This is a genomic window from Oceanobacillus aidingensis (genome assembly GCF_042654105.1).
In the GTDB taxonomy this organism is placed as follows: Bacteria; Bacillota; Bacilli; order Bacillales; family Amphibacillaceae; genus Oceanobacillus; species Oceanobacillus oncorhynchi.
The window spans coordinates 1-382705 of the sequence record NZ_JBHSFT010000050.1; the positions used below are offsets into that span (position 1 = coordinate 1).

The window sequence follows — 382705 nt, forward strand, 5'->3', positions numbered from 1 at the left end:
AAAGTACACACTGAAATATAAATTGAACCGCCGTATACGGAACCGTATGTACTGGTGGTGTGAGAGGGGCGAAAAGTTATTTAGCTTTTCCCTCTACTCGATTTTTATTTTTCCCACATACTTATCCATTCATCAATGGAAAAGGAGAGAATGGTATTTTCATCTTTTTGTAAACGTATCGCTTCTTGCAGCTTTTCATCGGCTGTTTCGATAAAACGAGTAACCTGCTGGCGTACTTCCTCCGAATCTACAGTACGGTCAAGCCAGTCTTGGAAATGAAGCTTTTTTATCCGTATATCCTCCTGCAGTAACGTAAATGGATGTTTAGAAAATAGTTTTTTCCATTCGGAGATTTTTTTGGCACGTTCATGACTGGGATCACGCATGGCTTCCAGCTGATTTAAAAATTGATCAGCTGCATCCTCCTCTGGAGCTACATTATCAACAAATAAACATTTTCCGCCAGGCTTCAACACACGATATACTTCTTGAATAAACTTCTCAGGTCGTGGAAAATGATGGGCCGCGATACGGCAGGTGATGATATCCATAGAGTCATCCAGAAAGGGAAGTTCCTCTGCATCAGCAATAATCAGCAGGATGTTATCGTTTTCATTTATGCTATTTCTCACACCTGTCAGCATGGATGGAGTTAAATCGGTTGCGATAACTTGTTTGGCGAAGGGAGCTAACGTTTTTGCGACCTGACCTCCTCCTGTTGCTATATCTAAAATGATTTGGTCAGTGGATGGCTTTAACCATTCCGTGATTTTTTGTAAAGCGGCGGGGTTGCTATGTGTACGGCTGTTGACATAAGCATCCTTCCTTTTTGTGAATAATTCTTTGTTCTGCAATTTTTTATCCATTTAACACCGTTCCTTTCTTAATTTTCAGTAGAAAGTAAATTTCATGAGCAATTCATGCTGGAAAGTCTTCTTAAACTGATGTTATATGATATACTTGGATAAGTAAAATACTATATTATAATCAAAAATGATAACCTGTACTTATCGGAGGTTTTTGCTATGCGGATGGATGATTATGAAATCCTTTTAAAACTCTATGAAATTGGCACGATAAGGGGAACAGCAAAAGCGATTCTCATTTCCCAGCCAGCGGTTACCCAGCGTTTGAAATACATGGAGAACTATTTTGGAGAAGAGATATTTATACGAACATCAAAACGTTTATTACCCACACCTGCTGGAGAACAAATTATTCAGCATGCCAAAGAAACGGTGGAAAAGGAACGGCAATTTAAAAATCGTTTAGCAGAGACGGGCGAAGCGATACAAGGTACGCTGTCGATTGCCTGTTCTTCGTTGATCAGCCAGCGTTACTTGCCGGACATTTTAGGGGAATACACTGCTGCCTACCCCAAGGTAACGATTGATTTAGTAACAGGCATCAGTGAAAATATCAAACAAAATCATAAGCAATATCATGTATGCATTATTCGCGGGGAAAAATTAAAAGAAACGACCTCGGTCCATTTGTTTGATGATCCGCTCTATATTTTTGATACAGAACCATTTCCGGAGCAAGCTTTAAAAGAAAGACCTATTATTTCCTTTAAGAGTGATGACAGCATGCATGAGCTTGTCGACAGCTGGTTGTTTGAACAGCAGAATTACATTAAACCGCAAAAAAAGATGACCGTGGATCAAATCGAAACGTGTAAACAGTTTATGAAGCAGGGAATTGGCATGGCCGTGTTGCCCGGCAGTGTCTCAAATCATCTGAAGGAGCACTATCCGTATATTCCTTTATTTTTAGAGAAAAAGGCAGTAACCCGAGATACATGGGTCTGCTTCCAGGAAGGGATCCGCCAGCTCCCGCAGGTCGATCATTTTCTTCGGCTGCTGGAAAATTATGATTTTGTCGCAGTGTAACTGGCTGGGCCTGCGATTACTCGTCCCATCGAAAGGCTTTTGTAAGACTCCCGCTTCAAGAATAGGGAGAAACCGAACATTCTAAGTAGGAGATCTAACAGCCAACGGCCCGATTGGTTCAACTAACATTCAGTGGGGTAGAAAAGGCCTCCCACTGAATGAAGTTTCACTTTATCGCAGATTAAAATAAAGTATCTTTAGAAAAAAGGTTTAAAGAAAATGAATAAAGGAAATAGTACCATTAGATTAAATGATAAAGGAGCAGTGATTTCAATGAGTAATATTATTTTCAGTTCAAAAGCAACCGCACAAAACGGCAGAGACGGACATGTAAAATCAGATGATGGGATTATCGATGTTAACTTAGTTAATCCAGCCGGAAATAAATCAGATGAAAAAGGCTCCAACCCGGAACAGCTCTTTGCTGCTGGTTACGCAGCTTGCTATGATGGGGCACTTAATTTAATGGCATCCAATCAGGGAAAAAATATTACGTCAGAAACAACAGCAGAAGTTCATTTTATGAAAGACCCTGCTGACGACGGCTTTAAAATCGGCGCAACTCTGCATATCAAAATAGAAGGCGTTGATCAGAAAGAAGCGGAAGAACTGGCAGAAGCTGCGCATCAATTTTGTCCTTATTCGAAAGCAACGAGAGGTAATATTGATGTTGAACTGAAACCGACCGCAGTTTAAAAATCTATGTATAAAAAAATTCCAGCCGATAAAGGCTGGATTTTTTTATACATAGATTACTGATTTTTCATCCCCTGCTGCAAGGAAACCATTTCCTCTCCAAGCGCTTGAAGCCTTTCCAAAACACGTTCATCAATAATTTCATCACTGTCCATATTAAAAGCACTATTATGGACAAACACATTCCCGGTTGGAACTAAGCCTTTAAAATAAGACAGAATCGATCTTAGATGATATTCCATGACAAGAAAATGCCGGTCTGACCATCCAGTAGCAACCATTCCCGTTACTTTATGTTTAAAAGTGTATTCCGGTAAGTGGTCAAACAGATTTTTTAACGCTCCAGAAATCGATGCTTGATAAATTGGAGTCCCAAACACAAGGAAATCAGCGGAAGCAATTTTTTGAACTACATCCCAGGTATCTTCATTATAGTCTGCCAAGGGAGCACCGTTAAAAAAGTCGATTTCATAATCCCTTAAGTCCACTAATTCCGTTTTTATGGATGAATCGAAACGGCGAGCGTGGACTAGAATCTGATTAACAACAATCGATGTTTTATCTCCTGCAAGTGCACCTGATATTCCAACAAGTTTCATATATTTTAACCTCTTTTCCAGATGATTTTAATTAATAATTATAGTATGAGTTTATCATTTAGAAGGAGAAGGCTCTAATTTAATGATTGGTTTAGGCGATAAATCCGGATGATATTTTATTCATAAAAATTTGGTGTATCACGTCAGAGAAATGATACACCAGATTTTTATTTTACTTTCAGTTGATCCACCATCTCTTTTTTCGGCGTCACAAACAATGTTTTTTGATTATCATACGTCACGTACCCGGGTTTCGAGCCATTCGGTTTTTTTACGTGGCGAATCAACGTGTAGTCTACCGGTACAGAAGAAGATTGCTGGGATTTACTGTAATAAGCAGCTAAAACAGCAGCCTCCTCTAATGTCTTTTCATTTGGCTCTCTGTGCCGGATGATTACGTGTGAACCGGGAATGTCCTTCGTATGGAGCCAGATATCATCGCGGTGTGCCAGCCGCATCGTGGCGTATTCATTCTGTTTGTTATTCTTCCCGACTAAAATCGTTGTGCCATCAGAAGACTGGTAGATTTCAGGTTTTGGCTTCTGCGGTTTTTTCGTCTTTTTCGAAGCACGCTGTTTTCGCAAATATCCTTCTTCCCGGAGTTCCTCGCGAATTTCTTCAATATCATCGGTACTTGCTACATCCAACTGCTGCAATAACTGATCGAAATAAACGATTTCTTCGTTCGTCCGTTTGATTTCTGTTTCCATCATCTTACGGGAATTCTTCAGCTTCTGATAGGTTTTGAAATAAGTCTGTGCATTGCCGCTTGGTGATTTATTCGGGTTTAACGGAATAGTGATTTCTTTTTGATCCGGATCATAATAATCTACAACGGAGATTTCTTTTTGGTTCGGCTTGACTAAATGCATATGCGCAGTTAAAAGCTCCCCCATTTTTTGATAATGATCTGCCCGTTCAGATTTTTCTACCGTCTGCCGATGTTTTTTCAGCTTGCGGACGTTTTTATCCTGTTCATTTTTAATAAAGCGATAGAGGTCTTTTGCCTGCTGCTTGACCCGGTCCCGCTCGGCTTTGCCGGAGTAAAAGGCATCGAGCATTGTATTGACCTCTTCAAAAACCGTGTCTGCTGGTTCATCTGGAAAAGACAGTACATGAAAATCTTCTTTTGGTTCCTGATAGATAGCAGGCTGATAATCATTTTCCTGTAATTGCTTCTGAACAAGGGAAAGCATATTCTCAAAATCCTGATTCGTGCCAAGGTGGACACGCTCGATCATTTTTTTCGTCACAAATGGGGAAAAGCCTTCTAATAACCCAAGCAGCTGTTTATCCATTTTGCCAGCATTGAAATCTAATTTTTTCACAATGGAATCACTGTCGGTATCTAAAATGGAAAGCTTATGCTGGTCAGGCGGCAGCTGATACTGCTGACCCGGCAAAATCATCCGGTGCCGGTTTTGGGACAGAGAAACATGCTTCAGGCTGTCAATAATATGCCCCTTTTCCTGGTCGACTAAAATAAAGTTACTATGCTTGCCCATGAGTTCGATAATTAATTGTTTATAACTGATATCTCCTATTTCATTACGAGTCCGGATAGTAAATGTAACGATTCGCTCCATTCCTTTTTGTTCGATCTGTTCAATTACACTTCCGGTCAGATGCTTCCGCAGCACCATACAAAACATAGGAGGTTCTTTCGGATTGGTATAGGAATCGTTCGTAATATGAAAACGGGCATAGGTGGGATGGACAGAAAAAAGCAGGCTGTGGTTTACAGACTGGCTGCGGACTGTCATCACAATCTCTGTTTCCGATGGCTGATAGATTTTATTGATTTTTCCTCTTTCTAATTTCGTTCTTAATTCTTCTGTAACCGCTCTTGTTACAATACCGTCGAATGGCATAAGTAATCACCTCATCGGCAATTATAGCATCTTTTTAGATGTTGAGGCATAGAAATGGATTAAGTGCTTGTACAATTTATGTCTGCCGGAGGAATGTATAATGAAATGGTATCAGCTTACAACCGAAAAATTAGAAGAGACATTACAAGTAAAATCGAATGTCGGGTTAGGAGAGAAGCAGGTTGCGAAAAGACGTCAGCAATATGGCGAGAATGTTCTAGCAGCGAAGAAAAAAATACCTGGATGGATTTTGTTTTTAAAGCAATTTCAGGATTTTATGGTATTAGTTTTATTAGCTGCCACGTTGATAGCCGGATTATTAGGGGAGTATATTGATGCGATTGCGATCATGGTGATTGTATTAATTAATGGAATCATTGGTTATTTTCAAGAGCAGAAAGCAGAAAATTCACTAGAAAAACTGAAAGAATTATCTGCGCCGATAGCCAGTGTCAGACGAGATGGACAGTGGGTCAAGATTCCATCCAAAGACATTGTGGTAGGAGATATTGTCCGGTTTACAAGCGGGGACAGGGTTCCAGCAGATGTAAGAGTGATTAAAACAACCAGCCTGGAAACCGAGGAGTCTGCTTTGACAGGAGAATCCCTTCCTGTTGCGAAACATACCAAAGAAATTAGAATGGACGGATTAGAAGCCCAGGATCAAGTGAATATGGCTTTTATGGGGACATTAGTTACACGGGGATCAGGTGAAGGAATTGTTGTCGGTACAGGAATGAAAACAGTCATGGGACAGATTGCCACGTTGTTGGATAATACCAAGAAGACCATTACACCGCTTGAAATGAAATTGGCCGAGCTGGGGAAAATCCTGATTGTTGTCGCCTTATTCTTAACGATACTCGTGGTCGGGGCAGGGATATTCCAAGGGCACCCAATGTATGAAATGTTTTTAGCAGGAGTTTCCTTAGCGGTAGCTGCTATTCCTGAAGGACTGCCGGCGATTGTTACGGTTGCTTTATCACTTGGTGTCCAGCGGATGATTAAAAAGAAAGCCATTGTAAGAAAGCTTTCAGCGGTAGAGACACTAGGATGTGCCTCTGTTATTTGTTCGGATAAGACAGGCACCATGACAGAAAATCAAATGACAGTGAAGGAAGTATATATAAATGGAAAAACATTATATGTTACCGGGGACGGATACCAGACACAGGGAGATTTTTTATCTAATCAGAAGAAGGTAGAGGATTCTCATTCTAATTTAAAATCGATGCTGCTATATGGCATGCTGTGTAATCATGCCTCCATTTCTACAAAAAAAGGAAAGAATGTAGTGGATGGCGATCCGACAGATGGTGCGTTACTTGTTGCAGCATATAAATTTGGTTTTCATGAAAATGATAAACAGCCTTTTCGGATTATCAAAGAAATACCATTCGATTCCGATCGAAAGCGGATGAGTGTCGTAATAGAAGATGATAATGGCATGCGTTTATTGATTACAAAAGGTGCACCGGACATGCTGCTGCCGAGGTCATCCCATATTCAAACAAAGAATGGAAAGACTGTTTTAACAAAGGAACAGAGTAAACAGACAGAACAAGCAATGGTAGGGATGGCGGAAAAAGCACTCCGAACGATTGCGATAGGTTTTCGGGTATTATCCCCTTCCGATTCATTAGATACAGCATTGCTGGAAGAGGATTTGACCTTGATTGGCCTGTATGGGCTGATGGATCCTCCTAGAAAAGAAGTAAAAGCAGCCGTTCGCGAATGTAAAGAAGCCGGAATCAAAACGGTGATGATAACAGGGGACCATGCGCATACGGCAAGAGCAATTGCAAACCATTTAGAAATTCTTCCAGAGAGCGGGAAAGTATTGGAAGGAAAAGAATTAACACAGATGTCAGACGCTGAATTAGTGGACACGATTGAAGATACGTATGTTTTTGCACGTGTCACGCCAGAGCATAAACTTCGAATCGTCAACGCCTTTCAAGAAAAAGGACATATTGTTGCAATGACAGGAGATGGTGTCAACGATGCACCAGCGATGAAAGCAAGTGATATAGGCATTGCAATGGGAATAAGTGGAACAGATGTCACAAAAGAAGCATCATCGCTCGTGTTAATGGATGATAACTTTGCAACCATTAAATCGGCTATTCAGGAAGGCAGAAATATTTATGAAAATATTCGTAAGTTTATCCGCTATCTGCTGGCTTCCAATGTAGGAGAAATTTTAGTGATGCTCTTTGCTATGCTGCTTGGACTGCCGCTCCCGCTTGTGCCTGTGCAAATACTATGGGTGAACTTAGTGACAGATGGACTGCCGGCCATGGCATTAGGTGTGGATCAGGCGGAAGGAGACGTCATGAAGCGGGGACCCCGGAATCCACGTGAAGGCATTTTCTCCCGAGGGCTCGGTTACAAGATTATCAGCAGGGGAATTTTGATTGGGGTTGTCACCTTAATTGCATTTATTGTTGCTTACCAGAATGACCCAAGCAATTTAGTCTATGCGCAGACTATTGCTTTCTCAACTCTGGTGGTAGCACAATTAATTCATGTATTTGACTGCCGCAGCGAAAAATCTATTTTTGCAAGAAATTTGTTTGAAAACAGATACCTGATTTTAGCTGTACTGTCGTCCATGCTGCTGCTCTTAGTTGTTATTTACTTCCCGCCGATTCAGCCGATTTTCCATACCGTCAGCTTGTCTGTGGTTGACTGGTGCCTGATTGTCGGACTGGGAGCATTACCGACCGTATTATTTGGATTTACTAAAAGATAAGACAGGAAACAGCTATCCCATTTATTATGATAAGGCGGATAGCTGTTTTCATTATTTAAAATGTGTATTACAATATTTGCAGGCACTTATATAAAACGGATAAACCAAGCAATTCAAAGCCTGTAAATCTCACTCTATTTTCCTATTTCTTGGTTTTGCTCTTGTAACAAAAAAGTTTATAGTATAAAATTCAATAAAGATACAGTATAATGGTACTATTATAGATAGAAAAGAAATGGCAGGGGGAAAAATTTTGAATCTAAGTTTAATAAATATTGGCTTTGGTAATGTTGTTTCCGCAAACCGCATTATTTCTATCGTGTCTCCGGAATCAGCACCAGTAAAACGAATTATTACGGTCGCCAGAGATAATAATAAGTTAGTGGACGCTACCTATGGCAGACGTACCAGAGCTGTTATCATTACGGATAGCGATCATGTTGTATTATCTGCAGTGCAGCCTGAAACAGTAGGACAACGGCTTGTGACAAACGATGAAATTGCAGACGAATAACGAAGCTGGAAATTAGGAGGAAATGGTTTGATTAAAGAGAAAGGCATTTTATTTATTTTATCTGGTCCATCAGGAGTAGGAAAAGGTACAGTTCGTAAAAAATTATTTGAGGAAGAGTTAGATCTTCAATATTCTATTTCCATGACAACCAGAGACAGAAGAACCGGGGAAGTCGATGGTGTCGATTATTTTTATAAATCCCGTGAAGAATTTGAAAAGCTGGTGAAAGAAGGCGAGCTTTTAGAATATGCCCAGTATGTAAATAATTATTATGGGACTCCGAGAAAATATGTAGAGGAAACAATTGAAAAAGGACTTGATGTTTTTCTTGAGATAGAAGTGCAGGGAGCAATGCAAGTGAAGAAAAATTTCCCTCAAGGTGTATTTATCTTCCTATTCCCTCCTAGTTTAGAAGAGTTGAAAAATCGTATCGTTAATCGTGGTACAGAATCACAGGAACTTGTTTTAAACCGTTTGAAGGAAGCTCGCAATGAAATAGAAATGATGGATGCCTATGATTATGTTGTCGTCAATGATCAGGTAGAAACAGCAGTTGATAAAGTAAAAGCAATTATCAAAAGTGAGCATTTAAAGCGGGAAAGAATCGCAAAACAATATAAGCAAATTTTGGAGGATGAGTTATCATGATGTTAGAACCTTCTATTGATTCACTGCAAACGAGAATTAAATCAAAATACAGTTTAGTCACTTTATCGGCCAGAAGAGCGAGAGAACTGAGCGAAACAAATGAAGTTTTAGTAGACCGTCCCAAATCGCATAAATTTGTTGGGAAAGCATTAGAAGAAATTGAGGCTGGAAAGCTTTATATTAAAAAATAAATGTAAATTACAGAACAATAAAGACCTTTGCACAGCGAATAATTCTTCATACAAGAATTGTTCGGGGTGCAGAGGTTTTTCTATTTGCAGCGGAGTTGTTTTAAATTTTGCCCGGCCTCTTTTCCAAGCCTTCATTCGGCAGAGAAAGCCTATTATATGTTATAACTATGTATAGAGAAGATAAAAAAATGTTGAAATATGTTTTTAAATGTAAATGCTTATTTAGCATACGAATACGTGAAGAAAAATCATAGAGAGGATGTTTTCCATGCTCCATCAGAAAAAAATACTTTTAGGTGTTTCAGGCGGTATTGCTGTCTATAAGGTAAGTGCGCTTGCAAGTAAGCTGACACAGCTTGGTGCGGAAGTGAAGGTTATCATGACAGAAAGTGCGACGGAATTTGTTACACCGTTAACCTTCCAGGCATTAACAAGAAATCCAGTGTATACAGATACCTTTGATGAAAAAAATCCAAAGAAAATAGCGCATATTGATTTGGCGGACTGGGCGGATATCGCCATTATTGCTCCGGCAACAGCGAATATTATTGCAAAGATGGCCCATGGGCAGGCAGATGATATGCTCTCCACCACCATGCTGGCAACGCAGGCTGAGGTATATATTGCTCCGGCAATGAATGTGCATATGTATGATCATCCGGCTGTTATCCAAAACATGAAACAGCTTGAAAAGTGGGGGTACCATTTTATCGAGCCGGGTGATGGTTATTTAGCCTGCGGTTATGTCGGAAAAGGCCGTCTGGAAGAACCCCAGGAAATTATTTCTGTGTTGGAACGTCATCAGCAGAGAACACTCGATATGCAGGGGAAAAAGGTGCTTGTCTCTGCCGGACCGACAAAGGAAATGATTGATCCGGTACGTTTCTTCACCAACCGTTCCTCCGGAAAAATGGGTTTTGCTTTAGCTGAAGCAGCTGCAGAACGGGGCGCAGATGTTACGTTAGTTGCGGGACCTGTGTCGATAGAGGCGCAGCATCCATCGATAAAACGAATCGATGTTGTTTCTGCCAAGGAAATGTATGATGCGATGAACGAGCAGTTTGCTGATAAAGATATTGTCATCAAATCAGCTGCGGTAGCCGATTACCGTCCCAAAGAGGTACAAACATCTAAGATGAAGAAAAAAGAAGGCGATGATGTAATAACTCTGGAACGGACAGAGGATATACTAAAAAAACTTGGAGAAAGAAAAGAAAATCAATTTTTAGTCGGATTTGCTGCAGAAACAGACACCCCTATTGAATATGGACTGGGAAAACGGAAGAAGAAAAATTTAGATGCTATTGTTGTCAATGATGTCAGCCGTGAGGGAGCAGGATTTGAAGGAGATACAAATATTGTTTCCTACATTAATAAGGCGGAATCGGTCATTGAATTGAAGCAGGCCACCAAAAAACAGATAGCAGTCCAGCTCTTAGATTGTATTTTACAAGATATGAAGGATGATTCCATTTGAAAATTGCCAGTGTCATCGTTGATGTGCCGACAAGTGCAACGAATCAAACATACGACTATTTAGTTCCAGAAAAATATCATGAAATCATTACTCCCGGTATGCGCGTCACTGTGCCATTTGGACCGCGGAAGATTATGGGGTTTGTTGTCCAATTAAAGAAGGAAACACATTTATCAAAAGTAAAAGAACTGCATGAGGTGTTAGATATAACACCTGTTTTAACAGAGGAACTGCTCCAGCTGGGGAAATCAGTCGCCAAAAAAACACTTAGCTTATATATTACCGTATTTCAAACGATGCTGCCCCAGGTATTAAAATCCCAGTACACGAAGGATTTGGTACGGGAGACAGACGAATTTCTCAGCCCGGAATTAGAGGATTTGTTTGCAGGCAGAGAATCCATTTCATTTGAAGAATTCACAGCTTCTTCTATCAGCTATTATCAATTACAAAAACAAATAGAAGCTGGAAATATTACGATTTACTATCATGTGAAGTCAAGAATTACGAAAAAACAGCTGACCATGGTGCAATTGGATGTATCAGAAATGCGTGCCATGGAGGCGTTAGAGGATTTATCCAAGCAGGCAAAAAAACAAAAAGAGCTGATTCAATTCTTTATTGAGTATCCGGAGCCGATCGAACAGGCGAAATTAATTCAAACTTTAGGCACCTCTGCTCAGACTGTGAAAACGTTGGTATCCAAAGGGATTGTAAAGACATTTCAGCAGGAAGTATTCCGTGATCCTTATAAGAATCAGCCAATTGAACAGACAGAAGCATTCGAACTTACGGAAGAACAGGCGGAGGCCATCAAACCGGTGATGGCCTCTATTGAGAATCAAGAGGATAATATATTTCTATTACATGGTGTTACCGGAAGCGGTAAAACAGAAATTTATCTGCAATCAATCCAGCATGTGATTTCAAAAGGACAGGAGGCGATTGTTCTTGTTCCGGAAATTTCGTTAACGCCGCAGATGGTCCGCCGCTTTAAAGGCCGATTCGGATCCAGTGTAGCAGTTATGCATAGCGGTCTTTCTGCCGGAGAAAAGTATGACGAGTGGAGAAAAATTCAGCAAAAGCAGGTGCAAGTGGTTGTCGGTGCCCGCTCTGCGATATTTGCTCCTTTTTCAAATATTGGTATTATTATTATTGATGAAGAGCATGAAACAACCTACAAACAGGAAGACCAGCCAAGGTATCACGCCCGGGACGTTGCGATAGAAAGAGCGGTCAGTCATCGCTGTCCGGTTGTGCTTGGCAGTGCAACGCCTTCGTTAGAAAGCTATGCCAGAGCTAAAAAAGGTGTCTACAAACTGTTAACACTTGCCAGCCGTACGAATCAGCAGCAAATGCCAAGTGTTGAGATTGTCGATATGCGCAAAGAACTGCATGCCGGCAACCGGACCATGTTTTCTACGTCGCTGATGGAAAATATGAAGGCTTGTATGGAGCGTGGAGAACAGATTGTACTGCTCTTAAATCGCAGAGGATATTCGACGTTTGTGATGTGCCGTGATTGCGGCCATGTATCCGAATGTCCACATTGTGATATTGCATTAACTTATCATAAGAACTCACATCGGCTTAAATGTCATTATTGTTCCTACGAACAGGCGGTTCCAGCACATTGTCCATCCTGTGAAAGTGATTCTATCCGCTACTTTGGAACAGGTACCCAGCGGGTGGAAGAGTCCCTGGCGAAGCTTCTGCCGGAAGCTCGCGTGATTCGGATGGACGTGGACACAACGAGACGCAAGGGTTCTCATGAAAAATTATTAAAACAGTTTTCAGAGAAGAAAGCAGATATTTTACTAGGGACACAGATGATTGCCAAAGGCTTGGATTTTAAAGATGTGACATTGGTCGGAGTGTTATCAGCAGACTCGATGCTGCATCTTCCTGATTTCCGTGCCTCCGAGCGTACTTTTCAATTATTGACGCAAGTAAGCGGTAGAGCAGGCAGACATGAGCTCACGGGTAATGTAATTGTGCAGACCTATACGCCGGAGCATTATAGTGTGACATATGCTGCCGGCCACAATTTTTTAGATTTTTATCAGCATGAAATGGCTGTCCGAAAAGCATTTCAATATCCGCCGTTTGTTTTCCTTGTATTAGTCACCGTATCGCATGAAAATCATGCCCGGGCCGTACAGGTTACGGGGGAGATTGTAAAGCAGCTGAGTGAGATTGTGTCACCTGGAACAACTATTTTAGGCCCGACACCTTCCACTATTGCACGGATAAAAGATAGATATCGGTATCAGTGCATGATAAAATACAAGCATGAACCTGACTTAATAAACTATTTAGAACAAATTCAATCGGCATATGCTGATGAGATACGGAAGCAGACGCTGCAGTTGTTCATCGATATGAAGCCGTATTATATGATGTAAGGAATTTAATTTAACTGGAAGGAAATGAGGGAATAAATTTGAAACGAATCGTTTTTATGGGGACACCAGACTTTGCTGTCCCTGTTTTACAAAAAATTATCGAAAATAACTATGAAGTTGTGCTTGTTGTAACCCAGCCGGACCGGCCGAAAGGAAGAAAAAAAGTTATTACCCCGACTCCGGTCAAAGAAGAAGCCTTAAAACATGGCATAGAGGTATTTCAGCCTGAAAAGCTAAAGAATGACTTTCAAGCGCTGGCAGATGCAAAGCCGGACCTGATTATAACGGCAGCCTACGGGCAAATCCTGCCTAAGGAGGTGCTGGATATAGCACCATTTGGAGCAATAAACGTACATGCTTCCCTGCTTCCGGAACTGCGCGGCGGTGCGCCGATTCATTATTCCATTATACAAGGGAAGCAGAAGACAGGAGTAACCATCATGTATATGGCGGAAAAACTGGACGCGGGAGATATCCTGACGCAGGTAGAAGTAGAGATAGAAAACACCGATCATGTCGGAACATTGCATGATAAGCTGGCAGAAGCTGGCTCAGACTTGCTTATTCAAACCCTGCCTGATTTATTTGCTTCTAAAATAACACCTCAGAAGCAGGACGAAGCATTAGCAACCTTCGCATCAAACATTAAACGGGAACAAGAAAAGATTGACTGGAATAAACCCGCCGCAGAGATTTATAATCAAATAAGAGGGCTCCACCCTTGGCCTGTTGCATTTACTACCTATCAAGGCAAGGTAATGAAAATCTGGTGGGGAGAAGAAGCAGCAGAAAGCTCATCGTCCAAACCGGCGGGGGAAATTATCTCGAAGGACAGTTCTTCTTTTACAGTGCAGTGCGGACAGCAAACAAGTATAAAGATAACGGAGATTCAACCTGCCGGAAAGAAGCGCATGAACGTAAAAGATTATTTGCAGGCTTCTCAGGACAGGATTCAAATCGGCGTCATACTAGGAGAATAAAATAATTATGAAATATCAACTGAGACAAACCATGCTTGATGTTCTTATTCGGATTGAAAAAGATAAAGGATACAGCAATCTGCTGTTAAATCAGGAATTAAAGCAAAAAGGTTTAATTGAAAAAGATAAAAGATTACTTACAGAAGTAGTCTATGGCACTATACAAAATCAAATAACCATTGACTATTATCTAGCACCATTTATCAAAAATAAGAAAAAAATAGATGTATGGGTGAAACAGCTGTTAAGAATGTCTGTATACCAGATGGTGTATTTAGAAAAAATTCCGGATCATGCTGTGCTTCACGAATCCGTTGAAATTGCTAAGATACGCGGTCATAAGGGGATTGCTTCTTTCGTGAACGGAATATTGCGCAGTATGCAGCGGGACGGTCTGCCGGACCTATCCTTGATAAAGGATCCTGTGGAACGAATCTCAGTGGAGACAAGCCATCCGCTCTGGCTTGTTGAAAGATGGATAGAAATGTATGGCAAAGAACGAACCGAAGCAATGTGCCATGAAAATTTAAAGCATTTCCCTATGTCTATCCGGATTCAGCCTATGAAAACAAATCGTGAAACGGTTATAGAGCAGCTTGAAAGAGAAGGATTCATGGTATCAGCATCCCAATTTTCACCACAGGGTATTTTGATTGAAAAAGGAAATATCTTTAAAACAAATCTTTTGCAGGAGGGGTTCGTAACTATACAGGACCAAAGCTCCATGCTTGCGGCGGAGTCATTAAAATTAGAGCCAGGTATGAAAGTGTTGGATACATGCAGTGCGCCGGGGGGAAAGGTAACGCATATTGCAGAGAAAATGACAGATCAAGGAGATATTCACGCCTATGATCTGCATCAGAAAAAAGTGAAATTAATCGAAGAAAAAGCAGCTGTATTGAATTTACATTCGATATCTGCCCATCAAGGGGATGCCAGAAAACTGAATGAAAAGTATGAAGAAGCAAGCTTTGATCGGATTCTTATCGACGCTCCCTGTTCCGGCTTAGGCGTTATTAACGGCAAGCCTGAAATAAAATATGAAAAACAGGTGCAAGATATTGAACGTCTTGCAGCCATTCAGCTGGATATTGTCCAGGCTGCAGCAAAACTTTTAAAACCAGATGGGCTGCTTATTTACAGCACATGTACAGTTGACAAAGAAGAAAATAACCAAGTAATCCAGAAATTTTTAGAAAAAAATGATGGATTTAGTGTGGACCTCTCCTTTAGAGAGGACCTTTCCGAACAATTAAAACAAGCGCCAGGCTGGTCATTAGAAGGGTTACAACTATTCCCCCAAGATTTTCAGACAGATGGATTTTTCCTGACAAGAATCAAACGGAATAGGTAAAGGATGTTTACTAGAGGAAAAAGTTTCATTTAACTTATAGAATGCATAGTTTTAATCTACGGAAGAATGTGCCATAATTATAAAGAAGTCTATACGGATATTTAAATAATGAAAAACGCATAATCCGGTTTTATCAAGGTGTTATTGACTGGGACTGCGATTACTCGTCCCACTGAAGGACTTTTGTAAGATTCCCGATTCGAGAAGAGAGAATCGAAAATTCTAAGCGGGACTTCAGCAGTAAGTAACAGTCTGATTAGTTTAATTATCATTTCGTGGAGGAGAAAAGCCCCGCGAAATGAAGTTTCACTTTATCTTATTTGTGGACATTCATTTACGAAAAGTAATCAGTATTATTTGAGAAGGATATATATTTGGATTTGTAAAGGGGGAGTAGCTCTTGAAAGGACTTTTCTTAACGCATTGCGGACAAGTTCGCAATCATAATGAAGATGCAGGCGGTGTTTTTGAAAATAAAAGCAAGCAGCCAATTGCCATTATTGCTGATGGCATGGGAGGTCATCAAGCAGGTGATGTAGCAAGTATGCTGGCTGTTGATAATATTAAAAACAGATGGGAAGAAACCGAACAAGTTGAAAACACAGATGAGATTGAACAGTGGTTTCAACAAACAATTAAAGAAACAAATGAACAAATTTTTCAGAAATCGCAAGAAAACAAGCAGCTGGAAGGGATGGGGACAACCCTTGTAGCCGTAGTGATAATAGGAGATTCCCTTACGATTGCCCACATTGGGGACAGCCGCTTGTATATTGCCAGAGGCAGTCAGGTTGAACAGCTGACAGAGGATCATTCCTTTGTAAATGAGCTTGTAAAAAGAGGCGAGATTACAGAGGGGGATGCTGAGGTCCATCCTTATAAAAATTACATTATTCGTGCGCTGGGGACAGACGCCAAAGTTGATACAGATGTAAAGACGCTGACATGGCAGGCGGGAGACCGGCTGCTGCTATGTTCAGATGGTCTGTCAGATAAACTCAGTCAAACGGAATTAGCACAACATATTACGGCAGATAACGAGATGGATGAGATAGGTCGCCAACTTGTTGATTTAGCGAATCAGCGCGGTGGAGAAGATAATATATCGCTTATCTTGATAACACATGACGGTTCAGGCTCGGAGGCAGGTGAACCTGCATGAACACGGGACACTTACTAAATGACCGTTATCGAATCGAGAGAAAAATAGGCGGCGGCGGAATGGCTAATGTCTTTCTCGCCAGAGATACCATTCTTGAGCGTGATGTAGCTGTTAAAGCATTGCGTACCGACTATGTACACGACCAGGAGTTTATTGCCCGCTTTGACCGTGAAGCGCAATCTGCAAGCTCTCTCTCTCATCCGAATATTGTCAATATCTTCGACGTCGGTGAAGACGATCAGGTATTGTATATGATTATGGAATATGTAGAGGGGATGACTTTAAAGGAGTATATTCAGCAGTTTGGGCCAATAGAGGTTCCCCTAGCGCTGGATATCATGAAACAGATCGCTTCTGCTATTGCGCTGGCACATGAAAATGATATTATTCATCGTGATATCAAGCCTCAAAATATATTAATTGACCGTTTTGGCCAGGCGAAAGTGACAGATTTCGGGATTGCGATGGCTCTCAGCGCAACCGCATTGACGCAAACCAATTCTATCTTGGGTTCTGTTCATTACCTGTCACCAGAGCAGGCGCGCGGCGGAATGGCAACAAAAAAATCAGATATTTATTCATTAGGTATTGTATTGTTTGAATTATTGACTGGGAAATTGCCTTTTTCTGGGCAATCCCCAGTATCTATTGCATTAAAGCATTTGCAAAGCGATACACCGTCTGTGAAAGAAATCAACCCGGATATCCCGCAGAGTGTAGAGAATATTGTTTTGCAGGCAACAGCTAAAAATTCATTTTATCGTTATGAAGATGTCTATCAGTTTGAGGCAGCTCTTGAAACTGCATTGTCACCGGAAAAATTACATGAGGATCCTTTTACGATTCCGGATGAAGAAGGCGACGAGACAAAAGCGATTCCAATTATTACAGACGATGATTTGTCCGAGGATGATACAGAAGCAGGACGGACGATAGTTCATCAAGCGGATACAGAGCCGACAAAAAGCTACCCGGATGATGACAATAAAAAGAAAAAAGAAAAGAAGAAAAAGAAACCTGCCAGTAAAAAGAAAAAAATTATCTGGATATCGGTTCTATTATTATTACTTATCGGTATCGGAACTGCTGCGGTTGTGTATGCGATGCAGCCTCAAGATGTCACGATAGCCGATTATGTAAATGAACCGGCAGATGAAGCAAGAGAGGCACTGGAAAGTCAAAATCTTCTAGTTGAAATAGAAGAGGTTAATTCGGAGGAAATTGAGGCCGGATATGTGGAGAGAACCAATCCTGTTGCTGGAAGAACAATTAAAGAAGGGGCAGCAATCACTCTGTTTGTCAGTCAAGGGCCAGAACAAGTGGAATTTGGTGATTTTGTCGGAGAAGATTTTGAAGAGGTGGAAGCACAATTGAACCAAGAAGGTTTTGAAGATATTACACCTTTTGAAAGAAACTCTGACCAGCCTGTCGGCGAGATAATTTCGCAGGTGCAGCCGGATCCGGAATCATCTGTCGTTCCAGCAGATACGAAGGTTATTTTTGAAGTCAGTGCTGGACCAGAGATGGTGAGCCTTAATAACCTGACAGGAATGAGTGAAGAAGAAGCACAAGCTTATGTTGATCGTAATGAATTGGTTATGAATAAGCATGAAGAGCATTCAGATGATGTCGAAGAAGGGCTTGTTGTCAGACAATCTCCAGAATCAGGAACAGATATTGAAAAAGGTTCTACCGTTGATGTTTATTTCTCTTTAGGGCCGGAAGAGGAACCGCCGCGGTCTCATTCTGTTTCGTATATGGTTCCATATACGCTTAATAATGAAGAGGAATCAGCTGAAGAAGGCGGAGAAGAGAACGAAGGAAATCAAGAGGAAGACAACGAAGAACAATCATCTGGTGACGGGAATAATGACGAAGAGCAAAACAGCGAATCAGATGAAGAGAATGCAGAGAACGAGGACACAAATAATGAAGATTCGAATAACGAAGATTCCAATAATGAAGAAGCAAATGCAGAGAATGAAGAAGAAACAGAACCGGCAGAACCAGAGGAGCAAACGGTGCGAATCTATATAGGTGACAGTAATAACGATATTTCAGATGTATATCGGGAAGAGACAATAACAGAAGATACCGAAGTGACGTTCACATTAACGATTGCGCCAGGAACGGATGCCGAGTATCGAATCACCAGAGATGACGAGGAAATTACGGAAAGGACTGTATCCTATGATGGAGAGGAAGAGTAGATGGCAGTAGGAAGAATTATTAAAGCATTAAGCGGCTTCTACTATGTACAGTCAAATGAAGGAGTTTATGCTTGCAGGGGCAGAGGGGTATTCCGAAATAAAAAAATCACCCCTCTAGTTGGCGATTTTGTGGAATTTGAAGTTCGTAATGAAGTGGAAGGCTACATTATGAAAGTAAGAGACAGGTCGAATGAGCTTATTCGGCCTCCTATTGCGAATATTGATCAAGTAGGAATTGTCAGTGCCGCAACTTCTCCGGACTTCAATCCGCTATTGCTGGACCGTTTTCTTGTCCTTGTAGAATCAAAGCATATTCAGCCTTTGATTCTTATTACAAAAATGGATTTAATAGCGCAAGCAGAAATCGATAGAATTAAGGAATATCAAACAGCCTATCAGGAGATCGGCTATGAAGTGAAGCTGTTATCATCCAAAGAGCCGGAATGGATTTCTGAAGTAATGCCCTATTTTAAAGATAAGGTGACCGTTTTTGCGGGGCAGTCCGGCGTCGGCAAATCATCGTTATTAAACACACTGGATCCAAATCTGTATTTGGAAACAGCTGAGATTTCAAAAAGTCTTGGAAGGGGAAAGCATACCACAAGGCATGTAGAGCTCCTGGCAATTGGAGAAGGGCTTGTGGCGGACACGCCTGGATTTAGTGCGTTAGAGTTTTCCGATTTAGAGCCGGAAGATTTGGGACCGTGTTTTCCTGAAATCAGACTTCATATGCCGGATTGTAAATTTCGGGGCTGTTTGCATGATAAAGAACCCAAATGTGCAGTGAAAGCAGCTGTTTCGGATGGAGCTATAGCTGACTTCAGATACGATCATTATTTACGTTTCCTAGAAGAAATTAAAACGAGAAAGCCGAGGTATTAATTATGACAAAAATAGCACCTTCTATTTTATCAGCTGATTTTGCCAAGCTTGGAGAAGAAATCAAAGAAGTGGAACAAGCCGGGGCAGATTATATTCATGTTGATGTCATGGATGGACATTTTGTTCCTAACATTACCATTGGTCCTTTAATCGCAGATGCGATTAAACCAATTACAAATTTGCCGTTAGATGTTCATTTAATGATAGAAAATCCAGATGCATATATACCGCAATTTGCTAAAAGTGCATCTATCATTACCGTCCATCAAGAAGCCTGTGTGCATCTGCACCGTACATTACAATTGATTCGCTCCCATGGTGTAAAGCCTGGCGTCGTTATTAACCCGGGCACTTCAGCCGAAGCCATTAAGCCGGTTTTAACGGAAGTGGATCTTGTTTTATTGATGACTGTGAATCCAGGCTTTGGGGGGCAGTCTTTCATTAAAGAAGTTGTCCCTAAGGTTGCCCAGATAGCCTCCTGGCGTGAAGAAATGGGCTTAAGCTTTGAAATAGAAATCGATGGCGGAGTAAATGAGGAAACTGCGCCTGTATGTACGGAAAATGGTGCAGATGTATTAGTCGCAGGAAGTGCTATTTTTAATCAGCGTGACCGAAAAGCAGCCATTGACGTGATTCGCAAGAGTGCAGAGAAACAATGACGCGTGTCGGCATTGTAGGTAATGGTCCGAAAGAACAGTTACCCAATCTGTTAACCTATCAAGAGGAAGTGGATTTTTGGATTGGCGCTGATCGCGGGGCACTTTATTTAGCAGAGCAGGGAATAACGATAGACATTGCACTTGGAGATTTTGATTCTGTCACTGAAAGCGAATATGCTATTATTGAAAAACATGCGGAGCTTTTTGATAAGCACCCGGTGATGAAGAATCAGACGGATTTAGAGATTGCTATCGAGACGGGAAAAAAGAAGGAAGCAAGTGAATTTTACTTGTTTGGAGCAACTGGGGGCAGGCTGGATCATGCATTAATGAATCTGCAGCTGCTTTACCCATTATTACAGCAAGGAAAGCGTGCGGTTATACTTGATAAGGGGAACCGTATTGAAATGCTGAAGCCGGGCAGCTATTCAGTGGAGGAGGAAGGATATTCTTATATTTCTTTTTTAGCATTTACACCTGTGGCTGCCGGATTAACATTGACCGGATTTGTATACCCATTAGAAAATAAAACGATACATTGGGGATCATCTTTATGCATATCTAATGAGCTTAGTCAAAAAAAAGGTACTTTTTCTTTCTCTAAAGGCATACTAATACTAGTAAAGAGTTATGATGCAGTTTAACTAATGATAAGTGTTCAACATTACGATAAAGGGGATTAAGAAGTTCGATACGTCATTTTTAGCGGACTTTTTGAACATCCTTTAGGAGCAAATAGGATAGTTAAACAGGGAGGGCCTTTATAAATGAAATTTTATACGATTAAGCTTCCTAAGTTTGTAGGCGGATTTGTAAAAGTGATTATTGGTGTATTTAAAAAAGAAAAGTAATAGTAAACGAGCTTTTGTCATTAACGGCAAAAGCTTATTTTTTAGAGGAATTTAGAGAAATTCGTTTAGTTGAAAGAGATAATTTAAGAAAAAAAGTAAAGCTGAAAATAATTTCTTTGTGGAGAAAAACCTGAAACTGATAACCATGATATGTATTTATTACTTCTCCAATGATAGTAAAATTTTTTTAGACACAAAAAAACACCATGCAAAACATGGTGTTTTTAAGGCATATGCACATATTTTCGTATATTATACACGTTCTACTTTGCCTGATTTTAATGCACGAGCAGATACATATACTTTCTTCGGTTTTCCATCTACCATAATACGTACTTTTTGTACATTTGCTTTCCAATTACGCTTGTTGGAATTCATAGCGTGAGAACGTTGGTTACCACTACGTGTTTGGCGTCCAGTTACAACACATTTTCTAGCCATGTCATTCCCTCCTTACATTCCAAAATCAGTATACCACTAACTTAATTTATCATAACTTCCCCGATATTGCAATTGAATCTTTTTTATTCGTTAAAGTCTGTGTGCTTTTTGAACATCCTGTGAAAGAAAAATTGCTTGACAGATGAATGAAAATCATCCATTGTAATAATGGAGTTTTTCTTCTGCATAGAATAGAAGGCAATGGTTGAGTGGACAGGTTTTCGAATTCTCGCAGGCTCTCTTTTAAAATGGCAGAGCGTATAGTATAATTTTAACCATATATGGTGGAAAAACGAATGATTAAATGGAAGTGGGCAACGATAACTCGTCCCCTTCAGTTTGTTTGGACAGCGATTAAACATATTTTGTAATAAAAGGAGCTGTAGTTATGTCAATAGAGTTGCATACAAACGATGGACTCGTTACGATAACAACAGATGTTATTGCAACAATAGCTGGTGGAACAGCTGTTGAATGCTATGGAATTGTAGGAATGGCATCGAAAAGCCAAATTAAAGATAATATTTCAGAAATACTGCGCAAAGAGAATTATTCAAAAGGAATTGTCGTGCGTCAAGAAGACGGGAAGCTACATATTGACTTGTATATTATTGTAAGTTATGGTACAAAAATTTCTGAAGTGGCACATAATGTGCAATCACAGGTAAAATATACACTTAGTCAATCCTTAGGTTTAGAAATTGATTCGGTAAATATATTTATTCAAGGTGTCCGAGTAGAAAAGGAATAGAGCAGAAGGAGGAGAAGATGTGGCAGTTGAGAAAATAGATGCAGCGTTATTATCACAGATGGTGCTGACCGGAGCTTACCATCTTTCAAATAATGCACAAAAAATTGACGCATTAAACGTTTTCCCTGTTCCTGACGGGGATACTGGAACAAATATGAACTTAACAATCACTTCTGGAGCAAATGAAGTGAAGAAACTGGAAACAGACAAGGTTTATGAAGTTACAAGTGCCTTTTCGAAGGGATTATTAATGGGAGCCAGAGGGAATTCTGGTGTGATTTTATCCCAGATCTTCCGCGGCTTTGCGAAAGCATGTGAAGGAAAAAAAGAGCTTTATGTAAAAGATTTTGCTGAAGCCTTTGAAGGGGCTGTCCATGCAGCGTATAAGGCGGTTATGAAGCCTGTAGAGGGAACTATTCTTACCGTAGCAAAAGATACCGGAAATAAAGCAATGGAAATTTCCGATAATAATTTGGACATCATTGCATTCATGGAAGAAATTTTAAAAGAAGCAAAAGCATCGTTAAAACGTACTCCTGATCTATTGCCTGTTTTAAAGGAAGTAGGGGTCGTGGACTCGGGCGGTCAAGGTCTGGTGACAATTTATGAAGGCTTTCTTGCTGCGCTAAAGGGTGAAGAACTGCCGGAAGAATCTGATGCTGCTGGTAAAATGGACGAAATGATCAATGCCGAACATCATAAAGTAACTCAGGATTTCATGAATACTGAGGATATTGTATATGGATATTGTACAGAGTTTATGGTGAAATTAGAAGATGAAAAATTAAAAGATCATCCTTTTGATGAAACGACTTTCCGCAATGAATTAAGTGAATGGGGAGATTCCCTCCTTGTTGTTGCGGATGATGAAATTGTAAAAGTGCACGTACATGCTGAAGCTCCAGGCACGTGCTTAAATCTGGCCCAGCAGTATGGCAGCTTGATTAATCTGAAAATCGAAAACATGCGGGAACAGCACACAGCAATTGTCGGAGATAAAAAAGAAGCGCCAAAAGAAAAATCCGCTTATGGCATTGTGACTGTAGCAATGGGAAATGGATTAAAGGAACTGTTTGAAAACTTAGGGGCTGCCGTAGTCATTGAAGGCGGACAGACAATGAACCCGAGCACGAAGGATATTACCGATGCAATTGAAAAAGCAAATGCAAAGAAAATCATTATCCTTCCTAATAATAAAAATATCCAAATGGCAGCGGAGCAGGCGGCAGAATTAGCCGGCGACCATGTTAGAGTGGTTCCGACTAAAACGATACCACAAGGCATCAGTGCTATGCTGTCATTCCATCCCGAATCATCTTTGGATGAAAATAAATCTGTGATGGAAGAGGCAGGAAAGCAAGTACGGAGCGGGCAAATCACTTATGCAGTAAGGGATACCCAAATTGATGGCATCGATATTGCTAAAGGGCATTTTATGGGGATTGATGAAGGAAAGATTGTAACAACACATAAGGAAAAACAAGAAACGGCTCAAGATCTGATTGATAAAATGATTTCGGAGGACAGTGAAATCTTAACGATTCTTTCAGGAGAAGATGTATCTGAAGAAGAAGTCGAAGCATTAGAAGCTTATGTGGAAGAAAAGTATGATGAAATCGAAGTTGAAGTTCATCGCGGAGAACAGCCTATCTATTCTTATATTTTCTCGGTTGAGTAAAAAAAATAAAGAAGCGTCCACTCTGATATTGTAATCAGGCTGGACGCTTCTTTTATTTATATACCAACGATCTTTAAAACAAACTCGATAAAAAACAAAGTGGATATGAGCAGCAGCGGCTTAGATATTTCATTTCTCTTTCCGAGAGCCAGTTGCACTATAGGATAGGCAATAAAACCAAATGCCATTCCATCACCAATACTATAGGTGAATGGAATCATCACTATAATGAGCAGTGCCGGGATACATTCAGAAAATTGATTCCATGGCAAATATTTCATGTTTTGAACCATTAAGAATCCAACAATAATTAGAATCGGGCTCATTGCTGTTGCAGGAATAATGGAAATCCATGGAATAAATACCACCGTAGCCAAAAATAAGAAACCAGCAGTTATCGCTGCTCTGCCAGTCTTTCCTCCTGATGCTATCACAGCTGCATTTTCAGCGCTTGAGATTGTAGGCGATGTCCCAAATATACCAGAAAGAAACGAAGATGTTGCGGTAATCCGATAAGATTTCTGAAAAGATTCAGGTGATTTCAGCATATCTAATTGGCTGGATAGTGTACCCATGTTTTCAAAAATCAAAATTAAAGTCAATGTAAATACAGATAGCCAAAAAGAGATGTCGCCAATTGCTGTAAATGAAGGAATAAATAGTAATTCATCCAAGTTAAAGCTTACAGATGAAACGCCATTTGTCGGAACATTGAATGCCATAGCAATGAAAGTACCAACAATCATGGTGATTAAAAAATTAGCTGGAACCCCTTTTACAAACAGGTAGATAGCAACAAATAATGTAATCAGTCCTGCAATCACAGTTGGCGAAGTAAAATCACCGATTGTAATGACAGTTTGTTCTCCGCTTGTAACAATTCCGCTATTTTCAACACCAATCAGAATTAAGAAAAACCCTAATCCGATTGTTATCCCGTGCTGCAGGGAGTCCGGTATAGCCTCTTTTAAGATGGTGCTGAGCTTCGTAAAGGCGGTAACCATAAATAATAGTCCTGCTAAACAGACAACAGCTAAACCTTCATGGAAACTAAATCCATTATTTCCAATAATTGAAAATGCAAATAACGCATTAATCCCCATACCAGGAATTAAGATGAGAGGAAGTTTTCCGAAAAACCCCATCATGACAGTGCCGGCAAAACTCGCTAAAATGGTTGCTATCATCCCGTTTTCTAATGAAAGCCCTGCTTCACTTAGGATGCTCCCATTTACAACGACGATATATACCGTTGTCAGATAACCGATAACACCAGCAACAATGTCTTTTCTTAACGTATTTTTTTGTTGCATAGGAAACCTCAATATATTATTATCCCTCTCCCGCCCAATAAAGAATGAAATCTTTATCCACAATTGAATATTATAAGAAGATGTTCAGAAAGTCAATATTCCCAGGATTTAGCCTAGATCACTGTAAGAGATTCGAACGCATGGTTGCTTTTTCATGAATAAATTGTGAATGAAACTCGTATTTTTGTTATAATAGTAGTGGAAAGCTAAAACAATTACAGGGCGGTGTTATTTTTATGAAATATAATTCCGTATTCGATATTATCGGTCCGGTTATGGTAGGACCCTCCAGTTCACATACGGCAGGAGCAGCACGTATTGGAAAAGCGGCCCGGAACCTATTTGGAAGACAGCCCGCCTGGGCAAAAATACATCTTTATGAATCATTCGCTAAAACCTATCGGGGACACGGAACAGATTTTGCGCTTGTCGGCGGCCTTTTAGGTATGGAAACCAATGACCCGCAAATTAGTAAATCTTTGCAGCTGGCGAAAGAACAAGGATTAGAGATTGAGTTTATTGAGGATAGTGCAGCAGTAGACCATCCGAATACAGTCCGTATGATTATCGGCGATGACAAAGAACAGCAAGAGCTGATGGGAATATCTATTGGCGGAGGGAAAGTGGAGATTACAGAATTGAACGGCTTTGAGCTCCGTTTATCCGGGAATCATCCCGCTATTCTAATTATGCATAATGACCGTTTTGGCGCGATTGCATCGGTAACGAGAATTCTGGCAAAATATGAATTGAATATTGGACATATGGAAGTAAATCGAAAAGACGTTGGCAAAGAGGCGCTGATGGTTATTGAGGTGGATCAGAATATAGAAGATTCTATATTACAGGAGCTGCAGGCTGCTGACCACATTATCTCTATTGCAAAGATTGTAAGTTAAAAAGGGGGAATTGCGATGTTTCGAACGGTTGCAGAGTTAGTGGAAATGGCAAAAACAGAAAACATCCCCATATCAGAAGTAATGATACGACAAGAAATGGATGTAAAAGAAAAAACGAGAGATGAAGTTTTTGCAGAGATGGAAAAAAATCTTGTCGTTATGGAAAATGCGATCGAGGATGCACTGAAAGGGGTCCAATCCGTAACAGGACTTACTGGCGGAGATGCTGTGAAAGTGCAAAAATATATGAAAGAAAAAACCCCGCTGTCCGGTAATTTAATGATGGACGCGGTCAGTAAAGCAATGGGAACAAATGAAGTAAATGCAGCCATGGGAATCATTTGTGCCACCCCGACTGCCGGGAGCGCTGGTTGTGTGCCCGGCACATTATTTGCGGTGAAAGAACAATTGAATCCGACGAGAGAAGAAATGGTGCGGTATTTATTCACTTCCGGAGCATTCGGCTTCGTGGTGGCAAACAATGCGTTTATTTCTGGTGCAGCAGGCGGGTGTCAAGCGGAAGTCGGGTCGGCAGGAGCAATGGCCTCTGCCGCTATCGTTGAAATGGCGGGAGGTACACCAGAGCAGTCCGCTCATGCTTTTGCAATGACATTAAAAAACATGCTTGGCTTGGTATGTGATCCGGTAGCTGGTTTAGTAGAAGTTCCATGTGTGAAGAGAAATGCCGGAGGATCCTCTCTTGCTATTGTATCTGCAGACTTAGCTTTAGCGGGTGTAGAAAGCCGTATTCCATGTGATGAAGTCATTGGAGCAATGTATCGAATCGGAAAACAAATGCCTTCTTCTTTACGTGAAACAGGGGAAGGCGGCTTGGCTGATACACCAACGGGGCGATTCCTAAAAGAAAAAATCTTTGGGGTATCTGTCTAACAGAAGAAAAGATAAGAAATAGCAATAGCTCCTGCATTTTTTAGTATAGTATAATTTTTAGTATGGATTTAATAGTATTCAGGAATAGCCGCGGCCAGCTCCGAGCGCCAAAAACTAGGAGATTTCACGTCACGCCCTATGATAAAGAAGACATAGCGACTGGCAAGCCGTCAGGCGCAGACAGAGCCATAGTCGAACTTATGCCCTGCGGGTGAAAGTCAACATCGGTTCGTTACCTCACCGTGATTCCTTTATCTCTTTAAATAAAGGAAGTTCGACCAAGGTCGAACCACCCCCAAAGACCGGGGGCGCAATCTCTACGTTTTTCGACGCACACGACGTGCTAGTGCAGGCGTTGCGACATGGACGTCGCGTTCTTAGCCTGCAAGGGCGCTCTGCGCTTTTGGTTTAGAAAAGGATGTTGGAAATGAATGAATCAATCTTAGAAGTGAAAGGTATTGGCGAAAAAGTAGCAGAACAGCTTGCCTTCATGCATATTTACGAGACGAATGATATATTACAATATTTCCCGTATCGATATGATATCTATGAAGAAAAACCTCTGCAAGAACTGGTTCATGATGAGAAGGTTACGATTAAAGGGAAGGTCCTTTACAATCCTTCTCTTACTTTTTTTGGAAAGAAAAAGTCACGGTTAAGCTTCACTGTAGAAGTGGAAGGGATTGCTGTAAAAGCGATTATGTTTAACCGGGCATTCGCAAAGAAACAGATTCAGCAGGGACAAGATATTACCTTAACAGGAAAATGGGACGCGCACCGCCTGCAAATTACAGTCAGTAAATATAAAACAGGAAAAATGGAAGAAAATGATTCCATTACCCCTGTATATTCATTGAAAGGCGATTTAACTTCTTATAAATTCCAAAAGCTTATCAAGCAGGTGCTTGACTCACATGTGGACGATATCACAGAGATTCTTCCTGCTTCTTATTTGGAAAATTATAAGCTTCCGGAAAGGAAAGCTGCAGTAAGGACGATGCATTTTCCGGAGAGCAGGGTTGCTTTAAAGCATGCACGGAGGCGGTTTATCTATGAAGAATTTCTGCTGTTTCAGCTGAAGATGCAATTGATTCGAAAAATAAATCGTGAATCCACCAAGGGGAATGAACAGGATTATCAGGTGAATAAAGTTGAAAGTTTTATTACATCATTGCCGTTTACATTAACCGATGCGCAGCAAAAAGCATTAACTGAAATTTTAAAGGATATGAAAAGTGCTTATCGAATGAACCGGCTGCTTCAAGGCGACGTTGGCTCCGGGAAAACCGCTGTTGCGGCAATTTGTCTATACGCTGCTGTTACAGCTGGTAAGCAGGGAGCTTTAATGGTTCCTACTGAAATTTTAGCGGAACAGCATTTCCAATCCTTTCAAACGATGCTGGAAGGCAGAGCGGACGTTGCTTTGTTAACAGGATCTGTGAAGGGGAAAAAACGAAAAGAGCTGACCCGGCAAATTGAAAATCAAGAAATTGATATTGTGATTGGAACGCATGCACTTATTCAGGAGGATGTCTTATTTAAGGCTTTAGGCTTAGCAATTGTGGATGAGCAGCATCGCTTCGGAGTTGCGCAGCGCAGGACATTGCGAGATAAAGGACTGGATCCGGATGTTTTATTTATGACAGCAACCCCGATTCCCAGAACGCTTGCGATTACAACATTTGGCGATATGGATGTATCCATTATCAATCAGCTTCCTTCCGGGAGAAAAGAGATTGAAACATTATGGGTGAAGGAAAATATGTTTGAACGGATTCTTGATTTTATTCAAGAGCGGGTTAAGCAGGGCGAGCAGGCATATATTATCAGTCCGCTTATTGAGGAATCGGATAAATTAGATATTCAAAACGCTGTTGACCTGTACCATCAGCTGACAGCTTACTACGATAATGAAATGGAAATTGGCTTAATGCATGGCCGCCTATCTTCCGCGGAGAAGGATGAAGTAATGCGCGATTTTGCAGATAACAGGGTAAAGGTGTTAGTTTCAACAACCGTTGTCGAAGTCGGAGTGAACGTTCCGAATGCTACCGTAATGGTAATTTACGATGCAGAACGTTTTGGCTTGTCGCAGCTGCATCAGCTCCGGGGGCGAGTCGGCAGAGGAAGTAAGCAGAGTTACTGTATTCTGATTGCAGAACCCAAAGGGGAAGTAGGCAAAGAGCGGATGCGCATCATGTCAGAAACAAGTGATGGATTTGAACTGTCCGAACAGGACTTGCAATTGCGCGGACCGGGCGATTTTTTTGGCAGAAAACAAAGCGGTATGCCCGAATTTAAAGTAGCTGACATGGTACACGATTACCGCGCGCTGGAAACCGCGCGCCAGGATGCACAGCATATTGTTGAAAATAATTTATTACAATCCGAAGACTACAAGTATTTAAAGGAAATATTATCAGAAGAAGAGGGGCTGCTTGAAAAATTGGATTAGCAGAGACAGCAGTTAAATCAATAGATTACTTGCATAAAAAAGCATGCTATTATATATTACTATTAGTACCAAGTCTTAAAACGAAACTTCACCATCGGCAGTATTCAATAAGCGCTCTTTTTCCCGGATCGGGACAAGAGCCGGGACGGCGATTACATGCCCTTCCGAAGCTATTGTAATATGGCAAAAAAGAATCGACACCTCTGAAAATATTAAATGAAAGTTTGATGATAGAAATGAGACGATCAAAAGCAGAACGGCAATCGTTATTAAGAGAAAAAATCGAAGACTCTCCATTTGTAACGGATGAACAGCTTGCTAAAGATTTTCAAGTGAGTATTCAAACGATTCGGCTGGACCGTATGGAGCTGTCTATTCCTGAACTTCGTGAACGGATAAAACATGTTGCTACAAAGCAATGGAATGAAACGGTTAAAGCTTTGCCAGTGGAAGAAGTAATTGGAGATATTATTGATTTGGAGTTGGATGAGCGGGCTATCTCTATGCTCGATATCACGTCAGAGTTTGTTTTTTCCAGAAATAAAATCGCCAGAGGGCATCATCTGTTCGCCCAGGCAAATTCATTAGCTGTAGCCGTCATTAACGATGAACTTGCTTTAACCGCGAAATCCACTCTTCGCTTTAAAAGACAGGTGAAAGAAGGAGAAAGAGTGGTTGCCAAAGCGGTTGTTAAAGGAAGAGACAAGCGGGGATACACCATCGTGGAAGTGAACAGCTTTGTGAATAATGAGCCTGTGCTTACAGGTGAATTTTTCATGTTTCATTCCAGTGAAAGCAAAGGAGAATAAATCAATGCGATTAGCGATAGATGCAATGGGAGGCGACCATGCACCAAAGGAAATTGTATTAGGTGCCATGGAAGCTGTAAAAGAAAATAAAGATTTACAAATTACCCTCTATGGGGATGAAAATCAAATTAAACCAATTTTAACGGACAGCAAGCAAATTAAAATCATACATACAGATGAAAAAATAACCTCAGAGGATGAACCAGTAAAAGCAGTACGGCGCAAAAAGAATGCTTCCCTTGTTTTAATGGCTAAAGCTGTTAAAGACGGAGAGGCAGATGCATGTATTTCTGCAGGGAATACAGGCGCATTAATGAGTGCCGGCTTGTTTGTCGTGGGGCGTATTCCAGGAATTGACCGCCCTGCATTGAGTCCTACTTTTCCAACAGTAGACGGGCAAGGCTTCTTAATGCTTGATGTCGGCGCAAATGTTGACGCAAAACCAGAGCATTTGCTTCAATACGCTATTATGGGCTCCATTTATGTGGAGAGAGTAAGAAATATTAAAAAGCCTCGAGTCGGCTTATTAAATGTAGGCACAGAAGATGGAAAAGGGAATGACTTAACGAAAAAAGCTTTTCAGCTTCTAGAAAATGCACCCATCCATTTTGTAGGGAATGTAGAAGCAAGAGATATATTAAATGGTGTGGCAGATGTTGTGGTGACTGATGGCTTTAGCGGAAACGTAGCATTAAAAACCATGGAAGGAGTTGCCGAAACAATCTTTTCTCTTTTAAAAGGTGCTTTTATGTCTTCCACAAAAACCAAAATTGCTGCGGCGCTTGTTAAAAATGACTTGAAAGGTATAAAAGACCGGTTAGATTACTCAGAGTATGGCGGTGCGGGGTTATTTGGACTTTCTGCACCAGTAATTAAAGCGCACGGATCTTCCAAAAGCCGGGCAATCACCAATGCTGTGAAGCAGGCAGTTTATATGGTTGAGAACAATGTGACCGCAACGATTCAGAATACCATTGAAACGATCAATGAAGAGGAGGAGAAATAAATGAAACGTATTGCATTTATGTTCCCGGGACAAGGGTCGCAGGCTGTTGGCATGGGGAAAGATTTATATGACGCTTATCCGCAGGTGCAGGCTCTGTATCAAGAAGCAAACGAAGTGCTGGATATGGATATCCAGACACTTATGTTTGAAGGACCGAAAGAAACTTTGACGGAAACAGAGAATACACAGCCGGCACTATTATTATCCAGTGTTGCCGTATCCAAGCTCTTAGAAGAAAACGGCATTCAGCCTTCGATGGTTGTTGGACATAGCTTGGGGGAGTACAGTGCATTAGTTGCTGCTGGTGCAATCAAATGGCAGGACGCAATTCAGCTTGTTAAAGTAAGAGGACGTTTAATGGAACAGGCATTTCCAAAAGGGCAGGGAACCATGGCTGCTGTGTTAGGTCTTGGTCAGGACAAGGTTCAGGAAGCACTTGAGCAAGTGAAAGACGAAATTGTAGATATTGCCAATTTAAATTGTCCGGGGCAGATTGTTATTTCCGGTTCTGTTGCAGGCGTGGAACAAGCAGCTGCATTATTAAAAGAAGCAGGAGCAAAACGGGTATTGCCGCTAAATGTAAGCGGACCGTTCCATTCCGGGTTGATGAAGCAGGCTAACGAGGATTTTGCAGCACATTTAAATGAAACAGCTCTAGGAGATGCAAAAACACCTGTTTATGCAAATGTTTCAGCTGATGCAGTAACGGAAAAAGAAACCATGAAAGAATTATTAGTACAGCAGCTCTACTCGCCGGTACGTTTTGAAGAATCGATTCAAAAGATGCTGGAAGAAGATGTGGATGCATTTGTTGAAGTAGGTACAGGTAAAGTACTTTGTGGATTATTGAAAAAAATCGATCGGAAAACAAAAACATTTGCTGTACAGGATCAGGAATCACTCGACGCGTTTATTCGCTGGTACAAGGAGGAAGAATAATGTTACAAGGTCAAACAGCAGTAGTAACGGGAGCTTCCAGAGGGATTGGCAGAGCAATTGCTTTGGAACTGGCAAAAAATGGAGCAAATGTCATTGTAAACTATTCAGGTAGTGAAGCAAAAGCAGAAGAGGTTGTTGGAGAAATTCAGGAGCTCGGAGTAAAAGCAGTTAAAGTACAGGCAAATATTTCTGAGGAAGAATCTGTTAAACAACTCATGAAGCAGGCTGTGGAAGAATTTGGATCGATCGATATATTGGTGAACAATGCCGGTATTACGAAGGATAATTTATTGATGCGAATGAAAGAAGATGAATTCGATCAGGTGATTCAAACCAACCTGAAAGGCACGTTCTTATGTACGAAAGCAGTCACCCGTCAAATGATGAAGCAAAAATCAGGACGTATTATTAATGTAGCTTCCATCGTCGGAGTAAGCGGAAATCCCGGACAGGCTAATTATGTTGCAGCCAAAGCGGGAGTAATTGGTTTAACCAAAACAACCGCAAAAGAGCTTGCTTCACGAAATATCTTAGTGAATGCTGTTGCACCAGGGTTTATTTCTACAGATATGACGGATTTATTAAGTGAAGAACAACAGGAATCTTTATTGCAATTAGTGCCGTTAGCGCGCTTAGGCAAACCGGAAGACGTCGCACGGGTTGTCCGCTTTTTAGCAAGTGAAGATGCAAATTATATTACAGGGCAGACCATTCATATTGACGGTGGAATGGTGATGTAATACAATTGCAGAACAATAAAGAAAAATTGGTATTTGCGAAGCCTTTAGGCAAACACCTCAGTTACACTTTCATTGACTAAAAATGGCCGCATCATGTGACCAGCGTCAATAATAGGACATCATGTCCGTTCTGCTTTTTAATTTTTAAAGTGAAACAAAAAATAATGATATATTTTGAAAGGAGGTGAACGGGTAATGGCAGATGTGTTTGAACAAGTAAAGTCTATTATTTCTGATCGTCTGGATGTAGACGAAGAAAAAGTAGTTTTAGAAGCTTCATTTAAAGATGACCTTGAAGCAGATTCACTAGATGTTGTTGAGCTTGTTATGGAATTAGAAGACGAGTTTGATATTGAAATTGCTGATGAAGATGCTGAAAAGATTAATACAGTAGGTGATGCTGTAGATTACATAAACAGCAAAGCTTAATGAATAAAAACAACCTATGGGAAAGCTTCTTTTTAGAGGCTTTCCCATAGCTATTTAACGTAGTGGTTACCTGTCTTATTGAAAGATGGTGCTGGTGGCCGTGCTTAATCATGAAATAAATAATTTATTAAAGTATGTGGTAAAATAAAGGTTATATAAGTCAGTATCTGTATGTATTAAAGAATTCCGGCAACGTTTATTTGTTTCTTTAGAAAGTGTGAAATCATTTATTTTATGGGGGTGAAGGAGATTAATTTGGAATTAAGCCAGCTGGAGAATGAATTAGGAATAACTTTTCAACAAAAAGATTTATTAAAGGAAGCATTTACACATTCTTCTTATGTCAATGAATATAAAAAAAGCAAGCTGAATGATAACGAGCGGCTGGAATTTTTAGGAGATGCCGTACTGGAATTAGCTGTTTCACAATATTTATATAGGAATAATCAGGAAATGCCTGAGGGAGAGATGACCAAATTACGTGCAGCTATTGTCTGTGAGGCGTCTTTAACGGTATTTGCAAAACAATTTGACTTTGGGAAATACATCCTTTTAGGTAAAGGAGAAGATAAGACTGGCGGACGTCAAAGACCTGCCATTCTAGCGGATGCATTTGAGGCCTTTTTAGGAGCACTTTATTTAGATCAAGGCTTTGATGCGGTGCTTCGTTTTCTAAATATGCATATTTTCCCTGCATTAACAGTAGATACGTCAACAAGTGTGATGGATTATAAAAGTCATCTTCAGGAAATCGTTCAGCAGCAAAAAGATAGAAAAATTGAGTATGAGATTATTGAAGAGCGCGGACCTTCTCATTATAAAGAGTTTATCGCTCAGGTTGTAATTCAGGGAGAACCCGCTGGAAAAGGAAACGGAAGAACAAAAAAAGAAGCTGAGCAAAAGGCAGCCAGAGCAGCGCTTGAGAAAAAACTTCCAGAATAAAAAAACGTTACGCAAGGATAATTTAGCTGCTTGTTCTTGCGTAACGTTTTTCTTATATTGCATGGCTGAAAAGGTACTGTGGCAACTTTTTCACTGGGATGAGTAATCGAAGCCCTAGTTCCTAAGCGTTGCAGCCTTAGGCTTTCTGTGTCATTTGCGAATGGCTGCTAATTCATTTATAAAGGCCTGTGTTTCTGACGCGCTTAAACGGCCTTTACTGATAACCATATCATACATCCATTTTAAGTCCTCATATTTTTCAAGGTTATAATCCTCTGCGTCCATAATTGAACGATTTACTACCTGTAGCTTTTCAGCTAACTCTTGAAGCATATACTCCATATTTTCCTTGCTTGGCTGCTCTAACTGCATCGTATCCTCCTCTTATTTATCCTCTTCAGGAATTTTATCCGTACATAGAAAAAGTACAAAATAGGAATGAATGGTATTTCAAATGGGCTATGTACGAATAAATAAAATTAATCTTATAACAAGTGTTAATTATAGCATAATTTTTATCCTTCGTTAAAGCATTCCTTTCTGAATTAATAGCATGTCGCGCATAGGCTAAAGTGTCATAATGTGATAAAATATATTAGCTAAACAATTCAAGCAGCGGAAGAAAGAAATAAGTTTCATTTTATTGAAATGTTCACTTTGCCACAGCTTTGGAAATCATAAAGCTGCGTATGAAATGATGAGAGAGGCTGCTGTCAGCCACTTTTTAAAGAATAAGAAAGTATAAAAAAATGCTGAATATAGCCGCTCCAACGGGTTTCATGGGGTGAGTAATCTTAGGCCCAGAAATACACTCCGCTTTCCGTGGACCCCAGGCTCATCTCCTTTAAAGAAGACTTAGCGATTGGCAAGCCGACAGGCGCAGACAGAGCTAAAGTCGCACTTATGCCCTGTGGGTAGAAAAAAAGAAGGTCACTTTTTTTCTGCGGGGTCTTCACACTGGGACTGGGACTGCGATTACTCGTCCCATCAAAAAGCGTCGCTAGAATTAGCTTCATTTCTTTGTAAGAAAGCAAATAAAACATATTTCTTCAAAGATGGGAGCGGATGTTGTCTACTCCTGCGGGAAAAGCAACAGATAGACCTGAGCAGGAAGCGGTTTTCTTACCGTGTGGCTGAACGTTGCCCGCGGAAAGCGACTTCCCGGAGCGGACATCTCTTTGGCAAGAACATCGATATTTTAAAGACCAAGTGGTATTCTTGGTTTTTCTTACGATAACGATAAATAGATACGATAAAATAGAAAGATTAGATTTTTAGGAGAATGATTATGCATTTAAAGCGATTAGAAAGTGTTGGATTTAAATCCTTTGCAGAGCGAATTAACGTAGATTTTGTACCTGGAGTAACAGCGGTAGTAGGTCCGAATGGAAGCGGGAAAAGTAATATTACTGACGCAATCCGCTGGGTGCTGGGTGAACAATCTATGAAATCACTGCGCGGATCCAAAATGGAAGATATTATATTCCAGGGGAGTGACTCGAGATCTCCTTTAAATATCGCTGAAGTTACCCTTGTATTAGACAATAAAGATCAGCGCGTACCGCTGGATTACGAAGAAGTCAGTGTGACAAGAAGGGTTTATCGATCTGGGGAAAGCGAATTTTATATCAATAAACAGGTTTGCCGACTGAAGGATATTGTTGATCTGTTTATTGATTCCGGTCTGGGCAGAGAAGCTTTTTCTATTATCAGTCAGGGAAGAGTGGAGGAGATTCTCAGCTCGAAAGCAGAGGAACGCCGTGTGATTTTTGAGGAAGCGGCAGGCGTTTTAAAATATAAGCAGCGTAAGAAAAAAGCGGAATATAAGCTTGCTGAAACGCAGGAGAACCTGAATCGTGTCGAGGATATTGTTTATGAAATTGAACAGCAGCTGGATCCGTTAGAGGAGCAATCAAAAAAAGCAAAAGAATATCAGACCTTGCAGGCTGAACTTCAAGAAACAGAGATTTCTGTGCTGATTACGGAAATGGAACAAATTCATCAGGAATGGCAGCAGGTATTAGAAAACTTAGCTGTAAACGAAAAAAAACAGAAAGAACAATCCGAAGCCATTCGTCTGATCGAAACGGACGTAGCAAAAGAAAAAAAACATATACAGCAATATGAAACAGAAATAGAGCAGCTGCAGACGGATTTATTAGATATAACAGAACAACTGGAGAAATTTGAAGGAAAGAAGCAACTGTTTGATGAACGCTCCAAGCACGCAGATGAGAATAAAGAAAAGCTTGTACAGCAGTTAGATCGGGTTACTTCAAATGTTCGTGTGCTGGAAAAACAAAAAATAAATGAACAGGAGAAGCTGGCGCAGTTAGAGGCTGAGAAGACTGATACTTTGGCCAGGAAAAAAGAATTAGAAAAGAAATTAGCAATGCGGCCGGAAGATGTAGCTAACCGAATTGAGGATTTAAAAGCGGAGTATATCGAGTTGTTGAACCAGCAGGCTGCTTATCGAAATGAAAAACAATCTGTTGATCGGCAGCAAGAGCAAATTGAAGCAAAAAATAATTCTCAATCCATGAAATTTAAAGATATGCTCACGGAGAGAAATGAGCTGCAAGATAAACAGACAGCTGCGGAAGAGGTCTTGCAGACTTACCAGAACCAGCTGGAAAAGAAGGCGCAGCAATTAAAAACGTTAAAGGCTGAATTGCAATCAGAACGCACACAATATGAGGAAGCGCAATCCAAGCTTTATCAAGGCTATCAATACATTGAAAAAGTAAAGTCAAAAAAAGAAATGCTCGAAGAAATGAAGGAAGACTTTCAGGGCTTCTTTCAGGGCGTCCGTCAGGTGTTACGGGCAAGAGAAGAAGGCAAGCTGAAGGATATAGAAGGGGCGGTTATCGAGTTAATGGATGTCCCTAAAGACTATATTACGGCAGTGGAGACCGTATTAGGCGGACAAGCACAGAATATTGTTGTGGAAACAGACCAGGCGGCAAGAGAAGCGATTAATTGGTTGAAAAAGACCAATAGCGGGCGGGCAACTTTTCTCCCGCTTAAATCGATTCAGCCCCGTTTTTTATCCAGTGAAGGAAAACAGGAAGTAAGGGAGCACCCGGGATTTGTAGGTGTTGCTTCTGATTTAGTGCAGCCGAAAGCTAAAAAATATGAGAAAGCAGTGCAGCATTTAATGGGTAATGTGGTTATTGCTAAAACCTTGCGGGATGCAAATGACATTGCAATAAAACTGCATCGCAGATACCGGATTGTCACGCTGGACGGAGACATGGTCCACCCTGGAGGCTCTATGTCAGGAGGAGCGCAGAAAAAACAAAATCAATCGCTGTTTACCCGCGAAAAAGATCTGCAGGAGCTGCATGCGCGCTTGGCAGAATACAAACAGAAAACAGAGCAATTTGAGCAAGGTGTACAGAAGAAAAAAGATTATTTGCGAGAGCTGGATGAAAAAATCAGCGATACCGAGCAAGAAGTGCAGAAAATGCAAAAAGAGGTGCAGGAAAGTCAAGCTGATTTTCAAACCTTTCAGGCGAAGCTGACATCCATCAATGACAATTTGTCCATCTATGATATGGATAAAAAACAGAATGAACAGAGCCGCACAGAATTAGCGGATCGAAATAAAGTCCTGACAAAAGAATTAGAAGAAATCAATATTAAGCTTCAAACAGTGCAAAAAGAAGTGGATGATTTAACAGAGGAAGAAGCGAAATTAAAAGAGACGCAAGGAAAATTACAGGATGCGTTTTACGAGATCAAAGTAACACTGGCTGAGCAGGAAGAACGCTTTAAAAATCAAAAAGCGAATACAAAAGCTTTGGAGACGCAGCTTGAACGGGCAATTGAGGAAAAAAAACAGGTGGACGAAGAGCTGGAGACAATAACGGCAATAAAAAATCAGGAAGAAACAGAAGAAGAAATGGAAGAGAAAATTGTCAATGCCAGAACTTCCAAACAGAGATTAACGGAAAGCATAGAGAAGCTGCGCACTAAAAGAAAAGAAAGCTTAGACAAACAGCAGTCCCTGGAAGCGAAATTGAAAGAAGCGCAGGAACAATACAGCGTGACGAATGAGCACTATCAAAAACAGGAGGTCAAATCAAACCGCCTGGATGTGGAGCTTGATAACCACCTGCAGCAGCTTGAAAAAGAATACTTGATGACATATGAATTGGCAAAACGTGATTATGCAAAGGTTGAAAATATGGATGAGGCAAAAGCAGTCGTCAGCCGTTTAAAGGATAAAATCAACCAGCTGGGTACGATTAATTTAGGTGCTATTGATGAATATGAGCGTATTTCTGAAAGGTACCAGTTCTTAAAAGAACAAAGAGATGACCTTGTGGAAGGAAAGCGAACGCTATATACTGTTATTGAAGAGATGGACACAGAAATGAAGGAGCGGTTTTCAGCCACTTTTTCAAAAATAAAAGAAGAATTCTCTCAGGTGTTTATGCACTTGTTTGGCGGCGGACATGCTGAATTAAAATTAACAAACCCGGATAATTTATTAGAAACAGGCGTAGATATTATTGCGCAGCCGCCGGGGAAAAAATTGCAGCATTTAAGCCTTTTATCAGGAGGAGAACGAGCATTAACAGCAATCGCCCTTCTCTTTTCCATTTTGCGTGTCCGTCCAGTTCCGTTTTGTATACTGGATGAGGTCGAAGCGGCTTTAGATGAAGCGAATGTAGTCCGCTTTGCCAGGTATGTGAAGCAATTCAGCAAGGATACACAGTTTATCGTCATTACACATCGAAAAGGAACCATGGAGGAAGCAGATGTTCTTTATGGTGTGACGATGCAGGAATCAGGGGTGTCGAGACTGGTTTCTGTCCGATTAGAGGATACAAAAGAATTGATTCAATCGTAGGGGGATATCAATATGGGATTTATGGATAAATTGAAAGCGCGTTTTAAGCAAAACGAGGAAACCAAGGAGGTTTCCGAAAAATATCAGGAAGGTATGAAAAAGACAAGAGATACCTTTTCAGGGAAATTAAATGATTTGATTGCACGTTATCGTAAAGTAGATGAGGATTTCTTTGAAGAATTAGAAGAGGTATTAATTACAGCAGATGTCGGTGTTTCCACTGTGATGGATCTTGTCGAAGAACTTAAAATGGAAGTAAAGCGTCAAAAAATCAAGGATTCCTCTGAAATAAAGGATGTTATTTCAGAAAAGCTTGTAGATATTTATTATGGCGATGAAGATTCGTCCATCCAGCATTTGCAGCTGGATGAAGACGGATTACAGGTTATTCTTGTTGTTGGTGTAAATGGCGTAGGGAAAACAACAAGTATTGGCAAGCTTGCACATCAATTAAAAGCAGATGGAAAAAATGTCATCTTAGCAGCAGGGGATACTTTCCGTGCTGGAGCAATCGACCAACTAGAAATCTGGGGAGAGCGTGCCGACGTTCCTGTAATAAAGCACAGCGAAGGCAGTGACCCTGCTGCGGTTATTTATGATGGAATCAGAGCTGCAAAGTCTCGTGAAGCAGATGTTCTCATTTGTGATACTGCAGGAAGACTTCAGAATAAGGTGAATCTGATGAACGAGCTTGCTAAAGTGAAACGCGTCATTGAACGTGAAATTCCAGGTGCTCCCCATGAAGTTTTGCTGGTTTTGGACGCTACTACCGGTCAAAATGCATTGACACAGGCACGTACCTTTTCAGAGGCAACAGATGTGTCTGGAATTGTCTTGACTAAACTGGATGGTACAGCAAAAGGCGGGATTGTGCTGGCTATTCGTAACGAATTGCAAATTCCGGTGAAGTATGTCGGATTAGGTGAAGGGATCAATGACCTGCAGCAATTTGACGCAGATGCCTTTGTATTTGGATTATTTTCTGATTTAGGAATGAGTGAGGAGAGCGAGAAAACGGAATAGGCGAAACCCGCTTGACTACTTGACAATTTCCGATTGAGTTGGATATGATAAATGTAAAGGAAAATCACTTAACAAGAGGTGTGCCCGTTGCTGGAAAAGACAAATCGGATAAATTATTTATATGATTTTTATCAAGCACTGCTGACTCCAAAACAGCGCAGTTATATGGAAATGTATTATCTGGAAGACTACTCATTAGGTGAGATATCGGAGCTCTTTGAAGTTTCCAGACAAGCTGTATATGATAATATAAAAAGAACAGAAAAAATGTTAGAGTCTTATGAGGATAAGCTTCATCTTTTTTCTAGATTTGAAAAACGTAAGCAAATCATTGTGAAGCTTTCGGAAACGGTAAAAGATCCGGAGGCAAAAAAGTATGTTCAACAATTACTAGATTTAGATTAGGGGGATACCTTCTATGGCATTTGAAGGATTAGCGGACCGTCTCCAAGGTACGATAAAGAAAATTACCGGTAAGGGTAAGGTCTCTGAGCAAGATGTAAAAGAGATGACAAGAGAAGTTCGCCTGGCGCTTTTAGAAGCCGATGTAAACTTCAAAGTTGTAAAACAATTAATTGCCCGGATAAAAGAAAGAGCGGTCGGGCAGGAAGTAATGGAAAGCTTAACACCAGGGCAACAGGTTATTAAAGTTGTAAAAGATGAATTAACGAATTTAATGGGTGGAGAGCAAAGTAAAATTGCTGTCGCCGACCGTTCGCCGACCGTTATTATGATGGTTGGTTTACAAGGTGCAGGTAAAACGACCACCACGGGAAAGCTTGCGAACCATTTACGTAAAAAGCATAACCGTAATCCGTTATTAGTTGCATGTGACGTCTATCGTCCGGCAGCCATTCAACAATTGGAAACGCTCGGTACACAGCTGGATATGCCTGTTTTTTCATTAGGAACAGAAGCAAATCCGGTTGATATTGCCAATCAGGCGATTGCTCAGGCAAAAGAGAATCACAATGATTATGTCATTATTGATACGGCCGGCCGTTTGCATGTAGATGAAAACCTGATGGAAGAATTACAGAAAATCAAAACAGATGTAAAACCAGATGAAATCTTTTTAGTGGTTGATTCCATGACTGGGCAGGATGCTGTTAATGTAGCAGAAAGCTTTAATGAACAGCTTGATATTACAGGAGTTGTTCTGACAAAGTTAGACGGGGATACCCGCGGCGGTGCGGCGCTTTCTATCAAAGCGGTAACGGACAAGCCGATTAAATTTGCCGGGATGGGAGAAAAACTGGATCAGCTGGAAGCCTTCCACCCAGAACGTATGGCATCCAGGATTCTCGGTATGGGGGATGTGCTTTCTTTAATTGAAAAAGCTCAGACCAACGTGGATGAAAAACAGGCAAAAGAATTAGAAGAAAAAATGCGTACGATGTCCTTTACATTTGACGATTTCCTGGAACAAATGGGTCAGGTCCGTGAAATGGGGCCGTTAGATGACTTAATGGCTATGATTCCAGGCTCAAACAAGATGAAAGGCTTGAAGAATGCCCAATTAGATGAAAGCCAATTGACCGAAGTTGAGGCAATTATCCAATCCATGACGAAAAAAGAGCGTCAGGAGCCGAGTATTATCAATGGAAGCAGGAGAAAACGGATTGCAAAAGGTTCGGGAACTTCTGTTGCAGCGGTCAACCGCTTAATAAAGCAATTTTCGGAAATGAAAAAAATGATGAAGCAAATGACCAATATGCAAAAAGGGAAAAAAGGAAAAGGCGGCGGATTTAAATTTCCTTTCATGTAGAGTTGATTTTCATGCTTTTTTGTAATAAAATAAGCTTGTAATGGAAAAATACTTTACAGACTAAAAACTATCTGTTAAAATCAATTCTTGTGATAAGATAATTATTGGAGGTGCAAAGCATGGCAGTAAAAATTCGTTTAAAACGTATGGGTTCTAAAAGAAATCCATTCTATCGTATTGTTGTAGCAGACTCTCGTTCTCCACGTGATGGTCGCTTTATCGAACAAATTGGTACGTACAATCCTGTAGTAAATCCAGTTGAGGTTAAAATAGATGAAGAAAAAGCACTTGATTGGATGACAAAAGGTGCAAAACCAAGCGATACAGTACGTAATCTATTCTCTAACGAAGGCATCATGAAGAATTTTCACGAACAAAAAAATTCTAAATAAGTAGTGTGATATCATGAAAGCCCTGATTAAATCGATTGTTACCTCATTAGTAGATTATCCGGATGATATTGTGATAAAAGAAACGGAAGAAGATTCTAAAGTTACGTATCATTTAACTGTTCATCCGGACGATGTCGGAAAAGTCATTGGCAAAAACGGCCGGATTGCAAAAGCAATACGAACTGTTGTATACGCAGCAAACACTGGTGGTAATAAACGTATTTTTTTGGATATTATGTAAGGTTCGTATTCAGAAAGAATACATTCTTTCTGAATAACTTGGTAAAGGGAAAGCTGACCCTGCTTTTAGGGCTCAACTTTCCCTTTTTACACATTTAAACCCGAATCTATCAGGCAGGAGCTGAATTGAAATGAAATTAATTAAAAAAGTTCCCATTAAGGTAGTCGTGACAGAGGACAGCAAAGAAAAAATCCGCCAAAATTTCACAAATCATAAATTACGTCTTGAACAAGAGTGTCAACAACTCCAATTTGAAATGAGAAAATTAAAGAACAAAAATGCAAATGTTCGTTCAGATATGGAAACTCGGTTTAACCAGGAAATTAAAAATCGCCAGGAAAAAATGAAGCTGTTAGATTTTAAGATAGAACAGTTAGATGAATTAAAAATGGGTAGCGAAATCGTTGAAAAAGAGGTTGAAGCTCTTGTTGAGGTCGAAGTAGGCTCCGATTGGCACCATCTTATGAAGGAGCAGGCTATCGTAATTAAAGATGATAAGGTTATCCGAATCGACGAATGAAATAGGTGAAAAAAGATGCATACAGAGAAATTAAAAATTGGTAAAATCGTGAATACACATGGAATTAAAGGCGAGGTAAAGGTTTTGCGCATTACCGATTTCGAAGAACGTTTTACGCCTGGAAATGAAGTGATTATTTCATCAGACCAGCGTGATATCACATTGGAAATTGGATCACATCGCATTCATAAAGGGTTTGATTTGATTACATTTAAAGGATATGCCAATCTGAATGATGTAGAACAATGGAAAGGCATGAATTTGTATATCGATAAAAATCAAACAGCAGAATTGGAAGAGAACGCGTTTTACTATCATGAAATTATCGGCTGTCAAGTTCAGACAGCGGAGGGAGATACATTAGGGAAAGTGAAAGAAATCCTCTCTCCCGGCGCTAATGATGTCTGGGTAGTACAAAGGCCTGGCAAGAAGGATTTGTTAATACCCTATATTGAAGATGTAGTCAAAAAGGTAGACATTCAGACTGGAGTTATTTCAGTGGAGTTAATGGAAGGGATGTTAGATTAGATGCATATTGATATTCTGACACTTTTCCCGGAAATGTTTTATGGTGTGATGGAAAGTTCTATCCTGAAAAAAGCGGCTGATAAAGATCAGTTTTCTTATCAGCTTGTTGATTTTCGTCATTATTCCACGCAAAAACATAAAAAAGTAGATGATTATCCTTATGGGGGCGGAGCAGGTATGGTACTGACGCCACAGCCTGTATTTGATGCTGTTGAAGCGGTGAAAAAAGAGAGAACTTCCCGTCCGCGTGTTGTTTTGATGTGCCCTCAGGGAGAGCCTTACACACAGAAAAAAGCAGAGGAGCTGGCTCAGGAGGAGCATCTGATTTTTATTTGCGGTCATTACGAAGGATATGATGAGCGAATTCGTGAGCATCTTGTAACGGATGAAATTTCTATAGGAGACTATGTCTTAACTGGTGGAGAATTAGGGGCAATGGTTGTTGTTGACAGTGTTGTTCGTTTATTGCCAGAGGCTCTTGGAAACGAAGCCTCCGCAAAGCAGGATTCTTTTTCGACTGGATTATTGGAACACCCCCATTACACTCGCCCTGCGGATTTTCGCGGGATGAAGGCTCCAGAAGTCCTTTTATCCGGAAACCATGCGAATATTGAAGCCTGGAGAAGGAAAGAATCCTTGAGGCGAACTGCTGAAAGACGCCCTGATTTATTAGAAAATCAACCGTTAGATACAACAGATAAAGAAATACTTCAAGAATTAAAAAATGACGAAAAATAGTTGTGCTTTACGCCATAATGTGCTATATTATTAATTGTGCTTATGTGCGTGTAAGCATGTAAAACGATGTTCCGCTGTTCAGATAAAAGGGCATGAGCATTAGTTTGGAAGGAGTGAAAATCATGCAACAAATTATTGCAGACGTAACCAAAGATCAATTACGTACAGACCATCCTGATTTTCGACCTGGTGACACTTTAAAGGTGCACGTGAAGGTTGTAGAGGGAAGTCGTGAGCGTATTCAGGTATTTGAAGGTGTTGTAATTAAACGTCAAAACGGCGGAATCAGCGAAACATTCACAGTAAGAAAAATTTCTTACGGTGTTGGTGTGGAGCGTACTTTCCCATTACATTCACCAAGAGTTGATAAAATTGAAGTTTCTCGTCGCGGTATTGTACGTCGTGCGAAGCTTTACTACCTGCGTAACCTGCGCGGAAAAGCTGCTCGTATTAAAGAACGTCGCTAATCAGCCGGCAGAGGATATGAAACGAATACAAAAGGGCTACGTCAATCATGGCAGTAGCTCTTTTTCATTCTTAAAGAGAACGTTCAAAAAGTCCAATAAAAAGGAATAAAAATAACACGGTGATTAGACGAACTTTTACTAAAATCGCAGTCTCAGGACGTCGCGTTCTTAGCTGACTGGTCCTATTTATCGAACTTTTGAACAGGCACTTTAATAAAAATAATACTACTTAGAATTTGTTTATCTAACACTTACTAGCTACAATATAAGGTAGACTGAAGTTATCGGAGGAAATCAGATGACAGAGAAAGAGCAAAAAAAGAAAAAGAATGAGTGGTTGGAGTGGATAAAAGCTATCCTTCTTGCTGTAGGTTTTGTGTTCTTAGTGCGGATGTTCTTATTTGCGCCTATCGTTGTAGAAGGACCATCGATGCTGCCAACCTTGCATGACCGTGATCAAATGATTGTTAATAAAATTAATTATACGCTTGGAGAACCAGATCGTTTTGACATTGTTGTGTTCCATGCTCCTGAGCAAAATGATTTTATTAAGCGTGTTATTGGACTGCCTGGAGAGCATGTAGCAGTGAGAGATAATGTACTGTATATCGATGGGGAACCGGTAGATGAGCCGTTCTTAAATGATCAGGTCTTTACAAATGATTTCGAACTGGAAGAATTGGAAGAAGGCTATGAAGTGGTTCCTGAGGATTCCGTATTCGTACTAGGTGATAATCGGAGCAACTCAACAGACAGCCGAATTATCGGAGTAGTACCGATGGATGAGGTAGTCGGAGAGGCAAGTCTGGTCTACTGGCCATTGAATCGTATACACTTTAGTGAATAAGGAAGGTGAAAAAATATGCCTATACAGTGGTTTCCCGGTCATATGGCGAAGGCGCGCAGAGAAGTACAGGAGCAATTAAAGCTTGTTGACTTTGTCATTGAACTGGTTGATGCAAGAGCACCGTACTCCTCGCAAAACCCGATGCTGCAAGAGGTTTTAGGGCAAAAACCTAAGCTTGTCTTACTGATGAAAAAAGATTTAGCTGACCCTGCGAAAACAGCTGAATGGATAGCAGGTTATCAGGAGCAGGGGATACAGGCTGCAGCGGTCGATGTGAATCAAAAAGGAGATATACAGCAGGTTGTTCAGCTGGCCAAAGCAATGGGACAAGAAAAGATGGACAAGCTGAAGGCGAAAGGAATTAAGCCGAGACCAGCCAGAGCAATGATCGTTGGTATCCCGAATGTGGGGAAATCTACTTTGATTAACCGGCTTGCCAATAAAAAAATTGCGAAGACGGGAGATCGTCCCGGAATTACTAAACAGCAATTATGGATTAAAATAAAGAAAGACTTCGAATTACTGGATACACCAGGTATTTTATGGCCGAAATTTGAAGAAGAGGCTGTAGGATACCGGCTGGCGGCAATCGGAACAATAAAAGACCAGCTGCTTCCTCTTCAGGATATTACAGCCTTTGTTATTCGCTTCTTATTTGAAGAATATCCGAATTACCTGAAGGAACGCTATGCTGTAGAAGATAGTACGGACATGGTAGAACTATTTGAGGGTATCGGCAGAAAAAGAGGCGCATTAGAAAGCGGCGGTCATGTGAATTTTGATAAAGTATCCGATATCGTTCTTCAAGATTTAAGAACAGGAAAATTAGGCAAGTTCACTTTGGAACAGCCATAAAATATATTTAACAGCCTGCAAGGGATTTTCTTTGTAGGCTATTTTCATATTTATAGAAGATGTTTAAAAAGATAGCTTAACAAGTTTGATAAAATGACGATAATAAAAGAAAGCAGGATAGGTATGAAAAAGCAATCAATCGCAGAAATTAAAGGGTTACTTAAAGAAGGTACCCTGACAGCAGAAGAATGGGAAGTAATTCTTCAAGACGAAAGGAAAGGCGTTCAGACACTGGTACAATCCTATCAGCGTAAACAAGAGCGTGAAAAACGTTTAATTAAACAGTTTGCTGATATGCAGCGCTATGAGAACAATGCATATATGAATGGAATAGAAAATATAGCAGGTGTGGATGAAGTCGGCAGAGGTCCGCTTGCAGGTCCTGTTGTAGCAGCTGCTGTGATTCTTCCAAAAGATTTTCAATTAATCGGGTTAAATGACTCCAAGAAACTAAAAGAAAACGTAAGGGAAGAATACAGCACCTATATCAAAGAGCATGCTGTCAGCTATCATATTTCATTTATAGATAATCAGACTATAGATACGATTAATATTTATGAAGCAACCAAAAAAGCAATGTATGATGCGTTATCAGGGCTGACTCCATCTCCTGAGCATGTACTGGTTGATGCAGTTCATTTGCCCGGCTTAACCTGTTCTCAGGAAGCGATTATCAAGGGAGATGCGTCAAGCGTCAGTATTGCGGCTGCCAGTGTTTTGGCAAAGGTAGCCCGTGATCAGTATATGAAGGAATTACATAAGAAATATCCCGGCTATGATTTTGATAAAAATATGGGATACGGGACCAAAGCACATTTAGAAGGGCTGAATCAATTTGGGGTGACGCCTTACCATAGAACATCATTTGCACCAATAAAAACAATGGGAAAATGATAAAGAAAAAGAGGAGAGCCTATGCGGATTCAAGACAATGTAAAGGCGGCTAAATTACTGCATCCTTCCAAGGCGAATCTGCTTCATAATCTGAAGACAGGGGATATTTTACAAGGAACAGTAAAGCAGCTTTTTCCAAATCAACGAGCAGCCATTCAAATTCAGGGCAGCCAGCTAATTGCCCAGCTGGAGGCTTCTCTTTCTGTGGGCGGAAAATATTTTTTTCAAGTAACATCCCATGAAGGGAAGATGCCTGAATTAAAAGTAATGACTGGTGAGCAGCATAATGGGCAGCAGATGACTCGTCATCTTCTCCAGCAGCTTGGCATCAAAGAAAATAAATTATCGTTCCAGCTGGCCAGTGCGCTTGTCGGAGAACAAGTGCCCATGCAGAGAAGTGATTTGATGCAGGCAATGCAGTATATTCAGGATAACAAAATCTCACAGAAGCAAGCACAGCCTATTCTTATGGAGTTAATGAAAATGCGTATCCCGGTAACGCCAGCTTCATTCCAAGCAGTGCAGGCGTTTCAAAACGGCAATTTTAGTGAGAGCTTAGCGTCGCTGGAACGTTCCCTTCTTCCCGGCCAGCAGCCGATGTTGCGGGCTAGCCTGGAACACATACTTAAAGGTTTTCCTTCTGAACAAAGCGCTGTGCGTGCCATTTTGAGTGCCGATGCTCAAGCTGCAAAGCCTGTTTTATTTCCGCTGCTTCAAAGCCTCGGCTTCGTTTCTAAAGGACTGGACAGACAGGCATGGACAAATATTTTGCAGCAATGGAATTCACCTGTTACACAAACGCCGCCCAATCAAGCGGCGGCTTCAGCTCCATTTACAGCTGGTTTGGAAGAAATAAAGGGGAAGATTCAATCTATTTTAGCTACTCAGCAGCAGCTGACAGCAGAAGCGAAGCCTGTACTACAACAAGGCAATAACACGGCAGCACTGATGAAGCAGAGTATAGAAGCGCAGTTTCCGCAATCTTTTTCAGATAAAGGATTAGGAAATGAAGGAAATGTCCGTCAAATTATCGAGGCTTTATCTGATTCTAAAAATTTTCCAATGTTAGAACGGTTCTCGAATATTTTGGGAACTTCGAATGAAAGAGCGATGAGAATTGTACTGACAGCCGATGCACAAGCTGAGAAACCAGTACTGTTTCCTCTTTTGCAAAACTTAGGAATGGTTTCCAAAGCCCTGGATAAACAAAGCTGGATAAATGCATTAAAGCAATGGAACCCGCCTGTATCACAAAATCAAGGGCCAGTAACCGCGCCATTTACAAGCAGTTTCGAAGGAGTAAAGGAGCAGATTCAGTCTATTTTAGGCAATCAAAAGCAATTAATGACTGAAGCTAAAGCGTTACAAGGAGCACTGATGCAAGGAAACAATGCTGCAGTACAGCCCAAGTCAACTCTGGCTGCTGAGTTTCCGCAGTATTTCGCCAATCAATCACCGATTACCCAGGAGAGCGGCACCGTGCGTTCATTACTGGAAGCTTTGGCCGAACCGAAAACCTATCAGGCACTGCAGCGGTTCATAAATATATGGATAGCTTCAAATGAAAATACCATCCATGATCCTAAAGAACAGTTCCTGCAGCAAATGCAGTGGGTTCTCCGCGATGCCGGACTGAATGCTGAAAATTCGTTGAAAACAGATGATGCAAACACGATGCAGTTCAAACACTTATTACTAGAAATGCTTCAGAGCAGCAGTGGTGGAATCAGCAGGGATAACGCACAGCAGGTGGTTCATTTTTTAAATGGCATGCAATTAAATAACATGAATGACAGCAGTTATTTTATTCAGGCTAATATACAGATACCTGGACAAAAATTGGGGGTATCCAAGGATATCGATTTGCATTTTGAGGGCAAGAAGACTGCTGACGGGAGGATTGATCCGGAGCATTGCCGTATTATTTTTGACCTGAATCTGCACGGAATGAAAGAAACCATTGTTGATCTGCATGTTCAAAAAAAATCACTGTCTATCACCATCTATAACGATCAGGCTACAACCCCGGTGCTGGTGGAAAAGCTTCGTCCTAATCTGCAGGAAGCATTAGAAAGCATGGATTATCACGTGGCATCAGTTACCTGCAAGCCCTATACGGAAGCAGAAAAACAACAGCGTCAGGCAATAAAAACTGCTGAGGAAAGGCCTGGTTCTGGAAAGGTGGATTTTCGAGTATGAATGAAAAACGAAAAAAAGCAGTTGCCTTAAGCTATGAGCAGAGTATGGACGATGCACCAAGAGTAATGGCTTCAGGAAAAGGCTTTGTTGCAGAAGAAATTATTGAGCGGGCAGAGGCGCATGATATACCAATTTTAGAAGACCCTTCCTTAGTCGAGGTACTGGCTGAATTAAATATCAATGAGCAGATTCCAGAGGAGTTATTTCAGGTAGTGTCAGAAGTATTTGCTTTTATCTATCGGGCAGATAAACAAACTGGAATAGAGAATCGGTGAATAAGAGTTTAGTCAGGAACCATTCATTTTCTATTTTACAACGGTGTCCATACTTTTGGCGGGTTAAGAAATAATATTGATTTTTATGTTCCCTATTTCTTGTTTATTTCCTATATTTTTAATACAATAGTAGTGCATTGATTTTGATAGGAGGATGGAAGATGAACATTCATGAGTACCAAGGTAAACAAGTTTTACGAGAATTTGGTGTAAACGTTCCGAACGGTCATGTTGCTTATTCTGTAGACGAAGCTGTAGAAGCTGCGGAAAAGCTTGGCTCGTCTGTAACCGTTATCAAGGCGCAAATCCATGCAGGTGGACGCGGTAAAGCCGGCGGGGTAAAGGTAGCAAAGAGTCTGGAGGAAGTTCGTACATATGCGGATGAAATTTTAGGGAAAACGCTTGTAACACATCAGAACGGACCTGACGGCACAGAAGTAAAACGTTTACTTATTGAAGAAGGCTGTGATATTCAGAAAGAATATTACGTAGGGGTAGTTCTTGACCGTGCCACATCAAGAGTTGTTATGATGGCGTCTGAAGAAGGCGGTACAGAAATTGAAGAGGTGGCAGAAGCAACACCTGAAAAAATCTTTAAAGAAGTGATTGACCCTGTTGTTGGTTTATCACCTTATCAAGCTAGAAGACTAGCATTCAATATTAATATTCCGGATGAATTACTGGGTAAAGCAGTTAAATTTATGACTGCACTATATGATGCTTTTGTTGCAAAAGATTGCTCTATCGCAGAAATTAACCCGCTTGTAACTACAGGTGATAACGAAGTTCTTGCGTTGGATGCAAAATTAAACTTTGATGATAACGCACTCTATCGTCAACCAGAAATTGCAGAACTGCGTGACTTAGGCGAGGAAGACGAGAAAGAAATCCAAGCTTCTAAATATGACTTAAGCTATGTTTCATTAGACGGAAACATCGGGTGTATGGTAAACGGCGCCGGCTTAGCAATGTCTACAATGGATATTATTAAGCATTATGGCGGCGATCCGGCTAACTTCCTTGATGTAGGGGGCGGTGCTACAGCCGAAAAAGTAACCGAAGCATTTAAAATCATTCTTTCAGATAAAAATGTAAAAGGAATTTTTGTAAACATTTTTGGCGGAATTATGAAATGTGATGTTATTGCTGAAGGTGTTGTAGAAGCAACGAAGCAAATTGGCTTGACTATACCATTAGTTGTCCGCTTAGAAGGTACAAACGTAGAGCGGGGCAAAGAAATTTTAGATGAATCAGGTCTAAATATTACTTCTGCAACCTCTATGGCAGACGGCGCAGAGAAAATTGTTGCTGCAGTGAAGTAAAGCAGTTACCGTGTATTGACTTACAAATAGAGGACGTAAAAATAGGAAAGGGCGGACTTATAATGAGTGTTTATATTAATAAAGATACAAAAGTAATAGTCCAAGGAATTACAGGTGGAACTGCACGTTTCCATACAAAACAAATGCTGGAATATGGTACAAAAATTGTTGGCGGGGTAACACCGAAAAAAGCAGGTACAGAAGTAGAAGGAGTTCCTGTTTTTAACACAGTTGATGATGCTGTAAAAGCTACTGGAGCAACCGCATCTGTTATCTATGTACCGGCACCTTTTGCTGCAGATGCTATCATCGAAGCAACAGATGCAGAGCTTGATTTAGTTATCTGTATTACAGAACATATTCCGGTAATAGATATGGTGAAAGTGAAACGCTATATGGAAGGCAAGAAAACACGCCTTGTTGGGCCAAACTGCCCTGGTGTGATTACAGCAGATGAAACAAAAATTGGGATTATGCCAGGATATATCCATAAAAAAGGGCATATCGGCGTGGTATCCCGCTCTGGTACATTGACGTATGAAGCTGTTCATCAATTGTCCGAAGCTGGTTATGGACAGACAACTGCTGTCGGTATTGGCGGCGACCCGGTTAACGGGACAAACTTTATTGATGTACTAGAAGAATTTAACAAAGACTCTGAAACAGAGGCTGTTATTATGATCGGTGAAATCGGCGGTACCGCGGAAGAAGAAGCTGCTGAGTGGGTGAAAGCGAATATGACGAAGCCCGTAGTCGGATTTATCGGCGGAGCAACAGCACCTCCAGGAAAACGTATGGGACATGCCGGTGCTATTATCTCCGGAGGAAAAGGAACAGCTGATGAAAAAATCCGTGTAATGGAATCCTGCGGAATTAAAGTAGCTGCAACTCCTTCTGTTATGGGAGAAACAATGATTGAAGCATTGAAAGAAAATGGTTTAGAGGAAAAATGTAAAACGCATTAAGCATGTTGAAGTACTTTAAGGTACCTGGGCAGAGGATTCTACTTCCTTCTATAATATAGAAGGAAGTAGAATTTTGTCCGGGTTTTTCAGCCTCAATTAAGTAGGAAGGGAAGGATATGAATTGAATTATCTTTTTGATCGGCTGGATTTTATTCATCTCAGCCGGTGCCGTTATGCTACACGTACTTTTATACGCAAGTGGGTACGAACAGATCCTGAACTAAAAAAGATTTATCAGCTGTCCCCGTACGAATTGTCACAAATTATTCGAATTCCTCATCAAAAAGCACAAACCCTCTTGAAAGACCTTCATAATCCGCAATTAAAAAAGAAGATATTGGAAGAATCTAGAGATTTTCATATCATCACAATAGTTGACGAATATTATCCCTCTATGTTAAATACAATTAAAGACGCACCCCTCGTTTTATATGGTTCAGGAAATCTGGATCTTTTAGCAAAGCAGCCGATGCTCAGCGTTATCGGTACAAGAAATCCGTCAAATGAGGCCTTTGGAAAGCTATTTATGGCGATTGCGCCTCTTATTGATGCGAAATGGGTGATTGTCAGTGGAATGGCAAGAGGTGTTGACAGTATGGCACATCGGCTGACATTGAAACGGCAGGGAAATACGATTGCTGTTTTAGGCGGCGGCTTTCGATCCATTTACCCAAGAGAGCATTTGCCGCTTTATCAAAAGATTGTAAAGCAAGGGCTGGCTTTATCTGAATACCCGCCAGACGCACCGCCTCAAAAATATCATTTCCCGGAAAGAAATCGAATTATAAGTGGCTTGACAATGGGAACCTTAGTGATAGAAGCAATGAAGAAGAGCGGTACGATGATTACGGTGAATCAAGCCCTTGACCAAGGAAGAGATGTGTTCGCTGTACCGGGCAATCCGCTTTTGGAACAATGTGCCGGGTGTAACCGAATTATTCAGGATGGTGCAAAATTAATTCAATCTGCTGAAGATATTTACACAGAATGGAATTATAGTTTTCGATTATTCAATAAATAGTGTTTGACAAAAACGTATTCTATCTATAGTATTAGGAAAGATTTCTATTCGTAAATTGTCAACCTCATTATGGGAGGAACGTACATGTCAGATTATCTCGTTATCGTTGAGTCGCCAGCGAAAGCAAAGACGATTGAACGGTATTTAGGAAAAAAATATACAGTAAAAGCTTCCATGGGGCATCTTCGCGATTTGCCAAAAAGTCAAATGGGAGTAGACGTTGAGGAAAATTATAAATTAAAGTATATTACTATCCGCGGAAAAGGGGATATACTTAAAGATTTAAGAAAATCAGCAAAAAAAGCCAAAAAAATCTATCTCGCAGCCGATCCGGATCGCGAGGGAGAAGCAATTGCATGGCATTTAGCTCATGTTTTAAATGTGGATGAAAATTCAAAATGTCGGGTTGTTTTTAACGAAATTACTAAGGATGCCATTAAAGAATCCTTTAAGAATCCCCGGGCGATAGATTTAGACTTGGTTGATGCGCAACAGGCCCGCCGCGTTCTCGATCGTTTAGTAGGCTATAATATCAGTCCTATACTATGGAAGAAAGTGAAAAAAGGATTGAGTGCCGGACGAGTACAGTCTGTTGCTTTAAAAATGATTATTGATAGAGAAAAAGAAATTGAGAATTTCCAGCCGGAAGAATATTGGTCTATCGACGGATTATTTGCAAAAGGAAACGAAACATTTGAAGGCGCCTTTTATGGTGTCGATGGTAAAAAAACAAAGCTTAAAACAAAAGATGATGTGGAAGAGGTTAAAAAGAAGCTGGACGGAAAAGAGTTCACCATTCAAAGTGTGAAAAAAAGAGAAAGAAAACGAAATCCAGCACATCCATTTACTACTTCATCCCTTCAACAGGAAGCAGCAAGAAAACTTAACTTCCGTGCAAAGAAAACGATGATGATTGCCCAGCAATTATATGAAGGTATTGATTTAGGGCGTTCTTCAGGCGGGATTACTGGATTAATTACGTATATGCGTACAGATTCCACACGAATCTCAGATGGGGCGAAGGAAGAAGTAAAAGGCTACATCAAAGAGAACTATGGCGAAACGTATCTTGGCAAGCAAAGCCCTGTTAAAAATAAAAGCGGCGCGCAAGATGCTCATGAAGCCATTCGCCCGACTTCCACTTTACGGGACCCTAAGGCATTAAAAAATATTTTATCAAGAGATCAGCTGCGTTTGTACAAACTGATCTGGGAACGCTTTGTTGCCAGTCAAATGGCGCCTGCTGTAATGGATACGATGACTGTCCACCTGTTAAACAATGGGGTGGAGTTTCGTGCAACCGGTTCAAAGATAAAATTCAAAGGGTTTATGAAAGTTTATGTGGAAGGCAACGATGACAATAAAAAACAGGAAGATAAAATATTGCCGGAGCTGGAAGAGGGAATGAAAGTTGAATCGAAAGAAGTGAAGCCGAATCAACATTTCACCCAGCCGCCTCCACGGTATACTGATGCAAGACTGGTTAAAACAATGGAAGAAATGGGCATTGGCCGGCCGTCTACTTATGCACCAACGCTGGATACGATTCAGCGCAGAGGCTACGTATCCATGGATAATAAGCGGTTTGTGCCAACGGAGCTTGGAACCATCGTCTGCGAGCTTGTAGAAGAGTTTTTCCCTGAAGTCATTGATGCAGAATTCACTGCCAAAATGGAAACAGACTTAGACTCTGTTGAGGAAGGGAAAACAGCCTGGATACAAATTATTGACGATTTCTACCAGGACTTCAGCAAACGGCTTGAAAAAGCAGATGCTGAGATGGAAAAGGTAGAAATACGTGATGAGCCTGCCGGAATTACCTGTGAAGAATGCGGACACGAAATGGTATATAAAATGGGCCGCTATGGGAAGTTTCTAGCTTGCTCCAATTTCCCTGAATGCAGAAATACAAAACCGATTTTAAAGAAAATTGGTGTCAGTTGTCCGAAATGTCAAGAAGGGGATGTTGTAGAAAGGAAATCAAAGAAAAAAAGAACTTTCTATGGCTGTGACCAATTTCCGGAATGTGATTTTGTATCATGGGATAAACCGATTGCCAGAACGTGTCCAAAATGTGACTCCATGCTGGTTGAAAAGAAAAGTAAAAAAGAAACGCAAGTTCAATGCTCTAATTGTGAATATAAGGAAGTTGCACAGAAGTAGCTGATATCATCAGCTGCTTCTGTTCTGCTGTGTGTGAAGAAATGTAAAATAAATAATAAAAAGAGATGCATCGTGTTAGTTAGAAACGTTGAATTAGACGTATAATAATCGTTAAAGTTGACTAAAATTATAATTGTTATTAAAATCTATTTGGTAAGGCATTTCCCTTTACAGAAGCTGTTCAACTATTTAGCAGGAAGACCCCAAGCTATTGGAGCAGTTATTTATCGTTTTGTGGATACACTTATAGAATGGAAATAAACAGGATCTTCAGATACTCCTAACCACCCTTTCGTTGTTTTTTCACTTCATCGAATATTCATAACTCTAAGCACCTTTCTGAATTTTATTACAATTTAGTTAAATTCATTGCAATCTCAGAAGGAGTGTGCTATGCTTTATCCGTTATACGATGATGAGGTGACTTCTTTGTGAATTTAAAAACATACATGGACCAGTTTATAGAGTATTTACAAATTGAAAAAAATGCCTCACCGTATACCATTCAATTTTATCGGACTGATTTAGAAACATTCGAAGCTTTTATGCAAAGAGAAGAAGTATATGATTTAAAAGATGTAACCTACCGGGAAGTCCGGATATTTCTTACAGAGTTATATAACAATGCGTTAAGCAAAAGGTCTGTCTCCAGAAAAATATCTTCACTGAGAAGCTTTTACCGTTTTTTGGAACGGGAGAAGCTGATTGTGGGGAATCCGTTTACGCAGCTTTCACTCCCTAAGTCAGAAAAACCTGTCCCAGGCTTTTTGTATGAAGAGGAGTTGGAGAAGCTTTTTTGTGTGAGTGATTTGACGACAAATTTAGGGCAGCGCAATCAAGCGCTGCTGGAGGTTCTGTATGGAACCGGAATCCGCGTCAGCGAGTGTCAGCAATTGCGCTTGCAGGATATTGATTTTTCGATTGGAACTATTTTTGTAAAAGGGAAAGGGCGGAAAGAACGTTATGTCCCCTTTGGCAGTTTCGCGGAAGCGGCTTTAGAAAAGTATCTGTTCCACGGAAGGAAAAAATTACTGAATAAATCAAATAACAAAACAGAGAATGTATTTTTAAATGCAAGAGGAAATCCGATAACCACAAGAGGCATTCGTACTGTGTTAAATAAAATAGTAGAAAAAGCTTCTATAAATATTCAAGTGCATCCTCATAAGCTCAGGCATACTTTTGCAACGCATATGTTGAATGAGGGAGCTGATTTAAGGTCTGTGCAGGAACTATTAGGACATGAAAGTTTATCCTCTACCCAAATATATACGCACGTTTCAAAAGAGCATTTGAAGAAGGCTTATATGAAAAGCCATCCGCGCGCAAATGATAAAAAATAAGTGAGGTGGATATATGGACTCCCAAATGCATGCTACAACCATATTTGCGGTGCAGCATAATGGAAAATGTGCCATGAGCGGTGACGGCCAGGTGACACTTGGCAATGCCGTCATTATGAAGCAAACCGCAAAAAAAGTGAGAACTTTGTATAATGGAGAAGTTCTGGCTGGGTTTGCCGGATCTGTGGCAGATGCCTTCACATTATTTGAGAAATTTGAAGGTAAGCTACAAGCATTTAATGGCAATTTGACAAGAGCTGCTGTCGAATTAGCAAAAGAATGGCGTTCTGATAAAGTTCTCAGAAAGCTCGAAGCTATGCTGATAGTCATGAATAAAGAAAATATGTACCTTGTATCCGGCACAGGAGAAGTTATTGAGCCGGACGACGGGATACTTGCTATTGGTTCTGGAGGCAACTATGCGTTAAGCGCCGGCAGAGCATTGCTTCAAAAAGCACCGCAGTTATCTGCTGTTGAGATTGCGCAAACTGCGTTAGAAATTGCAGGAGATATTTGTGTGTTTACGAATGATCAGATTACGTTAGAAGTACTGGAATAATCGTTTCTTTCTTTTTGAATGAACGCTTTTAATGAAGTCTTGACAAAGGAGGATGCTTTTGATGACGGTGGATTTAACGCCAAAGCAAATAGTGAATCAATTAGACAGATATATTATAGGGCAAAAGCAAGCGAAAAAATCGGTGGCAGTAGCTCTGAGAAATCGCTATAGGCGAATGAAGCTTGATGAAGAATTTCAAGATGAGGTCGTGCCCAAAAATATTTTAATGATTGGTCCGACTGGTGTAGGTAAAACAGAAATTGCCAGACGGCTTGCAAAGCTGGTCGGTGCACCGTTTGTTAAAGTAGAAGCTACAAAATTCACAGAAGTTGGTTATGTCGGCAGAGACGTGGAATCAATGGTTCGTGATTTAGTGGAAAAAGCTGTACGAATGGTGAAAGAAGAAAAGATGGAAGATGTCATGGAGCGGGCGGAGCAGGAAGCAAATCAAAAACTTGTTAAACTGCTTGTACCACAGACAAAAACTAAAAACTCCGTGAAAAACCCTTTTGAAATGTTGTTTCAAGGCTCTGATTCAGATGAAGATCAAGAAGATGATGCTTCGAATGAAGAATCAGAGATAAGGACCAAAAGAAAACGAACAGCTCATCAGCTGGCATTAGGTGAGTTAGAAGACCATTATGTTTCTATTGAAGTAGAAGAAATTCCGCCTTCAATGTTTGACATGCTGCAAGGTTCGGGAATGGAACAAATGGGGATGAACATGCAGGATGCTTTTGGTCAGTTCATGCCCAAAAAGAAGAAGAAAAGGAAACTAACCGTTTCTGAGGCAAGAAAAGTGTTGACCCAGCAAGAGGCGCAAAAGCTTGTCGATATGGATGAGGTCACTCAAGAAGCGATTAACCGCTCTGAACGAACAGGTATCATTTTCATTGACGAAATTGATAAAGTAGCAGGCAAACAAGAAGGCTCTGCAAATGTTTCCAGAGAAGGTGTACAAAGGGATATTCTGCCGATTGTGGAAGGATCAACGATTGTCACCAAGCATGGAACCTTGAAGACGGATCATATCCTATTTATCGCTGCAGGAGCTTTTCATATGTCGAAACCTTCTGATTTGATTCCTGAGCTGCAAGGCAGGTTTCCAATTCGCGTAGAGTTGGAGAAGCTTACAATCAATGAATTTAAGCAAATTTTAACAGAGCCTTCCAATGCCTTATTAAAACAATATAAGCAAATGCTAGAAACAGAAGGTATAAAACTTAAATTTACGGACGAAGCTATAGAGAGACTTGCGCAAATTGCTTATGATGTGAACCAGGAGACCGACAACATTGGGGCTCGCAGATTACACACAATCTTGGAAAAATTATTAGAGGACCTATCCTATGAAGCTCCTGATATTTCAATGACAGAAGTTGAAATTACAAAAGGGTATGTTAATGATAAGCTTTCGACAATTGCTCAAAACAAGGATCTCAGTCAATTTATATTATAATTTAAAATACCAAAATGGAGGAATATCAAATGGATTTATTAACGAGAGCAAGAAAAATTAATGCAATGTTACAAACAGCAACAGGAAAGTCAGTGAATTTCAATGAAATGTCAGCATCTTTGCGTGATGTGATTCGCGGGAATGTATATATTGTCAGCAGACGCGGCAAATTATTAGGCGTGGCAGTGAACCAAGAGGTTGAAAATGACCGTATGAAATCTATGCTTGAAGAAAAACAATTTCCTGTAGAATATACAGAAGGATTACAAGAAATCCGTGAAACAACTGCAAACTTGGATATTGAAAACAAACACACAGTATTCCCTGTAGAAAATAAAGAGTTATTCAAAGACGGCTATACGACTATTGTTCCAATTATCGGCGGAGGAGAACGCTTAGGAACGTTAATCATCGGCCGTGTGAACGAAACATTTAATGATGATGATTTATTGTTGGCTGAATACGGTGCAACGGTAGTAGGCATGGAGATTCTTCATGAAAAAACGGAAGAAATTGAAATGGAAGCTCGAAGCAAAGCTGTTGTACAAATGGCAATCAGCTCTCTGTCTTACAGTGAACTGGAAGCAATCGATCATATTTTTGAAGAGTTAAATGGAAAAGAAGGCTTATTAGTAGCAAGTAAAATTGCTGACCGTGTAGGAATTACCCGTTCTGTTATTGTTAACGCACTTCGCAAGCTGGAAAGTGCAGGAGTTATAGAATCTCGTTCTCTAGGTATGAAAGGAACGTATATTAAAGTATTAAATGATAAATTCTTAGTAGAATTAGAAAAAATCCGTACACGCTAAAACGAAAATAAACTTAAAAATGCTGTGAGGGAAATATTTCTTCACAGTTTTTTTATGTGCGAATAAGGAAGGATATTGCGTTTTATAACATATTTTCTGTCGGTGACTAACTAAAGTCCCGATTTTTTATGTTCAGTAATAATAGCAAAGGGAAGTCTGCGGTTCTAGCAGGCTAATTTTATTTTGGCGACTTTTTGAACAAAAACGATTAGTAAATTATATTTAATAAATATTTTTAATGAGCATATTGAATTCCTTTATTTTAAAAGGTAGAATGAAAATAAGGTCTAATGACCTGTTTTTCTATGTATTTTGGTTATGGAGAATGTATTATAGAGTTTGCAGATGATACGAAGCTTACGAGGGCCTTTGTGAAAAACAACAAACAAAAATCATTTGCAGGGCCTTTTGGTCTAGTAAAAATGAATGATTTTTTAATTTGTCAATAATAATGTAGAAATTGCATAGACTTTGTCTATCACTTAATTTAAAATTAATTCGTATAAACAATGTAATTTATGGGTGTTTATGAAAAAAAAGAGGTGTAAAGAATAAAATGGATATATTTAGCGGCACGATTGGTAACTTAGAAAATTCGATACAGTACGCTTCTGCAAAAAATAATGTTATTTCTAATAATATTTCAAATGCTGATACACCAAATTATAAAGCTGATAAAGTAAGTTTTAAATCCGCTTTAGAAAATGAGATGTCTGGACTTCAAGCTAGAACAACCAATGAACGTCATTTGAACTTTGGTGAAGAAGAGAACCGTCCGTACCGTATTGTGAAGGACGCGTTAACTACATATAATCACAATGGGAATAATGTCGATATTGATAGAGAAATGTCAGAACTGGCTAAAAATCAAATTTATTACAATAGCCTTATCGATCGTATGAATGGAAAATTCAGCAGCTTACAATCTGTCATTCGAGGAGGTAATTAAAATTGTCTATCTTTCAATCAATGGATGCCAGCGCAAGCGGTTTGACCTCACAGAGATTACGTATGGATCTGGTGTCCTCTAACTTGGCAAATGCACAGACAACCAGAGCAACCCAAAATGCTGATGGAGAGTTTGAACCGTATCGCCGGAAAATGGCAACATTTGGCACAGGGCAGCCTTCCTTTAAGCAGATGTTAAAGCATGCAGAAGGAAATAATGCCTCTGGCGGCGGTGTGCGTGCAACTGGAATAGTAGAGGATCAGACACCGTTTGAACTTGTATATAATCCGGAGCACCCCGATGCAAATGAAGACGGCTATGTAGAAATGCCCAATGTAGACCCGTTAAAAGAAATGGTTGATTTAATGAGTGCTTCCCGCTCCTATGAAGCAAATGTAACTGCTTTTAATGCGAGTAAGGGAATGCTTATGAAAACATTAGAAATTGGACAATAAATAGGTAAAGGTGGTAGAACAAAATGAATACGATTGGAACTTATCTCCCTCCAGTAAACCCGGTTGAAGAAGGGCAATCTTCGCGGTTAACTCCAAGTCAAGCACAAAGTAATTTCTCTTCCATGTTAAAAAATGCTATAGAGGATTTAAATCATATTCAATTAGAATCTGATAATAAAACGAATGGATTAGCAAATGGCAGTGTGGAGAATCTGCATGATGTGATGATAACTGCTCAAAAAGCAAGCGTCACACTGGAAACAGGTGTCCAAGTACAGAGTAAAGTAATCGATGCCTACAATGAGATTATGCGGATGCAGGTATAATGATAATAATTAAGCTGAAAATGTTTGTTCAAAAAAGTACAAACAAAGAATCAGCTTACGGCTTGGATAGGGTGATGCATTATATCCGAAAAATATTCCAATGCAGGAATTACATGATGCAGCTGCTCTTAACATAGAAAGTTTTTATGATAAGTTATTTTAATTGGACTTTTTGAACAATCTTAAGTGTACAGAGAATAGTTTTGAATTTAGTGAGGGTAGTGTATATGAAAGAGAAATTACAAAAATGGAGAGAATCCACTTTTACTTTTTGGAAATCCAGATCGAAGGGGCAAAAAGGGACGATGATCGGCGGAGCAGTATTAATCGTTTTGTTAATTGCTGCGGTAACTTTTTTTAGTTCCAATTCAAACTATGTTCCTTTGTATAATAATTTGTCCATGCAGGAAGCCGGCCAAATTACAACGGAGTTAGATACCAGAACAGTGCCATATGAGCTTGAAAATGGCGGAACTACCATTCTGGTGCCTGAGGAGCAGGTTGATTCGTTATTATTAGAATTTGCTTCTATGGGGCTTCCAAACAGCGGGAGTATAGATTATTCTTTTTTTAGTGAAAATGCCTCATGGGGTATTACGGAGAATGAATTCAGTGTCATGAAACTAGATGCGATGCAAACAGAGCTCGGGAATTTAATTTCAGGAATTGAAGGTATACAAGATGCAAATGTCATGATAAACACGCCTGAACAGCCTGTGTTTGCCGATGAAGCAACAGGAGAAGCCAGTGTTGCTATTATGTTACATACACAGCCGGGATATCAATTTGAGGGAAATCAAGTAGACGGTCTATATCATCTGGTGTCAAAGGCAATCCCTAATTTAGATGCAGAAGATATTATTATTATGAATCAGTACTTTGAATATTATGACCAGGAAACGCAATTAGCCGGCGGTCAGGATACATACTCAAATCAGCAAACCATTAAAAAAGATGTAGAACGTGATATTCAGCGCAGGCTGCAGCAAATGCTCGGAACAATGGTAGGAAATGAAAATATTGTTGTTTCCGTTACGGCAGATATTGATTTTTCACAAGAAAACCGTACAGAAGAATTAGTGGAGCCTGTTGATCTTGAAGCAATGGAAGGAATACCGGTCAGTCTGGAGACGATTCAAGAATCTTACACTGGTCAAGGAGCCCCGGATGGCGTTGCAGGAGCCGGGGAAGAAGATGTTGCGAACTTTCCTGCTGAAGAAGGGGACAATGACGGGGACTATGAATTAGATAGAGAAACAATCAATTATGAATTTAACCGTATCCGCCGTGAGATAGTGGAAAGCCCTTATCAAATCAGAGACCTTGGCATACAGGTGGCAGTTAACAGCACAAGACAAGGAGAAGATGGAGAAATAGAATTTTTAAACCAGCAGGAACAGACAGATGTGGAAGAAGGTGTGGAATCCATTTTGAATTCCATCATAGAAACATCGGTTGACGGAGATTTACAGGATATGGAGGAAGAAGCTGAACCGAATACCTCGATTGTGTTTCAGGAATTCAGCACTTCAGTCGGGGAGCAGGAAGAACCGTCAGGAGCAGGAATCCCTATATGGCTTTATATTGTTGGCGGAATTTTACTAATTGTCATCATTATTTTACTCTTTATGCTCAGAAGGAACCGTACAGAGGAAGAATGGCTGGAAGAGGAAATTGAGGAAGAGCAGCCGTTAGCTTCTGTAGCAGATAATGAAGAACCAATTATTCCTGAACTTCCTAGAGAAGATACAGAAGAAGTTATCAGGAGAAAACAATTGGAGAAAATTGCAAACGAAAAACCAGAAGAATTTGCGAAATTATTACGCAGCTGGATGAATGAGGATTAGGAGGTTTTATTTATGGCAAGAAAAAATACACTGACAGGCAGACAAAAAGCAGCCATTCTTTTAATCTCATTAGGTCCGGATGTATCAGCACAAGTGTATAAGTATCTATCAGAGGAAGAAATTGAAAAGCTGAGCTTAGATATTTCCTCTGTTAAAAAGGTAGATTCTAATTTAAAAGAAGATATATTAAATCAGTTCCATCAAATTGCTGTGGCACAAGACTATATCTCTCAGGGAGGGATTGGATATGCTAAAACGGTGTTGGAAAAAGCATTCGGGAAGCAGGAGGCATCCAGTATTATTAATCGCCTGACTTCTTCCTTGCAGGTGAGACCGTTTGATTTTGCGAGAAAAGCAGACCCGCAGCAGGTTTTGAATTATATTCAGGGAGAGCATCCGCAAACTATTGCACTGATCCTCTCTTATCTGGATGCGGAACAGAGCGGTCAAATCCTTTCTGCACTGCCCAAAAATGTACAGGCGGAGGTGGCCAGCAGAATTGCTACGATGGACTCCACCTCTCCAGAGATTATCAGTCAAATAGAGCAGGTGCTGGAGAAAAATATATCTTCATCCATGACAGAAGATTATACACAGACGGGCGGTATCCAAACGGTGGTAGAAGTACTGAATGGAGTCGATCGTTCTACAGAAAGAACGATATTAGAAGCTCTGGAGTCACAGGACCCGGATTTGGCGGAAGAGATCAAGAAAAGAATGTTTGTATTTGAAGATATTGTTACATTGGATAACCGGGCGATTCAGCGTGTTATCAGAGAAGTTGACAATGATGACCTGCGATTATCTCTCAAAGTAGCAAGCAATGAAGTGAAGGACATTGTGTTCCAAAATATGTCTGAACGGATGGTGACCACCTTTAAAGAGGAAATGGAATTTATGGGGCCGGTGCGTCTAAAAGATGTGGAAGAGGCACAAACAAGAATTGTCAATGTGATACGCGGGCTGGAAGAAAAAGGAGAAATTGTTGTGGCACGAGGCGGAGGAGACGATATTATTGTCTGATGTAAAAAAACAAATATCGATTAAACCAATTGAGTCTATTGTTACACGAGCCAATGCACCTCAAGATGACGCAAAAGAAGTACACCAGCAATTAACGGAGGCGATTTCCTGCCAAAAACAGGAATTAGCTTCCATTGAAGAAAAGCAGAAAAAGCGGGTAGAAGAAGCGGATAACCAGATAGAGGAAGCACGGAAAAAATGGGAAACAGAAAAGCAAGAGCTAATAGAGCTTGCCCGGAAACAAGGATTCCACAAGGGTTATGAGGATGGAAAACAAGAAGCTTATACACAGTTTGAATACAAACTGCAGGAGGCAAATCATATCGTTGATATAGCGAAAGAGGACTATCATCAAACATTGGAAAAGCAATCAGAAAGTATTGTAGAAATAGCCATGGCGACAGCGAATAAAGTTTTACATAATGAGCTGAAGGAGCAGCCGGATTATATTAGAACATTAATAAAGGATGCACTTGATGAAGTGAAATCTCAGCCAATTATTAGCATTGTTATCCACCCGGATTATTATGAGGAGGTTCATTCCTATCAGGAAGAACTGCAGCGCATAATCGGGGATGAAACGAAACTTTCTATCCACGCTGATATGAACATTCAGCCGACAGACTGTATTATCCAATACCCGCACGGTCAGATAGAAACAAGTGTGAATACACAGCTTGAAAAAATCCGGGAAGCATTAATGGATTATGTCATGGAGGATGCCGAATGAATAAAGAGGCCTTGATTTCAGTCATAGAGAAGACCATTCCATATAAACGGTATGGGAAAGTGATTCGTGTTGTAGGTTTGATGATTGAATCGGAAGGACCTGCAGCAAACATCGGCGAGGTTTGTTACATTCATACGAGCTCTGATAAGGGAGAGCCTATTTTAGCAGAAGTGGTAGGGTTTCAAAATGAAAAAATCATTTTAATGCCTTATCGGGAAGTAAACGAAGTGGGTTCAGGCTGTTTAGTAGAAGCTACTGGAAATCCATTAAACGTAAAAGTTGGCCGGAGCTTGATAGGACATGTGCTGGATCCGTTGGGAAAACCACTTTTAGACGGCGAAGCACTGCCTAAAGGCTTAACAGGATATCAGACGGAGAGAAAGCCGCCGAATCCTCTTTCCAGGCCGACAATCAGGCAGCCGCTACAGGTTGGCGTCCGGGCAATTGATGGTTTTTTATCAATGGGTATAGGACAGCGTGTCGGTTTGTTTGCCGGGAGCGGAGTAGGAAAAAGTACATTGCTGGGAATGATTGCAAGGAATAGCAATGCGGATGTGAACATTATTGCTCTTATCGGTGAACGAGGAAGAGAGGTCCGGGAATTTATTGAGCATGATTTAGGAGAAGAAGGACTGAAAAAATCCATTATTGTTGCAGCAACCTCTGATCAGCCTGCACTTATGCGGATTCGCGGGGCATATTCAGCAACGGCAATCAGTGAATACTTCAGAGAACAGGGATTTAATGTGAATTTAATGATGGATTCTGTCACCCGTGTTGCAATGGCACAAAGGGAAATTGGTTTGGCTGTTGGAGAGCCGCCAACGACAAAGGGGTATACTCCGAGTGTGTTCTCAATCTTACCCAAGCTTTTAGAGCGGGCTGGGACAGATGAAAATGGTTCGATTACGGGTTTTTATACCGTGCTCGTTGACGGCGATGATATGAACGAGCCAATTGCTGATGCAGTAAGAGGAATATTGGATGGCCATATTGTTCTGGATCGGAAAATCGCAGAAAGAGGCCAGTATCCTGCAATCAATGTGATGAAGTCAATCAGTAGGGTCATGAATGTGATTACAACAGATGAGCATCAGCAAATTGCTACAAAATTAAGGACGCTTCTCGCTGTCTACGAAGAAAATAACGAATTAATCTCTATCGGCGCATATAAAAAAGGAACAAACCCTGAAGTGGACTTAGCTGTGGCATCATATCCAAATATTGTTTCTTTTTTAAAACAAGGGGTCTATGAACAAGTTAGTTTTGAAGAAACCGTACAGATGATGAAAAACCTGGTTCAATAAAGGAGTTGTTTTAAATGGCTAAGATATCCAGTTTAGCTAAAATACGGGATTTGCATGATAATGAGAAGCAAGTAGCTCAGCGGGCTTATGCGGAATCCCAAGAAACATTTGAGAAAATTGCCAGAGAATTATACAGCTTATTGAAGAAAAAAGAAATGGCAGAAAGTACCTTTGAAAATGCGATTCAAGCATCTACATCTATTGAAAAAATAAAAGAACAGTCTGCTTATATAGAAAAATTGACCAATCAAATTCAAACGGTGCAGCTGCTAGTACAGAGAGCAAGAAATGACATGAATTCTAAGCAAACGAAATTATCGGAAGCTTATATTGAGTATAAAAAATACGATAAGATGATTGATTTAAAAAAAGAGGAAGCTAAAGCCGTATTAAAAAAGCAGGAAGCTGCGTTTATGGATGAAATGTCCATGCAACAATATCTGAGACAAAATCAAAGGTGAAAATAATGAAAAATAAAAATAAAAAACAAAGTGAAACGGAACCGGAAGTTAAGAAGTCTCCAGGTATCTTTATGAAGCTGTTTTTAATAGCTATGCCACTTTTTATCCTGGCTGTTATTGTCGTCTTTGTTTTACATATTGCCGGATTTAATACATTAGATTGGCTGAAGGAACGAAGTCAATCCATTCCGGTTGTCGGAGAAATGTTCACAGACGAATCAAATGAAGAAATAAGTGAATTGAATGATTTACAGGCATTGCAAAATCAATTGGAAAGCAGAAATGAAATCATCAATAATAAAGATGAACAAATCCAAGAGCTTGAAGAAACAATTGCTGATTTAGAAAGCGAGATTAGCAGTTTGGAAGAAGAACAGGAAGAAAACGAAAATAACGAGGATACAGAACAAAGCGATGAGCAGCAAGGCGGGGAGCAGGCGCAAGCTGAGGCTGGTGCCGTTTCAGAAAAAAGTTCGATGACAAGAACATTGGAAGGTATGAAGAGTAAGGAAGCAGCTGCTATTCTAGAAAACCTGGAAGCTGATTTAGCCGTAACTATTTTAGAAGAAATGTCTACTGGGGACCGCGGTGATATATTACAGCAAATGAATGTGGAAGCGGCGACGACCTATACGCAAATGTTAATGGAGTAACAATATAAGAAACTTGAAAGGAGGTGAAAAAGTGAATGCGATGAGGCTGAATATAGCTGATCTTATGTTTTCCAATCAGGCGAGTATCAAGTCAAGAACACAGCAAGGCTCCCGTTTTGGTGATTTATTATTACAGCAATCAGGGTCACTACCTGCCAGGGGGGATATAAAAACCCCGCTTCAGCAAAATCAGAAGCAGCAGTTAGCAGATGTGTTTGAACAGGTAGGAGAATCACTTCCTGATGAAGTACTTGCTATTTTGAAAGATAATGATGTTTTGCAGGAAGAAATCGTTGCTTTGTTAATGGAAAATGCAGTAACTCAGCAAGAGAGTTCTTTAGAAAAAAATGGTGATCAGCAAAGATTACAGATAGAGAATCTGCTTAGCCAATATCTATCTTCAGCGCTTGCGGAGCACCCAGAAATATCCTCAATGGCAGATTTACAGCCTGCGATAGACATTTATAACGAAATAACCAAGCAGCTGCAAGGAATAGAACAAACTGCAGATATACATGATACATCCAGCTTATTAGCGCAATTGCTGCAGGATTGGGAGCAGTTTTTTAAAGAAAATCCTGATATAGATAAACAGGAAGTGCTGGACGGTATTTACCAGCAAATGCAACATGCTGATTCCTCCATTTTTGAACAGACTGTACATCAAATGGCGTATCAAATGCTTGAAGCTGGCTTGCGGGAAGAAGAAATAAATGATGCTGACGACTTTGAAAATGTGGAAGTAATCAAGGCTTTGCAAGATTTTAATGAATTTATGCTGAGAGCCGATGGGGAAACAGCGGAGCAAATAGAAAAAAAGATAGATGATTTATTGATTGAAGCCGGTTTAATGACTGAAGAGCAGATGAAAGGCAGTTGGGTTGAGGCTGAACAAGCAGAGCAGCAAGCCAGAATACAACAATTCATCCAAGGTATAAGCCAGCAGCTCCAAATAGCAGATTCCTCCGTTTCTAGTCAGATAGTAAATCAAATTGCACATCAATTGCTGGCCGCCAACTTGCCAGAAGAACAAATGCTAAACAACCGTAAAGCAAATTCTGCGGTGGTCGAACAGACCGATAAAACCGGACTAGATGCAGAAGGATTACAGCGTGTGGAGGCTAGAATTGCAGGGTGGCTGCAATCCATTTTTAAAGAAGTATCTCCTGGAGTTATCAAGCAGAATAACGATGTCCAATTAGTCAGGCAGACAGCTAATGAAACAGGTTACCACCAGCCAGTAAAAGCGGAAGCTGAAGTTGTTCCTCGGATCGAGCCGAAAATGGCAGCCTGGCTGCAAACGTCATTCCAAGATGCATCGCCGGCTGTTTTTAAGCAGGATAGTCTTCCTATCTCCAAGATAGAACAATTTATTGTTCAGATGGGGCAGACAGATTCATCAAAAGGCCTATCAGGTAAAGAGCTGATCGAGAAAATTGAAACAATTGTACAAAGTCAGCGCCTGCAAAATTTTGTGCGGGGACAAAATCCCATCTCCATCCAATTGAGACCGGAGAACCTAGGTGATATGACGATACGTTTTATACAGACAAATGGAGAGTTGACAGTACAGATGCTTGTTTCTTCTAAAGCGGTGAAGGAAGTATTGGAATCGAATCTGCACCAGCTGAGAAATGTGTTTTCACCGCATCAGGTATCGGTTGAGAGGCAGGATAATGTGAATGCTTCGCAGACAGATGCATCGAAAAATGCGAAAGAAAATCAAAGTGAGCAGCATTCAGAGCACCAGGAAACAGCTTCTGACTCCAATGAACAGGATTCGTCTTCTGAAACAGAATCCTTTGAATCATTTATGGAGAAACTGCTATCGCAAAATATAGAGGAGCAAGTTTAATAATAACCACAGCTGCACAAAAACGTAGCCGGAATTTGAAAGGCGGTGACAACGATCACTTCTATAGATCCATCTTTATACTTAAGTAATCAGCCAAAAACAAGAGAGCCTTCTTCTGAACTGGGAAAAGACGAATTCTTAAAATTATTGATTGCCCAAATGCAAAACCAGAATCCGATGAATACGATGGATGAATCAGAATTTATAGCGCAAATGGCATCATTTTCTTCCCTGGAGCAAATGACGAATATGTCTAATTCGATGGAACTCTTAGTAAATAATCAGCTCGTATCTCCGGCTATTCAATATAGCCATATGATTGGAGAAACGGTAAATTATAGAACCTTTGATAAAGAGACCGGAAGAGAAACAGGTGTGGAATCAGGCAAAATTATTTCTGTATCTCAACAGGATGGATGGGCTGTTTTTCATTTAGAAAATGGCCAAAAAATCTATGCTGATACCGTTATTGAAGTAGGAGCATCCGGAGAAGAAACTGATAATGAATCAGAAAATGAGGTGACAGACCCTTCGGAAAATGAGGAGGGAGAAGAATAATGGTTCGCCCCATCCAACCAATCGTACCACCTATATCACAGGAACAGCATATACAAAAAGCGGCACCGAAAAAAGGAGCAATTTCCTTTAGAGATATTCTTCAAAACCAGCAAGAGCTGACAATCAGTAAGCATGCCGCAGAACGGATGCAAGAGCGGAATATCCAGCTTAGCAATCAAGAATGGCAGTCTATTCAAGAGAAAGTAAAAGAAGCAAAACAAAAAGGTGTAAAAGATGCATTGGTCGTAATTGATGGCAATGCAATGGTAGTCAGTGTCAAAAATAATACAGTGATTACAGCGCTAAACCAATCAGAAGCAGATAAAAAAGTATTTACCAATATTGATGGAACAATTTTATTGTAAAAAAGGCCGGACCCTTTATGGGAAGCCTATTGCCGCGGAATGACAGAAGCGGTCAAATGAAAATAAAAAGGGGAAATAATCATGTTACGTTCAATGTACGCAGGTATTTCAGGAATGAAAAATTCACAAACAAAATTAGATGTTATCGGTAATAATATTGCAAACGTGAATACATCAGGCTATAAGAAATCGAATATTAATTTTCAGGATATGCTGAGTCAGACAACCTCAGCAGCACAAGGACCGGGAAATGGACGTGGCGGGATTAATGCATCTCAAGTTGGTCTTGGTTCACAGGAAGGTGCCATTTCAAATACTCATACTCCAGGTTCCAGACAAACAACGAATAATCCATTAGATTTTGCGATCCAAGGAGATGGGATGTTTGTCGTACAGGAGGGTGATACAAATTACTATACCCGCGCAGGCAACTTTTACTTAGACGCTGGCGGGAATATCGTTAATGCAAACGGATATTATTTACAGGCTGAAGGAGGAGGAAATCTTACCATTCCGGAAAATGCCGAGAGTTTCAGTGTGCAGCCGGATGGAACGGTCACCTATACGGATGCTAATGAGAATACAGAAGAAGTAGGACGAATCGCATTAGCGAAGTTTTCCAACCCAGCTGGATTGGAAAAAGTTGGTGGCAGCTTGTACGCCGCTACAAATAATGCTGGACTAGTTGGTACAGGTCTAGAAGGTCCGGGAGCAAATGGAACTGGTGAAATAATCAGCGGTGCATTGGAAATGTCCAACGTTGACTTATCCGAAGAGTTCACAGAAATGATTACAGCACAGCGTTCATTCCAGGCAAACACGAGAATAATTACAACGTCTGATGAAATTTTACAAGAGCTTGTTAATCTAAAACGATAAGCAAAGGGGGAAGGGGACTGACCTGAATGGACATCAGGTTAGTCCCGATAACGTATGATTCGATTAACCCGATTAAATAATGAACCTTTTGTTCTGAATGCTATCATGATTGAGCAGGTACAGGCATATGCCGATACAAGCATTTCTCTATTAAACGGAAAAAAGGTGTTTGTCAAAGAAAGCGAAGAAGAAATTATTGAAAAGGTAACAGCCTTTTATCACCAGATTGGGTTTCCCGCACTCCCGTTAAAGGCAGGTGAAAAGAATGAGTAAAATAGTAAAAATAGCTATGACATCTATTATTACATTACTTGTTGGCGTTGTAGCAACGCTTATTATCGTTATCTATGTTAATGAGCCGGAAGAAACTTCTGGAGAGCAATCGATTGATGAGATGGTAAGCCATTCTTATGAAACGCCAGAGGTGACTACAGATATTAAGGACGACCGATATGTCCAGGTTCAATTTCAAGTTATTACAGATGATAATAAAGCAGTGGAAGAATTAGAAAAACGGGGCTTTCAAATTACGAATTTATTAATTAAAGAATTGGCCGTTATGGAAGTGGATGATTTTCAAACAGGTCTGGACGAGCTCGAGGATACATTGAAAACAGATTTAAATGAAATGATGACAGAAGGAACGGTTACCGAAGTATATACCATTAAGAAAATACTTCAATAGATTCTATCATGTCAGGAGGTGACCAAAGTTTATGGATGAGGTATTATCGCAAAATGAAATTGATGCCTTGCTTTCAGCGATAACATCAGGAGAAATGGATGCGGAAGAATTGAAAAAAGAAGAAGATGAAAAACGCATTCGTGTTTATGATTTTAAGAGAGCGTTACGTTTTTCAAAAGACCAGATACGCAGCATTTCAAGACTGCATGAGAATTATGCAAGGTTGCTGACAACTTTTTTTGCTACACAGCTCAGGACATACGTGAATATTAATGTTACCTCTGTCGATCAAGTGCCTTATGAGGAATTTATACGCTCTGTACCGAAGCCGACCGTACTTAATATTTATAGTTTGGAGCCATTAGATGGCAATTTAATCATGGAAATCAATCCCAATGTAGCATTTGCATTATTGGAACGATTACTTGGAGGAAAAGGTTCTACTGGTTCGAAAACAAGCAGTTTGACAGAAATTGAAAAGATTTTGCTCACACAATTATTTGAGAAAGCAGAAGTCAGCTTAAAGGAAGCTTGGTCATCTGTTGCAGATATCGAACCCATTTTAGAAGAATTCGAGGAGAATCCCCAATTTATGCAAATCGTTGCACCCACAGAAACGGTGGTAGTTGTTTCGTTAACCGCTATGATTGGAGAGGTATCCGGGATGATTAATATATGTATTCCGCATATTATCTTGGAGCCGATTATACCAAAGCTTTCTGCAAGCTATTGGATGCAGACGAATAAAAACAAAGATGAAAAAAGTCTGCAAAGAATGTCGAAGTATCTTCAAAATACCGATGTAGAAGTAAAAACTGTTCTGGGGGAAGCATCCATCAATATTGATGAATTTTTGAAGTTCTCTGTCGGCGATGTGATTGCGTTGGATCAAGCAATTGATGCACCATTAAAAATGGCTGTAAATGATGAATTTAAGTTTCTTGTACAGCCGGGAAAGTATCGGCATAAAATGTCTGTCCAAGTATTAGAGGAACTGAATGGGGTGATGGAAAATGATGAATGACGGCAAGCTGTCACAAGAAGAAATAGATGCCCTGCTTAAGGTGCCTGCAGATGAACAGGAGGATGACCAGCAGGAGCAGACGGCAGACGAAGCATTTTTAACAAGTATCGAAAAGGATGCTTTGGGGGAAATCGGTAATATTTCCTTTGGAAGCTCTGCTACTACACTGTCTACACTGTTAAACCAGAAGGTAGAAATTACTACACCGGCTGTCACGGTGATTGGCAAGGATCAATTAGAAGAAGAAGTTACATTTAAACCTGTGAGTGTTCAAGTTAATTACATAGAAGGCTTTACTGGCAATAATGTGTTTTTCATTAAATCAGAGGATGCGGCAGTAATCGCAGATATCATGCTTGGCGGAGACGGGACAAACCCGGATAAAGAACTGAACGAAATGCACCTAAGTGCCGTTCAAGAAGCCATGAATCAGATGATGGGAGCAGCTGCTACCAGCATGTCTACTGTATTTAATAAGAAAATAGATATTTCACCGCCTGAGATTATTCATGGACTGGAAAATCAAAAAAAAGAAGGTTTATTTAAAGACGAAGTGTACGTTAAAGTATTTTTCAAGTTAATGGTTGGAGATTTAATAGATTCCAATATGGTACAGCTGGTTCCGTTGGATTTTGCTAAAGAATTAGTACACCAATTAATGAATCCGGCTCCTGAAGCTAAAGAAGAGCCTTCTGTCAAAGAGGAACCAGAAACAGCAGTAAGTCAGACTGCAGCAAGTGTAAATACGCATTCAGCAGTTGCTGCTGCGCCGGTAACTGAAGAGAAACAGGCTGAACAAGAACAACCTGTCAGGCCTGCTGGAAATACAGGAACTACGAATCAAAAAAATGATGAGATTTTAGGAAGACCAAGCTCCCAGGAAGCGGATGTCCAGGAAGCAGCATTTTCTGAATTCGAGCAGGCTCCGCTCAATTATCAAGGGCAGCGGAATTTAGATATGTTAATGGATATTCCATTAAGAGTCACTGTGGAATTGGGCAGGACAAAGCAGTCTATCAAGGAAATATTAGAACTGGGAGCCGGCTCTATTATTGAATTAGATAAACTGGCGGGAGAACCTGTAGATATTCTGGTAAATGAAAAATTAGTTGCTGAAGGAGAAGTCGTAGTTATTGACGAAAACTTTGGGGTTCGTGTAACAGATATCGTCAGTCAGCATGATAGAATCCAGCATTTAAGAAAATAAATATGCATAATTAGGTATATTGAAGGAGAGAGAAAAAATGGGCCAAAAGATTTTAATAGTAGATGATGCAGCTTTTATGAGAATGATGATCAAGGATATTTTAACAAAGAATGATTTTGAAGTGGTTGGAGAAGCACAGGACGGCAACGAAGCTGTTGAAAAATATAAGGAACTTCAGCCTGATTTAGTAACAATGGATATTACGATGCCGGAAAAAGATGGATTAGCAGCATTAAAAGAAATTCTTCAGGTTAATTCAAATGCAAAAGTCATTATGTGTTCAGCTATGGGACAGCAGGCAATGGTTATTGATGCTATCCAGGCCGGAGCAAAAGACTTTATTGTTAAACCATTCCAAGCAGATCGTGTCATTGAAGCAATTCAAAAAGCACTCGGCTAAATAGACTTCAATTTAAAAAGTGAGTTGACGAGATTGAAGAAGCAATTATGGCGTATATATGCGTTGGGGGCAGGGATTCTATTATTTCTGCTGCTCCCAATCAGCGTAGGCGCAGAAGCAAATGTGTTAGACTGCCTCGAAAATGAAGAGGAGTGTAATGAAGAAGAAGTAAATTTAAATAATGAACAGCCGGATGTAAACGATGAAGATACAATCATAGACAATAACAATGAATTTTTAGTGGAGGACGAAGCTTCTAATTCATCCATGGGCTGGCAGATTGTGCGTCTGGTTATTGGTCTGGCACTCGTATTAGGTTTAGTTTATGTCGTATTAAAGTTTTTAGGAAAGAGAAACGGGTTTAATCAGCAGCCGGGTCTCTTAAGAAATGTAGGCGGAGTATCTGTCGGAGCAAATAAATCTGTTCAAATTATCCGTGCAGGAAACAAATATTATCTTATTGGCGTTGGAGATAATGTGGAGCTTTTAGAGGAAATCGATGATCCAGAAACAATAGAACAGTTACTTGATCAGTCAGCAGAGAAGGGTTCAGATCCATTATCATTCTTTTCAAGAGAAAAAAATGACAATGGGAAGAAAGCGTCTGGCAAGTCTTTTGATCAATTACTTACCAGAGAGCTGAAATCGATTCGTAAAAATCGCCAGAATCTAATTAATAAGCATAAGGACGATTCAAATGAATGATTTTATAGATATCTTTTCTAGCTCTGACCCGACGAATATAGCCACCTCTGTGAGGCTCCTGTTATTATTAACGATTTTTTCCTTAGCTCCGGGAATTTTAATTTTAATGACGAGCTTTACACGGATTATTATTGTTTTATCCTTTGTACGTACATCATTAGCTACGCAGCAGATGCCCCCAAATCAGGTACTCATCGGTATTGCTTTGTTTATGACGTTCTTTATCATGGCTCCTACCTTTTCGGAAGTCTATGAACAAGGATTATCTCCGCTTTTTGAAGAGGAGATAACGTTGGATGAAGCATATGAAAATGCAAGTGTTCCGTTAAAAGAATTTATGGCGCAGCATACAAGGCAGAAGGATTTGCAATTATTCTTGAGTTATACAGAGGCAGAACCGCCGGAAACGGTACAGGATATTCCGTTAACCACTTTAGTCCCTGCATTTGCAATCAGTGAATTAAAGACGGCATTTCAGATGGGCTTTATGATTTTTATTCCATTTTTAATTATTGATATGGCTGTCGCAAGTATCTTAATGTCCATGGGGATGATGATGCTGCCGCCGGTAATGATTTCATTGCCATTTAAAATATTATTATTTGTGTTGGTTGATGGGTGGTATTTGATTACGCAGTCACTGCTCGGTGGTTTCTAGTAGAACCGTATTGAAAGTGGTATTGGAAGTGGAAGGAGTATAATTAATGAGTAGTGAATTAGTATTAACCCTGGCTGAACGGGGAATCTTTACAATTTTATTAATAACGGTTCCTGTATTGCTGCTGGCTTTGGCCGTAGGTTTACTTGTAAGTATTTTTCAGGCAACAACACAAATTCAAGAACAGACACTTGCATTTATTCCAAAAATTTTGGCGGTACTACTTGGTCTCGTATTTTTTGGACCTTGGATGTTAACAACCATTGTTGAATTTACTTCCAGTCTATATATGAATATTAACCAATACATAGGGTAGATCTGATGATTGAAATGATAAATTGGAACCTTGTTCCTGCGTTCATGTTAATATTTGTCCGGATTATGGCTTTCTTTGTCATTATGCCTCTATTCTCTTATCGGTCTGTTCCTGTTCAATTTAAAATAGGAATCAGTTTTTTTCTGACACTCATTTTAATTCCTACGGTAGATATCAGTAATGTTGCGCTGAATGATTTATATTTATTCCTGCTGTTTAAGGAAGCTCTCATTGGAATTTGTATCGGATTGATTGCTTTTATTCTTGTTTCAGCTATTCAGGTTGCCGGGGGATTTGTTGATTTTCAAATGGGATTTGCGATTGCCAATGTGATAGATCCGCAAACTGGGGCGCAAAGTCCGTTGACAGGCCAGTATTTCTATATTATTGCTCTGCTATTTCTATTATCCGTAGATGGCCATCATATGATTTTGAATGGGATGATGAACAGTTTCACATATATCCCTTTAGATCAATTTATTCCATTTGGAGAGGAAAGCATTGTTGAACTTGTGCTGACAACGTTTAACACAATGTTTCTGATTGCTTTCCAAATCGCAGTACCCATTGTAGGCTGTTTGTTTTTAGTGGATGTTGCCTTAGGGATTGTGGCTCGGACAGTACCGCAGATGAATGTGTTTGTCGTTGGGCTGCCATTAAAAATCCTTGTCAGCTTTGTAGCAATTCTTGTATTTCTAGCACTTTACATCGGCTTGCTGCAATCTGTTTTTGAAGCAATGTTCCGTGTAATGGAGCAGTTAATGGCTTTATTTGGAGGTGTTTAATGTGAAATTGACATTAGACTTACAATTTTTTGCAGGGGAAAAAACAGAAAAAGCAACTCCAAAGAAAAGACAGGACGAACGTAAAAAAGGACGTGTTGCCAAAAGTCAGGATATCAATACAGCTGTCCTGCTGCTCGGCTGCTTTATCGGATTGTTTGTTTTTGGCGGTTATATTCTGGAATATATGACGAGCTTTTACAGAAAATCATTTACAGAATACATTCATTGGGATGTGACGAATCACTCGGTTCAAATGATGTTTAATGATTCGTTCCTTCAAGCGGTTTTAATGGTTGCCCCAATTATGGTGATAGCCGTTATTTCCGGTGTAGCTGCAAATCTGCTTCAGGTCAAATTTCTGTTTTCAACAGAGCCGTTAAAGTTCGATTTGAAAAAAATTGACCCGATTAAGGGAGCTAAGAGGATTTTTTCTATTCGGGCATTAGTGGAATTTTTGAAATCATTATTGAAGATCGCCTTGGTTGGGACGGTCACATTTACCGTCATTTGGATGAATAAAGATCAGATGCTGATGACTGCATTTTTAGATGCTGAAGGAGCGTTGGGCTTTTTTGCACGGGTTACTACCATCATGGCATTCTCGGCTATTGCTTTATTGATTTTTTTAGGAGTGCTAGATTATTTATACCAAAAATACGATTTTGAAAAAAACATTCGGATGTCCAAGCAAGACATTAAAGACGAGTATAAAAATGTCGAAGGGGATCCGTTAATTAAATCAAAAATGAAAGAAAAACAAAGACAGATAGCAACCCGAAGAATGATGAGCGAGGTTCCGGGAGCGGATGTCATTATTACCAACCCGACCCACTATGCCATTGCCATTAAATATGATGAAGCAAAGGCAGAAGCACCATTTGTTATTGCGAAAGGGACGGACAGCATTGCACAGCGCATCAAGGAAATTGCGAATGAACATCATGTACAAATGGTAGAGAATCGTTCATTGGCAAGAGCGCTGTATGCTGCAACTGAAATCGGCGAAGTTATTCCGGAAGAATACTTTCAGCCTGTAGCAGAGGTTCTTGCATATGTATATCAAATGGAGAAAAAAGCGTAAGAAGTTAGGAGAGAATGGAAATGAAATTCCGGGATATTGCGGTTCTCATAGGCGTTATACTGGTTATTGTTATGCTGGTTATCCCGTTGCCTGGAGAATTTTTAAGTCTTCTCATATTAATTAATATAATACTTGCATTGGTTGTTATTTTAGTAGCCATGAATACCACGGAACCATTGCAATTTTCCGTATTTCCAACACTGATTTTGTTGTTGACATTATTTCGGTTAGCTTTAAATGTGTCCACAACCCGTGCCATTCTCTCGGAAGGTAATGCAGGAGGAGTTGTAGAAACATTCGGCTCCTTTGTAATTGGAAATAACCCTTTAGTCGGGTTTGTTGTATTTATTATTTTAGTTATTATCAATTTTATTGTTATTACCAAAGGGGCAGAACGTGTATCGGAAGTTGCTGCCAGGTTCTCCCTCGATGGGATGCCCGGGAAGCAGATGAGTGTCGATGCGGATTTAAATGCCGGTTTAATTACAGAGAGCCAGGCGAAAGAACGGCGGGAAAAAATTGAAAATGAAGCCGACTTTCATGGATCCATGGATGGGGCAAGTAAATTCGTTAAAGGAGATGCTATCGCCGGGATTGTCATCGTTCTGATCAATGTACTTTTCGGAATGATTATCGGGGTGGCTCAAATGGGCTTGTCTTTGTCAGAGTCCGTTGAATTATTTACACGTCTTACTGTTGGGGACGGACTGGTCAGTCAAATACCTGCTTTGCTTATTTCAACGGCAACAGGGATTGTCGTTACAAGGTCTGCCCGGGGAAGTAATTTAAGTTCGGATGTAACAGGTCAGCTGCTGCAATTTCCGAAGCTTTTATATATCGCAGCAGGAACAATCTTTCTGCTTGGTCTGACTCCAATCAACTTTTTCTTAACGACGCTTCTGGCCGCTTTTTTAGCCTTCAGCGGGTACTGGATGGAGAAGAAAAGTGTGGAGCCGGAACAAGTTACTGAGGAAGAGGAAGAAGAAACCGAATTGACCGCTCTCAAACAGCAGGAAAATGTGGTCAGCCTCTTGAATATGGATCCGATTGAATTTGAATTTGGCTATGGATTAATTCCTTTAGCGGATACATCCCAGGGAGGAGACTTGCTGGACAGGGTCATTATGATACGGAGACAGCTGGCGATTGAGCTTGGACTCGTAATACCTGTAGTAAGAATCAGGGATAATATCCAGCTGCAGCCGAATGAATATCAATTAAAGATAAAAGGAGACAAGGTTGCCAGCGGTGAATTAATGCTGGATCATTATTTGGCGATGGCTCCCGACTTTTTAGAGGATGATATAGAAGGAATTGATACAAAAGAGCCTGCATTTGGGCTGCCTGCAAAATGGATAAGTGAAAATGTAAAAGACGAAGCGGAATTATCCGGTTATACGGTCGTTGATCCTCCTTCTGTTGTATCGACTCACCTGACAGAAGTGATTAAAAAACATGCATTTGAGCTCTTGGGAAGAGAGGAAACAAAACAGCTGATTGATCACTTAAAAGAAACAAATCCGATTTTAGTCGAGGAAGTAACCCCGGAACCATTGTCCGTCGGCGATGTTCAAAAAGTACTGTCGAAGCTTTTAAGAGAAGGTGTATCTATCCGGAATCTGCCGGTAATCTTTGAAACATTAGCTGATTTTGCCAGATTGACTAATGATACAGATGTGCTGGGAGAATACGTCAGACAAGGGTTAGCATCACAAATCACAAAAAGCTTTGTAAAAGATGATAATGCGTTGAAGGTGATTACGATATCCGGAAAGATTGAAAAAGCAATTGCTGACCATGTTCAACAGACAGAGCACGGCAATTACTTAGCGTTAGACCCGGATCAGCAGCAGGAAATTGTGCAGGCGATTCATAAGGAAGCGGAAAAAGTATCCCTTCAGGAAGAAACAACGATTATTATATGCTCGCCGGCAGTGCGGATGTATTTAAAACAATTGTTAGACAGGTTCTTACCTCAAGTTGTTGTATTATCATACAATGAACTAGAACCGACTGTGGAGGTACAAAGTGTTGGGGTGGTGAATATCGCATGAAGATAAAGAAATATAAAGCGCCGTCTATGCCGGAAGTAATGAAGCAGGTAAGGAAAGATTTTGGCACAGACGCAGTTATTTTACAATCCAGGCAAATTAAATCAGGCGGCATGTTGGGGCTTTTTAAAAAGAATTATATAGAGGTAGTTGCCGGCTATGATCCGGAACCGGTTCAGCCTGTTAAAAAAGCAACTGTCAAAAAAGAAGCTCCTGCACTGCAAAAGGAGAAGACTCCGGAAGCGGCAGCAGATGTTTCTTATTCTAAAGAACTGGAACAGGTTTATAAACTCCTGGAAGCGCAGAACAGACAGCTCCAGCTCAGGTTAACGCCGGATGAACAGCTGATATATGACCGCCTGACAGCGCAGGAGGTTCTTCCTGATATTGCTTTGGAGCTCATCAAGGAAGGGGGGAATCAGACTGCTGCCCTCCAGCAAAGAATCCATGAAGAAATAGAAAAGCGCTTGGAAGGGCTGCAATTAGGCTTTACATATCACCATAAAGTGATTCAATTTGTCGGCCCGACTGGTGTAGGAAAAACAACTACGATTGCAAAAATCGCCGCCCGCATGCAGCTGACAGAAAATAAAAGAATTGCGTTTATCACACTGGATACGTACCGGATAGCAGCAGTTGAGCAGCTGAAAACATATGCAAAGATTCTTCATATACCTGTACATGTAGCGTATAACAAGCAGGAATACCATCAGTATATCGCGGAGCTGCAGGATTATGATGTGATTTTAGTAGATACAGCCGGAAGAAATTATCGGGATGAAACTTACTTGAAAGATATGGCGGACTGGATAAGCCCTGGAGAAGTAACAAATTATCTCGTATTATCAATGACGGCAAAACCGAAAGATTTTCTGGATATTTACGGAAAGTTTACAGCAATCGGTGTTCATGGGCTTATCTTGACAAAATTAGATGAGACAGAGCAATACGGAAATATTTTGAATGCTGCATTTCATTATCCTGACATCCGGATTGGCTATATGACAAATGGGCAGGATGTTCCCGAGGACATGCTGAGTCCAACCTTAAATCAGCTTAGCCGTTATATAATAGGTGATGAACAATGAGCTATGACCAGGCTGAACAGCTCCGAAACCGGCTATCCCCTGAAAGGACAGCAAAAACGATTGCTGTTTGCAGCGGAAAAGGCGGTGTAGGAAAATCAAATTTCACACTTAATTTTTCGATGAAACTTGCACAGGAGAATCATAAAATCCTGGTATTTGATTTAGATGTAGGAATGGGAAATATCGATTTACTCCTTGGTATGCAGACAGACTATTCTATTGCCGATGTTTTAAATAATAAAATTTCCATTCAGGACGCCATTGTAAAAAGTCCTTATGGCATAGATTATATTCCCGGAGGCTCTGGCCTGCACGATTTCTTAGAAATTAATGAGCATAAGAAAGCTATTTTTTATCAAGGGCTGGAAAAGGTATGGCGAGAATATGATTATGTGTTATTTGATATGGGTGCTGGTGTGACAGAGACTTCATTATTTTTTATTTTGGCAGCAGATGAATGTTTTATTGTCACTACGCCTGAACCGACGTCCATTACGGATGCATATGGAATGGTGAAGCATATATTATCTAATCAGCCGGATATGCCAATCTATACTATTTTAAATCGTTCAAGGAATAAAACAGAGGGCAGCAATATTCTCGATAATTTCCACACGGTTATTCGCCGCTTTCTGGACGCAGAGGCTCGAAGATTAGGTTGTATTCCAGAAGACGGAAATATAATGAAAGCTGTCATGCATCAAAAACCGTATACCAAGTTATATCCGAAAACGAAGGCTTCCAAAGCAATGGAGTCGATCCTGCAAATGTACGTAAATGACACAAACAAAACGGTACGTAAATCTGGCAGTTTCATAGAACGGATAAAACATTTCATGAAGGGGTGAAGAAATGACTCTAATTAATGTTCTTGTCGTAGATGATTCTGCATTTATGAGAAAAATGATTTCTGAGATTTTAACAGAGGATGGCAGATTTCATGTAGTTGGAACTGCCGTACATGGCGAAGATGGGGTAAATAAAGTAAAAAAGCTGCATCCGGATGTCGTAACCATGGATGTCCAAATGCCGAAGCTGGATGGTTTAGGAGCTTTAAAACAGATTATGGAGGAATGTCCTGTTCCTGTGGTCATGCTGTCCAGTGAAACAAGAAAAGGCGCTGATTATACCATCCAGGCTATTTCGACAGGTGCGGTTGACTTTATTACAAAGCCGTCCGGAGCGATTTCATTAGATATAAAAAAGGTAGAAAAAGAAATATGCGACAAGGTCTATACAGCAGCAACCGTAAAAGTACATAAAAAAATAAATGGAGCAGCGCAGCATGTGCCGATAGAACGTATACAGCAGCCATTGACAATGCCTGCGAAGCCCTCTCTTTCCTCCAAAAAAATGGTTGCCATCGGAACGTCTACTGGAGGCCCGAGAGCGCTGCAGAAAGTCATTACCGCTTTACCGAAAGATCTTGGTGTTCCTGTTGCTGTTGTACAGCATATGCCTCCTGGATTTACTGCGTCTCTGGCAGAACGGTTAAATCAAATTAGCCGGTTGACTGTTAAAGAAGCGGAACATGGAGAATTAATGAAAAAGGGAACGGTCTACATCGCGCCGGGCGGATACCATATGGAAGTGAAAAGCAGCGGCATGGCATTAATGATTTCATTAAATCAACAACCGCTGGATAATGGTCATCGTCCGTCCGTCAATACATTATTCCGCTCTCTGTGTTCTCTTAAGAATTATCAGATTGTAACCTGCGTCTTAACAGGGATGGGGAATGACGGTACGCTTGGCTTAAAAGCATTGAAAAAAGCAAATTCTCATGTCGTTTCACTTGCAGAGACAGAAGAGACAGCTATTGTATATGGAATGCCGAAGTCTATTATCAATGAGGGGCTAGCTGATTATCAAGTGCCATTAAATCAAATGGCTAGCCAGCTGAGCAATCTTGTTAAATAACAAATAACCGGAAGGGAAAGATTGGCATGACACAAGAACAGTTAACTCCAGAAAGATTAGAAAAAACAATCATTTTTGATTTGAATGGCAGTGAGTATGGGTTGCCGGTGAACTTTGTAGAGTCTATTGAAACATCCTTGCCTATTACACGCGTCCCGCACGAAAAAAATTATATTAAAGGTGTGATTAATCTTAGAGGGAAGATTATTCCTGTCATTGATTTGCGCATTCGGCTGGAAGAAGAGCCGGAGCATAACAAGGAAGAAGATCAGATAATCATCACCAAGATTGATGAGACACAAGTTGGGTTGATTATAGACAATGCAAATGATGTGCTAGACATCCCGGTTGATCTTTTGGAAAATCCTCCGGAAACCATTGGCACTGTAAAAAAAGAATACATCCATTCTATTGCTCATCTGGATAATCGGCTGATTGTATTATTAGATATTTATAAATTATTAAATTTAGAAGAAATAAAAACAAAAGAATTGGATGATCAATGATGGATGTTTTCCAATTAACGAGCTTTCAGAAGGATATTTTGAAAGAAATAGGGAATATAGGTGCTGGAAACGCTGCAACCTCCTTATCACAGCTGTTGGGTCATAAAATAGATATGCTGGTTCCTAATGTGGAGATTGCTGATTTTAACGAAGTCATTGAATTGGTTGGCGGACCGGAACAGCCTATTGTCGGATTGATGTTTCAGGTGGAAGGGGAAATAACGGGTGTAATGGCTATTGTCGTTGATATTGAAGAAGCAGAGTATCTGGTACAAAAGCTGACGCATAATCCGGAATTTCGATTATCAGAAGAGACGGATGGAATAGAATTAGAGATTGCTATGTCTGCATTAAGTGAAATAGGAAATATTTTGACCGGGTCGTATCTTACCGCGCTTTCTGACTTTACTGGTATGAATCTGCAGCCTTCTGTTCCACATCTGGGAATCGATATGGCTGGTGCTATTATGACAATGGGCTTATTAGAAATTTCTCAGGTAACAGATTATGCAATTATTATTGATACGGAAATAAGGCAAGAGGAACGAGGCCATGAACAGATTAGAGGGAATTTCCTTTTTATTCCTGATCCAGAATCTTTTCAAAAGCTCTTTGCCAAATTAGGATGGTCTTAAGATGAGTATAACGAAAACAATTGTAAATGTCGGTATTGCAGATACGAAAATTGTTCGATCCCCTAATACGATTCGAACGCTGGGGCTTGGCTCTTGTATTGGAACGGTATTATACGATGAAAGGCGTGGAATAGCTGGATTGTCTCATATTTTATTGCCTGACTCCAGCCAAGCAAAAGCCGGCAGTATAAGTGAGATGAAATATGCAGATACAGCCATCCCGCAGCTGTTAGAAATGCTTCAGGAACAGGGAGCCAGAAATATGAAAGCAAAAATGGCCGGGGGAGCGCAAATGTTTCAGGTTGGTAAAGGAACAAGCTTTATGCGGATTGGTGATAAGAATATAGAAGCAGTCCAGGACGCGCTTCGAAAATTAAATATTAAAGTTGTTTCCTCAGATGTAGGCGGTAATTTGGGGAGAACGATTGAGTTTGATCCAGTAACGTCCAAGCTTTCCATCAGAAAACGTAATCAGAATGTCTTTACAATTTAACCGATTTGAAAGGAGTGTGTCATCGTGAGTTCATTAGAGCCTTCACAAGAACAAATTTTATGGAAGCATTGGATGACCAGTCAAGATAATGAAGCAGCAAATCTACTCATTGAGAACTACATGTATCTTGTTTCCTTTCATACGGAAAGAATTGTAAGTCAATTGCCTAATCGTGTGGATCGTGAAGAAATCCGCAGCTATGGCTTGCTAGGTCTGTATGATGCATTGCACAAATTTGAGCTGAAACGTGATTTGAAATTTGATACATATGCCTCATTTCGAATTAAAGGTTCGATCATGGATGGATTAAGAAAAGAAGATTGGCTGCCACGTTCGATTCGTGAGAAAACAAAAAAGGTGGAGCAGGCAAGTGAGATTTTTGAGCAAAAAAATCAACGGGAAGCACAGCCGGAGGATATTGCCGAAATGACAGGAATGCCTATTCAGGACGTCGAAATAACATTACGGGATATGGTACTGAGCAACATGCTTTCTATTGAAGATAAACCAAAGGGGCAGGAGAATGACCTGAAAGAAGGTATTGGCTACAATGTATCAGATAAACCGGAGCTCAGGCCGGAAGAAAGGCTTATCCAAGAAGAGTGGAAGGACGAATTAATAGAAGGAATCAAGTCATTAAATGAAAAAGAACAGCTTGTTATCAGTCTTTTTTATCAAGAGGAATTAACCTTTACAGAGATTGGACAAGTATTGGAATTAACGACTTCCCGTATTTCACAAATCCATAAGCGAAGCATTGTAAAATTACGCTCAACGCTGCAAAAAATCACCCAGGTTTAATATGAGCATGTATGGAAGGGAAAAAATATGTCAACATTACTATGGATGATCAGCTTTTTACTACATGGCATTTCAATATTAGCTATTTATTTATTATTAAAGAACAGGCAGAATGCTAATGGTAATAAACAAGCAGAAAATGTACTGAAAGAGACTTTGGAAGAAATAAGGAAAGAGAACAGAATGCTGCAAAGACTTCTGGAAGAGGATAAACAGCCTGACAAAAGTCCTGTAAAGCATGACAGCATAAAAAAGTATCCTCCTTTCCCCCCTGCAGAGAAGAAGAAAGAGGGAGCTGCGATGACAGAGAAAGAAACGCAGCCTATAGAGGATTTTCAACCTGCTGCTTATCAAGATGAAGTAGAAACATCCTTGGAAGCCAAAATACTGCAGCTTCACACAAACGGAGAAACAATAGACGATATAGCTAAAAAGTTAAACTGTGGAAAAACAGAAGCTGAAATAATTATCAAAATGCATCAAAAAAAGTCGTAGAAATCACTTGCCTCCTTGGAGAGGTTGTGGTATAGTAACCTTTGGTGTAAATAGTCTATCTATGATTAGTTAGCTAAAAATCACACGCATTTGGATTTATAAGGTTGGTGCTGATATACAGTGTTCTTATAAAGAAGATAAATGCGGAGGAATAAAACCAATTAGGAGGAATTTATTATGGCAGCAATTTCAATGAAACAATTGCTAGAAGCTGGTGTACACTTTGGTCACCAAACACGTCGTTGGAACCCGAAAATGAAAAAATACATTTTTACGGAGCGTAACGGCATCTACATCATCGACTTACAAAAAACAGTTAAAAAAGTGGATGAAGCATATAACTACGTGAAGGAAATCGCAGCAAATGGCGGTACAGTACTTTTCGTAGGTACAAAAAAACAAGCTCAAGATTCTGTACGTGACGAAGCAGTGCGTTCAGGCATGTACTATGTTAACCAACGCTGGTTAGGTGGAACATTAACAAACTTCCAAACAATCCGCAAACGTATTAACCGTTTGAAAGATATTGAGAAAATGGAAGAAGACGGTACTTTCGAAGTACTTCCTAAAAAAGAAGTAGTAAACTTATTAAAAGAAAAAGATCGTCTTGTTAAATTCTTAGGCGGAATCAAAGAAATGAAAAAACTTCCAGATGCATTATTTGTAATCGATCCTCGTAAAGAGCGTATCGCAATTGCAGAAGCACACAAACTAAACATTCCGATTATCGGAATCGTTGATACAAACTGTGATCCGGATGAAATCGATTATGTAATCCCTGCAAACGATGATGCAATCCGTGCAGTAAAACTTCTTACTTCAAAAATGGCAGATGCTATTCTAGAAGTAAAACAAGGTGAAGAAACAGAAGAACCTGTTTCTGAACAAGACCAATTAGAAGCAGAAGTTGCTGAAGAAGCTGCTTCCCAAGAGTAATCTTTTAAAAGGTGAGGGTGATAAGAGGATAGAAGCCTTTTATCACCCTTTTTTCAGGAAAGAAGAAGGAATAACAAAAATTAACGTTTTTTAGGAGGAATTAACATGGCAGTAACTGCTAAAATGGTTAAAGAATTACGTGAAAAAACAGGTGCTGGAATGATGGATTGTAAAAAAGCACTGACAGAAACAAATGGAGATATGGAGCAGGCAATTGATTTTCTACGTGAAAAAGGAATGGCGAAAGCTGCTAAAAAAGCGGATCGTGTTGCTGCAGAAGGATTAACGCATATTGAATTAGACGGAAACAGAGCTGCAATTATTGAAGTAAACTGTGAAACAGACTTCGTTACAAAGAACGATCAGTTCAAGCAATTGCTTTCTGACCTTGGAAAACACATTGTGAAAAATAATCCTGAAACTGTTGAAGAAGCTTTACAACAGCCATTTTTAGATGGTTCTGAAACAGTTGACGCAGCAATCACTACAGTGGTTTCTAAAATTGGAGAAAAAATCTCACTTCGCCGCTTCACTGTATTAGAAAAAACAGATAATGATGCTTTTGGTGCATACCTTCATATGGGCGGACGTATCGGCGTGCTTTCATTGTTAGAAGGTACAACAGACGAAGAAGTAGCGAAAGATGTTGCAATGCATGTAGCAGCTATCAACCCTCGTTATGTATCCCGTGATGAAGTTGCTGAAGAAGAAGTGAACAGCGAGCGTGAAGTGCTTAAAACACAAGCATTAAACGAAGGAAAACCAGAAAACATCGTTGAAAAAATGGTAGAAGGCCGTCTAGGTAAATTCTTCGAAGAAATCGTTCTTTTAGAACAAAGCTTTGTAAAAGATCCAGACCAAAAAGTGAAAAAATATGTTGGAGATAAAGGTGCTTCTGTAAAAGCATTTATTCGCTATGAAGTAGGCGAAGGAATGGAAAAACGTGAAGATAACTTCGCGGAAGAAGTAATGAGCCAAATCAAAAAATAAGTTGTGCAAATTAGGGGACATTAATTTGTTCCCTTCTTTGTAGGGGTTTTTCAAAAGGCCGAGTGAAAACTGAAAAGTTTAATTCGTCCTTTTGAGTATCCTCTTATAGCTATATATTGTAAATATATTTTTTCTCTGGAGGTTATTATGACGACAGCACATTATAATAGAGTTGTGTTAAAATTAAGTGGAGAGGCATTAAGTGGAGAAGAAGGATACGGAATCTCACCTAAAATCATTCATTCCATTTCAGAACAGGTTAAAGAAATTGTAGAGCTTGGTGTAGAGGTTGCTGTAGTAGTCGGCGGCGGTAACATCTGGCGTGGTAAAGTAGGATCAGAAATGGGCATGGATAGAGCTTCAGCTGATTATATGGGGATGCTTGCAACAATTATGAATTCTCTTGCTTTACAGGACGGTCTGGAAACGATTGGTGTACAGACCAGAGTACAGACATCCATTGAAATGAGACAGGTTGCTGAACCATACATACGGCGGAAAGCGATTCGCCATCTGGAGAAAAAGCGTGTTGTTATTTTTGCTGCTGGTACTGGAAATCCTTATTTTTCTACAGATACAACAGCTGCATTACGGGCTGCAGAAATTGAAGCAGAAGTGATTTTAATGGCTAAAAACAACGTGGACGGCGTTTATACAGATGACCCTAAAATCAACAAAGAAGCAAAGAAATATGATTCACTCACTTATTTAGAAATGTTAAATGAAGGATTAGGTGTAATGGATTCTACCGCTTCTTCATTATGTATGGATAATGACCTGCCGCTGATTGTCTTCTCTATTATGGAAGAAGGTAATATTAAACGAGTTGTGCAAGGTGAAAATATCGGAACAACGATAAGGGGGAACTAAACATGTCAGAATCAGTGATAAAAGATACGAAGGAAAAAATGGAACAGGCTGTTCAAGCTTTCTCAAGAAATCTAGCCTCTGTTCGTGCTGGACGTGCCAATCCAAGTCTATTAGATACGGTTTATGTTGATTATTATGGTGCTTCTACACCGCTGAACCAACTAGCTCAGGTAGGTGCTCCAGAAGCAAGACTGCTGACCGTTACTCCATACGATAAGTCAGCAATTGGTGATATTGATAAAGCAATTCAAAAAGCGGACTTGGGACTTTCTCCATCAAATGATGGAAACATCATCCGCATCAATATTCCTGCTCTTACCCAAGAAAGAAGAAAAGACTTGGTTAAAGTAGTAGGGAAATATGCAGAAGAAGCTCGTGTACAAATTAGAAATCTTCGCCGCCAGGCAAATGACCAGCTTAAAAAAGCTGAAAAAAATGGTGATATGACAGAAGACGATTTAAGAGCATTTCAAGACGATGTTCAAGAAACAACAGACGCGTATATTAAGCAAATTGAAGATTTAGCAAAAACCAAAGAAAATGAAATTATGGAAGTGTGATAGGGGATACATGCCTTCTATCTATCTTAACAGCACAAACCCTGGCAAAATATATTTTGTTTAAAGGTGACAGTTTTCTGCTAACGTAGTAAGATGCCATTAAGCCCTCTTATTAAAGGGGGTTTTTGTATTAATGTTACTGGCTATCATGCACTTATATATGAGTGGATAAAAAAGACTTCCGCATCCGCTGTATGTCGCGGTTAACGGAAAATCCTTTTCTAAATGTGTCATGTTATCATATTTAAAAAAACAGTCGATTTCATACATGTTAAACGAAATACAGTCATATTATTTATTGGCATGGTCATGCCTTTCATCCCTTGTTCTTCGAAAAAAGATGAAGAGGGTTATGAACAAACAACCATTCGGGGGACGGAAAATGTCTATTAAAATTCCTTTTTTATCAAAACAACCAAAAGAATCGGATTCACTTTCTGAAGAGAATGCTCCCAATCATGTTGCTATTATCATGGATGGGAATGGCAGATGGGCACAAAAACGGGGATTACCCAGGTTTGCTGGTCATAAAGAGGGTGTATCTACGGTGAATAAAATCGTTAAAACCGCTGTGAAAGCAAATGTGAAGGTTTTAACGCTTTATACTTTTTCAACAGAAAACTGGAAACGGCCAAAACAAGAAGTGGAATATATTTTAAAACTTCCAAAAGAGTTTTTGCATGTATATTTACCAAGCTTAATGGAAAATAATGTTCGTATCCAAACGATAGGCGATTTTCAGGCATTGCCGAGCCACACACAGGAAGCAGTAAACTATGCAAAAGAAAAAACAAAGCATAATGATGGTCTTATTTTAAACTTTGCCCTTAATTACGGCGGCCGATACGAGATTTTAAAAGCAGTCAAGCAAATCGTAACGGAAGTAAAAGAAGATGATATCGATATGAGCAGCTTAGATGAAGAAACCTTTTCAAAATATTTATATACAACAGGTGTCTCTGACCCGGACCTGTTAATACGTACTGGCGGCGAATGCCGTTTAAGTAATTTTATGCTTTGGCAAATGGCGTATACAGAGTTTTGGTTTACAGATAAACTATGGCCGGAGTTTACAGAAGAAACATTCTATGAAGCATTACTTGCATATCAGCATCGGAAAAGACGATATGGAGGTATATAAGGTGATGATGATTTAATGAAGCAACGAACGATAACAGCAATTATAGCTCTGCTTGTATTTGTGCCGATTATTATTATTGGCGGTTTGCCATTTACTATTTTTGTCTATTTGCTAGCGACGATTGGGATAGTTGAATTAATGCGGATGCGCCATCCTGATAAGAATTTTTTTCCGTATGTTTTATCAGCTTTACTGACGTGGGTTATTTTACTGCCTAATGAATTACTGGCTGATATTGAATGGCTGACGAAGTATGAATTGATTTCTATCTTTATTTTTGTTTTATTGGCGTATACCGTGCTTGTAAAAAATGAGTTTACTTTTGATCAGGTGGGCTTTGTTGTTCTTGCGGCGTTTTATGTTGGTTTAGGATTCTTTTATTTGCTGCAGACTAGAGATGGAGAAAATGCGCTGAGAAATATTTTATTTGCATTTTGCATTATTTGGGCAACGGATACAGGAGCCTATTTATTTGGACGCAAACTGGGAAAACATAAATTATGGCCGACTATCAGCCCGAAAAAGACCGTTGAAGGCGCGCTGGGAGGTATTTTTGTAGCTGTAGTTGTAGCTGTGATTTTTCACCTGATAGCACCATTTGAGCAATCCTGGTTGACATTGATTATTGTTACGATGATAGCTTCTGCCTTTGGACAAATCGGTGATTTGGTTGAATCTGCCTTTAAACGTGTGTATCATGTAAAGGATTCCGGGAATATTCTTCCTGGACACGGCGGCATTTTAGATCGCTTTGACAGCATGCTTTTTGTTTTTCCATTACTGCATTTTATTCACTTTTTTTAACAAATAGAAGCGAATATTGTAGAATTGGTAAAGTAAGCTGACTTATTGAATATACTAGGTGAAGAGCTTTCTTTTGGCTAATACATAACAAAATTACATTATCGGACAAGTTAGCATATACGTTATTCTTGTCCCGGCACATACATGTATAGTTCCTTACTATATGAATGAGAAATAAATGATTGTTATGTGAACTTGTTGCGGAGAATCAAATGGTTAAATACTCCCTAACAACCTCTTTCTACCTTTATAAAAAAGGAAGGTGCTGTCATGACAACGGTTATTGCGTTTATATTGATGTTTGGTTTGCTCGTTTCCATCCATGAGTGGGGCCACCTGATTTTTGCAAAAAGAGCGGGCATGCTTGTCCGTGAATTTGCAATTGGCTTCGGGCCCAAAATATTGTCATTCACAAAAAATGAGACACTTTATACAATCCGGTTAATTCCGGCGGGCGGATATGTCCGTGTTGCTGGAGATGACCCGGAAATTGTGGAGTTAAAACCAGGGCATCATATTGCGCTTGATTTTAACAGAGATGGAAAAGTATCTAAAATTATTGTAAATAACAAATCAAAGCATCCAAATGCCCGCACGATTGAAGTAGAGAAGGTCGACCTTGATCATAAGCTGTATATCGAAGGCTATGAATTGGATGACGAAGAGACAAAGCTACATTTCGATGTCGATCCGAAAGCGATGTTTATCGTGGATGAGCAGGAAACACAGATTGCTCCTTTCGATAGACAATTTGCATCTAAAACGGTCGGACAGCGTGCCATGCAGCTTTTTGCCGGTCCAATGATGAACTTTGTCCTTGCTATCTTTATCTTCCTGCTTATGGGGATGATTCAAGGCGTTCCGGTAGAGGAAGCACAAATGGGTGAGGTTCAACCGGAAAGCCCGGCAGAAGAAGCGGGGCTGCAGGAAAATGATGTTATTACACAAATAGGAGACCAATCTGTCTCAACATGGGATCAGTTTACGGATATTGTCCGTGAAAACCCGGATGAGGAATTAGATTTGGTTATATCCAGAGGTGACACAGAGGAAGAATTGACGGTTGTCCCAGCTGAAGTGGAGACCGTGGACGATAAAGGGGACCCAATTCATATCGGACAAATCGGTGTAACTCCGGCTTATGAAAAAAATATCCTTGGAACATTAGCATTTGGATTTGAGACAACTTATGAAACGTCGAAGCTTATACTTAACAATTTGGTCATGTTAGTTACGGGCCAGCTTTCCATTGATGTGCTATCAGGACCCGTAGGAATTTATGATGCGACAGATCAGGTTGTTCAATCTGGCTTTACAAACTTTTTAATGTGGACAGCGATGTTGAGTATTAATTTAGGAATTATTAATTTAGTTCCTCTGCCAGCATTAGATGGCGGCCGTTTAATGTTTGTCGGACTGGAAGCCGTCAGAGGAAAACCGATAGCTCCAGAAAAAGAAGGAGTCTTCCATTTTGTCGGGTTTGCCCTCTTGATGCTCTTAATGATTGTTGTCACATGGAATGACATTCAGCGATTATTCTTGTAAAATAAAATAGTAAATCCAATAGGTTACCCTTGTCGGTTTATAGACAAGGGTTTCGTGTTTTTAATTAATAGAGGAGGTTCGAAAAGTCCAATAAAAATGACACTGCGATTAAAGGAACTTCTGCTAAAACCGCCCACGTCCTGTGAGCAACGTAGAAGTCACCACATCCTGTGAAAGTCCGTACGTAAAAAGCTCGTCGCCTTGAACTTTCAACGCACAAATGTTTTCGATGGAACGAGTAACCGCAGTCCCAGGACGTGGCGTTCTTAGCCGGCTAGTCCTGTTTACCGGACTTTTTGAACACACACTAAATAGGAGAAAATTTCTTCCTGTGTAGTCAAATATCTATCTACAATTGGAGGGGTAGAGATGAGTATTTCCAAGCAAGAAAAAATGAGATTACTGCTTGAGCAAATTCAGCTGTCTGACACATCAATTCAAACGTATTTTGCTTCAAGTTATTTAGAAAAAGTAGAGGTTTATAAGCAAGAGAAGAAATGGCATTTTTATATTCATTTAGAGGATGTTCTTCCATTCGATGAATATTTATATTTCCAACAGTCTTTGCAAAAAAGCTTCTCATCCATCGCCGAGAAGGTCGAGCTGACATTACATACAGATAATAAGCAATGTAATGAAAAAGATATTGGTGTATATTGGAAACATTTTTTAGCAACAACTTCCATTTCACCTGCATATCAGGAAATGGTAATGCAGCAAACGCCTCAAATTGTGGAAAATAAGATAATCTTAACTTCAAGAAATGAAGCAGAATCAAATATTTTGAAGAAAAGACTTGAACCAGCATTCAGTCAATTCTGTTATCAAATTGGTTCCAGACCTTACTCCATTGATTTGGAAGTAAATGCTGATCAAAGTGAAATGCAAGCATTCCAAGACAATAAGGCGAAGGAAGATCAGGCGCTTGTCCAAAAAACCGTACAGGAAAAAGAAAAGCGGGATAAAGAAAAGGATACGCCTGTCAGCCAGCCGCTGGCGATCGGTTATAAGATTCAGGACGATCCGGCAGAGATGAATCAAATCCTGGAAGAAGAAAGACGGATTACTGTACAAGGCTATGTATTTGATTCAGAAATCAGAGAGCTGCGGTCTGGAAGAAGCCTTTTGATTATTAAAGCAACAGATTATACCGATTCCCTGCAAATAAAAATGTTCTCCAAAGGGGATGAGGATGTCAATAAGTTTCAATCTGTTAAAAAAGGGATGTGGGTAAAAGCTCGCGGCAGCATCCAAACGGATATGTATACTAATGAATTGGCAATGATGGCAAAGGATATTCATGAGGTACAAGTAAGAGAAAAACAAGATGAGGCGCCTGAGGATGAAAAAAGAGCTGAGCTGCACGCACATACGACAATGAGCCAAATGGATGCGGTCGTTTCTCCGGACGCATTGGTTGAACAGGCTGCCAAATGGGGACATCCAGCTGTAGCAATTACAGATCATGCTGGTGTACAAGGATTCCCAGACGCTTACTATGCAGGTAAGAAACATGGCATTAAAGTGCTTTATGGGGTAGAAGCAAATTTAGTCGATGACGGCGTTCCGATTGCCTACAATGAGAGTGACCGTTTATTAAAAGATGCAAACTATATTGTATTTGACGTGGAAACAACAGGGCTTTCTGCTGTGTACGATACGATCATCGAATTAGCCGCGGTAAAGGTACATGATGGTGAAATCATTGACCGATTTGAATCGTTTGCTAATCCGCATCATCCGCTGTCTGAGACAACGACGAATTTAACGGGGATTACGGATGATATGGTTAAGGATGCTCCTGAAGTCGGCGATGTCTTAAAAGATTTTCATGCCTGGATGGGAGAAGATATTTTAGTAGCGCATAATGCAAGCTTTGATATGGGCTTCTTAAATCAAGGATTTAAACGGATTGGCTATGAAAAAGCAGCCAACCCAGTCATCGATACACTAGAATTAGCAAGGTTTTTAATTACAGAGCTTAAAAATCATCGTTTAAATACATTATGTAAGCATTTAGGAATTGAATTGACACAGCACCACCGTGCCATTTATGATGCGGAAGCTACAGGCTATTTATTGTGGAACCTGGTCCAGAAATTAATGGAAAGAGAAATCACCAATCATCAGGACTTAAATAATCATATGGGAGAAAACAATGCTTATCAGCGCTCCAGACCTTTTCACTGTACGATTATAGCGCAGACGCAGGAAGGCTTAAAAAATCTATATAAAATTGTATCCCATGCGCATATTGATTATTTCTATCGTGAGCCGAGACTGCCACGGTCTATTTTGAAAAAATACCGTAAAGGTCTCTTGATCGGGACAGCTTGTGACAGAGGAGAAGTCTTTGAAACGATGATGCAAAAATCCGAGGAAGAGGCGGAGCAGGTTGCTGAGTTTTATGATTATATTGAAGTGCAGCCACCTAAAAACTATGTCCATTTGGTAGATAAAGATTTAGTGCAGAACGAAGCACAGATAGTAGATATATTACGAAAGCTTGTCAATCTTGGGGAACGCATGGGGAAATTAGTAACTGCGACCGGGAATGTGCATTATTTGCAAGATATTGATAAGCAGTACCGGCAAATCCTGATTGCATCGCAGGCTGGTAATCCATTAAACAGGCAGACACTGCCGGATACACCATTCCGGACGACAGGTGAAATGCTTGGTGCTTTCTCCTTTTTAGGAAAAGAAAAAGCAAAAGAAATTGTGGTTCAAAATACGCAGCAGTTAGCTGACAGTATTGAGGATATCTCTCCTATTCAGGATGGCTTGTTTACGCCGAATATCGAAGGCGCGGAACAGGAAATGCGTGATTTATGCTATGATATGGCGAAAAAAGTATATGGCGAGCCGATACCGGAAATTGTTACCAAACGGTTGGAGACAGAATTAGAAAGTATTATCGGAAACGGATTCGCGGTAATTTATTTGATTTCCCATAAACTGGTTAAAAAATCCTTGGATGATGGCTACCTTGTAGGTTCACGGGGCTCAGTCGGATCCTCCTTTGTTGCTACGATGACCGAAATTACAGAGGTTAACCCGCTTCCGCCGCATTATGTCTGTCCAAGCTGTAAGCACTCTGAGTTCTTTACAGACGGATCTGTAGCGAGCGGTTTTGACCTGGAAGATAAAAATTGTCCAGAGTGCGGTGCTGCACTTGTAAAGGATGGACAGGATATTCCTTTTGAAACGTTCTTAGGCTTTAAAGGAGATAAGGTTCCGGATATTGACTTGAACTTCTCCGGAGATTATCAGCCGCGTGCCCATAACTATACGAAAGAACTGTTTGGTATAGATAGTGTGTACCGGGCTGGAACAATTGGAACTGTAGCTGAAAAAACTGCCTATGGTTATGTAAAAGGCTATGCTTCCGATCATCAGCTTGTTTATAAAAATGCAGAGATTGACCGTCTTGTACAAGGCTGTACCGGGGTGAAAAGAACAACCGGACAGCACCCCGGGGGAATTATTGTTGTTCCCGATGATAAGGAAATTTATGATTTTACACCGATACAGTTCCCGGCGGATGACCGGAACAGTGAATGGCGGACAACACATTTTGATTTCCACTCGATTCATGATAATCTGCTGAAGCTGGATATACTTGGACACGATGATCCGACTGTTATCCGCATGCTGCAGGATTTAAGCGGAATTGATCCTAAAACCATTCCGACCGATGATGAAGAAGTGATGAAAATCTTTGGCGGAACAGAGTCTTTAGGAGTTACTCCAGAGCAAATCCAGTGTAAAACTGGCACGCTGGGAGTACCTGAATTTGGTACAAAATTTGTGCGGCAGATGCTTGAGGATACGAAGCCAAATACCTTTGCAGAACTGTTAATTATATCAGGTCTGTCCCACGGTACCGACGTGTGGCTTGGCAATGCACAGGAGCTGATTAATAACGGCACGTGTAAGCTTCCAGATGTTATCGGCTGCCGTGATGATATTATGGTCTATTTAATGCATAAAGGCTTAGAGCCTTCCTTGGCATTTAATATCATGGAGTTTGTCCGTAAAGGTAAAGGGTTGAAGGATGAATGGATTGAGGAAATGAAGAAAAACAATGTACCTGACTGGTATATTGAATCTTGTAAGAAAATCAAATACATGTTCCCGAAAGCCCATGCGGCAGCTTATGTTTTAATGGCTGTACGAATCGCTTATTTCAAAGTGCATCACCCGATTCTTTTCTATGCGGCATATTTCACCGTTCGTGCGGATGATTTTGAGTTAGATACGATGATTAAAGGTTCGGATGCTATCCGTAAACGTATGGAAGAGATTAATTATAAGGGCAATGATGCATCGCCAAAAGAGAAGAACTTATTGACTGTGCTTGAGCTTTCATTAGAAATGTGTGAACGCGGCTTATCTTTAAAAAAGGTAGATTTATATAAATCAAGCGCAACCGAATTTATCGTTGACGGTGATTCGCTGCTTCCTCCTTTCAATGCTGTGGACGGCTTAGGCACCAATGCGGCATTAAATATTGTGAAGGCCCGTGAAGAAGGAGAATTTCTTTCTAAAGAAGATTTAAGAGAAAGAAGTAAAATTTCCAAAACCGTGCTGGAATATTTAGATACACACGGATGCTTAGAAGGTATGGAAGAAAAAAACCAGCTTTCCTTATTCTAAATGTGAAAGACATACGCATAAATCCGTTTGTTTTTGGAGAAACTAAAAGAAGTTAGTTGAGGGTAAAAAGCGCTGTAGTATTGATTTGGAGGTTTGCAAAGGGGTATAGAATATGCTATACTATTTTTGTTTAGAATGTTCGATACGTACGAATGTAAAGAGTGGGTGCACACCCACTCTTTATTCATACCTCGCCTAAACAAGACTCTCTGCTTCCCCCGCCGTATTTTAGGCAGGGGTTTTATATTGATTGAAGGCGTGAGGACATGGTTAAAGGAGGTTTACACTTGAGTTCCAAGATAATTGAGATAACAACCGAATTAGTTCATCCGATTTTAGAAGAGAAAAATTTAGAATTAGTTGATATCGAGTATGTGAAAGAAGGGAAAAACTGGTTTCTACGTGTTTATATTGATAAAGAAGGTGGTATTGACATTGTAGAATGCGGTGAGGTCTCTGAACAGTTAAGTGAAAAACTGGATAAAGCTGACCCGATAAAAGAAGCTTATTTTCTTGAAGTATCTTCCCCGGGAGTTGAAAAACCGTTAAAAACACTGGATGACTTTAAAAAGAATATTGGAAACAATGTTTTTGTGAAGTTATATGAAAAAATTGATGGTGAAAAAACGTATGAAGGCATTTTACAAAATGTAGAGAACGATACCCTTTCTATTGAATACAAAATAAAAACGAGAAAGAAAATCGTAGAAATACCTTATGATAAGGTAGCAAAAGCAAGACTGGCAGTCTTGTTTTAATGAAGAGTACGAGAACAACATCCAAAAGGGGGAAAAGAAAAAGTGAGCACGCAGTTGTTTGATGCGATTGATCATTTAGCAAAAGAAAAAGGGATAGACAAGGATATATTGATGGAGGCTTTGGAAGCAGCGCTTATTTCTGCTTATAAAAAGAATTTTAAGTCCGCATCGAATGTTCGGGTAGAGTTGAATGAAACTACTGGAAAGATGGCTGTTTACGCAAGAAAAACAATTGTCGAAAATGTAGAAGACTCGCAGCTGGAAATATCTCTTGATGAAGCAAAAAGTATTAATCCGAATTATGATGTAGATGATGTGATTGAAGTGGAAGTAACACCGAAAGATTTTGGACGTATTGCTGCCCAGGCTGCTAAACAAGTAGTCACCCAGCGAGTGCGTGAAGCAGAACGAGGCGTTATCTTCTCGGAGTATATTGATAGAGAAGAAGATGTCATGACTGGAATTATTCAGCGTAAAGATTCACGTTTTGTCTATGTGAACCTTGGCAAAATTGAAGCCAAGCTGGCAGAGGCAGAACAGATGCCTACAGAAGAATACCATATTCATGACCGGCTGAAGGTTTACGTGACAAAGGTCGAGAATACAAGCAAGGGGCCGCAAATCTATATTTCCCGGTCACACCCTGGTTTGTTAAAGCGGTTATTTGAAATGGAAGTTCCTGAAATTTATGATGGAATTGTTGAAATTAAATCTGTTTCCCGTGAAGCTGGCGACCGCTCTAAAATTTCTGTACATGCACCAGACCCGGAAATTGATCCGGTGGGATCTTGTGTGGGACAAAAAGGACAGCGTGTGCAAGCCATCGTAACAGAATTAAAAGGTGAAAAAATCGATATTGTAGAGTGGTCTGAGGATCCTGTCGTTTATGTATCGAACGCATTAAGTCCTTCTAAAGTATTGAAAGTATTTGTTGATGAGGAAGAAAAAGCAACGACGGTTGTTGTTCCAGATTATCAACTGTCTCTGGCAATCGGTAAAAGAGGACAAAATGCACGTTTAGCCGCTAAACTTACAGGCTGGAAAATAGATATCAAAAGTGAAACGGATGCAAGAGCAGAAGGTTTGCTGGATGATGCAGAAATAGAAGAAGCTTATTCTGACAACGATGAAGATTTGTTTGAATAAGGAGGTATTTTAACTTGGCTAAGAAGAAAAAGATACCAGAGAGAAAATGTGTTATGACAAATGAAATGAAGCCTAAAAAAGAATTGATCCGCATTGTCCGGAATAAAGAAGGGGAAGTGTTCGTTGACGAAACTGGCAAGAAAAACGGACGAGGAGCTTACCTTTCCAAGAATAAGTCTGTGATAGAACAGGCTCGGAAAACCAATGCGCTTAACAAAATCTTGAACGCAGAAGTAAGTCCAACAATCTACGATGAGTTAGAAGCTTTAGTAGAGGGAGAATGACATGAATCCTAATTATTTGAACATCATTGGTCTCGCTGTCCGGGCAGGGAAATGCTCAACAGGAGAAGACACTATTTTAAAGGATATTCGTAAAGGTCGTGCAAAGCTTGTTTTATTGGCAGAAGATATTGGACCGCAAACCAAAAAGAAACTTTCGGATAAATGTACCTCGTACAATGTTCCGTATCGACTTGTTGATAACCGGGATATCTTATCGCAGGCAATCGGGAAAGAACAGCGAGTAGCTATAGCAATACTAGATTCAGGCTTTGCAAAAAAACTTCTTACTCTAGTTGGATAAATAAATCCGGGGGTGAACGCATGAGCAAAATACGTGTATATGAATATGCAAAGAAAAATAAGGTAGCGAGTAAAGAAGTCATTCAATTTTTAAAAGAAAAGAATGTGGAGGTTTCCAACCATATGTCTACGATTTCTGACAATGAAATCAAACAATTGGATGAAAAATTTAACCCGCAGCCAAAACAAGATAAAAAGAAAAACGATCAAGTAAATACGAATAAACAGCAAAAGAATAAAAATACTGGAAATAAACCAAATACAAATCGGAATCCTAAAAAAGATAATCCAAAAAATAAAAAACAAAAAACCTCTAACAAAGGTAAACAACATCAACCACAAAAGGAGCAGTCGTTAGTGAAAGAGACTCCAAGTAAAATTACGTACCACGGTATATTGACCGTACAAGATTTAGCAGAAAAACTTCATAAAGAACCTGCAGAAATCATCAAGAAATTAATGTTTATGGGTATCATGGCTACAAAAAACCAAGACCTTGAAGATGACGCTGTAGAGCTGATTTGTGATGAATATAATGTAGAAGTTGAAAAAGAAATTATTTTAGAAGATACAGACCTTGATAAATATATTGAAGAAGATGATAGTGAAAAATTGCAGGAGCGTCCTGCTGTTGTTACCATTATGGGACATGTTGACCATGGGAAAACAACGTTATTAGATGCTATACGCCATACGAAGGTTACTGCTGGTGAAGCTGGTGGAATTACACAGCATATTGGCGCTTACCAAGTTGAAAATGAGGGCAAGAAAGTTACATTTTTAGATACACCGGGTCACGCAGCGTTTACAAGTATGCGTTCGCGCGGTGCACAAGTAACAGATATTGCTATTTTAGTTGTCGCAGCAGATGATGGCGTGATGCCGCAGACAGTGGAAGCAATCAACCATGCGAAAGCTGCTGGAGTACCAATTATTGTTGCTGTTAATAAAATGGATAAAGAAGGCGCTAATCCGGACCGCGTGATGCAGGAATTAACAGAGCATGAACTGATTCCTGAAGATTGGGGCGGAAGCACCATCTTTGTTAATCTTGCTGCACTTAAAGGGGAAGGTATTGACGATCTGCTGGAAATGATCTTATTAGTTGCAGAGGTAGAAGAATTAAAAGCAAACCCGGATGCGAAAGCTTTCGGTACAGTAATCGATGCGCAGTTAGATAAAGGCAGAGGTTCTGTAGCAACACTGCTTGTGCAAAACGGTACTCTGCATGTAGGAGATCCGCTTGTTGTCGGCAGTACGTATGGTAAAGTTCGTGCTATGGTAAATGATTTGGGACAACGTGTGAACCAAGTAGGACCGTCAGCTCCAGTTGAAATTACAGGGTTACAGGATGTTCCGCAGGCAGGAGACCAGTTCCTTGCATTCTCTGATGAGAAAAAAGCGCGTCAAATTGGGATTGCACGTCAACAGAAGCGGATCGATGAAAACCGCGGCGGTCAATCAACTGTCAGCCTGGATGATTTATTTGAACAAATCAAGCAGGGTGAAATGAAAGAATTAAATATCATTGTGAAAGCGGACGTACAAGGTTCTGTGGAAGCATTAGCCGCTTCTTTACGCAAGATAGAAGTAGAAGGCGTCAATGTTAAAATCATTCATACAGGCGTAGGAGCGATTACAGAATCCGATATTATCTTAGCTTCTGCATCCAATGCAATCGTTATTGGTTTCAATGTCCGCCCTGATGTCAATGCAAAAAGAGCTGCAGAATCCGAAAAAATCGATTTACGTCTGCATCGTGTTATTTACAGTGCAATTGAAGAAATTGAAGCAGCAATGAAAGGTCTGCTTGATCCAGAATATGAAGAAAAAGTTATTGGTCAGGCGGAAGTACGTGAAACATTCAAGGTATCACGTATCGGTACCATTGCAGGAAGCTATGTAACAGACGGAAAAATTACCAGAGATTCGAGCGTTCGTCTTATTCGTGACGGTGTGGTTCTTTATGAAGGTGAATTACAAGCATTGAAACGGTTTAAAGATGACGTAAAAGAGGTACAACAGAATTATGAATGTGGAATTACATTGGCTAACTTTAATGATATTAAAGAAGGCGATATTATCGAAGCCTATGTAATGGAAGAAATGGAACGAAAATGATTCTCTATGCAGAAGTAGAGTGTATGTTGTATGAAGGGAATTCCTTAAAAGCAAAGCGCTCCGTGTTGAAGCGGGTTATGAATAAACTGCGCCAATCGTTTAATGTTTCTGTAACTGAGCTTGAATTTCACGATTTATGGCAACGAACCAAACTTGGGATAGTTATTATTTCGACGGATTATGTGCATGCTGAAAAAGTAATACAACAAGCTTTACACACAATAGATTCTTTTTCTGAATTAGAAAGAACTATAACGAATATCGAACGATTATAACGAAAATGCATAGAGCTATGTGAGGTGAGATAAATGGCTGAATTAAGAGCTCATCGAGTTGCAGAACAGATGAAAAAAGAACTGGGTGATATTTTATCCAGAAAAATCAAAGACCCCCGCGTTGGTTTTGTGACGGTTACCGATGTAGAAGTAACCGGTGATTTGCAGCAGGCGAAGATTTTTATTTCTGTATTAGGTGATGAGAAGAAAAAGCAGGAAACATTATTGGGGCTTGCAAAAGCAAAAGGGTTTATCCGTTCAGAAATTGGCAAGCGAATTCGTTTGCGCAAAACCCCTGAACTTACCTTTGAATTTGACGAAGCAATCGAGCAAGGTAACCGAATTGACTCTATCTTAAGAGATCTTAATAAGTAATGCTAAAAAACTGATCCCTCTGCTCCTTGGCAAGGATCAGTTTTTTTACAAGAATAAGAAAGTATATAAAAAATGCTGAATATAGCCGCTCCAACGGGTTTCATGGGGTGAGTAATCGCAACCCCAGAAATACACTCCGCTTTCCGTGGGCTTGAGCTCAGCCTCCTCGAAAAAAGAAGTTCGCTTTTTTCCTGCGGGGTCTTCACCCTGGGACAGCGATTACTCGCCCCATCGAAGATCACTGCGCATTCCCACAGGAGTCTCCGTGTATTTCTTCTGGGACTGGGACAGCGATTACTCGTCCCACTGAAAACCATTGCGATTACCCGTCCCATCAAAACCGTCGCTAGAATTTGCGTTATTTCCTTGAAAAAAAAGCAAATAAAACATAATTCCACTTAGATGGGAGCGGATGTTGTCTACTCCTGCGGGAAAAGCAACAGGTAGACCTGAGCAGGAAGCGGTTTTCTTACCGTGCGGCTGAACGTTGCCCGCGGAAAGCGACTTCCCGGAGCGGACATCTCTTTGGCAAGAACACCGATGTTTTAAAGACCAAGCGGTATTCTTGGTTTTTCTTATTTATTTCAAAAGGAAAAAGAGGTGTAATGACGATGAATGGTATCTTACCGCTGTGGAAGCCAAAAGGAATGACTTCTTTTGATTGTGTAGCTAAATGCCGCCGCTACTTCCATACGAAAAAGGTTGGTCATACAGGGACATTGGATCCGGAAGTGGAAGGCGTGCTGCCTATTTGTATTGGCAATGCGACCAAGATTGTTCCCTTTCTCACAGATACAAAAAAAGTTTATGTTGGGACAGTTGCATTAGGATCCACTACAGAAACAGAGGACGCCACAGGGAATATTGTAGAAGAAAAAGAAGTTACGCACATGCCGGGAAAAATAGAGATTGAAGCAGTGTTAGAAAAGTTTCAAGGAACGATTACACAAATACCGCCCATGTATTCTGCTGTAAAGGTCAATGGAAAAAAGCTGTATGAATATGCCAGAGCAAATGAAAAAGTAGAAAGACCAAGCAGGGAAGTCTTTATTCATGATATACAGCTTGGGTCTATAGATGAGGAAAAAAACGCTTTTGACATCTATGTAGAATGCTCCAAGGGGACCTATATCAGAACATTATGTGTGGATATCGGGAAGGAATTAGGATATCCGGCACATATGCTGCAGTTAGAAAGAATCCAAACCGGTAGTTTTTCCAAGAAAAATACGGTCACTTTTGCTATGATAGAAGAGGCGGCTGCCAGAGGTGAACAAGAGCAGTTATTAAGCCCGATTTCAGAGGGGGTAAGTCATCTAGTACATCAGGAAGTAGATGATGCATTAATGTTTCGGATTAAAAATGGTCAAAAATTAGCTGTTACCGATGCTCCTCTGACAAATAATCCGTTTGTGTTTACAAACAACGAAGAAGTACTAGCCATTTACGAAAAGCATCCGGAAAAACCGGATCAAATTAAACCATTAAGGGTATTTTAACGAGAGAAAGTGCAGGTGTAGCAGGATGAAAACAATGGAATTATCCTATCCGCATATGTTACATAAGGAGGATTTACCAGAAACAGTAAGTGCTATCGGTTTCTTTGACGGTATTCATAAAGGACATCAAAAGGTCATTCAGAAGGCCGTGGATAAAGCAAAAGAAAATAATATGGAGAGTGCAGTTATTACTTTTTTTCCGCATCCATCGGTTGTGCTGAGAAAAGATGTCCATCAGGTGAAGTACATAACCGTATCTTCTGAAAAACAGGCCATACTGGAAAAGCTTCAAGTAGACCGTCTGTATATCATCCGGTTTAATCAAGAATTATCGAAGCTCAGTCCGCAGGCTTTTATTGACCACTTTATTATTGGCTTACATATCAAACACCTTGTAGCAGGCTTTGATTACTCATTCGGCCATAAAGGGCAGGGCAAGATGGCAGATATGCAGGCCTATGCTAGAGATTTATTTACATGGGAAACCATCGGTAAAATCACATTAGATGAAGAGAAGGTCAGCTCTACCCGAATAAGAGCGGAATTAGCATCAGGAAATATGGAGCAGGCAGCACAATTATTAGGAAGATCCTTTGAAACAACCGGATTGGTCGTAAAAGGAGCACAGCGCGGGCGTGAGCTTGGTTATCCAACTGCTAATTTGTCTATATCCAAAGATGCCTTGCTGCCCAAGCAGGGGGTATATGCAACGCTCGTCCGTCATCAGGATAAAATATATGGCGGAATGGCGAATATCGGAACGAATCCGACATTTACAGAAACGATGGAGAATATGTCTGTCGAAGTATACCTGTTTGACTTTGACGGTGATTTATACGGGGAAGAATTAACGATAGAATGGTTATCTTATACAAGAGAAGAAATAAAATTTGACTCAAAGGAAGCGTTGATTGAAAGAATGCAGCAGGATGAGGAAGAAATTAGGGCTTATTTAGCAAATAGAAAAACTAATACTTGATTTTTCTCTTCAAAAACGCTATTCTTATATTTGTACAACCATCGCTTGGCATCACGTAACTCCGACGTATGCTAGGGGATTGGGGATAACAAATTTTATTTTGGAGGTGCCATCATGGCAATTACACAAGAACGCAAGAACGAAATTATTAATGAGTACAAGGTTCACGATACAGATACTGGATCTCCAGAGGTTCAAATCGCTGTTTTAACTGCAGAAATCACTGCATTAAACGAACATTTACGTACACACAAAAAAGACCATCATTCACGCCGCGGTCTTTTGAAAATGGTAGGTAAACGCCGTAACTTGCTAACTTACCTACGTAATAAAGACGTTACTCGTTACCGTGAATTAATCAAAAAACTTGGTTTACGTCGTTAATAAACGCAAAAAGCAGGAGAAATCCTGCTTTTTCTTTTATGTAAAAAATCCTATAAGAGGATATTCAAAAAGTCCAATAAAAATGACACATCGAATTTCTGCGTTGACGAGCTTTTTCCGATACTTACGTATTTAAAGACATAGAGGAACTTCTGTTAAGAGCGCCCACGTCCTGTGGGCAACACAGAAGTCACCACATCCTGTGAAAGTCCGTTTGTAAAAAGCTCGTCGTCTTGAACTTCTTGGTCCTATTTATCGGACTTTTTGAACACACACTATAAAACGATAGGATTGTTCAATCAGGATGTATTTTGAACACCATATAAAAGGTAGTGATTGATTCCTGACAGGCTATCGTTTATTCTATAAAAAGGGATTCTTTTGTGAATAATAGAAAATAGAAGAAAAATGTAATATATGACGAGCTACATATATATTTAAATTACTGTAGCCTTGAAAGGAGCAACAAAACCAATGGCAGATGAAAAAAAGCTATTCTCTACGGAGATTTCAGGAAAGAAATTTACGGTTGAAGTAGGGGAGCTGGCTAAACAAGCAAACGGTGCCTGCATGATTCATTATGGAGACACGTCGGTATTATCTGTAGCAACAGCTTCCAAAGAACCAAAAGATTTACCATTCTTTCCGTTAACCGTGAATTATGAAGAAAGATTATATGCGGTAGGCAAGATACCAGGAGGATTTATTAAACGTGAAGGACGTCCGAGCGAAAAAGCAATCCTGTCTTCCAGACTGATTGACCGTCCAATCCGCCCGTTATTCCCTGACGGATTTCGTAATGAGGTGCAAGTAATCAGCACGGTAATGAGTGTCGATCAGGACTGTTCTTCCGAAATTGCTGCAATGATTGGGTCATCTATTGCGTTAAGCATTTCAGATATTCCTTTTGAACAGCCGATTGCAGGTGTCCATGTCGGACGTGTCGATGGAGAACTGATTATTAACCCTACGATAGAACAAGAAGCAAAAAGTGATATCGAATTGACTGTTGCAGGAACAAAGGATGCCATTAATATGGTTGAAGCTGGTGCCGACGAAGTGCCGGAAGATGTCATGCTGGAAGCAATCATGTTTGGTCATGAAGAAATCAAACGCCTCGTTGCATTCCAGGAGGAAATTGTACAAGCATTCGGTAAAGAAAAATTCGAAGTAGAAATCGCAGAAACTGACGAAGAACTTGTACAAAAAGTGGAAGCAGAAGCAAAAGCAAAACTGCTTGAAGCAATTCAAGTTGTTGAAAAACATGCCCGCGAAGATGCAATTGCTGCAGTGAAGCAGGAAATTGTTGAAAAGTATGAAGCAGAAGAAGCGGAAGAAGAAACGATTAAGCAAGTAAAATCTGTATTAAACAGTCTTGTGAAAGAAGAAGTACGCCGCTTAATTACTAAAGAAAAAGTACGCCCTGACGGCCGAAAAGTAGATGAAATCCGTTCATTATCTTCTCGTATCCATGTCCTTCCGCGTACACATGGTTCTGGTTTATTTACACGTGGACAGACACAGGCCTTAAGCATATGTACATTGGGAGCATTAGGTGATGTACAGATTTTAGATGGACTGGATTTAGAAGAAACAAAACGGTTTATGCATCATTATAATTTCCCGCAATACAGTGTTGGCGAAACTGGACCAATCCGTGGACCTGGACGCCGTGAAATTGGGCATGGTGCACTGGGAGAACGTGCGCTGGAAAAAGTAGTTCCAAATGAAAAAGATTTTCCTTATACAATCCGTCTTGTATCTGAAGTACTTGAGTCTAACGGTTCTACTTCTCAGGCAAGTATCTGTGCAAGTACATTAGCAATGATGGATGCAGGCGTTCCGATTAAAGCGCCAGTAGCTGGTATTGCTATGGGACTGGTGAAATCAGGAGAGGACTATACGATTCTTTCTGATATCCAGGGGATGGAAGATGCGCTTGGAGATATGGACTTTAAAGTAGCCGGTACAGAAAAAGGTGTTACTGCGCTGCAAATGGATATTAAAATCGACGGTTTATCCAGAGCGATTTTAGAGGAAGCATTGACACAGGCGAAGAAAGGCCGTATGCATATCCTGGATTCCATGCTTCAAACCATTCAGGAGCCAAAAGATGAGCTATCTGAATACGCACCAAAAATCTTGACCATGTCGATTAACCCAGATAAAATTCGAGACGTCATTGGGCCGAGCGGAAAACAAATCAACCAAATCATTGATGAAACCGGCGTAAAAATCGATATTGAACAAGATGGTAATGTCTTTATCTCATCTACAGACAGCGAGATGAACCAAAAAGCGAAGAAAATTATTGAAGATCTTGTCCGCGAAGTCGAAGTCGGTCAGCTGTACCTTGGTACCGTGAAACGTATTGAAAAATTTGGTGCTTTTGTTGAGCTCTTCAAAGGAAAAGATGGACTTGTCCATATTTCCGAGCTGGCGGAAGAACGTACAAATAAAGTGGAAGATGCTGTTTCTATCGGCGATCAAATCATGGTAAAAGTAAAAGAAATTGACCGTCAAGGAAGAGTTAACCTTTCCAGAAAAGCAGTACTGCAAGATGAAAAGAAAGAAAATGCTAAATCATAGTAAGAAAAATAATTAATTAAAGAAGAAAATATATTTCTGTGATAAAAAAGAAGCTGGTGTTAAATTCAGTTTCTTTTTTTATGGAGACAGAATAAAAAATGCATCGCTTAAAATACATTCATACTTGTCCCTCTAAAAGCATAAAAATACGAAGAGGGAGGGATTAAAGATGAAGCGGTATTTTAAGTATGTCCATGTTCTTGTTTTTCTGATTCTAATTTTCACGGTATTTGATATACGATATAATCCTTTTCAAACAGAGACGGTCATGATAGAACCATCAGAAATAGAAGTGAGTGCAACAAATGATGCCCTTTATATGGAGATTGAAGAAAAGAAAGGGGCTTACCAGGAAGAACCAGAAAATGCTTATATTGATGAGGTTTGGAAGAAGACACCAGGAAGAAATGGATTAGAGGTGAATGTGGAAGAATCGTATCAGAAAATGAAAGAAGCAGATAAATGGGATGAAAGCTTACTTGTTTTTAATGAAACCTCTCCTGATATCTTACTGGAGAACCTGGAACCAGCTCCAATTTATCGAGGTCATCCCAAAAAAGAAATGGTCTCTTTCTTAATCAATGTTTCCTGGGGGGAAGCATATATCCCGGAAATGCTGCAAATTTTAAAAGACCATCAAGTGAAAGCCACTTTTTTTATTGAAGGGAAATGGGCGCAAAATAATTCTGACCTTGTTAAAATGATTGAAGAGGAAGGACATTTAATTGGTAATCATGCCTATAATCATCCGGATATGGCTGCACTTGATAAAAGCAATGCCTATACGCAGATAGAGGAAACAAATCAAATTTTAAAAACCATCACAGGAGAACAGCCTAAATGGTTCGCGCCCCCAAGCGGAAGCTTTAAAGATGAAACAGTAGAAACTGCTGCAGAGCTGGAGATGGAAACAATTTTATGGACAGTTGATACAATTGATTGGAAGAATCCATCGGTATCTGTTATGGTTAATCGGATAGAAAAAAATGTTCACCCTGGAGCGATGATTCTTATGCATCCAACGCAGGCAACAACGAATGCGTTAGAGCAAATGATTACCATTATCAAGGAAAAAGATTATAAAATAGGAACCGTAGAATCGTTATTAAGTGAATCACGTTAAGCTGAGATATTTAGGAGGATATGTATTGGTAGAAAAATATACAAGCAGTAATGGAGTACGGATTGTGTTAGAATCAATGCCGGCGGTACGTTCCGTCACGATTGGTATTTGGGTTAAAATTGGATCTAGAAATGAAAATCTCCATAATAATGGCATTTCTCATTTTTTAGAGCATATGTTTTTTAAAGGAACGAAAACAAGAAGCGCACAGGATATTGCAGAAGCATTCGACTCTATCGGCGGGCAAATCAATGCTTTTACATCGAAGGAATATACATGTTTTTATGCAAAGGTTTTAGATACACATAAAGAATTTGCTTTGGAAGTATTAGCAGATATGTTTTTTGAATCTACATTTGATGAAGAAGAAATGGAAAGAGAAAAAAAGGTTGTCTACGAAGAAATAAAAATGTGCGAGGATACACCGGATGATATCGTTCATGATTTGCTGGCCGAAGCCGCCTATGGTGAACACCCATTGGGATATCCAATTCTCGGAACAGAAAAACAGCTGGCATCTTTTGATCAAAAGCAATTACAGGAGTATGTAGAAGCTAATTATACACCTGATAATGTAGTTGTTTCGGTTGCCGGCAATGTATCCCATTCATTTATCAATGAGATCGATGCTTATTTTGGTTCTTTTACAAGAAAGGCATCTGAAGAAACAATCATCAAGCCCGCCTTCTTGCAGGAAGCAATTTACCGGAGCAAGGATACAGAGCAGGCACATCTTTGCCTTGGCTATAATGGATATGAAGCGGGAGACAAGCATCTATATCCATTATCTATCATGAATAACGTGCTTGGGGGCAGCATGAGCTCACGTTTATTCCAAGAAATACGTGAGAAAAAAGGACTGGCCTATTCTGTTTTTTCTTATCATGCAGCATTTATAGATGATGGCTTGCTGACCATTTATGCCGGCACAGGAAAAGATCAGCTGGGTCAATTAGAAGAAGTGATGAATTCTACACTTCATCATTTTATAGAGCATGGGTTAACAGAAAAAGAATTACGAAACAGCAAAGAACAGATTAAAGGAAATCTGATGCTGGGATTAGAGAGCACCAACAGCAGAATGTCACGGAATGGACGGAATGAATTATTATTGCAAAGACATCGTACCTTAGATGATTTGATTTTAGAGATTGATGGGATTACCAATGAACAAGTTACGGATGTTATTAAAAATGTGTTTAAGCAAAAGCCGTCACGGGCATTGATAGCACCGGAAGATACGCGCAAGTAAAAGCATGTTTTCTTATTTTGGACATATAGTATATAAACGAAACTTCATTATTCTAAGGCTGTGACTGACTGCCTTCAGAACAGAGAAAAGGAGTTTTTCTATGGTACGCTTTCGAGATATGGGAGATAAGGAAATCATCAACGTGAACGAAGGGAAAAGGCTTGGGATGCTTGGGCAGACCGATTTAGAAATCAATCCGAAAACCGGGCAAATCGAAGCGTTTATTGTGCCAAGCTATAAATGGTTCGGCCTTGTAAAAGAGGGAGAAGAAACAAAAATCCATTGGAAGTCTATCAAAAAAATAGGGACAGATATGATCATGATTGATACAGAACTCCCTGAAGAAGGCTAAACAATGTAAAGCTTGTTTATTTTGCAGGAAAAGGTAATCAGACACACCTTTTCCTGCCGGATAAACAGGCTTTTTTTCTATGTTTTTTTCCCATCGGGACTGCGATTACTCGCCCCATCGAAAACCGTCGCAGCGGACATCTACTCGGCAAGAACCCGATGTTTTAAAGAACAAGCGGTATTCTTGGTTTTTCTTATTTTTCGAAAATAGGTTTTCACCCTTCTTGCCAGGAAGTCGGTATTTTAATGGCTAAATTGTTCACCACTGAATTAAAAATTCATAAACTATATCGAATCATGAATACGTGAAAAGTTGTCTGGAGGTTATACGTAAAATGAGTCGACGGATTGCAGTAATTGGTGGAGATGCAAGGTATTTAGAGTTAATAAAAATATTGAAAAGCAATCATGCTAATGAAGTAATTCTTTGTGGTTTTGATAAATTAGAGCAGGGATTTACAGGATTAAACGAATCAGCACTGGATGAATTGGACCAGAGCAAGCTGGATGTCGTTGTTTTACCGATAACAGGTACTGATTCAAAAGGGAACGTAGAAACTGTTTTTACAGATAAAAAAATTCATTTAGATGAAGCCTGGTTTCAAAAATTACATTCGGAATGTATGATTTTTACCGGGATGACGAATGCGTACTTAACAAGTATGGCGGAAAAAGCGGGCGTTACCTTAGTGCCGCTGCTTGATCGTGATGATGTTGCCATCTATAACTCCATTCCAACAGCGGAAGGAGCCATTATGATGGCTTTTGAGCATACCGATCAGACCGTCCACTCTTCCCGGGTGATGGTTGTAGGATTTGGAAGGGTAGGGAATACGGTAGCGAATAAATTTTCTGCGCTGGGAGCCAAGGTTTCTGTTTGTGCCAGGAGTATAAGGGATTTAGCGCGTATTACGGAAATGGGTTTACAGGCTGTGCCTTTACACGAATTAAGCAATCATACAGAGAACTGTGATATTTTAATCAATACTATTCCGAGCTTAGTAGTAACCAAAGAAGCGATTCAAAATCTGCCGACAAATGCAGTTATTATTGATCTGGCATCCAAACCCGGCGGAACAGATTTTGATTTTGCGAAAAAGCGTGGTATTCAAGCTATACTGGCGCGCAGTCTGCCGGGAATCGTAGCACCAAGAACAGCGGGGAAAATCCTTGCTAATGTGATGGAACAAATTCTGGAGGAGGAGCGTGCGTCAGAATGACATTCAAGAATAAGCGAATCGGCTTTGGCTTAACAGGATCGCATCATACCCTTCCTCATATTTTTCCAATTATCGAGGAATTGATTGAACAGGGAGCAGAAGTCATTCCATTTATAACAGAAATAGTTCAATACACCGATACGAAGCATGGAAAGGCTGCGGATAACGTGAAGAGGCTTGAAAAAGCAGCCAATCATCCTATTATTACCACTATTCCTGATGCAGAGCCCTATGGACCGGATAAACCACTTGATGTGATGGTGATTGCCCCGCTGACAGGGAATTCGATGAGCAAGCTGGCGAATGCCCATACAGATAATCCGGTTTTAATGGCTGCAAAATCAACGCTCCGAAATGAACATCCTTTATTATTAGCTTTAACAACCAATGATGCGCTTGGGTTAAATGCCAAGAATCTAGCTGTATTGCTTAATGCAAAGCACATCTATTTTGTGCCGTTCGGGCAGGATAATCCGCATCAGAAGCCCTCCTCGCTCTCAGCAAATCTGGATCAATTAATCCCTGCTGCAGAGGCAGCGTTAAAAGGAAAACAAATTCAGCCGATTATTGTACCTTATTCCACGAAAAATGTGTTAAAATGAAGTTTAGTTGACATTTAATAAGTGGAGGGAGTTATTGGAATGGCAGAGCAACAAACATATAATGTAGCCATTGTAGGTGCTACAGGGGCAGTAGGTCAGAAAATCAAACAAATACTCGAAGATAAAAAGTTTCCGGTAAACCAGCTTAAATTACTATCTTCTGCCCGTTCGGCAGGAAAAGAAGAAACTTTTAACGGGGAAACGATTATTGTTGAAGAAGCTGCGCCAGAATCATTTGAAGGAGTAGATATTGCACTATTTTCTGCGGGCGGTTCCATTTCTAAACAACTGGCACCTGAAGCTGTTAAAAGAGGGGCAGTTGTGGTAGATAATACAAGTGCTTTTCGTATGAATGAAGATGTACCGCTTGTTGTACCAGAAGTAAATCCGGAAGATATTGCAAAACATCAAGGGATTATCGCCAATCCAAACTGTTCTACCATTCAAATGGTTGCAGCTTTAAAACCGATAAAGGATGCATTTGGTATAGGGAAAATCATCGTTTCTACTTACCAGGCAGTATCTGGTGCCGGAAATGCAGCGGTAGAAGAGTTATATGAGCAGTCAAAAGAATATTTAGACGGTAACGAAGTAAAAGCAGAGATTTTGCCGGTTAAAGGAGATAAGAAGCATTTCCCGATTGCGTTTAACGCATTGCCGCAAATTGATGTTTTTGAAGATAATGGTTTTACATTTGAAGAGATGAAAATGATTAATGAAACGAAGAAAATCATGCATGATGAGGCATTAAATGTTGCGGCAACCTGTGTGCGCCTTCCATTTGCTACCTCCCATGCCGAGAGTGTTTATATTGAAGTAGATCAGGAAGGCCTGAATGTAAAAGATATTTGGAAGACACTGAAATCTGCAGATGGAATCGTCCTTCAGGATAATCCGCAGGAGCAGGAATATCCGACACCGCAATCTGCTGAAGGCAAAGAGGAAGTTTTCGTAGGGCGCGTAAGGAAAGATTTAGATAATCCAAAAGGATTCCATTTATGGGTAGTATCTGATAATTTATTAAAAGGCGCAGCATGGAATACCGTGCAAATCGCACAAACGTTAGTAAAAAGTGACGGCTTTAAAAAGTAATTAGATATCTTAGTATGTGTTTAAGAAGGCTGATAAAAGAAAAGATGATTTTCTGGAATAATATTTTCATCTCCCTTCTTGAACCTTCTTGTAAATAATGATGTAATCAATCTATTAGACATCCAGAGTGTAACTTCTTGGATAGTGTTGAGGTGTTAATATTGCAAGTATTAGTACAAAAATTCGGAGGAACTTCCGTACAATCAGAAACGAACCGGGAACATGTTATCCGTCATATTAAAGATGCACTTGTTCAAGAATATAAGTTAGTCGTTGTTGTTTCTGCATTGGGAAGAAAACCGGATCCTTATGCAACAGACAGTTTATTAGGCTTAATTGATTTTCCGGCGAATAAAAACTCAAATCGGGAGCTTGATTTGCTGATGTCATGCGGTGAAATTATTTCATCCGTTGTGCTTTCTAATGAGCTGAAAAAAAACCATGTTTCTGCAACAGCTTTGACTGGTGCACAGGCTGGTTTTGTAACGAGTGAAGATTTTAATCGTGCAAAGATAAAAGAAGTCAATCCGGCCCGTATTTTACAGGAATTAGAAACGCATGATGTCGTTGTGGTTGCTGGTTTTCAGGGCCAGAGCGAGTCCGGAGAAATAACAACGATTGGCCGGGGCGGCAGTGATACTTCTGCAGCTGCCTTAGGTGTTGCGTTGGACGCAGAGCGTATTGAGATTTTTACAGATGTGGAAGGAATCATGACCGCAGATCCGCGTGTCGTAAAAAGTGCGCGTCCGCTTGATGTAGTAACCTATACAGAGATTTGTAATCTTGCTTATCAAGGGGCAAAGGTCATTCACCCTCGTGCTGTAGAAATAGCCATGCAGGGGAAAATTCCGATGCGTATCCGCTCCACCTACTCGGAACGGCTGGGAACACTTGTCACATCTTCCCGGATTGAAGAAGCTGGCGCAGATATTTCCGAACGAATGATAACGGGTATTGCGCATATTGCAAATGTGACACAGATTAAGGTGCAGACGAAAGAATCAGCGTACCGGGTACAGTCGGAAGTATTTAAGGCAATGGCTGAAGCAGGTATCTCTGTGGATTTCATTAATATTTCGCCGACAGGTGTTGCTTATACTGTGCCGGCTGAGCTTACGGCAAAAGCAATTGAAATTTTAGAGGTGCTGGGTTTCCAGCCGGAAATTACCGAGAGCTGTGCAAAAGTATCAGCTGTAGGAGCCGGCATGACAGGAGTACCCGGCGTTGCATCTAAAATCGTGCAGGCATTAACCGATTCTGGAGTGCAGATATTGCAGTCAGCAGACAGTCATACAACTATCTGGGTCTTGGTACATGACCACGAGCTAGTTACAGCAGTTAATGCATTACATGATGTGTTTGGTTTAAGCACAGAGGAAGTATCGCTTTAGAATCATGTAAAAAAACATGAAGCAGGATTTTGGCTGCTTCATGTTTTTTTATGGACTCTAAAATATAAGTTTGGACCGGAAATTTCACTTTATTTCTGCATCTCTTCTTCCGTATGATTTTTAACCGATTGTTTATACTAATCGTATATAAATAGCTGGAAGGAGTTTTTGTATGCGAATGGATACGGATGATAACAACGAAAATCAAGGAGAAGAGGAAAATCAGCCGAATGCATCCTCTCTTGTCGAAAAAATTCAGCAGCTGGGACAGGCGAATGTTCCGCAGGCGCCCGATTCAAATATCCATGTTTTATCCATTATCGGACAGGTAGAGGGACATCTTCAGCTGCCGCCGCAAAATAAAACAACAAAATATGAACACTTGCTGCCGCAGCTGATCGCCGTAGAGCAAAATCCTAAAATCGAAGGATTAATTATTCTTTTAAATACAGTCGGCGGGGATGTAGAGGCTGGACTGGCTCTGGCAGAAATGATTGCGTCGATGTCGAAGCCGACTACTTCGATTGTATTAGGAGGCGGTCACTCCATTGGTGCGCCAATTGCCGTTGCTACCGATTATTCCTTTATTGTGCCGACAGCAACCATGACAATCCATCCGGTCCGGTTAACAGGAATGGTTATCGGTGTTCCGCAAACCTTTGAATATCTGGACAAGATGCAGGAGCGGGTCATTCAGTTTATTGTGGAGCATTCCAATATCGACTCGGAAAAGCTGAAAGAGCTGATGTTTGCAAAAGGCAACCTGACTCGTGATATCGGTACAAATGTAGTTGGCAAGGAAGCAGTGGATTATGGATTAATTGATGAAGTTGGCGGGGTTAAGGAAGCAATACAAAAGTTAAACCATATGATTCAAGGGGTACATCCCGAAAAAGAAGAAGGAGATGCTTCATGATCCTCTATACACCATTATCTTATCAGGATATTTTTCCGGAATCGCAAGGAACTGGAAATGAAATACAAGCAGTAGAGTGGCAGGGAAGAACGGTTTTTGTATCAAAAAATAACGATGGCCATTACCAAATTAATCAGCTAATTTCGAGTAATCCGAATGATTATCTGAATCCGGATTTTTTACCAGGAAGAATTATCAGCTGATGGTAATCTATGCTATAATATAGAAATGGTAAAGAGATAAAATGAAGAAACAATACTGGGTGATATTATAACTGGAACAGCAGCCTCTTTAAAGAGCAGACCTGGAAAAGAAGCATGAATACTTTATTTTCCTGATAAAGTCTCTCTGTCAGCATAAAGAGAACTGATTCCAGTTTCCTTGTTTGTTACCCGGGAGAAGAATATTTTTCTTATTTTAAATCTAGCATTATAGTAATCTTTATTTGTTTTACATACGGGGGTGAGAAAATGGCTGCCAAAAAGAGAAAGAAAAGAAAAAAACGGACAACGAAACAGACGAAAGGCCTGCAAATGGAATTGACCGGGTTATTATTGATTTTTATTGCTATATTCGGAAGCGGGGCAGCTATGTTAAGCGGCGGTGCCATCCCTGATTGGCTAGGAAATATCTTTCAGTTTTTTATGGGGATATGGCATTTCCTTATTCCTGTTGCATTATTTTTGATTGGTTTTTATCTTATCTTCAAAAGAAAGGCGCCAGATTTTTTAACAAGAAGGCTGATAGGTTTTTATATTTTGCTGGCCGGTGTTTTATTGCTGACCCATGTACAAGTCATGGAAAGGCTGCTCGCTAATACAGCAGATGTATCTATACTTCGGCTGACCTGGCAGCTTTACTTTCAATATTTAGATGGGACAGGCACCTTGGTGCAGACTGGCGGGGGGATGATTGGCGCGCTGTTATTTACCGTCTCCTTCTTTTTATTTTCAATTGCAGGGTCCCGGATAGTTGTATTTTTCTGCTTATTGATCGGGATTATTTTTATGACAAATCTATCTATCGGCGATTTTGTTAAAAAGGTAGCAGCAGGGTTTAAAGCCACTTTTGCTTATTTTGGGGAACGTATCCAAAGATCCAGAGCAAATCGGGCGGAGCGGAGAGAAGAAGAACAGAAGCAGAAAGAGATTGCCGACACGGTCGTGCCAAATCAGGAAGAGGCTGGCAATGCGGTTCCGGAAGAACAAGAGTACAGTGCTGAAGAGCTTCTGATTAATAATTTTACCGACGTTGCCTATCAAGACCAGCCGGAACCTGAGAAGAACAAAGGGAAAACAGCCCCTTCCAAGGAAAAAACAGCCAATATCGATACAGAAGAAGAAACGCATGAAACCATGCCAATGACAGCAACAGAAAATCATGATTATCAATTGCCTTCTATGGAATTATTAGCTAGCCCGGCTCATAATTCACAGCAGCAGGAGAAATCGCATATTCAGGCAACCGTCCGCAAGCTGGATCGTACGTTTCAAAGCTTCGGCGTCAAAGCGAAAATAGCCAAAGTGCATGTCGGTCCGGCGGTAACGAAATATGAAGTATATCCAGAGTCTGGTGTGAAGGTGAGTAAAATCGTCGGTCTTCATGATGATATTGCGCTGGCTCTTGCTGCGAAGGATATTCGAATCGAAGCACCAATACCTGGCAAATCAGCAGTCGGAATTGAAGTGCCTAACAAGGAAATATCGATGGTTTCGCTCCGGGAGGTTTTAGATAAACAATCGTCTAAAGCAAATAAATTGGCATTTGCTTTAGGCCGGGATATTTCTGGAGAAGCGATAGCCGGCGAATTGAATAAAATGCCCCACCTGCTGATTGCCGGGGCGACAGGAAGCGGGAAAAGTGTCTGTGTAAATGGCATCATTACGAGTATTTTAATGCGTGCCAAACCGCATGAAGTGAAAATGATGATGATTGACCCGAAAAAAGTAGAGTTGAATGTGTATAACGGCATTCCGCATTTATTAACACCTGTTGTGACAGATCCGAAAAAAGCATCCAGAGCGCTGAAAAAAATTGTTGCGGAGATGGAGCGGAGGTACGATCTGTTCTCCGATAGCGGTACACGAAATATGGAAGGCTATAATGCATATATCCGCAAACAAAATGCAAATGCAGGCGAGGAGGAACAGCAGCCTTACCTGCCGTATATTGTGGTTCTTGTGGACGAGCTGGCCGATTTAATGATGGTGGCTTCGAGTGATGTAGAAGATGCAATTACCCGGCTTGCACAGATGGCGCGTGCTGCAGGAATCCATCTGATCATTGCAACTCAGCGTCCATCCGTAGATGTAATAACGGGTGTAATCAAAGCCAATATTCCATCCAGAATTGCTTTTAGTGTTTCATCTACAACGGATTCACGTACTATCCTTGATTCGGGCGGAGCTGAGAAGTTACTGGGCCGGGGCGATATGCTTTATGTTCCTGCCGGAAGCTCCAAGCCTACCCGTGTACAGGGAGCATTTCTGTCAGACGAAGAGGTCGAGCGTATTGTAGACCACTGTATTGAACAGCAGCAGGCAAGCTATCAGGAAGAAATGATACCGGAAGAAACGAATGAAGTAACAGAAGAAGTGGACGATGAGCTTTATGAAGATGCTGTCCAGATGATACTTGAAATGCAAAGTGCAAGTGTCTCCATGCTTCAGCGCCGTTTCCGGATTGGATATACCAGGGCAGCCCGGCTGATTGACGCCATGGAAGCACGTGGCATTGTCGGGCCATATGAAGGAAGCAAGCCTCGTTCGGTTCTGGTATCGAATCAGGAAGAAGAGCATTCCACGACATCATAGAGAAACGCGGTTTATCTGCTAAGGATAAGCCGCGTTTTTAAAATACGGAATTATTAAAGTTCAAAATTTACAGAAGAAGTGGTAGGATAAAGTTAGACTGCCAACAGTGTGCGGAATGTACATCCGCCGCTCAGTGTAAAAGACGAACACATCATTTTTACTGAAAGAGGTGAAGAAATGACTTTACGTGAAGATGCCAGACATTTATATTTGCAGGTAATGGATAAAATAAAAGCAGGTATTGAAGCTGGAACGTATAAAGAGGAAGAAAAATTGCCGTCAGAGTATGAGCTTTCCAAACATTTAGGGATTTCCCGGGCAACGTTGAGAGAGGCGTTAAGAATGCTGGAAGAGGATAATATTGTTACGCGCAGACATGGCGTCGGCACGTTTGTAAATTCAAAGCCGCTGTTTCAAGCAGGCATTGAGGAGCTTAACAGTGTGACACAAATGATCAAACAATCGGGAAAGAAGCCGGGAACACAATATATCAGTACAGAGGTATTAGATGCTGCTGAACAAGAGCAGCGTGATTTCAATTTACCTGATCTAGAATTTGTAACGACCATTGAAAGAATCCGCACTGCTGATGACGCTCCGGTTGTCTTTTGTATAGATACGGCACCGTCGTCCTATCTGTCTTTAGAAAAACTATGGGAGAAGGCATCTATATTCAGTACGATTGAAGAAGCTTCCAATAAGCAAATCGCTTATGCAGTAGCGGATATTGAGCCAATTACATATCATGAACGCATCTATAGTATTTTGCAGTGTACACCGGATGAATCACTTCTTTTATTAAAACAGATGCATTATACAAATGAAGATGAAGCTGTTTTATATTCGATGAATTATTTTCGGGCAGATATGTTTCGTTTTCAGGTTGTCCGGAGAAGGGTATGATATATAAAGCAAATATTTCAGGCTTTCTTTCGATATAATGGTTTATAAAGGAGAGAAAAGCGTAAAATAGAAATAGATCGTAAAGAATGGAGGATAACTATGAGCGTGAAGGAAATCAAACAGGTGGAAAATGATATAAACTTTCATATGCTTCCCAATAAAAAGCATAAAACAATTACTTTTGCAGTTAAGTTCCGTGCCCCATTGGAAAGGAAAACTATCACGAAACGGGCACTGCTTCCCTATATCTTGAAACAAGGTACGGCCTCTTTTCCAACGCGTAAAGAATTGCAGGAAGAGCTAGCTGAATTGTACGGCGCAGTATTATCTATTGGCGGTGCTAAAAAAGGAGAAAACCACATTATAACGTTCTATTTGGAAGTGCCGAATGAAAAATTCCTTCCAGACAGCAGTTCTCTGATTGAACGGGCGATTCAATTGCTGCATGAAATTGTTTATAAACCGAATCAGGAAGGACAGGGATTCTCTCCGCAGGTATTTGACAGGGAAAAAGGGATTCTTCGTCAAAATATACATTCCATCAAAGACGATAAGGCAAGTTATGCGAACATTCGCTTAGTAGATGAAATGTGTGACGGAGAGCCGTATAGTATTCATGCGCAAGGTTATGAAAAGGATCTTTCTTCCCTTTCTAATCAAGAACTGTTTACGTATTATGAAACTATCCGCGACGAAGAAGTGATGGATATTTATGTGAGCGGTGACTTTGAAGCGGATCAAATGCTGCAGCTCTTAACCGGTCAATTTAAACGAACGCTCAAGAAAAAGGAAAGCACGCCTTTTAACCAGGAAGCTTCAAAGCGGTCAACTGATGAGAAAGAGCTGATTGAAGAAGATCAGATTCAGCAGGCAAAATTAAATATCGGTTATCGGACGAATATTCTTTACCGGGATGAAAAATATCCGGCGTTGCAGGTTTTTAACGGTATGTTTGGCGGTTTTCCAAGCTCTAAATTATTTATCAATGTAAGAGAGAAAAACAGCCTGGCTTATTATGCTGTCTCTCGCGTAGAGAGTCATAAAGGGTTATTATTTGTGATGAGCGGGATAGCGCCGGAGGACTATGAGAAAGCACTTGCGATTATCCGTGAACAGAAGGAAGCAATGCAGAATGGTGATTTTACAGAAGAAGAATTAGAAGAAACGAAATTGCTTATTATTAATCAATTAAAAGAAACCTTAGACCATGCGCAGGGCATGATTGAATTTATGTATCAGCAAGAGGTGGGACATAAAGAAATGCCGGTGGATGAGCTTTTTGAGGGCATCCGGCAGGTAACCAAAGAGCAGGTTATTGAAGTAGCGAATCAAGTGCAGGAAGCTATGGTTTACTTATTAACAAGCGAAGGAGGGGCGGGTCATGAATAAGCGGTATTTTGAAACAGTTGACGAAACCCTATATGAAAAAAAACTGGATAACGGACTGCAGGTTTGTCTGTTGCCAAAGCCGGAGCTGACAAAGACATATGGAGTTTTTATGACAAATTACGGCTCGATCGACCAAAGCTTTGTTCCTATAGGTCAGACGGAAGCAATCACTGTACCGGATGGAATCGCTCATTTCTTAGAGCATAAATTGTTTGAAAAAGAAGATCGCGACGTTTTTACAGACTTTACCAAGCAGGCGGCTTCTCCAAATGCATTTACCTCTTTTACCGAGACAGCTTATTTATTTTCTGCAACGAGCAATATTGAGAAAAATGTTTTAACATTGATTGATTTTGTACAGGATCCGTATTTCTCAGAGCAATCGGTAGAAAAGGAAAAGGGGATTATCGCCCAGGAAATCAATATGTACGATGACCAGCCTGATTGGCGCCTGTTTATGGGAACGAATAAAGCATTATTCCATAACCATCCTGTCAATATTGATATTGCCGGGACGGTAGATTCTATTTACACGATTACAAAGGATGATTTGTATACCTGTTATCATACATTTTATCATCCGGAAAATATGATTTTATTTGTCACGGGGAATTTTGATCCAGAGCAGATGATGCAATTGATTTTAGAGAACCAGGAGAAAAAATCATTTGACAAGTTAGAGGAGATTCAGCGGGAATTTCCGGAAGAGCCTGATTACGTGAAAGAAAAGAATTTACAAATTAATATGCCGGTGTCTATCCCGAAATGCGCTGTCGGTATCAAAGAGCCTAACCAGCAGCTACAGGGAGAGGATTATTTAAAACGTGATTTATTAACAGATATGGTGCTCGATTATTTCTTTTCAACCGGCGGGGAATTTTATCAAAAACTATATGAGGAAGATATCATTGATAACAGCTTCTTTTTTGAAAGTAATCTGCAAACCTCCTTTGGTTATGTTTCCATCGGATCCAATACGAACCAGCCTGACGTATTCTCTGCACGGGTACAAGAAATGCTATTATCAACCAGAGAGATGGAAATTAGTGAAGCTGCCTTTGAACGTATGAAAAAGAAAAAAATGGGGCAGCTGCTCCGTGCGATGAATTCGTTGGAGTTTATTGCTAATCAATTTGCTACATTATCGTTTAAAGACGTGAATTTACTTGATATCGTGCCATTCATCCAAAAACTGACTGTCCAGGATATCAATGACTTTTTAAATACATGGATTGAAGAAGACCGTCTGGCAACCTGTACGATTCAAAAGCAGACGGTGGAAAAATGAAGGGGAATATCCTCTTAATCGGAGCAAGCGGAGATATCGGTTCTGCTGCTGCCAAAAAACTGATGAGTGATGGATATCACCTTATCCTGCATTATCATTCCAATCAGGCCTCAGTAGAAGCATTGATGGAAGTCGATAAACAACATGCTGTTTTAGCTGCTTATCAGGCAAATTTAGCAAATGAAGCAGAGGTGAATGCGTTTATCGAAGAAATATCCTTTGCGGTGGATGGGATTGTTTTCGCCGGCGGTCATGCTCATTATGGGCTGTTTCAGGATATGAAGCCGAAAGAAATGGATGATTTACTACAGGTTCATGTGAAATCACCGTGGCTGATTACCCACCATTTTTTACCGGATATGATTCGCCAGAAACGGGGCGCTATTTTATTTGTGACAAGTATGTGGGGAGACCATGGGGCAAGCAACGAAGTGGTTTACTCCAGCGTAAAAGGCGCTCAAAATATATTTGTAAAAGCTTTGGCGAAAGAAGTGGCGTTATCAAATGTTCGTGTAAACGCAGTAAGTCCCGGTTTTATTGATACGAAAATGAACCATAACCTATCTGCGGAAGAGACACATGCTTTTATTGACGAGATCCCTGCTAATCGTGCCGGACGACCGGAAGAGGTTGCTAATGCAATCAGTTATTTACTCAGTGAGGAATCCAGTTATATCCAGGGAGAAATTATCCGCATTAATGGCGGATTATAAGAACAAATGGACATGTATAAATTCCTCATTTCCTCAAATACTAAAGATGCTTAAGGCGAGTTACAGAGCATGCTGTTTAAAAGCCCGTATCAGGCGGGGTTATAGTAATGCTTTAGGCTGAAAGGCTTTATCTTTGGCAGCAGAGTAACCAGCAGGCAGATGGAGGAATCCTTCATTTGCACAAGAATACGTTTGAGGAGGCATGGCCAAATGTCAGTATTAGATAACTTTGATTCATGGAAAGGCTTTTTAAAAGGACGTTTGCAGCAAGCTGAGGAAAATGGTATCAACCATGATACGTTAACAAATTTAGCAGCTGAAGTCGGTGATTACCTCGCAGAAAGTGTAGATGCAAAAACACCGGAAGAAGAGGTATTGAAGGAGCTGTGGAGCACAGCTTCTGAAGAAGAGCAGCAAGCTCTTGCCAGCGCGATGATTAAACTTGTCCAAAAGCATGATTAAAATGATGAATAATAAGAAGAGGAGCTGTATAGGATTATCTATATAGCTTCTTTTTGTGTATCCTTTGAGAAATGGATTTCATTTGTGCCAAAAAGTATTTCGATGCAGTAAAAAAACATCATTCATTTTTTTATTGTGAAAAAACGTTAAAGAAAACGGAGTAAGCCAAACCTGTAAAGGCGTAGGATTTTCTACGTCAGGGATGGGACTACGATTACCAATGTTGTCAGGTTAGTGAATTTTATTAATTTTGATACAGATAGTTATAAAACCATGATGCTTATACTTTTTTCCTTGAATTCATTATATTTTCTCAAAGTGCAAAAAATGAATGGAGAAAAAGGGATTAGTAGTTTAGGAAATATAGAAAAAATGGTATATTATAATAGAAGGTTCATCTATTTTTCGATATGATAGTACATAGTATGACATAATAAGTTGCCTGACCAGAAAAAACTACTTCTAAAAGGAGCTTACAATGGATAGAACACAGTGGTATCTAGAATATGAAAATTTAAAAAATCGTCCGGGATTATTAGGTGAAATCTCCTCTCTGCTTGGAATGCTTTCGATAAATATTATTATGATCAATGGGGTTGAAAATTCCCGGAGAGCCATGCTTATCCTGTCTAAATATGATGAAAATATAACAAGACTTAAATATATTTTAGAAACAATGGATGCAATAAAAGTACATAAGCTTCGTAAGCCTAAACTGCGGGATAAAATTACCGTCCGGCACGGAAAATTTATTCATCACGATAATGAAGACCGTAAAACAATCCGTTTTGTGCGAAATGAGCTTGGACTTTTAGTTGATTTTATGGCTGAATTATTTAAAGTGGAAGGGCATAAGCTTATTGGGATAAGAGGGATGCCCAGAGTAGGAAAAACGGAGTCCGTCGTTGCAGCAAGCGTCAGTGCAAACAAAAGGTGGTTGTTTGTATCCAGCACCATGATTAAACAAACAGTACGCAAAAATTTAATTGAAGGAGAATACGATTCGGACAATATCTACATTATTGACGGCATTGTCTCTAAAAGAAAAATGAACGAAGAAGAGCATTGGCAGCTTATCAGAGAGATTATGCAGCTGCCGACCGTTAAAGTAATTGAGCATCCAGATATATTCGTTCAATCTACAGAATACAGCATGCAAGATTTTGATTACATTATTGAGCTGAGAACACATGAAGATCAAGAAATCACTTATGAGACAGTAGAAAATGAGGATTTGCGACAAGACGGATTCTCGATGTTTTAAAAAGAAAAGCGTAGAGCGCCCGTTTAAAAACGTAGAGATTGGAGCGGCACAACTGAGATAAAGGAATCACGGTGAGGTGACGAACCGATGATGACTTTCACCCGCGGGGCATAAGTGCGACTATCGCTCTGTCTGCGCCTGCCGGCTTGCCAATCACTAAGTCTTCTTTATCGTAGGGCGTGACGTGAAATCTCTAAAGTTTGGCGCTCGGAGCTAGACAGTTATATCTCTAGCTTGAGATTAAATTTACGGAATAAGTTATACTCTCTTAGTTTAATTAAAAAGGTGGAAGGTGTTTTAAATGGATGTTGGTGAAAAGCTGAAAGAGGCACGGCTGGCGAAGGATATTTCTTTGGACAGCCTGCAGGAAAAAACAAAAATTCAAAAAAGATACTTGGTTGCCATTGAAGAAGGCAACTTTGATATTCTTCCGGGAAAGTTCTACACACGTGCATTTATTAAAGAATATGCGACAGCAGTAGGAATTAATCCGGATGAAATCATGACCGATCATAAAGAGGAGCTTCCTGCTACAGAAGAAGAGAATGTACAATACAGCAGGATACAGCGAACGAGAAAAGAAAGCAGATCAGATAAAGAATCACGTTCCTCGTCTATTATTCCAACGGTAACTGTGGTTTTATTGATTATCGCTATTATCGCGGTAGCTATCTTTTTCATCCGTCAGAGCTCTTCTCCGAGTGACGGGGAACCAGTTGAGGAAGAAAACAGCAACGATGGCGGCATGATTATTGATGATTCCGGTGAGGGAGACGGTAATGACGCTGCGGATGATAATGCAGATGACAGTGAAGGTGGAACGGAAGATGAATCGGCAGAAGAGGAGGAGACAGAAGAAAATGAAGAAGTCTCCGTAGAGGTCGTTGAAGAAGGAACAGGTAATTCTCCAACTTCTGAACTTGAAGTCACTGGTGCTGGTGAAGAAGCTACATTAATTTTGGAATCTGCAGATGATGAACAGAACAGCTGGCTGGAAATAACCGGAACAGATGATGAATCTTTATTTAGCGGGAATTTTGATGCAGAAGCATCTCCTGTAGAAATTGATTTAGCTGATGAAGAATCGATTTCGTTGAACATAGGTAATTCATCAGCAGTGACGATTTCTATCGATGGAACAGATATCGAGTATCCGACTTCTGCTATCCATCAGCGCATCAATTTACAGATGAACAATGAATGATTGGAGTAAAAGTAAACCCTCCTTTTATATAGGAGGGTTTACTTCTTGCCCATTGGGAAATTATAAAATAAATGCATCCTTCGATAGGGCTAATAATTCTGGTATTGGTCTTTAAGAAGGATGTCAACGCAGCTAACATGTTAAACAACAAAGTATAGGAAAGCTGCGCAGCAAGTTTTTGATGGAGGGTGTAAAATGAATTTACCAAATAAGTTAACTTTTTCTCGTATTTTAATGATACCTCTTTTTATTATATTGATGAGTGTTCCGTTTCCATGGGGAAGCTGGGATATTGGAAATGCAGAATTGCCTGTTGCCCACTTTGCGGCGGCCTTGATTTTTATCATTGCAGCCTGCACAGATTGGGTGGATGGCTACTATGCAAGGAAGTATAACTTAGTTACTAATTTAGGGAAGTTTATGGATCCTTTAGCGGATAAACTTCTTGTTTCGGCGGCTCTCATTTTGTTAATAGAAATTGAACTGGCTCCGGCTTGGGTAGTTATTATTATTATCAGCAGAGAGTTTGCTGTTACGGGATTAAGACTCGTTGCAGCAGGCGAGGGAACCGTAATGGCTGCCGGCAGCATGGGCAAATTAAAAACAGCAACACAAATGATTGCAATTGCTGCTTTGTTATTGCATAACTTTCCATTTTCTTATATGAATTTTCCATTTGGTACAATTATGTTATATCTATCCTTAGTATTCACCATCATTTCAGGGGTGGACTACTTTGTTAAAAACTGGAGTATAATGAGGGATTCGAAATGACAAAAAATTATCAAGCAGAAATCGTTGCAGTAGGGACAGAGTTATTGCTTGGACAAATAGCGAATACAAATGCACAGTGGCTGTCGGAGCAGCTGGCTACGTATGGAATAAATGTTTATAACCATACTGTGGTGGGAGATAATTTAGATCGTGTTGAACAGGCATTTCGTCTGGCGCAGTCACGTTCAGATATTGTAATTGTTACTGGCGGGCTGGGACCGACGGAAGATGACCTGACACGGGAAGGCTTTGAACAATTAACAGGCCTTGAAATTATAGAAGATAAAACAACAATGGAAAAGATAGAAAGCTATTATAAAGAGCGAAACCGCACGATGACACCGAATAATCGGAAGCAGGCCCGTGTTTTCAAAGGTGCCACTGTATTAAAAAATAATGCAGGGATGGCTCCGGGAATGTATATCGACTATCAGGATACGCATTGGTTCTTTCTGCCGGGCGTTCCTCGGGAAATGAAGCAAATTTCTTCAGAAGAGCTATTTCCATTTCTGGAAAACTTAACGGGTAAACAGCAGGTTATTCAATCTACTGTGTTGAAATTTATCGGCATCGGCGAATCCAATCTGGAGCATGAATTAACAGATATGATTCATGAACAGACAAATCCGACGATTGCTCCGCTGGCACAAGACCAAGGAGTGGTTATCCGGGTTACTGCGAGTGCTGCATCGAAGGCTGAGGCACAAAAACTGGTTGCAGATAAAAAACAAGAAATTTTAGCGCGTATTGGAGCATACTGCTTTGGTGAGGATGAGCAGACGATTGAGAATAAAGTAATGGAGCTGTTGGCAGAAAAAGGAAAAACATTAGCTGCCGCAGAAAGTTTAACAGGCGGATTATTCTCTAGCAATCTTGTATCGGCGGCTGGAGCATCGAATGTCTTTGCCGGCAGTCTGGTAACGTATCAGACAGCAGCAAAAGAAGCTTTATTGGGCTTGACGCCGGAATGGATTTCGGAATATGGGGTCGTAAGCAAGGAATGTGCCGAAGCAATGGCAGAGCAGGCTGCCACGAAATTAAATACACCTACCGCTATTTCCTTCACCGGAGTCGCTGGTCCGGAAACGCAGGAAGAAAAGCCGGTCGGACAAGTTTATATTGCCATTTACGATGAGGGGAAAATAGTGGAATCAAGTTCTATTCTTTTATCAGGCAACCGTAATAATATTCGTGAAAGAGCTGCTTTAAAAGGGTTTGAATTATTATATCAATATTTGAAATAAAAGTTTAAAAAAGGAAGTTTTAATAATTAACCCTTACCTGACTTAGAGATTTCCTTTTTTAATACGTTTTTACAAGTGATTTTAAATTTTAAGGCAAATTCTGTCTTGAAAATATAAGAACATTTATTCGTCTTTTTGCTTGTTAAATTGATGAAATCATTGTATGATGGATACAGATAGATAAAGGAGGAATTTTCGGTGAGTGATAAACAACAAGCTTTAGATATGGCTTTAAGACAAATAGAGAAGCAATTTGGTAAAGGTTCCATTATGAAAATGGGAGAGAATGAAATACCGAAGATTGCTACGATTCCAAGCGGATCGCTGGCTTTGGATGTATCCCTTGGAATTGGTGGATATCCAAAAGGAAGAGTAGTAGAAATATATGGTCCGGAATCTTCCGGTAAAACAACAGTAGCGCTCCATGCTATTGCAGAGGCGCAAAAACAGGGCGGGCAGGCTGCTTTTATTGATGCAGAGCATGCACTTGATCCTGTTTATGCAAGAGCGCTTGGTGTGAATATTGATGAGCTTTTATTATCACAGCCAGATACAGGGGAACAGGCTTTAGAAATTGCTGAAGCACTTGTACGAAGCGGCGCAGTAGATATTGTTGTCGTCGATTCTGTAGCAGCACTTGTACCGAAGGCAGAGATTGAAGGGGAAATGGGAGATTCTCATGTCGGCTTGCAGGCCCGGTTAATGTCACAGGCACTCCGTAAGCTTTCAGGAGCAATCAATAAATCGAAAACAACAGCTATCTTCATCAATCAGATTCGTGAAAAAGTAGGCGTGATGTTCGGGAATCCGGAAACAACTCCCGGCGGCCGTGCGTTAAAATTCTATTCCTCTGTGAGACTGGAAGTGCGCCGTGCTGAAACCCTTAAAATCGGCAATGACGCTGTAGGGAATAAAGCCCGTATTAAGGTTGTAAAAAACAAAGTAGCGCCTCCATTTAAGCAGGCAGAAGTAGATATTATGTATGGCAAGGGCATTTCAAAAGAAGGGGAAGTTCTGGATATTGGTTCAGACCTTGATATCGTACAAAAAAGCGGTGCCTGGTATTCTTATAATGGAGAACGGTTAGGTCAGGGCAGAGAAAATGCAAAACAATACCTGAAAGAAAATGAAGAAGTATTTGAAGAAATCAGCAAGACCATCCGTGATCACTATGAACTGGACAAAGAGCCGGAACAAAGTGAAGAAAAATCAAAAGAAGAGCAAGAAAGTCTGGACCTTTAATATAAACTAAAAAACCATAGTCAGTGCTATGGTTTTTTAGTATCTTCTAAAATACATATTCAGTATGTACGCAGATGATTTATCAAGATTTCCAATATATTATAATTTATATCGGGAGTTCCTTGACATTCAAGCTTGTGAGAATTAATATTAATAGTGTATAATTTTATAATTTGTATTATGAAATTACCTTTATTTTATGCATTTGAAAATGTGATATGCCGACAAATACGCAATTTACAATTTTATAGGCAATAGGAGGTGAAGTTATGAACACTGTGATTATTATCATCTCCATTTTGCTTGCTCTAGTCGTCGTATTTGTTGTTGGTTATCTGGTACGTAAATCTATTGCAGAAGCTAAAATTTCTAGTGCGGAAACCTTAGCGAAACAAATTATGGAAGAAGCACGCAGAAATGCAGATACTGCTAAGAAAGAGGCGCTTCTAGAAGCAAAAGATGAGAATCATCAGCTTCGGAGCCAAGCCGAAGATGAGATTCGTGAGCGTCGTATGGAAGCTCAGAAGCAAGAAAATCGTCTGATGCAAAAAGAAGAAAATCTGGACAGAAAAGGTGAAACATTAGACAAACGTGAGGTTCTGCTCGAACAGAAAGAACAAACTCTTGTGGAACAACAACAACAAATGGAAGAAATGAAAAGCAAAGTGGAAGCTATGAAAGACGAGCAGCAAGCTGAGCTTGAGCGCATTTCAGGATATACAACCGAGCAGGCGAGACAAGTTATTTTAGAGCGCATCGAAAAAGAAGTACAGCATGAATCAGCAGTCATGATTAAAGAAGCTGAAAATCGTGCGAATGAGGAAGCTGATAAGAAAGCAAAAAATATCTTATCGCTTGCACTGCAAAGATGCGCAGCTGACCACGTTGCTGAAACTACGGTTTCTGTTGTGAATTTGCCGAATGATGAGATGAAAGGCCGTATTATTGGACGGGAAGGCCGAAATATCCGTACCTTAGAAACATTGACAGGAATTGATTTAATTATTGATGATACACCTGAAGCGGTTATTCTATCCGGTTTTGACCCAATACGGCGTGAAATCGCACGAATGGCGTTAGAAAGACTTGTACAAGATGGCAGAATCCACCCTGCGCGTATTGAGGAAATGGTTGAAAAATCGAGACGTGATGTTGACGAATATATACGTGAAGTGGGCGAGGAGACAACATTTGAAGTTGGTATCCACGGATTACATCCGGATCTTGTGAAGATTCTAGGTCGTTTAAAATATCGTACAAGCTACGGTCAAAATGTCTTGAAGCACTCAATGGAAGTTGCTTACTTGTCAGGACTGCTGGCAGCGGAATTAGGAGAAGATATAAATCTTGCTAAAAGAGCTGGTCTGCTGCATGATATCGGAAAAGCGATTGATCATGAAGTAGAAGGCAGTCATGTTGAAATTGGTAAAGAATTAGCAATGAAATACAAAGAACCAGAAGTGGTTATTAATTCAATTGCTTCCCACCATGGAGATGAGGAGGCAACCTCTGTTATAGCTGTATTAGTTGCAGCTGCAGATGCACTTTCTGCCGCCAGACCGGGAGCTCGAAGCGAAACCCTTGAGAATTATATCAAGCGTTTAGAAAAATTAGAAGAGATATCTGAGTCGTTTGAAGGCGTAGAGAAGTCATTTGCCATCCAAGCCGGTCGTGAAATTCGTATCATGGTTCGTCCTGATGATATTGATGACATGGAATCAGCGAGAATTGCACGTGATATCAGAAAACGTATTGAAGGGGAGCTCGACTACCCTGGACATATTAAGATTACGGTTATTCGGGAAACAAGAGCAGTTGAATACGCAAAATAAAGCAAGGGCGGCAGATGTCGCCTTTGTTTTTTTATTGACTTAGAATAGCAAAAAAAGCGTTATGTCACAAAACAAATCAGGGAAAGATACAAACGAGTACAGTGAATGCTTGGCCTGTTGTCTTTCATAGCGGCTGAGATAACATAATGATATCGTTTATATGGAAAGAAGAGAGGTAGAAAAAATGAAAATTTTATTTATTGGTGATGTGGTAGGTTCTCCAGGAAGAGATATGGTCGCAGAGTATTTGCCTAAATTAAAAGAAAAATATAAGCCAAGTGTAACTATTATTAATGGAGAAAATGCTGCTGCAGGAAAGGGTATTACGGAAAAGATTTACAAGCAATTTTTACAAGCTGGAGCACAAGTAATTACAATGGGAAATCATACGTGGGATAAAAAAGAAATTTTTGAGTTTATCGATCAGGCTCCTGCGCTGATTCGTCCAGCGAATTTTCCAGAGAATAATCCGGGGAAAGGAATTGCCTATACAAACATTAACGGGAAAGAAGTTGCTGTGATTAATTTACAGGGAAGAACCTTCCTTCCGCCAATTGATGATCCCTTTGATAAAGCAGATCAATTAGTAGAGGAAGCGAAGAAAAGAACCAATACGATTTTTGTAGACTTTCATGGTGAAGCAACAAGTGAGAAACAAGCAATCGGCTGGTATCTGGACGGAAGAGTAACGGCCGTTGTCGGGACGCATACGCATACGCAAACTGCAGACGAAAGAATATTGCCCAGAGGTACTGCATATATATCTGATGTGGGGATGACAGGACCGTATGATGCGATATTAGGTGTGGAGAAAGAATCTGTTATTAAAAGATTCCAAACTTCCCTTCCAGTACGTTTTGAAATTGAAAAAAAGGGAAGAACACAACTAAATGGAGTATTCATTAGTACGGACGATTCGACGGGGAAAGCAGCAAAGATTGAACGGATCCTTATTAATGATGATCATCCTTTCTTTGCATAGTATTTGCCCGTGATGCAGTCGAACAAGGTATACATCTCCAGAAGAAATAGTAGCAATAAAAGTATAAATAGCACATGAGGAGGTACTAGTGATGGAAGTTTTAAAAGTTTCAGCAAAATCAAATCCAAACTCAGTGGCAGGGGCTTTGGCAAATGTACTTAGGGAACGAGGTACGGCTGAAATTCAGGCAATCGGTGCGGGAGCGCTGAACCAATCCGTCAAAGCAGTTGCTATAGCTCGCGGTTTTGTAGCACCAAGCGGAGTCGATTTAATCTGTATACCGGCATTTACAGATATACTAATTGATAATGAGGAACGGACAGCGATTAAGTTAATTATTGAGCCGAGGTAATGAATATTTCAAAGGGTTGTCGTTCCAAAAGAAAAACAGGCAGCCCGGATTGGATAGGGGCATGCCCTTCTCAAATTAACGGGTGATTTAGGACTTATTCCTTTATGAAGCAGAAAAATCTCTTTTTTCCTACGTGAAAAAAGAGATTTTTTATATGTTTCAGGCGTTGAGTATTGTACAATTATTATGTAGGCTTTATACTGTAAGTTAGTGCATCAATACATATGAATCGATGAAAGAAAGGGGATCAACCTGATGAACGAAGAACAGCGAAAACAACAGGCCCAGATTCGTAACGAAGAAGCTAATATAGAACGAATTAAAAATACATCCAGCGAAGAGTTCATTGCTAAATATTTTCAAATGGAGTATGAGCCGCAATCTCCAGATATAAAGAAAGCAAGAAAGCGTCGCAAGGAGGATATTCAATTTCATTATGATTTCTCCATCCCGGAGGATATGCAGCGAATTGGCGAGGGCAAAAAATTTCTGATCCGCACCTATGGCTGCCAAATGAATGAGCATGATACAGAGGTGATGGCCGGTATTTTGTCTGAAATGGGCTATGAATCGACCAATGTAACAGAAGAGGCCGATATTATATTGCTTAACACGTGTGCCATTCGTGAAAATGCGGAAAATAAAGTATTCGGTGAAATTGGCCATTTAAAACCATTAAAATTAGAAAACCCGGATCTTATTATCGGTGTCTGCGGCTGTATGTCACAAGAAGAATCCGTAGTTAACCGGATTTTGAAAAAACACCAGCATATCGATCTAATATTTGGGACCCATAATATCCACCGTCTGCCGCACCTTGTTAAAGAAGCGTTATTCGGAAAAGAAATGATTGTTGAAGTGTGGTCTAAAGAAGGCGATATAATTGAGAATCTGCCGAAAGTACGTAAAGGAAAGACCAAAGCATGGGTAAATATCATGTATGGCTGTGACAAGTTCTGTACGTACTGTATTGTCCCTATGACCCGCGGGAAAGAGCGCAGCCGCCGTCCAAAGGATATTATTCAGGAAGTCCGCCACCTCGTCGCACAGGGCTATAAGGAAGTCACTCTTCTTGGACAAAATGTGAATGCATATGGAAAGGACTTTGAAGATATCGAATACGGTTTGGGCGATTTAATGGATGATATTCATAAGATTGATATTCCGCGTGTCCGCTTTACAACTTCCCATCCGCGTGACTTTGATGACCGTCTGATTGAAGTGCTGGCTCAGGGCGGGAATCTTCTGGATCATATTCATTTGCCGGTTCAATCCGGAAGCAGTGAAATACTGAAGAAAATGAATCGGAAATATACACGGGAAGATTATTTAGAGTTAGTTAGAAAAATCCGTGAAGCCATGCCGCATGCCACATTGACTACAGACATCATTGTAGGCTTCCCGAACGAAACAGAAGAGCAGTTTGAAGAAACAATGACATTAGTGGAAGAAGTAGGCTTTGAAGCAGCTTATACATTTATTTATTCACCTCGTGAAGGGACACCGGCTGCAAGGAAAAAGGATGATGTACCTGAAGAAGTAAAAAAACAGCGCTTATATCGTTTAAATGAACTTGTTAATAAACAATCAGCAGCTTCCATGAAATCTTATCAGGGTGAAGTTGTCAAGGTGCTTGTCGAAGGGGAAAGCAAGAAAGATCCAGATGTTCTTGCCGGCTATACAGAAAGAAATAAATTAGTAAACTTTAAAGGACCAAAATCCGCGATTGGCCAAATTGTAGAAGTAGAAATTACAGAAACGAAAACCTGGTCATTGAATGGTATTATGGTAGAAAATAGAGTTGAGGTGGAATAAGATGGCGATGTATGAACGTAAAGAAGTACTTGATGAAGCCAGAAAGTTAGCGGCAATGCTATCGAACACAGAAGAAATCGAGCGTTTTAAGCAAGTAGAAGCTAAATTAAATGAAAATAAAAAAGTCCAAAGCTTGATTAAGAAAATTAAGACGCTGCAAAAACAGGCAGTTAATTTTCAAGCATATGATAAGAAGGAAGCTTTACAGCGTATCGAGCAGGAAATTGACAGATTGCAAAATGAAATTGATGAAATTCCGGTAGTTCAGGAATTTAAAGAGACACAAATCGTGGTCAATGATGTTTTACAGCTGGTTTCCAAAACAATCTCCCGTACGGTTACAAATGATATTATTGAATCAACAGGCGGCGATGTGCTTAAAGGCGAAACCGGCTCCCAAACACAGAATAGTTCCAGCTGTGCGCACTAAACTGAGGATTGTTTAATAAAATAAATAAACAGACGAAGCCGGGCAGTGAGCTGTCCGGCTTTTTGTTACCTCGCAGCGTGTTTCAAGTTGTCAATAAGCAATTTTTGGGCATCCGATGATAGCCCATTTTTTCAAAATAAAAACCTTTCAAGCTCTCCTTCGCGCCTGCTTTTCTTTTTTCTTGGCAATAGTTATGCACTTTAGGTATTTGCCGTGCATAAAATGACTATGAAAAAAGAGGAGGTAAAATATATCATGACTTTTCTTGATAAAGAATATAGAGAAATCATTACGAAAGCAGTATGTGGTAAAGGCAGAAAATTCACAAAAGATACCCATACAATAACTCCAAGCCATCGACCGACAAGTATTCTTGGGTGCTGGGTGATCAATCATTTATACCACGCGAAGAAGAAGTCTGAGGATACTGTCATTATCAGTGGCAGTTATGATATTAATGTATGGTATTCTTACAATGATAATACGAAAACAGAGGTTATCACAGAAAGGGTGGAATACACAGATGTAGTTCCGTTATCTGTTAAGGACGATAATTGTATCAATGATGAATACGATATTATCGCAAAGGTACTTCAGCAGCCTAATTGTTTAGAGTGCATGATTTCAGATAAGGGCGGCAGTATTACCGTCGATATTGAACGTGAATTTGTCGTTCAAATTATTGGCGAAACCAAAATCTGTGTAAAAGTAAAACCTAACTGGAAGAGCGATGACGAAGAAGATGATTTTATGTGGGACTATGAAATGACTGATGATGAGGCAGAGGATATCAGACCGGACTTTATCCATCACAAACACAAAGATTAACATGAAACGAGGGTAGCCATACTCTCGTTTTCTTTTACACCCTAAGGAAATGATAAAAACGAAGCATTCCTTTCTTTTTTAGTGAATGTTTCGTTTTTCTAAGAACAGGATAGGACAAGAATCGGGGAGATTATGCTATAATGGAGTTCGATTCCATTTAAAGATACGTGAAAAAAATAGATAATTTAGCAAGCTGGAGGAACTATTTCATGACAAAATTAACACCAATGATGCAGCAATACATAGATATTAAGTCGCAATATAAGGATGCTTTTTTATTTTATCGGCTTGGAGATTTTTATGAGTTATTTTATGAGGATGCTACAAAGGCTGCGCAGGAATTAGAAATTACCTTAACGAAGCGGGCCGGGGGCAATGATCCGATTCCGATGTGCGGTGTTCCTTATCATTCTGCAGAAAATTATATCAAGGTATTAATCGATAAAGGGTACAAGGTAGCCATCTGTGAGCAAGTTGAGGATCCGAAGACAGCGAAGGGCGTGGTCAAACGGGAGGTTGTCCAAATGATCACCCCGGGTACGGTGATGGAAAGTAATATGCTTGTGGAAGGTGAAAACAATTATATCGGCAGCCTGTCTCATTTTGGAGATGGTTCCTTTGTCATTGCGTATAATGACTTATCAACTGGAGAGAGCCGCCTGGCTTTAATGCAGGATGGCTGGGACAGTGTGATTCATGAATTTTATCATCAGCCGGTAAAGGAAATCGTGATTTCCTCTTCTTTGCCGGAAGAATTGCAAGCGCAGCTCAAGGAGCGGCTGCAGGTTACATTATCCTATCAGGATGAAGTGAATTTTAATGCGGAATTTCGTGAGCTGAGTGAGAATTTAAATGATGAACGTCTGATGGAGGCCTTCAGCAGATTATTGAATTATATCCAGAACACACAGAAGCGTTCCTTAGATCATCTGCAGCCGGCAGAAGTGATTGAGCTCAAGCAATATATGAGCCTGGATATGTATTCCAAACGCAATTTAGAGCTGACAGAGTCGATTATGAAAAAATCAAAGCACGGCAGCTTATTATGGGTTTTGGACAAAACGGTAACCGCAATGGGCGCAAGAATGCTGAAAAAATGGCTGGAGCGGCCGCTGTTAAATCAAGTTAAAATAAATCAGCGGTTAGAAGTCGTCGAGACCTTTCTGAATGCTTTTATGGAACGGGAAAACCTGCGGGAAAGCTTAAAGTCGGTATATGACTTAGAGCGCTTATCCGGAAGAATTGCATTTGGGAATGTCAATGCAAGAGACTTAATCCAATTAAAGCAATCCCTGCAAAATATTCCGGCGATAAAAGAGACGCTCAATGCGCTTCATGTTCCTGAAGTGAGCGAGCTGGCAGATGCCCTGATTTATCCTGATACTATTGTTGAAGTGCTGGAAAACAGCTTAGTCGAAGAACCGCCGCTTTCTATTAAAGAAGGGGCTTTGATAAAAGAAGGCTATCATGAAGAATTAGATAAATACCGCGATGCGTCTAAAAACGGAAAACAATGGATTGCATCCCTGGAGAAAAAAGAGCGGGAAGTAACTGGAATCAAGTCGCTGAAAATAGGATATAACCGTGTGTTTGGCTATTATATTGAAGTGACGAGACCTAACCTGCCTTTATTACAAGATGACCGCTATGAACGGAAGCAGACGCTTACCAATGCAGAACGCTTTATCACACCGGAGCTGAAAGAAAAAGAAACACTTATCTTAGAAGCAGATGAAAAAAGCGTAGAGCTGGAGTATGATTTATTTATTAAAATCAGAGAGCAGATAAAGCAGGATATTCCGTTAATTCAGCAGCTTGCGCAAATTATCAGTGAAATAGATGTATTGCAGGGCTTTGCGACAATCAGTGAAGAAAATAATTATAAACGTCCGGCTTTCCAGGAAGGTGTCTTCTCTGTAGAGGGAGGACGGCACCCCGTTGTCGAGCAGGTGATGAAGACCGGAACCTTTGTACCAAATGATGTACAGCTGGATGCTGACAACCAGATGCTGCTTATTACCGGCCCGAATATGTCTGGTAAAAGTACCTATATGCGTCAAGTAGCATTAATCGCTATCATGGGACAGACTGGCTGCTTTATACCGGCTGAATCAGGAATCTTGCCTGTTTTTGATCAAATTTTTACACGGATCGGTGCAGCGGATGATTTAGTTTCTGGACAGAGTACCTTTATGGTAGAGATGCTGGAAGCCAGGCATGCGATCCAAAATGCTACCGCCAACAGTCTGATTTTATTAGATGAAATAGGACGTGGAACAAGTACGTACGATGGCATGGCCTTGGCTCAGGCGATTGTAGAGTATATCCATAACCATATTCACGCCAAAACCCTTTTCTCCACGCATTATCATGAGCTGACAGCACTGGAGGATTCCTTAGAGCATTTAAAAAACATTCATGTCCGTGCGGAAGAGCATGAAGAAAATGTTGTTTTTCTTCATCAAATCAAAGAAGGAGCAGCAGACCAGAGCTATGGTATCCATGTTGCTAAATTGGCCGATTTGCCGGATGAGTTAATCAATCGTGCTTCTGTTATTCTGGAAAGCTTTGAAAATAATGATTCCAAAGAAGCGCAGAAAGAGGAAGCTCCTTCTCTTGAACCAGAAGAGGCCGAATCAGCTCAATTATCCTTTTTTGCAGAGGAAAACAGTAAAGAACATAAGCCAGCGAAGTTAACTAATAAAGACAATGCAGCCTTAGAGGAGCTCAAAAGCTTAAATATATTAGAGATGAACCCGTTAGAAGCTATGAATGAATTATATCGCCTGCAGAAGAAATTAAAGTAACACGCATTTAGAGGAAGGTGATAATATGCCAATTCAACAAATGCCGGATAGTCTGGCAAATAAAATCGCAGCAGGAGAGGTGGTAGAACGTCCTGCTTCGGTAGTTAAGGAAATCATTGAAAATAGTATCGATGCAGGTGCCACCTGGATACGCATCGATGTACACGAAGCCGGATTATCGGAAATACGCATTGTCGATAATGGGGCTGGTATTGCTGCAGAGGATGTGGAGAAGGCTTTTTTGCCGCATGCGACCAGTAAAATAAGCACAGAAACCGATTTGTTCCATGTGACCACACTTGGATTCCGTGGAGAGGCACTGGCAAGTATAGCTTCTGTCAGCAGACTGTCTATCCAGACCTCCCAAGGAGACGTTGCCGGAGTATCGCTTGAATTAGAAGGCGGAGAAGTTGTCAAAAGGGGCAAGAGCGATGCCCGCCAAGGTACGGAGATTGTTGTCAGTGATTTATTCTATAATACACCGGCACGGTTGAAATATATGAAAAGCCTTCATACTGAGCTGGGACATATATCAGATGTTTTGAACCGGATGGCATTAGCGCATCCGGAAATTCGGTTTGAAGCAACGCATAATGGCAAAGGGCTCCTAAAAACTTCAGGCAACGATGACATGCTGCAGGTCATTTCGCAAGTGTATGGAATGAGTGTGGCCAAGCAAATGTCCCCAGTTGAACATAAGACGCTGGATTTTACGATTACCGGCTATATTGCGAAGCCGGAGGTGACAAGAGCATCCAGAAACTATATGTCAACGATTATTAATGGCCGATTTGTCCGCAACATTGCCCTGAATAAAGCAATTATTGAAGGATATCATACGCTGCTGCCAATCGGCCGTTCTCCAATTGTTGTTCTTTCTATTGAAATGGATTCGATTCTGGTCGATGTGAATGTCCACCCTGCCAAGCTGGAGGTCCGGTTCAGTAAAGAAAAAGAGCTGTATGCAGCAGTCAAAGATATGATCCAGGCTCATTTTCGGAAAATGACACTTATCCCGGAAGTAACGAAAAAGCCGGAGCCGAAGCAAAAATCAGAACAGCATACGTTTCAATTTGAAACAGAGCCTGCTTCTCCATTTCAGGAGAAAGAGAAAAAAATAGAAGCGGAAAAACCATCTGATGCTGTTATCAGAGAAGACAATCGGTATCAGGAGGAAGAACCCGCCTTTCTTCGTGAAGAGAACACCCATATTGAAGTTCAAAGGCGCGAACAGGAATCAGCACCTGCCCCAGAAGGAAACGTCTCTGAGGAGCTTATAATGGACGCTCCCGTTCCTCCGATAGAAAAAGCATCCGAGCAGGTTCAGCCTCGGGTCCCAATGATGTATCCAATCGGGCAGCTGCAGGGAACCTATATTATGGCACAAAATGAAAATGGCCTGTATATGGTGGATCAGCATGCTGCACAGGAGCGGGTAAAATATGAATTTTTTAAGCAAAAGCTCGGCAAACCAATCAATGAGTCACAGGAGCTTTTAATACCGCTGACCTTTGATTTTTCTAAAAAAGAGGCTATCTTTATTGAAGAAGCAAAGGATACGCTAGAAAAAGCCGGCTTATTTTTTGAACCGTTTGGTCACCAGACCTATGTTATACGTTCTCATCCAACCTGGTTTCCGGCTGGCCTGGAGGAAGAAATTATCCGGGAAATGGTGGAGCAGTTTATTCAGGAATCAACAGTGAATGTAGAAAAAATACGGGAAGAAGCAGCGATATTAATGTCTTGTAAACGGTCGATCAAAGCAAATCATTATTTAACCAGCGAGGAAATGTTCCAGCTGCTCGAAGACTTACGAAGTACCACCGATCCTTTTACATGCCCGCATGGAAGGCCGATTATTGTTCATTTCTCTACCTATGAATTAGAAAAGATGTTTAAGCGTATTATGTAGAATGGAAGCAAAAAAATAATGAAGTTGAGGAATAAATAAATGAAGAAAAAAGTAGTTTCTATCGTAGGACCAACAGCAGTCGGAAAGACAGCATTAGGAATTGCTGCTGCAAAAAAGTTCCGGGGGGAAATTATCAGCGGAGATTCCACACAGGTATATAAGGGGATGGATATCGGTACAGCTAAGGTAACACCGGAGGAAACGGAAGGCATCCCTCATCATATGATTGATATTATTAAGCCGGATCAGCCATTTTCTGTTGCCGATTTTCAGGAGCACGTGAAATATCATATTGAAGCAATCCACGAACGGGGCAACCTTCCAATCATTGTTGGCGGGAGCGGCCTGTATATTCAATCTGTACTGTTTGATTACCATTTTTCCGACCAGCGCCGCGACGAGAAGTTAACGAAAAAGCTATTTCAGCAGATCGAAGCAGAAGGTACGGATAGCCTGTATGAACGTCTGAAGCAGGTTGACCCGGAGCAGGCCAAAAAAGTTCATCCGAATAATCACAGGCGTCTTGTCCGCGCCTTAGAGGTCTATGAGCTGACCGGACTGACAATGTCGGAGTATCAGAAAGAGCAGCAGCCAGAATCCCCTTATGATCCATATATTATCGGATTAGATATGGACCGGGCTGTATTATATGAACGGATTAACCGCCGCGTGGATAATATGATAGAAGCTGGATTAATGGAGGAAGTCAAGTTTCTTATTGCAAATGGCTATAAAAACTGCCAGTCGATGCACGCAATCGGCTATAAGGAGATAGCAGCTTATCTAGACAACCGCTTATCACAAGCAGAAGCTGTCAACGCGATTAAACAAAACTCACGCAAATATGCGAAAAGACAACTTACATGGTTTCGGAATAAGCTGGATGTAAATTGGTATCAGCTCACGGAGAAGGAAGCTGCACAACAAATGAAATTAATTTTAAATGATTTAGCAGGATTTTTAGAATCATAAATCGAATAAAGATGTATAGATAGAAAAGAGGAGGAACTTATTTTATGGCTCAATCCGTTAATATTCAAGATCAATATTTAAATCAATTGCGAAAAAATCATGTTTTTGTCACTGTTTTTTTAACTAATGGCTTTCAATTAAGAGGGACGGTCAAAGCGTTTGATAACTTTACGGTGCTGTTGGAAACAGACGGCAAGCAGCAGCTTATTTTTAAACACGCTATTTCTACATTCTCTCCATCGAAGAATGTGGAAATTGAAAAAGAATAGAGATGTGAGGAGAGGAGCTTGGTTGAGCTTCTCTCTTTTTGATATGGGGAACAGGTTAGGATTATACGTGATACACGAATAAGCCTCTCTTTGAACTTAATCAACAAGAGAGGCTTAAGGCTTCACTTCATTTTGTTTACTTACCAGCCAACATATTTCATTAAATATAAATTGGATTCTTTTTAATCACACAATCACAAGGAAGGATGCTCATTCCGGTAATACTCATGAAATACCTTCATCAACGCTCTTTTTTCAATCCGGGAAACATAGCTTCTGGAGATGTTTAACTTCTTTGCAATTTCACGTTGAGTCATTTCATCCTGATCATTTAATCCGTAACGATACACAATTACTTCCCGTTCGCGGCTGTCTAAAATAGAAAAATACTGTTCAATCTTTGAAATTTCCATATTTAATTGGATATATTCAATTACATTTTCATTTTCAGCTTCTAATATATCAATTAAGCTGATTTCATTTCCTTCTTTATCTTGCCCAATCGGATCATGCAGGGAGACGTCTTTTTTGACTTTCTTAAGTGCTCTTAAATGCATCAGTATTTCATTTTCCACACAGCGGGCGGCATAGGTGGCCAGTTTGGTACCTTTTCCTGTAGAAAAGCTTTCGACTCCTTTGATTAAGCCGATGGTGCCGATAGAAATTAAATCTTCCATATCCTCTCCGGTATTTTCAAATTTCTTAACCAGATGGGCTACGAGACGGAGATTATGTTCAATCAGTTTGTTTCTGGCTTCTTCATCTCCTTCCTGCATCAATTGGATGTATTTTGCTTCTTCCTTAGGGGATAGTGGCTGAGGGAAAGACTGGTTCTTGACATACGAGACGAAAAATAAAGCTTCTTTAATAAACAGTCCAAGTGCAGATAATATCATGGACAAATCCCATCACCTCCAAGAGTAAGCATCTTTCAACCTTCTAGGTAATTGCCTATAGCCTATTCTTATGTGTGGAAGAAGAAAAACGTGTCTGTCCATACAGAATGGAAAAGCTAAAAAGGAGAAAATAATTTTATTTTCCTCGCCAATTCGGGATTTTTATAAGGGAACGATCTATATAAAAAGCTCCAATTTCTCTTGATAACAGGAGAAATCGGAGCTTTTATTTCATTTAATTTGATTGGTTTTGATCTGCATCGTACATTTCTTTTAAATCATCGGTTATTGTATTTTTATCGAGTTTTACTCCATTCCGGTAAGCTGATCTTGTAACCATCAGACTGGCTACCGGAGCTGTCAGGAATAAGAACAGAATAGCTAATAATATTTTTGCGTTCATTTCGCCCTGGGTTAAAAAGTGGATAAATACAGCCAGCATAATAAAAATAACACCTAACGTCGCACTTTTACCGGAAGCATGTGCACGACTGTATACATCCTTTAGCCGGAGTATACCGATGGCGCTCACTACGGCAAAAAATACACCAATGACAACAAAGACAGTTACAATTGTTTCAATCATCGCGGTCAATGACAACACCTCTTTCCAGGAATTTTGAAAGGGTCAAGGTCCCGACAAAACCCAAAATAGTAAGTACGAGAACAATGTCAGAGAACACGGATGTGTCTTGTAAAATCATCAGTATCCCGATAAAACCGACAAGCAGAACACCAATAGCATCCAACGCCAGAATTCTATCCTGTGTAGACGGACCAATCATAACACGGATAAACAATAAAACGAGGGCGACGGAAAGTGCACTCAATGCAACAATCAAAATTGTATCAAACATTATTTCGTCACCTCCATGATTGCTTTTTCAAAAGAGTCCTGGATATCCTTGATCATAACTTCTTTATCTGGCACATCGATTGAATGTACATAAATGGTTTTGCTGTCATCTGAGAAATCCATGGAAATCGTTCCAGGAGTCAAGGTGATCAATGCTGCCAGGATAGAGATTTCAAAGTCTGATTCTAAACGTGTTCTGACAGCAACAATTCCAGGCTGATGATCTTGCTTCGGATTAAGCACTACTTTTACAACATCAATATTTGCTTTGATTAATTCAATCATAAACAAATAAATTAATTTCATAATCGCCCAGACTTTTTTTAAATAAAAATCAAACTTTAAGAAATGTCGTATAACAATTAAAATTAAAATCCCAATGAAATAACCGGAAAGAAAACTTACGAATGTATACTCATTTTGTAAAAACATCCAGAGTATCGCGAGCAAAACGTTTATTAATATTTGAAATGGCATAGCAACTACTCCTTCAGCACAGATTCAATATAATTTGTAGGATTCATAATATCTTCTGCAACTTCCATCGAATAGGTGAAAATTGGTTCCGCTGCAAATCCTAAAATAATGGTAAGTGCAACAAGCGGTAAGATCGGCAGTAACAGTTTTCCTACGGGAATCTTTGCTTGTGCCGCTGTATGCTTCTGCTTGCCCCAAAAAGCGTAACTGAAAATTTTCATCATAGAAAATAAGGTCAGAAGCCCAACCAGGAGCGCTACCGCAGAAATGACATACTGTTGTTCCTCAAAGCCCGCTAATATTATCGGGAACTTACTAAAGAACCCGCTTAACGGCGGAATACCTGCTAAGGAAATGGCAGTGATAAAGAACAGCCAGGCAAGCCAAGGATGGGTTCCAATCAATCCGCCCATTTTCTTTAAATCAGTTGTTCCCGTAATTTTCTGTGTTGCTCCAGCAAATAAGAAAAGTGCTGTTTTTACAATCATGTGATGCGCAATATAGTAAATGGCACCGGCAACAGCTAAAGGAGTGAAGATACCAAGACCCATCACCATATAGCCGACCTGGCTGATAATATGATAGGAGAGAATACGCTTGAAATCAAATTGCGATACAGCTCCAAGAACTCCGAATAACATGGTAAAACCGGCAACCGTAACAATTAATCCTTTGTGCGTAAAGCCTGTATCATGATTGAAAATTACAGTAAATGTACGGATAATCGCATAAATACCTACTTTGGTCAACAGACCCCCAAATAAGGCTGCTATAGCAGCAGGAGGACCGTAATAGGACTTCGGAAGCCAAAAATAAAGCGGGAATAAGGCTCCTTTAGAAGCAAAAACAATAAACAGCATAATAGCTACTATATTGAGTGCGCCAGTCTGGTCTAATTCCGAAACACGCTGGGCGATATGCGCCATATTCATTGTTCCGGTAATAGAATAAATCCATGCTATCCCTACAATAAAGAGGGCGGATGCAAAAATGTTGATAATTACATACTTAAAGGACTCTCTTAACTGATAGCCTGTCCCTCCATGAACAATCAATCCATAAGAGGCAATCAACATTACTTCAAAGAACACAAATAGATTAAATAAATCGCCTGTTAAAAAAGAACCGTTGACCCCAATCATTAAGAAAAGATAAAGCGGGTAGAAAAACTGCTTTTCACGGTCTCTGGCGATTGTCTGGAAAGCAAAGAACAGACAAACGGTACCTACTAAAGTAGATAAAAGCAGCATCAGTGTTGAAAGTAAATCTGCAACAATAACAATTCCAAAAGGTGCCTCCCAGTCGCCGACTTCCAATACGAGCGTTCCATGCTGGTACACATAAATTGCTAAATAAACGGAAAGTGCCAGTAAAGCAAGCATTGTAATTCCGCTTATCACACGCTGTATCGTGTGTCGTTTGTATAAAAGTATAAGTATAGCACCGATTATGAAAGGTATAATAACCGGCAGAATAATTACATTACTCATCAGCAGAACCCCTTAATTCTTCTAAATCGTCTGTTTTATGCACTTTATAGGTCCGATAAGACATAACTAACAATAAAGCAGTAACAGCAAAAGCAATAACGATGGCTGTCAGTACCAGCGCCTGAGGCAGCGGATCTGTATATGCTTCTGCTTCAAAACTTAAAACAGGAGCAGCACCGCGCTGCAGCCCGGACATCGTTAATAATAAAAGATGCACGGCGTGAGAAAGTAATAATGTAGCTGCAACAACGCGGAGCAGGTCTTTAGACATAAACAGATAAATCGTTACGCTAAAAACAATTCCTATGACAATTGACATTAATAGTTCCATTATTTATCATCCTCCGCAATCGTCAGAATAATTGCAAGTGCACTGGCCAGTACAACAAAGTAAACACCTAAATCAAAAGGCAGTGCGGTGGTCAATTCAACCTCTCCCAGGATTGGCAGTCTAAAATAGTCAAAGAATTGTTTTAGATAAGGAAAACCAAAAACCATAGAGACCACACCTGTTACACTGGCAAAAAGTAACCCGATGCCGATTATTTTTATATAATCAAATCGAATGACCTTCTTAATGGAATTTAAGCCAAATGAGAGGTACAAAATAAGAATGGCACTTGCAGTCATTAGACCTCCAATAAATCCTCCGCCAGGGCTGTTATGACCTGCGAGCAGTAAATAGATAGAGAAGGAGAGGACAATCAAAATAATGAGTCTGGTCAATGTCTGCAGCATCATATTATTTGGTTTTTTCATCATACGTCCTCACTTCCTTTAAAACGTAATCGTATTAAACTGACAACGGTTAATACCGCTAAAGCGACAACAAGCACTTCCAGCATGGTATCGAGACCACGGAAATCCACCAGGATAACATTTACGATGTTATATCCTCCAGCTTCTTCCTTGGCATTTTCAGTATAGTACTCGGAAATCGAAGAATAATTTGCCTCTTGTCCCAATGAAAATGCAGATAGGGAACCAAGTGTAATTATCAGCCCAAATCCAATGGAAATGATTAATTTAACAGCCTTCAATTTTGGAGGTGTTTTTACCTTCTTCAATTTCGGCAAGTGATAAAAGACAAGCATAAACAAAATAACGGATACGGTTTCGATAAGCAGCTGCGTCAATGCTAAATCCGGAGCTCGGAACAGAACAAACAATAGAGCTACGATAAAGCCGCTGACACTTGTTGCAATAATTAATGCTACCCGATTATTAATAAACGGAATAACAATAACAGACCCGATAAATACTGCAATGACAAACCATACGTAAATTGGCACCGGTGATAAATCAAGCGATTGGATCGCCGGTAAATTATAACGGTACATCGTATAGGCCATTATCAATATGATAAATGTACACATATAGATGAAGTAATCTCTTAACCTGCCTGTCATCTGGATACGTGTTAGCCATTGAGACCCTTTTACTAAGCCGTCATATCCATAATCATAGGCGTAGTTGAACAAATCACGTTCCCCGCGGTAGAATGCGGTATTTTCCCATTTTTTAAAGGTCATAAATAAGATGACACCCAATACTACCACACCGATTGTCATCCATAACTCTGGTGCTAAAAAGCCATGCCAGTGAGTGATGTGTACATCAAAAAACTCTCCTGGAGAAAGAATGCCGGGTGCGATAGCAGCCATAGCAGGCTCGATAATGGAGTACGCTAACAGATTAGGGAAAAGCCCGAATACAACAACAAGAACAGCGAGTATGATAGGGCTAATCAGCATACCGATCGGAGCCTCATGCACATGTTGTACTTTTAGCTTACTGCTATCGAATTTACCCATAAACGTCTTTGAAAACATCAGGATACAATATAAGAAGGTAAATACGCTGGCAATCCAAGCAATAATCGGAATGATAAATCCAAATGTTTCTAAATGGAAAATACCGTATTCCGTCACATTCAGCATCCCTGTCAAAAACATCTCTTTACTTAAAAAACCATTAAATGGAGGCAATCCTGCCATCGAAGCCAGTCCAATAAGAGAAATGGTTGCTGTAATAGGCATAATGGTCATTAAACCGCCCAGTTTACGGATATCTCTTGTACCTGTCTCATGGTCAACGATTCCGGCTGCCATAAACAGACTTCCTTTAAAGGTTGCATGGTTAACCAGATGAAATACCGCTGCTAAGATGGCGGTCATGTATAACGCATTGTCCCCATCCTGAAAATAGAACGCAGCAGAGCCTGTCCCAAGTAAACTCATGATTAAACCGAGCTGACTTATGGTGGAAAAGGCCAGAATTCCTTTTAGATCCTTTTGCCGTACTGCTGAAATAGAGCCCCATGTTAAGGTAACTAATCCGGCAATGGTAATAATCCAGAACCATTCTGGTGCACCTCCGAATACCCCGGTCAATCTGGCAACAAGATAAATTCCTGCTTTTACCATAGTTGCAGAGTGAAGATAAGCACTGACGGGTGTCGGCGCTTCCATTGCATCTGGAAGCCAGATGTGGAATGGAAATTGAGCCGACTTGGTAAATGCGCCTAGTAAAACCAGAATCATTGCCGGGATAAATAATCCGCTCGCCATCACAATGTCCGCATTTGCTATCAGCTCCCTGATACTGAATGTGCCGGCAATAACGTAAAGTAAAGAAAAACCAGCGAGCATGGATAATCCGCCGAAAACGGTGATATACATTGATTTTTGAGCACCATAAATAGATTTTTCTCTCGTATACCAGTAACTGATTAATAATGAAGAAGCGATACTTGTTACTTCCCAGAAAACATAAATAACAATTAAGTTATCGGAAAGAACGACTCCTAACATAGCACCCATAAACATTAAAAGATAGACATAGAAATTGTTTAACTTTTCTTTTCGTTTCGACAAATAGTAAATAGAGTAGAGAACAACGAGTGCTCCGATTCCTGTAATCAATAATGCGAAGAGCAGACTTAGACCGTCAACATATACGTTGAAGTTTATTCCGAGGGAAGGAACCCAGTCCAAATTATTTAAAATTGCTTCGCCAGATGATGTTCTAGGTATAAAAGATAGAAAATAAATGAATAGTACCAGAGGCAGAATCAAAACAAACCAGCCAGTATGTATTCTCTTTAAATACTTATACAAGAATGGAATAAGTATGGCTGCGATAAACGGTGATAAAACAGCCCAGTGTAGTAACGTCAAAAGTAATTCCTCCTTTTACAAAAATAGCGAATTCCTTTTAACTGTAGAGCAAAATAAAATACTTTAAATATTCCTTCAGTTAAAAGTGTTCAAGTTCATTTCTAATGTTGAAAACAAAAAGCCTGCCTATTATGAATAAGAAATAGGGGTGGAAGCTTTCTTTTTACAGAGCACATAAAGGTTATTCGGTGTGATAATGAAGGGGGAATACCATGCTTTCTATTTGTTCTCCATCTCTTTACGGTTTTTTTTGCACAAAGTTAGAGTGCTACATTTGATTATAACCTATTCAGAAGATGGATGCATACAAAAAGAATGTGATGATCAGGATGGAAAGCTTGTATTTTAAATAGGAAGAAACAAGGGAAAAAAGCGAAAAAAAAACTTCAATTTTTAAATTGAAGTTTGGGAAACAAGACAAAATTATACAGATTCTTTAATTTTATGAGATAGAGATCTTTTATGGATTTCTTCCTCAAACAAAGAAAGAAAATCAGGACTTAAGTTTAATGATATTGCTTTATAATATGATTCAAGTAATAGTTCGTCCGATAATGTTTCCACAATACAACCTCCTCAAGTGTCAGCATTTCTATTAAGTTAATAATAATTTAACACGTGTATCTTGTGTTAACAAGCTATAACTTATCTACATATAGTTGTATATAAGTTGTGTATAAGAAGGTGGGTAACCCTGCTTACTGTTGTTATTAAAACATTTTTATGTTGATAAAGTTATCCACATAATCGAAAAATATCAGAATTTGTCGAACGATTTTCTAGAGATAGATGTATTTTTAGAGATCAGGCTGCATAGTTTCCGATCAACAAAAGAAAAAATTGGAAATCGCTGTCGATTAGGCGAACATTCCTAATGGAGGCAATAATTCTTTGAAACGCTAGTCAGTTGTAGTAGGATTAGGTATAATGTGATGTAGCATGAATACTCCCGCCACTTAATTTCATCTGAAATTTGAAGTGGGGGTTTCTGGGGTATCGACTTTACAAATGACGATTAAGCCCCAGTGGAGTTGACACATTGATGTGCTGAAAACATCCAACCCCGCTATCCCATTGGTCCTGCCTTTGGGATTACATTTCAGCCTGCTTGAGGTTGACACGTTTGTAGCAGTGTAACTGGCTGGGACTGCGATTACTCGTCCCATCGAAGGGCTTTTGTAAGAATCCAACTTCAAGAATGGTGAGAACTCAAAATTCTAAGTAGGAGATCCAACAGCCAGTATCGGCCCGATTCGTTCAACTAATATCCAGGGGGAAAGAACCCCCTGAATAAAGTTTCACTTTATGTGCCTTGGCTGAAATGTTTGGCTTGAACATTTTATGTGACAAAGCAACGATTCTCGCCACAACCTTTTATTGGTTTAGTTTTCAAAGAACATCTTTCAAAAATATTATACCATGCAAACTTATGTTCGTGAATGTGGAAAAAGACGATTCAGTTCCTACCTGCTTGGCTTCACTCTGTGCATTCCGACGTACAAATGTTTTCGATGGGACGAGTAATCGCAGTCCCAAATGTTTTCGATGGGACGAGTAATCGCAACCCCTGGACGTTGCGGGGTTAGCCTGGCTTGAGGTTGGGATTCCTTTCGCCTAATGATGATAGAATTTCTTTATCTTGTATATGCGGATTAAGTTAAATAACAATGTTTGTATAAGTAAAGTACTATAGTATGCAAGGAACAAATATGTTAATTTATTGGAAATCTTGAGGTGTGTATATGTTTTCTAAATTTTTGCCGGATGAGCAAATTGATCAAATTTTTGACTTGAAACCAGAGAAATTAAAAGAAAAGGGAATCAAGGGGATTATCACAGATTTGGATAATACGCTTGTTGCATGGGATGTGAAAGATGCAACCCCTGATGTGATTACATGGTTTAAAACAATGGAAGAAAATGATATAAAAGTAACCATCATATCAAATAATAATCAAGAACGTGTCACCGTTTTTTCGGAGCCGCTTGGAACTCCCTTTGTTTTTAGTGCCAGAAAACCTTTGAGCAGAGCTTTTAAGACTGTTGCAAAGCAAATGGATTTAAAAAAAGAAGAAATTTTAGTCGTCGGTGACCAGGTGATGACGGATGTCCTCGGAGGCAATATGGCCGGATTCTATACTGTACTGGTCATTCCTGTAGTGCAGACAGACGGAAAAATAACAAAGATTAACCGTTTTATGGAAAGAATTATTTTAAAAAGAATTAAGAACAAGGATAAGCGTTATAAGGAGGAATAAGGTTGGAGCAACATATTTGTCAAGGGTGCGGAAGTATTATTCAGACAGAGCATCCGAATGAAGCAGGATATGCGCCAGTCAGTGCATTAGAGAAAGACGTTATTTTATGTAAAAGATGTTTTCGTTTGAAGCATTATAATGAAATTCATGATGTGTCGATAACGGATGAAGACTTTTTGAAAATGGTCAGTTCCATACGTGATAGAAATGGATTGATAGTGCATATCATCGATGTATTTGATGTAGATGGTACGCTATTAAGTAATTTGCCAAGAATCACGGGGGACAACCCGATTATTTTAGTTGGCAATAAGCTGGATTTATTGCCAAAATCGACAAATGAAAATAAGTTAAAACAGTGGCTGCGTCATGAAGCGAGCCAGCTGGGAATCAAAATAAAGGATGTTGTATTGATTTCTTCTGTAAAAGGAAAAGGAATAGATGAGCTGAAGGAAAAAATAGAAGCACATCGGTCTGGCAAGGATGTATTTATTGTTGGTGTCACGAATGTCGGGAAATCAACATTTATCAACCGTTTAATTAAAGAGTCAACAGGAGAAGAAGAGGCCATTACGACGTCTTACTTCCCGGGAACTACATTAGGATTTATCGAAATACCATTAGATGAAGATTCATTTTTAGTAGATACACCGGGAATCGTTAATAAACAGCAGATGGCACATTATGTTTCTGAAAAAGAATTAAAAATGATTACACCCAAAAAAGAAATTAAGGCCAGGGTTTATCAATTGCAGGAACAGCAGACCCTATACATTGGCGGCTTAGTAAGGATGGACTTTATTAAAGGAGAGAAACAATCGTTTGTATGTTACTTCTCGAATGACTTAACGATTCACCGTACAAAACTGGAGAATTCGGATGAATTATACGAGAAGCATGCCGGGGAGCTGTTGTCTCCGCCGTATAAAGAACAGTTGGAGAACTTCCCGCCGCTTACGGCACACAGCTTTAAAATAGAAAAAGGAAAAGTAGATATTGTTTTTCCGGGATTAGGCTGGATCAGTGTGCAGGGCGAGGGGGCTACGGTAGCAGCCCACAGTCCCAAAGGGGTTTCCGTAACCACCAGAAAATCCCTTTTATCCGGCCAGCAGTAAGCAGGTAAACTTCTGAGAGAACACAAAAATAATATCGGATCCAACTATTTATCATAGAGAGAAGAGAGACAGGAGGCGTACCGTTGAGTTTAAAATTGAAATTAATCGGTTATCCCATCAAGCATTCCTTATCACCTTGGATTCAGACTTCCTTTTTAGAGCGTTCCGGTCTGGAAGGTTCTTATAGATTGCATGAAATAGCAAGTAAGGAAATTTTTGGTGAGGAAATGAAGAAGTTGAGAGAAGAAGAAGTGAATGGATTTAATATTACGGTTCCTTATAAGCAAACAATTATTCCTTATCTGGATAGAATTGATATTACTGCGGAACGCGTGGGGGCAGTCAATACCGTTTCTTTGGAAGGAAATGAATGGGTCGGGTATAATACGGACGGAATTGGCTATGTGCAGGCATTGCGCGATAAGTTTCCTGATATGGACAGGAATATAGATGTTCCTATTTTAATACTCGGTGCCGGCGGAGCTGCACGAGGTATTTTCCATGGACTGATTCAGGCAGGCTATACGAATTTGACGCTTGCCAACCGGACGAAGTCAAAATGTGAAGATATTATGAAAGGAACCAGTGCTTCTGTTATCACGCTGGCAGAGGCTGAGAAAAACATTGCAGCATATGATGTTATTATTCAAACCAGCTCTGTTGGGATGGAGGAAGCAAAGCAAATCGTAGACCTGTCTAATTTAAAAGCAGGCACGATTGTCAGTGATATTGTATATCAGCCGCTTGTGACACAGTTTTTAAAGCAGGCAGCGGAAAAAGGCGGCCGGATTCATTATGGACATACGATGCTGCTTTATCAAGCACAGAAGGCATTTGAAATCTGGACCAACAAAAATGTCGACGTCACTGGAATGGATGAAGAGATGATAACCAAGATAAAAGGGGATAAAGCAGATGTTAACCAATAAACAAAAGCAATTTTTACGAAGTGAATCGCACCATATTAAGCCTATTTTCCAGGTTGGGAAAGATGGGGTAAATGAAAATATGGTCACACAAATCAGCGAAGCATTAGAGAAGAGAGAATTGATAAAGGTCAGTATTCTTCAAAATTGTGTAGAGGATAAACATGTTGTTGCTGAACAGATTTCTGCCGGCACGGAAGCAGAAGTGGTACAAATCATCGGCAATACGATTATTTTGTATAAAGAGTCAACGGACCATAAAGAAATTAAATTACCATAAACAGAGGCTGTTCATAAAACCGCCAGCGGTCATAATGGGACGAGTAATCCAAATGACGCTTCATGTTTGAAAGCATATTAATAATTTCAGAAGGTGAGTCTTTGAAAAAGATTGGAATTTTAGGCGGAACATTTAATCCGCCGCATATAGGACATTTATGGATTGCTGAAGAAGTAAGAATCCGAAAGCAATTGGATGAGATATGGTTCATTCCGACGCGGACACCACCTCATAAAGATACCGTCGTTTTGGATGCATCCCATCGCTTGCGGATGCTTCATTTGGCAATCAAGGATAATCCTTATTTTCAAGTAAACGCGCTAGAGCTTGAAAGAGAAGGGAAATCATACACTTATGACACGATAAAGGAACTGACGGCGGACTTTCCTGAGGCTGATTTCAGCTTTATTATCGGCGGGGATATGGTAGACTATCTGCCAAAATGGAATCGGGTAGAGGAACTAGTTCATATGGTTCGTTTTATAGGTGTATCGAGACCGGGATATACATTAGATACGCCTTATCCTGTGGAACGCTTGGAGATACATCCTTTGGATATTTCCTCTACCTTTATCAGAAATCGATTAGAAAAAGGGGAGAGAGTTCGTTATTTGCTTCCTGATGGTGTGATGAATTATATTAAGGAGAATCAGATTTATGAATATAGATAACCTGAAGGCAGATTTGAAGGAAAGACTGACGAAAGGAAGATATGAGCATACGTTGAGAGTAACTGATACAGCAGCAGAGCTTGCTGTAAACTTTCATGAATCCGTAGAAAATGCTACTATCGCTGCCTTATTTCATGATTACTGTAAATGTGATTCCTTAGAGGAAATGAAGCAAACCATTAAAACGAGCAGCGAACTTCCGGATTTGCTTCTTTCATTTCATCATGAATTATGGCATGGACCAGTTGCATCGGTCCGGATAGAAGAAAATTATGCAATTACGGATCAAGAGATAAAAGATGCTATTTACTTCCATACAACGGGAAGAGCGGATATGACAAAGCTGGATAAAATTATCTTTATCGCTGACTATATTGAGCCGTTCAGAAATTTCCCCGGGGTAGAGGAAGTGAGAGAGACAGCTAAGACAGATTTAACAAAAGCATGTTACCAGGCAGCAAAGAATACGGTTCGTTTCTTGATGGAAAGGGACAACACTGTATATCCTGACAGCTTTCATGCTTATAACGACTTAAATCAACACATTTTTGGAGGAATAAAAAAATGAATAATAAAGAATTAATACAAGTAGTTGCAGAAGCCTGCGATGATAAAAGAGCAGAAAATATTGTTGCCTTAGATATGAACGAAGTATCTTTAGTCGCTGATTATTTCGTGATTTGCCACGGAAGCAATGAACGGCAGGTACAAGCAATTGCCCGGGCAATCAAAGAAACTGCAGAAGAAAATGGAAAAGACATTAAAAGAATGGAAGGCTTTGAAGAAGCGCGATGGGTTCTTGTTGATGTCGGTGATATCGTTTGTCATGTTTTCCATAAGGATGAAAGATATTATTATAATTTAGAAAAATTATGGGGCGATGCGGACCGTATTGCGCTGAATATTACGCAGGAAGGGTAAGGAAAATGGTGTATCGAAAAATGGCTGCGGTCTATAATCGGCTGATGGATAATGTCCCATATGATGATTGGGTGGTTATTATTCAGCAAATGATAGCTCAGACAGAAAGACCAGTGCAGTCAATTATTGATTTAGGCTGTGGTACCGGAGTCATTACCCGGAAATTAGCTGCTGGAGGATATACAATGACGGGGGTAGACCAGTCCGGGGACATGCTGCATGAAGCGCAAAAGGATCTAGAACCTGCAGATGGTATCAGCTGGTTAGAAGCAGATATGACAAAGCTGGATGGTGTGGAGCAGCGTTATGACATGGCAATCAGCTGCTGTGATGTAATAAATTATGTAACAGACCTTCAAGCTGTAGAGCAAACTTTTAAGAATGTTTATCAGCTGTTAGAACCAGACGGGATATTTTTCTTTGATGTCCATTCCATGCACACTGTAGAGGATATCTATATCGGCCAGACATTTTCCGATGTAATGGAGGAGGCGGCTTATATCTGGGAGTGTATCCCGGGAGAGGAGAAAGGAGAAATGTACCACCATGTTACCTTTTTCCAACAAGAAGAAGAAGACCGCTTTATTCGTTTTCAAGAAGAACATCATCAACGGACATTTCCGATAGAAGTATATAAAAATATTTTAAAAAATATCGGTTTTAAGAAAATCCATATCTATGCTGATTTTTCATTAGAAGCAGATAATTGGGATGAACAATCAGAAAGGATTTTCTTTTTGGCTGAAAAATAAGCTGCAAAAGTGTATTTTAATCTATTTTCTGAGGAAAAGGAGATTATCTTTCTTTGTCGAAATACTAAGTAAGAGGGTACTATTTTGACAAAGAAGGAGGTAATACCTTTTGTATTGGTTAAAGAAAAATAGTTATATTTTTATTGTGATTGCTGCTGTTATTATTTTTTTTATATTTATCAGCAAAGAAGAACCGTCCAGCCCGTTATCCGCCTCATTAATATCTTCAGATTTGGAAGAACCAACAGAAGCCCCGCTTACTAAGGAAACTCCGGCAGAACAACAAGCACGAACAGCAGTAGTCGATGTAAAAGGAGAAGTGATGCAGCCGGGAGTATATGAAATGGAACAAGGTGACCGGATCAGGGATATTATTGACCGAGCTGACGGGTTTACCGAAAATGCAGATATTCTACAAGTGAATTTAGCACAGGTTGTTCAGGATGAGATGGTTGTCTTGATACCTGCTGTCGGCCAAGAAGAACCTGTAGTGAATGCTCCTGCGGGGGAGCAGACAAATAACAATAAGATAAAAATAAATACGGCTTCCAGTGAGGAGCTGACCCAGCTTCCTGGTATCGGACCTGCTAAAGCGGAAGCGATTATTGCCCATCGTGATAATCATGGATTGTTTCAAACACCAGAGGATTTATTAGAGATTTCTGGTATTGGAGAAAAAACACTGGAGACGCTGATCGAGCATATCCAAGTGCCGTAGAAAATAAGGGAAAGAGGGGATCATCATGGAGAGAATTGCTTGGGATCAATATTTTATGGCGCAGAGTCATCTACTAGCTTTAAGAAGTACGTGTACCCGTTTAATGGTAGGCGCTACGATTGTCCGGGATAAACGTATTATTGCCGGAGGTTATAATGGAAGCGTTTCTGGGGATGTACATTGTATCGATGAGGGCTGCTACGTCATTGATGGACATTGTGTACGGACGGTTCACGCGGAAGCAAACGCACTGCTGCAATGTGCGAAATTCGGAGTGCCGACAGACGGCGCTGATGTATATGTTACCCATTTTCCCTGTCTGCAATGCACAAAACAGCTGATTCAAAGCGGTATTAAAAATTTATTTTATGCAGAAGATTACAAGAATCACCCTTATGCAGTCCAGTTATTTGAAGAGGCTGGCGTGCAGACACAAAAAGTACCGTTGGTTGATGCTGTAGTGGATACAAAGTTTGAAGAAAAGACTGCTTTTATACATGCGCTGATGGAAAAATTGGATGCATCCAATTTGACGCCGGATGAAACAGAGACAATAAAAGCCGATGCAGAGCGGCTGTTTTTTAATGAAGAGAGAAAGCAGTGAGGGGATATTGGCATTTTCCTGCAATTGCCGCCGTGTCAGCCATTTTATATCATTTATTGGATATGAAATGGCTGCTCCTTCTTTTTATACTCTGGCTCATTTGGCTCAAGCTTCTGAAAAAAATGAATGTCACCGTTTGGCTGGTTACAGTGTTCAGCTTTATCACCTTTCTATCTATTATTCCGATTATTCCCCAGACCGTCTATGAAGAAAGCTCGATAGATGCAGAAATTACCGGGAAAATCGAAGGAGAAGTAAAGCTTAGCTCCAAACAAATCCAATTCACCCTCCAACCTCTACAAAACTCCTCTAAACTTTTAGTTACGTATTTTCCTGAAAAGGATGAAGATTTTCGTGAAATTCCTCTTGAGCATGCTTTATTTCACGGCTCCACCTGCACCATTCAGCAAACAGTTGAAATTCCCCCTTCCAGTACAAATCCCGCACAATTTGATTTCCGTCAATTTTTACTGCAAAAACAAATTACCCATCAGGCTGTTTTAGAGGATTTTAATCAAATTAACTGTGCCGTTGAAAAAGGCATCCTTCCATTACTTTATAAGGTGAGGACAGAGCTGCTGAATGAAATGGAGGGTACTTGGAGTGATTATACTGCCCCGTGGATTAATGCTATCGTTTTTGGAGACACCTCAGCAATGGGAGAGCCTGTTACAGAGTTATTTCAGCGGTTTGGTCTCTCGCATATTATTGCTATCTCAGGCACCCATGTCACCTTGGTCATTGCTATTTTATATTTGATTTTAGTGAAAGGAAACCTGCTGACGAAAGAGAAAACACAGCTGTTTTTAATCCTGTTTCTGCCGCTTTACGCCATATTGGCTGGAGCGAATCCCCCTGTTCTCCGTGCTGCTTCAATGATGATTGGACTCCTTCTATTTCAAAAGTTTCGATGGAAACTGCCGTATTCCGATTTGCTGTGTATTATCTTTATGGTGTTTATTCTTTGGGATCCTTATATCATTTACCATATCGGATTTCAGTTTTCCTTCGCAGTAACCTTTTCCATACTTCTGTCTCAGGAATGGATCAGCAAGTCAAAATCACCTGTTTGGAAGATCTTTCAAGTGAGTTTTATTGCTCAAATGGCAATTCTTCCGCTCCAGATTTATTATTTCAATATCTTTCATCCGTTGTCTATTCTGATGAATCTGACAGTTATTCCTTATTTTACCTTCTTCGTCATCCCGCTTATGTACGTTTTTGCAGTTGTTCATTTTTTACCAGATAGTATGCTCGTCATTTTGGATAAGCCTTTTACATTTATTCATGAAAGGGTTCTGGGAGCTATTGAATGGGTCGATAATACATTCGTTCCGCCTATGTATCTAGATCAGTTATCCATCTTCAGCGTCATGTTTTATTTTGCTTGTTTTTTCTTGTTTATGAAGTTTTTAGAGCGAAGACAGGAAAAAGCAGCTTGGATTGCAGGGGTTCTTTTAATCCTTCCAGTTTTAATGACGGCAGCCAAGCCGTATTTTCAGGAGGAAGGTATTGTGACCATGTTTGATATGGGGCAGGGGGATGCTATTTTAGTGGAAGCAGCAAGAAGAGAAGCAGTTGTTATGATCGATGCTGGCTCTGCTTTTCATTTTGAAGATATGGAACCGACCAGAGGAGTGTATAAAAATATTATTCGTGCTTATTTTCATCAGCGGGGGATTAAAGAACTGGATGCGATTATTGTTACACATGACGATGTCGATCACTTTGGGAGTGTCCGTTTTATTTTAGAAGAGGTAAGCGTAAAGGAATTAATGGTAAGCGCCTATTTTGATCCAGTGCTATTAGAAGAGTTCCAAGCAATTCAGCCATCATTAAATATAACGCAGATTGGATCAGGGGATGTACTGAACTTTCATGATGCTATTTCCTTTCAGGTATTGGCGCCGGATATAGATAAGGGAAATTCAAATAACAATTCGATTGTTCTATATACAAATTTTGGCTTGAAATGGCTGTTTACTGGAGACATCAGCAAGAAGATTGAAGAAAAAATAATACATGATTATCCTGCACTGCAAATCGATATTTTAAAGGTGGCACACCATGGCAGTAAAACATCTACAGGAGAAGCATTTATAGAAGCGGTTCAGCCGCGTTTCGCTTTAATTTCAGCCGGGAGAAATAACCGTTATAATCATCCAAATGAAGAAGTATTGGACATATTAGAAAATAATGGAATTCAAGCGTACCGCACGGATGAGGATGGGGCGATTCAATTTTATTACACGGCGGAAGGAGGAACCTTTTCAACCTTTTTACCATAAAATAAAAATAAAAGAATAAACCTTACCGGACAACAAAAAAAGAAGAGATAGCATCCCTTCTTTTGACCCTCTATCTCTTTTATTATTGACCAATTACGCTGATGGTAACGCCCACCGCAAAAATGATAAAGAAAAAGAGAAATGAAAAGGTAAATCCTTTAATGGAGTCTACAACATCGCTGCCTTTGTACTGCGGATCTTTTTCGAATTCGTTCAAGATATACCCCTCCTCTGCTCACTATTATAGTATAAATCATCCACATAAAAAAATCTACATTCTTTACATGATTCCTTCTTCTATATGGTAACAGCCAATTTTAGCAACAGTTGACATCTATAGTTTTTGCACAGAAGCGCAAATTATATATAAGCAAATATCGTTCTTAAAATTTGTTTCTAGAGCTTATTTTAAGGCGTTTAAAATAGATGCTTCATAAAGGAAGGATGCAAAAGTCTTGCGGTTCTTCCTTTATTTTTTTGTTGCGTTTATGTCTGCTTCCTTATAGGATAAAAAGAGACGAGTTTATGCATGGAACATTCACATGCTCAGTATCGAAATAATGTCTAGATGGGAAGCGTAATATGCATGATGGACCAAATAAAAAAAATAAAAACTAATCAGATTCATCCGGTTTACTTTGCTTTTGGAACAGAATCCTTTTTTCTGGAACAATTAAAAGACCGGTTAGTAAAAACAGTTTTAGACGGAGATAAGACTAATTTATCCCTTTATGATTTAGAAGAAACCTCCATACAGGAAATATTAGCAGATGCAGAAACATTTCCATTTTTCGGTGAACGCAAATTAATATTTGCCGCCAATGCTTCTTTTGTGAAAACAAAACCCGATAAAACACCGTTTGAACATGATTTAACGTATTTACAGGAGTATCTGCAAAATCCGCCTGAGTATTCGGTGTTATTGGTTATAGCGCCTTATGAAAAATTAGATGAGCGTAAAAAAGTAACAAAACAATTAAAGAAACTGGCGTCCCCCGTGGATTGTCAACAAGTAAAAGAAAAAGATGCAAGAAATTGGATTCAAAGTCTGATGAAGTCATATGAGATAGAAATTGAACAAGAGGCGATGGAAATATTGGAAGCAGAGGTCTCTAATAATATCCAGCTCCTGCAAAGCGAGATGGAAAAGCTGGCTCTTTATGTTGGAGAAAATGGGGTTGTTACAAAAGATATTGCACAGCAGTTAGTGTCACATACCCCGACCACTACGTCTATCGCACTTGTCGATGCAGTTATGAAAGGAAGTATTCAGGAAGCAATTCAAATTTATCAGGATTTAGAGAAAGTGAACGAGGATCCAATTGCGATGATTGGACTGCTTGCTTACCAATTTCGTATGATTTTAAGAGTGAAGCAGCTGAAAAAGAAGGGGTATTCTCAATTTCAAATTCAGAAGCATATTGGCGCACATCCATATGTTATTAAAGTAGCAATGGCCAGAGAAGCTAAACTGCCCGAAGAGCGTCTGTCTTACATCCTTTGCCAGCTTGCAGAAACGGATGCCAAAATGAAGCAGGGACTGATGGAAAAAGGGCTGGCATTTGAATTACTGTTGATGGATTTAGTATAGTGAGCTGCGTTTCAAAAACATAATAAAAGGTGAAGTATTTACGGCAATTGTCCGTACTTACTTCACCTTTTATTTATTATGATGCGTTAACTTTTTTTGCTAAACGAGATTTTTGACGGCTAGCAGCGTTTTTGTGGATAATTCCTTTTTGAGCCGCTTTATCAATTTGCTTGTTCGCAGATTGGAATGCTGCTTTTGCATTTTCCACATCGTTTGCTTCTACAAATTTTTCTACACGTTTAATCTCCGTACGCATTGCAGAAAGCTGGGAAACGTTATTAGCGCGTTTCTTTTGGTTAACTTCTACACGTTTGATTGCAGATTTAATATTTGCCATGTTTATTCACCTCCTAAAAAGTATACGATTTTAAAAAACATGTTTTAGAGGTTGTTCAAGCTGAATTGCTTCTGAACATGCCCTTTTGTATGCTTTCATCAATTGTCTATATTCACAGTACGACAAGAGTATTTTACCAAAGCTACCTAATCTTTTCAATAGAATTGTTGCTTAATCAATAAATTGGTATGAATTTATTCCAGGCGTGCATGCTAAGAATGTTTGAAAACAGGAGTTTATCCGGTGAAATTTCCATCTAAAAATAAAGTGTAGAAGGAAAGCTTTATTTTTAGATAATGGAATTTTATTTTATCAGAATAACGCATATTGAATAAAGGGGTGCGGTGTAATGAAAAATAGAGAGGATCATTTTCAAGTAAGAACAGACTTAGCTGTAGAAGCAAAGGATATGTATACGGAAAAGCAAGACAATAAACAGAAGGAAGTTGCGGGTGTCACATTTAAAGAAAGCACGATAAAGGATATAAATATTTCCTATGTGACGATTGATGAGGCAGGCGCTGAACAAATTGGGAAGAAACCGGGGAACTATGTCACCATTCATACTGACGGTGTCAAAAAGCAAGATACAGAGAAACAGCATCAAGCAGCGAAGATTTTAGCAAAAGAGCTGGAGGAATTAATGAGAAAGCAAGACTTGCCTGATCAGGCCTCTTGTCTGATTGTGGGGTTAGGTAATTGGAATGTAACACCGGATGCTTTGGGTCCGATGACGGTAGAGAAAGTGCTGGTAACCAGTCATTTATTTCGTCTTCAGCCGGAATCTGTGGCAGAAGGATATAGCGAAGTAGCTGCGATTACACCGGGTGTGATGGGAGTGACAGGTATAGAAACCAGCGATGTGATTTTTGGGATTATCGAAAAATACCAGCCTGATTTCGTTATTGCCATTGACGCGCTAGCATCGAGATCTATCAGCAGAGTGAATGAAACCATTCAATTATCGGATACAGGTATACATCCAGGTTCAGGGGTTGGCAATAAACGAAAAGAAATAAGCCGTCAGACACTCGGTATACCTGTGATTGCTATTGGCGTGCCAACGGTGGTGGATGCAGTTACTATTACAAGCGATACCATTGATTACTTATTGAAACACTTCGGTAGAGAATGGAATGAAAGAGATGATCCATCTAAATCCTTAACTCCTGCTGGTATGAATTTCGGCTCGAAGCAGTTAACAGATGAGGACTTGCCTGATAAAGCACAGCGTGAAAAGCTGTTCGGCATTGTTGGCGGCCTGTCGGAAGAAGAAAAAAGACAGCTGATAATGGAAGTATTAACGCCGATTGGTCATAATTTAATGGTTACGCCTAAAGAGGTAGACGGCTTTATGATTGATATGGCTGAAGTGATAGCAAATGGGCTGAACGCTGCATTACATGAGACAGTAACGATTGATAATTTTTCAAGCTATTCCAGGTAGCCGTATGAAGCTTTAACATCCTCTATCAAGTCTATTTTTTCTTTTTACACGGTTCTACTTTCTCTAGTTTACTCATAGGTTGGACTATAGAGTTATTAGAGAAAGGTGGCATCGTGTATTTTTATGAAAAAAAATAACTGGAGCAAAATGGTACAAACCTTTTCTCGACGAAGCGGGCTTTATATTATATTTTTTGTCAGTATATTTCTTTTAATAAGTATATTAACGGCAGTCCAGCCTGCCTATCGATTTTCATCAGATACGTTATCGAATTGGACGAAGGAAATGGACAGTGCGATTTTTTATCATTTGATTACAATGGAAAATCGTGCTTATAAGCAGAGTTTTCCGGAAGGGGAAGCAGAAATACCTCAATTATCTGGTGTGTTTCTTGAGCTTACGTCTAATGTGAAACCAACAGATCCCAGGAGCTTTTTTGGTAATGAAATTCCAGGTTTTTCGATATTTGACAATCAATTATTAATGGCAAGTGAAAATGATTTTACTCATTTTCCGATTGAGTCCAATCCGCCTTTAGAGGAAGTATTAAGGGAAAGGGAAGCGGTGCTGACAGGTGAAGATGAGGAGGAGACAGGAGATGCAGAAGAAACGGAGGAAGAAACAGAGGAAACGGAAAGCGAGCAAACAACTGGAGACAGAGATGTTGTGTTTATTTATAATACCCACAACAGAGAGTCGTTTTTACCGCATTTGCCAGATGAAACAGACCCCAATAGCGCCATGCATGGGGAGATTAATATCACAAATGTCAGTGATCGTTTAGCAGAAGGTCTTAAAAGGAAAGGAATTGGCACACAAGTAGATAATACAGATTTCGGGGAGCTCCTGAATGAAAGAGGCATGGGATATCATCAATCCTACGAAGTCTCTCGGGATATTGTTGCGGAAGCAGTGGCCGGCAATCAGGAGATTCAATACATGTTTGACCTTCATAGAGACGCCCTTCGCAGAGACAAGACGACACAAACGATTGAAGGCGAAGATTATGCAAAGATTTTATTTGTTATCGGCACCGGGCATCCGGATTATGAAAGGAATCTGAAAGTAGCAACAGAGCTGCATGGATTGATGGAAGAAGAATATCCGGGTTTAAGCCGGGGAGTGTTCCAAAAGGACGGATCAAGCGGGAATGGCGTTTACAATCAGGATATGGCAGAAAATGCATTGTTGATTGAATTTGGCGGTGTAGATAACACGATGGATGAGCTGTATCGTTCTGCTGATGCCTTAGCAGAAGTATTCAGCGACTATTATTGGGATGCCGAAGCCGTTCAGTCTGATGAATAAGTATGTGAATATTCTTATGTAAGGAGCGATTTGATGCGAAATATTATTATATTATTATTGCTCGTCATCTTTTTTCTGAGCGGACTCGTATTTGGAATGCAGAAGAATGAGCCGGCTGAACAAACGGTATCCTCCGACACTCCTGCAGTAGTAATAGAGGATGAAGCGCAAGATAGAGAGGAACAGGAAGAGATTATTGTTGCAGAAACAGATGTACTTGAAGGTGGAAATTATTCGTTGACCAACCGTACAGCAGCTACTATGGGAGGCATCGTCAAACAATTATTTGAAGTAATTGTATCCATCATGTATGGAATAGGAGAGTTGTTTTTTTAATCAACACCTAAGTTAATCATTGAATCTCAAGGCGTCAATTGCTATAATCAATGCTAGTAATTGACGCCTTTTGTTATGGGAAGAAAAATAGGGGCTACAGGAAAAACTTAGGAGTGTGCGTGAAATGACGAATAAAAAAAGAAAGGTCAGAAACTTTTCGATTATTGCCCATATCGATCATGGGAAGTCTACATTAGCTGATCGTATTCTTGAAAATACAGAAACCGTGACAAAACGTGAAATGAAAGACCAGCTGCTGGACGGAATGGATTTAGAGCGTGAACGCGGAATAACCATTAAACTGAATGCAGTACAATTAAAATATACAAACCAGGCTGGCGAAGAATTTATTTTTCATTTAATCGATACGCCAGGCCATGTTGATTTTACTTATGAGGTATCCAGAAGCTTGGCAGCCTGTGAAGGAGCGATTCTTGTCGTAGACGCAGCACAGGGGATTGAAGCGCAGACCTTGGCAAACGTTTATTTAGCGATGGAAAATGATTTAGAAATCATTCCGGTAATTAATAAAATTGATTTGCCGAGTGCTGATACGGAAAAAGTGAAAAAAGAGCTGGAAGATGTGTTAGGGATCGACGGCGATGAAGCAATTCTAGCTTCTGCCAAAGCAAATATAGGGATTGAGGAAATTCTGGAGCGTATAGCAGAGGTTGTTCCAGAGCCCCCTGGAGAGGCTGAGGACCCGTTAAAAGCGTTAATCTTTGACTCGCTTTATGATACTTACCGCGGGGTTATCGCTTATGTTTGTGTGAAGGAAGGCTCTGTGAAAGTCGGAGACAAAATTAAGATGATGGCTACCGGAAAAGAATTTGAAGTGAATGAAGTCGGGGTATTTACACCGAAGCAGCTTGCCAAAAAAGAGTTGACGGTCGGGGATGTTGGTTATTTAACTGCATCGATTAAAAATGTCGGTGATTCAAGGGTCGGAGATACGATTACGTTGGCTGATCGACCAGCGGATACAGCGCTGCCTGGTTACCGCCGTCTGAATCCAATGGTATTCTGCGGACTATATCCGGTAGATTCTAATGATTACAATGATTTAAGAGAAGCGTTAGAACGTTTAGAACTGAATGATTCTTCCCTGCAATACGAAGCAGAGACTTCCCAGGCGCTTGGTTTCGGCTACCGCTGCGGATTCCTGGGACTGCTCCACATGGAAATTGTCCAAGAGCGTATTGAAAGAGAATTTGGTATCAGTTTAATTACGACTGCTCCAAGTGTTATTTTTGAAGTTGAGCTGACGAATGGTGATGTATTTTCGGTTGATAACCCTTCTGAAATGCCAGATCCACAAGTAATTGAGGAAGTACGTGAGCCATACGTAGAAGCTACAATTATGGTTCCGAACGATTACGTCGGAGCAGTGATGGAAATTGCCCAAAAGAAACGCGGGAATTTTGTAGATATGCAATATTTAGATGATATTCGTGTAAATGTAGTCTATCATATTCCGCTTTCGGAGATTGTATATGACTTCTTTGACCAGTTAAAATCACAGACAAAGGGATATGCTTCATTTGATTATGAGCTGATCGGCTACCAGCCTTCCCGTCTTGTGAAAATGGATATATTGCTTAATGGCGATTCAATTGATGCGTTATCGCTTGTTGTCCACCGTGACTTTGCGTATGAACGCGGAAAGCAGATTGTTGAAAAGCTGAAGACACTAATTCCAAGACAGCAATTTGAAGTGCCGATTCAAGCAGCAATCGGTAACAAAATTGTAGCCCGTTCTAATATCAAAGCGGTACGTAAGGATGTAACAGCAAAGCTTTACGGCGGAGATATTTCCCGAAAAAGAAAGCTTCTTGAAAAGCAAAAAGAAGGTAAAAAGCGTATGAAGATGGTAGGTTCTGTAGAAGTTCCTCAGGAAGCGTTTATGGCAGTCCTGAAGATGGATGAGGATTAACTGCTGAAATAATCTATTGTCGCTATTAATTAATCCCGTTACCGTGTTTTCTGCCGGTTGCGGGATTTTTTAAAGAATAAGAATGCTTATAAAAATAGCTGTAAATAGCCGCTGCGGAAAAATACTACGCTTTCCATGGGCCCCGATCCGAGCTCATCTCCTTTAAAGAAGACTTGCTGATTGGCAAGAATATCGTGTTTTAATGACTAAGCGATGTTCTTGCCTTTGAATTAGGAGGTCACAGGCCGATTTTTCGTTTACATTGCGAGAGGACATAAAGTATTATAAAATAACTTCAGAAATAACAACTGGTGTTTCTGAAGAGGAAAACAAGAAAGAGTTATCTTATCTGTTTTTTTTAACAAAGGAAGGAAGTTCAATCGATGCAAGTTCAGTCAGTATATATTCATATTCCTTTTTGCAAGCAGATCTGCCATTACTGTAATTTTGTAAAATACTTTTACATGGAGACGAAGGCAGATGCCTTTATAGATGCTTTAATAAAAGAAATAGACACAGCTATCCCAGGAAGGAAAAATGTCTTTCGGACGATTTATATGGGCGGAGGAACACCAACTGCTTTGTCGATGGAGCAATTGCAGAAGCTTTTTCAGTTTTTAAATGAAAAGTTTGACCTCTCCTCCTGCGAAGAATTTACAATCGAAATCAATCCGGGGGATATTGATACGGATAAAGCAAAATTACTTCACGGTTATGGTGTAAATCGAATTTCTTTTGGAGTTCAGGTAATGGATGATGAGATGCTTGAAAAAATCGGGCGCATGCATCGAGTGAAGGATGTTTATACAACAGTTGATATTCTTACACAGTCAAATTTCTCTAATATTAGCCTGGATTTAATTTATGCTCTCCCGGATCAAACCGTTGCCCACTTTGAAAAAACTTTAAAGGAAGCACTGCAATTCGGTCTGCCGCATTATTCAACCTATGCGCTGCAAATTGAACCGAAGACCGTGTTTTATCATAAACGGAGAAAAGGAGCCCTGCACCAGCCTCCAGAGGATGATGAAGTAGAAATGTATCAGCTGCTTCAGGAAAATATGAAAAAGCAGGGCGTCTATCAATATGAAATAAGTAATTTTGCCAAGCCGGGGTTTGAGAGTAAGCATAATTTAACCTATTGGAATAATGATTATTATTTTGGTTTCGGAGCAGGGGCTCATGGTTATTTACCGGGAAAGCGGACGGCAAATTATAAACCGCTGGGGACTTATATGAAGGAAATTAGCCGCAGCGGATCAGCAGTCGAACATTTTGAGGAAATAACCCTGCAGGATCAGATTGAAGAAGAATTATTTCTGCAGCTCCGAAAAGCAGAAGGAATTAATACAGAAGCATTCAGGGAAAGATATGGACTATCGCTGGATAAATTATATCAGGAAGAGTTACTTCAGTTAACAAACGATAAATTAGTAACTTACCATGATGGAAGCTATGTATTGACAAATAGAGGAATGCTTCTCGGGGACAGGGTTTTTCAGCAATTTTTATTATTGGAGAACTTTGAACAAAAAATAAAGGAAGTAAAAAGCCAAACGGTTTGACAAAAGAAATTGAATTTGATAATTTTATTATAGATTTAGCACTCAAAAGATGAGAGTGCTAACAGAGGTGATCATCATGTTAACAGATAGGCAACTTATGATATTGCAGGTGATTATTGATGATTTTATAGAATCTGCTAAACCGGTCGGCTCCAGGGCATTATCTAAAAAAGATACCCTGCCGTACAGTGCCGCAACCATTCGAAACGAGATGGCGGATTTAGAAGAATCGGGGTTTTTAGAAAAGACGCATACATCTTCTGGACGCGTGCCTTCAGAAAAAGGATATCGTTATTATGTTGATCATTTAATTGGTCCTGAAATCCATCAGCATGGACTGGGTATCATTGAAAGATTAACAAATAACGGGATATATGAGTTTGAACAGATTGTGCAGACGGCAGCAGAAGCCCTTTCTAAACTGACCAATTATACGTCTATCATTCTTGGACCGGAAATGTTTGAAGCAACCGTAAAGCAGATTCAGGTATTAGCACTATCCGATCAATCAGCAGTAGCGATTTTGGTAACAAACACAGGGCATGTAGAGCACCGTTCCTTTACATTGCCAAAAGGAGTTTCATCATCTGATATCGAAAAGCTCGTCAATATTTTAAATGACCGTCTTCAGGGCGTTCCGCTTTATCGAATTCCCGAGGTGATTCAAAATGAAGTAGCTTCCTTGATGATGAAATATATGAATGGAGTTGATTCTTCTATCAATTGGATTCGCACGCTCTTCACGCAAGAGCAGGCAGTTAAGCTTTATTTTGGCGGGAAAGCCAATATTTTAATGCAGCCGGAATTTAATGATGTGGATCGAATTCGTTCGTTTTACTCCCTGATGGAGCGTGAGGATGAAATTGTAAATCTCTTGAAAAACTCCAATCAAGGTATTAAAGTTTCTATTGGCCATGAAAATGGAGTGGAAGAGATTAAAGACTTGAGTTTAATTACTGCTTCTTATCACATTGGCGGCGGCCAGATGGGTACCATTGCACTGCTTGGTCCTACGAGAATGGAATATAAAAAAGTATTATCCTTAATGGAAAGCATTTCAAAGGAAATGACTGGTGCAATGGGGAAATGGTATAGTGATAAATCATAAGGAAAACAAGGATTTTAGTTTTCTAACTATATCTTCTATGGTATAGTTTTTAATTGGAAATTAGAAAAGAGGTGCCTGAGTAGATGTCAGAGAATGAAAAAAAAGAAGAAGCAATGCAAGAAGAACAGGAAATTGTAGAAGAGACAGCTGAAGAAGCAGGTACAGATGCAGAAACTGCAGAAGAAAATGATGCGTCAGAAGCTCAAATAGAAGCACTGAAAAATGAAAAAGAAGAACTGGAAGGCCGCATGCTTCGTTTGCAGGCAGAGTTTGATAATTATAAACGACGTACATTAAAAGAGCGCGAAGCAGATCGTAAATACAAAGCACAGGATATGGTTCAGGAATTGCTTCCTGTGATGGATAATTTCGAACGCGCGCTGCAAGTAGAAGTATCTGAAGAAAATAAGAGCATCCTGGAAGGAATTGATATGGTGTATCGTCAATTAAAGGATGTATTTACGTCACAGGGTGTTTCAGTTATTGAAACAGAAGGTGCTGACTTTGACCCGAATGTGCACCATGCAGTAATGCAGATTGAAGATGATTCTGTAGAAGCAAATAAAGTAGTGGAAGAGCTGCAAAAAGGCTATCTCTTAAAAGATCGGGTTATCCGCCCTGCAATGGTAAAAGTAAACAAATAATTAAAAAAAGTGTCGCAGAAGTATTGAAGGAGGAAATAAAGAATGAGTAAAATTATCGGAATCGACTTAGGAACAACAAACTCATGCGTATCAGTGATGGAGGGTGGCGAAGCAGTCGTTATCCCTAACCCGGAAGGAAATCGTACAACACCATCTGTTGTATCCTTTAAAAATGGAGAAAGACAAGTTGGGGAGGTTGCAAAACGTCAAGCAATTACCAACCCGGATACAGTTCAATCTATCAAACGTCATATCGGTACTGACTATAAAGTAACGATTGGCGATAAAGACTATACACCGCAAGAAATTTCAGCGATTATTCTGCAGCATATTAAATCCTATGCAGAAGATTATATTGGCGAAAGTGTAGATAAAGCAGTAATTACGGTTCCTGCTTACTTTAATGACGCAGAACGTCAAGCAACAAAAGATGCTGGTAAAATTGCTGGTCTTGAAGTAGAACGTATTATCAACGAACCAACAGCTGCAGCGCTTGCCTATGGTATTGATAAAGATGATCAAGATCAAACGATTCTTGTATATGACCTTGGCGGCGGTACCTTTGATGTATCTATCCTTGACATTGGCGATGGCACATTCGAAGTTGTTGCAACAGCCGGAGACAATCGTCTTGGCGGAGATGACTTTGATGAAGTCATTATCAAGCATATGGTAGAAGAATTCAGAAAAAAAAATGGCATTGATCTTTCTAAAGATAAAATGGCTGTACAGCGCTTGAAAGATGCTGCAGAGAAAGCGAAGAAGGATTTATCTGGTGTTGCACAGACACAAATTTCTCTGCCATTTATTACAGCAGGTGAAGCTGGTCCATTACACTTAGAAATGACATTATCACGTGCGAAATTCGATGAGTTATCATCTGATTTAGTAGAACGTACAATGAAACCGACTCGCCGTGCGCTTTCTGATGCAGGCTTGTCGAACAAGGATATTCATAAAGTTATCTTAGTCGGCGGTTCTACACGTATTCCAGCTGTACAGGAAGCAATCAAGAAAGAATTAGGTCAAGATCCTTCTAAAGGCGTAAACCCGGATGAAGTTGTAGCACTTGGTGCAGCAATCCAAGGCGGTGTCCTTCAAGGAGACGTGAAAGACGTATTATTACTTGACGTAACACCACTTTCTTTAGGTATTGAAACAATGGGCGCTGTGTTTACAAAACTGATTGAACGTAATACAACTATTCCGACAAGTGCATCTCAAACATTCTCTACAGCAGCAGATAACCAAACTGCAGTAGATATCCATGTACTTCAAGGTGAGCGTGAAATGGCGGCAGATAACAAAACGCTTGGCCGTTTCCAATTAACAGATATCCCGCCTGCACCGCGCGGAATGCCTCAAATCGAAGTATCCTTTGATATTGATGCGAATGGTATTGTTAATGTTAGAGCGAAAGATTTAGGTACAAATAAAGAACAATCAATTACGATCAAGTCTTCTTCCGGTTTATCTGATGATGAAGTAGATCGCATGGTCAAAGAAGCAGAAGAAAACGCGGATGCGGATAAAGCACGCCGTGAAGAAGTAGAGCTTCGCAACCAGGCAGATCAGCTTGTATTCACAACAGATAAAACATTGAAAGATTTAGGCGATAAGGTTTCTGATAAAGATAAACAACAGGCAGAAGCTGCAAGAGATGAATTGAAAGAAGCTTTAGAGTCTAATGACCAAGAACAAATTAAAGCGAAAAAAGAAGCTTTGGAAGAAAAAGTACAGCAGCTTTCTGCTAAGCTTTATGAGCAGGTACAACAAGAAGCTCAAGAAGCACAAGGAGCAGAAAATGCAGAAGGTCAGCAAGGTGACGATGTTGTTGATGCAGATTATACAGAAGTCGATGATGACGATAAAGAAAATAAATAATGAATAACTGCTGAATAAAAGTCAAAGTCAGGATTCTCTTGGCTTTGGCTTTTTTACAGACAGGATAGAAGCAAGATAGTGCTTACAGGTAAATTAGTTTGAAGCTGATATTCATTGTTGCCATAGACAAATGAATGATGATATGATTAAACTTATGCAATCAGAGTATCGGGAGTGAATAATTTGGCAAAACGAGATTATTATGATGTCTTAGGTGTGGATAAGGGCGCCTCAAAAGATGAGATAAAGAAGAGCTACCGGAAACTGGCTCGTAAATATCATCCGGATGTAAATAAAGAAGAGGGCGCAGCAGAAAAATTTAAAGAAGCAAAAGAAGCTTACGAAGTATTAAGTGACGATCAGAAAAAAGCACAATATGATCAATTTGGGCATGCAGGCGCACAGGGTCAAGGCTTCGGAGGCTTTGGCGGCGGTGGCGGAGCTCAAGACTTCGGTGGTTTCAGTGATATTTTTGATATGTTTTTCGGTGGCGGCGGACGTTCACGTGATCCGGATGCGCCACAGCAGGGCGACGATTTACAATATACGCTGATTCTTGATTTTGAAGAAGCGATTTTTGGAAAAGAAACCGATATTGAAGTTCCAAAAGAAGAAGAATGTGATACGTGTCATGGTTCAGGAGCCAAACCGGGAACAAAAGTAGACACATGCTCCCATTGTCACGGCTCGGGTCAATTAAATCAAGAACAAAATACGCCATTTGGCCGTGTTGTCAATCGCCGCGTGTGTCATTACTGTAATGGTACAGGGAAAATCATTCCTGAAAAATGTGAGACCTGTGGCGGTGCTGGAACAGTTAATAGAAAGAAAAAAATTCATATTGATATTCCAGCCGGTATCGATGAAGGACAGCAAATCCGTGTAGCCGGCAAAGGAGACCCTGGGAAAAACGGCGGTCCAGCAGGTGATTTATTTGTTGTTATTCGTGTTCGTAAGCATGATTTCTTTGTCCGCGAAGGCGACCATATTTTCTGTGAACTGCCACTTACCTTTGCTCAAGCGGCTTTAGGCGATGAAATTGAAGTGCCTACGGTTCATGGGAAGGTTAAATTACGAATTCCTGCCGGCACTCAAGCAGGGAAAACCTTCCGCTTAAAAGGAAAAGGGGCGCCAAATGTTCATGGCAGAGGCCAGGGCGACCAGCACATTAAAGTAAAAGTAATGACGCCGACTAATCTGTCAGATAAACAAAAAGATTTACTGCGTCAATTTAATGAATTAGGCGGAAATGAATCCACCGATGAACAAGAGGATAATATTTTCCAGCGTTTTCGTAAAGCGTTCAAAGGAGACTAATCAGAGTGGTCCTCCAGCTTGTAGTTTTGATGATATTTTTTCAGATAAGCAGGCTGGAGGCATCTCTGTTTCTTGGTATAATTAAATATAAATTTTTGGATGAACTTATTTTTATTCAGGAATAGCCACGTCCAGCTCCAAGCGCCAAAAACTAGGAGATTTCACGTCGCGCCCTACGATAAAGAAGACTAGGTGATTGACAAGCCGACAGGCGCAGTCAGAGCCGTAGTCGCACTTATGCCCTGTGGGTGAAAGTCAACATCGGTTCGTCACCTCACCGTGTTTCCTTTATCTCAGGTGCGCCGCCCCAATCTCTACTTTTTTAAATGGGCGCTTTGCGCTTTTGGCTTATAGATATTTCAAAAGAACGGCGGTGTACAACATGAAATGGTCAGAGATTACGATTCTTACGACAAATGAAGCAGTGGAGCCTATTTCAAATATTTTGCATGAAACAGGTGCGAGCGGGTTAGTTATTGAAGATCCATTAGATTTAAAGCATTTTGAAGGGGAAGGCTTTGGAGAAATTGTGGAGCTTGATCCGGAAGATTATCCGGATGAGGGTGTCCGTATCAAGGCGTATCTGCCGATGAACAGCTTTTTAGGTGAAACGGTGGAAGAAATCAAACAGGCAATCAACCAATTACTGCTTTACGATATTGATTTAGGGAAAAATGAAGTAAGCCTGAGTGAGGTCCATGAAGAAGAATGGGCGAGTGCCTGGAAGAAGTACTATAAACCGGTTAAAATATCCAATCGGATTACAATCACTCCAACTTGGGAGGATTATCAGCCGGTCTCTACGGATGAATTAATTATTGAACTGGATCCGGGGATGGCTTTTGGAACAGGGACCCATCCTACAACCATATTAAGTATTCAAGGTTTAGAAGCGTATGTGCAGCCTGATGATAAAATTATTGATGTGGGCTGTGGTTCAGGCGTCTTAAGCATTGCTTCAGTTAAACTAGGCGCTGAATCTGTACAGGCTTTTGATTTGGACGATATAGCTGTTAAAAGCACCAATTTGAATGTGAAGCTAAATCATCTTCAAAATCAAGTGACGGCGAAACAAAATAATTTACTTGATGGGGTAGACATGCAGGCTGATGTCATTGTCTCCAACATCCTTGCTGAAATTATCGTCCGTTTTGTAGAAGATGCTTATAAAAACCTTCGACCTGGTGGCCATTTTATCACTTCAGGGATTATTCAGAAGAAGAAACAATTGGTCCGTGACCGTCTGATAGAAGCTGGTTTTGAGATTATCTCTGCCAGCGAATTGGAAGATTGGGTTTCCATTGTTGCTAAGAAACCAGAATAAAAGCAGGTGATGGCTGATGCAGCGCTATTTTATTTCAAAAGAACAAGTAGAAGATCAGACAATCAAGATTACTGGAGAAGACGTGCACCATATAGCCAGAGTGATGAGAAATAAGCCCGGCGATGAGATTATTTGCAATACGGATGACGGAAAATCAGCACGTTGTAAGATTGAAGAAATACATGAAATTGAAGTGCAGGCAGTCATCGAAAGCTGGTTGGATGAATCTGTTGAATTGCCAGTGGAAGTAAGTATTGCACAAGGAATTCCTAAAGGCGATAAATTTGAATGGATACTCCAAAAAGGAACAGAGCTTGGAGCAGCGAAATTTATTCCCTTTGCAGCGGATCGTTCTGTTGCTAAATGGGATGAGCAAAAGTTTCATAAAAAAGCAAAACGGTTCGGTAAAATCATAAAGGAAGCCAGCGAGCAGAGTCATCGCAACCAGATTCCTGAGCTGTCACAGGTGATGCAGTTAAAAACATTGATAAAAGAAAGTGAATCCTATCATGTAAAGCTATTTGCATATGAAGAAGAGGCAAAGGGAGAGGCAGGAAATACTTCTGCTTTTGCATCTGTATTGGATAGCCTGTCTGATCATGACCGCATTCTGCTGGTAATAGGTCCAGAGGGCGGTATCTCTGCGGAAGAAGCTGCTGTTTTGAAAGATGCCGGGTTCCAGCCAATCCGGCTTGGAAAACGGATATTACGTACCGAAACGGCGGCGTTATATGCGCTTGCCAGTATTTCCTATCATATGGAAGAATTAAGGAATAAGAAAAAAAGGTAAACCAGCCTCTTTTCGGTTGTTTTACCTTTTTTTCTTATATATCCATAATTTTAAGCCCGGCGATATGTCAATTCAGATAAGATTCTATTATTTGCAGGACGCCGGATTCATCATTGGAAGGAGCTCTATGTTTAGCGGTCTTTTGCACTTCCGGGCTGCAGGTTTCCATTGCATAACTGTGTTCTGTTAAAGCCAGCATCTCTAAGTCATTATTGGAATCTCCAAAGGCGAGTAATTCATGCGCGGAGATATTCCATCTGTCTAATAATATGTTTAATCCGTTTCCTTTGTTTACTCCGGGAATAATCATATCGATACTGCCATGGCCGCTGGAAACCGCCTGCATTTCTCCTTGAAAGGCTTGATTTAATTGATAAACGATGTGACTGGTTTGATTGACTTCTACATTTAAAGCAAATTTAACAAACGTATCATCCGGCAAAGAATCAAAATGTTCCACTTCTTTTAATTGGTGATAATAATGCTTGGCTAATTTTTTAAAATCGTTGTCAGCGCTTTTTAAAATATATGCACTGTGTAATCCACATAAAATAAACGCTGCTTTATCTATGCTGTGTATTAAATAGTCAACCGCTTTTTGAACAAATTCATTAGGAAAGCTGTCGATTGTTTCCAGTTTAGGAGAGTCATAGATAATCGCTCCATTTTCCGCTACAAAATAAATGTTATCTTCTTTTCCTTTGAAAAAAGATGTTAATTGGGCGTATTGATTTCCGCTTGCAACAATAAATTTTATCTCATTTTCTTGAAGCTGCTGAAAAATACCGTCAAATCTTTTCCGGTCATAATTACTGCTGGAGTCTAAAAAAGTTCCGTCCATATCCACTGCAATTGCCTTTATCATTGGTAAACCCCCATTGTTTTTGATAGTCTTGCATATACTGCTAGTTTATCATCAAACCATGGCATACTCACTTGATACACTCTGCAGCTTTGCGTTCATTTAATAAATCAACTATTGTGTTTGAAAGATTTGACAGGCGCACCAGGAAAATATAAAATTTTACTGTTTAAAGTCATTTGCCGTGACGCTGTTAGGAGTGAGAAGGATTGAATTTTGAAAGAGAAAAATCGATAGAGCATAATCCGACGGGATCTGCCCGGTTAGGATTAGCATTGCTGCTTGGTCTGCTTGCTTTTTTAGGGCCGCTTAATATCGATATGTATTTACCTAGTTTTCCTGAGATTGCACGAGATTTAGACACAAGCGCTACACTCGTACAGGCGAGTTTAACAGCATGTCTATTGGGCCTGGCAATCGGGCAATTATTTGCCGGTCCCATCAGTGACGCACAAGGCAGAAGAAAGCCGTTATTGATTGCTACGAGTCTGTTTGCGGTAGCATCCATACTATGTGCTTTTGCTCCAAATATTACCCTATTAATCGCCATGCGTTTTTTACAAGGACTGACTGCCTCTGCAGGGGTCGTTCTTTCCCGCGCAGTTGTACGCGATGTGTTCAGTGGACAGGCACTTACGAAGTTTTTTTCGTTATTGATGGTTATTAATGCGATTGCTCCTATGATCGCTCCGATGATAGGCGGTTTTATTCTGTCATTTGATTCGACCAGCTGGAAAAGTATCTTTTTCTTTTTAAGCGTGGTCGGACTGCTTACGGTTACCATTGTAGCTATAAAGCTTAAAGAGACCCTGCCGCCGCATAAGCGTATTCCAAGCTCAGCAGGAGCTTCGTTAAAAACAATGGGCAGTCTGCTGAAGGATCGTTCCTTTATCGGCTATGCCTTAGTCGTTGGTTTTATCCATGGGGGAAGCTTTGCTTATGTATCTGGTACACCATTTGTTTATCAGGATATCTATGGGGCATCCCCGCAAGTGTTTAGTGTATTATTCGGTATCAATGGACTGGCAATTATCACAGGCAGCTTTCTCATCGGACGCTTCAGCGGGATTATACCAGAAAAAACGATGCTTCAAGCAGCGGTTGTCACTGCACTTACAGTCACAACCTTATTGCTTATCATGACCATTATCGAAGGACCTTTAGCATTGATTGTTTTATTCATATTTATTTATATGATTACAATGGGAATGATATTGACAAGCACCTTTACATTGGGAATGTCCAAACAGGATCACCGTGCAGGAAGTGCCAGCGCCGTTTTAGGAATGCTGCCATTACTGCTGGGTTCTATTTTTTCCCCGCTTGCAGGTATTAATGAAGCTTCAGCTGTTCCGATGGGGGCAATCATATTTACCACCACGCTCATCGGTTCTATTGTTTTCTTTACCCTTGTTAAAAAGGATGAGGTAAAGGGATAATTGAAGATTTAACTATCTGATGTGAACTAAAGGACTGACTGCGTCAATCATATATTACTTCATAATAAGGGAATCAAGAAGGAATATATGAGAAATAAAAAGAGATAAATACTGGCTTTCAAGCACTTTTGGCTTTCCCAGTGCGTTTATTTTTCAATTAATCTTTCGCCTTATCTTTGAACATAAAAATTGTTTTCGTATGCTGGATAGTAAGAAGTTCGCAGATCTTCCGACGAAAGATACAGTTTATCGCTTTTTAAACAAGTCTACTTTTAACTGGCGACGTTTCCTGCTTGGCTTCTTCTGTCATCTCGAAAGTATGCCATCATCGTCCTAAAGTATTTATCATCGATGATTCCTCTTATGACCGGGAATAGAAGCAAAAAAGTAGAATTATTAGCCCGGTGTTTTGATTATGCTTCTCAAAAGATGGGGTTTTATAAAGGATTCCGCATGTTGACTTTGGGTTGGTCCGATGGCGTAATTTTTATGCTTGTGTGTGATGAATTGATGAACTGGATTGGGCTGTTGCTTTACAGAAATTAATCGAGACTCTTGATGATGCCATCCAGCATATCAATAAAGCAATACAAAAATTAATCAAAAATCAAGTACAGTAATGAGTGGCAGGTTTACTTAACTATATCAAGGGTTACATGTCTATTTCAGTGTGCGAAAGTTGAGTTAAAAACAAAAAAATCCTTTTTTAAGATGAATCTCTAGAGATTTTTTCTATATTTAAACATTACTGATAGCGTTTCCAAATAAAGAATGATAACATATTAGGAAGAAAGGATTAATTTCCTTGTAATTTGTATTAAAGGAGTGATATTTTTTTCTTAGTCTTGTAGATGCTATGCCGCATACAAAAAAGTAAAGGATGATTAAAATGAAAAAAGTAGGAATGTTGTTTTTTCTGACGTTTTTGTTGTTACTGTTCTTTACGGGAAATGTATTAGCAGCAGAATCAAGTGATAGTTTGGCTAAAGAAGAAATTAAGATGAATGAGTCGATATCGTACGATGGAGAATCGGAAGAAAAAAATCAAAATGTCGCACCTATAATACAAAGGGATTCTGAAAATAATGTATCCTTACCGTCTGAAGGGACAGGCAATACCTCGCATACATTAATTGAGGATGATTTATCTGATGTTACTGAAGGAACTTACGATAATTATAGTATTATAGGTCCCGATCAAAGAACTCGTATAACTAATACTACTGCTTTTCCTAATAGAGCTGTTGTAAGTTTAGTAATACAATTCCCAAATGAGCCAAATAATTTAATTGGTTGTTCAGGTTTTTTAGTAAATGAGGATACTGTTATAACTGCGGGACATTGTGTTTATGACCATGGAAAAGGAGGCTGGGCTGAAGAAGTGACCTCTTTACCCGGCAGAAATGAAAATGCAGCCCCATATGGTAGTTATGGATTTGAAACGTTGTATACAGTTACTGGGTGGAGAGCAGATCAAAACTCAGAATATGACTATGGAGCTATTAAACTAGCAGGAGCTCCAGGAAACGATACTGGATGGTTTGGATATAGTACTACAAATGCAGAATCAAATCCATCTGGGCTAACTTTTAATGTTAGTGGATATCCTTGTGACAAACCAAATGGTACTATGTGGACAGATTCTGGAACTATTCTTTCTGTGACTGACAGACAATTAGGATATGATGCAGACACATATGGTTGTCAAAGCGGATCACCTGTTCACAGAAATTATTCAGATACTGGTCATACTGCAATAGCCATCCATGCTTATGGAGTAGGTGGAACTAATCCCCCTTTAAATAGAGGAACACGTATAACACAAGATGTATTTGATAATATTCAATATTGGAGTAATGAGTAATTGATTCGTTTGTTAAGCTGTCTAACTATTTTTTTTCTAGTCTTATTTGGTTGTCAACAAGAAGAATCCTCAAACGAGGCTAATTTACAGTCAGGAGTAGTTTTTATTATTTTAAATAAGGATCAGTCACCAGTAGAAAATTTTACTATAACTATTGTACAAACAAGCGAGCCTTCTCCAGATATAGGTGTAAAACCAAAACCTACTGATGTTAATGGTAGGACTGAAATGGAATTAGCAGAAGGAGAGACTTATGAAGCTGCTCTTGTTATAAGTGACTATACAACTCAATATGAAGAATTTACTGTTTCAGAGGATAAAAAAGATAATGAATTTACGTTTATCCTTGAGAATTAATAAAATACAGTCGGTATTTTATTATGATTTTTGAAAAGAGGCTGGGACAAAACCCAGTAAAAATAGGCTGTTGAGAAACCTTCGACAGTCTATTTTTATGTCCAATAGGCCGTAATTATTTGGTATAATAGAAGTACCAAACAAAGACGGTGATGAGCTTGTTTCATACGAGAAAACGCACGCAAAACGAAATGGAATTTGTTTGCTTAGAAGACTTAGTTCCCCAAGACTATTTATTACGAAAAATAGATAGATACATTGATTCCTCTTTTATTATTGAAAAGTAAAACCTTATTATTGTGAAGATAATGGTCGTCCTACTCTAGATCCCCTTATTTTATTCAAAATGATGTTTGTTGGGTATTTTTTTGGCATTTGTTCGGAACGCCAATTTGAAAAAGAAATTCAAACAAATAATGCTTACCGCTGGTTTCTAGGTTTAAAACTGACCGATCCAGTTCCCCATCATTCTACCATCAGCTGGAATCGTCGAACTCGTTTTAAAGATACGGAGATTTTTCAAGAAATTTTTGATGAAATTGTTCTCCAGGCAATCAATCACCGTATGGTTGGGGGAAGAGTCCTTTTTACGGATTCCACTCATTTGAAAGCGAATGCCAATAAACATAAATTTAGCCGGAAAGAAGTCGAAGTGGAAACACGAGGCTACATAGAAGAACTAAACCAGGCCATTCAAGAGGATTGGAAACAGAATGGGAAAAAGCCCCTAAAAGATAGAGAGGAAGTGAAACAAGTCAAAACCATTCGAAAAAGTAAAACAGATTCGGAAAGTGGTTTTATGTCCCGAGACCACAAACAAGAAATGTTCTGTTACTTAGATCATCGAACCACAGATGTGAAATATAATATTATTACAGACGCCTATGTCACTCCGAGAAATGTACATGATTCGGTTCCTTATTTGGAACGGTTAGACCGGCAGATCAAACGGTTTGATTTTATCGTGGAAGCAGTAGCTTTAGACTCGGGGTATTTAACGAATCCAATCTGTAAGGGGTTAGCTGATCGGAATATATTTGGTGGCATCGCTCACCGTCGCTATCACCCAACGAAAGGATTATTTCCGAAGTGGAAATTTCGTTATGATGAAGACCGAGATAGTTATACTTGTCCGAATAGAGAAGAATTGCCATCTGCCTATCCAAGCAAGGGTAGATAGATGGGAGTTTATTTCCGTGATATATCTTGTTTTTCTCTTGTTTTTTTAAAACCATATAAAAAAGCTTGTAGAGAAAGTATGGTATTTTCTCTACAAGCTGACCACTAGTGTGAACTGGTGGTTTTGATTGTAAACTAATATTTAACAAATTAGTAGATTGATTCCTTGAAGGTGTGCCCTATTATTTATCAAGTAAGGTGGTTATTCCGAATTCATCACTCTTGGCTTTGTTTCTTTTTGTGATTGAAAGCGAAATTTATAGAAGGTAGTGAAAAAATAAGCCTTTTACGACTCTATCCCTATCAATAGCGTACCAAAGGAAATCAATTCTAAGATCTGTTGGCGAGGCCTAGACCCAATAGTCATTAAGCTAACAAAGATGAGACCTTGTAGAGCCCCTCTTTTGTTAACTTGATAGTATGCTATGAATCCAGACCTCTTCCATCAAATACTAAAAATCGGGTGTTACAGTCAACGGTAAGCAGCTTTGCTATGGTTCTTATTATTGTTATTTAAAAAGCTGTTGTATTATTAATGGCTCTTGTCTCAGCAGAAAGTGGCTCTATTTCTCTCAGGTGGTAAAAAAGACCGCTCAAGTGGTTAAAAATCGTCCGCTGTATTCATTTTGTATTCTATTTCTAATTATTTATGATATCATTAAATACGGATAAACTAAAATTAATTGTAAATGAAATGAAAGGATGATATATAAATGGCTGAAAAATTGCCAAAAACAGTGAGCTTCCATACGCTTGGCTGTAAAGTAAATCACTACGAGACCGAGGGCATCTGGAGAATGTTTAAAGAGCAGGGCTATGAGCGAGTAGACTTTGATCATGATGCAGATGTGTATGTTATTAATACATGCACAGTTACCAATACAGGGGATAAAAAAAGCAGGCAGACCATCCGTCGTGCCATCCGAAAGAACCCTGACGCAGTCGTTTGCGTAACAGGCTGCTATGCACAGACTTCTCCTGGTGAAATCATGGAGATTCCCGGAGTAGACGTGGTTGTCGGCACACAGGAGCGTAAAAACATCTTCGCATATATTGAAGAGCATGAAAAAACAAAGGGACCTGTTAACGGCGTGTCGAACATTATGAAAAACCGTGTGTTTGAGGAAATGGATGTTCCAGTATTCACAGACCGTACACGGGCATCACTCAAAATCCAAGAAGGATGTAATAATTTCTGTACGTTTTGTATTATTCCATGGTCAAGAGGGCTGCTTCGTTCCCGAGATCCTGAAAATGTTATTGCGCAGGCAAATAAATTAGTAGAAGCAGGATATAAAGAGCTTGTACTTACCGGAATACATACAGCAGGATACGGAGAAGATTTAAAAGACTATAATTTTGCGATGCTGCTGGAAGAACTGGAGCAGGTAGAAGGATTAGAACGTATCCGTATCAGTTCGATTGAAGCGAGTCAAATTACAGACGAGGTTATACGTGTGCTGGACAGAAGTAAAAAAATCGTCCGTCACCTGCATATTCCGCTGCAATCTGGTTCTGACCCGGTATTGGCCAGAATGCGCCGTAAGTATTCCACGGACTTTTACCGTCAGAAAGTGAAAAAGATACAAAAAGCATTGCCTGGACTTGCTATTACATCGGATGTTATTGTCGGATTCCCTGGAGAAACAGAGGAAGAATTCCAAGAGACCTGTGATTTCATTAAAGAAATCGGTTATTCGGAGCTTCATGTATTCCCATTCTCCAGAAGAACCGGCACGCCGGCAGCAAGAATGGACAACCAGGTGGAAGATGAAGTAAAAGAAAGACGTGTGCATGAATTGATTACATTATCGGATCAGCTTGCAAAAGAATATGCTTCCAAATATCAAGACGAAGTGCTGGAAGTCATTCCGGAAGAGCATGCAAGTGAACAGGAAGATAATCAGCTTATCGGTTATACAGATAACTATATGAAAGTGCAATTTGAAGGCTCAGCTGATTTGATTGGTAAAATTGTTAAAGTGAAGATAATAGAGTCTGGATATCCTGTGAATAAAGGTGTTTTCGTACGTGTGATGGATCACGCGACACATGTTGCAGAAAAAAACGCATAAAAGGAGATAACAATCATGAATTTAGCATCTTATATTGACCACACATTATTAAAACCTGACTCGACAAAAAGTCAAATTGCAAAAATTGTCGAAGAGGCAAAAGAAAATAAGTTTGCATCCGTTTGTGTTAATCCGCATTGGGTTGTTTATTGCGTGAGTGAACTAAAGGATTCCCCAGTGAAGGTATGTACAGTCATTGGCTTTCCTTTAGGAGCTACGACGACACAGACAAAGGTTTATGAAACGAGAGAGGCCATCGAAAATGGAGCAACAGAAGTAGATATGGTTATTAATGTCGGAGAACTGAAGGCTGGCAACGAAGCATTGGTGAAAGCAGATATAAAAGCAGTTGTAGATACCGCAAAAAACAAAGCTTTAACGAAGGTCATTATAGAGACAGCTCTATTAACAGACGAGGAAAAAGTATTAGCCTGTCAATTAGCAAAAGAAGCTGGAGCAGATTTTGTAAAGACCTCGACAGGATTCTCTGGCGGCGGCGCAACCGTGGAAGATATCAGATTAATGCGCGAAACTGTCGGACCGGAGATGGGAGTAAAAGCATCTGGGGGAATCCGAGATCTGGAAACAACGGAAGCGATGATTGAAGCTGGAGCAACACGCATCGGTGCAAGCGCCGGAGTAGAGATTGTCTCTGGTAAAGAAGGAACTTCAGATTATTAATAAATAACCATTGACCGCTTAGCGGGATTATATTATAATTTAAAAAGGCATGAAAGTATGTTCATGCTCGCATTAAAAATGGTTTTGTGCTTCGGAGGGAGGGAAATTAGCATGTCAAATACAACTCGCGTTCGTAAAAACGAGTCTCTTGAGGATGCTCTTCGTCGCTTTAAGCGTAGTGTATCAAAAAGTGGTACATTACAAGAATATCGTAAACGTGAACACTATGAAAAACCTAGTGTACGCCGTAAGAAGAAATCAGAGGCTGCTAGAAAACGTAAATTCTAAAGAAGGTGTGACGTATGACGCTACTTGATCGATTAAATCAAGATATGAAGCAGGCGATGAAGAACAAAGATAAAGAAACCCTGAGCGTTATTCGCATGGTAAAAGCTTCTATTCAGAATGAATCGATTAAGCTTGGAAAAGATACTCTATCTGAGGACGAAGAATTAACTATTCTTTCGAGAGAAGTTAAACAGAGAAAAGATTCCCTCCAAGAATTTAAAAATGCTGGAAGAGAAGATTTGGTTGAAAAGACCGAAAAAGAATTGGAAATACTGGAGCAGTATTTACCAAAACAGCTTTCAGATGAAGAATTAACATCGATCATTCAGGAAACAATAAAAGAAGTTGATGCTGGCTCCATGAAAGATATGGGGAAAGTAATGGGCTCCGTGATGCCTAAGGTTAAAGGACAGGCAGACGGTACCAAAATTAAACAAATAGTAGAGCAGCAATTGCGATAAAGAAAACCAACCCTAAATCGGGGTTGGTTTTTTAATTTGTCCAGAAAATCAATGGCCGCAGTGAAACGAAGAAAAAAAGAAAGAATCATTCAACTTGTCAAACTTAGATGAAGCTTTCTCTAACCTGAGGAGATATGGTACTATCAAAGTATACCCATCCACGAAAAATGAAACCTTTTAGGGATTACTTTCGTAAATATAGATAAGGTGCAGGAGGAGGGGGTGACTCAAGTTGAAAAGACATCGTAAGCGGTTAGCTGTATACATATTATTTGTAACAGTTTTAACCATTGTATCCATATTTACCGGAGCGCAGACAGAGGCTGAGCAGGGTGAAGGTGAAACAGTTTATATTGTTCCAATTGAACGGGAAGTGGAAAGAGGCCTGGAAGCATTTATTGACCGGGCTACCACAGAGGCGATGGAAAACGGGGCAGATCATATTATTTTTGAAATCGATACGCCTGGCGGCCGTGTTGACTCTGCCGGACAAATAGGTTCGCATATTCAAAGTATAACTGTCCCGACAACGGCTTATATCGTCAATGAAGCACTATCTGCCGGATCTTATATTGCGTTGTTCTCTGATAATATTTATTTTAATCCGCATGCAACTATGGGAGCGAGCGGGATTATTAATCAAGACGGAACAGCAGCAGATGAGAAAGCACAATCTGCCTGGCTTGCGCAAATGAGAAGTGCTGCAGAATCAAATGACAGAGATCCTATTTACGCTGCGGCAATGGCTGATAACAGTATTGATTTACCGGAGTATGGAGCTCCTGAAGGACAGTTCCTGACACTCGGCCCAAGAGAAGCAGTTGAAGTTGGATATGCAGAAGGAATTGTTTCTAACCGTGCTGAACTTCTGGAAGAGCTTAATCTGTCTGAAGCAACGGTTGTAGAAACAGAAACTTCGATGGCAGAAGAACTGGCGAGGTTTTTAACGCATCCGGTTGTTATTCCTATTTTATTATCTGTTGCCAGTATCGGTTTGATTGTAGAGCTGTACTCTCCAGGTTTTGGCGTGCCGGGAATATTAGGGCTGGTATCCTTAGTATTATTCTTCTACGGGCATGTTGTTGCCGGATTAGCAGGCATGGAGGCGCTGCTGCTTCTTATTATCGGTATCGGTCTGATTGTAGCAGAATTCTTTGTAACCGGTGGGATTCTGGGAGTGCTGGGAATAGCTGCGGTGATCGGTTCCTTATTCATGTCAGGGTATGATATGGTACACATGTCAATGAGCATAGGGATTGCCTTTTTGATTGCTGTGATTCTTGCTATCATCTTATTTAGAAGAATAGGTATGGATAAAGGGATTTTCCGCCATATTATTTTAAGGGACAGTACAGCAACAGAAGATGGTTATGTATCCTCCGTAAACCGTTTAGAACTTGTCGGACTTGAAGGAAACTCATTAACACCGCTGCGCCCCTCTGGACTGGTAGAATTAAATAATGAAACAATCGATGTTGTTTCTGACGGCACTTTTGTTGACAAGGGTAAGAAAGTGAAAGTAATTCGTGTAGAAGGTGTTCGTGTCGTTGTTAGGGAAGTGAAATAATTATTTTTTAAATCAGGAGGAATCAGCATGGACGAGAATATTTTAATGCCGCTTATCATTATTGCGGTTATCGTTATTGCTTTAGCAATTTTATTTACTTTTGTTCCAGTTGCACTATGGATTAGTGCCCTGGCTGCCGGGGTAAAAATCAGTATCTTTACACTTATCGGTATGCGCTTGCGTCGAGTAGTGCCAAACCGCGTGATTAATCCGCTTATCAAAGCGCATAAAGCCGGTATTGATGTAAAAACTAACCAGCTGGAAAGTCACTATCTTGCCGGTGGTAATGTTGACAGAGTAGTAAATGCACTTATTGCAGCACAACGGGCAAATATTGATTTATTATTTGAACGTGCAGCTGCAATCGATTTAGCAGGCCGTGACGTATTAGAAGCAGTACAAATGAGTGTAAACCCGAAAGTAATTGAAACACCATTTATTGCAGGTATTGCAATGGACGGTATTGAAGTGAAAGCCTTAGCCAGAATTACTGTACGTGCGAATATTGACCGTTTAGTCGGTGGTGCGGGCGAAGAAACAATTATTGCCCGTGTTGGTGAAGGTGTTGTTAGTACAATCGGTAGTTCTAATGCACATACACAGGTGCTTGAAAATCCGGATTCCATTTCCGAAAATGTATTAAGTAAAGGGTTGGACTCTGGAACAGCCTTTGAAATCTTATCAATTGATATTGCTGACGTGGATATCGGTAAAAACATCGGTGCGATTCTTCAAACGGATCAGGCCGAAGCAGATAAGAATATTGCTCAAGCGAAGGCGGAAGAACGCCGTGCAATGGCAGTAGCGCAAGAACAAGAAATGCTTGCCCGCGTACAGGAAATGCGCGCGAAAGTAGTAGAGGCCGAAGCAGATGTTCCGCTTGCATTAGCAGAAGCATTGCGTTCTGGGAAAATGGGTGTCATGGATTATATGAACTATCAAAACATTGATGCTGATACAGATATGCGTGATTCAATTGGTAAGCTTTCTACAGATAATAAGGATGACGACCAAAATAAGTAATTAAAATGAAAATAAAGGAGGGGGCATATGGACTGGATATTTGAAAATCTATTTCTTATTATTATCATTATTTCTGGAATAGTTGCATTCCTGGGTGATTCTAAAAAGAAACAGGAAGAACAGAAAAAAAAGCAGTCTACACCTCCAAATAAACAGACGCCGTCAAGACAAAGACAGCAGCGTTCCCCGCAAGAAATGAGAACGAGGCAGCAGACACAAAGAAAAAGAGAGCAGCCTCGTGCCGAGCGTCAAGTCTACAGAGAGGGAGCACGGCCGGATGTTTCTGCTGGAGGTATTGAAGAACAGCAGAGAAAACAGATGGAGCGGATGACAAATCGCTATCAAACCTCCTCCCAAGAAGATGTGAAAGACGCAAAGCAAAATTTCAAGGACTTGATTGTGGACCGCAAGGGTGAAGCAGATAGCCCAGGAAAGAACGAAATGAAGAAGCGTGTTTCTGGAAATCTTGATGGAAAAGGGTTAGTCAACGGTATTATTATGGCAGAAGTCTTAGGACCGCCGCGTGCGAAACAGCCGTATAGAAGTATCGTGCAAAGAAGAAAATAAAAGGAAACATCAAACACCTTAATCGGCATTGTTATGCTGGTTAAGGTGTTTCTTTGTTTTTCCTCGTATCTAGTTCTGTTCAAAGCATTATTTACATATGTATCAATGAGGGGGGATCATCATTGAAAAAATGGCAACAAAGAATCCGTTCGCTTTTAATGGAGCAATTCTCTCTTCCATCCGATGTTGTTATGGAAATGCCGCGCATAACTATCATTGGACATTTGCATTTTTATATTGAAAATCATCAAGGCTTAGCACTGTATACAAATGAAGAGCTTAAACTAAAGGTAACAAATGGGTTTGTAAGCATTAAAGGACATTCCTTTGTGCTTAAAATGATGCTTCCAAAAGAAATTATGCTGGAGGGAACGATTTCTGAGGTGATTTTTTTAAATCATGAAGGTGAAAAAGAAGATTGATGCTTCCATATTTACAAAACTGATGGAAACTTCCTTTTTAGAAAACGTCTTTTGATAAGCGCAGCATGATTTTATGTAAAGTTCAGGATAGCAGATAAGCAATGGGAGGTTGAAATGAAAAAACAAAATCCGCCGTCGATACGTGCTTACGTTACTGTTCGTGTGAAAGGTGTCAAACCGGAATTATTTCTGCAAAAATGTGCCAGCAAGGGCATCCCTATTTGGGATGTAAAAAAAATAGATGCTGCGTGCTGTGAGGCTACAATTATGTTTAAAGATTTGAGAGCCTTAAGAAAGTTAAGGAGAAACTCTTTATATAAAGTTTCCTTTGCCGGTCAAAAAGGCTTTCCATTTTTTCTTTCGAGGCTCAGCCGAAAAAAATTCTTACTTGCTGGTATTTTTACTGGTTTTTTATTTTTTTTCATTTTGTCTAATTTATTATGGTCTGTTCATATCACTGGCGTGCCAAAAGAAATTGAAGAAAAAATAGAAACAGAGCTGGAGGCGTTTGGAGTGTATCCGGGTGTCTGGTTATTCTCTCTTGCTACTCCAAAAGATATTCAACGCCAGCTCTTAAATGAAGTTCCGGAGCTGCTCTGGACAGGCGTTCAGCTTCAAGGGACCTCATTGCATCTGGAGGCTGTTGAAAAAACGATTGTGGAGGAAATCCCCCCTGGAGAACCAAGAGATTTAGTGGCAACGAAAAAAGGCGTCATCACTAATATGTATGTTTCTAGAGGACGAGCTGAAGTTAGTGTGAATGATTACGTGGTTCCGGGGAAAATATTAGTGTCTGGTAATTTAAATACGGAGGAAGGAGAAGATAATACAGAAACGGAAGAAGACCCGGACAAACCAATTGCTGCAGAAGCAGAGGTGTTGGCAAATACGTGGTATGAAGTTCATGTCACTGTGCCACTTCAATACCAGACAGAAGAGATAACAGGAAATCAGAAAACGAAGCATTATTTGCGTTTTGGTGATGTACAGCTTCCATTTTGGGGATTTAAAAACCCCGATTATTCCCATTCACAAGAGGAGCGGAAAGAACAGCCCATTCATTTTTTAAAATGGGAGCTTCCTTTCTCTTATGTCTCCAGTGAAATTAGTGAGACAGAAAAAACAGATGAAGAGCGATCTAATGAGGAAGCAATTAAGGCAGGGGTGGAGCAGGCTAAAATACAATTATTAAATGAACTGGGGCCAGAAGCGACGGTATTATCAGAAAAAATTTTACATGAACATATAGAGCATGGTAAAGTTGAATTAGTCTTATATCTTTCGGTAGAAGAAAATATTGTAAAAGAAGAACTTATTATTCAAGGAGACTGATTATGCCCGAAAACTTAGTGGATATTGATTTACAATTAGAAGGTGCCAATGAAGCACTTGCTTTATTTGGTACAAATGATAAACATTTAAAACAGCTGGAAGCTTTACTTGATGTAGACATTATATCCAGAGGCGAATCCATCCGCGTTTCTGGAGAGAATCAAGCAGTGCAGTTAGTACAAGAGATTCTGCTGACTATTTTAAGCGTTATCCGGAAAGGACAGACAGTTTCGGAACGGGATGTTGTCTATGCTGTAGACTTGGCAAAAAAAGGTAAAATAAAACAGTTTGAAACGTTATTTGAAGATGAAATTACAAAGAACTATAAAGGAAAGTCCATTCGTGTAAAAACACTTGGACAGAAACAATATGTCCAGGCAATCAAATCAAAGGATCTTGTCTTTGGCATAGGTCCGGCCGGAACAGGAAAAACGTACCTGGCTGTGGTTATGGCCGTTCATGCGATGAAGAACGGACTAGTGAAAAAAATTATCTTAACTAGGCCGGCAGTCGAAGCCGGTGAAAGCCTAGGGTTTTTGCCAGGTGATTTAAAGGAAAAGGTAGATCCTTATTTAAGGCCATTGTACGATGCTTTGCATGATGTATTAGGCACAGAGCATACAGCTCGTTTAATTGAAAGGGAAACGATTGAAATTGCGCCGTTGGCCTATATGCGGGGCAGAACCTTAGACGATGCTTTTGTTATTTTAGATGAAGCCCAGAATACAACACCGGCTCAAATGAAAATGTTTCTGACGCGCTTAGGGTTTGGCTCGAAAATGATTATTACGGGAGATATGACACAAGTAGACCTCCCGAAAGGTATCGTATCCGGATTAAGGGTTGCTGAGCGGATGCTTAGCCCAATCGAAGGCTTAGCCTTTGTTCATTTGCAGGCTGCTGACGTAGTGCGCCACCCACTCGTTCAAAAAATAATAAATGCTTACGAAACAGAAAGTGAGAACGAAGGGTGAGACAAAAGAATGTCTCATCCTTGTTGTTCATCATAAAATTAATCTCTGATTAACGTTTAGATATCCATGCTGCATATGGACAAAGTTTTTCAAAGGCTTTTTAGAGCTAATGATGGAAAATTAAGTAAAAATATCAGGTGAACAGTATGTGACTTTGTTGTTTTGCTATGATCAAGGAATTCACTTAATTTTAGATAATTTCATCCCAATCCGTTGGATGGAAGTGGTAAAATAAAAAGAGGAGGTGAAGGTGTTGAAAAAAAGATGGAAGAAAATACTTCCTTTTTTTAAAAATAATCGAAAATACTTTATTGCGATTGTCCCGGCTCTTATTATAGGAGCACTTGTTTTTCTGACGTTATTAGATAATGTACGTACAGATACATATGATATTCAGCGTTTTGCTGTTTCTGAAGAGACAATACGTTCCCCGATAACGATTGAAAATAAGCAAGAAACGGATCAGCGAATCAGGGAAGCAGTCAATGCCGTTCCTGATCGGTACAGCATTTCCGAAGAGGTGACAGAGGAGCGATTAAATTATGTAAACGAAATTTTTGACGCTGTATTAACCATCATTGCGGAACATGATGAAGGAGCTTTAGAAGAGGTATATGAAGAAGAAGCAGTTGAATTAAGAGCGTTACTATCGGAAGAAATTCGTTCAGAAATTTCGGAAGATGTGCTGATTTCCTTGCTGCAGCAGCCGGAAGAGGACTTGGAAGAAGCGGGGGCAGTATTTTCCGAGAGTTTGGAAAGCGTATTAGAGCAAGGTATCAGAGCAGAGAATATTCAATCTGGAATTACCAATATAGAGCGCGATTTAGCTTATTCGGAAATGAATGAAGGTTTACAGGAAGATTTAATGGAGTTAGCAGAATTTGCGGTCGTAGAAAATGCTTTCTTTGACTATGAGGCAACGGCTCAAGAGAAGAAGGACGCCGCAACACTTGTGGATCCTGTTGTTATTCGTGCCGGTGAAACCATTGTTCGCGAAGGCCAGACCATTACAAATGAAATCTACGAGCAGCTGGAGCTGGTAGGCGTATTATCACAGGAGGGCAATATTTACCCAATTCTGGCGTTGGGATTTTTGGCAGCGATAATTGCATACTTTTTCGGGATGGAATGTCTGCAAATTGCAAAAGATAAGAAATGGAACCTTCTGCCGATTGTAGCTGTTTCCCTGTTAAGTGCACTGGCTATTTTTGTTATGAAAATCCAAAGTTATTTCTTTGACCAGTCAAATGCACTCTATTTGGTAACACCTATTGCAGCTATTGCTATTTTATTAAAAGTATTAATCGGCGATCGTTCAGCAGTACGTCTCAGTATCTTATATGCAATTTTAGCAGCATTTATGTTTAACAGTTATATTGCCGGAATGCTGCACGTCGAAGCGGCTATCTATTTCCTTTTTTCTCAGCTCGCCGCAATTGTGTTAATGAAGAAATTAAGTGAACGCCTTGTTATTTTAAAAACAGCGATTGGACTGATTTTAATTCATTCTGCTGTCATTATCTTATTTCTATTCCTGTCCTTTGAAAAATATACGTGGTTCGATGTCTTTTTATACCTTGGTTTAGGGATAGTTGCAGCTTGCCTTTCAGCTATTTTGGCAATTGGATTATTGCCGTTGTTCGAAAGCTTTTTAGGTATATTGACAGATATGAAACTCCTGCAATTATCTAATCCTAATCAGCCGCTGTTAAAACGGCTGCTGGTGGAAGCGCCGGGAACGTATCATCATTCGGTAATGGTAGCCAACATTAGTGAGACTGCCTGTGAAGCGGTGGGAGCAAATGGTTTGCTGGCACGGGTGGGCGCTTACTATCATGATATTGGCAAAACTGTGCGGCCGGCCTTTTTCATTGAAAATCAGATGCCAAATAAAAATCCACATGATAAATTGCCGCCTAAGGAAAGCGCAGATATTATTATTCGCCATACAACTGATGGAGCAAATTTGTTAAAGGCGCATAAAATGCCTAAGGAAATCATTGATATTGCGAAGCAGCATCATTCGAATTCTTTAGTGCAATTCTTCTATATGAAAGCAAAGGAGCTGAATTCGGAAACAGAGGAAGCAGATTTCAGATATCCCGGGCCGAAGCCGGAAACAAAGGAAACGGCGATTGTCTGTATTTGTGATTCTGTCGAGCCGGCAGTCCGTTCCTTGCAGGAACCGACACCGGAGACGATTGATTCCATTGTGTCATCGATTATCAATGGCAAAATTTCAGATGGACAATTAGATAACAGTCCTTTAACATTAAAAGAGTTAAAAATCATTCAACATACGGTTTGTGATTCTTTGAAAGGAATTTTCCATTCTAGAATTCAGTATCCGAAGAAGGAAGGGGATAAATAATGCTTATTGATTTTCAGGATGAAACCAATGCTGTGTCTGATGAACATAGAGCGCTTGTCGAAAAGCTGCTGACCTTTGCCGGAAAAGAAGAAAAAACAGCTGCTGAAGCGGAAATTTCAATCAGCTTTGTGGATAATGAACAAATTCAAGTAATCAACAGAGATTATCGGGATAAAGATAAACCGACGGATGTTATTTCATTTGCAATGCAGGAAATGGAAGACGAAGAACTTGAAATTGTTGGCGAAGGGCTGCCGGTTGTACTGGGAGATATTATTATTTCGATAGATAAAGCCAAAGAGCAAGCGGAAGAATACAATCACAGCTTTGAGAGAGAGCTGGCCTTTTTAGCGTTACATGGATTCTTACACCTGCTTGGGTACGATCATATGAATGCAGAAGATGAGAAGGAAATGTTTCAGAGACAAGACGAAATTTTAGGTGCATTTGGCATTGAAAGATAAGAAAAGAGTTGTTGGATTCCGTTATGCTTGGGCAGGGCTGAAAACGGTGGTGAAAAAGGAGTCGAATTTCCAGCTGCATCTTGCCGCTATGACGATTGTAGTTGCAGCAGGCTTCTTTTTCCATCTTTCTCTCATCGAATGGGCGGTTATTTTATTAACCATTGGTTTAGTGCTTATCACTGAAATGATAAACAGTGTCATTGAGCGGGTCATGGATTTTATTCAGCCGGGTTATGATGAAAGAATAAAGGAAATAAAGGATATTGCAGCTGGTGTTGTCCTCGTGACGGCGCTGATATCCGTTGTAGTCGGAATACTTATTTTTGGTCCTAAAATAATGCAATTTATATAATAGTATGATAAAAATAATGTTTATTGAACGATTATCCAGCTTGATAACGTTATTAGCAGATGTGGTTGTCACCAGGCCTTTTGCCGGCAACCGTGTTGCGTTAATGCAGTTAAGAAAGTCTGAAATTAACTGTCAAAAGGGAGGAGCTTGACCAAGCTCCTCCCTTTTTGTAATTCATTGTATGATTGTTAAAGGTTTTGTCGATATAGTGAAACTAATTAAAAAATGTAGTATGATAGGAAGCAAGCAAACAATGAATACTTCCGCCACTTCATTTCTAAAGAAATTGGAAGTGTGGGTTTCTGGGGTGTCGACTTTCAAGATGACGATTAACCGCCAGTGGAGTTGACACATCGGTGTGCTAAAAACACCCAACCCCGCTATTCCATTGGTCCTGCCTTTGGGGCTACTTTTCAGCTTACCTGAGGTTCACACATTTGTGTGCCTTGGCTGACATATTTGGCTTGAACATTTTACGTGGCAAAGCAACGATTCTCGCCACAACCTGCAATGTTCAGTTTTCAAAGAGCGTCTTTCAAGAACATTATAACATACGAACTTAAGTTCGTGAATGCAAAAAGGCGATTCATCTCTCATTTACTCATTGGATTTTACCCTGCACATTCCTTGAGGTTGGGAGTCCTCTCGCCTAATCAAGAATAGAAATTCGGAGGAAAACAGCATGACAAATAATTTCAAATCAGGCTTTATTGCTATTATAGGCAGACCAAATGTTGGAAAATCAACATTCATGAACCGGGTGATTGGTCAAAAGATCGCTATTATGAGTGATAAGGCACAAACAACACGAAATAAAATACAAGGTGTTTTGACAACAAAGGAATATCAAATGATTTTCATTGATACACCGGGAATTCATAAACCGAAGCACCGATTAGGCGATTTTATGGTACAGGTGGCAGAGAATACCTTGAATGAAGTAGATCATATTTTATTTATGATTAATGCGGATGAAGGTTACGGCCGCGGGGACCAATATATTATTGATTTGCTTCAAAAAATAAAACAGCCGGTATATCTGATCATTAATAAAATCGATAAGATTCAACCGGAAAAGCTTATGCAGCTGATTAATCAATATAAGGATTTTTATGAATTTGAGGAAATTATTCCTATTTCTGCATTGGAAGGGAATAATGTAGATCATTTACTAGAGGTGCTCGCTAAGCAATTGCCGGAAGGTCCGCAATATTATCCGGAAGATCAAATCACGGATCATCCGGAAAGGTTTGTTATTTCTGAGCTTATCCGCGAAAAAGTATTGCATCATACGAAGGAAGAGATTCCGCATTCGATTGCCGTTGTCATTGAAAATATAGAGAAGAACGAAAATGATAAATTATTGGTACAAGCAACGATTGTTACGGAAAGAAGCTCTCAAAAAGGTATTTTGATTGGCAAGCAGGGCGGTATGCTGAAGAAAATCGGCCAGCAATCACGCCGCGATATCGAAGCATTGCTTGGGTCTAAGGTATATTTAGAACTTTGGGTGAAAGTGAAGAAGGATTGGAGAAACAAACAGAATCAATTACATGAATATGGATTCCGGCTTGATGAATATTAAAAGATATGGCAGACCGGATACGCTGTTTTGATTCGTTTTTTGAATATCCTCTTAAAGATGGTAATATTTTATACTAATGAAAACGTCAAATCGAACCAACCTATAAAAGAAGCGGGGCATTCATGTCAGGCTGTCCTCTTTCGTCAGAAAAACGTCTTATTCGTTAAAGGAAGTCTTAAAACCGGATTTCGTATTCTTAGAATCCCTTCTGCAGTAAAGTCAAAGCTTTAGAAAATGCTTGGTTGCACTTGAGAAGTAAATAGAAAAGTTTTTTCTTTCCTATTTGTGATGAGTCAGTTACAGCAAAAAAATAATTAGAAAGGTGGGGTTTCTTGTGTTAGATGCAACATGGAATTTGTTTTATCAAACAGGAAACATTGAAACCTATTTATTATTAAAAGAACTAGAGCAGCAAGGACAGTTAAGTCAGGAAAAAAGACAAAATGAAAATACCCAATCTTCTATGGGTGACGGTATAGATTTGCCATCTTTGTAACCATGTCGCTTGAAGCATGATAATTCCTGCGATAAAGTGAAGCTTTATTCAGCCGGGGATTTTTCATCTCCCTGAAGGAATTTAGTGAAACTGTGATAACAAATGAGGGCGGGTGATTTTACGTGCTGGAACAGATAGATGGTATGGTATTAAAAACAAAAGATTATGGTGAAACACATAAATTAGTGACTATCTACAGCGGAAAGTTTGGTAAATTCCAAGCTCTGGCAAAAGGTGCAAAAAAACCAAAAAGTCGAATGGCTGCAGTTACTCAGCCATTCGTTTTTGCCCGTTTTTTTGTTTATCTTGGAAGCGGATTGAGTACGATTCAACAAGGAGAATTATTAAACTCCCATCGTAAGATACGCGAGGATTTTGTGAAGACGGCTTATTGCTCCTATATTGCAGAGCTTACAGATAAGCTGCTGGAAAACCAAAATATAGATCCGTACCTATTCGATCAATTTCAACAGACTATAGCTTGGATTGAAGAGAATGATCAGGCTGAAATCCCGATAATGATGTATGAATTAAAACTTTATAAAAAAGCTGGATTCGCTCCAGTGTTAAATCAATGTATCAATTGCGGGTCGACGCAGCAGCCTTTTGTTTTTTCTGTAGTGGAGGGCGGTTTCCTGTGTCCGAAATGCCGTCATCTGGATCCGGAAGCAATCGAGCTTGCGCCGAAACTGGCAAAGCTTCTCTATCTCTTTTCTGAAGCAGGATTAGAGCGTATCGGAACAATTCAAATGAAACCGGACAATGTGAAAATGTTTCAGGCTATTTTAAAAGCTTATTACGAACGCTATGGCGGATATTATATTAAATCCCGCAAGTTTCTGGATCAGCTCGATTTGTTTAAGAATTAATTGACAAGCTGCAGGGTAATGGAGTATGATTTGTACATAAATTAACGTATTTTAATTTTATACAAGTTGATAATTACATGATAACTGCAATGATGAAGAGAAGTACGGAAGCATATTCTGTAATAAGCGAGTCCGGGATTGGTGCGAGCCGGATGTATAGAGGCTTTTGGAAGGAACTTCGGAGCAGTATGAAAAAGAGGCTCTTGTTATGGAGAGCAAGTAGGGTGGAACCGCGGTTTAAGCCGTCCCTATGTCTGTCGTTCAAGCAGACATAGGGACGGCTTTTTAGGTTTTCAGCTGATAGCGTGGCTATAATGAGGTTTTTTATCATCACCAAAGGAAATACTTACAGTAAATTTCGATCCATTAAAGGAGTGGAGTAAATGAATATTCAAGAAATGATTTTAACATTGCAAAATCATTGGTCAGATCAAAATTGTATTTTAATGCAGGCATATGACACTGAAAAAGGTGCAGGAACGATGTCTCCTATGACATTGCTGCGAAGCTTGGGACCAGAGCCGTGGAATGTTGCCTATGTAGAGCCTTCCAGACGACCGGCGGATGGCAGATATGGGAAAAATCCGAATCGTCTGTATCAGCATCATCAATTTCAGGTAATCATGAAGCCATCTCCTGAGAATATTCAGGAACTGTATTTAGAGTCCTTGGAAAAATTAGGGATTGATCCGCTTAAGCATGATATCCGCTTCGTAGAGGATAACTGGGAAAACCCGACGCTTGGCGCAGCCGGTCTGGGCTGGGAAGTATGGCTGGACGGGATGGAAATCACACAGTTTACCTATTTCCAGCAAATCGGCGGTTTGGAAGCAAATCCGGTAACGGTCGAATTAACATACGGGATTGAGCGGTTGGCTTCATATATCCAAGATAAAGAAAATGTATTTGATTTAGAGTGGAATAATGGAGTGACTCTTCGTGATATTTTCTATCAGCCGGAATATGAGCATTCTGTCTATACATTTGAAGCATCCAATACGGATATGTTATTTGATTTATTTACGAAATATGAACAAGAGGCCAAAGCAGCCATGGAGAAAGGGCTTGTCTTCCCGGCATATGATTATGTTTTAAAATGTTCACATACCTTCAACCTGCTGGATGCAAAAGGGGTTATTTCTGTAACAGAAAGAACAGGCTATATCAGCCGAATTCGTAATCTTGCCCGCAGTATTTCAAAAATTTATGTACAAGAACGTGAAAAATTAGGTTTTCCGATGTTGAAAAAGGAGGCAAACTAGAGTGGCACAGGATGTATTGATTGAAATTGGATTAGAGGAGCTGCCGGCTCGATTTATAGATGATGCAGAAGCGCAAGTATTGGATAAAACAATCAAATGGCTGGATGAACAGCGTATTTCCTATTCGTCTGCAGTCTCCTTCTCAACGCCGCGAAGATTGGCTGTCCTTATAGAAGAAGTGGCAGAAAATCAGGTATCCATAGAAGAGGAAGCAAAAGGACCTGCTTTAAAGATTGCCAAAGATGATGAGGGAAATTGGACAAAGGCCGCGGAAGGCTTTACCAGAGGTCAGGGAAAAACAACCGATGATATTTATATCAAAGAGGTCAAGGGAACTTCCTATATCTATGTAAAAAAATTTATCGAAGGAAAAACAGTGCAATCATTACTCCCGGAATTTAAGGATATTATTGAGTCCATCACATTTGGGAAAAATATGCGCTGGGCAAATGAAACATTGCGCTACGCCAGACCGATCCGCTGGCTGGTAGCACTTTATGGAAATAAAGTGATTCCTTTTGAGATTGCGCATGTGAAAACAAGTAATTTCACCTACGGACATCGTTTTCTCAGCGATAAGCTGACCATAGGGGAACCCAAGCAATACGAACAGCTGTTAAATGAGAATTATGTCATTGCAAATGCTGAAAAACGTAAAGAGAAAATTGTAGAGCAGCTGGATACACTGCAAACCAAAAATGGATTTCAGATTCCGGTGGATACAGAGCTTTTAAATGAAGTGAAAAACCTTGTAGAATATCCGACTGCTTTCGTAGGCAGTTTCGCAGATTCTTTCCTTGCTCTGCCCAAAGAAGTACTTATTACGTCTATGGCCGAGCACCAGCGTTATTTTCCGGTAGAACGAGACGGAGAGCTGCTGCCTAAATTTGTAGGAGTAAGAAACGGTGATGATTACGAATTGGAAACCGTCATCCGGGGAAATGAGAAGGTACTTCGCGCGCGTCTTGCGGACGCAGAGTTTTTCTTTGAAGAGGACAAAAAACTTTCAATTGATTTCTTCCAGGAGAAGCTGACCAGAGTTGTATTTCAGGAAAAGCTGGGTACGTATACAGACAAAGTAAACCGGGTTAAAAAAATTGCGAGTCATTTAGCTGAAGAACTTGCTTTAAAAGATGGAAAAGAGATTGCCCGAGCTGCAGAAATCAGCAAATTCGATTTAATGACCAATATGGTAAATGAATTTACGGAATTACAGGGCGTAATGGGCGAGAAATATGCTGCATATTTTGGAGAAACAAAGGAAGTTTCTCAAGCCATACGTGAACATTATTTACCAAAACATTCTCACGGTGAACTCCCTGCAACAACAGTCGGCGCCGTACTGAGTATTGCAGATAAGATGGATACCATTGCCGGCTGTATCAGTGTCGGACTTATCCCGAGCGGTTCACAGGATCCATATGGTTTACGAAGACAGGCAACGGGAATTTTACGTATTTTGCAGGATCAGCATTGGGATGTGACAGTAGAATCACTCATTAACTATACTTTATCTGTATTAGCGGATGCCGGATTAACTGTAAATGCCTCTGCGAATGATGATTTGCGCACATTTTTTGGCTCCCGTGCTGCCTATTTGCTCCGTGAAGAGAACGTAGAATCAGATATTATTCATGCAGTTACAGACAATCAGCTTGGCGTATTTCATTTTGCAGTAGATAAAGCACATGTTTTATCTGTGAAAAAAGCAGATGAAGCTTTTAAAAACTCACAGGAGGCGCTGGTGCGTGTTCTGAATCTGGAAAATAAGGTAGAGGATAAAAACCATGAAGCAGACGCTGCGCTTATCCAAACAGAATCAGAACAAGCATTATACGATGCTGTGAAATCTGTGAAATCAAATTATGCTGCACATTTAGAGGCACAAAACAGTGAAGCGGCATTACAGCTTCTTGCGGATCTTGCTGATAATATCCACGCATTCTTTGATCATAATATGATTATGGACGATAATGAAGAAGTAAGAAAAAATCGTCTATCTATGATTCATGAGCTTTCTATGCTTATTTTGCAATATGCGGATTTACGAAAAATAGCGTGGAAGCAGCATGCATAGAAATAAAGGAAGACTTCTGCGATGACAACAATTAATCTAAACAATTTTACACTTTCTTCACTTTAGAGGATGTTTAAAAAGGTTTTCTCTCTTAAAAAAAGGTTTTTTAGTGAATGGAGTCGAATAATAATGAATGTACCATGTTTTAAATATGAAAAACATGGTACATTATCTTTCATAATGCCAAATTTGATGCAATTAATATATAGCAAGCATCCTATTTATTTGCGAATAATGTGGCAGTTTAGGTGGTGAAAAAGTGGACTTATCGAAAAGACAGCAGCGGATTATAGAAATAGTAAAAGCAGACGGTCCCATCACGGGGGAGCAAATAGCAGACCAGCTGGCGCTGACCCGGGCCACATTGAGACCGGACCTGGCTATTCTGACGATGGCTGGTTTTTTAGACGCACGTCCTCGTGTTGGCTACTTTTATACAGGTAAAACAGGTTCAGAATTGCTGACAGAAAAGATAAAGCGGTATAAGGTTCATGAATTTCAGCAGGTCCCAGTAGCTGTAAATGAGAAGGTATCAGTATACGATGCAATATCAACGATGTTCTTAGAAGATGTCGGCACACTTTTTGTTGTCGATGAAAATTCATGCTTGGTGGGAGTTCTTTCCCGAAAGGATTTGCTGCGTTCAAGTATGGGCAGGCAGGACCTGAGCTCTATCCCTGTACCGATTATTATGACAAGAATGCCTAATATAACTGTTTGCCGAAAAAATGACCTGCTGGTCGATGTAGCTCATCAGCTTATATCCAAGCAGATCGATGGTGTCCCTGTAGTAAAAGATACCGAAAATGGTCTTGAGGTTATCGGCCGTATTACAAAAACAACGATGACGAAACTGTTGGTTGAATTAACAATGGAAGATACAATATAATTTTTAGGTGCTAAGGGGAGGATGTCGAGATGAAGGAGCAGCAAGTTATTTATGTGTTATCTGATTCTGTTGGAGAAACGGCTGAGCTGGTAATTAAAGCAGGCTTAAGCCAATTCAAAAGCGGGGATTATAAAATTCAGCGTATTCCTTATGTAGAAGATAAAGGAACGATTGATGAATTCTTACAGCAGGCAAAATTGAATTCAAGTCTTATCGGTTTTACACTGGTTAATCCAGAATTGCGAGCGCATTTAAACAAGCGTGCAGCTGAACTGGATATTGAAGCAATTGATATCATGGGTCCGACTATGGACGCCATGGAGCGTGTTTTTAGTGATCAGCCCCGTTTAGAGGCAGGACTTGTTCATAAACTGGACGAAGATTATTTCAAAAAGATTGAAGCGATTGAGTTTGCTGTTAAATACGATGACGGGAGAGATACGCGGGGCATCACCCGTGCCGATATCGTATTGATAGGTGTTTCCAGAACCTCCAAAACGCCACTGTCTCAATTCTTGGCACACAAACGCTTTAAAGTAGCAAATGTTCCGATTGTTCCAGAGGTAGACCCGCCGGAAGAGCTGATGATGGTCGACCCTAAAAAATGTATTGGTTTACGTATCTCTTCAGAAAAATTGAATGGCATTCGGAAGGAACGTTTAAAAGCGCTGGGACTGGGAGATCAGGCAACGTATGCAAATGTAAGCAGAATTGAACAGGAGCTCGAATTTTTTAATGATGTCGTTGAAAAAATTGGCTGTCCTGTTATTGACGTGTCTCATAAAGCAGTGGAAGAAACAGCAAACCAAATTATTAGAATGTGGCAAAGCAGACAATAATAATCATTTTAAAGCTTTGCAAGAGATATAATAACAGTATATTTTCAGGATAAAAATGGTAGGAAAAGCATTCTGTACGCAACTCTCACGGAATGTTTTTCTTTGTTCCATAGATTTATATACAAATTAATAGAAATCTATTAAAAAATATATTATAATGGTAAATCGTATGAGCAGATTTAAATAAAATGCAATTTTAATCATAATTTGCTCTGAAAAAGAAGGAATCTATGTATCCTTTGTAGAATCTATGTTAAGGCTATTTTTTTTGAGAATAAGAAAAAAATATGTCGAATCATGAAAAATGGAGCAACTAAGTTTAAAAAGGAGGATTTTGCATAATCTCTCTAAAATGTGTTTTAGCATCCTATAAAATCAAATAGAATAGTTGGTGGTAAACATGGCTAATCAAATACCTGAACCAATTATTGAGGAAGTGAAAAAAACCAATGATATTGTCGATGTCATTGGAGAGTACATTCAATTAAAAAAACAAGGTAAAAACTATTTTGGTCTATGTCCGTTTCATGGCGAAAATACACCCTCATTTTCAGTTACCCAGGATAAACAGATTTTTCATTGCTTTGGCTGCGGAAAAGGCGGAAATGTATTCTCGTTTCTAATGGAAATGGAAAATTTCACATTTTATGAGGCGCTGAAATATTTAGCTGACCGAAGCGGTGTAGAGCTGCCGACAGCATCCATTCCCAAAGAAACTTCTTTATCAGAGGAAACAGAGCAGATGCTCTCTGCGTATGAATGGTTGACAAAATTATATCATCATCTCATAAAGTATCAAAAAGATGGGAAGGATGGATTAGAGTATCTAAAAAGCCGCGGGCTTACGAAGGAGACGTTAGAAGAATTCCAAATCGGATATGCTCCGGATAAGCGCGATTTTACAGCGAAGTTTCTTACACAAAAAGGATATTCTAAACCATTGCTTTTGAAAAGCGGTATTTTAGCAGGAAACGATAATAATGAAGTCATCGACCGTTTTCGCGGCAGAATTATTTTCCCTATACGGAATGCATTGGGGCGCACTGTCGGTTTTGGCGGCAGAGCAATGCATGATGACAGCGGTCCGAAATATTTAAATAGCTCGGAAGGCGAACTTTTTCAAAAAAGTAAGCTTTTATACAATTTTGACTTGGCAAAGCGCCATATCCGAAAAGAAAATGAAGCTGTTTTAATGGAAGGCTATATGGATGTTATTTCTGTTTATCAGGCTGGCGTGAAAAATGTAGTGGCTACGATGGGGACCGCTTTGACAGAAACGCAGGCAAAGCTTTTAAACCGCTATGTCGATACGGTTATTATTTGTTTTGATGGGGATAGTGCAGGGATAGAAGCCCGTTATAAGTCGGCACTTCTATTGAGGTCTGTCGGCTGTGATGTCCGTATTGCCAATTTGGATGCAGAGGAAGACCCGGACAGCTACGTCCGGGAGCATGGAGGCGAAGCTTTTAAAGAAAGGGTTCTGCGCACAAGTGACAGTTATATGAGTTTCTTCATGCGATATCAGCGCAGACACTTCAATCTGCAGCTGGAAAGTGAGCGTATTGAGTATATCGAGCGCGTTTTAAAAGAACTTTCTATGATTGAGAGTGCGCTGGAACGGGAATATTATATTCAGGAATTGCATAAGGAATTTGATTTGTCTGTAGATACCTTGATGAGCCAGCTGGCTCAGTATCAGAAAAGCCAGCCTTCCGCGAAGGATAATCAGCGTGATAAGAGTTATACTAAGCCATATGTACCTGCAAATAAGAAAAAGTTATTTCCGGCATATGTTAATGCTGAAAAAAGAATTTTATCCTATATGCTTCAGGATGCCTATATAGCTGAAAAAGTACAATATGAGCTTGGAGCGGGATTTAATGTAAATGACCATAAAATTGTTGCAACACATTTATATGCTTTTTATGAAGAAGGTAATTCACCCGATATTAGTTTATTTATGGAGAGACTGTCTGATGAACATTTAAAGAATCAAGTCATTGAATTGGCGATGTCCAGCGATGTCCAGCATAGTACAGAGGAAGAAATCGATGACTATCTGCGAATGATTCATCGGGAGGCGGATCAAAGTCCGGCGAAAAAAAGCTTAAAAGAGCAGCAAAGGAAAGCGGAGCAGGAAAATGATCCATTGGAGGCTGCCCGCTTGGCAATGGAGTTAATCCGGCTGCAGAAGCAAAATAACGAAAAATAATTCAACAATTTGGAAGGAGGGGGACTCATGGCCGAACAAAAACCTTCGCATATGAAAGAACCCGAACTGACATTAGAGCAAGCAAAAGAAAAATTGGTTGACATGGGTAAGAAACGCGGTACACTTGCGTATGAAGAAGTGGCTGACGGTTTATCTAATTTTGACATGGAACCCGAACAAATGGATGAGTTTTATGAGTATCTGGAAGAACAGGGTGTCGATGTGTTAGGTGAGTCTGAGGATGACCCCGAGATGCAGAAAATCGCAAAAGAAGAAGAAATCAACCTGAATGATCTCAGTGTTCCTTTAGGGATAAAGATCAATGACCCGGTCCGTATGTATTTAAAAGAAATCGGCAGAGTAGATCTGCTTTCTGCAGCAGAAGAAATTGAACTCGCTTCCCGAATTGAAGAGGGAGATATTGAAGCAAAGAGAAGGTTAGCGGAAGCCAATCTTCGTCTCGTTGTCAGCATCGCAAAACGCTATGTTGGACGGGGGATGCTTTTCCTCGATTTGATTCAAGAAGGAAACATGGGTCTGATCAAAGCTGTTGAGAAATTTGACTACCGCAAAGGGTTTAAATTCAGTACCTACGCAACCTGGTGGATTAGACAGGCAATTACCCGTGCAATCGCGGACCAGGCCCGTACCATTCGTATCCCGGTTCATATGGTGGAAACCATTAATAAATTAATCCGTGTACAGCGCTCTCTGCTGCAGGATCTGGGACGTGAACCGACACCGGAGGAAATCGGCGAAGAAATGGAATTAAGCCCGGATAAGGTGCGCGACATTCTAAAAATCGCTCAAGAACCTGTATCTTTAGAAACACCAATCGGAGAAGAAGACGATTCACATCTAGGTGATTTCATTGAGGATCAGGAAGCAATCTCTCCATCTGATCATGCAGCTTACGAATTACTGAAAGAACAGCTGGAAGATGTATTAGACACATTGACAGACAGAGAAGAAAATGTGCTTCGTCTGCGGTTTGGATTAGATGATGGAAGAACGAGAACACTTGAAGAAGTAGGGAAAGTATTTGGGGTAACCAGAGAACGTATCCGCCAAATCGAAGCGAAAGCATTACGTAAATTAAGACACCCAAGCCGAAGCAAGCGATTGAAAGACTTCCTTGATTAAGGTGTTATACTGAAATAAGTTCATTCTGAATACTGGAATATGCAAGTTCCCGTTTAACGGCTTGCGTATTCCAATTATTGTTTTATATGAATTCATAGAGAATATTCAAAAGTCCATAAAATAAGATTTTTTTTTAACATTTAAATGGTGACGCTTCCGGGGTGGATTTATGAATAATCATGAAAAAAACCAATTGATTATCCAGGAAATTTTAAAGTGGAAAGAGAATCGTTTATTGCCGGAAGAACAATGTGATTTTTTATTAGCATTATATACTAAAGGCGGAGAAATAGAAATAACCAATAAAAATAAAAATTGGCTATCTACATGGAAAAAGCTTCATTTTACCATGATGTTGATGATATTGGTAAGCGTTATCTTTTTAGATTATTATTATCAATTAGCCGGCTCTGTCGGGGCAGGTATTTTAAGTTTTGTTTTCTTTATAAATATTCTAATCTGGTCAGGAACTGGAAAGAATGCATCACGGCGTTATCGTTATTTATTTATATCTATTCAATTGTTATATGTGTTGCAGCTTTCTATTTGTATAATGGATACTTTTGGATTAGGAGCTTATAATAATTTTATGATTACTGCCAATGGCATTGGATGGATTGTTTTTGGATATTTGAAAAAGCTGCCTGTTATTCGTTATTTGGGAGCAGCTTTGACTATAGGAATCATCACTTTTGTCGTTTTTTTTAAATATCTTGGATAATCCTTTAAAAATTTTTAGATTTCGAGTAAACTAATAGTAGTATTAATTTATAATATTTGGATTACATAAGGAGGAAGCGTAATGAAAAAGAATCCGGTTATACCATATGCAATTATTGCCGGGCTGGGGCTGATAGCTGTCATTATTATTTCTGTAATTGGTATTGATCAAAGACAGGCTATTCAAGATGCTGAAGAAAATGGTGAAGAACAGACAGAAGAGACAGAAGGAGGAGAAGAAGGCGGCGAGTCTACCAGTGCTGATGCTGGAGAAGAAGTTTTCCAATCCAATTGTGCCAGCTGTCATGGTCAAGATTTAGCAAGTGGTTCCGCTCCTGATTTAACACAAGTTGGAAGCACTTATTCTCAGGAAGAAATTGCTGATATCATTGAAAATGGAACTGACGGAGGCATGCCGGCTTTCCCTCAGCTTGCAGGTGAAGAATTAGATGCACTCAGCGAGTGGTTAAGCGAGCATGAATAATATATAATAAAAGAAATGAAAGCTTTCTGATTCGTACAGAAAGCTTTTCTTATTGGAGAAATACAGAAAAGAACTGTCTTTAAAAGGAGAACAAATAATGAACCAGAATGTCACCCTATCGAATCGTTTGAAAATAGTTGCTGAATATCTGCCTCAGGGAGCGCATTTTGCAGATATCGGCTCTGATCATGCTTATCTGCCTGCCTACGTCTGCCAAAGAGATAAAACAGCAAGCGCTATTGCCGGAGAAGTGAATCAAGGGCCTTTAGACAGCGCCAAAAAAACAATTCGATTTCATCAATTAGAGGAACGGATCGATGCCCGTTTAGGAGATGGTTTATCTGTCATAAATGAAGGCGAGGTCAAACAAATCGTCATTGCGGGGATGGGCGGAGGATTGATTACTTCCATCTTAGAAAACCATGCTGCTATTGCTAAATCTGCTGAACGAATTATTGCACAGCCTAATGTAGACGCAAGAGCAGTCAGACGATGGTTTGATCAAAATGATTTTATACTGAAAGCAGAAGAGATTGTGGATGAGCAGGGACATATCTATGAAGTGCTTGTTGCGGATCGTTATACAGAAGCCTCTTCACCATACAGTGATAATGAACAGAAGAAGGGCAGGCAGCTTTTATTAGGTCCCTATTTAATGAAAGAGAAGAATGCTGCTTTTATTAAAAAGTGGTCACAGGAAATAATGAATATCGAACGAATCATTTTGCAAATGCAGCAGGCAAAGCAAATAAATCATGAGAAAATAGCTGATTTCCAAACAGAATTATACTGGATGAAGGAGGAACTTGATCATGAAGGAACAAACGACGAAACACGCTGATTTTTTTCGGATTATGGACAGCTGGGCACCGAAAAGTTTTGCCTATCATTGGGATAATATCGGTTTACAGACTGGACGGTTTCATGATACGACATCTCAAATTCTGATTACATTGGATGTGACGGAGGAAGTAGTTGATGAAGCAATTGAAAAAGGGGCGAATTTGATTATTGCCCATCACCCTTTGCTGTTTCAGCCTTTAAAACAGATTAATGTCGATCATCCGAAGGGGAGAGTGGTACAAAAGCTTTTAAAAAACGATATAACGGTCTTTGCTGCACATACCAATCTGGATATCGCCGAGGGTGGTGTAAATGATTTATTAAGTGGCGCCCTTGAATTGAAAAATAAAGAACCCTTAGAAGTGTTAGAACAAGAGTCGCTGCTTAAAATTGTTGTTTTTGTTCCAGAGTCGCATGTACAGGAATTACGGGATGCTCTGCATCAGGGCGGAGCTGGCCAAATTGGCGATTACAGTCATTGCACCTTTCAAAGCGCCGGACAAGGGACTTTTCTTCCGTCAGAGCAGGCTGTCCCGTATATTGGCGAGCAGAATGAAATGACTTTTGTCGATGAAAAGAAGCTGGAAGCCGTTGTTCCTAAGAAAAATCTAGCCAGGGTGATAGATGCTGTTATTTCAGCCCATCCTTATGAAGAACCGGCTTATGATATGTATCCATTGGAAAATAAAGGACAGTCGATTGGAATCGGACGCTTTGGTGTCCTGGAATCCCCGGTTTCAATGAAGGCATTCATTGAAACGGTGAAAAAGAATTTAGACATGCCTCGCGTGCGTGTTTCTGGTAATATAGAAAAGAATGTAAAAAAAGTTGCTGTCCTGGGAGGAAGCGGGGAGAAATATGTCAGTCATGCGCTCCGAAAAAAAGCGGATGTATATATTACAGGAGATATGACATTTCACGCTGCTCAAGATGCAGAGCAGATGGGACTGACAGTCATTGATGCCGGTCATTATATCGAGAAGATAATGAAAACAGCAACCAAGGAAAAACTTATACAGGAAATACCTGCATTCAGGTCAAAGGTTTATGTATCTGAAGTAAATACAGACCCGTTCGTATTTATGTGAAATAGATAGTTAAATGATTTATTTGAGTGATAAGCATTTTAACCAGCATAGTGTTTTTGAGGTCTCCCTCTATAACACGTGGTAGAAAATGTCATAGGCTGGATATTTATCACGGAGAACTGTCCGTAAAACTCCCGCCTTAAAATAAAACGTAAAAATAAATGTATTTAGGCGGGAGATAACGGATGCTAGCTCCTTGAATCACTCAACTAACTCTCAGTGGGTGAAGAATATAAACCAATGTTGTCAGGTTAATGAATTTTATGTTTGTTATAAATAGGTAGTAAAAATCTAACTAGCGTAGTTTATTTTCGTAGCGGCTGGCTATTAACCTGAAAGCGTTGGAAGAACAAAAACTTCCGCTGAGTGAAGTTTCGTTTTATTTCAACTTATTATAGAAAAGATTTCAAAGGAGGGAAACAGATGGAAAAAACATTTGCAGAACTATCCCTGGATATGGATATCCAGGATATTATTCAAGAATTGGATTTTAGAAATCCGACTGCAATCCAAGAAAAAGTAATACCTGCTATCTTGGATGGAAAAAGTGTTATTGGTCAATCCCGGACCGGTTCCGGCAAATCGCATGCATTTTTATTGCCGATGTTTCAACAGCTGGATGAGAATCAAAAGAAAGTGCAGTTTGTAATTACTGCGCCAACAAGGGAACTGGCAACACAGCTTTACAATGAAGTAAGGAAAATCATTACAATTGCGGATAAGACAGAAAAATGGACAGCCAAGCTGCTTGTCGGCGGTACCGATAAACAAAAGGCAATTGAGAAATTAAAAACACCGCCAATGATTGTGGTGGGGACACCAGGGAGAATTTTAGATTTGGTAAAGGATGGAGCATTATCCATCTATAGTGCGGAATCGTTTGTGATTGACGAGGCGGACTTGATGCTTGATTTAGGCTTTATTGAAGAAGTAGATCAATTATTAGTACGCGCGAAGCAGGATATTCAGCTGCTGGTCTTCTCGGCAACTATTCCACAGCGCTTACAGCATTTCTTTAAAAAATATTTAAGAAATCCAGAATATATTAAAATGGAAGAGCATTTTTCTCCGGAAACGATGGAGCATCGGCTTATTCTGAAAAAGCATCGGGATGAAGCGAAGATTATTTGGGATATTTCCAAGACAATCCATCCCTATTTAGCGCTGGTATTTACAAATGGGAAACAACAGGCTAATGAGCTGGCAGAAGCGCTTGGAGGCTATGGCTTGGATGTTGGTGTCATTCATGGCGGTCTGACGCCCCGGGAGAGAAAGCGTGTATTGAAAGAGATACAGCAGCTGCGCTATCAATACGTAGTCGCAACAGATTTAGCTTCAAGGGGAATTGATATCAAGGGTGTCAGCCATGTAATTAATGCCCAGCTTCCAAAAGAAGAGCATTTTTATATTCATCGTGTCGGCAGGACAGCACGAGCCGGACTAGAGGGCACAGCAGTCAGTATTTACAGCGAAGAGGACGCCCGTTTAATCGAAAGATTGGAGCAAAAGGGACTCACGTTCTCGTTCGTAGAGGTTAAGCAGGGTGAATGGACCGAGGATAAATCCTGGAATGAAAGAACACGCCGGAAAACTGAAGACACAAGTAATGACCGGGAAGCGTGGAAGCGCGTAAGAAAAGCAAAGAAAGTAAAGCCGGGCTATAAGAAAAAACAAAAGCAGCAGCAACAGCAAATTAAAAGACAGCTGACAAAAGAGCAAAACAGGAAGAAGCGTTAGGAGGAATAAATATGGTGAAAATCGGTTCTCATGTTTCGATGAATGGCAAGAAAATGTTATTAGGATCCAGCGAAGAAGCTGCTTCCTACGGGGCAAATACCTTTATGATTTATACAGGCGCACCGCAGAACACAAGAAGAAAGCCGATTGAAGAATTAAATATTGAAGCTGGATTAGAACATATGGCATCTCATGGAATAGCTGACATTGTTGTGCATGCGCCGTATATTATTAATATCGGCAACACGGTAAAACCGGAGACATTTGAATTGGGCGTTAATTTTCTGCGGAGTGAAATCGAACGTACCGAGGCTCTGGGGGCAAAACAAATCGTACTTCATCCGGGAGCGCATGTGGGGGAAGGCCCCGACAAGGGTATTCCGAAAATTATCGAAGGATTAAATGAAGTGCTTGAACAAAAAAATGATGTTCAAATTGCATTAGAAACAATGGCTGGAAAAGGCTCCGAAATGGGCCGTACATTTGAAGAACTGGCTGAAATTATTTCTGGTGTTACGCACAATGAACATCTCTCTGTTTGTTTGGATACATGTCATATTCATGATGCAGGCTATGACCTCGTCAATGATTTTGATGGGGTATTGAATTCATTTGATAAAATCGTCGGATTAGACCGTCTGAAAGTAGTCCATGTCAATGACAGTAAAAATGACCGCGGAGCTCATAAAGACCGTCATGAAAACATCGGTTTTGGCTACATTGGCTTTGATGCCCTCCATAAGGTTGTTCATCATCCGCAGCTTAGCGAGCTTCCTAAAATCCTTGAAACACCTTATGTAGGCACAGATAAGAAAAATAAAAAAGCACCGTACAAGTATGAAATAGCAATGCTGCGCGAAGGTGATTTTCAAGAGAATTTAAAGGAAATCATTATGGAAGGCTAGTCCCGTATAAAATCAAACTTTATTCAGCGGGGGTTTATGGTCAATTAATCATGATAAATTAAGAAAGATGAGCACCCTATATATGGGAATGCTCATCTTTTTTAATTTCAGCCGGTTTTAGTTTTCAAATAAATGCTCCATCCCATATGATTTAATGACCTCATCCATTAACTGCTGTGCTGCTGCTGCTGTTTTCTGATCCGTGATTTTTGCAAGCTCCATCATAAAGCGGTCACGATCTGCCTGGTCAAATGGATTAGGTGCAGAAGTTCTTAAATAATGTACAATCTGGTCTGCTTGTGTACGTGTAATAGCAAAGCCGTATTCGGCACTATAATGTAAAATTTCATCTGGGGTTAATTTACGCAGTTTATTTTTAATCATTTCTTTGATAAAGAAAGACATATCATCCCTCCTTTTGAATATCCTCTTATTTTCTTCCATCATGTAAATATATGCAGACAACAAAAAGATTATACCATTCTTTGCTAAAAATTCCGCATGATACCTGTATGAAAACCTGTAGATTCCGTATGCTAATCATATAATTCTAAAGTATAAGGAGTTTATCTCATGAATGATAATGATAAAGACAAACGTATACAGGATATGCCGAACCATGGACAAAGACCACAGCATGAACATACAAATGAACAGTTAGACAGCAAAAGAATGGAAGAATTTTCAACAGAATTAACCGATGCCAACCTGTTGGAATTTGAAGATGAGAAAAGCTTTAACCCGGGGACAATATATGGATGGGGAAGTATCATTTTAGCAATTATTTCATTTTTTACCTGGCCGGTTATTTTAGGAGCCGCCAGCATTGTATTCGGGTTTGTAGCACGAAGCAGAGGGACAAATATTCTTGGTATTATCGGAATTATAGCAGGAGCTCTTTCTTTGATTTCCGCTTTTTTCATTATCCCTTTCTTTTCCTAGGCGGCATTTCTAAGCATTAAAATTATTTAGCAAAAAGCTGCATTTCATAATAAAAAGCAAGCATTCACTTTGAAAAATAAAGCGGATGTTTGCTTTTTCTAATGCTCCTCTTGAAATTGTGGGAAATAGTAAACTTCATGTACATGGATGTCATTGGAGGAGATGTTCGGGTTCAATGATTCAAAAGCCTTTAAAATAATCTCAACAGAGACAGTGTTGACCGTTATGGTTTGGATTTCTTCTGTAATACTGAGAACCGTATCTCCAGGATTTACTTTTACCGGAACAGCTTCAAAAGGAGGCAGTTCCAAATTTTCATTATTTGAAACGGAGGTTGTCCCGTCTGAATGAGCTAAGTCTTGAAAAATACTGACTGCAACTAATATAATAAACGTAATCAGGGAAATTCTACGCAAAAATTCCATAAAAAATCTCCTTTAATGAAACTATTTTCTTTCCTCATACGTACATATAATATAGAAGAGGATGTCAAAAAAGTCCTTCTTATCGTTTTTATATATGCATGATAAGCAGGGCAACGAGAGGGTGTGAATGGTATGGACGTGGTTGAATTACAATGGGTTGGATTTCTTGCCTTATTTTTTGGAACTTTATTTATATTAGGTGAAATGTTTGTAAATATGCGTGGTATATTTGGTGTATTAGGGCTGGGATTTATAACTGTTTATTTTACGGTATACACAGAAACCAATTCGGTCTTACTCATGTTTATTATATACTTCCTGGGAATATTACTGATTATTATTGATGGCAAAGTGTTGAACGATGGAACCTTGGCTACAATTGGACTGGTTTTGATGATCGTTGCCGTTGCATTGCCGCAGCCGGATTTTGCAAACGGTCTTTATGCGGTAATCAGTATCGTCATTGGAGCATTTTCATCTCTGGCGTTTTTAAAAGTATTTAAACGGAGACAGATGTGGACGAAAATCGCTTTAATGGACCAGCTTACAAATGAACAGGGCTACAGCTCGCTCAGTAAAGAGTATGAAGCTTTGCTGGGAGAAGAAGGCGTTGCGCTGACCGATTTTAGACCTTCCGGTACGATTGAAGTGAATAAAAAACATTACAGTGCTGTATCTGGCGGACGCTGGATTAAAAAAGGAACGCCGATTAAAGTAGTGGCAGTGGATGGAACCAGTGTCCGGATAGAGGAGCTTAAAGAAGATTAATTAATAGTTCGTAATTAAATAGAATAACCCTGAAACAGGATTCATTTCATAAAGCTGGAGATGAATCCTGTATTTGTATGCGATTGGTCCTAATATTATACATATTTTCATGAAAAAAGCAGATACTAAGCATCCCTTTCTATTCGAATGTAAACAAATATTAAATCTATGTAAATTTTTCATCAAACATGTTTACATTCTCTTTAGAATCATCAATAATGAATGAGGCGCAAAATTCTACAAAAGTTTACATAAGAGGTAGAAGGGATGAAGTTTTCGTGGATATCGATGTTCAAAGTTTAATTATTGAATTTCTCGGAGGAATCGGCATATTCCTAATGGGGATAAAAATGATGGGAGATGGACTCCAAAAATCAGCAGGAGATCACTTGCGGGATATTCTGGACCGGTTTACAACCAATCCATTCCTGGGTGTGCTTGCTGGGATTATTGTAACTGTGCTTATTCAGAGCAGTTCGGGAACTACTGTTTTAACTGTAGGGCTTGTCAATGCCGGTTTTATGACATTAAGACAGGCAATCGGTGTTATTATGGGAGCGAATATCGGTACAACCATAACTGCTTTTATTATTGGAATAGATGTTGGGGAGTATTCGTTATTATTTTTAGCTTTAGGTGCGTTTACAATCTTTTTCTTTAAGAAGCAAAAAATTGTAGCGGTAGGACAGGCGATATTCGGTTTTGGAGGTCTATTTTATGGGCTTGAATTAATGAGCAGCGGGATGACACCTCTCCGCTCTTTACAGGCATTTCAAGATTTGACAGTTTCTATGAGCGATACACCAATTCTTGGAGTAGTTATTGGTACCGTATTTACTGTAATTGTACAAAGTTCATCAGCAACCATCGGTATTCTGCAAGGATTATTCGCACAGGGTGCAGTTGACTTAAAGGCAGCTATTCCTGTATTATTTGGCGATAATATCGGTACTACCATTACAGCTGTTCTTGCAAGTATAGGTACATCTGTCGCTGCCAAACGAGCTGCCTATACACATGTAACGTTTAATTTACTAGGTGCGATTATTTTTATTATCTTGCTTTATCCGTTTACTCAATTTATTTACTATTTACAATCCAGCTTAAGTTTAAACCCGGAGATGACCATTGCGTTTGCGCATGGAAGCTATAATATCGCAAATACGGTTATTCAATTTCCATTTATCGGTGCTTTGGCATGGCTCATTACGAAGCTGGTGCCTGGAGATGATGTCATTATTGAGTATAAACCAAAGCATCTGGATTCTATTTTCCTTCAGCAGTCTTCCTCGCTGGCACTGGGCCAGGCTAAGATGGAAGTTGTCCGTATGGGGAAATATGCGTATCAAGGTTTAGAGGAAACCCACAGTTATGTCACTACGCAGAATCCGAAAAATTCCGAGATGGCTCTGCAAATTGAAGGAGCGCTGAATAATCTGGATCGTAAAATAACGGAGTATTTAGTGGATATCGCTTCTACCAACTTAACAGAACCGGAAAGTATAGAACATACCAGCTTAATGAGTACAATTCGTGATATTGAACGAATTGGCGACCATTTTGAGAATGTGGTTGAACTGGTGGACTATAAAATGTCCAACAAAGTTTCGCTGACAGATCAGGCAATTGAAGATCTCAACAAAATGTTTGATTTAACGTATATGACAGTTAAACAGGCTGTTGAGGCTTTAGAGGCAAACGATCGGGAAGCGGCTTTAGAAGTTATTCAAAAAGAAGACCAAATCGATAAAATGGAGCGGAAATTCCGTAAAAACCATATTATCCGTATGAATGAAGGCACTTGTAATGGATCAGCAGGAATCGTTTTTGTCGATATCATAAGTAATTTAGAACGAATTGGCGATCATGCTGTAAACATTGCTCAGAACGTCTTAGGAGACCATTAAGGATGATCTGATATAAAAGGGCTCTATCTGTTGTAATGAAGCGGATAGAGCCCTTATTTCATCTATTTCGGGATAAAAGGGGAAGAGAACGCTTTTAACGTGATAACTGTCGGTCATTATTATGCAGCGCGGAGGTGCATAATTTATCAACAGCATTTATGGAACATCTGATTATTTTGAAGCATGCATATTAAAAAGAGGGGATAACAGATGCGATAGAAATACAGCTTTTTCTATATATTACCGGAAATGAAAAAAGTTTTTATAAGTTTTTGTTGAAATATGTTATATTACATGCTATTATAATTCTTGCAGTCAACTTCTGATAAAAACTTTTGCAACACCGCAAAAAAAGTTGTTGACATAATCAACAGAACATGATAAATTATATTTTGTTGCTAATTAAAACAAACATTATTCCACAGTAGCTCAGTGGTAGAGCAATCGGCTGTTAACCGATCGGTCGTAGGTTCGAATCCTACCTGTGGAGCCATGGCGGTGTAGCTCAGCTGGCGAGAGCGTACGGTTCATACCCGTGAGGTCGGGGGTTCGATCCCCTCCGCCGCTACCAAAAAATATACATACATTTGCTATTTCATGGCGGCCGTGGCGAAGTGGTTAACGCACCGGATTGTGGCTCCGGCACGCGTGGGTTCGATCCCCACCGGTCGCCCCATTCAATAATAGTAAAAGGACCCTTAGCTCAGTTGGTTAGAGCTATCGGCTCATAACCGATCGGTCGCAGGTTCGAGTCCTGCAGGGTCCACCATTTATTCTGTCTGGAGGTATACCCAAGTCTGGCTGAAGGGGTCGGTCTTGAAAACCGAGAGGCGGGTCAAACCGCGCGGGGGTTCGAATCCCTCTACCTCCTCCATACATATTTCACAACAGAATGATGGAGAGCTTTTATATCAAAGCTCCATGTACGGCTTGGTAGCTCAGTCGGTAGAGCAGAGGACTGAAAATCCTTGTGTCGGCGGTTCGATTCCGTCCCGAGCCATCTAAAAAACAAGCACAAAGCTTGTTTTTTTTGTGTGCTTTTTTCAGATTTTGCAAGCGGAATCTGATTCTTTTTATAAATATTTTGTTGTTTCTTTAAGGGAAAAAAGTTTCCCTAAATCAAAATGGGATAGTCAATAATATGTAAATGGTTATTTAATAAGGAATGTTTGATACATATCAGTGCAAAATATTTGCAAGAAATTCTTACCTTTGATAACGTATAAATTGTAGAAATAAAATCATCATTTATTTTAAGGAGGAGTTACACATGGCAAAATTTGAATTACCGGAATTACCTTATGCATACGATGCATTGGAACCATCTATCGATAAAGAAACAATGAACATTCACCATACGAAGCATCACAACACCTACGTTACCAAATTAAATGATGCATTGGAAGGACATGAAGATCTGCAAAACAAATCAGTTGATGAGCTTGTGAGGGACTTAAATGAGGTTCCTGAAAGCATCCGTACTGCTGTACGCAACAATGGCGGCGGACATGCTAACCACAGCTTCTTCTGGAAGACTTTGTCACCAAACGGCGGCGGAGAACCAACTGGCGAGCTGGCCGATAAAATCAACAGCAAATTCGGTTCTTTTGACAAATTTAAAGAGGATTTTGCAGCTGCGGCAGCAGGACGTTTCGGTTCTGGCTGGGCATGGTTAGTATTAAACAATGGCGAGCTTGAAATCACAAGCACTCCAAACCAGGATTCTCCATTAACAGATGGTAAGACGCCACTATTAGGATTAGATGTATGGGAGCATGCATATTATCTTAAATATCAAAACAGACGCCCGGACTATATTTCTGCATTCTGGAATGTTGTTAACTGGGATCAAGTAACAAACAATTACGAAGCAGCAAAATAAAGAATAATTATAAAAGCTTGCAGATAACTTTATGTTTCTGCAAGCTTTTTGTATAGATACGGCTCCTTCGCTAAAAATAAAAGAAGAAGGAGTCGTTTTCTATGCAATTACAACAGCAGTACAGAAGATATAAACAACAAAAAGATGAATATCGGGATCTTTGGATACTCTTGCTTATCGGCGCTTTATATGCAGCAGGAATCTTTTTATCAAATACATTTGTTAATGTGTACCTATGGAAGCAATCCGGAGATTTTTTTGTGATTGCTAATTATCACTTGGCAAGTTATGTATTCCAGGCATTATCTTTTATTTATGCTGGAAAATTATCCAAAAAAATCGATCGCATCATTATATTGCGAATCGGAATTCTTTTTTTATGTTTCTTTTTTCTGTTCGTTCTTTGGATCGGCGAGCTGGCTGCATATTATAATTTTATACTCGGTTGTTTATTGGGAATAGGGTACGGTTTTTTTTGGTTAGCTTATTATGTACTGACCTTTGAGATTACCGAACCGGATACAAGAGATTGGTTTAATGGCATTTCCGGCACACTGACCTCGTTTGCAGGTATGATTGGACCGTTGCTTGCAGGATGGATGATTTCAAAAATGGCCGGGGATTTTGGCTATACCGCTATTTTTATCATTTCCTTAAGCCTGTTTATTGCTGCCATTATTGTAAGCTTTTTTATTATACGAAAGGGCAGCAGAGGAAGCTTTGCTTTACCTGCTGTCATCAATGAAAGAAAGAAAAATAAAAATTGGAAGCGTATTTTACATGCTCACTTTTTTCAAGGGCTGAGAGAAGGTATTTATGGTTTCTATATTACCATCTGGATTTTTCTTGTTACGAACAGTGAGCTTATTTTAGGGGTTTTTAATTTATTTCTTTCAGGATTATCCATTATTTTTTATTTTGTTGCTTTAAAATGGATTCAACCTGCATTAAGAAAAAAAGCCATTTTATTTGGCGGAATCTTACTGTTTGCTTCTATTTTTATTATTATTTTTGAAATGAGTCTGTTCTGGTTGATTGTATACGCGGTGATTATCGGAATTGCCTTCCCAATTCTGACCGTTCCGTATCAATCCCTGACCTATGATGTAATTGGCAGAGCGCGGATGGTCAGCGAGAGAAGAGTGGAATACATTGTAGTCCGGGAAATTTATTTGAATCTGGGAAGAATTGCTTCGATTGCCGTGTTTATATTTGGCATGTTCCTATTTCCGCATGACGTGATTATCCCTGCTTTACTGATTATATTCGGCGCTGGACATGCCATCATCTATTTTTGCATCCGGAACATTTTTATTGGACCGTCAAAAAAACAAAAAATCGCATTAAAAGAAGATTTTACGGACGAAAAAAGTCGCTAAATGTGGTAAAATCAAACAGTGGTCTCTATTATAACTTGAACGATTATAAGCGGAAGGTAATTGTGCCCCGAAGGGCGGAGTTTCTTTTTATAATTTAAAGGTTTAAAAAGATGCACATAAATGATTCATTGTATATACTTTTAAACGAGCTATACAGTTTAATGCGATGCAAGTTCAAAATAGATGTGAAGGAGGAGAAAAGTGGTAGACAAGAAGAAAAAGAAAAAACGGGCTCAGCTTCCCGTTCGCATGAATATTCTTTTCTTTGCTATCTTCTTATTATTTTCTGCACTCATACTTCAGTTAGGTGTTGTTCAAATTCTAAACGGGGAAGCTTATCAGGACGAAATTGAGAGAACCAATTTAGATACGACAAGTATACCTGTACCCCGGGGGAAGATTTATGATACAAACGGGAAATTAATTGTAGATAATGAAGCGATGTATTCCATTACGTATACGCCTCCCAAGGGTGTGCAGGCGGATGACCGTCTGAAAGTAGCGGAAACATTGGCACAATATATTGATATGAGTGACGACCAATATATTGATCGAATAACAGACAGAGACAAAAGAGAATATTATTTATTGTTACATCAAGAAGACATAGAAGAGCGATTAGAGGAAATTGATACAGAAGAAATGGACAATTCTGAGGTTTATAATGCGACGCTGGATTTGATTACGGATGAAGAAATTGCAAATTTTTCCGGTGGCGAATTGGAAATTATTGCAATCAAAAAAGAACTCGATAAAGCATATGCGCTAACCCCTCAAATTGTAAAGAATGAAGAGGTTTCCGCAGAGGAATATGCTTCTGTAGCGGAAAATCTGGATAAATTGCCTGGTATTAATGCTACAACGGATTGGAATCGTGTCTATCCAAACGGTGATACATTAACAAGTATTTTAGGCAGTATCTCCAGCCAGGAGCAGGGAATTCCGGCAGAGGATATGAGTGCTTACCTGACGAAGGGATACAGCCGGAACGATCGTGTCGGCAGGAGCGGGCTGGAAGAGCAGTATGAGGATTTTCTGCGCGGGCGTAAAGAACAGATTCAATATACGACACGCCAAAACGGGTCGATTGTCGGTTCGGAAACCATAGTAGAGGGAGAACGAGGCAAAGATTTGGTGTTAACAACAGATTTAGATTTTCAGCAGGAAGTGGATGAGATTTTATTAGATGAGTTTCAGTCCATGAAAGCAAAAAGCCCTTATGAAAATCGATTTGCAACCAATGCGTATGCTGTGGTTATGAATCCGAAAACAGGAGAGCTGCTTGCTATTTCCGGTCTGAACTATGATTCGGAGAAGAATGAGTACAGCGATGCAGCATTTATGGCTTTAGCCAATGCGCATGAGCCTGGTTCCAGTATTAAAGGAGCAACAATTCTTACTGGTTATGATTCGGAGGTAATTTCACCGGGCGATGCTTTCAATGATGCGCCGATGAAGTTAGCTGGAGCGCCAGTGAAAAAATCTGTTTCAGCAATGGGAACCGTTAACGATTTAAGTGCTTTAGAAAGGTCATCCAATGTTTACATGTTCTATGTTGCTTTACGGTTAGGGGGAGACTATCGTTACCCAATGCCGCATAATGCCAGCTTGAGCATAAATATAGGAGAAACCTTACAAACGCTGCAAAACTATTTTAATCAGTTTGGCTTAGGAGCATCTACGGGGATTGATTATCCATATGAAAGTACCGGCGTTAGAGGGGAAGCCCCGGATAACCCTGGTAATATTCTTGACTTTGCTATTGGCCAGTATGATACGTACACAACCCTGCAGCTTGCACAATATGTATCAACAATTGCCAACGACGGCTACCGTGTCCAGCCGCATTTCTTAAAGGAAGCGCGTGATCCAATCGCTTCTTTAGATGAGCTGGGGCCTTTGTATTATTCCAAAAACACATCGGTAATGAACCGGATTGAAATGACAAATGACCAAATCAGCCGTGTGCAGGAAGGATTCCGTCTTTCCTATCAAGGATCACAGGGAACAGGACGCGGTTTTTTTGCGAATAAATCCTATAATCCGGCAGGAAAAACAGGAACAGCGCAGTCATTTCAGTATGTAGACGGCCAGGAGTTTGCCCTTAATAATTTAACATTAGTCGGCTATGCGCCTTATGATGATCCGGAGGTTGCTTTTGCCGTGGTTGTACCGTATGTTGGAATTGGTGAAGGAGACCAGGTCAACCTGAAAATTGGTGAACGTATTTTAGATACGTATTTCGAAATAAAAGAAGAGCATGATGAAGATGCGGAAGGTGATTCTTCCGAAGACAGTGAAACTGAAAACGAAGAATAAAAAAACTTCTACCCGTAACGGGTGGAAGTTTTTTTGTGAATCATATAAAAAATGAGCAGCTCCCGGATGGAACAGCTCATTTTAAATTTGATGATTTTATTCGGAATACGTGGTGATGACATCGCCAATTTCGCTGAACGACATCTCGCTATCGATTTCATAGGTTCCAGGTATGACACTGCCGCTTAAATCATTATCATCCAGATAATCATTAAAGTCCCACGCGTCATCAATAATACCGGCATCTTCTAAAGCATTACTGATAGTGGAAGGCGGTGCGCCGTCCTCCAGTGTGATTTCTACTTCAATCACATCAGAATCCTCGGATGCTTCGTCATCTTCATTGCTTTCTGAGTCGTTATCATTACTATCTTCGTTCTCATTGCTTTCTTCATCATTACTATTTTCTTCTTCATCTGTGCTATCATTTTCATCCGAATCGTTGTTTGAATCGGAATCTGCTTCTTCGTTTCCGTTTCCTTCATCTGCATCGGAATTTTCTTCTTCCCCATCTTCTCTGCCAATGCTATAGGCAATGTATTCATCCTGAGTCAATACGGCATAACCTTGATCTTCCAAAACCGAAATCAATTCTTCCGGCTCGGTATCCTTCAGATTGCCTGAGGATTGACCGCCAAAAAGATAAATAGCGAGAAGCAGGGCACCGCTGGTTAATAGACCGACAGCAAACGCTCTTACATGTTGTTTCATGATAATACTCCTCTAATTATTATTTTTAGGTTGAGACGATACAGCGTCGTCAGATATATTTTGAGGCAATAATTCTTCTTCTAAAACAGATACTTTCTTTTTCAGCTGATATGTATCTTGCATTGTTGTAATAGACAATTGTTCAAGCTGACTCTCTACTTCTTCCAGACGATCGTTAATAAAGAATGACAGGATAAATAGAACAATTCCAATGACGACAACTGCCAAAATGGCAACTAACATTTTTAATTCCCTCCCTTTATGAGGATGTTCAAAAGCCTTCAAATGTACGCAGCGTAATAGGTCCGCGTTTACCCGTCGCAGCGGCTGCATTAAGCTGACCACATTGAGACCTGCGATTACTCGGTCTATTAAAACCGTTGCTGTGATTACTCGTCCCGCCGAATACCATTGGAAACTTTTTGAACACGCACTTTATGTATCATTTATAGTTATACCATAAATTAAAAGAAGTGACTATGCTAAAAGCTGGAGAAATCTTGATAAACGTCTGCTTTAACTTTAATAAATCAATGTATGAAAAGTTTTCGGATTCTTTGAAGAAACATTCTTGATAAATTGAAGAAACTTTGATAATATAATTAAAGTCTGTACAGTTATGTAAAAAGGCAAGTTGAAAAGTTTGGAGGGATAGATATGCGCGTAAATATAACGTTAGCTTGCACGGAAACAGGAGATCGTAACTATATTTCTACAAAAAACAAACGTAATAATCCGGAACGTATTGAGCTTATGAAATACTCACCACGTCTTAAAAAACATACCCTACACCGTGAAACTAAATAAGCATTCATAAAAAACTCTTATCTGATATTATTGGATAAGAGTTTTTTTATCTATGGAGGTGGATTTCTCATGTCAGAAAAAAAGATGCTGCGGCAGCATATGCTGACGTATATAAGCGGATTGTCGGAATTTGAACGGAAAAATATAGAAGAAAAACTGCAGAATCAATTAGTGGCAAGTCCTGTGTTTCAGCAGGCTGCGACAATAGGCATCACAATCTCCACGGCTCAGGAGTGGGCTACATCTTCCATCATGGAAAAGGCATGGGAGGAAGGAAAGATAATCGCTTCCCCTAAATGTATTGTGAAAACGAAAGAAATGCAATATTATGTTTGGAATCAGCTCGATCAAATCGAAGCTGGCTATGCCGGGATAAAAGAACCTATTCCAGAAAAAACGACACCTATAGCGCCTGCTGATATCGATTTGCTGCTGGTGCCTGGTGTTATTTTTGACAAGGACGGCTATCGCATCGGTTATGGCGGCGGGTATTATGATCGTATGCTGGCTGATTATAAGGGTGTAACGATTTCACTGTGTACGGAAAAGCAGCTAGTTGATCGTATTCCAAGAGAAAGTCATGATTTGCCTGTAGAGCTGATTATAACAGAAAAACGAACTATAAAAACTTCCAAATAGCATATCTGATGTATAAGATGGCTTTCTTCGTTGACAATAAAAGATGTAAAAGAGGTTGTTCAAAAAGGGTACTATCTCGAAGGAGGTCAGGAAAATGATGCGCTTTATCTTTGTATTTGCGATGCTGCTATCCATTGCATTCCTTTTTATGAAATGGAGGTACCGCATTTTAAACAGCATGTTAAATTGGAAACAGGGGAGAAAGTACCTGGTACCGCTGCTTGGTAATATGATTTTGTGGAAAAAGAAAAAGGAAATGGTTTAATTTCTAAATCACCATTTTTATTTTCTTCACCATTCATCTGCATGCTCCCTCTTTGTCGGCGAATCGAAACGAGAGCTTACTCAGGATGGTAAGACAGGTGTGCTTTACGAATCTGTTTAAAAATTATCTTTGCACCCTGGTTTACTGCAAACGGAAAATTGTACCTGATTATAAATATTTGGTATGCTTCAAAGAGGGGAGGATGATTTATGGACATACCTATGCAATATCGGGCGTATGAGCTGGTGAATAAATTAACAACACAAGGTTTTCGAATTATTGCCGGTGACTATAAAACGGATGAAATCTGGCTGGAGCGCAAAGCTGACAGAAAATCCGCTATTATTCGAGTGAAACCGCAAACGTTTGATTGGTCGAATCACCTGCGTCAGGATTCGCAGATTGCCTACCAGCAGATGCAGCGGATCAGGCAGGCTATTGCGAGCTCAAATGCTGTCTTCTATTCAATTTATATCGCAGAAGAACTGCCGGTGGATGATTGGGAAGACGTAAAGCACCCGCGGGGAGAAGGAACAAAGAAAGCTCCAAAGATGCATACATATTATCTTGCTGAAGCAAATGAAGAGGAAGAAATCAGTCAATTAAACCATGATCTACATATTTCATTATCTTCGGATAGAGAAAAGTATGTAACAGAAACTGATAAAGAAACTGCCGCAAAGCGCATGAAAGATGTTTTATTTCAAGAAATACAGGAAGAAATGGAGAATCGTAAGAAAATATTTTCATTTTCGAAACCGTTGTTTACATACATATTGATTGCTTTCAACGTACTCATTTTTATTTTTCAAATAACCAGCGGAGAAATGGAGAATACACAGCATTTAATTGATATGGGGGCAAATTTTAATCTGCTTGTCATGGAAGGAGAATGGTGGAGATTCTTCACATCGATGTTTTTACATTTAAATTTTCTTCATTTGATGATGAATATGCTTGCTTTATTCTACCTTGGCGCAGCCATTGAACAGATATTCGGGAGGATCCGGTTTCTTTTTATTTATTTCCTGGGCGGTTTAACAGGTTCTATTGCAAGCTTTGCTTTTTCTATCAATGTGTCAGCAGGGGCATCGGGCGCTATATTCGCTCTGTTTGGCGCACTTCTCTTATTTGGGTTGATTTATAAGAAAATCTTCCTTCAGACAATGGGCTTTAATATCATGCTTATTTTAGGGATAAACCTTGTGATTGGATTTACTATTCCTGAAATCGATATGGGAGCGCACCTTGGCGGACTGGCCGGCGGGTTTTTGATTGCTGCAGCAGCCTATGTCCCAAACAAAAAAAATAAAAAGAATCAGCTGCTTGCTTTGGTTGGTTTTGTTGTGCTAAGTCTTGGATTGTTTATTTATGGCTGGTCTTTCAATTCTTCATCTCTAGAGTTGAAATTAATTGAAGTAGAGATGCAATTAGAAGAGAATCATTTTAACGAAGCCATTTCCATTGCAACAGAAGCTTTGGATGATACGAATGATGAGACGCTGATACCTTATTTCCTTTTCCATCGTTCGTTTGCGTATATTCAAGAAGGAGAGTATACAGATGCTGCAGAGGATTTGGAAGAGGCTGTTCAATACGACCATAGACTGCCGCAAATGTACAATAACCTGGCCGTTTTATATTCAAGGCAAGGCGCAAGTACCGCAGAAATCGAAGCTATTATTGATGAAGGCTTATCTCATTTTCCAGATGATGAAGAATTATCCAAGCTGAAGGATGATTTGCAACCTTACTGATTAAAAAACCAGACTGCTGAACGTGAATGGCAATCTGGTTTTTTAGTGTGTTTTAAATGATGTAGCATGTATAGATTTCATCTGGTGATATAAACTATCTACATCCTATGATATAAGGTGATAAAATTGACCAATCAGATGAAAAAAGTAGCTTCAAGTTTAGAAACCAATGTTTCTTATCTAAAGTCTTATCTGGGAGTGGATAAAAGCTTCGACATAATTAATTTAGACTTAAACTATGCCGGGAAGGATATGGCTATGTTTATGGTCGACGGGTTTGCAAAAGACGATATCATGCTTTATATTATGCAATCGCTGCAAAGGCTTCAGCCGAATGAGCTGGATACCGATACATTACGAAAATTAATGAAGAGAGATATTCCCTATATTGAGCTGGAAGAAATGAAAGAAATGGATAAAATAGTCGATTTTATCCTTTCTGGAGCCACTGTTTTATTTGTGGATGAAATGGATAAGGCAATTATCATTGATGCAAGAGAATATCCGGCAAGGTCTCCAGAAGAGCCTGATTTGGAAAGGGTTGTCAGGGGCCCCCGTGATGGATTTGTGGAAACCCTCGTATTTAATACGGCATTAACCAGGCGCCGGGTCAGAGATCGCTCCTTAAGAATGGAGTTTACACAGGTAGGCAGACGCTCTAAAACAGATGTGGTTATCAGTTACATAGAAGATATAGCTGATTCCAGACAGGTGGAGAGGCTGAAAGAGTTACTTGACGGCATAGATACAGACGGGCTGCCAATGGCAGAAAAGTCGATTGAAGAATTTTTTAGCCGCCGATATTGGAATCCCTATCCGGCGGTCCGTTATACCGAGCGGCCTGATACAGCCGCTTCTCATCTGTTAGAGGGTCATATCGTGCTTATTATTGATGGCACTCCCAGTGTGATGATTACGCAGACAACATTCTGGCAGCATTTGCAGCATGCAGAAGAATATCGTCAAAAACCGAGTGTCGGAGCGTATTTACGAATTGTTCGGTTTATTGCCATTTTTTTTTCTCTTCTCCTCCTGCCGTTATATTATTTATTTTCAGTACAGCCGGAGCTGCTGCCGGCAGCATTTGATTTTATCGGACCGGAAGATTCAGGTGTTATTCCATTGCTGGTTCAATTTTTAATCGCCGAGCTGGGCCTAGATATTTTAAGGATGGCATCGATTCATACGCCATCAGCACTGGGAACGGCTCTTGGCCTGGTTGCTGCAATCATGATTGGCGAGGTTTCGGTAGAAGTCGGCTGGTTTTCCCATGAGGTGGTTTTATATATTGCGACGGCAGCCATTGGCTCGTATGCCACGCCGAGCTATGAATTAGGGATGGCCAACCGCCTTGTCCGCTTATTTTTATTATTTACAACGGCTTTGTTCGGTGTCGTCGGATATGTTGTCGGTGTAACCATTTGGCTGTTATTTTTAATAAAAATGAGAACGTTGGATACGCCTTATTTCTGGCCGCTGGTTCCATTCTCCGCAAAGAATATGCGTGATACCTTTATTCGTTTTCCATTACCAGAGAGACATCTGCGTCCATCCATATTACGGCCGAAAGATCCAGATCGTTGATTCGATTTGGGTCTTTTTCGCATTTCCCATTTTCATGCCCTTTTGGTATAATGTTTTTGGTGATAGCATGGAGAATATACACGATGTACGAAAACTGCTGTTGAAGTTTGGTACTTTTATTTATACAGCAGATCGTTTAGGTGATTTAGAATTAATGATAATGGAAATAAATGAACTATATGAATGGAAATTGATCAGTGTAGAGCAATTTCAACAAGCGTTATTGCTTCTGAAAAAAGAGATAAGAGAATATAAAAAGGGGACGGAAAACAATGAGTGAACTATTAGCAGGCGTAGATATCGGCGGTACGACCGTTAAAATTGGATTTATTACAAAAAATGGAGACATCATTGAAAAATGGGAAATCCCTACGGATTTAACAAATGAAGGGGTCCATATCATTCCAGATATTTGGGCAAGCATTGAATCAAAATTACAGACGCCGTCATTCAAGGATGCTTCTATTAAAGGAATTGGCGTCGGAGCACCGGGCTTTGTAGATGCGCATGCCGGTATTATTGCAGAAGCTGTAAATATTGGCTGGAAAGATATTCATTTAGCGGAAGAGCTTGAAAAACTGGCGAACGTTCCCGTTTATGCTGAGAATGATGCCAATATTGCCGTATTAGGAGAGAACTGGGTCGGTGCAGGGAATCAATCCAGAAATTTAATTGCCATCACACTTGGTACAGGGGTTGGAGGCGGAATTATCGCAAATGGGTCCATCTTAAATGGTGCCAATGGAATGGCTGGTGAAATTGGCCATATTGAAGTATTAGAGAATGGTTATTTATGCAACTGCGGTAAAAGAGGATGCTTAGAAACTATTACATCAGCAACAGGCATCGTCAGACAGGGAATGGAAAAGGTGCAGACAAATCCGGACTCCAAATTGGCGAAATTATTTCAATCAGAGGGAAGTATTACCACGCAGCATATTTTTGAGCTGGCAAAACAGGGAGACCAGGCTTCCAAGGAGATTATTGACTATACCGCAGATGTTTTAGGTAAAGCGATGGCAAATATGTCAATGATTATTAATCCTTCCAATATTTTGATAGGCGGCGGTGTTTCCAATGCAGGGGATTATTTAATCGATGCTGTTACAAAAGCATTCAGAAAACACGCACTGCCAAGGATAAGCGAGGTATGTACGATTAAAGTTTGTCAGCTCGGCAATGATGCAGGCATTATCGGCGGAGCGTATCTGGTATATGAAAATAATAGTTAATTGATTTTCAGACTTGATTTTTTTAGATTATCTACTAAAATAGTAATTTATGAACGGGTATTAAAATAAAATGATTTAATGTGAAACCTTTTGCTTGCCAAATCGTATGAAAAAGATGTAGAATTCATTAATTCTAGGTTTACATTAGTTTATAAAATGGGAAGAAGTATGTTAAAGGATAAACTCGAATTCCTGTTTTTATTATTTAGGAGAGGATATAATGAAACGATTTAAAAAGCCAAAGATACCGCTCTATGTCATAGCGGCGTTACTTCTTGGCCTGAAAACGTATATTGTCTATCGATTTGTATTTAATATTGAACTTGATAACTCCATGCAGGAATTAATTCTGTTTATTAATCCATTTGTGTCAGCATTCTTAATACTGGCATTAGGGGTCTGGTTTAAAAAGTCTTCCAGACAAATGAAATATATTCGGTATGCGATGCTGGCGATGTCACTGATTGTCTGGGCAAATCTGGTATTCTATCGCCAATTCACAGACTTTATCACCATCCCGCAATTATTTATGGGAAGCAATATGACAGATTTAGGATCCAGTATCTTAACTTTGATTAAGCCATGGGACCTTTTCATTTTTGCTGATGTGGCGATTGTCTGGTATATAAGTAAGAAATTTGCAGGAAGTTTATCTGTCTTGTACCCTAGAAGTGGAAAAGTCGGTGTTCTGGCGTTTTCATTAGTTTTACTTGCAGGTAACTTTTTCTTAGCAGAAATGGAAAGACCGCAGTTATTCACCCGTGGTTTTGATCGCGAATATTTAGTGAAAAATATCGGGCTGCTTAACTATCATGTATACGATGTAGTTGTTCATTCTAAAAATGAATCACAGCGTGTTTTTGCTGACGGAAATGAAATTCCTGAAATTCAGGAATTTATAGAAGAAAATGTAGATCATGAGCGCAGTGAAGAGATGAATGGTGTTGCGAAGGATAAAAATATTATTTTCCTTAATGCAGAATCATTGCAGCATTTTGTGATGAACAGTGAAGTTAATGGGGAAGAGGTTACGCCGTTCCTGAATGATTTAGCTCAAGATGAGGATACGTATTACTTTGATAATTTCTATGAACAAACTGGTCAGGGAAATACATCTGATTCCGAGTTCTTAGTAGAAAATTCATTGTACCCGCTGTCCCGCGGTGCTGTATTCTTTACTCACGGAGGAAATGATTATCATTCCTTCCCGGAAATGATTAAAGAAGCCGGTTATACTTCTTCCGTATTGCATGCGAACAACAAAAGCTTTTGGAATAGAGATGCTATGTATGACAGCTTAGAAATCGATGAATTCCTTGGTGAGGAATCATACGATGTCACACCAGAAGATTCTGTAGGATGGGGTTTGAAAGACAAACCGTTCTTTGAACAATCTATCCCGCTTCTGGAGGATTTGGAAGAGCCGTTCTATTCCAAAATGATTTTACTGACAAATCACTTCCCGTTTGAATTAGATGAGGAAGATGCAACAATTGATAAATTTGATTCCAATTCCAATACACTGAACAGTTATATCCCAACTGTCCGTTATATGGATGAGGCAATTGAAGAATTCTTTGATGAATTGAAAGAATCCGGTATGTATGAGGATTCCATTATCGTCATTATGGGTGACCATATTGGAATCAGCGCAAACCATAATAAAGCGATGGCCCAATATTTAGATCAGGATGAAATTACTCCGTATGATCAGGTGCAATTGCAGCGTGTACCATTATTTATCCACATCCCTGGAGACGGTAATGGCCAAGTAATGGATGAGATTGCCGGTCAAATCGACTTGAAGCCAACCATGTTGAACATGCTTGATGTCGACCCTGGCGAGGATATCTATTTCGGTAATGACTTATTCAGTGATGACAGAAAAGACTATATCGCATTACGTAATGGCGATTTTGTCAGTGATGATTATGTAAGTACAGCTGGAATCTGTTATGACCGCGAAACCGGAGAGCCAATGGATCAGGCCATTGAAGAAGAGACTGATTCTGAGGAAGAAGCAAGTGAAGAATTAGAACAAGTAGAAAGTGCTTGTGACTCCATTCAAGAACAAGTGGATACAGAGCTTTCTTATTCCGACTCCATCATATACGGAGACTTATTCCGATTTGTTGATTTTGGAGATGAGGAAGAAGAATAATAAAAACGATGCAGGTGATGAGCGCCTGCATCGTTTTTTCTGTATTAATTAATCAGCTGTTTCTATTGTTGTATTTTTGCTTTACAAATAATCTAATAAAATAAACAAAAACGATTGCTATAAATGCAATATTAAAGAATCTCGGCTCTTTCATAAAAGAATAAATAAAAACACAAAGAGTGATGAACATAATGATGCTGCCCAGCAGGTCTGCTTTAGAAAGTCGCATTTAATCACTCCTGGCTTCGTATTTATAATTACTTGCAAATGAGTATGTATAAAAGTGAAGATGCCTTAATCAGGCTTATTTTGCTTCCTGTGGTATTTTTTATTTTTACTATTTGGAGAACAGGCTTTTTTAAGATAAGAAAAATCAGGAGCACTATTAGACTTTTAAAACACAGTGTTGTTGTTAACGAGATATACGCTGCGGGAAGTGGAGTGTAGTTCTGAATCCTGATATTACTCACTTCATGAAACCCGTTGAAGCGGCCGCCACCAACTTTTTAGATACTCCTAAAAGTGCAATAAAAAACAGACTCCTTTCATGTTATGCAACATAAAAAGAATCTGTCCGTTTCGTTTTAGCCCGTAATTTCTGAAATAATAGTCGCGATGGAGAAGAATCCAAAGACAACTGCAGTCAGAGCAGAAAATAACAGCGCCAGTATATTTTTATATTTCAACTGACGAATCACGGATACGACCGCTAATAGTGCAACTGCTAAAAATATAACTCCTAATATAATATGGCTCATCCGAAATTTTCCTCCTTTTCAACGTAATTATTCTTGTGTAAAAAGTCAGTATTTAATACTATGTAATTATCGTTAAACTATTTATATTTTATAGTATTTCCAAGTGTTTGTCGAGTTATTATAAAAGAATGGAGAGATAGGTATGGAAATTATTGCGATGCCGGTAGGTTTAGTCCAGGCAAATTGCTATATCGTTTACAAAAAAGAAGAAAAAGATGCTTTAGTTATCGACCCCGGCGGTGAACCGGAGAAGATTATTGCTGCCATTGAAAAACATCAGCTGAACGTGAGGGCAATATTACTGACCCATGCTCATTTTGATCATATCGGTGGTTTGGAAGGGATTCGGGAATTTACAAATGCACCGGTTTATCTTCATAAAGCTGAATGGGATTGGTTAGGGGAGCCTAAATTAAATGGATCAGCTAAATTAATGGGTCAGCCTGTAACTGCGCAAGCGGCAGATAAAGAATTAGAAGAAGGACCATTGGAAGCTGGCGGATTTTTCATGGAGGCATTACACACCCCTGGTCATTCGCCGGGAAGCATCAGCTTTGTTTTCCCTGAAGATAATTTTGCTGTTTGCGGAGATGTCCTGTTTCAACAGGGGATTGGAAGAACAGATTTAGTCGATGGAGATATAGATATTCTTGAGCATTCGGTAAGGGAGAAATTATATCGTTTGCCGGAGGATCTGACGGTTCTTCCCGGCCACGGGCCAGCAACGACAATCGGCTATGAGAAGAAAAATAATCCTTTTTTTCCGGCATAGAAAGGTAGTATCTTTATTGCGGGGACCAAAATTAAATAGAAAAAAGACCATCTATAATCCAATACAGATGGTCTTTTTTCGATGTTTTTAATGTCCAAATCCAGGTACCAGGATAAACTCAGAATACCAAGTATATCCAACAATAAATACCGTACAATATGCACCAAATAGATACATGTACATACGTTCAGACAGCTTTAAGTAACTCAGTGTAAGGAAAAACGCCGTTTGAACCAGGAATAATAGTGCAGTATTCAGCATGTCACCTACATAAAACATAACTGTAAAAATACCTGTCCAAAAGGCAAGAACACGAAACATGCGGTCCATGTCTTCCCCCTCCTTTATAGGTAACGTTCTCATAGTTATTATATACGAGCAAGAAAGGATTGTAAACGATTCTTAAAGATATCATGCCCAATTAGCATAGATTTAATTTCAAAACAATGAAAAATCATTCACATTAATGCTGAATCTGTCCTTTTATACGTAAGGGCGGGATAATCGATAAGTATGATTGCTCTCTGTCGGTTTGATTAAAAAAACGATATAAATTGTATTGTTTCTTTCTTTGTGAAGTGTTATGGTAACATCTCCTTGAGGAAAAACATAATCAGTCTGATAGGGAAAAGAAATCTCATCATCACCTGTTTCGTTCCGTAATTGCTGATATGCCATTTGAAAAAGTGTTTCTATTTCTATATGATACAGCTGGTTTTGAGCGACAGCTTTTGACGTATGGTAATGATAAAGCAAAAAATGGATTGAAAGAAATACAATAAGAATTACCCAGACGACATGAAATAATAAAAACCCTTGCTGATTATGGATAATTGTAAATCGTTTTTTCATAAACGTCACCTGATTCTTTGGTAATGGTTAAATAAATGGCGTTTGCATGTTCTTCAAACGTAATATCAGCAACCTGACGAAGATAAATTTCATGGCCTAATCCATTTACCTGCCTGCGTACCGTATTATTGTAGAGGCTGACGCGGGCTATACTTTCTGTATGGTCGTTTCGATCGGCAGCACGGATATATAATTGATTATTCGCTACATGCGCAGAAGAGGAAGACATGACATCATAGTGTAATTGAGTGAAAAATTGTTGTACAGATAAGGCTTCCGTATTTGTTTGTTTCAGCTGCAATGCAGACAGAGCGTAAGATACAAAAGGCAGTGTTAATACCAGGACGGTCATAGCAACGAGCATTGAAATGAATGTAAAACCTTTTGTATTACTCCATAATCGCGTAAAGGCATTTACTCTCTTTTTTTGTTTTGCATTAGTCCATTCAGCACATCCTTTCAGGTACTCACCTTCCAGCGAAAAAGAGAAGGCTGCAGGCGTCTGATATGGAGTTACGGTGTAGTAGTCCTGAAAAGGTGCCGCTCCCGCCAGCACGCCCTGCATGTCATCATGTAATTTACTTGTGATTTGTACTTTTTCAATGGAATTGTACTGTTCTTTGGCAATGATGGAGAGAAGCGGCAAAAGTATCGTGAGCATGGAGAATAGAAGCAGGGATGCGATTAAAGTTTCAAATAAGGTAAACCCTTTATCTTTTTTCCACATAGTATCTGCCTTTCCCTAACGGAAATACAATCTGATAAGGCTCTCCTGCCAAGCTTACTCGAATCGTCTGGGGGTTTTTTATAACCCCGCTGATGTAGAATTCAACATTTTTGGGAAATGAGGTTACTAACGAAAATTGAGCCGGATATTCCCGCTTGATTTCTCTGAATCGATCAAGCACAATGCTGTAGCTGTCCGGGTTAAACTTTAGTACATATGGGATATCGTTTTCCTGCGTGCCTGCTGTGCTTTGCAAGTAGAGCACATCCATTTCTAATGTATCAAAAAAATGCTGCAGCTCTAATTTTTCTATTTGCTCCACCTGCTGCCTTGGAATGAGTAAAAGAATAATCGACAGGATGGATAATGCGAATAATGCCTCAATCAGTGTAAACCCTCGTTCAGTTTGAAGCATTTACAACACCATTAGAAATGGAGAGCTCATTTCCGTTTGAGCATGTCCGCTGGTCTTCGGTGATATAATCAGCGCTTACCAGCTGATTCATACTGGAAGGTAAATTGCCTGTATCAATATGATAAGCATCTGCCTGAGCTTGTACGACAGAAATTAATGCATCACAGCCCTTCGAGTGAACATCCCCTGTTTTCTTTCCCAGATTCGGTATAATTAAAATCATTATTACCGAGATAACCATTAAAACTATCAACATTTCAATCAGTGTAAATGCTTTTGAACTTTTTAACATAAAACCGCTCCTTTACATTGTATTCATCAATTCAAACATAGGCGACATCAGACTAACGTAAATCAATATGATAAATGCGCCGATAATTGAGAAAAAAACCGGTTGGATATAAACAATGCTTTTTTGAAGCCGCTGATACATGGTATCAATCGAAATATCTGCATAGATAGCTAAATCCTTCGCCAGGCTTTTCGCATCCATATTAGAGGATAAAATATCCGTCAGATGACTCTCTAAAAATTCCATTGTTGTTAACAGTCCGTGAATGGTTCTTCCTTTAAAGTATTCCAGCTGCATCTGCTTCGCGTAATAAGAAATAATCGGGAGCTTAGTCTGCCGGGACATATAATTTAATAATTCCTTCATCGGCATTCCGGTTTGCAGGAGAGAGCTGTATAATGCGGCAAAGTGGAAGGATGTTTGTCTTTTTACGTAAGAGCGGTAGAGAGGCACTCGTTTATATATAGACAGTTTTGTTTCTAAAGAGATATTATTTCTTGAAAATAGCCAAACAAGTACAACAAGGGTGGAAAAAACAAGAAGAATTAGGAGAGAATATCCGAGCCATGCAGAAAGAAAAATAACAGTCTGCAGCAGCATGGGAAGCTCACCAAACATCAGCTGCTGGAAGGAAGGGATGACGCGTGAATAAATAAAAAATAACAGCCCGCTGAAAATTATCATTAATATAAGGGGATAACGCACTGTTTGCTGAAATTTACGAATGTAGTGAACGCGTTGCTGAAATAATTGATAGCAATGCTCGATTCGTTCATAAATATCTGCTTTTTCCCTTACTACAAAAAGGTAAGAGACAATGGAATGGTGGAAACCAGCCTGATCCATTGCTTCATCCAGCTGCTTTCCCGCTTCCAGATTACTTAAAACCTGTTTGGAAATGTGTTCTAACTCACCGTAATATTTCATTGCATCTAAGGAATGGACGAGGGTAAGGCCTCTGGAAAGCATGCGCTGCAAAACATGTAAAAATTGCAGCTGGGTGGTAATCGTTAACCTTTGATTATTGGGGAGAAATCGTTTCAGTAAAGCCATAAGCAAATGCCTTTCTTTGTAAATTTTTAAATTGCTGCTTTTCCGGGAGAGCTTGCAGGCTGCCTTCAATGGCTTTTGTCAGGTGGACGCCTTCAATCAATTCTCCGATAGCACTCCGCTGCTGTTTATTCTTTCTTCTGATTGGAATAAGGCGCAAAGCACCTACTCCAATCAGAATCTGATGAAGATCGGCTGTTTTGATACCCATCTCTTTCAAACGGAAAATCGTACCGACAGCATTCTTTGCATGCAGCGTACTAAGGACGAGGTGACCGGTCAGAGCAGCCTCTACGGCAAAGTGCGCAGTTTCTTTATCCCGTATTTCCCCGACCATCAGAATATCAGGGTCATGACGCAACGCAGCTTTTAATCCCGCTTGATAGGAAATACCTGCACGCTCATTTATTTGAACTTGCAGAATTTGCTTTATTTTTCTTTCGATGGGGTCCTCTAAAGAAATGATTTGACAAGGTCTTTCTTTCATTTCCGTTTCTAACAGGGAATATAATGTAGATGATTTCCCGCTTCCTGTTGCCCCGGTTATCAGGATAAGGCCCGATTCATGGCTCATCCATCTTCGCATTTGCTTTATTTGTTTTGGAAAAAGAAATAAATAATCCAGCGGTAAAGTGTCATTTTGAGGAAGAATCCGGATGGCAATCGTTTCTTGCTGATAATGAGGAAGGGTTGAGATACGAAGTGCATAATCTTTTGATTCGAAACTCCAGATCATCGTACCTGCCTGAGGCTTTCTGCTTTCACCGATATCCATATTCGCACTAAATTTAAAAAATGTTCTTAAAAGCTGATATTGCTTTGTTAAAATGGTCCGGATGAAGGTACGTTTTCCGTGGATGCGGAAGTAAATTTCTGTTTCCTGCTCATAGGGATAGAAGTGGATATCGGATGCATGCTGCTTCGTGGCCGACTGAAAGAGATCGTCAGATAATTTTGTGACGTGATTCATTAGCTCACCTCCTTTACAACTATTTCTGACATAACTTATAATTCGACATTCTTTTTAAATGTCCTTCTTTTTATCAAAAAAGAATAGAATTTTTTTAATTGTTTAAACTAAAAATAGAACGGTCTTCAAAAAGGAGCGATGATAGAGTATGAAAAGCAATGACTATATCCGTTTTCTGACAGAAGAAGCGGTGAAATACATGAACTTATCTTCAGAAGAAAAAGCAGAGCGCAAACAAAAAAAGAAGAAATCATCTTATCCGATCTATGGTAACAAATGGCTGGGGGTTATTCCTTTTTCCATTCAGTCCTGGTACCATGAAAGAAAAAATAGCCGGGATTAATCCGGCTATTTCTCATTCATTGTGGATGCAGTTAAGTAAAAAATCCCTCCGTTAATCACTTGAAATGTAATCATTGGTTTAAACCGCTTCTCCAATGCTTCTAATTCTTCTACATGCCTTGGATGATCAAGTTCATCCGCATAAAAATGCTTTAAGGTAGCTTTTTCCGATTCCAGCTGTTTGATAGATGCAGCAGCCCATGCGTTATCCTGGTTTTGAACATGTTGTAATAAAACGTTTTGAATACGGAGAAATCCGCTTTTGGGATTAATCATCGGCGTCAGTGTATAACAATAATCGGATATGGCTCTATCAAGCGGGATACGTTCTAAATAATCCATCATATTTAAAGCCATATGTCCATGAAGCAGCTGCAGGCCTACTGAAAATATTTCATCCCTATGCTGGACACCACGATAGCTGATTTTTATATTGACTACAAGCCAAGGATACAGGGGAGTGTTTTCCGATGTGCGGACCTCCTCAAATAATCTGGTATAACGTTCTTTCTCCGTTAATTTATTAATAATTTGATGCAGTCTCGGACTCCCAAAATGAATCCATTCCCCTGGTTCACTCGCTTTCTCTTTGTCCGTAATCAGACGCAGCGCCTGGGGCTCTCCTTCCCGGCCGATTTTTTTAATGTAATGCCAGTAGAAAGGGCGGTTCATTAATTCTTTATCCATTTCCTCGGTAAGCTGGATATGGATTTGTCCCTCATCCTTAGAAAGAATGGTACAATGTTTGGTTTCAAAATAGCTGGTTAGAAAATCGGATAAATCAATTTGCTGTTCCATCTCTATATTGCTCCTCGTTTTGTATTTCCTGGTTTGCCTGCTCCATCACGTATTTCAAGTTATCAAGCTTAATACGAACTTCTCCGGCTGAAGTGGATTCCTGATAGATAGATTCTATTTCTTTCTCCATACTATCTACTTTTAACTCTGCTAAAATGGCATCTAAATTACCAATTACATTCTCAAACAAGTTTATTTTTTCGTAAAGCATGGACAATATATGCTCTTCAATCGTCTGTTTAGTGACAATGTTGTAGATATGCACATCTGATTCTTGACCAAAACGATGAATACGGCCAATTCGCTGCTCTAAGCGCATCGGGTTCCAAGGTAAATCATAGTTGATCAGATGATGACAAAATTGCAGATTAATTCCTTCGCCGCCGGCTTCGGTAGCAATCAGAACCTGTGCATGATCCCTAAATAATTGCTTCATCCAATCTTTTTTTCCTCGTTTAAAGCCGCCGCGAAAAGGTACCGAAGAAATACCATGTTGCTGCAGATACCATTGCAGATAGTACTGTGTAGCGCGATATTCGGTAAAAACAATCACTTTTTCACCATTCAGCGATTTAATCAGATTGGTTAATTCCTCCGCTTTGGGATGCTGCTCCAGCTGTTCAATGTTTCCGATAACTTCCTGAATAGCTTCATGATTTCCATCTTGGTCTAATTTCAGTAAAGAGGTAAAGCAAGCTTCTCTGGAAGAACAGAATTCACGTAAATAAGTGATTTTAGCAAAGGATGCCATTCCAAAAGACAGCTCCATTAATTGATGGTAAACCTTGTGATAGCTTTCTGGAAGAGAAGTCCAAATGGTTTGGATTTTTCTTTTAGAATTGTTTAAGCTGGTATCTTTCCTTGTATTACGGACCATTACCTGCTGGACAAGCTTCTTCAGATAAGGATCCTGCTCCATTTTTTTGCGGTCCTTTCCATATTTCTCTGTAAAACTTTTATAATTCCCTAAATGTCCAGGCTTTAAAAGGCTGACAAGATTAAATAATTCTAACAGCTTATTTTGTACCGGCGTAGCGGTTAATAAGAGACAATACTTTTTCTTTAATTCCTGGACAAACTGGTAGTTTTTTGTCTGCTCATTTTTTAGTTTATGAGCTTCATCCACCAGGATAAAATCATAATCTATATCTAAAATAGCCTCCCGATGCGGAGAACGCTTGGCGGAATCGATGGAAGATATAATAATTGGATTATCGTCCCAGCTGTAATTTTTACGATAGGCAATGGCAGGAATGAGAAATTTTTCGTTTAATTCTTTTTCCCATTGATTTACGAGAGAAGCCGGAACAAGAATTAATGCTTTTTTCACCAGCCCTCTTACCATATATTCTTTTAAAACCAGCCCTGCTTCAATTGTTTTTCCAAGTCCTACTTCATCCGCTAAAATGGCCCGGCCATGCATCGTTTCAATTACTTGTTCAGCAGCTTGTAATTGATGATCTAAAATATCCAGATGCGGCAAATATTCCAGCGCCTGCAAGCCATTGAAAGAAGGGCGCTTTGTTAGATTTGCAGCCTGATATGCCATACGAAAAAGCTCCCAATTTGTTAAATTATTTTCATCACGAAAGGCTGACTCTAAGCCGGTAATGAATTGATTGTCTTGTTGAATTTGAATAGAATCCATTTATTCGATGCACATCCTTTCGGGTAAAATATGGTTTTTCAATTACTTTTTTAAAGAGTTATGATATACTTTTGTCAAATAGATTTTCCTGCTAACATAATATATGATGAAGGATTATATATCCTTTAGTATAACCAACATGAATATATTCAATCAGCGGATGAATACAAGGGGAGAGCTTACAGTTTATGTAACGCCGAAGGAGCAAGTTAAGAGCGAATCTCTCAGGCAAAAAGACTCTTGTAGGACGCTACTCTGGAGAGCGTTTATAGGCATCAGCTGTCTATAGACCACCCACGAAGCAAATATTCACATGATGAAGACCGTTTTCTTTGTGAATATGCAACTTTCTGGTTTGCGGACAGAGACTTCTTTTAGGAGGAGTCTCTATTTTTGTGCTTAAAATCAATTTTTAAAAAAATCACCAGCAAATGTTATAAGGATGTTCATGTATTTCAATCAACCTTAGTGAGGAGAGAAGCAGATGAGTGAATTAAAGCGTACACCGATTTTTCCAGCTTATGAAAGGGTTGCCAAGACCATTGATTTCGGCGGATGGGATTTGCCGGTACAGTTTTCAGGTATTAAAGAAGAGCATGAAGCGGTCCGGACAAAAGCCGGTCTGTTCGATGTGTCCCATATGGGCGAGGTTTTGGTGAGCGGTCCGGAAAGCGTCCATTTTTTACAGACGATATTAACAAATGATGTAACAAAGCTAGTGCCAAACAAAGCACAATATACGTTTATGTGCTATAAAAATGGAGGAACAGTCGATGATTTAATTGTATATATGCTGGCTCAAAATGAATACTTGCTTGTTGTAAATGCTGCTAATACGGAGAAAGACGTTGCCTGGCTGCAGGAACAAAATAATTTCAATCCGAATGTTACCATAAAAAATGTTTCGGAAAATTATGCGCAATTAGCTTTGCAAGGACCAAAAGCGGAGCAGATTTTACAAAAGATTGTAAAAGAACCGCTTCAAGATATCTCTTTCTTCCGTTTTAAAAAGGATATCGAAGTGGAAGGAATAGAAGGAAAGGCCCTCATCTCCAGAACTGGTTATACAGGCGAAGATGGTTTTGAAGTTTATCTTGATTCTGAAAATGGCAAATATTTGTGGAATATACTGCTTGAAAAGGGAAGGGAAGAAGGCATCCAGCCAATCGGTTTGGGAGCAAGAGATACACTGCGTTTTGAAGCGAATCTTGCTTTATACGGGCAAGAGCTGTCAGTTGATATTTCGCCATTGGAAGCTGGTTTAGGTTTTGCTGTGAAGCTGAATAAGGGAGTAGACTTCATCGGAAAAGAAGCACTTGAACAGCAAGCTGCTAATGGGACGGAAAGAAAGCTTGCAGGAATCGAAATGATTGATAAGGGCATTCCAAGACACGGCTATCCAGTGTACCAGGGAGAGAGCGAGATTGGTTTTGTTACTTCCGGTACACAGTCACCTACACTAAACAAAAATATTGGGCTCGTACTGATTCAATCTGATTCCGCAAAGATTGGAGCAGAGGTGGAGGTTCAGGTCCGAAAGCGCCGCTTAAAAGCGAAGGTGGTCGAGACACCGTTCTACCGTAGATAATCATCGTACATTTTCACAGGAAAAAGAGTTCGGGGAAAAAAGTTTCACTTTATTAGTGCAGTAAAATAAGGGGGAGAAAAGATGGAGTTTCGTTATTTACCGATGACCAGGGAAGATAAACAAGAAATGATGGAGACCATAGGGATAGAGAATACGGAGGAGCTGTTTGCAGATATCCCAGGCAGCGTTCGTCTCCAGAAGGAATTGGAGTTAAAAGAACCAAAGAATGAATATGCATTGATGAAGGAATTAACAGCGATGGCAAATAGAAACACATCCACGAAAGACGTTGTATCCTTTCTTGGGGCAGGTGTATATGATCATTACACACCTTCCATTGTTGATCATGTCATTTCGAAATCTGAATTTTATACAGCATATACACCTTATCAGCCGGAAATTTCCCAGGGAGAATTGCAGGCAATTTTTGAATTTCAGACAATGATCTCTGAACTGACAGCTTTACCAATCGCAAATTCTTCTATGTATGACGGAGGTACGTCTTTAGCAGAAGCAGTAAATCTGAGTGCCGCCCAGACCAAACGTAAGAAAGTGCTGGTATCAGACGCCGTCCACCCTGAATATCAACAGGTTATTCATACGTACGCGAAAGGACAGGAAGTTGAAATGATTCCGATTCCATTACAAAATGGAAAAACAGATCTCGTCCATTTGGAGGAACTTCTGAATGAGGATATTGCGGGTGTTGTCGTCCAATATCCGAATTTTTTCGGGCAGATAGAGCCAATGGAAGCAATCCAAAAGCTGTTAGAAAATCAAAAGAAGACCATGCTGATCGTGTCCAGCAATCCGCTCGCCCTCGGCTATCTGACTCCGCCGGGAGAATTTGGTGCGGACATTGTAACCGGCGACACGCAGGTATTCGGGATTCCAGCCCAATTTGGCGGGCCGCATTGCGGATATTTTGCAACAAGTAAAAAATTAATGCGCAAGGTTCCGGGACGTCTGGTCGGTCAGACAAAGGATGAAAATGGAGTCAGAGGCTATGTGCTGACGCTGCAGGCACGGGAACAGCATATTCGACGTGACAAGGCAACTTCCAATATATGCTCCAATCAGGCGCTGAATGCATTAGCAAGCTCTGTTGCGATGAGCTCTATCGGCAAGCATGGGATACGGAAAATGTCCGAAATGAATATGCAAAAAGCCCGTTATGCAAAGAAGAAATTGAAAGAAGAAGGTATTTCGATAGTTTATGATGGCCCATTCTTCAATGAATTTGTCATTCAGTTAAATCAGGACATTACTAAAGTAAATGCTGCATTGCTTGAAAAAGGAATTCTTGGCGGTTTTGATTTGGGAAAAATCGACCCTTCCTATCATGGTCAGATGCTTGTGGCTGTGACAGAAATTCGTACAAAACAAGAGATAGACCAACTTGCAAAAGAATTGAGGGATATGCATGGCTGATAAAAATTTTCCATTATTATTTGAACGCAGTAAAGAAGGGAGAACGAGCTACAGCTTGCCGGAATTGGAAATAGATGCCTTTGATTTAGAGGAAGAATTAGAGGACGTCTATATTCGCAAAGAACCTCCTAAGCTGCCAGAAGTAAGTGAACTGGATATTATTCGTCATTACACTGGGCTGGCATCCCGCAATTATGGGGTAGATTCCGGGTTCTATCCCCTTGGTTCCTGCACGATGAAGTATAATCCGAAAATTAATGAAGACATTGCGCGTCTGGAAGGCTTCAGTCATATTCATCCCTATCAAGATCCAAACACGGTGCAGGGTGCTCTGGAGATGCTCTATGATTTGCAGGAGTCATTAAAAGAAATTACTGGCATGCATGAGGTTTCATTACAGTCAGCTGCCGGTGCGCAGGGAGAGTGGACTGCATTAATGATGATTCGTGCTTTTCATGAGGCCAATGGGGATTATAACCGTACAAAAGTCATTGTACCGGATTCTGCCCATGGAACCAATCCGGCGTCTGCAGCAGTAGCCGGGTTTGAAGCAGTTACCGTGAAATCAAATGAAGAAGGATTAGTGGATCTGGATGATTTGCGGCGGGTTGTCGGGGTAGATACAGCAGCCTTGATGCTTACCAACCCAAACACGTTAGGATTATTTGAAAAAGATATTTTAGAAATGGCAGAAATAATACATGATGCCGGCGGTAAGCTTTACTATGACGGCGCTAATTTAAATGCGATTATGGGTTATGTCAGACCGGGAGATATGGGATTTGATGCAGTACATTTAAATCTTCATAAAACGTTCACAGGTCCGCATGGCGGCGGCGGTCCAGGCTCAGGACCGGTGGGAGTCAGCGAAGAGCTGGCAACATATTTGCCAAAACCATTAATTATGAAGGAAAAGGACTCGTTTCGCTTTGATTATGACAGACCACAGTCTATCGGCCGGATAAAACCGTTCTATGGGAATTTTGGTATTAACCTGCGTGCGTATACGTATATTCGTACGATGGGAGCAGAGGGCCTGAAAAAGGTCAGCGAATATGCCGTACTCAATGCGAATTATATGATGCGTCAGTTAGAAAAAGTATTTCAACTGCCTTATCCGCAGCATTGTAAGCATGAATTTGTACTGTCGGGGAGCATTCAGAAAAAACTTGGCGTCCGCACATTAGATATGGCGAAAAGGCTGCTGGATTTTGATATTCATCCACCTACCATTTATTTTCCGTTGAATGTGGAAGAAGGGATGATGATTGAGCCTACTGAAACAGAATCGAAAGAAACGCTCGATTCCTTTATTGATATCATGACCCGTATAGCAAAAGAAGCAGAAAAAGACCCGGAAACTGTACAGGAGGCACCACATCATACAATTGTGAAGCGGATGGATGAAGCAACCGCTGCACGTAAACCAATCTTGCGGTACGAAGAATCGTAAACCATCATAAAAGCTGATTCAGAGGTTATGCTCTGAATCAGCTTTTATTTTTAGCCCAATTAACAGCTTTCACAAAATGGAAAACAAAGGCTTTATTTTTTCATTTTAATCTTTCCAGTCCATTTTTTAAATCCGCCTTTAAGCTGATAAATTTCTTCAAATCCTTTTTTATGCAGGAGCTGCGCAGCTCTTGCGGAACGGCTGCTGTTTTGACAATACAGGTAGACCGGCTTGTCCTTTCTCAATTCCACAAGTCTTTGCTTCATTTGCGTTACCGGGATATTACGCGCTCCGAGAATATGACCTTTATCAAATTCCTGCGGCTCACGTACATCGATCAATTGTGCTTTGCGGTAGCCTTCTACAAATTGATCTTCTGTCAGTACATTTAAATAAGTGCGTTGTCTATAGTAGCGAAAAATAGTAATCGCAAGCAGAACAACTAAAGCAATGAGTAAAAATGTCATTTTGTTTCCCCCGTCTATCTTTATATTCTACACTCTTATTATATGGGCAGCGTTTTTATTTTTCAAAGTTTTTATTTTGCAGGCGGATATTCATCTTAAAAAAATATCCTCTTTCCAGTTCCGGATTATTATTTTTGGTAAAAGAGGTGTTTCAAATCCGCTTTAAGGGAATAAAAAAAGTAACCAGAGATTGCATGAAAGTTACTTGCTTTTCTGATAATTAACTATATATTGTGTCGGAATAATGAATTAGATACTATATATTGTTTTATGGAGAAGAGTTATGATAAACTAATAAGTAATCAATTGCAAGACAAGGAGCGATAACATTGACTATCCATTTCGAGTCATTAAGGCAGGTTAATATCGAGGCGCTTAATGAAGATATAAAAAAATTTGAAGCAGTGCACCCAATCACAAAAGAAATGCATATCACTCATCAAGGCGTGTCGAGATTGGTCATGCTGGACCGGTATGCATATAAAGATACAGAGAAAAAAACATTAAAAAAAGGTGATTTTGTTGTTTTAACCGTAAAAGCAGACCCTAAATTTCCCGCTCGGGGTCTAGGATTTATTATAGATATTAATTGGGAAGAAAACAAGGCGGAAGTAGCTGTCGAATCCGATTATGTCGGAGTTTTAGATAAGGAAGAAGAACGGGAAAGCGGGATGATTACGCGTTCACTCGATGTTATCGAAAAGCCGTTGGAAATTTATTATGAACAAATTGCCAAAAGAAATGCGAGCGGGCTTTCCGAAGTGGAGGAAACTGAAGAAAGAAAAGCCAGATCATTTGATGCTTTCTATAATCAATTGGCTTCTATGAATTTTATTCCGGCGGGACGTGTGCTATATGGAGCAGGCGCTGAAACCGATGTAACCTATTTTAACTGTTATGTGATGCCTTTTGTAAAAGATTCACGCGAAGGCATTTCCGATCATCGTAAACAGGTAATGGAAATTATGTCACGTGGCGGCGGTGTCGGCACGAACGGTTCCACATTAAGACCGCGAAATACATTGGCCAGAGGAGTCAACGGAAAATCTTCAGGAAGTGTCTCCTGGCTGGATGATATCGCCAAATTGACGAATCTGGTTGAACAGGGCGGTTCCAGACGCGGAGCACAAATGATTATGCTCGTCGATTCGCACCCGGATATTGTAGAATTTATTATTTCTAAAATGCAGAATCCGCGTATTTTACGTTATTTAATAGAAAATACAGAAGACGAGCAAATGAAGCAGCTGGCAAATGAGAAGTTAAAATTTACCCCGCTGACAGAAACAGAATTTGATTTGTATCAGGGAATCGTCAATTATAAAGCCATCCCCGGCCAAGGCGGCTTCACAGATGCTGCCATGAAGCAGGCGGCGGAGTTATTGCGCGATGGAGGAACGTATTCCGTCCATAACCCGGATTTCCTGGCAGGAGCAAATATTTCTGTCTGTATTACAAAGGAATTTATGGAAGCCGTGGAAAAAGACGATTATTATGAGCTGCGCTTTCCAGATGTAGAAAATTATACACCGGAAGAAATGAAAGCCTATAATGAACAATGGTATGAGGTGGGCGATGTCCGTAAATGGGAAGAAATGGGCTATGGTGTTCGGGTTTACCGGAAAGTGAAAGCAAAGGAACTGTGGAACTTGATTAATATTTGTGCAACATACTCTGCAGAACCGGGCATTTTCTTTATAGATAATGCCAATGAAATGACAAATGCAAAAGCGTATGGTCAGCAGGTTGTTGCGACAAACCCTTGCGGTGAGCAGCCGCTTGCTCCGTTTTCTGTTTGTAATTTGGCTGCCGTCAACCTTGCTGAAATGGCAGATAAAGATACCAAAAAGGTAAATGTAGAAAAATTAAAAGATACTGTAGAAACTGGTGTGCGGATGCAGGATAATGTAATTAACGCAACGCCATATTTCTTAGAAGAAAATAGAAAACAGGCTTTAGGAGAAAGACGTGTCGGCTTAGGCGTGATGGGACTGCATGATTTATTGATTTATTGTGAAACAGCTTATGGCTCAGAAGAAGGAAATAAGCTGATTGACCAAGTGTTTGAAATCATGGCAGCTACTGCTTACCGCACTTCAATCGAGTTGGCGAAAGAAAAAGGAAGCTTTCCTTTCCTGGTGGGTGAAACAGAGGAAGAAACAAAAACGCTCCGTGAACGTTTCATCCAAACGGGATATATGCAAAAAATGCCTGCAGACATTCGGGAAGGCGTATTAGAGCATGGTATCCGCAACTCGCATCTGCTGACTGTCGCTCCAACTGGAAGTACAGGCACGATGGTCGGAGTAAGCACAGGACTGGAACCATACTTCTCCTTTTCTTACTACAGAAGCGGACGATTAGGTAAATTTATCGAAGTAAAAGCGGATATTGTGGAAGAATATTTAAATGAACATCCAGAAGCAGCGGATAAAGAGCTGCCGGAGTGGTTTGTAACCGCAATGGACTTAAGTCCGGAAGCGCATGCGGATACACAATGTGTGATTCAGCGCTGGGTGGACAGCTCGATTTCCAAAACAGTAAATGCACCAAAAGGATATACCGTTGATCAGGTAGAAAGTGTTTACCGCCGTCTGTATAAGGGCGGTGCCAAAGGCGGTACGGTCTATGTGGATGGAAGCAGAGATTCGCAGGTCTTAACCTTAAAAGCAGAGGATAACCAAGTAGGGGAGCAGACAGAATTATTCCCGGATGAGAAAGAAGATAAAAAAATTGTTCTTATGGACACCATTCAGGAATTAGATAAAACAAATGTAACAATCGGATCTGAGGTGGGAGATACCTGTCCAGTCTGCCGAGAAGGCAGTGTAGAAGATATCGGCGGATGTAATACGTGTACCAGCTGTGGTGCTCAATTGAAATGTGGATTGTAAGACATAAAGAGTGGTTCTGTTTATAAACAGAACCCTCTTTTTTGGTATATAATACAGTTTGATATATAAAATCTATGTACAGGGAGAGGTTTATTTGAAAATCCGTCTGTCTGAATACAACGAAAAATGGATTGAAATGTTTGAAAATGAGGTGCGACTTTTAAGTGGAGTGTTTGGAAGTGAAATAATAAAATTTGAACATTTCGGAAGCACAGCAGTCAAAGGAATGAAGGCAAAGCCTGTTATTGATATGATATGTATTGTTAAAGATATCAATAAAATGGATGCTTTCAATGATCAGATGCGTCTGCTGGGATACGATGTTGCTGGAGAGTGGGGAATAAAAAATAGACGATTATTCCGAAAGGGCGGGGAAAACAGAACACATCATATTCATGTTTACCAATATAATAATCCCGAAGTTGAGAGACACCTAGTATTCCGAGATTATTTAAGGAACCACCCTATTGAAGCAGAGAGAGAGAGTAATTTGAAAGAAGAACTGGCCTTAAAATACGATGATACTACTTTTTACAGTAAAGCAAAAAGAACATTTGTAGAGGGGGTAGAACAGCGGGCATTAAATTGGTTTAGGAATAAGTAAATGCGCATAAATTAATCAAGGAGTTGTAGGGTCATTGATTGCCCATTGCTTCTGTCTGTTCTATCAGCTTTATTGCATATTTAATCGGAATAAAGGTGAAAAAGGAAATAAAGTCTATTTCGCCTGCAGCTGATTATTCTTCCATAACCATCTCTTTCATGGTTAATACGCTTAAAATAAGCTGAAAATAAATCGGAATATTTAAAAAATCATTATGAAAGTTAGTAATCATCCTGCTGATTATAAAATCAGACAGGATGATTCATCAAGATTTAAACCTATATCAATACTGCCCCAACAATCCCTTTTTCATCGCCATGCGTTCACAGTATTTAAAAAAGAGCAGACCAGCGATAAAATAGACGAGAGCATTTATAAATAAAATTAACAGCGGCAGCCAGCCGATATCCATTAAAGTCTGTCCGTCGATCATGATATCTCTGACTAAATCAACGCCAATAACAAAAGGCAGAAAATACATAAGAGGGGATGCAGCAAGCGGAATAAAGGTCAGCCCAGCCAATAAAAATTGCAATATCTGCAGGAAGGCTTGAATTTGTTTATAAACAATGGCCAGCCCGCCGACCATTAATCCGACGCCATACATTCCGAAAACAGTTAATACAAAGACAGGGAAAATAGATACAATATCAATATTAAGCCATTGTCCTGCTGTCAGCATGGTAATAACCAGTAAAATAGAAATAATGATTCCGTAAATAATTGTACTGGCAATCAGCCTTGTGCTTAAAATACGCCAGATCCCCATCGGTGACATCGACAATTGTTCAAGCGTTCCGCGAATGGCTTCATTTACAATTTCGAAACCAAACATTTGAATGACGCTAAGTGCCAAAAACCAGAAGATATAGTTAACAATCACAAATTGAATATTCGCATCCTGTGTTGATGGATCCCCAAAAAAGTGTATTACTCCAAATAAACCTAAAAAGATAAAATAAAAGGTTAAAACAAGGGCAAGAGTATTTGGTAAATAACGCTTCAGTTCCAAGTATTCCTTTCGCAGGTTTGCTCGAAATAGATTAATCCACAGCATGTTGAAAGTCTCCTTCAATAATTTTTAAAAATACTTCATCAAACCGAATCGATTTTCGGTCAATCGAATCAATTGGTGTACGGTTCAATTGTAATACTTGAAAAATCTGATAAATATCCTCGCTTTTCTCAAGCTGTACAGTAAGATAGCTGAATAGTTCGTCCTCTACATAATCATTTGCCGGAAAACGGGCGGAAATGGCTTTTTGCTGATCTGGTGACAAAGCTTCATTTAAAGTCAGTCTGTAGGAGCGTACTTCAAACAGTTTTATCAGTTCATCGACGCGCTGATCGATAACGACAGTTCCCTGATTAATAATAACGGTGCGATCACAAATATCCTGAATCACTTCCATGTCATGAGAGCTGATGATAACGGTACGCTGATAATTTTGAACAATGGATTTCAGGATTTCTCTAACCTCCAATCCGGTTTGCACATCTAAACCAAGCGTCGGTTCATCTAAGAGCATGACTTCCGTATTAGCAAGCATCGCTACAGCTATTGCTAATTTTTGCTGCATCCCGCGGGAAAGCCGGTTTACCAACTCATTCTCTTTTTCCTTCAAACGGAATATTTGCAGCAGTTCATCGATCTCTTCTTTAACTTCCTTTCTTGACCTTCCTCTGTTTCCGGCAAAATACTCCAAGTTCTCTCTCACCGTAAGCCGCCAATATAAATTACGGTTGCCCTCCAGCACGGCGCTGATATGATGTAACGATTCTAAGCGTTTCGCGGTATTAGGTACTCCTTTTATCTTTATTTCGCCGCTGTCCGGGTATAACAAACCGCATATTAATTTGATCGTAGTCGTTTTTCCGGCTCCGTTAGGACCAAGCAGACCAAGAATCTCTCCTTTATAAACATTAAAATCAACGTCTTTGACCGCTTGAACAATTTCTTTTGATTTTCTTTTCCGGTAGCTTTTATTTAACTGGCTGATCTCAATTATCTTTTCCACGTTATCCCTCCTCTTTCTGAAATAATTGTAGCAATTAGCAAAAATCCGAACAACAATCCATCGAAGGAAATAACCTCCGTCTTTAGACGTATCTGAAGGAATATATGCTAATTTGTTCAAGAATAAGAATGTTAATAAAAAAGCTGAAAATAGCCGTTCAAACGGGTTTCATGGGGGAAATAATCTTAGGCCACAGAAATACACTTCGCCTTCCGTTGGGCCTGAGCTCATTTTCTTTAAAGAAGACTTAGCGATAAGCGCAGACAGAGCTATAGTTGGGACTGGAATTGCGGTTACTTGCCCATCCAAAAGCGTCGCTAGAATTTGGATTATTTCTTTGTAAAAAAGCTAATAAAACATAATTCTTCTTTGATGGGAGCGAAAGGAAGCCGATTTCTGCGGGAAAAGCAACAGGTGAAGACCCCGCGGAAAGCGACTTCCCGGAGCGGACATCTCCTTGGCAAGAAAACGGATGTTTTAAAGAACAAGTGAAGTCCTGTTTTTTTCTTATTGCCTGCTGCAAAGGATGCAAGCGGAAGTGAATATACAAATAAAGGATAATAACTTGAGTTTTATAAGGAAATCAGCTATTATTAAATTAGAAAAAAAGTTTCCTTTGATAAAAAAAATTAACGTTCTTATTGAAGGTGTTCACGTTTCTCTGTGGCAAAACATAGAAAGGAGCTTTTTTATGCCTACACCGAGCATGGAAGACTATATTGAAATTATTTATAATTTAATTGAAGCAAAGGGCTATGCCAGGGTTTCATCGATTGCAGAAGCATTAGAAGTGCACCCGTCCTCTGTGACAAAGATGGTCCAGAAATTGGACAAGGATAATTATTTAGATTATGAAAAATACCGCGGTTTTGTACTGACATCGAAGGGGAAGAAAATCGGTGAACGGCTTGTCTTCAGACATGATCTGTTAGAAAATTTTCTGGAGTTAATCGGAGTGGACGAAGAACATATATATAATGATGTAGAAGGTATAGAGCATCATCTCAGCTGGAATTCGATTGACAGGATAGCAGATGTGGTTGCTTATTTTAAAGAAGATGAACAGCGGAGAAAAGATCTGCAAAAAATAAATGAAGTTAATAAAACGTAACCGGTTATTCTCAGGAATGACTGGTTTTTTTGATGCGGTTTAACTGGTCATTTCTTCATCTTCAGGTGCGAAAAAGCATAATAAACAAGCTGATAGACGTATAAATCAATAAGCACCTATAAGGGATGGAGCGATGTCATGAAAATTGATGCTGTATTTTCTGGCGGGGGAGTGAAGGGGTTTGCATATGTCGGCGTGTTGGAAGCCTGGGAGGAGAAAAATTTGCAGGTGGAGCGTGCAGCTGGAACTTCTGCAGGAGCTATTATAGCCGGGCTTTTGGCAGCAGGTTATCATTCTAAGGATATTAAAGAATTAATGAAAACATTGGATGTTCAGAGTTTAGCTGATCCGCCGCTGTTATCCAAATTATTGCCGGCTACAAAGTGGTTATTTCTGTATTTTCAATTAGGATTATATAAAGGGGAGAAGCTGGAAGCATGGCTGGGAGATGCATTATCCAAGCGGAATATATATCGGTTTGGCGATTTAAAACCAGGTGTGTTAAAGGTAGTTGTCAGTGATTTATCGCTTGGTAAATTGGTTGTAATCCCAGATGATTTAGAAAGAGTTTATGGCATTCGTCCAGATACGTTTTCGGTAGCCGCCGCTATTCGGATGAGCGCCGGGTTTCCTTATTTTTTTATGCCGAAATCCATACAGGGTAAAAATAAGCAAAAAAGCATTATCGTAGATGGGGGATTGCTTAGCAATTTTCCATTGTGGATTTTTTCAGAAGCAGAAGAGAAGCAGGTACGTCCTGTCATCGGTGTAAAGTTAACAGATTCTTCCACATCTGTAGAGCCGCGTCAGATTCGAAATGCGCTCAATATGTTTCCTTCCCTTTTCACAACAATGAAGCAGGCGCATGATAACCGATATATTTCCAAGCATCAAGCAGATCATATTATTTTTGTCCCCACCCCTGAACAGAATTCCATGAATTTTAATATAACAGAGGAGAACAGAGAGAAGCTGCGTCGGATTGGAAAAGAATCCAGTGAAAAATTTTTGCGTAAATGGAGTGGTTAATTATTATTTTTCAGAGGTACGTAATGGATAAAGCGCGTTCGAATGGGATAATATTCGAACGCGCTTTATTGTGGGAAATGGGAGAATATAAAAAAGGAGCTTAGAATCTAAGCTCCTGCAAGGGTCTGCTCTATAATAATTTATTTCTAAGAAGAAACACGGTTCTTTTTCTTCGCTTTATTTCCTTCGATAACACGCAAATGACTTGCTCTTTTAGGATTTCTTTTCTTTTGGTTTGCTTTCTGATAGCTGGAACCAGCCGATTTCACAGCCTGTTTATGACCGTACTTGGATTTAGATTGTTTTACTGCCTGCTTATATTTTTTCATGTTGTCACGCTGTCGTCCGGAAGGCTGCCTATTGCGTATGAGAAAGAAATAAACCAATCCAAAAATAGCTGCCCCTATCCCGATAGAAATCAATAGTCTTGAAAGAAATGCAACGGTATTTCCAAATAGCTGTGTAAATAAACCGAAAGCTGCAAAAGCAATAATCAAATAAACAAAAATAGATACTGCTTTATTTCTCAATTGAAATCCTCCTTTCTCACACATTATTTATACTTCTATTTTACCATATCATGCTGCAGGATGCCTGTGAAGGAGCTTCTGCCAATCCGCTAATATATATCGGTCGGATGATTATCCGAGATACTCGAAGGCTGGACAGAAATCACGTTATCCTGTGGAAACTGTTTGCTTGTTAATTAATTATTCCCTCTTTCATAAAAAATATTCCCGCAGATTAACAGAAAGATTATTTCTTCATACGAGTTTCATGATTTGGTCATACTAGAGAGTGGAGGTGTTTATTAATGAGGCGCTTATCAAAAAAACAACAAATAAATGATAATGAGGAATCTGTATTAAAAAAATCGATGTACACAGGATTTGTAGGCGGGGTTGTATTCAGTTTACTTGCAAGTGTAATGTATTACTTTAATTTTTTGGAGGTCGCACCAAAGTTTTATCTGCTGACTTCCTGGGTATCAGAAGGATGGACAAACACGTGGCTCGGTATCTTCTTTACAACGATTCTGGCTGGGGTAGTTTCTCTGCTCACCGCGTTTGTATATTATATGATTTTCAGAAAAATAAAGTATATGTGGGTGGGAGTTATATACGGCTTTGTCTTATGGGCTCTTATATTCCTTTTATTCCGTCCCATATTTAACGATATTCCTGCTGTGACGGAATGGAATTTGAACACCTGGATAACAACCATCTGCTTATTTATTTTATATGGCACATTTATTGGCTATTCCATCTCCTATGATTATATGGATTCGCAGCAAACCGAAGACATCATAAAGAAAAGCTAGGATTTTTCTGTGATTATTCAAACGCATCTATATATGATAAAATACTTATGATACTTGAGATTTTGGAGAGGATGAAACCTTTTGACGAAATTGGACCGCTTACGTGAAAAACTGGAAGAAAACAAAGCAGACGCCATAATTATTGACAGTCCGTATAACAGACGTTACCTGACTAATTTTACTGGCACAGCTGGAACAGCATTGATTACTGCAGATAAGGCTCTATTTATTACAGATTTTCGTTATACAGAGCAGGCTGCTGAACAAGCGGCAGCATTTGAAATTATAGAGCATAAACAAGGAATGATTCAGGAAATTGCGAACCAAATCGACAAGCTTGGTGTAAAGAGGCTGGCTTTTGAGAAAAATTATACGACTTACAGTCAATTTGAAACATATCAAAATCAATTTTCTCAAGAGTTGATTCCTGTAGAAGGAATTGTTGAGGCACTACGGATGATTAAAACCCCTGATGAGCTGGAAATTATGAAAAAGGCTGCGAAAATTGCAGATGACGCATTTGCGCATATTCAATCATTTATCGAGCCTGGAGTGAAGGAAATCGATATCTCGAATGAATTAGAGTTCTTTATGCGCAGACAGGGAGCGACTTCTTCCAGCTTTGATACCATTGTAGCGTCCGGCTTACGTTCTGCTCTGCCGCATGGGGTGGCATCTGATAAACAAATGGCAGAGGGCGAACTGGTGACACTGGATTATGGTGCATTATATGAAGGGTATTGCTCTGATATCACAAGAACGGTAGCTGTTGGAGAAATTTCTGCGGCGCTGCGTGAAATTTATGATATAGTATTAGAGGCGAATCTTCGTGGAGTTAAAGGAACAAAAGCTGGCATGAGCGGGAAAGAGGCAGATGCTTTGACCAGAGATTACATTACGGAAAAAGGATATGGCGATCGTTTCGGTCATTCGACAGGTCATGCAGTGGGAATGGAAGTTCATGAGAGCCCAGGATTGTCGACTCGTTCTGAAGCAATATTAGAACCGGGCATGGTCGTAACGGTAGAGCCGGGTATTTATGTTCCAGGGGTAGGCGGCTGCCGCATTGAGGACGATATCGTTATTACAAAAGACGGCAATGAGCGATTGACCTTTGCTCCCAAAGAATTAATCCAATTATAAAAGGGTACAGGAGGAAAAAATATGATTTCAGTAAATGATTTTAAAACAGGTTTAACTATTGAAGTAGACAATGATATTTGGCAGGTTATTGAATTCCAGCACGTAAAACCAGGAAAGGGAGCGGCGTTTGTACGTTCAAAACTCCGTAATTTACGTAATGGAAATATTCAAGAAAAAACGTTCCGCGGCGGCGAAAAGGTAGAAAAGGCGCATATTGAAAATAACAAAATGCAGTATTTATATGCTTCTGGCGATGCGCATGCATTTATGGATACAGCGTCATATGAACAAATTGAAATTCCAGAAAGTCAAATTAAAGATCAATTGAAATTTATTAAAGAAAACATGGAAGTTTCTGTGGTCACCTATCAGGGTGAAATTATCGGAGTAGATCTTCCAAATAACGTAGAGCTTACGGTAACAGAAACAGAGCCTGGAATTAAAGGGGACACAGCGAGCGGAGGTTCCAAACCGGCTACGTTAGAAACCGGACATATTGTACAAGTTCCTTTCTTTGTTAACGAAGGAGATGTGCTCGTTATTAATACTGCGGATGGGAAATATGTTTCCAGAGCATAATTTAATAAACACAAGCAGTTTGCTGAATCTTCGGCAGACTGCTTGTTTTTTTATGTAAAAAAATAAATGACGGGCTTCAGCTATTTTTTGAAATCCCTTTGTTATCACTCCTCTCTCTTTCAAACCTTTCAATAAAGAAAAAGCTCTCAGGGCATAATTTCATTTTAAAAACATATATCTCTAAGTAAAACAAGCTGATTTTGTATTTTCAAAAAGCGGGGTTTTAGAATGAATGAGATTTTACGACTTTTTCCGCCATCTTTTCAGGACCGGATAGACGGTCTTATAGGTCATCGCTGGTCACAGCTTCAAGAAATTCGAGTACGTATTCATCAAAAAATAGAATTTATTTTCGACTCAGCTGTTTGCTGGCTGGACGAGCCGTTGCCACATAAGAAAGAAGCTGTTTTTATTCTGAACCAGCTGAGTGAATATTCGCTGTATCGGCTGGAAGAAGAGCTGCGTAATGGGTTTATAACCATTGAGGGCGGCCATCGTGTCGGTATTGCAGGAGGTATTATAACAGCGGATCAAAAAGTAAAAGCGATTCAGCCTGTTTCATTTTTTAATATTCGTATTGCCAAGCAAAAAAAAGGCTGTGCAGATATGCTGATGCCTTATATCTATGATGGGATATACCATCACACTATGATTCTTGGAGCACCGCAATCTGGAAAAACAACGGTAATACGCGATATCTGCAGGCAAATAGCCAGTCAATCTGCTACGGGCCGCTCTAAAAAAGTAACCATCGTGGACGAGCGTTCCGAAATAGCAGCATCCATCCGCGGTGTTCCGCAGCATGATATAGGGATGAGAACGGATGTGTTAGATGCCTGTCCGAAAGCAGAAGGGATGATGATGGCGATTCGTACGTTATCTCCCGATATTCTGATTGTCGATGAGATTGGCACAGAAAAGGATGTGGAGGCGATTATCGAAGCATCCCAGGCAGGTGTGAAGGTTATTTGTACAGTGCATGCAGGAGATATGGCTGATTTATACCGCCGCCCTATTATGCAAAAAATAGTTCAGGAATTAATTTTTGAGCGTTACCTGCTGTTAGGGCAGGGAAAAAAAATCGGAAAGCTAGCTTGTGCCTTTGACAAAGACGGGAATCCGATCAGTTTTAAGCAAAGAGGTGGTGAAGGTGAAGTGGATTGGCGTGCTGCTTTTAATTAGTATGTCTACAGTACTTGGCTGGGAATGGGGAAGATCATTAAAACAGCGGCCCAAGCATATTCAATTATTATTGCAGTCGCTTCAGATTTTAGAGGCGGAAATGGTATACAGCCAGGTCCCATTACAAGAAGCATTTCAACTAATCAGTAAGAAACTGCAGGGTCCGACTGCTTTATTTTATCAGGAGCTGGCTGAGGAGCTGGAAAATAAAGAAAAAGATTTTGATGAGATATGGGAAGAATGTGCGCAAAGGTTAATTGGACAATCTGCGTTGCAAAAAAGCGATCTGGAGATATTGCTTCAGTTTGGCAGAACACTGGGACAGCATGATATTGAGCAGCAGAAAAAACATATAAAATTAACCAATCTCTATTTAGAAGAGCAGTGGAAAAATGCCACAGAACGTTTTCAAACGTATGGAAAGCTGTCAAACGTGCTGGGACTTCTGTGCGGTATCTTTCTGGCACTATTGTTTATGTAATGAAATGAGTGGCATCAGGGAAGGAGCAAGTACATGTTTGTGGATGCATTGATACTATTTCAGATTGCTGGTATAGGCATAATTGTAGCGCTTATCCATACGATTTTAAAACAGATGGGCAAGGAAGAAATTGCCCAATTTGCTACGTTGATCGGCTTTATACTTGTTCTGCTCATCGTGGTGAACGGACTCTCAGATTTATTTCAGCAAATCAGATCTGTATTTCTATTTTAAGGAGATTGGATATGGATATTCTCCAGATTACGATTTTAGGTGTACTCGCAAGTATATTATATATCCTGGTAAAAGAGGTACAGCCTTCGCTTGCTTTTTTAATTATTCTTATTACGGGTATTGTTATCTTTTTCTCCATCATTCAGCAAGTCCAATTAATATTTGAAACCATTCGGAAGCTGGGCGACCAGGCGAATGTGCAAGGACTTTATTTAACAACGATTTTAAAAATTATCGGTATTTCTTATATTGCTGAAATCGGAGCTCATCTGACGAAGGACGCCGGTCTGAATTCTGTATCCAAATACATTGAATTAGCAGGAAAAATATTTATTTTACTGCTTGCTGTTCCAATTATTACTGCGGTAATCGAAGCGATTATCGGTTTTATCCCTAATGTTTGATTGGCGAAAGAAAATGAAGCCGGGAAAGGGAGTATCCAGATTGTCTAAAAGACCTGTCAACTTACTCCGAATACTATGTATGCTATTTATCGCTCTTGTTATTAGCCAAGGAAATTCAGCAGTTGTCCAAGCTGAGGATGCTCCAATGACCGAAGAGGAGGAGGAAACCCTTCAAAACTCTTTATTAGATGAGATTTCACTGGATGAAATTCAATCCTATTGGGACCAGCTGATCATGGAGTACGGAGATAACTTACCTGATTTACAAAAAATCAGTATCTATGAATGGATTAAAAATGGAAACAGCTTCTCCATTCAAGATATTCTGATGCATTTTTTGCGCTACCTCCTCCATGAGCTGATTATCAACGGAAAACTTTTAGGGACTCTTTTAATGCTGACCTTATTTGCTGTTGTGCTCCAGTCGATTCAATCTGCATTTGAGCAGACAACCGTCAGCAAGGTTGCTTATTTTGTGGTTTTTTTAGTCCTGTTGTTTATCGTACTGAATAGTTTTTATCTGGCAACTTCATATACAAAAGATGCGATTGATACGATGCAAAGCTTTATGATTGCACTGCTGCCTCTGGTATTGGGAATGATGGCGAGCTTTGGCAATGTGATTTCTGTTTCTTTCTTTCACCCGATTATTATATTCTTTATTCATTTTAGCGGTGTATTTATTTCAGCCTTTGTTTTACCTTTATTATTTCTTTCCGCCATGCTGATTATTATCAGCAGTTTAAATAGTCATTTTAAAGTAACGCATTTGGCCAATCTCTTTAGAAACGTTGCTGTAGGCAGTCTGGGAATTTTTTTAACTATTTTCCTGGGGGTTATTTCTGTTCAGGGGACTGCGACAGCAATCCAAGACGGAGTAGCAATGAAAACAGCTAAATTTGTAACAGGAAATTTTATACCGGTATTAGGACGGACATTTACCGATGCTGCGGATACCATTCTTAGTGCCTCCCTCATTTTAAAAAATGCTGTCGGCATGATTGGCCTGTTTATTATTTTGTTTATTGTCGCTTTCCCGGCTTTGAAAGTGGGAGTCATTGCAATAATTTATAAACTGGCGGCAGCAATATTACAGCCGATTGGCGGGGGCCCGATCGTGCAATGCTTAAATACAGTAAGCACGTATATTTTATTTATCTTAGCCTGTTTGCTGGCAGTCTCCCTGATGTTCTTTCTTGGGATTGTCATCATTGTCGCAGCAAGTAATTTAACCGTCTTACTAAGATAGGGGTTGATGAGAATCGAAATATTTACAGACTGGGTGACACAGATTATTTTATTTATCATTCTGGCCTCCGTAATCGATTTGCTTGTGCCGGCAAATCATCTGCAAAAATATGTGCGGCTGGCGATTAGTTTAATCTTGATTTTGATTCTGCTTCAACCTGTTTTTTATTTGTTTAATACGGATATAAATACTGCTATATCAAGCTCAATGAACAAAATAGAAAGTCAGTTTCAAGGACAGCCTTCGATAGAAAATCAAATAGATTTAGAAAAAAAAGAAATAGAAAGTGGACAAGATGCATATATTTTAGAACAAATGGCTATTGAATTGGAAAAAATAGCGGCAGAACCATTAAAAGAGGAATTTAACGCAGAGATTGCCTCTATTGATTTCCAATTTTCTGTAATGGACTCCGTATCCTACGAGGAGCTGACAGAGGTCATTGTTTATATAACAGAATCAGAACCAGGGGAAGGAGCGATGAACACGGTTGAAGATGTGGTTATTGAATGGGGCAATGAGGAGGAAACGCATTCGGAAGAGCCATTACAAGAGATGGAGGCCAGTTTAAAAGAAATTTGGGAAATTGAGGATAAAGAAATAACGGTCTATTGGGAAGGAGAGGGATTTTGAAAAATAAACTGACTCACTTTTTAAAACAGACCACGGATAGCGAACAAGCTTCGGGGAAAGAAAAAAAGCAGCCGTCTAAAAAAATAGGATTTATTGTTATTTTAGGACTGGTGGGAATTTTATTTATGATTATCAGTAATGTATTAAAACCGGAAGAGGAGGTTCAGCCCGTGCCTTATGACGATTCACAGCTGGAAATTTCGGAAGAAGCGGCTTCAGAATCGGCAGGTGGTGAAGTAGAAGACCTGGAGAATGAGTTAGGCGAACAATTATCCAGCATGCTGAATCAGATGGATGGTGTTTCAGAAACAGAAGTAATGATCAATTTAGAAGCAACAAGTGAGCAGGTCTATGAAAAAAATAGAACAACAGGTAAACAGACGACAGACGAAACGGATCGTAACGGAGGTTCTAGAGTGGTTGAGGATCAGACGGATGATCATCAGGTCGTGCTTTATCGTCAGGGCGATCAGGAAACACCTTTATTGGTACAAACCAAACAGCCGGAAGTACGGGGCGTATTTATTGTAGCACAAGGCATGGAAAGTCAATCGATGAAAAGTCAAGTCATTGAAGCAGTATCCAGAGTATTAGATGTCCCTTCACATAAAATCTCAGTGATGCCTAAAAATTAAGGAGGTAGAATGTATGTTAAAAAAACAAACAGTATGGTTACTCACGATGTTAAGCTTGATGGTTGTTTTAAGTGTCTATTATATCTTTTCAGCAAATGGGAATGATTTAGCTTTTGTGGACGATGGGCAGGACGCAGCTTCAGAGGATGTGGTTCCTGCAACCCAATCTGAGGAAGGAATTGAAGTGGATAATATAGAAAATGTAGACAGCGATGAATTGTTTACAACCATCCGTATGGAAATCCAGGATGAACGCAGCCGGAAGAAAAGCCAGTTAACGGATGTAGTGGCTTCTGCTAATGCATCAGCTACTGAAAAAGATGAAGCATTGCAAGAAATAGATGGCTTAGAGGAATTAGAAACGAAAGAATTGATTCTTCAGGAGCAGCTGCTGGCTTCTACGGAATATGAGGATGTACTTGTCCGTTCCAATAATGGAAAAGTTCATATCCATGTAAAAACCGAAGAATTGCCTGTAACAGAAGCAGCGAATATCATGCAAATGGCCCGTGATGAATTTGGAGAAGATGTCAAAGCAGAAGTTAATTTCCAGCCAACTGCTGAAACGACAGACATGGAAGATACAACGGAAACAGAAGAAGCAGCCGAAACAGAAGAGACAGAAGAAACGGGAGAAGTCCAAGAAGGAGAAGAATCAGAAGACACAACCGAAACGGAAGAGTAAAACAACAAGCCAGCAGCCCGCCTTGGGCTGCTGGCTTTACAAATGTAAAAAACAAGTTTATCCCAACATTAACAGGCATTAACTGTTATAATAATAAAAACAGCTTTTCATCCAGTTAATACAGATTTGATTACGGTAGACTTGATGTTTTTGTTCATTCTATCGTAATATATTAGAAGGTAATGAAACAGCCAGCATGAAATTATAAAAAGATAACAATCGAAATGAGGAGTGCCAATATGTTACAAGTAGATGAAATTAGAGAAATTATTCAAATGGTCGATAAATCATCATTAACCGAATTTTCTTATGAGGCGAACGGTGCAGTCATAGCTATGAAAAAAAATACAGGGTCTGTTACTACTACCGTTCAATCACAGTCTCAAGCCGCAGCAGAACCTCAAGCTCCGGCAGTTCAAGAACCAGAGCCTGAAGTAAACACACAGCCAAATATAAAAGCAGAGGAAATGCCGCAGGCTTCAGCGGATTATGATTATGAGATTGTTTCCCCGATGGTCGGGACATTTTATACTTCTTCTTCTCCAGACAGCGATCCTTTTGTGACAAAAGGAAGCACAGTAGATACAAATACAGTCGTATGTATTGTGGAAGCGATGAAATTATTTAATGAGATTGAAGCGGAAACCAATGGAGAGATTGTGGAAGTTTTAGCTGAAAATGGCGAGCTTGTAGAATATGGTCAGCCATTATTTAGAGTAAAGAAGAAGTAAGGGGATGGAATAATTGATTAAAAAGCTATTAGTTGCCAATCGTGGAGAAATAGCTGTCCGAATTATCCGTGCCTGCAAGGAGATGGGCATAGAGACAGTTGCAATATATTCTGAAGCGGATGAAGAGTCATTACATGTGGAGCTGGCGGATGAAGCATATTGCGTTGGACCAAAACTGAGTAAAGACAGTTATTTAAACATAACTAATATTATGAGTGTTGCATTGTCGACAGAGGCTGATGCGATACACCCGGGGTATGGATTTTTAGCAGAGAATGCTGACTTTGCAGAGATTTGCAGAGCATGCAATGTAATCTTCGTCGGTCCGACACCAGAAGCCATTCAAAAAATGGGAATTAAGGATGTCGCCAAGGAAACAATGAAATCTGCTGATGTACCGGTTGTACCTGGTTCAGAAGGAATTGTTGAAGGGGTAGAGCATGCAAAAGAAATTGCTTTGGAAATAGGCTATCCTGTTATCATTAAAGCAACTGCCGGGGGCGGCGGAAAAGGAATCCGCGTGGCCCGCTCCGAAGAAGAGCTAATAAAAGGAATGGAATTAACACAAAAGGAAGCGGAAACCGCCTTTGGAAATCCAGGTGTCTATATTGAAAAATATATCGAAGACTTTAGACATGTAGAAATTCAAATACTGGCTGATACGCATGGAAATGTTGTTCATCTTGGAGAAAGAGATTGCTCCATCCAGCGCCGTCTGCAGAAATTAGTGGAGGAATCACCTTCCCCTGCAATCAATGAAACACTGAGAGAACGGATGGGAGATGCTTCTGTAAAAGCTGCTCAAGCCGTGGATTATGTCGGTGCAGGAACGATTGAATACATTTTTGACAGACAATCGGAAGCATTTTACTTTATGGAGATGAATACCCGTATTCAAGTAGAGCATCCTGTAACAGAAATGGTTACCGGAGTGGATCTGATTAAAGAACAAATTCGAATTGCAGACGGTCAGGAGCTTGCGTTTACCCAAGAAGATATTACATTTGAGGGACATGCAATCGAATGCCGTATTAATGCGGAAAATCCATATAAGAATTTTATGCCTTCCGCAGGGGAGATTGAAATGTATCTGCCGCCTGGTGGACTTGGAGTTCGTGTGGACTCCGGCGCCTACAGCGGATATAGAATTCCACCATATTACGATTCCATGATCGCGAAGCTTATCGTTTATGCTTCCACCAGAAATGAAGCCGTAGAACGTATGAAGCGTGCTTTGGAAGAGTTTGTTGTTGAAGGAGTGCATACAACCATTCCATTCCAATATCAAATCATGAGCCATCCTGTGTTTAAAGAGGGAGACTTCAATACGAATTTCTTAACTGAATATCCAATCATCGAAGAAAAGGAAGATGAGGATAGCAAATAAGGAGTGAAGGCAATGAGTGATCAACTATTATTAGAGATACTTGAAGATGATAGCTTAGGCAGTGTACAGATTGTACCGGAAGTCCTTGAAGTTATCGCAGGACTTGCTGCAACGGAAGTAGATGGGGTAAAATCAATGCACGGCAGCTTTGCAACGGGTGTTGCGGAGAAATTTGGCAAAAAATCCCACGGTAAAGGGGTCCGCGTAGAATTAACGGATAATGGTGCTATTATTGATATTTATGTAATCCTTAAATTTGGAAAATCGATTCCAAAGGTTGCTGCCAAGCTGCAGACGAATATTAAGCATAATATTCAAACCATGACTTCTATCCAGGTGGAAGAAGTTAATGTTCATGTAGCAGGTATTCAAATGGATAATCAGGAAATTGTATAAATACAAGTACAATAAATGTTCAAATGAGAAGCGGAAAGATTTAGTTATTTTTTGAACATACCTTATGACTCATGCCTCAAAAAATAAAAATAAAGACAGATGTATGAATATACGTTTTAAAACAAAGAGAAGCACAGGCAAATGACCTGTGTTTTTCTTTTTGATAAATTGGCAAAAAAGGCTTCAGCTTTGTAAATTCTTTTTTATTTTTCTTAAAAAAGCGGGCATACGGTATCCTAGCCAAAAATAAGGGAAACGTGTTATGATTTTAACAGTAAATGAAAGAATGTAGAAGGAGACGTGTGATGAATCGACATAAAGCTAGAGAAAAAGCGTTTCAGACGCTTTTTCAGTTAGATATGAATGAAGATGAGGTAAGTTTAGCAATGGAATCATTGAAGGAAGAAGAGCGGAAAGACGTATTTCTGTCTATGTTGATTGAAGGCGTAATTACGTATAAAGAAACAATTGATTTAAAAATATCGGAGAACCTGGAAAAATGGTCGCTCGAGCGAGTTGCATCTGTAGAACGCACTATTTTAAGACTTGCTGTTTATGAATTATTATACATGGAGGATATCCCCCAAAATGTAACTATCAATGAAGCGGTAGAGCTGGCGCATACATTTGGAGATGAACAATCCGGTAAATTCATTAATGGTGTCTTATCAAAGGTTATTTCATAAGGAGGGAATTGATCATGACTGCAGAGTTATTAAACGGAAGAGAGCTGTCAGATGAGTTAAAAGAAGAAATGAAACATGAAGTAGAGATTTTAAAGCAACAGAATATCCACCCGCATTTAACGGTTATTCTGGTAGGAGATAATCCTGCGTCTAAATCTTATGTGAAAGGGAAAGAAAAAGCATGTGATTTCACGGGGATCTCGTCCAACTTAATTGAGCTGCCGGAATCGGTTTCCGAGCAGGAGCTGTTACAAGTGATTGAAGGGCAGAATAATGATAAGGATGTACATGGTATTCTTGTTCAATTGCCATTGCCTGATCATATTGACGAACAAAAGGTCATCCACGCTATTTCTCCTTTAAAAGACGTAGATGGTTTTCACCCGGTCAACATTGGAAAGCTTGTAAATGGAGAAGAAACCTTTTTGCCTTGTACTCCTTATGGGATTCTGACGATGCTTGAATCTAAAAATATTGAAATAGAAGGGAAGCGCGCTGTGATTATCGGACGCAGCAATATTGTCGGAAAACCGATGGGATTATTGCTGTTAGAGAGAAATGCGACAGTTACATATTGTCATTCCCGTACGCAGAACCTTCGTGAACTTGCGTTGGAAGCAGATATTTTAGTAGTTGCCATGGGCAGAGAGCATGCTGTTGACGGAAGCTATGTGAAAGAAGGAGCAGTAGTTATCGATGTTGGTATTAACCGCATGGACAATGGCAAGCTGACTGGTGACGTGGAATTTGAAAGTGCGAAGGAAAAAGCATCTTATATTACACCAGTTCCCCGCGGTGTCGGTCCGATGACGATTACAATGCTTTTAAAAAATACCATCAAGGCTGCTAAAGGACTGTCTGAAAAGTGAAAGATAATTATCTGACGGTTACTGCACTAACCAGGTATGTGAAGCGTAAGATAGATACAGACCCCCATCTGCGACAGGTTTGGCTGCGAGGGGAAATATCTAACTTTAAACACCATAGCCGCGGACACATGTATATGACCATTAAGGATGATAATGCCCGTATCCAGGCAGTGATGTTCTCTTCGAATAACAGCAGGCTTGTTTTTCGTCCGGAAAATGGCATGAGTGTGCTTATTCGGGGAGAGGTAAGTGTCTATGAAGCAAGCGGGCAATATCAGCTTTATATCCGTGACATGGAGCCAGACGGCATCGGGGCGTTGTATCAGGCTTTTGAGCAATTGAAAGAAAAATTGCAAACAGAAGGCTTATTTCTTGATGACCAGAAAAAAAAGATTCCTGCTTACCCGAATCATGTCGGCGTCATTACATCTCCAACCGGGGCAGCTGTCCGTGATATTGTGACAACGATTGAAAGAAGAGCACCTTCTGTGAAGATTACAGTGCTGCCGGTATCTGTGCAGGGTCCGCAGGCGACCAGTTCCATTGTGAAAAAGATTCAATATGCGAATGCTTTTCCAGAGGAGTATGACGTTTTGATTGTCGGCCGCGGTGGCGGGTCGATTGAGGAGTTGTGGAGCTTTAACGAAGAAGCAGTGGCACGAGCGATTTATGCATCGGAGATTCCTGTTATTTCTGCTGTGGGGCATGAAACAGATACAACAATTGCTGATTTTGTATCTGATTTACGTGCGCCGACGCCGACAGGAGCAGCTGAGTTAGCTGTCCCTTCGCAAAAGGAACAGCTTGATAAAGTATCGTATTTAGCGCAGCGTCTGTCACAGGTGATGCGTACAGATATACAAATGCATCGTAAACGATTGGAATCATTAAGCCAAACCTATGCATTTAAATACCCGAAACAGCTGATTGCCCAAAAAGAACAAGAACTGGATTCGATGCTGGATTCATTAAACAAGTCGTTAAAAGCAAGAATGGAACAGAAGCAGCTTCGTTACACGCATCTTAAACAGAGGCTGGATACACAGCATCCGGAGCAGGAAATAAAAACAGCAGCAGATAAAAATAGTAAATTGCTGGCGGAGTTAAACCGATCCATGAAACAGCTGTTTGCAAAAACAGAAAGCGACTTACAGACTTCTATCAACAAATTAACACTGGTTAACCCGCTTGCTGTTATGGCACGAGGTTATGGGATCAGCTATAGTCAAGATGGTGATGTGATTAAATCCATCAAGGATGTGAACGAAGGAGATCCAATCGATGTACGGCTGCAGGACGGATATCTACATGCAAACGTACAAAAGATAAAGGAGGTAGATCAGAGTGGCGGAAGAAAAGAAATATGATGAATTAACCTTTGAGCAAGCGATGGAAAAGCTCGAAGTTATTGTCAATAAACTGGAGGAAGGCGATGTTCCTCTTGAAAAAGCGATTGAGTATTATCATGATGGGATGAAGCTCTCTAAGCTATGCAATGAAAAATTAACCAATGTACAGGAAAAAATGGTTCATATTTTAAATGAGCAGGGTGAACTGGAGCCGTTTGAAGTAGAGGAGGACAAATAAGATGGCGCATAAACGATTACAGGCATATTTAACGTATTATCAGGAGGAGCTCGAAAAAGCGTATACAAGCTGTTTTAACAAGCTGGAAATACCGGGTAATTTAAAACAGTCCATGCTTTATTCCTTAGATGCCGGAGGAAAGAGATTGCGTCCTATTTTATTATTTGCCAGCTATGAAGCATACGGCCAGGATGTTCAAAAAGCGATGTCATCGGCGATTGCTCTTGAGATGATACATACCTATTCACTCATTCATGATGATTTGCCGGCCATGGATGATGATGATTACCGGCGCGGTATGTTAACGAATCATAAAAAATTTGATGAAGCTACAGCCATTCTTGCGGGCGATGCCTTGTTGACCTACAGCTTTGAATTAATTCTAAATGATCCATTGCTTACTGCAGATGAAAAGGTGACGCTCACCAGAGAATTAACTGCCTGCAGCGGTCCGAAAGGGATGGTCGGCGGACAGATTCTTGATATGGAAGCAGAGAAACAATCTGTTTCGTTAGAAGCCATGGAAGAAATTCATGCCTTGAAAACAGGAGAACTGATTCGTTTCGCTATTTTTGCAGGAGCGTATTTAGCAAATGCAACAGAAGAGCAGGTACGTTATTTAGAGAAATATGCTTATTATTTAGGGCTTATTTTTCAGGTGCAGGATGATATCCTGGATGTTTCCGGCGAGGAAGAAAAGCTGGGAAAACGGGTAGGCAGCGATGAATTAAACGAAAAAAGCACGTACCCTAAATTATTAGGCCTGGAAGGTGCAATTGCGCAAAAAGAAAAATACGTTCAACAAGCATATGAGAACTTGAAATTAGCCGGCGCAGAAGATTCTCTTTTAAAAGCGTTGACGGATTACTTTAGTGAAAGAGACCACTAAAAGCGTGTGTTGACACATTATATTATGTAAAGGAAACGGGTTATGAAAAAAAAGAAAAAAATTGCTGAGCTATTAGTAGAAAGAGAATTGGCGGAAGATATGGAAAAAGCGAAACGTGCGGTGATGGCGGGACTGGTTTATTCAGGAGAAGAGCGTGTGGATAAGCCGGGAAGCCTTGTTCCTGTCAATAAGCCGCTCCGAATCAAAGATAAACGTTTAAAATATGTAGGCCGCGGCGGCTATAAGCTTGAAAAAGCTCTTCAATTATTTTCAGTGTCTATTTCAGATAAAATTTTTATGGACATCGGCTCGTCGACAGGTGGTTTTACAGATTGTGCTTTAAAAAATGGCGCTAAAAAATGCTATGCCATTGATGTCGGCTATAATCAATTAGATTGGAAGCTCCGGAACGACCCTCGTGTGATTGAGATGGAACGGACAAACTTCAGACATGTTACACCAGAGACGCTCGAGTATGGTTTGCCTGAAGTTGCTTCTATTGATGTTTCTTTTATTTCGCTGAAGCATATATTCCCTGTTCTGGCGACATTACTGCATGAAAAGAATGATGTTATTGCGTTAATAAAGCCGCAATTTGAGGCTTTAAGAGACCAGGTTGGTGAAAAAGGGATTGTCAGAGATCCGGCAATTCATCTGGAGGTTCTCGAAAAAGTGGTAAATTATGCAGCGATGGCTTCATTTACTTTAGTAGATATAACATACTCTCCTATTAAAGGAACAGAAGGCAATATTGAATTTCTGGCACATTTCAAATGGAGAAATGAAGAAACGCCAAAAGAAATCGGATTAGAAGAAGTTGTCAGGGAAGCACAGCAGGCATTGACTCAATAATTCTGGAACACATGACATATCACATTATAAGAAGATGTATGCACTATAAGGAGGGTTTATACGTGAGTAAAATACAACGCCATATTAAAATTCGTGAACTGATCACAGAAAACATTATTGAAACACAAGATGAGCTTGTCGATTCATTAAAAAATCTTGGCTATAACGTCACACAGGCTACCGTATCACGGGATATTAAAGAACTGCAATTGGTAAAGGTACCGACGAATACAGGTCAATATAAGTATAGCCTGCCTGCAGATCAGCGTTTTAATCCGCTGCAAAAACTGCAGCGGTTGATTGTGGATACGTTTGTCAAAATAGAGAATGCAAGTCATTTTATTATTTTAAAAACACTCCCTGGAAATGCCCACGCAGTCGGCGTCTTGATCGACAATTTGGATTGGGAAGAAATCATGGGAACCATCTGCGGGGACGATACTTGTTTAATTATATGCAGGACACCTGAACATGCGGAGGATATCAAAAATCGATTAATTGGAATGCTTTAAAATTATTTAGTCGGGGTGAGGCAGCATGTTAACTGAATTATCTATAAAAAACTTTGCGATTATTGAAGAATTATCCTTAAACTTTCAAGAAGGCCTTACTGTTTTGACGGGGGAGACTGGTGCAGGAAAATCGATTATCATTGATGCTATCCAATTATTAGCCGGAGCAAGAGGTTCTGTAGACTTTGTTCGACATGAATCGAATAAAGCGGAGATTGAAGGATTATTTTTCATCGATCACGAAAAGCACCCTATTTACCAAGTAGGAAAAGCATATGGGATTGAAATCAGTGATGAACAAATTGTACTTCAGCGGACCATAACCTCCTCTGGAAAAAGCATCTGCCGTGTAAATAGTAAATTAGTGACACTGGCTATTCTCCGGGAATTTGGAAAAACATTGATTGATATCCATAGTCAGCACGAGACGCAATCGCTGATGGATAATGAGCAGCATATTGATTTTTTAGATCTCTATCTTGGAGATGACATGAAGGAAGCAAAAAAGGATTATCAGGATATTTATAACCGTCTGGAAAATCTGAAGAAAAAGTACCGCAGCCTGAATGACAATGAGCAGGAGATGGCACAGCGCCTGGATCTGCTCCAATTCCAACAGCAGGAATTAACAGAAGCACAGCTTATCCCGAATGAGGATACGGCGCTTGAAGAAGAGCGCAATCAGCTTGCAAATTATGAAAGGATACATCAATCTCTTTCGGATGCTTATTTTTCTTTATATGGCGAGCAGCATGGATTAGAATTAGTCAGCCACGCACAATCAGCTTTACAGGACGGAGCAGATTTAGATCCTTTTATTGCTGAAAAATTGGACAGTATATCTAATCATTATTATATGCTGGAAGAACTCACGTATGATATTCGCAATTATCTTGACCAGCTGCAATTTAATCCGGAGCGCCTGAATGAGATTGAACAGCGGATGGATGAATTGAACAGATTAAAGCGTAAATACGGTCCAACGGTGGAAGAAATGTTAGACTACTTAGGACGCGTTGAAGAAGAAATCGAACAGATTACAAATCGGGAAACGCATTTAAATACACTTGTAACAGAAATTGATGAGGTTGAAAAGGATGCTTTATTAGAAGCAGATCAGCTTCATCACTTACGAAAACAAGCCGCGGAAACATTAACGAACGATATCCACCGGGAATTAAAAGACCTCTATTTAGAAAAGACGACCTTTTCCATTGATTTTGAGGATTCAACGCAGCGGAAGCTGAAATCAAACGGCTATGATAAAATACTTTTCCGCATTTCCACCAATGTCGGCGAGCCTTTAAAAGACCTCACAAAAATAGCTTCAGGAGGAGAATTATCAAGAATCATGCTTGCTTTGAAGAAGATTTTCTCAAAGCATCAGGGCATTACGAGTGTTATTTTTGATGAAGTGGACACCGGAGTCAGCGGAAGAGTCGCACAGGCAATTGCTGAAAAAATCCATGAAATATCGCTGGAATCACAGGTTCTGTGTATTACACATCTTCCGCAGGTCGCTGCTATGGCAGATACGCATAAATTTATTCAGAAAAAGGAAAAGGAAAATCGCACTTTTACTTCTGTTATTGAATTAAATAATACGGAACTGATTGAGGAATTAAGCCGGATGATTACTGGAACAAAATTAACAGATACAGCAAAAGAACATGCGAAAGAAATGTTAACATTGGCAGATCGTTTTAAAAAATCAAATTAAAGGGATAAAAACGTTAAAAAAATCGGACAATAACTGTACCGGTTTTTTCTTTTTCCTGTACTTACAAATTTCGTTAATCACATGTCCTTTTGCATCTTAAGAATAACAACACTATACGTCCGTTTATCTATATTTTTAGAGGAAAAGATACACATATCACATAGGTTGTTCCAGTTTAAACTGCCCTCCAACTGCAAAAAGTATATGTACAGAAAGATAATATTTTTTGTATGAGGAGGAGACGATTTATGAGCAAAACAAACAAAATCAGATGGACATATAAAATCAGCTCGCTATTATCGCTTGCTTTTATATTGTTTTTTATTTCCCCTTCCTTTATCCACGCAGATACTTCCATGCAAGGGTATAAAGAGGTTTTTCAAGACTATCCTATCCTTCCTTTTTTCAATAATGAAGAGCATACGAATAAAGAGGATAATCAGGGGCAGCATCAACGTCTGGAGGATGTAAGAGTAGTACCGGGAGGACAATCCATTGGAGTGCAGTTAGAAACGAAAGGTGTACTGGTTGTCGGTCATCATCAAGTGAAAATGTCTGAAGGAGTAAAGTCTCCGGGAGAAGCCGCTAAAATAAATATTGGTGATACAATTGTTGAAATAAATGGTCAAAAGATCAATCATATGACAGACATTAAACCGATTGTTGATCACAGCGGTAAGGAAAATAAAAAAATGCAAATCAAGCTGAAACGCGGAGATAAGTATATTGAAACAAACCTGCAGCCGATTTTCGACAAAAAAGAAAATGCTTACAAAATTGGTTTATATATCAGAGATACAGCAGCAGGTATTGGAACAATGACATTTTACGAGCCGGAAACAGGGAAATATGGCGCGTTAGGACATGTTATTTCGGATATGGATACGAAGAAACCGATTGACATCAAGCAGGGATCCATTATCCATTCTTCTGTAACTGCAATTGAAAAGGGTGATAATGGTTTACCGGGAGAAAAACAAGCTTCCTTTCAAACGCAAGAAAAAAGAATTGGTAATATCACGAAAAATACGGATTATGGAATATTTGGGGTATTAGAAAAGGAGGTAAATCATGAAAAATATGATGAAACCTTTCCTGTCGCACTATCCCATGAAGTCAAAGAAGGGCCTGCAAAAATTCTTACTGTAGTGGATGGAGAGAAGATTGAAGAATTTGACATTGAAATTATCAGCAGTGTTCCTCAAAAATCAGCATCTACAAAGGGAATGGTTATTCAAATTACCGATCCGCGATTATTAGAATTAACTGGCGGAATTGTTCAGGGAATGAGCGGAAGCCCTATTATTCAAAATGACAAGGTTATCGGTGCAGTAACACATGTGTTTGTAAATGATCCTACCTCGGGATACGGTGTTCATATCGAATGGATGCTTGAAGATGCAGATATTATTCAATCTGATTTGAATGAAGCTGCAGCGTAGCAGCTGCTGTCATTCCGGTTAAGCTTTCTTTTCCCTAACAGAATAAAATAATAAATCAATAATTAAAAATGTCTGTAGTAGCGTTTGCTATTATAGACATTTTTTAGTTTTTAAATAATCATTAAAATATAGTATGTTTATTGGAAATATGCATTTTATTTCCAACTACTATCTGATATAATGAAAACGGATACAATAATACGTTGAAAATTGTGTCGAAAGTTGGTGAAAAAAAGAGAAAAACGAAGAATACTTGAGAAAATCGAAATAAATCAAAAGTTTTTTGATTTTAAAGAGGATATTTATGTTTTTTGTAGAATATGATATAGGTGCATAAAAAGCAAAAGGAGGATTTTTTAGTGAGTAAAATATCTGTGTGTTTTGTTGATGATAATCGTGAGTTAATACAATTAATGGAGGACTTTTTTGGGGAACAGGAAGAAATTGAAATTGTCGGAACAGCATTAAACGGAAGGGACTGCCTCCCGTTGATTGAAGAGAAAACACCGGATGTGCTGGTATTAGATATTATTATGCCGCATATGGATGGAATAGCTGTTTTAAATGAAATTAAAAAAATGGAATTAACTAAAAAACCACATATTATTATGTTGACTGCATTTGGTCAGGAAGAAGTGATGAAGAAGGCAGTTGATTTAGGAGCTTCTTATTTTATCCTGAAGCCGTTTGACATACAGAATCTGGCTGATCAAATTCTGCAGGTTCAGGGAAGTGCGGTTTCCAGAGTATCAAATATGACGAAAACAAATATTGAAAGTAAGAAAAAGCAGGACCTGGAAGCGAATATAACCAATATTATTCATGAAATAGGCGTGCCTGCGCATATTAAAGGATATATGTACTTAAGAGAAGCAATTACTATGGTTTATAATGATATTGACCTTTTGGGGTCCATCACAAAAGTGCTTTATCCGGATATCGCCAAAAAATTCAATACAACTGCTTCCCGTGTAGAAAGAGCAATTCGCCATGCAATAGAGGTAGCTTGGAGCAGAGGGAATATTGATTCCATTTCAGCATTATTTGGTTACACCATCAATATTTCTAAAGCAAAACCGACGAATTCTGAATTTATTGCGATGGTAGCTGACCGATTACGATTGGAGCATAAGGTATCGTAATATGGCCTGCAAGTATTGACAAAAAGCTTTAAATAACTAGCAACCCGTATTGTCACAGAAGGAAATTATATAAAACCTGCCGATGCATCCAATAAACAGGAAGCAGTACAGCCATTTATGAAGAAAAGAGTTGTACAATTTTATTTGTTACAAGTAAATTGCAAAATTTGTGTTTTTAATAAATATTCTAAAAAGTTGGGACATTACTTATTTTTTGATTAGAACTGTTTTCTTTTTATAAAATGAAAGGCTGTGTATATGCTTTATTCACTTATCCAAGAATAAAAACAGCAACCTGGTACCAAAGTGCAAGAGCAATAATCACAAGAGCAGAAATGATTTTTATCAAATTCTTTTTGGAAAAATAGTTCTTGTCCGGGTAAACTTCTAAAAAAGTGACAATGATGAGAAGAGCTGATAAAAATGGCAGTGTTAAATAATCTGCAATCTTTGTTAAATAGATAATTCCCAGAATAAAGCTGATAATGGTGATTGGAAGATAAAGCCAGCGTTTCTTTTTTAACGTTTCAGTCAATTTTATACACTCCTTATACTTGTACTTTATATTAAGCATATTATGAATGGATTAATTTTATACTAGAAAAAAGGTTAACAGGCACATCTGACAAATGTGCCCGTTAACCTTTTTTGACTGGCCGATAAAATCACCTATAGAGGATGTTCTAACGTTTCTGCTATGTGCAGCTTATACTGCCCGCATGCTCCTGCTCTAAAGCACATTCCTTTTAGTGGATATGACGGTATAAGCCGATTACCTTGCCGAGAATAGATACGTTTTCGTAATAGAGAGGTTCCATCGTTGCATTTTCGGGCTGGAGGCGGAAACGGGTCTTTTCTTTAAAAAAACGTTTGACAGTCGCTTCATTTTCATCCGTCATTGCTACAACGATATCTCCATTATCCGCAGAGCTTTGCTGTTTTACGATAACCATATCTTTGTCGAGGATGCCTGCTTCAATCATACTGTCTCCATCAATGACAAGTACAAACAGATTATCCTCCGGTCCGGCAGAAGAGCTGGGAACGGGAATAAACTCTTCCACATTTTCAATCGCAGTAATCGGGATTCCGGCTGTTACCTTCCCTATTACAGGTACATAAATGGCCTTATCCTTAGGCGCATCATTCTCATTATTATATATGATCTCGATGGCACGAGGTTTGGTCGGGTCTCTCCGAATATATCCTTTGTTTTCTAATCTTTCTAAATGACCGTGAACAGTAGAGCTTGAAGCTAACCCGACAGCTACTGCAATTTCACGTACGGAAGGCGGATAGCCCTTCTGCTCTACTTGATCTTTAATAAAGTCAAAAATCATCTGCTGTCTTTTTGATAGTTTTGTCATGACTTACTCCCCTCTAGCATAGGTATTTGTTATTCATAGTATAGCATTGAATGAATCAATTTACAAACAAATGTTCTAAAAAGTATTGACAGGAACAGTTGTTCTAAATATACTATAGTAAGAACAACTGTTCCGGAACCAGATAAAATATCGAAGGGGAGTTTTAATATGTTTGAAAAACTGATGAAGTCTGATGCTTTTTATATTGTAGCTTTTATTATTGCGTTAATATTTTTATATACGATGATGGTTACAATTTAAGTGATTGACCAGACGACTGATTTCCTTGCTTATTTTGTAGAGAGCAAATATGCTGGTAAGACAGATTCTGTAAAGAATTGTCACCGAAAAGTTGAAAAAGAGCGGTTTATTATTGGAGGATAAAACATTGAGAACGATTATTTATTGTCGGGTAAGTACAGAAAAAGAAACACAAGAAACATCACTTCAAAGACAATATGAAGAGTTATCTGCGCTGGCCGATAAATTAAATTTTACGGTTGTGGATTGTATTCAGGAGAAGGCCAGCGGCTATGACATTGATAGAGATGGCATATTTAAGCTTCTTGATTATTTTTCTCATCAAGAAGCTGATTGTCTTTGTATTCAAGATGAAACAAGGCTTGGAAGAGGAAATACAAAAATTGCTTTATTTCATCAGCTCCGGAAAATTAATATCCCCATTTACACGGTTACCCATGAAGGAGAACTTGAGCTGAATGAAGCGGATTCGATGGTGTTGAACATCGTCGGTATAGTGGAAGAATATCAGCGTAAACTACATAATATGAAAATAAAAAGGGGAATGCGACGTGCTGTATCAAATGGGTATAACCCTCAAGAAAATTTACATCATATCAATCAATCCCCGGGAAGAGAACGCGCTGAAATTCCGATGGAAGAGATTGTGCGGCTGCGGCAGAATAAATTAACGTTTCAAGAAATCACAACAGTTTTAAAAGGACTTGGATTTCATGCATCAAAGGCAACCATCCATCGCCGCTACCAGGAATATATCAATTCCTTGAATGAAAGTGAATCGTGACGTAAGATAAAGAAACAGGAAGGTTATTTTAACTCCTGTTTTTTTAATCGAAGGAGGGACAAGCTATGTTGTCTAAAGATAAATTAAATAGAATAAATATGTTAGCTAATAAAGCGAAAAGTGAAGGCTTAACAGAAGAAGAAAAAACAGAACAGCAAAATCTTCGAAAAGAATACCTGGCAAATGTACGGGGTTCTTTTAAAAATCATCTAAAAGGGATGACAGTCATTGACCCGGCCGGGAATGATGTGACCCCGCAAAAGCTTCGTGATTACCAGGAACGTAATAAGAAACACTGATACATCATATTAACTTAGCTTGTATCGTATCGGATTTCATTATAAAATAGAGGAAGAAACAGAATATGTTTTGAAGTGGAAGGAGAAAAACAATGACACAACAAGTTGAGGAACTATCCATCAATACCATTCGCACGCTCTCCATCGATGCAATTGAAAAAGCAAACTCCGGGCATCCGGGATTACCGATGGGTGCGGCACCGATGGCGTATACACTCTGGACAGATTTTATGAATCACAATCCAAAGCATTCCAAATGGTTCAATCGTGACCGTTTTGTATTGTCTGCAGGTCATGGTTCCATGCTGCTGTACAGTCTGTTACACTTATCAGGCTATAATGTATCTATCGATGATTTAAAAGGATTCCGCCAATGGGATTCGAAAACACCGGGACATCCGGAAGTGCATCATACGGATGGTGTAGAAGCAACAACGGGTCCATTGGGACAAGGCATTGCGATGTCAGTAGGAATGGCAATGGCGGAAGCACACTTAGGTGCTGTGTATAATAAAGAAAAGTATAATGTGGTCGATCATTATACATACGCGATTGTCAGTGACGGAGACTTAATGGAAGGAATCTCGCATGAAGCTGCATCGTTAGCCGGCCATATGGGCTTAGGTAAACTGATTGCTTTGTATGATTCCAATGATATTTCATTAGACGGCGATTTAGACCGTTCTTTCTCTGAGAATACGGAACAACGCTTTAAAGCATATGGCTGGCAGGTATTGCGGGTGGAAGACGGCAATGATGTCAACGCCATTCGCCAGGCAATCAAAGAAGCACAGCAAAACCAGGACCAGCCGACATTGATTGAAGTAAAAACAGTTATCGGTTATGGTTCTCCAAATAAATCTGCTTCCAGTGCTTCCCATGGCGCACCGCTTGGGGCAGATGAAGTGAAACTGACTAAAGAAGCCTATAAATGGACGCATGAAGATTTCTATGTGCCGGAGGAAGTATATGCTGACTTTAAAGAAAAAATCGTGAATGACGGTTCCGAAAAAGAAGCAGCATGGGACGAGCTGGTTGCTGCTTATCAAGAAGCCTATCCGGAATTAGGAAAACAGTTCGAGCTTGCTTTAAAAGGAGAGCTTCCTGAAAACTGGCATGAAAATCTTCCTGTATTTGAAGAAGGATCTAAATTTGCTACACGTGCGTCCTCCGGGGAAGTATTAAACGCTGTAGCTAAATCCGTTCCGAATTTCTTTGGCGGAAGTGCCGACCTTGCCGGTTCGAACAAAACAACAATCAATGACGAAGCGGACTTTACCAAGGCAGATTATGCCGGACGTAATATCTGGTTTGGTGTACGTGAACATGCAATGGGTGCTGCTTTAAATGGAATGGCGCTTCACGGAGGACTTCATGTCTTCGGTGGAACCTTCTTTGTCTTCAGTGACTATTTACGTCCATCCATTCGTCTGGCGTCGATTATGAATATGCCGGTAACGTATGTGTTTACGCATGATTCGATTGCAGTCGGGGAAGACGGTCCGACCCATGAGCCTGTGGAGCAATTAGCTGCTTTACGTGCGATGCCTCATCTTTCATTAATCCGTCCAGCGGATGCGAATGAGGTACAGGCAGCATGGCGCTTAGCTTTGGAATCAACAGATCAGCCGACAGCGCTTGTATTGACACGTCAAAACCTGCCTACCTTAGCAAATACCGCAGAATTAGCCTATGAAGGGGTTAAAAAAGGTGCGTACATTGTAAGTAAATCCGAAAAAGAAACACCGGATGCGCTTCTTTTAGCTACCGGTTCCGAGGTTCAACTGGCAGTTGCAGCACAGGAAGCATTGAAGGAAAAAGGTGTCGATGCACAGGTAGTAAGTATGCCTTCATGGGATCGCTTTGAAGCGCAGGATGAAGCATATAAAAACGAAGTACTTCCAAAAGAAGTCACAGCCAGAGTCGGGATTGAAATGGCTGCGTCATTCGGATGGGACCGTTATGTAGGCTTTGAAGGAAAAACACTCACAATTGACCGTTTTGGTGCTTCTGCGAATGGCGATTTATTGATTGAGAAATTTGGTTTTACAGTAGATAACGTTGTTCAATTAGTAGAAGAAGTGACGAAATAAGGAATATTTAAATATTTTATGTCATGAGGAAGAGAGATGCTAGCATCTCTCTTCTTTCGTATCTATTATAATTGTTGCTCGATAAAATGGATGATTTCTTTCCGTTCTTGTTCGGTGCAGGAAAACTGTTGCTCTATAGTTTCCAAATATTTTCCAGCCTTTTTCAGCTCTGCAACGCTTTTTTTCATATAGGATTTATAATGGTTATTTATTTTGTTAATTTCACCAGCATATTTCTCATCTGTTCCAGGCGTGACGGTTTCTTCGTATAAATCAATAACTACTTCCCCTTCTCTAGTTGGGAAAAATTCATGGGGATCAGTACTGTCAAATATACAAAAATCCAAATCTGGAACTAATACCATATCAATACTATTTGGATCAAAACTACAATGATAAATTTCAGTATCATAACCATATTCAATACAAGCACTCGCTACTTTTTTCATAAATGTTGACTTGCCTGTTCCAGCTCTCCCTTTTACATAAAAAACGCAGGATAGTTTTTCTGTAATATGAGGGACGACATTGACCGGACCATCTACAGTTGTGGTACCAAAAAGGCGGTGATACTCGTGGCCATCTTGATCCTTCTTCGATTGTCCTTCTAAGACTTCTTGAATAAACGTATCGGCAATTTCATTCGCCCGCTTAAAGTTCATTTCTTTAATATAGATCTCTTCCAGATCATCATGTATGCGTAACCCTGTTTCCAAATGTTTATATGCTTTTTCTGTGTAGTGAATGAATTTTTCTTCTAGTTTCTCTTTTCTTACCGAAATGTCTTGTGTAAATCGATTTAAATCCAGTTCGATTCCTTCACGCATATCATCTGGTATAATGGAATCATTTAAAAAAGCGAGTCTCTTTTCAGGTATAACCACACCATCCAAATAATGTTCACCCAACGCACTTTTTAACACTTCTACTTCATAGGTAGCTTCATATTTTGTGATTATATCTTTTAAAATTTTTGCTTTCACCGTTTGAGAAGAGTGTTTTAAACGAAAGATTTGCTGTATACGTTCTAAATTGGAAGGCAGTAAATTCACAAATCCCACCGCTGTATTTGCCGTAACATAATAATAATTTCTCAAGAAGACACTTCCTTTTTGATTTGAAATTTTGGGCTTTTGTTTAATTAATTTATGCTGCTTCCCATTTTTGGTGAATGTAATTGGTTGTTTGATAGTGGATCAATACCAAAATCAATGGTTGACAGACAGTAGTTAAATTGATAGTGGTAACCGCTACGGAAAAATACTGCGCTAATTAGTCTCTTTACTCATATCTATTCATTAATATCAACCATTGATTTTGGTGAAGAGCCTTGATAGTATAACATAATTATTTGATATGATAATTGTATCAATGATGATATGGAAAAAATGTTTCAAAAGAAATTCAAGTAGGGGAAAGCAGAAATCAAAAATCAGCAGATTGACAGACTTCTCTTAAATTCCTGAAAGAGAAAAGTAGACGCCAAGTTTTCTTTATTGTTTCGACAAAAGAAGTTGTTCTTTGCACACTATTATGACAACTTTCGGAAATAGATTCCTCTATAATGATAGTCAAAGGGGGAATACGTGATGAATGAATACGCAATTTATTGGATAGAAGAAAATGTAGCAAAAAATTATTATCATAAAAGTGATTTATTACATCGTTTCTTTTTAGAATGTGCTGAAAAAGAGGACGAAGTAATAATTAGAAAGCAATTTCGATTTATCACTCGAAAAATCCATTTTTACAAGTTTGCTATGCATTTAAAGACGTTTTCTTCGCCGGATATTTATGTGAAACGAATTGGAAATAGAGTGCTTGTAAAAAAAGGAGAAGAATCACTCTGCTTATATATTGAAAATGGGGAATTGATTTTAAGGTGTCGCCATTTAGCCGTTGCGGTATCACTGCTTTTTCCTATATTAGAAGATATTCATCCTTATTTCTTTGTCCAAGGAAAAGATACACCACAATATGGATGGATTTCTCCTAAATCTATAAAAGAGCTCAATGATGAAAGTCAAGTGTTGTATAATTTCCTCTAATCTAATATACTGTATTAGAGACAACACGAAGGAGGAAATTTTGTAACATGAGTACGATATGGGTAGTATTAATTGCAATTGCAGCTTTAATTGCTGGTGTTGCTCTTGGATTTTTCATTGCTAGAAAATATATGATGAACTACTTGAAAAAGAATCCGCCAATAAATGAGCAAATGCTTCGTACATTGATGATGCAAATGGGCCAGAAGCCGTCACAGAAGAAAATTAATCAAATGATGCGGGCGATGAATAATCAGAATCAGTCTGGGAAATAATTGATAATTATTTTATGGACAAGCACTAAAACCACTTTTTAGAAGGTGGTTTTTCTTATTGGTCAAAATTTTTTTCAGCATAGTAAAAATTTAAATTGTGCAGGATCAAAGTGCTCGGGTTTAGAAGCGCTTTGTCAGTATACATAGGATGTGCGGACACGTTGGAATCAGTATATGGTCATCCAGGTAAAGCTTAACGAAGGGGAGTTTTTCAAAAAAAATAGTCATTCGCCTTCCCAATTTGAATGAAGCTGCATAAGTTAAAGTAGTTCGAATAGAGGAGGTTATATACACATGGGTAGAGAAGAATGTTGTGATAATCGTCAAAGCTTTGGCTCAGCGGGCTTTGCGTTATTAGTTGTGTTATTTATTTTGTTGATTATTATTGGAACAGCATACTCCGGCGGCAACCAGTGCTACACGGGTGGCTACTACTGTTAATGATTAAAAAACCTGGTATTCGTGAAAGGGATTTCGATAAGCGGGCTTCTGCTTTCAAAAATCTCTTATGCACTGGCGCCCAAGCCTTTGCTCGAATGCCCTATTTGCTGAAAAACAAGAAGACGTCCTGGCGGATGAATTGCCAGGGCGTCTTTTTTCAATTAGTTTCCCAGGTTTTGCAATGTTTTTAACGATACTTTTTTACGTAAATAAATGTGTGCTATATCGGTAACAATGAACGTGGAAAGCAGTAAAATAAGCATAATCAGATAAACATTCGTTATATTCATATTCCAAAGAATAATCGTTATCATCCCGAAAAGAGCAATTTGTCCAAGCGAAATAAAGAAAGGGATGAATCTCCCTTTAAATAATTCCTGTTCGTCTGTCCAGTGAAGCTTTGGATGATAGACATCAATAAAGAAGTTAATCACGACGGCTAACCAATTATACAACAAGGTAATTCCTATCCAGCCAATGAATATATGAATTGGAATGTTTACATAAATGCCGACACCAATAAGCAATAAAAACGGCAGCATAGACATAAGATAGGCAACATATAATTTTGCGTTTATCAAATGCTGAAATGGTATTGGCAAAAATAAATTTAATTTTATGCTTGCTCCTTCTCTGGAAATAGCAGTGGAGGCTGTAACATTGGTACTTAATAAAAAAATCGATATCATAAATAAGGTCAGAAAAAGATTTTTTTCTGGTGCAGCAGAGACAAGTGCTGCCAGATCATTTCCCATATCCAAAAATAGAATCACCGTTATAAATACCGGGAAAAATAATGCCTGAATGACACACTGCATTAGAAAAGCAGGGGTGCGAAAAATCATTTTAAATTCCTTCAGCAGATATGTTTTTAAAATTGAACGCTGCTGTGTTAATTTTTGAGATGCTTTAGCTGATAAATTTCCTTTGCTTCCCGAACTCATTCCCCGGACACCCTTCAAATAAAATCGCTGTCCAGCCCAAATAAATAAGAGAACACAAAGGATAAACACAGCCAGAAGTGCAAGCAGGAAAAGAAGACCGGACCAATCAGCCGCAAAATGGAGACTGCCTGCTCCGAAATAAGCCGGTGGAAAGATCATGGTTATCATTCGCAGTAAACCTTCTTGCTCCTGCATATAGGTCGTAAACGTATCAAGCATTGCCGCATCGTCCATGTTGAGACGAACAAGTACGTTAACGAGAATAACAAATAGTAAGGAACCGATACCCATAAATATTTTGGAGCGATCCTTGTTTTTGGCGATATTGACATAACGCATGATAAACATCAGGATAACCGCTACAAGACTAAATGGAATAATTGGAAAAATGATAAACAAAATGAAGCCATAGACATAAAATAGAATAGGCGCACTGCTGATACTTCCATACATAAATAAAAATGGCAGAAATAAAAGTGCTGCAATGCCATAATTATAAATTAGCGGATTTGCTGCTTTGCCAACCAATAATTGATAAGGATGTACCGGCAGTGGAATATAAGCTGTAATATCATCAGAAAAATAAAAAGCAGATAAAATCATAATAAATGAAAGAAAAAACAGGATAGCTGCAATAAAAAGCAATGCCAAACCGAGTAGCATACTTTCCTGGTTTACTTCAGCCAGCATGTGATAAGCATGTGTAACCATAGAATGTATTCCTTGCATAAGCATAATAAAAAATGGAATAAGAATCAGGGAAACAATAATATAAATCCATGTATTACTTTGTTTGCCTGCTGAAGAATACTGCATTCTTAACATTATTTTTGTAATTGTCCATGTATTACGCATCATTGGTTAGCTCCAAAAATACATTTTCCAGAGATTGGTCGGTTTGATATTCTGCCTGCAGTTCATCAATTGTTCCATAAAATAAAAGCTCTCCGTGATTAATAATTGCCACTTCATCACAGAGCTGTTCTACGACCTCCAGGCCATGGCTGGAGAAGAAAACCGTATTTCCTTTATCAGCGTGCTCCCGCATCATTTGTTTTAAAGCATAGGACGATTTTGGATCCAGACCAGTTAATGGTTCGTCTAAAATCCAAATATCCGGATCGTGCAGCAGTACAGAAGTAACCATTATTTTTTGCCGCATTCCATGAGAGTAACTCTGAATATAATTTCCCAAGGCATGGTCGATTGAAAATTGTTTTGTATAATAGGCTATCTTTTCCTGCCGCACGTCCTCAGGAACCTGATAAATATCAGCAATAAAATTAAGGTATTCCAAGCCTTTTAGCCTCAGAAAAATATCAGAACGGTCTGGAACAAATCCAAAAATCTCTTTTGCCTTTAAGGGCTCTTTATCAATATCAATGCCATTTAAAGTAATTGTTCCTTTATCGATGGGTAAGATACCGGTCATCATATTGATTGTGGTAGATTTCCCAGCGCCATTTGGTCCAAGAAAGCCGACGATTTTTCCATCTGGGATGGTCAATGATAAATCTTGGATAATATGATGATGTCCATCAAAGCTTTTATTGATTCGAGAAATTTCTATCATCCAAAAACCTCCATTTCTACACTTATATTAGAAATTGTATTGTCAGGTAAATATAAACTTATCGTAACATGCGGCTGCATTTTCACAAAATTAATTTCCCATCTTTAAGAAATAAAAGGCATTTTCTTTTCGAAGGTGATTGGATTTATCACCTTGCAAATAATAGCCAGCAGTATGGTTTCTTTTTAAAAAATGAGCAATGCTCATACAAGCAAAGGTAAGATACTGTTCGTTTCAGAAAGGTTGTGTTAGAATTTACAATGGACTCTGGGTATGAAACCTCATTTAATATTTAATGGATTTCTTATAAAGTATCGTGTATATAGAAGACAGAAAGGAAGAAGAATGAATGATAACAAGAAAAAGTAAGCGGGAAGTTCAGCAAATGCAGGAAGCAGCTGATTTGCTGGTAGCCACACATAAAGAAATCGCAAAACGGATTAAACCGGGCGTAACAACACTCGAATTGGACGCATTTGTAGAAAGATTTTTAGAAGAGCATGGAGCAACGCCGGAGCAAAAAGGCTATAATGGCTATCCTTATGCGATTTGCGCTTCTTTAAATGATGAAATTTGTCATGGCTTTCCAACAGATAGACCCTTAGAAGACGGAGATATTGTAACTATTGATATGGTTGTTAATTTAAATGGAGGCTTGGCTGATTCTGCGTGGACATATGCTGTCGGCAATGTAGACGAAAAAGGACAGAAGCTGATTGAAGTAACGAAGGAAGCATTGTACAAAGGTCTTGCTCAGGCAAAGCACGGCAATCGTTTGGGTGACATAGGCCACGCGATTCAATCGTATGCGGAGGCGGAAGGTTTTTCTGTTGTGCGAGATTTTACCGGCCATGGAATCGGACCGACGATTCATGAAGATCCGCATGTACCACATTACGGACTGCCAAATAAAGGCATTCGTTTAAAAGAGGGAATGGTTATTACGATTGAGCCAATGATCAATGAAGGCGACTGGCGCAGCAAGATGGATGATAATGGCTGGACTGCAAGAACGGTTGATAAAGGACGCTCCGCCCAGTTTGAGCATCAAATCGTTGTTACAAAGGAAGAGCCGATTATTTTAACAGAGCAGGATAAATAATAAAAATACTCCCTAATGTGTGAGCATGAAATTTCGCATTAGGGAGTATTTTTTCGATTATTTTTTCGCTGTTCGGGCTCCAAATAAAATAGTAATCACGGGACTTAACAGGCAGAAAAATGCAAACGGCAGGTAGGTCAGTACAGGAATGCCTAAGACATCTGCGATAAACACTCCGCATACGCTCCAGGGAACAAGCGGATTAATTACTGTTCCTGCATCTTCCAACGTACGGGATAATGCTTTTTTCGTTAGCCCGGCTCTTTCATAAATTTGCTGAAATGTTTCGCCGGTTAACAGAATTGATAAATACTGCTCCCCGATAAAAACATTCACCCCAATTGCCGTCCCTGCAGTGGAAGCGATGATGGACCTTGTTCTTTTAAGTCGTTTTTGCAGTGCTTCTAAAATGGCCGGCAAAATACCAGTAACAAACAATAATCCGCCAAAGCTTAAAGCGAGAAGTACAAGGGCGATCGTGAAGAACATGCTTTCCAGACCGCCTCTTGTAATTAATTCATTAACAGGATCAAAATCAGAATTTCCAGTATAGCCGCCAAACCAGATAGCAGGAATAGCGCTTAAAGGAAATTTATTAACAGCAATCGCAATGATACTGGCAACGACACTGCTTATAGATAAAGATAAGAAAGCAGACAATTTAAAAATTGTACAGCCAATCAATACTATCAATGGGATCCAGGAACTCCAATGTATCAATCCTGTTCCTTGTAATGCCTCCTGATACTGTGCAATATTATTGCTGGCATGGGAGCCACTTGGTGATAGTATTGCAAAAGCAATAAACGAAATAATAAATGCAGGAATCGTTGTTAAACTAATATGTTTAATATGTTCAAATAAATCGACACCGACGATCGTTGAAGCAAGGTTGGTTGTATCAGATAATGGAGACATTTTATCACCAAAGAAAGCTCCGGAAACAATTGCTCCTGCTGTAATCGCCAAAGAAGCGTCCATCGCCCCGGCCATTCCTATCAGAGCAACGCCGACAGTTGCAGTAGTAGTCAGGGAGCTTCCTAAAGAGATACCAATAATACCGGTAATAGCAAAAACAACCGCATAAAACCATGTAGTTGAGATAAGAGATAAACCAGTTGTCATCAAGACAGGAATGGTTCCGCTTATCATCCAGCTGCTGATTAGAATACCAATTACAAAGAATAAGAATACCGCTCCCATTGCAGAACCGGCTCCTAAGCCCATCGCCTTTTGCAGAGATTGGTAAGTGATTTTATTCCATAATCCATAACCAACCAAAATAAATATAGCGATAAGGATAGGTATATGCGGCGCGGCTTCCAGTCCAATCATAAAAAAGCTGATAATCCCCACAAGCAGGATGAGGAAAACGACGGAAACAAGTAATGAAGGGTGATGTTTTGCTTTAATTGAATTCATTTTTAATTACCTCCTTGGCTTTGCATATGTATAAGATATGCCTATTTTTCTATAAGAAATGTAAAAAGCTGCAGCATGATCGTTTTAAACCAATAAAAAAACTCCGCCCCTATAGAAAGGGACGAAGTAAATCTCCGCGTTACCACCCTAGTTGATGCACATTAAGTACATCCGCTTGATTTCAGTGACAGGTTTTAAAATAAAGCCTGTAATTCAACTATTATATACCAAGGTTTGCACCAGCCACCTTGTCTCTAAATAACTGTCATATAATAATCTACTGCGGACTTTTACTGTCAAAACGATTGAATTGTTAATAATGACTATACAATTAATTTACTTGAATTGTCAATAAGAGATTCAAATAATTGCTATTTACGTATCTATTTTTTGAGAACAATAAGTGTACATAATGCCTTTTTCAAAAGTTGACTTAGCTTTCTCTTTTCGCAGACAAATTCACAAGAATTCCGGCACAAACCATCATTATAATAATGGAAGAGCCTCCATAGCTGACGAATGGTAATGTTACTCCCGTTATCGGTAACATACCAGAAATCGCTCCTAAATTAATCACTGCCTGAATCATAATCAGAAAAGTGATTCCTATTGCCAGTAATTGATAAAAGGAATTGGACAGCTGTTTGGCGATGAAGATACCTCTAAACAGGATAATCATATAGCAGGCAAGAACTATCAGTAAGCCTGCTGCTCCGAGCTCTTCTATCGTAATTGCCATAATAAAATCGGTATGTGCTTCTGGGAGATAGCCGAGCTTTTGTGTACTGTTACCTATTCCGTTTCCCATTAATCCGCCGCTATTGATTGCAAGCAAAGAATTTGCAAGCTGGTAGCCATTCTCTGAAAACTCCTCAAACGGCTGCCTGAAGGAAGTCAAACGATTCAAACGATAGGCTGAGCTTAGGGCGAAGTAAACCGTACCTACAGCAGCAACACTTCCCAATAAAAAAATATGCCGTTTTTTTACACCACTGCATGTAACAATAATTCCGCAAGCGGCCAAAATAATTCCGGCTGCTCCTAAATCAGGCTGTGATAAAATGAATAAAAAAACAAGCAGCAAGATGATGACCGGAGGCAGGACGCCATGTACGAAATGGTTGATATACGACTGTTTTTTTGCATAAATCGAGGCAAAGTAAATGACCATGGATATCTTCACCACTTCTGACGGCTGAAATAAAAATCCGCCAATCGCAATCCAGCGCTGGGAGAAGTTGCGTTCTACTCCTATATTTGGTATTAAAACAGCTATTAGCAGAATTAACGAGAGCATTACAAGCGCGGGACTCCATCTGGCATATAGTGCAGGGTTTATTAACGCAGCCAAGGTAAAGAAGGCTATGCCGATTAAGAGCCATTGCAGCTGTTTTACAAAAAAGTAATTTCCGCTATCATAGTACATTTGTCCAATTGGAAAGCTTGCACTGTATACCATCAACAGTCCAAAAATTGATAAAATACCTACCGCAGCAATTAACAAAAAGTCCATTTTCTTCACTTTTGCCCAAAGCATATTCTCATCCTAACTATATAAAAATCATGCATGAATGCTCTTTTTTGAGAACAGTTCATGTTTGCCTCCCATAATTGAATATTGCCGGCCAGGCTGATTATTATTGAAATACTTAAAAATCATGGTTTTCGGTAATTCCTATTAAATATACTAGGGGTGTTGACAATTCGTCAAATTACGCAGCTTTTTTCTCCTGGATTGTAATAAATAGAGTACGTGAAAGGAGGTTGAAAATACTTGTTCGTGATATGAGGACTTTACTTGAACTAGAAGGAGGATTCATAATTAGTTAGTATTCACTGTCAGGGGTAGAAGGGGGAAGAAGAGGTAAAAAACGAATGATAACTTTGACGACAGGAACAACAGAGAAATTTTCCTGTTATCGACATTGGACGAAATTATTTTGACAGAGGAGCAAATGTAGCTTCATTTTATAAAAAAGGAAAATACAAATATTAAAATGAACCATTCTCTAAGGATATAGAAAATGGTTCATCTTGTTTCTGAAGTTTACTTTTTATTTTCTTCATAAGGTTCAATATGAATCAATGCGTGATTTATTCCGTATTCTTTGTAAAGATACTCCTCAATATGCTCTGTGATAGCATGGCTGTCAACAACATTTAAGGTGGGATCCACTAAAATAGTTATATCTAAAAGCTCTTGATTGCCGTGAATACGGCCTTTAATATCAACAACCTCCCGTACATTTTTAAAGGTGCGGATAGCTTCCTTCATTTCATCTAATTTCTTATAATCAAATCCATCTGTCAGCGTAACCGTAGAATCTTTAAAAATATCCCATGCTGTTTTGCAGATGATTAATCCGACCAATATCGCTACAATCGGATCTAACCAAAATAGTCCGAATTGGGCTCCGATAATGCCGATAAATACGCCAATACTTACAAAAGCGTCTGAACGGTTATCCATTGCTGCCGCATAAAGTGCACTGCTTCCGATTTTTTTGGACAGTTTTAAATTATAACGGAAGACACCCAGCATAACCAATGCAGCGAATATAGCTACCCAGGCTGTCAGCATATCAGGCTGTTCATAATCGGATGCATAAAGTGTCCGGCCTGCAGTAAATATGACTTGAAGGCCGATAAACATCATAATAAAAGCGGCAAATAGAGAAGCGATACTTTCTGCACGGTAATGGCCGTAGCGGTGGACGGAATCTGCAGGTTTGACCGCTATTTTTAATCCGACTAATACAGCAACGGAAGCAATAATATCGGTAAAGTTATTTAAACCGTCAGCGCGCAGCCCTTCTGAATTTCCGATGGAGGCAATATAAAGCTTTAAAATGGCTAAAAAGATATAAGCGATGATGCTGAGCCAAGCTCCTTTTTCCCCGGTTTTTAAGTTTTCATTATGATTATTCATCTTTAATCCCACCATATTCTAAAATTAACTAGATATCTCCATACCATATTCAAGTTAGCTTATATAGTCTATCAAATCACTTACTGGTGGGTCTAGAGAAAAATAACAGACCACAGGAAGAGTTATTGAGAATTGTAAGCATATTTTCCTTTGGGAAACAATCATTGCTATGGCAGTATTTATTGTTTCTTTTTATATATAAAATGATTCAGAAAATAAGGTGCTTGCATAGATGAAAATAAATAAGAAAAAAATGGATAATATTTATAAGTTGAAATTTATTGAAAGTTTGTGCATAATGGGTAAAAGGCTTTAAGGGGGAAACTTCCATGAAACAAGAAAAAGTCGTATACCGTTTTTTTCAGTATGTAGGAGAACCGTTAACAGCACGAAAAGAAATGGCATTTGAAGAGAAGCTTGCTGCTCAATTATTATTGGACGAACTTGTATTTAAATGGAACAAATCTCATTTAGAAGAAGAAATAAATCAAGCCATTGAAACAAATAATTATGTAGATTTTAAAAAATATAGTGAAGCTTATAAACAATATGTGTGGGAAGATTAACTATAAAGGTATAGGTGCCTGAGACCAAGTGCGCCTATACCTTTTTTTAGGAATAAGAAACCTTATAAAAGTTGAAGGCAGTCGATTCAATGGGTTTCATGGGGTGAGTAATCTTAGGCCCCGAGAGTAAAAAAAGAAGTTTGCTTTTTTCTGCGAGGTCTTCCCGCTGGGACTGGGACTGCGATTACTCGTCCCACCGAAAACCATTGCGATTGCTCGCCCCATCAAAATCGTCGCTAGAATTAGCTTTATTTCTTTATAAGAAAGCTAATGAAACATATTTATTCTTAGATGGGAGCGGAGGGAAGTTGACTACTGCGGGAAAAGCAACAGGTGAAGACCCCGGAGGAAGCGGTTTTGTTCCGAGGAGGCTGAGCCGTTGCCCACGGAAAGCGACTTCCCGTAGCGGACATCTCTTCGACAAGGACACCGATGTTTTAAAGACCAAGCGGTATTCTTGTTTTTTTATTTGGAGTATGGCAGTTATCTTTTGCACGCTCCAAGTAAATAGCAGTTGTGAGAACATTCATGTCAGCATATACTGCATGCAGAAAAGACGGAATATAGGTTTTTTTAAGAAATAATATTAAATTAAAAAAATAGATAGGATTAACCAAATAAATCCATTATAATGCAAGTAAAGGAGGGGGATAAAGTGGACGCAAAATCGAGAAAGAAAATACAGCGCAGCTGGATGATGTACGATTTCGGGAATTCAGCTTTTGCAACAACGATGATGGCTGCAGTACTACCCGTTTATTATTCAACAGTTGCTGCATCTGGTCTGGATGATCATTTAGCAACAAGCTATTGGGGATATTCACAATCTATCTCTGTGCTGATTGTAGCTATTCTTGCACCGATACTTGGTGCCATCAGTGATTTTTCAGCAGCAAAGAAAAAATTTCTTCGTTATTTCTCATTTATGGGGATTATTGCAAGTATTTTAATGATCTTCATCAGTGAGGGAGATTATTTACTGGCCTCTTTATTATTCATTATTGGTTCGATTGGATTTTCGGGCGGTAATATTTTTTATGATGGATTTTTACCGGAGATTGCTGAAAAAGAAGAGATGGACAAAGTATCATCAGGCGGTTTTGCCTATGGATATATTGGAGGCGGTATTTTATTAGCTGTTAATGTGATGATGATATTAAACCCATCCTGGTTCGGGATTTCTGATACAGAATGGGCAACCAGAATTTCGCTTGCTTCTGTAGGTATCTGGTGGCTGATTTTTACGATTCCGCTCCTGAAAAATATAAAAGAAGAGAAAAAAGAGAAAGTAAAGCGGGAAAAATCATATATAGCCATTGGTTTTTCCAGAGTCGGAAACACCTTCCGGGAGATAAAGCAATTTAAACAGCTGGCTATTTTTCTGATTGCATTTTGGCTTTATAATGATGGAATTTCTACCATCATCCGAATGGCAACTGTTTATGGAAGTGAGATTGGGATTGGTCAGAATGATTTGATTATTGCCTTATTGATTACCCAATTTGTCGGCATACCATTTACCTTCTTTTTCGGTTGGCTGGCAACAAAGATTACAGCAAAGAAAGCATTATTTATCACATTGTACATCTATTTAGGAATAGTCATTATTGGTTATTTTATGAGCACTGCTCTTCATTTTTATATGCTGGCAATTATTGTAGGAATGGTTCAAGGAGGAGCACAATCATTGAGCCGCTCCATTTTTGGACGTATGATACCAACTGGAAAGCATGCGGAGTTTTTTGGATTTTATGGTATTTCATCCAAGTTCGCGGCAGTAGTCGGCCCATTTATATTTGCGCTTATTGGACAATTGACGGGAAACAGCCGCTTAGGCATTTTATCGCTTATTTTCTTCTTTATTATCGGAATCATTCTCTTGAAATTCGTGGATATTGATAAAGGAATAGAAGAGGCAAGGAGAGCTTCGAATAAAAAAGAGGAAGTCAACGTACGCCCGCAATAAAGATAAGCACATGCTGAGAGGAGTCTTGAACCAAAGAGCATGTGCTTCTTTTTCTTATATAATTGGTACACTAAAGCGGTTTATATCATGATTCGCTACAGGTGTGCCGGTATCATATGAAATATTGCCGATACGGCGGATAAGCTGCGCTTTTACTGATTCTCCGCCTTCATTCCAATAATCCGTAACCAAAGGAAGCAGGCTGACAGCATCATTTAATGCATCCGTATATAACTCTGCAAAGCTTTCCTCCCGTTTTTCTCCAGTAGCTGCATGCACCCACAGCTTATTTTCTTCATTAAGATAATCGATATTTTCATGGATGGGCTGATGAGAATAAGAACTGATAAAAGCTTTTAAGATTTTATTTTTCCAGCCGCCCGGGTCTGCAAAAAGTTTTTGAGCAGTAATCATATCCTGGTAAGCAATCTGAATATCCTTCGTCTGAAAAGATAATTCGGGGTGAAACCTGCGGATAGCATCATCTAATATGTATAAAATGGATACAGGCAATGTGTCACCAACATTGATTTCTGCATATGCCGCATGCTTCCACAGTTCCATTTTACGTGTGTCTAAAGCCATTTTCGTATCAATAAGGGTTTCCAGCTTTTGGTGTTTACTGCCCTGATACCCGGCCCGGTAATGGATATAAGGGTGTGTATGACGGTCCAGCAGATGGTGGGTGATAAAACCTGCCACATAGGCTTTTACTTCATCAGACCCTTCCTGAGCCTGTTCAATCAGGTATATTAGAAAAGGGCCGCATTCTTTTGTGTGCAATGTGTTGCCGATTTCCTGTCCGGTCTTTTGACTGGAAAGCCATGGCCAGAATCGGTAATAAAAGAAAGGGTCAGGTCCTTGAGCGCCTAGAAAGAGAGCATGTCTGGAAGGGGAATGGTGGATATCCCAGGATAATGCATTGCAAGCATCTTCTGCGAAAAAAATATGTGTCCAGATATTCGGCATGATTTATTCTTCCTTTCTTCAATTCAATTGGTATACGTAAAAATAGCTGATATTCTCTGGGAATATGCTTATTCTTATCATATCATGAAAAAGAAATCGAAAAAAATCAAAAAATTTGATACACTAGATATGATTCGAGGAAAAGTTCAAGGAGGAATTAGGATGGATTATCGTGTTGAAAAAGATACTATCGGGGAAATTAAGGTGCCGGCCGACAAATATTGGGGAGCGCAGACACAACGCAGTAAACAGAATTTCCCGATCGGTCAGGAAACTATGCCTGTCGAAATCATTAAAGCGTTTGCAATTTTAAAAAGAAGTACAGCTGTTGCCAACTTTGAACTGGGGTTAATGGAGGAAGAAAAAGCGGAAGCAATAAAATATGCTGCAGACCAAGTATTAGCAGATAAATTAAATGACCATTTTCCATTAGTAGTATGGCAAACAGGAAGCGGAACACAGTCAAATATGAATGTAAATGAAGTATTGGCGTATGTTGGTAATCAATGGCTTCAAGAGCAGGGGAGCGAGTTAAAACTTCATCCGAATGATGATGTAAATAAATCACAAAGTTCAAATGATACATACCCTACAGCGATGCATGTAGCAGCTGTATTGAAATTGGAAGATACCGTACTTCCTGCCGTGAAGCAACTCAAGGACACACTGGAAGAAAAACAAAATAAATTTACGGACATTGTAAAAATAGGGCGGACCCACTTGCAGGATGCAACACCATTGACGTTAGGCCAGGAAATCAGCGGCTGGCACCGGATGTTAGAAAAATCATACACCATGATTAAAGAGAGTAATGAACATCTGCGGGAGCTGGCTATCGGTGGAACAGCTGTCGGAACGGGTTTAAATGCACATCCGGATTTTTCAGAAAAGGTTTGTAAAGCTATTTCAGCATATACTGATAAAACATTTATTTCTGCTAAAAACAAATTCCATGCATTAACGAGCCATGATGAGACGGTTTATGCGCATGGGGCGTTAAAAGGTCTTGCTGCAGATATGATGAAAATTGCCAATGATGTACGCTGGTTAGCGAGCGGACCGCGTTGTGGTATTGGAGAAATTACGATACCGGCAAATGAGCCTGGAAGCTCGATCATGCCAGGAAAAGTAAATCCGACACAAAGTGAAGCCGTAACGATGGTAGCGACACAGGTGATGGGAAATGATGCGGCAATCGGATTTGCTGCCAGTCAAGGGAATTTTGAACTAAACGTCTTTAAACCGGTGATTGCCTATAACTTCCTGCAATCCAGCCAATTGCTGGCAGATAGCATTCTTTCCTTTGATGAGCGCTGTGCGGTCGGAATTGAAGCGGACCTGGAGCAAATTGAGAAAAACCTGCATGGATCATTAATGCTGGTAACTGCTTTAAACCCGCATATCGGTTATGAAAATGCTGCAAAAATCGCCAAAACAGCATTTGCAGATAATGCAACATTAAAAGAGACAGCAGTTAGGCTTGGTTTATTGACTGCTGAACAATTTGATGAGTATGTAAGACCAGAGGAAATGACACATCCCAAATAAGCTTAGAAAGCAGTACTTTTGAATACGAACATGAAGCAATCAAAAAGCTGAATCCATGCATAGGGTTCAGCTTTTTTAATTTCCAAAAATTAGCTATCATAAGTTGGGCGAAACTGCAGAAGATACTTGTACAGGAGGTGATAATCATGGCAAACAACAATTCAAACCAATTAGTAGTGCCTGGAGTACAACAAGCTCTTGATCAAATGAAATATGAAATCGCTCAAGAATTTGGTGTAAACCTTGGTGCAGATTCAACTTCTCGTGCAAACGGTTCTGTAGGTGGAGAAATCACAAAACGCCTAGTGCAGACTGCTCAACAACAAATGCATGGTAAATAATTTTATTAAATAAAATATTACTGGCTAAAAAGGGGAACTTATAATGAGTTCCCCTTTACCAATATCTTCTGTCTTAACGTATCCGCTGTTCACTCTCATTATCAAAGAAGTGGACCTTATTCATATCAAAGGAAAGCTCTAATTCATCCCCGCCTTGAATATCTGCACGAGAATCGACGCGCGCAACAAATTCTTGATTATCGATACTGGAATAAAGAATAGATTCTGCTCCCATCAATTCCGCAACCTCAATTTTGGCTGTCAATTTAGACTCAGGAGAGGATTCTAAGAAGACTAATTCATCATGAATATCTTCCGGACGAACACCGATAGTCAGCTCTTTTCCTTCATAGCCCTGTTCTTTCAGCGGTGCAAGCTTTGGCTGCGGAATTAGGAAGGAATGGTCACCGATTTGGAACTTGTCTCCCTGCAATGTGCCAGTAAAGAAATTCATAGATGGAGATCCGATAAACCCGCCTACAAAAATGTTTTCCGGTAAGTCATACACATCCTTAGGAGCACCAACCTGCTGAATAACACCATCTTTCATTACAACGAGTCTTGTTGCCATTGTCATTGCTTCGGTCTGGTCGTGAGTCACATAGATAGTTGTGGTTTGCAGTCGCTGGTGCAGCTTTTGGATCTCTGCACGCATTTGCACACGCAATTTTGCATCCAGGTTAGATAAAGGTTCGTCCATCAGGAATACCTTGGCATCCCGGACAATCGCACGTCCTAAAGCAACACGCTGTCTTTGTCCGCCGGATAATGCTTTTGGTTTTCTGTCTAAGTATGCTTCTAATCCTAAAATTTTAGCCGCTTGATCAACACGTTTTTTGATTTCTTCTTTTTTAAATTTGCGAAGCTTAAGTCCGAATGCCATATTATCATATACATTCATATGAGGGTATAAGGCATAGTTTTGGAATACCATTGCGATATCGCGATCTTTTGGTGAAACATCATTCATTAATTTCTCATCAATATACAGTTCCCCGTCAGATATTTCTTCCAAGCCGGCAATCATGCGCAATGTAGTTGATTTCCCGCACCCGGATGGCCCGACAAATACAATAAATTCCTTATCTTGAATATGTAAGTTGAAATCTTTTACCGCTAATACATCCTTATCGTATTTCTTTTGAATATGATTTAATTTTAATTCTGCCATGATGACATCTCCTTAAAATGATTTAGTGTTAAAATAAAATGAAAGCGTTTTTCTTATGTTTTTAATTTTACTGAAAAAGCTGTAAAAACAATATGGAGATGTTGCACAAAATTATGACTGGATATTGTGCATATTTGCTAAAATGGCTAAATAAACGGTAAATGCATTATCAAACTGCTTGATATCAATGCCTGTACTTTCATAAAATTTATCGAGTCGATACTGCAGGCTGTTCCTGTGGATATATAAATTCTTTGCTGTTTCAGATACATTTAAATTACATTGAATAAACATTCGAATCGTTTCTAAAGCCTCCGGGTCTGTTAAAAACTCTTTCAAAACCCATTCACTTAATTGCTGCCGTTGCTTATGGGAAAGAATTTCAATAAGGAACGAAGGGTATACCTCGGTATAATCAATCACAGCTGTGTCCATTTTTCGAAAGCTTCTCTCTGCCATGGTGGTAATTTGCTCTATGCAGTCTGCCAAGTCTTTATCATTTTCTAAGTAGGGGCCGATGAAAAACATGATTTTCACATATAATTCACCTGTTAATGTATCGGCGATCTGGTGATAAGTGATGCCCTCCTCTAAAAAACTGGCCGGTTCCTCGATAATAAACCCTTCATTTGTATGATTCCATAATATAGATAAATCTCCTGAAAAAAATTCCTGTAACGTTTTTCTGAATACATTTGTATCAATCTGTCCTTGTTCGATTCGAAAAAAAATAAAACGGTAGCGCCCGGCTTTACCAAGGTTTGCGTCTTTTTGCCGGTGAATCCGTGCTTCCCACTGTTTTTCTTTAGGTGTTTGAATGGGCAACTGAACATGGTAAGAAGTAAGAAAAGTGCCCAGAAGGATTTTATCTCTGTCTGTTAATTCTTTATTATCAATACCGATAACGGTATTTTCCAGTTGGTACCACTTAAAATCAGGGTTTACTTCTTTCTGGTTTTTGGGAAGCTCTGTCAAACTGGGGTAAAGCTTCTTCAATCGTTGTAAATGCAATCGTATTCCTCCTTTTAAACTGAGATAGCAGTTCTATTGCATGCTGCTTTTATTATACTATGAAAATGCAGGATTTATTTTTTAATCCATTAAATAGATATGGCTATACATACGTTAACAGCTTTGTTATAGTAGCAAGAGACGATGAAGGAGGAGTTATATTAATGTCAAATTTACAAGAACAAGCAAATCAATTAGAACAAGCACTTCGTGAAAGCAAAGAATTTCAGGATTTAAAACAAGCTTATGAAGCAGTAATGTCTGACGAAATTGCAAAGCAAATGTTTGAAAACTTCCGTGAAACACAATTAAACCTGCAGGAAAAGCATATGCAAGGTCAAGATATTTCTGAAGAAGAAATTGAAAAAGCAAGACAAATCGTTGAGACGGTTCAACAGCATGATGCCATCTCAAAATTAATGGAAGAAGAGCAGAAACTAAACAATGTGATTAATGAAATCTCTCAAACCATTACAAAACCATTAGAAGAACTTTATGGTGCAGCTGAATAAAAAATGAACGGATACATCCCTGCCGCTGCTTTACCTTTTGCAGCAGCAGGGATTTTAACTTTTTAACGATGAAAGAGCACCAGCTTAGCATTTGGGCTGACACATCGATGTGTATGTTCAGCGTACCCCTCTTTATCCAGCTTTTCCTTTCCAATTTCCTTTGCTTCTGCATGCGTGGAAGCATCAAATTGTGTATCAAGCAGTTTTTCTCCTGATTGTGAAAATACCGTTAAATAATATGTCCCCATCGAATGACCTCCTCCAAAATGTAATCGCTTTACTCTAAATTATAAAACAGATGAAATACTTCTTGCAATAGTTATGAATTGGTATTCATTTTTTCTTGAAGAATAAGAAGTATATAAAAAATGCTGAATATAGCCGCTCCAACGGGTTTCATGGGGTGAGTAATCTTAGGCCCCAGAAATAAACTCCACTTTCCATGGGCCCGAGCTCATCTCCTCTAAAGAAGACTTAGCAATTGGCAAGCCGACAGGCGCAGACAGAGCTAAAGTCGCACTTATGCCCCGAGGGTGAAAAGAAGACTTAGCAATTGGCAAGCCGACAGGCGCAGACAGAGCTAAAGTCGCACTTATGCTCTGAGGGTAGAAAAAAAGAAATTCACTTTTTTCCTGCGGGGTCTTCACCCTGCGCATTCCCACAGGAGTCTCCGTGTATTTCTTCTGGGACTGCGATTACTCGTCCCATCAAAAAGCGTCGCTAGAATTAGCTTCATTTCTTTGAAAGAAAGCAAATAAAACATAATTCTTCTTAGATGGGAGCGGAGGGAAGCCGACTCCTGCGGGAAAAGCAACAGGTGAAGACCCCGCAGGAAGTGATTTTCTTCCGAGGAGGCTGATCCGTTGCCCGCGGAAAGCGACTTCCCGCAGCGGACATCGCTTCGGCGAGGACACTGGTGATTTAAAGACCAAGTGGTGCTCTTGGTTTTCTAATCATAATGATTTAGATAGAAGCGCCGGGGAGGTAATGATAGTAAACAGGATAGATATAATAAAAAAATGAAACGAATGGATATGTTTGTACGTATAACAAGTGGATGAATAAAAATTTGAAAAGTTATATGAACCTTTTGATTCGTTCAATTGTATAGTCAACAGAAGGGAGAGAAGTATGTGCTAAAGCTATCAAATGTCACAAAACGGTTTGGAAATCATACTGCAGTAAACAATTTATCTCTGGAAATTCCTGAAAGAGAAATGTTTGGGTTTTTAGGCGGAAACGGGGCAGGCAAAACAACAACATTTCGTATGATTCTCGGCCTGCTGGATAAAACATCCGGCGATATTACCTGGGACGGCGGCCCGATTTCTTATAATGAGAGTCATTTAATTGGGTATTTGCCGGAAGAAAGAGGGCTGTATCCGAAATTAACAGTGAAAGAGCAAATTATTTATTTAGGACGGCTGCGGGGAATGAAAAAACAAGAGGTTCTTAAAAAGCTGGATGAATGGCTGGAACGGTTTAAAGTACCGGAGTACTTAGATAAAAAAGTGCAGGAGCTGTCTAAAGGGAATCAACAGAAAATACAGTTTATTTCTGCCGTGATTCATGAGCCTAAACTGTTAATATTAGATGAGCCATTTTCTGGATTAGATCCAGTCAATGTAGAAATGCTGAAAAATGCTGTCAAAGATTTAAAAAATCAGGGGACGTCGATTGTTTTCTCTTCTCACCAGATGGAGCATGTCGAGGAAATGTGCCAGCATATCTGTATTCTGCAAAAAGGAACGCCAGTTGTTCATGGCTCCTTACGCGAAATCAAACACAGCTTTGGAAAGAAAAATCTTGATATCCGCGGTGATTTTTCAACAGAATTTTTAAAGAATTATCAAGGTGTGGCTTCTTATAAAGAACTGCCGGATGGATGTGCATTGCAGATTGAGGATGAACAAATTGCACAAGATATATTTTCAGAGCTGCAAGGGAAAGGCTTTGTCCGGAAATTTGAAATTGAAGAGCCTTCTTTAAATGATATCTTTATTGAAAAGGTAGGTGCTTCCTATGAATAAATTCTGGACGATTGTTGGTCATACGTATCTTTCGCGGGTAAAATCGAAATCATTTATTATTACCACGGCAATTACATTAGCTATCATTATTGGTTTTGCAAATATATCCTCTATTATTGATATGTTTTCAGGTGATGAAGAATCGGATCAAGTGCTTGTCATCGATGAATCCGGAATATACGGTGATTATTTGCAGGGGGAAGGGATAAGTGAAGGCGCCGGAATTGCCTTTGAGAATTTTGAAGGAACAGAGGAAGAAGCGAAGGATGCAGTCTCTGCTGAAGAATATGATGGCTTGCTTGTCATTGCTGCCGATGAAAATAATCTGCCCGAAGGAGACTATTATGCGAACCGTATTTCGGAAACGGGCGAACAGGTAGAAATTGAGCAGATTTTGCAGCAGCTGAAGGTGGTTGTTGGAACGCAGGAGGCGGGAATTGACCAGCAAACGTTAGATATGATTTATGCCCCGGTGAGCCTGCAGACAGAGCAGCTGGATGACAGTGCCAGAACAGCAGAAGAAATGAATCAATCTCGAGGTCTGGTATATGTCATGCTGTTTGTTCTGTATATGACCGTTCTTCTATACGGTCAGATGATTGCTACAGATGTTGCAACAGAAAAATCATCCCGCGTCATGGAGCTTCTTATCTCCAGTGCTCCGCCTATGATGCATATGTTTGGAAAGATTGTCGGGATTGCTTTGTTAGGATTGACACAAATGATTATCCTGCTGGGCGGAGGTTACTTTGCCATTCAAGCAAATCAAGATTCTGCAGCAGGGGAATTTTTTGAAGTAATGGGAATTATGGATAATGATCCGGTTATTTACATTTATGCAATTGTCTTTTTCCTATTAGGCTATTTCCTCTATGCAACTCTGGCGGCCATGCTCGGATCGTTAGTCAGCCGGATTGAGGATGTTAATCAATTGATTATGCCGATGACGATGCTGATTGTCATTGCCTTTGTCATTGCAATGACAGGTCTGGGTATGCCTGAATCAACATTGATTACGGTGACATCCTATATCCCATTCTTTACGCCGATGATAATGTTTTTACGTATCGGTATGCTCAATATCCCATTTTGGGAAATTGGTTTGTCTATCGGGATTATGATTGTAACGATTGCTTTGTTTGCTGCATTGGCAGCCCGCGTATACAAAGGCGGGGTACTGATGTATGGCAAATCAGGATCGTTAAAAGATTTTAAACGTGCCATCAATTTATCAAAAAAAGAATAGCTGTATGATTGATTTTAAAATAACCGCTTTGCCTGTGTGGCATATGAAGCGGTTATTTTAAAGGAGTAACGGGAAAGATAATGATGGTTGAACCGGAAGAAATTATCAGCAGGATGATTTATACAAACCTATAGAAACAGACTCTAAAAATAACTCCTGTTCAGGATACGTTTTATTTTGATTAATGATATAATGGACTTTTAAGCAGAAGTCTTCTGCATTGACATATATACGGTAGGGTGGTATATTAAAAGAGAAGATTAAAGGAGGGATACGATGGATTCCTTACATGAGCATACATTGAAACCAAGAACAGATGCCGAGAAAAAAGCAGTGACAAATCGTTTAAAACGAATTGAAGGTCAGGTCCGCGGTATTCAAAAGATGATTGATGAAGATAGATACTGTGTAGATATTCTTGTTCAAATCAGTGCGATTAATTCCGCGTTAAAGCGTGTTGGATTTGAAGTTGCTGAACGTCACATCAAGCATTGTGTCAGCGATGCTGTGAAATCTGGAGAAGGCGATGAAGCAATTGACGAACTGATGGATGTGCTGAATCAGTTTACAAAATAATAAATAAATCATGATAAAAGTCTACACGTACGGTAGGCTTTTTTTATTGTGCTGGAGAATAATCAGCGGATAGAACGTGCATTCTGTTATTGCCTCTGTTAAAATAAGGATATCATAAAACTGGGAGTGGAGACAGTGAATGCAGCAGTTACTTTTATTCATGCAGCTGATTTACATTTAGACAGCTTATTTAAAGGCCTGAGGCATGTGCCTGCCAATCTATTTAAAGAAATTCAAGAAAGCACATTTACTGCTTTGAATCACCTGGTTGATGAAGCGATAAACAATAAGGTAGATTTTGTTTTACTAACAGGTGATCTGTACGATCAAGAATCACAAAGCTTAAAAGCGCAAATAAGACTGCGACGCGCATTTGAAAGGCTGGCCGATGAAAATATTGCAGTATTTTTATCTTATGGAAACCATGATTTCAGAAAAGGGGATGCCTTTGTCGTGGAATACCCCGATAATGTATATATCTTTCCTGATGAATCCGTAACATCTATTCCTTTTTATAAGAATGGAGAAGCGGCTGCGGCTATATACGGATTCAGCTATGAAAATAGAGCTGTATATGAAAATAAATCTTCAGAATATGAACGGACAGAGGATGAATTTCCACTTCATATCGCTATGCTGCATGGCAGCGTGGCAACAAATACAGAGCACGACTCTTATGCGCCATTCCAGCTGAAAGACCTGTTAAACAAACGCATGGATTATTGGGCATTGGGCCATATACATAAACGGCAGCAGCTCCATACAGATCCTCCGGTTATTTATCCGGGCAATATACAAGGGAGGCACCGAAAGGAGACGGGAGAAAAAGGCTGTTATCTGGTTAACTTAAGCAGACATCAGGTAAAGCAAACCTTCCTGCCGCTTCAGGCAATCCGTTATGAAGAAGCACAGGTGGACATTCGGGATTGTCTCACTCCTTCTCAAGCAGAAAAAGCCATTATGAGGCAATTGCCGGAACACAGTGTTCCAAGCTTATTGTATTTGAACATAACAGCAAGAGAAAATGATGCATTTTCCCCGGATGATATCCTTGTTCAAGAGTTAGTTGAAGTGATAAATGAATCTTTGACAGAAGCTTTTCCATGGCAGTATATTTACCGTTATCAGCTTGTTTTGGAGGAAGAACCAGCTCAGCTGAAAGACGCTTTTTTAGAAGATATATTAGAAGAAGCTGATATGGCATTTATTCAGGAAGGATTAAATGAAATTTATCATCACAAGGATGCGCGAAAGTTTTTATCCCCTCTGTCGGAGGAAGAGGAACAGACGATTAAATCGGATGCTTATAAGCTGCTGAATACGCTATTGCGGAAGGAGAGAGCAAAGTGAGGATAAAGGAAATTACGATTTACGGCTTTGGCAGATGGGTCGACCAGTCTTTCTCCTTCTCTGGTTCTAATTTGATAACGCTCTTAGGCGATAATGAAGCCGGGAAGACAACCCTGCATCAATTTATTTTATATATGCTTTTTGGAATGTCCAAAAAGCAATGTGATTTTTATCGTCCCAAAACCAGCAGTAAATTAGGAGGAAGGATGATATTAGAGCATCCTGCGGAAGGAAATATAATGATTGAACGGTTGGATGCGTCTGAGGTCAGATGCTTTGATAACGTTGGAGCGGAAAGAGACATGACCTGGTTCGGAGCTTTTTTGGGAAATATGAATCTGGAAACCTTTCAATCGATTTATTCCTTTTCTAATCAAGATTTAACCGTGATGCAGGATATGAATGAATCGGATATCAGTGAGCTTCTATTAAGTGTCGGTTTAACAGGTTCAACAGCGATTTATAAAGTGGAAAAGAAGCTGCAGGCAGAGCTGCAGAAGCAATTTAAGCCTTCTGGCACCAAGCCGGTTATCAATGAAAAACTAAGTGCGTTACGAATCAAAGATAAACAGACTGGAGAAAGCAAGCAGCTGGAAAAATCATATAAAGAACAAATAGAAAAAATGCGTGCATTGGAAAATAAACATAGGTTGAAAAAAGAGCAGATTGCAGAGAAAAATGAACAGCTGGAAAGAGAAAAGCAGCTGGAAAAAATACTGCCTATACGAAAAGAAATGCTTCGTGTTTCCGAAGAATTGCAAAAACTGGCGGATGTCCGTGATTTTTCATTAGATTATCAGAAGCAAATAGAGACAATCCATGCAGATATGAATCAGGCAGACAGAGAAATCAGCTCCCATCAGGCTACCTTAGACACGTATATGGAGAAAAAACAAGATTTAGAAACGATTTCCCTGCAGGACGGAGAAAAAGAAAAATTAAATCATTTCCTGAATCAAAAAGCAGAAATAACCTTTATGATAGAACGAAAGAAAACGTTGGAAGAGGATTATCAGTATAAAGCCCGTGAAATTACAGAGATGATTCAGGAAAAGCAGATTCGTATAACCGCTGAAGATTTAGAACAGCTGGAATTACCGTTTTATCTTGAAAAGGAATGGGCGGCATTACGTGAAGAGCTGGGAAATGTACAAAAAAGCATCGCTGATAATCAACAGCAGAAAGACCATTTGGCCCAGGAAAAAGCACGAATGGAGGAGGAGCAGAAGCAAGCAGAAAAAGAACTGCTTGCTGACGTGCACGTAGATGAATTAAAACAGCGGATCCAAGCTTATCACCAGACCAATCAACGCAGCGAAACACAGCAACAGTATATGCATCAAATGCTTGGTCAAATGATAGAAGAGAAGCAGAAGCAAACAAAAAGATTTACAGCTGTTGGAATAGGGATTTCCTTGGCAGCAGCCTTTATTGGATATGCAGGAAGCATGCCGTGGCTTTTTTTATTAAGCCTGGCAGGCGGAATTGGTATATATTATTTCCGGCATGTACAACAGCAGGATATCCAAAAATTAAAACAGCAGCAGGAAAGCTGGCAGACCGCCCCCTCTGAACAGGAAATGGACGTGACAGAAGCAGAATATCTGGAAGCACAGGAAATTTTGGAAAAGCAGCAAATATTGCGCAGTAAGCTCTCTGCTTTAAATGAGACGTTACGAGAAACGATTCATCAGCTAAAAGTGAAGGGTACGGCTGAATCTAACCTAATCAAGCAGCAAAATAAATTAGAAGAGGGCAGACGGAAGCAGCAAAATCAGTTTCCATTTTTACAATCCATCGATGTCTTTTATTGGCAGGATATTTACCATTTATTACAAAAGCTGCTTCAGCTGACGAATGAAAAGCAGCATATCTATACAGGATTAGTCAGAGTAAAAGAACGGATAGAGCAGTTTTCAGACCAGGCCAAGAGTTGGCTGAAGCATAAAGGGCTGGCGGAGCAGACTCATATGGATGAAATAATGCATGCCCTTGAAGAAATAGAACAGCAAGAACAGCAGCGCCAGCATGAGCTTCAGCAGCTGAATCAATTTATAAAGGACACCAGCAATAAACAGGCAGCTTTCATCCAAAAAAGAAACCATGATAAGAAAGAAATAGATAAACTGTTAAATATGGCAGAAGTGGAGTCTGTAGAAGTTTATTTTGAAAAGAAGACAAGAAAAGAACAATATAATAAACTGTACGCCAGACAAGAAGAACTGAGAGAAAGAATCCACATCCTGCTTCCGGAGAAATGGCAGCAGGAATGGATAAATGTTTCCATAGAGGGTGCTGACCATTATAAAAAGAAAAAAGAATTAGAGCTGGCTTTAGCGGATGAGGAAGAAGCGTTAGAACAACTAAAGAGTCAGCAGGCAGAATTGAAATTACGTATTGAACAGCTGGAAAGAGCGGAGGATATATCTCTGCAAATGCACCAGCTGGCAATGGAGAAGGAAGAACTGGAGGACTTGGTCAGAACCTGGGCTGTACAAAAAACAGCTTTACGGATGCTGGCTGCTGCGAAAAGCCAATACAAGGATAAATACTTGTCGCTTGTAATTGAAACCGCCCAAATCTATTTTAAAGAGATTACTAGAAATCAATATGATACAATATATTCACCTGCAGCAGAGCAGCCTTTTCAAGTAGAAAACAGCAGGGAAAAACGGCGGTTTCGCGTGGAGGAGCTTTCTCAGGGAACAAGAGATCAGCTTTATATTTCCCTGCGCCTTGCGATTAATGAGGTGATGGCAAAAGCGAGCGGTCTGCCATTTCTGATGGACGATGTTTTAGTGCATTTTGACGGGAAACGTTCAGAACGTATGCAACAGGTACTGGAGCGGATGGCGGAAAATCAGCAGGTTATTGTATTTACATGCCATAGAGAGCTGGCTGAAGCTGCAAATGGAGAAATCATTCATCTTAATGCTAGGGATGCTTGATTTGGAGGGAGGAAAAAAATGAAAAAAGGAATCGCAAATTTAACAGTCGGTGATAAATTTGAAGGGTTTTTATTGATCAATGATGCTACGAAGGGTACGACCAGCAACGGAAAACCATTTTTAACGTTAATGCTTCGAGATGAATCTGGCGAGATAGAATCGAAGCTGTGGGATGCTACCAAAGAAGATGAAGAGAACCTGGTTGGCGAGCAGATTATCCATGTAACGGGAGATATTAATCAATTTCGGGGGAAAAATCAACTACGCATTCATTCCATCCGCTTATCTCAGGAAACAGATCAGGTTCAGGTCAGTGACTTTGTCGGTAAGGCTCCCGTAGGCAAAGAAGAGCTGGGAGAAAAGCTGACAGAAGCTATTTTTGAAATGAAGAACCCAACGTTGCAGCGTATTGTGCGGGGGTTTGTAAAAAAATATCAGCATGAATTACTCATTTATCCGGCTGCTGCGAAAAATCATCATGATGTCGCATCAGGGCTCGCCTATCATATTGTCAGCATGGTGGGGGTTGCCCGTCAGCTTCATGAACTGTATCCCTCCATCAATAAAGATTTATTATATGCAGGTATTATCCTGCATGATATCGGAAAAATAAAGGAATTATCTGGTGTCGTGTCAACAACATATACGCTGGAAGGAAAATTGCTTGGACATATTACCATTATGGTAGAAGAGATAGCAGAAATGGCGAAGGAGCTGCAAGTAGAGGATAAGGAAGAGGTGCTTATTTTACAGCACTTGATTTTAAGTCATCATGGAAAAGCAGAATGGGGCAGTCCGAAGCCTCCAATGGTCAAGGAAGCTGAACTGTTGCATTTAATTGATTTGATTGATGCAAAAATGAATATGCTGGATAAAGCACTGGATAAGGTGCAGCCGGGCGAATTTACAGAGCGGCTTTTTGCAATGGACAATCGCTCTTTCTACAAGCCTTCCTTTGAGTAGCTCTTAAAAAATATTGAATCCATCGGATTGCTGTGAAGATTATGTCATTTTCTATTTACTTGTTCATATATATTTATTAAGGAGTGGACAAGGGGGATTTAAGATGAGCTCGATTCCAATTTGGGTCTTTGCAGTGATTCTGTTAATTTTATTCAGCGGATATATGGCAGTGCGTGCGTTTTTAGCTGAAAGAAAGCTGGATCGGCAGTTTATTGAACGAGAAGGTAAGATATATATGGAACGTATTCAAAAGGAACGATTGAAAAAAAGAGAGCAGTAATAAAATGAAAAAATCGCTACCCATTTTCAAAATGGATAGCGATTTTTTTATTGTTCAGATTCCGTGTCTTCTGCAGGCTGCTCTTCTTCAGAAGGCTGTTCAAATAAATCTTCAAGTCCTTCAGCAGAGATATCTACATTCGCATCTTCAATTAAATTTTGAAGTTTTGCTTGAATATCTTCCTGATTTGCTTGTTGAAGAACGAGTTCGCTTCTTAATTCATCTTTTAATTCTTCAAAATCGCCAATGGATTCTTCTTTTTCACGTACATCATTTACTTTGATGATATGGAAACCAAATTGAGATTGCACAGGGTCGCTGATTTCACCTGGTTCCATAGAGAATGCAACTTCTTCAAACTCAGGAATCATATCGCCGGCAGAGAAGTAACCAAGATTACCGCCGTCTTCTGCACTGCCATCTGTTGAGTATTCTGAAGCAAGGTCTTCAAACTCTTCCCCATCATCTAATTTTTCTTTTACTTCATTTGCTGTTTCTTCATCCTGCACAAGAATATGCTGTGCATCTACTTCTGAATTCTTTCTGTCATAGTAATCCTTCAGCTCTTCATCCGTAATTTCCATATCTTCAGAAATAGCGGCTTCCTGAAGCATTCCTACATAGACTAAATCTCTAAGTTCTTCTTCATCACCGAATTGCTGAGCCACCATGGAATCAAATTCATCTTCGCCAAGTTCATTTTTCATGGTATCGATTTCTTCATCTACTTGCTCGTCAGTCACTTCGTATTGGTCTTCTAACACTTTTATGGTAACAAGCTCTTCAAGAACAGCTTCTCCATTACGTTCTTTTAATTCATCATAAAACTCTTCTTTTGTGACGTCGCCTGCGTCTGTAGTCGCGACCACTTCATCATCGGAAGAATTACATGCAGCCAATGCAAGCACACTGGCAGATATTGTTGCTGCTAATGTCCATTTTTTCATGTCTGATACACACCTCTACTCTTTTCTCATCTTACTTTTATTGTTTACCATGATTAATATATCATACTTTTCCAGTTTAAATAATTATTTTCAACTTTTTACTAAAAAATCACATTAAACTGTCACATTTAAAACACGCAGATAAGAACAAACTAGCATAGCTACCAATATCATATTCGTAACCCGATCCATTCTTTCTGATTTTTGCTTGGAAAGCTCCATTTTTGTACTTAAAGCACTAATCATCACATTAAAAATAAGTAATATAAAAAAACCAAAAATGATATAAAAAATAGCCATGTTCTATGTACGCCCCTTTACAATAATGCTACTTCTCTAACTCTATCAAAAACAAATCGCATTGAACAGTCATAAAGCGCAACTTAATAGAGTAAATCACGTTTTTTCTCTTCCTGTAAAACCATATTTTTATGATTGCGATAGAGAGGCTGCGGACACGCATGCTGTAATAAAGTAAAAAAAAGCTTTTACCAGCGGAATTTTGCCAGCAAAAGCTTTCTTTCTATGAATTGGCATTTGTGTTTTTAAGTTTTTCTTCTAATTCACGGATACTTGATTCAATTTGTTCCAGTGACTGGTGAATATTATCCTGCTGAGGTTCTACAGCGTTTTTCCAGTCTTCAACGGATTTTCGCATTTCTTCCGTCAATTCTTTGACTAAAACAGCACCTTCTTTAGAAGTTCGAAGCAGCTGCTCTTTGATTCGAATGCTGTCTTCTTTTAAATTCATCAATAGTTCTTTTAATTCTAAGGATTGATTTTTGACTCTTACACGAACATCCTTGCCTGATTCAGGTGTGCTTAATAGTGCAATGCCAGCACTGACAGATGCTCCAACGATAAAACCCAGGGTTAATGATTTTTTCTTAGACATAATAGGAAATGCACTCCTTTCTTCTTTCACATATACCTTTTCCTTTTACGATATGTACTTAAACATCTTCCTGCAAAATAAATGCAATATACATATTATAGGAAAAAGAATCAATTTCTGCTAGTATGAATGTTTTTTTACTATCTTTATTTTAACACAAAATAGATAAGATATGATAAATATACTTTTTTAGAATGGAAAAAGCATTCGCTCCAATTTAAAATGGAACGAATGCTTCGGAAGACAAAGAAGAGCTGAAAGTATTTTTAACTCTCTGATCTCCTTTACGAAACCGCAGCTACTTTACTTCGCTTCATAATTCCCTCTACAATTGGATAAACAACCAGCATGATAACGGTATTCATTACTGCTGCTGGAAGAACAACAGCTGCAAATAAAGCAAGAAAACCGCCTTCTAAGAATCCTAAGAAGAAAAGCGCAACAGATAAAAAGATACTGCCGCTGATCAGTGTCCCGGCAAATGTTAATACAGAAGCTGTTACTTTTGTATTCATCTGCTTTCTTACCAGCAAAAATAACAGAAAGAAAGCAACTGCTGTCAACGGTTTATCAATCAGGTTGGCAATTTGCCCTCCCGGAGCCGCTGTGGTCAATGCGGAAATAGCACCTGTTGCAAATGCAAGCAGAATAACATAATTCCATTTAGGGAATAAAATAATACCTAAAAACATCATTGCCAGCATCATATCAGGCTTTACACCAAATAATAGCGGGGGCATTACAAAATGCAGTACGGTTCCGATACTTACCAAAAGGGCAAGAATGGTTAAAATTTTTGTCTTCATTACTTAACTCTCCTCTACTTTTCTATACTCTGCTTTCCGGTTGTGCGCTCATCGCCAGCCGCGAAAGGTTATAGTCAGTATATCAAATGCTGTTGAAAATAAAAAGAACGAAATGGATTGTTTCTAGTGTTTGATTTGCTCATTGATTGCTTTTGCAACCGCCTGTAAATCATCTGATGTGTAATCCTCTGTATGCGTTATCCAATTTGGTGTGTACCCATCTCCATCGCCGTAGCGCGGAATTAAATGAACGTGCAGATGGAAGACTGACTGCTCAGCAACCGGTTCGTTATTATTAAGCAGATTGATTCCTAATGGCTGATAGGCATCGCGAATAGCGTTAGCAATAACGGGTATTCTACTGAATAATTCTTTTGCTGTTTCTGGCGGTGTTTCATAAATATTCTTAGTGTGTTCTTTAGGAATAACAAGTGTATGCCCTTTGGTTACTTGACTGATATCGAGGAAAGCATAAACCTTATCATCCTCGTAAACTTTGGCAGAGGGAATGTCTCCATCGATAATTTTGCAAAAAATACAATCTTCATGTGCCATCTTTTGTTCCTCCCTATCTAATTTAAAATGTAATCTTTTATCTATTGTATAGAGTTGGACCGGGTAAAGTAAAGGGTTCTGTATTAAACTTGTTAAAGGATGTCTAAAAAACTTCCCGTAATTTGTAGAACGGTTCATTTTGGAATCTTCTTCGAATGATGATAAAATCAGATTAGTGAACAAAGGGGGTTAACAAGGTGAGTTCCTTATTACATATTGAAAACTTGTATGGAGGCTATACCCATAAAAATGTACTGCACGATATATCATTTGATTTAAATAAAGGAGAAATCGTCGGGCTGATTGGATTAAACGGTGCTGGAAAAAGTACAACCATTAAGCACATTATCGGTCTGATGCAGCCAAAAAAAGGGGAGGTACAGGTAGAGGGGAAAAGCTTTCAGGATGATCCTGAAGGGTATCGTAACCAGATGGCATACATTCCGGAGATGCCTATCCTGTACGATGAGCTGACTTTATATGAACATCTCAGGCTGACAGCCATGGCCTACGGAATTGAAGAAGAGGTGTTTGAGCAGAGGCTGCCTAAGCTTTTAAAAGAGTTTCGGTTAGAAAAGAAATTGAATTGGTTCCCGGTCCATTTCTCAAAAGGAATGCGGCAGAAGGTTATGATTATGTGTGCTTTTCTGATTGAACCGCCGCTTTATATTGTGGATGAGCCATTTGTTGGTCTGGATCCATTAGGTATCCAGTCTTATCTGCAGATGATGGACTCGATGAAAAAGCAGGGGGCAGGCGTCTTAATGTCCACGCATATTCTGGCAACAGCGGAGAGATACTGTGACCGTTTTCTTATTTTACATGATGGAAAATTACGTGCGGAAGGAACATTAGAGGAGCTTCGCATGCAATTCCAGATGCCAGGGGCGACTTTGGATGATTTATATGTACAGCTGACAAAGGAAGATGATCATGTTTGATTCGCACGCACTTTATAAAAAACGTTTATCTTCCCATGTCAAAAATTTAAGCAGATATTTAAAATATATGTTCAACGGACATATTGCATTTGCCATGTTTTTTTTCATTGCTGCAACTGCTTATTATTATCAGCAGTGGCTGGAACAATTACCGGAGAATTTTCCGACTGGAATCATCATGGGAATTGTTTTAGGATTGCTGATCAGCTATAATCCAATCCGCACATTATTGCAGGAGCCGGATTTGGTGTTTCTTATTGCTGCTGAGCAGCAGATGGGATCGTATTTCCGTAATAGCTTGATTTACAGCTTTGCGATCCAGACGTACCTCATTGTACTTGCAGCGGCTGCATTCAGTCCGCTTTATTTCGCCAGTTTCAGCGGACGGGCAGGAAGCATATACCTTGTTACGCTTCTGTTATTTCTGGTTTTTAAAGGCATGAATATGCTGGCAAACTGGAATATGCTGAAGGTAAGAGAGAAGAGTTTGCGAACCATTGATTTAACAGCACGTACACTGCTTAATATTGTAACAGCCTACTTTGTGATTGAAGGACAGGCATTATACGCTGTGATAACGATCGTATTGCTGCTTCTTGTAATTGTATATGATTTTATTGTGGCAGCAAAACAGCCGGGCATTATTTGGGAATTGTTAATAGAAAAGGACCAAATCCGCCTGCAATCCTTTTACCGGATTGCGAATTTATTTGCGGATGTTCCGCATTTGAAGAATAAAGTAAAAAGAAGAGAATGGCTGACAAAGACCTTTATCAGCAGAATCCCATTCGAGCGTTCAGCTGCCTATGATTACTTGTATCAGATTTCTTTTCTCCGCAGCGGAGATTATTTAGGGATGTATCTCCGGCTTGTGGTAATCGGCGGTATTTTCATCTGGGTCATTCCTAATGTCTGGATAAAGCTATTATTTGCTATTCTGTTTATTTATTTGAGTGTTTTTCAGATGATGGCTCTATATCACCATCATCGTACGCAAATGTGGCTGGATCTGTATCCGCTGAAGCCCGGATTAAAACTGGATGCAGTGATTAAAATTATTCGCAAGCTCGGCTATATGCAGGCATTTGCTTTTACCTTCTTATTTATTTTTCAGCTTGAGTGGCTGGGGAGTATTATTGTATTAATTGGCGGTCTTGCTTTTGTCTGGGCATACGTAACATTCTACGTGCAACCTAAACTGGATAAGGTATAAAAAACAAGCTGACGAGAGAATAGCCTCGTCAGCTTGTTTTATTTGGCTTGTTCCTGATAGGTCAAATAAATATTTGCAAAAGCTTTTGCAGCTATAAGCATTGCTTTTTCATCAATATCAAACCTCGGATGATGATGCGGATAATCATTTCCCTCCAGATTCGCACCTGTCAGGAAGAAAGCACCTGGTTTTTCTAATAAATAATAAGCGAAATCTTCTCCGACCATTAACGGATCTGTAATCGCGGCAATGTCTACACCGTCAATTTCCTTTGTTGTCTGAAGGACAAGATCTGTCTGCTCTGGATGATTGATAACCGGCGGATATCCTTTAACATAGTCAAACGTATAGGAAGCGCCGAAAGAATCGCAAACCCCTTTTAGAATCTGCTCCATTTCTTGAATGATTTTTTCTTGCACTGCTGTATCGAAATGTCTGACGGTTCCGACCAATTTAGACTGGTCGGCAATGATGTTAAAGGCATTCCCTGCTTCAAAAATACCAATTGAGATAACGGCAGATGATAATGGGCTTAATCGTCTGCTCACAATTTGCTGGAGTTGGGAAACTGCCTCAGCACCAATCACGATGGCATCCTTTGTATCTTGCGGAATAGCGCCGTGACCGCCCTTTCCCTGAATCGTAATTTCAAACCGGTCCGTACCTGCCATGATTGCCTGATGTGTAGAATAAATACTTCCAAGCGGCAGGGTTGCCCATAAGTGTGTGCCAAATACAGCATCTACATCTTTCAGAGCACCAGCTTCAACAATCGGTTTCGCCCCGCCGGGAGCATATTCTTCTGCATGCTGATGAATAAAGACAATACTTCCTTCCAAGTCATTTTGAAACTGCTGCATTACTTTTGCAAAGGTAAGCAGGGTAGCAGTATGTCCGTCATGACCGCAAGCATGCATAACACCCGGAATCTGGGATTTATAGGGAACATCCTTCTCATCCTGTATCGGCAGTGCATCAAAGTCAGCCCGGAAAGCAACGGTTTTGCCCGGCTTTGCCCCTTTTAATGTTGCTACAATACCGTTACCGCCAACATTTTTTTCATATGGAATACCTAATTTTTCATAATAGTTTGCGATGTATTTAGCAGTTTCTGTTTCTTGAAATGACAGCTCAGGATGCTGATGCAAATATCTGCGGATGTCTACCATTTCTTCATATGTGTTATCAAGGAGTGAATGAATTGCTGATAACATGTTAATCACCTCTTTCAATTGATAGCCTTGTGACTCAACTTTCGCACCTAAGAATAAGCATATATATCATGCTATTCCAGAATGAACATGTTTTCGATTACCATGCTTGCTTTTTGGTTAAATATCCGGCCTTTTTGGAGATTAACTCCTGTTTCTATGGAAATAAAGTTACTTTTTAATGTGCGAAAGTTGAGCTTACGAAAAATAGAGAAAAGCCTTCTAATTTCAATCTCTTTCATTATATCACTAATCCATGCAGCTGTAGAACAAATATTTCGAGGATAAAAATACTTGCTTATGTCTGCAATATAAAAACCATGAAGCAGTAATCGCTTCATGGTCAGGAAGAAGTTCATATCAATTGTTCTTAATGGATACGCGGGTCTTCTAATAGTCTCTCTATTTCTTCTTTATGATGTGTTTCATCAGAGATCAAGTCCTCTAATTTCACAACCAGCTCTGTCAGCCCCAGTTCCTCAGCCTGTGCTTTTCTTTTTTCATAGCGCTTGATCGTATCTGTCTCAGATTGAAGGGAAGCCTTCAATAAATCTACAACTTGGGAAGGCTGCGGTACAGAAGCTGCTTCTGTAGTCGGAGTGCCGCCAAGTGATTTGATTTTTTCGGATAAATAAAGTGCATGTCCTAATTCGTCTGTTATTTCTGATTCAAAAAATGGTTTCAGCGCGGACCTGTATAAACCTGAGACAACGGATGCGCTGTACGTATACTGGATAGCTGCAGCGTATTCATTCGATAAATCTTCATTTAACCCGTCAATTAATTCTTGTAATTTTGCATCCATACTTTATCACCCTTCTTTATGATTTTTACTTCTTTATATATATTTCCCATTGTTATTTTTGTCAAACCTGTTTAGCATAAAAAAAGAGAACAGAAAAGGAGAGATTATATGAAAAATAAAACAGCAGCAGTTTTGTTCAGCGTATGGATGGCTGCTTGTTTACTTAGTATTGTCTGGATAATACAAATAAAACGTGATATTTTGCCATATACCGATCAATGGACCAGAGGAATCGTTCCTCATGTGCATGGAACAGGTTTATTTGATTTTTTTAGAGTGATTACGGAGTTAGGCTCTTCGCATGTGCTTATCCCGATAGCCATTGCTGCAGCGGCAGGACTTATGCTGTTGTATAAGCATTGGTATCCGGCGCTGCTGCTTTTAGGAGGAACGTTATTTGCGCATTTACTTAATACATGGATAAAGCAGCTTGTAGCCAGAGAAAGGCCGAGTGTCTCTGTTACTTTAAATGCTGAAGGATTTAGTTTTCCATCGGGACACAGTATGATTTCCATGGTTTTTTACGGGCTGCTGGCTTATTTACTATGTAAAAAAATACATTCAGAGAAAGGAAAGCTGACGGTGCAGATTCTATCAGGAATGCTCGTTTGTTTAATCGGAATCAGCCGCTATTTTATTAATGTACATTATATAACAGATATTATCGCCGGATTTACAATTGGTTTTGCGCTGCTTTATATTTATATTCGTATAGATAAAAACGTCTCAGACTTAAGACGGAGAAGAGAACCTGCTTAAGCTGGTTCTCTTTTAATCCTATTCTGAAGTAAAATAGAGTCATAGAGAAAGGGGTTGATGAAACACATGAGGAGAGTTTTTTCTTATTTTATAGCAATTTGCTTCATTTGGATTGGAATCATGTTAATTGTAAACAGTTTAAATATAGATGGTTTTGAATTAAATTTTGGCTGGACATATATTTATCCATTATTCTTTGTGGTTGCCGGAGCTGTGCTGCTGGGAAGTGCTGTAATCAGAAAAGGCGGCAGGTGGATGATAGGCACGTTCTTGCTCATTTTTGGAGGACTCTTGTTAGCAGATCGGTTTGGGCTGGTTGATTTTACATTTTGGAATGTGTTTAAGCTCTGGCCGCTGATTCTGATTTTTATAGGAATCAGTCTATTTCGCGGACTTCATTTTTTGACTGTGTACAGCGGCAGTTCGAAAAAACAAAAAAAAGATCGCTGGTATGCCTTCTCTGAACCTAAAAAGAATGATGCAACATTCACGATAGGTGATATGGAGAAGAAGGGAAACTGGAATTTGGAGCCGATGAATATTAGCACCATGGTAGGCAATTTTTATTTAGACCTGACTGATGCGTATATCCCGGATGAAGAAACAGAAATAAATATTCGTTCGCTGGCGGGCGATGTCACTATCCTGATTCCCGGAGAAGTGGAATTTCAAGCCAAAGCAGCAGCTAAGGCTGGAGATATCAATATTTTGGATGAGGAATCGACAGGAATCAATACATCCTTGTTTTATAAAACGGATCAGTTTGAAACTGCTACCAAAAAATTATTTATCGACATTCGCTTAAAGGCAGGCTCTATTCGGGTAGATCGAGTATAAGATGGGAGGGGGGAGAAAATGAAACGTTGGGGAAAAAGTATCCGATTCAGCTTTATAAAATCTCATCTTTATGTTTTATTTTTAACAACATGCATCCTGCTGGCTATTATTCTATCCTTATTTGTTATTTTGGAGCCGGACTGGCTAACGGCACAAAGTATCTTTTTATTTATCGGCTTATATATTATCATTGGATTTATTTTGTCCCTGCAGGCCGGATTTACACAAATCGGTAATTTATTAAAAATTCGTTTAGATGCTATCTCCATCCAAATTAAGCAATTTGCCAACGGAAATTATACTTCTAAAATCACGAATGTTCATGAGGATGTGGATGAAACAGATCGAATTATTGCTGAGCTGAATGATTTAGGAGATAAATTGCAACGGCAAGTGGAGTCCTTACAGCGGATGGCCGATGAGAAATCAGATTATGCGAAATCAGCACATAAAGCAGCAGTTATTGAAGAACGGCAGCGGATTGCCCGGGACCTTCATGATGCTGTCAGCCAGGAGCTTTTTGGGCTGGCAATGCTATCAGAGACAGCATTAAAGCTATTTGATAAAAATCCTGCTACAGCGAAAGAACAAATGGAGGAAGTCGTACATTCTGCGCATCAGGCACAGGCGGAAATGCGTGCATTATTGCTTCATTTACGGCCGGTTTATCTTACCGGCGGAGAAACGTTAGAAGAAGGCATTCAGAAATTAATCGATGCTTTAGAACAAAAAAGCAATCTGACATTCCAAATCGATATGGATGAAGGCTTAGATTTAAAAGAAGTAGTCGAGGAGCACATTTTTCGAATTATTCAGGAATCCTTATCGAACATCCTGCGGCATGCGAATGCAAATATGGTTCAGGTAGAAATAAAACAGAGGCAAGAAGAGCTTTATGTCCGTATTGAAGATGATGGCATCGGCTTTGAATCAGATGATCAGCAGAATAATAAAGCTTCTTATGGTCTGAAAACAATGAAGGAACGCAGCGAAGAATTAGGTGGAACATTTACCATTCGTTCCAAAGAAGGGCAGGGTACATATATTTATATTCGAATTCCCAATCAGGGGAATTAAAAAGGGGAGAATGTATTATGATTCGTGTAGTTGTCATTGATGATCATGATGTAGTGCGTAAAGGAATTATTTCTTTTTTACAGACGGAGGATGATATTGAAATTGCAGGGCAGGCGGACAGCGGATTTAAAGGAGCTGAGCTTGTTATCCAGGAGAAGCCCGAAGTCGTGCTGATGGATTTAATTATGGAAAATGGAAATGGTATCGAAGCAACCAGACAGATCATGACTTCTTATCCAGAATGCAAGGTGATTATTTTGACATCCTATTATGATAATGAACAGGTAATCCCTGCCTTGGAAGCAGGAGCATTCAGCTATTTGCTGAAAACCTCTAATGCACAGGAAATTGCAGAAGCTGTACGAAAAGCAGCCAAAGATGAAAATGTGATTGAACCAAAGGTTGCTAACACAATGATGAACCGTTTTCGCACCCCTGCGAAAAAACCCCATGAAGATTTGACCGAACGGGAATTAGAAGTGCTGCTGTGTATTGGGGATGGAATGACCAATCAAGAAATCAGTGAAAAACTCTATATCGGAATTAAAACGGTGAAAACACATGTAAGCAATATTTTAAGTAAGCTGGAAGTGAATGACAGAACCCAGGCTGCTGTTTACGTACACAGGAATCAATTATTTAAAACAGCAGGAGATTGATTCGCTTCACATGAAGATACGCCACCAACAAAAAAGGTTGTCCGCAGGGGAACAACTTTTTTTAGAATAAGAAAGTATAAAATGTTAAGGATAGCCGCTCCAGAAATACATTACACTTTCCGTGGGCTTGAGTTCAGCCTCCTCTAAAGAAGACTTAGCAATTGGCAAGCCGACAGGCGCAGACAGAGCTAAAGTCGCACTTATGCCCTGAGGGTAGAAAAAAAAGGAGTTCACTTTTTTCCTGCTTAGGTCTTCACCCTGCGCATTCCCACAGGAGTCTCCGTGTATTTCTTCTGGGACTGGGACTGCGATTACTCGTCCCATCAAAAAGCGTCGCTAGAATCAGCTTCTTTTCTTTGAAAGAAAGCAAATGAAACATATTTCTTCAAAGATGGGAGCGGAGGGAAACCGACTCCTGCGGGAAAAGCAACAGGTGGAGACCTAAGCAGGAAGCGGTTTTCTTACCGTGCGGCTGAACGTTGCCCGCGGAAAACGACTTCCCGTAGCGGACATCTCTTTGGCGAGAACACTGATGTTTTAAAAACAAAGCGGTATTCTTGGTTTTTCTTGATGAAACGATTATTAAAGGGAATTGTCCGAAAACAACCTGCTGCATAGATGTTCGTTTTCTGTATTTATTCTTCCTTCTCATGCATATGCCCTGAAATAACAAACGGACGCTCCATAAAGTAACTCGGCTGTTTTGCCTGCTGCGAATCATGAGCTTTTTTAAATTGATCGGAGTTTTTCCAGTTCTCAAAATCAGCAAACGATTTCCACTGTGTTAAAACCACATATTTACTTGATTTTTCCTGACGTAAAAAACGCCATGCTTGAAAGCCTTCCATTTTTTCAATGCCGCTGTCACTATGCTTCATACGATATTCAAAGGCGGGGCTGCTGTCTTCTGAGATAGGGAGATGATTCATAACCACATACCCTTCCTTAGATAATTCGCCAACCGATTTTAATACATCAAAGGCTTGACCGGCTGAAAAAATATTTTTAGAGCTGTTTTCATAATAGGCGATACCGCCATCATTACTGGCGATAAAGTAAAAGTCAATATGCTTATTTTTTTTCTCCAATGTTTCTAAAAAATGAATCGTTCCTCTGGACATAAATGCTTTCATAAAATTCCTCCTTCAATTGTCGACCTTCTTTGAATATCTACTTATAATTAAATTGTACACAAATACAAATAATATTGAAAATAATACCCTTTTGTCGAATGTACTTGTAATTTAAGGATGTCCATTCTTTATCAAAAGATGAGAATAACGTATAATGAATGCGTATATGCTACTTGAGGTGAACTTATGAGAAGCGAGCGAAGAAATGAAAAAAGAAACGAACGCAAAAAACAGCAGAAGAATGTTTTTCGACAAAAAATCAAATGGCTGGGAATAGCCGTCGCTGCTGTTTTTCTTTTATTATTAAGCGGCTATGGTCTGCTCATTTTAGGCGGGAAAATGATTGCCAATGAGGAAGATTTACAGCTTGATTTGACGACCACTATCCGCACAGAGAATGGAGAAGTTATCCGGACATTATACAACGAGAACAGAGAGTATGTTTCAACAGACCATATACCAGACCATGTTCTGGAAGCATTTGTTGCAGTGGAAGATCGCCGGTTTTATGAGCATCAGGGAATTGATCTGCAGTCGATCAGCAGAGCTGTTTACCGTGATATTTTAGCGAGAAGCAAAGTAGAGGGCGGAAGCACCATCACACAGCAATTATCTAAAAATCTTTTTTTGTCAAATGATAAATCCTGGACAAGAAAAATAAAAGAAATGATGGCGTCACTTTATCTGGAGCGCAGACTCAGCAAGGACGAGATATTAGAGTTATATGTGAACCAGGTTTACTTTGGAGAGGGAGTATATGGCCTGCAGAAGGCTTCAGAATATTTCTTTTCAAAAGATGTTGATGAGTTAACGATATCTGAGGGAGCACTGCTTGCCGGGTTAATGAAGGCACCCAATGGATATTCGCCTTTAAATCATCCTGATAAAGCAGCAGAGCGCAGAAATGTTGTTTTAATGACCATGGAATCAGCCGGCTTTATAGATGAAGAAACAATGGCTGCAGAGCAGGAAAAAGGATTAGGAATCAATCTGAAAGAAGAAGAAAGAGGAACGAATCCCTGGGTCGACAGCTATGTTGATATTGCTATAAAAGAGGCTGCGGAAGCGCATGACTTAAGCTTTGCCGAATTGCAAAGCGGAGGCTATGATATTACTGTCTATATGAATGAAGATTTTCAGCAGGTTGCTTATCAGAACTTTCAAGAGGATGCTTTCTTCCCTGGGAATACAGAGGGGACAGAGGGAGCCTTTGTTATGCTGGATAAGAATAACGGACATATTGTCTCGGCTATCGGCGGACGGGATTATAGCTTTGGTGATTTAAACCGGACAAATGTACAGCGGCAGCCGGGGTCAACCTTTAAACCAGTTGCTGTGTATGGACCTGCGTTGATGCAGGAAGACGAGTATAATCCTTATACAATTATCCCTGATCAATATATGGATATAGACGGGTATGAAGCAACCAATGTTAGTGGAGAATATAAGAATAACATAACGATTTATCAAGCGATTGTTGAATCAACAAATACCTCTGCAGTCTGGCTGCTTAACGAAATTGGAATAGACAATTCGAAATCCTATCTGGAGAAAATGGGGATGCCAATCGAGGATAAAGGATTGTCGATTGCACTGGGAGGTTTAAATAAAGGGGTCACGCCGCTGCAAATGGCCCAAAGCTTCCAGACCTTTGCAAATAATGGAGAAATGTCGAAAGCGACAGCAATAGCGGAGATAAAAGACCGTAACGGGGAAATTATTTATCAGTCGGAATCAAGCAGCGAAGAAGTATTTACCCCGCAGGTTGCCTGGGATATGACAGAAATGCTTAAAGAAACCGTCCGGACAGGGACAGCAAGCTCCGGCTACTATGGTAAGGAGCTTGCTGGGAAAACAGGAACAACACAGCATCCAGCTGTTGACGGAGCGTCAAAGGATGCCTGGTTTGTAGGCTATACACCCGATTATGTTACGGCTATGTGGATGGGCTATGATCGGTCTGATGCAGAGCATTATTTGACAGGAGGAAGTTCTTACCCGACGTCCTTGACCAAAAAAATATTGACCGATATCGATAACCAGACGGGTTCTGGATTAACAGCGTCCTTTGAGATGCCAGAAGGTGTAGAAGCTTTGCCGGAGCCGATTGATTTACCAGTCATCGAGCATGTAGATGCAAGCTATACCTTTGGCGGATTTGCTTTATTGAAAGGAAAGCTTAGCTGGGAAGGCTCCACAGATGATCGAGTCGTCTACCGTATTTATAAAGAAGAAGAAGGTACAGATGAGCTGGTCGGAGAAGTGGAAGGAGAAACAGAATTTATCGTTGATGATGTTTGGTTCCGCAACGAAACGTATTATGTCGTTCCGGTTGATCCCATTACCAATATGGAAGGTTCTCATTCCACATCCGTATCCTTTTTCTAATATCTTGCCGGTTCGTTTTATCACGGAGAACCGTCCGTAAAATCTCGCCTCAAAATAAAGCGTAAAGATAAATTTATTTATGCGGGAGATAACGGACGCTAACTCCCTGAATCACTTAGGCTAACCCAGTGGGAGAAGAACAAAACTCCTACTGAGTGAAGTTTCGTTTTATAAGAAATATCTTTTTAGAATGATTATAAAATGAGACAATTTGATGACAAACAAATCGTAACCCTATACAGAAATGCGATAAATAGATATAGTTAGAGATGGAAAAAGAATATAAAGGATGAACGTTGCATGGCAAAAGTAAAAAATACAACTATTTTAGACGCATATCGCGGAAAGAAAACAGACTACACGCCAGCTTGGTTTATGCGCCAGGCTGGAAGGTCCCAACCAGAATACCGGGCATTAAAAGAAAAATATTCCCTGTTTGAAATTACTCATCAGCCGGAGCTTTGTGCTTATGTTACAAGACTTCCGGTAGAAAATTACGGAGTGGATGCGGCGATTCTTTATAAGGATATTATGACGCCTCTGCCGGCTATCGGGGTAGATGTAGAAATCAAAAGCGGAATTGGACCAGTGATCGACCAGCCAATCCGGAGTATGCAGGATATAGAAAAGCTTGGTGAGATCAATCCGGAAAGTGATGTTCCTTATGTGCTGGATACCATACGCCTGCTGACAGAGGAACAGCTTGATGTACCATTGATCGGCTTTTCCGGAGCGCCGTTTACATTAGCGAGCTATATGATTGAAGGCGGACCTTCAAAAAACTATACGAAAACAAAAGCGTTAATGTATCGTGAACCACAGACTTGGTTTGCATTAATGGATAAATTGTCAAAAATGATTATTCGTTATGCAGAAGCGCAAATTAAAGCTGGTGCAAGTGCGATTCAAATCTTTGATTCTTGGGTCGGCGCATTAAACGTGGAAGATTACCGTTATTTTATGAAACCAGTCATGATGGATATTTTTTCAGCGTTAAAAAAATATGATGTACCGCTGATTACCTTTGGTGTAGGAGCAAGACATCTTCTGCTCGAGTGGAATGACCTGCCTGTCGATGTCATTGGCCTGGATTGGCGCACTTCCGTGGAAGAAGCGAGAAGCTTAGGTGTAACGAAAGCACTGCAAGGAAATCTGGACCCTGCAATTTTACTTAGTAATTGGGAGACAATTGAAAAAAGAACGAAAGCGATTCTTGATCAAGGAATGAACACAGAAGGCTATGTCTTTAACCTTGGTCATGGTGTTACTCCTGATATTAAGCCGGAAACCTTAAAACGGCTGACAGATTTTATTCACAGCTATTCCAACCAAAATTGAGGAACAAACCCGGGCTAATGAAGCCCGGGTCAAACAGTTAAATCCTATCTGTCAAACAGATGTATAAAATGGTATAGTTTCTAACTACGGAATAACAAAATGTAACGAGGTGTATTGGAAATGGAAAAAAAGAAATTAGGATTATTAGTAATGGCATACGGTACGCCATATAAAGAAGAAGATATTGAACCTTACTACACACATATTCGTCACGGCAGAAAACCTGATCCAGAAGCCTTACAGGATTTAAAGGATCGTTATGAAGCAATTGGCGGCATTTCCCCTTTAGCAAAAATAACAAAGGAACAAACAAATGCTTTAGAAAACAAGCTGAATGAAGTACAGGATGAATTTGAATTTAAAGCATATATCGGTTTAAAGCATATTGCTCCATTTATTGAGGATGCCGTAGAGGAAATGGCAAAAGACGGTATTGAAGAAGCAGTTTCCATTGTTTTAGCGCCACATTATTCTACATTCAGCGTGAAATCATATAACGAACGGGCGAATAGTACTGCTGAAAAACATGGTATAAACATTGAATCTGTACAGGATTGGTATACGGAACCAGGGTTTATTGACTTCTGGGCAAAAGGTGTGCAAAATACCTTTGCAGAAATGCCTGCCGAAGAAAAAAAGAATGCGGTATTAATCGTATCTGCCCATAGTTTGCCGGAGAAAATTCTTCAAAATGGCGATCCGTACAAACAGCAGTTAGAGGAAACAGCACAATTAATAGCAGAGGCTGCTAATGTGAAAAATTATGAAGTAGGCTGGCAAAGTGAAGGGAACACACCAGATCCTTGGCTTGGTCCAGATGTACAGGATTTAACTCGTGAATTGTATAACAAAGAAGGGTACAAAGCATTTATATATACACCTGTCGGATTTGTAGCAGATCATCTTGAGGTGCTATACGATAATGATTATGAATGTAAAGTAGTCTGTGATGAGATTGGAGCAAGCTACTACCGTCCGGAGATGCCAAACGCTCACCCAGCATTTATTGAAACATTAGCAAATGTTGTATTAAAGAAAGTAAAGTGTGCTTCCTGATGGATAGAAAAAAAGTAGTAATTGTCGGCGGCGGGATGACAGGTTTATCAGCCGCCTATCACTTGCAAAAACAAGTGAAATCAGCAAACCTTCCAATTGATATTACATTAGTGGAAGGTTCTAATCGGCTGGGAGGACGCATTCATACGATAAAAAGAGACGGGTTTACGATTGAGAAAGGACCAGACTCACTTTTAGCACGTAAACCGGCTGCAATGAATTTGGCAGAGGAATTGGGTATACTTAATCAAACAAGACGTAATTCTACCGGGCAGTCCTTTATGCTCATTAAAAATCGGCTGCATAAAATGCCAAAGGGTGCATTTATGGGTGTGCCAAAAGAAGTTGGATCGCTTCTGCGTTCAAATTCCTTTACGTTGACAGGTAAAATCCGTGGATTAATGGATCTGATTATACCAAGAAAAAAACGGTCCGGGGACGAATCATTAGGACATTTTATGCGTCGCCGTTTTGGGGACCAAGTGGTAGATAATCAAATTGATCCGCTGCTTTCCGGAATTCATTCTGGTGATATTGATCAAATGAGTCTGGAGGCAATATACCCTGTTTTTGGAAAAATGGAGCAGGAATATGGCAGTGTTATGAAAGGTCTCCGTAAGACCATGTCGAAACCGGCAAAAAACAGTAAGCCTGCCCAAGGACAGTTTTTCTCTTTTACAAACGGTTTACAGACGCTTGTTGATGCGCTTGAAGCAGAGCTGGATATGGTGAAAATTCTCCGTGAAAATAAAGTGAATCATATAGAGAAGAAAGAAACAGGGTATCATCTTCTATTAGATTCAGGAGAGGTGTTAGCAGCAGATTTTGTTTTAGCAGCAGTTCCGCATACTCAGGTTCCCGGAATGCTGAGTAAGCATGCTCCGCTGCAGGAATTATATGCTATTCCGGCGACATCCACAGCAAATGTCGTACTTGCTTTTGATGAAAAACAAATTAAGCGTGATTTAGATGGAACCGGGTTTTTGGTTACTAGAAATAGTAATTACCGCTTCACTGCATGCACGTGGACCCATCGTAAATGGGAAGGAACTGCACCTGCAGGGAAAGCTTTATTGCGCTGTTATGTCGGAAAACCTGATGATCAGGAGATTGTAAAAGAATCAGACGAGACGCTTGTGGATATTGTCTTGAAGGATTTAAATAAAGTAATGAAAGTAAAGGGAAAGCCTTTATTTTATGAGATTACTAGATTTATTGAGGCAAGACCACAGTACCACACAGGGCATTTAGAGCTTGTCAGCAGGGTCCGCGATTATGTAGCCAGCCAGCTTCCAAACCTGGAGCTGATTGGCAGCTCCTATGACGGTACAGGACTTCCGGATTGTATTGAGCACGGACAAAAGGGTGCAGAATTGGCAATAGAAGCATTGACTCAAAATAAATAAGTTGGATATATGATTTAAAACAGCTATGGAATATTTGTTTCTGTAGCTGTTTTTCTTATGGACAGAAGTAAATAAGTGATAGAATGAAGAAAATAACTTGTTTTAAAAAAAGGCATTCGTTTATCATGAAAAAACGTGAAGCTTAAACGCGAATGAACGAGAAGGAGGAGGGGGAGCAGCTGCTATATAATCAAGTCAATCCAGAGATCATGATTTCGTTGCTGGAAGAAAACGATGCAGAAAACTTATTTGATTTAGTCAGCGCCAACAAAGATTTTTTAAGCAACTGGTTATCCTTTCCGTCTGTAACCAATCAGATGGAGGATTCCAAAAGTTTTATTAAAAGGTCCTTATTTCGTTTCGTAAATAAAGAGGGCTTTTGGGCCGGGATATGGTATAAGGAAAAATTAGCCGGGTCCATCGGTTTCTTATATTTTGATTGGAAAGTAAAGAAAACGGAAATTGGGAGAAGCATATACAAATAAAGGAATCATGACACTTACCTGTGCTGCAATGGTGAATTATGCATTTCACGAATTGGAATTAAATAAAGTGGAGATTAAAACAGCCGTAAAGAATAAAAAAAGTGCGGCGGTCCCTGAAAGACTGGGTTTTAAACATGAAGGAACCATACGGGCGGATGAAGTGATAGGGGATACGATTCATGACCGGGAAGTATATGGGATATTGCGAGCCGAGTGGGACAGGTGAGGCGCAGCTTTTCCAAAAATACCAAAAAGCCAGACTGGCATAATACCTGTCTGGCTTTTTGGCGGAGCTGGGACTGCTATTACGATTGTTGTCAAGTTAGATAGAAAGCATTAAAATTTAAAACAAATTATTCCGAATAGCTTTCGATTAACTTATCGATTAATGAACCGACATAATCCACCGCAATCTCGATATTTTTTGGATTGGACATATCAATGCCTGCATCGTTAATTAACTCAAGCGGGCGCTTGGTACCGCCTGATTTTAAGACGTTTAACCAGTCATCCACAGCAGGCTGTCCTTCCTCACGAATCCGCTTAGCCATGGTTGTTGAGACGGTTAAACCGGCAGAGTAGGTATATGGATACAGACCCATATAGTAATGCTGCTGGCGCATCCATGTTAAGCCTGCACCATTATCAAAAGTGACGGTGTCTCCCCAGAAGGATTCTAATACTTGACGTTTCTCTCTGCATAAAACATCAGCTGTTAACGGAGTACCTTTTTCAGCCAAATCATAAACCTTACGCTGGAATGCGCCTTCTAATAGATGTGTAATAAAGTTATGATAATAGGTCCCCAATAATTGGGTAATCACCCAGCGTTTCATCCGCGGATTATCTTTGTTTGCGTGCATTAAATGATCAGCAAGCAGCAGTTCATTTAATGTAGAAGGTGCTTCAATAAAATAAGTTGACGGTCGTGTATTAAAAAGCGTCTGATTTTTACCGGCTAAATAGAAGTGACCGGCATGCCCTAATTCATGTGCAAGAATAAAGGCGTTGCGCATTTTATCGGCCCAGGTCACCAGAATATATGGATGTGCTCCGTATGGGCTCGAACAGAATGCGCCGCTTGCCTTACCAACATTTTCAGCACGGTCTACCCAACGGTCTGATAATGCTTTTTTCATTCCTTCGATATATTCCGGCCCCATGATATCGAGTGCGTTTAAAATGGTCTCGGAAGCCTCTTCATAGGATGTACTCGGATTAAACGCAGGGTCCAGCGGAGCTTTTAAATCACAGAATCGCAATTCTTCCAGCCCGAGCTTTTCTTTTAGTAATTTCGCGTACTTCTGCATGTGCGGAGCTAATTTTTCCTGGATAACATCTAATTGATTATGATACATTTCCGTGGTTGCCTGCTGTGGTGCTAAAAGCATATCCGTGACAGAATCATATTTTCTTAACTTGGAAAGCTGTACCTGTTTTGTAATCTCTGTCTGATAGGCAGCAGCATACGTATTTTTATATTGTTCCAATGTTTCTATAAAGGACTCATAGGCGTTCCTTCTCAATACAGTATCCTCTGAATACTCATAACTTTCTTCGTATAACGGTTCACTCATTGGCTGTGTTTTTCCCTGACTGTCTGTTACACTTTTGAACTGTATATCGGACTGTTTGCTTCGTGAAAAGATATTGTGTGGAGCTTCTAAAACTTCACCCAGCGCAGATAAAGCCTCCTCTAATTCAGGTGAGAGAATATGCTCCTTCTGCTCTAAAATATCAAACAAATATTTCCGGTATGTTTCAAGTCCAGGCTCATCTTCTATAAACTGCTCGATTTCAGATGAAGTCAGGTTAAGAAGCTCTGTTTCAAAGAAAGAAATCTTGGAGCGGATTGCAGCAAGTGCAGCCCCGCTCTTTGCAGCAGCCCCCTGATTCACAGGATCGCTCCCGTCTGCACTTACTAATAAATTTGCATAAACGGCAACATGAATAACCTTCTGCTGGTAAGCTTCTACAGAGTTAATAGCTTGTAATAAAGTGTTTGCATTTTCAGAAAGCTTTCCTTTAAAAGTGGTAATTTGATCAGCTTCTTCGACAATGTCCTTCAATGCTTTCTCCCAGCTTTTTTTGTCAGGAAAAAGATCTGTTAAATCCCATGTCTGTTCAACAGGCACATCTTTTCGATATCTTCTGCTTTCTTCTATCATTGTCATTCCTCCCAAATGCTTGAAATATTACTGTCTATCAAAGAAAATATAGATACAGCAATATGTTAGCCATTAATTCGATTACCTAATTAATTATAGTACACAGAAGGGGAAATTTATAGCGTTTTATCACAGAAGCAATAAATGTGCAAAAAAAAGAGAATAGCCGAGTACAGGCTATTCAGGAGAAGGATATAACTTATGGGAATTCTTCATATTAAACAGAGCGAGAATAACAGTAATGCCTTACTAATCGTTTTACTGGTAACATCTATTAACGCCCTGGATAATCGCAATCGTCACAAATGTTGCCATAACAATCTGCCTTTTCATTTACCATTGCATTTCCACATTTTGCACATTTCTTCTTTGGCAGATTTTTAAAAAATTCGATAATTCCAGTCATTTCGATTCCTCCTAATGTTTTAAATGATTTAAAAGTATTGTACTATAACAGAATATTGATGTCAACACTGTATTGCTACAATTTTTAAAAATTTTAAGGAGCTGTTTTTAAGATGCAATTAACTATTATCGGCTTTTGGGGCGGCTATCCAAATAAAGATGGCGCTACTTCAAGCTATTTATTAGAAAAAGACGATTATAAATTGGTGCTGGATATGGGGAGCGGAGCCCTGTCCAAGCTGCAGAAATTCACATCTGTACCTGAACTGGATGCAGTGATTTTATCGCATTATCACCATGATCATGTAGCAGATATCGGTGTACTCCAATATGGAAAACTGATTGATTATTATGTGCATAATAATGAAAAAAAACTAAAAATATATGGACATACAGAAGATGAAGAAGGCTTCTCGTCCTTGTCCCACCAGTATACAGAGGGGGTTGCTTATAACCCGGAGGAAGAATTGAAAATAGGGCCTTTTTCCATTACATTTCTAAGAACAGCGCATCCAGTTCCATGCTTTGGCATGCGTATTACGGACGGGAAAAAGACGATTGTATATACTGCAGACAGCAGCTACACAGAAGCGTGGATTCCATTCGCAAAAGATGCGGATGTACTTATAACAGATTGCAATTATTTTAAAGAACAGGATGGAACAGCAGCCGGACACATGAATAGTGAGGAAGCTGCCGGCATTGCGCAGGCTGCAAATGTGGGAAAATTAGTGCTTAGCCACCTGCCTCAGTTTGGTGTACTAGAACAGTTGAAGGAGGAAGCTGAACAAATATATACAGGTCCGGTTATATTAGCAGAGGAAGGGTATGTTTGGAAGTAACTTATAAGAGGTGTTCAGTAAAGCTGTTATAGGTTTTCAAGGTGACGAGTTATCATCGGGCTTTTTAAACGCCTATTTGCAGGTAGAAGTTTTGATTTGCAATAATTTATACGTTAGAATAAAAATAGTGAAAATAAAGGGAGGAATAGTAAGTTGAAATTTATTGATAATAAAGGAATCACAGACCCTCAAATTAATCTGGCTATTGAAGAATATATTCTTGAAAATTTTGGTGAGAAAGATACATACCTCTTATTTTATGTAAACAGTCCTTCTATTATTATCGGACGAAATCAAAATACAATTGAAGAGATTAATACGGATTATGTGGATGAACAAGGAATTAAAGTTGTTCGACGTCTTTCCGGCGGCGGCGCAGTTTACCATGATGAACAAAATTTAAATTTCAGCTTTATTACGAAGGATGATGGCAACAGCTTTCAGAATTTCGCTAAATTTACACAGCCAGTTGTCGATGCTTTGAATAACATCGGTGTGCCGGTTGAATTGCAAGGAAGAAATGATTTAGCTGTAGAGGGAAGAAAAATATCTGGCAATGCGATGTTCTCTACCCGCGGCCGTATGTTCAGCCATGGAACGTTAATGCTGGATTCCCAATTAGAAGAGTTAACTAAAGCGTTAAAGGTGAAAAAGATTAAAATTGAATCAAAAGGAATTAAATCAATTCGCAGCCGCGTGGCAAATATTGCTGAATATCTGGACAGCCCAATATCTATGGATGAATTTAAGGAATTGATTTTACGCTATATTTTTGATGTGGAAGACGTTAACGATGTACCGCAATATGTATTAACCGATGAAGACTGGGCAAAAATTCATGAGATTTCCGAAAAACGTTATCAGCAATGGGAATGGAACTATGGAAAATCTCCTTCATTTAACTATCAGGAGTCTAAAAAATTCCCAGGCGGGCTTGTTGATGTTCGTTTAGATGTGAAGAAAGGCATCATTGAAAATTGTACCATCTTTGGCGATTTCTTTGGCTTGGGCGATGTAAAAGTATTAGAAGATGCACTGACCGGTATCCGCCATAACCGCGATGCTGTCAAAGAAGCTGTAGATCAGATTGATGTCTCCCATTATCTTGGCAGAATTTCTAAAGAAGAATTTCTAGAATTGCTTTACTAAAATTTCTAGCAGAATACGAATCATTTAATAAAACTTCATTCTGAAGCGTTAAGAGCTCTGCGCAGAATGAAGTTTTTTGTCGATATTAATTCCAGAATTTAACACCTGGATTTTCTTTGTTTTTAAAAATAATGCAAAATTTTTAAAATAATTATTTCTTTTTCCTCAGTTTGGTGCTATAATACTTTTAACTCATCCATATCACTAGGGAATAAGGAGGAAAAATAAAATGCAAATGAGAGAAATCACCCCTTATACGATGGCAATATTGTCGGATAAGGACGAAAATGGAAAGAATATCACCCGTATTTTAGAAGATGAAGTAGAGTATGTATTAAAAGGCAGGCCGACTAAAGTGATTGAATACGCATGCGCATATTTTGGATCTGATTTAAAAGGCCGGCAAAATGGCATCAAAAGTATATCCCACATTACACATAAAACTCCAATACCGATTGATCCAAGAAATAAAATGTATTTCTTTCCCACAAAATCTCCATCCCATGAGAGCTGTTCCTGGATATCACATACTCATATTGAAGATGTTAAAAGAATAGATAGTAAATCGACGGAAATTTTATTTAAAAATGGACGAAGCATCACATTGGATATTTCTCACGGCATCGTTATTAATCAAATACAGCGTACCGCTCATATACGCTATCTTATGGATGAGCGGGGCAGTGCATTTTAGTAACCCTGCAGTACAGGATTTCAAATGGGATTAAGAGATAATAAATGATTAGAAGAGTTGTTACTTTATCTTCGTTTTTCTGCTTTTTCCTCAGTCTCCTCTCAAAATCACCTCAGCCAACTTCAGTCATAATAATATAAAGCTACCTAGAATAAAAGCCGGTATTTTGGCAGGCCTCTGCATAAAATAATGTTATTGCTTAAGAATATGATTATAAAACCTTCTCTGCTTCCATTCATGATGATAATAAATATAATTATAATAGGGTACCCTGGTGATAGATTGAGTTTCATTGGGCAGAGAAGTTTATACTTTTCAAAAAAACTGCAGTAGCATATAATCATCAATAAGATTGTTGGAATTTTGAGGGAGACTGACCGTATGTACGTAATGAATATTACATTTTCAAATTGGCAGACATTTCTAAAAGAAGAAGGCTGGGAGGAATTTATCCGCCAGCTGTTGGAGCAATATGAAGGACTCGGTCCGTTGCCTGGTATTGCACTTCCTTTTTTTGAAGCTTTTTTACCATTTTTGCCGCTTATTGTATTTGTACTTGGAAATGCTGCTGCTTACGGCTTGTTTGAGGGTTTTCTCTATTCTTGGCTTGGTGCCAGCTTAGGTGCTGTTCTAGTGTTCCTTGTTATCCGGCGCTTAGGAAATACAAGACTCTTAAAACGGATACGCCATAACAAGCAGGTGTCCAGGATTACGAATTGGGTAGAACGGCATGGCTTTGGGCCTTTGTTTTTATTATTATGTTTCCCATTTTCTCCATCATCTGTTATTAATGTGGTGGCCGGGCTGTCAAAAATCAGTTTCTACCCATTTTTATTAGCGGTACTGTTAGGGAAGACCGTGATGATTTTTTCTATTTCTTATATTGGCTCCAGTATTATGGAATTTGCACAAAATCCGGTGCGGACCATTCTAGTGGGAATAGGTATTATCATTTTTTGGGTATTCGGCAAGTATTTAGAGAAAAGACTTCAAAAAAAAGCGGACAAGCATCAAGTATAATAACAGAAGTCAAATCAGCTAGTATAACAAAATGAATAAAAAAAAACGTTCATATATTTTTTAAAATTAAACGAATACTGTCTGTCCGCGGATAAAAGGTTAAATTTCTTTGCTTTGGGGTATGATATTAATAATTAAACTAAAGCGAAGGAAGAATAACAGTGAAAAAATATAACTATGTAAGAGTTTCTATTGTCGCTGTTTTGTTAATCGCTGTGTTTTTACTTATCCGGACACTTTTATTCGAAAACTATGTGGTTAACGGAAAATCCATGGAACCCACACTGTATGACGGAAATTTAATGATGGTTAATACGTTTACAAGTGATATTTCAGATATTTACCGTTTCGATGTGATTGTATTTCATGCCTCGGAAGAAAATGATTATGTAAAACGGGTTGTCGGGCTTCCGGGAGAAAAAGTAGAATACAAGGATGACCAATTATATGTAAATGGCGAGTATATCCCTGAGGATTTTCTGCAGGAAGAAAAAGAAAAGACGGAAGCGACACCTTTGACAGAAGACTTTACACTTTTGCAAGTGACTGGAGAACAAACGGTGCCGGAAGGTGAACTGTTTGTATTAGGAGATAACCGCAGAGACAGCCTAGACAGCAGATCAATCGGTTTCGTCCCTGTAGAGGAAGTAGTTGGCAAGGTGGATGTGACGTATTGGCCAATAACACAGTTATTTAAGCAGCCGCGCTAAGATTGATGAAATGCATACGTAAGTTCGTACAACCTGTATGGATAATCCTTGCATTCCCCGTCTTATCGCAGGCATGAAACAGATGAAAAATAAATTACTTTTATTAGGAACGAGCTTCTATCTTTGATAAAATAAGGATAGAAGCTTTTGTTTTGAGACAAGTACGGTATAATGTGAAACAAACAACAACGAAACTGCCTTCTGCGGGAAATTTGCAGAAGGTTATCCGTAATCCATACATATACCACTAAAAAGGAGTGTGTATCAGATTGACTGTGCGATTTATTTTAGGCAGGTCCGGTACAGATAAAAGCGAGTGGATGATGAAGGATATTGAACATCGTCTGCAAAAGGAGCCGATTGGTCCGGCTATTTTTTATATTGTACCGGATCAAATGACCTTTCAATTAGAAACAGCTTTATTCAGCCGGGAGCATTTAAATGGGAGTATCCGGGCGCAGGTTGCCAGTTTTTCACGGCTTGCATGGCGGATTTTACAGGAGATAGGGGGCGGATTAAAGCCTTTTATCAGTTCGGTTGGAACCCAAATGATGCTTCGGAAAATCATTGCTGAAAAAAGCGGAGATTGGATGGCTTTTCAAAAAGCAATCAAAAAACAAGGATTTTTGGACCAGTTAGAATCTGTTATTCAAGAATTTAAGCGATATGAAATTACACCTGATGCACTCCGGTTACAGCAGGAGCAATTCAATAAATTTGTGCATCAATCTCCCTCGGAAACAGGGTTAGTCCGAAAACTGGATGATTTCATTTACATTTATGAACAGCTTCTTAACCAGCTGCAGCATATGTATATGGATAGTGAAGACAGACTGCAGATATTAATGGAAAAAATTCCGCAGGCAAGCACGCTGGAAGGAGCACATATTTATATTGACGGCTTTCACCGCTTTACGCCGCAGGAGCTGTCGGTAATCACGGAATTAATGAAGAAATGTGCACAGGTTCATATTGGCTTGACATTAGATCCGGCAGGCACAGAGAATCTGGAGGAGCTGGATATCTTCTACCAGACGAATCAAACCTACCACCAATTAACAGCTGCAGCGGAAGAGAACGGTATTTCGCTGGAACAGGCCGTTTATTTAGACCCGGCAAAGGATCAGTTTAAAGAACGTGCCTACTTTGCTCACTTAGAACAGAATTTTGATGTACGGCCTTTACCGGAATACAAAGGGAAGGCTCCGATTCAAATAGCTGAAGCAGTGCATCCGCGTGCAGAAGTAGAGGGTGTTGCCGGAGAAATTCTTTCCCTTGTCAGAGACGAAGAGTACCGCTATCGGGACATTTCCATTTTAGTAAGACAGCCGGATGTTTATGATGATTTAATAGAAACGATTTTTGGCGATTATGATATTCCCGTTTTTATTGATCAGAAGCGTTCTATGCTGCATCATCCATTGATTGAACTGATTCGTTCGATGCTGGAGGCAATTGAAAATGGCTGGCGTTCCGATGCCATTTTCCGGGTTTTAAAAACCGGCTTTATCCCTGCCAGTGATGAGGAGTTTCCTTTAACCAGTGACGCCATTGATCAATTAGAGAACTATACGATAGAATATGGTATTCGTTACCGGAAGCAGTGGTTAGATGATAAACCTTGGAAATATCAACGTTTCCGCGGCTTTGAACAGGCTGCGCAGACAAACACGGAAAGGGAGATGCAGGACAAAATCAATCGTTATCGCAACCAAATAACGCATGCACTCCGTCCTTTTGATGAAAGCTTTCGTGCAGCAGGAAGTGTAAAAGAGCGCTGTGAAGCTATTTTTATTTGGCTGGAATCACTAGGCGTACCCGAAAAGCTGGAAGAAATGCGTGCATCCTTCGACGAACAAGGCATTCCTGAAAGAGGAAGGGAGCAGCAGCAGGTCTGGGATGCAGTGCTCCAATTAATGGATGAAATGGTAGAAATAGCTGGTGACGAAGAAATGGATATGACTACTTTCAATGCTTCCATCAATGCCGGCGCAGAAGCTTTGGAATTTTCACATGTGCCCCCGACCATGGATCATGTGTTAGTGGGAACGATTGACAGGTCAAGAATGTCTGATGTCCGTTGCGCGTTTTTACTTGGTGTGAATGAAGGAATATGGCCAATGAAGCCGACAATCGATGGCATGATTGACGATGAAGAAAGAGATTTGCTGGAGCAAAATGGCTTGAAGCTTGCGGATAATGGAAAACGGCAGCTGCTGGATGATTGGTTTTATATCTATTTATCTTTAACTGTAGCAAAGGATAAGCTGATGATCAGTTATCCAATTAGTGATGAGGAAGGAAAAGCGAAGGTCCCTTCTCAGGTTGTTCATCGAATAGAAGGCCTGTTTCCTGCAACGCAGGAGCATGTATTATTTCAAGATGTGGAGGATACTGCGGATACAACGCGATTTATTACGACCGAAACGAAAACAAGATCTGCTCTGACGACGCAATTTGCAAGATTGCAGCGCGGTTATGAGATTGATCATGCCTGGTTTGCTGTTTATAACTGGTATGTAAAAAATCAGCCGAAATACCGTATGACCTATCGCATATTACAAGGCTTATTTTATAAAAACCAGCCGGAGCATTTAAAAAAGAAAACAGCGGAAGAACTTTATCCAAAACAAATTAAGGCAAGTGTCAGCCGTCTGGAATCTTATTACAGATGTTCGTACCAGCATTTTGCCCGTTACAGCTTGAATTTGAAGGAAAGAGAAACATATAAATTGGATGCTCCGGATATTGGACAATTATTCCACGAAGCATTGCGCCTCATTACAGAGTGGGTTCAGAATGAAAAAACAGACTTTAAGCAGCTTACCAGGGAGACATCGGCGAACTATGCACACCGGGCGATTCAGAAATTATCTCCCGTACTGCAGCATCAAATCTTGCACAGCTCGAACCGTTACACATTTATTCAGCAAAAGCTGGAGGAGATTATTGCCAGGGCAGCATTTATATTAAGTGAGCAGGCGAGACAGACAGATTTCAGTCCAATTGGTCTTGAACTCAGCTTTGGAGAGAAGAACAGCCCGTTGCCGCCGCTTATTTTGCCGCTTGAAAATGGGTATGAGCTGCTGCTGCGCGGAAGAATTGACCGGGTGGATAAAGCACAGCTCCATCAGGATTTATATTTACGGATTATCGACTATAAATCAAGCTCCCGTGCGTTGGATTTATTGGAAGTTTACTATGGTCTTGCCCTGCAAATGCTGACGTATTTAGATGTTGTACTGACTCATTCCGAAAAATGGCTCGGTCAGCAGGCGAGTCCTGCGGGTGTCCTTTATTTCCATGTGCATAATCCAATGATTAATATGGATAAAGAGAAATTAGACAGCGATATCGAGGAGCAAATCTTTAAGTCTTATAAAATGAGAGGGCTCCTTTTATCCGATGAGGACATCGCCAGAATGATGGACGAGTCATTAGAATCGGGAAACAGTCATATTATTCCTGCCGGACTGAAAAAAGATGGTACATTCAACAGCAATTCGAAAATTGCCGATGAAGATACATTTGAACAATTGAAAAATCATATCCATGGATTACTGAAGCAGGCGGGACTGGATATGACTTCAGGCGGAGTAGAAATTAATCCGTTTCTGAAAAAAGAGACCGAAGCATGTACGTATTGTCCTTTTCATGCAGTTTGTCAGTTTGATCCTGCGTTAGAAGGAAATAATTATAGAAAAATAGCAAATATGAAAGAAAAAGAAGTGATTGAACGGCTAAAAGGAGGGGAAATCCGTGGTTAAATGGACACAGGAACAGGAACGGGCAATTTATCAAAGCGGTACGGATATCCTTGTAGCCGCAGCAGCTGGTTCCGGAAAAACAGCTGTCCTTGTAGAACGTATTATTCAGAAGTTATTAAAGGAAGAAGATGCAATTAATATCGATGAATTACTCGTCGTTACGTTTACAAATGCTGCTGCCCAGGAAATGCGGGCGAGAGTTGGAGCAGCGTTAGAAAAGGCACTGGCTGAAAAGCCTGGATCACTTCATTTAAAAAAGCAGCTGTCCTTATTACAGAGAGCTTCTATTTCGACATTACACTCTTTTTGTTTGGATATTGTACGAAAAAATGCCTATATGATCGAGCTGGATCCTTCTTTCCGGATTGCCGATGAGGTAGAGATGGATATGATCAAACGGGAGGTTCTGGATGAGCTGCTGGAGGGCTGGTATGATGATTCGAATACGGAGCAGGAAACGTTCTTTGAAGTGGTGAACCGCTTTTCTAATGACCGAAGCGACAGAGATGTGGAAGAGTTAATCTTACGGACGGCAAATTTTGCAGTCCAGCATCCATCACCCAAAGCATGGCTGCACCAGCTGACGGCTAATTATGAAATAGAGGAGAATTGGACGGAAGAGACCATCCCCTGGATTCAGGAGGTGAAGGAAGAAATATCGGGTCAATTAGAAGCAATGAAGCAGGAGAATGCATTAGCTATTGCTGTGGCAAGAGAGCCGGATGGACCGTATCATTATCTGGATGCTTTGGAAAAGGATACAGCGATACTGGATACAGCGATGGAAAAAATAACGTATTGGGAGGCATTACACCAATTTGTCCAAGATGCAAAGTTTGCTGCTTTATCCAGAAAAAAAGCAGACGATAATCCAGAGAAACGGGAACAAGTGAAGGATTTTCGGAAAAAAGTCAAGGACAGATGGGACAAGATGAAGGAAAAATGGTTTGTCCGCAGCTTGCCTGCTCATATTCAGGATATGCAGGAAATGGCACCTGTTTTGAAACAAATGACCTTGATGGTAGAAGACTATATGGATAAGTTTCAAAATCGAAAAAAAGAACAGGCTATCGTTGATTTTAATGATTTGGAGCATTATTGTCTGGACATTTTAACAGAGACAAATCCAGAGGATAACAGCAGACAGGCTTCTTCGATTGCTTTCCAGCTGCAAAAGCAGTTTAAAGAGGTACTCGTTGATGAATATCAGGATACGAACCTGGTGCAGGAAAGGATTCTGCAATTAGTCCGCAACCCGGAAGATAATGGAAATATGTTTATGGTTGGCGATGTGAAGCAAAGTATCTATGGGTTTCGTCATGCAGAGCCTTCCCTGTTTATCGAAAAGTATAAACAATTTGCCGCAAACGATGATCCCGCAGAACGAATTGATCTCAACCGGAATTTCCGGAGCCGGGGAGAAGTGTTGATTGGTGCAAACTATTTATTCCGTCAGCTGTTTGATGAATCGGTCGGGGATATTGCCTATGACGAGGATGCTGAATTGATTTATGGTAACCGCATGTACGATGAATTTCCATTCGACTCTAACCCGGAATTGCTGCTGATTGATTCTCCACAGGGACAGAAATCCGATGGAGGAGAAGAAACAGAGGAAGATTTAGAAAAGGCGCAAATTGAAGCGCGCGCCTATGCTAAAAAAATACAGGAATGGATTGGCACCGGAGAAAATGGAACACCAATGCAGGTGGTGGATAAAGGAAAAGGGCAGCACCGTAATTTGATGTATCGGGATATCGTTATTTTAATGCGTTCAATGACATGGGCCCCGGTAATTATGGACGAGCTGAAAAAACAAGGTATACCTGTCTATGCTGAACTGACCTCTGGCTATTTTGAAGCGATTGAAATCAGAGTCATGATCAGTTTATTAAAGACTGTTGATAATCCGCGTCAGGATATTCCGCTGGCTGCAGTACTGCGGTCGCCTATCGTCGGGCTTCAGGAAAATGATTTAGCGGCTATTCGTTTAGCTGATCGTCACGGTAATTTTTATGACGCCCTGTTAGCATACATGGCAAAAGAAGATAACAGTGTAACAGAACAGTTAAAGGAATTCCAGGAGCTGCTGGATAATTTAAGGTTATCTGCCCAGCAGGGAGCGCTCTCGGAATTGATTTGGCAGATTTACCGGGAAACCGGCTACTATGATTTTGTCGGCGGTATCCCTGGAGGAAAGCAGCGTCAGGCAAATTTACGGGCGCTGTATGACCGGGCAAGAAGCTATGAAGAAACGTCCTTTCGCGGTTTATACCGCTTCTTGCGATTCATTGAAAGAATGGAAGAAGAGCAAAAGGACTTAGGTGCTGCCCGTGCACTCAGTGAGCAGGAAGATGTTGTCCGGATAATGACGATTCATAAAAGTAAAGGACTGGAATTCCCGGTCGTTATCCTCGGCGGCATTGGCAAATCATTTAATATGATGGATTTAAATCAAAAGTATCTGCTTCATAAGGATTTGGGCTTTGCCAGTAAATTTATTGATCCCGAGAAACGAATTCAATATTCTACGTTGTTTTATCATGCGATGCGGGAAAAAATCAGGAGAGAACAATTATCTGAAGAAATTCGTCTATTGTATGTTGCCTTGACACGTGCGGAAGAGAAGCTGTTTATGGTGGGGACAGTGGATTCGGCGGAGAAGCGGAAAGCAGCATGGTCCTGGATTGCACACCATCCAGACTGGGTGCTGCCGGCTTATTTCCGGGTTGGAGCAAAGACTTATCTGGATTGGATTGGCCCTGCGCTTATCCGTCATCCGCAGGGAGAAGTCCTGCGGGAAGAGGAGATAGGTAATCAGGTTTTATCTGCGATTACGCAGGATGCGTCCAAGTGGGAGGCAAATATTTATCCGCGTCAGGATATCGTTGCCTTTGAAAACCGGGTACAGGAGAAACAGGATGCCTTAAAAACGCATATCAGAAATTGGGATCCGATTGAACAGAAAGATAAAGCGTTAGATGCTTGGGTGGATCACCGTCTTTCTTATCAGTATCCTTATCAGGGAGCTGCTCATTCACGTGCGAAGCAATCTGTAACCGAGTTGAAACGTCAGCAGGAGCAGAAGGATACGTATAGCGATGAAAAAATGCTTCCTGCAGCGACGAAGGCTCCAATTACGAAAAGACCAAGATTTATGCAGGCGGAAAAGAAATTAACACCGGCCGAAAAAGGGACCGCACTTCATACCGTGATGCAGCATCTTCCTCTAAAAGGCATGCTTACAAATGAAGAAGTAGAGGAATTTATTGAAAAACTGGTGCAGGAGGAGAAAATGACAGCTGCAGAAGCTGAAAGTGTATCCGCTTCGGATATTATCGCATTTTTAGAATCCGCCATTGCACAGCAGATTTTTGATAAGAAAAAGTTGTATAAGGAAGTGCCATTCAGTTTAATGCTGCCGGCCGAAAAGGTATATGCTGACTGGCAGGGGGCCTCCTCAGAAAAAGTGTTGATCCAGGGGGTTATTGACTGTATTATCCCTTCAGGAAACGGCTGGATTATTCTTGATTATAAAACAGACCGGATTACAGAAGAGATGTCAGAGAAATTGGAAGAAAAATTGAAAAAACGATATAAGACCCAGCTTGAGCTTTATCGATACGCTATAGAAGAAATCTGGAAGCAGCCTGTGGAGGAAACCTATCTCTATTTCTTTTCAAAAGGACTGCTTATCAAAGGAGAGTAGCCGGTGCAACCTTATCAAGGAAACAAACGATTAGAATGGATAGACGCAGCAAGAGGCTTTGCGATTTTTGGAATATTTATGGTCAATATAGGAGCATTTTCTGCTCCTTATTTTCTCTATGGCGGAGCAGAGGATGCCTGGACGGCTAAAATAGATCAGTACAGCTTGATTTTTCTTGATATTTTCTTTCAAGCGAGCTTTTACACGCTGTTTTCGATTCTTTTTGGTTTTGGCATACAAATTCAAAAGGACAGCTTAGATAAAAAAGGCATTTCTCCATACGGCTTTTTTGGACGGAGGCTGGGAGTGTTGATTATTTTTGGAATCATTCACGCCTTTGCGATATGGAGCGGAGATATTCTTCTGACTTATGGAACAATGGGGTTTTTGCTATTATTCTTCTTATACAGCGGGGAGAAGGTTTTAATGGGCTGGGCGATTGGTTTATTAGGTGCATCTACCCTTGCCTTGACAGGTCTGCAGTATGCGGCAAGGAATTTTATTGATATAAGTTATACAGCGGAAATAAACCAAGCTTTTCAAAGCTATCAATCCAATGATTTTTCCATTATTCTGGCGCAGAATTTTCAGGATTGGCAGTTATCAAACGGGATTTTCAGCTTTTTCCTGTTTCCTTTTATTTTCCTGCCGCTGTTTTTATTTGGGATGTACTTAGCAAGAAAGAGATGGTTTCATGAGCCGCTTCTCCATAAGGGAATATTGAAAAAGGTTTGGGTTATTTCTCTGATTGTGTTCATCGTATTTAAGATAGGACCGTATACATTTGGCAACCCGCTCTGGTTCAGTCTGGTTCAGGATAATATTGGCGGGACGGCATCGGCCGTCTTCTACCTGATATCGATTACATTATTATGGGAGAAGAAAAGGGCGCAGAAAGTCCTTGGTGTCCTGAAGCCGATCGGAAAAATGGCATTATCTAATTACTTGCTGCAATCGATTATCTCTTTTTGGCTTTTCTATGGTGTCGGTCTTGGATTATACGGGGAAATCCGGCCCATTCATCAAATCGGTCTCGTGATTGTGATTTTCTGCTTACAGATTATCGGAAGTATAATCTGGCTTCGATATTTTCGGTTTGGTCCCGTGGAATGGGTATGGCGATCCATTACGTATAAAAAATTACAGCCAATGAAACGCTAATCATGGCAATTTGTTGACAAAGATACGTTTAAATGTCATCTTAGGGAAGAAAATGGTATCATTATAAACGAATATTAGTCATTTTTGTGAAATGTGACAGAAGATGATGACATGTATTTATAAAATTGAAGGAGGGAACATGAATGACGCATATGCATATTACATCGTGGGCGCTGGGTCTGATTCTATTTTTAGTAGCTTTAGCCCTTTACAAGAAAAACAGTAACAAGCCTGCAACCATTGTTCATATGATTTTACGACTTGTGTATTTATTTATCATCGTTACCGGTGGATTATTAACTTGGGACTATATCCAAGGCTATGGCATGCCGCTTCTTGCTGAAGCCATCGTAAAAGCACTTGCCGGTCTTTGGATTGTTGTGGTAATGGAAGGAATTCTGGTTTCTACGAAAAAAGGAAAAGCAGTAACCGGCAAATGGATTCAATTCTTTATCGCACTGATTATTGTTATTGTTTTAGGCTTTTTCCGTCTTCCAATGGGTTTTTATTTCTAAAATAAGAGGATGACGAACACACCTGTGAGGATAGTGCAATACATTCTCGATGAACAGGATGACATAAAGTGCCTTGGTCCATTGCCGAGGCACTTTATTTTAAAATAAGAATGTTTATAAAAACAGCTGAAAATAGCCGCTACGGAAAAAATACTCCGCTTTCCATGGGCTTGCGCTCAGCCTCCTCGAAAAAAGAAGTTCACTTTTTTCTGCGGGGTCTTCCCACTGGGACTGGGACTGCGATTACTCGTCCCATCAAAAACCGTCGCTAGAATTTGCGTTATTTCTTTGTAAAAAAACAAATAAAACATAATTCTTCTTAGATGGGAGCGGATGTTGTCGACTCCTGCGGGAAAAGCAACAGGTAGACCTGAGCAGGAAGCGATTTTCTTACCGTGCGGTCTTCACCTGTTGCCCGCGGAAAGCGACTTCTCGTAGCGGACATCTCCTTGGCGAGAACACCAATGTTTTAAAGATTAAGTGGTGTTCTTGTTTTTTCTGTTTAATTGTGAACGCTTTTTTACATCATTCCAATCAAGGTATGATTTTTTAAGAAAATAAGTGATAATAAAACGAGGGTGGAATCGTAATTACAGTTTTTATATCATTGGGGGAAAATCTATGATCAAAAAAATAAGTATTGGACTTGCTGCTGTTATCAGTATGTTTATCATACAAATACCGGTACATGCACAGGACGAAGATATACATAATGAAGTATTTTATCAGGTATTGATTGACCGCTTTAATAATGGGGATACGGAAATTGAAGGAGAATTAGATATTAACGATCCTTATCATTACCATGGAGGGGACTTTCAGGGAATTATAAATAAATTAGACGATTTGCAGGATATTGGAATTACCACGATTTCCCTGAGTCCGATTATGGAAAATAAAGAAAGAGGATATCATGGTTATTGGACCAATGATTTTTATGAGATTAATCCGCAATTTGGAACAATGGAAGATTTTGAGCGTCTTGTATCCGAAGTGCATGATCGTGATATGAAAATAATGATTGATTTTGTATTTAATTATGCTGCGGATACCAATCCGTTAACAGATGATGCGGACAAGGAAGATTGGTGGCTTGGAGCACCTGAATCAGATGACGAATGGCTGTTAGAAACAGTTCAATTTGATTTAACAAATCCGGAGGCTGCGGAATATGTATTAGACGCTGCGAGATATTGGCAGGAAGAAACAGAAGTGGATGGATTTAAGCTTCAGGATGCAGACATGGCGCCGCAGCCATTTGTCGAAGAGCTGACAGCAGCTTTGAAAGAAAACCGTCCTGATTTTTATCTGATTGGGGATACAAGTGCTGCAACGATTGATGAAGCGGCTTCGCTAATGGAAAATACATCCCTCGACCTCATCAACTACCCGGATTTAAATCAAGTATTAAGCGAAACATTTGCTGATAGTGATCAGGATGTTTCTGCTATTTTTGATATGTGGGATGAACAAGGGCTGACCGATTTTTATAAACAAATCGATGGCCTTCAACAAGAACGTTTTACAAACTTATTTTCGGAAAATCAACGTAATGCTGTTACGGCCTGGACACTTGCCTTAACCTATATGTATACGACACCGGGGGCAACAATGGTAACGCAGGGGACAGAGCTTCCCATGTACGGAATGGATGCGGAAGAATCGCAGCGGCTTGTTCCTTTTAATAGCGGAGATGAAGATTTAAGGGAGTTTCATAAGCGTATTGCTGCGCTGCACAATGAATTTCCGGCATTAAGGTTGGGAGATTTTGAATATGTCGGCTCGGAAGCATCCATGCTGGTTTTCCGCCGCAGCTATGAAGACGAAGTGATGTATGTCGCTGTTAATAACGGAAGTGAATCAGCATATATTGATGAAACTAATTTAGAATCTGGTATGCAGCTGACCGGTATTTTAGAGGATAATTTAGTCCGTGAAAATGAAGAGGGCAATTATCGGATTGGAATACCAAGAGAATCTGTGGAAGTCTATCTTTTAGAAGAAGATAAAGGCTTTAATTGGTTATTTATCGGCTTTATTGTTTCTGTTCTTTTATTATTTGTGATTGCTGTTGTACTATTAAAAAGAAAGCAGAAGCAAAGAGAGCATGCAGACAATTAATATCGTTAATTACCTTGGTGAATTTGAAATATAACTGCATAAGAAACATGTGTCTGATTTATTACTGACGCATGTTTTTTATGATTGTACGTTTGGAACATCCTTTCTTAGGGACTTTACTCACACCTATGTATAGAATAATTTTAGAATATAGAAATATATCGTTCCATTCTCCTGCTTATATTGTATAATAAAAGAAGAGAGTATTTGTTTAAAGGAGGTGCCCAGTATGGAGTGGAGTGCAATAAAGAAAGAATTCTATTTGCTTTGCAGAATTATTCTTTTTGTTGTTATCGGATTATTTATTGTTAAAAATTTCCTTTTAGCTCCTTCGGTCGTATGGGGTGAATCGATGCAGCCCACTTTTTTCGACCAGGATAAAATCATTGTTAATAAAGTAGCTTCAATAGACCGGTTTGATGTGATTGTATTCCAGGCCCCTGACTCTGACAATTATTACGTGAAACGGGTGATTGGTGTACCAGGCGATCATATCGAATATAAAAGTAATACGTTATATTTAAATGGAGAGGCAGTGGAGGAATCCTACTTAATAAATGATGACGGTCCGGCGAAATTGGGTTTTCAAACTGGTAATTTTACATTAGAAGAATTAACAGGCTATTCCATTGTTCCGGAGAATACCTATTTTGTTTTAGGCGATAATCGCGGAAACAGTAATGACAGCCGCTTCTTCGGCTTTCTGAATGAAGAGGCAATTATTGGGGAAGTAACATTCCGATTCTACCCATTTAATAATTTCGGCAGGCCTGAATAAACCTGTATCTAAAAAGGAACTTCCTGATTTAGATGCGGGTTTTTTATTTTATTCGTCTTTGCTATTTAAGAAAGGCAGAAAGCGGTTTTTCAAAATTAATCCAGCTTATATATCTATCCTAATTCAATTGCGGCTGTATTTGACATTTTGTCAACATCCCTCGTATAGTAGAATAAGAGGAAAAGATAACTGAAAATAGAAGGGTTTGTATAATGAATGAGTCAAAATATAGGAGATTACTTAAAAGAACAGCTAAAGGAAAAACATATTTCTATGCGTGAACTAAGTAAACAGACGAATATTAATGTTTCGACGATATCTCGAATTATCAACCATAAGCGTAAACCGACAAATCAGCATTTAGTGGAAATTTCAAAAGCACTGGATGTTCCTTTTGATGAATTACTTCAGAGAACCGGACTGCCGGTCAAAACTTCAGAGAATCATACCAATGATATACAAGCATCTATTGTAATGATTGATCAATTTTTAGAGCAATCAGATGATCATTATGATTCTTTTTCAATGGAAAAATTAAAAAAACAACTGGATTGTTACGAAAAAGATGCAGAAACAGAAGAAGGGCGCCGTCTCATTCTGGATACATTTCATCAGAAAAAAGAAGATGCAGGAGCCCGTGGGGCCTATATGAAAAAACTTTCCACTTTTTTTCATCGGATTTGTCATAAAAAAGGAACACGGAAAGAATTAATTTTAATGGGTGCAGCACTAATTTATTTCATCAGTACAGCAGATGTTATTCCGGATTATCTTTTTCCGGTTGGTTATTTAGATGATGCTGTAGCAGTTCAAGTGGTAATGAATGCACTTGCTAATAAAACGTAATTAACGAGGGTTTGGATATGAATCGGAAGAAATACCATTTGGATTACAGTATAATCACTATTTTGTTCTTGTTATTATTAATTAGTTTAATTGCAATTTATAGCGGTTCAGGACAATATGCGCAATCACAGCCTTACTATTTTGTGATTCGCCAAGGTATTTGGTATGTTTTTGGTACGTTGATAATGCTGGCAGTGATTTTCTTTGACTATGAGCTCTTAAAAAAACAGGCATTTAAGTTGTATGCGATTGGCGTTTTCCTTTTATTAGGCGTTCATTTTTTTGGGGTTTTTCGCAACGGTTCTCAACGTTGGCTGAATTTAGGAATCTTTGAGATACAGCCATCTGAATTTATAAAAATATTTCTTATCATCTACTTAGCTGTTTTATTAGAGAAGTATGGCAATCGAAAGCTGTCCTTAAAAAAGAGCATTCAATTAACGCTGAAAGTAGTGGCAGTAACATTAATTCCATTTGTTTTTATATTTTTACAGCCGGATTTAGGATCTGCTTTGATCGTATTAGCCATTGCTTTTTCCATGATTATTGTTTCCAGTATCTCTGTTAAAGTTATTTTACCGGTGCTATTCACCATAGCTGCTTCTATAGGCGGTTTAATTTTTTTGTATTCTTATAATGAAGATATTTTTTCCCGGTTATTTCAATCACATCAAATGGACCGTATTTACGGGTGGTTAAATCCGGCGGAGTATGCATCTGATTATGGGTATCAGCTTCAGCAGGCAATCATGGGAATCGGTTCAGGACAATTGAGCGGTGCCGGATTTAATCAGGGGATGCAGATTCAAAATGGGAATGTTCCTGAAGCACATACAGACTTTGTTTTTACAGTAATTGGAGAAGAATATGGTTTTATCGGAGCAAGTATTCTGATTTTATTATATTTCCTGCTTCTTTATCGAATTACAAAGGTTGCCTTCGAAGCAGATAATTTATTCGGGGTCTATCTTTGCGTCGGCATCATCGGAATTCTTGCCTTTCAAGTATTTCAAAATATTGCGATGACAATTGGTTTAATGCCGATTACTGGGATTACCTTGCCTTTTATCAGTTATGGAGGAAGCTCGCTGATAACCAATCTGATTATGATGGGACTGGTCATCAATGTACAAATTCGCTCCTCTAATGATTATTTATTTCGAAAAAAAGCAATTAGTGAATAAGGGGAAAGCTAAAAAATCAGCATGGGAAGATTTTTTAGCTTTCTTTAAAGAAGACTTGCTGACTGGCAAGCCGACAGGTGCAGACAGAAGCATAGTCGCACTTATGCCCTGCGGGTAGAAAAAAGAAGTTCACTTTTTCCCTGTGGGGTCTTCACCCTGGGACTGGGACTGCGATTACTCGTCCCACCGAAAACCATTGCGGTTACTCGCACCACCAAACCCGTCCGTCGCTAGAATTTACGTTATTTCTTTGTAAAAAGCAAAAGAAACAAATTTCTTCTTAGATGGGAGCGAAGGGAAGTCGACTCCTGCCGGAAAAGCAACAGGTGAAGGCCCCGCAGGAAGCGATTTTCTTCCGAGGAGACTGAAGCGTTGCCCGCGGAAAGCGACTTCCCGTAGCGTACATCTCCTTGGCAAGAACACTGATGTTTTAAAGACCAAGCGGTATTCTTGGTTTTTCTTAATTATTTTTTAATACATTCAGGATTCCAGATTAGGCAGAGAAGTTGAAAATTTATTATTTCTTAATAATCAGAATCACTGCTTCGGATGAATTATTGACATTAAAGTCCCCTTCCAAATGAACTCTATGATAAAATAGCGATACAGGTCAAACAAATAATGATATAAACACATAGGATATAGGAAGAATCGTAATTATGTCATTAGAGTCAATGAGGAGAGGATTGGAATGAAGAAAAAAGTTGGTATTGTTTTTGGAGGGAAATCATCAGAGCATGAGGTTTCTCTGCAATCTGCCAAAAATATTGTGGACGCAATTAATTTAGATAAGTATGAAGTATATCTGCTGGGGATTGATAAGCAGGGGAATTGGCATGTCAATGACCGTTCTCACTATTTAATAAATGAAGAGGATCCAAGCCTGATTGCATTAAATAAAACAGGGAAGGGAATTGCCATTGTCCCTGGAGCGGAAGAGAATCAAATTATTGAGACCGGCTCAAGTGTAAGCATGGACCAATTAGATGTTATTTTTCCAATTGTCCATGGCACACTCGGTGAAGATGGAAGCCTGCAGGGTATGCTGAGAATGGCCAATATTCCATTTGTAGGTTCTTCTGTACTTGGTTCAGCTCTCAGCATGGATAAGGATATTGCCAAGCGTCTGCTGAGCGATGCAGGCTTACATGTTGCCCGCGGATACAGCTTCCGTAAAGCCAAACAAAATCAAATCTCTTATCAGGATATTGCTGCGGAATTAGGAACACCATTATTTATTAAGCCGGCAAATCAAGGCTCTTCTGTTGGCGTACACAAGGTGGAGACGGAAGAAGCATTTAACCATGCTATTCAGGATGCATTTATGTATGATCACAAAGTTTTAGTTGAAGAGGCTGTCTCAGGGAGAGAGATAGAGTGTTCGGTTTTAGGTAATGAAAACCCGATTGCATCTGTACCAGGCGAGATTCTTCCAACCGTCGAATTTTATTCTTATGAAGCGAAGTATATTGATGAATCTGGAGCAAGCTTAGAAATACCTGCTGTATTGGACAAAGACGTGGCAGATCGAATTAAACAGACTGCTGTTCAAGCTTTTGAGGCTTTAAATTGTGAAGGCTTAGCCAGAGTAGATGTATTTTTAAAAGAGGATAATACGATTATTATTAATGAAATTAATACATTGCCCGGATTTACGAAGATAAGTATGTATCCAAAGCTTTGGGAAGAGAGCGGCGTTTCCTATCGGGAACTGATAGAGAAATTAATTGAACTGGCAATCGAAAGACATCAAAGAGATCAGCAGCTGAAGAGCTCTATTCAAAATTAAAGACGTAAAAGGATGATTGAATGTCTAGCGACAACATAGAAAACGGCGGTATCAAAGCATATTTACAAAACAATTTGCCGGCGCTGATTTTTCACTTTTTCCTGACAGTGTTTGCCATGCTAATGGTACTTTTCACGAATCAACTGCAAATGGTATTTTTCGGAGTTTTAATCGCGTATGTATTATTTGGATTTGCATTGAAAAATCAAGGAACGCTTTTAAAAAATAGTTTGACGGTTTCCCTGGTTTTTATCATTAATCTGATAATGTACACCTTGGTCCCGCTGGCAGTATCTGAGGCACTTATGTTTTATTCCTTGCCGTATCTTTATTTAGCATTGATTAATGGACAATTGATTTTCCTGGCTATTATATTGCCATCCATTTGTATGCTGATCGGGTTATATGTGAAAATAAGCATTATAAAACTAACAAATAAGAACGAGGCATAAATTTACAAAGAGGAGCTGTCATAGGGAAAACAGTTCCTCTTTGTAAAATAGCCTGGATTTCCTGTTAACAGATGGATAAGAATGGGTATACTATCAATAGAAATTAAACGGGAAAGGAGGGAACCGCGATTCTTAATAAACGTATTCGTCATATACAACGTTATCGAGAAATACTTGTTGCATTTTCCCGTAATGGCTTTGGGTATATTGTAAAGGAATTGGGATTGCAAAAGGTTGTTTCTTTGCCGGAAAGAGTTCTTAAAGGGAAGAAGGAAATACATAGAAAAACAACAGGAGAGCGAATTCGGCTTTTCCTGGAAGAATTAGGTCCGACCTTTGTGAAGCTTGGACAAATCGCAAGCACAAGAAGTGATTTGATTCCCCAAGGTATTATTAAAGAGCTGGAGAAGCTGCAGGATCAGGTCGGGAAAGTCTCCTATACCGAAATTCAGGAAATTATCGAGAGGGAATTGGGAGAGCCGATTCATGATATATTTAAAGAGTTTAACAAAGAGCCTATCGCCGCCGCCTCGATCGGACAGGTTCATTATGCTATTTTGCAGAGCGGGGAAGAAGTAGCTGTGAAGGTACAGCGCCCGAATATTGAAAAGAAAATTCATACGGATTTAGAGATTTTAATGAATTTTGCCACCCTTGCAGAAACACGTTTAGAGTGGGCTTATCAATATAAAATCACCGAAATCATTGAAGAATTTAAAGCATCCATCCTGGCCGAATTAGATTACACTTTGGAAGGACGGAACGCGCATAAAATTGCGATGAATTTCAAAAATGATAAAGAAGGCGTGAAAGTCCCTGATGTGTATTGGAAATATACAACCGAACGTGTGCTGACAATGGAATTTGTCAAAGGGATAAAGTTAGATGAGAATGTGCAGCTTATCCGGGAAGGCTATCAGCCCAAGGTAATTGCAGAAAAATTAATTCATAATTTATTTGAACAAATATTATTAGATGGTTTTTTTCATGCAGACCCGCACCCGGGTAATGTGATGATACTACCGGGTCATCAGCTGTTATTTATGGATTTTGGAATGGTCGGCCGGCTCACACCGTTAATGAAGGAGCATCTGACGGATATGATTATTGCGCTGGCCCGTCAAAATACGCATGCTATCGTGAAGGCTATCTATCGAATGGGTGTGGTCCCTGATGATGTCAATGATGATATGATGCGGGCAGATATTGAAGAGCTGCGGGATAAATATTATGATGTGCCTTTTAGCCAGGTAAGCTTGGGAGAAGCGGTGAATGATTTGTTCAGTGTTGCCTCCAAACACCAAATTCGTATTCCCGCTGATTTATCTTTGGTCGGGAAAACACTGGTAACTCTGGAAGGGACCGTAGAAAGGTTAGATCCGGATATCAGTATTGTTAAAATAGCACAGCCATTTGGAAAGAGGCTGATTAAAGAGAAATATCGCCCTAAAAAAATGGCAGAGGAAGTTTACGAGCAGGTCGACGATTATAAGGATATTATTTTAGATTTACCGGAGCATGTTAATGCGGTGTATAAGCTGATTCGGAAGGGGAAGGTGCCTTTGGAAATATCCGTTTCCAGAGTGGACATGATTCTTAAGAAGCTGGACAGAATCAGTAACCGTTTATCGTTCAGTATCGTCCTGTTATCGTTCAGTATTATTATGGTTGGATTAATTGTCGGTTCAGCAATCGCGGGAGAGGTTTCCTATTTTTGGAGTCTGCCAGTTATTGAAATTGGCTTTGTTGTTGCTGTGCTGATGTTTATATGGCTTATTTTTGCGATATTCAGGTCAGGAAGGTTTTAGCTTTAAACAGAGAAAAAGCTTATGTCAGAAGGGCTTGTCCCTTTCCTGACATAAGCTTTTTTGAATGCTACTTAGAATACTTTATCGCCGTTAAAGATAGAGTTTTTCACGACCACATAATCCACTGTGCGGATAGCATCTAACTGTCTGCCGCCGGCGTAAGAAATAGAGGATTGAAGATCTTGCTCCATTTCTGTCAATGTATCCTGAAGGGCACCTTTATGCTCTACGTACATTTTTTTGCCCTCTACGTTTTTCTTTTCTCCTTTTTGGAACTCCGATGCAGAACCAAAGTATTCCTTCAGCTTCTTGCCATCTTTTTCAATGGTTTCTCCTGGAGATTCTTCGTGACCGGCAAATAATGAACCGATCATAACCATGGACGCACCAAAACGTACGGATTTGGCAATATCGCCATGTGTACGGATACCGCCGTCTGCAATAATTGGTTTACTTGCAGCTTTTGCACACCAGCGCAGTGCTGCCAGCTGCCAGCCGCCCGTTCCAAAACCAGTTTTGATTTTAGTAATACATACTTTACCAGGTCCGATTCCTACTTTTGTAGCGTCCGCACCGGCATGCTCCAGCTCACGTACGGCTTCTGGAGTACCAACATTACCAGCAATTAAAAAGCTGTCTGGTAAATGCTTTTTAATATGCTTGATCATACGGATAACAGGTTCTGAATGACCGTGTGCAATATCAATGGTGATATATTCTGGAACTAAGTTATTTTCAGCAAGTGATTCCACAAAAGCATACTCGTCATCCTTCACTCCGACACTGATAGAAGCGAATAAATCTTGTTCTCGCATTGTTTTTATAAAATCAATACGTTTCTCAGGCTCGAAACGGTGCATAATATAGAAATAATTATTTTTAGCTAAATAGGTTGCAATATTTTCATCAATAATCGTCTGCATATTTGCAGGAACGACCGGTAATTTAAAGCTTCTTCCGCCAAACTCAATGGAGGTGTCGCATTCTGAACGGCTATTTACCACACATTTTGCGGGAACTAATTGGATATCTTCATAATCAAAAACATTTTCCATTTAAAACACTCCTAAACACGAATAAAATTTATATTGGATATTAAAAACATTCGCCTTTAGTAATTTAACCCAATCCAGGTATTTTGTCAATGTTTTATGCCTGTTTATCGACATAATAATTTGAAAAATAAGGCACTTCATGACAATCTATAGTTGGATTAATAAATATAGGGGGAAAGGTAAGGGGGGGTATTGTATACGCGACAACAACGTTTAATTAGAAAAGAACAATCATGCTATAATTGGAGGATAATCATATCAAAGTAATGAATTGGAAGGGGAATACACCATGGCCATATTTTCAAAAGATGCATTAGAAGGAAGACATGTATTAATAACCGGCGCAACTGGCGGAATAGGAAGAGAAACAGCGAAGATTGTCGCACAGATGGGGGCTAAGGTCACCATAACCGGACGGAATGCCGATAAGCTTGCAGAACTTAGACAGGAGCTGGAAGGTCTTACTGATGCTTCGAAGCTATTTGTGCAGCAGGCAGATATAACAGAGGAAGCGGAAAGAACGCAATTGGTCAGCAACGCACGGGACGCATTGGGATTTATCTCTGATTTAGTCAATGCCGCTGGAATTGCGGGAAACAAGACGGTGAATCAGCTGGAAGAAGCGGATATACAAGCCATGCTTACTGTAAATTATTTATCTGCATTCAGTCTGACCAAAGAAATTTATCAGGAGATGCAAGAGAAGCAGCAGGGGAATATCGTCAACGTGGCGTCTTTATCCGGTTTGCGGGGGACATATGGAAATAGTGCTTATGCTTCTTCTAAATTTGCGATGATCGGCTGGACACAGTCTATGGCTTTGGAAGCAATTGCATATAATATTCGTGTCAACGCAGTTTGTCCCGGTTTTGTTGATACAGAAATGGTACAAGGTTTATTTGAAGCAAAAGCGGAAAATACGAATCAATCCTATGAACAGGTAAGAAAAGCAGCAGAGGATTCGTTGCCTTCTCAAAAAATAACAGCTCCGGATGAGGTGGGCAATACGATTGCGTACCTGCTGACGGATGCTGCGCGAAATATTGTAGGGGAGTCGGTGAAAATTTCGGGCGGGGCTGTGATGCGTTAATGCACTAACCTTTTTCATTGGAAAAAGCTAATGGTTCAAATTGCACCATTAGCTTTTTTATACTTATTTTAAATTAAACTCTACTTCATGTCCTTTGGAAATATCTTCAGCATCCATATTTCTCATCGGGCCAATTTCAATTTCCATACTTTTATCTTTCCAAATTTTTTCATACATTTCTTTGTCTAACAGGAAAGTTTGCAGCAATTCTCCTTCTTCACCAGATGCGATACCACTACTATTGTCATAAGGATGAAACATTCCTTCACTTAAAAGATATTGAGATCCATCATTTACTGTGAGCCTTGAAGAAAGAGAGCTTAAGCCAATTTCTTCATCACCCTGGTTATCAATTTCAAATCTTATCGTAGCAACTACGATGTTATCAGGATCCTCATAACGAGCTGCTTCTTCGGCATTTGGAGTAAAATCAACAAATTGATAACCATCTAATGTAATTGTTACGTCTCCTAATTCGTCGCTCTCCCCAATGCCATCTTTTTGTTCAATCATTTCTTTATCGCCCATATTTTCAGCACTCAGTGCATCCTGATAAAAACCTTGGCTCTCTGTTTCCGCATTTTTTTCAGCACTGTCACCATCTAAAGGAAGGCTAAACTCGGTACCAGAACCAATACTGGAAGAATATTCATTATACTCTGTAGTTGGCGTAGGAACATCCAAAATAACATTTCCTTCTGCCAATATTGCTTCTAAATCTTCTGATCCAAAAGGATAAGCGTAATAGCCGGTCACTTCATCTCCAGATTCCACTAAGTATTCATTATCGGGGTTTAGCATACTTGATAATTGCTCATCTAAAGGGAGAAGCTCCCGATAATTTGTATAGAATTTTGTTGCTCCAACAAAATCTAAATCTAATGAAGGCATGTAATGTAAATCCTGATCAGAATCATTTTCTACCGTATATTGAGCTAAAATAACGCCGCCATCTGTTTCGTCATTAAAAGGAATACTGAAATTGGTATGAAAATCTTCTAATTCTACTAATTGGTATGCATCCAGTGTTACAGTTAAGCCTTCCATTTCATGAGATTGAGGCTCATCGTTCTCATAAAGAAGCGTAGCAGTACCTTCTGTTTCCTCTTCCATTGCAGTAATTAATGCATCAAAATCTGCATTAGAAGATTCTGCTTGAGCCTGTTCTTCCTCATCAGCATCTTCTTCAGCTTCTTGCTCTGCGTCTGCTTCATCGGAAGAAGCATCTTCATTTTCTACTTCTTCTTCCATTTGTTCTGGTTCCTCAGCTTTTTCCTCTGAGTCTTCTTCTGTTTCGTTTTCTTCTTGATTTGTTTCTTGTTCTTCCGCTTCTGCTGCGTCATCTTCATCACTAGAACCGCAAGCAGTTAAAGCGATTGCGAATACAGCTGCAAGAAGAACATAAAGCATTCTTTTTGACATCTAATACCTCCATATATTTAAAATATATATAATAGTAACATAATTTTAGGTGGAAAAATGTAAAAAGTCATAAAAAATTATCCTTTTTTGAAGAAAATTACCTGTTTTATTTGATTTTTTAAGAAATGGTAGTTGATAATTGATGGGGATATGATAAGGGCAGTTAAAAAGTTAGTATCAATTGAAGAAATATTTTATTAGAAATTTTTTAGATAAAAGAGAAAGTTCATGAAGAAAGTAAGCAAAAAAAGTTTATTACCTTATTGAATAAGAGGCATATTAATGACAAAAAAGTATTTCTAATTGTAAGGGGGGGTTAATTTGATAGAAAATAAAATAGAGTTTTATCATTCAAAAGGGAAGCTTTTTCTCGGAATCATTTTTTCATTATTACTTGTCGTTTTTGGGACCTTAATAATGTATATTGCCTATATAGAAGAAGCTATACTAATTATCGCTTTGGCATTGTTTATTATGGTTTTATTTAGTTTCTTTACCATTGCAAATATATTGAAAATATTCATCTGTTCTCCTTATATCACGATAACAGATGAATATCTGCAATTAGATTCATCTACGAAAAGTGAAGTAACCATTTATTTTACGGATATCGAATACATAAAGGTATCTAAAGTCTCATCTCAAAGCATCTTCGAGATTGTTTTATATAACGAAGGTGATTATTTTGCTCAATTATCCTTTCATAATAAAGTGAGATTATGTATGAATCGAGTAACTGGTTATTCTCCATTTACGATTAACCCAAAAGCTACACGAAAACAAGATCGCTCTCGATTACTAGAGACGTTAAATCTGATTATGCAACAATAAGTAAACAACGAAACTTCAATCTTTGAAACAGCACAAAAACAAAATGAAGAAACGGACTTTGTGTGAAAATATGATCTTACCCCGCCAATCACCCAAGCTTTCATTAGAAATTGGTGAAAAAAATCTAAACAAAAAATCAATAATTTGCATGTTAAAATCCGATTAAAAGAAATTGCGGAAAGAGAGTAAATCATGTAGAGGATGTAGAAATATGAAACACAATGCATTAAAAAAAATTAAGAACTTAAAAAAAGATATCTGGCGTTTAATTGTACTATTTGTTTGGATATTAATAATTGGTACTTTTGAAATTGAACTCACTTTTTGGACTACTTTCATTGTTGTTATGTCAACTATTATAATAGGTACCATGTTAAAACGTATTGTCGATAAGTGTGGAGATAATAATGAATTATCCTAACTTGTTCCTCGATAGGGAGCAAATGATGATAAAAAAAGTTTACGTAGGTGGCGCCCTCAAAAGTTAAAGAATTTATTATACTTTTGAATGGCTGGATTTAGTTCGATACTAGACTGGACTTCATTTGGTTAATTGAAAATACACCTGTATTCGGATTCTTTGAATTTGCCTATATCGGAATTCCTCTAACGATTATTGGTATTATTTACATGATGACGATTGGTTGTAAGCTTATTCCGAATCGGGAAACGGCTTTGGAAGAAGCTGATACGAAAAATGAAGAAGAAGCTACAAGCGAAGAAGCCACATGGAAACAAATGGTTGCCATTGGAGTTTTGCTGGCAGCAGTCGTTTTTATGATCTTTGAAGAGCAATTTGGAATTCCTTTGCATATTGTTTCTGTTATGGGGGCAATGGTTATTGTTTTAACACGTACGATGTCGGAGAAAAAAGCATACCGTTCCTTAGATTTCTCCACAATCATTTTAGTAGCCGCCATGATGCCGATGGCGACTGCTTTAGCAGAAACAGGCGCTGCACAGATGATTGCGGATTATGTACTGGAGATGGCAGGAAGCAACGCCGGACCGTATGTTATTACCGCTTTAATTTTCGGAGTAACCACTGTACTGACCTCTGTCATGTCCAATACAGCAGCGGCAGCACTTATGGCTCCGATTGGATTAGTTATCGCAGCAAGTATGGGAGTTGATCCAAAAGCAATTTTAATGACGGTTTGTGTAGGTGCTTCTGCAGCCTATGCCTCTCCTGTTGGCACACCGCCTAATACAATGATTTATGGTCCGGGAAATTATACATTCCTTGATTATATTAAATGCGGTTTTCCATTTTTGGTTATTCAGCTGATTGTATGCGTTGTCATTGTGCCGTTGATTTGGCCATTTTAAAGATTAATTATAATAAATAAGCAGTGAAAAATCATGCTGGATTTTTCACTGCTTATTTTAATTAATACATCGAATTTATTGTTTCTATCCTTTCCTATATACAATGTCTCCATCAACAATCGTCATTTCAATATTGGTATCTACTAATTCGTCTGCATTCTTCATTTGAAATGGGTCGGCAGAATAAACCGTCATATCTGCCAGCTTGCCGCGGGAAATGGTTCCTTTTAGCTTTTCTTCATTTGTTGTATAAGCTGCGTATTTTGTAAATAGATAAAAAGCTTCGTGCATGCTTAATTTTTGTTCTGGGTACCAGCCGCTGTGTGTTTCACCGGGAGCTTTTCTGGTAACTGCCGCATGAATCCCGAGTAAAGGATTCAACGGTTCAACAGGTGCATCTGAGCCACCGCCGCAGATAATGCCATTATCAAGTAATGTTTTCCAGGCATAGGCATAAGGCATGCGTGCTTTGCCAAGACGCTCTGTAACCCATGGATAGTCACTTGCAAGGAAGCGAGGCTGAATATCAACGATACGATCCGGCGTTGCAAGGCGCTTTACTAGGTCTGGATTAATGACCTGCGCATGTATCAGACGGTCTCTATAGGCGGATGCCGGAAATTGGTCCAGGGTATCAAGGACATTTTCCAATGCCTGGTCGCCAATTGTATGAACAGCAACAGGCATACCCATTTCCCTTGCGCGTTTTACGATAGTGTACAATGTATCCTGCGAGAGCATTGCTTCTCCAAATTGCCCGGGCTGATCGGAGTATGCTTCCTTCAATAGTGCCGTTCTTCTGCCGAAAGCACCGTCTGCAAATATTTTTACCGCTCCGATTTGCAGCATATTATTCCCATATCCAGTGTACATTCCCGCTGTATGCAGATCCTCTAAGAAAGGATAATCAATTAATAGATTTGCCCGCAGACCCATTTTTTCTTCATTTAATAATTCCTGATAGAGCTGGTAGGTTTGCTGTAAGCCGCCTAAATAAGCCGGATCATTGGAATGCACACTGGTTACACCATATCCAGAAACGGTGGAAATGGTTTTACGAAGTGCTTTTTTCCATGTTTGATAGGATTTATCAGGGATTTTTGCTTTAAATAATACCGCTGCTGATTCAAGAATTAAACCGGTGGGTTCTCCATTTGCATCCGTTACAATCTCGCCGCTCTCTGGAACAGCAAGCGTGCTGGAATAATTAATTTCCTCAAGCGCCTTCGAGTTAACAACGGCTGCATGCTCGCATATTCTTGTCAGAAAAAGCGGGTGGTGCGGGGCAGCCGCATCAAGCTCTTCTTTCGTAGGCAGACCGCCGTCAGTGAATAGATTTTCATCCCAGCCGGCGCCAAGCAGCCATTCTCCCTTGTCCAATGTATCGGCACGCTGTTTTATTTTATTTAAAAATACTTCTTTCTTTGTGACGCCGGTCACATCTAAATCAATAAACTTCATTGCCTGCATAGAAAGGTGGAGGTGTGTATCTGTTAACCCCGGCGTAGCAGCTTTTCCACCCAGATCAATTACCGCATCACTTTTTGCGCTCCAAAAAGAAAGCATTTGTTCATTGGATCCCATATCTATGAAATGTCCATCTTTAATAACAACAGCCTGTATAACTGGCTGCGAAGTTTGAAATGTATGTATGACCCCATTGGTATATATCTTTATCATGGAAACGCTCCTTATCTAAATTATCGTATGTTTTACATCGTTCAAAACGTATATTAAAAACGGACAGAATCATTTTACAGACGATTTGTAAACCCTAAATAGGAAAGTATTCTGTAAATGGCACTATGAATATATTTTATCAAAATTGTTTCATTTTGACAGCAGGCAGGATTGACATTTTCAGAAATTTTATTATATACTTGATTCAACAAAGTTGAACAGAAGGAAACTGGATTGAATTTTATTTGTAGTATATAAAGAGGGGTAATTTGCATGAGGTTATTGTAATACCTTGCAATATCTATGCTGGCTTATTTGGCGGGTCATGCACAATCGAGGTATATTTTCATAGCTTGAATTGAAAACGCATACAAAGGAGGGGTATGAATGTGTGGATTACCAAGCAATGTTTATTTAAAGGAAGTCGGACCAAGAGACGGTCTGCAGAACGAGCAGAAATGGATTTCTACAGAGGATAAGGTTGCATGGATTAATATGCTTTCCAAAACCGGCGTCTCGGAAATTGAGTATTCATCCTTTGTTCATCCAAAAATGATTCCTGCACTGAAGGATGCAAGGGAGGTAGGCAAACGGATCAACCGTGAAAAAGGGGTCGTCTATTCTGCTTTAGTACCGAATATGAAAGGGCTGGAGCACGCTTTAGAGGCTGGTATTGACGGTGCCTCCGTGTTTATGTCGGCGAGTGAGACGCATAACCTCAAAAATATTAATAAACGAATTCCAGAGACATATCCGATATTAACTGAGGTTATCAAAGAAGCTAAAAATGCCGGGAAAATAGTAACAGGCTATGTTTCTACGGTATTTGATTGTCCATACGAGGGACGGATTGCAGTAGAGGATGTGCTCAGTGTATGTGACCAATTAATTGAGAGCGGAGTGGACTATCTTTCCCTTGGTGATACCATTGGAACAGCTGTGCCGACGCAAGTGGAGAAATTGCTCAAAGGTCTTTTTCCTTATTTTCCAAAAGATAAACTGATACTACATTTTCATGATACGAGAGGAATGGCAATAGCTAATATCATGACGGCGCTTCACATGGGAATTACCCGTTTCGACAGTACCATCGGCGGCCTGGGCGGTTGTCCTTATGCACCGGGAGCTGCAGGTAATGTTGCTACCAATGATGTGCTGTATTTGTTAAACGGGCTGGGAATTGAGACAGGAATAAATGAGAAACGTATTCAGGAAGCAAGTATATATATTCAAAATAAGCTTGGAAAAACATTGCCGAGCAGATCGGTAGCTTATTTGAAAAATGCATGAAGATAAAACAAACAGCGGAAAAGTCTTGTCGAGCAAGTGATGGCAAGGCTTTTTGGTATGTTGCTAAGTATCGTTTCCCGTAAATGATATTCGAGAATAGATTGACTCTATTGGTTTGTCTGGATTATGATTAAATATACTATAAGAGGATGTTCAAGAAATATAATAGAACACGAATGACTATTTGGCAAAGGAAGGAATGAGCAGCATCGAATTACATAAAATTGGAGAGAAAATTAAGTATGCAAGACGCCGGGAAGATAAAACACAGCAAGAAATTGCGGACGCTTCCAATATCTCTAAAAGTCTGTTATCTAAAATTGAAAATGGACAGACTGCCTCCGCAATAGCGACGTTATCCCGAATTTGTGACGCTTTACATATACAGCTGTCATGGGTGCTGGATGATAAAGAAGAGCAGGATATTGTTATCCAAAAGAAGAGTAACCGCCCGCAAAAAGTAGGGGATGAAAGCATGGGGTATTCCTATGAAATTCTTGCTAACCGCTCCCAATATAGCGGGATTGAACCGACGATTGTCCATGTTACTCCAAAGTCTCTGAATTTGCGTGATGAAAAAACGTATACGCATTCACAGGACGAATTTATCTATATATTGGAAGGGGAAATTGAATTATTATATGATGGGAAAAAGCAGCTGCTCCAAACAGGCGACAGTGCTTATTTCGCAGGGTCCAAACCACATTTATTTCTCCCGGTAGATGAACAGGAGGCAAGGGTGTTGACCTGTTTTATTGACAGAGTCTGAATAAGGAAAGGAAACATAGGTCTAATTAATCAATATAACGTTTTTTATACTGGGAGGCAGAAGAATGAATTCACCTGAATGCCCTTTTTGTTATCCTTCTTTAATAAAAAAACAGCAAATCATATTGGAAAATGAAAAAGCAATGTTTTTACAATTAGAGGAAGCAAAGGAACCAGGGAGATCACTCGAAGGAGCTGGAGTGATTGTGACCAAAGCACATCGAGTCTATCCATTTGACTTAACAGATGGAGAATGGCTGGCAATAAAAGATCTTTTACAGCGAGCCAAAAATCTGATTGATGAAAAGCATGTGCCTTCCGGATATAACATTGGCTGGAACAGCGGGGAGGCAGCTGGTCAGTATATTATGCATGCGCATCTGCATGTATTGCCGCGCTATGAAGATGAACAGATGAGAGGAAAGGGCATACGTTATCTGTTTAAGCATGCATTAAATAGACGGCAGGGGAAGAAAGAAATTAATCTGGCTGCCGCCAGAAAAAGGCTGCATAATAAAAAATAGAAAGTAAACAAAAATCTCTGCTCATTTTAAAATGAACAGAGATTTTTATCTTTTGCTGCATTTGATTTCTGGTTTTATAACAATAAAGCTGTTCCTAAATACCTCTGGTTATGATTGGACATATTATTGGGCTATGGAGCAAAGTCCATTTGGCCGGTAATTAATAAGATAAATACGATTATCCAAAATATAAAGAAAGAAGAGGAAAGCATAAAAGATATAATCGGAATGGTATTTTTTTCTGTTTTCTTTCCTAATCCAATAATTGATAATATGATACCTGCTGCTGTAAGAAAAAATGTGATATAATCACCAGCTAAGTTTCCTATGTTAGCTATCCTTGTAGGGGTTATGAAAACGATGAAAAAGCAGATAACACCTATGATAAAAGCAAAATAGCTAATAAGGCCATGTTTTTTCAGCCTATCAGGTTCATTTTTCAAATTAACACCTCTTTATTCAAAGTAAAGCATGATACATCCGGATAGTCAGAGAAACAACTTTATTGCCGTGCCGCAACTATTGCTGTCTTACATTAGTTATCATTATTTTCTTCGCTTGTTTTCGCTGCAGCTACTTCTGATGCCGCTGGTGCAGGAGTTTCTTTCGATTGCGGTTTAGCATTGCCTTTCGATGCACCTGCCAGTAATTCCTTAATATCGATTCCAGAGGTTTCTTTTAGATTTTCCTGCAATGTACTGATTAAGTTGGTTGCATAGCTGGAAACTTTGTTTGCTCCGCCATTAGCGCCATTGCTTCCTGTATCGACTACTGTAATCTTATCAATATTGGATAATGGGCTTGCAACTTGTTTTGCATAATCTGGAAGCATTTTGATAACCATATCAAGAATAGCTGCTTCTCCATATTGTTCAAAGGCTTGAGCGACTTTTTCTTTCGCTTCTGCTTCCGCAAGACCTTTCAAGCGGATAACCTCTGCTTCTGATTCCCCTTGTGCACGTTCTGCATCTGCTTTCGCAAGACCGTCAACACGGATTTTTTCAGCTTCTGCACGAGCTGCTGTTTCAATACGATATTGGTTCGCATCTGCGGTAGCCATTTCTCTTGCTTTTTCAGCAATTGCAGATTGCTCCACGGAATATCTGTCCGCATCTGCTTTTTTCTTAACTTCTGAATCATATTGCTTCTCACGACGCAAAATTTCTTTTTCTTCCAATTCAATTTGCTTTTGACGCTCGATGATTTTAATTTGCATTTCTTGTTCCGTAACTTCCTGTTTGGAACGGGCTGTTTCAAAATCATAAGCTTGGTCCGCGCGTGCTTTTGCAGTATCCTGTTCACGACGGTATTCAGATGTTTTTAATTGATTTTCTTTTTCTGATTCTGCAATCTCGGTTGCCCGTTGCAATTCTGCACGTTTTGCATCTTTTGCTGCTTCCGCACGCTTGATTCTCGTTTCTTTCTCTGCTTCAGCTGTAGCGATATCTGCATCACGTTTTACTTGTGCAATACGGGGCTTACCAAGTGATTCTAAGTATCCATTTGTATCTCTTACATCTTTAATCGTAAAGGATACGATAACTAATCCCATCTTAGCTAAGTCGTTAGAAGCAACCCGCTGTACTTCCTGAGAAAACTTGTCACGGTTTTTATAGATTTCTTCAACCGTCATCGAACCAAGGATGGAACGTAGATGACCTTCCAGTACTTCTTTCGCTTCCAGCTCCCGGTCCTGTTTAGATTTTCCAAGGAATTGTTCTGCTGCTGTAGCAATTTCACTGATTGATCCGCCTATTTTAAAAATTGCTGTACCATCTGCTAAAACAGGAACACCTTGTTCTGTGTAAACTTCTGGAGTAGTTACCTCCAATTTACTAGATAAAAGACTAAGTGGTTCTGCTTGTTGAAAGACAGGAACGACGAATGTTCCGCCGCCGCGAATAATTTTAATTTTATTTCCGGCTTCATCTACGTGAACATTCTTTCCACCTAAATAACTTCCTGTAACAATGAGCGCTTCATCGGGACCGGCTGTACGGTACTTGGTTACAAATAGACCAAGCAGTGCCAAAAGAAGCGCGGCTGCTACAATAATAACAATCCACAATTCTGACATGATTTTCCTCCTCTAAGTTTTATTTTTCCGGCTGCCGGCCCCTGCGGGTAAGAGGGGAGCAGCCGGAAATACTTCACTAACATTCTCTCTATTTAAAAAGGAATGAAGCTTCAGTATATGTGAAAAGCTAATCTTTAATTAGCTAATCCAACGATTGATAGGGGCTGACATAAAAAACACCATCTTTAATTTCGATAATTAAAACACGCTCATCCTGAGAGATTGCTTCATTATCATAGCTGACAGCCGGTTTTGAGATAACTCCGCTTTTCCATTGCACCATTACTTCTCCATAACCATCTATCGGAATAGATACAATCGCAGTCCCTACACTGCCAATGAGAGCATCTTCTGAATATCCCCATGATTGTTCAGCTGATCGGATTGGAACAAGAACAAATAAATGCAGGAGAGTTACAAAAATGATACTTGATATAGAAGCAATAATTAGAATGACTAGACTTGACCAGTCCATGAACCATTCGAGAATATATCCCATGGCAGATAAAAAAATGAAAAAGGAAAGAACGAGCACCGGATGCAGGAAAGGGATGGATTCAAAAATGCCATCCAATAAATCTCCAAATAATAAAACAACAACGGTTAAAATTGCTGCTATAATCAGTATCCATAAATATAAATCTTGTATAGCGTAACCAAATAAAGTCAATATGTACCCTCCCTTTTTCCTTGTCTTACTTATATGTACGTTTATTGTTACAGTTTGGTTTCAATTTTTTGGAGAAAACGATGCGTTTTATATTATTATAATAAAACAGAGGCTCTTTTATGAAAAGAGCCTCTTTCCCTATTTAATAGTGTATTGGTTTTGTTTGTACGTTTTTATGTTAAGTATCTAAAAGAACTAGCTGATTCATTAACTCATCTAATTCTTGGCTGCAGTTAACGGTTTCTTTGGCTCCCAAGCCATTCTTTTGTGCTTGTTGTAACATTTCACTTCTTTTTTGAACAATTGATAGTACAATGGCCTCCCTGTTGTACTCATCAATCTTTACTTCTTCTTTCATATCCTTTACGATGCACCTTTCTTAGTAATATTTGGCTGCGATGAATAATGTAATAAAAGCTTATTATTAAAGTACCAAAAGAATTATCGCAAAAAGAGAAAAAAAATGAAATGCTTTCGACAAAACTAGTGGTTTTTCTTTCTCATTTTTTTAAAAAATGGTCTGAGAGTCTTACTCATAAAATAGTAGTTTAGTGATTTTACTGAATAATCGGGCATCATTATTTTCCTTTTCCTTTAAAATATATCAATACAGGCCATTATCTAGCTGGTTGTAGAGGAAGGTTTCTGTTTAATTAGCAGTGCACGAGTGTATTCCTCGGAAATATGCATTAATATTTGATTTTTCGATATATTTAGTAAAAATATGATGTTGTTCTAAAGAAGAGTGCGGTGCACTCTTACAAAGATAGTCTCCTTATTTCACAGCGGGGAGGGGAACCGTTTTTTGCAAGCACGGTAGCTATAAGGCTAACATGCATTTTTCTAAAGCTTGACTTGTTGATTAAGTAATGTTTTGCTTTTTAACCAATTAAATAAAGAGAGAAAAAAACTCTCTTTTTATTTAACTGTCTTTGATTTCATCAAAAACGACATCTGTCTGCGGATATTTTCAGATCTGGAAACAGTTTTAAACGTTAATGAAAAAGAAGGTATATCAAATGTCGAGATGGTATTTTTTAATTTTTTGATATAAGGTAACACGAGATACACCAAGCTGTTTAGCTGCCTTTGATTTATTGCCGTTACATAATTCCAATGCTTGTTCAATTGATATTTTCTCCAAATTTTCCTTCTCCAGCGGCAGTGTTTCCGTATGTGGCAAGGGAGGATTTGAAAAGGAGACCGGGAGAAAGCTTAATACATCCTGTCTGGTTAAGGTTGTTCCCTCATGCAGGATAATGATTCTTTCCATCAGGTTTCTGATTTCTCTTATATTCCCAGGCCAATGATATTGCTGCAGGGCTTCCATTGTTTCGTCAGGTATCTCTGGAATAGAAGTCTGATACTTCGCAGCAAATTGCTTTAAAAATGTTTTTGCCAGAATGCTGATATCTTTTTTTCTATCACGCAGAGGAGGCATGGTCAATTGAATAACATTTAATCGGTAAAATAGATCCGATCTGAATTTATTCTCTTGCATCAGCTTTTCTAAATCCTGATTTGTTGCAGCTACAAAGCGGACATCAATTTGTTTTCCGCCTGAGTCGCCGATACGGTAAATACGGTTTTCCTGCAGAACACGCAAAAGCTTTACCTGCATATCTAAGGGAAGCTCACCTACTTCATCTAAAAAGACTGTGCCGCCATCAGCCATTTCGATTTTCCCTGCTTTCCCTCCTTTTTCTGCACCGGTAAAGGAGCCGCTCTCATAGCCAAATAACTCACTTTCAAACAACGCCTGCGGGATGGCGCCGCAATTGACAGGAATAAAAGGGGCATTCTTTCTTTTGCTGGCATCATGAATCGCCCGGGCACATACCTCTTTCCCTGTACCGCTTTCTCCAAGAATCAAGGTGGTTGCATCGGTTCCGGCAGTTTTACTGGCGAGCCGGATCATTTGGTGGAGTGCCTGACTGTCTCCTTTTAATTTAGCAAAGGGAGAGCTGGAAGAGGCGGGAGTCATTTTTTGCTTTAGCTCCTGCAGCTCTTGGGAGGTGCTTTCTAAATTATCGTTCAGCTTCACGATGTGGGTAATATCCCGTTCAATCGAAATCACACCGATTAAAGTATTTTCCTGATTAAAGACAGGGGAGGAATTGACCACAACATGCTTATCTTTCCTTGGTCTGTGATAAGCATTTTTAACAGGCTCTTTTGTGTTTAAAACCTTCATCACCATCAGGTCATCATGCGAAAAAAAGTTTGTGATAGGCTGATTGATAATTTGTTCTTTATCGATTTGATAGGTTTGTTCGGCAGCATGGTTCCAATAGATTACTTTTTGTTCCGTGTTTACAATTGTAATGGCGTCATCTTCAGATTGTAATAATTCCTCAAAGAAAAAAAGTTCATTCATAAACTCACCTCGTAAGTGTAAAGTAATCTGTAAACCGTCTATACAATATGTGTAATTTTCCTTTACACTATTGTAAAGGTGATTTGCAATAAAAGGCAATAGAAAATCATAAAATAATGAAATCGCTTCCATTATTCGCAAGCTTTTATCAGGTGTTTTTATTAATAATGATAATACTGGCATGTTTTTTGCATATAGATTGATAGGAAAACAGAATTAAATTATCTACTAGGAGGTATGTTACATGGTGCAGCCATTTACACATGAACCATTTACAAATTTTAAGAAAGAAGAGAATAGAAAAGAGCTGGAGGGAGCATTACGTTCTGTCCGCGCGGAGCTGGGTAAAGATTATCCGCTGGTTATCAACGGAGAAAAAGTTTACACAGAGGATAAACTGGTATCCATTAACTCAGCTAATAAGGAAGAAGTGGTTGGAAACGTATCAAAAGCAACAAAGGACCATGTTGAACAGGCTTTTCAGGCAGCAGTACAAGCTTATGAAACCTGGAGAAAAGTACCTGTGGAAGACCGTGCGCATGTTTTATTCCGTGCGGCCGCTATTGTCCGCCGCCGTAAGCATAAATTTTCTGCTTGGCTGATTCAGGATGCCGGCAAGCCTTGGGATCAGGCGGATGGCGATATTGCAGAGGGCATTGACTTTTTAGAATATTATGGGCGCCAGATGCTGGAGCTTGATCAGGGAAAACATGTAGAAGACCGTATTACGGAAAATAATAAATATTTTTATAAAGCAATGGGTCCCGGCGTTGTTATCCCACCATGGAATTTTGCATTTGCTATTGTGTGCGGAACGGTTGCTGCTCCGATTGTTGCTGGAAATCCGGTCTTATTGAAGCCTTCTGAAAATACACCAGTGATTGCATATAAGCTTGTAGAAGTATTAGAAGAAGCTGGTCTGCCTAAGGGCGTATTAAATTTTGTGCCGGGTGATCCAAAGGAAATTGGCGATTATCTGGTAGACCACAAAGATACACATTTTATTAACTTTACCGGTTCACGAGCGACTGGTGTCCGTATTTTTGAACGTGCAGCTAAAATACAAGATGGACAGCAGCATCTGAAGCGGGTTGTTGCAGAAATGGGCGGGAAGGACACAATTATTGTTGATGAAACAGCTGATTTAGATTTGGCTGCTGAGTCAATTGTTCATTCTGCATTCGGATTCTCCGGGCAAAAATGCTCTGCATGCTCCCGTGCAATCATCCATGAGGATGTCTACGATGAAGTTATCAGGAAATCAGTTGAAATTGCCAAAACATTAACTGTCGGCAATCCATCCGAAGAAAATGTGTATATGGCTTCGGTCATTAACCAGACACAATTTGATAAAATCAAAAACTATATTGAAATTGGCAAGGAAGAAGGAGAGCTTGTTTTCGGTGGAGAAACAGATGACTCTAAAGGCTTCTTTATCTATCCAACTATTTTCAAGGATCTGAACCCTAAAGCACGTATCATGCAAGAGGAAATCTTTGGACCTGTCGTTGCGTTTGCAAAGGCAAAAGACTTTGATGAGCTGTTAGAGATTGCAAACAATACGGAATATGGGTTAACAGGAGCGGTTATTTCTACAAATCGCGCTCATTTAGAACGTGCCCGGGAGGATTTCCATGTCGGCAACCTGTATTTTAACCGCGGCTGTACAGCAGCAATTGTCGGTTACCAGCCGTTTGGCGGGTTTAAAATGTCAGGAACTGATTCAAAGGCAGGAGGTCCGGATTACCTGCAGCATTTCTTAGAGGCTAAAATTGTGTCAGAACAATTTTAATAGATAGCAGCTTGCCTGTGAACAGAAGCAGAAATCGTTTTTTCTGTTCACAGGAAGCATTTAAAATGAAGAGCTTGTTTTGAAGATGGGGGGATATTGGGTTATGGCTAATTTAGCTAGAAATTTTTTTATAGGACTTTCCAATAATGACTTTTTAAATAAAAGCGCGAGAAAATTTGGAACGCGGTTTGGAGCAGAACGTTTCGTAGCCGGAACCGTTTTCGATGCCATTGTTCCTGTGATAAGAGAGTTGAATCAAAAACAGATATCTTGTACAATGGACCACCTCGGAGAGTTTGTAACAGATAGAAATGAAGCGGTGCATGCAAAAGAGAAAATCATAGCGATGCTCCGCCAAATCAAGGAAGAGCATTTGGATTGCCATATTTCTATTAAACTGACGCAGCTGGGGCTGGATATTGAAGAATCTTTTTGTATTGAAAATGTGGAGCAGATTCTAGACGTGGCTCATGCATGTGACATTTTTGTGAACATAGATATGGAGAAGTATATCCACTATGAGAAAACCCTGGAGATTCTGAAAAGTCTTCGAAAAAGCTATACCAATGTCGGTACTGTTATACAGACATACTTGCTTGATGCAGAGAAGGATTTAAGCGGTCTTGAAGATGTGCGTCTGCGCATCGTAAAGGGCGCCTATAAGGAAGACAGTACAGTTGCGTATTCCTCTAAAGAGGACATTGATAAGAATTTCCTGATGATAGCAAAGAAAAGGTTGCTTGGAAAAGCTTTTACATCTATCGCAACGCATGATCATCGTATCATTCAGGAATTAAAGGAGTTTATCGAGGAACATCATATTTCAAAAGATCGTTTTGAATTTCAAATGCTTTATGGTTTTCGAGTCGATATGCAGCATCAACTAGTAAAAGAGGGATTTCGATTCTGCACATACATCCCCTTTGGAGAGGATTGGTTCGGATATTTTATGCGCCGTTTGGCAGAGAGACCGCAGAACCTGAATCTTCTTATGAAAGATGTTTTTTATACTGAGGAGGATAAGCTGAAAAAGCAGCCGATTATTATTGGAACTGCAGCGTTAACATTGTTGCTTTTTTTGGGGAGACGGAGGAAGAAGGAGCAGAATAACTGATAACTTAAAAAGGGTTGTTTCTAATACCGTCTTTTTCAACGCCTGTCGCTAGAGATAGGATGATGATCAAAATACAAATTACAAGTTTTACACTTGTTATTATAAATTTTATCACGGAGAAGCGTCCGTAAAACTCCCGCCTCCAAATAAAGAGTAAACACAAATTTATTTAGGCGAGAGATCAGGTGAGCTAACTCCCTGAATTACTTAGGCTAATTCAGTGGGAGAAGAACCAAAATTCCCACTGAATGAAGTTTCGTTTTATTACTTACAAAGGGAGAGGGAAGGATGTCAGAAACAACCTATCAAATTATGGCGATTGTCTTGTACTTTTTAGTGATGATTGCTATTGGTTTATATTCTTATCGTAAGACATCAAATTTAGATGACTATATGCTGGGCGGAAGAAGTTTGGGGCCTGTTACATCTGCACTGAGTGCCGGTGCTTCCGATATGTCGCAATGGCTGTTAATGGGACTTCCCGGCGCAATTTATGTATTTGGTCTGGCCGAGGGATGGATGGCCATCGGTCTGGCAGCCGGGGCTTGGGTAAACTGGCTGATTATTGCTCCGAGACTGCGGACCTATACCGAGGTATCAAATAACTCCATTACGATTCCGAGTTACTTAGACAGCCGCTTTAAAAACAATACGAAGGTATTACGCATCGCATCCGGTATTGTTATATTGCTTTATTTTACATTTTATGTCTCTTCAGGGATGGTTGCAGGAGGCGTATTTTTTCAGAGCGCTTTTGATGTAAACTATCATACTGGCTTAATGACTGTAGCAGCGGTAACAATAATTTACACGCTTGTCGGCGGTTTTCTTGCAGTCAGTTTTACCGATGTAGTGCAGGGAACGATGATGTTTCTGGCGCTGATTTTGGTACCGGCATTGACCATCGTTTCGCTTGGAGGAGTTGGCGAAACAGTAACCATCGTCCAAGACGTCAATCCCGATATATTAAGCTTTTTTGCGGCTGCATCAGCAACGGGGGTAATTTCATCCTTAGCATGGGGATTGGGTTATTTTGGACAGCCGCATATTATCGTTCGTTTTATGGCAATCAAGTCGGTAAAAGAAACCACCTCTGCCCGCCGTATCGGCATCAGCTGGATGGTCATTTCATTAGTCGGTGCTGCCGCAACAGCGATATCCGGATTTGCATTCTTTCAAGCCAATCCAGAATTGACACTTGCCGATCCGGAGGCTGTATTTATTGTTTTAGGGCAATTATTATTTCATCCATTCATAGCCGGCCTTCTGCTGGCGGCAGTACTTGCCGCAATTATGAGTACGGTGTCTTCCCAGCTGCTGGTAACTTCTTCTGCGCTGGTGGAGGATATTTTCAAGGCTGTGTTTCATGCAGATGCAAAGGATAAAACCTATGTGAATTTGGGTAGACTGGCTGTTTTAGCTGTTTCACTTATTGCTATGATATTTGCCTGGCAGCAAAACGACACCATCTTAGGGCTTGTTTCCTTTGCCTGGGCAGGCTTTGGCGCTTCTTTTGGACCGGTCGTGCTGCTGTCTCTATTTTGGAGGAAAACAACAGGATCTGGGGCGCTTTGGGGGATGATTGTCGGTGCAGTCGTTGTATTTGCATGGGGCTACTCTCCATTGTCCGGATATTTATACGAAATAGTACCCGGGTTTATCCTGAGTACAGCAGTCATTATTTTAGTCAGCCTTAAAACGTATAAGCCTAACAAAGAAATTGAAGCGGAATTTAATGAAACCATGAGCAGGCTTCAAGAGCATAAGAATAAATAAGAAATAGGGCCGGGGTGTGTAACTCCGGCTCTTTTCTTATTACTCAATTTTCGGACACTAAAAAGTAATTTCATTTCCACAGAAACAGGAGTTGATCGTTCCTTCGCTAACACCCTTGACAAAGAATAGAAGATGAAGTGTAAAGCACGGCTGTGGCGGACCGTTTGGCTTTCCGACGTACAAATGTTTTCGATGGGGTGAGCAAACGCAGGCTGGAGGATAACCGTTTTAGTAGCAAATTGAATTTTTAAAATGCTTATGTATGTAACCTTTTTGTCGAAAATGATACAATGAACAAATGAAAGAATAGTTTTTGAAGGAAGGATGCATTCAAATGAGCAAATACTTTGGTTACGCAGGAACCTACACAAGAAAGACAAGCCAGGGAGTATATCGATTCACCCTGGATGCAGAAAAAGGACAGCTGTCTGCTTCAGAGGTAGCAGCAGAGCTTGGAAATCCAACATATCTTAATTTTAATGAAAACCAGAATTATTTATATGCTGTTGCGCAGGAAGATGATATGGGAGGGGTAAATGCTTTCCGTGTTGATAAAACGAGCGGTGAACTAACTCCGTTAAATGGTCAATTGGTAGAAGGGAACCCTCCATGTCATGTAGAGGCAGCAGAAAACCTGGTTGTAACAGGAAATTACCATAAGGGCGATATTGGTCTTCATTTTACAACTGACGATGGAGAAGTAGAGCAAGGGCAATTTACCAAGCATGAAGGAAACGGACCGCATGAAAGACAGGAAAAACCCCATGTTCATTTCACTGGATTTACTCCAGATAAGAAATTTATCGTTGTTGCAGATTTAGGAACAGATCGTTTAGTGACGTACAAGGTGGAAGATTCCTCATTACAGGAAGTGAGTACTTTTCATGCAAAGCCGGGAAGCGGACCAAGACATATTACGTTCCATCCGAATAAACCAATTGCTTATTTAATTACAGAGCTTTCTACAGAGGTGATTGTTTTAGATTACAATCAGGAGACAGGCGAATTTACGGAGAAACAGACGATTCTTGCGAAACCTGCTGACTTTGAAGAAACAAATGATGCGAGTGCGATTCATATCACTTCAGATGGAAAATTCCTTTATACAGGAAACCGTGGGCATAACAGTATTGCTTCATTCAAAGTAGATGAAAATAGCGGGGAGCTGACATTTCTTGAATTCACACCATCCGGTGGTGAATGGCCAAGAGATTTTGTATTGGATCCGACTGAAAACTTCCTTCTTGCTTCTAACCAGCATAGCGGAAATGTAGTATTGTATAAAAGAGATGCAGAAACAGGGAAATTAACGCAGACAGATCAGGTAATCGATGTTCCAGAAGTGGTTTGTGTGAAGTTTCTTTCCTAATTAGCTATAAAAAAACTTCCTTTTGCGGAGGAGTACGAAAACGCTCCGCAGAAGGAAGTTTTTATTTTCTTAGCGCTGTTGTAATCTAGCAATTCGTTCATCCAGCGGCGGGTGAGAAGATAAAGCATTAAGGATACTGGATTTATTGCTGATTTTCATGGTTTGAATTGCTGTATCATTTGTGTGATCGTCTGCTTCTGCACGATTGATATAAGCTTTTAACGATTGTAGCGCATGTGTCATCTTATCACGGCCTGCTAAATCTGCACCGCCCCGGTCTGCGTGATATTCCCGATGTCTGGAATAAGCACTGACGACAAAGCTTCCTAAAATAGAAAATAAGATTTGGAAAATAATGATTGCAGCAAATTGAACAATCCATTGCAGCTCGGAACGCACAAATCTGGAAACGATCATTGCAGCGATCCGGGATAAGAAGACGACGAATGTATTGACGATTCCCTGTAATAAAGTCATTGTCACCATATCGCCATTTGCAACGTGAGCCACCTCATGTGCAATGACTCCTTCTACGGCATCATCATCCATACTGTCCAGCAGCCCTTGAGAAACAGCAACTAAAGAGCGTTTTTTACTTGGACCTGTTGCAAAAGCATTTACTTCATGTGACGGGTAAATACCAACCTCTGGTGTGTGTGAAAGTCCGGCAGCACGGGACAACCGTTCTACTTTTTCATAAACGTCACGCTCTTGCTGTGTAGTAATATTATTCGGATCAACTATTTTCACCTTCATCATGGTCTTAGCCATCCAACGGGACATTGCTAAAGAAATAAATGAACCGGTAAAACCTACAACAATACTGAATATCATGAGAGAAACATAATCAATTCCGCCATCTGAACGATAGCTTGGTCCAATATCAAATATACTTGTAAGGATGGACCAGACAATGACGATTGTCGTCATAACCAAAATATTTGTTAAAAGAAACAGTGTAATTCTTTTCCCCATACATAACCTCCTGATGAATTTTCTATACTATAAATCATATCATATTTTGCGGCTAAGACTGAACTGTTATCTAGCTGGCTATGGAAAATTATTTGGAAAGAGAATAACTGCTAATAATGTAAACGTGTTCAATTGCTGATATAATAGAAAGGAAGGTTAATAGAAAGGCGGGGGTTTTCGTGGAGGCATTTCAATGGAACAGTGCGGATGAATTACGTCAGCTCTTAAATGAGCTTGTGAGCTGGAAGAGTATCAGTCTTTCAGAAGGAGAAAAGCAATTTCCCAGAAAGCTATATGCAAAGCTTCAGGATTTAACTTATTTTCATGACCATCCTGCTTACTTAAAACTGCATGAGGCAGACCAGCGCCGGAAGCTTTTAACTGCTTTATATAAACATCCGGAAGCTACGCAGACGATTTGTTTGATCAGCCATTTTGATACGGTAAATACCGAGGAATATGGTTCACTTGAGCCGCTCGCAACACAGCCGGAGGAGCTTACGAAAGTATATCTGGAACAAAAGGATACATTTTCGAGAGAGATTCGTGCAGATATAGAATCAGGTGATTTCTTATTCGGGCGCGGCACAATGGATATGAAGATGGGGCTTGTGATGCATATGAGTCTGATTGAACAGGCCAGTATAGAGGAATGGCCAATTAACCTGCTTTTATTAACTGTGCCCGACGAAGAAGTGAATTCAGCAGGCATGCGTTATGCTATCCCTGTTCTGACGGAATTACAAAAACAGCATGATTTAACCTATACGTTATTTTTAAATAGTGAGCCGACATTTCGGCATGACCCAAAGGACAATACACACTATATTTACAGCGGGACAATCGGGAAAGTTTTAGCTGGAGCTTTATTCTACGGGAAGGAAACCCATGCAGGAGAACCATTGAGCGGAATGACATCTCCATTTATCTCTTCATTTTTAACAAGGGAGATGGAATGGAATCCCATTTTTCAGGAAACGGTACTCGGTGAAACCGCTCCGCTGCCGGTTACACTGCAGCAAACAGATTTGCGGCTGCGGTATTCCACTCAGACTCCGTACCGTTCTTCCGCTTTATACAATATTTTTCTTTTAGAACGGACAGCAGAAGAGGTTTTTGCTTTATTTGAACAGGTTGCCAAGACTGCTGCCGCACAATGTAATGAACGGTATAAAAAGATATGCAAGGATAATCAAGTGCAGCCGATTGGTCATGTAAAAGTAATTACTTATAAAGAGTTATTAGAGTATGCAGGGAATAAACTGGGCAGGGAATTTGTTGAAGATGTGAAAAAGGATATTCATTTTCATGATGACTATGATGACCGGGAAAAATCGCTTCGTATTACGGACAGCTTAATGATTCATTGTCAGGAGCTTGCGCCAGCCATGGTGATTTTATTTGCACCTCCTTATTATCCTGCTGTAAATTCCAGCGGTAACGGTTTTGTAGAATATTGTGTTGATTTTGTTGAAAAAGAAGCGAAAAACGAATTTCAATTAGATATCAAACGGAGTCATTTTTTAAATGGAATTTGTGATTTGAGTTATGTACATTATCAAGGCAGTGATACAGGCCTGCAGGTTTACGAGGAAAATACGCCGGTATGGGGGGATTCGTATGAATTGCCGTTTTCATTGATGCGTAAATTGGATGCACCTGTATTAAATGTAGGTCCGTTCGGACATGATGCACATAAACGCACAGAAAGGCTGCATGTTACCAATGCATTTGAGCAATTTCCATATTTAATGCGTCAGCTCATTCTGCAAATTTCACAAAAAGAAGGCAAATCGTTATAATTTTATGGGTGTAACCATTAAAAAATAGATCGAAATGATTTATAATGAAATCAGAATGGAGGTGTTGTTCCATGAGTCCAGCAAACATAGGTATTCCGGGTTTGATATTGATAGTTATCATTGCCTTAATTATTTTCGGTCCCAAAAAGCTTCCGGAAATCGGGAAAGCAGCCGGACAGACCTTACGGGAATTCAAAAATTCAGCAAATAATATAATGTCTGAGGAAGACAAAAAGAAAGAAATAAAAGAAGATAATGATGAGCCTGAAAAGGACCCGTCAAAATAAGAGGAACAAGGCGCCGATGTAGTTTTCCATCATGCGCCTTGTTTTTATATTACATATAAAAAATGCTTGTAAAGAGGTTGATGCATTATCTTTACAAGCGTTCATAATCACGATCTATTTTCTTAGCCAGCCGTACGTAAAGCTAATTAATTATAGGGAAGAGGAGGAAAAGATTTGTTTATCATGGCATCACTAGAATCCCCAATAAGAAGTACCTACAATAATCAATAAGATGAACAGGACTACCAGTAGAGCAAAACCTCCGCCAAATTCATTGTAATTACTCATTTTTTACACCCCCTGTATGTTTACTATATGAAATGATTTTATGTTTGAGAGGGTATTTGACTAGAAAAAAGGATTTTAACCTATAGATATCGAATTAGAAAATTAAGAACGTAATACATCATCCGAGGTGGAATCGATGCAAAAACTAAATAACTTTTTATTAAACAAATGTCACAACAAAGGAAGTGTTTCAGGAATAAGTGTGCGCTCCGGGACAAGCGGTGCAAGCTTGTTTAATTATTATGCATCAACACGGCTGCAGCCTGCTTCCAACTTGAAAATACTTACAGCAGTAGCGGCATTAAGGAAATTAGGTCCTGAATATACATTTCAAACCGAGCTTCATTTGGGGGGGAAAGTAGTGGAGGAAACCTGTCATGGTAATGTTTATTTGGTTGGAAAGGGAGACCCGACTTTACAAGAAAAGGATTATAAACAGTTTGTGGCTTCTTTAAAAGAGCGTGGGATCAAAAATATATCCGGAGACTTTATTCTTGATGACAGCTGGTACGATGATATCCGCTGGTCTGATGATTTAATTTGGGCTGATCAGCAATACGGGTATGGTTCAGAAGTATCTGCTTTAACACTTGCTCCAGATACAGATTATGATACGAATGCTATTAAATTAATCATTACCCCGGAAAAATTGCATACAACCCCAAAGATAGAAATCCTGCCGCATACGGAAGGAATTACGGTGACCAACGATGCTGTAACGACAGAAGAAGCAGATGAAGAAGCATTGATTGTAAGGCGGAATAATTCAGCAAATCACTTTTTTATATCAGGAAAAATCGGCAGGAAAGAAGGAAAGCAGGAAGTATATATGGCTATTAAACATATTGAAAATTATATCGCAGACACAATCCGGCAAATATTAAAAAAGGAAGGTATTGCGTTAGAAGGCCGGATAAAAAAAGGAAAGCTTCAGGGAGATGCAGCGTGTATTTACCATAAACAGTCACCGCCATTAACTGGCATTATTATTCCCTTTATGAAGCTTAGCAATAATGGGATTGGTGAGATGCTCACAAAAGAATTAGGGCGTAAAACATATGATGACGGTTCATGGGAATCGGGTCTGGCAGCAGTGAAAGAAGCTCTGGCTACCTATTCAATCAATCTGGATACAATCCAGTTAAAGGATGGTTCCGGAATTTCAGCAGCTAACTTTATTCCAGCCGAAGAACTGACGCGTTTACTGTACGAAATCCAGCAGGAAAAGTGGTTCCCTGAATTTTTAGCCAGTCTGCCGGCAGCTGGAGAAGCCGATAAAATGATTGGAGGCACTTTACGTGAACGTATGAAGGGACTGGATGTTCAGGCAAAAACAGGAACCATTGAAGGTGTCAGCACTCTTTCCGGTTATGTAACCAATGGAAAGGGAGAACGGCTTATCTTTTCCATCTTATTTAATCATTTATTAGATACGGATACAGGAAAAGAATTAGAAGATGAACTGGTTGCGATAATGGCGGAGATAGAAGAATGGTGTTGACCTTTGTCATTTGTTTTTTGGGGGGGTTCATTATTTGATTTAAGCTGTTATTAAACAGAAGTTTAAGGGCGTATTGTGGAATCGTGAAGCCGGGGAAGCATATTTATAGAGCGAAGGAATAATAGCAGCAAGCTTTATTTCAATGAATTAAGCTTCATTTCATGTTTTTTTTATGACCTTACCATAGTTTTACCACATTTCCATGCTAAAGTGAAACTAAGATAGAAAAAATGGAATGAAGAAGCAGAAATGTTTTACTTTCATTTCATCATAATCACTTTGAATCTTGTAATGAATATGTCAAATAATAAGGAGAATGAATATGACAGTGCATATTTACGGAGTATCTTGCTCATCTACAAGAAAAGCGAGACAATGGTTTCGCAAAAATGGAATTGCTTATAAGGAACGAAATATTTTACATCAACCATTGACAATTGACGAACTAAAGAATATTTTACAAATGACTGTGGAAGGCACGGATGAGATACTTTCAACCCGTTCTAAAATTTTTAAAGAATTGAATTTGAATGTAGAGGATTTGTCTCTGCAAACTTTATTGAAATTAATTCACAAATACCCAAGACTGCTGAAAAGTCCAATTTTGGTGGATGAAAAAAGATTCCAAGTTGGGTACCATGAGGAAGATATTCGTCAATTCTTACCTCGTAAAACGAGACAGCTGCAATGGTTACAATGGAAAGTGGATTTAGGTTTAATAAAAGGGTAACGAACCTTAAATGAACCTTAAATTATGGAAGCATACGATGAAATGGCTGTATGCTTCCATATGTTGAATGTTGAGCAAATTAAATAATATGTAAGGAAGAATATAATTTCATCTTTACTCTAAAAAAGAGGCAGCTTTAAAATGAGCTGCCTCTTTTTTGGGGTATTGTTTTAAATTTTACTGACAACCTGCAGCGCCTGCTCAATATCTGCTATTAAATCCTCCGCATCTTCAATTCCTACAGAGAAACGAAGAAGGTCATCACCGATTCCTCTGTTATCTCTTTCTTCCTCCGGCATATCGGCATGTGTTTGTGTTGTAGGATAGGTAATAAAGCTTTCTACACCGCCCAGACTTTCGGCAAATACAATTAAGTTGAGGTTAGCTAAGAAAGAACGCACCTGGTCGGCATCTTCTAAACAAAATGAAAGCATGCCGCCTTTATTTGGATAATAAACCTGTCCAATTGACGAGTGGTCTCGCAGGTAAGCAGCAATTTTTTGTGCGTTTTCCTCGTGACGCTGCATACGCAATGCAAGTGTTTTTAACCCGCGGACAAGCAGCCAGCTGTCTGAAGCAGATAATGTTGCTCCTGACGCATTATGCATTTCAAATAATTTTTCGGAAAGGTCAGGACTTTTGGTTACGACCAGACCGGCTAAAACATCATTATGGCCGCCGATATATTTTGTCGCACTATGCACTACAATATCCGCACCAAGCGTAATTGGCTGCTGGAGATAAGGTGTTAAAAAAGTATTATCAACAATAAGCAGCAGGTTATGCTTTTTAGCCAGCTCCGCATACTTTTCAATATCCACCTCCTGAAGTAACGGGTTCGTCGGTGTTTCTAAAAAGATAGCCTTTGTATTTTCGTTAATACATCGTTCTGTTTCCGTGATATTTTGACAGACATCATAGGTCACGGAAATATTATAAGCTTTTTCAAAATGATTAAAAATACGGTAAGTTCCTCCGTAGATATCTTTTGTCGCGATAAGGTGATCGCCCATACGAAACAGGGAGGAGAGAACTAATTGAATAGCTGCCATTCCTGAGCTGCAGGCGAAAGCAGCATCTCCTTCTTCCAGCTTTGCGAAACCTTCCTCTAAAACAGATCTGGTCGGATTCTTGGTACGCGTATAATCATAACCTGTGGAATGGCCAATTCCCTGGTGCTGATAAGCTGTTGACATGTAAATAGGCGGATTTATAGCCCCTGTCCGTTCGTCCGTTTTATTACCTAACTGTACTAATGCTGTTTCTATTTTTCTCATTTTTCTTCAGCCTCCTCAATCCAGAAACATGAATTCGCTTATCTTTCGCGAATATGCTGTTTTCTTATGATTTTCCCATGTGAAATCAATAAAAAACCCTTCTTATTCCAGAGATTAGATAAGAAGGGTATGATATCGTGATGATACATATCTTATCTTTAAAGGGGAGTTCCCTTCTGGAATTAGCACCTTGCTAGAAGCAGCTGGTTGCTGAGACATCGTCGGGCCAGTCCCTCCGTCTCTCTGGATAAGAATTGGAATTTTATTAAATTATAATTACGTTAACTTTACAAGAGCGAGGAAAAAAAATCAAGTCTTGATTTTTTTTAAAATGAAAAAGCCGGCAACACTGGCTTAGAGGCTGTGTATAGAAAGAAGAAGCTTGAAAAAAACGAAAAGTATTTGAAAAGGACTCCGATGACGATTACAATGGTAGTGTAGTGAACGTATTGTTGAATGGTTATAAAATGGACAATTACTCTGAATGAGTTGGATATGTCTGATAATAAAAAGGGTGAAATAATAAATATCCGAATGAAACTATTTAAAAAGGAAGAAGATATATGCGCAAAAAAAAGCTATTATGGGTAAACATTTCTATGTTAGCAGGTTGTATTATCATCATTGGCATGGGGATTTATAAGGATAACCGCTCTGTAGAATATTCAATGGAAGTGAGTACAGAAGACGGAACTGGACAAACTGGAGAAAGCGTAGAGATTTTTACAACCTCCTGGAATAATCGGTTATTAGGAGACAATGAACAAATTTATCAAACAGCTAATTTAGATTATCGCAACATACTTCAGCAGGAAGACAATGAAATAGAAGTGCAGGAAGAGCGTACTGTGACTCAAGGTACCGAAACAGAGGAAGAAATATACACAAATCCAGAAACAGAGGTGCAGGAAGAAGATTATATAGCTTCTGAGGAAGCATCATCTAATCAAATAACAAATGATGAGCCAGCTGACAGTGAACAAAGCAGTAACGCTTCAAATAAGGAAAACGCAGCTGGTGAAAATAATGAGAATACAGAAAGCCGAGAATCAGAATCGAATAATACGCAACGTTCCACAGCTTCTGTACATCAGAATCAATCTGAAAAAAATAGCCGCTTTTCTGATTCCAATAATTCTGGAGCTGAAACTGAGGCGCCCGGCACAAATGACAGGAATGAAGAGAATTCAGAGAAAGAAGATTCAAAAGATAAATCGGATCAACCGCCGAAACAGCCGGAAGAGGAAGAAAATGGCAACGATGATAATGCAAACAACAAGGAACCCGATTCTGAAGATGTAGAGAGTGAAGAGCCGGAATCAGAGGAAGGAAATCCCGAAGAAGAAGAAAATAATGGAGAGCATGAGACTGAAGAAGAGGGAGAAAACTCAGACTCAGAAACAGATAAAGGTTCTGAAGAGCACAAAGGTTCTGAGGTCGATACTGCATCCATCTATGCTGATTAAATTACGAAAGAAAGCAGCTGTTTCATAATTAAATTAATAAGGTAAAATAAAACTGCGAATTTGCTGTAGCCTGGCGAATTTGCAGTTTTTTAATATTAAAATCTCAACTTTCGCACCTATTAATAAGCATATATATCATGCGGGTTCTTTGATAAAACAAGTTTCGCTAAGTTTTCTAAAGAAATTATAATGAAAATTAGCCTAATCCCGCAAAATTTGATATTATAATAGATGCAGTGACTATTAAACGTGATAGTTCGAAATTACATTACATTTTATTTGTGGAAGATAGAAAGGATGGAAGATGAATTATGAGTAAACCAAAAGTAGTCGTTCTTGGTGCAGGCTATGCTGGATTAGTTGCAACAAGACGTTTAACTCAACAGCTGTCTCCTGAAGAAGCTGAGATTGTGTTAATCAACAAACATAATTACCATTATGAAAGTACATGGTTACATGAAGTAGCAGCGGGTACGATTACCCCGAATCAGGCACGTTTTATGCTAACAGATGTAGTTAACCCTAAGCGTGTACGTTTAATTTACGATACCGTTACGGAAGTGAAGCGTGAGGAAAAACGCGTTGTTCTTGAAAACAGCGAAGTGGCTTATGACTATCTTGTATTTGCACTTGGATTTGTATCCAACTCATTTGGCATTCCGGGTATGGAAGAGAATGCTTATGCAATCACAGATATTGATTCCAGCCGATTAATTGCAGAGCACATTGAATATCAGTTTGCTCAGTATTCTTCAAGCGAAGAAAAACGTGACGAGCAGCTTACCATCGTTGTCGGCGGCGGCGGATTCACAGGGATTGAATTTGTTGGTGAGCTTGCAGACAAAGTACCTGAGCTATGTAAAAAATACGATATCGATCGCAGCAAAGCAAAAATTATTAACGTAGAGGCAATGCCATCTATTTTACCTATGTTTGATGAAGATTTAGTTTCTTACGGAAAACAGTCCTTAGAAAATCGTGGCGTAGAATTCCGTATTGGTACTGCCATCAAAGAATGTACAGAAGACGGATTTGTTGTCGGCGAAGATAACGAATTAATCAAAGCTGGTACAGTTGTATGGACAGGCGGCGTAATGGGTAACCCGGTATTGGCTGAATCCGGATTTGAATTATTCAAAGGAAAAGTAAATGTTGGATTAGATTTACGTCCAGAAGGAGAAGAAAATATCTTTATCCTTGGAGACTGCTCATGGACAATGGATCCGGAAACTGGAAAACCATTCCCTCCAACTGGTCAGCTGGCTGTACAAGAAGGCGCGAAAGCAGCAGATAACATTGTTGCATTGATTCGTGATGAAGTGATTACTGACTTTGTTTTCTCTAACAAAGGAACAGTTGCATCTCTTGGCTTATCTGATGGTATCGGAAACGTGCTTGATGGTAAAAAACTAAGCGGTAAAGCAGCGGCAGCAATGAAAAAAGTTGTTGATGACCGTTCTCTATTCTTAGTCGGCGGTGCTAAAACATTACTTAAAAAAGGTAAATTCCGTCCATTCTAATAACCAAATAACATTCGAATTGAAGTTGTATTTGATAAATTACTCCACAGGAGGTAAGCGATATGAAGAATTTATTATGTTACGTTCTACTTGCTCTGACAGCCCTGGTAGGCTACCGTGTTGCAAGTGAATATTTAGAAGACAACAGGGACTTTAGATAAGCTTTTAAAAATTGCCGGGATAATCTCCCGGCAATTTTTTTGCTTTTTAACAAGGAATACTCTCCACCGCGTAACAGTAAATCCTAGCTTATTCACTGTATAGAAATAAAGCATCCCAAACATACTAAGTCTTAAGGGGTGTGTCATGATGCGAACGATTTTACTTTTATTGCTATTTTTATTTCTTATATTTCCTCATACAACGAATGCTGCTGTTATGGAACTTTATGATGAACAGGATGATTCTTGGCTTATCGATTTAAAGCCGTATATATTTGAAATGGATGAAGCGTTATTGGATTGGAATGAGATTCAAGGGTTAACAAAATATATGCAGGAGCAGGTCTATAAAAAACCGGAAAATGCTTATATAGATAAAAATGGAGAAATTATCAAAGAAAAACAAGGATTTACCCTGGACGTAAACCAATTTCATACTCTGATTAACGAAGCTTATTATGGCGGGGCAGGGAAAAACCGGCTACAAGTACCAAAACAAATGATTCCGGCACGCGTGAATGAAGACCTTTTAAAAGAATTAAAGGAGAAAGAGTTAAATCGTTTTACGACAAGGTTTAAAAAAGGGAATACTGAAAGAACACGCAATATTGAATTGGCTGCAGATGCAATCAATAATACAGTGATCTTTCCCGGTGAGCATTTTTCCTTTAATGAAATCGTGGGAGAGCGGACAAGAGAAAGAGGTTACCTGCCGGCTCCGGTAATCGTAAAAGGGGAGTTTAGTGAAGATATTGGCGGAGGGATTTGCCAGGTATCCTCAACATTATTTAATGCGGTGGATCTGCAAGGCATTGAAATAACCGAACGCTATGCACACAGCAGAGAGGTCCCTTATGTTCCGAAGGGCAGAGATGCTACAGTGAGCTGGTGGGGGCCGGATTTTGCGTTCCGTAATAAATATAACCGTCCGGTGCTGATTCAAGCAAGGGCTGAAGAAGGAGTGATGACGGTCGCTGTTTATACGAGTCGCGATGCTTCTCTTTTTCAGGCAAAAAACCCCTGATTTTACTGCTCAGCGTAAAATCAGGGGCTTGCTGTTTTATGATGGAAAGGCTAGTGATATTATTCAGCCTTTTGTAATTCTAATTCAAAGTTGATTTTTACTTCTTCTCCTACCAGAACTCCGCCAGTTTCGAGAGAAGCATTCCATGTTAAACCGAATTCTTTACGGTTGATGCTTGTTGAACCGCTGAAGCCTGCAACAATGCTTCCGCTCATTGGATCTTTACTTTGACCTTCAAAAACAACATCCAAAGTGACCGGTTTAGTTGTTCCTTTTAATGTTAAATCACCAGTTACTTCGTAGTTATTCCCAGATTTTTTGATATCTGTTGCAACGAAAGTGATTTTAGGGTAATTTTCTGCGTCAAAGAAATCAGCAGAACGAAGGTGGTCGTCACGGTCTTTGTTACGAGTGTTGATGCTTTCCACATCAATGTTTAATTCAATTTCTGCATCGGTTAAATCTTCTGCATCTGCAACGATTTTTGCATCAAAATTATCGAAGGTTCCTTTTGCTTTTGAAATCATCATATGCTTTACAGAAAATCCTACTTCACTATGCGCTGTGTCTAAATTCCAGTTTACTTTTGCCATTTACGATTCCTCCTAAATAATTAGTTACTTACTTTCTGTTACCAAGTGTAAAATAATAAATAAAGAAAGTCAAGTATCTTTAATTAAAAATATTTTAAATGCATATATGTATGATACCCAAGTAAATAGATAATGAAACTTCTAAAGGTTTCTGCCGTTCCTAAAACCTTGTTTTTGCAATAATAATATATAGGGTTGTATAAGGAGGGGGAGAAAGTGGACAAAGGTACTATGATTAGTATAATAGCCGTGATTATCGCAGCAACAAATCAAATTTTTGTGCTATTAGATAAGTCACCGATGCTTATCGATAGTACCCTGATAGAACAACTATTATCTGCTATATTCACCATTGCGGCGGTTTTAAATGCTTGGATAAGGCGGAAAAAAGCGGCTAAGGAGAAACAAAAAAAGAAGTCTTCTAAAAAGAAATAAGATAGCTGTTTAAAAATAGATGGGAAATAAATGCCTGTAATAGAATAAATTTTCTTTACAGGCTTTTTTTTAATGCTTTGTTTTAACAATTTCGTTATACTAAATATTAGATAATAGAATAAAAAAAGGGAGAGAAGCTGATGACTCAAAAATTACAACCAACATGGGATCTAGATGTTATTTTTCCAGGGCAAAGCGATTCTGAAGCGCTTCGTCAATTTGTAAATGAGCTAAGTGAAGAAATTGAGACTGTCACCGAAAGCGTAAATAATCTTGAAGCAAACGGATTTGGAGAAGATTGGGAGCATGTTTTAAAACAAATCGAGCTTATTACAAAAAAATTACGTGAGATGGGAGCGTTTATCAGCTGTTTAAGTGCACAGGATGTAACGGATAAACAGGCAGATATCTATGTTGCCAAAAGAGCGCAGATAGCGGCTGCGCACAGTGCGTTAACAAAAATAGTCGACCAGAAGCTGGGAGCAGTGACTGAAGCGAATTGGGACCTCTTGCTGGAAAGGGAAGCGATAAAGCCGCTTCAATTTATTTTAACAGAAAGAAGAGAGCGGGCACGTGAACAATTATCTAAAAATGAAGAAATTTTAATCGGGGATTTAGCAATAGATGGGTACCATGCATGGAACCAAATGTATGAAACAATAGTCGGCAATATGAAAATTGATATAGAAGAGGACGGAAAAGTTCAACAATACTCTGTTGGGCAGGCTGCTAATAAGCTGTCGACACCTGACCGTGAGCAGAGAGAATATGTTTACCGGCGAATAAGTGATGCCTGGAAAGCGAATGAGGACTTATTTGGGCAGACATTAAATCACCTGGCTGGATTTCGCCTGCAGACCTATAAACATTATGGATGGGACAAAGTCTTAAAAGAGCCGTTAGCAAAAAATCGAATGAAGGAAGAAACATTAAATACAATGTGGGGAGCAATTGAAAAGCATAAATCCCTATTTGCAGACTACTTACATCAAAAGGCTTCTCTGTTAAATTTGGATAAATTAAGCATTTTCGATGTGAATGCTCCGATTCAATCAAAAATGGAAAAGAAAAGTTATGATGAAGGAGCTGCTTTTATTGTAGAGCAATTCCGCGGCTTCAGTCCCCAAATGGCGGATTTCGCACAAATGGCGTTTGAAAAACGCTGGATTGAAGCGGAAGATCGTGCAGGAAAACGTCCGGGGGGCTTCTGTACAAGCTTTCCGCTCAGTGAACAAACTCGTATTTTTATGACGTACTCTGGAACACCTTCTAATATAGCTACCCTGGCTCATGAGTTGGGACATGGCTATCACCAGTATGTGATGAACGATATGAACGGTTTGAATCAAGGCTATGCAATGAATGTTGCGGAAACTGCTTCGACCTTTGCAGAAATGATTGTAGCGGATGCATCGGTGAAAATGGCGGCGACAGATGAAGAAAAATTAACGTTGTTAGAGGATAAAGTATCGCGCAGTGTGGCTTTCTTCATGAACATCCATGCACGCTTTTTATTCGAGAAACAATTCTATGAAGAACGGAAGCAAGGTATGGTCAGTACGGAACGGTTAAATGAACTTATGGTGGAAGCACAGAAGGAAGCTTACTGCGGAAGTCTGTCCGAATATGATCCGCATTTCTGGGCTTCCAAGCTGCATTTTCATATTACTGGTGTGCCATTTTATAACTTCCCGTATACATTTGGTTATTTATTCAGCCAGGGAATTTATGCTTATGCAAAGGATTATAAAGGAGATTTTGAAGCAAAATATACTGCTTTATTAAGGGATACCGGCAGAATGACCGTAGAAGAGCTTGCTGAAAAGCATTTGCAAGTAGATTTGTCCAAGCCTGAGTTTTGGGAAAATGCCATCGAAATATGTAAACAGGATGTGCAGGAATTTTTGGAATTAGCGAAGAAAGTTGAAAAATAACAGTATGTGTAAAATAATACTCGAAAGTGATAAAAAATCCCCTAGCCAAAAAAGAGAAGGTACTCTATCATAAAATGTATGCTTTGCAGGGCATAATACATTTACG

The 382705-nt window shown here is 39.7% G+C and carries 372 protein-coding genes, 6 tRNA genes, 2 pseudogenes and 2 riboswitches; of the genes and pseudogenes, 309 read left to right on the plus strand and 71 right to left on the minus strand.

From position 1 onward, the window contains the following. Positions 1 to 104: 104 nt before the first annotated feature. Positions 105 to 866: a class I SAM-dependent methyltransferase gene (locus tag ACFO3P_RS20950; RefSeq protein ID WP_193063342.1), complete on the minus strand. Its 762-nt coding sequence runs from the start codon at positions 864 to 866 to the stop codon at positions 105 to 107. A 159-nt stretch (positions 867 to 1025) separates the two neighbouring features. Between ACFO3P_RS20950 and ACFO3P_RS20955 the strand changes: the two genes are divergently transcribed. Together ACFO3P_RS20955 and ACFO3P_RS20960 are read left to right on the plus strand one after the other, a co-directional pair. Beyond that, positions 1026 to 1892 carry a LysR family transcriptional regulator gene (locus ACFO3P_RS20955; RefSeq protein WP_042535137.1) on the plus strand — a complete coding sequence of 289 codons (867 nt, stop codon included), beginning with the start codon at positions 1026 to 1028 and terminating at the stop codon, positions 1890 to 1892. Between the two features lie 273 nt (positions 1893 to 2165). Continuing rightward, complete coding sequence (locus ACFO3P_RS20960; protein WP_042535135.1) at positions 2166 to 2588, plus strand: organic hydroperoxide resistance protein; 423 nt, start codon at positions 2166 to 2168, stop codon at positions 2586 to 2588. A gap of 56 nt (positions 2589 to 2644) precedes the next feature. On the opposite strand, the gene ACFO3P_RS20965 is transcribed toward ACFO3P_RS20960, so the two are convergent. Together ACFO3P_RS20965 and ACFO3P_RS20970 are read right to left on the minus strand one after the other, a co-directional pair. Continuing rightward, on the minus strand, positions 2645 to 3187 hold the full coding sequence (locus ACFO3P_RS20965) for an NADPH-dependent FMN reductase (protein WP_193063344.1): 543 nt from the start codon (positions 3185 to 3187) through the stop codon (positions 2645 to 2647). A gap of 167 nt (positions 3188 to 3354) precedes the next feature. Next, entirely contained in the window at positions 3355 to 5058 is a 1704-nt protein-coding gene (locus tag ACFO3P_RS20970) for an Rqc2 family fibronectin-binding protein (protein ID WP_193063346.1), read from the minus strand. Between the two features lie 100 nt (positions 5059 to 5158). Between ACFO3P_RS20970 and ACFO3P_RS20975 the strand changes: the two genes are divergently transcribed. The 14 genes from ACFO3P_RS20975 to spoVM all read left to right on the plus strand — a co-directional run bounded on the left by ACFO3P_RS20975 (position 5159) and on the right by spoVM (position 21146). Next, the gene (locus ACFO3P_RS20975) at positions 5159 to 7813 is read left to right on the plus strand and encodes a calcium-translocating P-type ATPase, SERCA-type (RefSeq protein WP_193063348.1); all 2655 of its coding nucleotides are present in this window, start codon (positions 5159 to 5161) and stop codon (positions 7811 to 7813) included. A gap of 253 nt (positions 7814 to 8066) precedes the next feature. Next, positions 8067 to 8327, plus strand: a complete 261-nt coding sequence (remA, locus tag ACFO3P_RS20980) for an extracellular matrix/biofilm regulator RemA (RefSeq protein WP_042535126.1) — start codon at positions 8067 to 8069, stop codon at positions 8325 to 8327. 27 nt (positions 8328 to 8354) lie between these two features. Then, positions 8355 to 8975, plus strand: coding sequence for a guanylate kinase (gene gmk / locus ACFO3P_RS20985; RefSeq protein ID WP_042535124.1), 621 nt, complete (start codon positions 8355 to 8357; stop codon positions 8973 to 8975). After that, positions 8972 to 9166 (plus strand): DNA-directed RNA polymerase subunit omega, encoded by a 195-nt coding sequence (gene rpoZ, locus ACFO3P_RS20990; RefSeq protein ID WP_084613001.1) that lies wholly within the window; start codon positions 8972 to 8974, stop codon positions 9164 to 9166. Before gmk ends, rpoZ begins: the two co-directional genes overlap by 4 nt. A 268-nt stretch (positions 9167 to 9434) precedes the next feature. Further along, the gene (coaBC, locus tag ACFO3P_RS20995; protein ID WP_042535122.1) at positions 9435 to 10643 is read left to right on the plus strand and encodes a bifunctional phosphopantothenoylcysteine decarboxylase/phosphopantothenate--cysteine ligase CoaBC; all 1209 of its coding nucleotides are present in this window, start codon (positions 9435 to 9437) and stop codon (positions 10641 to 10643) included. Next, a complete protein-coding gene (gene priA / locus ACFO3P_RS21000) occupies positions 10640 to 13048 on the plus strand; it encodes a primosomal protein N' (RefSeq protein ID WP_289584552.1) in 2409 nt (802 codons plus the stop codon). The genes coaBC and priA overlap by 4 nt, the downstream gene beginning before the upstream one ends. A 38-nt stretch (positions 13049 to 13086) precedes the next feature. Beyond that, a complete protein-coding gene (gene fmt, locus ACFO3P_RS21005) occupies positions 13087 to 14028 on the plus strand; it encodes a methionyl-tRNA formyltransferase (RefSeq protein WP_175297071.1) in 942 nt (313 codons plus the stop codon). 7 nt (positions 14029 to 14035) lie between these two features. Then, positions 14036 to 15382, plus strand: coding sequence for a 16S rRNA (cytosine(967)-C(5))-methyltransferase RsmB (gene rsmB, locus ACFO3P_RS21010; protein ID WP_289584553.1), 1347 nt, complete (start codon positions 14036 to 14038; stop codon positions 15380 to 15382). 400 nt (positions 15383 to 15782) lie between these two features. After that, positions 15783 to 16544 (plus strand): Stp1/IreP family PP2C-type Ser/Thr phosphatase, encoded by a 762-nt coding sequence (locus ACFO3P_RS21015; protein ID WP_042535116.1) that lies wholly within the window; start codon positions 15783 to 15785, stop codon positions 16542 to 16544. Beyond that, entirely contained in the window at positions 16541 to 18754 is a 2214-nt protein-coding gene (pknB, locus tag ACFO3P_RS21020; protein ID WP_193063353.1) for a Stk1 family PASTA domain-containing Ser/Thr kinase, read from the plus strand. Before ACFO3P_RS21015 ends, pknB begins: the two co-directional genes overlap by 4 nt. After that, positions 18755 to 19636 (plus strand): ribosome small subunit-dependent GTPase A, encoded by an 882-nt coding sequence (gene rsgA, locus ACFO3P_RS21025; RefSeq protein ID WP_042535112.1) that lies wholly within the window; start codon positions 18755 to 18757, stop codon positions 19634 to 19636. Positions 19637 to 19638: 2 nt separating this feature from the next. Then, positions 19639 to 20295 (plus strand): ribulose-phosphate 3-epimerase, encoded by a 657-nt coding sequence (gene rpe, locus ACFO3P_RS21030; protein WP_193063355.1) that lies wholly within the window; start codon positions 19639 to 19641, stop codon positions 20293 to 20295. Continuing rightward, complete coding sequence (locus ACFO3P_RS21035; protein ID WP_042535108.1) at positions 20292 to 20939, plus strand: thiamine diphosphokinase; 648 nt, start codon at positions 20292 to 20294, stop codon at positions 20937 to 20939. The genes rpe and ACFO3P_RS21035 overlap by 4 nt, the downstream gene beginning before the upstream one ends. 123 nt (positions 20940 to 21062) lie before the next feature. Further along, on the plus strand, positions 21063 to 21146 hold the full coding sequence (spoVM, locus tag ACFO3P_RS21040; RefSeq protein ID WP_042535106.1) for a stage V sporulation protein SpoVM: 84 nt from the start codon (positions 21063 to 21065) through the stop codon (positions 21144 to 21146). Between the two features lie 252 nt (positions 21147 to 21398). Here the strand turns inward: spoVM and rpmB are convergent, their stop codons facing one another. Beyond that, on the minus strand, positions 21399 to 21587 hold the full coding sequence (gene rpmB / locus ACFO3P_RS21045; protein WP_010649390.1) for a 50S ribosomal protein L28: 189 nt from the start codon (positions 21585 to 21587) through the stop codon (positions 21399 to 21401). Positions 21588 to 21975: 388 nt separating this feature from the next. On the opposite strand from rpmB, the gene ACFO3P_RS21050 reads away from it, so the two are divergent. Further along, complete coding sequence (locus ACFO3P_RS21050) at positions 21976 to 22338, plus strand: Asp23/Gls24 family envelope stress response protein (protein WP_042535103.1); 363 nt, start codon at positions 21976 to 21978, stop codon at positions 22336 to 22338. A 19-nt stretch (positions 22339 to 22357) separates the two neighbouring features. Then, positions 22358 to 24016: a DAK2 domain-containing protein gene (locus ACFO3P_RS21055; protein WP_042535101.1), complete on the plus strand. Its 1659-nt coding sequence runs from the start codon at positions 22358 to 22360 to the stop codon at positions 24014 to 24016. A 56-nt stretch (positions 24017 to 24072) separates the two neighbouring features. Here ACFO3P_RS21055 and ACFO3P_RS21060 read toward each other — a convergent pair whose 3' ends face one another. Continuing rightward, positions 24073 to 25329, minus strand: a complete 1257-nt coding sequence (locus ACFO3P_RS21060; protein WP_042535099.1) for an NCS2 family permease — start codon at positions 25327 to 25329, stop codon at positions 24073 to 24075. Positions 25330 to 25565: 236 nt separating this feature from the next. Between ACFO3P_RS21060 and sdaAB the strand changes: the two genes are divergently transcribed. The 9 genes from sdaAB to rnc all read left to right on the plus strand — a co-directional run bounded on the left by sdaAB (position 25566) and on the right by rnc (position 34439). After that, the gene (gene sdaAB / locus ACFO3P_RS21065) at positions 25566 to 26228 is read left to right on the plus strand and encodes an L-serine ammonia-lyase, iron-sulfur-dependent subunit beta (protein ID WP_042535097.1); all 663 of its coding nucleotides are present in this window, start codon (positions 25566 to 25568) and stop codon (positions 26226 to 26228) included. Positions 26229 to 26243: 15 nt separating this feature from the next. Continuing rightward, positions 26244 to 27119: an L-serine ammonia-lyase, iron-sulfur-dependent, subunit alpha gene (gene sdaAA, locus ACFO3P_RS21070; RefSeq protein ID WP_042535096.1), complete on the plus strand. Its 876-nt coding sequence runs from the start codon at positions 26244 to 26246 to the stop codon at positions 27117 to 27119. A 427-nt stretch (positions 27120 to 27546) separates the two neighbouring features. After that, positions 27547 to 29574 (plus strand): ATP-dependent DNA helicase RecG, encoded by a 2028-nt coding sequence (gene recG, locus ACFO3P_RS21075; protein ID WP_139089152.1) that lies wholly within the window; start codon positions 27547 to 27549, stop codon positions 29572 to 29574. Positions 29575 to 29810: 236 nt separating this feature from the next. Beyond that, positions 29811 to 30383: a transcription factor FapR gene (gene fapR / locus ACFO3P_RS21080; RefSeq protein ID WP_042535091.1), complete on the plus strand. Its 573-nt coding sequence runs from the start codon at positions 29811 to 29813 to the stop codon at positions 30381 to 30383. Positions 30384 to 30387: 4 nt separating this feature from the next. Then, complete coding sequence (gene plsX / locus ACFO3P_RS21085; protein ID WP_289584555.1) at positions 30388 to 31389, plus strand: phosphate acyltransferase PlsX; 1002 nt, start codon at positions 30388 to 30390, stop codon at positions 31387 to 31389. After that, positions 31390 to 32328, plus strand: a complete 939-nt coding sequence (gene fabD / locus ACFO3P_RS21090; protein WP_042535088.1) for an ACP S-malonyltransferase — start codon at positions 31390 to 31392, stop codon at positions 32326 to 32328. It abuts the gene before it with no gap. Further along, positions 32328 to 33068 (plus strand): 3-oxoacyl-[acyl-carrier-protein] reductase, encoded by a 741-nt coding sequence (fabG, locus tag ACFO3P_RS21095; protein ID WP_042535087.1) that lies wholly within the window; start codon positions 32328 to 32330, stop codon positions 33066 to 33068. Before fabD ends, fabG begins: the two co-directional genes overlap by 1 nt. Positions 33069 to 33263: 195 nt before the next feature. Beyond that, entirely contained in the window at positions 33264 to 33497 is a 234-nt protein-coding gene (gene acpP, locus ACFO3P_RS21100; protein WP_042535086.1) for an acyl carrier protein, read from the plus strand. Positions 33498 to 33731: 234 nt separating this feature from the next. Further along, entirely contained in the window at positions 33732 to 34439 is a 708-nt protein-coding gene (gene rnc / locus ACFO3P_RS21105; protein ID WP_374705731.1) for a ribonuclease III, read from the plus strand. A 150-nt stretch (positions 34440 to 34589) separates the two neighbouring features. Here rnc and ACFO3P_RS21110 read toward each other — a convergent pair whose 3' ends face one another. After that, positions 34590 to 34811 carry a DUF1128 domain-containing protein gene (locus ACFO3P_RS21110; protein WP_042535084.1) on the minus strand — a complete coding sequence of 74 codons (222 nt, stop codon included), beginning with the start codon at positions 34809 to 34811 and terminating at the stop codon, positions 34590 to 34592. Positions 34812 to 35727: 916 nt separating this feature from the next. Here ACFO3P_RS21110 and smc point away from each other — a divergent pair. From smc to hfq, 104 genes are all read left to right on the plus strand, one after another. Beyond that, positions 35728 to 39297, plus strand: coding sequence for a chromosome segregation protein SMC (gene smc / locus ACFO3P_RS21115; protein WP_289584556.1), 3570 nt, complete (start codon positions 35728 to 35730; stop codon positions 39295 to 39297). Positions 39298 to 39309: 12 nt separating this feature from the next. Continuing rightward, entirely contained in the window at positions 39310 to 40320 is a 1011-nt protein-coding gene (gene ftsY / locus ACFO3P_RS21120; RefSeq protein ID WP_042535080.1) for a signal recognition particle-docking protein FtsY, read from the plus strand. Positions 40321 to 40407: 87 nt separating this feature from the next. Beyond that, a complete protein-coding gene (locus ACFO3P_RS21125; protein WP_042535078.1) occupies positions 40408 to 40725 on the plus strand; it encodes a putative DNA-binding protein in 318 nt (105 codons plus the stop codon). Positions 40726 to 40738: 13 nt separating this feature from the next. Continuing rightward, positions 40739 to 42088: a signal recognition particle protein gene (ffh, locus tag ACFO3P_RS21130; RefSeq protein ID WP_042535076.1), complete on the plus strand. Its 1350-nt coding sequence runs from the start codon at positions 40739 to 40741 to the stop codon at positions 42086 to 42088. Between the two features lie 119 nt (positions 42089 to 42207). Further along, a complete protein-coding gene (gene rpsP, locus ACFO3P_RS21135) occupies positions 42208 to 42480 on the plus strand; it encodes a 30S ribosomal protein S16 (protein ID WP_042535073.1) in 273 nt (90 codons plus the stop codon). Positions 42481 to 42493: 13 nt separating this feature from the next. Beyond that, positions 42494 to 42721, plus strand: a complete 228-nt coding sequence (locus tag ACFO3P_RS21140) for a KH domain-containing protein (protein ID WP_042535071.1) — start codon at positions 42494 to 42496, stop codon at positions 42719 to 42721. 130 nt (positions 42722 to 42851) lie between these two features. Further along, positions 42852 to 43241 carry a YlqD family protein gene (locus ACFO3P_RS21145; RefSeq protein WP_042535069.1) on the plus strand — a complete coding sequence of 130 codons (390 nt, stop codon included), beginning with the start codon at positions 42852 to 42854 and terminating at the stop codon, positions 43239 to 43241. Between the two features lie 15 nt (positions 43242 to 43256). Next, a complete protein-coding gene (gene rimM, locus ACFO3P_RS21150; protein ID WP_042535068.1) occupies positions 43257 to 43769 on the plus strand; it encodes a ribosome maturation factor RimM in 513 nt (170 codons plus the stop codon). Then, positions 43770 to 44507 carry a tRNA (guanosine(37)-N1)-methyltransferase TrmD gene (gene trmD / locus ACFO3P_RS21155; protein ID WP_042535066.1) on the plus strand — a complete coding sequence of 246 codons (738 nt, stop codon included), beginning with the start codon at positions 43770 to 43772 and terminating at the stop codon, positions 44505 to 44507. A gap of 122 nt (positions 44508 to 44629) precedes the next feature. Beyond that, the gene (gene rplS / locus ACFO3P_RS21160; RefSeq protein WP_042535064.1) at positions 44630 to 44974 is read left to right on the plus strand and encodes a 50S ribosomal protein L19; all 345 of its coding nucleotides are present in this window, start codon (positions 44630 to 44632) and stop codon (positions 44972 to 44974) included. Between the two features lie 298 nt (positions 44975 to 45272). Next, positions 45273 to 45821, plus strand: coding sequence for a signal peptidase I (gene lepB / locus ACFO3P_RS21165; RefSeq protein ID WP_042535062.1), 549 nt, complete (start codon positions 45273 to 45275; stop codon positions 45819 to 45821). A gap of 15 nt (positions 45822 to 45836) precedes the next feature. Next, the gene (gene ylqF / locus ACFO3P_RS21170) at positions 45837 to 46676 is read left to right on the plus strand and encodes a ribosome biogenesis GTPase YlqF (protein ID WP_042535061.1); all 840 of its coding nucleotides are present in this window, start codon (positions 45837 to 45839) and stop codon (positions 46674 to 46676) included. 123 nt (positions 46677 to 46799) lie between these two features. Beyond that, complete coding sequence (locus ACFO3P_RS21175) at positions 46800 to 47570, plus strand: ribonuclease HII (RefSeq protein WP_042535059.1); 771 nt, start codon at positions 46800 to 46802, stop codon at positions 47568 to 47570. A 21-nt stretch (positions 47571 to 47591) separates the two neighbouring features. Next, positions 47592 to 49769 (plus strand): hypothetical protein, encoded by a 2178-nt coding sequence (locus tag ACFO3P_RS21180; RefSeq protein WP_289584558.1) that lies wholly within the window; start codon positions 47592 to 47594, stop codon positions 49767 to 49769. Further along, positions 49766 to 50044, plus strand: coding sequence for an EscU/YscU/HrcU family type III secretion system export apparatus switch protein (locus ACFO3P_RS21185; protein WP_042535056.1), 279 nt, complete (start codon positions 49766 to 49768; stop codon positions 50042 to 50044). The genes ACFO3P_RS21180 and ACFO3P_RS21185 overlap by 4 nt, the downstream gene beginning before the upstream one ends. Before the next feature lie 161 nt (positions 50045 to 50205). After that, positions 50206 to 51366, plus strand: a complete 1161-nt coding sequence (sucC, locus tag ACFO3P_RS21190) for an ADP-forming succinate--CoA ligase subunit beta (RefSeq protein ID WP_289584559.1) — start codon at positions 50206 to 50208, stop codon at positions 51364 to 51366. 62 nt (positions 51367 to 51428) lie between these two features. Beyond that, positions 51429 to 52331 (plus strand): succinate--CoA ligase subunit alpha, encoded by a 903-nt coding sequence (sucD, locus tag ACFO3P_RS21195; protein ID WP_289584560.1) that lies wholly within the window; start codon positions 51429 to 51431, stop codon positions 52329 to 52331. A 121-nt stretch (positions 52332 to 52452) separates the two neighbouring features. Then, a complete protein-coding gene (dprA, locus tag ACFO3P_RS21200) occupies positions 52453 to 53352 on the plus strand; it encodes a DNA-processing protein DprA (protein ID WP_042535050.1) in 900 nt (299 codons plus the stop codon). A gap of 84 nt (positions 53353 to 53436) precedes the next feature. After that, positions 53437 to 55515 carry a type I DNA topoisomerase gene (gene topA, locus ACFO3P_RS21205; protein ID WP_212928504.1) on the plus strand — a complete coding sequence of 693 codons (2079 nt, stop codon included), beginning with the start codon at positions 53437 to 53439 and terminating at the stop codon, positions 55513 to 55515. A gap of 449 nt (positions 55516 to 55964) precedes the next feature. After that, entirely contained in the window at positions 55965 to 56858 is an 894-nt protein-coding gene (gene xerC / locus ACFO3P_RS21210) for a tyrosine recombinase XerC (protein ID WP_193064983.1), read from the plus strand. Positions 56859 to 56871: 13 nt separating this feature from the next. Further along, on the plus strand, positions 56872 to 57417 hold the full coding sequence (hslV, locus tag ACFO3P_RS21215; protein ID WP_289584562.1) for an ATP-dependent protease subunit HslV: 546 nt from the start codon (positions 56872 to 56874) through the stop codon (positions 57415 to 57417). A 61-nt stretch (positions 57418 to 57478) separates the two neighbouring features. Then, positions 57479 to 58876: an HslU--HslV peptidase ATPase subunit gene (hslU, locus tag ACFO3P_RS21220; RefSeq protein ID WP_042535044.1), complete on the plus strand. Its 1398-nt coding sequence runs from the start codon at positions 57479 to 57481 to the stop codon at positions 58874 to 58876. Between the two features lie 29 nt (positions 58877 to 58905). Further along, positions 58906 to 59685, plus strand: coding sequence for a GTP-sensing pleiotropic transcriptional regulator CodY (gene codY / locus ACFO3P_RS21225; RefSeq protein ID WP_042535043.1), 780 nt, complete (start codon positions 58906 to 58908; stop codon positions 59683 to 59685). Between the two features lie 556 nt (positions 59686 to 60241). After that, entirely contained in the window at positions 60242 to 60634 is a 393-nt protein-coding gene (gene flgB, locus ACFO3P_RS21230) for a flagellar basal body rod protein FlgB (RefSeq protein WP_289584563.1), read from the plus strand. Positions 60635 to 60636: 2 nt separating this feature from the next. Then, positions 60637 to 61089 (plus strand): flagellar basal body rod protein FlgC, encoded by a 453-nt coding sequence (gene flgC, locus ACFO3P_RS21235; protein ID WP_042535039.1) that lies wholly within the window; start codon positions 60637 to 60639, stop codon positions 61087 to 61089. 23 nt (positions 61090 to 61112) lie between these two features. Further along, the gene (fliE, locus tag ACFO3P_RS21240) at positions 61113 to 61415 is read left to right on the plus strand and encodes a flagellar hook-basal body complex protein FliE (RefSeq protein ID WP_042535038.1); all 303 of its coding nucleotides are present in this window, start codon (positions 61113 to 61115) and stop codon (positions 61413 to 61415) included. A 227-nt stretch (positions 61416 to 61642) separates the two neighbouring features. Further along, positions 61643 to 63262, plus strand: coding sequence for a flagellar basal-body MS-ring/collar protein FliF (gene fliF / locus ACFO3P_RS21245; RefSeq protein WP_289584564.1), 1620 nt, complete (start codon positions 61643 to 61645; stop codon positions 63260 to 63262). A gap of 12 nt (positions 63263 to 63274) precedes the next feature. Continuing rightward, on the plus strand, positions 63275 to 64285 hold the full coding sequence (gene fliG, locus ACFO3P_RS21250; RefSeq protein ID WP_042535034.1) for a flagellar motor switch protein FliG: 1011 nt from the start codon (positions 63275 to 63277) through the stop codon (positions 64283 to 64285). Beyond that, positions 64278 to 65015, plus strand: coding sequence for a flagellar assembly protein FliH (fliH, locus tag ACFO3P_RS21255; protein WP_042535032.1), 738 nt, complete (start codon positions 64278 to 64280; stop codon positions 65013 to 65015). The genes fliG and fliH overlap by 8 nt, the downstream gene beginning before the upstream one ends. Further along, positions 65012 to 66322, plus strand: coding sequence for a flagellar protein export ATPase FliI (gene fliI / locus ACFO3P_RS21260; RefSeq protein WP_289584565.1), 1311 nt, complete (start codon positions 65012 to 65014; stop codon positions 66320 to 66322). The genes fliH and fliI overlap by 4 nt, the downstream gene beginning before the upstream one ends. A gap of 14 nt (positions 66323 to 66336) precedes the next feature. Further along, on the plus strand, positions 66337 to 66783 hold the full coding sequence (gene fliJ, locus ACFO3P_RS21265; protein ID WP_042535030.1) for a flagellar export protein FliJ: 447 nt from the start codon (positions 66337 to 66339) through the stop codon (positions 66781 to 66783). A gap of 5 nt (positions 66784 to 66788) precedes the next feature. Then, entirely contained in the window at positions 66789 to 67436 is a 648-nt protein-coding gene (locus ACFO3P_RS21270) for a magnesium transporter MgtE N-terminal domain-containing protein (protein ID WP_193064964.1), read from the plus strand. A gap of 40 nt (positions 67437 to 67476) precedes the next feature. After that, on the plus strand, positions 67477 to 69291 hold the full coding sequence (locus tag ACFO3P_RS21275) for a flagellar hook-length control protein FliK (protein WP_289584598.1): 1815 nt from the start codon (positions 67477 to 67479) through the stop codon (positions 69289 to 69291). Positions 69292 to 69336: 45 nt separating this feature from the next. After that, positions 69337 to 69849: a flagellar hook assembly protein FlgD gene (gene flgD, locus ACFO3P_RS21280; protein ID WP_319022576.1), complete on the plus strand. Its 513-nt coding sequence runs from the start codon at positions 69337 to 69339 to the stop codon at positions 69847 to 69849. Continuing rightward, positions 69849 to 70214 carry a TIGR02530 family flagellar biosynthesis protein gene (locus ACFO3P_RS21285; protein ID WP_042535026.1) on the plus strand — a complete coding sequence of 122 codons (366 nt, stop codon included), beginning with the start codon at positions 69849 to 69851 and terminating at the stop codon, positions 70212 to 70214. Before flgD ends, ACFO3P_RS21285 begins: the two co-directional genes overlap by 1 nt. An 81-nt stretch (positions 70215 to 70295) precedes the next feature. Then, positions 70296 to 71093, plus strand: coding sequence for a flagellar basal body rod protein FlgG (gene flgG / locus ACFO3P_RS21290; protein WP_042535024.1), 798 nt, complete (start codon positions 70296 to 70298; stop codon positions 71091 to 71093). 54 nt (positions 71094 to 71147) lie between these two features. Then, positions 71148 to 71366: a flagellar FlbD family protein gene (locus tag ACFO3P_RS21295; protein WP_040980122.1), complete on the plus strand. Its 219-nt coding sequence runs from the start codon at positions 71148 to 71150 to the stop codon at positions 71364 to 71366. Then, positions 71359 to 71778: a flagellar basal body-associated protein FliL gene (gene fliL, locus ACFO3P_RS21300; protein WP_193064966.1), complete on the plus strand. Its 420-nt coding sequence runs from the start codon at positions 71359 to 71361 to the stop codon at positions 71776 to 71778. Before ACFO3P_RS21295 ends, fliL begins: the two co-directional genes overlap by 8 nt. Positions 71779 to 71809: 31 nt before the next feature. Then, entirely contained in the window at positions 71810 to 72802 is a 993-nt protein-coding gene (gene fliM / locus ACFO3P_RS21305; RefSeq protein WP_042535021.1) for a flagellar motor switch protein FliM, read from the plus strand. Further along, entirely contained in the window at positions 72792 to 74009 is a 1218-nt protein-coding gene (gene fliY / locus ACFO3P_RS21310; protein WP_042535019.1) for a flagellar motor switch phosphatase FliY, read from the plus strand. The genes fliM and fliY overlap by 11 nt, the downstream gene beginning before the upstream one ends. 37 nt (positions 74010 to 74046) lie before the next feature. Next, a complete protein-coding gene (locus ACFO3P_RS21315) occupies positions 74047 to 74409 on the plus strand; it encodes a response regulator (RefSeq protein WP_042535016.1) in 363 nt (120 codons plus the stop codon). Positions 74410 to 74442: 33 nt separating this feature from the next. Continuing rightward, positions 74443 to 75114 carry a flagellar biosynthetic protein FliO gene (gene fliO / locus ACFO3P_RS21320; protein ID WP_052485095.1) on the plus strand — a complete coding sequence of 224 codons (672 nt, stop codon included), beginning with the start codon at positions 74443 to 74445 and terminating at the stop codon, positions 75112 to 75114. Then, positions 75107 to 75772, plus strand: coding sequence for a flagellar type III secretion system pore protein FliP (gene fliP, locus ACFO3P_RS21325; RefSeq protein ID WP_042535014.1), 666 nt, complete (start codon positions 75107 to 75109; stop codon positions 75770 to 75772). Before fliO ends, fliP begins: the two co-directional genes overlap by 8 nt. 46 nt (positions 75773 to 75818) lie before the next feature. Next, positions 75819 to 76088 (plus strand): flagellar biosynthesis protein FliQ, encoded by a 270-nt coding sequence (fliQ, locus tag ACFO3P_RS21330; RefSeq protein WP_042535012.1) that lies wholly within the window; start codon positions 75819 to 75821, stop codon positions 76086 to 76088. A gap of 5 nt (positions 76089 to 76093) precedes the next feature. Continuing rightward, entirely contained in the window at positions 76094 to 76873 is a 780-nt protein-coding gene (gene fliR, locus ACFO3P_RS21335) for a flagellar biosynthetic protein FliR (RefSeq protein ID WP_212928510.1), read from the plus strand. A 1-nt stretch (position 76874) separates the two neighbouring features. Next, positions 76875 to 77954, plus strand: a complete 1080-nt coding sequence (flhB, locus tag ACFO3P_RS21340) for a flagellar biosynthesis protein FlhB (protein WP_289584567.1) — start codon at positions 76875 to 76877, stop codon at positions 77952 to 77954. A gap of 20 nt (positions 77955 to 77974) precedes the next feature. Continuing rightward, positions 77975 to 80008: a flagellar biosynthesis protein FlhA gene (gene flhA, locus ACFO3P_RS21345; protein WP_193064972.1), complete on the plus strand. Its 2034-nt coding sequence runs from the start codon at positions 77975 to 77977 to the stop codon at positions 80006 to 80008. Continuing rightward, on the plus strand, positions 80005 to 81093 hold the full coding sequence (gene flhF / locus ACFO3P_RS21350; protein WP_193064973.1) for a flagellar biosynthesis protein FlhF: 1089 nt from the start codon (positions 80005 to 80007) through the stop codon (positions 81091 to 81093). The genes flhA and flhF overlap by 4 nt, the downstream gene beginning before the upstream one ends. Next, positions 81090 to 81941 carry a MinD/ParA family protein gene (locus ACFO3P_RS21355; protein WP_212928512.1) on the plus strand — a complete coding sequence of 284 codons (852 nt, stop codon included), beginning with the start codon at positions 81090 to 81092 and terminating at the stop codon, positions 81939 to 81941. Before flhF ends, ACFO3P_RS21355 begins: the two co-directional genes overlap by 4 nt. 4 nt (positions 81942 to 81945) lie before the next feature. After that, a complete protein-coding gene (locus tag ACFO3P_RS21360) occupies positions 81946 to 83013 on the plus strand; it encodes a protein-glutamate methylesterase/protein-glutamine glutaminase (protein ID WP_193064975.1) in 1068 nt (355 codons plus the stop codon). A gap of 26 nt (positions 83014 to 83039) precedes the next feature. After that, positions 83040 to 83519 carry a chemotaxis protein CheW gene (locus ACFO3P_RS21365; RefSeq protein WP_042535000.1) on the plus strand — a complete coding sequence of 160 codons (480 nt, stop codon included), beginning with the start codon at positions 83040 to 83042 and terminating at the stop codon, positions 83517 to 83519. Continuing rightward, positions 83516 to 84154, plus strand: a complete 639-nt coding sequence (locus ACFO3P_RS21370; protein WP_042534999.1) for a chemotaxis protein CheC — start codon at positions 83516 to 83518, stop codon at positions 84152 to 84154. The genes ACFO3P_RS21365 and ACFO3P_RS21370 overlap by 4 nt, the downstream gene beginning before the upstream one ends. Position 84155: 1 nt before the next feature. Then, entirely contained in the window at positions 84156 to 84647 is a 492-nt protein-coding gene (locus tag ACFO3P_RS21375) for a chemotaxis protein CheD (RefSeq protein WP_193064976.1), read from the plus strand. 24 nt (positions 84648 to 84671) lie between these two features. Beyond that, on the plus strand, positions 84672 to 85448 hold the full coding sequence (locus tag ACFO3P_RS21380; protein WP_256704841.1) for a FliA/WhiG family RNA polymerase sigma factor: 777 nt from the start codon (positions 84672 to 84674) through the stop codon (positions 85446 to 85448). A gap of 27 nt (positions 85449 to 85475) precedes the next feature. Then, positions 85476 to 85943, plus strand: coding sequence for a DUF6115 domain-containing protein (locus ACFO3P_RS21385; RefSeq protein WP_042534996.1), 468 nt, complete (start codon positions 85476 to 85478; stop codon positions 85941 to 85943). 177 nt (positions 85944 to 86120) lie between these two features. After that, complete coding sequence (gene rpsB, locus ACFO3P_RS21390) at positions 86121 to 86879, plus strand: 30S ribosomal protein S2 (protein ID WP_042534995.1); 759 nt, start codon at positions 86121 to 86123, stop codon at positions 86877 to 86879. A 105-nt stretch (positions 86880 to 86984) separates the two neighbouring features. Beyond that, the gene (gene tsf / locus ACFO3P_RS21395; RefSeq protein ID WP_042534994.1) at positions 86985 to 87869 is read left to right on the plus strand and encodes a translation elongation factor Ts; all 885 of its coding nucleotides are present in this window, start codon (positions 86985 to 86987) and stop codon (positions 87867 to 87869) included. 147 nt (positions 87870 to 88016) lie between these two features. Further along, on the plus strand, positions 88017 to 88739 hold the full coding sequence (gene pyrH, locus ACFO3P_RS21400; protein ID WP_042534993.1) for a UMP kinase: 723 nt from the start codon (positions 88017 to 88019) through the stop codon (positions 88737 to 88739). Between the two features lie 2 nt (positions 88740 to 88741). Then, on the plus strand, positions 88742 to 89299 hold the full coding sequence (frr, locus tag ACFO3P_RS21405; protein WP_042534992.1) for a ribosome recycling factor: 558 nt from the start codon (positions 88742 to 88744) through the stop codon (positions 89297 to 89299). 382 nt (positions 89300 to 89681) lie between these two features. Next, positions 89682 to 90440, plus strand: a complete 759-nt coding sequence (locus ACFO3P_RS21410; protein ID WP_193064980.1) for an isoprenyl transferase — start codon at positions 89682 to 89684, stop codon at positions 90438 to 90440. A gap of 15 nt (positions 90441 to 90455) precedes the next feature. Beyond that, positions 90456 to 91244 carry a phosphatidate cytidylyltransferase gene (locus ACFO3P_RS21415; protein ID WP_042534988.1) on the plus strand — a complete coding sequence of 263 codons (789 nt, stop codon included), beginning with the start codon at positions 90456 to 90458 and terminating at the stop codon, positions 91242 to 91244. A gap of 270 nt (positions 91245 to 91514) precedes the next feature. After that, positions 91515 to 92789 carry an RIP metalloprotease RseP gene (gene rseP, locus ACFO3P_RS21420; protein ID WP_289584568.1) on the plus strand — a complete coding sequence of 425 codons (1275 nt, stop codon included), beginning with the start codon at positions 91515 to 91517 and terminating at the stop codon, positions 92787 to 92789. Positions 92790 to 93158: 369 nt separating this feature from the next. Next, on the plus strand, positions 93159 to 97448 hold the full coding sequence (locus ACFO3P_RS21425; RefSeq protein WP_289584569.1) for a PolC-type DNA polymerase III: 4290 nt from the start codon (positions 93159 to 93161) through the stop codon (positions 97446 to 97448). Positions 97449 to 97714: 266 nt separating this feature from the next. Further along, entirely contained in the window at positions 97715 to 98206 is a 492-nt protein-coding gene (rimP, locus tag ACFO3P_RS21430; protein ID WP_042534981.1) for a ribosome maturation factor RimP, read from the plus strand. 42 nt (positions 98207 to 98248) lie between these two features. Continuing rightward, a complete protein-coding gene (nusA, locus tag ACFO3P_RS21435; RefSeq protein WP_042534979.1) occupies positions 98249 to 99352 on the plus strand; it encodes a transcription termination factor NusA in 1104 nt (367 codons plus the stop codon). Positions 99353 to 99366: 14 nt separating this feature from the next. Further along, the gene (gene rnpM / locus ACFO3P_RS21440) at positions 99367 to 99636 is read left to right on the plus strand and encodes an RNase P modulator RnpM (protein ID WP_042534976.1); all 270 of its coding nucleotides are present in this window, start codon (positions 99367 to 99369) and stop codon (positions 99634 to 99636) included. 1 nt (position 99637) lies between these two features. Further along, on the plus strand, positions 99638 to 99937 hold the full coding sequence (locus ACFO3P_RS21445) for a YlxQ family RNA-binding protein (protein ID WP_042534974.1): 300 nt from the start codon (positions 99638 to 99640) through the stop codon (positions 99935 to 99937). Positions 99938 to 99957: 20 nt separating this feature from the next. After that, complete coding sequence (gene infB, locus ACFO3P_RS21450; RefSeq protein WP_042534972.1) at positions 99958 to 102057, plus strand: translation initiation factor IF-2; 2100 nt, start codon at positions 99958 to 99960, stop codon at positions 102055 to 102057. Then, positions 102054 to 102332, plus strand: coding sequence for a DUF503 domain-containing protein (locus ACFO3P_RS21455; RefSeq protein ID WP_042534970.1), 279 nt, complete (start codon positions 102054 to 102056; stop codon positions 102330 to 102332). Before infB ends, ACFO3P_RS21455 begins: the two co-directional genes overlap by 4 nt. A gap of 33 nt (positions 102333 to 102365) precedes the next feature. After that, entirely contained in the window at positions 102366 to 102707 is a 342-nt protein-coding gene (rbfA, locus tag ACFO3P_RS21460) for a 30S ribosome-binding factor RbfA (RefSeq protein WP_042534967.1), read from the plus strand. Positions 102708 to 103318: 611 nt separating this feature from the next. Beyond that, positions 103319 to 104206 carry a tRNA pseudouridine(55) synthase TruB gene (truB, locus tag ACFO3P_RS21465; RefSeq protein ID WP_193065528.1) on the plus strand — a complete coding sequence of 296 codons (888 nt, stop codon included), beginning with the start codon at positions 103319 to 103321 and terminating at the stop codon, positions 104204 to 104206. A gap of 25 nt (positions 104207 to 104231) precedes the next feature. Beyond that, positions 104232 to 105185: a bifunctional riboflavin kinase/FAD synthetase gene (locus tag ACFO3P_RS21470; RefSeq protein ID WP_212928515.1), complete on the plus strand. Its 954-nt coding sequence runs from the start codon at positions 104232 to 104234 to the stop codon at positions 105183 to 105185. A gap of 114 nt (positions 105186 to 105299) precedes the next feature. Beyond that, positions 105300 to 105569, plus strand: a complete 270-nt coding sequence (rpsO, locus tag ACFO3P_RS21475; RefSeq protein ID WP_040980194.1) for a 30S ribosomal protein S15 — start codon at positions 105300 to 105302, stop codon at positions 105567 to 105569. 474 nt (positions 105570 to 106043) lie between these two features. After that, positions 106044 to 108158, plus strand: a complete 2115-nt coding sequence (gene pnp, locus ACFO3P_RS21480; protein WP_212928516.1) for a polyribonucleotide nucleotidyltransferase — start codon at positions 106044 to 106046, stop codon at positions 108156 to 108158. 169 nt (positions 108159 to 108327) lie between these two features. Further along, complete coding sequence (locus ACFO3P_RS21485; RefSeq protein WP_212928517.1) at positions 108328 to 109281, plus strand: polysaccharide deacetylase family protein; 954 nt, start codon at positions 108328 to 108330, stop codon at positions 109279 to 109281. Positions 109282 to 109306: 25 nt separating this feature from the next. After that, entirely contained in the window at positions 109307 to 110533 is a 1227-nt protein-coding gene (locus tag ACFO3P_RS21490) for a M16 family metallopeptidase (protein WP_212928518.1), read from the plus strand. Positions 110534 to 110633: 100 nt separating this feature from the next. Next, positions 110634 to 110885 (plus strand): YlmC/YmxH family sporulation protein, encoded by a 252-nt coding sequence (locus ACFO3P_RS21495; protein WP_042534953.1) that lies wholly within the window; start codon positions 110634 to 110636, stop codon positions 110883 to 110885. 334 nt (positions 110886 to 111219) lie between these two features. Next, complete coding sequence (gene dpaA, locus ACFO3P_RS21500) at positions 111220 to 112104, plus strand: dipicolinic acid synthetase subunit A (protein ID WP_042534952.1); 885 nt, start codon at positions 111220 to 111222, stop codon at positions 112102 to 112104. Continuing rightward, positions 112101 to 112706 (plus strand): dipicolinate synthase subunit B, encoded by a 606-nt coding sequence (gene dpaB / locus ACFO3P_RS21505; RefSeq protein WP_289584572.1) that lies wholly within the window; start codon positions 112101 to 112103, stop codon positions 112704 to 112706. Before dpaA ends, dpaB begins: the two co-directional genes overlap by 4 nt. 39 nt (positions 112707 to 112745) lie before the next feature. After that, entirely contained in the window at positions 112746 to 113798 is a 1053-nt protein-coding gene (locus ACFO3P_RS21510) for an aspartate-semialdehyde dehydrogenase (protein WP_042534948.1), read from the plus strand. A 161-nt stretch (positions 113799 to 113959) separates the two neighbouring features. Next, positions 113960 to 115189 carry an aspartate kinase gene (dapG, locus tag ACFO3P_RS21515; RefSeq protein WP_289584573.1) on the plus strand — a complete coding sequence of 410 codons (1230 nt, stop codon included), beginning with the start codon at positions 113960 to 113962 and terminating at the stop codon, positions 115187 to 115189. 178 nt (positions 115190 to 115367) lie between these two features. After that, complete coding sequence (locus ACFO3P_RS21520; RefSeq protein WP_139089224.1) at positions 115368 to 116105, plus strand: ClpP family protease; 738 nt, start codon at positions 115368 to 115370, stop codon at positions 116103 to 116105. Beyond that, a complete protein-coding gene (locus ACFO3P_RS21525; protein WP_042534942.1) occupies positions 116102 to 116308 on the plus strand; it encodes a YlzJ-like family protein in 207 nt (68 codons plus the stop codon). Before ACFO3P_RS21520 ends, ACFO3P_RS21525 begins: the two co-directional genes overlap by 4 nt. Positions 116309 to 116575: 267 nt before the next feature. After that, complete coding sequence (locus ACFO3P_RS21530; RefSeq protein ID WP_193064662.1) at positions 116576 to 118918, plus strand: FtsK/SpoIIIE family DNA translocase; 2343 nt, start codon at positions 116576 to 116578, stop codon at positions 118916 to 118918. A 177-nt stretch (positions 118919 to 119095) separates the two neighbouring features. After that, positions 119096 to 119821 (plus strand): GntR family transcriptional regulator, encoded by a 726-nt coding sequence (locus ACFO3P_RS21535; protein ID WP_042534938.1) that lies wholly within the window; start codon positions 119096 to 119098, stop codon positions 119819 to 119821. A 99-nt stretch (positions 119822 to 119920) separates the two neighbouring features. Beyond that, positions 119921 to 121210 (plus strand): EF-P 5-aminopentanol modification-associated protein YfmF, encoded by a 1290-nt coding sequence (gene yfmF / locus ACFO3P_RS21540; protein ID WP_193064663.1) that lies wholly within the window; start codon positions 119921 to 119923, stop codon positions 121208 to 121210. Beyond that, positions 121203 to 122498: an EF-P 5-aminopentanol modification-associated protein YfmH gene (gene yfmH, locus ACFO3P_RS21545; RefSeq protein ID WP_042534933.1), complete on the plus strand. Its 1296-nt coding sequence runs from the start codon at positions 121203 to 121205 to the stop codon at positions 122496 to 122498. The genes yfmF and yfmH overlap by 8 nt, the downstream gene beginning before the upstream one ends. Further along, positions 122495 to 123211 carry an elongation factor P 5-aminopentanone reductase gene (gene ymfI, locus ACFO3P_RS21550; RefSeq protein WP_042534931.1) on the plus strand — a complete coding sequence of 239 codons (717 nt, stop codon included), beginning with the start codon at positions 122495 to 122497 and terminating at the stop codon, positions 123209 to 123211. Before yfmH ends, ymfI begins: the two co-directional genes overlap by 4 nt. Before the next feature lie 210 nt (positions 123212 to 123421). Further along, positions 123422 to 123673 carry a DUF3243 domain-containing protein gene (locus ACFO3P_RS21555; RefSeq protein ID WP_042534929.1) on the plus strand — a complete coding sequence of 84 codons (252 nt, stop codon included), beginning with the start codon at positions 123422 to 123424 and terminating at the stop codon, positions 123671 to 123673. A 478-nt stretch (positions 123674 to 124151) separates the two neighbouring features. Next, positions 124152 to 124937, plus strand: coding sequence for a DUF3388 domain-containing protein (locus ACFO3P_RS21560; RefSeq protein ID WP_193064664.1), 786 nt, complete (start codon positions 124152 to 124154; stop codon positions 124935 to 124937). 301 nt (positions 124938 to 125238) lie between these two features. Next, positions 125239 to 126141: a helix-turn-helix domain-containing protein gene (locus tag ACFO3P_RS21565; RefSeq protein ID WP_193064665.1), complete on the plus strand. Its 903-nt coding sequence runs from the start codon at positions 125239 to 125241 to the stop codon at positions 126139 to 126141. A 195-nt stretch (positions 126142 to 126336) separates the two neighbouring features. Next, entirely contained in the window at positions 126337 to 126915 is a 579-nt protein-coding gene (gene pgsA / locus ACFO3P_RS21570; RefSeq protein WP_042534923.1) for a CDP-diacylglycerol--glycerol-3-phosphate 3-phosphatidyltransferase, read from the plus strand. After that, a complete protein-coding gene (locus ACFO3P_RS21575; RefSeq protein WP_042534921.1) occupies positions 126912 to 128159 on the plus strand; it encodes a competence/damage-inducible protein A in 1248 nt (415 codons plus the stop codon). The genes pgsA and ACFO3P_RS21575 overlap by 4 nt, the downstream gene beginning before the upstream one ends. A gap of 198 nt (positions 128160 to 128357) precedes the next feature. Next, complete coding sequence (recA, locus tag ACFO3P_RS21580) at positions 128358 to 129401, plus strand: recombinase RecA (RefSeq protein ID WP_042534919.1); 1044 nt, start codon at positions 128358 to 128360, stop codon at positions 129399 to 129401. Between the two features lie 269 nt (positions 129402 to 129670). Further along, complete coding sequence (gene rny / locus ACFO3P_RS21585; RefSeq protein ID WP_042534917.1) at positions 129671 to 131233, plus strand: ribonuclease Y; 1563 nt, start codon at positions 129671 to 129673, stop codon at positions 131231 to 131233. Positions 131234 to 131417: 184 nt separating this feature from the next. Further along, positions 131418 to 132215 carry a TIGR00282 family metallophosphoesterase gene (locus ACFO3P_RS21590; protein ID WP_042534914.1) on the plus strand — a complete coding sequence of 266 codons (798 nt, stop codon included), beginning with the start codon at positions 131418 to 131420 and terminating at the stop codon, positions 132213 to 132215. A gap of 91 nt (positions 132216 to 132306) precedes the next feature. Beyond that, on the plus strand, positions 132307 to 132567 hold the full coding sequence (locus ACFO3P_RS21595) for a stage V sporulation protein S (RefSeq protein ID WP_042534912.1): 261 nt from the start codon (positions 132307 to 132309) through the stop codon (positions 132565 to 132567). A gap of 255 nt (positions 132568 to 132822) precedes the next feature. Further along, positions 132823 to 134382 carry a tRNA (N6-isopentenyl adenosine(37)-C2)-methylthiotransferase MiaB gene (gene miaB, locus ACFO3P_RS21600; RefSeq protein WP_042534909.1) on the plus strand — a complete coding sequence of 520 codons (1560 nt, stop codon included), beginning with the start codon at positions 132823 to 132825 and terminating at the stop codon, positions 134380 to 134382. Position 134383: 1 nt separating this feature from the next. Beyond that, entirely contained in the window at positions 134384 to 134812 is a 429-nt protein-coding gene (locus tag ACFO3P_RS21605; RefSeq protein WP_042534907.1) for a YlbF/YmcA family competence regulator, read from the plus strand. A gap of 255 nt (positions 134813 to 135067) precedes the next feature. Continuing rightward, positions 135068 to 135640: an outer spore coat protein CotE gene (locus ACFO3P_RS21610; RefSeq protein WP_042534905.1), complete on the plus strand. Its 573-nt coding sequence runs from the start codon at positions 135068 to 135070 to the stop codon at positions 135638 to 135640. Between the two features lie 209 nt (positions 135641 to 135849). Continuing rightward, complete coding sequence (mutS, locus tag ACFO3P_RS21615; RefSeq protein WP_289584577.1) at positions 135850 to 138447, plus strand: DNA mismatch repair protein MutS; 2598 nt, start codon at positions 135850 to 135852, stop codon at positions 138445 to 138447. 25 nt (positions 138448 to 138472) lie between these two features. Next, positions 138473 to 140359 (plus strand): DNA mismatch repair endonuclease MutL, encoded by a 1887-nt coding sequence (mutL, locus tag ACFO3P_RS21620; protein ID WP_289584578.1) that lies wholly within the window; start codon positions 138473 to 138475, stop codon positions 140357 to 140359. Between the two features lie 39 nt (positions 140360 to 140398). Continuing rightward, complete coding sequence (miaA, locus tag ACFO3P_RS21625; protein WP_289584579.1) at positions 140399 to 141331, plus strand: tRNA (adenosine(37)-N6)-dimethylallyltransferase MiaA; 933 nt, start codon at positions 140399 to 140401, stop codon at positions 141329 to 141331. Between the two features lie 44 nt (positions 141332 to 141375). Then, complete coding sequence (hfq, locus tag ACFO3P_RS21630) at positions 141376 to 141600, plus strand: RNA chaperone Hfq (protein ID WP_042534897.1); 225 nt, start codon at positions 141376 to 141378, stop codon at positions 141598 to 141600. A 194-nt stretch (positions 141601 to 141794) separates the two neighbouring features. Here hfq and sigK read toward each other — a convergent pair whose 3' ends face one another. The 9 genes from sigK to ACFO3P_RS21675 form a co-directional block, all read right to left on the minus strand. After that, complete coding sequence (gene sigK, locus ACFO3P_RS21635) at positions 141795 to 142502, minus strand: RNA polymerase sporulation sigma factor SigK (protein WP_042534895.1); 708 nt, start codon at positions 142500 to 142502, stop codon at positions 141795 to 141797. Positions 142503 to 142731: 229 nt separating this feature from the next. Beyond that, a complete protein-coding gene (gene mnhG / locus ACFO3P_RS21640; RefSeq protein ID WP_306432767.1) occupies positions 142732 to 143082 on the minus strand; it encodes a monovalent cation/H(+) antiporter subunit G in 351 nt (116 codons plus the stop codon). Beyond that, positions 143075 to 143353: a Na(+)/H(+) antiporter subunit F1 gene (locus tag ACFO3P_RS21645; RefSeq protein WP_042534890.1), complete on the minus strand. Its 279-nt coding sequence runs from the start codon at positions 143351 to 143353 to the stop codon at positions 143075 to 143077. Before ACFO3P_RS21645 ends, mnhG begins: the two co-directional genes overlap by 8 nt. Beyond that, positions 143353 to 143829 carry a Na+/H+ antiporter subunit E gene (locus ACFO3P_RS21650; protein ID WP_289584580.1) on the minus strand — a complete coding sequence of 159 codons (477 nt, stop codon included), beginning with the start codon at positions 143827 to 143829 and terminating at the stop codon, positions 143353 to 143355. The genes ACFO3P_RS21645 and ACFO3P_RS21650 overlap by 1 nt, the downstream gene beginning before the upstream one ends. A 5-nt stretch (positions 143830 to 143834) precedes the next feature. After that, complete coding sequence (locus ACFO3P_RS21655; RefSeq protein ID WP_042534886.1) at positions 143835 to 145319, minus strand: Na+/H+ antiporter subunit D; 1485 nt, start codon at positions 145317 to 145319, stop codon at positions 143835 to 143837. Next, on the minus strand, positions 145312 to 145650 hold the full coding sequence (locus tag ACFO3P_RS21660; RefSeq protein ID WP_212929077.1) for a Na(+)/H(+) antiporter subunit C: 339 nt from the start codon (positions 145648 to 145650) through the stop codon (positions 145312 to 145314). Before ACFO3P_RS21660 ends, ACFO3P_RS21655 begins: the two co-directional genes overlap by 8 nt. After that, a complete protein-coding gene (locus tag ACFO3P_RS21665; protein WP_379542619.1) occupies positions 145650 to 146081 on the minus strand; it encodes a Na(+)/H(+) antiporter subunit B in 432 nt (143 codons plus the stop codon). The genes ACFO3P_RS21660 and ACFO3P_RS21665 overlap by 1 nt, the downstream gene beginning before the upstream one ends. Beyond that, a complete protein-coding gene (locus tag ACFO3P_RS21670; protein WP_042534883.1) occupies positions 146078 to 148498 on the minus strand; it encodes a Na+/H+ antiporter subunit A in 2421 nt (806 codons plus the stop codon). The genes ACFO3P_RS21665 and ACFO3P_RS21670 overlap by 4 nt, the downstream gene beginning before the upstream one ends. A gap of 423 nt (positions 148499 to 148921) precedes the next feature. Then, positions 148922 to 149062, minus strand: a complete 141-nt coding sequence (locus ACFO3P_RS21675; RefSeq protein WP_042534881.1) for a sporulation histidine kinase inhibitor Sda — start codon at positions 149060 to 149062, stop codon at positions 148922 to 148924. 1178 nt (positions 149063 to 150240) lie between these two features. On the opposite strand from ACFO3P_RS21675, the gene ACFO3P_RS21680 reads away from it, so the two are divergent. The 11 genes from ACFO3P_RS21680 to ACFO3P_RS21730 all read left to right on the plus strand — a co-directional run bounded on the left by ACFO3P_RS21680 (position 150241) and on the right by ACFO3P_RS21730 (position 159031). Next, positions 150241 to 150756 carry a YqeG family HAD IIIA-type phosphatase gene (locus ACFO3P_RS21680; protein ID WP_042534879.1) on the plus strand — a complete coding sequence of 172 codons (516 nt, stop codon included), beginning with the start codon at positions 150241 to 150243 and terminating at the stop codon, positions 150754 to 150756. Between the two features lie 2 nt (positions 150757 to 150758). Then, positions 150759 to 151871 (plus strand): ribosome biogenesis GTPase YqeH, encoded by a 1113-nt coding sequence (gene yqeH / locus ACFO3P_RS21685; RefSeq protein ID WP_193064672.1) that lies wholly within the window; start codon positions 150759 to 150761, stop codon positions 151869 to 151871. 83 nt (positions 151872 to 151954) lie between these two features. Further along, positions 151955 to 152800 carry a shikimate dehydrogenase gene (aroE, locus tag ACFO3P_RS21690; RefSeq protein WP_193064673.1) on the plus strand — a complete coding sequence of 282 codons (846 nt, stop codon included), beginning with the start codon at positions 151955 to 151957 and terminating at the stop codon, positions 152798 to 152800. Further along, positions 152787 to 153077 carry a ribosome assembly RNA-binding protein YhbY gene (gene yhbY / locus ACFO3P_RS21695; protein ID WP_042534873.1) on the plus strand — a complete coding sequence of 97 codons (291 nt, stop codon included), beginning with the start codon at positions 152787 to 152789 and terminating at the stop codon, positions 153075 to 153077. The genes aroE and yhbY overlap by 14 nt, the downstream gene beginning before the upstream one ends. A 101-nt stretch (positions 153078 to 153178) precedes the next feature. Next, the gene (locus ACFO3P_RS21700; RefSeq protein ID WP_042534870.1) at positions 153179 to 153748 is read left to right on the plus strand and encodes a nicotinate-nucleotide adenylyltransferase; all 570 of its coding nucleotides are present in this window, start codon (positions 153179 to 153181) and stop codon (positions 153746 to 153748) included. Then, positions 153735 to 154316, plus strand: a complete 582-nt coding sequence (gene yqeK, locus ACFO3P_RS21705) for a bis(5'-nucleosyl)-tetraphosphatase (symmetrical) YqeK (RefSeq protein WP_193064674.1) — start codon at positions 153735 to 153737, stop codon at positions 154314 to 154316. Before ACFO3P_RS21700 ends, yqeK begins: the two co-directional genes overlap by 14 nt. Beyond that, positions 154313 to 154669, plus strand: coding sequence for a ribosome silencing factor (gene rsfS / locus ACFO3P_RS21710; protein ID WP_042534866.1), 357 nt, complete (start codon positions 154313 to 154315; stop codon positions 154667 to 154669). The genes yqeK and rsfS overlap by 4 nt, the downstream gene beginning before the upstream one ends. A 5-nt stretch (positions 154670 to 154674) precedes the next feature. Further along, entirely contained in the window at positions 154675 to 155421 is a 747-nt protein-coding gene (locus ACFO3P_RS21715) for a class I SAM-dependent DNA methyltransferase (protein ID WP_289584581.1), read from the plus strand. A 109-nt stretch (positions 155422 to 155530) separates the two neighbouring features. Further along, complete coding sequence (locus tag ACFO3P_RS21720; RefSeq protein ID WP_193064676.1) at positions 155531 to 156139, plus strand: helix-hairpin-helix domain-containing protein; 609 nt, start codon at positions 155531 to 155533, stop codon at positions 156137 to 156139. A 25-nt stretch (positions 156140 to 156164) separates the two neighbouring features. Further along, entirely contained in the window at positions 156165 to 156743 is a 579-nt protein-coding gene (locus ACFO3P_RS21725; protein ID WP_042534861.1) for a ComE operon protein 2, read from the plus strand. Then, positions 156740 to 159031: a DNA internalization-related competence protein ComEC/Rec2 gene (locus ACFO3P_RS21730; protein WP_289584582.1), complete on the plus strand. Its 2292-nt coding sequence runs from the start codon at positions 156740 to 156742 to the stop codon at positions 159029 to 159031. Before ACFO3P_RS21725 ends, ACFO3P_RS21730 begins: the two co-directional genes overlap by 4 nt. Before the next feature lie 82 nt (positions 159032 to 159113). Here ACFO3P_RS21730 and ACFO3P_RS21735 read toward each other — a convergent pair whose 3' ends face one another. After that, positions 159114 to 159248 (minus strand): YqzM family protein, encoded by a 135-nt coding sequence (locus ACFO3P_RS21735; protein ID WP_040980284.1) that lies wholly within the window; start codon positions 159246 to 159248, stop codon positions 159114 to 159116. Between the two features lie 369 nt (positions 159249 to 159617). On the opposite strand from ACFO3P_RS21735, the gene holA reads away from it, so the two are divergent. Further along, positions 159618 to 160622 carry a DNA polymerase III subunit delta gene (gene holA, locus ACFO3P_RS21740; RefSeq protein WP_226895065.1) on the plus strand — a complete coding sequence of 335 codons (1005 nt, stop codon included), beginning with the start codon at positions 159618 to 159620 and terminating at the stop codon, positions 160620 to 160622. A gap of 76 nt (positions 160623 to 160698) precedes the next feature. On the opposite strand, the gene rpsT is transcribed toward holA, so the two are convergent. Further along, entirely contained in the window at positions 160699 to 160959 is a 261-nt protein-coding gene (gene rpsT / locus ACFO3P_RS21745; RefSeq protein ID WP_042534858.1) for a 30S ribosomal protein S20, read from the minus strand. Positions 160960 to 161308: 349 nt separating this feature from the next. On the opposite strand from rpsT, the gene gpr reads away from it, so the two are divergent. From gpr to ACFO3P_RS21800, 11 genes are all read left to right on the plus strand, one after another. Then, entirely contained in the window at positions 161309 to 162406 is a 1098-nt protein-coding gene (gene gpr, locus ACFO3P_RS21750; RefSeq protein ID WP_042534857.1) for a GPR endopeptidase, read from the plus strand. A 123-nt stretch (positions 162407 to 162529) separates the two neighbouring features. Further along, a complete protein-coding gene (locus tag ACFO3P_RS21755; RefSeq protein ID WP_193064679.1) occupies positions 162530 to 163714 on the plus strand; it encodes a stage II sporulation protein P in 1185 nt (394 codons plus the stop codon). 33 nt (positions 163715 to 163747) lie between these two features. Continuing rightward, on the plus strand, positions 163748 to 164050 hold the full coding sequence (locus tag ACFO3P_RS21760) for a hypothetical protein (RefSeq protein WP_193064680.1): 303 nt from the start codon (positions 163748 to 163750) through the stop codon (positions 164048 to 164050). A 124-nt stretch (positions 164051 to 164174) separates the two neighbouring features. After that, positions 164175 to 165983: a translation elongation factor 4 gene (gene lepA, locus ACFO3P_RS21765; RefSeq protein WP_042534854.1), complete on the plus strand. Its 1809-nt coding sequence runs from the start codon at positions 164175 to 164177 to the stop codon at positions 165981 to 165983. A 383-nt stretch (positions 165984 to 166366) separates the two neighbouring features. After that, positions 166367 to 167548 (plus strand): radical SAM family heme chaperone HemW, encoded by a 1182-nt coding sequence (gene hemW, locus ACFO3P_RS21770; protein WP_042534853.1) that lies wholly within the window; start codon positions 166367 to 166369, stop codon positions 167546 to 167548. Positions 167549 to 167624: 76 nt separating this feature from the next. Further along, complete coding sequence (hrcA, locus tag ACFO3P_RS21775; protein ID WP_193064681.1) at positions 167625 to 168656, plus strand: heat-inducible transcriptional repressor HrcA; 1032 nt, start codon at positions 167625 to 167627, stop codon at positions 168654 to 168656. A gap of 83 nt (positions 168657 to 168739) precedes the next feature. After that, the gene (gene grpE / locus ACFO3P_RS21780; RefSeq protein WP_042534850.1) at positions 168740 to 169300 is read left to right on the plus strand and encodes a nucleotide exchange factor GrpE; all 561 of its coding nucleotides are present in this window, start codon (positions 168740 to 168742) and stop codon (positions 169298 to 169300) included. 42 nt (positions 169301 to 169342) lie between these two features. Continuing rightward, a complete protein-coding gene (dnaK, locus tag ACFO3P_RS21785; protein WP_379542621.1) occupies positions 169343 to 171184 on the plus strand; it encodes a molecular chaperone DnaK in 1842 nt (613 codons plus the stop codon). Positions 171185 to 171367: 183 nt separating this feature from the next. Further along, positions 171368 to 172501 carry a molecular chaperone DnaJ gene (gene dnaJ, locus ACFO3P_RS21790; RefSeq protein WP_193064683.1) on the plus strand — a complete coding sequence of 378 codons (1134 nt, stop codon included), beginning with the start codon at positions 171368 to 171370 and terminating at the stop codon, positions 172499 to 172501. A 382-nt stretch (positions 172502 to 172883) separates the two neighbouring features. Then, a complete protein-coding gene (gene prmA, locus ACFO3P_RS21795; RefSeq protein WP_193064684.1) occupies positions 172884 to 173825 on the plus strand; it encodes a 50S ribosomal protein L11 methyltransferase in 942 nt (313 codons plus the stop codon). A gap of 16 nt (positions 173826 to 173841) precedes the next feature. Beyond that, positions 173842 to 174615 (plus strand): 16S rRNA (uracil(1498)-N(3))-methyltransferase, encoded by a 774-nt coding sequence (locus tag ACFO3P_RS21800; RefSeq protein ID WP_193064685.1) that lies wholly within the window; start codon positions 173842 to 173844, stop codon positions 174613 to 174615. A 67-nt stretch (positions 174616 to 174682) separates the two neighbouring features. On the opposite strand, the gene ACFO3P_RS21805 is transcribed toward ACFO3P_RS21800, so the two are convergent. Next, positions 174683 to 175480: a Cof-type HAD-IIB family hydrolase gene (locus tag ACFO3P_RS21805; protein ID WP_193064686.1), complete on the minus strand. Its 798-nt coding sequence runs from the start codon at positions 175478 to 175480 to the stop codon at positions 174683 to 174685. A gap of 230 nt (positions 175481 to 175710) precedes the next feature. On the opposite strand from ACFO3P_RS21805, the gene ACFO3P_RS21810 reads away from it, so the two are divergent. The 34 genes and pseudogenes from ACFO3P_RS21810 to ACFO3P_RS21975 all read left to right on the plus strand — a co-directional run bounded on the left by ACFO3P_RS21810 (position 175711) and on the right by ACFO3P_RS21975 (position 210042). Beyond that, positions 175711 to 176916 (plus strand): Bcr/CflA family efflux MFS transporter, encoded by a 1206-nt coding sequence (locus ACFO3P_RS21810; protein ID WP_193064691.1) that lies wholly within the window; start codon positions 175711 to 175713, stop codon positions 176914 to 176916. A 115-nt stretch (positions 176917 to 177031) separates the two neighbouring features. Next, positions 177032 to 177432: pseudogene (locus ACFO3P_RS21815) on the plus strand (transposase); the annotation flags it as partial. A 373-nt stretch (positions 177433 to 177805) separates the two neighbouring features. Beyond that, positions 177806 to 178780 carry a trypsin-like serine peptidase gene (locus tag ACFO3P_RS21820; protein ID WP_193064687.1) on the plus strand — a complete coding sequence of 325 codons (975 nt, stop codon included), beginning with the start codon at positions 177806 to 177808 and terminating at the stop codon, positions 178778 to 178780. Then, a complete protein-coding gene (locus tag ACFO3P_RS21825) occupies positions 178781 to 179137 on the plus strand; it encodes a DUF2606 family protein (protein ID WP_042534840.1) in 357 nt (118 codons plus the stop codon). Between the two features lie 152 nt (positions 179138 to 179289). After that, a pseudogene (locus tag ACFO3P_RS21830) lies at positions 179290 to 180290 on the plus strand (IS1182 family transposase); the annotation flags it as partial. 739 nt (positions 180291 to 181029) lie between these two features. Further along, entirely contained in the window at positions 181030 to 182391 is a 1362-nt protein-coding gene (gene mtaB / locus ACFO3P_RS21835; RefSeq protein WP_042534838.1) for a tRNA (N(6)-L-threonylcarbamoyladenosine(37)-C(2))-methylthiotransferase MtaB, read from the plus strand. 15 nt (positions 182392 to 182406) lie between these two features. Beyond that, positions 182407 to 183072 (plus strand): deoxyribose-phosphate aldolase, encoded by a 666-nt coding sequence (gene deoC, locus ACFO3P_RS21840; protein WP_193063951.1) that lies wholly within the window; start codon positions 182407 to 182409, stop codon positions 183070 to 183072. A gap of 111 nt (positions 183073 to 183183) precedes the next feature. Continuing rightward, positions 183184 to 183360 (plus strand): 30S ribosomal protein S21, encoded by a 177-nt coding sequence (rpsU, locus tag ACFO3P_RS21845; RefSeq protein ID WP_019377991.1) that lies wholly within the window; start codon positions 183184 to 183186, stop codon positions 183358 to 183360. A 14-nt stretch (positions 183361 to 183374) separates the two neighbouring features. Beyond that, positions 183375 to 183821 (plus strand): GatB/YqeY domain-containing protein, encoded by a 447-nt coding sequence (locus ACFO3P_RS21850; RefSeq protein WP_193063950.1) that lies wholly within the window; start codon positions 183375 to 183377, stop codon positions 183819 to 183821. 232 nt (positions 183822 to 184053) lie between these two features. Continuing rightward, entirely contained in the window at positions 184054 to 185388 is a 1335-nt protein-coding gene (locus tag ACFO3P_RS21855; RefSeq protein ID WP_193063949.1) for an NfeD family protein, read from the plus strand. A 27-nt stretch (positions 185389 to 185415) separates the two neighbouring features. After that, complete coding sequence (gene floA, locus ACFO3P_RS21860) at positions 185416 to 186411, plus strand: flotillin-like protein FloA (protein ID WP_193063948.1); 996 nt, start codon at positions 185416 to 185418, stop codon at positions 186409 to 186411. 27 nt (positions 186412 to 186438) lie between these two features. After that, positions 186439 to 186978 carry a hypothetical protein gene (locus tag ACFO3P_RS21865; protein ID WP_256704817.1) on the plus strand — a complete coding sequence of 180 codons (540 nt, stop codon included), beginning with the start codon at positions 186439 to 186441 and terminating at the stop codon, positions 186976 to 186978. A gap of 122 nt (positions 186979 to 187100) precedes the next feature. After that, on the plus strand, positions 187101 to 187400 hold the full coding sequence (gene yqfC, locus ACFO3P_RS21870; RefSeq protein WP_084612996.1) for a sporulation protein YqfC: 300 nt from the start codon (positions 187101 to 187103) through the stop codon (positions 187398 to 187400). 114 nt (positions 187401 to 187514) lie between these two features. Beyond that, positions 187515 to 188732 carry a sporulation protein YqfD gene (yqfD, locus tag ACFO3P_RS21875; RefSeq protein WP_289584584.1) on the plus strand — a complete coding sequence of 406 codons (1218 nt, stop codon included), beginning with the start codon at positions 187515 to 187517 and terminating at the stop codon, positions 188730 to 188732. 2 nt (positions 188733 to 188734) lie between these two features. Next, positions 188735 to 189706 carry a PhoH family protein gene (locus ACFO3P_RS21880; protein ID WP_042534828.1) on the plus strand — a complete coding sequence of 324 codons (972 nt, stop codon included), beginning with the start codon at positions 188735 to 188737 and terminating at the stop codon, positions 189704 to 189706. Positions 189707 to 189959: 253 nt separating this feature from the next. Beyond that, the gene (locus ACFO3P_RS21885; protein ID WP_256704816.1) at positions 189960 to 192077 is read left to right on the plus strand and encodes an HD family phosphohydrolase; all 2118 of its coding nucleotides are present in this window, start codon (positions 189960 to 189962) and stop codon (positions 192075 to 192077) included. Further along, complete coding sequence (gene ybeY, locus ACFO3P_RS21890; protein WP_042534826.1) at positions 192077 to 192541, plus strand: rRNA maturation RNase YbeY; 465 nt, start codon at positions 192077 to 192079, stop codon at positions 192539 to 192541. Before ACFO3P_RS21885 ends, ybeY begins: the two co-directional genes overlap by 1 nt. Continuing rightward, complete coding sequence (locus ACFO3P_RS21895) at positions 192531 to 192893, plus strand: diacylglycerol kinase family protein (protein WP_042534824.1); 363 nt, start codon at positions 192531 to 192533, stop codon at positions 192891 to 192893. The genes ybeY and ACFO3P_RS21895 overlap by 11 nt, the downstream gene beginning before the upstream one ends. A 16-nt stretch (positions 192894 to 192909) precedes the next feature. After that, positions 192910 to 193044, plus strand: a complete 135-nt coding sequence (locus ACFO3P_RS21900; protein ID WP_264299292.1) for a hypothetical protein — start codon at positions 192910 to 192912, stop codon at positions 193042 to 193044. Between the two features lie 531 nt (positions 193045 to 193575). Then, the gene (gene era, locus ACFO3P_RS21905) at positions 193576 to 194478 is read left to right on the plus strand and encodes a GTPase Era (RefSeq protein WP_042534822.1); all 903 of its coding nucleotides are present in this window, start codon (positions 193576 to 193578) and stop codon (positions 194476 to 194478) included. A 334-nt stretch (positions 194479 to 194812) separates the two neighbouring features. Beyond that, the gene (locus tag ACFO3P_RS21910) at positions 194813 to 194974 is read left to right on the plus strand and encodes a YqzL family protein (RefSeq protein ID WP_139089150.1); all 162 of its coding nucleotides are present in this window, start codon (positions 194813 to 194815) and stop codon (positions 194972 to 194974) included. 122 nt (positions 194975 to 195096) lie between these two features. After that, positions 195097 to 195843: a DNA repair protein RecO gene (gene recO / locus ACFO3P_RS21915; protein WP_042534820.1), complete on the plus strand. Its 747-nt coding sequence runs from the start codon at positions 195097 to 195099 to the stop codon at positions 195841 to 195843. A 383-nt stretch (positions 195844 to 196226) separates the two neighbouring features. Then, complete coding sequence (gene glyQ, locus ACFO3P_RS21920) at positions 196227 to 197105, plus strand: glycine--tRNA ligase subunit alpha (RefSeq protein ID WP_042534818.1); 879 nt, start codon at positions 196227 to 196229, stop codon at positions 197103 to 197105. Position 197106: 1 nt separating this feature from the next. After that, positions 197107 to 199182, plus strand: coding sequence for a glycine--tRNA ligase subunit beta (glyS, locus tag ACFO3P_RS21925; protein WP_193063943.1), 2076 nt, complete (start codon positions 197107 to 197109; stop codon positions 199180 to 199182). 259 nt (positions 199183 to 199441) lie between these two features. Further along, positions 199442 to 200071 carry a helix-turn-helix transcriptional regulator gene (locus ACFO3P_RS21930; RefSeq protein WP_042534813.1) on the plus strand — a complete coding sequence of 210 codons (630 nt, stop codon included), beginning with the start codon at positions 199442 to 199444 and terminating at the stop codon, positions 200069 to 200071. Between the two features lie 29 nt (positions 200072 to 200100). After that, a complete protein-coding gene (locus ACFO3P_RS21935) occupies positions 200101 to 200910 on the plus strand; it encodes a pyruvate, water dikinase regulatory protein (RefSeq protein ID WP_042534812.1) in 810 nt (269 codons plus the stop codon). A gap of 400 nt (positions 200911 to 201310) precedes the next feature. Then, on the plus strand, positions 201311 to 203122 hold the full coding sequence (gene dnaG / locus ACFO3P_RS21940; protein WP_193063942.1) for a DNA primase: 1812 nt from the start codon (positions 201311 to 201313) through the stop codon (positions 203120 to 203122). Between the two features lie 27 nt (positions 203123 to 203149). Continuing rightward, entirely contained in the window at positions 203150 to 204265 is a 1116-nt protein-coding gene (gene rpoD / locus ACFO3P_RS21945; RefSeq protein ID WP_042534808.1) for an RNA polymerase sigma factor RpoD, read from the plus strand. 169 nt (positions 204266 to 204434) lie between these two features. After that, positions 204435 to 204986, plus strand: coding sequence for a hypothetical protein (locus ACFO3P_RS21950; protein ID WP_052485090.1), 552 nt, complete (start codon positions 204435 to 204437; stop codon positions 204984 to 204986). A gap of 81 nt (positions 204987 to 205067) precedes the next feature. Further along, entirely contained in the window at positions 205068 to 205469 is a 402-nt protein-coding gene (locus tag ACFO3P_RS21955; protein ID WP_193063941.1) for a c-type cytochrome, read from the plus strand. Positions 205470 to 205566: 97 nt separating this feature from the next. After that, positions 205567 to 206310 carry a tRNA (adenine(22)-N(1))-methyltransferase gene (locus tag ACFO3P_RS21960; protein ID WP_193063940.1) on the plus strand — a complete coding sequence of 248 codons (744 nt, stop codon included), beginning with the start codon at positions 205567 to 205569 and terminating at the stop codon, positions 206308 to 206310. Then, positions 206282 to 207400: a Nif3-like dinuclear metal center hexameric protein gene (locus tag ACFO3P_RS21965; RefSeq protein ID WP_042534802.1), complete on the plus strand. Its 1119-nt coding sequence runs from the start codon at positions 206282 to 206284 to the stop codon at positions 207398 to 207400. Before ACFO3P_RS21960 ends, ACFO3P_RS21965 begins: the two co-directional genes overlap by 29 nt. A 423-nt stretch (positions 207401 to 207823) precedes the next feature. Beyond that, positions 207824 to 209137, plus strand: a complete 1314-nt coding sequence (locus tag ACFO3P_RS21970; RefSeq protein ID WP_042534800.1) for a DEAD/DEAH box helicase — start codon at positions 207824 to 207826, stop codon at positions 209135 to 209137. A gap of 11 nt (positions 209138 to 209148) precedes the next feature. After that, positions 209149 to 210042, plus strand: a complete 894-nt coding sequence (locus ACFO3P_RS21975; RefSeq protein WP_193063939.1) for a deoxyribonuclease IV — start codon at positions 209149 to 209151, stop codon at positions 210040 to 210042. Positions 210043 to 210159: 117 nt separating this feature from the next. Here ACFO3P_RS21975 and ACFO3P_RS21980 read toward each other — a convergent pair whose 3' ends face one another. Further along, positions 210160 to 210447 carry a DUF2624 domain-containing protein gene (locus ACFO3P_RS21980; RefSeq protein ID WP_193063938.1) on the minus strand — a complete coding sequence of 96 codons (288 nt, stop codon included), beginning with the start codon at positions 210445 to 210447 and terminating at the stop codon, positions 210160 to 210162. A 168-nt stretch (positions 210448 to 210615) separates the two neighbouring features. On the opposite strand from ACFO3P_RS21980, the gene ACFO3P_RS21985 reads away from it, so the two are divergent. Beyond that, positions 210616 to 210984, plus strand: a complete 369-nt coding sequence (locus ACFO3P_RS21985; protein ID WP_052485089.1) for a DUF4190 domain-containing protein — start codon at positions 210616 to 210618, stop codon at positions 210982 to 210984. A 98-nt stretch (positions 210985 to 211082) separates the two neighbouring features. On the opposite strand, the gene ACFO3P_RS21990 is transcribed toward ACFO3P_RS21985, so the two are convergent. Next, on the minus strand, positions 211083 to 211409 hold the full coding sequence (locus ACFO3P_RS21990; protein WP_193063937.1) for a hypothetical protein: 327 nt from the start codon (positions 211407 to 211409) through the stop codon (positions 211083 to 211085). A gap of 132 nt (positions 211410 to 211541) precedes the next feature. Between ACFO3P_RS21990 and ACFO3P_RS21995 the strand changes: the two genes are divergently transcribed. The 11 genes from ACFO3P_RS21995 to ACFO3P_RS22045 all read left to right on the plus strand — a co-directional run bounded on the left by ACFO3P_RS21995 (position 211542) and on the right by ACFO3P_RS22045 (position 219664). Beyond that, on the plus strand, positions 211542 to 212177 hold the full coding sequence (locus tag ACFO3P_RS21995) for an NfeD family protein (RefSeq protein ID WP_042534791.1): 636 nt from the start codon (positions 211542 to 211544) through the stop codon (positions 212175 to 212177). 278 nt (positions 212178 to 212455) lie between these two features. Then, complete coding sequence (locus ACFO3P_RS22000; protein ID WP_193063936.1) at positions 212456 to 214084, plus strand: Na/Pi cotransporter family protein; 1629 nt, start codon at positions 212456 to 212458, stop codon at positions 214082 to 214084. 418 nt (positions 214085 to 214502) lie between these two features. Continuing rightward, positions 214503 to 214577, plus strand: a tRNA-Asn gene (locus tag ACFO3P_RS22005). A gap of 1 nt (position 214578) precedes the next feature. Beyond that, positions 214579 to 214655: transfer RNA gene (locus ACFO3P_RS22010), tRNA-Met, on the plus strand. Between the two features lie 29 nt (positions 214656 to 214684). After that, a tRNA-His gene (locus tag ACFO3P_RS22015) sits at positions 214685 to 214760 on the plus strand. Between the two features lie 16 nt (positions 214761 to 214776). Further along, positions 214777 to 214853 (plus strand) — tRNA-Ile (locus ACFO3P_RS22020). 12 nt (positions 214854 to 214865) lie between these two features. Continuing rightward, positions 214866 to 214958, plus strand: a tRNA-Ser gene (locus ACFO3P_RS22025). Between the two features lie 53 nt (positions 214959 to 215011). After that, positions 215012 to 215084, plus strand: a tRNA-Phe gene (locus tag ACFO3P_RS22030). A gap of 270 nt (positions 215085 to 215354) precedes the next feature. Further along, entirely contained in the window at positions 215355 to 215966 is a 612-nt protein-coding gene (sodA, locus tag ACFO3P_RS22035; protein ID WP_042534787.1) for a superoxide dismutase SodA, read from the plus strand. A gap of 101 nt (positions 215967 to 216067) precedes the next feature. Then, positions 216068 to 217345, plus strand: coding sequence for an MFS transporter (locus tag ACFO3P_RS22040; protein ID WP_193063935.1), 1278 nt, complete (start codon positions 216068 to 216070; stop codon positions 217343 to 217345). 201 nt (positions 217346 to 217546) lie between these two features. After that, positions 217547 to 219664, plus strand: a complete 2118-nt coding sequence (locus ACFO3P_RS22045; protein WP_306432766.1) for a peptidoglycan D,D-transpeptidase FtsI family protein — start codon at positions 217547 to 217549, stop codon at positions 219662 to 219664. Between the two features lie 96 nt (positions 219665 to 219760). On the opposite strand, the gene ACFO3P_RS22050 is transcribed toward ACFO3P_RS22045, so the two are convergent. Further along, positions 219761 to 220375: an endolytic transglycosylase MltG gene (locus ACFO3P_RS22050; RefSeq protein ID WP_226894909.1), complete on the minus strand. Its 615-nt coding sequence runs from the start codon at positions 220373 to 220375 to the stop codon at positions 219761 to 219763. A 12-nt stretch (positions 220376 to 220387) separates the two neighbouring features. Then, on the minus strand, positions 220388 to 220618 hold the full coding sequence (locus ACFO3P_RS22055) for a hypothetical protein (protein WP_042534783.1): 231 nt from the start codon (positions 220616 to 220618) through the stop codon (positions 220388 to 220390). Positions 220619 to 221032: 414 nt separating this feature from the next. Between ACFO3P_RS22055 and rpmG the strand changes: the two genes are divergently transcribed. The 8 genes from rpmG to ACFO3P_RS22095 all read left to right on the plus strand — a co-directional run bounded on the left by rpmG (position 221033) and on the right by ACFO3P_RS22095 (position 228820). Then, positions 221033 to 221182: a 50S ribosomal protein L33 gene (gene rpmG / locus ACFO3P_RS22060; protein WP_040985278.1), complete on the plus strand. Its 150-nt coding sequence runs from the start codon at positions 221033 to 221035 to the stop codon at positions 221180 to 221182. Positions 221183 to 221251: 69 nt separating this feature from the next. Next, positions 221252 to 221821 carry a 5-formyltetrahydrofolate cyclo-ligase gene (locus tag ACFO3P_RS22065; RefSeq protein ID WP_052485088.1) on the plus strand — a complete coding sequence of 190 codons (570 nt, stop codon included), beginning with the start codon at positions 221252 to 221254 and terminating at the stop codon, positions 221819 to 221821. Between the two features lie 94 nt (positions 221822 to 221915). After that, positions 221916 to 222086 carry a hypothetical protein gene (locus ACFO3P_RS22070; protein WP_175297070.1) on the plus strand — a complete coding sequence of 57 codons (171 nt, stop codon included), beginning with the start codon at positions 221916 to 221918 and terminating at the stop codon, positions 222084 to 222086. 209 nt (positions 222087 to 222295) lie between these two features. Then, the gene (locus ACFO3P_RS22075; RefSeq protein ID WP_193063934.1) at positions 222296 to 223843 is read left to right on the plus strand and encodes a rhomboid family intramembrane serine protease; all 1548 of its coding nucleotides are present in this window, start codon (positions 222296 to 222298) and stop codon (positions 223841 to 223843) included. Between the two features lie 138 nt (positions 223844 to 223981). Beyond that, positions 223982 to 225427, plus strand: a complete 1446-nt coding sequence (locus tag ACFO3P_RS22080; protein ID WP_193063957.1) for a spore germination protein — start codon at positions 223982 to 223984, stop codon at positions 225425 to 225427. Between the two features lie 67 nt (positions 225428 to 225494). Further along, the gene (locus ACFO3P_RS22085) at positions 225495 to 225707 is read left to right on the plus strand and encodes a YqgQ family protein (RefSeq protein ID WP_042534778.1); all 213 of its coding nucleotides are present in this window, start codon (positions 225495 to 225497) and stop codon (positions 225705 to 225707) included. Continuing rightward, positions 225700 to 226659 carry an ROK family glucokinase gene (locus ACFO3P_RS22090; RefSeq protein ID WP_042534775.1) on the plus strand — a complete coding sequence of 320 codons (960 nt, stop codon included), beginning with the start codon at positions 225700 to 225702 and terminating at the stop codon, positions 226657 to 226659. The genes ACFO3P_RS22085 and ACFO3P_RS22090 overlap by 8 nt, the downstream gene beginning before the upstream one ends. 220 nt (positions 226660 to 226879) lie before the next feature. Next, positions 226880 to 228820, plus strand: coding sequence for an LTA synthase family protein (locus ACFO3P_RS22095; RefSeq protein WP_193063933.1), 1941 nt, complete (start codon positions 226880 to 226882; stop codon positions 228818 to 228820). A 584-nt stretch (positions 228821 to 229404) separates the two neighbouring features. Here the strand turns inward: ACFO3P_RS22095 and ACFO3P_RS22100 are convergent. Next, complete coding sequence (locus tag ACFO3P_RS22100; protein ID WP_084612994.1) at positions 229405 to 229578, minus strand: DUF2759 family protein; 174 nt, start codon at positions 229576 to 229578, stop codon at positions 229405 to 229407. Between the two features lie 142 nt (positions 229579 to 229720). Between ACFO3P_RS22100 and ACFO3P_RS22105 the strand changes: the two genes are divergently transcribed. Further along, complete coding sequence (locus tag ACFO3P_RS22105) at positions 229721 to 230350, plus strand: MBL fold metallo-hydrolase (RefSeq protein ID WP_042534771.1); 630 nt, start codon at positions 229721 to 229723, stop codon at positions 230348 to 230350. An 87-nt stretch (positions 230351 to 230437) separates the two neighbouring features. On the opposite strand, the gene ACFO3P_RS22110 is transcribed toward ACFO3P_RS22105, so the two are convergent. From ACFO3P_RS22110 to comGA, 7 genes are all read right to left on the minus strand, one after another. Next, positions 230438 to 230680, minus strand: coding sequence for a DUF2626 domain-containing protein (locus ACFO3P_RS22110; RefSeq protein ID WP_040985302.1), 243 nt, complete (start codon positions 230678 to 230680; stop codon positions 230438 to 230440). Between the two features lie 153 nt (positions 230681 to 230833). Beyond that, positions 230834 to 231202: a hypothetical protein gene (locus ACFO3P_RS22115; protein WP_193063932.1), complete on the minus strand. Its 369-nt coding sequence runs from the start codon at positions 231200 to 231202 to the stop codon at positions 230834 to 230836. Then, positions 231174 to 231929 (minus strand): competence type IV pilus minor pilin ComGF, encoded by a 756-nt coding sequence (comGF, locus tag ACFO3P_RS22120; RefSeq protein ID WP_379542623.1) that lies wholly within the window; start codon positions 231927 to 231929, stop codon positions 231174 to 231176. The genes ACFO3P_RS22115 and comGF overlap by 29 nt, the downstream gene beginning before the upstream one ends. Further along, positions 231913 to 232344 carry a competence type IV pilus minor pilin ComGD gene (gene comGD, locus ACFO3P_RS22125; RefSeq protein WP_193063930.1) on the minus strand — a complete coding sequence of 144 codons (432 nt, stop codon included), beginning with the start codon at positions 232342 to 232344 and terminating at the stop codon, positions 231913 to 231915. Before comGD ends, comGF begins: the two co-directional genes overlap by 17 nt. Beyond that, positions 232331 to 232636, minus strand: a complete 306-nt coding sequence (gene comGC / locus ACFO3P_RS22130; protein ID WP_042534761.1) for a competence type IV pilus major pilin ComGC — start codon at positions 232634 to 232636, stop codon at positions 232331 to 232333. Before comGC ends, comGD begins: the two co-directional genes overlap by 14 nt. A gap of 12 nt (positions 232637 to 232648) precedes the next feature. Continuing rightward, entirely contained in the window at positions 232649 to 233689 is a 1041-nt protein-coding gene (locus ACFO3P_RS22135; RefSeq protein ID WP_042534758.1) for a type II secretion system F family protein, read from the minus strand. Continuing rightward, positions 233658 to 234656, minus strand: a complete 999-nt coding sequence (comGA, locus tag ACFO3P_RS22140) for a competence type IV pilus ATPase ComGA (RefSeq protein WP_193063929.1) — start codon at positions 234654 to 234656, stop codon at positions 233658 to 233660. Before comGA ends, ACFO3P_RS22135 begins: the two co-directional genes overlap by 32 nt. A gap of 148 nt (positions 234657 to 234804) precedes the next feature. Between comGA and ACFO3P_RS22145 the strand changes: the two genes are divergently transcribed. Continuing rightward, positions 234805 to 234999 carry a YqzE family protein gene (locus ACFO3P_RS22145; RefSeq protein ID WP_042534755.1) on the plus strand — a complete coding sequence of 65 codons (195 nt, stop codon included), beginning with the start codon at positions 234805 to 234807 and terminating at the stop codon, positions 234997 to 234999. 5 nt (positions 235000 to 235004) lie between these two features. Here the strand turns inward: ACFO3P_RS22145 and ACFO3P_RS22150 are convergent, their stop codons facing one another. After that, positions 235005 to 235796: a YqhG family protein gene (locus ACFO3P_RS22150; protein ID WP_042534751.1), complete on the minus strand. Its 792-nt coding sequence runs from the start codon at positions 235794 to 235796 to the stop codon at positions 235005 to 235007. Further along, on the minus strand, positions 235780 to 237444 hold the full coding sequence (locus ACFO3P_RS22155) for a DEAD/DEAH box helicase (protein ID WP_042534749.1): 1665 nt from the start codon (positions 237442 to 237444) through the stop codon (positions 235780 to 235782). Before ACFO3P_RS22155 ends, ACFO3P_RS22150 begins: the two co-directional genes overlap by 17 nt. A gap of 160 nt (positions 237445 to 237604) precedes the next feature. Further along, positions 237605 to 237694: riboswitch (glycine riboswitch) on the plus strand. A 234-nt stretch (positions 237695 to 237928) separates the two neighbouring features. On the opposite strand from ACFO3P_RS22155, the gene gcvT reads away from it, so the two are divergent. The 3 genes from gcvT to gcvPB all read left to right on the plus strand — a co-directional run bounded on the left by gcvT (position 237929) and on the right by gcvPB (position 241916). Further along, on the plus strand, positions 237929 to 239032 hold the full coding sequence (gene gcvT, locus ACFO3P_RS22160; protein WP_193063928.1) for a glycine cleavage system aminomethyltransferase GcvT: 1104 nt from the start codon (positions 237929 to 237931) through the stop codon (positions 239030 to 239032). An 81-nt stretch (positions 239033 to 239113) separates the two neighbouring features. Then, positions 239114 to 240463: an aminomethyl-transferring glycine dehydrogenase subunit GcvPA gene (gene gcvPA, locus ACFO3P_RS22165; RefSeq protein WP_193063927.1), complete on the plus strand. Its 1350-nt coding sequence runs from the start codon at positions 239114 to 239116 to the stop codon at positions 240461 to 240463. After that, on the plus strand, positions 240456 to 241916 hold the full coding sequence (gene gcvPB / locus ACFO3P_RS22170; RefSeq protein WP_193063926.1) for an aminomethyl-transferring glycine dehydrogenase subunit GcvPB: 1461 nt from the start codon (positions 240456 to 240458) through the stop codon (positions 241914 to 241916). Before gcvPA ends, gcvPB begins: the two co-directional genes overlap by 8 nt. Before the next feature lie 92 nt (positions 241917 to 242008). Here the strand turns inward: gcvPB and ACFO3P_RS22175 are convergent, their stop codons facing one another. After that, a complete protein-coding gene (locus ACFO3P_RS22175; RefSeq protein ID WP_042534741.1) occupies positions 242009 to 242383 on the minus strand; it encodes a rhodanese-like domain-containing protein in 375 nt (124 codons plus the stop codon). Between the two features lie 329 nt (positions 242384 to 242712). Between ACFO3P_RS22175 and ACFO3P_RS22180 the strand changes: the two genes are divergently transcribed. Both ACFO3P_RS22180 and ACFO3P_RS22185 read left to right on the plus strand, forming a co-directional pair. Further along, positions 242713 to 245277, plus strand: a complete 2565-nt coding sequence (locus ACFO3P_RS22180) for a vitamin B12-dependent ribonucleotide reductase (protein ID WP_289584588.1) — start codon at positions 242713 to 242715, stop codon at positions 245275 to 245277. Between the two features lie 94 nt (positions 245278 to 245371). Next, on the plus strand, positions 245372 to 245881 hold the full coding sequence (locus ACFO3P_RS22185) for a GrpB family protein (protein WP_042534736.1): 510 nt from the start codon (positions 245372 to 245374) through the stop codon (positions 245879 to 245881). Between the two features lie 283 nt (positions 245882 to 246164). Here the strand turns inward: ACFO3P_RS22185 and ACFO3P_RS22190 are convergent, their stop codons facing one another. Then, positions 246165 to 246938 (minus strand): ABC transporter permease, encoded by a 774-nt coding sequence (locus tag ACFO3P_RS22190; protein WP_042534734.1) that lies wholly within the window; start codon positions 246936 to 246938, stop codon positions 246165 to 246167. Next, a complete protein-coding gene (locus ACFO3P_RS22195) occupies positions 246925 to 247899 on the minus strand; it encodes an ABC transporter ATP-binding protein (protein WP_042534732.1) in 975 nt (324 codons plus the stop codon). Before ACFO3P_RS22195 ends, ACFO3P_RS22190 begins: the two co-directional genes overlap by 14 nt. 691 nt (positions 247900 to 248590) lie before the next feature. Here ACFO3P_RS22195 and mntR point away from each other — a divergent pair. Continuing rightward, positions 248591 to 249010, plus strand: a complete 420-nt coding sequence (gene mntR, locus ACFO3P_RS22200; RefSeq protein WP_042536314.1) for a transcriptional regulator MntR — start codon at positions 248591 to 248593, stop codon at positions 249008 to 249010. Between the two features lie 138 nt (positions 249011 to 249148). Next, a complete protein-coding gene (locus ACFO3P_RS22205; protein ID WP_042534728.1) occupies positions 249149 to 250039 on the plus strand; it encodes a patatin-like phospholipase family protein in 891 nt (296 codons plus the stop codon). A 146-nt stretch (positions 250040 to 250185) separates the two neighbouring features. Here ACFO3P_RS22205 and ACFO3P_RS22210 read toward each other — a convergent pair whose 3' ends face one another. After that, positions 250186 to 250569, minus strand: a complete 384-nt coding sequence (locus ACFO3P_RS22210) for an SA1362 family protein (protein ID WP_042534726.1) — start codon at positions 250567 to 250569, stop codon at positions 250186 to 250188. Positions 250570 to 250853: 284 nt separating this feature from the next. Here ACFO3P_RS22210 and ACFO3P_RS22215 point away from each other — a divergent pair, with 284 nt between their 5' ends. From ACFO3P_RS22215 to spo0A, 24 genes are all read left to right on the plus strand, one after another. After that, complete coding sequence (locus ACFO3P_RS22215) at positions 250854 to 251360, plus strand: YqhR family membrane protein (RefSeq protein WP_042534724.1); 507 nt, start codon at positions 250854 to 250856, stop codon at positions 251358 to 251360. 81 nt (positions 251361 to 251441) lie between these two features. Then, positions 251442 to 252503: a M24 family metallopeptidase gene (locus ACFO3P_RS22220; protein WP_042534722.1), complete on the plus strand. Its 1062-nt coding sequence runs from the start codon at positions 251442 to 251444 to the stop codon at positions 252501 to 252503. Between the two features lie 21 nt (positions 252504 to 252524). After that, a complete protein-coding gene (gene efp, locus ACFO3P_RS22225) occupies positions 252525 to 253082 on the plus strand; it encodes an elongation factor P (RefSeq protein ID WP_042534720.1) in 558 nt (185 codons plus the stop codon). A gap of 228 nt (positions 253083 to 253310) precedes the next feature. Continuing rightward, the gene (spoIIIAA, locus tag ACFO3P_RS22230) at positions 253311 to 254264 is read left to right on the plus strand and encodes a stage III sporulation protein AA (RefSeq protein ID WP_042534718.1); all 954 of its coding nucleotides are present in this window, start codon (positions 253311 to 253313) and stop codon (positions 254262 to 254264) included. Then, a complete protein-coding gene (gene spoIIIAB / locus ACFO3P_RS22235) occupies positions 254233 to 254745 on the plus strand; it encodes a stage III sporulation protein SpoIIIAB (RefSeq protein WP_042534717.1) in 513 nt (170 codons plus the stop codon). Before spoIIIAA ends, spoIIIAB begins: the two co-directional genes overlap by 32 nt. A gap of 33 nt (positions 254746 to 254778) precedes the next feature. After that, positions 254779 to 254979: a stage III sporulation protein AC gene (gene spoIIIAC / locus ACFO3P_RS22240; protein WP_042534715.1), complete on the plus strand. Its 201-nt coding sequence runs from the start codon at positions 254779 to 254781 to the stop codon at positions 254977 to 254979. Positions 254980 to 254990: 11 nt separating this feature from the next. Beyond that, positions 254991 to 255383: a stage III sporulation protein AD gene (spoIIIAD, locus tag ACFO3P_RS22245; RefSeq protein ID WP_042534713.1), complete on the plus strand. Its 393-nt coding sequence runs from the start codon at positions 254991 to 254993 to the stop codon at positions 255381 to 255383. A gap of 79 nt (positions 255384 to 255462) precedes the next feature. After that, positions 255463 to 256632, plus strand: a complete 1170-nt coding sequence (gene spoIIIAE / locus ACFO3P_RS22250) for a stage III sporulation protein AE (protein ID WP_042536313.1) — start codon at positions 255463 to 255465, stop codon at positions 256630 to 256632. A gap of 6 nt (positions 256633 to 256638) precedes the next feature. Then, positions 256639 to 257265, plus strand: coding sequence for a stage III sporulation protein AF (spoIIIAF, locus tag ACFO3P_RS22255; RefSeq protein WP_226895092.1), 627 nt, complete (start codon positions 256639 to 256641; stop codon positions 257263 to 257265). Then, complete coding sequence (spoIIIAG, locus tag ACFO3P_RS22260) at positions 257262 to 257900, plus strand: stage III sporulation protein AG (RefSeq protein ID WP_042534710.1); 639 nt, start codon at positions 257262 to 257264, stop codon at positions 257898 to 257900. Before spoIIIAF ends, spoIIIAG begins: the two co-directional genes overlap by 4 nt. A 13-nt stretch (positions 257901 to 257913) precedes the next feature. Then, positions 257914 to 258585: a SpoIIIAH-like family protein gene (locus tag ACFO3P_RS22265; RefSeq protein WP_084612991.1), complete on the plus strand. Its 672-nt coding sequence runs from the start codon at positions 257914 to 257916 to the stop codon at positions 258583 to 258585. Positions 258586 to 258824: 239 nt separating this feature from the next. Next, a complete protein-coding gene (gene accB / locus ACFO3P_RS22270; protein WP_042534709.1) occupies positions 258825 to 259316 on the plus strand; it encodes an acetyl-CoA carboxylase biotin carboxyl carrier protein in 492 nt (163 codons plus the stop codon). A 13-nt stretch (positions 259317 to 259329) separates the two neighbouring features. Continuing rightward, positions 259330 to 260703, plus strand: a complete 1374-nt coding sequence (gene accC / locus ACFO3P_RS22275) for an acetyl-CoA carboxylase biotin carboxylase subunit (protein ID WP_042534708.1) — start codon at positions 259330 to 259332, stop codon at positions 260701 to 260703. 12 nt (positions 260704 to 260715) lie between these two features. Next, positions 260716 to 261099 (plus strand): Asp23/Gls24 family envelope stress response protein, encoded by a 384-nt coding sequence (locus ACFO3P_RS22280; protein WP_042534706.1) that lies wholly within the window; start codon positions 260716 to 260718, stop codon positions 261097 to 261099. Positions 261100 to 261404: 305 nt separating this feature from the next. Then, complete coding sequence (gene nusB, locus ACFO3P_RS22285; protein ID WP_042534704.1) at positions 261405 to 261785, plus strand: transcription antitermination factor NusB; 381 nt, start codon at positions 261405 to 261407, stop codon at positions 261783 to 261785. A 14-nt stretch (positions 261786 to 261799) separates the two neighbouring features. Then, positions 261800 to 262654 (plus strand): bifunctional methylenetetrahydrofolate dehydrogenase/methenyltetrahydrofolate cyclohydrolase FolD, encoded by an 855-nt coding sequence (gene folD, locus ACFO3P_RS22290; RefSeq protein WP_042534702.1) that lies wholly within the window; start codon positions 261800 to 261802, stop codon positions 262652 to 262654. Then, positions 262651 to 264021, plus strand: a complete 1371-nt coding sequence (gene xseA / locus ACFO3P_RS22295) for an exodeoxyribonuclease VII large subunit (RefSeq protein WP_289584589.1) — start codon at positions 262651 to 262653, stop codon at positions 264019 to 264021. Before folD ends, xseA begins: the two co-directional genes overlap by 4 nt. Continuing rightward, on the plus strand, positions 263999 to 264241 hold the full coding sequence (locus tag ACFO3P_RS22300) for an exodeoxyribonuclease VII small subunit (protein WP_256704802.1): 243 nt from the start codon (positions 263999 to 264001) through the stop codon (positions 264239 to 264241). The genes xseA and ACFO3P_RS22300 overlap by 23 nt, the downstream gene beginning before the upstream one ends. A gap of 1 nt (position 264242) precedes the next feature. Further along, entirely contained in the window at positions 264243 to 265130 is an 888-nt protein-coding gene (locus ACFO3P_RS22305) for a polyprenyl synthetase family protein (protein ID WP_042534696.1), read from the plus strand. Between the two features lie 42 nt (positions 265131 to 265172). Then, positions 265173 to 265982 (plus strand): TlyA family RNA methyltransferase, encoded by an 810-nt coding sequence (locus ACFO3P_RS22310; RefSeq protein WP_042534693.1) that lies wholly within the window; start codon positions 265173 to 265175, stop codon positions 265980 to 265982. Between the two features lie 62 nt (positions 265983 to 266044). Next, complete coding sequence (ahrC, locus tag ACFO3P_RS22315; RefSeq protein WP_040985350.1) at positions 266045 to 266494, plus strand: transcriptional regulator AhrC/ArgR; 450 nt, start codon at positions 266045 to 266047, stop codon at positions 266492 to 266494. Between the two features lie 25 nt (positions 266495 to 266519). After that, positions 266520 to 268214, plus strand: a complete 1695-nt coding sequence (gene recN / locus ACFO3P_RS22320) for a DNA repair protein RecN (RefSeq protein ID WP_042534691.1) — start codon at positions 266520 to 266522, stop codon at positions 268212 to 268214. A 248-nt stretch (positions 268215 to 268462) separates the two neighbouring features. After that, a complete protein-coding gene (spoIVB, locus tag ACFO3P_RS22325) occupies positions 268463 to 269656 on the plus strand; it encodes a SpoIVB peptidase (protein WP_139089148.1) in 1194 nt (397 codons plus the stop codon). A gap of 359 nt (positions 269657 to 270015) precedes the next feature. After that, on the plus strand, positions 270016 to 270798 hold the full coding sequence (spo0A, locus tag ACFO3P_RS22330) for a sporulation transcription factor Spo0A (RefSeq protein ID WP_256704800.1): 783 nt from the start codon (positions 270016 to 270018) through the stop codon (positions 270796 to 270798). Positions 270799 to 271069: 271 nt separating this feature from the next. On the opposite strand, the gene ACFO3P_RS22335 is transcribed toward spo0A, so the two are convergent. Together ACFO3P_RS22335 and lexA are read right to left on the minus strand one after the other, a co-directional pair. After that, the gene (locus ACFO3P_RS22335; protein ID WP_289584591.1) at positions 271070 to 271333 is read right to left on the minus strand and encodes a hypothetical protein; all 264 of its coding nucleotides are present in this window, start codon (positions 271331 to 271333) and stop codon (positions 271070 to 271072) included. A 211-nt stretch (positions 271334 to 271544) separates the two neighbouring features. Further along, positions 271545 to 272165 carry a transcriptional repressor LexA gene (gene lexA / locus ACFO3P_RS22340; RefSeq protein ID WP_042534686.1) on the minus strand — a complete coding sequence of 207 codons (621 nt, stop codon included), beginning with the start codon at positions 272163 to 272165 and terminating at the stop codon, positions 271545 to 271547. Between the two features lie 388 nt (positions 272166 to 272553). On the opposite strand from lexA, the gene ACFO3P_RS22345 reads away from it, so the two are divergent. From ACFO3P_RS22345 to tkt, 3 genes are all read left to right on the plus strand, one after another. Beyond that, a complete protein-coding gene (locus tag ACFO3P_RS22345) occupies positions 272554 to 273210 on the plus strand; it encodes a YneB family resolvase-like protein (protein WP_042534685.1) in 657 nt (218 codons plus the stop codon). Positions 273211 to 273275: 65 nt separating this feature from the next. Then, entirely contained in the window at positions 273276 to 273509 is a 234-nt protein-coding gene (locus ACFO3P_RS22350) for a DUF896 domain-containing protein (protein ID WP_042534684.1), read from the plus strand. Between the two features lie 92 nt (positions 273510 to 273601). Beyond that, on the plus strand, positions 273602 to 275602 hold the full coding sequence (gene tkt, locus ACFO3P_RS22355) for a transketolase (protein ID WP_042534683.1): 2001 nt from the start codon (positions 273602 to 273604) through the stop codon (positions 275600 to 275602). A 65-nt stretch (positions 275603 to 275667) separates the two neighbouring features. Here the strand turns inward: tkt and ACFO3P_RS22360 are convergent, their stop codons facing one another. Then, complete coding sequence (locus tag ACFO3P_RS22360; RefSeq protein ID WP_042534682.1) at positions 275668 to 276699, minus strand: hypothetical protein; 1032 nt, start codon at positions 276697 to 276699, stop codon at positions 275668 to 275670. A 492-nt stretch (positions 276700 to 277191) separates the two neighbouring features. Between ACFO3P_RS22360 and sirA the strand changes: the two genes are divergently transcribed. The 3 genes from sirA to ACFO3P_RS22375 all read left to right on the plus strand — a co-directional run bounded on the left by sirA (position 277192) and on the right by ACFO3P_RS22375 (position 278366). Continuing rightward, a complete protein-coding gene (sirA, locus tag ACFO3P_RS22365) occupies positions 277192 to 277650 on the plus strand; it encodes a sporulation inhibitor of replication protein SirA (RefSeq protein WP_042534681.1) in 459 nt (152 codons plus the stop codon). 47 nt (positions 277651 to 277697) lie between these two features. Next, positions 277698 to 277925 carry a YneF family protein gene (locus tag ACFO3P_RS22370; RefSeq protein ID WP_042534680.1) on the plus strand — a complete coding sequence of 76 codons (228 nt, stop codon included), beginning with the start codon at positions 277698 to 277700 and terminating at the stop codon, positions 277923 to 277925. Positions 277926 to 278219: 294 nt separating this feature from the next. Continuing rightward, positions 278220 to 278366 (plus strand): YjcZ family sporulation protein, encoded by a 147-nt coding sequence (locus tag ACFO3P_RS22375; RefSeq protein WP_084612989.1) that lies wholly within the window; start codon positions 278220 to 278222, stop codon positions 278364 to 278366. 161 nt (positions 278367 to 278527) lie between these two features. On the opposite strand, the gene ACFO3P_RS22380 is transcribed toward ACFO3P_RS22375, so the two are convergent. Together ACFO3P_RS22380 and ACFO3P_RS22385 are read right to left on the minus strand one after the other, a co-directional pair. After that, the gene (locus ACFO3P_RS22380; RefSeq protein ID WP_042534679.1) at positions 278528 to 280168 is read right to left on the minus strand and encodes a putative ABC transporter permease subunit; all 1641 of its coding nucleotides are present in this window, start codon (positions 280166 to 280168) and stop codon (positions 278528 to 278530) included. Next, a complete protein-coding gene (locus tag ACFO3P_RS22385) occupies positions 280158 to 280883 on the minus strand; it encodes an ABC transporter ATP-binding protein (RefSeq protein ID WP_042534678.1) in 726 nt (241 codons plus the stop codon). Before ACFO3P_RS22385 ends, ACFO3P_RS22380 begins: the two co-directional genes overlap by 11 nt. Positions 280884 to 281232: 349 nt before the next feature. On the opposite strand from ACFO3P_RS22385, the gene map reads away from it, so the two are divergent. Beyond that, a complete protein-coding gene (gene map, locus ACFO3P_RS22390) occupies positions 281233 to 281985 on the plus strand; it encodes a type I methionyl aminopeptidase (protein ID WP_042534677.1) in 753 nt (250 codons plus the stop codon). A gap of 57 nt (positions 281986 to 282042) precedes the next feature. Here map and nhaC read toward each other — a convergent pair whose 3' ends face one another. From nhaC to ACFO3P_RS22405, 3 genes are all read right to left on the minus strand, one after another. Further along, a complete protein-coding gene (gene nhaC, locus ACFO3P_RS22395) occupies positions 282043 to 283407 on the minus strand; it encodes a Na+/H+ antiporter NhaC (protein ID WP_193064755.1) in 1365 nt (454 codons plus the stop codon). A 433-nt stretch (positions 283408 to 283840) separates the two neighbouring features. After that, positions 283841 to 284944, minus strand: coding sequence for a putative lipid II flippase FtsW (gene ftsW / locus ACFO3P_RS22400; protein ID WP_193064756.1), 1104 nt, complete (start codon positions 284942 to 284944; stop codon positions 283841 to 283843). Between the two features lie 510 nt (positions 284945 to 285454). Continuing rightward, the gene (locus ACFO3P_RS22405) at positions 285455 to 286336 is read right to left on the minus strand and encodes a cation diffusion facilitator family transporter (protein ID WP_042534673.1); all 882 of its coding nucleotides are present in this window, start codon (positions 286334 to 286336) and stop codon (positions 285455 to 285457) included. Between the two features lie 329 nt (positions 286337 to 286665). Between ACFO3P_RS22405 and ACFO3P_RS22410 the strand changes: the two genes are divergently transcribed. Both ACFO3P_RS22410 and ACFO3P_RS22415 read left to right on the plus strand, forming a co-directional pair. Next, positions 286666 to 286902 carry an IDEAL domain-containing protein gene (locus ACFO3P_RS22410; RefSeq protein ID WP_042534671.1) on the plus strand — a complete coding sequence of 79 codons (237 nt, stop codon included), beginning with the start codon at positions 286666 to 286668 and terminating at the stop codon, positions 286900 to 286902. A gap of 655 nt (positions 286903 to 287557) precedes the next feature. Beyond that, a complete protein-coding gene (locus ACFO3P_RS22415) occupies positions 287558 to 288868 on the plus strand; it encodes an MFS transporter (RefSeq protein ID WP_289584594.1) in 1311 nt (436 codons plus the stop codon). Between the two features lie 54 nt (positions 288869 to 288922). On the opposite strand, the gene ACFO3P_RS22420 is transcribed toward ACFO3P_RS22415, so the two are convergent. Next, positions 288923 to 289837, minus strand: a complete 915-nt coding sequence (locus tag ACFO3P_RS22420) for a zinc dependent phospholipase C family protein (protein ID WP_212929496.1) — start codon at positions 289835 to 289837, stop codon at positions 288923 to 288925. 162 nt (positions 289838 to 289999) lie between these two features. On the opposite strand from ACFO3P_RS22420, the gene fumC reads away from it, so the two are divergent. Together fumC and ACFO3P_RS22430 are read left to right on the plus strand one after the other, a co-directional pair. After that, positions 290000 to 291385 carry a class II fumarate hydratase gene (fumC, locus tag ACFO3P_RS22425; RefSeq protein ID WP_042534666.1) on the plus strand — a complete coding sequence of 462 codons (1386 nt, stop codon included), beginning with the start codon at positions 290000 to 290002 and terminating at the stop codon, positions 291383 to 291385. 146 nt (positions 291386 to 291531) lie between these two features. After that, positions 291532 to 291726 (plus strand): alpha/beta-type small acid-soluble spore protein, encoded by a 195-nt coding sequence (locus ACFO3P_RS22430; RefSeq protein ID WP_040981996.1) that lies wholly within the window; start codon positions 291532 to 291534, stop codon positions 291724 to 291726. Between the two features lie 73 nt (positions 291727 to 291799). On the opposite strand, the gene ACFO3P_RS22435 is transcribed toward ACFO3P_RS22430, so the two are convergent. Both ACFO3P_RS22435 and ACFO3P_RS22440 read right to left on the minus strand, forming a co-directional pair. Then, positions 291800 to 292897 carry an ABC transporter ATP-binding protein gene (locus ACFO3P_RS22435; RefSeq protein WP_042534664.1) on the minus strand — a complete coding sequence of 366 codons (1098 nt, stop codon included), beginning with the start codon at positions 292895 to 292897 and terminating at the stop codon, positions 291800 to 291802. A 111-nt stretch (positions 292898 to 293008) separates the two neighbouring features. Continuing rightward, positions 293009 to 293908 (minus strand): PucR family transcriptional regulator, encoded by a 900-nt coding sequence (locus tag ACFO3P_RS22440; protein ID WP_193064761.1) that lies wholly within the window; start codon positions 293906 to 293908, stop codon positions 293009 to 293011. Positions 293909 to 294072: 164 nt separating this feature from the next. Here ACFO3P_RS22440 and ACFO3P_RS22445 point away from each other — a divergent pair, with 164 nt between their 5' ends. Next, positions 294073 to 294420, plus strand: coding sequence for a YlbF/YmcA family competence regulator (locus ACFO3P_RS22445; protein ID WP_042534660.1), 348 nt, complete (start codon positions 294073 to 294075; stop codon positions 294418 to 294420). A gap of 62 nt (positions 294421 to 294482) precedes the next feature. Here ACFO3P_RS22445 and ACFO3P_RS22450 read toward each other — a convergent pair whose 3' ends face one another. Next, positions 294483 to 294668, minus strand: coding sequence for a YhzD family protein (locus ACFO3P_RS22450; RefSeq protein ID WP_042534658.1), 186 nt, complete (start codon positions 294666 to 294668; stop codon positions 294483 to 294485). Between the two features lie 165 nt (positions 294669 to 294833). Then, a complete protein-coding gene (locus ACFO3P_RS22455) occupies positions 294834 to 295076 on the minus strand; it encodes a hypothetical protein (RefSeq protein ID WP_042534656.1) in 243 nt (80 codons plus the stop codon). A 477-nt stretch (positions 295077 to 295553) separates the two neighbouring features. Between ACFO3P_RS22455 and ACFO3P_RS22460 the strand changes: the two genes are divergently transcribed. The 7 genes from ACFO3P_RS22460 to ACFO3P_RS22490 all read left to right on the plus strand — a co-directional run bounded on the left by ACFO3P_RS22460 (position 295554) and on the right by ACFO3P_RS22490 (position 303813). Further along, the gene (locus tag ACFO3P_RS22460; protein WP_042534654.1) at positions 295554 to 296450 is read left to right on the plus strand and encodes an ABC transporter ATP-binding protein; all 897 of its coding nucleotides are present in this window, start codon (positions 295554 to 295556) and stop codon (positions 296448 to 296450) included. After that, positions 296443 to 297696: an ABC transporter permease gene (locus ACFO3P_RS22465; protein WP_042534653.1), complete on the plus strand. Its 1254-nt coding sequence runs from the start codon at positions 296443 to 296445 to the stop codon at positions 297694 to 297696. The genes ACFO3P_RS22460 and ACFO3P_RS22465 overlap by 8 nt, the downstream gene beginning before the upstream one ends. 276 nt (positions 297697 to 297972) lie before the next feature. Beyond that, complete coding sequence (locus ACFO3P_RS22470; protein ID WP_042534650.1) at positions 297973 to 298272, plus strand: metal-sensing transcriptional repressor; 300 nt, start codon at positions 297973 to 297975, stop codon at positions 298270 to 298272. 135 nt (positions 298273 to 298407) lie between these two features. Continuing rightward, entirely contained in the window at positions 298408 to 299622 is a 1215-nt protein-coding gene (locus tag ACFO3P_RS22475; protein ID WP_193064763.1) for a metallophosphoesterase family protein, read from the plus strand. Beyond that, on the plus strand, positions 299619 to 302570 hold the full coding sequence (locus ACFO3P_RS22480; RefSeq protein WP_193064764.1) for an AAA family ATPase: 2952 nt from the start codon (positions 299619 to 299621) through the stop codon (positions 302568 to 302570). The genes ACFO3P_RS22475 and ACFO3P_RS22480 overlap by 4 nt, the downstream gene beginning before the upstream one ends. An 18-nt stretch (positions 302571 to 302588) precedes the next feature. Beyond that, complete coding sequence (gene yhaM / locus ACFO3P_RS22485) at positions 302589 to 303533, plus strand: 3'-5' exoribonuclease YhaM (protein WP_042534644.1); 945 nt, start codon at positions 302589 to 302591, stop codon at positions 303531 to 303533. Positions 303534 to 303636: 103 nt separating this feature from the next. Further along, positions 303637 to 303813 (plus strand): sporulation YhaL family protein, encoded by a 177-nt coding sequence (locus tag ACFO3P_RS22490; RefSeq protein ID WP_042534641.1) that lies wholly within the window; start codon positions 303637 to 303639, stop codon positions 303811 to 303813. Between the two features lie 47 nt (positions 303814 to 303860). Here ACFO3P_RS22490 and ACFO3P_RS22495 read toward each other — a convergent pair whose 3' ends face one another. The 5 genes from ACFO3P_RS22495 to ACFO3P_RS22515 form a co-directional block, all read right to left on the minus strand. Then, the gene (locus ACFO3P_RS22495; RefSeq protein WP_042534639.1) at positions 303861 to 304760 is read right to left on the minus strand and encodes a peptidylprolyl isomerase; all 900 of its coding nucleotides are present in this window, start codon (positions 304758 to 304760) and stop codon (positions 303861 to 303863) included. A 114-nt stretch (positions 304761 to 304874) separates the two neighbouring features. Further along, the gene (locus tag ACFO3P_RS22500; RefSeq protein ID WP_042534637.1) at positions 304875 to 305060 is read right to left on the minus strand and encodes a hypothetical protein; all 186 of its coding nucleotides are present in this window, start codon (positions 305058 to 305060) and stop codon (positions 304875 to 304877) included. Between the two features lie 223 nt (positions 305061 to 305283). Further along, positions 305284 to 305655, minus strand: a complete 372-nt coding sequence (locus tag ACFO3P_RS22505) for a YtxH domain-containing protein (RefSeq protein ID WP_042536304.1) — start codon at positions 305653 to 305655, stop codon at positions 305284 to 305286. 284 nt (positions 305656 to 305939) lie between these two features. Then, positions 305940 to 306461, minus strand: coding sequence for a tryptophan transporter (locus ACFO3P_RS22510; RefSeq protein WP_042534635.1), 522 nt, complete (start codon positions 306459 to 306461; stop codon positions 305940 to 305942). A gap of 123 nt (positions 306462 to 306584) precedes the next feature. Next, positions 306585 to 307016: an HIT family protein gene (locus ACFO3P_RS22515; RefSeq protein WP_042534633.1), complete on the minus strand. Its 432-nt coding sequence runs from the start codon at positions 307014 to 307016 to the stop codon at positions 306585 to 306587. Between the two features lie 197 nt (positions 307017 to 307213). On the opposite strand from ACFO3P_RS22515, the gene ACFO3P_RS22520 reads away from it, so the two are divergent. Both ACFO3P_RS22520 and ACFO3P_RS22525 read left to right on the plus strand, forming a co-directional pair. Further along, positions 307214 to 307957 (plus strand): ABC transporter ATP-binding protein, encoded by a 744-nt coding sequence (locus tag ACFO3P_RS22520; protein WP_042534631.1) that lies wholly within the window; start codon positions 307214 to 307216, stop codon positions 307955 to 307957. After that, positions 307950 to 309170, plus strand: coding sequence for an ABC transporter permease (locus tag ACFO3P_RS22525; RefSeq protein ID WP_042534629.1), 1221 nt, complete (start codon positions 307950 to 307952; stop codon positions 309168 to 309170). Before ACFO3P_RS22520 ends, ACFO3P_RS22525 begins: the two co-directional genes overlap by 8 nt. A 38-nt stretch (positions 309171 to 309208) precedes the next feature. Here ACFO3P_RS22525 and ACFO3P_RS22530 read toward each other — a convergent pair whose 3' ends face one another. Both ACFO3P_RS22530 and ACFO3P_RS22535 read right to left on the minus strand, forming a co-directional pair. Beyond that, positions 309209 to 310384, minus strand: coding sequence for a M20 family metallopeptidase (locus ACFO3P_RS22530; protein WP_042534627.1), 1176 nt, complete (start codon positions 310382 to 310384; stop codon positions 309209 to 309211). 367 nt (positions 310385 to 310751) lie between these two features. Next, positions 310752 to 311186, minus strand: coding sequence for a ferritin-like domain-containing protein (locus tag ACFO3P_RS22535; protein WP_042534623.1), 435 nt, complete (start codon positions 311184 to 311186; stop codon positions 310752 to 310754). Between the two features lie 108 nt (positions 311187 to 311294). On the opposite strand from ACFO3P_RS22535, the gene ACFO3P_RS22540 reads away from it, so the two are divergent. From ACFO3P_RS22540 to ACFO3P_RS22555, 4 genes are all read left to right on the plus strand, one after another. Further along, positions 311295 to 311945 carry a phosphatase PAP2 family protein gene (locus tag ACFO3P_RS22540; protein WP_042534622.1) on the plus strand — a complete coding sequence of 217 codons (651 nt, stop codon included), beginning with the start codon at positions 311295 to 311297 and terminating at the stop codon, positions 311943 to 311945. A gap of 66 nt (positions 311946 to 312011) precedes the next feature. After that, positions 312012 to 312782 carry a cell wall-active antibiotics response protein LiaF gene (gene liaF, locus ACFO3P_RS22545; RefSeq protein ID WP_042534620.1) on the plus strand — a complete coding sequence of 257 codons (771 nt, stop codon included), beginning with the start codon at positions 312012 to 312014 and terminating at the stop codon, positions 312780 to 312782. An 18-nt stretch (positions 312783 to 312800) separates the two neighbouring features. Next, entirely contained in the window at positions 312801 to 313859 is a 1059-nt protein-coding gene (locus ACFO3P_RS22550; RefSeq protein ID WP_042534619.1) for a sensor histidine kinase, read from the plus strand. A gap of 17 nt (positions 313860 to 313876) precedes the next feature. Then, on the plus strand, positions 313877 to 314518 hold the full coding sequence (locus ACFO3P_RS22555) for a response regulator (protein ID WP_042534618.1): 642 nt from the start codon (positions 313877 to 313879) through the stop codon (positions 314516 to 314518). A 635-nt stretch (positions 314519 to 315153) separates the two neighbouring features. On the opposite strand, the gene ACFO3P_RS22560 is transcribed toward ACFO3P_RS22555, so the two are convergent. After that, positions 315154 to 315651, minus strand: coding sequence for an antibiotic biosynthesis monooxygenase family protein (locus ACFO3P_RS22560; RefSeq protein ID WP_042534615.1), 498 nt, complete (start codon positions 315649 to 315651; stop codon positions 315154 to 315156). A gap of 186 nt (positions 315652 to 315837) precedes the next feature. On the opposite strand from ACFO3P_RS22560, the gene ACFO3P_RS22565 reads away from it, so the two are divergent. From ACFO3P_RS22565 to ACFO3P_RS22590, 6 genes are all read left to right on the plus strand, one after another. Continuing rightward, positions 315838 to 318039, plus strand: coding sequence for a transglycosylase domain-containing protein (locus ACFO3P_RS22565; protein WP_052485087.1), 2202 nt, complete (start codon positions 315838 to 315840; stop codon positions 318037 to 318039). Positions 318040 to 318339: 300 nt separating this feature from the next. Continuing rightward, the gene (gene hemE / locus ACFO3P_RS22570) at positions 318340 to 319377 is read left to right on the plus strand and encodes a uroporphyrinogen decarboxylase (RefSeq protein ID WP_042534614.1); all 1038 of its coding nucleotides are present in this window, start codon (positions 318340 to 318342) and stop codon (positions 319375 to 319377) included. Between the two features lie 120 nt (positions 319378 to 319497). Next, entirely contained in the window at positions 319498 to 320433 is a 936-nt protein-coding gene (gene hemH / locus ACFO3P_RS22575; protein WP_042534612.1) for a ferrochelatase, read from the plus strand. Then, positions 320433 to 321839 carry a protoporphyrinogen oxidase gene (hemY, locus tag ACFO3P_RS22580; protein ID WP_319022571.1) on the plus strand — a complete coding sequence of 469 codons (1407 nt, stop codon included), beginning with the start codon at positions 320433 to 320435 and terminating at the stop codon, positions 321837 to 321839. Before hemH ends, hemY begins: the two co-directional genes overlap by 1 nt. Positions 321840 to 321991: 152 nt before the next feature. Further along, a complete protein-coding gene (locus tag ACFO3P_RS22585) occupies positions 321992 to 322324 on the plus strand; it encodes a GNAT family N-acetyltransferase (RefSeq protein WP_193064767.1) in 333 nt (110 codons plus the stop codon). Next, a complete protein-coding gene (locus ACFO3P_RS22590) occupies positions 322302 to 322550 on the plus strand; it encodes a GNAT family N-acetyltransferase (RefSeq protein ID WP_289585457.1) in 249 nt (82 codons plus the stop codon). The genes ACFO3P_RS22585 and ACFO3P_RS22590 overlap by 23 nt, the downstream gene beginning before the upstream one ends. Before the next feature lie 127 nt (positions 322551 to 322677). On the opposite strand, the gene pepF is transcribed toward ACFO3P_RS22590, so the two are convergent. After that, entirely contained in the window at positions 322678 to 324498 is a 1821-nt protein-coding gene (gene pepF / locus ACFO3P_RS22595) for an oligoendopeptidase F (RefSeq protein ID WP_042534608.1), read from the minus strand. 268 nt (positions 324499 to 324766) lie between these two features. Next, positions 324767 to 324898: a protein YhfH gene (gene yhfH / locus ACFO3P_RS22600; RefSeq protein ID WP_084612985.1), complete on the minus strand. Its 132-nt coding sequence runs from the start codon at positions 324896 to 324898 to the stop codon at positions 324767 to 324769. Between the two features lie 112 nt (positions 324899 to 325010). Here yhfH and ACFO3P_RS22605 point away from each other — a divergent pair, with 112 nt between their 5' ends. The 17 genes from ACFO3P_RS22605 to ACFO3P_RS22685 all read left to right on the plus strand — a co-directional run bounded on the left by ACFO3P_RS22605 (position 325011) and on the right by ACFO3P_RS22685 (position 347442). Next, entirely contained in the window at positions 325011 to 325739 is a 729-nt protein-coding gene (locus ACFO3P_RS22605; protein WP_193064769.1) for an MBL fold metallo-hydrolase, read from the plus strand. 153 nt (positions 325740 to 325892) lie between these two features. After that, positions 325893 to 326888, plus strand: coding sequence for a lipoate--protein ligase (locus ACFO3P_RS22610; RefSeq protein ID WP_289585458.1), 996 nt, complete (start codon positions 325893 to 325895; stop codon positions 326886 to 326888). Between the two features lie 229 nt (positions 326889 to 327117). Beyond that, positions 327118 to 327582 carry a competence protein ComK gene (locus tag ACFO3P_RS22615; protein WP_042534605.1) on the plus strand — a complete coding sequence of 155 codons (465 nt, stop codon included), beginning with the start codon at positions 327118 to 327120 and terminating at the stop codon, positions 327580 to 327582. A 381-nt stretch (positions 327583 to 327963) separates the two neighbouring features. Continuing rightward, positions 327964 to 328602, plus strand: a complete 639-nt coding sequence (locus ACFO3P_RS22620; protein ID WP_289585459.1) for a TVP38/TMEM64 family protein — start codon at positions 327964 to 327966, stop codon at positions 328600 to 328602. A gap of 161 nt (positions 328603 to 328763) precedes the next feature. Next, entirely contained in the window at positions 328764 to 329312 is a 549-nt protein-coding gene (lepB, locus tag ACFO3P_RS22625; protein ID WP_289585460.1) for a signal peptidase I, read from the plus strand. A gap of 269 nt (positions 329313 to 329581) precedes the next feature. Next, positions 329582 to 333079: a helicase-exonuclease AddAB subunit AddB gene (addB, locus tag ACFO3P_RS22630; RefSeq protein ID WP_289585461.1), complete on the plus strand. Its 3498-nt coding sequence runs from the start codon at positions 329582 to 329584 to the stop codon at positions 333077 to 333079. After that, positions 333072 to 336788: a helicase-exonuclease AddAB subunit AddA gene (gene addA, locus ACFO3P_RS22635; RefSeq protein ID WP_289585462.1), complete on the plus strand. Its 3717-nt coding sequence runs from the start codon at positions 333072 to 333074 to the stop codon at positions 336786 to 336788. The genes addB and addA overlap by 8 nt, the downstream gene beginning before the upstream one ends. A 3-nt stretch (positions 336789 to 336791) precedes the next feature. Further along, positions 336792 to 337949 carry a DUF418 domain-containing protein gene (locus ACFO3P_RS22640; protein ID WP_289585463.1) on the plus strand — a complete coding sequence of 386 codons (1158 nt, stop codon included), beginning with the start codon at positions 336792 to 336794 and terminating at the stop codon, positions 337947 to 337949. A 143-nt stretch (positions 337950 to 338092) separates the two neighbouring features. After that, positions 338093 to 338464 (plus strand): YisL family protein, encoded by a 372-nt coding sequence (locus ACFO3P_RS22645; RefSeq protein WP_289585464.1) that lies wholly within the window; start codon positions 338093 to 338095, stop codon positions 338462 to 338464. A 68-nt stretch (positions 338465 to 338532) separates the two neighbouring features. After that, positions 338533 to 338736 carry a hypothetical protein gene (locus ACFO3P_RS22650; RefSeq protein ID WP_289585465.1) on the plus strand — a complete coding sequence of 68 codons (204 nt, stop codon included), beginning with the start codon at positions 338533 to 338535 and terminating at the stop codon, positions 338734 to 338736. A 349-nt stretch (positions 338737 to 339085) separates the two neighbouring features. Beyond that, complete coding sequence (locus ACFO3P_RS22655; protein ID WP_289584834.1) at positions 339086 to 340585, plus strand: alpha-amylase family glycosyl hydrolase; 1500 nt, start codon at positions 339086 to 339088, stop codon at positions 340583 to 340585. A gap of 229 nt (positions 340586 to 340814) precedes the next feature. Then, a complete protein-coding gene (lepB, locus tag ACFO3P_RS22660) occupies positions 340815 to 341363 on the plus strand; it encodes a signal peptidase I (RefSeq protein WP_289584833.1) in 549 nt (182 codons plus the stop codon). Between the two features lie 216 nt (positions 341364 to 341579). After that, positions 341580 to 342209, plus strand: a complete 630-nt coding sequence (locus ACFO3P_RS22665; protein WP_289584832.1) for a helix-turn-helix domain-containing protein — start codon at positions 341580 to 341582, stop codon at positions 342207 to 342209. Between the two features lie 17 nt (positions 342210 to 342226). Next, a complete protein-coding gene (rodA, locus tag ACFO3P_RS22670; RefSeq protein WP_289584831.1) occupies positions 342227 to 343393 on the plus strand; it encodes a rod shape-determining protein RodA in 1167 nt (388 codons plus the stop codon). Between the two features lie 691 nt (positions 343394 to 344084). Further along, entirely contained in the window at positions 344085 to 345182 is a 1098-nt protein-coding gene (ddlA, locus tag ACFO3P_RS22675; RefSeq protein WP_289584830.1) for a D-alanine--D-alanine ligase, read from the plus strand. Positions 345183 to 345202: 20 nt separating this feature from the next. Beyond that, complete coding sequence (locus ACFO3P_RS22680) at positions 345203 to 345634, plus strand: hypothetical protein (protein ID WP_042534586.1); 432 nt, start codon at positions 345203 to 345205, stop codon at positions 345632 to 345634. Positions 345635 to 345762: 128 nt separating this feature from the next. After that, a complete protein-coding gene (locus ACFO3P_RS22685; RefSeq protein WP_379542635.1) occupies positions 345763 to 347442 on the plus strand; it encodes an ABC1 kinase family protein in 1680 nt (559 codons plus the stop codon). 71 nt (positions 347443 to 347513) lie between these two features. Here the strand turns inward: ACFO3P_RS22685 and guaC are convergent, their stop codons facing one another. Continuing rightward, positions 347514 to 348497 carry a GMP reductase gene (guaC, locus tag ACFO3P_RS22690; RefSeq protein ID WP_289584829.1) on the minus strand — a complete coding sequence of 328 codons (984 nt, stop codon included), beginning with the start codon at positions 348495 to 348497 and terminating at the stop codon, positions 347514 to 347516. 289 nt (positions 348498 to 348786) lie between these two features. On the opposite strand from guaC, the gene ACFO3P_RS22695 reads away from it, so the two are divergent. Next, entirely contained in the window at positions 348787 to 349587 is an 801-nt protein-coding gene (locus ACFO3P_RS22695; RefSeq protein WP_042534580.1) for an SDR family NAD(P)-dependent oxidoreductase, read from the plus strand. A gap of 63 nt (positions 349588 to 349650) precedes the next feature. On the opposite strand, the gene ACFO3P_RS22700 is transcribed toward ACFO3P_RS22695, so the two are convergent. Further along, a complete protein-coding gene (locus tag ACFO3P_RS22700) occupies positions 349651 to 351009 on the minus strand; it encodes a DUF5068 domain-containing protein (RefSeq protein WP_379542628.1) in 1359 nt (452 codons plus the stop codon). Positions 351010 to 351330: 321 nt separating this feature from the next. On the opposite strand from ACFO3P_RS22700, the gene ACFO3P_RS22705 reads away from it, so the two are divergent. From ACFO3P_RS22705 to ACFO3P_RS22715, 3 genes are all read left to right on the plus strand, one after another. Further along, positions 351331 to 351840 carry an STM3941 family protein gene (locus ACFO3P_RS22705; RefSeq protein ID WP_379542629.1) on the plus strand — a complete coding sequence of 170 codons (510 nt, stop codon included), beginning with the start codon at positions 351331 to 351333 and terminating at the stop codon, positions 351838 to 351840. Between the two features lie 211 nt (positions 351841 to 352051). Beyond that, positions 352052 to 352261 (plus strand): hypothetical protein, encoded by a 210-nt coding sequence (locus tag ACFO3P_RS22710; protein WP_042534574.1) that lies wholly within the window; start codon positions 352052 to 352054, stop codon positions 352259 to 352261. A 131-nt stretch (positions 352262 to 352392) separates the two neighbouring features. Continuing rightward, positions 352393 to 353169 (plus strand): SLC13 family permease, encoded by a 777-nt coding sequence (locus ACFO3P_RS22715; protein ID WP_379542637.1) that lies wholly within the window; start codon positions 352393 to 352395, stop codon positions 353167 to 353169. 84 nt (positions 353170 to 353253) lie between these two features. Here ACFO3P_RS22715 and ACFO3P_RS22720 read toward each other — a convergent pair whose 3' ends face one another. Further along, positions 353254 to 354849: an amidohydrolase gene (locus tag ACFO3P_RS22720; protein ID WP_379542630.1), complete on the minus strand. Its 1596-nt coding sequence runs from the start codon at positions 354847 to 354849 to the stop codon at positions 353254 to 353256. Positions 354850 to 355236: 387 nt separating this feature from the next. Here ACFO3P_RS22720 and ACFO3P_RS22725 point away from each other — a divergent pair, with 387 nt between their 5' ends. The 3 genes from ACFO3P_RS22725 to ACFO3P_RS22735 all read left to right on the plus strand — a co-directional run bounded on the left by ACFO3P_RS22725 (position 355237) and on the right by ACFO3P_RS22735 (position 357431). Further along, the gene (locus ACFO3P_RS22725) at positions 355237 to 356139 is read left to right on the plus strand and encodes a hydroxymethylglutaryl-CoA lyase (RefSeq protein WP_256704779.1); all 903 of its coding nucleotides are present in this window, start codon (positions 355237 to 355239) and stop codon (positions 356137 to 356139) included. Positions 356140 to 356338: 199 nt separating this feature from the next. Then, positions 356339 to 356908, plus strand: a complete 570-nt coding sequence (locus ACFO3P_RS22730; protein ID WP_042536301.1) for a helix-turn-helix domain-containing protein — start codon at positions 356339 to 356341, stop codon at positions 356906 to 356908. 64 nt (positions 356909 to 356972) lie between these two features. After that, positions 356973 to 357431, plus strand: a complete 459-nt coding sequence (locus ACFO3P_RS22735) for an HIT family protein (protein ID WP_379542631.1) — start codon at positions 356973 to 356975, stop codon at positions 357429 to 357431. Between the two features lie 131 nt (positions 357432 to 357562). Here ACFO3P_RS22735 and ACFO3P_RS22740 read toward each other — a convergent pair whose 3' ends face one another. From ACFO3P_RS22740 to ACFO3P_RS22760, 5 genes are all read right to left on the minus strand, one after another. Next, a complete protein-coding gene (locus ACFO3P_RS22740; RefSeq protein WP_341173020.1) occupies positions 357563 to 357874 on the minus strand; it encodes a hypothetical protein in 312 nt (103 codons plus the stop codon). A gap of 92 nt (positions 357875 to 357966) precedes the next feature. Beyond that, positions 357967 to 359508, minus strand: a complete 1542-nt coding sequence (locus tag ACFO3P_RS22745) for a flotillin family protein (protein WP_042534557.1) — start codon at positions 359506 to 359508, stop codon at positions 357967 to 357969. A gap of 142 nt (positions 359509 to 359650) precedes the next feature. Further along, complete coding sequence (locus ACFO3P_RS22750; RefSeq protein WP_042534555.1) at positions 359651 to 360178, minus strand: NfeD family membrane protein; 528 nt, start codon at positions 360176 to 360178, stop codon at positions 359651 to 359653. Positions 360179 to 360356: 178 nt separating this feature from the next. Next, positions 360357 to 360536 (minus strand): aspartyl-phosphate phosphatase Spo0E family protein, encoded by a 180-nt coding sequence (locus ACFO3P_RS22755; RefSeq protein ID WP_042534554.1) that lies wholly within the window; start codon positions 360534 to 360536, stop codon positions 360357 to 360359. A 657-nt stretch (positions 360537 to 361193) separates the two neighbouring features. After that, entirely contained in the window at positions 361194 to 362555 is a 1362-nt protein-coding gene (locus tag ACFO3P_RS22760) for a sigma-54 interaction domain-containing protein (RefSeq protein WP_193064830.1), read from the minus strand. A 244-nt stretch (positions 362556 to 362799) separates the two neighbouring features. On the opposite strand from ACFO3P_RS22760, the gene pruA reads away from it, so the two are divergent. The 4 genes from pruA to ACFO3P_RS22780 all read left to right on the plus strand — a co-directional run bounded on the left by pruA (position 362800) and on the right by ACFO3P_RS22780 (position 368606). Beyond that, entirely contained in the window at positions 362800 to 364347 is a 1548-nt protein-coding gene (pruA, locus tag ACFO3P_RS22765) for an L-glutamate gamma-semialdehyde dehydrogenase (RefSeq protein WP_379542633.1), read from the plus strand. A 103-nt stretch (positions 364348 to 364450) separates the two neighbouring features. Continuing rightward, positions 364451 to 365461 (plus strand): proline dehydrogenase family protein, encoded by a 1011-nt coding sequence (locus tag ACFO3P_RS22770; RefSeq protein WP_042534548.1) that lies wholly within the window; start codon positions 364451 to 364453, stop codon positions 365459 to 365461. Between the two features lie 288 nt (positions 365462 to 365749). Further along, positions 365750 to 367237, plus strand: coding sequence for a sodium/proline symporter PutP (gene putP / locus ACFO3P_RS22775; RefSeq protein ID WP_042534547.1), 1488 nt, complete (start codon positions 365750 to 365752; stop codon positions 367235 to 367237). 334 nt (positions 367238 to 367571) lie between these two features. Beyond that, positions 367572 to 368606 carry a lactonase family protein gene (locus tag ACFO3P_RS22780; RefSeq protein ID WP_042534545.1) on the plus strand — a complete coding sequence of 345 codons (1035 nt, stop codon included), beginning with the start codon at positions 367572 to 367574 and terminating at the stop codon, positions 368604 to 368606. 69 nt (positions 368607 to 368675) lie between these two features. Here ACFO3P_RS22780 and htpX read toward each other — a convergent pair whose 3' ends face one another. Next, positions 368676 to 369581, minus strand: a complete 906-nt coding sequence (htpX, locus tag ACFO3P_RS22785; protein ID WP_042534543.1) for a protease HtpX — start codon at positions 369579 to 369581, stop codon at positions 368676 to 368678. Between the two features lie 179 nt (positions 369582 to 369760). Between htpX and ACFO3P_RS22790 the strand changes: the two genes are divergently transcribed. Together ACFO3P_RS22790 and tatA are read left to right on the plus strand one after the other, a co-directional pair. Beyond that, entirely contained in the window at positions 369761 to 371383 is a 1623-nt protein-coding gene (locus ACFO3P_RS22790) for a M20/M25/M40 family metallo-hydrolase (protein ID WP_042534541.1), read from the plus strand. Between the two features lie 71 nt (positions 371384 to 371454). After that, the gene (gene tatA, locus ACFO3P_RS22795; protein WP_042534539.1) at positions 371455 to 371670 is read left to right on the plus strand and encodes a twin-arginine translocase TatA/TatE family subunit; all 216 of its coding nucleotides are present in this window, start codon (positions 371455 to 371457) and stop codon (positions 371668 to 371670) included. Positions 371671 to 371862: 192 nt separating this feature from the next. Here the strand turns inward: tatA and ACFO3P_RS22800 are convergent, their stop codons facing one another. Then, the gene (locus ACFO3P_RS22800) at positions 371863 to 371958 is read right to left on the minus strand and encodes a YjcZ family sporulation protein (protein ID WP_084612984.1); all 96 of its coding nucleotides are present in this window, start codon (positions 371956 to 371958) and stop codon (positions 371863 to 371865) included. A 136-nt stretch (positions 371959 to 372094) separates the two neighbouring features. On the opposite strand from ACFO3P_RS22800, the gene dacB reads away from it, so the two are divergent. Both dacB and spx read left to right on the plus strand, forming a co-directional pair. Further along, positions 372095 to 373459 (plus strand): D-alanyl-D-alanine carboxypeptidase/D-alanyl-D-alanine endopeptidase, encoded by a 1365-nt coding sequence (gene dacB / locus ACFO3P_RS22805; RefSeq protein ID WP_289584826.1) that lies wholly within the window; start codon positions 372095 to 372097, stop codon positions 373457 to 373459. A gap of 322 nt (positions 373460 to 373781) precedes the next feature. Further along, positions 373782 to 374189: a transcriptional regulator Spx gene (gene spx / locus ACFO3P_RS22810; protein ID WP_042534537.1), complete on the plus strand. Its 408-nt coding sequence runs from the start codon at positions 373782 to 373784 to the stop codon at positions 374187 to 374189. A gap of 170 nt (positions 374190 to 374359) precedes the next feature. Here spx and ACFO3P_RS22815 read toward each other — a convergent pair whose 3' ends face one another. Continuing rightward, positions 374360 to 375466, minus strand: a complete 1107-nt coding sequence (locus ACFO3P_RS22815) for a methionine biosynthesis PLP-dependent protein (protein WP_042534535.1) — start codon at positions 375464 to 375466, stop codon at positions 374360 to 374362. Positions 375467 to 375615: 149 nt separating this feature from the next. After that, positions 375616 to 375720: riboswitch (SAM riboswitch) on the minus strand. Positions 375721 to 376029: 309 nt separating this feature from the next. Here ACFO3P_RS22815 and ACFO3P_RS22820 point away from each other — a divergent pair. The 3 genes from ACFO3P_RS22820 (at position 376030) to ACFO3P_RS22830 (ending at position 379637) form a co-directional block, all read left to right on the plus strand. Then, entirely contained in the window at positions 376030 to 376932 is a 903-nt protein-coding gene (locus ACFO3P_RS22820) for a hypothetical protein (RefSeq protein WP_289584825.1), read from the plus strand. Positions 376933 to 377243: 311 nt separating this feature from the next. Next, positions 377244 to 378452 carry an NAD(P)/FAD-dependent oxidoreductase gene (locus ACFO3P_RS22825; protein WP_042534532.1) on the plus strand — a complete coding sequence of 403 codons (1209 nt, stop codon included), beginning with the start codon at positions 377244 to 377246 and terminating at the stop codon, positions 378450 to 378452. 309 nt (positions 378453 to 378761) lie between these two features. Then, positions 378762 to 379637: a VanW family protein gene (locus ACFO3P_RS22830; protein ID WP_289584824.1), complete on the plus strand. Its 876-nt coding sequence runs from the start codon at positions 378762 to 378764 to the stop codon at positions 379635 to 379637. A 59-nt stretch (positions 379638 to 379696) separates the two neighbouring features. Here the strand turns inward: ACFO3P_RS22830 and ACFO3P_RS22835 are convergent, their stop codons facing one another. After that, positions 379697 to 380230, minus strand: coding sequence for a YceI family protein (locus tag ACFO3P_RS22835; RefSeq protein WP_042534528.1), 534 nt, complete (start codon positions 380228 to 380230; stop codon positions 379697 to 379699). Between the two features lie 216 nt (positions 380231 to 380446). Here ACFO3P_RS22835 and ACFO3P_RS22840 point away from each other — a divergent pair, with 216 nt between their 5' ends. Beyond that, positions 380447 to 380665 carry a phage holin gene (locus ACFO3P_RS22840; protein ID WP_042534526.1) on the plus strand — a complete coding sequence of 73 codons (219 nt, stop codon included), beginning with the start codon at positions 380447 to 380449 and terminating at the stop codon, positions 380663 to 380665. A 140-nt stretch (positions 380666 to 380805) separates the two neighbouring features. Beyond that, complete coding sequence (locus ACFO3P_RS22845) at positions 380806 to 382599, plus strand: M3 family oligoendopeptidase (protein ID WP_193064824.1); 1794 nt, start codon at positions 380806 to 380808, stop codon at positions 382597 to 382599. The last annotated feature ends 106 nt before the right edge of the window (positions 382600 to 382705 follow it).

What these genes read in the sequence shown, in the direction of transcription:
- ACFO3P_RS20950 (WP_193063342.1), bottom strand. Translation starts at nt 866, where the DNA reads ATGGATAAAAAATTGCAGAACAAAGAATTATTCACAAAAAGGAAGGAT.
- ACFO3P_RS20955 (WP_042535137.1), top strand. Translation starts at nt 1,026, where the DNA reads ATGCGGATGGATGATTATGAAATCCTTTTAAAACTCTATGAAATTGGC.
- ACFO3P_RS20960 (WP_042535135.1), top strand. Translation starts at nt 2,166, where the DNA reads ATGAGTAATATTATTTTCAGTTCAAAAGCAACCGCACAAAACGGCAGA.
- ACFO3P_RS20965 (WP_193063344.1), bottom strand. Translation starts at nt 3,187, where the DNA reads ATGAAACTTGTTGGAATATCAGGTGCACTTGCAGGAGATAAAACATCG.
- ACFO3P_RS20970 (WP_193063346.1), bottom strand. Translation starts at nt 5,058, where the DNA reads ATGCCATTCGACGGTATTGTAACAAGAGCGGTTACAGAAGAATTAAGA.
- ACFO3P_RS20975 (WP_193063348.1), top strand. Translation starts at nt 5,159, where the DNA reads ATGAAATGGTATCAGCTTACAACCGAAAAATTAGAAGAGACATTACAA.
- rpoZ (WP_084613001.1), top strand. Translation starts at nt 8,972, where the DNA reads ATGATGTTAGAACCTTCTATTGATTCACTGCAAACGAGAATTAAATCA.
- coaBC (WP_042535122.1), top strand. Translation starts at nt 9,435, where the DNA reads ATGCTCCATCAGAAAAAAATACTTTTAGGTGTTTCAGGCGGTATTGCT.
- rsmB (WP_289584553.1), top strand. Translation starts at nt 14,036, where the DNA reads ATGAAATATCAACTGAGACAAACCATGCTTGATGTTCTTATTCGGATT.
- pknB (WP_193063353.1), top strand. Translation starts at nt 16,541, where the DNA reads ATGAACACGGGACACTTACTAAATGACCGTTATCGAATCGAGAGAAAA.
- rsgA (WP_042535112.1), top strand. Translation starts at nt 18,755, where the DNA reads ATGGCAGTAGGAAGAATTATTAAAGCATTAAGCGGCTTCTACTATGTA.
- rpe (WP_193063355.1), top strand. Translation starts at nt 19,639, where the DNA reads ATGACAAAAATAGCACCTTCTATTTTATCAGCTGATTTTGCCAAGCTT.
- ACFO3P_RS21035 (WP_042535108.1), top strand. Translation starts at nt 20,292, where the DNA reads ATGACGCGTGTCGGCATTGTAGGTAATGGTCCGAAAGAACAGTTACCC.
- spoVM (WP_042535106.1), top strand. Translation starts at nt 21,063, where the DNA reads ATGAAATTTTATACGATTAAGCTTCCTAAGTTTGTAGGCGGATTTGTA.
- rpmB (WP_010649390.1), bottom strand. Translation starts at nt 21,587, where the DNA reads ATGGCTAGAAAATGTGTTGTAACTGGACGCCAAACACGTAGTGGTAAC.
- ACFO3P_RS21050 (WP_042535103.1), top strand. Translation starts at nt 21,976, where the DNA reads ATGTCAATAGAGTTGCATACAAACGATGGACTCGTTACGATAACAACA.
- ACFO3P_RS21060 (WP_042535099.1), bottom strand. Translation starts at nt 25,329, where the DNA reads ATGCAACAAAAAAATACGTTAAGAAAAGACATTGTTGCTGGTGTTATC.
- sdaAB (WP_042535097.1), top strand. Translation starts at nt 25,566, where the DNA reads ATGAAATATAATTCCGTATTCGATATTATCGGTCCGGTTATGGTAGGA.
- sdaAA (WP_042535096.1), top strand. Translation starts at nt 26,244, where the DNA reads ATGTTTCGAACGGTTGCAGAGTTAGTGGAAATGGCAAAAACAGAAAAC.
- recG (WP_139089152.1), top strand. Translation starts at nt 27,547, where the DNA reads ATGAATGAATCAATCTTAGAAGTGAAAGGTATTGGCGAAAAAGTAGCA.
- fapR (WP_042535091.1), top strand. Translation starts at nt 29,811, where the DNA reads ATGAGACGATCAAAAGCAGAACGGCAATCGTTATTAAGAGAAAAAATC.
- plsX (WP_289584555.1), top strand. Translation starts at nt 30,388, where the DNA reads ATGCGATTAGCGATAGATGCAATGGGAGGCGACCATGCACCAAAGGAA.
- fabD (WP_042535088.1), top strand. Translation starts at nt 31,390, where the DNA reads ATGAAACGTATTGCATTTATGTTCCCGGGACAAGGGTCGCAGGCTGTT.
- fabG (WP_042535087.1), top strand. Translation starts at nt 32,328, where the DNA reads ATGTTACAAGGTCAAACAGCAGTAGTAACGGGAGCTTCCAGAGGGATT.
- acpP (WP_042535086.1), top strand. Translation starts at nt 33,264, where the DNA reads ATGGCAGATGTGTTTGAACAAGTAAAGTCTATTATTTCTGATCGTCTG.
- rnc (WP_374705731.1), top strand. Translation starts at nt 33,732, where the DNA reads ATGGGGGTGAAGGAGATTAATTTGGAATTAAGCCAGCTGGAGAATGAA.
- ACFO3P_RS21110 (WP_042535084.1), bottom strand. Translation starts at nt 34,811, where the DNA reads ATGCAGTTAGAGCAGCCAAGCAAGGAAAATATGGAGTATATGCTTCAA.
- smc (WP_289584556.1), top strand. Translation starts at nt 35,728, where the DNA reads ATGCATTTAAAGCGATTAGAAAGTGTTGGATTTAAATCCTTTGCAGAG.
- ftsY (WP_042535080.1), top strand. Translation starts at nt 39,310, where the DNA reads ATGGGATTTATGGATAAATTGAAAGCGCGTTTTAAGCAAAACGAGGAA.
- ffh (WP_042535076.1), top strand. Translation starts at nt 40,739, where the DNA reads ATGGCATTTGAAGGATTAGCGGACCGTCTCCAAGGTACGATAAAGAAA.
- rpsP (WP_042535073.1), top strand. Translation starts at nt 42,208, where the DNA reads ATGGCAGTAAAAATTCGTTTAAAACGTATGGGTTCTAAAAGAAATCCA.
- ACFO3P_RS21140 (WP_042535071.1), top strand. Translation starts at nt 42,494, where the DNA reads ATGAAAGCCCTGATTAAATCGATTGTTACCTCATTAGTAGATTATCCG.
- ACFO3P_RS21145 (WP_042535069.1), top strand. Translation starts at nt 42,852, where the DNA reads ATGAAATTAATTAAAAAAGTTCCCATTAAGGTAGTCGTGACAGAGGAC.
- rimM (WP_042535068.1), top strand. Translation starts at nt 43,257, where the DNA reads ATGCATACAGAGAAATTAAAAATTGGTAAAATCGTGAATACACATGGA.
- trmD (WP_042535066.1), top strand. Translation starts at nt 43,770, where the DNA reads ATGCATATTGATATTCTGACACTTTTCCCGGAAATGTTTTATGGTGTG.
- rplS (WP_042535064.1), top strand. Translation starts at nt 44,630, where the DNA reads ATGCAACAAATTATTGCAGACGTAACCAAAGATCAATTACGTACAGAC.
- lepB (WP_042535062.1), top strand. Translation starts at nt 45,273, where the DNA reads ATGACAGAGAAAGAGCAAAAAAAGAAAAAGAATGAGTGGTTGGAGTGG.
- ylqF (WP_042535061.1), top strand. Translation starts at nt 45,837, where the DNA reads ATGCCTATACAGTGGTTTCCCGGTCATATGGCGAAGGCGCGCAGAGAA.
- ACFO3P_RS21175 (WP_042535059.1), top strand. Translation starts at nt 46,800, where the DNA reads ATGAAAAAGCAATCAATCGCAGAAATTAAAGGGTTACTTAAAGAAGGT.
- ACFO3P_RS21180 (WP_289584558.1), top strand. Translation starts at nt 47,592, where the DNA reads ATGCGGATTCAAGACAATGTAAAGGCGGCTAAATTACTGCATCCTTCC.
- ACFO3P_RS21185 (WP_042535056.1), top strand. Translation starts at nt 49,766, where the DNA reads ATGAATGAAAAACGAAAAAAAGCAGTTGCCTTAAGCTATGAGCAGAGT.
- sucC (WP_289584559.1), top strand. Translation starts at nt 50,206, where the DNA reads ATGAACATTCATGAGTACCAAGGTAAACAAGTTTTACGAGAATTTGGT.
- sucD (WP_289584560.1), top strand. Translation starts at nt 51,429, where the DNA reads ATGAGTGTTTATATTAATAAAGATACAAAAGTAATAGTCCAAGGAATT.
- topA (WP_212928504.1), top strand. Translation starts at nt 53,437, where the DNA reads ATGTCAGATTATCTCGTTATCGTTGAGTCGCCAGCGAAAGCAAAGACG.
- xerC (WP_193064983.1), top strand. Translation starts at nt 55,965, where the DNA reads ATGGACCAGTTTATAGAGTATTTACAAATTGAAAAAAATGCCTCACCG.
- hslV (WP_289584562.1), top strand. Translation starts at nt 56,872, where the DNA reads ATGGACTCCCAAATGCATGCTACAACCATATTTGCGGTGCAGCATAAT.
- hslU (WP_042535044.1), top strand. Translation starts at nt 57,479, where the DNA reads ATGACGGTGGATTTAACGCCAAAGCAAATAGTGAATCAATTAGACAGA.
- codY (WP_042535043.1), top strand. Translation starts at nt 58,906, where the DNA reads ATGGATTTATTAACGAGAGCAAGAAAAATTAATGCAATGTTACAAACA.
- flgB (WP_289584563.1), top strand. Translation starts at nt 60,242, where the DNA reads ATGGATATATTTAGCGGCACGATTGGTAACTTAGAAAATTCGATACAG.
- fliE (WP_042535038.1), top strand. Translation starts at nt 61,113, where the DNA reads ATGAATACGATTGGAACTTATCTCCCTCCAGTAAACCCGGTTGAAGAA.
- fliF (WP_289584564.1), top strand. Translation starts at nt 61,643, where the DNA reads ATGAAAGAGAAATTACAAAAATGGAGAGAATCCACTTTTACTTTTTGG.
- fliG (WP_042535034.1), top strand. Translation starts at nt 63,275, where the DNA reads ATGGCAAGAAAAAATACACTGACAGGCAGACAAAAAGCAGCCATTCTT.
- fliI (WP_289584565.1), top strand. Translation starts at nt 65,012, where the DNA reads ATGAATAAAGAGGCCTTGATTTCAGTCATAGAGAAGACCATTCCATAT.
- fliJ (WP_042535030.1), top strand. Translation starts at nt 66,337, where the DNA reads ATGGCTAAGATATCCAGTTTAGCTAAAATACGGGATTTGCATGATAAT.
- ACFO3P_RS21270 (WP_193064964.1), top strand. Translation starts at nt 66,789, where the DNA reads ATGAAAAATAAAAATAAAAAACAAAGTGAAACGGAACCGGAAGTTAAG.
- ACFO3P_RS21275 (WP_289584598.1), top strand. Translation starts at nt 67,477, where the DNA reads ATGAGGCTGAATATAGCTGATCTTATGTTTTCCAATCAGGCGAGTATC.
- ACFO3P_RS21285 (WP_042535026.1), top strand. Translation starts at nt 69,849, where the DNA reads ATGGTTCGCCCCATCCAACCAATCGTACCACCTATATCACAGGAACAG.
- flgG (WP_042535024.1), top strand. Translation starts at nt 70,296, where the DNA reads ATGTTACGTTCAATGTACGCAGGTATTTCAGGAATGAAAAATTCACAA.
- ACFO3P_RS21295 (WP_040980122.1), top strand. Translation starts at nt 71,148, where the DNA reads ATGATTCGATTAACCCGATTAAATAATGAACCTTTTGTTCTGAATGCT.
- fliL (WP_193064966.1), top strand. Translation starts at nt 71,359, where the DNA reads ATGAGTAAAATAGTAAAAATAGCTATGACATCTATTATTACATTACTT.
- fliM (WP_042535021.1), top strand. Translation starts at nt 71,810, where the DNA reads ATGGATGAGGTATTATCGCAAAATGAAATTGATGCCTTGCTTTCAGCG.
- fliY (WP_042535019.1), top strand. Translation starts at nt 72,792, where the DNA reads ATGATGAATGACGGCAAGCTGTCACAAGAAGAAATAGATGCCCTGCTT.
- ACFO3P_RS21315 (WP_042535016.1), top strand. Translation starts at nt 74,047, where the DNA reads ATGGGCCAAAAGATTTTAATAGTAGATGATGCAGCTTTTATGAGAATG.
- fliP (WP_042535014.1), top strand. Translation starts at nt 75,107, where the DNA reads ATGAATGATTTTATAGATATCTTTTCTAGCTCTGACCCGACGAATATA.
- fliQ (WP_042535012.1), top strand. Translation starts at nt 75,819, where the DNA reads ATGAGTAGTGAATTAGTATTAACCCTGGCTGAACGGGGAATCTTTACA.
- fliR (WP_212928510.1), top strand. Translation starts at nt 76,094, where the DNA reads ATGATTGAAATGATAAATTGGAACCTTGTTCCTGCGTTCATGTTAATA.
- flhA (WP_193064972.1), top strand. Translation starts at nt 77,975, where the DNA reads ATGAAATTCCGGGATATTGCGGTTCTCATAGGCGTTATACTGGTTATT.
- flhF (WP_193064973.1), top strand. Translation starts at nt 80,005, where the DNA reads ATGAAGATAAAGAAATATAAAGCGCCGTCTATGCCGGAAGTAATGAAG.
- ACFO3P_RS21355 (WP_212928512.1), top strand. Translation starts at nt 81,090, where the DNA reads ATGAGCTATGACCAGGCTGAACAGCTCCGAAACCGGCTATCCCCTGAA.
- ACFO3P_RS21360 (WP_193064975.1), top strand. Translation starts at nt 81,946, where the DNA reads ATGACTCTAATTAATGTTCTTGTCGTAGATGATTCTGCATTTATGAGA.
- ACFO3P_RS21365 (WP_042535000.1), top strand. Translation starts at nt 83,040, where the DNA reads ATGACACAAGAACAGTTAACTCCAGAAAGATTAGAAAAAACAATCATT.
- ACFO3P_RS21370 (WP_042534999.1), top strand. Translation starts at nt 83,516, where the DNA reads ATGATGGATGTTTTCCAATTAACGAGCTTTCAGAAGGATATTTTGAAA.
- ACFO3P_RS21375 (WP_193064976.1), top strand. Translation starts at nt 84,156, where the DNA reads ATGAGTATAACGAAAACAATTGTAAATGTCGGTATTGCAGATACGAAA.
- ACFO3P_RS21385 (WP_042534996.1), top strand. Translation starts at nt 85,476, where the DNA reads ATGTCAACATTACTATGGATGATCAGCTTTTTACTACATGGCATTTCA.
- rpsB (WP_042534995.1), top strand. Translation starts at nt 86,121, where the DNA reads ATGGCAGCAATTTCAATGAAACAATTGCTAGAAGCTGGTGTACACTTT.
- tsf (WP_042534994.1), top strand. Translation starts at nt 86,985, where the DNA reads ATGGCAGTAACTGCTAAAATGGTTAAAGAATTACGTGAAAAAACAGGT.
- pyrH (WP_042534993.1), top strand. Translation starts at nt 88,017, where the DNA reads ATGACGACAGCACATTATAATAGAGTTGTGTTAAAATTAAGTGGAGAG.
- frr (WP_042534992.1), top strand. Translation starts at nt 88,742, where the DNA reads ATGTCAGAATCAGTGATAAAAGATACGAAGGAAAAAATGGAACAGGCT.
- ACFO3P_RS21410 (WP_193064980.1), top strand. Translation starts at nt 89,682, where the DNA reads ATGTCTATTAAAATTCCTTTTTTATCAAAACAACCAAAAGAATCGGAT.
- ACFO3P_RS21415 (WP_042534988.1), top strand. Translation starts at nt 90,456, where the DNA reads ATGAAGCAACGAACGATAACAGCAATTATAGCTCTGCTTGTATTTGTG.
- rseP (WP_289584568.1), top strand. Translation starts at nt 91,515, where the DNA reads ATGACAACGGTTATTGCGTTTATATTGATGTTTGGTTTGCTCGTTTCC.
- ACFO3P_RS21425 (WP_289584569.1), top strand. Translation starts at nt 93,159, where the DNA reads ATGAGTATTTCCAAGCAAGAAAAAATGAGATTACTGCTTGAGCAAATT.
- rimP (WP_042534981.1), top strand. Translation starts at nt 97,715, where the DNA reads ATGGTTAAAGGAGGTTTACACTTGAGTTCCAAGATAATTGAGATAACA.
- ACFO3P_RS21445 (WP_042534974.1), top strand. Translation starts at nt 99,638, where the DNA reads ATGAATCCTAATTATTTGAACATCATTGGTCTCGCTGTCCGGGCAGGG.
- infB (WP_042534972.1), top strand. Translation starts at nt 99,958, where the DNA reads ATGAGCAAAATACGTGTATATGAATATGCAAAGAAAAATAAGGTAGCG.
- ACFO3P_RS21455 (WP_042534970.1), top strand. Translation starts at nt 102,054, where the DNA reads ATGATTCTCTATGCAGAAGTAGAGTGTATGTTGTATGAAGGGAATTCC.
- rbfA (WP_042534967.1), top strand. Translation starts at nt 102,366, where the DNA reads ATGGCTGAATTAAGAGCTCATCGAGTTGCAGAACAGATGAAAAAAGAA.
- truB (WP_193065528.1), top strand. Translation starts at nt 103,319, where the DNA reads ATGAATGGTATCTTACCGCTGTGGAAGCCAAAAGGAATGACTTCTTTT.
- ACFO3P_RS21470 (WP_212928515.1), top strand. Translation starts at nt 104,232, where the DNA reads ATGAAAACAATGGAATTATCCTATCCGCATATGTTACATAAGGAGGAT.
- rpsO (WP_040980194.1), top strand. Translation starts at nt 105,300, where the DNA reads ATGGCAATTACACAAGAACGCAAGAACGAAATTATTAATGAGTACAAG.
- pnp (WP_212928516.1), top strand. Translation starts at nt 106,044, where the DNA reads ATGGCAGATGAAAAAAAGCTATTCTCTACGGAGATTTCAGGAAAGAAA.
- ACFO3P_RS21485 (WP_212928517.1), top strand. Translation starts at nt 108,328, where the DNA reads ATGAAGCGGTATTTTAAGTATGTCCATGTTCTTGTTTTTCTGATTCTA.
- ACFO3P_RS21495 (WP_042534953.1), top strand. Translation starts at nt 110,634, where the DNA reads ATGGTACGCTTTCGAGATATGGGAGATAAGGAAATCATCAACGTGAAC.
- dpaA (WP_042534952.1), top strand. Translation starts at nt 111,220, where the DNA reads ATGAGTCGACGGATTGCAGTAATTGGTGGAGATGCAAGGTATTTAGAG.
- dpaB (WP_289584572.1), top strand. Translation starts at nt 112,101, where the DNA reads ATGACATTCAAGAATAAGCGAATCGGCTTTGGCTTAACAGGATCGCAT.
- ACFO3P_RS21510 (WP_042534948.1), top strand. Translation starts at nt 112,746, where the DNA reads ATGGCAGAGCAACAAACATATAATGTAGCCATTGTAGGTGCTACAGGG.
- ACFO3P_RS21520 (WP_139089224.1), top strand. Translation starts at nt 115,368, where the DNA reads ATGGATACGGATGATAACAACGAAAATCAAGGAGAAGAGGAAAATCAG.
- ACFO3P_RS21525 (WP_042534942.1), top strand. Translation starts at nt 116,102, where the DNA reads ATGATCCTCTATACACCATTATCTTATCAGGATATTTTTCCGGAATCG.
- ACFO3P_RS21530 (WP_193064662.1), top strand. Translation starts at nt 116,576, where the DNA reads ATGGCTGCCAAAAAGAGAAAGAAAAGAAAAAAACGGACAACGAAACAG.
- ACFO3P_RS21535 (WP_042534938.1), top strand. Translation starts at nt 119,096, where the DNA reads ATGACTTTACGTGAAGATGCCAGACATTTATATTTGCAGGTAATGGAT.
- yfmF (WP_193064663.1), top strand. Translation starts at nt 119,921, where the DNA reads ATGAGCGTGAAGGAAATCAAACAGGTGGAAAATGATATAAACTTTCAT.
- yfmH (WP_042534933.1), top strand. Translation starts at nt 121,203, where the DNA reads ATGAATAAGCGGTATTTTGAAACAGTTGACGAAACCCTATATGAAAAA.
- ymfI (WP_042534931.1), top strand. Translation starts at nt 122,495, where the DNA reads ATGAAGGGGAATATCCTCTTAATCGGAGCAAGCGGAGATATCGGTTCT.
- ACFO3P_RS21555 (WP_042534929.1), top strand. Translation starts at nt 123,422, where the DNA reads ATGTCAGTATTAGATAACTTTGATTCATGGAAAGGCTTTTTAAAAGGA.
- ACFO3P_RS21560 (WP_193064664.1), top strand. Translation starts at nt 124,152, where the DNA reads ATGGATAGAACACAGTGGTATCTAGAATATGAAAATTTAAAAAATCGT.
- ACFO3P_RS21565 (WP_193064665.1), top strand. Translation starts at nt 125,239, where the DNA reads ATGGATGTTGGTGAAAAGCTGAAAGAGGCACGGCTGGCGAAGGATATT.
- pgsA (WP_042534923.1), top strand. Translation starts at nt 126,337, where the DNA reads ATGAATTTACCAAATAAGTTAACTTTTTCTCGTATTTTAATGATACCT.
- ACFO3P_RS21575 (WP_042534921.1), top strand. Translation starts at nt 126,912, where the DNA reads ATGACAAAAAATTATCAAGCAGAAATCGTTGCAGTAGGGACAGAGTTA.
- rny (WP_042534917.1), top strand. Translation starts at nt 129,671, where the DNA reads ATGAACACTGTGATTATTATCATCTCCATTTTGCTTGCTCTAGTCGTC.
- ACFO3P_RS21590 (WP_042534914.1), top strand. Translation starts at nt 131,418, where the DNA reads ATGAAAATTTTATTTATTGGTGATGTGGTAGGTTCTCCAGGAAGAGAT.
- ACFO3P_RS21595 (WP_042534912.1), top strand. Translation starts at nt 132,307, where the DNA reads ATGGAAGTTTTAAAAGTTTCAGCAAAATCAAATCCAAACTCAGTGGCA.
- miaB (WP_042534909.1), top strand. Translation starts at nt 132,823, where the DNA reads ATGAACGAAGAACAGCGAAAACAACAGGCCCAGATTCGTAACGAAGAA.
- ACFO3P_RS21605 (WP_042534907.1), top strand. Translation starts at nt 134,384, where the DNA reads ATGGCGATGTATGAACGTAAAGAAGTACTTGATGAAGCCAGAAAGTTA.
- ACFO3P_RS21610 (WP_042534905.1), top strand. Translation starts at nt 135,068, where the DNA reads ATGACTTTTCTTGATAAAGAATATAGAGAAATCATTACGAAAGCAGTA.
- mutS (WP_289584577.1), top strand. Translation starts at nt 135,850, where the DNA reads ATGACAAAATTAACACCAATGATGCAGCAATACATAGATATTAAGTCG.
- mutL (WP_289584578.1), top strand. Translation starts at nt 138,473, where the DNA reads ATGCCAATTCAACAAATGCCGGATAGTCTGGCAAATAAAATCGCAGCA.
- miaA (WP_289584579.1), top strand. Translation starts at nt 140,399, where the DNA reads ATGAAGAAAAAAGTAGTTTCTATCGTAGGACCAACAGCAGTCGGAAAG.
- hfq (WP_042534897.1), top strand. Translation starts at nt 141,376, where the DNA reads ATGGCTCAATCCGTTAATATTCAAGATCAATATTTAAATCAATTGCGA.
- mnhG (WP_306432767.1), bottom strand. Translation starts at nt 143,082, where the DNA reads ATGATTGAAACAATTGTAACTGTCTTTGTTGTCATTGGTGTATTTTTT.
- ACFO3P_RS21645 (WP_042534890.1), bottom strand. Translation starts at nt 143,353, where the DNA reads ATGTTTGATACAATTTTGATTGTTGCATTGAGTGCACTTTCCGTCGCC.
- ACFO3P_RS21650 (WP_289584580.1), bottom strand. Translation starts at nt 143,829, where the DNA reads ATGCCATTTCAAATATTAATAAACGTTTTGCTCGCGATACTCTGGATG.
- ACFO3P_RS21655 (WP_042534886.1), bottom strand. Translation starts at nt 145,319, where the DNA reads ATGAGTAATGTAATTATTCTGCCGGTTATTATACCTTTCATAATCGGT.
- ACFO3P_RS21660 (WP_212929077.1), bottom strand. Translation starts at nt 145,650, where the DNA reads ATGGAACTATTAATGTCAATTGTCATAGGAATTGTTTTTAGCGTAACG.
- ACFO3P_RS21665 (WP_379542619.1), bottom strand. Translation starts at nt 146,081, where the DNA reads ATGATGAAAAAACCAAATAATATGATGCTGCAGACATTGACCAGACTC.
- ACFO3P_RS21680 (WP_042534879.1), top strand. Translation starts at nt 150,241, where the DNA reads ATGTTTTCTAAATTTTTGCCGGATGAGCAAATTGATCAAATTTTTGAC.
- yhbY (WP_042534873.1), top strand. Translation starts at nt 152,787, where the DNA reads ATGTTAACCAATAAACAAAAGCAATTTTTACGAAGTGAATCGCACCAT.
- yqeK (WP_193064674.1), top strand. Translation starts at nt 153,735, where the DNA reads ATGAATATAGATAACCTGAAGGCAGATTTGAAGGAAAGACTGACGAAA.
- rsfS (WP_042534866.1), top strand. Translation starts at nt 154,313, where the DNA reads ATGAATAATAAAGAATTAATACAAGTAGTTGCAGAAGCCTGCGATGAT.
- ACFO3P_RS21715 (WP_289584581.1), top strand. Translation starts at nt 154,675, where the DNA reads ATGGTGTATCGAAAAATGGCTGCGGTCTATAATCGGCTGATGGATAAT.
- ACFO3P_RS21725 (WP_042534861.1), top strand. Translation starts at nt 156,165, where the DNA reads ATGGAGAGAATTGCTTGGGATCAATATTTTATGGCGCAGAGTCATCTA.
- holA (WP_226895065.1), top strand. Translation starts at nt 159,618, where the DNA reads ATGATGGACCAAATAAAAAAAATAAAAACTAATCAGATTCATCCGGTT.
- rpsT (WP_042534858.1), bottom strand. Translation starts at nt 160,959, where the DNA reads ATGGCAAATATTAAATCTGCAATCAAACGTGTAGAAGTTAACCAAAAG.
- gpr (WP_042534857.1), top strand. Translation starts at nt 161,309, where the DNA reads ATGAAAAATAGAGAGGATCATTTTCAAGTAAGAACAGACTTAGCTGTA.
- ACFO3P_RS21755 (WP_193064679.1), top strand. Translation starts at nt 162,530, where the DNA reads ATGAAAAAAAATAACTGGAGCAAAATGGTACAAACCTTTTCTCGACGA.
- ACFO3P_RS21760 (WP_193064680.1), top strand. Translation starts at nt 163,748, where the DNA reads ATGCGAAATATTATTATATTATTATTGCTCGTCATCTTTTTTCTGAGC.
- lepA (WP_042534854.1), top strand. Translation starts at nt 164,175, where the DNA reads ATGACGAATAAAAAAAGAAAGGTCAGAAACTTTTCGATTATTGCCCAT.
- hemW (WP_042534853.1), top strand. Translation starts at nt 166,367, where the DNA reads ATGCAAGTTCAGTCAGTATATATTCATATTCCTTTTTGCAAGCAGATC.
- hrcA (WP_193064681.1), top strand. Translation starts at nt 167,625, where the DNA reads ATGTTAACAGATAGGCAACTTATGATATTGCAGGTGATTATTGATGAT.
- grpE (WP_042534850.1), top strand. Translation starts at nt 168,740, where the DNA reads ATGTCAGAGAATGAAAAAAAAGAAGAAGCAATGCAAGAAGAACAGGAA.
- dnaK (WP_379542621.1), top strand. Translation starts at nt 169,343, where the DNA reads ATGAGTAAAATTATCGGAATCGACTTAGGAACAACAAACTCATGCGTA.
- prmA (WP_193064684.1), top strand. Translation starts at nt 172,884, where the DNA reads ATGAAATGGTCAGAGATTACGATTCTTACGACAAATGAAGCAGTGGAG.
- ACFO3P_RS21800 (WP_193064685.1), top strand. Translation starts at nt 173,842, where the DNA reads ATGCAGCGCTATTTTATTTCAAAAGAACAAGTAGAAGATCAGACAATC.
- ACFO3P_RS21805 (WP_193064686.1), bottom strand. Translation starts at nt 175,480, where the DNA reads ATGATAAAGGCAATTGCAGTGGATATGGACGGAACTTTTTTAGACTCC.
- ACFO3P_RS21820 (WP_193064687.1), top strand. Translation starts at nt 177,806, where the DNA reads ATGAAAAAAGTAGGAATGTTGTTTTTTCTGACGTTTTTGTTGTTACTG.
- mtaB (WP_042534838.1), top strand. Translation starts at nt 181,030, where the DNA reads ATGGCTGAAAAATTGCCAAAAACAGTGAGCTTCCATACGCTTGGCTGT.
- deoC (WP_193063951.1), top strand. Translation starts at nt 182,407, where the DNA reads ATGAATTTAGCATCTTATATTGACCACACATTATTAAAACCTGACTCG.
- rpsU (WP_019377991.1), top strand. Translation starts at nt 183,184, where the DNA reads ATGTCAAATACAACTCGCGTTCGTAAAAACGAGTCTCTTGAGGATGCT.
- ACFO3P_RS21850 (WP_193063950.1), top strand. Translation starts at nt 183,375, where the DNA reads ATGACGCTACTTGATCGATTAAATCAAGATATGAAGCAGGCGATGAAG.
- floA (WP_193063948.1), top strand. Translation starts at nt 185,416, where the DNA reads ATGGACGAGAATATTTTAATGCCGCTTATCATTATTGCGGTTATCGTT.
- ACFO3P_RS21865 (WP_256704817.1), top strand. Translation starts at nt 186,439, where the DNA reads ATGGACTGGATATTTGAAAATCTATTTCTTATTATTATCATTATTTCT.
- yqfD (WP_289584584.1), top strand. Translation starts at nt 187,515, where the DNA reads ATGAAAAAACAAAATCCGCCGTCGATACGTGCTTACGTTACTGTTCGT.
- ACFO3P_RS21880 (WP_042534828.1), top strand. Translation starts at nt 188,735, where the DNA reads ATGCCCGAAAACTTAGTGGATATTGATTTACAATTAGAAGGTGCCAAT.
- ybeY (WP_042534826.1), top strand. Translation starts at nt 192,077, where the DNA reads ATGCTTATTGATTTTCAGGATGAAACCAATGCTGTGTCTGATGAACAT.
- ACFO3P_RS21900 (WP_264299292.1), top strand. Translation starts at nt 192,910, where the DNA reads ATGTTTATTGAACGATTATCCAGCTTGATAACGTTATTAGCAGATGTG.
- era (WP_042534822.1), top strand. Translation starts at nt 193,576, where the DNA reads ATGACAAATAATTTCAAATCAGGCTTTATTGCTATTATAGGCAGACCA.
- glyQ (WP_042534818.1), top strand. Translation starts at nt 196,227, where the DNA reads ATGAATATTCAAGAAATGATTTTAACATTGCAAAATCATTGGTCAGAT.
- ACFO3P_RS21935 (WP_042534812.1), top strand. Translation starts at nt 200,101, where the DNA reads ATGAAGGAGCAGCAAGTTATTTATGTGTTATCTGATTCTGTTGGAGAA.
- dnaG (WP_193063942.1), top strand. Translation starts at nt 201,311, where the DNA reads ATGGCTAATCAAATACCTGAACCAATTATTGAGGAAGTGAAAAAAACC.
- rpoD (WP_042534808.1), top strand. Translation starts at nt 203,150, where the DNA reads ATGGCCGAACAAAAACCTTCGCATATGAAAGAACCCGAACTGACATTA.
- ACFO3P_RS21950 (WP_052485090.1), top strand. Translation starts at nt 204,435, where the DNA reads ATGAATAATCATGAAAAAAACCAATTGATTATCCAGGAAATTTTAAAG.
- ACFO3P_RS21955 (WP_193063941.1), top strand. Translation starts at nt 205,068, where the DNA reads ATGAAAAAGAATCCGGTTATACCATATGCAATTATTGCCGGGCTGGGG.
- ACFO3P_RS21960 (WP_193063940.1), top strand. Translation starts at nt 205,567, where the DNA reads ATGAACCAGAATGTCACCCTATCGAATCGTTTGAAAATAGTTGCTGAA.
- ACFO3P_RS21965 (WP_042534802.1), top strand. Translation starts at nt 206,282, where the DNA reads ATGAAGGAACAAACGACGAAACACGCTGATTTTTTTCGGATTATGGAC.
- ACFO3P_RS21970 (WP_042534800.1), top strand. Translation starts at nt 207,824, where the DNA reads ATGGAAAAAACATTTGCAGAACTATCCCTGGATATGGATATCCAGGAT.
- ACFO3P_RS21975 (WP_193063939.1), top strand. Translation starts at nt 209,149, where the DNA reads ATGGTGAAAATCGGTTCTCATGTTTCGATGAATGGCAAGAAAATGTTA.
- ACFO3P_RS21980 (WP_193063938.1), bottom strand. Translation starts at nt 210,447, where the DNA reads ATGTCTTTCTTTATCAAAGAAATGATTAAAAATAAACTGCGTAAATTA.
- ACFO3P_RS21985 (WP_052485089.1), top strand. Translation starts at nt 210,616, where the DNA reads ATGAATGATAATGATAAAGACAAACGTATACAGGATATGCCGAACCAT.
- ACFO3P_RS21990 (WP_193063937.1), bottom strand. Translation starts at nt 211,409, where the DNA reads ATGGAATTTTTGCGTAGAATTTCCCTGATTACGTTTATTATATTAGTT.
- ACFO3P_RS21995 (WP_042534791.1), top strand. Translation starts at nt 211,542, where the DNA reads ATGGACGTGGTTGAATTACAATGGGTTGGATTTCTTGCCTTATTTTTT.
- sodA (WP_042534787.1), top strand. Translation starts at nt 215,355, where the DNA reads ATGGCAAAATTTGAATTACCGGAATTACCTTATGCATACGATGCATTG.
- ACFO3P_RS22040 (WP_193063935.1), top strand. Translation starts at nt 216,068, where the DNA reads ATGCAATTACAACAGCAGTACAGAAGATATAAACAACAAAAAGATGAA.
- ACFO3P_RS22050 (WP_226894909.1), bottom strand. Translation starts at nt 220,375, where the DNA reads ATGAAACAACATGTAAGAGCGTTTGCTGTCGGTCTATTAACCAGCGGT.
- ACFO3P_RS22055 (WP_042534783.1), bottom strand. Translation starts at nt 220,618, where the DNA reads ATGTTAGTTGCCATTTTGGCAGTTGTCGTCATTGGAATTGTTCTATTT.
- rpmG (WP_040985278.1), top strand. Translation starts at nt 221,033, where the DNA reads ATGCGCGTAAATATAACGTTAGCTTGCACGGAAACAGGAGATCGTAAC.
- ACFO3P_RS22065 (WP_052485088.1), top strand. Translation starts at nt 221,252, where the DNA reads ATGTCAGAAAAAAAGATGCTGCGGCAGCATATGCTGACGTATATAAGC.
- ACFO3P_RS22070 (WP_175297070.1), top strand. Translation starts at nt 221,916, where the DNA reads ATGATGCGCTTTATCTTTGTATTTGCGATGCTGCTATCCATTGCATTC.
- ACFO3P_RS22075 (WP_193063934.1), top strand. Translation starts at nt 222,296, where the DNA reads ATGGACATACCTATGCAATATCGGGCGTATGAGCTGGTGAATAAATTA.
- ACFO3P_RS22080 (WP_193063957.1), top strand. Translation starts at nt 223,982, where the DNA reads ATGAAAAAAGTAGCTTCAAGTTTAGAAACCAATGTTTCTTATCTAAAG.
- ACFO3P_RS22085 (WP_042534778.1), top strand. Translation starts at nt 225,495, where the DNA reads ATGGAGAATATACACGATGTACGAAAACTGCTGTTGAAGTTTGGTACT.
- ACFO3P_RS22090 (WP_042534775.1), top strand. Translation starts at nt 225,700, where the DNA reads ATGAGTGAACTATTAGCAGGCGTAGATATCGGCGGTACGACCGTTAAA.
- ACFO3P_RS22095 (WP_193063933.1), top strand. Translation starts at nt 226,880, where the DNA reads ATGAAACGATTTAAAAAGCCAAAGATACCGCTCTATGTCATAGCGGCG.
- ACFO3P_RS22100 (WP_084612994.1), bottom strand. Translation starts at nt 229,578, where the DNA reads ATGAGCCATATTATATTAGGAGTTATATTTTTAGCAGTTGCACTATTA.
- ACFO3P_RS22105 (WP_042534771.1), top strand. Translation starts at nt 229,721, where the DNA reads ATGGAAATTATTGCGATGCCGGTAGGTTTAGTCCAGGCAAATTGCTAT.
- ACFO3P_RS22110 (WP_040985302.1), bottom strand. Translation starts at nt 230,680, where the DNA reads ATGGACCGCATGTTTCGTGTTCTTGCCTTTTGGACAGGTATTTTTACA.
- ACFO3P_RS22115 (WP_193063932.1), bottom strand. Translation starts at nt 231,202, where the DNA reads ATGAAAAAACGATTTACAATTATCCATAATCAGCAAGGGTTTTTATTA.
- comGF (WP_379542623.1), bottom strand. Translation starts at nt 231,929, where the DNA reads ATGTGGAAAAAAGATAAAGGGTTTACCTTATTTGAAACTTTAATCGCA.
- comGD (WP_193063930.1), bottom strand. Translation starts at nt 232,344, where the DNA reads ATGCTTCAAACTGAACGAGGGTTTACACTGATTGAGGCATTATTCGCA.
- comGC (WP_042534761.1), bottom strand. Translation starts at nt 232,636, where the DNA reads ATGTTAAAAAGTTCAAAAGCATTTACACTGATTGAAATGTTGATAGTT.
- ACFO3P_RS22135 (WP_042534758.1), bottom strand. Translation starts at nt 233,689, where the DNA reads ATGGCTTTACTGAAACGATTTCTCCCCAATAATCAAAGGTTAACGATT.
- comGA (WP_193063929.1), bottom strand. Translation starts at nt 234,656, where the DNA reads ATGAATCACGTCACAAAATTATCTGACGATCTCTTTCAGTCGGCCACG.
- ACFO3P_RS22145 (WP_042534755.1), top strand. Translation starts at nt 234,805, where the DNA reads ATGAAAAGCAATGACTATATCCGTTTTCTGACAGAAGAAGCGGTGAAA.
- ACFO3P_RS22150 (WP_042534751.1), bottom strand. Translation starts at nt 235,796, where the DNA reads ATGGAACAGCAAATTGATTTATCCGATTTTCTAACCAGCTATTTTGAA.
- ACFO3P_RS22155 (WP_042534749.1), bottom strand. Translation starts at nt 237,444, where the DNA reads ATGGATTCTATTCAAATTCAACAAGACAATCAATTCATTACCGGCTTA.
- gcvT (WP_193063928.1), top strand. Translation starts at nt 237,929, where the DNA reads ATGAGTGAATTAAAGCGTACACCGATTTTTCCAGCTTATGAAAGGGTT.
- gcvPA (WP_193063927.1), top strand. Translation starts at nt 239,114, where the DNA reads ATGGAGTTTCGTTATTTACCGATGACCAGGGAAGATAAACAAGAAATG.
- gcvPB (WP_193063926.1), top strand. Translation starts at nt 240,456, where the DNA reads ATGGCTGATAAAAATTTTCCATTATTATTTGAACGCAGTAAAGAAGGG.
- ACFO3P_RS22175 (WP_042534741.1), bottom strand. Translation starts at nt 242,383, where the DNA reads ATGACATTTTTACTCATTGCTTTAGTTGTTCTGCTTGCGATTACTATT.
- ACFO3P_RS22190 (WP_042534734.1), bottom strand. Translation starts at nt 246,938, where the DNA reads ATGCTGTGGATTAATCTATTTCGAGCAAACCTGCGAAAGGAATACTTG.
- mntR (WP_042536314.1), top strand. Translation starts at nt 248,591, where the DNA reads ATGCCTACACCGAGCATGGAAGACTATATTGAAATTATTTATAATTTA.
- ACFO3P_RS22205 (WP_042534728.1), top strand. Translation starts at nt 249,149, where the DNA reads ATGAAAATTGATGCTGTATTTTCTGGCGGGGGAGTGAAGGGGTTTGCA.
- ACFO3P_RS22215 (WP_042534724.1), top strand. Translation starts at nt 250,854, where the DNA reads ATGAGGCGCTTATCAAAAAAACAACAAATAAATGATAATGAGGAATCT.
- efp (WP_042534720.1), top strand. Translation starts at nt 252,525, where the DNA reads ATGATTTCAGTAAATGATTTTAAAACAGGTTTAACTATTGAAGTAGAC.
- spoIIIAA (WP_042534718.1), top strand. Translation starts at nt 253,311, where the DNA reads ATGAATGAGATTTTACGACTTTTTCCGCCATCTTTTCAGGACCGGATA.
- spoIIIAC (WP_042534715.1), top strand. Translation starts at nt 254,779, where the DNA reads ATGTTTGTGGATGCATTGATACTATTTCAGATTGCTGGTATAGGCATA.
- spoIIIAD (WP_042534713.1), top strand. Translation starts at nt 254,991, where the DNA reads ATGGATATTCTCCAGATTACGATTTTAGGTGTACTCGCAAGTATATTA.
- spoIIIAE (WP_042536313.1), top strand. Translation starts at nt 255,463, where the DNA reads ATGCTATTTATCGCTCTTGTTATTAGCCAAGGAAATTCAGCAGTTGTC.
- spoIIIAF (WP_226895092.1), top strand. Translation starts at nt 256,639, where the DNA reads ATGAGAATCGAAATATTTACAGACTGGGTGACACAGATTATTTTATTT.
- ACFO3P_RS22265 (WP_084612991.1), top strand. Translation starts at nt 257,914, where the DNA reads ATGTTAAAAAAACAAACAGTATGGTTACTCACGATGTTAAGCTTGATG.
- accB (WP_042534709.1), top strand. Translation starts at nt 258,825, where the DNA reads ATGTTACAAGTAGATGAAATTAGAGAAATTATTCAAATGGTCGATAAA.
- ACFO3P_RS22280 (WP_042534706.1), top strand. Translation starts at nt 260,716, where the DNA reads ATGAGTGATCAACTATTATTAGAGATACTTGAAGATGATAGCTTAGGC.
- nusB (WP_042534704.1), top strand. Translation starts at nt 261,405, where the DNA reads ATGAATCGACATAAAGCTAGAGAAAAAGCGTTTCAGACGCTTTTTCAG.
- folD (WP_042534702.1), top strand. Translation starts at nt 261,800, where the DNA reads ATGACTGCAGAGTTATTAAACGGAAGAGAGCTGTCAGATGAGTTAAAA.
- ACFO3P_RS22305 (WP_042534696.1), top strand. Translation starts at nt 264,243, where the DNA reads ATGGCGCATAAACGATTACAGGCATATTTAACGTATTATCAGGAGGAG.
- ACFO3P_RS22310 (WP_042534693.1), top strand. Translation starts at nt 265,173, where the DNA reads ATGAAAAAAAAGAAAAAAATTGCTGAGCTATTAGTAGAAAGAGAATTG.
- recN (WP_042534691.1), top strand. Translation starts at nt 266,520, where the DNA reads ATGTTAACTGAATTATCTATAAAAAACTTTGCGATTATTGAAGAATTA.
- spoIVB (WP_139089148.1), top strand. Translation starts at nt 268,463, where the DNA reads ATGAGCAAAACAAACAAAATCAGATGGACATATAAAATCAGCTCGCTA.
- lexA (WP_042534686.1), bottom strand. Translation starts at nt 272,165, where the DNA reads ATGACAAAACTATCAAAAAGACAGCAGATGATTTTTGACTTTATTAAA.
- ACFO3P_RS22350 (WP_042534684.1), top strand. Translation starts at nt 273,276, where the DNA reads ATGTTGTCTAAAGATAAATTAAATAGAATAAATATGTTAGCTAATAAA.
- tkt (WP_042534683.1), top strand. Translation starts at nt 273,602, where the DNA reads ATGACACAACAAGTTGAGGAACTATCCATCAATACCATTCGCACGCTC.
- sirA (WP_042534681.1), top strand. Translation starts at nt 277,192, where the DNA reads ATGAATGAATACGCAATTTATTGGATAGAAGAAAATGTAGCAAAAAAT.
- ACFO3P_RS22370 (WP_042534680.1), top strand. Translation starts at nt 277,698, where the DNA reads ATGAGTACGATATGGGTAGTATTAATTGCAATTGCAGCTTTAATTGCT.
- ACFO3P_RS22375 (WP_084612989.1), top strand. Translation starts at nt 278,220, where the DNA reads ATGGGTAGAGAAGAATGTTGTGATAATCGTCAAAGCTTTGGCTCAGCG.
- ACFO3P_RS22380 (WP_042534679.1), bottom strand. Translation starts at nt 280,168, where the DNA reads ATGATGCGTAATACATGGACAATTACAAAAATAATGTTAAGAATGCAG.
- ACFO3P_RS22385 (WP_042534678.1), bottom strand. Translation starts at nt 280,883, where the DNA reads ATGATAGAAATTTCTCGAATCAATAAAAGCTTTGATGGACATCATCAT.
- map (WP_042534677.1), top strand. Translation starts at nt 281,233, where the DNA reads ATGATAACAAGAAAAAGTAAGCGGGAAGTTCAGCAAATGCAGGAAGCA.
- nhaC (WP_193064755.1), bottom strand. Translation starts at nt 283,407, where the DNA reads ATGAATTCAATTAAAGCAAAACATCACCCTTCATTACTTGTTTCCGTC.
- ftsW (WP_193064756.1), bottom strand. Translation starts at nt 284,944, where the DNA reads ATGCTTTGGGCAAAAGTGAAGAAAATGGACTTTTTGTTAATTGCTGCG.
- ACFO3P_RS22405 (WP_042534673.1), bottom strand. Translation starts at nt 286,336, where the DNA reads ATGAATAATCATAATGAAAACTTAAAAACCGGGGAAAAAGGAGCTTGG.
- ACFO3P_RS22410 (WP_042534671.1), top strand. Translation starts at nt 286,666, where the DNA reads ATGAAACAAGAAAAAGTCGTATACCGTTTTTTTCAGTATGTAGGAGAA.
- ACFO3P_RS22420 (WP_212929496.1), bottom strand. Translation starts at nt 289,837, where the DNA reads ATGCCGAATATCTGGACACATATTTTTTTCGCAGAAGATGCTTGCAAT.
- fumC (WP_042534666.1), top strand. Translation starts at nt 290,000, where the DNA reads ATGGATTATCGTGTTGAAAAAGATACTATCGGGGAAATTAAGGTGCCG.
- ACFO3P_RS22430 (WP_040981996.1), top strand. Translation starts at nt 291,532, where the DNA reads ATGGCAAACAACAATTCAAACCAATTAGTAGTGCCTGGAGTACAACAA.
- ACFO3P_RS22435 (WP_042534664.1), bottom strand. Translation starts at nt 292,897, where the DNA reads ATGGCAGAATTAAAATTAAATCATATTCAAAAGAAATACGATAAGGAT.
- ACFO3P_RS22445 (WP_042534660.1), top strand. Translation starts at nt 294,073, where the DNA reads ATGTCAAATTTACAAGAACAAGCAAATCAATTAGAACAAGCACTTCGT.
- ACFO3P_RS22450 (WP_042534658.1), bottom strand. Translation starts at nt 294,668, where the DNA reads ATGGGGACATATTATTTAACGGTATTTTCACAATCAGGAGAAAAACTG.
- ACFO3P_RS22455 (WP_042534656.1), bottom strand. Translation starts at nt 295,076, where the DNA reads ATGCGCAGGGTGAAGACCCCGCAGGAAAAAAGTGAATTTCTTTTTTTC.
- ACFO3P_RS22465 (WP_042534653.1), top strand. Translation starts at nt 296,443, where the DNA reads ATGAATAAATTCTGGACGATTGTTGGTCATACGTATCTTTCGCGGGTA.
- ACFO3P_RS22470 (WP_042534650.1), top strand. Translation starts at nt 297,973, where the DNA reads ATGGATTCCTTACATGAGCATACATTGAAACCAAGAACAGATGCCGAG.
- yhaM (WP_042534644.1), top strand. Translation starts at nt 302,589, where the DNA reads ATGAAAAAAGGAATCGCAAATTTAACAGTCGGTGATAAATTTGAAGGG.
- ACFO3P_RS22490 (WP_042534641.1), top strand. Translation starts at nt 303,637, where the DNA reads ATGAGCTCGATTCCAATTTGGGTCTTTGCAGTGATTCTGTTAATTTTA.
- ACFO3P_RS22495 (WP_042534639.1), bottom strand. Translation starts at nt 304,760, where the DNA reads ATGAAAAAATGGACATTAGCAGCAACAATATCTGCCAGTGTGCTTGCA.
- ACFO3P_RS22500 (WP_042534637.1), bottom strand. Translation starts at nt 305,060, where the DNA reads ATGGCTATTTTTTATATCATTTTTGGTTTTTTTATATTACTTATTTTT.
- ACFO3P_RS22505 (WP_042536304.1), bottom strand. Translation starts at nt 305,655, where the DNA reads ATGTCTAAGAAAAAATCATTAACCCTGGGTTTTATCGTTGGAGCATCT.
- ACFO3P_RS22510 (WP_042534635.1), bottom strand. Translation starts at nt 306,461, where the DNA reads ATGAAGACAAAAATTTTAACCATTCTTGCCCTTTTGGTAAGTATCGGA.
- ACFO3P_RS22515 (WP_042534633.1), bottom strand. Translation starts at nt 307,016, where the DNA reads ATGGCACATGAAGATTGTATTTTTTGCAAAATTATCGATGGAGACATT.
- ACFO3P_RS22525 (WP_042534629.1), top strand. Translation starts at nt 307,950, where the DNA reads ATGTTTGATTCGCACGCACTTTATAAAAAACGTTTATCTTCCCATGTC.
- ACFO3P_RS22530 (WP_042534627.1), bottom strand. Translation starts at nt 310,384, where the DNA reads ATGTTATCAGCAATTCATTCACTCCTTGATAACACATATGAAGAAATG.
- ACFO3P_RS22535 (WP_042534623.1), bottom strand. Translation starts at nt 311,186, where the DNA reads ATGGATGCAAAATTACAAGAATTAATTGACGGGTTAAATGAAGATTTA.
- ACFO3P_RS22540 (WP_042534622.1), top strand. Translation starts at nt 311,295, where the DNA reads ATGAAAAATAAAACAGCAGCAGTTTTGTTCAGCGTATGGATGGCTGCT.
- liaF (WP_042534620.1), top strand. Translation starts at nt 312,012, where the DNA reads ATGAGGAGAGTTTTTTCTTATTTTATAGCAATTTGCTTCATTTGGATT.
- ACFO3P_RS22550 (WP_042534619.1), top strand. Translation starts at nt 312,801, where the DNA reads ATGAAACGTTGGGGAAAAAGTATCCGATTCAGCTTTATAAAATCTCAT.
- ACFO3P_RS22555 (WP_042534618.1), top strand. Translation starts at nt 313,877, where the DNA reads ATGATTCGTGTAGTTGTCATTGATGATCATGATGTAGTGCGTAAAGGA.
- ACFO3P_RS22560 (WP_042534615.1), bottom strand. Translation starts at nt 315,651, where the DNA reads ATGAAAGCATTTATGTCCAGAGGAACGATTCATTTTTTAGAAACATTG.
- ACFO3P_RS22565 (WP_052485087.1), top strand. Translation starts at nt 315,838, where the DNA reads ATGAGAAGCGAGCGAAGAAATGAAAAAAGAAACGAACGCAAAAAACAG.
- hemE (WP_042534614.1), top strand. Translation starts at nt 318,340, where the DNA reads ATGGCAAAAGTAAAAAATACAACTATTTTAGACGCATATCGCGGAAAG.
- hemH (WP_042534612.1), top strand. Translation starts at nt 319,498, where the DNA reads ATGGAAAAAAAGAAATTAGGATTATTAGTAATGGCATACGGTACGCCA.
- hemY (WP_319022571.1), top strand. Translation starts at nt 320,433, where the DNA reads ATGGATAGAAAAAAAGTAGTAATTGTCGGCGGCGGGATGACAGGTTTA.
- ACFO3P_RS22585 (WP_193064767.1), top strand. Translation starts at nt 321,992, where the DNA reads ATGAACGAGAAGGAGGAGGGGGAGCAGCTGCTATATAATCAAGTCAAT.
- pepF (WP_042534608.1), bottom strand. Translation starts at nt 324,498, where the DNA reads ATGACAATGATAGAAGAAAGCAGAAGATATCGAAAAGATGTGCCTGTT.
- yhfH (WP_084612985.1), bottom strand. Translation starts at nt 324,898, where the DNA reads ATGACTGGAATTATCGAATTTTTTAAAAATCTGCCAAAGAAGAAATGT.
- ACFO3P_RS22605 (WP_193064769.1), top strand. Translation starts at nt 325,011, where the DNA reads ATGCAATTAACTATTATCGGCTTTTGGGGCGGCTATCCAAATAAAGAT.
- ACFO3P_RS22615 (WP_042534605.1), top strand. Translation starts at nt 327,118, where the DNA reads ATGCAAATGAGAGAAATCACCCCTTATACGATGGCAATATTGTCGGAT.
- ACFO3P_RS22620 (WP_289585459.1), top strand. Translation starts at nt 327,964, where the DNA reads ATGTACGTAATGAATATTACATTTTCAAATTGGCAGACATTTCTAAAA.
- ACFO3P_RS22645 (WP_289585464.1), top strand. Translation starts at nt 338,093, where the DNA reads ATGACGCATATGCATATTACATCGTGGGCGCTGGGTCTGATTCTATTT.
- ACFO3P_RS22655 (WP_289584834.1), top strand. Translation starts at nt 339,086, where the DNA reads ATGATCAAAAAAATAAGTATTGGACTTGCTGCTGTTATCAGTATGTTT.
- lepB (WP_289584833.1), top strand. Translation starts at nt 340,815, where the DNA reads ATGGAGTGGAGTGCAATAAAGAAAGAATTCTATTTGCTTTGCAGAATT.
- ACFO3P_RS22665 (WP_289584832.1), top strand. Translation starts at nt 341,580, where the DNA reads ATGAGTCAAAATATAGGAGATTACTTAAAAGAACAGCTAAAGGAAAAA.
- rodA (WP_289584831.1), top strand. Translation starts at nt 342,227, where the DNA reads ATGAATCGGAAGAAATACCATTTGGATTACAGTATAATCACTATTTTG.
- ddlA (WP_289584830.1), top strand. Translation starts at nt 344,085, where the DNA reads ATGAAGAAAAAAGTTGGTATTGTTTTTGGAGGGAAATCATCAGAGCAT.
- ACFO3P_RS22680 (WP_042534586.1), top strand. Translation starts at nt 345,203, where the DNA reads ATGTCTAGCGACAACATAGAAAACGGCGGTATCAAAGCATATTTACAA.
- guaC (WP_289584829.1), bottom strand. Translation starts at nt 348,497, where the DNA reads ATGGAAAATGTTTTTGATTATGAAGATATCCAATTAGTTCCCGCAAAA.
- ACFO3P_RS22695 (WP_042534580.1), top strand. Translation starts at nt 348,787, where the DNA reads ATGGCCATATTTTCAAAAGATGCATTAGAAGGAAGACATGTATTAATA.
- ACFO3P_RS22700 (WP_379542628.1), bottom strand. Translation starts at nt 351,009, where the DNA reads ATGTCAAAAAGAATGCTTTATGTTCTTCTTGCAGCTGTATTCGCAATC.
- ACFO3P_RS22710 (WP_042534574.1), top strand. Translation starts at nt 352,052, where the DNA reads ATGAAACACAATGCATTAAAAAAAATTAAGAACTTAAAAAAAGATATC.
- ACFO3P_RS22720 (WP_379542630.1), bottom strand. Translation starts at nt 354,849, where the DNA reads ATGATAAAGATATATACCAATGGGGTCATACATACATTTCAAACTTCG.
- ACFO3P_RS22725 (WP_256704779.1), top strand. Translation starts at nt 355,237, where the DNA reads ATGTGTGGATTACCAAGCAATGTTTATTTAAAGGAAGTCGGACCAAGA.
- ACFO3P_RS22730 (WP_042536301.1), top strand. Translation starts at nt 356,339, where the DNA reads ATGAGCAGCATCGAATTACATAAAATTGGAGAGAAAATTAAGTATGCA.
- ACFO3P_RS22735 (WP_379542631.1), top strand. Translation starts at nt 356,973, where the DNA reads ATGAATTCACCTGAATGCCCTTTTTGTTATCCTTCTTTAATAAAAAAA.
- ACFO3P_RS22745 (WP_042534557.1), bottom strand. Translation starts at nt 359,508, where the DNA reads ATGTCAGAATTGTGGATTGTTATTATTGTAGCAGCCGCGCTTCTTTTG.
- ACFO3P_RS22755 (WP_042534554.1), bottom strand. Translation starts at nt 360,536, where the DNA reads ATGAAAGAAGAAGTAAAGATTGATGAGTACAACAGGGAGGCCATTGTA.
- ACFO3P_RS22760 (WP_193064830.1), bottom strand. Translation starts at nt 362,555, where the DNA reads ATGAATGAACTTTTTTTCTTTGAGGAATTATTACAATCTGAAGATGAC.
- pruA (WP_379542633.1), top strand. Translation starts at nt 362,800, where the DNA reads ATGGTGCAGCCATTTACACATGAACCATTTACAAATTTTAAGAAAGAA.
- ACFO3P_RS22770 (WP_042534548.1), top strand. Translation starts at nt 364,451, where the DNA reads ATGGCTAATTTAGCTAGAAATTTTTTTATAGGACTTTCCAATAATGAC.
- putP (WP_042534547.1), top strand. Translation starts at nt 365,750, where the DNA reads ATGTCAGAAACAACCTATCAAATTATGGCGATTGTCTTGTACTTTTTA.
- ACFO3P_RS22780 (WP_042534545.1), top strand. Translation starts at nt 367,572, where the DNA reads ATGAGCAAATACTTTGGTTACGCAGGAACCTACACAAGAAAGACAAGC.
- htpX (WP_042534543.1), bottom strand. Translation starts at nt 369,581, where the DNA reads ATGGGGAAAAGAATTACACTGTTTCTTTTAACAAATATTTTGGTTATG.
- tatA (WP_042534539.1), top strand. Translation starts at nt 371,455, where the DNA reads ATGAGTCCAGCAAACATAGGTATTCCGGGTTTGATATTGATAGTTATC.
- ACFO3P_RS22800 (WP_084612984.1), bottom strand. Translation starts at nt 371,958, where the DNA reads ATGAGTAATTACAATGAATTTGGCGGAGGTTTTGCTCTACTGGTAGTC.
- dacB (WP_289584826.1), top strand. Translation starts at nt 372,095, where the DNA reads ATGCAAAAACTAAATAACTTTTTATTAAACAAATGTCACAACAAAGGA.
- spx (WP_042534537.1), top strand. Translation starts at nt 373,782, where the DNA reads ATGACAGTGCATATTTACGGAGTATCTTGCTCATCTACAAGAAAAGCG.
- ACFO3P_RS22815 (WP_042534535.1), bottom strand. Translation starts at nt 375,466, where the DNA reads ATGAGAAAAATAGAAACAGCATTAGTACAGTTAGGTAATAAAACGGAC.
- ACFO3P_RS22820 (WP_289584825.1), top strand. Translation starts at nt 376,030, where the DNA reads ATGCGCAAAAAAAAGCTATTATGGGTAAACATTTCTATGTTAGCAGGT.
- ACFO3P_RS22825 (WP_042534532.1), top strand. Translation starts at nt 377,244, where the DNA reads ATGAGTAAACCAAAAGTAGTCGTTCTTGGTGCAGGCTATGCTGGATTA.
- ACFO3P_RS22830 (WP_289584824.1), top strand. Translation starts at nt 378,762, where the DNA reads ATGCGAACGATTTTACTTTTATTGCTATTTTTATTTCTTATATTTCCT.
- ACFO3P_RS22835 (WP_042534528.1), bottom strand. Translation starts at nt 380,230, where the DNA reads ATGGCAAAAGTAAACTGGAATTTAGACACAGCGCATAGTGAAGTAGGA.
- ACFO3P_RS22845 (WP_193064824.1), top strand. Translation starts at nt 380,806, where the DNA reads ATGACTCAAAAATTACAACCAACATGGGATCTAGATGTTATTTTTCCA.